452 protein-coding genes, 8 tRNA genes, 5 pseudogenes, 1 riboswitch and 1 other annotated feature (2 of these 467 only partly in view) are annotated in these 461,373 nt (G+C 50.6%); of the genes and pseudogenes, 78 read left to right on the forward strand and 387 right to left on the reverse strand.

Annotated features, from left to right (window positions below):
- The 21 genes from flgG to sucC all read right to left on the reverse strand — a co-directional run.
- Window positions 1–402, reverse strand: partial view of a flagellar basal body rod protein FlgG gene (gene flgG, locus D3P09_RS01880; protein ID WP_120106694.1) — the beginning only. The gene continues 411 nt to the left of window position 1, outside the view; 402 of the gene's 813 nt are visible here — the first part of the coding sequence; the start codon lies at window positions 400–402; its stop codon lies off the left edge, out of view.
- Window positions 403–489: 87 nt separating this feature from the next.
- Window positions 490–876, reverse strand: coding sequence for a TIGR02530 family flagellar biosynthesis protein (locus tag D3P09_RS01885; protein WP_120106696.1), 387 nt, complete (start codon window positions 874–876; stop codon window positions 490–492).
- On the reverse strand, window positions 873–1,358 hold the full coding sequence (locus tag D3P09_RS01890) for a flagellar hook capping FlgD N-terminal domain-containing protein (protein WP_120106698.1): 486 nt from the start codon (window positions 1,356–1,358) through the stop codon (window positions 873–875). The genes D3P09_RS01885 and D3P09_RS01890 overlap by 4 nt, the downstream gene beginning before the upstream one ends.
- A gap of 38 nt (window positions 1,359–1,396) precedes the next feature.
- A complete protein-coding gene (locus D3P09_RS01895) occupies window positions 1,397–2,770 on the reverse strand; it encodes a flagellar hook-length control protein FliK (RefSeq protein WP_120106700.1) in 1,374 nt (457 codons plus the stop codon).
- 52 nt (window positions 2,771–2,822) lie between these two features.
- Complete coding sequence (locus D3P09_RS01900; protein ID WP_120106702.1) at window positions 2,823–3,728, reverse strand: magnesium transporter MgtE N-terminal domain-containing protein; 906 nt, start codon at window positions 3,726–3,728, stop codon at window positions 2,823–2,825.
- Between the two features lie 35 nt (window positions 3,729–3,763).
- Window positions 3,764–4,210 carry a flagellar export protein FliJ gene (fliJ, locus tag D3P09_RS01905; RefSeq protein WP_120106704.1) on the reverse strand — a complete coding sequence of 149 codons (447 nt, stop codon included), beginning with the start codon at window positions 4,208–4,210 and terminating at the stop codon, window positions 3,764–3,766.
- Between the two features lie 7 nt (window positions 4,211–4,217).
- A complete protein-coding gene (gene fliI / locus D3P09_RS01910; protein WP_120106706.1) occupies window positions 4,218–5,543 on the reverse strand; it encodes a flagellar protein export ATPase FliI in 1,326 nt (441 codons plus the stop codon).
- Window positions 5,530–6,369, reverse strand: a complete 840-nt coding sequence (locus D3P09_RS01915) for a FliH/SctL family protein (protein ID WP_120106707.1) — start codon at window positions 6,367–6,369, stop codon at window positions 5,530–5,532. The genes fliI and D3P09_RS01915 overlap by 14 nt, the downstream gene beginning before the upstream one ends.
- Window positions 6,362–7,375 carry a flagellar motor switch protein FliG gene (gene fliG, locus D3P09_RS01920; protein ID WP_120106709.1) on the reverse strand — a complete coding sequence of 338 codons (1,014 nt, stop codon included), beginning with the start codon at window positions 7,373–7,375 and terminating at the stop codon, window positions 6,362–6,364. The genes D3P09_RS01915 and fliG overlap by 8 nt, the downstream gene beginning before the upstream one ends.
- Window positions 7,376–7,386: 11 nt before the next feature.
- Window positions 7,387–8,964: a flagellar basal-body MS-ring/collar protein FliF gene (gene fliF, locus D3P09_RS01925; RefSeq protein ID WP_120106710.1), complete on the reverse strand. Its 1,578-nt coding sequence runs from the start codon at window positions 8,962–8,964 to the stop codon at window positions 7,387–7,389.
- A gap of 42 nt (window positions 8,965–9,006) precedes the next feature.
- A complete protein-coding gene (gene fliE, locus D3P09_RS01930) occupies window positions 9,007–9,312 on the reverse strand; it encodes a flagellar hook-basal body complex protein FliE (RefSeq protein WP_120106712.1) in 306 nt (101 codons plus the stop codon).
- A gap of 41 nt (window positions 9,313–9,353) precedes the next feature.
- Window positions 9,354–9,806, reverse strand: coding sequence for a flagellar basal body rod protein FlgC (gene flgC / locus D3P09_RS01935; protein ID WP_120106714.1), 453 nt, complete (start codon window positions 9,804–9,806; stop codon window positions 9,354–9,356).
- A 3-nt stretch (window positions 9,807–9,809) separates the two neighbouring features.
- Window positions 9,810–10,220 (reverse strand): flagellar basal body rod protein FlgB, encoded by a 411-nt coding sequence (flgB, locus tag D3P09_RS01940; RefSeq protein WP_120106716.1) that lies wholly within the window; start codon window positions 10,218–10,220, stop codon window positions 9,810–9,812.
- Window positions 10,221–10,440: 220 nt separating this feature from the next.
- Window positions 10,441–11,211 carry a GTP-sensing pleiotropic transcriptional regulator CodY gene (codY, locus tag D3P09_RS01945; protein WP_120106718.1) on the reverse strand — a complete coding sequence of 257 codons (771 nt, stop codon included), beginning with the start codon at window positions 11,209–11,211 and terminating at the stop codon, window positions 10,441–10,443.
- A 28-nt stretch (window positions 11,212–11,239) separates the two neighbouring features.
- Complete coding sequence (gene hslU / locus D3P09_RS01950; protein ID WP_120106720.1) at window positions 11,240–12,640, reverse strand: ATP-dependent protease ATPase subunit HslU; 1,401 nt, start codon at window positions 12,638–12,640, stop codon at window positions 11,240–11,242.
- A gap of 24 nt (window positions 12,641–12,664) precedes the next feature.
- A complete protein-coding gene (gene hslV / locus D3P09_RS01955) occupies window positions 12,665–13,210 on the reverse strand; it encodes an ATP-dependent protease subunit HslV (protein WP_120106722.1) in 546 nt (181 codons plus the stop codon).
- A 116-nt stretch (window positions 13,211–13,326) separates the two neighbouring features.
- Window positions 13,327–14,655, reverse strand: a complete 1,329-nt coding sequence (gene trmFO, locus D3P09_RS01960) for an FADH(2)-oxidizing methylenetetrahydrofolate--tRNA-(uracil(54)-C(5))-methyltransferase TrmFO (RefSeq protein WP_120106724.1) — start codon at window positions 14,653–14,655, stop codon at window positions 13,327–13,329.
- A 623-nt stretch (window positions 14,656–15,278) separates the two neighbouring features.
- Entirely contained in the window at window positions 15,279–17,378 is a 2,100-nt protein-coding gene (gene topA / locus D3P09_RS01970; RefSeq protein ID WP_120106726.1) for a type I DNA topoisomerase, read from the reverse strand.
- A gap of 28 nt (window positions 17,379–17,406) precedes the next feature.
- The gene (gene dprA / locus D3P09_RS01975) at window positions 17,407–18,534 is read right to left on the reverse strand and encodes a DNA-processing protein DprA (RefSeq protein ID WP_120106727.1); all 1,128 of its coding nucleotides are present in this window, start codon (window positions 18,532–18,534) and stop codon (window positions 17,407–17,409) included.
- Window positions 18,535–18,750: 216 nt separating this feature from the next.
- Window positions 18,751–19,683, reverse strand: coding sequence for a succinate--CoA ligase subunit alpha (sucD, locus tag D3P09_RS01980; protein WP_120106729.1), 933 nt, complete (start codon window positions 19,681–19,683; stop codon window positions 18,751–18,753).
- Between the two features lie 60 nt (window positions 19,684–19,743).
- Window positions 19,744–20,904: an ADP-forming succinate--CoA ligase subunit beta gene (gene sucC, locus D3P09_RS01985; RefSeq protein WP_120106731.1), complete on the reverse strand. Its 1,161-nt coding sequence runs from the start codon at window positions 20,902–20,904 to the stop codon at window positions 19,744–19,746.
- 316 nt (window positions 20,905–21,220) lie between these two features.
- Between sucC and D3P09_RS01990 the strand changes: the two genes are divergently transcribed.
- A complete protein-coding gene (locus tag D3P09_RS01990; protein ID WP_120106733.1) occupies window positions 21,221–22,780 on the forward strand; it encodes a YifB family Mg chelatase-like AAA ATPase in 1,560 nt (519 codons plus the stop codon).
- Window positions 22,781–22,831: 51 nt separating this feature from the next.
- Here D3P09_RS01990 and D3P09_RS01995 read toward each other — a convergent pair whose 3' ends face one another.
- The 7 genes from D3P09_RS01995 to rplS form a co-directional block, all read right to left on the reverse strand.
- On the reverse strand, window positions 22,832–23,203 hold the full coding sequence (locus tag D3P09_RS01995; RefSeq protein WP_120106735.1) for a YraN family protein: 372 nt from the start codon (window positions 23,201–23,203) through the stop codon (window positions 22,832–22,834).
- The gene (locus D3P09_RS02000; protein ID WP_120106736.1) at window positions 23,193–23,504 is read right to left on the reverse strand and encodes an EscU/YscU/HrcU family type III secretion system export apparatus switch protein; all 312 of its coding nucleotides are present in this window, start codon (window positions 23,502–23,504) and stop codon (window positions 23,193–23,195) included. Before D3P09_RS02000 ends, D3P09_RS01995 begins: the two co-directional genes overlap by 11 nt.
- Window positions 23,501–25,570 (reverse strand): flagellar hook-length control protein FliK, encoded by a 2,070-nt coding sequence (locus D3P09_RS02005; protein ID WP_133304960.1) that lies wholly within the window; start codon window positions 25,568–25,570, stop codon window positions 23,501–23,503. Before D3P09_RS02005 ends, D3P09_RS02000 begins: the two co-directional genes overlap by 4 nt.
- 202 nt (window positions 25,571–25,772) lie before the next feature.
- Window positions 25,773–26,372: a ribonuclease HII gene (locus D3P09_RS02010; protein WP_120106739.1), complete on the reverse strand. Its 600-nt coding sequence runs from the start codon at window positions 26,370–26,372 to the stop codon at window positions 25,773–25,775.
- Window positions 26,373–26,410: 38 nt separating this feature from the next.
- The gene (gene ylqF / locus D3P09_RS02015; RefSeq protein ID WP_120106741.1) at window positions 26,411–27,298 is read right to left on the reverse strand and encodes a ribosome biogenesis GTPase YlqF; all 888 of its coding nucleotides are present in this window, start codon (window positions 27,296–27,298) and stop codon (window positions 26,411–26,413) included.
- A 15-nt stretch (window positions 27,299–27,313) separates the two neighbouring features.
- A complete protein-coding gene (gene lepB / locus D3P09_RS02020; RefSeq protein WP_120108450.1) occupies window positions 27,314–27,934 on the reverse strand; it encodes a signal peptidase I in 621 nt (206 codons plus the stop codon).
- Between the two features lie 185 nt (window positions 27,935–28,119).
- The gene (rplS, locus tag D3P09_RS02025; protein ID WP_120106743.1) at window positions 28,120–28,461 is read right to left on the reverse strand and encodes a 50S ribosomal protein L19; all 342 of its coding nucleotides are present in this window, start codon (window positions 28,459–28,461) and stop codon (window positions 28,120–28,122) included.
- Window positions 28,462–28,735: 274 nt separating this feature from the next.
- Between rplS and D3P09_RS02030 the strand changes: the two genes are divergently transcribed.
- On the forward strand, window positions 28,736–30,121 hold the full coding sequence (locus D3P09_RS02030) for an S-layer homology domain-containing protein (protein ID WP_165867279.1): 1,386 nt from the start codon (window positions 28,736–28,738) through the stop codon (window positions 30,119–30,121).
- A 47-nt stretch (window positions 30,122–30,168) separates the two neighbouring features.
- Here the strand turns inward: D3P09_RS02030 and trmD are convergent, their stop codons facing one another.
- From trmD to D3P09_RS02120, 18 genes are all read right to left on the reverse strand, one after another.
- Window positions 30,169–30,912 (reverse strand): tRNA (guanosine(37)-N1)-methyltransferase TrmD, encoded by a 744-nt coding sequence (trmD, locus tag D3P09_RS02035; protein ID WP_120106746.1) that lies wholly within the window; start codon window positions 30,910–30,912, stop codon window positions 30,169–30,171.
- Window positions 30,913–30,916: 4 nt separating this feature from the next.
- Window positions 30,917–31,441 carry a ribosome maturation factor RimM gene (rimM, locus tag D3P09_RS02040; RefSeq protein WP_120106748.1) on the reverse strand — a complete coding sequence of 175 codons (525 nt, stop codon included), beginning with the start codon at window positions 31,439–31,441 and terminating at the stop codon, window positions 30,917–30,919.
- 89 nt (window positions 31,442–31,530) lie between these two features.
- On the reverse strand, window positions 31,531–31,761 hold the full coding sequence (locus tag D3P09_RS02045) for a KH domain-containing protein (RefSeq protein ID WP_120106749.1): 231 nt from the start codon (window positions 31,759–31,761) through the stop codon (window positions 31,531–31,533).
- A 25-nt stretch (window positions 31,762–31,786) separates the two neighbouring features.
- On the reverse strand, window positions 31,787–32,059 hold the full coding sequence (gene rpsP / locus D3P09_RS02050; RefSeq protein WP_120106751.1) for a 30S ribosomal protein S16: 273 nt from the start codon (window positions 32,057–32,059) through the stop codon (window positions 31,787–31,789).
- Window positions 32,060–32,104: 45 nt separating this feature from the next.
- Window positions 32,105–33,484: a signal recognition particle protein gene (ffh, locus tag D3P09_RS02055; RefSeq protein ID WP_120106753.1), complete on the reverse strand. Its 1,380-nt coding sequence runs from the start codon at window positions 33,482–33,484 to the stop codon at window positions 32,105–32,107.
- A complete protein-coding gene (locus tag D3P09_RS02060; protein ID WP_120106754.1) occupies window positions 33,463–33,873 on the reverse strand; it encodes a putative DNA-binding protein in 411 nt (136 codons plus the stop codon). Before D3P09_RS02060 ends, ffh begins: the two co-directional genes overlap by 22 nt.
- Before the next feature lie 198 nt (window positions 33,874–34,071).
- The gene (gene ftsY, locus D3P09_RS02065; RefSeq protein ID WP_120106756.1) at window positions 34,072–35,079 is read right to left on the reverse strand and encodes a signal recognition particle-docking protein FtsY; all 1,008 of its coding nucleotides are present in this window, start codon (window positions 35,077–35,079) and stop codon (window positions 34,072–34,074) included.
- A gap of 47 nt (window positions 35,080–35,126) precedes the next feature.
- Window positions 35,127–38,705 carry a chromosome segregation protein SMC gene (gene smc, locus D3P09_RS02070; RefSeq protein ID WP_120106758.1) on the reverse strand — a complete coding sequence of 1,193 codons (3,579 nt, stop codon included), beginning with the start codon at window positions 38,703–38,705 and terminating at the stop codon, window positions 35,127–35,129.
- A gap of 344 nt (window positions 38,706–39,049) precedes the next feature.
- Window positions 39,050–39,754, reverse strand: coding sequence for a ribonuclease III (gene rnc, locus D3P09_RS02075; protein ID WP_120106759.1), 705 nt, complete (start codon window positions 39,752–39,754; stop codon window positions 39,050–39,052).
- Window positions 39,744–40,985: a beta-ketoacyl-ACP synthase II gene (fabF, locus tag D3P09_RS02080; protein WP_120106761.1), complete on the reverse strand. Its 1,242-nt coding sequence runs from the start codon at window positions 40,983–40,985 to the stop codon at window positions 39,744–39,746. The genes rnc and fabF overlap by 11 nt, the downstream gene beginning before the upstream one ends.
- A gap of 155 nt (window positions 40,986–41,140) precedes the next feature.
- Window positions 41,141–41,374 carry an acyl carrier protein gene (acpP, locus tag D3P09_RS02085; protein WP_120106762.1) on the reverse strand — a complete coding sequence of 78 codons (234 nt, stop codon included), beginning with the start codon at window positions 41,372–41,374 and terminating at the stop codon, window positions 41,141–41,143.
- A 94-nt stretch (window positions 41,375–41,468) separates the two neighbouring features.
- Entirely contained in the window at window positions 41,469–42,218 is a 750-nt protein-coding gene (fabG, locus tag D3P09_RS02090) for a 3-oxoacyl-[acyl-carrier-protein] reductase (RefSeq protein ID WP_120106764.1), read from the reverse strand.
- Between the two features lie 23 nt (window positions 42,219–42,241).
- Window positions 42,242–43,171 (reverse strand): ACP S-malonyltransferase, encoded by a 930-nt coding sequence (gene fabD, locus D3P09_RS02095; RefSeq protein WP_120106765.1) that lies wholly within the window; start codon window positions 43,169–43,171, stop codon window positions 42,242–42,244.
- 72 nt (window positions 43,172–43,243) lie between these two features.
- Window positions 43,244–44,230 carry a beta-ketoacyl-ACP synthase III gene (locus tag D3P09_RS02100; protein WP_120106767.1) on the reverse strand — a complete coding sequence of 329 codons (987 nt, stop codon included), beginning with the start codon at window positions 44,228–44,230 and terminating at the stop codon, window positions 43,244–43,246.
- Between the two features lie 9 nt (window positions 44,231–44,239).
- Window positions 44,240–45,229, reverse strand: a complete 990-nt coding sequence (gene plsX / locus D3P09_RS02105; RefSeq protein ID WP_120106769.1) for a phosphate acyltransferase PlsX — start codon at window positions 45,227–45,229, stop codon at window positions 44,240–44,242.
- Window positions 45,213–45,809, reverse strand: a complete 597-nt coding sequence (fapR, locus tag D3P09_RS02110) for a transcription factor FapR (protein WP_207892453.1) — start codon at window positions 45,807–45,809, stop codon at window positions 45,213–45,215. Before fapR ends, plsX begins: the two co-directional genes overlap by 17 nt.
- 221 nt (window positions 45,810–46,030) lie before the next feature.
- Window positions 46,031–46,204, reverse strand: a complete 174-nt coding sequence (gene rpmF / locus D3P09_RS02115) for a 50S ribosomal protein L32 (protein ID WP_116043433.1) — start codon at window positions 46,202–46,204, stop codon at window positions 46,031–46,033.
- A gap of 32 nt (window positions 46,205–46,236) precedes the next feature.
- Window positions 46,237–46,752 (reverse strand): YceD family protein, encoded by a 516-nt coding sequence (locus tag D3P09_RS02120; RefSeq protein ID WP_120106773.1) that lies wholly within the window; start codon window positions 46,750–46,752, stop codon window positions 46,237–46,239.
- A 166-nt stretch (window positions 46,753–46,918) separates the two neighbouring features.
- Between D3P09_RS02120 and D3P09_RS02125 the strand changes: the two genes are divergently transcribed.
- A complete protein-coding gene (locus D3P09_RS02125) occupies window positions 46,919–48,163 on the forward strand; it encodes a nucleotidyltransferase (protein ID WP_120106774.1) in 1,245 nt (414 codons plus the stop codon).
- A 74-nt stretch (window positions 48,164–48,237) separates the two neighbouring features.
- Here D3P09_RS02125 and D3P09_RS02130 read toward each other — a convergent pair whose 3' ends face one another.
- On the reverse strand, window positions 48,238–49,317 hold the full coding sequence (locus D3P09_RS02130; RefSeq protein ID WP_120106776.1) for a S16 family serine protease: 1,080 nt from the start codon (window positions 49,315–49,317) through the stop codon (window positions 48,238–48,240).
- 100 nt (window positions 49,318–49,417) lie between these two features.
- Between D3P09_RS02130 and D3P09_RS02135 the strand changes: the two genes are divergently transcribed.
- Window positions 49,418–50,641, forward strand: coding sequence for a nucleoside recognition domain-containing protein (locus D3P09_RS02135; protein ID WP_165867280.1), 1,224 nt, complete (start codon window positions 49,418–49,420; stop codon window positions 50,639–50,641).
- Between the two features lie 19 nt (window positions 50,642–50,660).
- On the opposite strand, the gene coaD is transcribed toward D3P09_RS02135, so the two are convergent.
- On the reverse strand, window positions 50,661–51,191 hold the full coding sequence (gene coaD / locus D3P09_RS02140; protein ID WP_120106780.1) for a pantetheine-phosphate adenylyltransferase: 531 nt from the start codon (window positions 51,189–51,191) through the stop codon (window positions 50,661–50,663).
- Window positions 51,178–51,777: a 16S rRNA (guanine(966)-N(2))-methyltransferase RsmD gene (gene rsmD, locus D3P09_RS02145; protein ID WP_243643871.1), complete on the reverse strand. Its 600-nt coding sequence runs from the start codon at window positions 51,775–51,777 to the stop codon at window positions 51,178–51,180. The genes coaD and rsmD overlap by 14 nt, the downstream gene beginning before the upstream one ends.
- Before the next feature lie 162 nt (window positions 51,778–51,939).
- On the opposite strand from rsmD, the gene D3P09_RS02150 reads away from it, so the two are divergent.
- On the forward strand, window positions 51,940–52,278 hold the full coding sequence (locus D3P09_RS02150) for a L,D-transpeptidase (RefSeq protein ID WP_120106784.1): 339 nt from the start codon (window positions 51,940–51,942) through the stop codon (window positions 52,276–52,278).
- 147 nt (window positions 52,279–52,425) lie between these two features.
- Here D3P09_RS02150 and D3P09_RS02155 read toward each other — a convergent pair whose 3' ends face one another.
- From D3P09_RS02155 to D3P09_RS02165, 3 genes are all read right to left on the reverse strand, one after another.
- Window positions 52,426–53,316: a hypothetical protein gene (locus D3P09_RS02155; protein WP_120106786.1), complete on the reverse strand. Its 891-nt coding sequence runs from the start codon at window positions 53,314–53,316 to the stop codon at window positions 52,426–52,428.
- A 219-nt stretch (window positions 53,317–53,535) separates the two neighbouring features.
- Entirely contained in the window at window positions 53,536–54,294 is a 759-nt protein-coding gene (locus D3P09_RS02160) for a restriction endonuclease (RefSeq protein WP_120106788.1), read from the reverse strand.
- A gap of 849 nt (window positions 54,295–55,143) precedes the next feature.
- Entirely contained in the window at window positions 55,144–55,371 is a 228-nt protein-coding gene (locus D3P09_RS02165) for a hypothetical protein (protein WP_120106790.1), read from the reverse strand.
- Between the two features lie 482 nt (window positions 55,372–55,853).
- Here D3P09_RS02165 and D3P09_RS02170 point away from each other — a divergent pair, with 482 nt between their 5' ends.
- A complete protein-coding gene (locus D3P09_RS02170) occupies window positions 55,854–58,451 on the forward strand; it encodes a lipase/acyltransferase domain-containing protein (RefSeq protein WP_120106792.1) in 2,598 nt (865 codons plus the stop codon).
- Window positions 58,452–58,468: 17 nt separating this feature from the next.
- A complete protein-coding gene (locus D3P09_RS02175; RefSeq protein WP_120106794.1) occupies window positions 58,469–59,041 on the forward strand; it encodes a hypothetical protein in 573 nt (190 codons plus the stop codon).
- A gap of 105 nt (window positions 59,042–59,146) precedes the next feature.
- On the opposite strand, the gene D3P09_RS02180 is transcribed toward D3P09_RS02175, so the two are convergent.
- The 35 genes from D3P09_RS02180 to terS all read right to left on the reverse strand — a co-directional run bounded on the left by D3P09_RS02180 (window position 59,147) and on the right by terS (window position 83,466).
- Window positions 59,147–59,368 carry a hypothetical protein gene (locus D3P09_RS02180; protein WP_120106796.1) on the reverse strand — a complete coding sequence of 74 codons (222 nt, stop codon included), beginning with the start codon at window positions 59,366–59,368 and terminating at the stop codon, window positions 59,147–59,149.
- 123 nt (window positions 59,369–59,491) lie between these two features.
- A complete protein-coding gene (locus tag D3P09_RS02185) occupies window positions 59,492–59,746 on the reverse strand; it encodes a phage holin family protein (protein WP_120106798.1) in 255 nt (84 codons plus the stop codon).
- Window positions 59,747–59,748: 2 nt separating this feature from the next.
- Window positions 59,749–61,203 (reverse strand): N-acetylmuramoyl-L-alanine amidase, encoded by a 1,455-nt coding sequence (locus D3P09_RS02190; RefSeq protein WP_120106800.1) that lies wholly within the window; start codon window positions 61,201–61,203, stop codon window positions 59,749–59,751.
- A complete protein-coding gene (locus tag D3P09_RS02195; RefSeq protein ID WP_120106802.1) occupies window positions 61,200–61,451 on the reverse strand; it encodes a hemolysin XhlA family protein in 252 nt (83 codons plus the stop codon). Before D3P09_RS02195 ends, D3P09_RS02190 begins: the two co-directional genes overlap by 4 nt.
- A gap of 46 nt (window positions 61,452–61,497) precedes the next feature.
- Window positions 61,498–61,629 carry an XkdX family protein gene (locus D3P09_RS02200; RefSeq protein WP_120106804.1) on the reverse strand — a complete coding sequence of 44 codons (132 nt, stop codon included), beginning with the start codon at window positions 61,627–61,629 and terminating at the stop codon, window positions 61,498–61,500.
- Window positions 61,622–62,104 (reverse strand): hypothetical protein, encoded by a 483-nt coding sequence (locus D3P09_RS02205; protein ID WP_120106806.1) that lies wholly within the window; start codon window positions 62,102–62,104, stop codon window positions 61,622–61,624. The genes D3P09_RS02200 and D3P09_RS02205 overlap by 8 nt, the downstream gene beginning before the upstream one ends.
- Window positions 62,105–62,118: 14 nt before the next feature.
- The gene (locus D3P09_RS02210; protein ID WP_120106808.1) at window positions 62,119–62,514 is read right to left on the reverse strand and encodes a hypothetical protein; all 396 of its coding nucleotides are present in this window, start codon (window positions 62,512–62,514) and stop codon (window positions 62,119–62,121) included.
- Window positions 62,515–62,528: 14 nt separating this feature from the next.
- On the reverse strand, window positions 62,529–63,221 hold the full coding sequence (locus D3P09_RS02215; protein ID WP_120106810.1) for a pyocin knob domain-containing protein: 693 nt from the start codon (window positions 63,219–63,221) through the stop codon (window positions 62,529–62,531).
- 4 nt (window positions 63,222–63,225) lie between these two features.
- The gene (locus D3P09_RS02220; RefSeq protein WP_120106812.1) at window positions 63,226–63,507 is read right to left on the reverse strand and encodes a ketopantoate hydroxymethyltransferase; all 282 of its coding nucleotides are present in this window, start codon (window positions 63,505–63,507) and stop codon (window positions 63,226–63,228) included.
- The gene (locus tag D3P09_RS02225; protein WP_120106814.1) at window positions 63,504–64,088 is read right to left on the reverse strand and encodes a putative phage tail protein; all 585 of its coding nucleotides are present in this window, start codon (window positions 64,086–64,088) and stop codon (window positions 63,504–63,506) included. Before D3P09_RS02225 ends, D3P09_RS02220 begins: the two co-directional genes overlap by 4 nt.
- Window positions 64,081–65,160, reverse strand: coding sequence for a baseplate J/gp47 family protein (locus D3P09_RS02230; protein ID WP_120106816.1), 1,080 nt, complete (start codon window positions 65,158–65,160; stop codon window positions 64,081–64,083). The genes D3P09_RS02225 and D3P09_RS02230 overlap by 8 nt, the downstream gene beginning before the upstream one ends.
- On the reverse strand, window positions 65,153–65,557 hold the full coding sequence (locus D3P09_RS02235) for a DUF2634 domain-containing protein (RefSeq protein WP_120106818.1): 405 nt from the start codon (window positions 65,555–65,557) through the stop codon (window positions 65,153–65,155). The genes D3P09_RS02230 and D3P09_RS02235 overlap by 8 nt, the downstream gene beginning before the upstream one ends.
- A complete protein-coding gene (locus D3P09_RS02240) occupies window positions 65,547–65,927 on the reverse strand; it encodes a DUF2577 domain-containing protein (protein WP_120106820.1) in 381 nt (126 codons plus the stop codon). Before D3P09_RS02240 ends, D3P09_RS02235 begins: the two co-directional genes overlap by 11 nt.
- Window positions 65,927–66,898 (reverse strand): XkdQ/YqbQ family protein, encoded by a 972-nt coding sequence (locus tag D3P09_RS02245; RefSeq protein ID WP_120106822.1) that lies wholly within the window; start codon window positions 66,896–66,898, stop codon window positions 65,927–65,929. The genes D3P09_RS02240 and D3P09_RS02245 overlap by 1 nt, the downstream gene beginning before the upstream one ends.
- A complete protein-coding gene (locus tag D3P09_RS02250) occupies window positions 66,895–67,563 on the reverse strand; it encodes a LysM peptidoglycan-binding domain-containing protein (protein WP_120106824.1) in 669 nt (222 codons plus the stop codon). The genes D3P09_RS02245 and D3P09_RS02250 overlap by 4 nt, the downstream gene beginning before the upstream one ends.
- A 12-nt stretch (window positions 67,564–67,575) precedes the next feature.
- Entirely contained in the window at window positions 67,576–70,098 is a 2,523-nt protein-coding gene (locus D3P09_RS02255; protein WP_120106826.1) for a hypothetical protein, read from the reverse strand.
- A 71-nt stretch (window positions 70,099–70,169) separates the two neighbouring features.
- A complete protein-coding gene (locus D3P09_RS02260) occupies window positions 70,170–70,526 on the reverse strand; it encodes a hypothetical protein (RefSeq protein ID WP_120106828.1) in 357 nt (118 codons plus the stop codon).
- Between the two features lie 242 nt (window positions 70,527–70,768).
- Entirely contained in the window at window positions 70,769–71,176 is a 408-nt protein-coding gene (locus D3P09_RS02265; RefSeq protein WP_120106830.1) for a phage tail assembly chaperone, read from the reverse strand.
- A gap of 45 nt (window positions 71,177–71,221) precedes the next feature.
- Window positions 71,222–71,689: a phage tail tube protein gene (locus tag D3P09_RS02270; protein ID WP_120106831.1), complete on the reverse strand. Its 468-nt coding sequence runs from the start codon at window positions 71,687–71,689 to the stop codon at window positions 71,222–71,224.
- Window positions 71,690–71,692: 3 nt separating this feature from the next.
- Window positions 71,693–73,009 carry a phage tail sheath family protein gene (locus D3P09_RS02275; protein ID WP_120106833.1) on the reverse strand — a complete coding sequence of 439 codons (1,317 nt, stop codon included), beginning with the start codon at window positions 73,007–73,009 and terminating at the stop codon, window positions 71,693–71,695.
- A 1-nt stretch (window position 73,010) separates the two neighbouring features.
- On the reverse strand, window positions 73,011–73,211 hold the full coding sequence (locus D3P09_RS02280) for a hypothetical protein (protein ID WP_120106835.1): 201 nt from the start codon (window positions 73,209–73,211) through the stop codon (window positions 73,011–73,013).
- A complete protein-coding gene (locus D3P09_RS02285) occupies window positions 73,201–73,632 on the reverse strand; it encodes a phage tail terminator family protein (protein WP_120106837.1) in 432 nt (143 codons plus the stop codon). Before D3P09_RS02285 ends, D3P09_RS02280 begins: the two co-directional genes overlap by 11 nt.
- A gap of 4 nt (window positions 73,633–73,636) precedes the next feature.
- The gene (locus D3P09_RS02290; RefSeq protein WP_207892434.1) at window positions 73,637–74,038 is read right to left on the reverse strand and encodes an HK97 gp10 family phage protein; all 402 of its coding nucleotides are present in this window, start codon (window positions 74,036–74,038) and stop codon (window positions 73,637–73,639) included.
- Between the two features lie 318 nt (window positions 74,039–74,356).
- Window positions 74,357–74,728, reverse strand: a complete 372-nt coding sequence (locus D3P09_RS02300) for a DUF6093 family protein (protein ID WP_120106843.1) — start codon at window positions 74,726–74,728, stop codon at window positions 74,357–74,359.
- A complete protein-coding gene (locus tag D3P09_RS02305) occupies window positions 74,725–75,108 on the reverse strand; it encodes a DNA-packaging protein (protein ID WP_120106845.1) in 384 nt (127 codons plus the stop codon). The genes D3P09_RS02300 and D3P09_RS02305 overlap by 4 nt, the downstream gene beginning before the upstream one ends.
- Window positions 75,105–75,380, reverse strand: coding sequence for a hypothetical protein (locus D3P09_RS02310; RefSeq protein WP_120106847.1), 276 nt, complete (start codon window positions 75,378–75,380; stop codon window positions 75,105–75,107). The genes D3P09_RS02305 and D3P09_RS02310 overlap by 4 nt, the downstream gene beginning before the upstream one ends.
- Before the next feature lie 43 nt (window positions 75,381–75,423).
- Window positions 75,424–76,473 (reverse strand): major capsid protein, encoded by a 1,050-nt coding sequence (locus tag D3P09_RS02315; RefSeq protein WP_120106849.1) that lies wholly within the window; start codon window positions 76,471–76,473, stop codon window positions 75,424–75,426.
- 24 nt (window positions 76,474–76,497) lie between these two features.
- Window positions 76,498–76,857: a hypothetical protein gene (locus D3P09_RS02320; protein ID WP_120108452.1), complete on the reverse strand. Its 360-nt coding sequence runs from the start codon at window positions 76,855–76,857 to the stop codon at window positions 76,498–76,500.
- Between the two features lie 5 nt (window positions 76,858–76,862).
- On the reverse strand, window positions 76,863–77,501 hold the full coding sequence (locus D3P09_RS02325) for a phage scaffolding protein (protein WP_120106851.1): 639 nt from the start codon (window positions 77,499–77,501) through the stop codon (window positions 76,863–76,865).
- 113 nt (window positions 77,502–77,614) lie between these two features.
- Complete coding sequence (locus D3P09_RS02330; RefSeq protein WP_120106853.1) at window positions 77,615–77,878, reverse strand: hypothetical protein; 264 nt, start codon at window positions 77,876–77,878, stop codon at window positions 77,615–77,617.
- Between the two features lie 51 nt (window positions 77,879–77,929).
- The gene (locus D3P09_RS27485) at window positions 77,930–78,082 is read right to left on the reverse strand and encodes a hypothetical protein (protein WP_165867281.1); all 153 of its coding nucleotides are present in this window, start codon (window positions 78,080–78,082) and stop codon (window positions 77,930–77,932) included.
- Window positions 78,079–79,632 carry a minor capsid protein gene (locus D3P09_RS02335; RefSeq protein ID WP_165867282.1) on the reverse strand — a complete coding sequence of 518 codons (1,554 nt, stop codon included), beginning with the start codon at window positions 79,630–79,632 and terminating at the stop codon, window positions 78,079–78,081. The genes D3P09_RS27485 and D3P09_RS02335 overlap by 4 nt, the downstream gene beginning before the upstream one ends.
- Window positions 79,633–79,658: 26 nt before the next feature.
- Window positions 79,659–81,158 (reverse strand): phage portal protein, encoded by a 1,500-nt coding sequence (locus tag D3P09_RS02340; RefSeq protein WP_120106857.1) that lies wholly within the window; start codon window positions 81,156–81,158, stop codon window positions 79,659–79,661.
- A gap of 15 nt (window positions 81,159–81,173) precedes the next feature.
- Window positions 81,174–82,595 carry a DEAD/DEAH box helicase family protein gene (locus D3P09_RS02345; RefSeq protein ID WP_120106859.1) on the reverse strand — a complete coding sequence of 474 codons (1,422 nt, stop codon included), beginning with the start codon at window positions 82,593–82,595 and terminating at the stop codon, window positions 81,174–81,176.
- Window positions 82,588–83,466: a phage terminase small subunit gene (gene terS, locus D3P09_RS02350; protein ID WP_120106860.1), complete on the reverse strand. Its 879-nt coding sequence runs from the start codon at window positions 83,464–83,466 to the stop codon at window positions 82,588–82,590. Before terS ends, D3P09_RS02345 begins: the two co-directional genes overlap by 8 nt.
- A gap of 79 nt (window positions 83,467–83,545) precedes the next feature.
- On the opposite strand from terS, the gene D3P09_RS02355 reads away from it, so the two are divergent.
- Both D3P09_RS02355 and D3P09_RS27335 read left to right on the forward strand, forming a co-directional pair.
- Window positions 83,546–84,052 (forward strand): hypothetical protein, encoded by a 507-nt coding sequence (locus D3P09_RS02355; RefSeq protein ID WP_120106862.1) that lies wholly within the window; start codon window positions 83,546–83,548, stop codon window positions 84,050–84,052.
- Between the two features lie 172 nt (window positions 84,053–84,224).
- Window positions 84,225–84,785, forward strand: coding sequence for a hypothetical protein (locus D3P09_RS27335; RefSeq protein ID WP_133304961.1), 561 nt, complete (start codon window positions 84,225–84,227; stop codon window positions 84,783–84,785).
- Window positions 84,786–84,902: 117 nt separating this feature from the next.
- Here D3P09_RS27335 and D3P09_RS02365 read toward each other — a convergent pair whose 3' ends face one another.
- The 32 genes and pseudogenes from D3P09_RS02365 to D3P09_RS02510 form a co-directional block, all read right to left on the reverse strand.
- A complete protein-coding gene (locus tag D3P09_RS02365) occupies window positions 84,903–86,366 on the reverse strand; it encodes an NUDIX domain-containing protein (protein ID WP_120106866.1) in 1,464 nt (487 codons plus the stop codon).
- 208 nt (window positions 86,367–86,574) lie between these two features.
- Window positions 86,575–87,237: a DUF4145 domain-containing protein gene (locus tag D3P09_RS02370; RefSeq protein WP_133304962.1), complete on the reverse strand. Its 663-nt coding sequence runs from the start codon at window positions 87,235–87,237 to the stop codon at window positions 86,575–86,577.
- A 265-nt stretch (window positions 87,238–87,502) separates the two neighbouring features.
- Window positions 87,503–88,486: an HNH endonuclease gene (locus D3P09_RS02375; RefSeq protein WP_243643872.1), complete on the reverse strand. Its 984-nt coding sequence runs from the start codon at window positions 88,484–88,486 to the stop codon at window positions 87,503–87,505.
- Window positions 88,487–88,494: 8 nt separating this feature from the next.
- On the reverse strand, window positions 88,495–88,824 hold the full coding sequence (locus D3P09_RS02380; RefSeq protein ID WP_120106870.1) for a nucleotide pyrophosphohydrolase: 330 nt from the start codon (window positions 88,822–88,824) through the stop codon (window positions 88,495–88,497).
- Window positions 88,825–88,908: 84 nt separating this feature from the next.
- Window positions 88,909–89,082 (reverse strand): annotated as a pseudogene (locus tag D3P09_RS02385) (ParB N-terminal domain-containing protein); the annotation flags it as partial.
- A 138-nt stretch (window positions 89,083–89,220) separates the two neighbouring features.
- Window positions 89,221–90,399: an IS110 family RNA-guided transposase gene (locus D3P09_RS02390; RefSeq protein WP_120108456.1), complete on the reverse strand. Its 1,179-nt coding sequence runs from the start codon at window positions 90,397–90,399 to the stop codon at window positions 89,221–89,223.
- A 275-nt stretch (window positions 90,400–90,674) separates the two neighbouring features.
- Window positions 90,675–91,313: a hypothetical protein gene (locus D3P09_RS02395; RefSeq protein WP_120106872.1), complete on the reverse strand. Its 639-nt coding sequence runs from the start codon at window positions 91,311–91,313 to the stop codon at window positions 90,675–90,677.
- Between the two features lie 138 nt (window positions 91,314–91,451).
- On the reverse strand, window positions 91,452–92,159 hold the full coding sequence (locus D3P09_RS02400) for a hypothetical protein (RefSeq protein WP_120106874.1): 708 nt from the start codon (window positions 92,157–92,159) through the stop codon (window positions 91,452–91,454).
- Between the two features lie 86 nt (window positions 92,160–92,245).
- Window positions 92,246–92,650 carry a hypothetical protein gene (locus tag D3P09_RS02405; protein ID WP_120106876.1) on the reverse strand — a complete coding sequence of 135 codons (405 nt, stop codon included), beginning with the start codon at window positions 92,648–92,650 and terminating at the stop codon, window positions 92,246–92,248.
- A 210-nt stretch (window positions 92,651–92,860) separates the two neighbouring features.
- Window positions 92,861–93,343, reverse strand: a complete 483-nt coding sequence (locus tag D3P09_RS02410; RefSeq protein WP_120106878.1) for a hypothetical protein — start codon at window positions 93,341–93,343, stop codon at window positions 92,861–92,863.
- 542 nt (window positions 93,344–93,885) lie between these two features.
- Entirely contained in the window at window positions 93,886–94,068 is a 183-nt protein-coding gene (locus tag D3P09_RS02415; RefSeq protein ID WP_120106880.1) for a hypothetical protein, read from the reverse strand.
- 50 nt (window positions 94,069–94,118) lie between these two features.
- The gene (locus tag D3P09_RS02420) at window positions 94,119–95,237 is read right to left on the reverse strand and encodes a hypothetical protein (RefSeq protein WP_120106882.1); all 1,119 of its coding nucleotides are present in this window, start codon (window positions 95,235–95,237) and stop codon (window positions 94,119–94,121) included.
- A gap of 14 nt (window positions 95,238–95,251) precedes the next feature.
- The gene (locus D3P09_RS02425) at window positions 95,252–95,473 is read right to left on the reverse strand and encodes a hypothetical protein (protein WP_120106883.1); all 222 of its coding nucleotides are present in this window, start codon (window positions 95,471–95,473) and stop codon (window positions 95,252–95,254) included.
- Window positions 95,470–96,471, reverse strand: a complete 1,002-nt coding sequence (locus D3P09_RS02430) for a hypothetical protein (RefSeq protein WP_120108458.1) — start codon at window positions 96,469–96,471, stop codon at window positions 95,470–95,472. Before D3P09_RS02430 ends, D3P09_RS02425 begins: the two co-directional genes overlap by 4 nt.
- A gap of 6 nt (window positions 96,472–96,477) precedes the next feature.
- Complete coding sequence (locus D3P09_RS02435; protein ID WP_120106885.1) at window positions 96,478–96,894, reverse strand: RusA family crossover junction endodeoxyribonuclease; 417 nt, start codon at window positions 96,892–96,894, stop codon at window positions 96,478–96,480.
- Window positions 96,891–98,333, reverse strand: coding sequence for a replicative DNA helicase (gene dnaB / locus D3P09_RS02440; protein WP_120106887.1), 1,443 nt, complete (start codon window positions 98,331–98,333; stop codon window positions 96,891–96,893). The genes D3P09_RS02435 and dnaB overlap by 4 nt, the downstream gene beginning before the upstream one ends.
- A complete protein-coding gene (locus tag D3P09_RS02445; protein ID WP_120106889.1) occupies window positions 98,326–98,670 on the reverse strand; it encodes a replicative helicase loader/inhibitor in 345 nt (114 codons plus the stop codon). Before D3P09_RS02445 ends, dnaB begins: the two co-directional genes overlap by 8 nt.
- Entirely contained in the window at window positions 98,648–99,523 is an 876-nt protein-coding gene (locus D3P09_RS02450) for a winged helix-turn-helix domain-containing protein (RefSeq protein WP_120106890.1), read from the reverse strand. Before D3P09_RS02450 ends, D3P09_RS02445 begins: the two co-directional genes overlap by 23 nt.
- Window positions 99,524–99,534: 11 nt before the next feature.
- A complete protein-coding gene (locus D3P09_RS28435; protein ID WP_424452025.1) occupies window positions 99,535–99,687 on the reverse strand; it encodes a DUF6906 family protein in 153 nt (50 codons plus the stop codon).
- Window positions 99,684–99,950 carry a hypothetical protein gene (locus D3P09_RS02455; protein WP_120106892.1) on the reverse strand — a complete coding sequence of 89 codons (267 nt, stop codon included), beginning with the start codon at window positions 99,948–99,950 and terminating at the stop codon, window positions 99,684–99,686. Before D3P09_RS02455 ends, D3P09_RS28435 begins: the two co-directional genes overlap by 4 nt.
- 441 nt (window positions 99,951–100,391) lie before the next feature.
- A complete protein-coding gene (locus D3P09_RS02470) occupies window positions 100,392–101,192 on the reverse strand; it encodes a PD-(D/E)XK nuclease-like domain-containing protein (RefSeq protein ID WP_424452026.1) in 801 nt (266 codons plus the stop codon).
- On the reverse strand, window positions 101,158–102,075 hold the full coding sequence (locus D3P09_RS02475; protein ID WP_207892435.1) for a hypothetical protein: 918 nt from the start codon (window positions 102,073–102,075) through the stop codon (window positions 101,158–101,160). The genes D3P09_RS02470 and D3P09_RS02475 overlap by 35 nt, the downstream gene beginning before the upstream one ends.
- A gap of 12 nt (window positions 102,076–102,087) precedes the next feature.
- Complete coding sequence (locus tag D3P09_RS02480) at window positions 102,088–102,432, reverse strand: hypothetical protein (protein WP_120106900.1); 345 nt, start codon at window positions 102,430–102,432, stop codon at window positions 102,088–102,090.
- A 34-nt stretch (window positions 102,433–102,466) separates the two neighbouring features.
- Window positions 102,467–102,631 carry a hypothetical protein gene (locus D3P09_RS27490; protein ID WP_165867256.1) on the reverse strand — a complete coding sequence of 55 codons (165 nt, stop codon included), beginning with the start codon at window positions 102,629–102,631 and terminating at the stop codon, window positions 102,467–102,469.
- Window positions 102,632–102,943: 312 nt separating this feature from the next.
- Entirely contained in the window at window positions 102,944–103,198 is a 255-nt protein-coding gene (locus tag D3P09_RS02485) for an AbrB/MazE/SpoVT family DNA-binding domain-containing protein (protein WP_120106902.1), read from the reverse strand.
- Window positions 103,199–103,213: 15 nt separating this feature from the next.
- Window positions 103,214–103,366, reverse strand: coding sequence for a hypothetical protein (locus D3P09_RS27495; protein ID WP_165867283.1), 153 nt, complete (start codon window positions 103,364–103,366; stop codon window positions 103,214–103,216).
- Window positions 103,367–103,786: 420 nt separating this feature from the next.
- On the reverse strand, window positions 103,787–104,038 hold the full coding sequence (locus D3P09_RS02490) for a hypothetical protein (protein WP_120106904.1): 252 nt from the start codon (window positions 104,036–104,038) through the stop codon (window positions 103,787–103,789).
- Window positions 104,039–104,042: 4 nt separating this feature from the next.
- Complete coding sequence (locus tag D3P09_RS02495) at window positions 104,043–104,318, reverse strand: hypothetical protein (protein ID WP_120106906.1); 276 nt, start codon at window positions 104,316–104,318, stop codon at window positions 104,043–104,045.
- Between the two features lie 4 nt (window positions 104,319–104,322).
- Complete coding sequence (locus D3P09_RS27965) at window positions 104,323–104,643, reverse strand: helix-turn-helix domain-containing protein (protein WP_207892455.1); 321 nt, start codon at window positions 104,641–104,643, stop codon at window positions 104,323–104,325.
- A gap of 43 nt (window positions 104,644–104,686) precedes the next feature.
- Entirely contained in the window at window positions 104,687–104,830 is a 144-nt protein-coding gene (locus D3P09_RS27500) for a hypothetical protein (protein WP_165867284.1), read from the reverse strand.
- 21 nt (window positions 104,831–104,851) lie between these two features.
- Window positions 104,852–105,142, reverse strand: coding sequence for an excisionase family DNA-binding protein (locus D3P09_RS02505; protein ID WP_120106909.1), 291 nt, complete (start codon window positions 105,140–105,142; stop codon window positions 104,852–104,854).
- A 187-nt stretch (window positions 105,143–105,329) separates the two neighbouring features.
- Window positions 105,330–105,590, reverse strand: a complete 261-nt coding sequence (locus D3P09_RS02510; protein WP_341538275.1) for a helix-turn-helix domain-containing protein — start codon at window positions 105,588–105,590, stop codon at window positions 105,330–105,332.
- Window positions 105,591–105,757: 167 nt separating this feature from the next.
- Here D3P09_RS02510 and D3P09_RS02515 point away from each other — a divergent pair, with 167 nt between their 5' ends.
- The 6 genes from D3P09_RS02515 (at window position 105,758) to D3P09_RS02540 (ending at window position 111,031) form a co-directional block, all read left to right on the forward strand.
- Window positions 105,758–106,141, forward strand: coding sequence for a helix-turn-helix domain-containing protein (locus tag D3P09_RS02515; RefSeq protein ID WP_207892436.1), 384 nt, complete (start codon window positions 105,758–105,760; stop codon window positions 106,139–106,141).
- Between the two features lie 113 nt (window positions 106,142–106,254).
- Entirely contained in the window at window positions 106,255–106,875 is a 621-nt protein-coding gene (locus D3P09_RS02520; protein ID WP_120106913.1) for an ImmA/IrrE family metallo-endopeptidase, read from the forward strand.
- A gap of 40 nt (window positions 106,876–106,915) precedes the next feature.
- Window positions 106,916–108,325 (forward strand): tyrosine-type recombinase/integrase, encoded by a 1,410-nt coding sequence (locus tag D3P09_RS02525; protein WP_120106914.1) that lies wholly within the window; start codon window positions 106,916–106,918, stop codon window positions 108,323–108,325.
- Between the two features lie 357 nt (window positions 108,326–108,682).
- Window positions 108,683–109,549 (forward strand): non-homologous end joining protein Ku, encoded by an 867-nt coding sequence (ku, locus tag D3P09_RS02530; RefSeq protein WP_120106916.1) that lies wholly within the window; start codon window positions 108,683–108,685, stop codon window positions 109,547–109,549.
- The gene (locus D3P09_RS02535; RefSeq protein ID WP_120106918.1) at window positions 109,546–110,448 is read left to right on the forward strand and encodes an ATP-dependent DNA ligase; all 903 of its coding nucleotides are present in this window, start codon (window positions 109,546–109,548) and stop codon (window positions 110,446–110,448) included. The genes ku and D3P09_RS02535 overlap by 4 nt, the downstream gene beginning before the upstream one ends.
- 70 nt (window positions 110,449–110,518) lie before the next feature.
- Window positions 110,519–111,031, forward strand: coding sequence for a hypothetical protein (locus tag D3P09_RS02540; RefSeq protein WP_120106919.1), 513 nt, complete (start codon window positions 110,519–110,521; stop codon window positions 111,029–111,031).
- Window positions 111,032–111,110: 79 nt separating this feature from the next.
- Here D3P09_RS02540 and D3P09_RS02545 read toward each other — a convergent pair whose 3' ends face one another.
- On the reverse strand, window positions 111,111–111,875 hold the full coding sequence (locus D3P09_RS02545; protein ID WP_120106921.1) for a DUF3592 domain-containing protein: 765 nt from the start codon (window positions 111,873–111,875) through the stop codon (window positions 111,111–111,113).
- Between the two features lie 261 nt (window positions 111,876–112,136).
- Here D3P09_RS02545 and D3P09_RS27505 point away from each other — a divergent pair, with 261 nt between their 5' ends.
- The 4 genes and pseudogenes from D3P09_RS27505 to D3P09_RS02565 all read left to right on the forward strand — a co-directional run.
- Window positions 112,137–112,280: a hypothetical protein gene (locus tag D3P09_RS27505; protein ID WP_165867285.1), complete on the forward strand. Its 144-nt coding sequence runs from the start codon at window positions 112,137–112,139 to the stop codon at window positions 112,278–112,280.
- 1,447 nt (window positions 112,281–113,727) lie between these two features.
- Window positions 113,728–113,958, forward strand: a complete 231-nt coding sequence (locus D3P09_RS02555) for a spore coat associated protein CotJA (RefSeq protein ID WP_120106925.1) — start codon at window positions 113,728–113,730, stop codon at window positions 113,956–113,958.
- Complete coding sequence (locus tag D3P09_RS02560) at window positions 113,958–114,221, forward strand: spore coat protein CotJB (protein WP_120106927.1); 264 nt, start codon at window positions 113,958–113,960, stop codon at window positions 114,219–114,221. Before D3P09_RS02555 ends, D3P09_RS02560 begins: the two co-directional genes overlap by 1 nt.
- A gap of 65 nt (window positions 114,222–114,286) precedes the next feature.
- Window positions 114,287–114,487 (forward strand): annotated as a pseudogene (locus D3P09_RS02565) (manganese catalase family protein); the annotation flags it as partial.
- Between the two features lie 530 nt (window positions 114,488–115,017).
- On the opposite strand, the gene D3P09_RS02575 reads toward D3P09_RS02565, so the two are convergent.
- The gene (locus D3P09_RS02575) at window positions 115,018–116,010 is read right to left on the reverse strand and encodes a YheC/YheD family endospore coat-associated protein (RefSeq protein WP_243643874.1); all 993 of its coding nucleotides are present in this window, start codon (window positions 116,008–116,010) and stop codon (window positions 115,018–115,020) included.
- 701 nt (window positions 116,011–116,711) lie between these two features.
- Here D3P09_RS02575 and D3P09_RS27975 point away from each other — a divergent pair.
- On the forward strand, window positions 116,712–117,134 hold the full coding sequence (locus D3P09_RS27975) for a hypothetical protein (RefSeq protein WP_243643875.1): 423 nt from the start codon (window positions 116,712–116,714) through the stop codon (window positions 117,132–117,134).
- Between the two features lie 203 nt (window positions 117,135–117,337).
- Here the strand turns inward: D3P09_RS27975 and D3P09_RS02585 are convergent, their stop codons facing one another.
- The 41 genes from D3P09_RS02585 to D3P09_RS02790 form a co-directional block, all read right to left on the reverse strand.
- Window positions 117,338–117,973 carry a recombinase family protein gene (locus tag D3P09_RS02585; RefSeq protein WP_120106930.1) on the reverse strand — a complete coding sequence of 212 codons (636 nt, stop codon included), beginning with the start codon at window positions 117,971–117,973 and terminating at the stop codon, window positions 117,338–117,340.
- A gap of 575 nt (window positions 117,974–118,548) precedes the next feature.
- Complete coding sequence (locus D3P09_RS02590) at window positions 118,549–118,761, reverse strand: DUF378 domain-containing protein (RefSeq protein ID WP_120106932.1); 213 nt, start codon at window positions 118,759–118,761, stop codon at window positions 118,549–118,551.
- Window positions 118,762–118,916: 155 nt separating this feature from the next.
- The gene (locus D3P09_RS02595; RefSeq protein ID WP_120106934.1) at window positions 118,917–119,435 is read right to left on the reverse strand and encodes a DUF3231 family protein; all 519 of its coding nucleotides are present in this window, start codon (window positions 119,433–119,435) and stop codon (window positions 118,917–118,919) included.
- 289 nt (window positions 119,436–119,724) lie between these two features.
- Entirely contained in the window at window positions 119,725–124,572 is a 4,848-nt protein-coding gene (locus D3P09_RS02600; RefSeq protein ID WP_120106936.1) for a glycoside hydrolase family 78 protein, read from the reverse strand.
- Window positions 124,573–124,584: 12 nt separating this feature from the next.
- Entirely contained in the window at window positions 124,585–126,798 is a 2,214-nt protein-coding gene (locus D3P09_RS02605) for a hypothetical protein (RefSeq protein WP_120106938.1), read from the reverse strand.
- A complete protein-coding gene (locus tag D3P09_RS02610) occupies window positions 126,795–127,766 on the reverse strand; it encodes a copper amine oxidase N-terminal domain-containing protein (protein ID WP_120106940.1) in 972 nt (323 codons plus the stop codon). The genes D3P09_RS02605 and D3P09_RS02610 overlap by 4 nt, the downstream gene beginning before the upstream one ends.
- Window positions 127,767–127,791: 25 nt before the next feature.
- Window positions 127,792–127,992 carry a hypothetical protein gene (locus D3P09_RS02615; protein WP_120106942.1) on the reverse strand — a complete coding sequence of 67 codons (201 nt, stop codon included), beginning with the start codon at window positions 127,990–127,992 and terminating at the stop codon, window positions 127,792–127,794.
- Between the two features lie 63 nt (window positions 127,993–128,055).
- Window positions 128,056–128,562 (reverse strand): hypothetical protein, encoded by a 507-nt coding sequence (locus D3P09_RS02620; RefSeq protein ID WP_120106944.1) that lies wholly within the window; start codon window positions 128,560–128,562, stop codon window positions 128,056–128,058.
- A 433-nt stretch (window positions 128,563–128,995) separates the two neighbouring features.
- Window positions 128,996–129,157 (reverse strand): hypothetical protein, encoded by a 162-nt coding sequence (locus D3P09_RS27510; RefSeq protein ID WP_165867286.1) that lies wholly within the window; start codon window positions 129,155–129,157, stop codon window positions 128,996–128,998.
- A gap of 44 nt (window positions 129,158–129,201) precedes the next feature.
- Complete coding sequence (locus tag D3P09_RS02635; protein ID WP_120106950.1) at window positions 129,202–130,077, reverse strand: hypothetical protein; 876 nt, start codon at window positions 130,075–130,077, stop codon at window positions 129,202–129,204.
- Between the two features lie 15 nt (window positions 130,078–130,092).
- Entirely contained in the window at window positions 130,093–131,097 is a 1,005-nt protein-coding gene (locus tag D3P09_RS02640; protein ID WP_120106952.1) for a hypothetical protein, read from the reverse strand.
- Window positions 131,098–131,111: 14 nt separating this feature from the next.
- Complete coding sequence (locus D3P09_RS02645) at window positions 131,112–132,578, reverse strand: ATPase, T2SS/T4P/T4SS family (RefSeq protein ID WP_120106954.1); 1,467 nt, start codon at window positions 132,576–132,578, stop codon at window positions 131,112–131,114.
- Window positions 132,575–133,714 (reverse strand): CpaE/TadZ family protein, encoded by a 1,140-nt coding sequence (locus D3P09_RS02650; protein WP_120106956.1) that lies wholly within the window; start codon window positions 133,712–133,714, stop codon window positions 132,575–132,577. The genes D3P09_RS02645 and D3P09_RS02650 overlap by 4 nt, the downstream gene beginning before the upstream one ends.
- The gene (locus tag D3P09_RS02655) at window positions 133,711–134,427 is read right to left on the reverse strand and encodes an SAF domain-containing protein (protein ID WP_120106958.1); all 717 of its coding nucleotides are present in this window, start codon (window positions 134,425–134,427) and stop codon (window positions 133,711–133,713) included. Before D3P09_RS02655 ends, D3P09_RS02650 begins: the two co-directional genes overlap by 4 nt.
- 88 nt (window positions 134,428–134,515) lie before the next feature.
- Window positions 134,516–134,827 carry a type II toxin-antitoxin system PemK/MazF family toxin gene (locus tag D3P09_RS02660; RefSeq protein ID WP_120106960.1) on the reverse strand — a complete coding sequence of 104 codons (312 nt, stop codon included), beginning with the start codon at window positions 134,825–134,827 and terminating at the stop codon, window positions 134,516–134,518.
- Between the two features lie 20 nt (window positions 134,828–134,847).
- Complete coding sequence (locus D3P09_RS02665; RefSeq protein WP_120106962.1) at window positions 134,848–135,258, reverse strand: helix-turn-helix domain-containing protein; 411 nt, start codon at window positions 135,256–135,258, stop codon at window positions 134,848–134,850.
- 126 nt (window positions 135,259–135,384) lie between these two features.
- Window positions 135,385–136,725 carry a PIN-like domain-containing protein gene (locus D3P09_RS02670; RefSeq protein ID WP_120106964.1) on the reverse strand — a complete coding sequence of 447 codons (1,341 nt, stop codon included), beginning with the start codon at window positions 136,723–136,725 and terminating at the stop codon, window positions 135,385–135,387.
- An 89-nt stretch (window positions 136,726–136,814) separates the two neighbouring features.
- Window positions 136,815–136,958 (reverse strand): hypothetical protein, encoded by a 144-nt coding sequence (locus D3P09_RS27515; protein ID WP_165867288.1) that lies wholly within the window; start codon window positions 136,956–136,958, stop codon window positions 136,815–136,817.
- 194 nt (window positions 136,959–137,152) lie between these two features.
- Window positions 137,153–139,279, reverse strand: coding sequence for an FtsK/SpoIIIE domain-containing protein (locus D3P09_RS02675; protein WP_120106966.1), 2,127 nt, complete (start codon window positions 139,277–139,279; stop codon window positions 137,153–137,155).
- A gap of 257 nt (window positions 139,280–139,536) precedes the next feature.
- Window positions 139,537–140,658, reverse strand: a complete 1,122-nt coding sequence (locus D3P09_RS02685) for a M23 family metallopeptidase (protein WP_120106970.1) — start codon at window positions 140,656–140,658, stop codon at window positions 139,537–139,539.
- A gap of 2 nt (window positions 140,659–140,660) precedes the next feature.
- Window positions 140,661–142,517, reverse strand: a complete 1,857-nt coding sequence (locus tag D3P09_RS02690) for a VirB4 family type IV secretion system protein (RefSeq protein WP_120106972.1) — start codon at window positions 142,515–142,517, stop codon at window positions 140,661–140,663.
- On the reverse strand, window positions 142,489–144,351 hold the full coding sequence (locus D3P09_RS02695; RefSeq protein WP_120106974.1) for a hypothetical protein: 1,863 nt from the start codon (window positions 144,349–144,351) through the stop codon (window positions 142,489–142,491). The genes D3P09_RS02690 and D3P09_RS02695 overlap by 29 nt, the downstream gene beginning before the upstream one ends.
- Before the next feature lie 15 nt (window positions 144,352–144,366).
- Entirely contained in the window at window positions 144,367–146,646 is a 2,280-nt protein-coding gene (locus tag D3P09_RS02700; RefSeq protein WP_120106976.1) for a hypothetical protein, read from the reverse strand.
- Window positions 146,643–146,975 (reverse strand): hypothetical protein, encoded by a 333-nt coding sequence (locus tag D3P09_RS02705; RefSeq protein ID WP_120106978.1) that lies wholly within the window; start codon window positions 146,973–146,975, stop codon window positions 146,643–146,645. Before D3P09_RS02705 ends, D3P09_RS02700 begins: the two co-directional genes overlap by 4 nt.
- On the reverse strand, window positions 146,975–147,379 hold the full coding sequence (locus D3P09_RS02710; protein WP_120106980.1) for a hypothetical protein: 405 nt from the start codon (window positions 147,377–147,379) through the stop codon (window positions 146,975–146,977). Before D3P09_RS02710 ends, D3P09_RS02705 begins: the two co-directional genes overlap by 1 nt.
- 69 nt (window positions 147,380–147,448) lie before the next feature.
- The gene (locus tag D3P09_RS02715; protein WP_120106982.1) at window positions 147,449–148,210 is read right to left on the reverse strand and encodes a metal-dependent hydrolase; all 762 of its coding nucleotides are present in this window, start codon (window positions 148,208–148,210) and stop codon (window positions 147,449–147,451) included.
- A complete protein-coding gene (locus D3P09_RS02720) occupies window positions 148,203–148,901 on the reverse strand; it encodes an EAL domain-containing protein (RefSeq protein ID WP_165867289.1) in 699 nt (232 codons plus the stop codon). The genes D3P09_RS02715 and D3P09_RS02720 overlap by 8 nt, the downstream gene beginning before the upstream one ends.
- Window positions 148,902–148,915: 14 nt before the next feature.
- On the reverse strand, window positions 148,916–149,923 hold the full coding sequence (locus D3P09_RS02725; protein ID WP_120106986.1) for a hypothetical protein: 1,008 nt from the start codon (window positions 149,921–149,923) through the stop codon (window positions 148,916–148,918).
- A gap of 510 nt (window positions 149,924–150,433) precedes the next feature.
- Entirely contained in the window at window positions 150,434–151,906 is a 1,473-nt protein-coding gene (locus tag D3P09_RS02730) for a hypothetical protein (protein ID WP_120106988.1), read from the reverse strand.
- 27 nt (window positions 151,907–151,933) lie between these two features.
- Entirely contained in the window at window positions 151,934–152,677 is a 744-nt protein-coding gene (locus tag D3P09_RS02735; protein ID WP_133304965.1) for an ArpU family phage packaging/lysis transcriptional regulator, read from the reverse strand.
- Window positions 152,678–152,771: 94 nt separating this feature from the next.
- Window positions 152,772–153,146, reverse strand: a complete 375-nt coding sequence (locus tag D3P09_RS02745) for a hypothetical protein (RefSeq protein ID WP_120106992.1) — start codon at window positions 153,144–153,146, stop codon at window positions 152,772–152,774.
- Window positions 153,147–153,429: 283 nt separating this feature from the next.
- A complete protein-coding gene (locus D3P09_RS27520; protein ID WP_165867290.1) occupies window positions 153,430–153,597 on the reverse strand; it encodes a hypothetical protein in 168 nt (55 codons plus the stop codon).
- A gap of 35 nt (window positions 153,598–153,632) precedes the next feature.
- A complete protein-coding gene (locus D3P09_RS02755; RefSeq protein WP_243643876.1) occupies window positions 153,633–154,532 on the reverse strand; it encodes a hypothetical protein in 900 nt (299 codons plus the stop codon).
- Between the two features lie 523 nt (window positions 154,533–155,055).
- Complete coding sequence (locus D3P09_RS27525; protein WP_165867291.1) at window positions 155,056–155,217, reverse strand: hypothetical protein; 162 nt, start codon at window positions 155,215–155,217, stop codon at window positions 155,056–155,058.
- 14 nt (window positions 155,218–155,231) lie between these two features.
- On the reverse strand, window positions 155,232–155,387 hold the full coding sequence (locus D3P09_RS27530; protein ID WP_165867292.1) for a hypothetical protein: 156 nt from the start codon (window positions 155,385–155,387) through the stop codon (window positions 155,232–155,234).
- Window positions 155,388–155,394: 7 nt separating this feature from the next.
- Window positions 155,395–155,610, reverse strand: a complete 216-nt coding sequence (locus tag D3P09_RS28440; RefSeq protein ID WP_120107000.1) for an aspartyl-phosphate phosphatase Spo0E family protein — start codon at window positions 155,608–155,610, stop codon at window positions 155,395–155,397.
- The gene (locus D3P09_RS02770; protein ID WP_120107001.1) at window positions 155,588–155,926 is read right to left on the reverse strand and encodes a hypothetical protein; all 339 of its coding nucleotides are present in this window, start codon (window positions 155,924–155,926) and stop codon (window positions 155,588–155,590) included. Before D3P09_RS02770 ends, D3P09_RS28440 begins: the two co-directional genes overlap by 23 nt.
- On the reverse strand, window positions 155,919–157,094 hold the full coding sequence (locus tag D3P09_RS02775; RefSeq protein ID WP_120107003.1) for an Alp7A family actin-like protein: 1,176 nt from the start codon (window positions 157,092–157,094) through the stop codon (window positions 155,919–155,921). The genes D3P09_RS02770 and D3P09_RS02775 overlap by 8 nt, the downstream gene beginning before the upstream one ends.
- 225 nt (window positions 157,095–157,319) lie before the next feature.
- Window positions 157,320–157,529, reverse strand: a complete 210-nt coding sequence (locus tag D3P09_RS02780; RefSeq protein ID WP_120107004.1) for a hypothetical protein — start codon at window positions 157,527–157,529, stop codon at window positions 157,320–157,322.
- Window positions 157,530–157,586: 57 nt separating this feature from the next.
- A complete protein-coding gene (locus D3P09_RS02785) occupies window positions 157,587–158,483 on the reverse strand; it encodes a helix-turn-helix domain-containing protein (protein WP_133304966.1) in 897 nt (298 codons plus the stop codon).
- A gap of 239 nt (window positions 158,484–158,722) precedes the next feature.
- Window positions 158,723–158,977, reverse strand: a complete 255-nt coding sequence (locus D3P09_RS02790) for a helix-turn-helix domain-containing protein (RefSeq protein WP_120107008.1) — start codon at window positions 158,975–158,977, stop codon at window positions 158,723–158,725.
- A gap of 179 nt (window positions 158,978–159,156) precedes the next feature.
- On the opposite strand from D3P09_RS02790, the gene D3P09_RS02795 reads away from it, so the two are divergent.
- Window positions 159,157–159,843: a helix-turn-helix transcriptional regulator gene (locus tag D3P09_RS02795; RefSeq protein ID WP_120107009.1), complete on the forward strand. Its 687-nt coding sequence runs from the start codon at window positions 159,157–159,159 to the stop codon at window positions 159,841–159,843.
- A 334-nt stretch (window positions 159,844–160,177) separates the two neighbouring features.
- Here the strand turns inward: D3P09_RS02795 and D3P09_RS02800 are convergent, their stop codons facing one another.
- Complete coding sequence (locus D3P09_RS02800; RefSeq protein WP_120107011.1) at window positions 160,178–160,507, reverse strand: LytTR family transcriptional regulator DNA-binding domain-containing protein; 330 nt, start codon at window positions 160,505–160,507, stop codon at window positions 160,178–160,180.
- 162 nt (window positions 160,508–160,669) lie between these two features.
- Between D3P09_RS02800 and D3P09_RS02805 the strand changes: the two genes are divergently transcribed.
- From D3P09_RS02805 to D3P09_RS02820, 3 genes and pseudogenes are all read left to right on the forward strand, one after another.
- A complete protein-coding gene (locus tag D3P09_RS02805; protein ID WP_120107012.1) occupies window positions 160,670–162,247 on the forward strand; it encodes a recombinase family protein in 1,578 nt (525 codons plus the stop codon).
- 37 nt (window positions 162,248–162,284) lie between these two features.
- Window positions 162,285–162,671 (forward strand): annotated as a pseudogene (locus tag D3P09_RS02810) (manganese catalase family protein); the annotation flags it as partial.
- A 262-nt stretch (window positions 162,672–162,933) separates the two neighbouring features.
- A complete protein-coding gene (locus tag D3P09_RS02820) occupies window positions 162,934–163,338 on the forward strand; it encodes an effector binding domain-containing protein (RefSeq protein WP_120107017.1) in 405 nt (134 codons plus the stop codon).
- Between the two features lie 109 nt (window positions 163,339–163,447).
- On the opposite strand, the gene D3P09_RS02825 is transcribed toward D3P09_RS02820, so the two are convergent.
- The 11 genes from D3P09_RS02825 to D3P09_RS02875 form a co-directional block, all read right to left on the reverse strand.
- Window positions 163,448–163,843, reverse strand: coding sequence for a zinc ribbon domain-containing protein (locus D3P09_RS02825; RefSeq protein WP_120107019.1), 396 nt, complete (start codon window positions 163,841–163,843; stop codon window positions 163,448–163,450).
- 239 nt (window positions 163,844–164,082) lie between these two features.
- On the reverse strand, window positions 164,083–164,748 hold the full coding sequence (locus D3P09_RS02830) for a peptidoglycan recognition protein family protein (RefSeq protein ID WP_120107021.1): 666 nt from the start codon (window positions 164,746–164,748) through the stop codon (window positions 164,083–164,085).
- 74 nt (window positions 164,749–164,822) lie between these two features.
- Window positions 164,823–165,596 carry a glucosaminidase domain-containing protein gene (locus tag D3P09_RS02835; protein WP_165867294.1) on the reverse strand — a complete coding sequence of 258 codons (774 nt, stop codon included), beginning with the start codon at window positions 165,594–165,596 and terminating at the stop codon, window positions 164,823–164,825.
- A gap of 122 nt (window positions 165,597–165,718) precedes the next feature.
- Window positions 165,719–166,543 carry a TatD family hydrolase gene (locus tag D3P09_RS02840; RefSeq protein ID WP_243643877.1) on the reverse strand — a complete coding sequence of 275 codons (825 nt, stop codon included), beginning with the start codon at window positions 166,541–166,543 and terminating at the stop codon, window positions 165,719–165,721.
- A complete protein-coding gene (locus D3P09_RS02845) occupies window positions 166,533–167,309 on the reverse strand; it encodes an ABC transporter ATP-binding protein (protein WP_120107025.1) in 777 nt (258 codons plus the stop codon). Before D3P09_RS02845 ends, D3P09_RS02840 begins: the two co-directional genes overlap by 11 nt.
- Complete coding sequence (locus tag D3P09_RS02850) at window positions 167,296–168,093, reverse strand: ABC transporter permease (protein ID WP_120107027.1); 798 nt, start codon at window positions 168,091–168,093, stop codon at window positions 167,296–167,298. The genes D3P09_RS02845 and D3P09_RS02850 overlap by 14 nt, the downstream gene beginning before the upstream one ends.
- Window positions 168,083–168,385, reverse strand: a complete 303-nt coding sequence (locus D3P09_RS02855) for a thiamine-binding protein (RefSeq protein WP_120107029.1) — start codon at window positions 168,383–168,385, stop codon at window positions 168,083–168,085. The genes D3P09_RS02850 and D3P09_RS02855 overlap by 11 nt, the downstream gene beginning before the upstream one ends.
- A 95-nt stretch (window positions 168,386–168,480) precedes the next feature.
- The gene (locus D3P09_RS02860; protein WP_120107031.1) at window positions 168,481–169,518 is read right to left on the reverse strand and encodes an ABC transporter substrate-binding protein; all 1,038 of its coding nucleotides are present in this window, start codon (window positions 169,516–169,518) and stop codon (window positions 168,481–168,483) included.
- 189 nt (window positions 169,519–169,707) lie between these two features.
- A riboswitch (TPP riboswitch) is annotated at window positions 169,708–169,816 on the reverse strand.
- Window positions 169,817–169,878: 62 nt separating this feature from the next.
- Window positions 169,879–170,991 carry a GerAB/ArcD/ProY family transporter gene (locus tag D3P09_RS02865; RefSeq protein ID WP_120107033.1) on the reverse strand — a complete coding sequence of 371 codons (1,113 nt, stop codon included), beginning with the start codon at window positions 170,989–170,991 and terminating at the stop codon, window positions 169,879–169,881.
- Between the two features lie 42 nt (window positions 170,992–171,033).
- On the reverse strand, window positions 171,034–172,242 hold the full coding sequence (locus tag D3P09_RS02870) for a Ger(x)C family spore germination protein (RefSeq protein ID WP_120107035.1): 1,209 nt from the start codon (window positions 172,240–172,242) through the stop codon (window positions 171,034–171,036).
- Between the two features lie 28 nt (window positions 172,243–172,270).
- Entirely contained in the window at window positions 172,271–173,806 is a 1,536-nt protein-coding gene (locus D3P09_RS02875; protein ID WP_120107037.1) for a spore germination protein, read from the reverse strand.
- 135 nt (window positions 173,807–173,941) lie between these two features.
- Between D3P09_RS02875 and D3P09_RS02880 the strand changes: the two genes are divergently transcribed.
- The 3 genes from D3P09_RS02880 (at window position 173,942) to D3P09_RS02890 (ending at window position 177,124) form a co-directional block, all read left to right on the forward strand.
- Entirely contained in the window at window positions 173,942–175,006 is a 1,065-nt protein-coding gene (locus tag D3P09_RS02880) for a glycosyltransferase (protein ID WP_120107039.1), read from the forward strand.
- Window positions 175,007–175,529: 523 nt separating this feature from the next.
- Entirely contained in the window at window positions 175,530–176,798 is a 1,269-nt protein-coding gene (locus D3P09_RS02885) for a DNA polymerase IV (RefSeq protein ID WP_120107041.1), read from the forward strand.
- Window positions 176,795–177,124, forward strand: a complete 330-nt coding sequence (locus tag D3P09_RS02890; protein ID WP_120107043.1) for a YolD-like family protein — start codon at window positions 176,795–176,797, stop codon at window positions 177,122–177,124. Before D3P09_RS02885 ends, D3P09_RS02890 begins: the two co-directional genes overlap by 4 nt.
- Window positions 177,125–177,647: 523 nt before the next feature.
- Here the strand turns inward: D3P09_RS02890 and D3P09_RS02895 are convergent.
- A complete protein-coding gene (locus tag D3P09_RS02895) occupies window positions 177,648–179,039 on the reverse strand; it encodes a DUF2515 domain-containing protein (RefSeq protein ID WP_243643878.1) in 1,392 nt (463 codons plus the stop codon).
- A gap of 179 nt (window positions 179,040–179,218) precedes the next feature.
- On the opposite strand from D3P09_RS02895, the gene D3P09_RS02900 reads away from it, so the two are divergent.
- The 6 genes from D3P09_RS02900 to D3P09_RS02925 all read left to right on the forward strand — a co-directional run bounded on the left by D3P09_RS02900 (window position 179,219) and on the right by D3P09_RS02925 (window position 185,850).
- Window positions 179,219–179,914: an SOS response-associated peptidase gene (locus D3P09_RS02900; protein ID WP_120107045.1), complete on the forward strand. Its 696-nt coding sequence runs from the start codon at window positions 179,219–179,221 to the stop codon at window positions 179,912–179,914.
- Window positions 179,915–180,030: 116 nt separating this feature from the next.
- Entirely contained in the window at window positions 180,031–181,599 is a 1,569-nt protein-coding gene (locus D3P09_RS02905) for a spore germination protein (protein ID WP_120107047.1), read from the forward strand.
- A complete protein-coding gene (locus D3P09_RS02910; RefSeq protein WP_120107049.1) occupies window positions 181,596–182,765 on the forward strand; it encodes a Ger(x)C family spore germination protein in 1,170 nt (389 codons plus the stop codon). Before D3P09_RS02905 ends, D3P09_RS02910 begins: the two co-directional genes overlap by 4 nt.
- 2 nt (window positions 182,766–182,767) lie before the next feature.
- Window positions 182,768–183,010 carry a hypothetical protein gene (locus tag D3P09_RS02915; RefSeq protein ID WP_120107051.1) on the forward strand — a complete coding sequence of 81 codons (243 nt, stop codon included), beginning with the start codon at window positions 182,768–182,770 and terminating at the stop codon, window positions 183,008–183,010.
- 18 nt (window positions 183,011–183,028) lie between these two features.
- The gene (locus D3P09_RS02920) at window positions 183,029–184,144 is read left to right on the forward strand and encodes a GerAB/ArcD/ProY family transporter (RefSeq protein WP_120107053.1); all 1,116 of its coding nucleotides are present in this window, start codon (window positions 183,029–183,031) and stop codon (window positions 184,142–184,144) included.
- Window positions 184,145–184,407: 263 nt separating this feature from the next.
- Window positions 184,408–185,850, forward strand: a complete 1,443-nt coding sequence (locus D3P09_RS02925) for an epoxide hydrolase family protein (RefSeq protein ID WP_207892437.1) — start codon at window positions 184,408–184,410, stop codon at window positions 185,848–185,850.
- A 200-nt stretch (window positions 185,851–186,050) separates the two neighbouring features.
- Here the strand turns inward: D3P09_RS02925 and D3P09_RS02930 are convergent, their stop codons facing one another.
- From D3P09_RS02930 to D3P09_RS02950, 6 genes and pseudogenes are all read right to left on the reverse strand, one after another.
- On the reverse strand, window positions 186,051–186,875 hold the full coding sequence (locus tag D3P09_RS02930; RefSeq protein WP_120107055.1) for a hypothetical protein: 825 nt from the start codon (window positions 186,873–186,875) through the stop codon (window positions 186,051–186,053).
- Between the two features lie 749 nt (window positions 186,876–187,624).
- Window positions 187,625–188,497, reverse strand: a complete 873-nt coding sequence (locus D3P09_RS02935; RefSeq protein ID WP_120107057.1) for a hypothetical protein — start codon at window positions 188,495–188,497, stop codon at window positions 187,625–187,627.
- A 145-nt stretch (window positions 188,498–188,642) separates the two neighbouring features.
- Complete coding sequence (locus tag D3P09_RS02940; RefSeq protein ID WP_243643879.1) at window positions 188,643–190,586, reverse strand: hypothetical protein; 1,944 nt, start codon at window positions 190,584–190,586, stop codon at window positions 188,643–188,645.
- 663 nt (window positions 190,587–191,249) lie between these two features.
- Window positions 191,250–191,336 (reverse strand): annotated as a pseudogene (locus D3P09_RS28555) (hypothetical protein); the annotation flags it as partial.
- 192 nt (window positions 191,337–191,528) lie between these two features.
- On the reverse strand, window positions 191,529–191,933 hold the full coding sequence (locus tag D3P09_RS02945) for a CBS domain-containing protein (RefSeq protein WP_120107059.1): 405 nt from the start codon (window positions 191,931–191,933) through the stop codon (window positions 191,529–191,531).
- Between the two features lie 213 nt (window positions 191,934–192,146).
- Window positions 192,147–193,364, reverse strand: coding sequence for an MFS transporter (locus D3P09_RS02950; RefSeq protein ID WP_120107061.1), 1,218 nt, complete (start codon window positions 193,362–193,364; stop codon window positions 192,147–192,149).
- Between the two features lie 270 nt (window positions 193,365–193,634).
- Here D3P09_RS02950 and D3P09_RS02955 point away from each other — a divergent pair, with 270 nt between their 5' ends.
- Window positions 193,635–194,228, forward strand: a complete 594-nt coding sequence (locus tag D3P09_RS02955) for a TetR/AcrR family transcriptional regulator (RefSeq protein ID WP_120107062.1) — start codon at window positions 193,635–193,637, stop codon at window positions 194,226–194,228.
- Window positions 194,229–194,311: 83 nt separating this feature from the next.
- On the opposite strand, the gene D3P09_RS02960 is transcribed toward D3P09_RS02955, so the two are convergent.
- From D3P09_RS02960 to D3P09_RS02985, 6 genes are all read right to left on the reverse strand, one after another.
- Window positions 194,312–195,094: an SDR family NAD(P)-dependent oxidoreductase gene (locus D3P09_RS02960; RefSeq protein WP_120107064.1), complete on the reverse strand. Its 783-nt coding sequence runs from the start codon at window positions 195,092–195,094 to the stop codon at window positions 194,312–194,314.
- Window positions 195,095–195,170: 76 nt separating this feature from the next.
- Entirely contained in the window at window positions 195,171–195,458 is a 288-nt protein-coding gene (locus D3P09_RS02965) for a stage VI sporulation protein F (protein WP_120107065.1), read from the reverse strand.
- Window positions 195,459–195,540: 82 nt separating this feature from the next.
- Window positions 195,541–197,592, reverse strand: a complete 2,052-nt coding sequence (gene recG / locus D3P09_RS02970) for an ATP-dependent DNA helicase RecG (protein WP_120108467.1) — start codon at window positions 197,590–197,592, stop codon at window positions 195,541–195,543.
- 10 nt (window positions 197,593–197,602) lie between these two features.
- Window positions 197,603–198,457 carry a DegV family protein gene (locus tag D3P09_RS02975; RefSeq protein WP_120107067.1) on the reverse strand — a complete coding sequence of 285 codons (855 nt, stop codon included), beginning with the start codon at window positions 198,455–198,457 and terminating at the stop codon, window positions 197,603–197,605.
- Window positions 198,458–198,490: 33 nt separating this feature from the next.
- Window positions 198,491–200,230 carry a DAK2 domain-containing protein gene (locus D3P09_RS02980; protein ID WP_120108468.1) on the reverse strand — a complete coding sequence of 580 codons (1,740 nt, stop codon included), beginning with the start codon at window positions 200,228–200,230 and terminating at the stop codon, window positions 198,491–198,493.
- 57 nt (window positions 200,231–200,287) lie between these two features.
- Window positions 200,288–200,647 (reverse strand): Asp23/Gls24 family envelope stress response protein, encoded by a 360-nt coding sequence (locus D3P09_RS02985; protein ID WP_120107069.1) that lies wholly within the window; start codon window positions 200,645–200,647, stop codon window positions 200,288–200,290.
- 336 nt (window positions 200,648–200,983) lie between these two features.
- Between D3P09_RS02985 and rpmB the strand changes: the two genes are divergently transcribed.
- Complete coding sequence (gene rpmB, locus D3P09_RS02990) at window positions 200,984–201,172, forward strand: 50S ribosomal protein L28 (RefSeq protein ID WP_068683988.1); 189 nt, start codon at window positions 200,984–200,986, stop codon at window positions 201,170–201,172.
- Between the two features lie 94 nt (window positions 201,173–201,266).
- Here rpmB and spoVM read toward each other — a convergent pair whose 3' ends face one another.
- The 22 genes from spoVM to D3P09_RS03100 form a co-directional block, all read right to left on the reverse strand.
- Window positions 201,267–201,347: a stage V sporulation protein SpoVM gene (spoVM, locus tag D3P09_RS02995; RefSeq protein ID WP_010345573.1), complete on the reverse strand. Its 81-nt coding sequence runs from the start codon at window positions 201,345–201,347 to the stop codon at window positions 201,267–201,269.
- A gap of 129 nt (window positions 201,348–201,476) precedes the next feature.
- Entirely contained in the window at window positions 201,477–201,746 is a 270-nt protein-coding gene (locus D3P09_RS03000; protein WP_120107071.1) for a hypothetical protein, read from the reverse strand.
- Window positions 201,743–202,402 (reverse strand): ribulose-phosphate 3-epimerase, encoded by a 660-nt coding sequence (rpe, locus tag D3P09_RS03005; protein WP_120107073.1) that lies wholly within the window; start codon window positions 202,400–202,402, stop codon window positions 201,743–201,745. Before rpe ends, D3P09_RS03000 begins: the two co-directional genes overlap by 4 nt.
- A gap of 5 nt (window positions 202,403–202,407) precedes the next feature.
- Entirely contained in the window at window positions 202,408–203,352 is a 945-nt protein-coding gene (rsgA, locus tag D3P09_RS03010; protein ID WP_120107075.1) for a ribosome small subunit-dependent GTPase A, read from the reverse strand.
- Complete coding sequence (gene pknB / locus D3P09_RS03015) at window positions 203,327–205,423, reverse strand: Stk1 family PASTA domain-containing Ser/Thr kinase (protein WP_120107077.1); 2,097 nt, start codon at window positions 205,421–205,423, stop codon at window positions 203,327–203,329. The genes rsgA and pknB overlap by 26 nt, the downstream gene beginning before the upstream one ends.
- On the reverse strand, window positions 205,420–206,190 hold the full coding sequence (locus D3P09_RS03020) for a Stp1/IreP family PP2C-type Ser/Thr phosphatase (protein ID WP_120107079.1): 771 nt from the start codon (window positions 206,188–206,190) through the stop codon (window positions 205,420–205,422). Before D3P09_RS03020 ends, pknB begins: the two co-directional genes overlap by 4 nt.
- Before the next feature lie 7 nt (window positions 206,191–206,197).
- Window positions 206,198–207,244 carry a dual-specificity RNA methyltransferase RlmN gene (rlmN, locus tag D3P09_RS03025; protein ID WP_120107081.1) on the reverse strand — a complete coding sequence of 349 codons (1,047 nt, stop codon included), beginning with the start codon at window positions 207,242–207,244 and terminating at the stop codon, window positions 206,198–206,200.
- Window positions 207,245–207,357: 113 nt separating this feature from the next.
- Window positions 207,358–208,857 (reverse strand): 16S rRNA (cytosine(967)-C(5))-methyltransferase RsmB, encoded by a 1,500-nt coding sequence (rsmB, locus tag D3P09_RS03030; RefSeq protein WP_120107083.1) that lies wholly within the window; start codon window positions 208,855–208,857, stop codon window positions 207,358–207,360.
- The gene (gene fmt / locus D3P09_RS03035) at window positions 208,854–209,801 is read right to left on the reverse strand and encodes a methionyl-tRNA formyltransferase (RefSeq protein WP_120108470.1); all 948 of its coding nucleotides are present in this window, start codon (window positions 209,799–209,801) and stop codon (window positions 208,854–208,856) included. Before fmt ends, rsmB begins: the two co-directional genes overlap by 4 nt.
- Window positions 209,802–209,804: 3 nt before the next feature.
- A complete protein-coding gene (gene def, locus D3P09_RS03040) occupies window positions 209,805–210,290 on the reverse strand; it encodes a peptide deformylase (protein WP_120107085.1) in 486 nt (161 codons plus the stop codon).
- A gap of 37 nt (window positions 210,291–210,327) precedes the next feature.
- The gene (priA, locus tag D3P09_RS03045; RefSeq protein WP_120107087.1) at window positions 210,328–212,808 is read right to left on the reverse strand and encodes a primosomal protein N'; all 2,481 of its coding nucleotides are present in this window, start codon (window positions 212,806–212,808) and stop codon (window positions 210,328–210,330) included.
- Window positions 212,805–214,019 carry a bifunctional phosphopantothenoylcysteine decarboxylase/phosphopantothenate--cysteine ligase CoaBC gene (coaBC, locus tag D3P09_RS03050; protein ID WP_120107089.1) on the reverse strand — a complete coding sequence of 405 codons (1,215 nt, stop codon included), beginning with the start codon at window positions 214,017–214,019 and terminating at the stop codon, window positions 212,805–212,807. The genes priA and coaBC overlap by 4 nt, the downstream gene beginning before the upstream one ends.
- 51 nt (window positions 214,020–214,070) lie before the next feature.
- Window positions 214,071–214,595: a YfiT family bacillithiol transferase gene (locus tag D3P09_RS03055; RefSeq protein ID WP_120107091.1), complete on the reverse strand. Its 525-nt coding sequence runs from the start codon at window positions 214,593–214,595 to the stop codon at window positions 214,071–214,073.
- A gap of 322 nt (window positions 214,596–214,917) precedes the next feature.
- Window positions 214,918–215,097 (reverse strand): hypothetical protein, encoded by a 180-nt coding sequence (locus tag D3P09_RS03060; protein WP_120107092.1) that lies wholly within the window; start codon window positions 215,095–215,097, stop codon window positions 214,918–214,920.
- Between the two features lie 736 nt (window positions 215,098–215,833).
- Window positions 215,834–216,271, reverse strand: a complete 438-nt coding sequence (locus D3P09_RS03065) for a DUF6157 family protein (protein ID WP_120107094.1) — start codon at window positions 216,269–216,271, stop codon at window positions 215,834–215,836.
- A 94-nt stretch (window positions 216,272–216,365) separates the two neighbouring features.
- On the reverse strand, window positions 216,366–216,551 hold the full coding sequence (locus D3P09_RS03070) for a hypothetical protein (protein ID WP_120107095.1): 186 nt from the start codon (window positions 216,549–216,551) through the stop codon (window positions 216,366–216,368).
- Window positions 216,552–216,680: 129 nt separating this feature from the next.
- Complete coding sequence (gene rpoZ / locus D3P09_RS03075; protein WP_120107097.1) at window positions 216,681–216,890, reverse strand: DNA-directed RNA polymerase subunit omega; 210 nt, start codon at window positions 216,888–216,890, stop codon at window positions 216,681–216,683.
- 16 nt (window positions 216,891–216,906) lie between these two features.
- Window positions 216,907–217,518 (reverse strand): guanylate kinase, encoded by a 612-nt coding sequence (gmk, locus tag D3P09_RS03080; RefSeq protein WP_424452027.1) that lies wholly within the window; start codon window positions 217,516–217,518, stop codon window positions 216,907–216,909.
- 19 nt (window positions 217,519–217,537) lie between these two features.
- The gene (remA, locus tag D3P09_RS03085; protein WP_005548256.1) at window positions 217,538–217,798 is read right to left on the reverse strand and encodes an extracellular matrix/biofilm regulator RemA; all 261 of its coding nucleotides are present in this window, start codon (window positions 217,796–217,798) and stop codon (window positions 217,538–217,540) included.
- A 212-nt stretch (window positions 217,799–218,010) separates the two neighbouring features.
- Window positions 218,011–219,894 carry a bifunctional homocysteine S-methyltransferase/methylenetetrahydrofolate reductase gene (locus D3P09_RS03090; protein WP_243643947.1) on the reverse strand — a complete coding sequence of 628 codons (1,884 nt, stop codon included), beginning with the start codon at window positions 219,892–219,894 and terminating at the stop codon, window positions 218,011–218,013.
- Window positions 219,895–219,900: 6 nt separating this feature from the next.
- Window positions 219,901–220,731 carry a diaminopimelate epimerase gene (gene dapF, locus D3P09_RS03095; RefSeq protein ID WP_120107101.1) on the reverse strand — a complete coding sequence of 277 codons (831 nt, stop codon included), beginning with the start codon at window positions 220,729–220,731 and terminating at the stop codon, window positions 219,901–219,903.
- 116 nt (window positions 220,732–220,847) lie between these two features.
- Window positions 220,848–223,631: a calcium-translocating P-type ATPase, SERCA-type gene (locus D3P09_RS03100; RefSeq protein WP_120107103.1), complete on the reverse strand. Its 2,784-nt coding sequence runs from the start codon at window positions 223,629–223,631 to the stop codon at window positions 220,848–220,850.
- 155 nt (window positions 223,632–223,786) lie between these two features.
- On the opposite strand from D3P09_RS03100, the gene D3P09_RS03105 reads away from it, so the two are divergent.
- Window positions 223,787–225,541 carry an Rqc2 family fibronectin-binding protein gene (locus tag D3P09_RS03105; RefSeq protein WP_120107105.1) on the forward strand — a complete coding sequence of 585 codons (1,755 nt, stop codon included), beginning with the start codon at window positions 223,787–223,789 and terminating at the stop codon, window positions 225,539–225,541.
- 106 nt (window positions 225,542–225,647) lie between these two features.
- Here D3P09_RS03105 and D3P09_RS03110 read toward each other — a convergent pair whose 3' ends face one another.
- From D3P09_RS03110 to D3P09_RS03145, 8 genes are all read right to left on the reverse strand, one after another.
- Window positions 225,648–225,971 (reverse strand): DeoR family transcriptional regulator, encoded by a 324-nt coding sequence (locus D3P09_RS03110; RefSeq protein ID WP_120107107.1) that lies wholly within the window; start codon window positions 225,969–225,971, stop codon window positions 225,648–225,650.
- 172 nt (window positions 225,972–226,143) lie between these two features.
- On the reverse strand, window positions 226,144–226,995 hold the full coding sequence (locus D3P09_RS03115) for a PHP domain-containing protein (protein WP_120107109.1): 852 nt from the start codon (window positions 226,993–226,995) through the stop codon (window positions 226,144–226,146).
- Complete coding sequence (locus D3P09_RS03120; RefSeq protein ID WP_120107111.1) at window positions 226,986–227,897, reverse strand: selenium metabolism-associated LysR family transcriptional regulator; 912 nt, start codon at window positions 227,895–227,897, stop codon at window positions 226,986–226,988. Before D3P09_RS03120 ends, D3P09_RS03115 begins: the two co-directional genes overlap by 10 nt.
- 149 nt (window positions 227,898–228,046) lie before the next feature.
- Complete coding sequence (locus D3P09_RS03125; RefSeq protein WP_120107113.1) at window positions 228,047–228,484, reverse strand: hypothetical protein; 438 nt, start codon at window positions 228,482–228,484, stop codon at window positions 228,047–228,049.
- 196 nt (window positions 228,485–228,680) lie between these two features.
- Window positions 228,681–228,944, reverse strand: a complete 264-nt coding sequence (locus D3P09_RS03130; RefSeq protein ID WP_120107115.1) for a YlbG family protein — start codon at window positions 228,942–228,944, stop codon at window positions 228,681–228,683.
- Window positions 228,945–228,989: 45 nt separating this feature from the next.
- Window positions 228,990–229,478 (reverse strand): YlbF/YmcA family competence regulator, encoded by a 489-nt coding sequence (locus D3P09_RS03135; protein ID WP_120107117.1) that lies wholly within the window; start codon window positions 229,476–229,478, stop codon window positions 228,990–228,992.
- A gap of 73 nt (window positions 229,479–229,551) precedes the next feature.
- Complete coding sequence (locus D3P09_RS03140; protein WP_120107119.1) at window positions 229,552–231,567, reverse strand: helicase-associated domain-containing protein; 2,016 nt, start codon at window positions 231,565–231,567, stop codon at window positions 229,552–229,554.
- The gene (locus tag D3P09_RS03145; protein ID WP_243643880.1) at window positions 231,564–233,267 is read right to left on the reverse strand and encodes a DNA repair helicase XPB; all 1,704 of its coding nucleotides are present in this window, start codon (window positions 233,265–233,267) and stop codon (window positions 231,564–231,566) included. Before D3P09_RS03145 ends, D3P09_RS03140 begins: the two co-directional genes overlap by 4 nt.
- A gap of 172 nt (window positions 233,268–233,439) precedes the next feature.
- On the opposite strand from D3P09_RS03145, the gene D3P09_RS03150 reads away from it, so the two are divergent.
- Complete coding sequence (locus D3P09_RS03150; RefSeq protein ID WP_120107123.1) at window positions 233,440–234,291, forward strand: thermonuclease family protein; 852 nt, start codon at window positions 233,440–233,442, stop codon at window positions 234,289–234,291.
- Window positions 234,292–234,319: 28 nt separating this feature from the next.
- On the opposite strand, the gene D3P09_RS03155 is transcribed toward D3P09_RS03150, so the two are convergent.
- On the reverse strand, window positions 234,320–235,516 hold the full coding sequence (locus D3P09_RS03155) for a M20 metallopeptidase family protein (RefSeq protein WP_120107125.1): 1,197 nt from the start codon (window positions 235,514–235,516) through the stop codon (window positions 234,320–234,322).
- 309 nt (window positions 235,517–235,825) lie between these two features.
- Between D3P09_RS03155 and D3P09_RS03160 the strand changes: the two genes are divergently transcribed.
- Both D3P09_RS03160 and D3P09_RS03165 read left to right on the forward strand, forming a co-directional pair.
- Entirely contained in the window at window positions 235,826–236,170 is a 345-nt protein-coding gene (locus D3P09_RS03160; protein WP_120107127.1) for a YugN family protein, read from the forward strand.
- Window positions 236,171–236,180: 10 nt separating this feature from the next.
- Window positions 236,181–237,341, forward strand: coding sequence for an FtsW/RodA/SpoVE family cell cycle protein (locus tag D3P09_RS03165; RefSeq protein ID WP_120107129.1), 1,161 nt, complete (start codon window positions 236,181–236,183; stop codon window positions 237,339–237,341).
- A 58-nt stretch (window positions 237,342–237,399) separates the two neighbouring features.
- Here D3P09_RS03165 and D3P09_RS03170 read toward each other — a convergent pair whose 3' ends face one another.
- From D3P09_RS03170 to D3P09_RS03195, 6 genes are all read right to left on the reverse strand, one after another.
- On the reverse strand, window positions 237,400–237,780 hold the full coding sequence (locus tag D3P09_RS03170; RefSeq protein WP_120107131.1) for an Asp23/Gls24 family envelope stress response protein: 381 nt from the start codon (window positions 237,778–237,780) through the stop codon (window positions 237,400–237,402).
- 132 nt (window positions 237,781–237,912) lie between these two features.
- The gene (locus D3P09_RS03175; RefSeq protein WP_120107133.1) at window positions 237,913–238,206 is read right to left on the reverse strand and encodes an Fpa/YlaN family protein; all 294 of its coding nucleotides are present in this window, start codon (window positions 238,204–238,206) and stop codon (window positions 237,913–237,915) included.
- Between the two features lie 139 nt (window positions 238,207–238,345).
- A complete protein-coding gene (locus D3P09_RS03180; protein WP_120107135.1) occupies window positions 238,346–238,588 on the reverse strand; it encodes an HPr family phosphocarrier protein in 243 nt (80 codons plus the stop codon).
- Between the two features lie 102 nt (window positions 238,589–238,690).
- Complete coding sequence (locus D3P09_RS03185; RefSeq protein ID WP_120107137.1) at window positions 238,691–239,806, reverse strand: aminopeptidase; 1,116 nt, start codon at window positions 239,804–239,806, stop codon at window positions 238,691–238,693.
- A gap of 95 nt (window positions 239,807–239,901) precedes the next feature.
- Entirely contained in the window at window positions 239,902–240,621 is a 720-nt protein-coding gene (locus tag D3P09_RS03190) for a hypothetical protein (RefSeq protein ID WP_120107139.1), read from the reverse strand.
- Window positions 240,622–240,835: 214 nt separating this feature from the next.
- Window positions 240,836–242,731: a sensor domain-containing diguanylate cyclase gene (locus tag D3P09_RS03195; protein ID WP_120107141.1), complete on the reverse strand. Its 1,896-nt coding sequence runs from the start codon at window positions 242,729–242,731 to the stop codon at window positions 240,836–240,838.
- 360 nt (window positions 242,732–243,091) lie between these two features.
- Here D3P09_RS03195 and rpsD point away from each other — a divergent pair, with 360 nt between their 5' ends.
- A complete protein-coding gene (rpsD, locus tag D3P09_RS03200) occupies window positions 243,092–243,691 on the forward strand; it encodes a 30S ribosomal protein S4 (RefSeq protein WP_120107143.1) in 600 nt (199 codons plus the stop codon).
- Between the two features lie 223 nt (window positions 243,692–243,914).
- Here rpsD and D3P09_RS03205 read toward each other — a convergent pair whose 3' ends face one another.
- The 23 genes and pseudogenes from D3P09_RS03205 to D3P09_RS03315 all read right to left on the reverse strand — a co-directional run bounded on the left by D3P09_RS03205 (window position 243,915) and on the right by D3P09_RS03315 (window position 265,390).
- Entirely contained in the window at window positions 243,915–244,262 is a 348-nt protein-coding gene (locus D3P09_RS03205) for a helix-turn-helix domain-containing protein (RefSeq protein ID WP_243643881.1), read from the reverse strand.
- A 2-nt stretch (window positions 244,263–244,264) separates the two neighbouring features.
- The gene (locus D3P09_RS28445) at window positions 244,265–244,492 is read right to left on the reverse strand and encodes a YolD-like family protein (RefSeq protein ID WP_120107145.1); all 228 of its coding nucleotides are present in this window, start codon (window positions 244,490–244,492) and stop codon (window positions 244,265–244,267) included.
- A 16-nt stretch (window positions 244,493–244,508) separates the two neighbouring features.
- Window positions 244,509–244,856: a hypothetical protein gene (locus D3P09_RS03215; RefSeq protein WP_243643882.1), complete on the reverse strand. Its 348-nt coding sequence runs from the start codon at window positions 244,854–244,856 to the stop codon at window positions 244,509–244,511.
- A 374-nt stretch (window positions 244,857–245,230) separates the two neighbouring features.
- The gene (locus tag D3P09_RS27980; protein ID WP_243643883.1) at window positions 245,231–245,494 is read right to left on the reverse strand and encodes a hypothetical protein; all 264 of its coding nucleotides are present in this window, start codon (window positions 245,492–245,494) and stop codon (window positions 245,231–245,233) included.
- A 26-nt stretch (window positions 245,495–245,520) separates the two neighbouring features.
- Window positions 245,521–246,024 (reverse strand): hypothetical protein, encoded by a 504-nt coding sequence (locus tag D3P09_RS27985; protein ID WP_243643884.1) that lies wholly within the window; start codon window positions 246,022–246,024, stop codon window positions 245,521–245,523.
- A gap of 179 nt (window positions 246,025–246,203) precedes the next feature.
- Window positions 246,204–246,545 (reverse strand): hypothetical protein, encoded by a 342-nt coding sequence (locus D3P09_RS27990; protein WP_243643885.1) that lies wholly within the window; start codon window positions 246,543–246,545, stop codon window positions 246,204–246,206.
- A 152-nt stretch (window positions 246,546–246,697) separates the two neighbouring features.
- Entirely contained in the window at window positions 246,698–247,147 is a 450-nt protein-coding gene (locus D3P09_RS27995) for a hypothetical protein (protein ID WP_243643886.1), read from the reverse strand.
- A gap of 35 nt (window positions 247,148–247,182) precedes the next feature.
- Window positions 247,183–248,187 (reverse strand): hypothetical protein, encoded by a 1,005-nt coding sequence (locus tag D3P09_RS28000; protein ID WP_243643887.1) that lies wholly within the window; start codon window positions 248,185–248,187, stop codon window positions 247,183–247,185.
- A gap of 198 nt (window positions 248,188–248,385) precedes the next feature.
- Complete coding sequence (locus tag D3P09_RS03235; RefSeq protein ID WP_120107147.1) at window positions 248,386–249,378, reverse strand: DUF4917 family protein; 993 nt, start codon at window positions 249,376–249,378, stop codon at window positions 248,386–248,388.
- A gap of 1,147 nt (window positions 249,379–250,525) precedes the next feature.
- On the reverse strand, window positions 250,526–251,305 hold the full coding sequence (locus tag D3P09_RS03245; protein WP_120107151.1) for a hypothetical protein: 780 nt from the start codon (window positions 251,303–251,305) through the stop codon (window positions 250,526–250,528).
- 355 nt (window positions 251,306–251,660) lie between these two features.
- On the reverse strand, window positions 251,661–251,978 hold the full coding sequence (locus D3P09_RS03250; RefSeq protein ID WP_120107153.1) for a hypothetical protein: 318 nt from the start codon (window positions 251,976–251,978) through the stop codon (window positions 251,661–251,663).
- A gap of 136 nt (window positions 251,979–252,114) precedes the next feature.
- Entirely contained in the window at window positions 252,115–252,639 is a 525-nt protein-coding gene (locus tag D3P09_RS03255; protein ID WP_120107155.1) for a hypothetical protein, read from the reverse strand.
- Window positions 252,640–253,183: 544 nt separating this feature from the next.
- Window positions 253,184–253,981 carry a hypothetical protein gene (locus D3P09_RS03260; protein ID WP_120107157.1) on the reverse strand — a complete coding sequence of 266 codons (798 nt, stop codon included), beginning with the start codon at window positions 253,979–253,981 and terminating at the stop codon, window positions 253,184–253,186.
- A gap of 145 nt (window positions 253,982–254,126) precedes the next feature.
- Complete coding sequence (locus tag D3P09_RS03265; RefSeq protein ID WP_243643888.1) at window positions 254,127–255,575, reverse strand: terminase B; 1,449 nt, start codon at window positions 255,573–255,575, stop codon at window positions 254,127–254,129.
- 460 nt (window positions 255,576–256,035) lie between these two features.
- Window positions 256,036–256,201, reverse strand: a pseudogene (locus D3P09_RS28410) (dihydrofolate reductase family protein); the annotation flags it as partial.
- Window positions 256,202–256,525: 324 nt separating this feature from the next.
- Entirely contained in the window at window positions 256,526–257,503 is a 978-nt protein-coding gene (locus D3P09_RS03280; protein WP_165867295.1) for a Gfo/Idh/MocA family oxidoreductase, read from the reverse strand.
- A gap of 20 nt (window positions 257,504–257,523) precedes the next feature.
- Window positions 257,524–258,438, reverse strand: coding sequence for an EamA family transporter (locus D3P09_RS03285; RefSeq protein WP_120107163.1), 915 nt, complete (start codon window positions 258,436–258,438; stop codon window positions 257,524–257,526).
- A 31-nt stretch (window positions 258,439–258,469) separates the two neighbouring features.
- Window positions 258,470–259,945, reverse strand: coding sequence for a chlorohydrolase family protein (locus D3P09_RS03290; RefSeq protein WP_120107165.1), 1,476 nt, complete (start codon window positions 259,943–259,945; stop codon window positions 258,470–258,472).
- Entirely contained in the window at window positions 259,942–260,979 is a 1,038-nt protein-coding gene (locus D3P09_RS03295; protein ID WP_120107167.1) for a sugar phosphate isomerase/epimerase family protein, read from the reverse strand. The genes D3P09_RS03290 and D3P09_RS03295 overlap by 4 nt, the downstream gene beginning before the upstream one ends.
- Window positions 260,980–261,046: 67 nt before the next feature.
- The gene (locus D3P09_RS03300; RefSeq protein WP_120108475.1) at window positions 261,047–261,865 is read right to left on the reverse strand and encodes a PIG-L deacetylase family protein; all 819 of its coding nucleotides are present in this window, start codon (window positions 261,863–261,865) and stop codon (window positions 261,047–261,049) included.
- Between the two features lie 83 nt (window positions 261,866–261,948).
- Window positions 261,949–263,487: an extracellular solute-binding protein gene (locus D3P09_RS03305; protein WP_120107169.1), complete on the reverse strand. Its 1,539-nt coding sequence runs from the start codon at window positions 263,485–263,487 to the stop codon at window positions 261,949–261,951.
- Window positions 263,488–263,537: 50 nt separating this feature from the next.
- Entirely contained in the window at window positions 263,538–264,419 is an 882-nt protein-coding gene (locus D3P09_RS03310) for a carbohydrate ABC transporter permease (RefSeq protein WP_120107171.1), read from the reverse strand.
- 11 nt (window positions 264,420–264,430) lie between these two features.
- The gene (locus D3P09_RS03315; RefSeq protein ID WP_207892438.1) at window positions 264,431–265,390 is read right to left on the reverse strand and encodes an ABC transporter permease; all 960 of its coding nucleotides are present in this window, start codon (window positions 265,388–265,390) and stop codon (window positions 264,431–264,433) included.
- A gap of 383 nt (window positions 265,391–265,773) precedes the next feature.
- Between D3P09_RS03315 and D3P09_RS03320 the strand changes: the two genes are divergently transcribed.
- The gene (locus D3P09_RS03320) at window positions 265,774–268,113 is read left to right on the forward strand and encodes a helix-turn-helix domain-containing protein (protein WP_120107173.1); all 2,340 of its coding nucleotides are present in this window, start codon (window positions 265,774–265,776) and stop codon (window positions 268,111–268,113) included.
- Window positions 268,114–268,201: 88 nt separating this feature from the next.
- Here the strand turns inward: D3P09_RS03320 and D3P09_RS03325 are convergent, their stop codons facing one another.
- The gene (locus D3P09_RS03325) at window positions 268,202–269,761 is read right to left on the reverse strand and encodes a flotillin family protein (protein WP_120107175.1); all 1,560 of its coding nucleotides are present in this window, start codon (window positions 269,759–269,761) and stop codon (window positions 268,202–268,204) included.
- Between the two features lie 30 nt (window positions 269,762–269,791).
- On the reverse strand, window positions 269,792–270,325 hold the full coding sequence (locus tag D3P09_RS03330; RefSeq protein ID WP_120107177.1) for an NfeD family membrane protein: 534 nt from the start codon (window positions 270,323–270,325) through the stop codon (window positions 269,792–269,794).
- 572 nt (window positions 270,326–270,897) lie between these two features.
- On the opposite strand from D3P09_RS03330, the gene D3P09_RS03335 reads away from it, so the two are divergent.
- Window positions 270,898–273,999 (forward strand): transglycosylase domain-containing protein, encoded by a 3,102-nt coding sequence (locus tag D3P09_RS03335; protein ID WP_120107179.1) that lies wholly within the window; start codon window positions 270,898–270,900, stop codon window positions 273,997–273,999.
- A gap of 172 nt (window positions 274,000–274,171) precedes the next feature.
- Here the strand turns inward: D3P09_RS03335 and acsA are convergent, their stop codons facing one another.
- Window positions 274,172–275,896: an acetate--CoA ligase gene (gene acsA, locus D3P09_RS03340; RefSeq protein ID WP_120107181.1), complete on the reverse strand. Its 1,725-nt coding sequence runs from the start codon at window positions 275,894–275,896 to the stop codon at window positions 274,172–274,174.
- Window positions 275,897–276,102: 206 nt separating this feature from the next.
- Here acsA and D3P09_RS03345 point away from each other — a divergent pair, with 206 nt between their 5' ends.
- Together D3P09_RS03345 and D3P09_RS03350 are read left to right on the forward strand one after the other, a co-directional pair.
- Entirely contained in the window at window positions 276,103–276,738 is a 636-nt protein-coding gene (locus tag D3P09_RS03345) for a GNAT family N-acetyltransferase (protein ID WP_120107183.1), read from the forward strand.
- 36 nt (window positions 276,739–276,774) lie between these two features.
- On the forward strand, window positions 276,775–277,953 hold the full coding sequence (locus D3P09_RS03350) for an acetoin utilization protein AcuC (protein ID WP_120107185.1): 1,179 nt from the start codon (window positions 276,775–276,777) through the stop codon (window positions 277,951–277,953).
- 1,301 nt (window positions 277,954–279,254) lie between these two features.
- Here D3P09_RS03350 and D3P09_RS03355 read toward each other — a convergent pair.
- The 4 genes from D3P09_RS03355 to D3P09_RS03370 form a co-directional block, all read right to left on the reverse strand.
- Window positions 279,255–279,953, reverse strand: a complete 699-nt coding sequence (locus D3P09_RS03355) for a 5'-methylthioadenosine/adenosylhomocysteine nucleosidase (protein WP_120107187.1) — start codon at window positions 279,951–279,953, stop codon at window positions 279,255–279,257.
- 6 nt (window positions 279,954–279,959) lie between these two features.
- Complete coding sequence (gene ccpA, locus D3P09_RS03360) at window positions 279,960–280,964, reverse strand: catabolite control protein A (RefSeq protein ID WP_120107189.1); 1,005 nt, start codon at window positions 280,962–280,964, stop codon at window positions 279,960–279,962.
- 226 nt (window positions 280,965–281,190) lie between these two features.
- Window positions 281,191–281,604, reverse strand: coding sequence for a hypothetical protein (locus D3P09_RS03365; protein ID WP_120107191.1), 414 nt, complete (start codon window positions 281,602–281,604; stop codon window positions 281,191–281,193).
- Between the two features lie 148 nt (window positions 281,605–281,752).
- Complete coding sequence (locus tag D3P09_RS03370) at window positions 281,753–282,190, reverse strand: VanZ family protein (protein WP_243643889.1); 438 nt, start codon at window positions 282,188–282,190, stop codon at window positions 281,753–281,755.
- Window positions 282,191–282,247: 57 nt separating this feature from the next.
- Between D3P09_RS03370 and D3P09_RS03375 the strand changes: the two genes are divergently transcribed.
- The gene (locus tag D3P09_RS03375; protein WP_120107193.1) at window positions 282,248–282,778 is read left to right on the forward strand and encodes a type 1 glutamine amidotransferase domain-containing protein; all 531 of its coding nucleotides are present in this window, start codon (window positions 282,248–282,250) and stop codon (window positions 282,776–282,778) included.
- Here D3P09_RS03375 and ptsP read toward each other — a convergent pair.
- The 6 genes from ptsP to D3P09_RS03405 form a co-directional block, all read right to left on the reverse strand.
- Window positions 282,775–284,517 (reverse strand): phosphoenolpyruvate--protein phosphotransferase, encoded by a 1,743-nt coding sequence (gene ptsP / locus D3P09_RS03380; RefSeq protein WP_120107195.1) that lies wholly within the window; start codon window positions 284,515–284,517, stop codon window positions 282,775–282,777. The two genes, D3P09_RS03375 and ptsP, sit on opposite strands and share 4 nt — an antisense overlap.
- Window positions 284,514–286,400 (reverse strand): glucose PTS transporter subunit IIA, encoded by a 1,887-nt coding sequence (locus tag D3P09_RS03385; protein ID WP_120107197.1) that lies wholly within the window; start codon window positions 286,398–286,400, stop codon window positions 284,514–284,516. The genes ptsP and D3P09_RS03385 overlap by 4 nt, the downstream gene beginning before the upstream one ends.
- A gap of 158 nt (window positions 286,401–286,558) precedes the next feature.
- A complete protein-coding gene (locus D3P09_RS03390; protein WP_120107199.1) occupies window positions 286,559–287,164 on the reverse strand; it encodes a hypothetical protein in 606 nt (201 codons plus the stop codon).
- A 124-nt stretch (window positions 287,165–287,288) separates the two neighbouring features.
- Window positions 287,289–287,723: a CoA-binding protein gene (locus D3P09_RS03395; RefSeq protein WP_120107201.1), complete on the reverse strand. Its 435-nt coding sequence runs from the start codon at window positions 287,721–287,723 to the stop codon at window positions 287,289–287,291.
- Between the two features lie 30 nt (window positions 287,724–287,753).
- Window positions 287,754–289,055, reverse strand: a complete 1,302-nt coding sequence (gene aroA, locus D3P09_RS03400) for a 3-phosphoshikimate 1-carboxyvinyltransferase (RefSeq protein ID WP_120107203.1) — start codon at window positions 289,053–289,055, stop codon at window positions 287,754–287,756.
- Between the two features lie 29 nt (window positions 289,056–289,084).
- Window positions 289,085–289,618: a shikimate kinase gene (locus D3P09_RS03405; protein WP_279387115.1), complete on the reverse strand. Its 534-nt coding sequence runs from the start codon at window positions 289,616–289,618 to the stop codon at window positions 289,085–289,087.
- Between the two features lie 110 nt (window positions 289,619–289,728).
- On the opposite strand from D3P09_RS03405, the gene D3P09_RS03410 reads away from it, so the two are divergent.
- A complete protein-coding gene (locus D3P09_RS03410; RefSeq protein WP_424452028.1) occupies window positions 289,729–290,079 on the forward strand; it encodes a hypothetical protein in 351 nt (116 codons plus the stop codon).
- On the opposite strand, the gene gndA is transcribed toward D3P09_RS03410, so the two are convergent.
- Together gndA and D3P09_RS03420 are read right to left on the reverse strand one after the other, a co-directional pair.
- Window positions 290,076–291,488: an NADP-dependent phosphogluconate dehydrogenase gene (gene gndA, locus D3P09_RS03415; protein ID WP_120107207.1), complete on the reverse strand. Its 1,413-nt coding sequence runs from the start codon at window positions 291,486–291,488 to the stop codon at window positions 290,076–290,078. The genes D3P09_RS03410 and gndA overlap by 4 nt on opposite strands.
- Window positions 291,489–291,728: 240 nt before the next feature.
- On the reverse strand, window positions 291,729–292,325 hold the full coding sequence (locus D3P09_RS03420; protein WP_120107209.1) for a hypothetical protein: 597 nt from the start codon (window positions 292,323–292,325) through the stop codon (window positions 291,729–291,731).
- Between the two features lie 261 nt (window positions 292,326–292,586).
- Between D3P09_RS03420 and D3P09_RS03425 the strand changes: the two genes are divergently transcribed.
- A complete protein-coding gene (locus D3P09_RS03425; RefSeq protein WP_120107211.1) occupies window positions 292,587–293,243 on the forward strand; it encodes a DUF1054 domain-containing protein in 657 nt (218 codons plus the stop codon).
- A 293-nt stretch (window positions 293,244–293,536) separates the two neighbouring features.
- On the opposite strand, the gene D3P09_RS03430 is transcribed toward D3P09_RS03425, so the two are convergent.
- Window positions 293,537–294,724 (reverse strand): MFS transporter, encoded by a 1,188-nt coding sequence (locus D3P09_RS03430; RefSeq protein WP_120107213.1) that lies wholly within the window; start codon window positions 294,722–294,724, stop codon window positions 293,537–293,539.
- 180 nt (window positions 294,725–294,904) lie between these two features.
- Between D3P09_RS03430 and D3P09_RS03435 the strand changes: the two genes are divergently transcribed.
- Window positions 294,905–296,383: an aminotransferase class I/II-fold pyridoxal phosphate-dependent enzyme gene (locus tag D3P09_RS03435; protein WP_120107215.1), complete on the forward strand. Its 1,479-nt coding sequence runs from the start codon at window positions 294,905–294,907 to the stop codon at window positions 296,381–296,383.
- A 61-nt stretch (window positions 296,384–296,444) separates the two neighbouring features.
- Window positions 296,445–296,861, forward strand: a complete 417-nt coding sequence (locus D3P09_RS03440) for a DUF1885 family protein (RefSeq protein ID WP_120107217.1) — start codon at window positions 296,445–296,447, stop codon at window positions 296,859–296,861.
- A gap of 102 nt (window positions 296,862–296,963) precedes the next feature.
- On the opposite strand, the gene D3P09_RS03445 is transcribed toward D3P09_RS03440, so the two are convergent.
- The 3 genes from D3P09_RS03445 to D3P09_RS03455 all read right to left on the reverse strand — a co-directional run bounded on the left by D3P09_RS03445 (window position 296,964) and on the right by D3P09_RS03455 (window position 298,328).
- Window positions 296,964–297,284, reverse strand: coding sequence for a DUF1292 domain-containing protein (locus D3P09_RS03445; protein WP_120107219.1), 321 nt, complete (start codon window positions 297,282–297,284; stop codon window positions 296,964–296,966).
- Between the two features lie 103 nt (window positions 297,285–297,387).
- Window positions 297,388–297,960 (reverse strand): stalk domain-containing protein, encoded by a 573-nt coding sequence (locus D3P09_RS03450; RefSeq protein ID WP_120107221.1) that lies wholly within the window; start codon window positions 297,958–297,960, stop codon window positions 297,388–297,390.
- Window positions 297,961–298,124: 164 nt separating this feature from the next.
- Window positions 298,125–298,328 (reverse strand): hypothetical protein, encoded by a 204-nt coding sequence (locus D3P09_RS03455; protein ID WP_120107223.1) that lies wholly within the window; start codon window positions 298,326–298,328, stop codon window positions 298,125–298,127.
- A 139-nt stretch (window positions 298,329–298,467) separates the two neighbouring features.
- On the opposite strand from D3P09_RS03455, the gene D3P09_RS03460 reads away from it, so the two are divergent.
- A complete protein-coding gene (locus D3P09_RS03460; protein ID WP_120107225.1) occupies window positions 298,468–299,193 on the forward strand; it encodes an MBL fold metallo-hydrolase in 726 nt (241 codons plus the stop codon).
- A gap of 106 nt (window positions 299,194–299,299) precedes the next feature.
- On the opposite strand, the gene D3P09_RS03465 is transcribed toward D3P09_RS03460, so the two are convergent.
- From D3P09_RS03465 to D3P09_RS03475, 4 genes are all read right to left on the reverse strand, one after another.
- Entirely contained in the window at window positions 299,300–299,557 is a 258-nt protein-coding gene (locus D3P09_RS03465; protein WP_120107227.1) for a DUF3892 domain-containing protein, read from the reverse strand.
- A gap of 58 nt (window positions 299,558–299,615) precedes the next feature.
- Window positions 299,616–299,765, reverse strand: a complete 150-nt coding sequence (locus D3P09_RS27535; protein ID WP_165867296.1) for a hypothetical protein — start codon at window positions 299,763–299,765, stop codon at window positions 299,616–299,618.
- A gap of 55 nt (window positions 299,766–299,820) precedes the next feature.
- On the reverse strand, window positions 299,821–300,027 hold the full coding sequence (locus D3P09_RS03470) for a hypothetical protein (protein ID WP_120107229.1): 207 nt from the start codon (window positions 300,025–300,027) through the stop codon (window positions 299,821–299,823).
- Window positions 300,028–300,205: 178 nt separating this feature from the next.
- Window positions 300,206–300,649, reverse strand: a complete 444-nt coding sequence (locus tag D3P09_RS03475) for a hypothetical protein (protein ID WP_120107231.1) — start codon at window positions 300,647–300,649, stop codon at window positions 300,206–300,208.
- Between the two features lie 154 nt (window positions 300,650–300,803).
- Between D3P09_RS03475 and D3P09_RS03480 the strand changes: the two genes are divergently transcribed.
- On the forward strand, window positions 300,804–301,058 hold the full coding sequence (locus tag D3P09_RS03480; RefSeq protein WP_120107233.1) for a hypothetical protein: 255 nt from the start codon (window positions 300,804–300,806) through the stop codon (window positions 301,056–301,058).
- A 48-nt stretch (window positions 301,059–301,106) separates the two neighbouring features.
- Here the strand turns inward: D3P09_RS03480 and D3P09_RS03485 are convergent, their stop codons facing one another.
- A complete protein-coding gene (locus D3P09_RS03485) occupies window positions 301,107–301,823 on the reverse strand; it encodes an alpha/beta fold hydrolase (RefSeq protein ID WP_165867297.1) in 717 nt (238 codons plus the stop codon).
- Window positions 301,824–302,125: 302 nt separating this feature from the next.
- On the opposite strand from D3P09_RS03485, the gene D3P09_RS03490 reads away from it, so the two are divergent.
- The 3 genes from D3P09_RS03490 (at window position 302,126) to D3P09_RS28450 (ending at window position 303,955) form a co-directional block, all read left to right on the forward strand.
- Window positions 302,126–302,284, forward strand: a complete 159-nt coding sequence (locus D3P09_RS03490) for an asparagine synthase (RefSeq protein WP_119798148.1) — start codon at window positions 302,126–302,128, stop codon at window positions 302,282–302,284.
- 387 nt (window positions 302,285–302,671) lie between these two features.
- Window positions 302,672–303,478 (forward strand): DUF2935 domain-containing protein, encoded by an 807-nt coding sequence (locus D3P09_RS03500; protein WP_207892439.1) that lies wholly within the window; start codon window positions 302,672–302,674, stop codon window positions 303,476–303,478.
- 147 nt (window positions 303,479–303,625) lie between these two features.
- Window positions 303,626–303,955 (forward strand): YmaF family protein, encoded by a 330-nt coding sequence (locus D3P09_RS28450; RefSeq protein ID WP_424452113.1) that lies wholly within the window; start codon window positions 303,626–303,628, stop codon window positions 303,953–303,955.
- A 122-nt stretch (window positions 303,956–304,077) separates the two neighbouring features.
- On the opposite strand, the gene D3P09_RS03510 is transcribed toward D3P09_RS28450, so the two are convergent.
- The gene (locus D3P09_RS03510; protein WP_165867299.1) at window positions 304,078–305,190 is read right to left on the reverse strand and encodes a copper amine oxidase N-terminal domain-containing protein; all 1,113 of its coding nucleotides are present in this window, start codon (window positions 305,188–305,190) and stop codon (window positions 304,078–304,080) included.
- 139 nt (window positions 305,191–305,329) lie between these two features.
- Window positions 305,330–305,518 (reverse strand): hypothetical protein, encoded by a 189-nt coding sequence (locus D3P09_RS03515; RefSeq protein WP_120107245.1) that lies wholly within the window; start codon window positions 305,516–305,518, stop codon window positions 305,330–305,332.
- Between the two features lie 195 nt (window positions 305,519–305,713).
- Between D3P09_RS03515 and D3P09_RS03520 the strand changes: the two genes are divergently transcribed.
- Complete coding sequence (locus D3P09_RS03520) at window positions 305,714–306,088, forward strand: helix-turn-helix domain-containing protein (protein WP_120107247.1); 375 nt, start codon at window positions 305,714–305,716, stop codon at window positions 306,086–306,088.
- 298 nt (window positions 306,089–306,386) lie between these two features.
- Here D3P09_RS03520 and D3P09_RS03525 read toward each other — a convergent pair whose 3' ends face one another.
- The 6 genes from D3P09_RS03525 to D3P09_RS03550 form a co-directional block, all read right to left on the reverse strand.
- On the reverse strand, window positions 306,387–306,758 hold the full coding sequence (locus D3P09_RS03525; protein WP_120107249.1) for a LytTR family transcriptional regulator DNA-binding domain-containing protein: 372 nt from the start codon (window positions 306,756–306,758) through the stop codon (window positions 306,387–306,389).
- Window positions 306,759–306,772: 14 nt separating this feature from the next.
- A complete protein-coding gene (locus D3P09_RS03530) occupies window positions 306,773–306,904 on the reverse strand; it encodes an AgrD family cyclic lactone autoinducer peptide (protein WP_120107251.1) in 132 nt (43 codons plus the stop codon).
- Window positions 306,901–307,431, reverse strand: a complete 531-nt coding sequence (locus D3P09_RS03535) for an accessory gene regulator B family protein (RefSeq protein ID WP_120107253.1) — start codon at window positions 307,429–307,431, stop codon at window positions 306,901–306,903. Before D3P09_RS03535 ends, D3P09_RS03530 begins: the two co-directional genes overlap by 4 nt.
- 11 nt (window positions 307,432–307,442) lie before the next feature.
- Window positions 307,443–308,060 (reverse strand): hypothetical protein, encoded by a 618-nt coding sequence (locus D3P09_RS03540; protein WP_133304969.1) that lies wholly within the window; start codon window positions 308,058–308,060, stop codon window positions 307,443–307,445.
- 32 nt (window positions 308,061–308,092) lie between these two features.
- Window positions 308,093–308,413: a helix-turn-helix transcriptional regulator gene (locus D3P09_RS03545; RefSeq protein ID WP_120107257.1), complete on the reverse strand. Its 321-nt coding sequence runs from the start codon at window positions 308,411–308,413 to the stop codon at window positions 308,093–308,095.
- Window positions 308,414–308,984: 571 nt separating this feature from the next.
- Window positions 308,985–309,057, reverse strand: a tRNA-Val gene (locus D3P09_RS03550).
- 162 nt (window positions 309,058–309,219) lie between these two features.
- Between D3P09_RS03550 and D3P09_RS03555 the strand changes: the two genes are divergently transcribed.
- Window positions 309,220–310,173, forward strand: coding sequence for an S-layer homology domain-containing protein (locus tag D3P09_RS03555; protein ID WP_120107259.1), 954 nt, complete (start codon window positions 309,220–309,222; stop codon window positions 310,171–310,173).
- Window positions 310,174–310,230: 57 nt separating this feature from the next.
- Here the strand turns inward: D3P09_RS03555 and D3P09_RS03560 are convergent, their stop codons facing one another.
- On the reverse strand, window positions 310,231–310,908 hold the full coding sequence (locus D3P09_RS03560; RefSeq protein WP_424452029.1) for a uracil-DNA glycosylase: 678 nt from the start codon (window positions 310,906–310,908) through the stop codon (window positions 310,231–310,233).
- A 38-nt stretch (window positions 310,909–310,946) separates the two neighbouring features.
- Complete coding sequence (locus D3P09_RS03565) at window positions 310,947–313,556, reverse strand: RCC1 domain-containing protein (RefSeq protein ID WP_120107261.1); 2,610 nt, start codon at window positions 313,554–313,556, stop codon at window positions 310,947–310,949.
- A 217-nt stretch (window positions 313,557–313,773) separates the two neighbouring features.
- Between D3P09_RS03565 and D3P09_RS28455 the strand changes: the two genes are divergently transcribed.
- The gene (locus tag D3P09_RS28455; RefSeq protein WP_424452030.1) at window positions 313,774–314,412 is read left to right on the forward strand and encodes an excalibur calcium-binding domain-containing protein; all 639 of its coding nucleotides are present in this window, start codon (window positions 313,774–313,776) and stop codon (window positions 314,410–314,412) included.
- A 69-nt stretch (window positions 314,413–314,481) separates the two neighbouring features.
- On the opposite strand, the gene D3P09_RS27540 is transcribed toward D3P09_RS28455, so the two are convergent.
- The 3 genes from D3P09_RS27540 to D3P09_RS03580 form a co-directional block, all read right to left on the reverse strand.
- Window positions 314,482–314,634 carry a hypothetical protein gene (locus tag D3P09_RS27540; protein ID WP_165867300.1) on the reverse strand — a complete coding sequence of 51 codons (153 nt, stop codon included), beginning with the start codon at window positions 314,632–314,634 and terminating at the stop codon, window positions 314,482–314,484.
- A gap of 222 nt (window positions 314,635–314,856) precedes the next feature.
- The gene (locus D3P09_RS03575) at window positions 314,857–315,303 is read right to left on the reverse strand and encodes a hypothetical protein (RefSeq protein ID WP_120107263.1); all 447 of its coding nucleotides are present in this window, start codon (window positions 315,301–315,303) and stop codon (window positions 314,857–314,859) included.
- A gap of 208 nt (window positions 315,304–315,511) precedes the next feature.
- Window positions 315,512–315,859 carry a DUF4830 domain-containing protein gene (locus D3P09_RS03580; RefSeq protein ID WP_120107265.1) on the reverse strand — a complete coding sequence of 116 codons (348 nt, stop codon included), beginning with the start codon at window positions 315,857–315,859 and terminating at the stop codon, window positions 315,512–315,514.
- A gap of 492 nt (window positions 315,860–316,351) precedes the next feature.
- Between D3P09_RS03580 and D3P09_RS03585 the strand changes: the two genes are divergently transcribed.
- A complete protein-coding gene (locus D3P09_RS03585; RefSeq protein WP_120107267.1) occupies window positions 316,352–316,549 on the forward strand; it encodes a hypothetical protein in 198 nt (65 codons plus the stop codon).
- 186 nt (window positions 316,550–316,735) lie between these two features.
- Here the strand turns inward: D3P09_RS03585 and D3P09_RS03590 are convergent, their stop codons facing one another.
- Window positions 316,736–317,230 carry a hypothetical protein gene (locus D3P09_RS03590; RefSeq protein WP_120107269.1) on the reverse strand — a complete coding sequence of 165 codons (495 nt, stop codon included), beginning with the start codon at window positions 317,228–317,230 and terminating at the stop codon, window positions 316,736–316,738.
- A gap of 332 nt (window positions 317,231–317,562) precedes the next feature.
- On the opposite strand from D3P09_RS03590, the gene D3P09_RS03595 reads away from it, so the two are divergent.
- Window positions 317,563–317,976 (forward strand): hypothetical protein, encoded by a 414-nt coding sequence (locus D3P09_RS03595; protein ID WP_120107271.1) that lies wholly within the window; start codon window positions 317,563–317,565, stop codon window positions 317,974–317,976.
- Window positions 317,977–318,311: 335 nt separating this feature from the next.
- Here D3P09_RS03595 and D3P09_RS03600 read toward each other — a convergent pair whose 3' ends face one another.
- The 5 genes from D3P09_RS03600 to D3P09_RS27545 all read right to left on the reverse strand — a co-directional run bounded on the left by D3P09_RS03600 (window position 318,312) and on the right by D3P09_RS27545 (window position 320,575).
- Window positions 318,312–319,859 carry a hypothetical protein gene (locus D3P09_RS03600; RefSeq protein ID WP_120107273.1) on the reverse strand — a complete coding sequence of 516 codons (1,548 nt, stop codon included), beginning with the start codon at window positions 319,857–319,859 and terminating at the stop codon, window positions 318,312–318,314.
- Between the two features lie 156 nt (window positions 319,860–320,015).
- Window positions 320,016–320,104, reverse strand: a tRNA-Leu gene (locus tag D3P09_RS03605).
- A gap of 19 nt (window positions 320,105–320,123) precedes the next feature.
- Window positions 320,124–320,200, reverse strand: a tRNA-Ile gene (locus D3P09_RS03610).
- A 38-nt stretch (window positions 320,201–320,238) separates the two neighbouring features.
- Window positions 320,239–320,315, reverse strand: a tRNA-Met gene (locus tag D3P09_RS03615).
- Between the two features lie 95 nt (window positions 320,316–320,410).
- The gene (locus tag D3P09_RS27545) at window positions 320,411–320,575 is read right to left on the reverse strand and encodes a hypothetical protein (protein WP_165867301.1); all 165 of its coding nucleotides are present in this window, start codon (window positions 320,573–320,575) and stop codon (window positions 320,411–320,413) included.
- A gap of 148 nt (window positions 320,576–320,723) precedes the next feature.
- Here D3P09_RS27545 and D3P09_RS03620 point away from each other — a divergent pair, with 148 nt between their 5' ends.
- Window positions 320,724–321,254 (forward strand): 2'-5' RNA ligase family protein, encoded by a 531-nt coding sequence (locus D3P09_RS03620; protein WP_120107275.1) that lies wholly within the window; start codon window positions 320,724–320,726, stop codon window positions 321,252–321,254.
- 55 nt (window positions 321,255–321,309) lie between these two features.
- Here D3P09_RS03620 and D3P09_RS03625 read toward each other — a convergent pair whose 3' ends face one another.
- The 16 genes from D3P09_RS03625 to lspA all read right to left on the reverse strand — a co-directional run bounded on the left by D3P09_RS03625 (window position 321,310) and on the right by lspA (window position 342,568).
- Window positions 321,310–322,896 carry an ABC transporter substrate-binding protein gene (locus D3P09_RS03625; protein WP_120107277.1) on the reverse strand — a complete coding sequence of 529 codons (1,587 nt, stop codon included), beginning with the start codon at window positions 322,894–322,896 and terminating at the stop codon, window positions 321,310–321,312.
- Window positions 322,889–323,785: an ABC transporter ATP-binding protein gene (locus D3P09_RS03630; protein WP_120107279.1), complete on the reverse strand. Its 897-nt coding sequence runs from the start codon at window positions 323,783–323,785 to the stop codon at window positions 322,889–322,891. The genes D3P09_RS03625 and D3P09_RS03630 overlap by 8 nt, the downstream gene beginning before the upstream one ends.
- 6 nt (window positions 323,786–323,791) lie before the next feature.
- Complete coding sequence (locus D3P09_RS03635; protein WP_120107281.1) at window positions 323,792–326,701, reverse strand: FtsX-like permease family protein; 2,910 nt, start codon at window positions 326,699–326,701, stop codon at window positions 323,792–323,794.
- A gap of 2 nt (window positions 326,702–326,703) precedes the next feature.
- A complete protein-coding gene (locus tag D3P09_RS03640) occupies window positions 326,704–327,783 on the reverse strand; it encodes an efflux RND transporter periplasmic adaptor subunit (protein WP_120107283.1) in 1,080 nt (359 codons plus the stop codon).
- Window positions 327,749–328,522 (reverse strand): ABC transporter ATP-binding protein, encoded by a 774-nt coding sequence (locus D3P09_RS03645; protein ID WP_120107285.1) that lies wholly within the window; start codon window positions 328,520–328,522, stop codon window positions 327,749–327,751. Before D3P09_RS03645 ends, D3P09_RS03640 begins: the two co-directional genes overlap by 35 nt.
- Before the next feature lie 192 nt (window positions 328,523–328,714).
- Window positions 328,715–330,445 (reverse strand): methyl-accepting chemotaxis protein, encoded by a 1,731-nt coding sequence (locus tag D3P09_RS03650; protein ID WP_120107287.1) that lies wholly within the window; start codon window positions 330,443–330,445, stop codon window positions 328,715–328,717.
- A gap of 206 nt (window positions 330,446–330,651) precedes the next feature.
- The gene (gene pyrE / locus D3P09_RS03655; RefSeq protein ID WP_120107289.1) at window positions 330,652–331,299 is read right to left on the reverse strand and encodes an orotate phosphoribosyltransferase; all 648 of its coding nucleotides are present in this window, start codon (window positions 331,297–331,299) and stop codon (window positions 330,652–330,654) included.
- Window positions 331,292–332,026, reverse strand: a complete 735-nt coding sequence (pyrF, locus tag D3P09_RS03660; RefSeq protein ID WP_120108484.1) for an orotidine-5'-phosphate decarboxylase — start codon at window positions 332,024–332,026, stop codon at window positions 331,292–331,294. Before pyrF ends, pyrE begins: the two co-directional genes overlap by 8 nt.
- A gap of 71 nt (window positions 332,027–332,097) precedes the next feature.
- Window positions 332,098–335,316: a carbamoyl-phosphate synthase large subunit gene (carB, locus tag D3P09_RS03665; RefSeq protein ID WP_120107291.1), complete on the reverse strand. Its 3,219-nt coding sequence runs from the start codon at window positions 335,314–335,316 to the stop codon at window positions 332,098–332,100.
- On the reverse strand, window positions 335,303–336,448 hold the full coding sequence (locus tag D3P09_RS03670) for a carbamoyl phosphate synthase small subunit (protein WP_120107293.1): 1,146 nt from the start codon (window positions 336,446–336,448) through the stop codon (window positions 335,303–335,305). The genes carB and D3P09_RS03670 overlap by 14 nt, the downstream gene beginning before the upstream one ends.
- 54 nt (window positions 336,449–336,502) lie before the next feature.
- On the reverse strand, window positions 336,503–337,786 hold the full coding sequence (locus tag D3P09_RS03675) for a dihydroorotase (RefSeq protein WP_120107295.1): 1,284 nt from the start codon (window positions 337,784–337,786) through the stop codon (window positions 336,503–336,505).
- A 79-nt stretch (window positions 337,787–337,865) separates the two neighbouring features.
- On the reverse strand, window positions 337,866–338,765 hold the full coding sequence (locus D3P09_RS03680) for an aspartate carbamoyltransferase catalytic subunit (protein ID WP_120107297.1): 900 nt from the start codon (window positions 338,763–338,765) through the stop codon (window positions 337,866–337,868).
- Between the two features lie 7 nt (window positions 338,766–338,772).
- Window positions 338,773–339,339, reverse strand: a complete 567-nt coding sequence (gene pyrR, locus D3P09_RS03685) for a bifunctional pyr operon transcriptional regulator/uracil phosphoribosyltransferase PyrR (RefSeq protein WP_120108486.1) — start codon at window positions 339,337–339,339, stop codon at window positions 338,773–338,775.
- Window positions 339,340–339,700: 361 nt separating this feature from the next.
- Window positions 339,701–340,936: an LL-diaminopimelate aminotransferase gene (locus tag D3P09_RS03690; RefSeq protein WP_120107299.1), complete on the reverse strand. Its 1,236-nt coding sequence runs from the start codon at window positions 340,934–340,936 to the stop codon at window positions 339,701–339,703.
- A 181-nt stretch (window positions 340,937–341,117) separates the two neighbouring features.
- Window positions 341,118–342,065 (reverse strand): RluA family pseudouridine synthase, encoded by a 948-nt coding sequence (locus D3P09_RS03695; protein ID WP_120107301.1) that lies wholly within the window; start codon window positions 342,063–342,065, stop codon window positions 341,118–341,120.
- A complete protein-coding gene (gene lspA, locus D3P09_RS03700; protein ID WP_120107303.1) occupies window positions 342,062–342,568 on the reverse strand; it encodes a signal peptidase II in 507 nt (168 codons plus the stop codon). Before lspA ends, D3P09_RS03695 begins: the two co-directional genes overlap by 4 nt.
- 220 nt (window positions 342,569–342,788) lie before the next feature.
- On the opposite strand from lspA, the gene D3P09_RS03705 reads away from it, so the two are divergent.
- Window positions 342,789–343,517 (forward strand): TraR/DksA C4-type zinc finger protein, encoded by a 729-nt coding sequence (locus D3P09_RS03705; protein WP_120107305.1) that lies wholly within the window; start codon window positions 342,789–342,791, stop codon window positions 343,515–343,517.
- Between the two features lie 3 nt (window positions 343,518–343,520).
- On the opposite strand, the gene D3P09_RS03710 is transcribed toward D3P09_RS03705, so the two are convergent.
- The 34 genes from D3P09_RS03710 to D3P09_RS03875 form a co-directional block, all read right to left on the reverse strand.
- A complete protein-coding gene (locus tag D3P09_RS03710) occupies window positions 343,521–343,889 on the reverse strand; it encodes a DUF5665 domain-containing protein (RefSeq protein WP_243643890.1) in 369 nt (122 codons plus the stop codon).
- A 165-nt stretch (window positions 343,890–344,054) separates the two neighbouring features.
- Window positions 344,055–347,147, reverse strand: coding sequence for an isoleucine--tRNA ligase (gene ileS, locus D3P09_RS03715; RefSeq protein ID WP_120107307.1), 3,093 nt, complete (start codon window positions 347,145–347,147; stop codon window positions 344,055–344,057).
- Between the two features lie 52 nt (window positions 347,148–347,199).
- Window positions 347,200–347,503, reverse strand: a binding site (T-box leader).
- Between the two features lie 70 nt (window positions 347,504–347,573).
- Window positions 347,574–348,077, reverse strand: coding sequence for a DivIVA domain-containing protein (locus D3P09_RS03720; protein WP_120107309.1), 504 nt, complete (start codon window positions 348,075–348,077; stop codon window positions 347,574–347,576).
- Between the two features lie 123 nt (window positions 348,078–348,200).
- Window positions 348,201–348,983, reverse strand: coding sequence for a YlmH family RNA-binding protein (locus tag D3P09_RS03725; protein WP_120107311.1), 783 nt, complete (start codon window positions 348,981–348,983; stop codon window positions 348,201–348,203).
- A gap of 12 nt (window positions 348,984–348,995) precedes the next feature.
- A complete protein-coding gene (locus D3P09_RS03730; protein WP_120108489.1) occupies window positions 348,996–349,262 on the reverse strand; it encodes a YggT family protein in 267 nt (88 codons plus the stop codon).
- Between the two features lie 13 nt (window positions 349,263–349,275).
- Complete coding sequence (locus D3P09_RS03735) at window positions 349,276–349,761, reverse strand: cell division protein SepF (RefSeq protein ID WP_120107313.1); 486 nt, start codon at window positions 349,759–349,761, stop codon at window positions 349,276–349,278.
- Window positions 349,762–349,764: 3 nt separating this feature from the next.
- Window positions 349,765–350,478: a YggS family pyridoxal phosphate-dependent enzyme gene (locus D3P09_RS03740; RefSeq protein ID WP_120107315.1), complete on the reverse strand. Its 714-nt coding sequence runs from the start codon at window positions 350,476–350,478 to the stop codon at window positions 349,765–349,767.
- An 8-nt stretch (window positions 350,479–350,486) separates the two neighbouring features.
- Window positions 350,487–351,371: a peptidoglycan editing factor PgeF gene (pgeF, locus tag D3P09_RS03745; protein ID WP_341538276.1), complete on the reverse strand. Its 885-nt coding sequence runs from the start codon at window positions 351,369–351,371 to the stop codon at window positions 350,487–350,489.
- Between the two features lie 47 nt (window positions 351,372–351,418).
- Window positions 351,419–351,700, reverse strand: coding sequence for a YlmC/YmxH family sporulation protein (locus tag D3P09_RS03750; RefSeq protein ID WP_116043074.1), 282 nt, complete (start codon window positions 351,698–351,700; stop codon window positions 351,419–351,421).
- Window positions 351,701–351,944: 244 nt separating this feature from the next.
- A complete protein-coding gene (gene sigG, locus D3P09_RS03755; protein WP_116045726.1) occupies window positions 351,945–352,727 on the reverse strand; it encodes an RNA polymerase sporulation sigma factor SigG in 783 nt (260 codons plus the stop codon).
- Between the two features lie 115 nt (window positions 352,728–352,842).
- On the reverse strand, window positions 352,843–353,565 hold the full coding sequence (gene sigE, locus D3P09_RS03760) for an RNA polymerase sporulation sigma factor SigE (RefSeq protein WP_120107319.1): 723 nt from the start codon (window positions 353,563–353,565) through the stop codon (window positions 352,843–352,845).
- Window positions 353,566–353,603: 38 nt separating this feature from the next.
- Window positions 353,604–354,524: a sigma-E processing peptidase SpoIIGA gene (gene spoIIGA, locus D3P09_RS03765; protein WP_120107321.1), complete on the reverse strand. Its 921-nt coding sequence runs from the start codon at window positions 354,522–354,524 to the stop codon at window positions 353,604–353,606.
- 865 nt (window positions 354,525–355,389) lie between these two features.
- Complete coding sequence (gene ftsZ / locus D3P09_RS03770; RefSeq protein ID WP_120107323.1) at window positions 355,390–356,502, reverse strand: cell division protein FtsZ; 1,113 nt, start codon at window positions 356,500–356,502, stop codon at window positions 355,390–355,392.
- An 18-nt stretch (window positions 356,503–356,520) separates the two neighbouring features.
- The gene (ftsA, locus tag D3P09_RS03775; protein ID WP_120107325.1) at window positions 356,521–357,780 is read right to left on the reverse strand and encodes a cell division protein FtsA; all 1,260 of its coding nucleotides are present in this window, start codon (window positions 357,778–357,780) and stop codon (window positions 356,521–356,523) included.
- Window positions 357,781–358,079: 299 nt separating this feature from the next.
- Window positions 358,080–358,850 carry a cell division protein FtsQ/DivIB gene (locus tag D3P09_RS03780; protein ID WP_120107327.1) on the reverse strand — a complete coding sequence of 257 codons (771 nt, stop codon included), beginning with the start codon at window positions 358,848–358,850 and terminating at the stop codon, window positions 358,080–358,082.
- A gap of 57 nt (window positions 358,851–358,907) precedes the next feature.
- A complete protein-coding gene (locus D3P09_RS28460) occupies window positions 358,908–358,994 on the reverse strand; it encodes an LIM domain-containing protein (protein ID WP_120108491.1) in 87 nt (28 codons plus the stop codon).
- A gap of 39 nt (window positions 358,995–359,033) precedes the next feature.
- The gene (gene murA, locus D3P09_RS03790) at window positions 359,034–360,311 is read right to left on the reverse strand and encodes a UDP-N-acetylglucosamine 1-carboxyvinyltransferase (RefSeq protein WP_120107329.1); all 1,278 of its coding nucleotides are present in this window, start codon (window positions 360,309–360,311) and stop codon (window positions 359,034–359,036) included.
- A 15-nt stretch (window positions 360,312–360,326) separates the two neighbouring features.
- Window positions 360,327–361,232, reverse strand: coding sequence for a UDP-N-acetylmuramate dehydrogenase (gene murB / locus D3P09_RS03795; protein WP_120107331.1), 906 nt, complete (start codon window positions 361,230–361,232; stop codon window positions 360,327–360,329).
- Window positions 361,233–361,390: 158 nt separating this feature from the next.
- Entirely contained in the window at window positions 361,391–362,503 is a 1,113-nt protein-coding gene (gene murG / locus D3P09_RS03800; protein WP_120107332.1) for an undecaprenyldiphospho-muramoylpentapeptide beta-N-acetylglucosaminyltransferase, read from the reverse strand.
- 5 nt (window positions 362,504–362,508) lie between these two features.
- Complete coding sequence (gene spoVE / locus D3P09_RS03805; RefSeq protein WP_120107334.1) at window positions 362,509–363,606, reverse strand: stage V sporulation protein E; 1,098 nt, start codon at window positions 363,604–363,606, stop codon at window positions 362,509–362,511.
- Window positions 363,607–363,650: 44 nt separating this feature from the next.
- On the reverse strand, window positions 363,651–365,084 hold the full coding sequence (gene murD / locus D3P09_RS03810; protein ID WP_120107336.1) for a UDP-N-acetylmuramoyl-L-alanine--D-glutamate ligase: 1,434 nt from the start codon (window positions 365,082–365,084) through the stop codon (window positions 363,651–363,653).
- Between the two features lie 75 nt (window positions 365,085–365,159).
- On the reverse strand, window positions 365,160–366,116 hold the full coding sequence (gene mraY, locus D3P09_RS03815; RefSeq protein WP_120107338.1) for a phospho-N-acetylmuramoyl-pentapeptide-transferase: 957 nt from the start codon (window positions 366,114–366,116) through the stop codon (window positions 365,160–365,162).
- A gap of 4 nt (window positions 366,117–366,120) precedes the next feature.
- The gene (locus D3P09_RS03820; RefSeq protein WP_120108492.1) at window positions 366,121–367,533 is read right to left on the reverse strand and encodes a UDP-N-acetylmuramoyl-tripeptide--D-alanyl-D-alanine ligase; all 1,413 of its coding nucleotides are present in this window, start codon (window positions 367,531–367,533) and stop codon (window positions 366,121–366,123) included.
- Entirely contained in the window at window positions 367,533–369,020 is a 1,488-nt protein-coding gene (locus D3P09_RS03825; protein WP_120107340.1) for a UDP-N-acetylmuramoyl-L-alanyl-D-glutamate--2,6-diaminopimelate ligase, read from the reverse strand. The genes D3P09_RS03820 and D3P09_RS03825 overlap by 1 nt, the downstream gene beginning before the upstream one ends.
- A 77-nt stretch (window positions 369,021–369,097) precedes the next feature.
- Window positions 369,098–371,038 carry a stage V sporulation protein D gene (locus tag D3P09_RS03830; RefSeq protein WP_120107342.1) on the reverse strand — a complete coding sequence of 647 codons (1,941 nt, stop codon included), beginning with the start codon at window positions 371,036–371,038 and terminating at the stop codon, window positions 369,098–369,100.
- Window positions 371,039–371,143: 105 nt separating this feature from the next.
- Window positions 371,144–373,471: a penicillin-binding transpeptidase domain-containing protein gene (locus tag D3P09_RS03835; RefSeq protein ID WP_120107344.1), complete on the reverse strand. Its 2,328-nt coding sequence runs from the start codon at window positions 373,469–373,471 to the stop codon at window positions 371,144–371,146.
- An 11-nt stretch (window positions 373,472–373,482) separates the two neighbouring features.
- Window positions 373,483–373,884 (reverse strand): cell division protein FtsL, encoded by a 402-nt coding sequence (ftsL, locus tag D3P09_RS03840; RefSeq protein ID WP_120107346.1) that lies wholly within the window; start codon window positions 373,882–373,884, stop codon window positions 373,483–373,485.
- 19 nt (window positions 373,885–373,903) lie between these two features.
- Entirely contained in the window at window positions 373,904–374,857 is a 954-nt protein-coding gene (gene rsmH, locus D3P09_RS03845; RefSeq protein WP_120107348.1) for a 16S rRNA (cytosine(1402)-N(4))-methyltransferase RsmH, read from the reverse strand.
- A 47-nt stretch (window positions 374,858–374,904) separates the two neighbouring features.
- Window positions 374,905–375,342 carry a division/cell wall cluster transcriptional repressor MraZ gene (gene mraZ / locus D3P09_RS03850; RefSeq protein ID WP_120107350.1) on the reverse strand — a complete coding sequence of 146 codons (438 nt, stop codon included), beginning with the start codon at window positions 375,340–375,342 and terminating at the stop codon, window positions 374,905–374,907.
- Between the two features lie 227 nt (window positions 375,343–375,569).
- A complete protein-coding gene (locus tag D3P09_RS03855; RefSeq protein WP_120107352.1) occupies window positions 375,570–376,832 on the reverse strand; it encodes an adenosylhomocysteinase in 1,263 nt (420 codons plus the stop codon).
- A 29-nt stretch (window positions 376,833–376,861) separates the two neighbouring features.
- Window positions 376,862–378,505 carry a bacillithiol biosynthesis cysteine-adding enzyme BshC gene (bshC, locus tag D3P09_RS03860; RefSeq protein ID WP_243643891.1) on the reverse strand — a complete coding sequence of 548 codons (1,644 nt, stop codon included), beginning with the start codon at window positions 378,503–378,505 and terminating at the stop codon, window positions 376,862–376,864.
- A gap of 167 nt (window positions 378,506–378,672) precedes the next feature.
- Window positions 378,673–379,071, reverse strand: coding sequence for a DUF3397 domain-containing protein (locus tag D3P09_RS03865; protein ID WP_120107354.1), 399 nt, complete (start codon window positions 379,069–379,071; stop codon window positions 378,673–378,675).
- Window positions 379,072–379,085: 14 nt separating this feature from the next.
- On the reverse strand, window positions 379,086–380,057 hold the full coding sequence (locus D3P09_RS03870; protein ID WP_120107356.1) for a ketopantoate reductase family protein: 972 nt from the start codon (window positions 380,055–380,057) through the stop codon (window positions 379,086–379,088).
- A gap of 106 nt (window positions 380,058–380,163) precedes the next feature.
- A complete protein-coding gene (locus D3P09_RS03875; RefSeq protein WP_120107358.1) occupies window positions 380,164–380,814 on the reverse strand; it encodes an RsfA family transcriptional regulator in 651 nt (216 codons plus the stop codon).
- A 266-nt stretch (window positions 380,815–381,080) separates the two neighbouring features.
- Here D3P09_RS03875 and D3P09_RS03880 point away from each other — a divergent pair, with 266 nt between their 5' ends.
- Entirely contained in the window at window positions 381,081–381,317 is a 237-nt protein-coding gene (locus D3P09_RS03880) for a DUF2626 domain-containing protein (protein WP_119798306.1), read from the forward strand.
- A gap of 64 nt (window positions 381,318–381,381) precedes the next feature.
- Here the strand turns inward: D3P09_RS03880 and D3P09_RS03885 are convergent, their stop codons facing one another.
- Window positions 381,382–382,554 carry a class I SAM-dependent methyltransferase gene (locus D3P09_RS03885; RefSeq protein WP_120107360.1) on the reverse strand — a complete coding sequence of 391 codons (1,173 nt, stop codon included), beginning with the start codon at window positions 382,552–382,554 and terminating at the stop codon, window positions 381,382–381,384.
- 352 nt (window positions 382,555–382,906) lie between these two features.
- Here D3P09_RS03885 and D3P09_RS03890 point away from each other — a divergent pair, with 352 nt between their 5' ends.
- Window positions 382,907–384,007 (forward strand): coiled-coil domain-containing protein, encoded by a 1,101-nt coding sequence (locus tag D3P09_RS03890; protein WP_120107362.1) that lies wholly within the window; start codon window positions 382,907–382,909, stop codon window positions 384,005–384,007.
- Between the two features lie 538 nt (window positions 384,008–384,545).
- On the opposite strand, the gene D3P09_RS03895 is transcribed toward D3P09_RS03890, so the two are convergent.
- Together D3P09_RS03895 and D3P09_RS03900 are read right to left on the reverse strand one after the other, a co-directional pair.
- Window positions 384,546–385,862, reverse strand: a complete 1,317-nt coding sequence (locus tag D3P09_RS03895; RefSeq protein ID WP_120107364.1) for an ABC transporter substrate-binding protein — start codon at window positions 385,860–385,862, stop codon at window positions 384,546–384,548.
- A gap of 221 nt (window positions 385,863–386,083) precedes the next feature.
- Window positions 386,084–387,415: a PhoH family protein gene (locus tag D3P09_RS03900; RefSeq protein WP_120107366.1), complete on the reverse strand. Its 1,332-nt coding sequence runs from the start codon at window positions 387,413–387,415 to the stop codon at window positions 386,084–386,086.
- Between the two features lie 113 nt (window positions 387,416–387,528).
- On the opposite strand from D3P09_RS03900, the gene D3P09_RS03905 reads away from it, so the two are divergent.
- The gene (locus D3P09_RS03905; protein WP_120107368.1) at window positions 387,529–388,152 is read left to right on the forward strand and encodes a YhcN/YlaJ family sporulation lipoprotein; all 624 of its coding nucleotides are present in this window, start codon (window positions 387,529–387,531) and stop codon (window positions 388,150–388,152) included.
- A 49-nt stretch (window positions 388,153–388,201) separates the two neighbouring features.
- Here the strand turns inward: D3P09_RS03905 and D3P09_RS27550 are convergent, their stop codons facing one another.
- From D3P09_RS27550 to D3P09_RS03935, 7 genes are all read right to left on the reverse strand, one after another.
- Window positions 388,202–388,345, reverse strand: a complete 144-nt coding sequence (locus D3P09_RS27550) for a hypothetical protein (RefSeq protein WP_165867302.1) — start codon at window positions 388,343–388,345, stop codon at window positions 388,202–388,204.
- Window positions 388,346–388,431: 86 nt separating this feature from the next.
- A complete protein-coding gene (locus D3P09_RS03910; protein ID WP_120107370.1) occupies window positions 388,432–389,490 on the reverse strand; it encodes an LCP family protein in 1,059 nt (352 codons plus the stop codon).
- A 10-nt stretch (window positions 389,491–389,500) separates the two neighbouring features.
- Entirely contained in the window at window positions 389,501–389,779 is a 279-nt protein-coding gene (locus D3P09_RS03915) for a hypothetical protein (RefSeq protein WP_120107372.1), read from the reverse strand.
- Window positions 389,776–390,087, reverse strand: a complete 312-nt coding sequence (locus tag D3P09_RS03920) for a YlaH-like family protein (RefSeq protein ID WP_120107374.1) — start codon at window positions 390,085–390,087, stop codon at window positions 389,776–389,778. The genes D3P09_RS03915 and D3P09_RS03920 overlap by 4 nt, the downstream gene beginning before the upstream one ends.
- A 74-nt stretch (window positions 390,088–390,161) precedes the next feature.
- A complete protein-coding gene (gene typA, locus D3P09_RS03925) occupies window positions 390,162–392,009 on the reverse strand; it encodes a translational GTPase TypA (protein WP_120107376.1) in 1,848 nt (615 codons plus the stop codon).
- Window positions 392,010–392,057: 48 nt separating this feature from the next.
- On the reverse strand, window positions 392,058–392,543 hold the full coding sequence (locus D3P09_RS03930) for a hypothetical protein (protein WP_120107378.1): 486 nt from the start codon (window positions 392,541–392,543) through the stop codon (window positions 392,058–392,060).
- Between the two features lie 226 nt (window positions 392,544–392,769).
- The gene (locus tag D3P09_RS03935; protein ID WP_120107380.1) at window positions 392,770–393,435 is read right to left on the reverse strand and encodes a TerC family protein; all 666 of its coding nucleotides are present in this window, start codon (window positions 393,433–393,435) and stop codon (window positions 392,770–392,772) included.
- Window positions 393,436–393,570: 135 nt separating this feature from the next.
- On the opposite strand from D3P09_RS03935, the gene D3P09_RS03940 reads away from it, so the two are divergent.
- Window positions 393,571–394,284, forward strand: coding sequence for a TerC family protein (locus D3P09_RS03940; protein WP_120107382.1), 714 nt, complete (start codon window positions 393,571–393,573; stop codon window positions 394,282–394,284).
- A gap of 36 nt (window positions 394,285–394,320) precedes the next feature.
- Here the strand turns inward: D3P09_RS03940 and thiI are convergent, their stop codons facing one another.
- The 10 genes from thiI to D3P09_RS03990 form a co-directional block, all read right to left on the reverse strand.
- Complete coding sequence (thiI, locus tag D3P09_RS03945; RefSeq protein ID WP_120107384.1) at window positions 394,321–395,541, reverse strand: tRNA uracil 4-sulfurtransferase ThiI; 1,221 nt, start codon at window positions 395,539–395,541, stop codon at window positions 394,321–394,323.
- Entirely contained in the window at window positions 395,538–396,689 is a 1,152-nt protein-coding gene (locus D3P09_RS03950; protein WP_120107386.1) for a cysteine desulfurase family protein, read from the reverse strand. The genes thiI and D3P09_RS03950 overlap by 4 nt, the downstream gene beginning before the upstream one ends.
- A gap of 125 nt (window positions 396,690–396,814) precedes the next feature.
- Window positions 396,815–397,507 carry a lytic transglycosylase domain-containing protein gene (locus D3P09_RS03955; protein ID WP_120107388.1) on the reverse strand — a complete coding sequence of 231 codons (693 nt, stop codon included), beginning with the start codon at window positions 397,505–397,507 and terminating at the stop codon, window positions 396,815–396,817.
- Window positions 397,508–397,668: 161 nt separating this feature from the next.
- Window positions 397,669–399,267, reverse strand: coding sequence for a DUF2339 domain-containing protein (locus D3P09_RS03960; protein WP_165867303.1), 1,599 nt, complete (start codon window positions 399,265–399,267; stop codon window positions 397,669–397,671).
- Entirely contained in the window at window positions 399,264–399,962 is a 699-nt protein-coding gene (locus D3P09_RS03965) for a YwaF family protein (RefSeq protein WP_120107392.1), read from the reverse strand. Before D3P09_RS03965 ends, D3P09_RS03960 begins: the two co-directional genes overlap by 4 nt.
- 90 nt (window positions 399,963–400,052) lie before the next feature.
- Window positions 400,053–400,736 (reverse strand): response regulator, encoded by a 684-nt coding sequence (locus D3P09_RS03970; RefSeq protein ID WP_120107394.1) that lies wholly within the window; start codon window positions 400,734–400,736, stop codon window positions 400,053–400,055.
- Complete coding sequence (locus D3P09_RS03975) at window positions 400,733–402,124, reverse strand: sensor histidine kinase (RefSeq protein WP_120107396.1); 1,392 nt, start codon at window positions 402,122–402,124, stop codon at window positions 400,733–400,735. The genes D3P09_RS03970 and D3P09_RS03975 overlap by 4 nt, the downstream gene beginning before the upstream one ends.
- Window positions 402,125–402,149: 25 nt before the next feature.
- Window positions 402,150–402,881 (reverse strand): DUF6081 family protein, encoded by a 732-nt coding sequence (locus D3P09_RS03980; RefSeq protein WP_120107398.1) that lies wholly within the window; start codon window positions 402,879–402,881, stop codon window positions 402,150–402,152.
- 43 nt (window positions 402,882–402,924) lie between these two features.
- Complete coding sequence (locus D3P09_RS03985; RefSeq protein ID WP_120107400.1) at window positions 402,925–403,839, reverse strand: prenyltransferase; 915 nt, start codon at window positions 403,837–403,839, stop codon at window positions 402,925–402,927.
- 50 nt (window positions 403,840–403,889) lie between these two features.
- A complete protein-coding gene (locus D3P09_RS03990; RefSeq protein ID WP_120107402.1) occupies window positions 403,890–404,624 on the reverse strand; it encodes a DUF1836 domain-containing protein in 735 nt (244 codons plus the stop codon).
- A gap of 237 nt (window positions 404,625–404,861) precedes the next feature.
- Here D3P09_RS03990 and D3P09_RS03995 point away from each other — a divergent pair, with 237 nt between their 5' ends.
- A complete protein-coding gene (locus tag D3P09_RS03995; protein WP_120107404.1) occupies window positions 404,862–406,181 on the forward strand; it encodes a hemolysin family protein in 1,320 nt (439 codons plus the stop codon).
- Between the two features lie 66 nt (window positions 406,182–406,247).
- On the opposite strand, the gene D3P09_RS04000 is transcribed toward D3P09_RS03995, so the two are convergent.
- Both D3P09_RS04000 and D3P09_RS04005 read right to left on the reverse strand, forming a co-directional pair.
- Complete coding sequence (locus D3P09_RS04000; protein WP_120107406.1) at window positions 406,248–406,937, reverse strand: aspartate/glutamate racemase family protein; 690 nt, start codon at window positions 406,935–406,937, stop codon at window positions 406,248–406,250.
- Between the two features lie 86 nt (window positions 406,938–407,023).
- Window positions 407,024–407,536, reverse strand: a complete 513-nt coding sequence (locus tag D3P09_RS04005) for a pyridoxamine 5'-phosphate oxidase family protein (protein WP_120107408.1) — start codon at window positions 407,534–407,536, stop codon at window positions 407,024–407,026.
- Between the two features lie 106 nt (window positions 407,537–407,642).
- On the opposite strand from D3P09_RS04005, the gene pdxR reads away from it, so the two are divergent.
- From pdxR to D3P09_RS04020, 3 genes are all read left to right on the forward strand, one after another.
- The gene (gene pdxR / locus D3P09_RS04010) at window positions 407,643–409,070 is read left to right on the forward strand and encodes a MocR-like pyridoxine biosynthesis transcription factor PdxR (protein ID WP_120107410.1); all 1,428 of its coding nucleotides are present in this window, start codon (window positions 407,643–407,645) and stop codon (window positions 409,068–409,070) included.
- Between the two features lie 79 nt (window positions 409,071–409,149).
- A tRNA-Thr gene (locus D3P09_RS04015) sits at window positions 409,150–409,225 on the forward strand.
- 8 nt (window positions 409,226–409,233) lie between these two features.
- Window positions 409,234–409,310, forward strand: a tRNA-Pro gene (locus D3P09_RS04020).
- Window positions 409,311–409,467: 157 nt separating this feature from the next.
- Here D3P09_RS04020 and D3P09_RS28265 read toward each other — a convergent pair.
- The gene (locus D3P09_RS28265) at window positions 409,468–409,590 is read right to left on the reverse strand and encodes a hypothetical protein (RefSeq protein WP_279387116.1); all 123 of its coding nucleotides are present in this window, start codon (window positions 409,588–409,590) and stop codon (window positions 409,468–409,470) included.
- 102 nt (window positions 409,591–409,692) lie between these two features.
- The gene (locus tag D3P09_RS04025) at window positions 409,693–411,390 is read right to left on the reverse strand and encodes a sugar ABC transporter permease (protein ID WP_120107412.1); all 1,698 of its coding nucleotides are present in this window, start codon (window positions 411,388–411,390) and stop codon (window positions 409,693–409,695) included.
- Between the two features lie 140 nt (window positions 411,391–411,530).
- On the opposite strand from D3P09_RS04025, the gene D3P09_RS04030 reads away from it, so the two are divergent.
- Complete coding sequence (locus D3P09_RS04030) at window positions 411,531–411,740, forward strand: DUF2536 family protein (RefSeq protein ID WP_120107414.1); 210 nt, start codon at window positions 411,531–411,533, stop codon at window positions 411,738–411,740.
- Between the two features lie 72 nt (window positions 411,741–411,812).
- On the opposite strand, the gene D3P09_RS27555 is transcribed toward D3P09_RS04030, so the two are convergent.
- On the reverse strand, window positions 411,813–414,113 hold the full coding sequence (locus D3P09_RS27555; protein WP_165867257.1) for a fibronectin type III domain-containing protein: 2,301 nt from the start codon (window positions 414,111–414,113) through the stop codon (window positions 411,813–411,815).
- A 15-nt stretch (window positions 414,114–414,128) separates the two neighbouring features.
- Window positions 414,129–416,663: a fibronectin type III domain-containing protein gene (locus D3P09_RS28015; RefSeq protein WP_243643892.1), complete on the reverse strand. Its 2,535-nt coding sequence runs from the start codon at window positions 416,661–416,663 to the stop codon at window positions 414,129–414,131.
- A gap of 492 nt (window positions 416,664–417,155) precedes the next feature.
- Here D3P09_RS28015 and D3P09_RS04050 point away from each other — a divergent pair, with 492 nt between their 5' ends.
- Both D3P09_RS04050 and D3P09_RS04055 read left to right on the forward strand, forming a co-directional pair.
- The gene (locus tag D3P09_RS04050; protein ID WP_165867304.1) at window positions 417,156–417,749 is read left to right on the forward strand and encodes a SurA N-terminal domain-containing protein; all 594 of its coding nucleotides are present in this window, start codon (window positions 417,156–417,158) and stop codon (window positions 417,747–417,749) included.
- Window positions 417,750–417,784: 35 nt separating this feature from the next.
- Window positions 417,785–418,753, forward strand: a complete 969-nt coding sequence (locus D3P09_RS04055) for a hypothetical protein (protein ID WP_120107418.1) — start codon at window positions 417,785–417,787, stop codon at window positions 418,751–418,753.
- 696 nt (window positions 418,754–419,449) lie between these two features.
- Here the strand turns inward: D3P09_RS04055 and map are convergent.
- The 9 genes from map to D3P09_RS04100 form a co-directional block, all read right to left on the reverse strand.
- Window positions 419,450–420,196, reverse strand: coding sequence for a type I methionyl aminopeptidase (gene map / locus D3P09_RS04060; protein WP_120108497.1), 747 nt, complete (start codon window positions 420,194–420,196; stop codon window positions 419,450–419,452).
- Between the two features lie 113 nt (window positions 420,197–420,309).
- The gene (locus D3P09_RS04065; protein WP_133304970.1) at window positions 420,310–420,993 is read right to left on the reverse strand and encodes a preprotein translocase subunit SecD family protein; all 684 of its coding nucleotides are present in this window, start codon (window positions 420,991–420,993) and stop codon (window positions 420,310–420,312) included.
- Between the two features lie 193 nt (window positions 420,994–421,186).
- Window positions 421,187–422,374, reverse strand: a complete 1,188-nt coding sequence (locus tag D3P09_RS04070) for an aminotransferase class I/II-fold pyridoxal phosphate-dependent enzyme (protein ID WP_120107422.1) — start codon at window positions 422,372–422,374, stop codon at window positions 421,187–421,189.
- Entirely contained in the window at window positions 422,367–423,302 is a 936-nt protein-coding gene (locus D3P09_RS04075; RefSeq protein ID WP_120107424.1) for a D-alanine--D-alanine ligase, read from the reverse strand. Before D3P09_RS04075 ends, D3P09_RS04070 begins: the two co-directional genes overlap by 8 nt.
- Window positions 423,303–423,319: 17 nt before the next feature.
- Complete coding sequence (locus tag D3P09_RS04080; RefSeq protein WP_120107426.1) at window positions 423,320–424,810, reverse strand: aminotransferase-like domain-containing protein; 1,491 nt, start codon at window positions 424,808–424,810, stop codon at window positions 423,320–423,322.
- A gap of 212 nt (window positions 424,811–425,022) precedes the next feature.
- On the reverse strand, window positions 425,023–426,279 hold the full coding sequence (locus D3P09_RS04085; protein WP_120107428.1) for an ABC transporter substrate-binding protein: 1,257 nt from the start codon (window positions 426,277–426,279) through the stop codon (window positions 425,023–425,025).
- Between the two features lie 323 nt (window positions 426,280–426,602).
- On the reverse strand, window positions 426,603–427,535 hold the full coding sequence (locus D3P09_RS04090; protein WP_120107430.1) for a hypothetical protein: 933 nt from the start codon (window positions 427,533–427,535) through the stop codon (window positions 426,603–426,605).
- A complete protein-coding gene (locus D3P09_RS04095; protein WP_165867305.1) occupies window positions 427,528–429,273 on the reverse strand; it encodes an AAA family ATPase in 1,746 nt (581 codons plus the stop codon). The genes D3P09_RS04090 and D3P09_RS04095 overlap by 8 nt, the downstream gene beginning before the upstream one ends.
- A 560-nt stretch (window positions 429,274–429,833) precedes the next feature.
- On the reverse strand, window positions 429,834–432,401 hold the full coding sequence (locus D3P09_RS04100; protein ID WP_424452031.1) for an adenosylcobalamin-dependent ribonucleoside-diphosphate reductase: 2,568 nt from the start codon (window positions 432,399–432,401) through the stop codon (window positions 429,834–429,836).
- Window positions 432,402–432,581: 180 nt separating this feature from the next.
- On the opposite strand from D3P09_RS04100, the gene D3P09_RS04105 reads away from it, so the two are divergent.
- From D3P09_RS04105 to D3P09_RS04115, 3 genes are all read left to right on the forward strand, one after another.
- Window positions 432,582–434,405: a DEAD/DEAH box helicase gene (locus D3P09_RS04105; RefSeq protein WP_120107434.1), complete on the forward strand. Its 1,824-nt coding sequence runs from the start codon at window positions 432,582–432,584 to the stop codon at window positions 434,403–434,405.
- Window positions 434,402–435,343 carry a YqhG family protein gene (locus tag D3P09_RS04110; protein WP_120107436.1) on the forward strand — a complete coding sequence of 314 codons (942 nt, stop codon included), beginning with the start codon at window positions 434,402–434,404 and terminating at the stop codon, window positions 435,341–435,343. The genes D3P09_RS04105 and D3P09_RS04110 overlap by 4 nt, the downstream gene beginning before the upstream one ends.
- 124 nt (window positions 435,344–435,467) lie before the next feature.
- Window positions 435,468–436,352 (forward strand): hypothetical protein, encoded by an 885-nt coding sequence (locus tag D3P09_RS04115; protein WP_120107438.1) that lies wholly within the window; start codon window positions 435,468–435,470, stop codon window positions 436,350–436,352.
- Here D3P09_RS04115 and D3P09_RS04120 read toward each other — a convergent pair.
- Window positions 436,349–436,549, reverse strand: coding sequence for a YqzE family protein (locus D3P09_RS04120; protein ID WP_120107440.1), 201 nt, complete (start codon window positions 436,547–436,549; stop codon window positions 436,349–436,351). The two genes, D3P09_RS04115 and D3P09_RS04120, sit on opposite strands and share 4 nt — an antisense overlap.
- A gap of 165 nt (window positions 436,550–436,714) precedes the next feature.
- Between D3P09_RS04120 and D3P09_RS04125 the strand changes: the two genes are divergently transcribed.
- The gene (locus D3P09_RS04125; RefSeq protein ID WP_120107442.1) at window positions 436,715–437,425 is read left to right on the forward strand and encodes an N-acetylmuramoyl-L-alanine amidase family protein; all 711 of its coding nucleotides are present in this window, start codon (window positions 436,715–436,717) and stop codon (window positions 437,423–437,425) included.
- Here the strand turns inward: D3P09_RS04125 and D3P09_RS04130 are convergent.
- The gene (locus D3P09_RS04130) at window positions 437,390–438,256 is read right to left on the reverse strand and encodes a divergent polysaccharide deacetylase family protein (RefSeq protein ID WP_243643893.1); all 867 of its coding nucleotides are present in this window, start codon (window positions 438,254–438,256) and stop codon (window positions 437,390–437,392) included. The genes D3P09_RS04125 and D3P09_RS04130 overlap by 36 nt on opposite strands.
- Before the next feature lie 173 nt (window positions 438,257–438,429).
- Between D3P09_RS04130 and D3P09_RS04135 the strand changes: the two genes are divergently transcribed.
- Window positions 438,430–438,516: transfer RNA gene (locus D3P09_RS04135), tRNA-Leu, on the forward strand.
- A 280-nt stretch (window positions 438,517–438,796) separates the two neighbouring features.
- Window positions 438,797–438,883: transfer RNA gene (locus D3P09_RS04140), tRNA-Leu, on the forward strand.
- Window positions 438,884–438,985: 102 nt separating this feature from the next.
- Here D3P09_RS04140 and D3P09_RS04145 read toward each other — a convergent pair.
- The 10 genes from D3P09_RS04145 to D3P09_RS04190 form a co-directional block, all read right to left on the reverse strand.
- Window positions 438,986–439,777, reverse strand: coding sequence for a hypothetical protein (locus D3P09_RS04145; protein ID WP_120107444.1), 792 nt, complete (start codon window positions 439,775–439,777; stop codon window positions 438,986–438,988).
- A 155-nt stretch (window positions 439,778–439,932) separates the two neighbouring features.
- Window positions 439,933–441,300 (reverse strand): M20/M25/M40 family metallo-hydrolase, encoded by a 1,368-nt coding sequence (locus D3P09_RS04150; RefSeq protein WP_120107446.1) that lies wholly within the window; start codon window positions 441,298–441,300, stop codon window positions 439,933–439,935.
- A gap of 17 nt (window positions 441,301–441,317) precedes the next feature.
- Window positions 441,318–442,598, reverse strand: coding sequence for an ACP S-malonyltransferase (gene fabD, locus D3P09_RS04155; RefSeq protein ID WP_243643894.1), 1,281 nt, complete (start codon window positions 442,596–442,598; stop codon window positions 441,318–441,320).
- A gap of 19 nt (window positions 442,599–442,617) precedes the next feature.
- Window positions 442,618–443,334: a thioesterase II family protein gene (locus tag D3P09_RS04160; RefSeq protein ID WP_243643895.1), complete on the reverse strand. Its 717-nt coding sequence runs from the start codon at window positions 443,332–443,334 to the stop codon at window positions 442,618–442,620.
- Between the two features lie 39 nt (window positions 443,335–443,373).
- Entirely contained in the window at window positions 443,374–444,345 is a 972-nt protein-coding gene (locus D3P09_RS04165; RefSeq protein ID WP_120107448.1) for a cysteine peptidase family C39 domain-containing protein, read from the reverse strand.
- Window positions 444,346–444,384: 39 nt separating this feature from the next.
- Window positions 444,385–454,545: a non-ribosomal peptide synthetase gene (locus tag D3P09_RS04170; protein ID WP_120107450.1), complete on the reverse strand. Its 10,161-nt coding sequence runs from the start codon at window positions 454,543–454,545 to the stop codon at window positions 444,385–444,387.
- 14 nt (window positions 454,546–454,559) lie between these two features.
- A complete protein-coding gene (locus D3P09_RS04175) occupies window positions 454,560–455,363 on the reverse strand; it encodes a CPBP family intramembrane glutamic endopeptidase (protein WP_120107452.1) in 804 nt (267 codons plus the stop codon).
- Window positions 455,360–456,172, reverse strand: a complete 813-nt coding sequence (locus tag D3P09_RS04180; RefSeq protein WP_120107454.1) for a CPBP family intramembrane glutamic endopeptidase — start codon at window positions 456,170–456,172, stop codon at window positions 455,360–455,362. The genes D3P09_RS04175 and D3P09_RS04180 overlap by 4 nt, the downstream gene beginning before the upstream one ends.
- Window positions 456,173–456,176: 4 nt before the next feature.
- Window positions 456,177–457,043: a CPBP family intramembrane glutamic endopeptidase gene (locus D3P09_RS04185; protein ID WP_120107456.1), complete on the reverse strand. Its 867-nt coding sequence runs from the start codon at window positions 457,041–457,043 to the stop codon at window positions 456,177–456,179.
- A 68-nt stretch (window positions 457,044–457,111) separates the two neighbouring features.
- A protein-coding gene (locus D3P09_RS04190) for a non-ribosomal peptide synthetase (RefSeq protein WP_120107458.1) crosses the window boundary here: on the reverse strand, window positions 457,112–461,373 show its end. Its footprint extends 7,909 nt past the window's final position; the window shows 4,262 of its 12,171 coding nt (coding positions 7,910–12,171); its start codon lies off the right edge, out of view; the stop codon is at window positions 457,112–457,114.

Raw genomic sequence — 461,373 nt, forward strand, 5'->3', positions numbered from 1 at the left:
TCCGTCTGCAGTAACCAGCTGGCGTGCAGCATCAAGGTTGAAGTTACCTGCGCGCGTCAGCATCATCTCAGCGCCGTCGCCAGCGGATACTACAAAAAATCCGTCGCCGTCGATACGTACGTCTCTTGCCTGGTTCGTCGTCATGGCGCTGCCTGCTGTATGAATGGTATCAATAGAAGCAACCGATACGCCCAGCCCGATTTGCTTGGCGTTCACGCCGCCGCGTTCGCCTTCTTCAGGTGCGGTTACACCAGATACCGTCTGGCTCAAAATGTCCGAGAACATGACACGGCCTGCTTTGAAACCGACCGTATTGACGTTGGCAATGTTGTTGCCGATAACGTCAAGTTTCGTTTGGAACCCTCTCATACCGGAAACGCCTGAATACATGGATCTCAACATGGCTTTATTCCTCCAATGGGTTGTATTTGACTCGCGGCTGCTTCAGTCGATCCGCAGCCTAAGGCTTCCTTAACGGTCCAGCCTTTATCAAGACAAAATAATAGCACTGTCAATTTGCGTAAATACGTTGCTTTGCATCTGCTTGCCGTCCATCGCCGTTACGACGGTGCGCGACGGGACGTTCACGATCATCGCAATATCTTTGAATACAATAAGAGAATCCTTTGCACCCTTGGACGCCGCATCGTCAACGGCTCGCATAATTTGCGTCAGCGATTCCGGCTGAAGCTTGATGCCACGCTGCTCCATCCGCATCTCAGCGTGATGGCTGAAATTCAGCACCTGCGATTCCAGCAAATCGCGGAATTCGGTAGATACAGGCGGCTTTCCCTGCTGCCCTCTCGCAGCCTTGTCAAGCTGCAGCGGCGCAGTTCTTATCGGATATAAATGGCCGATCTTCATACTGTCGCTCATGACGCATCCCCTCCTGACGCACCGTCATCCGTAGACGGCGCCTGAGGCTCGCTCTCTGAGATAGACAACAGATAATCCAGCGCAACTTCCTTATCTCCAATTCTGGAGTAGAGGATGCCGTCTTTCGATACAATGGATTCGACTTGACCGCTAAGCGTTTGTATCGCACCTGCCTCGTCATATTCGTTCCATTGCACCCATTTGCCGATCAAGCTGGATGCCGAACCTATGCTGTTGCGCATTTGCGTCAAAGCCGTGTTCATATTCATCAGCTGCTCAACGGATGTAAACTGCGCCATTTGCGCGATAAACTCCCGGTCTTGCATCGGCTGCATCGGATCCTGGTTGCGGAGCTGTGCGACCAGAATCGATAGAAACTGATCTTTGCCCAGCGTATCCGATGGCTGACGACTAGCTGCCTTCTGCACATTGTTTTTGTGATAATCCGGCCAAACCAACCCCGAGGAAACAGTTCCTGCCATTACGATTCACCTCCGATCGCTGCTTCTCATTCAAGCCGTTAAGCTGTTTCATTAATGGCGCGGCCATAGCCCAAGCCTTGAATCGCTGCTTGCTCGACCAGTTCGGATTCAAATGCGTTATCCGTCACATTCTCATCATCGCCAAAGCCGCCCCGGTTGTCGGACGCTTGCTTGCCTTGCTGCCCCTGTCCGCCGTGCTGATGAGTCAGCTCCATGGATGCCGGGCTTTGCGTTACCTCAAGCTTCTCAACGTTCAGACCTTGTGCCGTCAACGAAGCTCTGAGCTGGGCCATTTGATTCTCCAGCATATCTTTCGCTTTTGCCGAATCCGTCTGGAACATCGCGGTCAATACGCCGTTCTGCATCGAGATGCGTACGTCGACTTGTCCTAGCTGTTCAGGGAATAGCTTGAGCTTGGCTTCCGATATGCCGTCAACAGCGCGAATGTTAAACTTCTGTACAATCAGGCCGTCCATTGTTTCCGCAAAGCTGTCCGCCAGTACGAACGCGGTAGGCGCTGACGATCTTGCCAGCAGCGGCGCAAAATCGCGAACGTTATGCGGGCCAACAAGCGGCAGTTGGACTGCTGCTTCATTGGCTGGAACGAAGGACTGGGATTCTGTCTGCGTCTGCAAAGCTTGGCCCTCGCCAAGCGCGGACATTACAGCTTGAAGCGCTGACGGATGAACTGTCTGCTGAGACAATCGCTGCAGCAATGCGCTTGCATCCTTAGCCGAAGCCGTCTGAGCGACTAGCCATGAAGGCAGAGAGCTCTCGTCAGTCTTCACCGTGCCGCCAGATGGCTTGGATTCATCTGTCGCCAGCGCTGCGGTCAGTGCCTGCAGCTGATTCGCAATCAGCGCATGCGGCTCTTGCCCTTGAACTTGCTTCAGCGAGCCTTGCTGCAGCAATGCCTGCAATTGAATCAGGCCGACCTGCATGCTTGCTTTAGTCTGTTCAAGCGCTTGCGCATTCTGGCCAAATCCGCCGGATTGCTCCTCCGTCCATGCGCCAGTACGAGGCGCAGGAATGCCTAGCAACGCCAGCAACGCCTGCAGCGCATAAAGCATCGATTGCAATTGGTCCAGCAAATTGCCCGAATCCGCTTCATTCTCGGCAGCTGCATCCAGCTTGTCCATAAGCCCGTCAATCATCGCCATCAAATCTTCTGTTGAAACTTCCGTTTCACCTGCGTTCAATGATAGGACCGTATTCTGCGAAGTAATGATTCCGAGAAGTCCCGATTGCTGGGCAGAATTGCCGGCCGGCGTCGAATCGCTGACGATTTGCTGGACAAGCGCCTGCTTGAAGCTTCCTTCCGCTCCAGCGCCTGTACCCGTCTTCGCCGTTGCCGTCCCAGTGATCGCGGTTGCTTGTCCGGATACTGCCATGCCAGGAATAATCATTTCCATATGTATTCACCTCCTTTCCCGTGCAAAATGGTCTAGAAGGAGCTTGCTTCGCCTATGTGCCGGACATCAGCTTGGTCATGATATTTGCGGCGGCTGTCTTGTCCGCTTTAGACATTTCCGTCAATATGGCGGAGCGGGCTGTATCGCTAACCGAATTCAAGATACGAATCACTTTGCTTGGGCTGATCTCCATCATTTTGATCAGCATCTCCCCGGCGCTCTTCGCATCCATCGAGGTGAAGGTAGCATTCAGCTGCTCTTGGTTAAGCGTAGCGGATGCAGGTTTCTCCTCCGCCTTTTCAGCTTTCTCCAGACGAGATTGCAATGCCGCAATCTGCATGTCCTTTGCCGATTGGCTGTCCTTCAGCTTCATCGTCGCTTCGGCAGCAATACGCGGATCCATTTTTTCCATGATGCGTACCCGGTCATCCGGACGCATGGAGGAGAATAGCAATACGATTTCATCCGGCGTCATATTTTGTACGATTGGAGCTGCCTTGCTCGGCGACATTTTGGAGAACATGCTTGAAAGCTCAGTAATCTTGGCAGCATATTCTTCATCTTCTAGCCGCTTGTCATTGTTCTGCTGCTTCAGCAGCGCATTCTCGGCTTGCAAATCCTGTACCGCTTCCGCTTGAGAGCCCTTTTCCCCGTTGGCAGACGCCAGCTCTTGCTTTACAGCCGCTAGCTCGGCTTCCAGCTCTTTGATTTTCTCCGTCATTTTAATGGAACGGATCTGGTTGTCATCGCCGGAGCCGACTGTCGCTTTCGGTTCAGGCAGCACATTCTTGACTACGGGAATCGATTGCCCGAATTCAAGAGCACGATTGCGGAAGTCTGAATCGAACATGGCGTAAAGCACGCCAAGCAGCACGATTACAAACAGGATAGGTATCAACATAAACATCAAGCGTTCGAATGCGTTATAACCTTGCTTTTCTACTTCTGTATCCGCCAATTCCACTCACTCCTCTAGCCGGTGTTACGCTTCACTTATGGGGTTGGCATGATAAACCGGACAGTTGCCATCTCATCCAGCTCATTTTGCTCCTTGAGCTGCAGCGCTTGCCGGAACCGATCCATGGCATGGTCTTTTGCTTTGAGCCATACCTTCTCATCTTTCATTCTGTCCGCCAGCTTGGAACGGTTCTGCTCGACAACCCGCTCGGCCTTCTTCACATCCAGCAGCTTGCTCTCGATGCAAGCCTGCAAGTAGTCCAAATATTGACCGATAATCTGGAGTTCCGCCAGCGGAACCGCACGCTGCGAAGCCGCTTGAAGACGGTCCTCCCATTCTTGCTTTGTGTCCCGAAGCTCATGCAGCGATTTCTCCTCGGCAGACAAGGCGCCCAGCGCGCTGGACAGCATCCATTCCGCCTGTGTCTTTTGGCTGCTCTTCAAATCTACGACCTTCTGAAATGAATAATGAAAGGAAGCCACCTATGACTCAACTCCTGTGAAATTCGTTCACCAATCGTTCCTGCGTTTCGCCAAGCGTTACTTTTTCATTCGTCTTTTGTCTTGTGAAGGAATGAATGGCATCGATATATTCGAGGGCGAGGTCAATTTCTTTATTAGAACCTTGCTGATACGCCCCGATATTGATCAGGTCTTCCGAATCTTTATAAATAGAAAGAAGTCGTTTCAAATCATTGGCTGCATCCTGCTGCTCTTCGGTCACAATTTCCTTCATAACGCGACTGACTGAGGCCAGCACATCAATTGCCGGAAAATGTCCCTTATGCGCCAAATGGCGGCTGAGCACGATATGTCCGTCCAGTATGCCCCGTACCGCATCGGCAATCGGCTCATTCATGTCATCGCCGTCTACCAATACGGTGTAGAACGCGGTAATGGAGCCTGACGGTCCCGTACCGGCACGTTCCAGCAGCTTCGGCAATGCGGCGAACACTGACGGTGTATATCCTCTCGTGGCAGGCGGTTCGCCAATAGCGAGCCCCACTTCACGAAGCGCCATAGCGTACCGTGTGACAGAGTCCATCATCAGCATGACGTTCAGACCCCGGTCGCGGAAATATTCGGCAATCGTCGTGGCGATGAGCGCGCCTTTCATACGAATAAGCGCCGGCTGATCTGAGGTCGCGACAATAACTACCGACCTTGCCAGACCTTCCGGGCCCAAGTCCTTTTCGATGAACTCCAGCACCTCGCGGCCGCGTTCGCCGATAAGAGCAATGACGTTCACGTCAGCCGATGTATTTCTGGCAATCATGCCAAGCAGCGTACTCTTGCCTACGCCGGAACCGGCGAATATGCCGACCCGCTGCCCTTGCCCTACGGTAAGCAGTCCGTCAATGGCCCGAACCCCGATGCTTAGCGGCTCCGTCACTCGCGGACGGCTAAGCGGATTGCTCGGCTCATTATGGGTTGAATAATGATGCATGCGGCTAGGCAGATATGATCCGTCTAGCGGATTGCCAAGACCGTCCAGCACCTTGCCCAATAGCTCGGAGCCAACCTGGACTGTAAGCGGCTTGCCCGTGCCGACCACATCGCAGCCAGGGCTGATGGCATGCAAATCGCCAAGCGGCATCAGGATAACCTTGTTGTCCCGAAAGCCGACGACTTCCGCTTTCAACGGTTTTGCGCTTTTCGACGGGTAGATATAACACAGGTCGCCAATGCTGGCATCCGGCCCTTCCGACTCCACAGTCAGTCCGATAACCTGCGTGACCTTGCCGTTCACACGAACCGGATCAAGCGGTCTAAGATGTTCAAGATACTTCATAGCGTCCAGATTACTCGCGTTCATCCGCATGTCCTCTTTCTGCATCGTTCTGATGGGCAAGCGCGATCAGCTCGCGTTTAATCTCCGACAGCTGTGTATCGATTCTCGCATCGATGCTGCCATAAGCGGACCGGATGACACATCCGTTATCCTTGACAGAGGAATCCGGCAAAATCTGCAGCTCAGCCTGCGAGTCGATCGACGCATGCAGCTCTTCCCGGGCAGCTTGCACGAACGTCAGCTGCGAAGGGGCTACACATAGCGTAATGACGCCCTGCTCCCGTCTGCGGGACAATGAACGTCTAATCATCTCGATCGTGATTTCCGGCGAAAGCGATAACTGCTGTCCGATGATCTTTTCGGCGATGGCACAGCTCAGTTCGACAAGGAACGGCTCTGCTTCCTGAATAATTTGCTCTCGCGAAGCGTACGCGTGCTTCAGCACATCAGCCGCTTCGGCAATCTTGGACTCCCAGCTTTCGCGAAGCTGCGCTTCTGACGCTGAGGTACCTTCAGCAAAACCTTGCTCATATCCCGATGTCCGGGCTTCCGCTGAGGCAAGCTCGTCCGCCTCTCGTTTTTCCAGCCACCAGACATCGATTTGCGCCTGCGCATCCGCGAGCATCTTCTCGCATTCCTGCGCTGTCTCGCGAAGCCGGTTTTCGGCGAAAAATTCGGCGTCCTGCAGGATTTGATCCCTTAGCGCCACCGTTTCTTCATCCGGTCCGGGTTCCGCCTGCGGCTCTCTGTCCGATTCGGAGCTTTCAGCCTCCGGAAACGGATTGGCCCATTTCAGCTGCTTTAACTGCTCTAATGGAATGACACTGGAAGATTTAATCAAATTAGACAATGATATCATCTCCTCCGCCGCGCGCGATGATGATTTCACCCGATTCTTCTAACCTGCGAATCGTAGCCACGATCCGGGTTTGGGCTTCTTCCACGTCACGCAGCCGCACAGGACCCATAAATTCCATTTCTTCCTTGAAGGTTTCGGCCATACGCTTGGACATATTGCGGAAGATCGCTTCGCGCACTTCCTCGCTGGCAACCTTAAGCGCAAGCTGCAAATCTGCATTTTCGATGTCCCGGATAATGCGCTGAATGGAACGGTTGTCGATATTGACGATATCTTCGAATACAAACATCCGCTTTTTGATTTCCTCCGCGAGCTCCGGATCTTGAATCTCGAGTGCGTCGAGGATAGTCCGTTCAGTACCGCGGTCTACACCATTCAGAATCTGAACGATCGAATCGATGCCGCCCGCATTCGTGTAATCCTGCGTGACCGTTGCAGACAACTTCTGTTCAAGGACCCGCTCCACCTGGGAGATGACTTCCGGCGATGTGCTGTCCATAAGCGCAATCCTTCTCGCCACATCTGCCTGCTTGTCTTGCGGCAAGGAGGACAAAATTTGCGAGGACTGCTCGGATTGCAGATACGACAATACGAGAGCGATCGTCTGCGAATTTTCGTTTTGGATAAAGTTCAAGATTTGAGTCGGCTCCGCTTTTCTTGCAAAGTCGAAAGGCCTTACTTGAAGCGTTGCGGTCAAGCGGTTAATAACATCTTGCGCCTTCGCCTCGCCAAGCGCCTTCTCCAAAATATCTTTGGCATACGAGATGCCGCCTTGCGAAATATATTCCTGCGCCAGGCAAATCTGATGAAACTCGCTAAGGATCAGCTCACGGTCATGGCTGTCTACCTTCCGTACGTTGGCAATTTCAAGAGTGAGCTGTTCAATCTCTTCATCCCGCAGATGCTTGAAAATTTGCGCCGATACCTCGGGCCCTAGCGTAATCAACAAGATAGCCGCCTTCTGGCGTCCTGTTAAACCTTGCGTCGCTTTAGACAATTACAGCACCTCTATTCATCCACAAGCCAGGTGCGAAGAAGGTTGACGAATTCGTCAGGCTTGCGTTTGGCGAGTGTTTCAAGATTTTTACGCGCTTGGCTATCGTTATTGACACTTTCAAGATCCAGTGTCGGATATTCCACTTTAGACGGAGCAGCAACCATCTCCACTTCCTCAACTTCCGCCTGTCTGCGTCTGCGCATCAGCAAGGCTACGAGTCCGCCGATTACAGCCAATGCCGCAACGCCGATACCGATTGCCCATGGCGTAGAAAGACCGCTTGTTTGAGCTGCTGTTGTGCTTTCTGCAAAATTTCTTGCAATAAGCGAAACTTTTTTGCCAATCAATGCGTCATCATTAACATCCTGACCCGAATCAGCGAGTTGGGAGCGAACGAGCGTCGTCAAGTAATTCGTAATCGCCGCTCTGGAATCCTCATCGTTCAGCTGAGCCGCCTCGATACCGATGCTAATGGAAAGATCCTTTAGGACAAAAGGCCCGGATTCAATACTGTTGTTGATCCGGTCGAATTCATAGTTCCGAGTGCTCGAGTTTGACTCCGAAGAACTATTCCCTTGACCCGCCGCCTCATATCCCGGTATATCGGTTTCGCCCGTGCCTGCAACTCCGCCTGCTTGTGCGGAAGATCCTGTCGAGGACGTGCTGTTCAGCTCTTCGCTTAGGAGAATGCCGTTGTTGTTATTATTTTGCAGCGGTCTGACCAGGTTCTCCTGCGTAAGCTTCTTGTCGAAGTTCATGCTGCTGGAGACGCTCACGACCAGATTGTCGCTTCCTACCATACGGCCAAGAAACTCTTGAATGTTCTTTTTAAGGTCCGATTCGTACTTGCTTTGAATCTGGAACTGCAATTCCACCAGGTCCGAGCTGCCTGTTCCAACGCCGCCAGCTTCCGAGGACACTAGCTCGCCGTGCTGCTTGGACGAGATCGTAATGTCTTTAATCGCCAGATCCGCGACTGTGGCTTTTACCAAGTTGTAATAGCCGTCGATTTCTTTCTGGTTCGGTCTATAGCCAGGCTTGAACTGCATGACGATGGCAGCTGATGCTTTGGTCGCATCCTCCGGTCTCAGAAACACGCTTTCTTCCGGAGAAGTGATCAGCACCTTCGAGCTTTCTACCCCTTGCAATCCATTAAGCAGCTTCTGCACTTCACCGTTGAGCGCGCTCTGATAGAGAACGTTGAACTCATTTTCCGTCGTGCCAAGCTTGGATGAATTAGAGCTGAAAACTTCAAAACCGATCGAACCGTTCTGCACCAAACCTTGTGATCCGGCACCGATCTTCACTCGGGTTGCTTCATTGCTAGGCACCAGAATGCTTGTGCCGCCTGCTTCAAGCTTGTAAGGAATGCCGCTAGCGTCCAGATAGTTCATGACCGCTGCAGAATCTGTCGCATCCAGGTTTTGGAACGCGAGCTCATATTCCGTTCTAGTGAACACGATTGTCAGCAGAATCACTGCCAACAACAATCCGCTAATAGATGCCCCCAACCATATTTTTTGTTTTCTGCCCATCTGGCTCCAGAACAGCTTGAGCCGTTCGCGATATTGGGCGAATCTCTCGTTCACATTGTCACCTCACCCAAATACTTTGCTAGGAAAAAAGTACGATTAAATTTGCATCCGCATGATCTCTTGATATGCCTCAACTACCTTGTTGCGGACTTGTGAGGTAAACTGCAAACTGAGATGAGCCTGCTCTGCCGCCAAAAGCACTTGAGTAACATCCGCTTGACCAATCAGATACTGGTCATTCAGTTTATGTACGTTTTTCTCCTGAGCGCTTACGTTCTCGAGCGCCGTCTGCAGGTATTGGCCAAAGCTTTGTGTCAACTCAGCCGGAGTCGCTTGCTCAATCGGCTTGGTCTGTACCATTTTAGCTGGGGCCACCGGGCCCAATGACATCGATTGAATCATTATTTTCCCTCCGGTCTTCTATCGAATGGTTCTCTATCATTCTAAGGTCGGCCGATCTCCAGCGCCTTCATGAACATCGACTTCGTAGCATTAATCGCTGTCACGTTCGCCTCATAAGCTCTCGATGCGGCAATCATATCGACCATTTCTTTTGCTACGTCAACGTTCGGCATATGTACATAACCACTTTCGTCCGCATCGGGATGCGTCGGATTGTATACCAGCTTGCTTGGCGTCTGGTCTTCCTGAATACGGCTGACCTTAACGCCTTGCGTTGTTCCCTTCCTGCCCATTTCGCCTGCCAGGACGTTCGAGAAGGATGGGCTTGTCGGTTCCAATACGACCAGCTTACGCTTATACGGCTCAAATTTGCCGTTCACATAGCTTCCCCGCGTCGTGTCGGCATTTGCGATATTCGACGAGATGACATCCATCCGCATGCGCTGTGCCGTTAACGCCGATGCGCTAATATCAAATCCTGTTGACAGCTTCATCTATTAGCCCCTCCCTTCGATTGCAGTACGCATCATTTTCAGATCATGATTAATTTGTTGGGTGTACAAATAATAGCTTAGTTGGTTCTTCGCAAGAAGCGACATTTCGCGATCAGGATCGACATTGTTTTTGTTATTGTTCATCGAAGTCGACTCATCGGTAACGACTTTGGCAACAGGCAATCGGGAAGCGTTCGCGCCGATCGGAATATGCCGGCTGTCGCTGATTCTGCCTGCCAGCTTGCGCGAGGGTCCCATCGTTTCCTCTAGCAATTGCTCGAATACAAGCTCTGATCGTTTGAAATGCGGCGTCTCTGCGTTAGCAATATTGTTCGAGATGACGCGCTGCCTTGATTCTGCAGCGTAGGCCGCAGCCTCCATCCGTTGAAATGCTGCGCCATTCAACAATTTCATGTAGTCTCACCACTTTCGCTATAGAAATCTTAAGTAACCTATTCAACAGATTAATCGCCATTCCTTCTTCATTCGACATAAAAACATTAAAAAAATGAGATAAATCTGTCGATTTGTGCTGACACGAATATCTTCATCAATTACCTAAATTATTACAATAAGAAAATAGCCCTATCTTTGGATTAAAGATAGGGCTACCATGGTTAAATCGGACTAGGTCCTATGATTTTATCTTTTCGAGCTCTTGCAGCAGCTGATGGTTCAAAATCCGGATATACGTTCCCTTCATTCCGAGCGATCTTGTCTCGATCACACCAGCGCTCTCCAGCTTGCGAAGAGCATTGACAATGACGGAGCGGGTAATTCCGACACGGTCGGCGATCTTAGAAGCAACCAGCAGGCCTTCCTTGCCGTCCAGTTCCTCGAAGATATGCTCCACCGCTTCCAGCTCGCTAAATGACAGTGAGCCTACCGCTACGGAGACGACAGCACGGCTGCGAACCTCTTGCTCAATCTCATCGGCGCGCTCACGCAAAATCTCCATGCCGACAATGGTCGATCCGTATTCCGCCAACACCAGATCATCATCATTAAACGAACCAGACGGTCTAGTCAGAACAAGAGTGCCCAATCGGTCTCCGCCTCCGATAATCGGAACAACCGTCATCACTTCCTGGTCGCCGAGGCGGGACAGCGACTGGAACATGTCCGGTTCCGGCTTAACATTCGTCATGGATTCTCCTGTCTCCAGGAAGCCCGCATTCGTCTCTGGCGAGAAGCGAAGCTCGTCCCCCGTAAGATTGCGGATAAAATCATGATCATACACGTCCACGGCAGCACAGCCCAGGATCTTGCCTTTGCGGCTTACAACGAATACATTGCTTTGCACGGTGGAGCATAGCACCTCAGCCATTTCCCTAAAGCTGAGTGCCTTGCCGGCCGCTCGCTGGAGCAGCCGGTTCAGCGTTCTTGTCTTATTTAATAAACTCATTTCCAAATGCCTCCCAAAACTGTAACCACTACAATATATATTGACTCAAATCGCGGTCTTTGGCAATGCTGCCAAGCTTCTCGCGTACATATTCCGGTGTTATTGTCATTTTTTCCAAAGAAAGTTCAGGCGCCTCAAAGGAAAGATCCTCCAGCAGCTTTTCCAGAATGGTATGGAGCCTGCGCGCACCGATATTCTCCATATTGCGGTTCACATCAGCCGCTATTGAAGCCAGCTCGCGAATGGCCTCCGGCGAAAACTCCACTTCGATGCCTTCCGTTTGCAGCAAAGCGGTATACTGCTTCGTAAGCGCATTTCTCGGCTCGGTCAGAATGTTGATAAAGTCGTCCAGGCTGAGGCTGGTCAGCTCCACCCGGATCGGGAAGCGCCCTTGCAGTTCCGGAATGAGGTCCGAAGGCTTGGCGACATGGAACGCGCCTGCAGCGATGAAGAGCACGTAGTCCGTCTTGACGGGGCCGTATTTGGTCATAACGGTTGAGCCCTCGACGATTGGGAGAATATCCCTCTGAACGCCCTCACGGGACACATCAGGACCTGAACCGCGCGACGGGCTGGCAATCTTGTCGATCTCATCAATAAAGATGATGCCGCTTTGCTCCGCCCGGATGATCGATTCCGAGATAACGTCATCCATATCGATCAGCTTATTCGCTTCTTCCTGGATGAGCGCTTTCCGCGCTTCTTTCACGGGAAGCTTGCGTTTTTTAGGTTTTTTCGGCATCAGCTGGCCGAACAGCTCCTGCATATTCATGCCCATGCCTTCAGGACCTTGGCCCGATAGCATATCGAGCATATTAGGAGACGTGTCCTCCACTTCAATCTCGATAATCTCGTTCTCCAGCTGGCCTGCTGCCAGCTGTTCGCGAATAAGGCTTCTCTTTGCCTGAAGGGAATGATCCTGTTCTTGGTCCTTCTCTTCTTCCTTCTCTTCCCCTCCGCCGCCGAACAGCATCTCGAACGGGTTTTTGTTCGACTTCGGCTTTGCTGCGGAAGGCGCCAGCAGCAGCACAATGCGCTCGTTAGCCAGCTTCTCCGCTTTGTCTTTGACACCTTCTGTTTTCTCTGCCTTGACCATGCGAATCGCAGTCTCCACCAAGTCACGCACCATCGATTCCACATCGCGGCCCACATAACCAACTTCGGTAAATTTGGTCGCCTCCAGCTTTACAAAAGGCGCTCGCACCAATTTGGCCAGCCTGCGGGCGATTTCCGTCTTGCCGACGCCAGTAGGGCCAATCATCAAGATGTTTTTCGGAACGATCTCATCCCGGATGGTCTCATCCAGCTTGCTTCTCCGGTAACGGTTGCGCAGCGCTACGGCAACGGAACGCTTTGCTTCTTTTTGGCCTACGATATATTTATCCAGCTCCGCGACGATCTGGCGCGGCGTCAGTGCGTCATTTCCCATTCTCCATCGCCTCCGCTTCTTGTACTAGCCGATTTCTTCTACAATAATATTCGAGTTCGTATACACGCATATCTCTGCCGCAATTTGCAGCGACGCCTTCGCGATATCCTTCGCATCCATGCCGGATGCATGGCGCTTGAGCGCTCTGGCCGCAGACAGGGCGAATGTGCCTCCGGAGCCGATAGCCAGAATGTCATCATCCGGTTCGATGATTTCCCCGTTACCGGAGATAAGCAGCAAGCCAGTCTTATCCATAACGAGCATCATGGCTTCCAGCTTGCGCAGAACGCGATCGGAGCGCCAATCCTTGGCCAGCTCAACAGCTGCGCGCTGCAAATTGCCGTGATGCTCCTCCAGCTTCGCCTCGAACTTCTCAAACAGGGTAATCGCATCCGCTACAGAACCCGCAAATCCGGCAACGACTTGCCCCCTGTACAAGCGTCTGACCTTCTTAGCCGTATTTTTCATTACCATGCTATTGCCGAACGTTACTTGACCGTCGCCTGCAATAGCTCCTTTTCCTTCATGGCGCACCGCACAAATCGTCGTCGCATGAAATTGCATTTCCATCAGCCAGGCCTCCTTCAAGTCATGAGAAATCGTTGCTTAAGATTTATGAATCTAGCCGTTATAAAATACTTGCTTCAGGAACAATTCACAGCCGTGTAGGCTTAACACCTCTATAGTTACTGTACGGCGGCCGACGATAAATGTTCCTGTTTAAATTGCTCAATGCCATCCAGCGCTCGATTTGCTATCGCTTCGTTCTTTTCTTTTTTATTTTTGATCCGCTGCTCCAGCGGCGGGAACAAGCCGAAGTTGGCATTCATCGGCTGAAAATGCTTGAAGTCTGCTGTCGTAATGTATTGGGCCATACTGCCGAGGGCCGTATGCTCCGGCAATACAAGCGGCTCAAGCCCCTTCGCCAAACGCGCTGCATTCAGACCGGCAATGAGGCCGGATGCAGCAGATTCGACGTAACCTTCCACCCCGGTCATTTGGCCGGCAAAAAACAGCGTGTCCCGGTTTCTAGTCTGGTAGGTCGGCTTCAAAAGTTTAGGCGAGTTGATGAATGTATTGCGGTGCATCACGCCATAACGGACGAACTCCGCATTCTCAAGGCCAGGAATGAGCGAGAATACACGTTTCTGCTCGCCCCACTTCAGATGCGTCTGGAAGCCTACCATGTTGTACAGAGTTCCTGCAGCGTTATCCTGACGCAGCTGGATAACAGCATACGGCAGCTTGCCGGTATGAGGGTTGACCAGACCTACTGGCTTCATCGGACCGAACAGAGCGGTCTGCTTGCCCCTGCTCATCATAACCTCGATCGGCATGCAGCCCTCGAAATAAATTTCCTTCTCAAATTCCTTAAGCTCCGCCTTCTCTGCCGTAATGATCGCTTCGTAGAAGACATTGAATTCCTCTTCCGTCATTGGGCAGTTCAAGTAAGCCGCTTCGCCTTTATCATATCTGGATGCCAAATAAACTTTGCTCATGTCAATCGATTCTTTGTCGATGATCGGAGCAGCCGCATCATAGAAGTAGAAATATTCTTCTCCGAGCAAACCTTGAATTTGCTTGGACAAGTCCGGCGCCGTGAGCGGGCCGGTAGCGATTACGGTAATGCCGTCTTGCGGAATTTCTGTTACTTCCTCATTGCGAACTTCAATAAGGGGATGATTATGAAGCCTGCTCGTAATTTCACCCGAGAAGCCGTCACGATCAACCGCAAGCGCGCCTCCTGCCGGAACGGCATGCAGATCGGCGCTGCTCAAGATGATGGAATTGAGGCGGCGCATCTCTTCCTTCAGCACCCCAACCGCATTGGCCAAGCCATTAGCGCGAAGGCTGTTGCTGCATACCAGCTCAGCGAATTTATTCGTATGATGCGCAGGCGTCTGTCTCACCGGGCGCATTTCGTATAAAGTAACGGGCACGCCTTGCGATGCGATCTGCCATGCGGCCTCACTGCCCGCAAGTCCTGCTCCGATTACGGTCACTTTCTGTGTCAATGGTGTTCATTCCTTTCGGTAGATTGAGACCCGAGTGGCCCCTAAGAGGGGCTTTACCCCTTACGAACCCTCCCAAACCCTCCCTTCCAAGGGAGGGCCCCAAGGCGCTGCGCCCTCTGGACACCCGCCTGAGTAACGAAATCCTCGAAAGAGAAGATTTGTCGAAACTTCCAGCTAGGAGCGCTTTGCCCCTTTGGGGACAGGCTTCAGTTTGAGCATTAACGATATAGGATATGGGTTGGAGTTGGCAGCCGTTATGAGGAACACTAGCAGTGTTCGGCTTCAGCTTTGTAGATCCGCTATTATAACCTTTACGGGATTGATGGGTCTGGGTCTCTATTGGTTTATGACGATTTGTAGAACATTAAATGATTTAAGTTAGTGCTGGTGACTAAGCCACTATGCGCAGACGATCGATTATAACACAATTGGTGCTGTTGATCTAATTTGGCTGCAATTCGCTTGCGCGCAATCCAATTAAATGCAAATGATGTGCTTATCTTGGGAAACTGTGCCAAGGCTGTGCATGTCCTTCAAACAACATCATCCTCCCTGATGCAGGGAGGACGTGTGGTTGCGTGTGTGTAATATGCTAGTCTAGGCGAGAGGTGGATCTGCCGCCTTTACGCTTGTTCTTCTTGATCGTCGTCCTGCACTTCCTCAGAATAATCGCAGGAAACGCATTGCAGTCTTACGCCATTGCGGCTGCGCTTCTCGACTAGCATTGCCTCGCAATTCGGGCACGGCTTGCCGGTCGGCTTATCCCAGGATACATAATCGCAGCCCGGATACTGATCGCAGCCATAGAAGATGCGGCCTTTCTTGCTTCGCCGTTCAATAATATGGCCTTCGCCGCATTTTGGACAAGTGACGCCTATGTCCTTCACAATCGGCTTTGTATTGCGGCATTCCGGGAAGCCCGAGCATGCCAGGAACTTGCCGAAGCGTCCCATCTTGTATACCAGATGCCTGCCGCACTTCTCGCAAATCTCGTCAGACACTTCGTCTTGAATTTCAATTTCCTTCATCTCTTCTTCCGCAACTTCAAGCCGCTTCTCAAAGGACTCATAGAAATTCGCCAATACCTTGACCCAATCTTCCGAGCCTTCCTCGACATGGTCAAGGTTGCCTTCCATGTTGGCCGTAAACTCGGCATCCAGTATTTCAGGGAAAAACTCCTCCATCAACTGAATGACCAGCTCGCCAAGCTCGGTCGGCATAAATTTCTTCTCTTCAATCGCTACGTATCCGCGCTTCTGAATCGTCTCCAGCGTCGGCGCATACGTGCTTGGCCGGCCAATGCCCAGCTCCTCCAGCGTACGGACGAGCCTTGCCTCGGAATAACGCGGAGGCGGCTGGGTGAAGTGCTGCTTCGGCTCGATGCTCTCCGCCTGGATCACATCGCCTTTCGACAGCTGCGGCAAAAACTTATGCTCCTCAACAGTGCCGTCATCATTGCCTTCGACATACACCTTCATAAACCCGGCGAATTTCACCTTCGAACCGGTCGCGCGGAATACCGTGCTTCCGGATTGCATATCAACGGTCATCGTATCAAGCACAGCGGAGGACATTTGGCTGGAGACAAAACGCTCCCACACCAATTTGTACAACCGAAGCTGGTCTCTTGACAGGAACGGCTTCATCGACTCTGGGTCGCGAAGAACGGATGTCGGACGAATCGCTTCATGCGCATCCTGCGCGTTGCTGTTCTTCTTCGTATAGACGCGCGGCTGCTCAGGGAAATAATCCGCCCCGTACTTCTCCGAGATGTATTCCTTGGCTTCTTCCTGCGCAACAGGAGATATCCGGGTCGAGTCCGTTCTCATATACGTGATAAGACCGACCGTTCCTTCCTTGCCAAGCTCTACGCCCTCATACAGCTGCTGGGCTACAGACATCGTCTTCGAAGCGCGGAAGCCAATCTTGCGCGCGGCCTCCTGTTGGAGCGAGCTTGTGATAAATGGCGGAGCCGGGTTGCGAAGCCGTTCCTTCTCCTTCACTTCGGCAACAGTAAACGGATTTTTGCCCATTGCTTGCAGCACTTCCTGCACATCCGCTTCTTTGCCCAGCTCACGCTTCTCGCCTTGAATGGAATGATATTTGGCCTCGAATGCAACGCCGCCATGATTCAGCTTGGCGGTAATCGACCAATACTCTTCCGGAATAAAAGCGTCAATCTCATTCTCGCGATCGATAATGAGCTTCACCGCTACGGATTGCACCCGTCCAGCGGACAATCCTTTTTTGACTTTCTTCCATAATAGTGGACTGATTTTGTAGCCTACCAAACGGTCCAGAATCCGTCTCGCTTGCTGGGCGTTGACCAAATCCATATTAATTTTGCGCGGATTCTTGAACGCATCCTTAACTGCTTGCTTGGTTATCTCATTAAATACGACGCGGCACGTCTCTTTCTCATTCAGCTCCAGATAGTGGGCCAAGTGCCAGGCAATCGCCTCTCCTTCGCGATCGGGGTCGGCCGCAAGAAAGACGTTTTTCACTTTTTTACTGGCATCCTTCAATTCTTTCAGCACGCTGCCTTTGCCGCGAATCGTAATGTATTTCGGATTGAAATCATTTTCGACCTCGACGCCGATCTGGCTCTTAGGCAAATCCCTGATATGACCCATGGACGCTTTTACAATATATTTGCTGCCCAGATATTTCCCAATTGTCTTGGCTTTAGCCGGTGATTCAACTATGACTAATGAATCTGCCATGCGAGGTGCCTCCTCTCTCTACGACAAGTTACAGTGCTATATATATGGAACCGGGCTGAAGCTCGATTTTCCGTTTTATACATAAATTTAGCAGAAGTGCGTTCAAATGTCCAAACGGAATAGCAGACAGCTCGTGCAATTCATTGATCGACAGGGGCTGATCCTGCAAAAATGCAATTAATCTGCGCTCTTCCGGCTCAAGCGATTCCGCCTCCGAATTTATCGGAGAACCTCCTGCGCCGCCGGCAAAAAGGCCGGCTTGACCGGTTAGCCAAGGCAGCTCTTGAAACAGCTGCGATGTCTCGCTCAGCAGACGCGCCCTGCCTTCGCGTATAAGCTCATTCGGCCCGTCGCTCTTGGGCGAAGTAATCTGGCCCGGCACCGCAAACACCTCGCGGTCCATCTGAAGCGCGTGCTTGGCAGTAATCAGCGAACCGCTCTTCCGGGCGCCTTCCACTACTATGGTTGCCCTGCTGAGCGCCGCAATAATTCGGTTGCGCTGATGAAACTGGCCGGGATGAAGCTTTGTGCCGACCGGCGTCTCCGAAACGAGCAGCCCGCGTTCAGCGATTCTCTGGAACAAAGACGCGTTCTCTGCAGGGTAGCACGTATCAATCGGCGTAGGCAGCACGGCAATTGTGCTCCCAGGCCCCTGCATTGCCGCCTCATGGGCTTTGGAGTCAATTCCCCGGGCAAGACCACTGACAACGGTAATCCCTGCCTCTGAGAGCTCCTCAGCCATGGCAGACGCGGTATGCCTGCCATACGCGGTCGGTACTCGCGTGCCGACCATGGCCACAGCGGGTCGCGCCAACAGCTCCAGCCGCCCCTTTGCGTAAAGCACCCAAGGGGGCTGCGCAATTTCCCGCAGAATGGATGGATATGCGTCGTCGAAAGGCGTCAGCACGGCGACATCAGCTCTATCATCATCCCGCCTTGAGGAAGCTGTGTCCTTCCAGGCTCCATTGCGGAGGAAGCGTTCTGTCTTCTCCGCTTGCTCTGGCGTAAGCCCCATGCCCAGGAGCTCTGCCCTTGACCAATCCGGCTTGCGCCACAGCTGATGGCGAACCGCTTTCTCCACCGCATGCCAGCCGATGCCCGGCTGCTCATAATAGGCAATAATCATGCTTCTGCACAACATAAGCTCGTTATCCATATAACCAACCCTCATCTCTTCGGGCCGGTCTGCATTCCTATCTATTGTGCGTTACGGAGAAGCAGAATGCAAGTCGGCCGCCAAATTTGTGTCACAACTATGTATTTGAAATGCCCTTCAGCCCTGCAGAAATACCAAGTCTCTATGCACATAAAACAAAAAAAACAACCTCCAGACACCATAAATCGTGTCCGAAGGTTGCTTACCTTCATTATATTACTTGCGAGTGATGCACTTCTCGAGCAGGCCTTTCTCTTCCAGAACGCTTACAAGCGTGGAGCCCATCTCCGACGGAGTTGGAGCAACTTTGATGCCGCAAGCTTCCAGCGTAGCGATTTTCTCAGCTGCAGTACCTTTGCCGCCCGAGATGATCGCGCCTGCATGGCCCATACGTTTGCCCGGAGGCGCCGTTGCGCCGCCGATGAAGCCGACAACCGGCTTCGTCATGTTCGCTTTGATCCACTCAGCCGCTTCTTCCTCAGCCGTGCCGCCGATCTCGCCGATCATGATTACTGCGTATGTGTCTGGGTCGTCGTTGAAACGGCTCAGAATATCAATGAACTCGGAGCCTTTCACCGGGTCACCGCCGATGCCGACAGCGGAGGATTGTCCGATGCCGCGAGTCGTCAGCTGGTGAACCGCTTCATACGTAAGCGTTCCGGAGCGGGATACGACGCCTACATGGCCCACAGAGTGGATGTAGCCCGGCATGATGCCGATTTTGCACTCGCCTGGTGTAATAACGCCTGGGCAGTTAGGTCCGATCAGAACCGTCTTGCTGCCTTCCATGTAACGCTTTACTTTCACCATGTCCAGAACCGGAATGCCCTCTGTAATACAGATGACCAGGTCCAGCTCGGCATCAACAGCTTCCATGATGGAATCTGCTGCGAATGCAGGCGGTACATAAATAACGGATGCCGTAGCGCCCGTTGCGTTTTTAGCTTCCACAACTGTATTGAATACCGGCAGGGAAACGACGGAGCCGTTCTCCAGCGTAATGTCAACGTTCGTGCCGCCTTTGCCAGGCGTTACGCCGCCTACCATCTGCGTGCCGTAGTCGAGAGCTCCCTTAGCATGGAACATGCCAGTTTTGCCTGTTATGCCTTGAGTGATGACCTTTGTATCCTTATTGACCAAAATACTCAACTTAACTCACATCCCCTGATTGAATTCGTATGCGTATCGTCAGCCGCAGGTTCAGCGGCTTTATTTTACGAGTGCGACAATTTTTTGCGCGCCGTCAGCCATGGAGTCAGCTGCGACAATGTTCAGGCCGGATTCGTTCAGCAGCTTCTTGCCAAGCTCAACGTTCGTGCCTTCAAGGCGAACGACAAGCGGACGGTCAAGACCAAGCTCTTTTGCAGCTGCAATAACGCCTTCCGCGATAACGTCGCATCTCATGATGCCGCCGAAAATGTTGACGAAAATGCCTTTTACTTTCTCGTCAGACAGGATGATTTTGAAAGCTTCCGTAACTTTCTCTTTGGTAGCGCCGCCCCCTACGTCCAGGAAGTTGGCAGGGTCGCCGCCGTAGTATTTGATAATGTCCATTGTAGCCATAGCAAGGCCTGCGCCGTTAACCATACAGCCGATGTTGCCATCAAGCGCAATGTAGCTCAGGTCGTATTTGGACGCTTCGATTTCTTTTGCATCTTCTTCTTCCAGATCGCGCAGCTCCAGAATTTCCTTCTGGCGGTACAGAGCGTTGGAATCGAAGTTCAGCTTCGCGTCCAGAGCCATGACGTTGCCGTCGCCTGTTACAACCAGCGGGTTGATCTCGGCGATGGAGCAGTCTTTCTCTACGAAAGCTGTGTATAGAGCCAGCATGAACTTAACTGCTTTGTTCACAAGCTCGCCTGGAATATTGATTGCGTAAGCCAGCTTGCGCGCTTGGAAAGCTTGCATGCCGACTGCTGGATCGATAACTTCTTTGAAAATTTTCTCAGGGGAATGCTCGGCTACTTCTTCAATCTCCGTGCCGCCCTCTTCGGAAGCCATCATTGTCACGCGGCCAGTGCCGCGGTCCAGAACGACGCCAATATAGTATTCTTTTTTAATATCGCAGCCTTGCTCGATCAAAAGGCGTTTCACTTCTTTGCCTTCAGGACCCGTTTGATGAGTCACAAGCACCTTGCCCAAAATTTCGCTCGCGAACGCGCGAACCTCGTCCAAGTTTTTGGCTACTTTAACGCCGCCCGCTTTGCCGCGGCCGCCTGCGTGGATTTGCGCTTTCACGACAACCACCGGTGTTCCAAGCGCTTGTGCCGCTTCGACAGCTTCGTCGACGGAGAATGCCACTTTGCCCTCCGGTACGACTACACCATACTGTTTCAGCACCGCTTTGCCTTGATACTCATGGATATTCATTGTTGAAATCCTCCATTTCACAGACTTGAATCAGTCATATGTACACAAACCTTTTTCATTGTAGCACTTTTCCTTGTCCAGTACCTTAGTTTTTCCTTGAAAGCGCAAACCTTTTTGATATGGATATCATCTCAAAATGAGATCAAAGCCTATATACGCCAACTAGTATGGCCTATTCAATGTCTTTTAATCGCAGGGCAGGCTGTTATTGACAGCGTTATTCCATGCCGCTATGATAAGAATCAATCAAATTGATACGAGATCTGTAAGGAAGCACCTTCAGTATGGTCTTAACCGTCCATGGAGGTGCTTTTTTATGTTCAGCATGATGCATAGCGCCAGCGTTATCGGCGTAGAAGGGAAAAGTATTTCGGTAGAGGTCGATATTAGCAGCGGCCTGCCTCAGGTAAACGTGGTCGGGCTGCCGGATCCCGCGGTTCGGGAGTCGGTGGAGCGCGTCAGAGCCGCGATCAAGAACAGCGGCTTCACATTTCCGATGGACCGGATAACGGTCAATCTGGCTCCAGCAGATCTTCGGAAAGAAGGCACGGCCTTCGACCTCGCGATCGCCGCCGGCATTCTCACTGCCAGCGGGCAGCTCGAAGCCGGGCTGCTTGGAGGCGCACTGCTCATTGGGGAGCTGTCGCTGAACGGCGCCATCAAGCCTGTGACCGGCGTGCTTGCGATGCTGGAGCAGGCCAAACGCATGGATATTAGCCGCGTGCTGCTTCCGCTCGCCAACCGCAGGGAAGCCGCCTGGATATCCGGCGTTGAAATATTCGCCCTGTCCCATCTTCAGGAGCTGAAGCCAAGGAGCGGCTGTTCATCGCTGTGGGACCAGCTTAGCGAGGACGCTGGAACGGATGCCGCTATTGCCAGCACGGAGCCCGCTAAGCAGCAGACGGAGCGCGAGGACTTCGCGGACATTATCGGCCAGCACCAGGCCAAGCGAGCTATGCTTATCGCTGCGGCGGGGAAGCATAACATTCTGCTGTGCGGGCCGCCCGGAACCGGCAAAACCATGATGATCCGCCGGCTTCCGGGCATTCTGCCGTCTTTGACCGAACAGGAAGCCCTTGAGGTCACCAAAATTTACAGCGTTGCCGGCAAGCTTCCGGTAGGCTCAGGCGGCTTGATAGACCGTCCTCCCTTCCGCTCTCCCCATCACAGCACCTCTTCCGGCGGCCTGATCGGCGGGGGCTCGATTCCGAAGCCGGGCGAGGTTACACTGGCGCATCGAGGCGTCTTGTTTTTGGACGAGCTCCCGGAGTTCCCGCGCATGGTGCTGGAGCTGCTGAGACAGCCGCTGGAGGATCGCGTCGTCTCGATTGCACGAGCAAGGGCGACCGTCCGCTTCCCCGCCAATATTATGCTTGCCGCATCCTACAATCCTTGCCCGTGCGGTTATTACGGGCATGAGTACGGCGAGAAGCGCTGCACCTGCAGCGCGCCGGCTATCTCGCGCTACCGCTCCAAGCTGTCCGGTCCGCTGCTTGACCGGCTTGATCTGCACGTTGAAGTGCCCCGTCCCATCTCCTTCGAGAAGCAGGGCCATGAAGCCGAATGGACGACTGCCGAGCTTAGAAGCAAAGTTGAACGGGTCCGTTTCATTCAACTGGAAAGAAACCGCAAGTGGGGCGCCATAACAAACGGAGAGCTCACAGGCGAGGGATTGCGGAAGACAGCTATTCTGAAGCGCGACGCGCATAAGCTGCTGGAGAATGCATTCCAGGTTCTCGGCATCAGCATGCGGGGCTATGACCGCTTGCTCAAGCTTGCAAGGACCATCGCCGATCTAGAAGCCAGCGATACAGTGGAAGCTGAACATGTCGCGGAAGCTATTCAATACCGCCGATTGGAGGCGCGCATGAGTTAAAGCCCAAATAAAGCCGCATTATGTCACCGGAAGTACAATCCATCCTCCGGTTCAGAATGCGGCTTCATAATGCTTATAATCAGCAATCGTATCATCATCGTTAATCGTAATGGCAATAACATCGAAACGAATAGGTACATCAAATCGGTTGGTTAGCTGCAAATATCTCTGAGCAAGCAATCGAACCTGTCTTTGCTTGCGGGGATCGACGGACTCCTCCGCCGTCCCGAATCTGCCTCTGCTGGCAGCGCTGCGCGACCTGACTTCGACAAATATGATTCGCTCGCCGCTCCTGGCGACCAGATCAAGCTCGCCTTGCCTGTTGCGCCAATTGGCTGCCAGTATCGTATAGCCTCCCAGCACCAGGCGGCGCCTCGCCTCCGCTTCCCCAATGCTCCCTATATGCTGCCGATTAACGCTCATCGGCGATCTCCTTCGCCCTGCGGTCCGACTGGTAGACGAAGGTCAATACTTCCGCGACAAGGGCATACAGCTCAGGCGGAATCTCCTGATCCACATCGAGCTTCGAGAGCACTTCGACCAGCGACGAATCCTGCTGCACAGGCACTCCGCTTTCCTTCGCCTTCTCCAGTATCCGGTCCGCGATCATGCCTTGCCCTTTTGCTACCAGCACCGGAGCGGTCCGTTCTCCAGGCTCATACTTGAGCGCTACAGCCTTGCGCATAGGAGCCGGCTTGTCCTTGCCATCATGATCCTGGCTCATATCCGGTAATCCACTCCTTTGTAGCGCGTAGAGGCGAACTGCGCCAGATCCGGCGGCGTCTGTGCCTTTTTATCCTTTGCCGCAACCGCGGGCGCCGCCTCGCTGCCATCTCGGGCTGGCAAAGGCGTGGTCCGCAGCGACAGCAGCTGATAGCCAGTGCCTTGGAGCCGCTCGGCGATTTCATTGCGCGAACCTTCGACCAGCTCTGCGATTGCGGGATGGTCGTTCCAAATGTTCAAGCTAACGATTTTGTCTGTCACGTTCACGTCCACGAGCGTGTCGCCCAGCGATGCCATGGAGAGATTGAACAAAAGGCGGCAATTGTCCGCATCGAGCTCCCCTCTCTTGCCGCGCCGGGTCTGGATATGAACGGAGGCGGTCGTTCCGCCGTCTGCATCCTTCAGCGGAATGAACATCGTTACATGCGTGAATACCGAGCTGTTGCGTTCTGGCGTGAGCAGCAGCTGCTGTCCGGTAATCTGGTGAATAAGCTGCTGGGCCGTTTCTTTGATCGCCGGGGGTGTATCGCTCGCCTGCAAAAGCGAAAGCAGCGCGTTTTTCAACGTCTCCGCCGGCGCCGGACTTGAAGGGGCAGCTGCTGCTTGCTGAGCATGCTGAGACGGAGCAAGAGCTTGATCCCCGCGGCTGGCCGCATCCGATACAGCCGATGGATGCTGCTGCGCAACCTGCGCAGTATGCGGCGGAGAAGGCTGCGCTGCAGCCGCTTGAGCTCTTCCGCTCTCTGCTGCGGCTGGCTCCGCACTTCTAGCCGCCATGGCGGCAGCTTCGCTTCTCGGTCCCGTCGCTGCCGCCTCTGTCCGCGCTCCGGCGGCTGCTGCCGCTTCTACGTCGGCTCCTGCTGCCGCTGACGCGGCCAGGCCAGCCTGCGCCCCTCCGCCGGTAGTGCCAGCCTGCGGCCGCAGCAACCCCGTATCGGCTGCGGACTGCTTCGTCGGCTGCGCTGTCCCGAGCTGCCCTCCGGATTCCACCGCAGTCGCTGCTTTGGCAAGCTGCAGCTCATGATCGACGCCAAGCCACTTCATCATGCCGCCCAGCCAGTTGGCCCCGGCAGCAGGCGCCGCAGCTTGAGCTGTGGCTGCTTGCCCTGCAAGCGGGCCGCTTGCCCCGCCAGCCGCAGCCTGCGATGCGCCTTGAGCCGCCCCCTGCGCTGCAGGTTGCGAAGAACCAGGTTGTACTGCGGCCTGAGCAGCATTCTGCATGGCAGGTTGAGAAGCATTCTGCGGAACAGATTGCGCACCGTTCTGCGGAGCGGCTTGCCCGGGAACGGAGGGCTGAGCGCCTGCCGGGGCTTGCTGCCCCTGGTTCTGTGCGGCAGCAGAGCCACCCGGCGTACCGTTGCTGCTTTCCGCTAGTCCGCCGCGCAACAGAGCGTCGCCTTGCATCAGAAGCGTCAACACGCGCGCTCCCGCCTGCTGAGCGGCCCCTGCAGGACTGCCCGCCTCCGCTGAGCCCAATCCCTTCATAAATGCTCCTAGCTGCTGCTGCAGCGAATCCAGCAGCTCATGAGACGCCCGGCCGAACATCACCTGCCCCATCGAGGCAATGGTCGTTGCCGTCATGGGCAAGCCGCGTTTGAATGCAGCTGCAGCCGCCGTCATCCACTGCTCCATGTCAGCGCCCCGCGGCATAGCAGCCAGCGCCGATTGAAAAGCTAACGAAGTAGTCCGGTTGAACGGGAAGCCTTCTCTTCTCAAATCCTTGACTATATCAAGCGACCAGCGCTGGTCCGGCAGTCCGAGCATCTTGGCGTAATCGCGGAAGGTGTCATCCAGCAAGCCGGATGCGCTTAAATCCACCGCCTTCAGCATCACAAGTGATCCGTTCGACTCCGGCTGCACTTGCAGCATGGCGGACTGTCCCGCCGACATCGGCATCTCCAGCTTGGCGCGCACCTGCACGCCGTTGATCTGAATCATCGCTTCGTTATTTTCAAAGGTTTGCACCACGACGCCTCGCACGACCTGGCCGACCTTCAATTCCATGGCTCGAGTTTCCCCGCTTACTGCATCGCCCAGCAACCCTCGCATCATTTGACTGATATTCACGTTCATTCTCCTTCGCCTGCGGATTGCATCACACGTTAAACATATATGTACTATATCGGTCCCCGGTCTTCATCCATGAAGGTCCGGCATAGGATTGTTTGCTTCGGAGCGGCCAAATTCCAGCCCGGGCCAAAACAAAAACGCCTGCAGCTCAGCAAGGAACGATTAAGGCGTTCCTCGCCGAGTGCAAGCGTTATAAGTGCTATACCTCGCCAAGCAGCTTACGCAAAAATGTGCGCCGATGCAGCGGAGAGGGGCCAAGCTCCAGCAGGCGTTCCTGATGCAGCTTTGTCGCATATCCTTTATGTACCGCAATTCCGTAGTCGGGATATTGCTTCTCCCATTCCCCCGCGCACAGACGGTCGCGCGTAACCTTGGCCATGATGGAGGCGGCAGCAATTGATTGGCTGGTCGCATCGCCTTTAATAATCGCTTGCTGCGGCAGCTCCAAATCAATCTTCTCCGCATCCACCAGCAAATATTGCGCCGGCACGCTCAGCGACTCCACGGCCAGCTTCATCGCCAGCCTTGCTGCCTGCTTGATATTGATGCGATCCACTGTCTCGGCGTCAACATGCGCGACGGACCACGAGACAGCCTTCTCCGCAATGACGTCATACAAATATTCACGCTTCTTCTCGGTCAGCTTCTTGGAATCGTTAATGCCTTCTATCTCAAGACCGGGGGGCAGGATAACCGCGCCGGCGACGACATCGCCGAACAGGCATCCGCGCCCGACTTCATCCACTCCAGCAATGTGGACGATCCCTTCATCCCAGACCGCGCGTTCCAGTCCCAGCAAGTTCTGTTCCCCCGTTTCTCCCCTAACGCCAATGCCGACTAGCGTTCTCTCACCGGCATATCGTCGTAAGGAGCCTCCAGCGTAATTCTGCCCAGCTTGCCCGCTCTGAGATCGCGCAGGATAATGCCCGACGCCTTCTCCAGATCGACGCGTCCGCCCCCCATGAGGCAGCCGCGCTTACGTCCGATATCTTCCATGACGCGTACAATCTCTTCGCTGTCTTCCGGATCGGAAGGCTGCTTCTCCAGCTCGTATCTCTCCTGCAGCGCAGGCCAGTAACGGTCCGCAAGCTCACGCACAGCGAAAAACGCAATATCGTCCACGTTCAAAATCTGCTCCCTGATCGCCCCGGTCATCGCCAGCCGGTAGCCGACGAGCTGATCCTCGAACTTCGGCCACAGAATGCCCGGCGTATCGAGCAGCTCCATCTCCGTTCCGACCTTGATCCACTGCTGGCCTTTCGTCACACCCGGCTTATCGCCGGTTGCAGCGATGTTGCGGCCTGCGAGGCGGTTGATAAGCGTCGACTTCCCGACGTTCGGAATGCCGACGATCAGCCCCCGTACGGCGCGCGGATTCATGCCTTTCGCGATCTGCTTCGCAATCTTCTCGTGCAGAATCTCTTTGGCCTTGGCCGGAATATCGCCTACACGAGTGCCCGTCTGCGAATCAACAGCAACACATTCGTGGCCCTCATGGGCAAAATAAGCCATCCACTTCTCCGTCGTCTTCGGATCGGCCAGATCGGACTTGTTGAGTACGATCAATCTCGGTTTATTTTGCAAAATATCGTCTACCATCGGGTTTCGGCTCGACAGCGGCACGCGCGCGTCCAGCAGCTCTATGGCAATGTCGATTAGTTTAAGCTTGTCTTGAATTTGCCGTTTGGCACGGGTCATATGACCCGGAAACCATTGAATGGCCATGCCTTCACCTCATGTCTAATACCGATGCTTGATAAAACTGATCTTGTCGAACGGCCAGAAGATGACATCCGCCCGTCCCACAACTTCCTTGTCCTCCACAAAGCCGATCATGCGGCTGTCGGTGCTGTTGTCGCGGTGGTCGCCCATTGCGAAGATCGTCCCTTCCGGCACCACCATCTCTTGCACCATATCGTTCGGGAAGTTGTAGCTTGATCCGTCGCCATTGTACAATTCTCCTCTGGCGTGGGCTTCTTCAATCGCTTGCTTAATATAAGGTTCCTCAACCAGCTTGTCATTAATGTACAAATCGTCGCCTTCAAGCTTGATTTTGTCGCCAGGCACGCCGATAACGCGCTTGATGAACTTGCGGCCTTGCTCCGGAACGTCGAATACGACGACTTCCCCGAACTTAGGCTCTCTGAACGTATACAAAATCTTATTGACGATTAGCCGCTCGCCCGATTCAAAGTTAGGCTCCATGGACGGCCCGTCTACGATAAATGGCGAAAACAGGAACTGTCGAATGAAAAATACAAGTACGACCGCAATAACGAGCGCCTTGATCCATTCTACAATTTCCTTGTACGCTCCCCCTTTTTTGTCGCTGGAACGCTGTCTGGTGGAACGTCCCGTCATCTCGCCGGATTGACGGTTCGAATCGTTGGCCGGAGCCCCGGTTGTTTCATTCGGGTTGTTATCCTCGTTGCGATGTTGCGAATCCATCCATCTCGCCTTCTTTCCTTTAACACTGTATTATGTAGGGGCAGCGATAAAAAAACGAAAAGGAGCTTGTTTGCGCAAGCCCCTCTTGACGTTTGTTCTTAGCGAATCTCTTTAATTCTAGCAGCTTTACCGCGCAGGTTGCGAAGGTAGTACAGCTTAGCGCGACGCACTTTACCACGACGTGCTACTTCGATTTTGTCGATCTTAGGCGAATGGATCGGGAAAGTTCTTTCCACGCCAACACCGTAAGAAATTTTGCGCACCGTAAAAGTCTCGCTGATTCCGCCGCCGCGACGTTTAATAACAACGCCTTCGAACAGCTGGATACGCTCGCGCGTGCCCTCGATAACTTTAACGTAAACCTTCAGCGTGTCACCAGGACGGAAGCTAGGAAGATCTTTACGCAATTGCTCTTGAGTAATCGCTTGTACGATATTCATTGAGTTCACTCCTTCCACCATAGACGTTCATGTAAGCTCCTGGACTCCACTGAGCCCGATCCTCGCTTATAGCGGACCGTCCGACTTAAACAAACAACATTAGAAATTTTACCATAGTTAAATGCACAAATCAACTGGTTTCTTCCACCGGACATGTTCATGTATACTGACATTGATTCTATCAGTCAGATGGAGGTGCACTCGATTGCCACACAAGAAGAAACCTGGCCCAAATGCGGTTCCCCGGCGGCCCGCAAAAACTTGGATTACTATCATGACGGTGGCAGGATTGCTCCTCTCCCCAGGCGTCCCTGCCGCGCATGCCGGCACTGGTTCGCAAGCCTTGGCCGACACGAGAGGACACTGGGCTTCCTCGTACATCGATTGGGCCTTGGATGAAGGACTGGCCAAAGGCTACGAGGACGGAACGTTCCAACCCGACAAGCCGGTAAGCGAAGCCGAATTTCTCGCCATGCTCCTGCGGGCATACGGTACAGAAGTGCCCTCAGCTAGCGCAGGTGGCCAGTGGTTCGACTCGTATTACGAGTTCGCGGAGCAATATGGCTGGCCCGTTACCTTCAATAACGAGCGCGGCAGCTTCCGCAGAGGACAAGCAGCTTTGCTAATGGCAACAGCGGCAAGCGGCAAGCGATTTTCCGAGAATGAAGCGATTCAATGGCTGCTTGACGAAGGCATCTCGAAGGGCCGGACTTCAGCCACGGTCAAAGGTTTTGTCCCGGCCGGCGGGGTTACACGCGCGGAGGCTCTGACCTTCCTGTTCATGCTCAAAGAACATACCAGCCAGCTGTCAGCCACAAAGCTTCAGCAAGATGCTGCCGGTCTGAGCGGCATCGAGCTAGGCGATGGCGTCGACAAGCTGACCCACCGGCTAGGCAAGCCCGACCGCATCGACCCAAGCGAATATGCCTATAGCTGGTACGTCTACAACCAGAACGACGCCGAGCTGAAGCTGTACGGCGTGTTGGACGGTAAAGTGGCAGCCCAATTCTCCGTCACGAAGAAAGGCTGGAAGCTCCCTGGAGGTCTGACGGCAGGCCAGACGCTGAGCAATGCGCAGAAGGGACTGTCCGGCGTCACCGCTGAGGAGAAGAAGGATACATATTACGCCTATACGGCGGACGGAATCCGGACTACTTTATTTATCGATACGCAAGACGGCAATAAAATCTCCGGCATCCTCCGGCAGCAAAGCTCGTTAGCCAAACAAACGCCGAGCGCCAAAGATACAGCGTTCCGCGATGCGATGGAGCGTCAATTGTTCGATCTGACGAATGCAGAGCGCGCAGTCAGAGGCATCTCAACGCTGCAATGGGACAAGCTCGCTTCGGCAGCGGCAAGAGGCCATAGCGAGAACATGCGGGACAAGCAGTTTTTCAGCCACAAAAACCTGGACAATAAAACGCCGTTCGACCGTATGAAAGCAAAAGGAATCTCGTACCGCCTCGCGTCAGAGAACATTGCCGCCGGCTTCGACAACAGCATCTTCGCGCATTACACGCTGCTGAATTCAACGAGCGGCCATCGCGAGACGCTGCTTAACGGCAAGCTGACCCGATTGGGGACGGGCGTTGCGTTAGGCGGATATTATCAAGTCTATTATACGCAGGACTTTTTCACGCCGCTTCAGGCGGACGAATAACCTAACAGCCAATAAGGGAATGCAGCCTCCTAAGAAGCCGCATTCCCTTATTGTTGTTCGGACTCCTTCTTCAACGAAGATAGCCATTTCCTTTCTTTCTCCGTCAGCTCGGCCGTCTCCAGCAGATCCGGACGGCGCTCCAGCGTCCGCAGAAGCGACTGCTCCCTGCGCCATGCCTCAATCTTGGCATGGTGCCCGGATACGAGAATATCCGGAACGCTCCAGCCCCGGAATTCCGGAGGCCTTGTATAATGCGGATGCTCCAGCAGCCCTGTGCTGTAGGAATCCGTTACCGCCGAAGTCTCGTTGCCCAGCACGCCAGGCAGCAGCCGGACCACACTGTCGATAACCGTCATTGCCGGAATCTCACCGCCGGTGAGCACATAGTCCCCTATGGACAGTTCGTCCGTCACGAGATGCTCGCGAATTCGCTCGTCATAACCTTCGTAGTGGCCGCAAATCAACACAAGATGCTGCTCCTTAGAGAGCTCCTCCGCCTTCTGCTGCGTGAACGTTTCCCCTTGCGGGCACATCAGAATAACACGGGGCCTCACGCCCGGATCGGTCTGCAGATCCTCTACAGCCGCGAATACCGGATCAGGCTTCAGCACCATGCCTCCGCCCCCGCCGTACGGGTAGTCGTCTACCGTGCTGTGCTTGTTGCCGGCATAACGGCGGAAGTTGACCGCCTCAAGCGATACAATCCCTTTCTCCTTCGCCTTGCCCAGAATGCTTACTCCGAAGACACCTTCGAACATCTCCGGGAATAGCGTCAATACATCAATTCTCATGGTGCTAGATCAACCCTTCCATGAGCCTTACCGTAACCCGCTTGTCCGTTATGTTCACATCAAGCACCACTTCATCAATAACCGGGAGCAGCAGCTGCTTGCCCTTCGACTTCGGACGGTCGACGACCCACACGTCATTGGCGCCGGGGCTTAGAATTTCGGAGATTGCTCCAAGCTCTTCGCCATCCTCTGTTACAACGGCGCAGCCGATAATTTGATGGTAATAATATTGGCCATCCTCCAGCTCGCCTTGCTCGGTCTCCGATATTTTCAGCAGCCAGCCCTTGTATTTCTCGACATCGTTAATATTGTTGAAGCCGTCCAGCTTGATCAGATAGACATTCTTCTGCTCTCTGGAGCTCACAATCTTAACTTCGCGGGACTCGCCGTTCTCTTCATTGACCATCAGAAGCTTGCTGCCGGAAGCAAAGCGCTGGTCCGCGAAATCCGTCTGCGGGAGCACCTTCACATCGCCCCGGATGCCGTGCGTATTGACGATTTTCCCTACTGTATACCATTTTCCGCTCATGCCATCATTCCTTCTTTTCATTGGTTATAGCTATTATAACACGACAAAGAGGGTCAGGACATTCGTCCCAACCCTGAAGATGCAGTCCATTATGAAAGTATATCGACGATGACGCGTTTGCTGGATTTGACAGAGGCGGAGGTAACGACTGTACGCATCGCTTTCGCAATCCGTCCTTGCTTACCGATAACCTTGCCTATATCATCGGGGTGAACCGACAACTCGTAAACCGTGCTGCGTTCATCTTCCTTCACGCCGACCCGCACTTCGTCCGGATGATCCACTAAAGCCTTCGCTATGACAAGAATTAATTCTTTCATCACAAAGCCCTCCGCTCTTCAACCGTTACTTCTGTTGCTTAAGCTCATGGAACTTTTTCAAAACGCCAGCTTTGGAAAGCAGGTCGCGAACTGTGTCGGAAGCTTGCGCTCCAGTTTGAAGCCATTTCAGAGCTTTCTCTTCGTCGATCGAAACTTGAGCTGGCTGTGCAACCGGATTGTAAGTGCCGATTTCTTCAATAAAACGTCCATCACGCGGGGAACGGGAATCCGATACCACTACGCGGTAGAAAGGAGCTTTGTGAGCACCCATACGTTTCAAGCGAATACGTACTGCCATTATCATTCACCTCCTTCGAAAAATGAACTTGCCTCTATCTAGACATTAAAACGGGAATTTCATCTTGCGTCCGAGCATGCCCTTCAGGCCCTTCTTGCCGCCCTTCGGCCCTTTCGGTCCCATCATGGACGAGAATTGCTTCATCATCCGGCGCATATCGTCGAACTGCTTGATCAGGCGGTTCACTTCGACGATGGTCGTGCCGCTGCCTGCGGCAACGCGCTTGCGTCTGCTGTGATTCAGAAGCTCCGGCTTCTGCTTCTCTTCCTTCGTCATGGAGCGGACGATCGCTTCGATGCGGCCGATCTGCTTCTCGTCCACCTTCAAATCCTTCATGCCGCCTTTCATCTTGTTCATGCCTGGCAGCATATCCATGATCTGATCCAGCGGGCCGAGCTTGCGCACTTGCTCCATCTGGTCCAGGAAGTCGTCAAAGGTAAATTCCGCGGTGCGCATCTTGCGCTCCATCTCCGCCGCTTTATCCGCGTCGATGCCTGCCTGCGCCTTCTCGATAAGCGACAGCATGTCGCCCATGCCGAGAATACGGGAAGCCATCCGCTCCGGATGGAACGGCTCCAAGGAGTCGATCTTCTCGCCCATTGCGGCGAATTTGATCGGACGGCCCGTAACCGCCTTGACAGACAGCGCCGCGCCGCCGCGCGTATCGCCGTCAAGCTTTGTCAGCACGACGCCGCTTAGCTCAAGCTGATCATGGAAGCTCTGCGCGACGTTGACCGCATCTTGACCGGTCATGGCGTCGACGACGAGGAGAACCTCGTCCGGCTTCACATGCTCATGGATGCGCTTCAGCTCATCCATAAGCTCTTCATCGATATGCAGACGGCCTGCGGTATCGAAGATGATGTAGTCATTGCCGTTATCCTTCGCATGCTGGAGGCCAGCCTTCGCGATCTCAACCGGAGAAGTCTTGTCGCCAAGGGAGAATACCGGCGCGCCGATCTGCTCGCCCAGCACCTGCAGCTGCTTGATCGCGGCGGGACGATAGATATCGCAGGCTACCAGAAGCGGCTTATGGTTGCCCTTCTGAAGCAGCTTCGCCAGCTTGCCTGACGTCGTGGTCTTACCGGCGCCCTGCAAGCCGACCATCATGATGACGGTCGGAGGCTTGTTCGCCTTGGCGAGCTTCGCCTGCGTGCCGCCCATCAGCTCCGTCAGTTCCTTGTTGACAATATCGATGATGACCATCCCCGGCGTGAAGCTCTTGGACACGTCAAGACCGATTGCTTTCTCCTTCACCTTGGCGATGAAGTCCTTCACGACTTTAAAGTTAACATCGGCCTCCAGAAGCGCCAGGCGAACCTCTCGCATCGCGTCATTGACATCGGCTTCGCTTACCTTGCCTTTGCCCTTCAGCTTGCTGAACACATTCTGAAGCCGATTGCTTAAGCTTTCAAATGCTGCCATGAACTCTCGCCTCCTTCTCTTGCCGTTCCTTCCGCCGCCCGAAACTGCTCGATGGCGTCGATGATCGACTGTTTATCCCATTCATTCGTCACGATAGCCTTCACGTCGCGCTCCAGCTTGTCCGTCATCTCCATCAGCCGCTCATGCTTCGCCAGAAGAGCAAGCTTCTCTTCGTAGCTCTCAAGTATAGCCTCGGCACGCTTGATGTTGTCGTAGACCGCCTGGCGGCTAATCCCGAACTCCGATGCGATCTCGCCAAGCGAGAAGTCATCGTGATAATAATAAGTAAGTATAGTACGCTGCTTATCGGTAAGCAAGCTCTCGTAGAAGTCGAACAGCAAATTCACTCTTGTCGTTCTGGCTAAGGCATCCGGCGTATGCTCCTTCATCCCTTCGCCTCCTTCTTCGTCTTGCCGCATAATACCGTCAAGGAAAATCCCTTTACACTATTGCAACGACTCTTATCATACATGATGGCGAATGCCCTGTCAAGCAATTAACCTTGTCACTTCTCAAATCATGCTTTTAGATAGAAAACGTCCAATAACGGACCGGAATCGGCCGTCATTGGACGCAAGGCGCATGCTTTAGTTTGCAGCCGGAGGCTGCTCCTCTGTCTCGCGGCTGATCAAGCCGGCGAACAAGGCGTGTACGAATTGCTCGGAATCAAAGGTTTGCAAATCGCCCATCTTCTCGCCCAGGCCTACCAGCTTCACCGGCAGATTAAGCTCATTGCGGATCGCAACGACAATACCGCCCTTGGCTGTTCCGTCCAGCTTCGTCAGAACAAGTCCGGTAACGCCGCTCTTCTCGCCGAACAGCTTCGCTTGGCTGAGCGCGTTCTGGCCCGTTGTAGCATCCAGCACCAGAAGCACTTCATGAGGCGCTTCCGGCAATTCGCGCTGAATAACCCGGAAAATTTTGTTCAGCTCTTCCATCAGATTGCTTTTGTTCTGCAATCGTCCCGCAGTGTCGCAAAGCAAGACGTCAACCTTGCGCTGCTTGGCCGCCTGTACGGCATCGAACATAACGGCAGCAGGATCGGCGCCTGACGATTGCTTGATGACGTCTACGCCTACACGCTGTCCCCATACTTCCAGCTGCTCGATCGCGCCTGCGCGGAACGTATCGCCAGCCGCCATCAAGACGCTCTTGCCTTCACTCTTGAATTTATGCGCCAGCTTGCCGATCGTTGTTGTCTTGCCGACGCCGTTGACACCAACGAATAGAATAACGGTAATTTGCCCTGTAGGCGCCATGCGAAGCTCCGCATGATCATCTCCCTTAAGCAGCTCGACCAGCTTCTCCGACAGCACCGGCTGCAAATCTGCCGCTTCCTCGATTTTGCGCTTTTTCACTTCAGCGCGCAGCTCGTCGATTAGCTTCATGACCGTATTGACGCCTACGTCAGCGCCAATCAGAATTTCTTCCAGTTCCTCGTAGAATTCCTCGTCAATCTTCTTGCGGCGTGTAATCAGCTCCTCGACCTTCTCTACGAAAGCCGTGCGCGTCTTCGCCAATCCTTCTTTAAATACGTTCGTGACCGCTTCCGTCTTGGAAGCGATGCTTTCCTTCAGCTTTTTGAAAAAACTCATCCCAGCCGTTCCTCCTGACCTTTCCTAACCTGCATATATAGTTTCAATTAAGCCGATACCGGCTCTCCCTCTTCTTCCAGGCGTACGGACACGAGCTTCGAGACGCCGCCCTCTTCCATCGTAACCCCGTAGAGCACATCCGCTTCCTCCATCGTTCCCTTGCGGTGGGTGACGACGATGAACTGCGTCAACTCCGAGAACTCGCGCAAGTATTGCGCAAAGCGGGATACGTTCGCTTCATCCAGTGCGGCCTCGACCTCGTCTAGCACGCAGAACGGCACAGGCTTCACCTGCAGGATCGCGAACAACAGCGCAATCGCCGTCAGCGCCCGCTCGCCGCCGGAGAGCAGCTGCAGGTTCTGCAGCTTCTTGCCTGGAGGCTGTGCCACGATATCGATACCGGTGTCAAGGACATTGTCCGGGTCAACCATAACAAGATCAGCCCGTCCGCCGCCGAACAGCTTGGAGAATACAACGACAAAATGTCCGCGAATCGCTTCGAAAGTCGTCCGGAACCGCTTCGACATCTCTTCGTCCATCTCTTTGATAACCTGATAAAGCGCCGTCTTCGCATCGATAAGATCGTTCTTCTGCTCCGACAGGAATTCATAGCGTTCCTTGACGCGTTCATATTCCTCGATTGCGCCCAGGTTAACCTCACCCAGCGCGGCAATCTGGCGCTTCAGGTCGCGAACCTCATTCTGGGTGCCAAGCACATCCTCCGGCACCGGGTATTGCTCCTTCGCCAGTTCAAAGCTAAGCTCGTATTCCTCGCTCAGCTTGCGGAGCAGGTTGTCCAGCTCCACGTCCTGCCGGTTGACGGCAATCTCGGTGCTTCGCATCTGATCCTCTACGGCGCGAAGCTGGGCGCGCTGCTCCTTCGTCTCGCTCTCGCCTTGCTCCAGCTCCGCAATGCGCTGCGCTCTTGCAGCACGCTTCAGATCCGTCTGCTCGGCGCAGTTCGCCTTCTTGATGCGCAGATGATTGAGCTGCTCAATCTGGGCCACGCTCTCCTCGGCATGTCTTGCGATCTCTTCCACCTGCTGCTCCGACAAGGAGCGCAGACCCGCCAGCTCGCTCTTGGCACGCTGAATATCGCTTCTGACACGGCTTGCTTGATCCTCGAAGCTGTGCTTCTCTTGATCGGTCTTCGCCACCGCGATCTTAATATCAGTCAGTTGTCCCTGCAGCTCTTCCTTAGCCGTCTCACTCGCCTTGCGGCGCTCTTCGGCCAAGCGAATCGCTTCCTGCAGCCTGGCCTCGTCCAGCGTCAATTGCTCCAGACGCTGCTCCGCCGCAGCCGCCATCTCTTCGATCTGCTCCTGCTCTTCCGTCTGGGAGCTTCTCTCCGAGGATGATACAGCGCTTTGCTCTGACAGCAGCTTCGCCTCAGAACCAAGCTGCTGCAGCTCCGCCCGGATGCCCTGCTCCTGAATACGCGTCTGCTCCGCTTTCTCGCGCAGCTCTTCCATATCCTGCGAGCGGATGGAATGCTCCTTGCGCAGATCGCTGAGCCGGTTCTTCAGCTCCGCAACCGTTGCTTTCGCATCCTTGATCTCCTGGTCTAGCGCTTCGATCTGCCGTCCTCTTCCGAGCAAGCTTGCGCCTTTCTTCTGCAAGCTGCCGCCCGTCATCGAGCCGCCGGCGTTGACGACATCGCCTTCCAGCGTCACGACGCGGTAACGGTACTGGCACTTTGAAGCGATGCGGTTCGCCTGCTCCAGTGTCTCCGCGAGCAGCACGTTGCCAAGCAGGTTGTTCACGATCGCCTGGTAACGGTCATCGCAGCCGACCAGATCAGCTGCAACGCCGACAAAGCCTTCGACCGAAGCGGCCGTCCGTTTGTCATGCTCCGGCACCATCCGGCCCCGGATAACATCCAGCGGGAGGAAGGTTGCACGGCCAAGCTGCCGCTGCTTGAGGAACGCAATCGCCGCACGAGCGGTGCGCTCATCCTCCATGACGACATGCTGAAGCGCGCCGCCAAGCGCTGTCTCCACCGCAATCTCAATGCGCTGCGGCACCCGAATCAGCTCGGCGACAGCGCCGTGAACCCCTTCAATTGCGCCGGAGCCGCGGCGTGCAGACTTGAGCACTTCCTTAACGCCCTGCATAAAGCCGTCAAGCGCGTCCTGCATTTCCTTCATCGTATCGCGACGGGAAATATGGCTGTCGAGCCGCTGCTCCCACTTGCGGATAGCCGTCATGACTTCATCCAGCTGAACAGTGAGCCCCTTCGTCGCTTCCGATTGCTCCAGCATGCGGTTCCGAATCGAACCAAGAGACTCCAGCGTATCGGCCAGCGACTGCTCCAGCCCGCTGCGTCTCTCGTCGAGACGGGCCTTCTGCTCCGTCCACTTGGATTCGTCCTCGCTCAGCCGCTCCATGCGTCGCTGTAGCGTCTCCCGCTGCTGCGACGCATAGCGGATTTCATTGCGATGCTGCGCCATCGCGCTCAGTACGTCCAGGAGCTCGCTCTTCAGCTTCTCCTCCGCATCCACCACTGCGCCGCCTGCGACTCCAATGAGATTCGCTTCTTCGGCAGCCAGCTTGGCGCGAAGCTCAGCAAGCTCCAGCTCCAGCGCAGCGGCGCGGCTGCGATACTCCGCTTCCTCTTTGACCAGCGCTACGATCCGCTCGTCCTGCGCTGCAATGGATTCCTCCAGCTGGCGCTTGTTCTGCTCCAGGTTGCGGCCGCGCTCCTTCAGCACTTCGCCGTAGCCCTCGCATTTCTCCGCGTCTTCGCTGATCTGCAGCATAGACGCATGCAACACGTCGAGCTCCTGTTCGATCTCGCGCAATTGAAGACGGTCCTGCTCCAGATGCGCATCATGCTTGCTGACGACAGTAGACAGCTGAAGCTGCTCCTCTTGAAGCTTCTCCAGCTTGTCCGTCGCCTGCGACCAGGCCTGATGCACCGTCTCTATATTATGTACGTACATCGAAATTTCTTTGGTTTTGAGCGTTTCCTTCAGCGCTTTGAAGTGGATCGCCTTCTCCGACTGCTTGCGCAGCGGCTCGACTTGATCCTCCAGCTCCGACACGAGGTCATGAATCCGAAGCAGATTCTGCTCGGTCTCATCGAGCTTCTTCTGCGCTTCGCGCTTGCGGGACTTGTATTTCACTATGCCGGATGCTTCCTCGAAGATACCCCGGCGGTCCTCGGAGCGCGTACTCAGAATCTCCTCAATACGCCCCTGCCCGATAATGGAGTAGGCTTCTTTGCCGATGCCCGTATCCATGAACAGCTCGGTAATATCCTTCAGCCGGCATGGCTGCTTGTTAATCATATATTCGCTATCGCCGCTCCGGTGAACCCTTCTCGTCACCGTTACCTCGTTATACTCCAGCGGCAGAGCGCCGTCCGCATTATCGAGCGTAAGCGAAACCTCGCCGTAATTGACCGCTTTGCGCGCGTCGCTGCCGGCGAATATAATATCCTCCATCTTGCCGCCGCGCAGGCTCTTGGCGCTTTGTTCGCCAAGCACCCAACGGATGCCGTCGGAGATATTGCTTTTCCCTGAGCCGTTCGGCCCGACCACCGCCGTAATACCGGTTACAAATTCAAGCTCGGTCTTGTCGGCGAAGGATTTGAAACCCGCTAATTCGATCCGCTTCAAAAACATAGTTTGGCTTTCACCTCACCCTACATTGTACCACATAATCGTTATTTGCGTTAACCATTTCCGGCGCTGACAGGAGGGATATCACATCCCAAAAAAAGAGAGACATCACACCTCTCCGATTTCTTGCCAAATCCGCATGTTCCGCTGTAGCCTCTTAATTCTGACTGCCTGATTTTCTTCTCGAAAGCCAGTCCTTAATGAACGTTAACAAGTCCATCTCCACCAGCAAAAAGACCCCTTCGAACCGTTATCCGGCCAAAAGAGGTCTTATCCATCCGATATTGTCGACATCGCAGAAGCCCATAAGCACTCCCGCGTCCACGGCAGCCGCACGATTGGCGCCCTCACGCATCATGGGCGGCCAGCGTATTCCACGCTTCCGCAGCAGCCCGCTGCTCCGCTTCCTTCTTCGTTCGTCCGGCGCCAAGTCCGTACCGTTCCTCGCCGAGACATACCTCAACGATAAACTCGCGGTCATGCGCAGGCCCGCGCTCTTCCACAATGCGGTATTCGACCGGCCCAAGGCCGTTATGCTGCGCTTTCTCCTGCAGCTTCGACTTGGCATCCTTCATGAGCAGGCCAAAATCGTTGGACTCGATGAACGGAAACATATGCTCTTCCAGAAAAACACGCGTCCGCTCAATACCCGCATCCAGGAAGATCGCGCCGATAAACGACTCGAACAAATCCGCCAGCAGCGCTTGCCGGTGCCTGCCTCCAAGCTGCTCCTCGCCCCGTCCCAGCAGCACATACTTGCCCAGCTCCATCCGCTCCGCAAAGTAAGCAAGCGACGGCTCGCAGACGACGGACGCCCGCATCCGGGTAAGCTCGCCTTCAGGCCGCTTCGGATAGGTAGTGAACAAATATTCGGAGACCAATAGCTGAAGCACCGCATCGCCCAAAAACTCCAGACGCTCGTTGTCCTGCACCGAGCCGCGCTTATGCTCATTCACATAAGAAGTGTGCGTGAACGCTTGTCTTAGCAGTCTTGGACGCTTGAAAGCGAGCTGCAGCTTCTGCTGCAGCTCGTCAAAATGTTCATGCTTCATATGCTTTCATGACGATCGTAGCATTGTGGCCGCCAAAGCCGAACGAGTTGGACAGGGCGTACTTCACGTTCGCTTCGCGAGGCTTATTCGGTACGTAATCCAGGTCAAGCTCTGGATCCTGGTTATCCAGGTTGATCGTCGGAGCAATAACGCCGCTCTTCAGCGTCAGTCCAAGAATGACGGCTTCAACGCCGCCAGCCGCGCCGAGCAGGTGGCCCGTCATCGACTTCGTGGAGCTCACTGCTAATTTGTAAGCGTGATCACCAAACGTCTTCTTAATAGCGGTCGTCTCGGATTTATCGCCTACCGGAGTCGATGTGCCGTGCGCATTGATGTAATCAATCGCAGACGGATCGATGCCCGCGTCGCGGATTGCTTTCACCATGCAGCGTGCCGCTCCGTCCGGATCCGGCTCTGTCATATGGTGAGCGTCGCCGCTCATGCCGTAGCCGATAACCTCGGCATAAATCTTCGCGCCGCGCGCTATCGCATGGTCAAGCGACTCCAGCACAAGCACGCCTGCGCCTTCGCCCATAACGAATCCGTCACGGTCGATATCGAACGGACGGCTTGCTTTCTCCGGCTCGTCGTTGCGCGTCGACATGGCGCGCATGGAGCAGAAGCCAGCCATGCCTGTCGGGCGGATCGTCGCTTCCGCGCCGCCTGCCAGCATGACGTCAGCATCCCCGCGCTGAATCATCTTGAACGAATCGCCGATGGAGTGCGTGCCCGTAGCACAAGCTGTTACCGCCGTGCTGTTCGGGCCTTTCGCGCCTGTCAGCATCGAGACTTGGCCGGAAGCCATGTTCGCGATCATCATCGGAATGAAGAACGGGCTGACGCGCTTCGGGCCTTTCTCCAGCAGTACATTGTGCTGATCTTCCCAAGTGCCCAGACCGCCGATGCCGGAACCGATCATAACGCCTACGCGCTCAGCGTCGGCATTCTCGCCGATCTTGATGCCCGAATCCTCCACGGCCAGCTTGCTAGCTACAGCCGCGAATTGAACGAAACGGTCCATCCGTCGCGCTTCTTTTTTATCCAAACCGTAATCTTCGGGATTGAAGTTCTTAATCTCCGCCGCAATGCGCGTCGGATATTCGGAGAAATCGAATGCTTCCACAACGGATACGCCCGATTTTCCCTCAAGCAGGTTCCCCCAAAATTGCTCCAGATCGGAACCTAATGAAGTCATGACCCCCATGCCTGTAACGACAACTCTCTGTTTCATTGCATTCACCTCTGCAGACAGCGATTTAGAAGACCTTGTTGATGAATCTTCCTTCTATATGAAAAGCGGTTAAGCTTTAATAAACGTAGTAAAAAGCGTCGAAAATGTGCTACATGGAGAGAAGTCCCGTATATCGCAACGGGACTTGTCCATCCTTAGGTATGAGATTGTATGTAAGTCACAACTTCTCCCACCGTAGTGATTTTCTCTGCATCTTCATCAGAGATTTCCATATCAAACTCGTCTTCCAGCTCCATGACCAATTCAACGACGTCAAGAGAGTCAGCTCCGAGGTCATCTTTGAAGGAAGCTTCAAGTGTTACTTCTGCTTCGTCTACGCCAAGGCGGTCGATGACAATACGTTTTACGCGTTCTACTACTTCGGACATCCGGTTCACCTCCTCCACCGTATTATACGAGAATTAAATGTAAATTGCCATCTTTACCTTAGCGGGCAAAAGGCCTACATTCACAGGTTCAATGCTACATGTACATGCCGCCGTCCACATGGACGGTCTGGCCTGTCATATAGGCCGCCGCATCGGATGCGAGGAACCTTACCGCATTCGCAATATCAGCCGCGTCGCCAAGGCGCGCAAGCGGAATTCCGGCAGACAGCGATTCCTTCATATCCTCCGGCAGCTTGTCCGTCATATCGGTCTGAATGAATCCAGGCGCGACGCAGTTGACGGTAATGCCGCGCGATGCGAGCTCTCTGGCGCTTGCCTTCGTCAAGCCAATGACGCCGGCTTTCGCCGCGACATAGTTGGCTTGTCCAGGGTTGCCGAGCACGCCGACTACGGAAGAGATATTGATAATCCGGCCGGAGCGCTGCTTCATCATCGGACGCGTCACCGCTTTGATGCCGTTGAACACGCCTTTCAGATTCGTCTCGATGACTTGGTCGAACTCTTCTTCCTTCATCCGCATAATTAAATTATCTCTTGTAATGCCGGCGTTATTCACAAGAATATCCAGCGCGCCAAGCTGCTCGATCACTTCCTTCACCATGGCGTCGAATTCATCGGCTTTGCCGACATTCGCTTTCACGATGATCGCGCGGCGTCCCAGCGCCTCGACAGCGGCAGCTGTCTCCGCAGCAGCGGCTTCGCTGCCGGAATAGTTGATCGCCACGTCAGCGCCCGCTTCAGCCAGGGCAACTGCGATCGCGCGGCCGATGCCCCGCGAAGCGCCCGTTACGAGCGCTTTCTTCCCTTCCAGACTCGCAAACATTAGGATCCCCTCCACCCCTTGCATTAGTTCACCTGCAGCGCATCCAGCGCCGAGATGTTGTTCACCGATATGACACGGACATTGCGGTCGATTTTTTTGATCAGACCCGCAAGCACCGTACCCGAACCGATCTCCACGAACGTATCTACGCCTTGCTCGATCAGATAGCGCACGCTGTCCTCCCACAATACAGGAGAATAGACCTGTTCCACAAGCAGCTCGCGAATTGCGGATGCTTCCGTCGCTTCGCGCGCCGTCACGTTAGCCACGACCGGAACCGCCGCATTAGAGAGATTAACGCCCCCAAGCGCGGCCGACAACTGCTCGGCAGCGGGCTTCATCAGCGACGAGTGGAACGGACCGCTTACTTCAAGCGGAATAACACGCTTCGCTCCCGCTTCCTTGCCGCGCTCCACAACCGCCTGCACGCCTTGCGCCGTGCCGGAGACGACGATCTGGCCAGGGCAATTCACGTTCGCCAGCTCTACCGCGCTTCCTTCTGCTGTAATCGCTTCGCACAAGCTTGCAAGCACGTCGCGCTCTGCGCCGAGCACCGCCGCCATCGCGCCTTGACCGCTAGGCACAGCCTGCTCCATGTACAACCCGCGCGCGCGAACCGTACGAACCGCATCCTCAAAGGACAATACGCCAGCCGCGACAAGCGCGCTGTATTCACCTAAGCTGTGGCCCGCTACATAGTCCGCTTTCAGGCCGCTTTCCTCAAGCAGCTTCAAGTAGGCGACGCTAACAGTCAGAAGCGCAGGCTGCGTATTCGCCGTCTGCTTGAGCGCCTCCTCCGGCCCCTCGAATATAAGCTTCGTCAATTCCATGCCCAGAGCCTGATCAGCCTTCTGGAAAATATCCCGCACATTCTCGAACGCATCGTAAGCGTCCTTGCCCATGCCTACGGCCTGGGCTCCCTGTCCGGGAAATACAAATGCAGTCTTCGCCAACGCGTTTCCCCTCCTAAGCCAATTCCAATACGGTTCAGCCGCTCTATGCGAGCAGCCTGTTACCGTATCCTATTACCAAACCAGTACGGAAGCTCCCCATGTCAGACCGCCGCCGAAGCCGACGAATACCAGTGTATCGCCTTCCTTCACACGGTTCTGCTCTACGGCTTCCGCCAGCGCAACCGGAATCGACGCCGCCGACATATTGCCGTACTTGTCCAAATTGATCATGGCCTTCTCCTCCGGCAGATTCAGCCGGTTAAGCGCCGATTGAATAATGCGGATATTCGCCTGATGCGGGATAAGAAGATCAACGTCTTCCTTCGCAAGGCCTGCCTTCGCAAGCGCATCCTCAGCCGCGCTGCCCATGATGCGCACCGCAAACTTGAATACGTCATTGCCGGCCATATGGATATAATGCTGCTTCTCGGAGATGCTCTGCTCCGAAGACGGCATGCGCGAACCGCCGCCGCTAACCTTCAGAAGCTCGCCGCCGCTTCCGTCCGCGCCAAGCTCGAAGGAGCGGAAGCCTCTTCCTTCCTCGACCTGTCCAAGCACGACAGCGCCTGCGCCGTCGCCGAACAGAATGCATGTGTTGCGGTCGGTATAATCTGTAATGCGGGACAAGGTTTCCGCCCCTACGACAAGCACATGCTTGTACATGCCGGTAGCAATCATATTGGACGCCGTTGCCAAGCCGTAGATAAAGCCCGAGCAAGCTGCCGACAGATCGAAGGCCGCAGCTTTGGACGCGCCTAATTTGGTCTGAAGCAGGCAAGCGGTGGACGGAAAGAACATATCCGGCGTAATCGTCGATACAATGATCAGGTCAATGTCCTCAGCCGTTAAGCCTGCAGCCTCGATCGCACGCTTCGCCGCTTCGTAAGCCAGATCTGAAGTTGCTTCCGTCGCTGCCGCCATGCGGCGTTCCTTGATGCCGGTGCGGGTTACGATCCATTCGTCATTCGTTTCTACCATTTGTTCCAATTGCTGATTTGTAAGAATGCGTTCGGGCACATATTTGCCCGTTCCAATAATGCCGACAGGATGCAAACCCATGCTTCACACTCACTTCCCGTTAATTTCAGAAGAGATTGATTCTATCATATTGCCTTGCAGGGCAATTCTTGCCTGGCGAACCGCATTTTTTACCGCGACCGCATCGGACGAGCCGTGGCATTTCACGACAAGGCCGTTGAGGCCGAGCAAAGGCGCGCCGCCATGCTCCTTATAGTCCATCTTTTTCTTAAGCTGCTTCAGCTGCGGCAGCATAATCGCTGCGGCAATCTTCGTCAGGAAGGAATTGCCGAACGCCGTCTTCAGCATGGCGAAGATTGTGCCTGCCGTGCCCTCCAGCGACTTCAGCATAATGTTGCCTGAGAAGCCGTCGCAGATCAGTACGTCGCAATTCCGGTCCAGCACTTCTCTGGACTCTACGTTTCCGACAAAGTTGACCGGCGCTTGCTCCAGCAAATCATAAGCTGCCTTGGTCATCTCATTGCCCTTCTTCGCTTCGGTGCCCACATTCAGCAGGCCGACACGCGGGCTCTTGATGCCGTGCACCTTCTCGCGATAGATGCTGCCCATGACCGCGTATTGCGCCAAATGCTCCGGCTTCGCGTCCATATTCGCGCCGAGGTCCATCGCCAGAATGCCTACATCATCCACCGTCGGGAGCACAAAAGCGAGCGCGGGACGCTCGATGCCCTCCATCCGGCCGACGACCAGCAAGCCCGTCGTCATAAGCGCTCCCGTATTGCCAGCCGACAGCATGGCGTCAGCCTGCTTGTCCTTCACGAGCTGGCCCGCTATGACCATGGATGCGCCCTTCTTGCGTCTTACCGCTTTCACCGGCTCATCGTCCGGGCCGATCACGTCATCCGCATGAATAAGCTGCACATTGGAAGGCTTCCCTGCCTTCATGAGCGGCTCGATAACCGCTTTATCGCCTACAAGCAGCAGCTCGGTGTCCGGCCATTCGGCCGCGGCATCCAGCGCTCCTTTCACAATCTGCTCGGGAGCATGATCTCCTCCCATCGCGTCAATGGCGATCCGCATGTTCTTCTCCTCCTCCATTGTCCCTGTCGCCGGCGGATCTGAAGATGACGAAGTTGCCTTGGAACACCATCTCGTCACCTACATATGTGAATAGTTCAACTTTCGATTTGCTTCGCTCTCCCGAGACCGAACGGACGTAGGCCTTGGCAATGCATTTCTCGCCCAGCCTTACCGGACGGATAAAGCGGATGTCCGCCGTCACCGTCAGCGCAATGGCGTCGTCGATCACGGCTACTGCCAGCGAGTTCGCCTGCGCGAACACATGGTGGCCCCTTGCGATCGACGTGCGGGAGAAGACATGCTCTTCTCTAATCTCGAAGATCGAGATGCCGCTCTTGTCCAGCTCCAGATCCACAATCTCCCCGATCACCTCATGCAGCGGCAGGGAGCGTACGGAATCATAGGAGCGTTCCGCCATCAGCTTCATGCGCTCCCGAAGCTCGGGAATACCGAGTTCCATCCGGTCTAGCCGAATCGTCTGTATGCTGACTTTCAGCAAGCGCGTCAGCTCCCGGTCCGTCATAAAAGGATTCTCTTCGATATGCTGGGCCAGCTGCTGGTGCCTTTGGCGCTTGGGCATTCGTTCCATGCTCGGTTCACCCCTTCGTCCAGTATGGTATAGGAATGACTGAGCGCCTAATCTAGCAAACTGTTATCGCCGACCATCCCTACTAGATATATGTTAAACGCAAGTTTTTATCACCTGGTACTAAATCAGTATATAAAAAAAAGTCATTCTGCGCAATGAAACCAAAAAATAGCACCTCACCGCGAGATGAAGTGCTATCATGGAAATCATTATTATTGGGAAATGATCTCTTTTGTTTTGTAATATCCACACACTTTGCATACGTGGTGAGCCAATTTCAGCTCTCCGCATTGCTCGCATTTTACCATACCCGGTATCGCAAGCTTGAAATGCGTGCGACGCTTGTCGCGGCGAGTTTTGGATGTTCTACGTTGAGGTACTGCCATCTTTCCCACCTCCTTCACAAAATCAATGCCGTTTACTCCTTAAACAAATCCTTCAGCGATTCAAAGCGAGGGTCGATCCGCTCGTTTTTGCATTCGCAGGTTCGCTCATTTAAGTTTTCTCCGCAGGTTTGACAGAGTCCCTTGCAATCCTCGCCGCATAGCGGCGCGAAAGGCATGAACACCAGAAGCGCTTCTTCCAGAAACGGCAACAGGTCAAGTCTGTCCGATTTCACTTCCACAAACTCTTCGTCTTCGTCCGTATCGCCATCGGCTTCCTCAGCGGAAGCGGGCTTGAACTGTTCGAAGTAGGGAATGACCGTATGTTCTTTGGTCGGTTCAAGACAACGTGAGCATGCAAGCTCCAGATCGATGGTAAGCGTACCGTCGACTGTTACGAATCCTTCGTGACCGGCAACCTCAAGCGACACATGGAGCGGACCAGCCGCAATCACATCCGCCCGTCCCTTGAACAACTCGCTCACATCGAGCGCTTCTTGTACGGTTGCCTTCAGGCCCCTCGCCATCATCTCTTGCATATGAAACTGCATATCATCACTCCAAACAAACAAAGATTATTATAGCGATTCAAACGATCTTTTGTCAACAATTTCACGTTGCAATTCCGTTTGCGCATCTTCGGCTGTGATGCGGCATCCTCTCTATGCTATAGTGAAATCACCTATAAATCAAGATGAAGGGAGAGGCGTCTGACCAATGCGCGCTGTAGGCCTGATCGTAGAATACAATCCGTTCCACAACGGACATCTTTATCATTTGCGCCAATCGGCCAAAATAACAGGAGCCGATGCGGTCGTCGCCGTCATGAGCGGCAACTTTCTGCAGCGCGGCGAACCTGCGATGTGGGACAAATGGACGCGGACCCGCATGGCGCTGCAAGGCGGCTGCGACCTTGTCATCGAGCTGCCGGCCGCCTACGCGACGCATGCCGCGGAATGGTTCGCTTACGGTGCGGTATCGCTGCTGGAGGCGACAGGCGTCGTAGACGCCTTCTGCTTCGGTACGGAAAGCGGAGAGCTTGCTCCCCTTCTGCATGCCGCAGAGATCGCGGCGAACGAGCCTCCGCGCTTCCAGGCGCTGCTGAGAGAGCGCTTGGATACGGGCATGAGCTACCCCGTCGCATATAGCGGCGCCCTGCAGGGTTACTTGGCTGAACAGGGTCACGGAGAAGCAGCGCTGTTCCCGTTCGATACGCCGAACCATACGCTCGGCCTGCATTATCTAATCGCCTTAAAGCGCATCAAAGGCGCCATGAAACCATTCACGATTGCCCGCGAAAAAGCGCAGTATAACCAACAGTCCATCACCGACGGCTCTATCGCCAGCGCAACGGCGATCAGGAAGCTGCTGCTGGAGAGCGGCAATCTTGCGGAAGTCCAGCCATTCGTGCCGGCGTCTACCTATCAAATTATTAACTCTTGCGCTGCGGCAGGAATCTCACCCGTAAGCTGGGAGCGCTACATGCCTGCGCTCATGCATAAGCTGCTGACGGGCGATGCAGCCTCATTGGCAGCTTGCAGAGATGTTAGCGAGGGTCTTGAGCATAGAATGCTCAATGCCTTGCCCGAGCTGCATGAAGGCAGCTTTGAGGAACTGCTGTCGCTGCTCAAGACGAAGCGCTACACCCGTACGCGGCTGCAGCGGGCGCTGCTGTCCATCCTGCTTGGACATGCGCGTGACGAGTTCACGCCGGACAAGCTGGCTGGCGGTGTGGAATATATCCGCGTCCTGGGCTTCACCGAGCGCGGGCGAACGCTTCTGAAGCGGATGCGCGAGACTTCCTCGCTCCCCGTCCTGCTCAGCGCCGCCAGGCCGCCCGAGCCGTATCGCTACCTCGGCCTTGATGTCAGGGCAAGCAACGCCTACATGCTCGGCGCAAGCGGCAGCGACCCTGCTGCCTCACTATTCCGCGACTACCGCGAAAAGCCCGTCATGATCTGACGGGCTTTTCACAAGCCAAACTGGCTAAGTAAAAAATATTTATAAATTCCACGTTCCACAACCAGCACCTGCAGTTACCCATTTGGCTCAAATTCATTTATCGCATCAAGCGCATCCTGGAGTGTTTCTACTCCAACTATTTTCATAGCTGTCTTGATAGATTTGGCTTTGCTCAGCGCATCCTTCTCATTCGCCTTTGGCACAAGGAACAGCCTTGCGCCTTCACCCGAGGTGGATACGACCTTCTGCTTGATGCCGCCGATGGCGCCTACTTTCCCGTCGGGGCTAATTGTTCCTGTAGCTGCAATCCGCGCTCCCCGCGTCAGATCGCCATCCGTCAGCAGATCGATAGCGCCAAGCGTAAAGACAAGCCCAGCGGAAGGTCCGCCGATCTCTCCTGCGGATATAGACAGCCTCTGCTTCTCATTAATCGCTTCAACCGTCCGCAGCTCCACAAAGCTCTTCGCGCCCAAAAGCAATGCCAACCGCTTCTCAACCGACTCCGCTTCTCCTTCTTTGTACGTAACGGACGGTTCAAGCTCAATCATCATTTTTTTGCCGCCTCGTTCAATCTCCATCATGACCGAAGGTAAAGCTCCGCCCGACTTCCCGTCAAGCGCCTTAATCACTTGCTCCGCCGCGTCAGCGACGCTAGTGAACGGCTCGCCGCCCTCCAACCGCAGCAGCTTATCCCCTGCCCGCAGCTTTCCGACCGGCTGGTCGGCCACACGGATAATGTCAGTTATGACGATAGCTTCTGTCTTCGCCTCGTAAGGAATTTTCAAATGCCGGTAAGCCGCTTCAATCGCATCGTATTGCGATCCTTCCATAATAATCGTCAGCCGCTCCGCGTATTGTTCTTTCGTAAAATGGCCGAGCACAGAGCTTTTCTCATATACATCCCGATCCCGGCTGACCGTTGCCTTCAGTACTCCGAGCAGATTGGGTTCGATGAGCTTAACCGCCGTGAGCAGGAACTGCCCTCCATCAGCAGCCGCGCCGGATTCCAATGCGATCATCGGATCCACCGGCACCGCGATGCCCGGTTCGTATACAAGATAAGGCGTAGGGGCATACAGAAGCCCCCACATCGCTAGCGCGGTAACCGCCGCAGTTATGAAAATGCGCCGCACGGCAGTTAGTCCTCTTCGCATAGGCTCCCTCCCATCGCAAGCTTATTGATTCATGGTCTATCTTCGATTCTTGCCACGTAAGTATAACCGTAACTGGTTTGTCCCAAAGGAGTTGATCGGCATGCCCAAAACGATCGTTATAGCCGTCCTGTCCATCCTGCTGGTCGGCTCTATTATCGTGCAGCCCGACGCCTCATTTCAGGCGTCGCTGCAAGGTCTCACCGTATGGTGGAATATTGTATTCCCGGGATTGCTCCCGTTTCTCGTCTTGTATGAAATCATATTAGCCTTCGGCCTAGCCCATGCCATCGGCACGACGCTGCAGCCGCTCATGCAGAGGTCGCTTGGCCTGCCCGGCGAGGCAGCGCTTGCGCTCATATTCGGATGGGCGGGCGGCTATCCCGCGGGCTCGGAGGCCGTCGCCTCCCTCCGCAAGCGCGAGCTGCTCGACCAGGCTCAAGGCCAGCGTCTGCTATCCTTCGCCCATATGCCGAACCCGCTTTTTATGCTGGTTGTAATCGGAGCGGGCTTCCTTCATAAGCCGATTGCGGGCATGATGATAGCAGCAGCCGTCTGGGTATCCGCCCTGTGGCTGCTGCTAATGACATCGATATTCCGCCAGCGTAAGCAAGCTTCGCCGGACGCTGATCAGAACCGCACTGCGGGCTGGCTGTCCGCATTCGCGCATGGCCTGCAAGCCGGAAGAGAGCAAGACGGCCGAAGCTTCGGCAAGGTGCTTGGCGATGCCGTCTCCGGCAGCGTGCAAAAGCTGATGGTCGTAGGCGGCTTTATGATCTTCGCCTCTGTGCTGGCCAAGCTGTCCGAGCCGCTGATCGCACCGATTCAGAAAGCGGGCTTCTCCTTCATTGGAGCCGCCTTCTTCGAGAGCCATCTGGGCTCGTATGCCGCGGCCATCTGGAATGCGCCAGGCGGCAGCGCCGCATTCGGCTGCGCCATCATCGCAGCAATACTGGCATGGAGCGGCCTCGCAGGCATCCTGCAGACCGGCTATGCGATAGCCGGCACTGATCTGAGGCTGCTACCTTTTGTCGTACATCGCCTGAACCATGCGCTGCATGCATTCTTGCTAACCCTGCTGCTTTGGCGCCCGCTAAGCTGGCTCGCTGCCAAACTCGCCCCTGAAGGGGGCTTCCCGGTAATGGTGTCCGGCCGCTATTATACGTCAGCCATTGATGTCAGCATGCCGATGTCCGCCATGACGGCAGGAGACCTGCCTGTCCTATGGCTCTATTCGCTCTCTTCGGCAGCAGTCGTATTCGCCATCCTGCTTATTGCTTATGCATGTATTCCGCAGAAATCAAATCCCATTCGTATTGACCGGTAGCCGAAGCGCCCGCCAAGGATCAGATGTTATCCTCGTACTTCTCCTTGAGCCGCGCTTCTACAACTGGCGGCACCAGTTCCTTCACTTCGCCTTTGAACTGGGCGATTTCTTTCACAATGCTGGAGCTGAGATAGGAATATTTGGGATTGGTCATCATGAACATGGTGTCAATCTCTCCGTCAAGGAGATGGTTCGTCGAAGCCAATTGCAGCTCATACTCAAAGTCGGTTACCGAACGAATGCCGCGGATAATGACGTCCGCTTCTTTGCTGCGCATGAATCGCACCAGCAAATCACGGAAGCTGTCAATCTCCACATTCGGCAGATCCTTGGTCACTTCTCGAAGCAATTCCTTGCGCTCCTCCACCGAAAAAAGCGGTTTTTTGCTCGTATTGTTCAAGACCGCAACGATCAGGCGGTCGAACTGCTTGGACGAGCGCTGAATGATGTCCAGATGGCCGTACGTAACGGGATCAAAGCTGCCCGGGTATACGGCGATGCGTTCCTTCTTCGGGGATGGTCCTGCTGCATTCTTCTCATTCGTTGACATCCGATTCGCTCCTATTCGTCTCTTCCATAGTTCCTTCTATGTAACGATATATGGTAACGGCTGTATCGCCGTATTTCGCGCTTCTGACCTGATGAAAGCCCGGTATGCTATCCGAATACGCTACTGACGCATCGTGCTCTACCATTATAGTCGCATCCGGCTCCAGCATGCCTTTTCCGGCGAGCTCACTCATCCATTCATTCATATCCGTCATTCGGTAAGGCGGATCCAGGAACACTAGCGAAAAGCTGATTCCCCGCTTTGCCAACGCTTTCAACGCACGGTCGGCATCATTGCGGTAAATCTCAACATCGCTCTCCGCGCCCGCGGCCTGTACATTGTGGCGGATAATATCCACACTTATTTTATCCTTATCGACAAATATGACTTTCTCCGCGCCCCGGCTCCATGCCTCCAGGCCAAGTCCGCCTGTCCCTGCGAACAAATCCAGCGCGATGCCCCCGTCAAAGTAAGGGCCGATTATACTGAAAATCGCTTCTTTCACCTTATCTGTTGTAGGCCTGGTGTTCGTGCCCGGCACAGCCTTCAGCGCGCGCCCTTTTGCCGCGCCTGCGATGATTCTCACTGCTTTTTGCCCCTTTCGCAATCGTTCCCGCCTATCGTACCATACATTCCCGCGGAGAATAAAGATGAATGCATGAATCGGCTGGCCGCCGCCGCAACCTTTTTGGCGTCACCCAGCCACTCCTGCCCTTGCCGCCATAGTATACAGAAAAGGAGGAAGCTCATGCCTAATTACCGTATTATTATAGACTTGTCCGACAGGAAGCTGTACCTGCTGGACAACAATATTGTCGTCCGCGCTTACCCCGTAGGTATCGGAAGAATGGTGACCCAGTCCCCTTCGGGCGAGTTCACGATCATTAACAAGCAGCCGCATCCGGGAGGCCCTTTCGGTGCATTCTGGATGGGCCTGTCCAAGCCGCACTACGGCATACACGGCACCAATGATCCGTCTTCGATCGGAGGATTAGTCTCGCATGGCTGCATTCGCATGTACAATCAGGACGTCCTGGAGCTGCAGGCTTTGGTGCCAATCGGGACTCGTGTGACGATTCGGCCTTAACTGCACAAAGAGCGCTATTGGAGGGAGATCCTCGAATAGCGCTCTTTTGGTTATTCCACAGGCAGCATTGGAATACTGTATGTCCAATCAGAGTTAAACGAATCACACTATAGTCGTGTATACAAGCCAACAAAACCGGATTTTTAATTAGCTTGGTTCGACTCCGCCCATCGCCTTGTACGCGTCCAGAACATTTTGCAACGCCTTCTTCTCTGCCGCTGTAACGGTACGATCATAATGAAACTGATCGCCTTGATGTCTGATGAGCGTTTTTTTAGAAGAAATAATCGCTTTAATCATTTCCATCTCATATTTCGATACGTTCCCATCGTAGTATTCCCATACGCCGCTGTATCCGTTATCGCGTTGAATCTCACCATAGGACGGAGAGACGGTGTATGTCTCGTCGTCCGCTTTAATCGTATAGCTGTCCATGAATACCCAATCATCCCCGGTATATCGAATCGCAATCCGAAGCCATGGAGAAGATCCTTCTTGAGTGCCGAAATAAATATGAAAGGAGTTGGAATTTACATATTTTGCAGACGTTTTATCGGTATAAAAAGTTCTCTCCGTTATCTCATCATACTCCTTGCGCATCTTGCCCGTTGCCGCCGCTAGGCGCGCCTTCTCTTCCTCTTCCTTCGCTTTGGCCTCAGCAGCGATGCGTTTATTCTCTTTTTCAATTTCCGTTGTCAGCCGTGCGCTCAAATCTGCTAACGTTGCGATATGCTCTGAATCGGGATGTTTGCTTTTCAGCGAAGACAAGGTAGTATTCAATCCGTTCAAATCTTCTTTTTCGAATTGAAGTTTTCCTGCCGCTAACATCTTGTCCGGCCCGTTTTTCAATTCGTCGATTTCCTTTTTTAATTGTTCGATCTCGCTTTTCAAATTACCGTTCTCCGTCTTGAGCACGGATACACTTTCTTTCTCGGTTTTCAACTCCGCAGATAATTCCGCTGTGTTTCCAGAGCCGCATGCGCTTAAGGAAGCAATTATAATGGCAGCGACCATAATACGAGATAGCGGATTTTTCACCTTATAACCCCCATTGATATATTTCAAGAATGTGACTTTAGAACTAGATTACAGCTATATTCTTCCAATGTGAAGCACTATTTTTGTTGAAAAACAGAAAACTTTCGTCATGCAAGTTATTCATACAAAAAAAGGCGACCTCTGTATTCAGAGAATCGCCTCTTTTAAACGGATAACAAGTTAAAAAAAGATTCCGGCTCATGGCCGAAAGATCTTAAATCACGCTATGTCTACTGTATGCCTGCATTTAGGAAAGTTCATGCATCCGTAAAACTCACCCCGGCTGCTCTTCCTCTTTACTAGCATATAACCACATTTGGGGCATTCATCATTATCGAGTTCTGTAATCAGCGGCTGCTCCACTAACTCTTCAACCGGATGTTCAACGATTTGTTTTGCCACTGGCATTTTAGACGTCTCTGGATTAATCTCCAGAATCATCTCGATCAATTGCTGCCGATTTATCAATCGAACCCCGTTGGACTTCGCAAGTGTGTAGGCTTGCTCTGTATAATCGGCATTTGTTACAACCCAAGCTTCAGTTGCTCCATAGTGATTCATTGCTGTATGTACTTCCTGGACTGCTTTCAAGCTTACGTTCTTGCTGTACCTCTTCGCCTGGACCACGATCTTTTTGCTGGCTTTAGTTAAGACCAAATCCGCCCCGAAATCACCCGCTGATTTTGTTACTTCGGCTGCGTAGCCATGCGCCTTGAACAGATGGCCTAAATAAAGTTCGAACTTGCGCCCATCCATCTTATCTATGTCGGCGATCCCTGATCTCTTCAATCGTTCAGCATGTTTTTGATTATGAATGATAACGATAGCCACGTACAATCCAAGTATGCTTCCCGCTGCAACACAGCCGACTGCTAAGGACTTAGTTAATAAATAACCACCATACAAGGCCCCGCCCATTAACAAAAAAACTAAGCTTTGAACTGGATCAAGCTGTTCCTTCTTTCTTCTCCGCGACATAAACAATAGCTCCTTTTGTAAATAAGTTCTTATAATTATACATCATTCCCAGTGATTCGGTAGTCTGTTAGCACTATAAATTTATATAACTTCTTTTGTAGTTAACATTACGAATCAATATATATTCATTTGTAATGTTTAATTTGATAGAACTTTTGAAATTCCTAGGATTTTCTCTTTCTAAAAAAGGTCAGAGGAGCAGCTCCAAATGGAACTGCTCCTCTTATTATTGCTATTAGCCTATTCTTATTAATTCAAATTTCTGAAGCAAGATAAAACGATGAAGAAAATTTGGTCAGCAATTGGTCAACCATTTTAACTATTCATAATTCCTCGCTTCAACCCCTCGATACATAAACATTCCCACAAAAATAATCGAGGCCCCCTTTCGGGGGCCTCTTTCATGGGAGAGGAGAATTACCACATATGATTGAGAGAGAATGCCAATGAATATGGATGTTCTGCGGGGGAATGACTCTCGGTTTTGTGCCTCGGACTGAAGGAAAATGAAATAAGATGAAGAAAATAGAACCCAATTAGAACCCGCGAACATCAAATCATAGCTGCTCCTCCGGCACAACATATTGAACGGGTTGCACGAATTTTTCAGGTTAGGAGTGCTGGCTTTACGCTGGCTATGTTATCCGCCGGCACGTGGTAGACTTCGCCGCCATCGTGGACCTCGACATATTCATCCCTAGACACAAGAGTAGTACCAGCTCATTCAGCGCTGCACGCACCCTGTGCTTAGAACGTCCGGACCATCGAACAATATATGGAATGACCCTTTCGAAATCCGTCCACTCATTCCGGTATCGATTCCATGCGATGCTCAGAACTTTGCGGGCATTATCGCTCAACATCCGCAATACCTTCGATGTCGCCGAGGATGAACCAGTCGCCTTCCACCTTGAAGCGGCCCCGCTGCCGATCAATGCCCTGCACTACACCAATAACACGAAGTGATTCATAACGATCAAATAGATATATGTTAACTGGCCGACCAAGCAAACGATCGACGCGGACAAGATCCTGATCATCTAAGTACGTTCTGGTACGCGTAATTAGGTTATCCATATCGCTCCCCCTTTGCCAACTCAATTTCAACGATTCCGCTCAAATTAAAAATGCGGATGGCCTGTGCGGAATAGCAATAGGCTTTACCTTCTCACCCTTGACCGATATGACACGCACATCCCTGAAGCTGACTTGTCTCTTACGATCCAAATAAATGAGTTGGACGAGCTGCCCGATGTAATTTTCCATTAAGCCCATCCAAATACGAACGTTTGTTCTCATTGTGTGCGAATGAACGTTCTTTATGCAATAAAGAAAACCCCATTCGTTGTTCGAATTGCCTCCCTTTCTTTCCTTTCGAGAATAAAAACTAGTCTTTATGAACTATACTTGATAAAACTTTTGAATCACCATCTTCCACATATCGTCATTTATCTGCAATTGTTGTAAACTAGGTATAATATATACTTCAAAGAGATAATTTTCGTTCTGAAAAATGGAGCTACTTTACTAAAAATCATCTGGTTATTAGGAGGACTTTCATGTTGCGAGTGCTATTTATTCCTGGAATTAAAGGTACCGAGTTATTATTAAATGAAGATAACGTCTGGTTTCCAAAAAACACAAGAGATTTAGAATATCTTACTAGACCAGATTTAGAACCAGGAGGACTAATACGTAGTGTTAGTGCATTTACTTATATTAATGTAAGTGTTTACAGGGGGATTCTTGACGAATTTGCAGGTCAACAATTTGATTACCATTCATATGATTGGCGTCAGGATATCTTCACACAAGTGAAAGGATTGGTCGCCAAAATCAAAACTTTTATTGATCGAGGAGACGAAATTGTATTAATTGGACATAGTATGGGCGGGATGTTAGCAAAATTAGCTATTCTGCAATTAGAAAAGAATGAAGAGCATCACAACATAAAAAAACTACTCACAATTGGAACCCCTTGGCATGGAGCGCCTGATGCATACAAAGCACTTGCATACGGTGAGCCAGGCATTTTTCCAAAACTCTCTCAAGCATATCTATTCCTAGATGATAAAAGAACAAGGAGGCTAGCTAGACAGTTTCCGTCAACATATCAACTTCTTCCAAGTCAACACTACTTTGAGTCAGCTTATGGCAAGTTCCTTTTTAATCCTAACAAAGATAAAAGCTATGATGACATAAAGCAGGATGTATCATCATTTTATCGTAAGGATAATCTCGAGTTTGTCGAAGTTTGGGACAGATATATATCTCCTGTCCATCAAGCTATGTTAAAACCTTTGCCAGATTCGGTGGAGCACGATTGCTTAATTGGTCATTGTTACCCAACAATTTACCAACTACCGGATTCCGCTCTATTTGGCATGAGGGTTATTTTTAAATCTAATGCAATATTTATGAATGGAGATGGAGTGGTTCCGATATTTAGTGCAACTCCAACCCATCCCGCTAATCTTTACTATACTGAAGGTCAGCACGCAGAACTATGCTCATCTCAAAATGTTTTAGATTTCATAGCTTGGTCACTAGGAAATAAGGAAGGTCCACTACCAGATGGTATTAATCTAAAAACCTCTGACGATCTACATAACGGATTTATGGCGAGCATAAAATGCCCTGTTACACCTACTTTCCTTGATGAGAATAACAGGTACATTGCAGGTCAATTTGATCCGAAAATTGAAGAAATCAGCGACCTATCTAATAACCCTAAGTTAGTTTATTTTCCATTAGGTGACTCGAAATATCTTTTTGTGCCTCAAGATGCGGAAACTAATATTAAAGTTAAATTAACTTCACACGAAAAAGGCATAGCTGATATTTCTCTTCAAATCCTAAATGAAGAAGTAACTGAAATAACGTTTGATCCACTTCCAATTGATACAGGTGAAACAGCAATCGTTTCGTTTCCTCTGTTCACAGCTGATAAAGAACCTTCTCTGCGAAAAACTAAAGGGACAGAATATATATATACTCAGACAAAAAAACAACAGAACAGCGCCGATTTAATAGAAAAGAAACCGACTATACCAATAATTGAAATAGTGGCCAAACCACAAAAAGATACGAAAAAAGTAAAGTATCAACTTGTTTTTTCAGGTCCTATAGATGTAAGCATAAACAACGCGAATAACGAACTAATTGATGTGGTTTACTATTCCCTAAATGGAGAGCCACCAACAACATATAAGGATGCATTTTCTTTAGACCTTCCTGCAGGCAATCATAAAATTGTCGCCTTTGGTAAAGATATATTCGGAAGGCCGATAAAATCAAAGGAATACGAATTTTCAATTGATACGATTGCTCCATTCACAAAACCGGCCATTACTGCCACACCTGATGGTCTAGAAATTCTTTTCACAACGCAAACGCTTGGGACAAAAGTTGATACCTTGTACAGATTTGTAACTGTTGATGAGTTGGATTCGATTGATGAAGATTCATGGACAAATGTAAAACCAGGAGATACAGTTACAAAAAATTGGGGGAAGCTTTCTTTATCAAAAAGCGAAATGTTAGTACTGCAATATTACTCGAAAAATCCATTTGGGCCTACTGAAGACGTAAAGAATTTAAACATACGTCTTGGTAACATACCAGCGATTATGTGGGAAGAAACTAATGCGTATATCACGCCAGAGATGATTTGGTCAAACTTTCTAGGGATGAACCCCTTTGCAATTTCTGATTTCAGTGTTACATTAATTGGTAAGAAGCATCTTGCCGGAACACTTTCAGAAGCAGTTGCAGATAATGTAAAGGGAGTTACTCTTGATTCGGTGTATCTACGATTGACTGTAATGTATGATGAAAAATATGCACTCTTTTTCATTGGCCCTCCAACTGAAGTTTTAAAAATTGGTCAAGAGTACAAATTTTCTTTTGAATTGTTGACGGAAAGATCCAAAGAAAAAATTGAACATACAAACCCAAGAGCCGTCCTTCGTGCACTAAGAAGTCCGATTCCAGACAATAATATAGAACTTGAAAATGTAGATGGCACATTTAAAGGAAAGTTTATTGTGTCTGATTCATTTACGAAGTACAAGTTTAGATTAGTTATAACAGACCAAAAGAACCTTAATCCATCGTTACGTGAGATACCATTGACACTAAAAGAGGAAAATACTTAGTTTAAGGAGGCGAGGATATGCCCATATGGCTAATTATCCAAATTGGACTGTTAGTTTTATCGTCACTCCTCGCCTTCGTATTTTATATTTCTAAAGGTTGGAGAATTGGACTTCCATTTAATAAAGATCAAGCAATGAAATTGATATTTATTAGGATAGTGCCAATTCTGTGGTTGAGTTCTTCATTTGTAATTGGCATTATTTATTTACTGATTAACACTCAGATTTTTAGTGATTCACTGCAAGTACTTTCAATGATCGTTTTTCCTTTGATAACATTAACAATCATATTTATCGGAATTCGAAAACGTGACAAACAAAATGAATCTGAAAAACAATATGAGCGTAATGCATTAAAAAAAATAAGTGAAAAATGTGAGCAATGGATAAATCAGTTCAGTTTCATTTCCTCCGAAAATGTTGAATTAAAAGTTTATATTTCAAAAGGAAATCCCATTGGCAAGATAAGCGTTTTTAATGTAAATGAACAACAAAAAAATGAGATAAATCAATTCAAAGATTCACTTCCCCATAATGTTTATCTGGAAGTATTCCCTTTTAGCAATAATGGTGACGACTATATTCATTAAAGCCCTTTAACTTAAAGCTAAAGGGCTTTTTTGCTGCTTCGATATAGAACTGCCGCAAACTGCGCCCGCGTTAACGGCTGAAGGACTTAAAAATGTGTTGAAATCTTAAATCAATCTCTTTTCGTCTAGGAAGGCTGTCATTCTATAGAAATCGTAGCCGCCGTTAACTGGCGAAGGAACCATTCCCGCTGCCTTCGCTTTATCTGAAGCTGCTTGTGCCCATTCCGGGATTGTATTAGGCATTACATAGTTTTGTAGGACCATCAATTGATATTTAAGTTCAACTATTTCTGCCTCTAGTCGTTCTACTTGATCTTGAACGGACATAGTTATCGCTCCTTTTCCAAACCCGCTATCCAATTGAGCCACACCCCAAAAGCTGGACACATGCTATACTAGTCCAGACGAAGGGGTGCGGCTCATCATGGTCCACGGGTTTTCTTGTGCTTACTATTTATTTAAGGATTGTTTAATGAGTTGATGAGCCAGAACCGTTGCGCCAGTCACAAGCACGCCTTGAATAGCGCCTTGCAGCACATCGCCGACGATCATAATACCACTGGCAATACCGAGTCCGAGCAGCGCCCATGGGATTGTCCAGTCAGAAACCTTCGGCGTGTTCTTCAGCAGCAGGCCGATAATAAAAAGCACCGGCATAAGCACCAATGCTTCAGACATGATGTATTGGATGATATCGTTCTCCATATTCATTTCACCTCCTTTCCATTCTCAAGGAGTCCGAGCCTGTCCAGTAAAACGGCCGCCTGCGCACGCGTGAGCGGTTGATCTGGAGCAAAGCGATCTGCGGCGACGCCGTTTAAGATACCAGCCCTGATCGCCTTAACGACAGACGCTTCCGCCCAATGGCCCGAGATATCCGTAAAGCCTTCTACCGTCTTAGGAGGCTTCGGCTCCGGAGTAACTGGCGGCTGCGTCGTCCCTGCAGGCGGCGTGTATTTGTGGCCTTCAAACTGGCAATACGCCTTAACGACAGCCTCGGCGTAAGTCTTCCAATTTTCAATGAGGCGCGCAGCGTCAGCTGGGCTACTGCAAAAGCCGTACTCGCTGATTATCGTTGATACATTACCAGTCAGCCGATGCATAAAATAATAATCGTTTGTGCCTGCTTCGTTTTTCCTGCTAAAGACTGGTGTAGATCTCTTTGGTTGTCCTGCATCGGCAATAGCTTGCATAAGTGCCGTAGCCAGTTTGCCGTCACTATAGATGCTGTGTATCGTCTCAACACCCGCAGCTGTAGACGATGATGCGGAATTAACATGATTCGATATGCAATGCTCGGCCCCACTATCCTTGACCAGCGCAGCCCGCGCATTTGAATCCAGTGTGATATCACTGTCCCGCGTCAACGCCACTTTGATGCCCAACTCTTTGAAACGCTTGTATTGATAGAGCGAGATGTCCAGCACCATATGCTTTTCAACAATCCCGTTCCCACTCGCCCCCGGGTCCTTACCTCCGTGCCCTGGGTCAATGACAAGCTTCGGTTTTTGATCTCCAATAAGCTTCAATTTTGCCGCCCCCTTGATACATAATGCCGCGCCGAGTTTGCGGCCATTGCCGCTGTCAGCCGGATAAAGTGTCGTACTACCACCGCCGTCACCGTTAATCGCCACTACGCAACCTAGAGTCTTCATGATTTCCGCCAACGCCTTCAGAGTGACTTCTGCCCGCGTTCGAACAATGACCAGTTCGTACGGCGATTTCAGGCCGTAGGCGATGCGGATATGCTTGGCATTGTTAGCCCATATATCCTTGCCGAGTTGATCGCGCTTGATGCCATCGTCCACGACATCCACTCCGCCGGCAAGCAACGGTGGCGATCCCTGCAAGGACCACGTTACACCTGCAGGCGGCCTGCCGATGTGCATCGTTTCATCCGACAGCATAAAAAGCGAGTCGCGCGCGATCGTCTTTGGCCCGTCCACTGATACCTGTTTTCCACCAACGACGTTCCGCCCTAACGGCACGCCTCCAATCTTGTATTCTGCATAAGGTAGATTCCCGGCCACATCCGCCCCGGTAGCCACCGCGAGCTGATTGATAGTCATCTTAGCTCCAAAGGCGGCGTAGATGTCATCAACTCGCGAGTCGGCCTCGCAAACATCACAGGTAACACCGTTGATTTTTATTCGCTGGATCATGGCTTAAGACCACCGCCAATGATAAAGGCGACCACGGCTACAAGCACCGCCCCGACCATTGTCCGCCATATCCATTTTTGGTTGTCTTCGATTTTGTCGATACGCTTATGAGCTGAACTGGCAGAAGCGCGGGCTTCAACAGCCATTTCATTCGCCGTAATTGCTCGATCGAGTTTGCCGTCCATGCCGTCAACCTTCGTTTCGACTCGCGTCATGCGCTGCAACATTTCATTTTGCATGTCTGGCATCTTATCGTCCCTTTCCCAATAAAATAGGCCCCGCCTATGCGGAGCCTTAAAAATCTTGATCTGTAATCACTTTGTATTGCTCAGGTGTTATTGCTTTGTAGGTAACATATTGCCGTAATTGCGAGTCTGTTGCCCAGCCCTTTTGATAGTAAAATTGGATACGCTCAAAATCACTCATTATCAACCGCACCTCCTTCCAGCGCTAAAAGCCGCAATTCCATCTGCACCATTTGCGCACCTAGCATGGCATTAATAGCTTTTAACTCAAGCGCCTCCAGCTCTTGTTGTACCAATTGCGCACCCATTAAATCGATATCCATTAGCGGATTCGGCTGCTGGCCAATCTCTGCTGGATCAACTCCGGGATAGTTGGAGCTAATATACACGTAAGAGATTGGCCTGTCATCTAGCAAGGTGGCAACGCCTGCTCGCGTTTCAATTAAGAATTCTTCACCAGCAGCGAGCTGGAAAGAAACCTTTACTCCGGATAACTCTGCAGGCTGGCCAAGGTAATCAAAAAGAGCAGCTCTCACTCCTCCGTCTACAAGCTCGGCCCGAATGTGGTAACGCATTGAATGATGGACCCATTCTCCCGGGTTACGTTCGATCATCACTTGTCCGTTTTCTTCTATGCGGGTGTTTTTTGGCAGCATTTTATCACTCCTGTCTAATCCATAAACTCAACGTAGTCTACTGCGGATGTTATGTTTGCTTGTTGCGTGGTTAATTTTTGTCGTGCCTCTATTCGAAAAGAGCTTTCGAAGTCGGTAGGTACTTTAATATCTACCCTCTGGTTAAAAGCAGAAGCAGAGTACGTGACCATAATCATACGACTCAAATTAGAGTCTGCTGTACCGCCGATATGAATGTCGTGCCAAGCCCCGCCGTCTACACTAACTCGAACATCAGTATAGCGAACTCCCCCTATTTGTCCGTCTTTGACCGCAATAACCGTAATCCTGTCAATACGTCCCTTAATGCCTGTAACTTCTCCAGCAACAACCCATTGATTTGGGTTGACGTTAAGGTGAGTTGTTTCAATGCCTCGCAGAATCTGTGGCATACGTTACATCCCCCTTAAACCAGCGCATAGTCAGCAGAGCCTTGCATCTGAGTAGCTGCTACTGTTGACATGATTTCGATTTTAAGGGACTTAAACTCAATGTCAGTAAAATAATCAAGAGAGTAGGCTGCGGAGTAGGCAGTTGTACCGCTTGCGTGAGGATAGCCACGTCCGTTATGCGCTTGCCCTGATTCTGTTGCAAGTGAGGATTCTACTCCGTCCACTCTTAGCCGGACGCGATAATTATTGTTAGTCTGCGTGCCTGTCACGACTAAACGGCTCAGCCTACCAGCGCTCGATATATCAATCAATGTGTAATACGTGTTAGCTACGGGATTGTTGATGTTTATATCTGCTAATCTGACGTTTGGCGTTATGAGTCCCCCGCCGCCTGAGCGGCTCCATTCCGGCCATACAACGTTGCCGCGGCGAGCCCTTGTCCAAGTACCCTTACCTTGGTCACTATAAAATATCTGCAAAATGTAATAGTCGTCGCGCCTTACAACGCGATAATAGCCGCTTGGCTGAGGGCTGTTTGTGGCCCCCTCAGTCACATAGTACCAACCAGGGGTCAGCTCGTTGTTCATGTTGACCCCCGTCTTAACGACTAATAATCCGGATGATGCTAAATTATTAATCTCTTGACCAAGCTGGTTCATGTCTGTTGGGCCGACTGTATCGCCCATCTTCCAGTCCGTTTTTGCCAAGTCACTAAACCTCCTTTACCGTTATGGTCTGGAGCATCATAAGGTCTGCCACAACGGGCACGTTTACTGGTCTGCTCGTTAAGACCTTATTCGACATATCCTTTAGCTCTATCATTGTAATGAGCGATACTTCCGCTGCTGGCACGATGTAGTTTAGCGCCATGACATTGTCCGTCACTGCTTTAACAACAAAGTCAGTAATGACAAATGAACCATTGATGACCACTTTGTCGACTCTACTATTAACATGTTGCGCAATACTATTAAGTAGATCGGAATCGATCATGTTACTGGCACCTCCACACCCAGGGTCATAAACGGCTTTTCGCCAAGCTTCCAAGATCCGTCCAGCTTATAATTTCGAGTTATGACTTGTCTGCTTAGATACTCTTTCAGACCAATATCATCATCCAAAGCGGTATTCTGTTGATAGAGCAAGTTGGCCGGCTTAATCGTCTCAACCGTATGCAACACTTCGCGAAAAACACTAGCGTTGTCCAGGTTGGTCGTAACCGTAAGTACAAAAGCTTGCGGGTCGACTGATACGATCGTCATGCCGCTTCCTACCAACATATCTAACTGCTGCTGCAGGTAGCGGACTGTAAACGGCGGCTTGGTTTGATAGCGGTTAAGAATGCGACGGCGCCTGAATTCTAGTGTTTCAGTCGGATCTGCTTGAATTTCCAACATCAGCTCTCGCCGGCGAATAGCCTGATGCCCTGCTGACAGGACAAATTGGTCATTAAAAAGCTGGTCCACCGCATTTTGCAGTAGATCCAGCTCAATACTTTCCGTGTGACCCAACCGTAAAAAATCTTCGACGACGTTATAAAAATCAGGCAGATGACTTAATATACGATCAGCCATTAATGATCACCGCCCCCATCACAGGTACTTCATCGACGCCAAGGATCAGGTTAGATGCTGAGCCATTTATCTGTGTCCCTTCAACATCCTCCACTCCTGCAACTGTAAGCATCCGTGCATCAATTTGCGCGGTCCGAACAATGAGTTGTTGCTGATTAGCCCAATCGTGCCTCAGCTCCAATAAATATCCGGATATAACCGCAGCGATCTCTGGCTGTACTTGACCTGGAGTTACTCCACTGGCTAGTGTCAATGTGGTTTTAATGTTAATGGTTTGCCCTGCCACGCCGACAACGGTCACTACATGCCCGATAGGCGCTTGACCCACCCCTTGCCCGCTATTAACCGTCGGGTCCATGTAAGTCTGGACTTCCGAAACCAATGCCGAGGATGGCGGCTGCCAGTCCGCTGCTATCAATGTGCATTTGACCGTCCCCCCGCCCTGCCATGCAGGATAGATCTTGACGGCGCCGACGCCGGAGATCGCATTTATCTTTTGCTTGTAGTCGGCGACATTGCCACCAAACGGCGGTTCATTAACCGCTGTATAAAATCGTTGGCGCAACGCTTCATCCGCCTCCGCGTCTTCCCCTGGAACCAAAACATCCGAAAGCACTGCTCTCGCTAGTCCATCCACATAATCGATCGGCAGCATTGCACCATACTGTTCATTGCCAACTGTACCCACGGTTTCGCATCTCATTTGATACGTGCCCATACTGATCCGCTGCCTCACGACATAAGTCAAACCACCAACCGCAAAGCGGCTGCTAATAGGAACATCCATCAACGCATTGCTCGCATTGTAGAACTGTCCACGACGGACAGCAGCCGTGGCCGGATTACGGTTAACACCAAACTCGGAGGTTCTGCGGCTCAAGTATTCTCCGCTGGCCGTATCCACAAAGGACAGATTATAATTAACATCCAAATCGATATACATCTGGGCCAGCTCTACCGCTGCCGGCGCGCACGCCTCGTAAATCACGCTACCCTGACGCTTATCGATATCCTCCGGCACTCTGGCCAACATACGCTGCAAAATAAAATCGAATGTCATATGCTCATACAACAGTGCTCACCTCCTGCTCGAAGCTGCCAAAGGCAGTATGAACCACGAAGCGGATCATAATTTGTTCTCCAGCCACCTCTGTAGTAATCTGATCGATCCGGTCGATGCGATCATCTGTCATAAGCGCTTCTTCAATTAATCGTTTTGCCTCTGATTCCGCAAAAATTGGGTTGCTGCCCAGGAGCAACGGCAACTCATGGCCGTAATCAAAATCATAGATATCGTGGTTGAAGCGTACCGTCTGAAGCGCTTTGAATACGGCTTGCTTGACGGCATCAAGACCATAAATACGGCCAGTAATTTTACCTTTGTCTAAATCAAGCTGCCAAGTCAAAGATGGCTGTGGATGATCATCCAAAGGACGGTCCAGCAAGGCTGGATCCAGTTCAGGTATCATTGCCGCTCACCATCCTATCCAAAATGAGATACTGCTGCCCGCCTTGCACACGAAGCAGCACCACCTTATCGCCTTTCTTCAATCCGCGACGTATGACAACCGGCTCCTCCGGTAGAGCAGCTGACGTTGTCTTTGTAGCCGGCCCACTGTCACTCGTGTCCGTGTATTGATGGGTGTGGTACAGCGGCAACTCCAACCGGGTCAACGACTCAGGCACAATCAAAAAATCCGCAGGGAGGGAAAAACGTTGGTCCACGTTTACCTCCAGCGGATTATCATCAGTTATTAAGCCAAACATCACAGCGGCCGGGCTCGTCGCATCCACCGCACCAGCTGCAGCTTGTTTGATTAGGCTAAGTAAATCTGCCATTACACCACCCTCATATCCAATGTCATCGAATGTTCGGAGCCGTCAAAGTTATGGGTACACTCGTCAACGAGTAATGCCTGGTCAACACTGTATTCGGATATCCGGATTCTTATGCGCATGCCGGCGCGGACCCGAGTATCTCCCAAGGCACTAATCTTAAGCGATTTGGTCTCCCGGTTTTTGATTAGGGACAATGAGTTAAGCAGCTCCTTGATCTGTGCCTCGTTCGCATCCTCTTCAACGCTCTGATAAAGCTGCAGCACGCCCCAACGCTTTATATTGACTGTATCTTGCGACATAAAAATGTCGCGTTTACCAGTCTTTTTGTTTGACCTGTACAGCTTTATGCGGTTGTAGGTATCGCTGTCAATCGATGTCTTTACGCTGTAGTCCGTCATTAAGCTCCCATCGCCGATGTAAAAATCCAATTGCCTGTCATCGATGAGACGCAAGCAAAGAGACCCAAAATCATCGTATAGACAATAGTCCTTTCCGGTGTTCGCATAGGTAATCGTAATTGCCTTGCAGATGATATCAATTAGCTTTTGACCATCTTCGCTCATCGTCTTGATCTTATACCCAGTATCATCTACCGTACCGAGCTTGATTTCAAAGTCCTTAGCGATTCGACGCAGGACATCGGCGGCGGTTACGCCTTTGAATACATAAGTATCCGAGTTCATCAGGTAGCGCGTCTGGTCATATGCTGTGATTTTTACTGCCTCGTCGCGGCCGCCGTCTATGCTGAAGATGTAGCCGTGAAAAAGATTCGTTTTTCCAACACGCAAACGGACAACATCGCCATTGCTGTAGGCGAAATCCTTCAGCTGATACAGCGGGGCTCCTTTGATAAGTGTGAAGCTGATGCTCCCCGCCTTACCAATCCGCGACGTCTTCCAGGACATACCCTCCACAATCTCGGAGATATCCCATTCAGCACCCTGCTTATTGATGATCTTAACATCCATCATGGCAGCTTCAGCACCTTTCCTGCAGCAAGACGCTTCAAGTCAGCGTCTTTGATACCATTTAGCGTCTGGATTTCCTTCCAGCGATCGCCATTGCCGAGTTGTTTTTGTGCAACCTTCCAAAGCGAGTCGCCGGCAACCATTGTGTACGTCTTTGGCTGCTGCTTATCATTAGGGCGGGGCTTGGTGGTCGAAGCTTTCTGAGCAGTTCCGCTTCCGGTTGGTGCTTTTTGCACGATCTTACGCGCAGCATAAAAGACATACTTCTTTAATTTGATGTTATATTCGATATCCCCGCCGCTGCCGGCAACCTCGCGCCAGTCAAATGATTCGATTGAAGCTGGTGTATTAATGTCAAAGCTATCACTGGTCATAATAAATCGGATCGGCCTCTTTTGGTTGAGCCAAAATTCGATCATCTCAATGTAAAAGTCAGGCGGATACAACTCGGAGACCGTCACAAACGGATAATGGCGAGCGGGAAAAATACCACTGAAGCTATATTCTGATAGCCTCCGCTCTTTTATGACGTTGATTTCCCCCAAGCCAGCAACGTTGTAGGTCTTGCCTTGTCCAGACTCCCCAACGTCAATTGCCGAGGGGTTGACTGGTATCGGCAGCCTGCTAGTCTTGTTGTTAAAGCTCAGCTCAATACCATATATTTTCATCGCTCTCCACCTCTATCCATATGCCGCATCTGCGCTTGCAGCGATATCCTGTTCCAACTGAGTTGTAATGCGTGACACGATCGTATTTAGATCGCTCTCATTACGGATGTGCGTATCCCCGAAGTTTATACTCGGCTGCAGCGTAACATAATTCTGAATGTTCTTCATTTCTGCGAGCTCGCGCATCATCTTCAGATCCTCACTGCTAATATCAACCGAGTCCTTGATCTTATCGACTTGCTTAACGTTATCGACGCTTAAAGGCTCATCGTCAATCTTCCATTTACCGTTGTCCAGACCTCCAACCAAAGGCGGGGGAGCAAACTGATCCTCCTTCTTCTTTTCCTCCTCTTCTCGCTTCCGTGCTCGATCCTCCATTGTATCGAGGACCTTCTGTTCCCGAGCAGCAGCTTTAGCGGCAGCCGACTTATCCATTTCGGCGATGGCTTCTTCACCTGCTTGTTTAATAGCTTCAGCTTCAGCAGCAGCTTTCGATGCAAACTCCACATGACCTACTGCATCAAGGCTTACACCTGGTATCTTATTAAGTTTTTCGATTAGATCATTAACCCGATCAATAACACCATTAATCAAACTCTCCATAATTTCAAGCGACTTGACCCGCATGCTCTGGAAGATGTTAACGATGCCATTGCCAATCCGTCTGAAGAAAATCGGGATTTGATCAAAGAAATTTAGGATCATATTCCATCCGCGCATCATGGCAGCTGCAAACGCATCGTTTTTTTGCCATAACAGGACTAAAGCTGTAATGACACCAATAATAAGTGTCGCAATTAGTACAAAGGGGTTAGCGTTCATGATAGCGTTAAAGAGCGCTTGTGCAATAGCGGCGATACGAAGCGCCGCGCTCACACCTTTTGTCATGATCAGATAAGCAGCAATCGCAGCTACAATGCCCCACAGTATCGGTTCTATCCAGCTCCAGTTATCAACAAAAAAAGTTGCAGTAGCCATCGCTACCCCCATAACGGCTTGGATTATACTAAAAATACTACCAAACACGGTCATCACAATAGATTCAATTACAGGCATGTTATCCATTATATAAGAGGAGAACTGAGAGATAATCGGCATGAGTCCATAGCCGATTTTATCCGTAACTGACCCCCATGCATTGGCTAGCCGGATTGCTTGTCCTTCCGGCGTCTCTCCCATTGCTTGAGAAAGTCCCGATAAGTTTTCGTCAATCATTTGGATTACGAGAGCAGCTCGCTCTGCCTCTGTACCGGTCTTAAGCAGGGTTTGTTCGGCTTCGCTAAAAATGGCATCAATCTTAAATCCATTACGAGACAGAGCATTAATGTCACCCATCATGACCTTTCCCATGAGGTTTGCCGTCTGCATCAACTGATCTTGGCTAACACTCGCACCATAGGTCTCAGTCGCCAGATTGTACATGGATTCCGTCATTGCTGATACGTTTGAAGGGTCATAGACATATTCTGCTAACTGCGACTGACCGAAGATGCCCGTGCTCGCAGCTATGGATGTAGTTGCCTCCAACTCGTTTGCACGTTGCTTCACTAGCTCAATGCCATCCTGCGTCATCCCATTAACATTACTCATAATGGACTGGAGCCGCTGTTCAGCTCTTATTTGGTCATTGGCACCAGCTAATGAAGTACCTAAAAATGACTTCATCTGATTGATTCCAATGTACGTTGCACCTATTGCCGTAATTTTTCCAAGAAGCCCGTCTCCAGCTTTCTCCCCATCTTTGAGGCTTTTGTTAAAACGCTCTTGTTCTTTTTTATTGTTTCGGATCTCGCCCTCAGTGGAGTCTATAATGTTATGCAGCTTGGTATAGGAGGATTGCACCTTTGATAGATCACCGGCTTGCATCGCTCGATTCATAGCATTTTGCTCGTCAATTGCATCGTGTATTGTCTTCCGGATCTTCCCCGCGGAATCATTCAATGCGTCGAAAGCTTCTGGCGATGCATTTGCGCTCATGCGATCCTTCTGTTGAGTGACTTGCTGCAACTGAGCATATAATTGCTCCAGACGTGTTTGCAGTGCATTTATATCTTCAGCGGCATTGTCAGGCAAGAAGGATATATCAGATCGATCGAGAGCCATCTGCGAGGTGGCCAACTCATCCATCTTGGACTGCAGCGCCGTGATCTCTTGGGCGTACCTTTCCACGCCGGATGTCTGAAACATTTCTGGGCCGTCCCATGAATCCCACTTCACTGGTTCCGACATCGTTACTGACGATATTGGTCCAGGAGTTTCTGCCGGAACGGTGGGGGCCGGAGGCTGCTTACTAATTTCGTTATTGAGTTTTTCTTGAGCTAAGACCGCCTGACCAATCGCATCAGCCATTTCACCCTCGACGGATATTAACGCCGCTTTCGTTGAGCTCATTGATTTCGACAATGTCTCAATTTGTCCTATTGACTCATACATTTTTTCTACTGACGAGATTAAGGCGTCCATGGACTGCGTTATGCTCTGTATCGGCGCTGTCATAGCGTCCATTAGTTTTAGCGTTGATGTAACGGTTGGCAAAGCCTCACCTCCTTCCAATACAAATAAAAAGACCCCTCGAAAATGAGGGGCCTAACTGACTTAAGATTTGTTTACTGTACGCTTTTGAATACTTCTACAGCTTCATCTTTTTTTGTTTCGAGAGCAAAGCGGCCATTAGTCGGCCAGTCCGAGAACCCGGAATTTTTCAACGAATCACTCAGTTTACCAGCAGATTCGTATTCATATATTTTAACAGGGGACCCGTCCATATAAAAAATAACTCCGTCTTTAGCCTTAACAGCCTCAAACATTGGTTTTTCATTTGGATCAACTTCTACTCCCGCCTCCGTGTAAGCAGAAATGAAATCCTGTAGCGTTCTTTCATCCTTTTTACTGTCCCCACCGTTTGAACATGCTGAGACAATTACCATCGATAGCAAAATCAGACTCATAAAAATTTTCTTCAACACACTTCCTCCTCGTTTCTACTATTTTCTACATGTTGCCACATAATACCACATAATACGAGGAATCGCCTATTTCCGTTTCATTTTTGCCGTTTCTTTCTTCTCAGCCGCTATTCTCTCATCGATAGCGGCCATTACAAATGCTTTTTCCTCTCGTGAGAGTGCCATAAACTCCCCCGGCCACTTGTGAAACTTATGGAGGGCATAGTACGCATAGTTTGCGTCTGCGTCGCCCTCCTGTATTAGTTTTTTGCTTCGTCAACCAGCGCGCTCATATCGACATCGAATCCGCTAAGCTCTTGGATCTTACTTGCTAGTGTTGTGACCTCACCAGCCAGCAGCGTGCTCTCAACATATTCCTCAGGAGTGTGCAGCCCAAGCTTTTGAATGCTTTCAGCATGTTTGAAATCCGGCACGACAGTATGGTTGATGATCATGCGCAGGTTGAATCTATGAGAGTCAAATTCAACCTTGCGATTCTTCTTTACTTCTGTGCATGATTTACGAAGGTCATTAAAATCTGGATTTGACATGGCCTTAATTTTAAACTTCAGCAGATTTCCATCTTTGTCTTTAAAACGCGTAGAAACCGCGACATCCTCCGTCAGATCGGTCACCAGGTTGCTATTCAGAAAGTCTTGTAAACTCATAGTTAATCCCTCCAAGTTATAAGTTGTGAAAAATAAGGCGCCTGATTAGGCGCCAGTAATAGTATTAAATTTCTCCCCAATTTCATAATCGGAGAACGTAAACAGCAGCTCCTCTTCAAGCATGTCGTCACTGCTTGCATCGAAGCGCGCCGCGATTACACTGTCGAGATTGCACTCCTTCAAATATGTGATCTGCTTGCCCGCCGTACTGCCCGGCTGTTCGTTGACAATCATCAGCTCAAACCAAAAATCCACACCCGTCCTGATGTAGTCGCGCATAAGCTGCCGAAAGATAGAAGAAACATAGTAAATTGTCAGTGAACCAGATCCGGACCAGCCAGCGGCCCGTTGCGGTGTGTTCGTCTTGCCCAGCACGGGCACATCCACTTTATTTTTCTCAATGGTAGCCTCAAGAGACTTAGCGTAGAACAGTTCCTCCTTACGACCACCAATTGTCACGTAGGCTTTCGCCGATTTACCGCTGATTGCATCTGTTTCACGAAAGTAGGACATCTCTTACTTCACCTCCACGCAAATATAGATTTTTTCGATAGCATCCACCGGCTTAATATTGAGGTTAATCACGACGCTATCTGATTCCGCACCCTCTGCTACGGCGATATCCGTTTGAGCATCAATACCTTCGATTGCTCCGAGTCCTTCCAATGCAAGGAGATAATTTGCAACTTCCGAAACAAGCAGCGCACGGCCATCTGAAGTATTGCCGATTTTGCCAATGTAGAAGGTTTCAAAGATTCGCCGAACATCATTCGCAAGACTATCCAAGACACGGATAACACGATTTTTGCTGAAGCTCCTACCACGCTCTTGGGTAAAGCTCGTATAGGTGTTGATGTCCTGCTCGACAATGGCGCGACCCTGATTAGCTGTGAACACGAATTCGCCCGCCTGAAGTGCCTCTACGATTTGCGTATTCGTATAGCGAGGAGACGCATCCACCGCGCCATCATAAGCGCTATAAGTCAACGACTGGTTAACCGGTGCGGCTGCTGTTGCCGCTGCGACCCATGCTGTTGCCTGAGCAGCTGTCAGCGTAGTGCCGTCCGACAGAACAACACCGTTCTTAACACTGATTACACCCTCGTAATCAGCTGAAGGGTAATTCTCCACCACCAGTTGCAGCTTCTTGCCTTCCGTCTCTCGCAGCCTGCGGACAAAAGCTGTATACACGCCTTTTAACGCCACGTCTGTGCCGGTATAAGCAATCGTATTCAAATCATGCAATTCAATAGCCGACATATAATCCAAGTGGTCTTGATTGGAAACGGTGCCGTCCGTACCACCTTCAAGAGCTGCGCCGGCCGTTGCTGTCAGGCTGCCCGTGCCGCTGAAGTCCACGTAGCTATTGTTTTTCAACCCTGCTGCATCGGCAGCGGTCTGCTTATCGACCTCTGAGCTGCGCAGAAGCGTATACACATCAAACAGGTTCTCGTCATCGACGTTCGCCTGAATGACAATGCTCAGATCATTGCCCAATGTACCCCCAAGCTTCGCTGTAGCGGTCAGGCTTCCAATTGTAGCGCTGGACTTTGTACCCGAGTTCAATCGATACAGCAGAACAGTTTGCGCCTGCTTCAGTGCTTCCCGTAGGATCAGGAGAGCTGAGTCCGTCAGATCTAGCCCAAGGCGATCACGAATGTCATCGCCTGCCTCGATGGCCATGACTTCTTTCGGCGCACCCCAAGGCAGTGTTAAGGCCATCGACGTAATGCCACGTTCTCCTAATGGACCCAACGGCTTCGGACTGCCTTTGAAGTTGATATATACTCCTGGTCTTACTTTGTTTTGAGTTGCCCATGTACCTCCAGCCAAACTAATCCGCCTCCTTCGTTAGAAATAATCTGATGGCTGCATTGGCCTCTGCGATCGTGTAAGTCTTTCCAGACTCCAGCACCACGGCCAACACGTCCTTTTCTCTACCCGTCCTCTGTCGGGATTGCAGAAATTGATCCCGCGTGAAGCGAGGGACAACCGAAACCGAGTGCTGCTCTTCCTCTTGTTCTTTACGTTTCAATGACCTTCCCCTCCTGTTCAAAAGACTGCATCTTCGTAGCAGCCGGTTCTTGCTCCCAAACCAGCAAGGTATAGCTTACAAAAAAATGCAGGACCTCATCAATGATCTGAAATCGCATGCCCTTCCCTGGACACTTGCCACCACCGATAGATATCCATTTCAGCGCCGCCGTCATTTGCTCTGCCATATTGTACATGTCGTCGTTGGCTCGCTCCGGACTAAAATAGCGCACAACAAATGGATGATCACGGCGGTAACGCCGTCCTAGTTCTTGCGTGTGCGCCGGTTCCAATAAACGCACAAAAAAATGAGGAGGACCAGGCATCTGCTTGATCTCCTCACCCGATATTGCAACGTCCGGGAATGCGTCGTCCAAAGCGCGGTTGACTGCATAGCGCACATCATTAATCGTCACTTCCACGGCATCATCTCCCCAGGTACTTCTCGATAAAGCGACTCATCTTTTTCTCCAATATTGCAGGCAACTCCCGTTCCAACTCCTCGATTGAAATGGTCATCATAAAGCGGCCCTCCACCCATCCCTTATGATTCGGAGTCCTATGGCCATACTCGACATACGGGGAATAGTAGACCGGGTTAAACACTTCGATCTCGGCGCCTGCCGAGGTCACAACCACTTCGCCGATCGTCCATCCCCGGCGCAGCTCGCCCATATCAACCGGAGTCCGCGGAACCGTCTTGGCGAGCAACCTGTTAGCAAGCTCTCGTATGCAATCAACAATAAACGCTGCTACGTCCTTTTTCATTTCATTCAGGCCGTCGCGCAGCTTGTACAGTTCCGCAAACCCGCCCTTACCCGGAGCCACGGCGTGCCCACCTCCACACATACCATCTGTCCAGAATGCGTTCGTACCACTTCGAAGATCGGCCCTCCGGCTCGATGTAGCCCTCCATATCAACTCCAATGATATGTGAATGATGTAGGGCATGCAGAGTAGATTCGGAAGGGACCTGCCAAGTCCACACTTTGGCGCGCCCGGGTTTACGATACCATTCTAAAAATGATTGCGCACCTTCAGACTCCTCCACGGATAGCTCTTGAACAAATATACTGCCATCCGCCAAATGGATGCTCAAAGTAATGGCGTTACTGATAGGACGCGGAATGTCCTTAATGTCTAGCATCACGCCCACCCCTTAGCCGTCAGATTGACTTCTTGATGGCTGCTATACGGCGGGAACGGCTCGCCGGCAGTGTACGTCTCCACTCTGCCAGTAGCCGCCCGCGTGACATCAATGACGTCGCCCTGCTTGATCTCCAAATCGGGAGAGATAAACAATTTGGCATCGTACTGCAGGTCATTTTGCGCCTCGGTTTGGCCGTTACGCGCCAAGCCGCTCTGAGAGAGCTTGCAAGGCTTGTTTTCATACAGCGGTATCGGCTGCTGCTTAGTCTCTCGCGTATTTGGGTCCTTAATAGATTCATAGCGGCTTATCGTCACCCGGTCCTCATACATCTTCTCGATCTGGCGGCGATGCCGGCGGTAATTGATCACGGCCCCCACCCCAATCGTCGATAACGATTGAGATCCGCCTTGTAATTAAACACTACCTGATCGATTCCGGTCTTAGCTGTATTGGTAAGCCCGCCGCCTCCGCTGCCGGATACTGAGGTATCGCCCACCTTCACATTTGCGGACTGGCCGCCGACGGTATCATCGATCTCGTCCACATGCGGCAAGTCCACACGGACAGCATCAACAACCATGGACGCCCAAACATACAGCAACCCGTCGGGCAACCGCCGGATATTGCAGTAATGCTTGATTCGGTGCTCAATCTCGGCAATGTACGTATCGATAAGGGGTTTACGAGAGTCATCTGTGAGATCAAGCCGTAGCTTCACGATCTCCCAGACGTCTTTTGCCGCGATCATTCGCCCAGCCTTCGAACCGCCTTAGCCGCTAAGAGTGTATCAAACACTTGCTTCGGCAGATCTTCCCTTTGCCCAGCTCGGTAATAATCAGTGTCATGCTTCACATTCGTCAAAAATTCAACTCTGACCGTTTGCGGCGGATCCTGCGAATGGTCGTTGTGTTCAGGAGAATTTTCAGGGGCAACTCCTTCTTTCGTTTGGTCAAGCCCAGCTTGTGAATCCTCCAGCAAGTCCTGTTGTAGATCGGTTGACTCGTTCTTTTTTCTCGTCATCTTCATTCTCCTTTCATTGTAAATGAGAGGGGCATAAGCCCCCCTAAGCTACTTTCGCAATAAAGACAGTATCCATTGTCTCAAAGGATGGAAGGACAATCTCAGACACAATCGTCTCGACGTTGACCGGATGTGGCTCTTTGATCGTAGTGACGGCCACGCCCGTGTTTACGATAGACACTTCAGCTACCGTCGCCCCGGCCATCAGGTCAGCTTCTTCCGGCGTCGTGCCGTACCACGTGCTGCCCAGGTTACCGTCCGGAATGAGCGTAAAGAAATCATCAGGGAAGAACTGATGTGTGCTGCCATCTTGCAAGCCATAGATTTTGTTGTATACGGAAACCCGGATCTTCAATTTGTTGAAGAGGTATGCGTGAAGCAGTTCATCCGTCATGATAACGTTCTGGCCGCCGATCGGGTTCATATCAAGCCGAATTGACGGGTGCTGCATCAAATAGCCCCATGTTTTTTCCGTACAGATCGCACGCGTCAGCGAGGCTCCGGTGTCTCCATTGATGATTTTCTTCCATCGCTGAATGTCCTGAATCGGCGTACTACTCGAATCACTCCAGCGTGCAGAACCTGTCAGCGTTTCTTTGTGGCTGCCCGCAAAACCGTAATTGTAATCGTAATCCTGGCGCGTTTCGTTTGACGTTATTCGAATATGTCCGCTAGACAGAAGCTGCATGATCATCCGCTCGGGGACGACTTGCGCGCCTTCTACGAGCTGCGCACGATCGTCAAAAATCTGCGTGATCAGCGGCATGACGTACTGGTCGTTGCTGTTGTCCTGCAACCGCAGCAACTCCTGACGATCTTTTTCACCCAGTCGCATAGACTCTCGGAAGAACGGCATTTCCGTCTCAATTTTCGCAAAGCCGATACGATCGCGCAGCGTAGCTTTAGCATCAAACGCGGATGGCTGCAGCGAGACAGGCACGCCGCGCGCCCCTTTGATCCAACTTAGGTCGAGGCCCAGTTTCTTACGAGGCGGGAACAGCGCCGCTCCCAGGTATGGGATGTTGTTACTGGGGTTATTGGCGATGTAAGCGGCGAGTGCCGGCGCTGTCACATAGTCAAAAATAGTAGGCATATATGAAAAATCTCCTCTCCGCCATTAGGCGATAAATGTAATTTGATTCAGTGCCGTTACAGCGGCAGCGTCCGGAACGTCTGGGATCTTTGCCAGATCGATAAAGCCGTGAATGATCAGCGCCCCCGGTGCTGGTCCGTGTGTCACATCGACATCGTAAAAGAGTACTCCCTCAGCGGTGGCGTCATTAGACTTTACCGCCAACTTCGAAGGGTCGGTAATCACGCCACCGCCCAGGATCGTGCCGGCAGGAACAATCTTTTTTCCATCTGCATTTGCAGTTACTCCCGCATTGTCGACGGTGATTGGCATATTAACGTAATGGTCCGGGAATTTGAGAATTTCCTTGCGATTCCCATAAGTCGTTGTTACGAATTTACTCACCTGCATCAACCTCCAAAATAAGATTTTTGTGCATCAGATGTAGCGGAATTGGCTCTAGCATAATCGGCTACATGTTTTCCGAAGTCACTGGCTTTATCCTTGGAGCCGCCGCCAGAACCTCCCGCGCCTTCATGCGGTTTAAAACCTTTGAACTGAAAGGAGTTTCCGGCTGTGCCCGCGTCTTCCGATACAAACAAAAAAGCCTTGCTTGTTTGCAGGGCTTTGAGTTGGTCATCCAGTCCAGCTTTCACGCCGCCGTTGTCGTCCAATTCAATTTTCGTTTTGTCGAGCAACCCGGCTACAATATCCGGATCATGCACCTTGCCGGCAAGTGCAAGTTTAACAGCAGTACTTAGCCTAAGCTCTTTAGCGTCAGCCTCATACTTTTCCTTTGCGGACTTGTTGTCACCTTGGAGTTTCTCGATTTGCTGTTTTAGCTCCTCGTTGTCTCCTGCAGATTTTTTCAGTCCCTCAAGCTGCCCTGACACAGCATCTCGGTCCTTCTCAGCTTGCTTTTTGGCGTCGTTGACTTCGTCGAAGCGAGCCTTCGGAATATAGCCTTTCAGCTCCTCCGCAGACGCTGCAGCAGCTTTCTCAGCCTGCTCCTCAGTAAGCCCCAATGCGATAAATTGTTCTTTGGTCATTACTCTATCCCTCCATATCATCTTCGCTTGTTATCCCGGTCGCGTCCGGTGATGCCCCGTTATTTTTCGTCGCGGGAAACGACGAAGGCCCCGGTAGTCTCAGCCGCGGCCCATTAATCTACTGGTGTGTATTCCGCCTCGATTGATTCGCGGTCACAAACTCGCAGCTGCCCGCTCGGCTCCTTAACAATGAGTTGGCCAACCTTGGCAACCAATACACTATACGCCCCTCTTATAACGCGCAATTGCACCACTTCGCCGGGATACTCGATAGCAATCGGATAACCAGTGAAGTCAATGATCGCTTGAGGGTTACCTGGTGTATTGTCAAACTCAATAACATCAATGTACACTTCTTTTTTGTAACGCTGCGGCATGATCCACCCTCCTGCCACGAAAAAAGCACCCTCGCCTTAAGCGTGAGTGCTTCATTCGTGTCCTGATTTTATTCCGATTTTTTTCAAATGATCACGAAGGCGCTGCTGATGCTCGGACTGCTCTTCGTCCGATACATCGCGTTCGCCAATTACTTTAGGAGCGGATGTATCATTCCATCGATCGTCTGAAAAAACCTTTTTCATTTCATCATCTCCCGCAAGAGAATATGATGCACACCGTTTAATACCTCTATCGCTACTACTTCAAACGGAAAGTCTCTGCCATAAACCACTTCCAACTCGCCAGGATTAAGCTTGGTCAAATCTGCGCCGAGTGCAGCTGACAGAATATAAAATAGAATCTGTGCATCAGGATTATAAGCAGTTTTTGCTGTCATAGAGATGTTTTGCGGGTATTGCAACACAGCGCCGGGTTTGATATCTTTCAAAAACTCTATAAGAGATTCTTCGGCTGCAAAGTGAAGCGATCTCGACACGTCCCCGGTATACTTCGGAAGTTTTGATATTGCGCTATCCAGCCGCTCCACCAACTCCATTTCATTTGCAGCGAGTGGCTGACCAATTCGCAGTTTATCATTAACGGCATACGACTCTCCATCAATATAGCGGGTAACAGCCGCCTCTTCAACCTTTGTTAACGGTACAGACGCTTCTTGCGGTAGCTCGGACGTCTTCACTTTAGGGGGAGATGTTGGGGCTGGGGTTGCAGCCGTGACAGGCTCTAAAGCATCCTTCGGCGCATGCATAGCTACCCAATCCTTGTACGTCATGTTCCCGGGCACACTATAAGTCTTACCGTCCTTATCTCTCGCAGCTCGTTCCCCCACCTCCTTCTCATCATCATAATGAGGAATAGTCGTAGAACGGCAGTAGGCATGCACTGGTGGGTAGTTAACGCCAGCCTCTGCCTCCTCCAGTGGTATAATCGCGCCGTCCAAACCCTGACACTTATCAGACGTGCGATTATCTAACGTCGCAACAAACTTATAATGCGTGACCCCGGTCTCCCTGTAACCGTCAATACGTGATTGACCGCTAAAGTATGCAGCCTCTGTCAGTACAAGTCGCTCAGCAGCACTCTTGCTTACTCCCATCTTATCGGCAAAGTCTGCGATGACCCTGTCTGACGGCTCACCACGGATCAAATCCTGTGTCAGCACAGTTTGTAACTCATTTAGCAGCTTGTCCCTATCGCCCCAAATACGTTCCGAAAAATTGCGCCCATCAGGCGCCCATGGCTTTGCAAGTACCTTATCAATTTGACGAACATCCAACTTTGCAAATGGAACTCCTACTTCGGTTCCGCGTTGCACCTCGTATATTCCCTTGTAGTAACCATCCTTATAGATATTGCCTAGGACTTCCGAGGTACCCTTCACACGGCTGGCGGCTAGTAGTTCGACTTCTTGCTGAATCTTCGTTTCAAGCTCTTCCAGACGGGTGATATGAACCTTTGCACTGGCATTTTCGAGTTGCTTAATCCATCTTTGGTCAACAGCATTCTCACGACCAGCTTTGATGTAGTCTTCTAACGACCAGCGAAATTCCTGAAGCTCATTATCGCCTAATAGTTTACGCGCCTGCGCCATGCTGACATTGTTGTTTTCAGCTAATCGGCCGTACCATGACTGAGTCTCCTTCTGGATGCGCGCCATGGCTTTATCGTACTCGAGACGTTGTACCCGGATGTAGTCCTCGCCTCTTTTAAGCTCTGCCTCATTCAAATTTTCCATGCGGCGTGCCCAGTAATCAGCGGACCTCATTCTTCATCGCCTTCGTCGTCATCCTCGTCCCCGTCATTTGGCTGGTTAGGAGGTAGGCCACCATACGCGCCTTCCATTCGCTTCAAGGCTTCTTTCTTCTGCTTCTCGATCCTCTTTAGCTCTTCCAGAACATCCGTAACCCATGGATGCTGCGTGATAAGAGTCTCGTCTGAAAGTATGCCTATGCTGTCCTTGATTGCTGTGATGATGGCTGATTCATCCGTAGGCATGTCCTTATTAAAGACGAAGGAGACTTTCTCCTCGCTGTAATCCGAATGAGTCGTATTGTGCAGATGCGTATCAATAAACCAAAGGAGCTGCTCCAGCGATGCCTGAAACTCCGTCTCCATGAGACTGGCATCCAGATCGAGATCCGAATATAAGAACTTAAGCGCAATGCCTGACGGCGCACTGCCGATGTCCACACCCTGTGTATCGACGCCGCGGCCAAATTCATAAATATCCTTTCGCGCTTGTTCCATGTGTGTCTTGTAGGCCTCGGTATTGAGGTCCAGTTTAATAGCCTTTATCCCACCGCCTTGAGACACAAACGCCGTTCGGTATGTTGAGAGATTCTTTCTGAACTCTCCCGGATCGGTCCCATCATAATTTGTAACCTCATAAATGCTGTCCGGGAGATCCTCCAGATTGTTCGAGTTATCAGATTTATTACGATCGTAGTCATCTGCCAACGATTTGATAATCTCGACAAGCGGTTGCTCCTCTTCGTTATACTTCCAAGCGATGAAGGGGATGCGCTCCCAATTCGTCCCCTGTTCCTGATCCCCATTTACTAACGTGAAGTGTGAATCAAGTGCTCCAGCATCAACGTCAGGCGCAAGTCCAGTACCTTCGACAACATATCGCCGCACACCTTGCCTATCCCACCACTCGATTTTACGGACCGTCTTACGCTGCAATCCTTCATACACTAAGACTTCATAGTCACGGATGACTGCATCCAGAATTGTGTGCGCTTCGTCAGCCCATAAAGGGATGATTTCCTCACTACGCATTTTCCTAAAACTCAGGTTTCCTGCTTCGTCGTAATACACGAACCACCAAGCAATCCCCTTGTTTACAGCCTCCTTGCCAGTGCTCTGAAGCCGGCGCAGCATAGCCTTATCGAATATCTCTCCCAGCGCATCGGCATAGGTCTGATTATCCGTCTGTATACTTAACGGTTTGCCTAGTAAATAGCCCACCTTTTGGTCGACGAGCTTCCGCACAAAGGCGTTGGCCAATTTATTGTTGGCCAGATTACCAACGACCACCTTAGCACCATCAGCTCCGATCGCCGTCCGTTTACGCTCTAGGATGTCCGGTTTGTTTAGATAGTACCGCTCGCCGATACCCATCCAATTTCTCTTTTCAGAGTTACGCCAATCCCCGACTTCCAATTGAATTATCTGCTCCAGCGTGGCGGCAGTCCTTGCACCGCGGATTATGATGTCTTCGATTTCTTTTTGCTGCTCATCACCAAATGGCCATGACATTGATAAACCCTCCTTTCATCTCTGATTCGGGAAGAATACACCTCCGCGTTCCGGTTGCGCGAACGCCAAAACGACTGCATCCGCCCTGTCCGGGGAATCCAGTCCGCGTTTTTTCATATCTTCCTTACGTTCAAGAGCAATTTTCCCCTTACTGGTCATGCGATACTTGCGCTGCGTGAGTTGCGTCACCAGACGCTCATCGTTCGGTAACTCTAGCGAAACTGGTTGACCCTGAATATGTTTAGAGAAGGACTCCTGCAGAAGATCGCGCAAATCTGCCCATGTTTCCGTGCCTCGATTCTCGTAATGCTCCTCTTCCTTATGGGTCGGCTTACTCCCGTTATTAATCGGTGTCACACGCCAGCCCTTCAAGCCTTCCTCCCGGATGACTTCATTCAGCCGGTCTGTAACCCCGCCACCAACACCGCTGTCGTCGACCTTGATTTCTACATTGCGGAGCTGAGAATACTTTCGGATCATGTCCCGTGCCAGAGCGATCACCCAGCCGGCCGTCACCATGGTATCCTGTTTGTTATGGCATTTGAGCTTGAACACCTTCATGCCGATACGTGGCGCAATGACGGTCTCGTCATCACCAAAGCGAGCAACGTCGACGCCCAGGTGTAGAACGTCTCCAGTGGGATCAATATTCGCGCCCGCGGCCATCTCGGCTAGTTCAAGTGCAATGAAGGCATCCGCCTCAGCCTTCGGAAACTCACCATACACCCGGACCCGAACGACATCACTCTCTGCGCCGTACTTATCAATAAGCATTTGGATGTTTTCTTTGCTTGTCCGATTACTAGTCCGGCTATCTACCTTATGTGTTCGGAAGCGACCTCTATCGCGATTATGGGAATCATAAAAAACCCCACTCGTCCGAGTCGGGTTCCCGCACATCAACAACTTATTCTCATCGCCAGTCAACGTACCCATAATGGCTTCCATGATTGGATCCGCCACACCGGAAGCTTCATCGACAATAAATAACATATAGTCTTCGTGAAAGCCTTGCATGTTCTCTGGCTTAGTCGCCGTTCTAGCCGTAGCGAACCATCGTTTCTCATGGCCAATCATATAAACCTTGGTCTTCGTCCATTTGAGCAGGTTTTTGACCATGGATGTTTCAAGCCATTTGGCCACTTCTGCCCATAGCACATCATTAAGCTGTTGTTTCGTCGGAGCAGTACAAACAACACGGCAATTGGGCCGGCAACACAAGTACCAAATAATAAGGGAAGCCTCAAGCCCTGTTTTTCCAACACCCTGACCTGATCGCACGCTCGTTAGACGATACAGCGCCACATCCATCATGACCGCTCGCTGCCATTCATCCGGCTCGAAGCCAAGCATATCCTCACCGAAAGCAACAGGGTCATCCCAATAAAGTTCGAGCAATTGCGCGATATCTGAGACGACATTGTATGGCTTACTCATTAGCCGTCACCTCAGCCCGTTTCGCCTTACGCCGCTCTGCGATTTCCTTCAGTGCCTCCGTCCAGCTTTGCGTTGCACCTGCACCGCCTTGCAGCTGCTGCAACTCGATTTGAAGGATTGCTGTACGCACTTCCTTTTCTTCATCTGTTGCAGTAAGCCTGTTCTTCAGCTCAATAGCCTTTAACTTTTTATCTTGAACACGAGTGAGGGCTTCTTCAAGTTTTAGAATGTCATCCAGCTTGCGGTAGGTATTAATTTCTACTTTTGACTTAACCAATTCATCGCGTGATACAGGAATCTTCCTTGTATGCCCAGATTTCTCATCATGCACAATAGCGACATCCTTCGTCGTTTTAAGCTCATAAAGAACGTTGCGTTCCTTCTCCGTGAGGCCTTCCGTCAGCTTTTTAATCCGCTGAAGCATACGTCGTTCGCGGATGGTCAAAAGCGTGATGGACTCATCAGCCTGACGGATCGGATCGGTGTCGATCTCGCCCAGCAGCTCCTGCTCCTCCTCGTCAAGCGTATCCCACCATATGGATTCATGCTCACCAGTACGGACGGCCTTCTTATTCCCTGCCGGGCCACCAGATCCGCCGCGATTACCCTTAGCGTTCTGATTACCCTTCGGCGCTCCACCTTTGTTGCCGACAGCGTTCTTGTTACCTTTCGGCGCGCCCTTCTTTTTTTGTTGTACAACATTCGATTCATCTTGTTGTACAACATTCCACTTATCGCGCTGCTTCCATACAGCGACCTTCTTTTCATCGATGCCAAGTAGCTCCGCAATTCGGCGATTCGTGATATCCCCACCATGTTCTTGCCAGAACTCCTTGGCCCTATCTCTGTTTGGGTCGCGTGCTTTCCCCACTACATATCACCACCCCCACTTGTTGTTACCTACCATCGATTATTTGCCGATAACTCATTTAAAAGAAAGGAGTATCGATATGATCTATTACTATTTGCTGCTCGCAGTATCAGCCATTGCTTTGTTTACTGAACTAAGAGATTTCAGAAAACTCAAGAAGAAAATCTATAGAAATATGACGAGAAATGAGAAAAACGATAGAGATATCCGTCAGGATGACATCATGACTATTTATTATAATTACAAATCATTAGATCCGGATGTCCTACAACAAGCTAAGCTTTGTTTAAGAGCTATTGAACCTGACACTGTGTTAAAAAACGCCATAACCACAATTTTCACTGTATTACCGATTGTTCTGGCGATGATGGCCATAATAACAGCATCGTCAGCAGGACTGCTAGATCCCGACTCTCAGTTAAAGCAATTGAGCAAAGAAATAGAGAATATGGAAATGCTATCAGCAGTAGTAATTGCGGTTTCATTCATCTACTCTATCCATCTCGCAGTAGATCAAAGGCGACGCAAGCTTCTGCAACTCCACCTCACTGCTGTAGCAGAGGTGGAACGAAAAGAGTCAAAATAAGCCTGCTTTATGCAGCTCAATACCCATCTCAATCAGCTTAATCAACAGTATTGGTGTCGATTCACTTATCTTGAATATCTCGCACTCAAATCCTCGATATGTTCTAGCAACTTGCCACCGCTGCCGATAACTAAAGTATGATTCCGAGTTTTTACAAAAAGGAGAGTTGATTTTGTATTTTACAATAATAATTTCATTTTTGGCTTGCTTCATAATTATTATTTTTGAATGGTTAACACATTTAAAGATCAAATCAAATATATTTAAATGCTTCAGACGGGGCATTTCAAAAAGAATGCAAAAGAAATTATTAAGCGATATGGAACTATTATTTACAGAATTAAGCCAACTACCACCAGATGTATTCAGGAAACTAAAATTGAATGTGAAGTATAATAACGAAGATTCCTTCACATCCAAGATGATTAACAGCATGTTAAGCTTCATAGCAATTATACTTGCAGGGATAGCATTGTTTAATTCATGGATGGAGCCTTCAGTCTTAAAAAGTTCAGACTTGTACATAGAATCTATTGTGGAAACATTAATAATAATTTCAATGATGTTCATCGCTTTTATCTTTCATTTGAAATTTGAAGAAAGCAGCAAATTATTCAGAAATAAGTTTGTTGTTGTAATTGATGAAGTCGAAAGAGAGCAGCCTGTTACGGTTCATCTTTCTGAAGCTCAATATCATGTTCTATTAGCTTCCTCAGGTCGTCGACTGTATTGAACTCGATCAGGTTTTTCTGAAAATCGCGTTCCCAGTTCCTTGCATCTTGCCGCCGTTGTCCATCTCCCCCTCAAAAAATGCAAGTAAATAATAGCCCGCTTGTAGGCGGGCTTAAGATTACTTTTTCCATTTGCTTGCTCTTCTTTGTAATTCCTCAACAAAAGTGATATCTGCGGGCAAAAATGAATATTGACTTAACTCTGAAATATCAACCCACTTTAATTCATCGTGAATATTAGATTGAATATCTCCTTTTAGAATCTTGGCATAGAAAGCCATGATTCTGTAGATAGCTTTACTGTTTTGAAAAATACTCTCGCCGAAATACTTTTGTACTCGAATTGTTGCGCCAAGTTCCTCCTTAATCTCCCTTCGCAGGCACTGTTCTAAACTCTCCTGCCCTTCAACTTTACCACCCGGGAACTCCCACAAGCCCGGCGTTATTCCGTCACTAGCTCGCTTTGCAATTAGCACTTTACCTTCATCCATGATGATCGCTGCGGTAACAGTGACAACATCAGCAGCATGGTGTGCAGCCCGGTGACAATTTGGACATAACGCTTTTGCATTCTCAACCGTATCCTCTCCACCTTCCGATAATGGCTCTACATGGTGGACTTCAAGGAATGGCGTTAAGTCCTTTCTCAAGAATGGAGCTGGCTTCTTACATTCCTCGCAAATACCTCTTGCTCTTTCTAATACTTCAACGATCACATCGCCGTTTCTCACGAACTGGGTCGAAGTTACCGTCACAGTACCAGGAGCTTTTGGAGCCGTTTGAAGTCTTTCACGACGCTCAGCCCTATTCCGCGTTTTTGAAATAGTTACTTGCTTACTTACTTCTTGTTCATACTCACGGTGGGTAACTGCTTTTTTGGTATCAAATGAATTCACTTTATTTAGGATAAACCACTTTGACCCATCAACAGGGTTACCCTCATCCCGTTCATATTTGTAGATGCCTTTCAATAAGCATTTTTCAGCTTGTTTCTCAAACACGTAAATCGGTACATCATATTTTGGCGAATTGATGATCGCTGCATTGTATTTGTAGTCCGATTTGAAAACATTATTCAAACTGTACATATAGTATTTTAGAACATCATACTTTTGGATCCACTCATTTGGATATTTCCCGTCTGAGAAAGTAGCCTTGATGAAAATTGCTAGATAATTAGGCTCATCACCGATCAGATAAATGCCTGATTGTGTATCATAGGTTTGAGAAAAGATTGAAATGTCCCATGAAGAATAATCTTTCCCAATAATAAAGTCGTCAAGAACAGTCACATCATCAAGGCCGTGAGCAAATACCTTAACGAATTCTGGATAGAGATCCTCATATGTCTTTAACCCTAGTGATTTAAAACGATCGTACAGCTTTCTTTTAGGATCGCTTGGTGGTGGTACCGTTTCAAACCGCTGAAGGTATCTTGCCAGGTCACCAATTTTTTTCATTCGATGTACTACTATTTTTGATCGAGTAACCTTATTTTTAAATTCCTTTTCAAGCAAAGGATGTTCTAGTGCCGGAGACTCGACTTCATCAACAACAAACTGAATAGCATGATTAATATCCAACTCGCACACCCTCTCGAAACAGTTGATTACTCATTATTCGACAAGGCATGCCAACTCCCTTTTCTTTTCTACAATATTTCCCAGTATCATAGAAAATTCGTGTCTTTCTGTAGTTTGATAGGGAGCTCTTTCAGCTTGTGTAAATTATCAAAAGTATTGATGTCGATTACTACTACATATCACCACCTCCAAATAAAGAAAGACACCGCTAGGTGTCCTTTGAAACAGTTATATTTTGCTTATATGGTCCCGGTTCACTCAAAACTTCATCATTTTCAATAGATTTGCCCATTTTGACTTGAATACCAGATAGTTGTCCTGGCAGATTATATACATAATCCAAGATTACATGTGTAAATCTAATCATAGATTCAATTACTTCTTCAGAGAAATCTCTATCGTCTCCGTGAGCAGCTTCGTTTCCTAGCACCCTTAGAACTTTCGCCATATCATTGATTATGGGCGGAAGCACTCCTTTTTCAGATAAATCTTTCAATTTATGAAATAGATCCTTCCCTCTAGCCCCCTTATCTTTACACATCATTTCGAGTGTTCTTCTAACACCTATTGCACAAAGTGTTCCTTCAACATTTTTGATTCGCATTGCTGCTTCAAATGACTTCCTAACTTTTTGGGGGATCCCTGCATCCTCAAGAGATACATTTGGATAAAGAATTATTTCACTCGGTGTCAGTGTATAATCTACCGGGTCACGTTCCTCGGTGTTTTTCGATGTTTTCAATAATGTTACCTGATCACACACTGGACAAAGATATAAATCCCAATAAGTATAGAATGTAATTGGATAGTGATTTCCCATAGCTACAATAAACTCTTCGGCTTCCCTTTCATAATGTGCAATTTGTTTCATTTGTGTCTTATTGACACAATGATAACAAATAAGTACATGATAGACCTCTTGCTGGCTCAGTTTAATCACATCCCTTCATATGATTATTTTACTTAATATACAAGAAACTTGCAAAATCTATAATTGACCCTTTTGCAGTTCGATATCGAGCTCAATTAGTTTTCACAAATCATCAACTGAGTTGATCTCTCGATCTGGGTTTTGTTCTCGTATCGCAGCATATCATTACCTTCAAAAAAAAGAAAAGAATTCAACGTGTGCGTTCTTAGATTGTTACTTTATTATGAATATCCGCATGCCACTCGAAATATGGTTGAGTTCCTTCATTCCAGTGACCGCAGATTAATCCTTCGAGCTCGACTAATTTGTTCGTTAAATCAGGAGTAGCCATTTTCCTCATATTTCTACGTACTGCGCCATTTTGGATGAAAATATATCCTTTTTCGTACAGGTCATCACATCCGAACTTACACATAGGCATGACGATATGCTTATAATCCAATTTTTCTTCTTGCGTACATTTTGATCTATTCTTTATGTGGGCAGCTATCAATAGGTTTACGGGGTACATTTTGCCACATATTCCACAATGCCCATGTTTTCTATTTTTAAAAAGTTGCCTGCGCAAAAAGGGCTGTTCCTTCCTTCTCGTTCCAGAATGCGCAATATCCAAATCATCAGCAGCAGTTATACGGATAACCTCATTCTGGTACTCCTCTTCAGAAACATCCGGGAGATAGACCTCACTCTTTAAATCAAATGCTTCCAGTATTCTTTCGCTTCGCTCTGATGTCAATACAGAAAATCCTTGGATTATAAAGTTATCTGCATACCCTGCAATTTGATTAAACTGCAAATATGGAATTTGATGCTGTTGAATCTCATCAAGAAAGTATATGTATTCCCATGTTTCTCCCGCATTGTTAAATCCCCAAAGTTGTTCTGCTAATTCTCGGTTGTGCAGTTTAACTGTTACTACACCTGAACTAAAGATATGCCCATTAGCTGAGAACAATGTAACGTCACCTGAATCGATTCTATCCCATTTGTTCCTATTGACTTCATTTTTACCTGGAGTAACTCCCCAAGTAGGAATGAGTTCATCCGGATACATTTCACTTAAGAGCTCTAATAATTCTGACGAAACAAATTGTGCAATTACGGACAACGATACAGGCTTTTCAATCGTATTTTCATAATGTTCACGAGCATCTTTATTTCCTGACGGTTGTAATAATACTTTGCTCATGTAGCCTCCTATAGTTCTGTATACTTTTTATTGGACCCAAACGACTTATCAATTGGATACTTCGCATTATTTTTCCTTAGCTTTTCAATTAATGCTTTCTCCGGATCTATTCCAAGCTCATGACACATTAGAAGGACATAATACATGATATCTGCCAACTCATCTTGTAACTCTGCCTTCTTGTCTTTAACTACGTCAGCGCTGGTTTTCCACTGAAAAAGCTCGAGCAGCTCACTAGCTTCAAGATTTAATGAAATGGCTAGATCCTTTGGGTTATGATATTGGCTCCAATTTCTATCGTCACGAAAAGAAACTATTTTTTTGATTAGCTCATTCAATATATTCACCCCGTTGTTTCAACATTCGACAAAAGGTAGGTTTTTCCTCCAATTTTCGCAAATGAATCCCTGAACAGGAGGTTAGTGACCGCCCACCATGTTCCCTGTGCGCTCGTTCCACACGATCGGCTCGACGTAACCGAAGGTCTCGATGCTACATCGAAGCTTCTCATACTCCGGATCTCCTGGCTGCAGATCGTCGCGCGGGTTGTAGGTAGCTGGATTGAGCTTATCAAGCGAAATAGTTTGTATATTCATGATGTTTTCCCTCCAATAAAAACCAGCTAATACTTGTCAAGCATTTCATCTTGGTTGGAAATTCATTTGCTGGTATACTTCAATCTAGGCACAACAAATAAACCTTCATTGGAGAAGAAGGTTTATGGGTAAATATGGTTAGGTTTTGAAGGGTTCGCCTTTAATGAGGATGGCATAAACGTGATGGAGAAGCTTGTTGGCGCAAGCAATCACAACCACCTTATACGGCTTGCCCTCTTTCCTTTTCTTATCATAATATGCTTTGATCTTGACGTTCGCACTCCGCCTAAGACCACATTGTACAGCTAAATACAAAGCTCTCCTCAATCGTTTAGATCCTCTTTTCGTAATTCGGCTGCTCATTGCTGTAAACTTTCCCGAGCTAAATATGCCCGGGTCTAGCCCCGCGTAAGCCACCAGCTGTTTAGGGTCTTTAAACTGTTTTGCATCGCCTATCTCCGCTATGATGGTAGCTGCCAGCTTATCTCCAACGCCCGGTATGCTTTTCACTAGCTCTACTTCAGGTAGTTCACTCGCTAATTGCTGCATTCGCTCCTCTAGATCGTTTAACTGCTCCAAAAAAGCCAGTAACAAAACGATCATACCCTCCAAAACCTTCGTTTGCGAGTCACTCTTAGGATGCGTCATCCAATCCTCAAGCAAGTGCTCAAGTTGGTTCAATTTCTCACCTACCCATTGTTTTGAGCGTGCCCTGCCAGTCGCTCCACCAAACACCTTATCCATATTTTGCGTCTCACCTCGTAAACATCGCTGCAAGACTAGTAAGGAGGTAGCAGAAAATATATCCCGAAACAGTTGTGTGTACATCGGAAATACCTGATCAAGCAATGCCCGTGCGTTTAACTTAGCCTGTACAAACATTCCAGTGATAAACTCATGTTGCCTCGTTACATGTTGAAGTTCCCTGTACGCTTCTTCCCACGTTCGGTGAGGTTTTACATCTCCTCGGTAGTACATTTCCGCTAGATGCCAAGCATCGGCTGCATCGGTTTTTACCTTTCGAAGTTGCGTCCCTCTTGCTCGCTTCGACTGTAACGGATTAATGATAATATGTCTCCATCCACGTCGATTCAAGTGCAGGACAAGTCCACGATGATAATGCCCCGTTGCTTCCAGTATAATGACTGGCTCCATCTCCGTTTCCTTCCGCAACTCCGTTAGCAGACGATCTAGTTGCAAATAGCCCCATTCATCGTGCGGGATCATCTCCATTTTCCCGAACACTTCATTTCGTGCCAAAAAAGCCTGCACAACACTATTGCCTTTTGAAACGTCTAAGCCTACTACCGGTTCCATAACAACCTCCCTAGCCATAATTGCGCCGGCACTCCTACGATGGTTCCAAACCCATAGCTTCGCTTGTGATACGAGGTCACTGCCTCTACCAGCTCAAACATGGTCATTGGAGGTAGTAGGAGAACAGTTTTTATTTCGGGGTCAATGCCCCTAAAAGCCGCACGTTCTCCCGGCTACCGCCATCATAAGATACCTAAATAAATAGGCCAACCAGTATATTCTGGTTGACCTAATAATACGAAAAAGCCGCTAATCAGCGACTTCTAGTTAATAATTTATTGAGAAATGGTCCCTAGCAAGTTGGGCCCTGGTAAATAGGTATCATTCACCCTCATAACTACTCCATTTTGTACTAACGCATTAAGCTGTAATTGAAAATACGCCATGCTACTAGCAGAAGTTACTTTGAATATCTCATTAGATGACATACCTTTAGGTTTTCTTTTTAGAGCATCTTTAATTTCATCCCTTACCCTTACGATTCTATTACCCTGTTCTACTGCTAACAAATAATCATAAGAAAAATCTTGAGGTTCTGAATGGACTGTGGATGCAATCTTATCCATTTTCTTTTTCAATTCACCTAAGGCTTCGCTTTCTGGCATAGAATCAATATTCTTCGATTCCTCAATAGCCTTTGCTACTTCACTTAGTTTTTGCTTTGATTCATGTAAATCCATGAAGTATTGCTCGTTTGAAAAATCACTTGGTGCATATAATACCCTATGTCTGAAAATCAGCACCATAAAGAACGAAACTATGAGTAACACCGGAAGAAGCATAACAAACCAAACAAATACCCTTTGAATTTCTATGGGCAGCCCTATTAGAACAATTGTCCCAGCTGTCTCAGCAAGTCCGGCAAATATAGCGATCACAGTAAGTGGATTTTGAATACGCGTATTTGTTTTCATATGCGATGCCCCTCTCAACCCAATCATACATCATCTTCCAATATCGGACAATATATGCTAGAATTCGAAGGAGAGCTGTGAGGGATGCACCCCCGGCTCTTTTTATTGATTAAAAGAAAAAGCACCCGAAGGTGCTTTTTAATTTCTAATTGAATATTTTCCATTACTAACAATAACGCCACCTATTCGTAACAAATATTTCATAGCTGCTTTTAATTCGGTAGGAATAGCTGAAATCTCCGAAAGTTCCTGACTCACGAGTATTTCAGAAAAAGAACTCCCCTCTTTATCTTCGAGAAATGAACGGACTGCCTTTCTTATCTGACGTTGTCTCTCCGAATTAATTCGTAAATCGTTTAACTCTTTTGAATTAGTAGATTGCGAAGGCATACTGTTTGATATATTCTTTTTGAGCTTTTCTAACTCTTCTACTATTCTATCCTCGCCTTTTGACTCATACCGATGTTGCAGTTCAGATATACTTCTGCTAAGCTCTTCATGATTTTTTTGAAGTGAATTCATTGAATTTTCTAGTCTACTTTCTAATGTTGAAACCATTTCAAGACTTTTATTAGTCTTGTTTAAATTCTCTTCTAAAGCTTTTGCTGTCTCCTTTAAATCTGCAATTGTGTTTCGCTGTCCAGCTATATCAACAATCGTCATTACAATAGCTACAACAGCAAGAACAATTGATGAAGCAGTTGCTGCATTATTAAGACCAGTTCCAGCCCCTTCACCATGCCAAATTGTTACTGTAAGAATTGATATGACTACAATTCCAAAACAAACACTTATATAGATTAAGTGGAGCCGATTTATCTGTTTGTTTCCAGACATGTTGGCCAATAGTTTTCCTCCTTGAAATAAACAACTTTTGAGTTGTGTCGGTTTCGCCAAATGAAATTTCCATTTTCTCTTTCAATTGGTTTTGATCAATTAGTGACTGTTATTTTTGTCCTTCTAAGATATTCATCAAAACTATGGCCACTAAGTATATTTATTATAGAACCTACTTTGTATTGAAACTGAGTAATGGTCATATTCTCCAATTTAGGATATGGGATGTATGATCTAAATCCATCAACTGCAACGACATAAAAATCTTCTACAATTGTCTGATGGAAACAAAGAAAATATTTTTGTCTGTAGGCTTTTTTATCCGGAAAACGCTCTGCCCAATCTTCGTAAAATCTTCCTTGATCGGAAAAATCTATTTCCTCTCGCTTTATCGTAACCGATAAATTTTCTTTGTAAATATAGGTGCCATACTCATCATTTACAATCCAATCCCGAGGATCACTTTCTACAATTATGTTGATGAATTCAGAGTATTTCATAACAACATCTCCTCTTGTAATCGTTTTATCTTTTATTATTCCACAATGAAATTAACAAGTCCATGATAAGTGTCTTGTCGAAAAAAATACCCGCCCCCGAAGGAACGGAAAGAGGAGGAGGTGGTCAACCTCATTTAGCACAATACCAATATAGCACGTAAAATGTGCCACGTGTGTCCGACTTGGGCCAAACTCAGACCCTCAAAAGGTTCAAAATTGTGCGTTATCGTTATCGAAAAAGCCCATGAGCTTTAGCGTATCCGCAATACTTCTTGCCCCTTCCAAGAGTTTGCGCCTAACCGTACTACGGCTTAGCCCATGTTTGAAGAATAATATCGTCTCTTTATAGGAAAGTCCCTTCATATACCTCAGCTCGACCGCCTGCCTAGTCTCCTCATCTTGAATCAGTGCAGCTGCACGTTGGAGCTGTCTGGTGTAAAGCTTGTATTGCTCGTATACCCATAACTGTTTCTCCGCCAGCACTGCGGCGTTTGCCGTCTTGTCCGCATGCAGGTCCTCCGGATCTATTCGGCGGGCAACCTCACCGTCGATAGCGACCTGACGCAACTCCTCCTCGTTTTGCTCAAAATCGAACATCAGCAGCCGCATTTTCATGTACCTTTCGAGCAGGAATTTTGTGCGCTGGATCTCTACCTCTGAAGCTCTTGGAAACAATTCTGTCTGCCATACCATTGCCATTCCTCCTCACCATCCCCCATGTGCTATAATGATGGTGAGTTTATACGTTTAGTCCCCCGCTGGCCGGCCAAGGTGAGGGGGACTTCTTATAAGCCTTACATCCTGGTATCGTTCGCAATGTTCCTTCGTTTGAGATACAGAGCAACTGATCTCCAACTTTGATATATTCGAATCGATAGAAGTAGAAGAAAGTAAGGTGTTAATGCTATGACAAAAGGTGAAGAGTACTTAAAAATGTATCCCGGCTTAACGAAATGGATAAACCAATGTGTCGTTTGCCAATCCATTGGATATAAGCCTGATCTACCGCATGAGTTAACTACATACGATGGTAACGTGTCAGCAGCCGCTAATAATCTAAGGAAATTATTCAAACCACTGTCGGTTAACGAAATTGGGCTATGTGACACATGCAAGAATTTCCGGTAGTTTTATTCCCTGTTGTGTCGCAGCGTCAGCGGAGGCTGTATAGGTAGGTTTGTATACTGTCATACCGATACCACTCCTTAACGATTACATTAGTTACATTTGAAGGCTCACAGCTCTTCAAGCATTCTTTTCAACTGCTCCGGATCAATATTTGTATACTGCTTTATGTCATCGGCGCTCAACTCACCCTTTCGGTATCCATCCAGGAGCGCCTGTAGATGGCGCTTGGTCATCTCTGACCGCGATATTTGCAATAATTGCTGCCGTATTGCTTCATGGTCCTGATCCATATTCCCCTCCTTAGAATCGACGCAAACATTCGTTCCACCGCGATTTTCTATTAGCTTGCCTGCTGCTGCAATGTCAATCCTTCGATGTGACGAGCATTGTAGTAATGGAAAAATTCCTGCACAAAGTCAATGACTGGTTTGCCCGGGTGCAATTCCGCTAGATCCGCCGTAATGAAGTTGATGGTCCTCTGCAGCAGGTCAAATAATTCAGTCATGACACGCTCGCGGTCGATATCTGCTGCCTCAACATCAGTACTCAGTGCCTCTACCGCCGCATAGATTCGGGCTCGTTCAACATTAGCAATAGCGACGGACAGGATTGGGATCCGAATTGCAACACTATTACTTTCTTCAGCTGCAGCTGCGTGCTCAATTGTATGAAGGAGCAGCTGCCTTTCTGCTTCAAGCTCATTAAGAGTCTTCAGTGATTCGCGCCGGGTGCTATCTAATTCAGCCCTTACGCTGGCCAGTTCCTTTTCTAACTCCATAATCTGCAAGTCCTTCCGCCCTGCATCAGCTTTCCAATGATCTGCAGATGGTTGAAGTTCTGCAACGTCCCTCACTTGTTTCGCTGGATCTGCAGTTAGTGTGCTCGGTTGATTTTGTACGATGGTGCCGGTAGTAACCCTCTGAGCATTAAATTCGACCAGCCCCCGTGCCTCTAGTTGTTCTGCCAGACGTTGGTCAACATCTGACTTTAGCTTTGTTGGGGCCATAAGCTCTAGCTCCCGTTCCTCTGCATCAAGCTCACGGATACCCCAACTTGCAAGTAATTCATATACTTTAGGAGTCGCCACTCCGAGCGACTGAATGATATGGCTTCGTTTTTCTCCGTTCAGTCGTCGTTGAAGGTATTCTTGCTTTGTGATTTCCAACTCTTTCCGCTTACCCTGTACCATTTCGACCACCTCCCCTTCCGTTATCCCCCATTCCTTCAGCTGTTTGCGCAGCTCCTTCGGATCGTTGTTAAAGTTCTTCAGTACGATATCATCCCGGCTGCGCCCCTCCCGCACAGCCTGCAGGTACTGCTCCTTAGTCATAGAGCGTTGCCACTTCTTAATTGTTGGACCGTTCTGCTTCCCCTGGACTCGCCGGGCATGTTCCTCCATTTGTGCCGGCGTCATGAAGAACGACTTTACTGGCCCGAAACCATTCTCCCTCACAACCATTCCCTGAATCCTCCTTAGTCCCAGCAAACATAACCGGCAACCGCGGTCTCCAAGTGCTTCTCTTCAAAAGGTTTAACCGTCAACGCCACACCATCGATGATGATCATCTGCTGTTCTTTGACCGTTTTAAGCTGTTCCATCAATTTCAGGGGAACGACCGTTAGGCCGTTCTCCTGAAGCAAGCGAATATTTCTATTGCCAATAACATGTTTTGCAAATTTCATGGTTTGACTCAAGCCGCGCCACCTCTGGATTCTTGTACTCTTTTCTTGTACTTGGTCCATGCTGTCGACAACTTGCTCGACGGAATGCCAAGCGACGAAGCAATCTGCATCCAAGTCTCCCCGCCTTTACGCCGCTTCAGAAGGTGAGGGAAGTCAAACGGAATATCCTCAAAACTCGGCTTTTCCGCAAGGATAATATCCTCAACATCCTCAGGCCCCGCTGGCGCCGCAGGCTCGCTTCCCTCCATAATGGCCTTCTCCCAATCTGATAAATCTGAATCGGCGACATCTGAATGTTCCTGCTCTTGGGTTGTGTTCTCTCCCAATACAATGACTTCCGTATCCGTAGTAGGTAGTTGGCCTTCTCCCTCTAGAGGTGATTGTTTATCCCCTTGTTCACTTGTGGAGTCATCGTGATGTTGATCTGCTGCATCTGCCTCAGATTGTTCTCCTTTCGACTGGCGCCACTCGTCCCACTTAGCCGCTAAAGGGGCTACCGACTGCCGATACTCGTCGATCAGGTCTACAACTCGGCCACTGGAAATGCCTTCTTCGCCAGCGATTTTCAAATATGTTTCTCCATCAGCGATGCGCCCGATCCACGCTGCCAACGGATAGAAACCTTTCGGTTGTGGCGCTAGTCCAGAGAGAATAAATTCATCCACCACTTCACGGCTAATCTCTTCCGGAATGTCAGCGATCGGGTCTTGATTCTTCACTACACCCAGGTCCAACTCAAGTTGTTCGCCTTCTGGCTTCACCTCAGACACAAGGCCACTCTCATCAACCCGGTATGTCGTAATAGGCTTTTCAGTGCGGGCATTGATTTGGATGTTGTAACGGACAATCTCCGAGTCAATGGCGATAGCAACACGGCCATCCAACATCTCTGACAGCATATCGATTTTTCCATGCAACGCCCCGTCAGACACTTCCAAAACGATTTCCTTCACGCCTTTCGGCTTCAAGTTGATTTTCTTCAGCAATGCCTTAAATTCAGTGTGTGACATGCTCATTCACGCTCCTAATTGTCTGATTGTGACCTCAATCCGAGGTTTGAAGCTGTACCGCTTACGTGCATACGCATCTACAACCTGACTGTCGTCCACCCACATGACCCCTTTGAGCGCATCCTTAACACCCTTCAGGTAGTTGTCCGCATCAGGCTTACTAGTCGGATAAATCTCACCGGCCTCTGCCGCCAAAGCCTTTTTCTTGCTGAAGCTCTTCGGAATGGAGCGATATGCAATGATCATTACGGCCAACGGTCCCTCCAGAAGTGTAGACGGCGCATGTTCGGCAGCTGCAATCCTTACATAATCCTTGTAATCACTCGACTTTTTAGGATCGTATGCTCTCGGGTATCCCCCTGCAGTTGAGAACCTAGGGCGTCCTTGAGCAACCGGCTCTCCATAAACAGTAAATTGAATCATGCTCCCCTATGCCCCCTATACATATCCGGGACCCGGCCCCCTCTGCTTCCGGGCTCTTCTTGCGGCTCCTGCGAAGTGCTGTAAGTTTGCTCTAGATTGACGAATTTGTTGTAATTCTTCAGGAAGACGAGCTCCACGGTTCCAACCGGCCCATTCCGCTGCTTCGAAATGATGATCTCGATAATGTTCTTCTTGTCAGATTCCTTGTCGTAGTAGTCGTCCCGGTACAGGAAGGCTACGATGTCGGCATCCTGCTCAATAGATCCAGATTCCCTTAGATCGGACATCATCGGACGTTTATCCTGCCGCTGCTCAACGCCCCGGCTGAGCTGGGACAATGCTATCACCGGTACTTCCAGTTCCCTGGCTATCTGCTTGAGAGTCCGACTGATCTGTGAAACTTCTTCCTGCCGGTTTGCCCCGCGGCGACTGTTACCTTGAATGAGCTGTAAGTAATCGATCAGGATCATTCCAAGTCCGCGTTCCTTCTTCAGCCGGCGACACTTGGCCCGAATCTCGTTTACCGTAATGCCTGGCGTGTCATCGATTTGAATGTCTGCATTCGCCAGCACCCCGACAGCTAAAGCCATGCGATCCCAATCTTCCGCCTCAAAGCGACCTGTCCGCATCCGGCTGCCGTCAATCTGGCCCTCAGCGCAGATCATCCGCTGCACCAGCTGCGCTGCAGACATTTCCAGCGAGAAAATAGCAACGGTCTCTTTCGCTCTGACGCCAACATTCTGGGCGATGTTCAGTGCAAAGGCGGTCTTTCCGACGGAAGGGCGCGCAGCCACGATTATCAGGTCATGTCTTTGGAAACCCGCGGTCATGCGGTCCAAATCGATGAATCCGGATGGAATTCCGGTCACACCTCGGTTGATATCCTTGGTGTTATACCGCTCCTCCGCCTCATCCCAAACCTGCATGAGCACTTGCTTCATTCCGACGAATTCCCGAGCTGGAACCGTTTGGTCGGACAGCTTGGACACCGCAGTCTCCGCTATCGCTATGAAGCCTTTGACATCTTGCTGCTCACCGGCATTGCGCAATAGATTCAACGCGACATCCACGGCCTGGCGCCGGAGAAATATATCCTGTACTCGCCCTGCGTAATGTGCAACGTTCGATGCCGTTGGCACAGACTCGGCCATTTTAGCCAGATAGCTGACGCCACCAATCTTGTCGAGCTCCTCGCTGTCCTGCAGCCTCCCCGTCAATGTGACAAGATCGACCGGCTGCTCGTCTTCGCGCAGTTGGCGCATCGCCCGAAAAATCCGTGCGTGACTTTGATCATAGAACTCCCCGCCCTGTAATATTTCCGCGACAATGTCATAAGCGCTCTGATCCAGCAGAATCGAACCGAGAACAGCATGTTCTGACTGTAGGTCAAAAGGATGTTCGATGCCCAAGCTCTCCAGCATCCCCTCACGGCTAAGCATTAGCGCCACCTCGTAGCAGTTGGCGGCCGCGTTCCCAATAGTTCGCCGGCGGCGGTGTGCTATCGGTACCCCACACCTCAAGATTTGCAATATGGGCTGCAGCTGCTTCCTTGCTCCGCTGGGAATCCATCTGATCCCCAAGCTTCCCGCGGATATCCGCAATTGTGGGAGCGAAACGCTCTGACAAAATGTATTTCTCCACATTTTCGTAGGCCGTTTCATACGGGAAATCCTGTAGATACTTGGAATAATGCTCTACGTTTTGCGGGCTTGCATCGAAGCCCGGGTAAGATCGCTTGATGATGCCGAAAAGGTCAATGACCTGAAGCTTGTTCACGTTTCAGTTCCTCCTCCCGAAGTCGTTCGAGCTCGTCAAGCTCGCGCTGTTGTTTGCTCTTATATCCTGTTTTCTGGTTGCCTGAGCCAAGGGCGACTGCTACGTGCGGCACCGCGGCAGTTATGGCTTTCGACTTCTCCCACTCGTCGAGAATTCGGGGAACGACGAAGTTAAAGCTTCGAATCTCATCTCGGGAATGGCGCGGCCTGTACTCGTCGAAGGCACGATCGATACAGGTCTTGATTAAAAGGGACGGCACCCCCGCTGCCACCAGCTGCTTAATTTCCAAAAAGTCAGAAGAACTTACGGCAAAACCCTTCCCTCTGCGCTGAATAAAATGAGTTTCGATTTCTTGGATGAGTCTGCTCTGTTCATGTTCATCTACTACAACTACAACAGAATCATCTGTAATATCTTTATTAGATCGGACATTTTTGTCCGAGTGACCGGACATATTTGTCTGATCACTCGGTATATGATCGGACATATCTGTCTGATCACTCTGCTGTGATCGGACATTTTTGTCCGGAATATGGTTAGTGTATTTCTTAGAATTTTTGACCGATAAGATGATTCCGCGAGGTGCCCGGGTCACCCTTATGTATTGGTGCTCCTCTAAGGCATTCAGCCAACGGCTTACCGTTTTATCGCTCACATCAAACCTCTCGGCTAATTCAGTTAGTTGTATTGGCTTATTCCCCAGGACGATGCCCCACACAACTCCCTCCTTCTCCACATCCTTAGTAGTGGAGCTGACGCACCACAGGAAAAGCCATATCGCGCTGCCTATTTTTTTGTAGTGTCCTGGCTCCAACAACCCTGAGTACATCGGGAAAGGGTAGCTATCGGGCATATACTCATCCCCTAAATTGCAATGATCTTTTCAGTGCTTGTGTGACGATGAACTAAGTGCAGCGCTGAAGGTAAATGCTTGGTGACGAACCAGTTTGTTGGATTCAAGCCTGCATCTTTGATAAACAATTTCTGTCGAAGAGTTGGATTTTTGCCGTTCTTCATCGGCCACCCCGTGACATGCTGAACATTTGAACAGCAAGCCTACCTGCTTGGCCATGGTGCATGAGCATGCCTGCTGATACTCCTTTGCCCATTTCGTCGATCGTGCTTGTCAGCATCTCAGGCATAGCATCACTTGAGGATACTTGAGCCACATGTGACCCAAGTATCCGCGCAACCGCCTTAAGGTGATCCTGAGCAGCGGTACCGCCTTGCTCTTGCGCTTCTTCCAACCATCTATTCAATACAGCCAGTTGTTCTTTCATATCGCACGCTCCCTCATTATTTTTTCTTGCCAGTCCTTAGGCCACGCCCTCGCTTTACAACGACTAGCTGGTATTTCAAAATGTCGGCGACCGTTACAATAAGACACAAACCGCCGAGTTCGAGCCTCGTAATAGAATCCGTTCAATGGTGGCGCCTCTTCAATTTCGATTTCAGAGAATAAATCCAATTGCTCCATGATCACATCGACCGCCCCCGATCATCCCGCAGCCAGATAATGCGGTGCTGATAATTCGCGCTTACAACCAGCCACCCAGGGTAACCAAGTTCAAAGTACTGAGTTACCTCCTGTTTGAATTGTCTTGGGTCACTGTGAAAGAAAGCCCATATTCGCTCAGAAATACCGGAGCGACAAAGTTGTATCCCAAATTCGTCAAAAATCGGTTCGATCAACTTTGCCTCACCATCTTTCTACGAGCAAATTACACTCCCTCTAGCAAATTAGAGTAGTGTATGATGCTTCTCAGCTTTTTTGTAGACTTGCAATAGTCACATCTCTCACAGCGCGAAGGTAAGGCTCCACCATGTTTGACCTCTAGGATTCTTGGCATGTTATTTTCTATCTCTTCCAATTCGCGCTCTATAGTTAAGTTATCTATTGCAATAATCTCCTTATCAGGGATTTCTTCTTTTGTAACAGCCAACAAGAGTGGTTCCAACCAGTTCTCGCGCTTAAATCGCCGCTTGTCTAACTCTGCATAAAGCGAGAGTTGGGTAGTATAGTTGTAAGCTACAACAAAAGACACCCAACCCCAACGTCTATCCCAGTGACGCTTACGGATATCCTGTGTCGTCTTAAGGTCAGTAAATCTACCTTGTTGTGGGTTATGAACATCTATCTTTGCTTTCCATATAGCACCGGCAAACTTGGCTGTAATGATAACCTCTTTATCTCCGCTCAGGACAAACATGCAAAACTCGTCATCTCTCAACGCTGAAATCATACGTTCCGCAACTTGGTAGGGAGCTCTAAGCTCCCCCTTATTTGAACCTTTGGTTAAGAAGATTTCAGGGTGGTCCGCATGAAATTGATCCAATACGCCCTCTGCCCATGAATGAACATAGGAACCTACTTTTAATGCCTCACTCTCGGGTTCTGACCATTCCCCTCGAATCTTTGCCATTGCGGACGCTTCGCATGTCCGAAAATCCTGATACTGGCTGTGGCTCAAGTAAAATGCGTTGGCCTCACGGGAATGGTAGTTCAGATTGTCCAGTTGCACCGTTGTCATCCCCACCATCTACACTCTTTTGCTTTGCCGCCTTGGCTTGTAGAAATGCTTCCTCTGTTTTACTAGCTTCAGTAGTTGACCCGCGAGATGGACCAAATTCGAAGTAATCTTCTCGTTTAGCCATGCCATCTCGCAGCGCCTTCCAAACCCCACCTATTCTCAGATAGTCGTTTTCGGTAAATGAATCGGCGCTACATCCCATGTATTTCTCGATTTGTTCCTTCGTAACGCCGAACTTCTCTTTGAATTGATGTAGTGCACTGCGTACACGATCAGCAAGCGGCTCTGTATATCCGGATACGAGTGTTTTTTTGCACTGATCAAGTGCAGCGTCCACAATATCACCTGGGATAACACCGAGAATGCACGCTCGCATTCGGCGGGCGCCGTTATTAGCCACTAGTTCATATATGTCCCTTGGGTCTTCCAGCCGCTTTATACTACCGCCAGCTTTTCGCTCATGCTTTACAGCAAAGGTCATTTGCCGACGAGTATTCGTTTCAATATCCCACGCATAAGCCATCACCTGAGACTCGCCACTCTTTTGCTCCAATTCGATCAGTCCGTAATCAATATTGCCCCAGCTTTGAGCTAAAACTTCTGCAAGTCTTATGGAAGGACCGTTAACTTTACTTCCACCACGAGGGAACTCATACTCCGCTTCCTCTGCCAGTTTCTTGCGCTGGCATGCCATCATGATTCGGTTAAATGCAGCTTGCTGATCCCTGGGAAATTGCTTAGCCATGAAGATTGCAGCTTTAACTTCCTCTGCCTGACGTGTTTTGACGCCTTCAGTCGTAACAGAAACCGCTCCCTGTGGAGTAACTGGTGGCATATAGTTGCTATAATCGATTCCTGCGTTATCAAATGACATGGTAAACCTCCTTCATATCCAATCTGCAACGGATACGCCATGATACCGCGCCATTGCATAAATACTGCGTTGGGACTGATGCCAGTATCTGGCGTCCTCCAGTTGCTCCCTTGCAACCTCCTCAATTTCGTCTGATAATCTCCGGAATTGTGGATGTTGCTCAAGAGCTTCAACAAGCTTTTTACTTAGTCGTTCCGAACGTCCCATCGCCTCAACTTGCTTCCATAGCTCGGCATTCAAATCGACTTCAAAATAACCTGTCACAAAATACTCCTGCCATTCGTGATAAGCACGCTCCAGAATCGTATCCGCCACATACGGGGCCAATTTATCCAGTGTTTGCTTTGGAATGTCCATAGCTCCCCCTTGTCCGCCCCTCGCACGTGTGCTACTATTGGAGCAACATTTGTTTAGATGGCCCGCCTGCCAGCGGGCCTTTTTTATTTCTTGCAATCAACGCATTTCGAGGATGCCCCGGTTCGTCACCATCATCGATGTATGCCCCGCAGCTCCCACAAAGGATTCCATCTAAAATCATTTCAGTAACGTCACTCATCCGGGTTAAACCTCCTTCCCTATGTAATGGAGTGGGCAAGGATTTGCACCTTACTACGGTTTGCACTTAGTTTCTCGTTGGTCGCCGGTTAGCATTTTGCACGGACCAGACTTCACCGCAAAGCCGTATTGGTTTTTATAGCCGACTATTGCCGACAACTTAAACGCCGGGATTTGCACCCTACTTCTAAGCTCACAGGCGTTGCGATCCCTTTTCCGCCACCACTCATTGATGCGTCAGCCGCATCTCAGGACACCGAACCGGGGGTTGGGGTTCGATGCCCGGAGACAAGGCTGAGCCTTGTCCGTATTTTTAGAGACCTGCTGCCTCAGTCAAAAGCCTGATCCCTTCCTTGCTGTATTGCTTGCCACCAAAATAAATCAAGTCATCTTGGCTACCGGTGATCGCGCATCCAGGTTGATATTTCCGAAGGATAATGTTCTCACCATCCACAAAGACCTCCATTGGATCGCTCTCGCCGATCCCAAGAGTACGGCGCAATTCTTTCGGAATAACCACTCTGCCCAACTCGTCTACCTTACGTACAATGCCCGTTGCTTTCATCATCTTAATAACCTCCAATTAATTGTTTTGATGTACGTGTTCAGCTTCGCCTTCTGTAATTTCGTCCATGGCAGTGTACATAGCCATTTCGATGTATTTGATAGTTTTTTTATCAAGACCCGCATCACGCGCTGCGATAATCATGTAGCCGATTGCCGCTGAGTTCGTCATGACCTACACCTCCTTGCTGCACTGGCGGATAATGTTCGTCCAGCACCTGATCGAGAGTGTCAGCAGCAGCTGCCATCTGCTCAGCATGGATATTGAGCCGGCGCTCCAGCTCACCCATACGCCAACCGCCTCCACGTGTCCGGCACTCTAATATAGAAGCAATGGCTGAGCGAATTGTATTAATCTCTCCCGGCTTGTCCGGGTTTGGAATGTATAGCATATTAGTCCTCCTATCCGATCTTTTGCTGCCGATTTTCGACGACCTGGCCAACTGCTTTATGTAGGCGCCGTAGTTGCCTATCCGATATTGCTTCAGGGTTTCGACAGTGTCTCTCTGTCTGCAGAGTGACGGCTACGGCTGCTTCCACAGTCAAGCCCTTATATCTAATGCGGGCAACCGCCATACAAACCGCTGCTTGCTCAGATGTTTTGCTTATCCAGCGAAACCTCATACTCAAGTACCTCCTGCACAGGTAATTCGTATCGATCAGCCATCAGCCTATAGACAGCCGTATGAAAATTCTTGCGTTCAGCGTCCACCCGATCACCAAGCATCAAGTACATGTCACGCATCTGCTTTGTTACCGACATCTGCGCCATCACTTGCAATGCGCCAACAATCATCAATGCCTCTTGCCCATCCAGTTCGACCACAAATCTTCCGTTGAGCATCGAGTTATCTCCCTGTTTCTGCCTTGCGCGATCGGCAAAGGACCGTTAAAATGGACAACAAGAGACTACTTAACCGTGTTCTCAGCTTGGACGTCCGGCCTGCCCGCCGGGCGTTTTTTATTTCAATTCTCGCAAAACGAATCATACTATGCAGATAAGCCTGCATTTCCAACTTCTTCGACGGATCGAACCGGTCCGGATGCTTCTCCATCCATTTCAGATTGTGTTCTGCATTGCGACCGGCACGCCTTGCTTCATCAGCCAGCTGCTCTCTCAACATTCGATCATCCTCCAATCATGGGTATCAAACTCTGTAGAATAGACAGACCGTCAATACCGCATATAAATGCCACCACTACTTCTCTCGCTCCTGTAATCTCAGCCCACTGGGTTAGTGTCCTTACGTCGAGTTCTTGCTGATCGTTCTCTAGTTTGCTTATTGCGCTTCGGGACCGGTGCAACCGCTCAGCGAGTTGTTCTTGGCTCATTCCTATGCGATCTCGACATGCTCTTAAGATCGCGCCGTATTTCAACCTTAGACCTCCCTCCGTTCGATAATCGAACAGACAAATTACTTGCTGGGGTGTACAGTAAAGACATACCATTCCTCTCACACCCCAGCCGTCGATCAAGCTAGCAGACCGGCGGCTAAACCCTCACCAACAAAAACAGATACTTCAAGTTCCCGCGTGTCACATCAGCCAAAACCCAACCTTCATTTAACATCTCATTCACTTTCTCCTCATCAGCCGTTGTGAAGACTTCTTTCGCGTCACTAACATTAATCTCCAAGGTGCTCACCTCCTCTCAGTTTCAGCCAACAATTTGAACGCTCTCGCGCTCGCTGGCCGCCATAAAATCATCCAATGTTTGTGGACGGAGTAGAATTCGACCAGCCACACGCACGTGTGGAAGTTCCTTTTCTCGAATTAGCTTTCGTAAGGTGTCTTTATGCACCCCCATATAAACAGCCGCATCGTCGATGTTCATCGTTGCCGGCCGAATTTTCTGAGTTTGCTCAATTATTTGTGGCAGCACCGAATTAGAAAATTCGTAGAAGGCCGCTACTAAATCTTCCTGCTGAAGTGGTCGTAATTTATCCATCTCCGTGTCTCCTTACTTTTTAATGACTTAATGATCAATTCAATTTGATTCAGAACTGTACTTCCTGCTGCGACCTCTGCTAAAAACTGCTGAGCGTCATTCACAATCCACGAGGCAATCTCGCTTTCCTTTTGCTCAGTCAGAATCGTCAAATCTGTAGTTAGATCAATCTGTCTTTGCAAATTGGCTATTCCTCGACGCAATCCGCCTCCACTTTCTTTGCTATTTCAGCAAAATTAAATTTAAAAAAATTCTCCATTTTACACTTTAGTTTCCTAGCTACAATTGGTAGTTGTTCTGCTTTTAATGCTGATTCGCCAACTTCATACTTTAAATAAGTCGAAGCATTTTTAAATCCAAGCGACTCCGCCATTTCTTGCAGAGGTATGTTTAATTCTTGCCGCCTGTCACGCATATATTCTAGGTCAAGTGATGTCGTTTTTCCCAAACCGCTCTCTCCTTTCATTTTGCTGAATTAGCAATCCTTACGTCTATATTACTTTGCTGTTTTAGCAATGTCAACTACATTTTTGTTGAATCAGCAAAACCTCTTTTTCCGTTTCGGAAAACTGCTATAATAAAATTGCTGAATCGGAAAAGAAGTGAGTGATCTTAATGATTAATGTCGGTCAAATAATTAGACGTTTGCGGGAGAAAGAAGGATTATCACAGATTCAACTTGCAGATAAACTGAACATTAACAACAGCGTCTTGTCTCGAATCGAATCCGGAAAGCGACATATTGAAGACTCCGAGTTAATTCTTTTCGCAGACTTTTTTGACACCAATATTGAATATCTTTTAGGTCGTACTGATGACCCGTCTCCAATTACAAAAAATAAAGAACTATCAGCGAGTGGAGATATTTATGTTGCTTATTTGGGTGGACCTAAAAAAGTATTAGACGCCGAGGAAGCCGCTCATTTGGATGAAGCATTGGAGATGTTTCGGGCTTTTCGAGAAAAACGAATGAAGGAAATAGAGAAGAAAGAACGGTAACAAGTCCACCATCCGCTTGGGAAACATTTGCGGTATACAAAGAAATAAGCCAGCAATGGCTTTTCTTTTTAACCATAATACAGAACATACGTTCTTTTTCGAGGGGGATCACAATGCAATTTGACCTGAAGCTTTACAAACCAACCGAAGTGGAAAATCGTATTAGTTCCGTTTATCAAGATAGCGGCATCGTTTCTCCTGCAGACATGGACTTGGACCGAATCGCACTCATTTTTAATTGTCACATCATTTATTCCGACAAACCGACCATGGTTCTATACGACGATGATCATGGCGGCTTGATTTTTCTTAGAGCTAACGCTCCCAGAGAGCAACAGCGAGAAGATTTTTTTCATGAAATCAGTCATCCGGCCTTACATGTAGGTTGCCAGGACAACCTGCCCGATTTATTTGTTGGTTTACAAGAATCTCAAGCTGCAAGCTTCCAACTTTATGCGGCCATGCCCTACTACATGTTGGCAGATATTACGCCTTGCCATACATTTGACGAATACTATACCCTGCTGTCAGAGACTTTTCGGCTCCCTCGCATCTTCGTGCAGCGTCGGATCGATCAGGTAAATCGACGGATACTCCAAGGTCATCAAGATCGTTACATACGTACACGATTCAACAATCCCGTATCGCATCGTTTCAGTCATACCGAAGAGACATTGCGCATTCTCAGGCAGCTCAATCAGCAACTAACTAAGAAACAGGAGGCCCTCAATTGATGAATGGTTCTGCGAATTATTACATGGTGAGGTGATCAAAATGGCCAGCATCCAGCAACGCGGCAAATACACGTGGAGATTGTCCATACCTTTAGGATATGATGCAAACGGTAAAAAACGGACTCCGGCAAGAAAGCCCTGCCGAATCCCGGATCCTTCACTTCTGCAATCTGTAGATAAATTGGACGAATTCGACCCCGCGATTTTGAAATCAACCAAATCTCTGAATAATTTTTTGAAAACTAGTACCGACGCAACTCTATTACGCCATGCGAAGAGATTACAAAAATTTTTTGAAGAGCAATTATATAAGTTCAAATCTGAGATCGAAGACGGCGATACGCATAACAAACAACAGCGTATTTCATTCAAAGCGTTCGGGGATTTTTGGCAGGAAAATCATATCCCGACCCTCGAATACACGACGCGCCAGAACTACAAATTTCACTATGATACAAGGATCCTCCCCTACTTTGAATCAATGTATCTTGATGAAGTCACGACCACGCATATAGTAAAATTTATGACTGACCTTCGTAACCCCGAAACAAAGATAGGCCGGCGGCGAAACGGCAAACCTGGGCCTTTAAAATCAGCGACGCTCGTATTTGTATATCGCGTATTGAGAAGCATTTTTTCGAAGGCCGTGCAGTGGAAAAAACTTGGCGAGAACCCGATGGAAGGTATAGATAAGCCAGCAGAGGACGATGTGAAGAAACCTGATGCATACAACGAAGTGGAGTTGATGCAACTCTATGAAGCATTGGATGATGATGTAAATTTCGATCCAAGGTACAAGGAGCCTCGTTACCGCATGGAACGTATGATATTGCAGGTGCTGGTCATACTGGACACCACCACAGGCATGCGCCGCGCAGAACTACTTGGTCAAAAGCGAAGCAAACTGGTATTCCATTACGATACCGAAAGTGATACCTGGGCGTGTACTGGCACTATCCTTGAAACCATCCCCGCATTCGAAGATGGCAAGCCCGTCATAAAGCTTCCTAAGAACAACGAGTCACGTTCGATGGCCTTCTCGCCTTCGATCGCATATATGTTAATGGAATACTGCAAGGAGCTGGAGAAGCAGTTGAGAGCTGCACAAGGGCGTGAGAATGTGATCAGTTTCGAGGAGGAGGATTATTACCTATTTCCGAACCTGAAGACCGGGAAGCCATTACATCCCTCAACGATCCGCAAAAAATGGGTCAGTTTTCATGAGCGTCATCCGCATTTGCGGTATATCCCTTTCCACGGCATCCGGCATACGGCAACGAGCATCATGATTGCAAAGAATGTACACAACCAAGCAATAGCAAAACGGCTTGGGTGGAAAAATGCAAAGATGGTGGACCACTACGGCAAAATATTTACAACCGTGGATGAGGCTTCGGCAGCTGTATTTGAGGATATTCTTCCCGCCAAATTGAAGATAAGAGGGCAATGATGTAGAAGGAAAACGATTGGGTATGAGGAATTTAGAACCCAATTAGAACCCAAAACGCTCAAAATGCATATGTAGGCAGGCCATAAACCGCATAAGAACGCTAAATAATCGAGGCCCCCTTTCGGGGGCCTCTTTCATGGGAGAGGAGAAACCGGACGAAGAACTTATGGGGAAACGTAAGTCTTCTCCGCGGTTGTCTACGGCATCTCTCGACGCCGATGATTTTAGCTTGTCCGGTTTCACCGCGAATATACATCGCCGCCAAAAATAATATGACCGCCGAAATGGGAATGCTGTAAGTAATTACTTTATAAGTACTGCTACGCTTGCAGCTCAAAATCGAGGAGGTTACTGCTCATGCATACCGTATGGAAAGGCGCAATCAGCTTTGGCCTGGTTCATGTGCCCATCAAAATGTTCACCGCTACCGAGGATAAGGATGTGCGGTTCCGCAGCATCCACAAGGAATGCGGCACGCCAATCTCCCAGAAGCGCGTCTGCGCGCACTGCGACAGGGAGATTGAAAATGACGAAGTCGCAAAAGGCTTCGAATATGAACGGGGCAAATTTGTCCTGTTCAGCGAAGATGAGCTGGACGCGCTGCGCCCGGAATCGGCGAGAACGATCCAAATTCTGGACTTCGTCAACCTGACCGATATCGATCCCATCTATTTCGAAAAAGCCTATTACCTCTCCCCTGACATGTCGGGCTCCGGCGCCTACGGGCTGCTGCTTGAAGCCATCCGGCAGACCGGGAAAATCGGCATTGCCAAAATATCCATTCGCAGCAAAAGCCGGCTTGCAGCCATCCGAGTCGTAGACAATTGCCTATGCCTGGAAACCATGCACTTCCCGGATGAGATTCGCTCCATTGCCCATGTGCCTAATTTGCCGGAGCAGGTAACCGTCAACGACAAAGAGCTGGACATCGCCAAGCTGCTGATCGATCAGCTTTCGGCGACTTTTGAACCGGAGAAATATACCGATGACTACCGCAACTCCCTGCTTAAAGCGATCGAATCGAAGATGGCAGGCGAAGGCGTCGATATCGTCGCCGCGCCTGCTGCCGACACCACCAAAGTCATTGATCTTATGGCTGCGCTTCAGGCCAGTCTCGACGCGGCCAAAATTCCGACCGATACCGGCAAAACCGGTGCAAAACGCAAGCCCGCCGCACCCAAAGAGAAGAAGCCGAAGAAAACGTCAAAAGGCACAGCTTCATGACCGGTCCGGCAGTCAGAATGCCTCTCCCGTCCGTGCCAATGTCACCCATTCTGGCTCCTGACATTCCGGAAGGACCCGAATGGTGTTACCAGATCAAGTGGGACGGAGTCCGCACAATTGTCAGACTAGACGGTTTGGGCGGCGTAGAGTTGTTCTCGAAGAAGATGGAGCGGCGGAACAAGACATTCCCGGAAATTGTAGATTACCTGAAAACGTTGAAGGTCGGACCATGTGTAGCGGATGGGGAAATTGTATATTTTGACGGGGTACGTCCTAACTTCCAAAGAGGGCGGCTAGGGATTCGCAATGGGAACGGACGGGACGAGCTTCTGCTCGTCCTGTTCGACCTGCTCCATGACGGAGACGAGGATCTGCGCCCGCTTCAGATGCGCGAACGATTTGAGCGGCTTGCCTCGAAGTTTCCGGAAAAAACACCGCGATTAATGGTATCGGATTTATTTTACGATGGACAAGCCTTATGGGAATGGCTTTACGAACGGGGCTGGGAAGGACTGGTGTCCAAGCGGCTCGACAGCCCTTATACGGAAGGAAAGCACCACCAGTCGTGGTACAAGAAACGCAAAGAGCTGTATCTGAAGGCTGAGGTGGTTGGCATCAAATTAAGGGAGGGACAAGTGTCCAGTCTTGTGCTACGATATGAGGATCAATATGTCGGGCATGTATCTGGACTGAATTATGCGTCGAAGCGCGTACTGGAGCAGTTCATGCGGGACTATCCCGGGGAATGCCCATTCAAGGAACTGACCCCCGGCATGAAAAAATCCGAAGTGGCCTGGCTAAGTGTCCCCTTCCCCTGCCGTGTCTCTGCCCTGGAGTTTACAGACAGCGGCCTGCTTCGCCAGCCAAGACTGATTGGTTTTGGCGAGGGAGAGTTTTGACGTTCACAGCAAGGGATGACCTTACATAGAGCCCTTTGGCCAGCAAGATCTATGCAGGAGGTTATCAATCATGAACAAAAAAGCATTAGCGGCAGCCATTCTCGCCATGGCGTTATTGGCAGGATGCAGCCAAAACCAATCCAGCCCGTCGGCTTCGCCTAACGGTCAGACGGAAGGCTCAACCAAGCCGGAGCCGACGAAAAAGCCGAAGAAGGAATGGGTAAAAGCAGAACAAATGGCGCTTGATCACGTCAACATCTACTTGAACGGCACAGACGTGGCTGCCAAGGAAAAATATGTACAAGAAAGCGTCAATCCGGAGGTAGCGTCTCTCTTTCTGCTAGGCGCAGCTTCCATCCGCAAGGAAGAGGATCGCTATCAAAATCCGTTCGTTGCCGAAACGGTTGATTTTACAGGAGAGAATGGCGCCAAAGGCACTCTCACGCTAATCAAAGCTGAAGGCGAGCGAGAAATTATCGTACTTGTTATGGATTCCAAAGTTACCTTTGCCTTCTTCAATGAAAACAATGGCGACGAGATGCAAGAAAACTATGAGAAGATGAGAGCTCACTTCAAGAGCTAATGATAAAACCCGCTGATCTAATAGAGATTAGCGGGTTTTGTAATTATAAAAGCTAAATAGATTCTTTTTAACCAACATACTATTGCATAAGAACCATTGAAAATAGCACAACCAAAGCGATAACTGCCATTCGAATGATAAAGAAGAAGAAGGCAGGACGCCACTTATTCGATTTTTCGCAATATTTGACTGGTGATCTCTCCAATACATATAGAGTATCGGGTTTATGCGGATGATAGATGATTGCGCTGGATTCTTTTTCTCTTAGTTTAAAGCTGAAAACGAAATTCCTGTAATAATAACGTTTGCCAATTGTATGGCTCACTTTGTATTCAGATCTATGACGACCAATTTTACCTTGAGTAATTTCCCCATAACGCAATGTTTGCGAGCGAACTACTCCTCTCCAGACCGAAATAACAAGTGAAAAAATAAAGATGAGCGCCAAGCCAACCGAAACAGGCAGAAAATATGTCTTATTTGTAGTATCGAACATCTCAGATATATGGGGATAATTCGGATTATATACGATGTAAACCGTTTCACCAACGCTATAGCTCGGATAAAATTGAGAGGAACTTGGTTCCTGTGATTTGCCAGAATACGATATTCCGTTCACCGTGTACGAGAACTTATAATCCCAACCGTGCAGTCCGGTGCGGGTTCTATTTTCCTTACTTTCGAGCACTGTAGCGGTCGTAATTGTATCCATGTAAGGCCGCTGCATATTGGTTTCAATATTTTGCAGCAGTATAATGACAAACGTTAATGAAGCTATATACAACAATAGGTTTCGATAGGAAGCGAATATGGTAATCCAAGCTGTCCAGTGTAATTTCTTCAATAGTTATGCTCCTTGCTTGAATGTTAAATACAACCATTTATGATTTCGCTATCATTATATAGGAATATCGGGAATCGTTGCACTATCAATTTTGCCCTGCTTATTGCAATTCCTCAGAATAGTTCGCTGTGAATTTGTACAAGTTCTCTCTCTAGTAGACGATTCTTCATTGATTTTGCCCCCTTCATTGCAACCATAATCTTCTATTGGCGAATAGGGTACGTAATAATCGACAAATACTTACTATAATGGAGGATTTTTATGACAAATGCCGCCTCAAACTGGAAAACTGAATTCAAAAAAACGCTTATACCCGCAATCATCGCCGCTCTCCTCAGCTTCACTTTCTGGGCCATTCAAAATGCGCTGCAAATGAACGAGAAAGAAAAGGATTATAAGATCTAGCTGTTCGAAGCACAAGTCTCCTTGTTGCAGAATTATCATGCAGCCGAAATCGATAGGCTGGAGCTCACGATATTAGAATACGAGAGAATGGGGAGTTACGGACGCTCTTCGACAGACTACTTTGCGCTGCAAGTTGAAATTAATATCGTTATCTCCTTCTCTCCATGAAAAAACCTCTAAAATCGTTCAACTCGACGAATTAGCTCCTGCAACGACGCCACACACCGTTACATCGCTCAATTCACCAAATTAGCTCCTGCAACGACGCCATACACCGTTACATCGATCAATCCACCAAATTAGCTCCTGCAACGACGCCACACACCGTTACATCGATCAATCCACCAAATTAGCTCCTGCAACGACGCCACACACCGTTACATCGATCAATCCACCAAATTAGCTCCTGCAACGACGCCACGCACCGTTACATCGATCAATCCACCGAATTAGCTCCTGCAACGACGCCACACACCGTTACATCGATCAATTCACCAAATTAGCTCCTGCAACGACGCCACACACCGTTACATCGATCAATCCACCAAATTAGCTCCTGCAACGACGCCATACACCGTTACATCGATCAATCCACCAAATTAGCTCCTGCAACGACGCCACGCAACGTTACATCGATCAATCCACCAAATTAGCTCCTGCAACGACGCCACGCACCGTTACATCGCTCAATCCACCAAATTAGCTCCTGCAACGACGCCATACACCGTTACATCGATCAATCCACCGAATTAACTCTTGCAACGACGCCACACACCGTTACAGCGATCAATCCACCAAATTAGCTCCTGCAATGACGTTACACACCGTTACAGCGATCAATCCGATTGGCTGAATGACTTGTAATGATTTTCTAAAGTGAGCGCAAGCTCTAGATAAAACTGCTTGTTATTCTCCACCGTATAAGAAGTACGCCCTTGCCTGCGTATGCTGTATAAATTCCGATTACGGGAATGTTGGTGATGATCTCGTTCCCGCGAATCGCGGCAGTCTGGTTATCATGCTGTCGTTCCGCTTCCAGTAATTCGATATTCAAAACAGGCTGATAAGCAATTTTATTCTGATGGAGAACTTAATGAATGCCAATACTGTAGAAGCCATCCATAATTTCAAACAGGAAGTGATAAATCTTAGCTTCTCTGATCATCTTGACATTTACGAAGCTTACAAAATGTCTTCAAAACCAAATTACATGCCAGATTCCCAAAAAGTTTACTACCAACTCCATGAGATCAAGCAAGCTATCTCCAATCATTACAATACGCATCTGGAGAAGCTATTGAAGACGACTTCTACGATTATTTTTTGAATAGATGATCAAAGCTTGTTCATAATATCGAGGCGCGTTTATAGCTAACATATCCTGCATATCGTCCAACCCATTGTTCATATAGTGGGGCAAGGAATGATATTGAAAGGAGCGCACCCCATGAATGCAAGTGATCAGTTCCGTACGTATCGGCCGTTTATCGGGCCGTTCGACCCTTGCCCGCCCATCACCGAAAAAAGCTACAATGTGCCGCCGCAGCTGTTCATTACATTCCAGCCCCCCAATCTGCCGCAATTCTCCCCTTATGAAGCTTTGAAATACGGAACGCTCTGGCCAGCCCTGTTTGCTCCTTATCCGGACCCATCACGCACGGAAGCAGGTGGCGGCTAATGTCTCATGTGCTTGATGAGGCCTATTACAAACAGCTTCACGATTTGCAGGCCGTCGATTTTGTGCTGGTAGAATTAAATTTATACCTCGACACCCATCCGGGCGATGAAGCCGCAATCGCTCAGTTCAATCAGTTTGCCGAGCTGCGCAAGCGGATCGCAGAGCAGTTCGAAGCGCAATACGGCCCGCTCATGAACTTCGGGCACAGCCTCTCCAAATCTCCGTGGCAATGGAAGGAGGCTCCTTGGCCTTGGCAAGTTTGAGCCATACCAGTCAACCCTGAAGTATTGCTTAGCAAATAGTTGGGGAAAGCGGGGAATGTGCGTCAATGTGGACATACGAGAAAAAGCTTCAATATCCAGTAAGGGTTAGCAAGTGTGACCCGTTAATGGCCAAATTTTTAATTGAACAGTACGGCGGCGCCGATGGGGAGCTTGCGGCTGCATTACGGTATTTGAATCAACGGTATACCATCCCTGACAAGGTCGTTGGCTTGTTAACGGATATAGGCACGGAGGAATTGGTACATTGTAGTTATAAGTGATGAATTTAAGTTTGGATCTTGTTTTGCAGACGTTCTCAAAGGCATTTGAAAAGGATAAGGACGTGACTGGGCTGATCGTTCAAAGCGATCAGGATCTCAGTACACGTCCTACGACTACCACGACATGCTGCCAAAGGTAGGCGCCTAAATCAGCATGTCACGCCGAGGCAATTGTTACGACAATACCTCAATCCATACTCCTGAAGTATTTAAGCCCAACGTTTGTTTGTCATCAGCCCAATTCGTTGTCTTCAACTTGTTCACTGTCTTCCTTAGGATTCCGCCACGCAAGGAATAATGGATTTCTTCTTCTAAGTGGTCTAGGCCCGAATTTTCCGCGAATCAAATAAAATCTCATTATCCTGGCATACAATGTCAGCGCCGATCTCCGTTGTGATGTATTTCCATCTATACAATTCCATCATAATCGCGTCCCTTATTAGTTAAGTAATCATTCTTTCTAACATTCTTGAGAATAATATTATCGCTCAATATCTGTACCAAACATGTGATTTTTAAAAATCCTTATTTATATCACACAATTGAGAAAGATAATAAGCATACTCCAGTGGTCTACTATAAATTTTACGCTTATACCGCTTAAGATCCTTATATATATTTTTTTGGGGTTTCCCATTAAGTTCAATAATCCATAGCTTCCTCTGTTCATCCAATACAAAATCGACACTCAATTCTCCCAATGAACCTAGATGAGCTTCTGTTCCTCGTGCAGCCTTCCTACTTACTTCACAAAGTACTGCGAAGATTTCGTTCAACTTATCCGATGAAAATAATTGCGGAAGAACTTCTGAAGCATCATAAATCGTTTCGCAAATGCTCGTGTTAAAGTAATGTTCGTAAGCTACCCTACATGTAATGGCAGATACCGTCCATTCTCCAAAAATATCTTTTTGAACCAGGACCCTAATATCAAAGTAACGATGATCAAGTTGGCTGATAAGGATTCCTTGCTGTACCATGTATTTCTTATGTCCAAATAGTTGGTCCAATTTCTCTTGAATGTTTTCACTCTTTCTATAAATATGACTTGGAGCCATGCTGTGGAGAGAGATGTGAGTATCTCCATTAACCATTAATTCAACCCGATACACAGACTCCCCTTTAGACCCGTAAGAAGCCTTAATGTAAACAACTTTATATTTCTCTAATAGTTCTAGTACATTCACTTCATTATATAAAAATGTGTCGGGTACATAGGGTTTAAGATTTGAAAGCTTTAATAGATTATATATATCCCATTTATTAAAAAAATTGATCTTGTTGAAGCATTTATTCCTACCGATCGCCTTCTCTAGTCGTTGAATGGTTTCTGTTTTTTTATTAAAACACTGATTATAGACGACATGAGGCAAAGGGAACGAATTTTGCCTCATGATGCCCTTGTTTAGGCTAAGCCCAATGATGCGTTTTTCCTTCCAAAGGATATCTGCCGGAGTAAAAACAAAAATTTTCATATTTATATTTTGATACCGTTGATAGAGCTTCAAAATCTTCTTTTTACTGTTCCTTTTAGTTATGAGAATACCTATTAAAGAACAACTCCCCAATTTTATCTCACCTCTTTCAAGCACTTTTTATTATCTAATGCCTAGCATAGACATGTTGTATAGGACAATATCATGGCATTGCATAAATTCAGCGAATACACTGCTCTATTTGCCTATTTATAAGTTTCATAGGCATTAGTCATCTGTATGCTTTTATTATTTGAATAAACTGAATCACGCTTGAAAAATAGGGAGATGAGACTATGGGCAAATTCAAATGTCCTCCAGGGCCTCCAGGGCCAGAAGGTCCTCCAGGAGTAGAAGGACCACCAGGAGTAGAAGGACCACCAGGGCCTCGAGGACATAGAGGTCACCGAGGACATAGAGGCCACCGAGGACATAGAGGCCACCAAGGAGAGACAGGAGCGACAGGGGCTACTGGTGCTACGGGGGCTACTGGAGACACAGGTAATACTGGAGCTACGGGAGCGACAGGTGCGACAGGCGTTGGAGCTACTGGAGCGACAGGGGCTACTGGTGCTACGGGGGCTACCGGAGACACAGGTACTACTGGTGCTACGGGAGCGACAGGTGTTGGAGCTACTGGAGCGACAGGGGCTACTGGTGCTACGGGAGCTACCGGAGACACAGGTACTACTGGTGCTACGGGAGCGACAGGTGCTACTGGCGCTACGGGAGGTGTGCTAGGCTTTGCAGATTTTTTTGCATTGATGCCTCCTGATAACTCAGCAACTGTTGCTCCCGGCACAGATGTTAGTTTTCCACAAGATGGCCCTACTAGCGGAACTACTATTTTACGTATTGGTCCCAGTTCTTTTAATTTGGCTGCAATTGGCACATATCAGGTCTTGTTTCAGGTGAGTGTGACTGAAGCAGGTCAATTGATTTTAACTCTCAATGGTGCGGACCTAGCTTATACGGTAGTCGGGCGGGCAACAGGCACTTCTCAGATTGTAGAAATGGCTCTTGTGCAAACGACAGTAATCAATTCAATTCTCACTGTACGAAATCCTGCGGGCAATTCCACAGCACTAACCATTACCCCTCTCGCTGGAGGAACAAGACCTGTCTCTGCACACCTTGTTATCATGCAAATCGCATAAAGAGAAATAGAATGGGCAAACTCGTCTCTATCCACATTTCGGGTACGAAAACCCAACTCTATACAACGCCTCCGAACAAACTGATTTCGTGTCAGTTTGTTCGGACCAAGGCCTGATACTTTACTGTTATAGCTGCCGAAGATATACAAAGCAATTATTTATAAAGTCTGTGCTGCCGAACCCACCGAATTGGCTTTGCACGTTCATTTTTGCGTTTTGCATTTGACAGTCGAATAATCAGACTGCTTAAGTTCCTTCACCCTTCTATAAAAAGTAGCAGCTGATACTCCTAATGTTTTATAAGCTGTTACAGCCGTGATCCGTTCGGATCTCCATTCTGAGTAGATCCGGATGAACTTCTCATCGATTTGAAATTTAGGCCGACCAAACACGATGCCCTCAGCTTTTGCTACTGCTATACCCTCTCGTTGTCGTTGCTTACTCTTTTTTCTTTCTTGTTCAGCTACATATGCCAATAGGCTAAGAAACTGGTCTTCAAGCACTTTGCCAAAGTCGGCCATGGCCCGGAATTTGCGTGAATCAAATAAGATCTCATTATCCAGGCATACAATATCAGCGCCGATCTCCCTTGTGATATACTTCCATTCAAATATGATGCCGTCATAGTCGCGTCCTAAACGGTCTAGTGCATCCAAATAGAGCAGATCTCCTGCTCTAAGCAGTAAACGCATAGCTTGGTACTGTGGCCTGTCAAAATCAGCACCGGTTAACTTATCAATAAATATATACCGTTCATCAATACCTAGTTCTCGGAACTTTAGCAGCTGCCTTTCGGGGTTCTGGTCTTTATCAGATACCCTTGCATACCCTATGTCCATATCTATTCTCCTTATCTCTATCAAAATGTATATATGACTAATGAAACATATCAAAAGCCAAAATCATACTTTTTGATAAATTGTTTTCTATATAAATCGTAGTGACTCAAAAGGTATACTTTTTGATAGTTCGTTCTTAACTGGATTAGAGTTATTAGAAATTCGGAAATTTATCAAATACACTTGGAATATGTATTTTCATGGTGTAAGATCCTGTTAAGGACAAGTCCTTATCAAAATACATAATTCATCAAAAACAATGAAGGCTGCACACTTTTGCACAAAAAGTGAGCGCCTTTTGTGTTTAATAAAGGAGGGATGCGGGGAATGCGAAACGTCAAGCGCTTTGAATTAAAAGTTTTTGGACTCTTCTCGATTAAAGTACATACACATGATCGGCCTCAGCTAAAGCGAAAAAAATAAATTGCACTCCTACCCAAACATTCAGAAAAAGAAGCAGCCGGTTCTCTCCGGCTGCTTCTTCCTTAGAACTCTTTCACCAAATGCACCTAGCTAGGTGTTAGACAACAAAAAAAATTCCGCGAAAAGCGCGGAATCTAAAAAACAATCAACACCTACGTTCTTGCATGTGTATCATCTCTAAATAAATATCTGATACAATACAACCCACTAATTCCGACTAAGCAATACACTATGCGGCTTAACCATGAGGATTCACGATGAGAATCTCCTCCGAGCAAAGCAGTGACTAGGTCCCATTCAAACAAACCGACGAGGAGCCAATTTAGTGCCCCAACAATCACTAGCACCAATGCAAACTTACCCATATTTCACCATCCTTTCGTCTTTAACTTATATCGTTAATATTCCTCTTTTTTCCGACAGACATACCTAAGAAAGCTCAATTATGTTCAAGCTGTGAGAATACAATTTAAATAACCCGCTAGCACAAGGCTAAGCGGGTTTTTCTGGTTAGATTCGATTAAACTTTAACTGTATCTGGTCTCTTGACAAGTAATGGAGGTGGAACTAGCCAACCTTTATCCTTAAGCAATTTAAGACTTTTACCACCAAGCACCGTTTTTGCAGCAACATACTTAGCAAATAATGCGCCGATATCTTCGCGAATACACATTGCCATTGCTTGAGTAGAAGCAACAAGACCAGTTGCTGTGTCGGCAGAAATCGCAGCAGCAATTTCCTGATCTGCTAAACGAGCACCCACGGGAATATCTTCAAGATTGGCTTTTGGTCTGTCAGCCATAATTGGAGCAGGAGCAATACCATTCGCATTAAGTATCTCGTCCAGTTCTGTTACTTCTTGTTTTGCTTGATCAATATAGTCTTGAATCAATTTCCTTAGATCCTGGTCGCCAGCATGATTTAAATATGCTTGATAAAAAGAAATTGCTCCTTTAGCTGTAGTAGAAGCTGTCCATACACTGGATACTTCACCGTAGTGCATTGGCTCGTCCTTTGGGTTACCGCTTAGAATTCCCACGAAAAAGTTACCTCCTTAGTTGTAAAATCAAAAGTATTTTGCCATCATTTAGAGCACCATATACCAATATGCAGATGACTTGTTCTTCCATATGAAGTCAGATCGAATTTGAGTTAATTCTCCCAGTACATGAGATCATAATGATTTGTTATGGACGATTGCATAGGTTCGATGTTCCAATTGCTTCTCTGTAAAAAATAACTTAAGTGTCATCTCGCTGTTCATCAGATTTCCCCTTTAATTGTAATTGGGCTATACAGTCTTCTGACCGCATAGCCCTTTTTTATAACTACCAGTTTTGATGTAATTTAAAATAATCCGTCCAGTTACCTCTAATTTTCACGGTTACGGTAGCCTCTTTCTTCACACCGTTGGAGTAAGTCGCTACAAATATAAATAGGTATTCGCCATTACTAAGGTTTTCTAGCTTAATGTCGGCGTTATCATTTCCTAAGTATCCACTCCAAGTTACGGCGTTCCTAGAACCCAATGAAGTGCTGCCAATTTTAACTGCTGTAACATCGACCTTGGTCGCTTTTGTATTGCTGCTACCTGTATCTGTTGTACCTGCATTTAACACGAAGCGCTCACCTGCCCAAAATATGAGCTCATCCCTCAGCTCACCAGGACGATTTTTATTCCAGGCTAGTCGATTCTTTTCCCAATCATCAGTATGCTTAACACTAGCTGTGATGCCAAGTGCATTAACATCTACTGTTTTCGATACAACGACAGGTGGAGCCTTCCCATCACTGACTGTCATTTTAACCAGCCAGTTACCGGTCATTTGCATCCTAACTGTTGGTGCAGTATCCGGATACGGGTAGCTCAGATTATACGTGTATGTGCTCCTATTCCCTTGTGGATTTGTAATCTCGTACATTACAGATAATGTGTCGCGATCCGGATCGCTCACAATGGATCTGAAGGTTACCGTATCACCTTCATACACTGGATTCGGTGACCAGTTAAAGTCAGCCTCTGGCGGGCGGTTAAGTGTAATAACGAAGTATTTTGGAGTAGAATATGGACTCCAATCATAGCCGTCATAAACTTGTACTTCAGCTCGGTATCTTACATTCTCTACAAGCCCCGCGCTTGCCGGTATATCATGATAGTTACGTGATGAAGTAACTGAATTGCTATCATAGACTAATGCTCCAGTATCACGCTTGATCAGAAGTCTGTACCGCTGTCCGGTATGTCCGTCCGGATCGCTCATTTGCCAAATGATACGCGGTGTTAAAGTACCAAACTCGGTTGCCGTCGCGCTCGTTATGCCACTTGGAGTTGTGATGTTAACGCTTGGCGGTCGGTTGTGAACCATTAGGCTCTGCGTAATCTCGGCAGTTGCTCCATCATTGTCAGTAACGATCTGTCGGATCTGCCATATTCCAATGGTAGCAAAGACACGCTCAAAATCCGCCAGTTGCGTGTATGCGGTTTGCGTACCATTTGGCGGCTTTACAAAGTATTGATGTTTGTCAATGTATCCATCCATATCTGTTGCTGTGCTGGTGATTTTTACAATCGTATCGATGAACGCCGGTGTAGACATAATTGTAAATCCAGGTATCGGCTTCTGATTTACAATATTAATCTCCCTGGAATCAATTTCACTTACCGCACCTAACTGGTCTACCACCCAATTTTCTAATAAGTACCTGCCCTTTTCATCAAAGGTGATGGATATGTTTTGCTTATCAAATGTCTGAATTTGTCCGTCTGGCGCTGTAAGCTTCCAATAGGATTTTAAGCTAGTCACATCCTCCGTATCCATATCGGTACGGGCAGATGTGTACGTGTAAGGCTCATAGATATAGCCAATCCATGTGCCGCTCGTAATGGTTGATACCGGCACATGATTCAACACATCAAAGGTATGGGTTTGGTAGGTGGAAGCTCCATGTGGATCTGAAGCTTTGAGCTGAAGCATCCATGTACCGACTGCTGCTTTGCCAAGTCCACGGTCACGTATCCGGAATGACAAGTCCTTTGTAGATCCCATTGCAAATTCTTTTGATCCATACATAAGTGTCCACTGGTAACTGACAGGATCTCCGTCTTGATCCGGATTAACGGTTCGGTTTATAGCCATGTTCAGATCATCCCGATAAGTCTGCTCCAGGGGATCAAACTGTGCAATTGGCGGATAGTTGACGATATCGAGAAAATCCGTATACATGTTAGACCACAACGGATCCGCTATACGCGGAATATCTTGTACGCGAAGCGATATACTGTACTTGCCAAGAGCCGGTAGACCTTGCTGTGCTGCATATTGTTTAATAAGCTCACCTGACGGTTTATTTGCGCCCTGGTAAAGCTGCACATTGTCTTTCCTCACCGTCCATACCCTTTGCCCGATTGGATCGTTATCAGGGTCATAGGATTGGTCTGTAAACGTCGCATCGCCGGTTAGAGATATCGTTTTATTATCGATGGTAAACAGCGCCACTGGTGGTCTATTGAATGGATTCGTGGACACGAATCGAATCGTCTCCGGCGACCATGCACCGTCCAAGTCCTTAACCCTTAAGGAAATGAGATAGTCGGTATTGGGTTCAAGCACACTCGGCGCTTTGCCTTCCGTCCAGATGGCATCATCTACACGCTTCCATTTCCATATTTTTTGAATAATCCCCCGATCTGGATAGGAATAACGATCAAGATCGTAGGATAGATCGGTGACAGTCAGCTTGCGGGATTGATCTACTATCGCTTTTAAGTCTGCCACCGGCGCACGATGCACATATACGACCATTCTCGAAAGGGAATCTCTGCTCCACTGGCGATATTCATCAAATTGTGGATTCGCAGATGGATTGTCCTGTGCCTGAGCCACGATTTCATACATGCCGACTTTCGTAAAATACTTGATAGGCTCTAGCGCATATTGACCTGTCCCTTCCAGTACCCCCATATTGTTCTCATATATGTTGGGGTCATGCGTAGTCCGCCAGCGTTCCGTTCGCTTGGGATCCGATTCAGCATCCTCATAATACGTTTGAACAGTAATCTCCGATGAATATTCGCCGGTTGTCGGATCAGCGTTCAACACGATATAGTTGGTTAGCTTCTTGACGTTCGTAATTGCTGTATCTTTAATGTAATTCATCGTAGTAGTAACGGCTGATGGCAAATTGGAATTATCATAGAACGCCCCCAGGCTATTGTTGGAAGCGACAATGTTATTTAATGTGGTACGGTTCGTCGTATTGCCAAGACCTATGAAGTGTGAGCTGTACTCTTTCAGTGTGACAATCGTATCATCATAGACCAGCTCATCCTCTAGCTCTGGCATCGGCTGATCGTGAATGTAGACAATATAGTTGTTCTTGTTGTAATCCCAATGTGCCAGGTATAGCAGCTCCTGAAGGTTCTCCTTGTCCGCCTTGATTACCTGCATGTTCACGCGAATGTTTGCAGACCGGAGATCTGTAAGCCGCTGATTGAACTGGTCGCGGATCTCTTGCTCAGTGTAGGACGTGTCACCGATCACGACATGCAAATTAACTTCTTTGCGGTCAGTAATGAAATTGCTGAGATCAGAGAACGCCGTTTTCAAATTCCCGTTACTCAGGAATGTTCCATTGTGGCTAATGTTCTCCAGTAGTCTATAGATTTGATCCTGGTTAGAGGTTGTACCTAGTCCAATAAAGGCCATATTATGCTGCGCGAGCAATGCCGCAATTTCCCCCATTTTTTCGGGTCTTTCGAGAGCATTAATCGATATGTCGTCTAGCCGAACATAGATTTTCTCGGCATCAGAGCGTAATGGTGCAGCTTCGATAATATCCTGCATCGTGCGAGTATTCGGATTGTACCAGTGAGGGTATCTTATAACATTCAAAGGTCTAAAGTTAGCAATTTCCTTGTCTACACCAGTATCAACATTAAACATTCTGAAACGTGGCTCTGCATTAGTTATAGAATAAAGAATATTTGAGCCTTGCGCGTGATGAAGAGTAATTGAATTTTTAAATTTAGGATCTGTTAAGATTGGAGCTGAGAGAGGACGAAGAGAGCTCGGGTCATAAACATCTTCCATAATAAAGTACTTTCTGTCATAGGAAGGAGCCTCCGCCGTCACTAATAGTAAACGACCATCTTCCAGCGCTCGGAAATCGTAACCATTAGGCACTTTCGGTAAAATCAACGTCTTTGAATCATCTTCTTGGTTGTATACATAAATATCGTATGTGGATGTGCCCCATACCGGTGTTTTAAACGAGTAAAAGAATAAACCATCACTAGATAGCTCCATGGCCTTATGGACCTCTGAGCCTAAGCTAATATATTTTGCGTTGGGCGTCCCATAGTTTTTTGTAACCGATAATCCAGTCGTAACTCCCGCATAGAAGATACGCTCATAAAAATGATTGTTTTTGCCCATAATTAAATGCGTGGTAGCTGTCCCTGGGGCATCCGTTGAAATTCTTTCGTTATCCGGAAAATTCACTGGTGCGGAAGCGTTAGGATCAATAATAGGGTTTTGCCAATTTATCCGGTACGTTCCTTGCCAGAAATAGTGACCACCAACAAAGACATAGAGATTGCCGTCCGGCGCTACTACCCACGCCCCGTCAGAATTACTAGTATTGGCGATACCTGAATATAGCTTACTTTGAAGATCGAGTGCTCCTACCCCTCCATTTCTTGAATACATGATCAGATCATTGGGTAATGCATAGTGTATAGAACTATTGTGAATGAGGGCATTATTGTTTATTCGAGTCACTTCTTCTGTGATCATATCGTATTTATATAAATCATAAGGATGACCACCAGGCTGCTCGTTGTTGCCAGAAAAATAAATCGCATTATGCCCTTCATTAGACTCGTCCACAACAACATTGTAGTCCACACCGGAAGCTTGCAGGGCTGGGATAAGAAACTCTTTCACCCGACTCTGCACCTCATTTTTCTTATACTTGGTATTGCCTACGTCTACGATGACATCAACTTTCTTTTTGTCCTTCACTTCAAAGTCTACGAATGGGGCCAGGTTCTTAACCTCTGTTTCTACAGAACCAGCGCTAACCAGCGACATACTAAGTGATAGTATCAGAATGAATATGAGTGAAAAAGAAAAGGACCTGCGTTTGAGCAGGCCCTTACGATTAGTTTTTAACATGTGTTATCTCCTTTAGTCCCAAGTATTGCTGTGTCGGCGATCGTCGGCTGTGACAAAGGCCGGTATGGTCTCTTGTCCAAACTCTTCTATTGTTTCTTTATGGAACCGGTATTTACCGACATGATCAGCGTAATAGATAACTTCCTTCGCATCGCCTTCATAGATTAAAACGCGCTGCTCACTGAATATTCCGTCATTATTAGCATCGAAGATCACGTACCATTTTCCCCATGCTACAATGTCTCCATCAGGAGAATAAGAATTATCGCGAAGAACAAACTTCGCTTTATTCATGTGGAGCGGATCTCGGTATTCAATCATAGACTCAGCCGATATGACAGTAACGGGCGGCAAGTCGGGCTTGATGGTTACGATGCGAGTAACGGTATCTTTATATCCAGCCGTATTCTCGACGCTTAGCGTCACGATGTAATCACCTGGCTGCTTAAAGAGTACATCAAAGCTCTTTTTGCCGTTTAAGCTACCTTCATACTTGATCATGCTCTGTGGAATGTCGTCGTATAGCGCTTTAATCGTCCATTGATTTTTACTCTGAATAACGGGATAACGTGAAGAGGAAAAAGAGTATTCAGAGAAAGTGACTTTGCGATTCTCTTTTAACGTTCCCGATTGATGAATGTTTGCCTGTACAAATGGCTCGGTTACAACAAGGCTATGCAGCGCGCAATCTCGCTGATTGTCATTATCCCTAACACAGAGCTGCACTTTTTGCGGGCCAAGTGTGTTGTAATAGACTTCCCCTGCAGGAAGATTCCCTATAGTACCGATTGCATTCGGTGTTTGCCATATATATGATTCAATCGTACCATCCGGATCGTAGGAGGCGGTTCCATCCAATGTAACATCGTCACCCAGCATGACTTCGAAAGGAGCATTAATAATGGCGACTGGTCCCAAGCCCTTCGAAGGCGGATCAGGCGCTTTCTCTTTGTATACGTTGGTTGATGCTTGAATTTTGCCTGTGTCCATATACTTGCCATTTACGGGATCAACATAATAAGAACTCGGTTTATAGAAAGCTCTTACTCGTCCTACGAACACTTCGTCATGTGAATCTTTGTTTGTCATTCTGGATGCCGGTATAACAAAATCGAAAGTTCTACTTACTTTCATAATTCCGTTTGCAGGAATTTTTTTTGCTTCAAACATCTGATCCCCAAGTTCATTATTCAAATAAACATCATAGTAATCAATGGCTCCTGGGTCTTTAAGATCTCCTATTTCTGCACTAATGGTAACCTTAACTTTGACGTCTTTTCCGTCAAATCGTTCGCTTACCGGATCAGGCTTAACTTCACCAGCAATATAAGCAGAAGCGGTTTTGGCATAGTTAAAAGTAATCGTTCCGCCATAGCTGTATGTGTCGTATTCAGCCTCTCCTTGAAGATAGTATTGTAGATTGAAAGGATAGCCGTAACATTGGGCATGACCAGTGTAAAATGAAGGATTCGACGCTGGTATTTGATTCAAACTACCAAACTGAAAAAACTCCGCTTTGTACTGCAAGGCGAGTCTTGGATTTTTTGGATCATAATCTTTTAATGCCAGTGCGGTGTACGATTGCATTAAAGATGAATGCGTCTTAGGTGGAATAATAATTGAATCCTTCTTTACAAACCTTGCATCAACTGTTTCACCTTTGTTGTTTAGCCAGATCGCTGGATGATTGTTTAGATTTATATCCATATAGCCAACTATTTCAGACATTTGTGCATAAGGAGGATACAAGGTTGGAAGTGAAGCAGAAGCTTCTCTAAAATAGTCCTTCCTATACTGAGAATGTGTGTCTGCACTAAAACTATTTATTTGCCATTTCCTGCCGTCGCTGTATCTACAAAAAGCATTGCCAGGAGTCTTGGAAAATAAGTCACCTACACCGTTAAAAACCTTTTGATACCCTTTTACTAACCCTTTAATTGTTCCCTTTTTCCCAGCTATTGTTACCTTTATTTTTTTATTTTTTGTATCGACTTCAAATGATGTTACTTTCCCATCCCCTTTAAGAGAGTAGCCACTTGGGATGATTTTTGCTGCTTCAGCAGGCCAATCAAGCACTACTTCTATAGTTTCTTCATCAGAAGTAGTTTTTTTCACAAGGTAAGTACTTTGTAAATTTGTATTAGCACTCACTGATTGTAATAATGGGTCTAAAAATGATACAAACATGAAAAAGACAAAGAAAATGCTTACATACTTCTTTATCATGATGATTTCCTCTCACCCGCAGCAACTAGCACTCCAGAAGAAACCATGTTATTTACTACTGAAACTGCTAGAGTATCAATTGGCTTTTCACTTAAAAAGTCAATATGAACAATATTGCTAGCTATAGTTTCCCCAGGTTTTAGCACCCAACCATTTAAAAAATCAGTGCTATTCATTTCATCATAATTAATTGAATTAGATAAGAGTAGTTTTCCTGAAGTTTCACTCGTAGCTGTAAACCATTCAATTTTTGGATTCAAGTCCAAGCCATCGTATCTAATCGTCTTTTTTGACTTATTCTCCAGTGTAACCTTGCTCCATACTAGATATTTAGCTCTATCAAAGTATTGGAGTTTATACTTCTTATGCAGATCCTTTGCTTCCTTGGAATCTGCTTTATACAAACTTGCTTCATGAACAGTCAGTTTTAATCCATTGGCTTCGAGGATAATCGGAAAGTTTTCAAGCACTTTCAGTTGTTTAAAAGCAGAAAGATTATGTTTACCTACAGATGGATCTTCAGACGTAATCAGAATAGTTCTCGTTTTTTCATCAAAGTCGACCTTGGCCCCTAACGACTCCGCAATAAAACGAAGTGGAATAAACACCCGACCGTTTTTCAACTCCGCTACTGTGTCCATTGTGACGATTTTTCCGTTAACGCTTAAATCAGCGTTTCCTACTGTAACGACGATAACCGTTTTGTTCTTCTCCATGGTCACGGTTCTAGCTTTCTCATCCCACTTAATGTTATCGTCAAGTACACCAAGCACGTTCCCCACCAAACGAACTGATCCCATTGTCCGGTAGTCCTTATTAATATACGGTTTTGGCTCCCCTGCCGGCGTTTCAAACACCTTGCCGTTAATTTTAATAGTTGGAACAGCTCCCGCAGCGCTAATAGTAGCTGGAATTAGCAAGACAGTAATCAAAGACAGTATGCCTAGAAAGTAAAAGATTTTTTTCATATAAATCGCTCCTCTACGTTGAATATTAATGATTTTCGCTTTGTTTTTGCTTTAGTTTTTCATGCAGAACTTCTATAGCTTTTCTCATAACAATTGACCGGTTTGATTCCGGATCATCCATTTCCACGCATTCATCAAGTAATCGAATTGTTTCCTTATCCATCCTGGCCCTAACGGTAGTGTTTTTGGGACTTGTCGTAGGCCGTCCCATTTTTCGGTTGGACATGTAAACTCCTCCTAATGTAGCTATAATTGTAGAATAGTTTTTGTAGCTACAAATGTCAAGGGTTTACATGAGAAATTTTCCCACCTGAATAGGCACGTACTCATGGCTGGAACCTATTACATATGCAAAGTCCCTTGATATACCATAGAATTTAGGGTGTTTGGCCTTCACGATAGCAATGATAGAAGGGCCGTTAATAGTATCGGAGTAATAGTATGGAGGGCCGCTGTGGTATATACGCGGGAATGGCCCTTCTTCCACCATTTCAAACAACACGACTTCAAAAGCAGATTGCCAGATGCTAGACCTTGTCGGTTGTAGCGTATGATCAAGTTTATATGTTCGCTGTATGCTCTCGCTAAAAGCGGCTTTAGCAGCTGCTGGCATAAATCGAATTGTCCCTTGTTCAAGAGCTTCATCATCAACTTGTAAAGCCGCATCATGGGTAGCTACTTTCAATCCGTCCTTCAGCTCAGCCTTTAGTTTTGTCTGTAGATGCTCATCATGTGAGAATGCTGAAAAATACAACCAAAGTGGCATAAGCATGATTATGGTCAAGACCCACTTCATGACTGACCATCCACATACTCGGACATAATTTGTACAGGATAGAAATAATCCCGCTCAGCAGCTCGACCAAATAGATCGAATATTTCTGTTCTGCCCTGCGGGTATCGCAAAGTTACTGTAATAAGCCCACCTCTGTTAATGGTCGTATTCGGCCCTGTGATTTTCACCTTACTCCTATTGAAGTAGAGACTCTCTAACTTGGACAAGACCGCCTCCTGAATTTCCGGTGTTAAACGACCCTCCAGCGATGACAAATGAGCTAATTCATACGCCTGCTTCTGTAGGAGTTGATCTCGATATTGAATGGTTCGCTCAACTGATGGCTGAAACCAGGTATACAGAAGAATTGGTGAAAGGATCAGTAACGCAATAACACTTTTCATAAAGAAACGCCGGCACATCTCAGATGCACCGGCTCCCTCCCTTATATTTTTTAAGGCAACGTTGTTGGAATTGTCGTCGTTTGCGAGATATTATGAGCGCGATCACGCTGCACCTTTGCGTCACCAAATGTTCCGTCTTTCGAAAAGATTGTCATTGAAATCAATACAATAACCGCCGCCACCAAAATTACTGTTGCTATTGCTTTTCCCATTTTAATATTCTCCTTTTTGTCCCTAGACTCATTAGATTCTTTCATTAGTAGACCTCAGTAAACAACATATTGGTGTAGGCTCCAGTAATAGAGCTAATAGCAAATAACACCGCCACAATTGCTAGGAAGACAACTGTAAATCCGATATAACCATTAGATCGTAGTTTACGTTTCCTTCTCTGTCGCCTAAAGTCCAAGAATGTCTCATAGTGTTGTTCCATTAGATCTACTGCTGTCTCCGGATTACTCTGATTGATTTTTGCCAGAATTGTCGCAAGCATTTTAGATTCTTTTGTGCCGACTCGTTTACCAAATGACTCAAACGCACGACCGCCTTCAAAAGAATAGTCAAATACCAGCTGATCAACATCCGGACGTAAATAATTGAGATAACGACGATACTCTTTCAATTTAGACACGACACTCTGAAAGTGATCTGCCGTTTCGGTATAGCTATCATTGCTGAATAGCATATAGAGCATTACAATTTCATCGTTTTTTTCCGATTTTCGTTCCTTTCCCAACATCCTTAGTAGCACCTGTGTAGGCATAAAATTGTAACCAGTTAGTGAGATGATATAGGCAATCGCTGTAATTATCATTCCTTTTAGCGGATAATGGCCCGAAAATAAAAACTGTACGTGTAAGATTATGATCAGCAACAAGAACCCTGCATCCCGACAAAACTTGTATGCCCACGCGGACATAGCTGATAGACCAGCCTCGTTAATGACAGTATCAAGTTTAGGATCCTGGTACTTTTGTTTAAACCATGGTTGGAAGCTTCGAACGTACTCGTTAAATTTCTGTGTCAGCTTTGGCGGGCTTCTCCGCCGAATATAGTAAATCTCGCGTACTAGAAACAGCAGAGAGAATACTCCAGTTATATAAATAACCGTTTTAATGATTGTTGTTAGCAACCTGACTTCTCCTTTCTATACTTCCACTTTAGGCCTAGATAGCACCAGAGAAGTTGCTAGTCCGATTATGACAAAGAGCACACAAATAACTAACGACTGGAACACGGATGGATCTTTAAACATGAGCTTAACTACAGCCCCATCGAATAAATCGTTAGTAATGTAAATGATGCCTGGAACAAGGAACAAAGGGAAAAAGCCCATGATAATCGATTCCATGTATTCCGTTTTTTCACCCGCCACAATTTGCTTGCCTTCCACCATATCTTCGTGTAGCTTCTGAAGCGCTCGCTCGATATTACGGTTTTGCATAGCAGCTTTTATCAGCAAGATACCAAGCTGCCTAGACCATGTATTTTTTATTTGATATTCAAATAACTCAACTGCCTCTTTCATAGCTGTCTTTCCTTCTACTTGCAACACCGACACCATAGTATAGAACGTTCGCTTCATTGGGCCTTCCAATTCTTCAACCATCTCGGATAGGACATGATATATGTTTGGATCTTGCCCTGGTGTACGGTGTTTAATAAGCAGCAACTCAGTAGCGTCAATGAGAGCGTAGCTATTCGCATTCCTAATCAGCTGAAGCTTAATATGCAACCAGCTGTAGGGTATGCCACCAATTACGGCAGCTAAGAAGAAGCTGCTGCTACTCCACCAGTCTGAAATCGTAATGCCTTGAGGTATTTGACCCCTGGAGCCGACCAATAAAACAAAGTAGCCAATAAAAAACAAGCTTAGACTGAATGCCACAAATTGAGTCACGCTTGTTCGTGTATACTTTGAGGGATTTGTAGTTGTGCGGATCAGCAAATCCAAATGAGAAAACCGGCTTTTAGATTCCGATTCCTCATCAAGCTCATACATGTTTGGATCCAAATCCAAGTATGCTCTTGACCGCCAGCGTCTTAACATAGGAGCAAATAGGACACCAATAAGCCGGTAAGCGCACAATGCATAAATGATCATCAAGCCGATTTTCACAGCTAGTTCAGGCGTTACTTTAAACCAATCCACTCTCATCCTCCTTCCTATTTTCTGACATGGCTAAGTGCAACTTCTACGCAATCCCCGATCATGGGTTTTTCTCCAGCTAGTCTTTTTAGAGCATTAAATGCAATTTCCGCGTGCTCTGGAGCTGTCTCGATCATTTTCTTTTTTGTGCGCTCACTCAATCCATTGTTATAGGTATAATCGTTCAGTTTTGAATCCCAGCGTATAATATCATGTACGCTTACCTCCAACGAATATGAATCAAGTTGAATTTCGCAAATTTTGTCCAGGCGCTTAGCTCCGCCAGGCAGCTCCCTCATAACAAAAACAATATTCAGATTCTCTGCGACACGAATTAGCTCTTCTTCATATTTTCTAGATGGATAGCGCTGAAGGATTAACCGCGCAATTTGACCAGGCATATTTTTCACACGATCTGTATGATAGCTTGTCATAGATCCACCCTCGCCACGCTCTGAAGATACGTTATAAATTTCTGCTTCCAGGCTTCGAAGTTCAGATATGACACAAAAATGATAATCTGAACGAAGAACCTGATCAAAGATTTCCTCATAGTCTTCTTCAGTTTTAGCGATCATTTCGATAATTTGCGCGTCTGGATGTGATTCTATTAAACGAAGCTCAGCATGTGTACGTTCAATATTCACCGCTACTTGCCCTTCGCGGTATCGCAATGCAAACAATGCCTTGAGCAATGTCGATTTGCCACTTCGAACTTTGCCCAGTATCGCAAGATTAACCATAGCCCTAGCTATTGCTTCGGTAATCGGAACCATATCCCAACTCATTGTTTGATTTCGGGCCAGCTGCTCTAACGTTGGTCTAGGCAGCGTATAATTCCGGAATACAATAACAGGCTGCCGTACTCTTGGCGGTATCATAATCATGACCCTCGTACCGTCCGCCATATCAATTTCTAGCTTTGGCTTAAATTTGCTAATATTCGCAAACTCATCTTTCATCCGGATTTTTTCTATTATTGTTTCCACGTCCAATAGCGAGTCGTATCCGTAAGGCTGTAAAGCTTTTTCACCAGGGATATCAAAATAAACATTCGTACCTATGATTCGTGCTGATTGAGACTGATTAAACTTTGGATGTTTCCACCAAGCAGATATTATCCCAAGACCAAATGTTTCTTGAAAAAGCCCTTCAGTCAGAGAGGCATATGATTTAGGAACTTCAAGGAAAATTCGCTCTCGCTGAATAAAACTCTCAATCTCCTCTAAAAAGAAACTTACAGCTGAAGGATTCCCAAGCACCGCATCATGTTGGAGATTTTGCCACTTCTTCAGATCTTCTTCCTTTAAAGCAGCATGCTTGTCTTTAAAATACTTTTTCACAGCTTCACAAGCCGCTTGAAAAGTGATAGCTGGCAACAATTGCCGCTTTGGTGTAGGATTCTCATTTAAATTTGGTTTCGTGACCGGTGATTGCATTGCATGATCAGCAACACTATAGTTTTTCTCCAGCCATTTACTCATTTCCAGAGCCTCCTAAACCAACTACTCTTTTGTTGCTGGCTGACTGCTTCAAAATCGAAGCGTATTTGAATGAGTTTGGTAATTTGAAAAATTTGCTCTGAATACTTTACCGAATCCGTAGTTGTCAATAGGCGCTGCTCCAACTCGCATTCGTATCCAGATGCAATTGCAGGAATCCATCCCAGGAGTGGCATTTTCAATCGTTGTTCCATACTCTTCCCCCCATTAGCATCCCCTTTGTTAATTAGGAGCATGAATGATAGGTTTGGGGCCACCAGCTGCAACATTTCATGTTGTCGTCTCCACTGCATAATAGCTGTTGGTTGTGTTGTTGTGACCAAAACCCTCATATCGGCATGCATCAGAGCTTGTAAACATAGGTTATTGTCTACTGCTTCACCGGCATCAATAAGAACAAGATCAAACGCCTCTTTTGCTGCCTGGATAATATGCTGTGCCGATTCGCTAGGATAACGATACTTTTTCGTTAAATCCGTATTACCCGCAAGATAGCAGAATCCCGAATCGTGCCGGTGCATATTACTTACAAGCTCTTCAGCTGAGAGCACTTCTGATTGAGCATGCAGCTGATTCAGATAACTACCCTTATAGGATAGAAAACCATCGCCTGGATTGGCACAATTAAACCCCAGCACACCCACCTTAACTTCAGAAGTGTTCTGTGCCAGCGTTTCTGCTAGTGATAGTACGGTAGCTGTTAATCCTACTTGGCTTAGTGCGCCGATAAAAGTAATAACTTTTCCGCCAGGAGCAATGTTCGTCGAATCAAAGAAGATCTTAGCTACTTCGGCAGCAAGCTGTTCACTTGTGCGCTTGGGCGGCAGCGTCGTTATTCCATGTTTCTTACATACCATTTCGATATCTGCCACTGTTGTTAGATCCACATGATAGCTTAACAAGTAAATAAGTCTGCTTCCTTCAAAGCGTTTTTTCCATTCGCCTAGTTCGTATGGTGAAACATCCCGATCTGAAATCAGGATAATATCGCATGTTTGGAGCTGTGTTATACGATCAATGTAGGCACTAGCGGGGTAGCTATACACGATGTTTACCCCTTGAATTTTTAACAATTCATCACATAAGCGCTCATCCTGACCAAGAAACCCTACGATCATTTCAACGTCACCTCTTCCCCACCGTATCCAATAATAAATTGATAGCCTTTATCCACATACGAAGTCAGCTTGCTCAATTGCTGGTCATTTAACTGTAGTTCCAAGCGGCTCCCCCGAACATTTGCATAATCCCTAATGTTCGGATTCTGTTGCTCACTCACACTTTGCACTTCATTGGATCCAGTATCTTTGTAATAAGCAACAACAATACCCTCTAGCACTTTTTCAGATAGTTTCGGCACGACAGGAACGCCAAATTCACCTTGGTCGATATGAGTTTGTTTCGATGATTCGATTGGAACCGCATAAACCGTAATATTATCTAAACGCCGCAAGCTTCCTGGGACAGATACAATCCACTTCTCCGGTATTTCTACAATTCTCATATCTGGCGACTTTAGAAGGGATTCCTTGTCTACTCGATTCAGTGTAAATTGGTCACCCGTTTCGATTAGTTGCAACGCCTCCTTCCCGATTAGTTCGTGTCGCCTCTCAACGCCTAGTGCCCCTGGAATGACTTGATCCCTTTTAATGCGATCTATTACAATGTCAGCTTCTCCAATCTTTTCATGCGGCTTAATCTGGCGGGATGCTTTCAAAACCTCCTGTGTGTCAATGACGGTTGACCAGCGAGTATCCAACATAAATAGCGATACCAAAGCCAATAGCATGACTACGCCATAGAGTAAAATCCTGTTTAATTTCTTGCCCATTTCTTGATCACCTCTCGTAAATGATGTCCTATCCGCTCATGCGCTCATTGCTTCATGATCACACTCACCCACATGAGCGCTTACCCCTTCAGCTATAAAACTGCTCCAAAACATTTAGTAAATCATCGGGATGTAAAGTCCCTAAAAATCGCTGAATTTTATCATGGTGTAAAGGAACAAAGTGAGCACACCTTGCAACTGACGGTTGATCAAGCCCAGCTTCTTTCCAATAACGGATCACTAAATCTTTGCCACCCCATCGTTCCTCGTGCGAGGTCACCTTGATAACAATTGAACGCTGATCACGAGTATCCAATATGATCCCTGGTCTAAGCTTCTCCTTTGCCTCATCATCGAATGGATACATAACCAAATAAACGTCGCCCCGGTTTAAATACATAGATGTAAAAAAGGGACAAGCTAATTGGGCTTGTCCCTTTTTCTTCCCTCCTCCATTTCAAAGTAAGCCTCTGTGAGTTCGCTTACTACTGACTGTGGATTGCTCCAATACAAATTATCAGCAAGAGCAAGCAACAAAGACTCGAATCGCTCACGCTTTTCATTTTCATAAGGTTCAGCTGCTGTAGTCTCAATCACCACAATTGTAGACATGACCTCTTTGCACACCGTTTCCAGTTGCGCTGAAGGAATTGCCATTCGCTGCTTAAGCTCACGTAAAACATCTAGCTCACGATCACCGTAGAGCCTTCTGTTACGGGTACGCTTGAAGCTGAATCCTTCCTCTTCAAGTCCTTTGCACCATCGGCGTAAAGTACTTTCAGGTATCTCTAATTGCTCTGAGATTTGCATCGATGAGTACTCGTTGCTCAACACCGTCCCTCCTTTTCATAAAAATAGGCCGCCTATACAGGCGACCATTCAATTCGGTTTATCTATAGTTTTAGGATAGTACATTTTAGCAAGTAGATCGTATGAAAAAAGTATGATGTTTTTAATCTATTTCTCTTTCACGCCGCCCATTGTTTTTGCATATGGAAACAAACTAAAATACTCAATTGTTTTATGTATTGATTCAATTTGATTTAAAAGGCTTATTACTCTTACATCTGGATCCTCAGGAAGTGAATTAAAAAGAAGTTGCGCCTGAAGACCGTAGTCCTCATCTAAGGACATAAGATGAGCAATTTGGTTTTGAAGCCACATCTCCATTCTTGGTAAAGCAATATCTTTAGCCCATTTACTAGCTTTGTGAACATTATTAAAGTCTGCTGTCAGATCAAATCGAAAACCATCAGGATAAGTAACCATTTCCTGAAAAGCTTCTCTCTCACTTTCATTTAAGTAACCAAGAATACTTTCCATGTTAATTCCTTTTAGTATATTAACCTTCGTGATCTTTAGCTCATCAACCATTCTTATATTTTCGACTTCTGTTTTCACCTCACGCAATTGCTCCTCTGTAACATCTGCTCCTAGATATACCATAGCATTTCTTACAAAATTCTCTGTTCTATACATATAGAACTTCTGTTGTGTTTTATTTAGAAACTCCTGAATTAAGTGAGGATGAGGTCGTTTAATTTTTTGACCATCTTTGTCCCACCAATCCTCTTTTCTATCTTCTGTAATTAAAATAATTGGTGTTGGATTTTCCTCATTTTTTGCTTTATCAATAATTTGATTCCATACAATTAAATCTCCATACAACTGCTGATACCTAAATTGACCATATGTTCTGAAGCCTTGTTTGTCTTTATCCTCTTTATCTTTAAATCCTGGAGGAACATCATGTTGATATCTATCTTTTCCTTCTTTCTCAATTTCATTAATTCTATCTTGTGAATACGAATCACCAGTAATGCCATCTAGCAATTTTATTATTTCCTGTTGAATTGCATTAGAGTCTGGTAATTGGGATATCTCTTCCTCTAGCTGTTCTTGGAGTCTTTCATTTGATTGCTCAATGCTATCAACAAAAAAATGAAATTTCTCAGTCATTATGTAGGGATGCTTACTTTTAACTGTACTTAATACTTTTGTAGCTTCATCCTTTAGCTTTATTAATTCCTTGCTTAATAAAGCATAGCCCTCCTTTTGTAAGGACATGTTTGCTTCATAGTTAAAGAAATATTCAAGTGCTACTTGATGAGGGATCCACAATCTGTTTGTCTCTTTTAATTTTTTCAAAATCTTTAACAGGCTTCTGGTAGATTCTTTTGATGTATATTTATAAAAGTTGATTAAAATATTTGTATCAACTACAATAATTGCTTTTTCCCATAGCACCTTAAATTCCTCGTCTGTATAACCTATAAATCCCCTGAATTGTTCCAACAAACGTAATCCTCCTAATAAAAATCACTATAAAATTTATTGCAAACTGAGAATAAAAAAAGAGATAGGGCAACGTGTTGCTCGATCTCTTTTTACTCCTCGCTTCCCATTCTACGGTTGTAATCCTCTTCAAGCGTTTTTAAATTCTGTTCTGCCTTTTGCCACAAGGTTTCACTTTTTTGGTCGATGCGTTCATTCGCTTCTTGTAAACGCTCTTTGATATCTTTCGAATCCATACGGATCACCTCACGGATAGTCTAACACAAGAATAAATCAATTTCCATAAGTCCCCTGTGCTGCAATATATATTAGTTCCTTGTCTATTAGTTCCCACTTTGGTTCCTGACTATCGAACATTAAAAAAGGCTTAATAGCAAGGGTTTTCAGGCAATCTTAAATCGTTTCAACCTGGGAACTAATCCTTTGGGAACTAATCATCCCCGATGGAAGATAAGTATTCCTGAATTTGATCTTCAGTCCAGGCAATTGTATAGCCAGCCCTTGTGCTTGTAGGTGAATCTAACATGCCTTCCTGTACGAGCTGCTGCATCAGCTCAGACACTTTCTCCTTCCGGATAGATAATTGCTCGCGCAATTCTGATGTTCTTGTGGATTTTGTTTCGCAAATATATTTCCTTAACTGATCAAGCAGCTCCTCTTCTGTCCTTTCATTTTTTTGCAGCAGCGGCCTCCATTTTTTTTCTTGATCGAACGGCCCAATTATTCCCGCCTCCATCATTTTTTCCGCCCAACTCGCCGCTGTCGAAAAACCGACTCTTAATTCCCTCTGGATGGTGGATACTGAAAATCCACCCTCACGGTAAACAATTTCTAATGCCTGATCGTAAGGATCCCCTTCAGAACTGCTACTACGTGCATTTGATGGTACTTTCAGCTTAACTTGACCATCATCATCGGGTACTTCCCATGGCACTTCTTCTTCTTCAGCCACCGCATATTTCAATTGCGATGAGCTCAACTCATCATCCTCAATTGTCCACTCCTGAGCGCTTGCAGATTTCACGGACCCCATCCCCTTCCAATGCTTGATAAGCCTCTCTATAAAACCTGTATCCTCTCCATCCGTTATACTTATCGTTGCACTCTGAAAACGCTGGAGGTCTCCCCCTTGTACCATACAAACCCCATCCCCAAAGCCCAATAATTTCGGAGCTCCTCGATCAAGTACCGTCATATAGTCTTTCGGACTTGGAAGCTTGAACGTTACCCTGGAGGGTAGGTTTGCTTTTATTGTGCCGGTGACTACATTGACGCTTGGCCTTTGTGTACCAAGTATAAGGTGAATGCCAGCAGCTCGCGCCATCTGTGTAATTCTCTGCACAGCATCCTCAACAACGTCACCAGCCACCAGCATTAAATCCGCATATTCATCAATCACAACGACTATGCTTGGTAGCTTGTCTTGAGGATGCTTTAAATTATAGCTGCTTAAATTCCTCGTCCCCGTACTTGCAAATAGCTCGTAACGCCGTTCCATCTCAGTTATGACATTCCCAAAAGCTTTAATTGCTTTTCGCATGTCCGTAACCGGTGCTGTCAGCAAATGAGGTAGCCCTTTATAAATCCCAAACTCTACTTGCTTAGGATCGATCAGCAACAGCTTCACTTCATCCGGAGTCCGTACACTTGTCAATGAGGTGAGCAGCGTATTTACAAATACCGATTTGCCAGATCCGGTTGCACCACAGACTAATAAATGCGGCATTTTAGCCAAGTCATATAGTATTGGATTACCGCGAATATCCTTGCCGAATATAACCGGCAAAACCGCCTTAGAAGAAAATCCTAGGAACTCCTGGGCAATATCGCGCATGTAAACAAAAGCACGATCTTGTATATCATGTGGAATTACAAAAGATGCCGCGCTTTTAAAATCTTTAGCCGCTGTTACATCAAAGCCAAGTTGTGGGCCAAGATGATTGGCAATATCATCTTTTTTACTTGCCAGTTTACTTAATTGCACCTTGGGCGGCAGTTGAAACGACACAATCTGTAATACTGGCCCTGCCTCCACATTTAGGACGGTTACATCCTCTTCAACTGCAAACTCAGCAAGTTGTAAAGCAGTTGAAATAGCCGCTCCCGCAGTATTCATGGTCAAAGCTGAACGGGGATGCGGATTGGGGTTAATCGGTAACGCCGTAAGCGGCTCTATAAGAGCCGCTGCCGGTAACCCTCCCTTGCCCATGATCGCGCTCCGCTCACCGCTCATACTGGCTGTAGCACCGCTCACGCTCACGCTCAACATACGATCCTGGCTTGAAAGTTTGGGTGAGCGATTTCGTAGTAATCGTACTTTTATCAACTCTCTATTCGACCACAACTTACCGATTAACCAGGGCAGCGCGACGATAAAAGTCCATATTTGGATTACGGTTACAAGGTATGAATATGCATGCTCACGCACCTTGGGCGGTACATCTGGCAAAAAATAAGCTGCAAGCAATGCAGCAGCAATAATCCCAAATAACCTGTTCATCACTTGCCAATATGATTTAGGGTAGCTCTCTTTTTTATTGTGCTCCTGCTTATCCATGACTTCGCTCCATTTGCCCAATAAACCCACGTATTCCGTCCATAAAGGTTTTTGCTCCGGATTCTAACACGGGGTACCATTTGTTAGCTTCAGTCGTAATAAATGACCATACACTATGAGGGTTATAAATCACAACTACAACTAAGAATAGTAACAATGCTGTCCAGATCCACTTCGGAATAACAAAGTTGATTACAAATTTTTTGACTACGAAAATCACGACAACAACAATCAATATGAGACTAACCATCGCCTGATCACTCCTCTAAAATTGCTTTATAGAATTTTTTAACTCCGATCCACCAGCCTGTATGTTCTGCATAGTAACCATGAGGATTATCCCTGGATACAAGCCAATAGACCGGATCAACATGAGCCGGCCTTGATTGAGATAGCTTAACGATTGTTTTTGCTGCTATTAGCGCTGATTCTTCAGTTGTGAGCTGCGCACCTTTTCCTGAGCACCAGCAACCAAAGACATTCCAGGGATTTCGAGCTATGAGATCCGCATGTTTTTTGTTAGCGGGAACAAATGACTGTTCTTGCCCCGTAATCGCCACCAAAAAATGAGGATCTACATTATGCTCTTTACCAGCCCGATCAATCATTTGCAGGATTGATTCTGTAGCCAAAGCAGAATTGCGAGATTTGAGATACTTTAAGGTTACATCTACTCGCATTGGACGATATGACAGTTCGAGAGGCATATAACGCTCGGCTGAAGGAGGTTTGACGTAATCGAGGGGATTTACCTTAACCCCAAGTAAACGGATCTCAAAATGCAAATGAGGGCCGGTAGAGCGCCCTACTCTACCGGCCCCGATCCGTCCAATCCGCTGCCCTTTTTCTACTGTGTCGCCTACTTTAACCTCCATACGCCAATCTAAATGACCGTAGACCGATAGCAGCTCATTTTCGTGCTCAACAATTACTACTTGTCCATACCCTACAGCTGGCCCTGCATCAATTATTTTACCGGCTGCCATCGCATAGATTGGAACAAGCTCCGTATTCGCCGCACCATCTGCAATATCGATGCCTTTATGATTCTCCGCGCCTTCCCCAATGTCCCGATTTCCAAAATATGAGGTGATTCTCGATATTGTTGGTACGGGCCAAACATAGGCGCTGCCATCCGTATCAATAAATTTGGGCTCCATCCATCCCCATCGCGCCATTGAAGGATCATATCTCATTTTCTCTTCCTCACCAAAGATGATGAATGGAATGAGCAAGATAATCAAAAGCAGTACAACAATGATTACGGCAAGGGCAATTAACAAGGTACTTGAAGAGAAAAGGAGGGTTATCCCTTTATACAATCGCCGCGCCTTCTGTACCTTCTCCAGAACCTCTAACGACTTATCAATAGCACTCATATTTACCCCGCCGACTTCAGGCCGCGAGTCTTATAAAGCCTGGCTTCAGCATCCGGTACTTGCATAAGCAATTCGTCATAGCGCTTATGGTACTCCAGAACAAACCGGTTTGTATCTTCATTTTCTGAAATCTTCGCCTGAATCTCATAGGGGATATCAGAATGTTGGGTGAGCGCTCGAATAGCCGATTGTTCCATATAAAAGTAAACTTTGGTGTTGGTGTTCTCCCACATCCCTTGTCCTTCAGCTGTATCGAGCATAATACTTGGCGTATTGGATCCCAGGATCATCATGCCATTCCATTTCCGGATAGCCGTATACCAATTAAAAATAGCGCTCCGTAGTTCAGGGTTTTGAGTTTGTCTTTGCCCCTCATCTACTAGCGCCGCCGAAAAATATGCACCTTGGAATTTCAAATATTGTATGTTTGCATTTACCGCATCGATTGCCATGCTCATTTTGAGCTGCGCTTGTTGGGCTCTTTCATCGTTCACTTCGCTATCCTTTACCTGACCTAGCCCAACTTTATAGACTACTAGTTTCGCCTTCGAAAACTCCAAAGGTTCCTCAATGGCGAATAGTCCATTATAAATGCCGATAAAATAGATCTTTATTTTGTCATACAAACTTTTTGCATCTGAATTATGTTTAGCTTCACTTTCAAGATCCTCAAAAACCCGGTGAATGGTTGGTCTTGGCCCCGAATAAGGAGCATCCCAAGTTGTGATATCCTCCGGATCTATACCAGCGGAATCAAAAACACGTTTAATTGACTCGCCTGCCTCAAACGTTTCATTGTTGGTCAACCCCTTTGCCAATAACGAGAAAGTGCGTACTCCCGCATCAATAGCTTGTTGGCGACGGGACTTATTGAAGGTTATACAGTCTTCATCAATTTCGGGAAGAGGCGGCATAATGGTTAGTGGTTCATAGTAGCGACCTGTGCCGGCTGTGTGATCGACGTATACTCCACCAACATATTCACACAGATCCCGCCATTCCCCATCAAGGTCAAATACAAAAACATGTATACCTTCTTCGAGCATACTGACCACCAAAGCTTTCATGAAAAACGATTTGCCCTGGCCTGTTTTACCAAATACGGTTATATTCTGTGCTCTTGGATCATCCGGATCACAAAGATTAATAAAACAAAATCCGCCGTCTTCTGTTCGCCTGCCAAAGTAAAGGCCCTGCGTATCGCTGAAAGATCCTCTTGTAAATGGATAAGTGCGAGCTGCTACTTCATCCGTTGTTACGCGCCCATAATGTTGCTTATTAAAAAATTGGCTGCTAGGGGTGTTGGGATCTGCAACTGGGCTCATCTGCTTCATGGCTTCAAGCTGCTCACGCTCCAATGAATCTAGTGAGCCCATTACATCTTCAAACCATGATCTTAACTTCTCTTCTGCCGCATGCAGCTGGTGCTTTTTTGGAGCAGAAATTGTTAGGAAAGTAAAAACATCAACTAGCTTCCGTTCTTCCTTGTATGCGGCATCTCGAAGGGCCAGAATCGTATCTCTCGCCGCTGCTTCCGCTTTACGCTCCGGATCTCCAGAATCCTGTGCGGCCTTGACATTCCTTTCCAATCGATTTAACTTGTTTTTCATCGACCAGCCCCATTTAGCATCACTCTTTGCATACCTAATGTTTTTGCGTAGGGTGGCCCCCTCTGCGGTTACCATTGCATCGAGCATATCTAAATATCCAGTTAGCAGCATAGGCGGAAAATCTCGAATCATAAGAACACGGACATAATGACCGTTCTTTTCATCCCGCCCATCTAAACCGCCGTTTACAACAATGTGGGATTTGCTCTTCCTCCATGATTCAATTAATCGTTGAGACGCTTCTAGCATGCATTTCCCCCCCTATAAACATTTCTCGCATTGTCATATCTGCTGTAGGTGGTAAGCCTTGAAACAACCATCTACGCGCGTCTGATAAGTATGGGAAAGCATGTATTTTATTCGGAATCCATCCGTTTTCCTTTATTAAACTCCGCATAGCTTTATCCATATCTTTATCCACTTGATTTAACCAAACGCTTCCTTCCCAAACTCGACTCGACTTCTCCCATTGCAGCCAATGATGATAGTCGCTATCTACTACTGCTACAGCCTCACCAAGCTTCATAAGATTAATCCGATCCGGATAAGACCAAGGCATATCCACGATAACCGGCGCATTAACTGCAAGTTCTTCTATAAAACTCACAACTTCTTTTGTACCAGGCAAATTATCCAGACTAGGTAACCAAAGCGTTAACCCAGGGGCATGACGCGAAACATACGCTTGCCAATGAGCATTAGCACTTGATATCGGCAATGGATTCAGTGCCGTTTTGCAACCCTGGTCTGGAGAGAGATCCACAATATGGATAGGTAATTCGTGAGAACTCTTCACAACTCCGACATTCACGGCCAAGAATGTCTTTCCGGAAGGCATCGGAGATGTTAATAGCGTAATTCGACCAAGGTCGAATGCAGGCTGCTCCGTATCAGCTGCTATTGTTATTTCTCCGTTACCTTCTAACAACGTATCTTCAGCGGCTGTATCAGCATCTTCTTTCTTGTTCGATTTCCTACCGGTAACCAGCCTCAATTGTTTGAACTTAGAAATTGCTGATCGTAACAAACTCCCAATGACCGCCAATATCCGTCCACTTGCTCTAACCTTTTTCTTTTTTTCTACATCTTCACTCGACTCCAATTCAGCTTCAGGATCCGTAATATGAGAATCGCTTTCTACAGTCTCTGCATGGCCTTCAAGTTCCCATCCCCCTTGAATATCAGCCCACCGTTCCCAGCTCTTGCGATCCCACCACCGCCCTATGAGCTCAGGTATAACGAATCCCGACAAGAGACTATAGGAATGCCCACTCTGCTCCAAGTGACTAAGCACCCTGCTTTGTTTCTCTCTAAGCTCAGAGACGAATCGATAACGCTTAAGCTCATTTTTGTTAAGATCTTGCGGCTCATCGTCACGCTCTCGACCCGTTACGTGAAAACTATTGATCGTTAGCCGCAATACATAAACGGTTCGTTGCGCCTTACCCGTTCTCGCTAATTGAGACCACATCGCAATGCGAGCGAATTTTAATTGTTCAATCCCTTCACTATCGGATACCGTAAGTCTCTTCGAATCCCAAATGTCATGTTGGAAATCTGGAATTTGTTCAACAAATAAGTCAGCAATAAAATTTTCTTTTATACACGCTCGAATGAAGCTGGAGAACGCTGCAATGCGTTGCTTCTTTTGCCCTAATTTTGAGGTTCCCCAGGGCGGCGCTTTGACCGCGTATAAGATCTGAACAATGCTGCCATCCTTATTGCTGTAAAACCAACCATCTTCCTTCATACCAAGAAGATCCCCCATAGTTTCTCCTGTACCATGGGAAGGCTGGTAACGCTTATCATGATATAAACGTTTGCGACGATAAGGCCATTTAAGCATTCGTCCGACGAATGACAACAGGAAGACCAACCCTAGCCAAATAAACTTATACCAAAAAGCGATAGGCATTAGAAAAGGAACGAGGCCCACTAGCACCGTCGTTCCCATTATCCATGCCATATCTTTTAGCGAGAGACCCAAAACTTTGGCATCTTCCCTTACATCACCCATTAGATGAATGCTCAGAAGTTCGGATTCAGCCTCTGCATGCCTTGCCCGTTCTTCCTCACGTCCCATACTTGATTCTCCCCTCTATTGGTTCTTATCCGCATGTTTGCGTAATGCTTCCTTTTGCAATTCTTCAAAAGAACCCATATCCAACCCTTTAAGTGGTGCCTTCCCATATTCCACCGGCACGCCATCAATCACTACCATGATTTTGCCGCTACGATTCACCCAATATGGAGTGCGATCCCGACGATATGCCTCGTAAGCTTTCTTAAAATGCTCCACCTTCTCTTTTTCAACCAAAACATGATTTAATTTAACGTTAGCCTCTAAAGAAGCTACAAGATCGGTATGCTCACTATTAGCCTGAAAATCTTGCATCATTTTTTCCAAAAATGCAGATCCTTTAGGCAATTCCAAGCGCACCTGATGTTTGCCCGTCTTTTGCAGCCCCTCTAATACCGGCCTCACTTGTTCAACAAGCGATTCCGGAATCCAAAGGCCGTCATTTCGCATTTGCAGCTTATTGGCCCATGGAAACCTGGCTGAATCTTTAAGTATTCGCTTGTGGGCTTCTGATGCATCCGCTTTTGATAGATTAGCCTTCGTATAGGCGGGTAGTTTTTCTTTCAATACTTTCATTGCTTCTTTCGTTTGCTCCAGACTGGATAACGTTTCAACTTCTCCGTTGTTCCCGACAAACAAGCCATCCTTTGCATGACCGGCTTTTACGTTGCCAACTGTAAATTGAGCTGATTGCATTTCGCGCAAAACAGCCTTTGATTGACTACCTTCAATCAACAACTGACCTGTGCTTTCTTTATATGTGACAGACTGCCCAAATTTATTTTTAAAATCATCCGTTACCAACAGTTTTTTGAAATCAGCGCGCTCTTTATCTGCGACCTTAACCATTGTACTGGCCTGAAATCCAGCTGGTTTAAGTGCATGCGCTATCTCATGGCTTCCCGCCGCCATAACCTGTGAACCTTGAAACTGAACCGGCATAGAATCTACTGATACAATTGTGCCTGCCTCTGCTGCCCAATTACTAGGCTGCTCATAGCGCACTCCCTGTATCGCTTCAGACGTTCCCCCTGATATCTTGGACAAAGCTCTTTGCCCCAAAGTAGTGCGGGACTCCTGCATGCGCTTACCGGCATCCTTCATGCGTGTAGCCATTTTTGAAAAGTTGAGGCCCCTTTGCTGCATAGCAGTAGAACCTAATCTCTGCCCAACTGCATGAAGCGTTTTCGATGCCCTTTCAGACCACATGCCCACCGATTCAACAGCCTTGCCCCCATTTAGCGTTAGCGGATCTTTAACCGCACGCCATAACGGGCGGATCCAAAGGAAGAAAAGAACGACCATCAGTATGCAAACACTCGTTGGCGCTGCGACAGCTGGTTTTAATCCAAGTTCAAACCAAATACCCTTACCAGCTCCATAGTCAGTTTGCGCCTTAACAAATATCGCCCAGTGCAGGGAAGTCAGGCCACCAGCTAATAATGTCCGCACGTACATATTCAAGTATCCTACCAATACTTCTAGCTTGCCTGTATATGCACTATAAGCAATCCAAAAGCCGATGAATATTGACATTGCAATAAGTGTTAATATGATCAATACCTTAATAATATAAGCAGGGAAGATAACAAATATAGTGTGCAAGATCAGCGCAATAATTCCACCTTGCGCCGCAAGCAGTTCACCTAAAGTGTGGCTAGCGTAACTAGGATCAATCATGATATCAACACCAACGATAAGTGCCTTTAGAACTTCCTCGCCACTTAATGACGTATAGTCGATTTCAGTCGTTCCTATAATGCCTTCTAACGCCATATGCGTTATCCAATTAATAATGACGTTAATCATATTGAGTACGGTCAAGCTAACCATGGTCGAAACGATGCAAACAATAAAGGATTTAAGCAAAGTTTTCATGTCTTTTTTACCACGGATAACGTTAACAGCCAGTACAGCTGCCCCTATAATAAGAGCGATAACACAAAGTAAGGAAATCACTGACCACATACCTCTAACAAACCCGATTTCCGCAATCCTGGGTGTGAATAGGTAGATTTTCTCGAATACAGAATACAAAGGACTGTAGGATTCATCTGCCCATATGATAACGAGATTATCTATGGCATCTTTCAAAAACTTTCCGCTCATCACGTCACTAACGGCAGTTGTCACACGATCCATCTTTTCCCCGGCTTCTTTAAGGATGCGCGGTAATGGCCCTAATATCGTTGTCCAATCTGGAAACGTAAACCAACTTCCTCCACCGTCGCCTTCATCGATGGGAACCGGTGGTGGCCCAGGTACAGGAGTAGGTTCAACATTTAATAGACGTATCATTTTGTGTACCACCCCTTAAGTGATTGATTGATCTCATCAAACATTCTTTCAATGATCAGTAGCCATAGCCCACTCATAAGCACCATTAATATAATGAGACCTATGCCCATTCTCTTCCAAAAAACAGGATCATTCATGGCTACCTTTCCGGCGTTTGCTGCCCATAAATGAGCTAACAGCTTGAAGATCCAGTAAAAAAAAGCGGCGGCACAAATAATTGTGCCAACCGCTCCACCAATAACTATTGCCCAATCCAACCCATCGATTACGCTACCATCAATAGGGTATACATCGAACTGATCTGACCATTTCTGATCCTGTAGCTTCATTAGCCGATACCGTAATCAATAAAATCTAATGCCGCTTTTGTAACGTCTTGTTTGTTCGTCCAGTTAAAGATAGCCTCCAAGATATCCCATGCGAGGCCGCTGAAGAGCATGAAGACAATGAGGATAGTAACAGCTACGCGAATCCAAAACGGCTTGTCATTAAGCGAGCGTCCGCCTTTATTCGCTTGCCATATGAATTTCAGGATACCCCAAACACAGTAAATCAGCAGCCCTACGACGATAACGGTGTACGGAATCGCCAGAAGGAAAAATACAAAGTCCAAACCTTCGAAGATAGACCAATCAAAACTCAGTTTCTCCCGCAATTTTTTGATTGGATTTGCTGCCCAACCATCTTTACCGGAATTTGCTGTTAACTGTGCTAGTGCTAACCACAATGACATGAAATCAACTCCTATGTTTTTTGTAGGATTGCAAAAAAAACAACCTGAAATCAGGTTGTTATCCTAGCTTTATTGTAGGATGGTTAGAATTTCTCTTGATCCAGACGATTGCAATAGATAATATACGACCAGCGGCACACTGATAAGCCAAAGGCTTCTAGCAATCACCTTCTCCACGATTCCGCCATTATCAAACCATCTTAAAGCTAGTTTAATCTTGGGCAAGACAAGGAATGTAATACCTTCCCTCCCAAATATATCGCCCAGCAAATGCGCCCACCAGCCAATAATCAAGCCGATAGCAGCGGCCTGAACAATACTCGTTTGTTCCTGTTGAAAGGTATACAATCCAATACTGAGCAAAACTGCAAACTCAGGCGAATGAATAAATCCGCGATGCTTTACCGCTGGCATAATACATAATGCTCCACCCATAACTGCTACAATCCAATGACTCCCCAACTGAAAGTGGATGTAAAGCAATGTGATCCCTGCTAGTAATAACGCGATGTTTCTAAGCCTGGACAAACCAAGAGCAGCTGAGCCGCCTCCAATAAGCAAAGCAGCCATCCCCCACCCCATTACCCATGACAGGATACCGACAGCCAATAGAATGCCCCCTACTACCTTTGATAAACTTCGATACTTGGCCTTCAGCTGCACCAGGTTACTCATGGTACTTGTCTTATGATCAAGATCAGGCAATAAGCTTGCGACGGCTGCCGCTGCCATAAAAACGATTGTTTCCGTTGCTGACAGTGATTTTGGAATTTGCAGTAAACCTACGGCTGCTGAAGCAACTCCAAGAGCCAGATGCCCTGACTTATTCATTCACTATGCCCCCTCGATAGACTGAAGCATATTCCGGATAGCCTAAATGGTATCCCTGCACGTATCTCACACCACAATCCAACAGCAGCTCCAATTGATGCGCCGTCTCAACACCCTCGCATATCAGTTTTATGCCAAGTTTTTGACACAAGTCACTTGTATGCTTAACAATAAGTTGGGCATGGTCAAGTTCTACAGCGGATACAAAGCTCCTATCTAGTTTTAAAAAAGCCGGTTGAAACCAATCGTTAAGTAATCGATCCAGGTTCGAATATTGCTTGCCAAAATCATCGACTGCTAGGTTGAATCCTTGATTTTGCAGCATAAGCATTCCCGCTTTAACCGCACCGGTTATTTGTGTTTTTTCAGTTATCTCAAAAACGATGCGTTGATGATTGTGACCTTGGCCTTGCCAAAGAGGTACATTCACCCCTTTAGCTAACGTCTTAGGGTGTACATTGATAAATAACATTTGATTACCTTGAAGGAGCTGCACGCCCTCATACACAGCTCTACAAATAAGCTTTGTATCAAAGCTTACAATATCATGAGCGTGCTGCCTGAACATTGTAGCAGCCGGCTCACCACGTACCCCACACACTGTAGCTTCATAACCCATGACCTGCTTCAGCTGCATATCCCAGATCGGCTGATAACGCATTGCAAAAGATACTAAGGGCAATAAATTCATATTCGCCTCCTTTCTCATCTGAACGACCAAAATCGTTTAGTCTCTTTTTTGGCTGCTGATAAACCTAATAGATCAGAAAGAGCGTGATCCACCTCAGCAGGTCTTACAGCAGGATCATTGTGACCAGGGATTCCAACTGCAAAACGCCCCGCTAAGCAATCAGCATAGTCCTGGGCGCTGGCAGGATCCATGAATGGAAGTGCAATTCTCCATTTATCTTGTCTAATGTTAGAATGGCGGCGGCAAAAATGTAGGATTTCTTGTTGTCGCCATAAGCTGCCTGAGCCTACCAGCACCGGAATTTGTGCCTGTGTAAATATTGGTGATATGCCGCGGGGATTGTTGTCCATGCATCCAAGATCGTAAATGATGTATCTGTACTCGTTTGATACCAGCTCAACAAGTTCTAACGAAGCTGACGATTTGAAGACGGTTAGATAACGACCAAGATCGAACTTCGGTTTTCGATTCATGCTACCGCCAATGCTGTACTCCAAAAAATCGAAACAAGGTTTTTCGCCAGCTTCCCACAAGGCAACTCGTTCATGATTGTCTGCCAGGAAATGAGCTATGCTTAGTGCCGTATGCGTGCTTCCTGCGCCGCTATAGACGCTTGCAACGCCTATTGTAATAGCGTCATCCCCTTCGCTGCCTAACGGCCCTCTAAACGCTTCTACGGCCTCTTGCATGCCTTCACGTCTTGCAGGAGCGAAAGCCTGGCTTAATTGCTCCAACCAAAAACCCAATGTCCAAACCCATGTGGCTCCAGCTGCCGTCCAGTGTCTCACGTTATGAGCTGATCCATCCCTGGCAACAACAGCAACAGACAAGTCGCTCTCATAAGTCGCTACCCACTCTATTGCCTCTCGCGCTACCTCCTCATGTACGACCAACACACTAGGCGTTGTTACTAATAACAGCTCTTGGACAGCAGACCATTCTTCAGCTGCTACGCATTGCATATTGGGCAATTGCAAATGGTTCGCAGCTGATAGTTGTAATCCGTACAATACCACACGCACTATGTTAACCTCCTCCCTTTGAGAAGAACAAAAGGCCGCCCACACTACAGGCGACCTCTCAAACTTCATATTATGCTTACACTATCAATTTACCTCATTTAGTCTCATTATTCGTATGATAAAAGTATGAAGAAAGTATGATGAAAACTAAGATGAAGAAATCGATTATAATCAGAACCGACTAAAGTCAAAATCGTTTACAGCATAGATCATGCCTTTTTACAGGAGCGTTCATAGGTAGTCCTGTCGAATAAAAGCAGAAAACTACATGCTTTTACCTACAAAAGCCGACAATTTTAGAATGCAACATAATAAAAACAGAAACTACTTATGCAGCTCTCAATCATGGGATTTTATCACTTCTGCTTTTTTTCAATCTTCCGCATAACAAATGGTATCTTTTGAATTATTCGTTTTTGAGCATTGAATGGATAATAGATGTATGAATGAGGAGAAAATATAGGAGAAACGGGGAAAAGCCCTTGTACCGATGATTTTTCATCAGAAGAGCTAAGTTAGGGTAGATTCCGTTTGAATGAATTGGAATAGATCGAAGTCTGATGGCGGATCCGGATGCATCCTCCACTTAGGTAATTCGTCCATCTTCCACACCAACCAATTCATTAGATCTGAAGGTTTGGAGTTATCACTTTGCCAGATTCGGTAAGCATCTTGTGTTAGATCCAAGAAAGCACCAGGATCGAGTTGCTGTTTAAAAGCCATTATTCGAAGTGTATGTAAGTCTAAAGCCTTTTCTAGCTCTTGTAGCTCTACAGAAGGTCTTTTATAATCTAGCGTGCCATAAGCTGCTGGCCTGCCATATGTCTTCTCTAGCTTCGGAAGAATCTGTTTACATATTCTTCTGAATGTACCAATAGGAATATCGCGAATTGATTTACCGAACTCCAATTTACTGCCTGTCAGGTAATTCAATACGTTAGTGCTCTCAGCAATAGCAAGACGCATGCCAGCTGCTTTATCACAAAGCTCCGATTTGATAATCTCTAGCATCTCACTGGCTTTGTAAAGTGAGCCTTGTCCAAGTTTTGTTACCCTCCCCATAACGTACTTAATATAATTCTCGCTCTTGCCCTTTATGAGTGCAGCCAGCTCATTCAAAAAGGCCGGTTGATACCAGCGCTCATTATCGCATCCGGACGCGAGGAAATAGCCCTCCAGACGCTTCAGAAGGCGCCGTATACCCTTCTTAATTGGCATGCTCTCACGGTAATGCTCTCCAGCTATATAAGAAGGCAGCAAAGCCCCATTGACTTGATATACAGCTTTAGGTCGACCGAACATATTGGTTTCCATTCTGCCTACCTTTAATAGTGGCTGCTGATCCTGAAATGGATGGGAAGCCAGGTCAACCAAAATACGGCGGATATGCCCTGGTTCCTGTCTATGCAACAACTCATAAAGACTATCAAAGTTAATCTGTAGAATCTTCCCTCGCTGATCCCCTTGCTGACCGCATGCATAATAATAAAACTTTTGGTGAGATAAAGGCAGCTTAGAAAAATGCATGCTTGTTATTAATGATGGGTACAACACAAAGCGACCTAGATCACCATTTGGCTCTAGGTATGAATGTAGAATTACTTTTATCGTTTCTGGAGAGTCCGGAGACGTTGAAATAAGCCTATTGAATTGAAACTTTTCAAAGGCTGCATAAAACTGATCCTTATTAACAGGTGCTTCGTAAAGCGCCCTTAATTGCTGATAGATCATATGACGGTTCGTAAAGACAAGTTCGCCGTTAACATTAACAAATTTCTGCAATGTTGTAGCAAGCTGGAGATCCGCTTTGGTAACATGATGCGCGAGCCGTCCGGATCCGTTTAATCTAGTCCGATAAATCACGCGATTATCATAATCCTGCTCAATATCAAATAGAGCTTTAAGGAAACGATAGCTAAACTTTATGGGCTGGGTATGGAGTTTGTTTATGATGGAATCTGCTGCTTGTGTGTTGTTTAGCATACACCGTCTCCTTTCGTAGAAGTCGCCCTATAAAATGCCCAATTCGTAGGCTATTCGCGATATTGCCTGTTTCTTGATGGTATAGTATTTCTGTCTACCGACATGAAACTTCAAGATTAATTCATCATCCTTGGGAACTGATCTGGCAAAATACTTCGACTCAACAAGTTGCTTTTGATCAAAAGTAAGTTTGTGATCAATGATTCGCTGAAGCGGCATTAGCTCTTCCTCTAGCTCCATTAAATCCTTTTCCAGCTGTTCATTCCGATTGAGTGAACGTATAACATGGTTCTCTACGATTGACTTTTGCTCAGCGCTTCTTCCTGGTGCTAGATTCCCGTAAACAGCTGTGACGCTTGTCTCATAGTCAATTCCTGACTTAATCCTTTGTTCCAGCCATGCCCGTTCTTGCCGTTGGCGATAATGCTCACGAAGGCGTTCCTCTACAATCCCGACATAAGACTCCTTACCAGGGTGAGGAATACCGTCTAACTCCAACTGTTCGAAAACATGAGTGGAATGGTGCAGCTGCTCGCGCTTCTTCAAATGATCATGGATGAGCTCTAGTTCCTGTATCCACTCTTCCTTTGGCATATTAGATTCCCTAATCCACCGGCTTAACTTATGGGATCTGATACAGAGCCAATCAATAGGTACTTCTATGATGTTCCTCGCTGTCACAGTAATATTCCTCATACGTTCTACCCTCCTTCCGCGGACAGGTAAGGCCGCTGATGGATCCAGATCATCAAACAACGCCAGCTGTTCCAAGCACAACCCCCCTTGTGGCCTGTCATCATCAGTCGGAGAAAGCCATTCCTCCGAGACGCTCATAATGAGCGTTTCGACAACTTTACTACGTACTCTATGCTGGACTAGCTTGTTCCTCCTCTGATTGCTGGAATAGATCCGGTTCCAATAGCCTTAGTAATCTCTCTGCATCTCCTGCTGTACCATCGCCATTCAATACGCGATATCTCAAACTATCATCGATTGGCCCCCACTTAATTAGATATCCATTTACAAATTCGTCAGCGTACCTTTCACCAAAAGCGAGTGCGAGAATACAAAAAGTTTCATCATCTCCGTAGTAGACCATTTTTTCAGCAGGAACCCCTACAGCCGCCAGTCTGGAGCGGTTTACCTCATTATTGGCAACAAGAATATATGAATCCTCACCTCCTTGTTGCTCGATTACTTCCAGACTGTTCAACACATTTAAAATCGCTTCATGATTCATGCGTATCCCCCTTTTTATTTCTCGAATCTATGTTGGAAAATCCGAATCATTGAGTCCCGATCAGTAATCGCATAATTGGAGCAGTAAATATATTGTTCTCCATGAATAAATTCGGTCGGAATATCCTGTTCGTATTTTTCTTTGTCCGTCCAAATTGCATAAGAAACTAGCTTATAATCTATACCACCCAAATTCTGAACAGCTTCATTCAAAACCAACAAATTTCCATTATGCTCCATTATGATTTTCCGATTTTGGCACACCATTTACCCGCCTCCCTACACTACATAAATTCAACTGGCAGGTGGCTCAGATTCATATCATCGATTTTGTTTAACAAATCATCCCTGCCTTTATCAGTGCTTACTAATTTACTTTTTTCGCCATTCTCCTTTACAAGAAAAGCTATTAGTTTGCTTTTGCTGCCATTTTCAAAGACTTCAATTTTCATTCACATTCACCCTCTCTAAACGATGATTGAAACAATTAAATTGAGTATTTCGACTCTATTTCATTCCAATTCTCTGCAACGGTTTCGAGAATTTGCTTGGCATCCTCTTCACGCTTTCTCGCAGCTGCGTATAATGCCTCATCTCTGAACTCCAGCACATTATCCCGAATCAAAGCTTCCATAACTTCAGGCTGCAATGCGTCCAGTTCCCAGCACTCGTATCCAAATTGATTGATATAAGTAGTTGCTCGTGAATCAGAAAGTTTGGTTGGATTCGGAGGAGGTAGATACTGTTCAATCTGATCCATATTCAGAGCAATCCGCCTAAATAGCGGGCTTATCCCGAATGTATCTAGCCGATCCTCAATATCGCGACTCATATCCTTACCACTTGGATCATGGTCACCTAAATGCAGGATTACTGGCTGTTGGTTCCCATTTTCGACTTTTGATATGAGTCTTTGCGAGGCTACCCACATTTCTGTCTGACTAACATAGCCGCGACAGGAGAAGTAGGGTACATCGAGTCTTTGGCAGATCTGCCCGACCACCCCCACCAGCGCATCTTTCTCCACCCAAACTTCAACATAGTAGTCTTGATCAGCCCACTTATCATAAGCGAATGAATATGCTGCCGAATTAATAATGCTGCTGGGTGAGCTCCAATGACTATTTTTCCGGAGATTTCTCGTCCTATCTTCAATTGCTTCCCAGCTGATTAAACCAGCCATTCTAGCATCGGAAATAAGGTTTCCGACATTTTTATAGCTTCTTTCAGTATTCGGGATAATGTCCTTAGCAACTAACTGATAGTAAATCTGCCGCAATGTAAGGGAATAACCCTTGCTTTGATACTGCTTGATAATGTCATTAATGCGTAAAATTAATGCTAGACTATCTTTCCGGAAATTGATTTCTCTATAGCAGATTTCCACATGCATTTCTCCTTTCTATAGCGATCACATGTCCAGAGAAGCTGTTTCACTCTGGTTTTTTCATGTTGGATACTCTCTAAGATCTCCAACAGTCCTGACCGAATTTTTGTAATATCTTCAGATAGCTCAACCATTGATCACTGGCGTTCTCTCGCCGCAATAACAACAGCCTGCGTAGAACCAACGCCCTCCATCACGTTTAAGTGTTGCGAATGTCGGTCTCCCCCCAACGTGGCTGTATGGCTCGCCCATTTGAAGTAAGGTGCTAGACCAGCTCACCGGCGGAAGTACATTAAGGAAATGATTTACGATATCCTCATCCACTTCATCTCCGATTTGGAGAAAATCCTTTAAACTGCCTTTCCAATCTGCGTAACGTTTCAAAATCACCGCCCCTTTCGTAACCTGCCATCATCAGGCGAGGTAGGTTAGCTCCTCGCGACGCCCTGTCGGGCGTTTCGGCGTTTCTTAATCCGGTTTCAATCCCGATGTTAACTCCATATAGTTATCACCTCACTAACGTCTAATTAATTTGTACAAACCACTTTCGATCTTCTTCCCATTGGCGACGAACCATATCTTCTGTCGGTTTATCAGCATAATCGCACCAATAACGATTGCCTTCCTTTGTAGTCACATAGATGGTGAATCGACCGTTTGTATTTTCGACAATCTCTATTATCATTCGCTTCCTCCTTGCTACAGTACAAAGTGACCTTGGTTAACTCGTTCAATATCTGCTTCACTGGCTTTTTTCACTACAAATGACACACTACCGATATGCAATACAATTTCCTCGCCGTCTTGGAGCTCCATAAGGGCTTCTTGATAAGGGAAACTTGTAATACTGCTCATTGCTGTTTCAACTCCTCCCATTTTTATTTTCTGGATGCATTGCCTTTACAATAAGCTGGTCTAGCTCCTGACTTGCATGTTGTACATCCGGATGTTGCAAATTGTTAGAATAGGACTGGACTAGGTTGTTGAGCATGTTTCGCTTTTGTTCGATTAAATGCCTCAAATGCGCTTCTTTCAATTTCTTTCGCCCCCTAGAACTAAAAACCATATTCCAAGTCATTTTCCGGTATTAAATTTGCAATTTCATTACTACTGACCAGCTGTATAACCGGCTGTTTTTCTTGCTCAATATGAGGTGATTGTTGAAAATCCCCTAGCTTCAACAGCTGCTTTATGGATTGAAGCTCGTTCATGATATCTACATAGTGTTGAGTTTGAGCTATACCCGTTGGCGCACCTTTGCGCTTCAGCTCCTCTTCCACCTGTTCCGCAATCCAATCTGATAAGCGACGCGAGGTTGACAGCTGAGCAATAAAATCGTGAACCTCATCAGAAAACTTCAAAGCACTTATGTTAAATTGATCCCGTCTATTCATGTTGGTGCACGGCTTGCTGCTCTAGCCGTTTCGTGTAGTTCTTCGCAACAATAGCCATTGCATATATGTTCAATTTTCGTGACTCCGGTGGAAAGATGTGATATTTCAAGGCTACATCCTCTCCCAATAGGCCATTTAGATATTCTTTCATATACTCTTCCAGGGCTTGATTAACACCGCCGATATGAACATAGTAAACAGTATCCCCCTGCTGAAAGCTGAAGCTTTGAAGTGCATTCTGAATCGCTACTTCAGCAAAATCATGAAGCACCGGTTCAATAATTTCAGTTAAATTGCATTCCGCATGTTTAACTGGATCCTTATAAACGTAGTTACGTGTTTTTACATGATCCAAAATAAAGGTTTCTAGCGATCGAACGTTAGAGAAATAATCCATCAGCTTGTCCGTTCTTAACTTCTCCAGAACAGCTAAATAGCTTTGGTCTGTACTGCTACTAAAATCATCTGATGTTTCTGCGCCACTTAGATCTGGCTGAAGCTTACACTTATCCTGACTTTGGCCCCCAATATCATTGATTACAGTAAATGCTTTCTTGTAACGCTCTGCATCATCTCGTATATTGCCTTCAAGATCATATTTCAGGGCATGTCTTGCGTTTTCACCCTCGATACGGCATTGGGCAAATTTCACTTTGAGATTAATCTTCCGCTCGAATCCTGGCGTTACTAGCTCATATGAAAGTTCTGTTTGGAATCTATCTGCCATGGACGACAACTTCTCTTTAAAGCTTCGTGCCTTTTTAACTAACCAAACTGGTAGCAGCGTACCGAAATATTCAACCGATATAAGATCATCTTCTTTTTCTGGGAGCTTTGTAGCGTGATATAGCGCCAAACTTGCAAGCCATGTCACCCAAACCGTCATTGAGGTTGTCTTATCATGCAAAGTGTGAATATGCGCATTTCCTAGCAACTTTGCCTGTGCCTTTTTACCCGCCAAGAAATATCGCTCCCCTAGCGTCTCGTCTTGGATTTTCACTACCAAATGTTCATTAAGCGAGTCAGCTTGAACACTATTTGCGAATAATCCGTTAAAGTCAACCTCAGAAATTTCACTGATCGATGAGGGCATTTCAAAGTAATGACCATCAATCATATTCTGGAGAACAGAGTTTCCAAAATCAGCAACCCAATTAGTGATATTCATTTATCAAAGACCTCCAATATTGTTTAATCACAAAAATAACTATTATTGATAAAAGTTTAGGAAATAGAAAATGAAGGATACCACGAAAAGATTAGGAAAAATTAATTGCGAAGGAATGAGGGGAAGTGTAAAATTAGAGTTGAATGGATTCTAAGTTTATGACTTCCCCGAAAAGATGATCGACTGCAATCGGTCGTCTTTTCCTTTTTTATTAAATTACGCATCCTAATCATCTGCTTCCTTTCCCTTTTTTCTGCTCACTTCATCCCATATATTCCAACCTGCTGAATAAAAATCTTTCCAAACCTGCTGGGTCTCGTCTGGCGTTTTATCTCGATATGAGTTGTCCGCGATATATGATGTTGTGTTCCCTAACTGATAAGTTGCCACGATATTAGGTTCAGATTTCCCTTTTTCTTCTTTGCCGATTTTCATGACCGCATCCCCTCCTTGAGGTATTGTATGCGACTGGGGCAGTGGGACTACCATCCTTTATTCACCACTTTCTTGATGTTTCTGTATTTGGGGAATTGATAGCCTCTTATCATCCGAAGGTAAAAAATATATATAATTAAAATCATCCTCTAGTTGTAAGATCATCACGCCATTTTGTTCTTCTAAATTGCGAACCCGTACTTTAAGCGAAAGCTTACCTTCATCCCCAGGTCTAATCGGAATTTGTAACTGGTATCTGTTTGTAAGTCTATAAAATAGTTCTGGCGGTATCTTCTCTTTATAAGCCGCTACAGCGAGTTCGACAGGATCGATCTCCAATACTTCTGACAACGCCTTATTGATCTCCTCATCCGCTGGAGGTACAAGCTTGTTTATAAGCTTGCTTATGTACAATTGGGATAGAGAGTATCCCGAATGATGGCATTTTTCAGTTAGTTTTTTTACAGACAGACCACTCTTTTGTAAGCCGATTGAGAGAATTTCGTAATAGCCCATCTCCTTATACTCATTATTTATTTTCAATCTATTGTCGTCTAATCGGAGAGAATGTAACTTATGGAACTCGTCTTCAAGATGCAAGGTTATTATGGACCCAATAATATCTATACGAGTGACGCTGACATTCAAGGTAAGATTCCCCTCAGAATCAATAACTTCACTATTAGTTGATCTGTTAATCATCATCGGAAGTAAATCTACGGGAATTTTCTCACGATAGGCTGCTTTTTTTAATTCAATAGAATTGATTCCCAATACCTTCGCAAGCGCATTGTTTACATTGTCACTTGCAGGAGATGCCTTTCCATTCATTACTCTGCTTAAATATGGTTTTGAAATATGCAAACCTTGTTCTTGAACTAAATCACATATTTGGTCCAAGGTTAACGAAATATTTTTTTTTGCTGATTTAAGCAAATAAGTATATCTACTCAAAACTTCACCACCGACTAAGTGTTTATTTTTTATTACGTCAGGAGGGACTTTAATTTAAGTTTCAATTAGTAAGTGATAAGACTTTCGCAAAGTTTTGTTCACTTTATCAGATGCAGGAGGCACTACTCCATTTGATAATTGATTTGAAAAATGCTGTGAAACCATTGTTCTCATGAAATGTTGACTATCATTTTTCTTGATTATCGAAAATTTTAATCTATCATTATATCTAGTCTGTTTTATAATTTTTCTAGTACATCAGATGGGATTTTTTCATGATAAGCTGCCACCTTTAACTTAAGCGGATCAACGTTTAAAACTTGAGCCAACGCTTCATTGACGCGATCACTTGCAGGAGGCTTATTTCCAGATCTAAGCTTACTCAAGTAACTTCTATCAATTTTCACATTCATATCTTCGAGTCTGTTCGTGATTTCAGATAATGAGAGATTATTTTTGGAGATTGCTTCATTTAGCATTTCAACATATCTCATTGTACTTACACCTCCTTGCACTATTAAAATATATGGTAGTGCCTACTAAGTCATGTGGTATTGACTAAACACTACCATACTAGTGTCTTCCTAGTCAATAGCCTTTGTTTACTCAATTGACTGATGTGTTGTATAAAAAGTCAACATTCAGCTATTATATATATTGAGGAGTGATGAATATGAATAACTCTTACGCTGATCTGCTATCTAAATACATCGAAGAAAGTAAATTAAGTTTAGGGGAAATATCAGTTAAATTGGCACAACATAATATAAGAGTTGACCGTTCTTATATCAGCAAATTGAAAAACGGCAACAAGCCTCCTGCATCAGAAGAACTTACAAGAGCTCTTGCAGAAATTACAGGAGGGGACGTTAATAAATTGCTGGTTGCAGGACAAATGGAACGGCTCGAGCCAGTATTTGAAATGTTAGGTGAGGAAGGATTTGAGGAGTTTCTAAATTCCATCATTGGTTATGCGGTCAGTAGACAACATTTTGTAGATGAAATGAATAGAAGGCACGAAGCCAAATGTAGAGAAGAAGGTAAAGCTTTTACACCATTAACTGCTGAGGAATTGCAAGAAGGATTTAGAAAAGCAAGCATGGAGGATAAAATAAAACTGAGCCAATTTTTCTCTTATACCTTGGATAAACAAAAAAATGCGATCACTGTATTTCCTATGATGGAATCCTCTGCTGATGTATTAAAGGACACACACAGCGACTCAAATGCTCAAGATAATTCATACAAGCGGGCATTCGAAGAGTTGGGCTTTGATAAAGTGCCCCCTAAAGAAGATGAAGTGAACGTGCTGAGAATTGCGCTGAAAATGTACCGTATGGGTAAAGAAAATGAAGATTAAAAATACTATCTGGGACTCTGAATATTATTCCAGATGTCCCATGCAGTATTATAGAACAGATTTATGTTTTCATTGACCTCTCTCGTATCTTTTGGCGTCTTCATAGATGAACATGGAATATAAGGCAGATCCATTCTTGAAGTAAGAGTGTTGGTTCTTGAAGAAAATATCATATACGGTGATTGAACATTACAGTCCATAAATAGGATCCTCCCTGGTCCATGATCATCCCATACGTTGATATGGGATGTAGTATCATGTTACCAGTTATTTCGACATGTGTATGTCGAAATATGCAACTAAAATCTGACCGTTTCTGTTGCATATATGGTAGTCAATTGTGGTTGAATATTTTGGATGATCTTCTGGAAGCCTCGATAGTTAAAGTCATTCCTGATTCATGAATAAAATGTACTTGCCTCGTTTCTTTGTCGTATTTTGTCACATTTTGAAGGTTTGCAAGGTAGGACTTACGGTCTGCATACTCAAATCCAACTGAATTCATCAACGTATACTGTTCCATAATCGTTCCAGGATTACGATAAGTACCACTAAAGGTATAATACTCAAATTTTCGATTATTGACGGTAATGAAAAGTATCTCATTTATTGGCAACCATAAAGGAGCCTTAGATTGTATATGAATAACAGGTATGTATTCCATTGTAGGTCACCTCTTGATGTTGAATTACTCATTATTATAAAGTTGTGTTCGCTTTAAACAAATGTCTGAAGATTTGTCAATATAACAAATAAACTGATAATGTGCTATTGGAAAACTCAAACGTCCTGTAGTCTATCAGTGTGTTGAAAGGAGCTGTTATTTATGCTGCCTAGCGGTAAATATTGCGCATATCTTCGAAAATCGCGCTCTGACTTGGAAGCCGAAGGGCGCGGTGAAGAAGAAACATATGTCCGACATGAACGAACGCTGATCGAACTATCAAAAAGAATCGGAATTGTCATTTCAGAAATCTATCGTGAACGTCCGGTATCTGGGGAGCGCATCTCCGAACGCCCGGAAATGATTCGGCTTCTACAAGATGTTGAAGAACAGAAATGGACTGGTGTCCTAGTCGTAGAAGTCGAGCGTCTCGCTCGTGGCGATACAATGGATCAAGGCATCGTTGCACAAGCCTTTAAATACTCCGACACCTTAATTGTGACTCCGATGCGTACATATAATCCAAATGATCCGAATGATGAAGAATACTTTGAATTCGGCCTCTTCATGAGCCGGCGCGAATTCAAGACCATAACCCGAAGATTGCAAAGCGGTCGAGTTTCAGCTGTTAAGGAAGGCAAGTATACAGGTAATGTGCCTCCTTACGGATATCAAAGAATCAAACTTCCAGGCAAAGGCTACTCTCTTGAACCAAACCTGGAGCAAGCCCCTATTGTACAATTAATCTTCTCCTTATACACGGATTCCGATCCGGGTAAGCGCAAGGGAACAGCACTTATCGCAAAATACTTAAATGAAGTATTAAAAGTCCCGACAATGAAGAATGGTCGTTGGATCGTTGCAACAATTAATGGCATATTGAGAAATCCAGTATATATCGGAAAAGTACGTTGGAAATCGCGCCCTCAAATTAAGCGTAGAGACGGAAAAAGTCGCCCTAGGATGCGGCGTGAAAATTGGATTGAGGCTGATGGACTTCACGAGCCGATAATTTCGGAAGAAGTATTTAATAAAGCCCATGAGATAATGCAAAGTAAAAGTCACCCCCCTGCGCCTGCCGGTAAAATATCAAATCCACTGGCTGGATTGGTAAAGTGCGGAATGTGTAACGGTGCAATTGTCTTAAGACCACATAATAACACACCCGATAGTTTGATTTGTCCTCGACAAGGATGTCGAAACGTCGGTTCATATCTAAGCATAGTCGAGGAAAAAGTAATCCATTCATTGAAGCAATGGCTGGAATCTTATAGAGCTGAATGGGAACAAAACCGTCCTGAATCCAATGCTCACGATGAACTTCGCATTAAAGCACAACAGGATGCTTTAAAAGCAATGGAGAAGAGAAAAAAAGAATATGTAGAGCAAAAAAATAATCTCCATGACTTACTGGAGCAGAAAGTTTATTCTATTGAAACGTTTATTGAACGCTCAAAGACCGTTGAAAAACGAATGGATGAATTGGATTCAATGATGGAACAAGCGAGGAAAGAGATTGAGCTTGAGGAAAAACGGGCCGAAGCAAAAGTACAAATTATACCTCAAGTAGAGCATGTTTTATCGGTTTACTTTGAGACTGAAGATCCCGCTAAGAAAAATGCGTTGCTTCGAACCATTCTCGATCAAATTATATATACGAAGCATAAAGGCGGTCGATGGAGCGGAGCGATGGATAAATTCGAATTACTCCTCTACCCGAAAATCAGTAAAAACCCTTGATATTACAGCAAATCGTCTTTATATATAACTATAATGTACCAAGGAATTCGCCCATCTTGAGATGATTGCAACCATGGTCTACAAGCTGACAAAGGACGCTACAGTGGAGCAGCTTAAGGCCGTCGGCCTGGGAGACCACTATGCCAACCATGACAGAGCCTTGTTTTACCAAAATGCTTCCGGAGTGCCGTGGACGGCCTCCTATATTGCCGCCAAAGGCGATCCTATCGCCGATCTGTATGAGGATATTGCTGCGGAGGAAAAAGCACGAGCGACCTATCAATGGCTCATCGACATGACGGATGACGTGGACCTGCAAGACAGCTTGAAGTACCTTCGCGAGCGGGAGATCGTGCATTCCCTTCGTTTCCGCGAGGCGGTAGAAATACTTAAGGAGAAGCAAGACCAGCGGATTTATTTTTAATGCCTATACTCAAAAAAATAACCCAGTCGTTGGTTACAACGCGGCTGGGTTATTCATATTGCGTGGTTGTGTTGTCCTACCCAATAATGCTTGTACTGTTACTTTCGATGCTAGTCTACTCCCCCGAAATGCTCTTCAAAGCGATCATGGGGGCATCCACGAACTTAATTTGCTTTCCAGCAAACATATGTTCTATAATTATAGAGTTGAGAACTTTACATAATGCTGTATCGGCAAGCCATGGACAGAAAGGAAGATTCCAATGAACCTCTACATAATTAATAGCATTCGAACCAACAACTTCAATGACGATAGCATGATGGAGAAAATCAATACGTTGTGGAAAGAAGCCTATGCCGGGATGGATGACCATGAGAGCAATATGTACGGCGTATACCACAGCTATGATAGCAATTATAAGGGCGACTACACGTTAAGCGTGGCTACGGACGAAACGGTCGACGGCAATGTGCTTACCGTTGCGGAGGATGCGGCTTACAAGGTTTTCAAGGTCAATTCCTCGGATGAGCAAGGCGTCGTCAAAGCCTGGATGAACATATGGGAACAAGAGGAAGCGGGTCTCTTGCAGCGCGCCTACTCCTTTGATTATGAGAAATACGCGCCGAATGGCGAAGTCGAGATCTACATCGCTTTGAAGCCAGTGTAGATGTCTGGACATACAAAAACAGGCTAATCACATGACGTGAGCAGCCTGTTTTTAATTCCCGCAGCCTAATCTGTATATCCACATATCTCACAGTATCCCTGCAACGCTCCTACAGAAATAAATCCAATCCCGAGCTCAGCAGCCCTTTCTTGCGCGCTTCCAGCACATTCGGATCATACACATCCACCTTGCCGCATTGCAGGCAAGAGACAAAATAATAATGATGATGCTGGATATCCAGCAGCTTGCTGATGCCTGTACCCGTCATTGCAACCTCTTGAACACTGCACTCCTCATGGCCGCAGCGTGCGCAAGCATAGTTTTCCTCTAGCTTTGACACAATGGCCTCATCATCATTCTGATCCTGGACGATGCCATCCTCCCCAATCTCAGGGCCTTCCTTTCCGCTCAAATGATCTGGCAGCACCTCATGCCTGCATAACGGGCAGATTGTACCGTCCAAAATGACTTGCTCACCGCACCATGGGCAATTGACTTCTTCCATCCGCAGCCCTCCCCATCGATATCGTCGATTCGTCAACAGCGATAGCCCTTACATGTTATTATTTGTATTCGCCAAACCTCTCTGTAATCCTTCAAATCTATGGATATTCTGCTCTTCTGCCCTGCAAAAACACCTCTGGGAGCACAGAAATCCCGCATGTTGGACACATGCGGGAACTACGGCCTTAACTCGAGGCATTCCGTTATTTTGAGACTGCTCTAACTGAGTGACCAGGCCTTCTAAGGCTGTGGGGGCTGACCGCTGACTCGGCGCAGCTCGTTCGCCAGCCTGTTGAATTCTTTGCGGGCTTCCGGAACTTTCGTGGACATATAGGCTGCGCTTAGAAACAGAATAATGGCATTCGCATCCTCCGGTTTCAGCATCGGCTCCTCCACCTCCCCGCCACTGTCGTTCAGCTTGGCGCCAACGCTCGCGACAAACTCCCGCCAGCCGCTCCAGTTGCCTTCATCGTTCATAAGGCGGGGGCAGTTTTTGCCGCTCCAGTCGTAATGCCTCCGCAGACGGTCCGTGCCCCAGCCCCGCTCCCTGAGCATAGACGCGACAAGGGTCGCCGCATTATCGAGTGTTTTGGCATAGTTGCCGCTCTCCGTAATTTCAATGCCGATAGAGGTCCGATTGCCGCTGCCTGCGCTGCTGCCGTCGCCTGCATGCCAGGCCACTTCTTGCAGCGGAAGACATTCGATCGCTTCCTTCTCGTCGATGACGATGTGGTAGGAAGCCGTTACCGTATTAGACGGATTCGTCAGCCAGTTTCTTTCGTTGCGTGCTGTGCTGGTTGGGTTTGCCGTGTTGTGTATTGTGATGGTCGTAGCGTTCAATGCGTAACCGGGCCGCCTGTTATGCGGCGTCGACTTCGGAATATGATCTACCACGTACGCATACATTCCAACTGCTCCCCTCATAATCTTGATGTCTATTATACAACTTAGTATATTCCGCATACGGGCGTGCGTAAGGGCTATTCGAACAAAACCGCCCTTGCCCGGTCGTCCCAGGTTACCGGAAGGCTCAGCACGCCTGCCATATCCCTTACTTTCACATACCCCGTTGACGCCGAAAGCACCGACTCCAGCTCCAGGCCGTTGACGGTCACTTTGCTCCCGGTCCAGCCGATCTTGGCTCCGAGCGCCTCCCCAATCCGTCTTGCCGGCACCCAGGTAATGCCTCCTTGCAAATACCCGCCTCCCAGCACTTGCCCTTGATAGATAACAGGCACATTGGAAGCCCCTTCGAAGCCTCTCGGCAATGGTACGGACAGCTTTGCCATCTCGTCATAGCGAAGCAAGCCGTACTGGCGAACAATGGCCATCAGCTTCGACGGATAGGCAGGGTCCGTGGCATAGCCGCATGCGAGCAGCATCTGGGTTTGCCGCTCCGGCGTCCCGGCCAGGCGCACCCGGTCATATCTGGATGTGTTCAGCAGCAGGTCAAGGTCTTTGTAGAAATGATAGATGCTCTTGTACGCGCGAAAAGCCGCCTTCGAGATGACGGAGCGCCCGTCCACATACTCCCATGTCCCCTTCACGACAGCTTCGCCCTGCCAATAGGCATTCGTCCTCCCGCTGCCTACTTTTATGCCGCCCAAATTGTTCCATGCGTGAATTTCGCCTCCGGATTCGAGCAGGCTCTGCGCCATCCTTACGGATGGGAACATCGAAGAGCCTTCCTGATGAACGAACATAACGGCCGGGGCGATAGCCGCAAAAAATTGATCTCGCGTCAGCTTTGCCATGCTTGTCACTCCTTCTTCGCGCGCAGCGCATGCGCACGTCTCCTTCTTACGTTGTATGCGACAGCTTGGCATAAGGAAACGGCCCTTTGTCCGCCATGGACAAAGGGCCGTTCTTTCATCCTTTACAGGATTCCGTAAAATGTCTTCGTATTGCGGAGCAATACCGCCTCCGCTTCTTCTGCCGCCATTCCTTTAATACGGGCAATATCCGCTGCGGCATATCCCGCCATCTCCGGTATGGTCTTGCGCCCGCTGTATGGCCCTTCGAAGGGCCACGGGCCGTCCGTCTCTGCCATTAACTGCCCGATCGGATAGCGTTTCACCAGCTCGATGATCTCTGGCTCATAAGCAGCATCAGGCGTGATCGAGACATAGTAACCGGATGCGATCATGCGTGCAATCGTTTCTGCGCTCCCTTTGAACCAGTGAAAATGCGCCTTGCGCACCCCATGGCGCTGCAGCAAATCGCAAGCCTTATCCGCATCCTCATAGACAGCATGCAGCACGATCGGCCTGTCGAGCTCCGCCGCCAGCTTCACGAACGACTCCAGCCACTCCAGATACCGCGTCTCATCAAAACGCTCGCCCGCAGCTTCTCTCTCGGTACGCATATAGTAGGGCAAGCCTACTTCCCCGATGGCGAACGCTTCGCCGCGTTCATGACGGACACGTATCCAGTCATGCAACCGCTCGCGCTCATCGTCGCCCGGCAGCTCCTGCTCTGGGTGGAAGCCATACGCCGGATGCACGCGCCCCGGATACCGGCGCGCCAGCCTTTCATTCGCTTGGCAGGAAGCCAGATGCATCGAGACCGCTACAACCGCCTCAACGCCGCTGCGGAAAGCCTCCTCCAGCATAGGATGCAGCTCAGCCGGCTCATACAGATCAAGATGGATATGCGCATCGATTACGCTGCTCTTACGCACCTCATTCATGTTAGCTGCCATTCCTGCCCGCCTCCTTTGCCCCTTCTGCCAGATGGCGGTAGATGCGGCTTCTCAGCTCCATAAATCTGGCATCCTCGCGCAGCTCTTCCCTGCGCGGACGCTCGAACGGCACCGTAATTTCATCCAGAATAACAGCGGGAGACGCTGACAGCACAATGATGCGGTCAGACAGATAGAGAGCTTCCTCGATGCTGTGGGTAACCAGAAGCACCGAGCGGCGGTTCTGCTCCCAGATCGACAGGAGCCACTTCTGCATATGCTCGCGTGTCAAAGCGTCCAGCGCGCCGAACGGCTCGTCGAGCAGCATCAGCCGCTGCGGAGACAGCAGCGCCCTGAGGAACGACACGCGCTGCTGCATGCCGCCCGACAGCACATGCGGATAGGCTCCCGCATATTCGGCAAGGCCGATGCGCTCCAGCCAGGCCAGCGCATCCGATCTCGCTTTCCGCTTCTCGACGCCCGCAATCGTAAGCGACAGCTCGATATTGCCTGCGACCGTTCGCCACGGCAAGAGCGACGCCTGCTGCGGCATATAGGCGACATGGCCAGTCTCACCCGTTGTCGCTTGTCCGCTTATTCGCACTTCGCCTTCCGTAGGCTGCTGCAAGCCGCCGATCACGCCGAACAGCGTCGTCTTGCCGCTGCCGGACGGACCAACGATGGAGACGAATTCGCCATCGCCTACCTGCAGAGACAGCTGCCGCAGCACATCCTTTGTGCCGCGCGCATCCGAGAAGCTTTTGCTTACATTCTTAACTTCCAGCATGACGTCCCGCCTCCCCCTTTCCCGGCCGCCAGCGGATAACCGCCCGCTCCACAAGCGCAATCAGTCCAAACAAGGCCAAGCTTATCATAATGATCAAGATAGCAGACGCGAATGCCCGCTCCGGCATGTAACCCCGCGTCGACAGCACCATATAGCCGCCCAGTCCCATCTTGGGCGACAGCATCTCCGCGAAGGTCGCGCTCAGCACGCTGTAGGACGCGGCGATCTTCAGCCCCGAGAACAGGCTTTGCAGCGCGCTTGGCAGCTCCAGCCGCCAGAACAGCGTCCACTTGCCGCTGCCGATCATGCGCATATAGTTGCGCAGGCTCTCGTCCGTCCCCGTCAGTCCGCCCAGCATGGCAATGCAGACCGGGAAGAAGCAGACGAGCATAACGAGCAGCGCCTTGGGCAGCAGGCCATAGCCGAACAGCATCGTCATAATCGGTCCCAGAATCACAATCGGCACATTCTGAGACAAGATGAGCAGAGGATAGATGCCGCGGCGTACGCCCGGCAGCAGATGCAGCAAAGCGGCGAGCACGAAGCCCGCCGCTGTCCCCCCTGCGAATCCGATGGCCGTGAGGCCAAGCGTCGCGCCCGTATGCTCCATCAGCCTAGGCCAGACATTGCTTGCGAACGCCGCTTTGACCACCTCGGCCGGAGACGGAATCATCCAGTCCTTGACCAGAGCGAAGGAGACGGCCGCCTGCCAGCAGGCTACCAGAATCCCCAGCACAAGCGCTGGCGGCCATACGCGCGACCACAGATTGCGCTTATTGTCCATCTGGGTATTTCTCCAGCAGGCGGCCCATGGAAGCGCCGTTCTCCGGATTATAATAGATCTTCACTTGAGAGATGACCGACGGGCAGCCCATCTCAGCCATAGCCTCGCTCATGCGCTGCACGATAGCCAGCAGATTGCCAAGCTCGCCCTCCATCGTTGTCTCCAGCGGAGCGACGCGGTAAGGAACGCCCGATTCTTTAATTATATCGATTGCCCGGTCTACGTAAGGAAGCACGCTAGCTCCTCCAGGTGTTGTCGGCAAAATTTGAATGCTTACGAGTGCGTTAGCCATATGATCCCTCTTCCCATTAGTATCTGCTGTATCGCTCCAGCAAGCGATCTCTATCCTGCTGTTTCTCTTTCATCTAACCTGCTTTTACATCCGGATTACTCCGGCAAAAATTCGTTCGTGAACGCCTTCTCCGCTTCCAGCTCCGACTCCAGCAATCCGCGCTCGAACATCCAGTCGGCGTAGTTCTTCCATACGCTCAGCTTCTGCTCTCCCCAGCGTGGAGCATCATCCTGATAGCGCGGGCTCAGCCACTTCTGGCTCGCTCTGACAAGCTCCGGATTCAGATCCGGCTCCGCCTTGATCAGAATTTCCGCTGCGTCCTCCGGATTGTCGATCGCATATTGGTAGCCTGCAGCCGCGCCGGCGACGAACGCCTTCACCAGCTCAGGCTGATTCGCTGCCAGATCTTCGCTCGTGATCAGCACCGGCGTATAGTAGTCCAGCTTCTCGCTATAATCGGTCAAATAAACCATGTTGATCTCTTCGCCGCGCAGTTCCGCTTCGACGCCAGTCCAAGCGTAGTAGATCCATGCAAAATCGATATCGCGCTTGATTGCCGTGAAGAAGTCGCTGTCGCCGATGCTCATAATGTCGACTTTGCCAACGTCGGCGCCTTCCTCGCGCATAATGGAATCGATCACCGCTTCTTCGACCGGAGCGCCCCAGCCGCCGTAGCGCATGCCTTCGAACTTCTTCGGCGAGTCGATGCCTTTCTCCTTCGCTGATGCGAAGCCCGATGTATTATGCTGAATGACTGCCGCCAGCGACACGAGCGGCACGCCCGCAACCCGGGCCATCGTAAGCGATTCCTGGTAGCTCACGCCGAACTGCACATTGCCGGAAGCGACCATCTTGTCCGCGCCGTCCTGTCCCGGCTGAATAATCTCGACATCAAGCCCTTGCTCCTTGAAGAAGCCTTTATCTCTGGCTGCATACAAGCCTGTATGATTCGTATTCGGCGACCAGTCCAGCACGACCTGCACCTTCTGCAGCTGCTTGTCCCCTTCGCTGCCGCCTTCATCGGCATTTTTGTTCTTGGCTCCCCCATTGCCGCCTCCGCATGCGGCAAGCGCCACTGTCATCGCGAGGATTGCGAGCGCCAGGCTCCAACGTTTCTTTTTGCTGCTGTACATGGTGTTTCCCCTCTCCTCTTGCTCTCTTTTTGTCCATTGACGTTCAGCCATGCCCGGTCCCTGCGCGTGAATAAAAGAAAGACGCCTTCCAGATGCGGAAGACGTCGTGTTGTCGGCTATATTCTTCACTTCTTCCCTCAACCTCCCAACTAGCACACCCGCAAGGGCATCATAGCGGCAAATCTCGCGAAAGAAGCATAGCTTCAATTCCTACGCCGGCATTATCCGGATCAGGTATACGGGTCGGAATGCAGTCATTCCCTCTCAGCCGGCCAATCCAGCTCCCCAGAGCGTATTCGGTTACGTCAATTACGTATCCATTATAGCAAACTCCGATCAGAATGCCAGACTTTTTTTGCCTTATGTGCTCTGAGCTCCGCCAAGCGCCGCGGCCCGATACTTCTTCCGGATGCCTACCGCCAGCATAAGGAGCGGCAGTCCAATCTGGAAGATGGGCACAATCTTCAGCGTAATGTCTAGCCCGATCCAATTATGATACGTATAGTTTGGCTCCAGGAACGAAGCGGCGTAAATCAAAGCGCCAATCGGGAATACAAGCGTGCGGTAGGACCAGCCCGTCACCTCGCTCACCATCAGGATGGAGGCGATATAGAGCGTTGCAATTTTCACAAATAATCCAATGAACAGCAGCAGCGTCACCACCACATCCAGCCGCTCCAGGAAATTGGCGAGCCTGACCAGCTGCACCACATGAAGCAGCGGCAGCGTAGTCAGATCCGCCAGCTCCGGACCCAGCACACACAAGATTAGAGCATTCATGAATACGAGAAAAAGCGAGACGCCGATTTGGGACCAATACGTCACCTTGCTGATCGATTTCTTCTCGCTCACATGGCCGAACAGCACCAGGAATACGACCATCTGGCCAAAGGGAAACGCCAGCAGATTCGGGAATGCCGCCTTTAGAATCGGCATCGGCCCATTCTCCATCATCGGCAGCAGCTGATTGACCTTCACGAGTCCGCTGAAGAACACAAGCAAGATAACTAGAAAATAGCTGAACAGCACGACAGGAAACAGCAGCTGAATGATTCGGGCAAGCACCTCTACCCCTTTGCTCGCCGTATAAGCTGCCACGGCCAGAATGAGCAGCATGACAACCCACTTAGGCGTAAAGTTCAGCAGCGCCATCGTCGTCAGCTCCCCTACATCGCGGACGTTCCGCATGGATTCGTACGAGAGCCAGAGCGCATGGACCATCGCAGCAAAACCGCCGATATAGCGGCCAAAATGATACTTGTACAAATCTCCGAGACCGGCGTTTGGAGCGCGTTTGTGAATTGTAAGATAAATGACCGTCAGCAGCAGCCCGGCTGCGGCTGCAACAAGCATAGCGATCCAAGCATCCTGCTTCGCTGTGATGCCGAGCTCGAATAGCGGCGTGCTGCCAATCAGAAATACGATAATCAGAATCGCCAGCTGATATTTGCCGAACTGCTGTTGCTGCTGCATAACAATATTCCCCTCCTTCACAATCAAGACGCATAGCGCGGACTACAGTCCCGGCTTCTTCTGGGCTTCCTTGAAGCTTTTGCCGCTCATGCCCGTGGAGCTCAGCTTCATATTCACGGTCAGTTCAATCTCCATCAGCGGAAACTCTTCCTTCCAGCGGCTCTCCATCGCTTTCCATGCTTTGGGATACTGCTTGTAAATCTGCGTGCCGAAGCCGAGCACATCCGTCTTGTTCTTGCGAACCGCCTCCCAGCCATCTGCAATAATCGAAGCAATTCGCTTCTCGACAAGCTGCTCGACCTCCCTTACTTCCTCCGGCTTCATCAAGTTTCCGCCGCAATCGGATTCCAGCAGCGAGCCCTCAGCCGCAATATCCACCTTCATCACCCATTTATCGCCCCGCTGCTGCGGCTTTAATTTCGTAGAAGAGTGGAGAATTCGCGCTGATGAACCTTCCCTGCCCTTGCCTTCGGCAGAGCAGGCAAACGAGACCGTCGCTTTGTCCACATTGTTGGTAAGCCACATCACGCCCTTGCTCTGCTCATCGCTGATCCAGCCTACAAGCTTGTCTCCATAAATAAGGCCAAGCTCGCTTAGCCGAACCTTGGATGGGGTTGAGGTATGGCTCAGCGCCTCCACCTTGTCTGTGCTCTCTTCAGAGCCGGCTAGCGCGAGTCCCGGTATGCTTGTCGCTTTCGTATGCCCGAGCAAATCCATGAGCACTTGATGAATCGTCATCTGCCTGTAGGAGGAGCTGTTCTTTTCTTCATTCACAATCATCCGCTGAATCGCCGCCCCCGGAATTTGCTCCAGCGGCATTAGCTGCTCCAGCATCAGCCTGGCCGTGCTTTTCGAAAGGAATACGTCGACCGTCTCCCTGGAATCGTGATTGCGCAAATAGGCCTCCAGCAACGGCCCGAATCCTTTCCTCGCCGCTTCCTGGCCGATCACGACTATCTGATTATGTGAGAAATACAATCGCCTGGACGACTCCTGGCTGGCTTTGCTGATTGCGATGCGGAAATTGTCTCCTGTCGAAGAGAATACGTTCACCGCAGCCGTTCGGCCGCCGCCAGCCTGGCCGGAGATTGCCTTGGGGATAACAATCTGGTTGGTCAGCACCCACTTGCCGTTCTCCCAATCCACCCCTGTGGCGGATATGATCGCAATATCGTTCAATTCGACTCTATTCCAGCAGCCTGTCTGGAGCAGCAGCAGCGAGCATAACAGCAGAAGCCGAATTACTTTCATCCCGTCCGCCTCCCGTCAAGGTTTTCCTTCAATGGCGCTGGGCGGGCGGCTTTCTCCCGCTGCTCTGCCGCCTCGGATTGCGCAGCTTCATATCCAGCGGCCGCAGCATGATCGACCACCATGGCGCACGGACGAATACGTCCCGCCACAAGCCGCTGTTCTTGGCCCCCGGGGCAATCGGCGACATATACGGAACGCCGAAGGAACGCAGCGATGCCAGGTGGGCCAGCACGAACAGCACCGAGATAAAAATGCCGAAGAAGCCGAGCATGCCCGCCATAATCATGATGCCGAAGCGGATGACGCGAGAGGTTGCCGCCATGTTGTTCTCCGGCATCACGAAGTTGGAGATCGCGGTGAACGAAACGACGATGACCATGCCCGCTGAGACGATGCCCGCCTGCACCGCCGACTGTCCCAGCACGAGCGCTCCGACGATCGAGATCGCGGGACCGATCGCGCGGGGCATGCGAAGCCCCGCCTCCCGCAGCACCTCGAAGGTCATCTCCATTAGCAGCGCCTCGACAAGTCCGGGGAACGGCACGCCTTCCCGCTGCGCAGCGAGACTGATCAGCAGCGTCGTGGGCAGCATCTCCTGATGGAAGGTCGTCACCGCGATATACAGGGCAGGCAGCAGCATGGACATGACATACGCCGCATAGCGGATCGTACGCACGAATGAAGCAATGTCGAACCTCTGGTAGTAGTCTTCCGGAGATTGAAAGAAGCTGAAGAACGTGGTCGGAGCAACCAGCGCGATTGGCGTTCCGTCGACAAGAATAGCCACCCTGCCCTCCAGCAGGCCAGCCGCTACGGCATCCGGCCGCTCCGAATTCAGCAGCGTTGGGAACATCGTGAACGTCTCGTCTTGAATGTATTCCTCGATGTAGCCGCTCTCCAGAATGCCGTCCAGATCAATCGCGGCGAGCCGGCGGTACACTTCTTTGACGATGCTTTGATCCGCTACCCCGTGAAGATGCATCACCGCGACGTTGGAATGCGTCTGCGTGCCGATCTTGTGCGTCTGTACATGCAGGTCAGGCGTGCGGATAATCCGCCTGATCAGACTGATATTCGTGCCCAGTTCCTCCACGAACCCGCGCTGAGGCCCCCGGATGACTGTCTGCGTCTGCGGAATGCCGATCGCTCTCTCCTTGGTACCGCCCACCGCTGCCATCAGCGCAACTGTGCTTCCGTCTATGAAGATCAGGCACCAGCCGTCCGTCAGCTGCTGCAGCCCTTCCTCCAGCGCCGCAGCTTCCTTCATGCCGCCGATCGACACGACGCTGGTGCGCAGCGCCTCCACCAGCCGATCGCTCTTGCGCTCCATGTGCGGCGGCAGCTTCATCGACATCAAGGGAGCCAGCAGGCTTTCGTTGATCACATCCGTATTCACAAGTCCCTCTAAATACAGCAGCCCCAGCTCCCGCTCCGGCGCTGCGTCGCTGCGGAACAAGCGGACGACAAGATCGCTGCTGCCGCCGAACCGGGCATTCACGGCTTGAACGTTCGCCCGCAGCGAGGGACTAAGCGGCGTCAATGCCGGTTTTTTGGTCTGTGTCATATCGCACCCTCTGTTTCCAAGTTGCCTCTATTTTGGCTCGAATCTCCTTGGAATATGTATGTAACCAACTCCGGCACGGGCTAATACAATGTACTGACACAAAAGCAAGGCAACGAGAGGAAAGGTTGTGACAGCTTGAACAGCATCAGCTTGTGCATGATCGTCCGCAACGAAGAAGACAGCCTGGGGCGCTGTCTGGCATCTGTCAAGGATGCGGTGGACGAGATCATCATCGTAGATACCGGCTCAACGGACAAAACCAAGGAAATCGCGGCTTCTTTCGGAGCCGTTATTTATGACTTTGAATGGATCGACAACTTTGCGGCGGCTCGCAACTTCTGCTTCGAGAAGGCGACCCAGACGTTCATTCTATGGCTTGATGCCGATGACGTAATTGAGCCGGAAGACCTCGCCCGCCTGAAGGCGCTGAAGGAGAAGGAGGAGCTTCCGTACGACAGCGTCACGATGAATTACAATTTGACCTTCGACCATAACGGCAACCCCGTCTTCAGCCTGAGAAGAAATCGTCTGGTCCGCCGCAGCCGAGGCTTCCGCTGGATCGGTCCCGTACATGAATATTTGGCTGTATCGGGCTATACCTACCATAGCGATATCGCAGTGACGCACCGGAAGGAACGGCGCCATACCGACCGCAATCTTCGCATCTACTTAAAGCGTCTGGAGAGCGGCGAAGAATTCTCTCCGCGCGACCAATATTATTTCGCCAATGAGCTTCGCGATCATTCCCGCGTCCAGGAGGCAATCGATTGGTACGAGAAGTTTCTTGAGTCGGGGCTAGGCTGGGTAGAGGATAATATCGCAGCTTGCATGAAGCAATCCGATTGCTATGGAAGATTAGGACAGCAGGACCGGCAGCTCGCGTCGCTGCTGCGCACGCTGAACTACGACCTTCCGCGCGCTGAGTTCTGCTGTCAGCTCGGCTCTCTCTTCCTGGAGCAGAAGCGCTACCAGCAGGCGATCTACTGGTTCACGCAAGCGACGCAGCTGGAGAAGCCAAAGGATATGATGGGCTCCACGGACAATGCCACATGGACCTGGCTGCCCCATCTGCAGCTGACGGTCTGTTATGATCGGCTCGGCGACCGCGACAAGGCCATCGAGCACCACCGCATTGCCCAGAGCTATAATCCGAAGCATCCCAGCATCGTGTACAACGAGAAGTTTTTCAGCAGCTTGTAGAGCTGATATATAAGATGCAAGCCAAAAAAAGCGGCGTCCTCCCTTTGACAGGGGGACGCCGCCTTTTTGCTGTCAGTCCACGCTAGAGAGCGCTTCTTGCCATTCCGGACTGTGATTAGGCTCTTCTATCTGCTGAAACCTTGCGATGCCAAAATCGCGCAGGTTTCCTTTGAGTCGTTCCGATAAGTGTTCTTTTTAAAGGCCTCATCCCGCACCTCCGCTTCACCGATCAGCCAGCCGCAAGCAGTCTGCCTGATTCTAATCGCGCTATCATCCTTAATTATACTCAGTTGGATACCCGATACAATTTTGCGAAACTAAACGATAAAGCCTAAGGAATTCACCTTTAACCGCGGCATGCTGCGCAAACTTCTCTATTGCAGAAGGGATGCGGCTTTCGCGTCGTTGTCAATAATAACCACTTAAAAAAAGATAGCACACGATCGTATGTTCTGTATATAATAAGCATATCATATAGAGAACATACATTCGCATTATTAAGGGATAGGGAGGCGCAACAAGCATGGCTCGCGACAGAGTAATCATGCTGGCCGACTGCCAATCATTCTACGCTTCCGTCGAGAAGGCGGAGCATCCGGAGTACCGCGACCGTCCGCTCGCTGTAGCGGGCGACCCGAAGCGCCGCTCCGGCATTATATTGGCAGCCTGCCCCATCGCCAAGGAGCACGGTGTGACGACGGCCGAGAGGCTGGGCGATTCGCTCGCCAAGTGTCCGGACCTCGTCATCGTGCAGCCGCGCATGGCGCTGTATATTGACATTTCACTCATGATTACACGCATTTATCAATCGTACACAGACCTCGTCGAGCCTTATTCCGTCGACGAGCAATTTCTGGATGTGACCGGCTCCCTCCACCTGTACGGCTCCCCCGAGGAGCTGGCCGCGCTCATCCAGAAGCGCATCCAGGAGGAGACGGGCATCTACACCCGCTTTGGCATCGGGCCGAACAAGATACTCGCGAAGATGTCCTGCGACAATTACGCCAAGAAGAATGACTCCGGCATCTTTACGCTTGGGCCAGAGAAGCTCGCCGCCACGCTGTGGGCGCTGCCCGTATCGAAGCTGTTCATGGCGGGAAGCCGCATGACCCGGCATTTCAATGCGATGGGACTGGAGACGATCGGCCAGCTCGCCGCGACGCCGCTGGAGAAGCTGAAGACGCTCATGCGCCGCCGCTTCGGCCGCAACTCCGATATTAACGCGGAGCTGTACTGGCGGATCGCGAACGGCCTGGACGACAGCCCCGTTACGCCGGGCACGCATGAGACGGCCTCGACGACGATCGGCCATATGATGACTCTTCCCCGGGACTACGGAAGCCTGGAGGAGATCAAGGTCGTGCTGCTGGAGCTTACCGAGCTTGTCTGCCAGCGCTGCCGCAGCAAGGGCTACATGGGGCATGTCGTATCGGTCGCCTGCATGGGCGCGGACTACAGTAAGCCAAGCGGCTTCAGCCGCCAGATGAAGATGGATGATCCGACCAGCGTAACCAACCAGGTATACCGATATGCCATCCAGCTGCTGAAGCGGCACTGGGATGGCCTGCCCGTCCGCAAAGTAGGCGTTAGCCTGTCCCAATTCGCTGCGGACGGCGAATACCAGCTATCGCTGTTCGAGCCCGACCGCGAGAAGTGGATGGCGCTGGAGAAGGCGACAGACGCGATTAAGCGCAAGTATGGCGATGCAAGCATCATTAGAGCGGTCTCGGCTACCGAGGGTGTCGGCCAGGCCAAGGATCGTTCCAGAAAGATCGGAGGGCATTACAAATGAGAAAAAAGCTTGAAGGCAACGGACTATGGGAATCCAGCCGCATGATGCTGCCGGAGCATAAGGCGGCGATCAACGACCATTCGGAATCGCTGAAGCGCCGCACACGCATCGAGCTCGACGAGCAGGAGTGGGAGCATGTATCGCGGGTCGTCTCGGAATCGCTGCTCAGGCGGCAGCCTGTCGCCGTGCGGCTGTTCCACCCCTTCGAGCTGCTGACCGTCATCGGCATCGTCGATCGCGTCGACGAGCTGAAGGGCCGCTTCATGGTCGACGGCGAGTGGTTCCCGATCAGAGATATCGAAGGGGCCGCGATGGAGGAGTTGTAAGTCAAGAATAAAGCCCCTTGCAAGGGGCTTTTTTGTACAAAATCATTTTTTGATTTCTGACACTATTCTAGAGCGGAGCTTCATGCTAGCCACAGCTTGCTAATTTGAGCATCATAAGCTGCTTGTTCAAAGATCAGGCTTGGCGCACAATTTAACCAATTTACTCTACCGCCAATACATTCGTAGCTTTGAATCAGCTCGTTAGCGGGGTTCCATCGAAGCGGATAACGTAGGAATCAAACCTTCATATCCCTCTTCGGGGTAACAAGAATGAAGCCATTCGTCTAGCGGAATCCCATCGACTATTATGCAAAAATGATCCTTGCCGTATTTACTGTCCCTCTTACTCACTTCTATACGATTCAACTCCACGCCAATAACCTCGCAATAAAATAGGGTTATCCATCTATTCGAGGCAAGAAGGCAGATCCCTTTAAATGTGGGCACAAAGCCAATAAAATGCCAATACCATACTGGATTAATGCAAAACGAAAGAGCCGCGATCCCAGACCGCGGCTCCACATCATATAGACGGCTTCGCGCCGTCCTCGCTGTTCCCATTACCGGGCACGGGCGATTCGCCGCGCTGTACGGCCAGAACGGCAAGCTCCAGCTTGCTTAGCATCAGCCCGTACTCATTCGTAAGCTCGAAGTTGCGGGGCAGCGGAAGCTCATGGAAGTAAGGCAGCACCTCATCCACGCTATGGAACCAGTCTCCCTGGTCCGCAGGCTCGACGGGATGATCCTTCCACGCCGTCTGCAGCGCAGGGCTGTAAATGCGCGATGCCCCTTTCCTTAGCCGTCCGCCCAGCAGCTTCTCCTCATAGATGCGGCGGGGCGGCTCATGCCGCACATCCTCGTAGAGCAAGGCGGCATAATCGCTGCGCGAGCCGGTATGCTTCACCGCAGCCGCGAAGCATCGGGCTCCGTCGAAGACTCGCGGAATGCCGAAGAGCATCGCATAGAGACGCTTGCCGAATTCAATGCGCTCATGAAGATCGCGGAAGTCCTCCAGAATGAGTCCCGCAAGCTGGAGTCCCTCGCCGTCCTCCCCATCGCAAGCCCCTTTTCCGCCACCGCTTCCGTACGGGAACAGAACGCCATTCAGTTGAAGCAGCGATTGCAAGCCGAAAAATAGCGTATGCAGCACCCGCTTCTGGAAATATTCGTTCCGCACCACACGGCTTTCGATGTAGTTCTGCTCATTCACGATAAGGGCCGTCGTCAGCAAAGCCGAATCTTTATCGCGCCAGAACAGCTTCCATACCGGAAGCATAAATCTGGATACGCCGAAGGCAGGCAGCAAATGGAACAGGCTCCGGCCAAGCACACGGCTCCACTGGTACAGCAGAAGCTGCGGGTATGCATCCTGGAAGATCAGCGCGTTCGCGCGCTCCAGGAAGAGAAAGACGTCGCGCCGCTGCTCCTCCGTCAGCAGCCGGGGCAGCCACTCCCCTTGAAGGTCGGTCATATTCCACCCGCCGTTGCGGGACACGAGATGGGCGAGCAGCGCCCAGTGCAGCTCCGGGGTACGGAAGTACATATTGCGGTAAGCTTCCGTTCTCGTCACATTGTTGCGGTTCGCCTCCGCCGTCTCCGTCCGGATGCGCTCGATCAGCATTTGCTCATCCGCCGTCCAGGAGGGATTGTCAGCGGCGCCATGCCCTTTCTCTTCCGCGGTATGCCCGGACGCGAGCTGCTTCGCCCATGCTTCCTTCAGCCGGGCCACCGCTACAGGCGAAAGCGCCAGCGGCTCCGCAGATTCCAGCATCTCGCTGGATGCGCTCATCGCCTTCCACTTCCCCGTCGCATAAGCCAGCGCTTCACCAGGCAGCGCCAGCAGATGCCCAAGCCATCCGCCAAGGCCGCCGCGCTCATCCCGCTCATCGCTTCCGCGCTTCTTATCCTCCTCCATCCACTGTCCTCCTTCCAAAAAAACCGCTCTTACCATTATCCGCGAATGAATGGCTCGTCATACCGAGCGGAATACATATACCGTACCGTATGCGCGAGAGCGACGGCTTGCTTCTCGCAAGGCCGGCATTAGAAAGATATAATAAAGAGGACAAGTTCCTTATCAAGGAGGAGACCGACATGTGCGGCCGCTACACGGTAACCATTACGCTTGAGGAATTAATGGTGAGATACATGATTGATGAGACGACCGTCCCCTTCCATCGCCCGAAGTACAACGTCGCCCCCGGCCAGCATGTGCTCGCTGTCATTAACGACGGCAGCCGCAATCGGCTGGGCGAGCTGAAGTGGGGCTTTATTCCGGCATGGGCCGACGATCCGAAGGTCGGCTACACCATGATCAATGCGCGTTCCGAGACAGCGGCTTCGAAGCCGGCGTACAAGAGCGCTTTTCAGAAAAAAAGATGCCTCCTCCCCGCAGACAGCTTCTACGAGTGGCAAACGACCGCCCGCGGCAAGCAGCCTATGCGCATCAGGCTCAAAACCGGCTCCGTATTCAGCCTGGCCGGCCTGTATGAGACATGGACCTCGCCAAGCGGCGAGCGGATCAGCACCTGTACCATCCTGACCACCACGCCTAATGAAGTTGTCGCGCCCATTCACGACCGGATGCCTGTCATCCTCGATCCTGAGCAGGAAGCGCTCTGGCTGGGCCGCGAGCAGCAGAATACCGCTCTGCTCTCCTCGCTCCTGAAGCCGTATCCCTCGGAGCTGCTTGAAGCCTATCCCGTCAGCCCTGCTGTCGGCAACGTGCGCAACGACGACCCGTCGCTGATCGAGCGTCATCAGCCAGGCGGACAGCTGGAGCTATGGTAATATAGGCACGTTTTGCAATAGAATCCCCTGCCTCACCCCGCCATTCCGCATACAATCTCCTCCTCAGGGAAAAGATGTAAATACTTCCGACATCATGATCCCGTAAGGAGTACAGCATGAAGAAATCGCCGAATAACAAGGATCTCCCGCCGGGACCGGATCAGCCAACCGGCGAATCCGGCCAGCCGTCCGCAGAGCCGCCCATCAACTTATCGCTCGACGAGAATCGGGAGGCCATAGAAGCCGTTTTTGCCCATTGCACCGACCTGAAAATTATGGCCTGGACCTACGGACCCGATCTGGCATATTCGGCCTTCTCCGTTTATTTCGATACCTTGACCAAATCCACACCTAAGTACTATGCAAAGGATACGCTGCAGAATCTGGTGCCGCATGAGCTGGGACCGGCTTCCGAGACGACCGTTCAGGATGTCATCCGTTTTTTCGAGCAGCAGGGCCTTGCTTCTCCCAGTGTTGAGCTTCTAACAGATATTCCCTCTGCCGTCGCAGCCATCCTGGACGGTAAGGTGGTTATGTTTTTTGAGGGGTGGAACAAGGCGCTTGCTTATTCCGCCTTCGACGTCGAGCAGCGCCAAGCTTCGGAGCCGATCACGGAGCCTACCGTTCAAGGCCCCCATGTCAGCTTCATCGAAAGCCTGGAGCGCAACATCGGCGTCATTCGCAGCCTGCTGAAGTCGCCAAAGCTCAAGTTCGAGCGCTTTATCTCCGGCGAGCATGTCCAGCGGACGATATCCTACGGTTACTTGGAAGGCGTCGTTAAGCCGGAAATTCTCAGTGAATTCGAGAACAGAATCCGTCAAATCGGCAAAGAAGAAATTGTGGAAGTGTCCTACCTGGAGGAGTGGATCGGCGAATCGCTGTATTCTCCATTCCCGCAGGTGCGGTATACGGAGCGCCCCGACACGGTGATTGCCGCACTGCTGGAAGGGAAAATCATCGCCATGGTGAACGGAAGCCCGTCCGTGCTCATCTGTCCCGGCAGCTTCATCGAATTTTTCACCAACAGCGAGGATTATTATTACCGCTCAATCTTCTCGACCTTGATCCGCATTCTGCGGATGGCCGCTTTTGTCATCGCGCTGATGCTGCCCAGCACCTACATCGCGCTGTCTACCTTTCATTCCGAATTGATTCCGACGGTTCTTCTCCTGGCGATTCTGAATACGCGGGAGGGCATACCGTTCCCGGCACTGGTCGAGGCCTTGATCATGGAGTTTTTCTTCGAGCTGCTCAGGGAAGCCGGCATCAGGCTGCCGCGGCCCATCGGCTCCGCCGTCAGCATCGTTGGAGCGCTCGTCATCGGCCAGGCGGCGATCCAATCGCAGATTGCGTCGCCGGTTATGGTCATTGTCGTTGCTTTGACAGGCATCGCATCGTTTGCCCTGCCTCATTACAATATGGCGATTGCGCTGCGGATTCTGCGGTTTCCGCTTATGTTTCTCGCAGCGACCTTCGGCGGGCTAGGCATTATGGTCGGCATTATTCTCATCTATCTCCATCTGGCTACCTTGCGTTCGCTCGGCGTGCCTTATCTCACCTCTCTCGCTCCGCTTGATATCGGGAGATTGAGGGACGCTGTAGTGGTGCTGCCGCGGCTGCTGCTGCACTCCCCTCGGAACCGGCATCTTAACCGAAAAACATCAGGGAGGAAAAATACATCATGAAGCGCCCCCTCTCCTTGCTTGTTCTCGCCCTTGCCCTCAGCCTGCTCTGCGGATGCTGGGACAACAAGGAGCTCGACGAATACGGCTATGTTCAAGCCATCGCCATCGATATGATTGACGAACAGCAAATTCAAATTACAACCCATTTCTATAACCCGGCCAGCAAAATGGAGATGGGCAATGTCGGAAACCCTGCATCCAAAGGGATTAATATCGTGACTACTGGCGAAACCTTTTTTGATGCGATGAGGGAAATCCCCTCGAAATTCGGGCGGAAAGCCAAATGGGACCACATGCGCGTCATTTTGCTAGGGGAGCCGCTTGCCAGATCGCTTAATATACGGGAAGTTCTTGACTTCTTCTCCCGCGACCACGAGCCGCGCGGCACGATTCTTCCCATCATTACACAGCATACAGCCGGCCATTATCTCGACATCAAACCATTCATCGAACAAACCATCGGCCAGCAGATCAAACGAATGGAGATGAGCGGCTCGCAATTTTCCGCCGAAACCTCAAGCATTCCGCTGTATGACTTGGCGATTCAACTAAGCAGCCCCTCCAAAACGTCAACCATCCCCTATCTGCATATCGATGGAAAGGAGCCGAAAGCGATTATCTCCGGCGTTGCCTTGATCCGCGACGGCAAGATGGTCGGCGTGCTCAAGGAGCCGGACACAGAAGCCTTCATGATGCTGACGGACAAATACAAATACGGGGTGCTCGAGTTTCCGTGCATGAACAATGTCAACCATCGCATTCAGGACAAAGAGTCGCTGGAGGTGCTCAGCTTCAACAGCAGGCTGAGTCCGACGATCCATGGAGACGCCGTCCATGTCACCGCGGACATCGCGATAGAAGGCACGATCGGGGAGCTGCGCTGCTCGCATCTGAAGAGCAGCAAAGATGTAGAGCAATTCGAAGAGGCCATTACGAAGCAGGTCGAGGAGCAAATCCAGCATCTTCTGGCCCTATTGCAGAAAAAGAAGATAGATGCGCTTGGGATCGGCAATCAGCTGTTCCGCAAGCATCCGAAGCTATGGAGACAGCTTGAGCCGGAATGGGATAGCCTGATCGCCGAGACCCAATTCGAGGTGCATGTAGATGTGAGCGTGCTAAGCACCGGCATGAACGCCGGCACCTTATTCGGAACGAAGGAGAAATAGCGATGCTGGGGAAACTGATCTGCGTTCTTCTGTTGGCTGCCGCGATGCTGATCTATGATCTGCCGAGATTGAAGAAATCCAGCAGGCATGACCGGATGATCTACGGCATCATGATTGTGCCTCTGCTATATCTGGCCTTTCTCTTCATCTCCAGTAAGCCTTGGCCGAACATAGACAGCATCTTCAATCTATTCACCAAGCCGGCGCAGCAGATCATCCACTGGCTGAATCCGGCGCAATCTTAAGGGAAAGGAGAAGAAAGCATGAACAAGCAAGAGTCTATCAGCTCCCTTCAAATGTCCATGCTGTTCCTCTTCTTCATGACCGGCTCCTCCATCGTCGTTGTGCCCGCTCCCTTGACCAATCTGGGCGGCAACGGCGCATGGATCTCTCTTATTATCGCTGCGGCTATGGGCATACTCCTGCTGGCGGGCATTCTATATCTGCACCGGAAGTACCCGGAGCTCTCCCTAATCGGGCAAAGCCGCGCCTTGCTGGGCCATACGCTGACGCTCATCCTGCTGATTCCCCTCACTTGTGTCATGTTCTGGAACATCGCAGGCATTGTGATCGAGATCGGCACTTTTTTCAAAAACACGATGCTGAAAGAAACACCCACTTACGCCGTAAACTCGCTGTTCTTCGTCACGATCGCGCTTACGGCATTGGCCGGAATCGAAGTCATGGCCCGCATGGCCGCAGTGCTGCTGACGCTGATGTTCGCCTTTATCATCTTGATCTGGCTGCTGGTGGGAAGCCTGTACCATCCCGAATACCTGCTTCCGGTCTTGCCTGACGGAATCGGGCCGATTCTGAATGCCGCTTACGTCGTCTACGGCTTTCCCTATTCCGAGCTTATCGTCTTCGCCGTTATTCTGCCTTTCGTGCGGCGCAAGGACAATGCCAAGCTCGGCAAGCATATGTATGCCGCCCTTATCGTCAATACGATGACGCTGATTCTATCCGTCCTTAGCAGCATTATGGTGCTGGGGCCGCTGTCGGGCGACCTGAAATATTCGCTATACCAGCTAGCCAGGCTGATCTATGTGCAAGAGCTGATTGAACGCATCGAATCCGTTATCGGCTTTTCGCTTATCGTCGGTTTTTACTTCAAAGCATCCATTCTGCTGTTAATCCTGATGAAGCTGCTGAAGGAGCTGCTCAAGCTTGACGATGAGCGCTACCTGGTGCTCCCTGTCTCCTTTATTTGCTTCCTGCTGTCGGTCACTACATACACCAAGGAAGCCGAGCTCGAGGAGCTGGTGAACATTTCATGGCCGCTTATCAACAACATTACTTATGTGCTTCCGGTACTGCTTATATTAGTTGTGGCAGTAATTCGGTCGCAGTTTGGCAAAAGCAAGAAGCAGAATGTTTAGGAGACTGCAGATGCTGCTATAACTCCGAGCTCCGCTATTGCTAAGCAATAAAACATAAATAAATGCTATATCCGCTATAGTGTTTTCAACACGAACTTCTGGACAGTCAGCAGATTCGTTATTTCTTGTGCCTCCATCCGCAACGGATGCTTGACTTAGACCATACTCGAAGCTGTAGAGTATTTTTGTGCTCCAAAACTTTAGGCTAAAGGAGCAGAAAGGTCCCCATCCGACTTAATCCAATACGAAGGGAATGACTGCTCATGATTGAAAAGCTTGAGAAGCTTGAACAAAGATTAGTAGAACAACATCATAAAGATTTGCTCCTTCAAGCGAAGCATACCCTGAAGGCAATTGAAGATCTTGCTGGAGAGCATCGCCGTCTGCAGTCGATGCAGGCTATCAGTGAGGGTGTAACAATCACTGGCTCCGAGGAGACAGGATTTTATGATATTGTGAAGTCTCAAATCATCGCCTCAATGGAGAAGACGTTCAAGCATGACCAGGAGGACGACAAGTACGACAGAGAGGCGACGGAGGAAATTACGCCATTCGAGGTTCACATTCCGCAGGAGGCGATTGACGACTTGAAGCTTCGCCTGAGCTTGGTGCGCTGGCCTGACCGTGAACTGGTAGACGACTGGACGCAGGGCGTCCCGCTTGCCGCGGCGCAGGAGCTCATCGCGTACTGGAAGGACGAATACGACTGGCGCGAGTTCGAGAAGCGCCTGAACACGTTCCCGCAGTTCCGCACGAGGATCGACGGTGTCGGCATCTACTTTATCCACCTGCGTTCGAAGCACGACAACGCTATGCCGCTGCTGCTTAGCCACGGCTGGCCGGGCTCGATCATCGAGTTTCTCGATGCGGCAGAGCGCCTTACTGACCCAGAGCGATTCGGCGGCCGCGCAGAGGACTCCTTTCATGTCGTTATCCCCTCCATGCCTGGCTACGGCTTCTCCGACAAGCCGCGTGATCTAGGCTGGAACCCTGCCCGCATCGCAGGCGCATGGGCGCAGCTAATGGAACGCCTTGGCTACGACCGTTACGTTGCGCAGGGAGGCGATTGGGGATCGGCTGTCACCACAGCCCTTGCTTCACAAGCGCCCAGAGGACTGATGGCAGCGCATGTGAATCTGCCGATGGTCGTGCCAGCCGAGATCCCGGCGAACCCGAACGAGGAGGAAGCGCACGCCCTCGCTCGCATCAGCCTGTTCGTGACGAACAAAACCGGCTATGCGGACGAGATGAACACCCGTCCCCAGACGATCGGTTATGCGCTCAACGACTCGCCGGTCGCGCTCGCAGCCTGGATGTACGAAAAGTTCCACGAGTGGACCGACAACGACGGCCGTCCCGAGGACGCTTTGACCCGCGACCAAATGTTGAACGACATCTCGCTTTACTGGTTCACCGGCAGCGGCGCGTCCGCTTCTCGTCTGTACTGGGAGGGCGTGGGCGCTACCATCCAAGGTCCGGAGTTCTTCTCGTCGGCCCGCTCCGGCGGGGGCCGCATCTCCGTGCCAATGGGCGCAAGCCTGTTCCCGGCCGAGACTTATATCCCGCCGCGCAAGTGGGCGGAGCAGGCATGGGAGAACCTCTTCTACTGGAACCGCGTTGAGGCCGGCGGCCACTTCGCTGCGTTCGAGGAGCCGGAGATCTTCGCCCGTGAGATGGCCGAGGCATTCCGCCAGTTCCGTGCCTAATTCCCTTCAATATCCACTTAGAGGGCCGCAGATGAGCGGACGGTATAACACCGGCGTTTCATCTGCAGCTCACCACCTTGTCTTTTGAGTTGTATCCCAGCCATTTTAATATTCGTTGCACACATAGGAACATACAAAAAAGTCGCCTATTGAAGGCGACTTTTTCAGGTCAAAGTGCTCATCGTTTTTCATTACACCCATTACTGATTAATCGCAAATACTCCGATTGCTTCTCCGGTCTGGCCCATCCACAGCGCTCCTTCGCCAACCATAACGCCCTTCCAATTGATGAAGAGTTGAACGGCTTCGACTTTTTGAGCCAGCAGCTTCTTCTTTACGCTAGCCGTCATGATTTTATCATACTTGGACATAAAATCTCTTTTGGATATAATTTCAACCGTTTTGTCTTTGCTGTTCACTGTCAGCGGATATGTCATGCTGCCCGCCACTGCGGCTTTATTGCCTTTGCGAACGTCGTTTTGAAGCTTGGTTAGGAAATGCTCGAATTCCGCTGCGCTCCTGATCCCTGCAACCTCGTACGGATTATTGATGATATTGACCGCAATCACGCCGAGCTTATTATTTTGCTTGCCGATCCACAGATCACCTTCGCCCGCCATGATGCCCTTCCAGTTCACGAACACCTTGTCTTCAGCTTGCGCTAACAGCTGATCTCGCACGCGGGCCGTGAAGATGCGATCGTAATTTTGGATAAACTCATCCTTATTGTGAATGACCACTTGTTTGTTGTCCTGATTCCAATTCATCGGGTAAGCAATCAGCTTGGCTGCGTCCTCTGGCTTATTTTCCTTTACAGCCTTCTGGAGTTGGGCAAAATAAGTGGTGAATTCCTTCGGATCGTCAATGCCAGCAACATAATAGGGATTCTTGCTGTCCGATAACGCGGCAGGAGCGGGCGCTACTACACGGCTGCTTTGCGCAGCCCAAGCTTGCCCGGAGAAAGTTGCCAGTACGGCTGTAATGCTAAGAATGACTGCGGCTTTTTTCACGTTATTGTTATTCATAGTGGATACCTCCAAGTGGTTTATACTCGGAAGTATACAGAGATGATGTGTCCGGCGGGTGTACGGATGGTAAGGAATAGCGGGTATTTTTTTCACAGGCAATTGACATATGATCGTTGCATTCATTGTCCCAAGGAAACAGCTCTTCGTGACCCATGTCCAACGGTATTTATAAGGGTGAATGATTGATATATAAATTTAAATATAATATCCCCATATTTATATATTTCAAAAACATGTTAGAACTATAGTTAAAAAATCCTATAGAACTTGTTACTAATTGCCATGCCGATTCTCAAGATACAATTACGGCCTAGTAATTAATTCACTAGTCTATAGAGCGTTACAGCAAAAATGGCGATATTTCCTGGCTAAAACTAATTTTTCAATCAACTGAAACCTTCACTAATGCGTGGAGGGAAAGGGTTATAGAAATAGAATCAGCGGAATATGTTTTAGTATTTGAAGTTTTATTATCTCTTATGATTTAGTAAATGACTTGGAGACAATTTTATTAAATTATTACGTTTCGTTTTCCACAATATTTATTTATCTGCGCTAATTATTCTAGTAATCTCATAGAATTTAGCTCTTTAAATAATGAGCTTTTTTGTGGATCTCTTTTTTTACTGATCTTGAGAAGAATATCGTTTTGAATCCCAGTCTGCCAGTTACAAAATAATATGATTCCTTTTCAAGTGACATCTAGAATTCATTACTTGATTTCAATAGAGGGAGTGTTTGACAAATTAGTCAATCAGTTTTATGGCTTCTGTTATGCCATTAATTCGCCTGTGTTTATCAATAGCGTTTATGTACTTATCAATATCTATCTTAACAGTTTTCTTGAAAATTTGATTTGTCTTCCCATTTGACTTTTCAATAATTATTAAATCAATAGTTTCAATCTCATATTCTGAATCAATCTTATGATTAGCTAAATATAATTCGATTTCATAAAAGCCATCTTTTAATTTTGGAGTTATTATATAATCTTTATATTGAAAGAACTCACTGTTATTAATGCTGTTTATCATTTCTGATTTAAAGGGAGAATAATACAGCTTGTTTCTAAAAATTCTAATGCTTTTTTGCATATTGAGAAATCCATAAGGAAGATTGTATTTGTTAATATATTTATAATAATATCCTTCAGCTTTAATAAACGTATCGAGCATGGATGAGAACGTCTTTTCAGTAAAATCAATACATGTAATTCTTCTAATCTCATTATAAAGTACCACTGGATAATCCTTGATTAATCCAACAATTTCATTGCTTCTATTCTTATTTCTATGCTTTGAACTTCCACCAAATTTCGATGGATTGCCCAGAGGGCAATCGTCATATGCTTCTTGACTATACTCAGCTAAATTAGTAACGCTATACTTGCAATGCTTTGCATGTACAGGCATTTTATTCTTATTCTTATCCAAGGTTTTATCAACATAAAGATTAACAATAATAATAGGATTTTTACAAGCAGGACAAACTGCATAATATTTCATCACTTTATTTACTTCAACATAAAAGGGATCTGTCTTTCTAGTTTTGTATTCATAATTCTTCACTGTTAGCTCTATTGGTCTGTCATCATGCTGGTTTATTTGAAATACGTCCATTATTGGGCCTCCTCATAAAACATAGTATATTTAAGTGCTCTAAATTCCGTGAAAGTTAATATACGAATACATCTTTCTACCAATGACATAACGAAAACATACAGAATGTTCTGTCAATTATAAAATAAGAGTAGTATCCCAAATTTCACTCATTCAAATTCTTGATTTCAGCGGATGTGCAAAAATCATCATTTATTTTTATAAGTGTAATAATAAAAAGTCTTAGAAATATAAAATAGTTTTGATAGTGTAACCCTTCATCTCCCCCGCAATTAGGTTGTGTATGGCTATAACGATTCCTCAAATCTAATCCATTATTAAATTTTGACTTGTTGAGAATATAATTCATATAGTCTTGTTCTGGTCTGGAGAATAGTGTGCTTTCAAATTCAACCACATTCTTGATCTTTAATTCTTCTAGTATACTTCTACTATGATTAGAATATTTCCAATAAACAGCCATGTCATTCTTATACAAATCATAAAGAATTACAATAAGATGCCTATCATAGAAAACAATCGACTCATCTTTATTTATCAAAAGATATTTTCGTTCAATAAGCCATCTAATATTTGAAAGATTATAATCTCGAACTTCATTTATTTTGAGTTCTTTTTCTAACAATAGTTTATAAAGATTGCTATAGGATTCCCCTGTCTTATGATAAAAACCTAAACCGCTCTGATCCGAAAAAAGTAAAAACATCACTGTTTCAAACTCTTGCCCAATACCATAAACAAACTTTTTATCGACCAAAGATGAAATGTTTTTATAAATAAGATGTTCAGAACGTATCTCAAGTAGTTCAAAATCAATATTTCCCTCTTCGACAAACAAATCAAATTGCTTTAAAACTGATTCCAATCCTGGCATAATACTAGTGCATTTTTCAAGATAAGTTGAATCTATTGAAGGCAATTTCACTTTGAAGTTATGAGCATCGAATTCATTCGAAAGATAATTTTCAAAAAACCATTCGATAACTTCCTCTAATCTTATGCCATTTCTGAATAAGTGATTATAATACCCAGCCATTTGAAGTAGTGATAAAGCATTTTTCTGTTCAAATGCAAAACCCACATTATAAGCATTTTGGGAAGTTGTTGATAAAAAACGTTCAAACACACCCATTTCACTCGTTTTATTAACGTGTGTGCACCGCATTTGTAAATCTACAAATTCAAATAAATAAATGAAATTATTTAGCAGGGTTGCATAATCAGAATTATTTTCGATCCATTTTGAACTATACGTTATAGTTAAAGAATGTTCTTTATGACTCATTATTACTTCCTCATCTTGAGTCCCGGAAAAACCAACACTCGTTTCCATAGGTATACCTGAGTTCTCTCCAAATAAAACCTTTTCTTGTTCTTCTGCTTTCCTTTTTGATCTCAAGATAGTCTTCGGTAAAATTTCAAGCTTATCCTTACTACTTTGAATATTGGCAATAAGGCGAAGATAATTCAAATTAGGATCTTCACTATCTATATAGTTATTGATAATAGTCTCTTTATCTAAATTGCTTAATTCTTTAGGAAAATAAATGGGGCCTATCTCTCGATGGTGCTTTACTTCATATTTGTCTAAAAGTATGTGAGCAGATAAAGTATCAGTAAGCATCTTTTCTCTAATAATCTTTCCGAAGTAGTCTGTTATATTTCTACACTTTAGTAATTCTCGCAGCGTTACTCTAGACATATCCATAAACTTTTGAAAAGACTCTTCTGTAATGTTCACATACACTTTTAATTTATCAAATAGTTCCCAAAAATCATCCTTATAATTAAACTCAACTTCGTTATAAATACTAAGTAGACTAATATCATCAATTGACTTAACAAATCTAGCAACATTCCCAAAGTATTTATTCACAAACGTTTGCAAACGCTCAATAATTTCCGGCGTCCACTCTACAAGAAAAATTTTATTATCTAAGTATTTTTTAGTATTATAAAGTTCAATAAAGTCATTAATATCTTTTGCCTCTTTTAAACCTGTATCGTAATGATCAATTAGAGCTATACATTTTCCAAGATTATTCCCATACGTTAGGTCATTACTTGAATAATATTTCACTCTTTCCATATTTCTATTCCCCTTGTCTATAAAGTGTTTTATCGACATAGCTCATGGAAATACAAAATTCTGCTAGCGCTTATGCGCGAGCTTTTTATTTTAGGCTAATAAAAGTCATGTTTGATTATGCACTCAAAAAGAACATATACCTCGTTCTATCTATACTTCACTTAGATAGAGAATTGCTCGCAGTTAAGAATTCAACTTGGATTTTTTCTGTGGGAATATAGGTCTAGTTCACTGTCCCATCAAAAATACATCTTTTTGGATATGGTCCAATCATGTTTATAAATCATTATGTCAGCACCTTATTTTCTAAAAATGAAGGTTGCTACAAATAATTTTTATCTAATATTGAACCTTTAACTCAGTGAGCTTTCACAGATAATTCCAGCGAAATGAATTTCTCTAAAAATTTCTGCATTTGATATTTTCCGTTATTTAAATAAGTATATTATATCATAAAAATAGAGGCTTCTAGAACTTGCTCCAGGAGCTCCGTAAGACTATTCTAATCTAAATTACCTAAAACAAACCGCTAATTCTACCCAATCACCTGTCCAATTTTACATAATCCACTCCACCAAACTATTCAATACTCGTAATTCCTTAAACTGCTCCAATTGGGCGGATACGGGCTTCAATCTCTTAAACTTCTCTAAAGCGAATTGCTCAGGTTTTCTTACAGGATAGATTTCTATAGATGGACAGCAGCCTATTGATCTCCTCCAACTTAAATCCGATTTCCTGCACGCGCTTAACTAAATGTTCTTAACCGTACCATACGTATATACTCGGTAACGCTGATACCATTCCCCCCCTAAAAGTTACAGACCTGAAAAAAAATTCTCCTACAAGAGCTCTATCCATCCCGGCGATCAATATCGCTTCTTAAATATAAAAACAACCCGCATCCTGAAAGGACACGGGCTGTCGTGGCTTGCATACCGATCAATCGGTAATCGTGCTCGTATAATATTCGATAATGTCTTTGCGGCGAATAATGCCAATGAAGATCTGGTTCTCGTCTACGACAGGAACAAAATTTTGGTCAGCTGCCAGCTCCAGCATATCTTCGAAGTCCGCCCCGATCGCCACGCATTCATTGCGCGTCCGGCATTTGATTTCATGCACCTTGACGCTGTCGAGATTTTGAAAGCCGAGGCCTTCCGTATACTTCATCTTCCAAAGCAGGTCGCCTTCAGATAACGTGAATACATACTTGCCATCTCCGTCGATGACAGGAATAGCAGTGTACTGCGTCTTTTCTAATATTTCAAGGGCCGTCTGCAGGTGGTCGGAGAATTGAATATAGGCCACTTTGTTTTTGGGAAATAAAAAATCGGATATTTGCATCGATTACTGCTCCCTTCTACCGAATCCCAACATCTTGAGTGTCGCAAGATAAATGTGTATGTATCTAGTTTAGCATACCCCGGCAGTCAATAAAAACCCCATCCGGGAAATAAGCGGACCATCACTCAACATCCCCTGCAGACGCTAGCCTTGATCAGTCAGAAAGAGCTGCATGAATGACTCCTTACGCCATGAAAAAGTTATCCACAGCTATTATCTGTTGTTTTCATTTTCAAAAAAATCATAAGCCCATAGCAGCAAAGCAAGCCCGCTGGCCGCGGCCCCCAGCCAGCATACTCCGGCCCACCCCGCCCAAGCATATGTCCAGGTTGACGCAATTGAGCCTGCAGCGCTGCCAATGGAATAGAAAATCATATATGCCGCAGTCAATCTGCTCTGCGCCTCGGGACGCGCCTTATAGATTAAGCTCTGGTTCGTCACATGCACCGCTTGCACGGCCAGATCCAGCAAAATAACCCCCGCAACTAGATACCAAATGGAGCGATACACTAGCCCAATCGGCACCCAGGAGATCAGCAGAATGGCCAAGGAGATGCCGCTGACCATTCTTGCATACCCGAGATCCGCCAATCTGCCGGAGAAAGAAGCAGCAAGCGCCCCCGCCACACCGGCCAGACCAAAAGCGCCGATCGCTGTATGCGACAAGGATAGCGGCGCGCTGCTTAATGGCAGCACCATCGCCGTCCACAATATGCTGAAAGCAGCAAATATGAGCATAGCCAGCAGAGCACGGATTCTCAGGATCGGCAGCTCACGGTACAGCTGAAACACCGATAAAACAATACGGACATAGCTGAGTCCCACTTGTTTTGATTCTTGTTTGGGCAGCAGCAGATACAACGCTATGCTGCCCAGCAAAGTAAGAACAGCCGAAAAAGCATACACCGAGCGCCAGCCGAGCCAGTCATTCAACGTCCCTGCGATCGTACGGGCAAGCAGAATCCCAATCACAATTCCGCTGGTGACGAGCCCTACCGTGCGCCCCCGTTCCGATGGAGCGCTGAAAGCGGCAGCCGCAGCCACCATCGTCTGAGCCGCCACTGCCAGCAGACCGACGATGGCAATGCCTGCATACAGCACGGCAGTCGAATGCGATACCGCCACTGTCAATAACGCGCCAGCAGACAAGAGCATCTGCACCGCAATAAGCTTGCGGCGATTGAACAGGTCTCCCATAGGCACCAGAAGCAATAAGCCGGCCGCATAAAAAACTTGTGTAACCGTCACAACGACGCCAATAGCGGATGGCGCAATAACAAAGTCGCGGGCAATAGAGTCTAGCAATGGCTGCGCATAATAAATATTGGCGACCGAAAGTCCGCTGCATAAGGCCAATAAGAGAATAACCGTACGAGCCAACATGGGCTCAGCAGCTTTGGAGCTTTGGACTTGATAGGAAGACTTCATCATGTTAACCCCTTTCCGAAAAAGTACAGCTGCGATACTTTTTTGTACCAATCGGTATATAATATGTTATGTAGAATACGCCACACCTCTCGCCGTGTCAATAGGGATCTATGGTGACCAACAGGAAGCTCAAGGTAAAGATCCGCTAACCGTCAGCCAAAAATCTATTATTCCACTTTCAATAGGCCAATGAAGCTCATATCCCCAGTTGACAATATACCTGCTAACAACTACGATATAATAAATACCGATTGATACAAAAAGGTGATCTTTATGGTGAGACAACGTGAATTTGATACGGATAAGGCTCTTGATGCGGCAATGCGCATTTTTTGGGAAAAGGGATATGAAGCATCCTCGCTCCGGGATCTGACGGGCGGAATGGGCATTCAGCGTCCCAGCTTATACGGGGCTTTCGGAGATAAGATGGAGCTGTTCGAGACTGCGCTTCGCCGCTACAACGCATGGCATGCTTCTCAAGTGAAGTCGCGGCTTCAAAAGGGAGTGTCGGTGAAGGCGGCATTTCGGGAGCTGTTCGAGCATATCGGGACAGAGGAGAATAGCAAGTCAGATATTCATCGGGGCTGTTTTTGCATTAATACCATGGTTGAGCTTGCTCCCCATGATTCCAAATTCGCCGTTCTGACGCGCGAGCATCAGATGTACCTGGCAGCTATATTCCAGGAGGTTATCGAGCATGGACAGCTGACAGGGGAGCTGTCGGAGACGCTTCGTGCCGAAGCTATGGCCCAATCCCTGGTCGTCTCCATGATCGGACTAACGGTCATGGTCAAGGCCAAGCCAGATCATGCCTTCATCAGGCAAAGCATCGATATGGCCTTATCCTTGCTGGATGCAGGAAAGTAATGAGCTCCTTAACACACGCCAAAAACGACCGTCCTCTATATTGGAGAACGGTCGTTTAACGTTGCTATTAGGAGACAACTTAGTTACAACACCGCCGACGAACCGCCGTCGATGTTGACAGCCGTACCTGTCACATAAGAAGCTGCATCCGAGACGAGGAACGTGATCACTTTGGCAGCTTCCTTCGTTTGTCCGATACGGCCCAGCGGGATGTCATGGCGAGGATCAGCCGCGAACTCGTCCCATGTAAGCTCCGGCGCCGAGGACTTCCACTTCTTCTCGATCTGGTCGCTGCGAATCAATCCGATGCATACCGCGTTGACGCGAATGTTATCGCCCGCCAGGTCCTTGCTCATCGCTTTTGTCAGTGCAAGTCCCGCAGCGCGGCTGACGGAGGTCGGGAGCGATGAAGCGGACGGCGCTTTTCCTTTGATCGCCGTCACGTTCAGAATCGCTCCTCCTCCCTGCCGGCGCATATGCGGAATCGCGGCTTTCGAGCAATTGACTGGGCCCAGCAGCTTCAAGTCCAGGTCAGTATCCCAGCTCTCCGAAGTTACGTCTTCGAATGGCTTGGCCGCGGATGTACCTGCATTATTAACCAGAATGTCAACGGAACCAAAATGCTCTGCCGTTCGTTCAACTGCTGCCCGGGCTTCCGATTCTACAGCAATATCCGCCGAGATAACCAGCGCCTCAGCTCCAGTCGCTTCCTTTATCCGCTCAGCCGCCGCTTGCAGCGACTCCGGATTGCGCGCCACGATGGCAACCTTCGCGCCTTCCGCAGCAAGCGTCAATGCCGTCTCGAGACCGATGCCTTTGCTGCCGCCTGTAATCATCGCCACTTTGTCCTTTAATCCGAGATCCATAACCACAACTCCTTATCCATCTCCAAGTATGTATGCCACCCTTATCATATCACAAAAAAAAGCTGACCCCTCAAGGTCAGCGGAACATGCCCCACAGCTTTAGCAAATGGAACGTGTTGTTCGGATCGATCTTCTGCCCAAGCACAAAATTAATAATCTGATCCTCTTGTGTATCCGTTAGCTTCTCATGCAATATGACAGCGGCTGATTTCACCAGCTTGCGTACTTTGACGCGGTCCTGCAAGTCGTATTTGGTCACATTCCCAAGCAATTGCCTGATGCGGTCCTTCACGACAGGGTTTTTCATCTTCAGCTTCACACGCTCGACTAGCTGCGGCTTTATGCCGTAATTCTGGTAGCTCACCGGCTGACGCACCTCCGCTTCCGCATTCCATCTCCATAGTTCCACATGAACTAACTATATGCCGGAAGAGGGCAATAATTGCCTAGTCTAGCTGCTCGCCTTGAAATAATTGATCATGCTTCAGAATGCTCCATAGGCGCGAGAAGGACTCATTCTTCCAGAAGTCCTCCCGCTCCGTCAGTCTGCCCGCATCTTCGCGCGCAGTCTCAAGCACCTCGTAGTCCGCGACCATATCCGCTACCTTGAACTCCGGCAAGCCGCTCTGCTTCGTGCCGAAGAAGTCGCCCGGCCCGCGCAGCTCCAGATCGCGCCTTGCAACCTCGAAGCCATCGGTGGTCTCCGTCATTACCTTCATCCGCTCGCGCCCGTTCTCCGACTTCGGATCCGCGACCAGCACGCAATACGACTGATGCTCGCCCCGCCCGACCCGTCCGCGCAGCTGATGAAGCTGCGATAGCCCGAAGCGCTCCGCGTCCATAATGATCATCAATGTCGCATTCGGCACATCGACGCCGACCTCTACGACTGTCGTCGCAACCAGAACATGCGACTCGTTCGCGCCGAATTCGGACATGACCTCATCCTTCTCCGCAGCCGTCATCCGGCCATGGAGCAGCCCGATCTTCAGATCGGGAAAGGCTTGCTGAAGCTGGACATACTGGTCGATCGCATTCTGCACATCCAGCTTGTCCGATTCCTCAATAAGCGGACAGATCACATACACCTGCCTGCCGGAGGATACCTCCTTGCGAATGAATCCGAGCACACGGTCCATGGAACCGTGCTTCACCCAATACGTCTTGATTGGCTTGCGCCCGCGCGGCATCTCCTTCAGCGTCGACACATCCATATCGCCGTAAGCGGTAATCGCGAGCGTCCGCGGTATCGGCGTCGCCGTCATCGTCAGCACATCGGGATTCATCCCTTTATGCCGCAGAATGCTGCGCTGATTCACGCCGAAGCGATGCTGCTCGTCGGTGACAACAAGTCCAAGGCTCCGGAAAAACACGCCTTCCTGAATAAGCGCATGCGTACCCACCACAACATCGATGAGTCCCATCTGCAAGCTCGCCAGCAAGTCTCTGCGCTTCCGCTCCGTCATGCTTCCTGTCAGCAAGCCAACTTCTACTCCGAGGCCTTCATACATGCGCTGAAGCGACTTCGCATGCTGCTCGGCCAATATCTCCGTCGGCACCATAAGCGCGCCCTGATGGCCCGCCTTTACCGCGCCATACAGCGCAATGGCAGCCACGACCGTCTTGCCTGAGCCGACATCCCCTTGCAGCAGCCGATTCATGCTGTAGCCGCGGCGCATATCCGTCAGAATTTCATTCACAACCTTCTTCTGCGCATCCGTCAGCTCGAATGGCAGCGTCGCTGCGAAGGATCGGATCGTCTCGCTCTCAATACGGAAGGCAATTCCGTCATTCCGCACTCGATTCAGCGACCGGTACGCCTGCAGCTTAAGCTGGAAGAGAAACAACTCCTCGTATACCATCCGTCTGCGGGCTTCCTGTCCCTTGCGGAAGTCGCCCGGCATATGCAGCAATTGGAACGCTTCCGCACGCGTCATGAGCCGGTGCTCCTCAACAAGCTCATATGGAAGCACTTCCTCCACCATTGGCCCGTACTGCTCCAGTGCTGTCGCAATCGTCTTGCGAATCCAAGCTTGCGTAATATTGCCCCCGATCGAATAAACAGGCTGCAGCGAGCCGGACTTCGAGTTTTTGGCGCTGTCGGGGAATTCGGAGTCCGATACCGTCATTTGCAGCCGGTGCTGCTCCCACTTGCCGGTCAGCATAATTTCACGGCCCGGCGTCAGCTGCTCCTTCAAGAAGTGGCGATTGAACCATACTGCGGTGACCAGCATGCCGCTCACCTCAATCTTGCAGGTGAGACGAGATTTGCTTCTGCCGTAACGCTGCAGAATGCCGTTGCCGCGAATAATGCCCAGCACCGTAGCCTTTTCCCCGTTTTTCACTTCAGATAATTCACGAACCCGGTAATCCTCATATCGAAATGGGAAGTACCCCAGCAAATCGGCAATTGTGCGAACGCCAAAGGCGTGAAGCTCCCCTTCTTTCAGAGCGCTCACGCCTTTGACTTGTCGAACTGAAATTTGATCCAGCTTCATCATGCCTTATTCACACCCTGTAGACGAATACGGCAGATGTGCCTGGACCCGTATGTACGCCAATAACCGAGCCGACCGTCGTATAGCCGACTTGCTTCACATTGATTGCTTCCTTCACCCGATTGCCGAGCTCGTCCGCCGTTTCTTTATTATCCGTCTTCGCCAGAATGATGCCGACCGGCTCATCGCCGAATTTCTCCTTCAGCATCTCGGCAATGCGCCCCATTGCTTTCTTGCTGCCGCGCACTTTGTCCACGGAATAGACGCCGCCGTTCTCGTCGAGCGAGAGAATCGGCTTGATATTGAGGATCGAGCCGATCAGCGCAGAAGCTCTGCCGATCCGGCCTCCTTTATGTAGAAATTCAAGGCTGTCTACGAGGAAATAGATTTGCAGATCCTTCTGAATCCGCTCAATCTCCTCCAGAATCCGTTCCTTGCTCTCGCCGGCTTGCGCCATCTCGGCTGCCTTCACGACCTGCAAGCCGATCCCGTACGATGCGGACTTGGAATCGATGACGGTCACGTCAGCCTTCCGCTCCAGCATCGATTCCGCGATGACCGCCGATTGATAAGTGCCGCTCAAGATCGAAGCCAGATGAATCGAGATAATCGGCGAATCCGGGTCCTCGTCAAGCAGACGCTCGTACAGCTCTGAGAATTCGGCCGGCGAAGGCTGAGAGGTCGTCGGAAGTACCGGCGACGCCTTCAGCTTCTCGTAGAACTCGTCAGCTTGAATGGTGATGGAGTCTGTATACGTGTCTTCCCCGAACAGCACCTTCAGCGGAACCATGGAAATGCCAAGCCGCTCGCGCACCTCTGCCGGTATATCCGACGTGCTGTCTGCCACTATGCGTACTTTACCCATCTAATCCCCTCCCAAACGTTGATGATAGGTCGTTTATTCTACAGCGAACAGATAAGGATAGAGCGGCTGTCCGCCATGCTGAACCTCAATTTCAAGATCCGGATATTGCTCTTCTGCCCATTGGCATATAGCGGAGGTCAGCTCGTCTGTCGACTCGTCGCCTGTCAATACCGTCAACAGATCGCCGCCGTCTTCCAGCATGCTGCCCAGCAAGCCTTGGCAAGATGCCAGCAGATCCGCATGGGATACGACAATCGCCTTCTCCTTGATGCCGATATAATCGCCTTCGCGGATGGTCACGCCATCGATAGACGTATCGCGTACAGCCTTCGTGACTTGACCCGAGACGACGCCTTCCGCAGCGCTCTTCATCCATGCGCCGTTGCGCTCCGGCGTCTCGTCTTCCTTGAACGCCAGCACAGCCGCAAGACCTTGCGGGATGGTACGCGTAGGAATAACCGTAATATTGCGGTCGCTGAGCTCGGCCGCTTGCTCGGCAGCGAGAATAATATTGCCGTTGTTCGGCAGAAGGAAGATATGCTCGGCTGACAGCGCATCAATCGCCATCAAGAAGTCTTCCGTGCTCGGATTCATCGTCTGTCCGCCTGAGAGCACCGTATCCACATCACTGCCCAGGAACAGGTCTGCGATGCCGTCGCCCATGGCTACAGCGATTATGCCGTATGGCGCTTGCTCGAATACTTGGCCAGGCGATACTCCTGTCAGCGCTTGTCCGGCAAGCAGCTCGGCGGAGGACAGATCTGCACCGCCGCTAACTGAAGCTCCGGTATCATGCTCCACGATATCGCGATGCTGCTCGCGCATATTCAGAATGTGAATGTCCGTCAGCTCGCCATACGGCAGCGATGCGTTAAGCACATCGCCCGGCTTGCGGGAATGGACATGCACCTTGATAATGTCGTCATCCGTAATGACGAGAATGGAGTCGCCGTCTCTTTCCAATATCTTTTTGTAAGCGGATTCATCAAAAAACATCGCAGTGGAACCAGCACGTGTACGATTAATGAAAAATTCCATGTCATATAAAAACTCGATATCTTCCGTAGACAAGCGCGCTTGAGCAGAGCTCGGCTCGCCTCTGCGCTCCGCTTTCACCGCGGACGGAACAGCCACCTCTTCCGGCATCGCTGCTTCGGACGGCAATTGGAACAGCTCCTGATAGCCGCCGGATTCGCTCTCAGTCAGACTGCGGACGAAGCCTTCATAGATGAACACCAGTCCCTGGCCTCCGGAATCGACAACGCCAACCTGCTTCAGCACCGGCAGTTGATCCGGCGTGCGTTGCAGCGCTTCATGCGCCTTCCGATGGACTTCAACCATCAGATCGGTCACATCTGTTGCCCGTCTAGCATATTGAACGGCATGCTTGGCCGCTTCTCTTGCAACGGTCAGAATCGTCCCTTCAACAGGCTTGACTACAGCCTTGTACGCCATATCGACGCCATGCTGGAACGCTGCAGCTACCTCTACTGCCGACGCTTCGCTATGCGCCGAAAGCGATTTCGAAAAACCGCGGAATAACTGCGACAAAATAACGCCTGAGTTGCCCCGTGCGCCCATAAGCAGTCCCTTGGACAATGCTTCCGCCGCTTTGCCTACATGCTCGGACGGCTTGCTGCGAAGCTCCCTTATGCCGGAGCTCATCGTCAAATTCATGTTCGTGCCCGTGTCGCCGTCCGGCACCGGGAACACGTTAAGTGCATTTACGCGTTCCGCGTTGTGCTGCAGCAGCTCTGCTCCCAGCAACGCCATTGCGGCAAAATCCGATCCGTTAATTGAGCGCTTACCCAATGAAAATTCCCCTTCCTGCTACCTGGATACCCTTACGTCTTGTACAAATATATGGACTTCATCCACTTGCAAGCCAATAACGCTGTTGAGCACATAGGTAACTTTCGATTGAATGTTATGCGCTACTTCGGAAATCTTCGTTCCGTAGCTTACAATGATGTGGAGGTCAATATGCAGCTTATCATGCTCGCGCCGAACCTCTACGCCGCGGGACATGTTCTCCCGGCCCAGCAGCTCAGCAATGCCATCCTTCAAGCCTTTGCGTGAAGCCATGCCGACAAGTCCATAACAATCCATGGCTGCGGAGCCAGCCAGAACGGCGATGCAATGGTCGGTCACATGAATAGCGCCAATTTCCGTATTCAGTTGCAATGTCATGGCAATACACTCCCTTACTGTATATTATGGACTATGTACCATTGTACTATAAACATATCAGTTATTGAAGTCTGTTCGTGAAAAATGACGAACAATCCTTAGAATTGGGTTGAATAGGCGCTATGTTTATGATACGATATTCGAGTGTGTTCAATGAGACATGTGCAATGTGAAACGAACGTTGGAACCTTATTTTCTGAACTAACGCATACGTAGCGAAGTTTGCTTCACAAACTTTTAACCCATGCTTTCGTAGCGAAGTTTGCTTCACAACTTTTACAAGTGAATGCTTACGCAATGAAGTTCGCTTCACTAACTTTTGAAGGAGGTGTAGTCATGTCCCGCAAATGTTATCTGACTGGCAAGTCGCCGCGTCAAGGCAATAACGTATCCCACGCTAACAACAAAACACGTCGTTCTTGGGGCGTTAACGTGCAAAAGGTTCGCATCCTCGTTGATGGCAAGCCGAAGCGCGTATACGTGAGCGCTCGCGCTCTGAAATCCGGTAAAGTAACTCGCGTATAAGAATGGCTCGCGCCATAGACAAAAGCACCTGATTCTCAGGTGCTTTTATTTTTTCCTGCCACTCTGGCCTATTCCGCGGGCGTCGGCGTCGGGATCAATTTTTTTGGAACGTGTTCAAAATCGCCTTAACAAACCCGCCCAGAAATTTCGGCAGCTTGATCGTATAAAATTTCATGCCTTCATCCCTCCTCAGACACGCTCATGAAATGGTTCCGTGACACATCCTGCGCTCATGTAACCATCCTATGCGAAGGATCATTGTCCTATTCCATTGCAAGCGCTCTAAGTAAGGGATTGGGCAGACTTATTGAAATAATTCGGGATGCTGCTGCTGGAACATATAGACTACGATGCTGAAGATCGTAAGGAATGTAAAGACAAGCGCCAGCACGATATAAAGCACGCGCATGCCGACCGTCTCGAACCGGCGGAAATAACGAATGCCGATATATAGGGCAAGCAGCGAAAATAAAAATTTCACAAAGCCTTCAATTTGCGTGAACAGCGCCATGCAGATGCCGGTCAGCAGGGAGTAGAACATGACGACCAGACTGGTCTTGACGGTCTCGTTCATCCCTGTCCCCCTTGCCTCAGCGCTGCAATGGCAGCCGCCCGGTCCGCTTCTCCGAACACGGCGTTGCCGGCTACCAGCACATCGGCGCCTGCTTCAATAATGGCCCCGGCCGTCTGGCGGTTCACTCCGCCATCCACTTGAAGATGCACGCCCTGCAGGCCGCGCTCCTGAATCATTTCTCTCACTTGTCGAAGCTTCACAAGCGAATATGGAATAAACGATTGCCCGCCGAAGCCCGGATTCACCGTCATGATCAGAACAAGGTCCAGATCATGAATAATCGGCTCCAGCACAGCGACTGGTGTAGCCGGATTAATCGCGACGCCCGCTGGCAAGCCCTTCTCCTTGATCGCGTGCACCGTCCGGTGCAGATGGACGCATGCTTCGGCATGCACCGTGATCCGGTCAGCGCCTGCCGCGATATAGTCAGCCAGCGACAGCTCCGGGCGTTCAATCATCAGATGCACGTCGAAAGGCAGAGCTGTTGCCGAGCGGACAGCTCCGATAACAGGCGGGCCGAAGGTCAGATTGGGCACAAAATGTCCGTCCATTACATCGACGTGAATCCAGTCTGCGCCTGCCTTCTCCGCCGCCTGAATCTCCTCGCCAAGCCGCGAGAAATCCGCCGATAGTATAGAAGGTGCGATAATGGTCATAGTTGTCAGTACCTCCGTTTCATCTCTTTCATCTCTGACAGGAACAGCACGTAATGATCATACCGGCTTTGCTCGATCTCGCCCGCTTCCAATGCAGCAAGAACGGCGCAGCCCGGCTCATGAACATGCGTGCAGCCGCGGAACTTGCAGTCCGGCGACAGCTCTCGCATCTCTATGAAGCAGTAGCTGAGATCGTCCACTCCAAGCTCGCCGAAGTCCAATTGGCTGAAGCCTGGGGTATCCGCGACATAGCCGCCTGCAACGTTGATCAATTCCACATGCCTTGTCGTATGCTTGCCCCGGCCGAGCCTATTGCTGATTTCATTGGTCTCCAGCGACAAGCCGGGCACAAGCGCATTGAGCAGAGAGGACTTGCCGACGCCCGATTGGCCGGCGAATACGGCCAAGTGGCCCTTAAGCCTCTCCTTAAGCTCTTGAATGCCGGCTCCTTGGCGGGAGCTTGTCCCGTACACCTCATAGCCTAGCTTGCTGTAAATGCGGTTAACGGAAGAAGCGGCCAAAGCCGCCTCCTCCGTAAAGTCGCCTTCCGTCTCCAGATCCTGCTTGCTTAAGCAGAGAACGGCCGGAATGCCCGCATGCTCGATATGCACCAGAAACTTGTCCAGCAGCTGCAAGTTCAGAACAGGCTCCGTAACGGAGAATACGAGAATGGCCAGGTCGATATTCGCGACCGGCGGACGGATCAGCTCCGAGGAACGGGGAAGCAATTCCTCTACTGTTCCTTCCCCGTTCTCCGTCAAGCTGAAACGCACCTCGTCGCCTACTAGCGGCGTCAGGCCCCTCTTCTTGAACACGCCGCGCGCCCGGCACTGCACCGCCGGGGTATCGGGGGAATCCCCCTCCGCCCTGACGTAGTAATAGCCGCTAAGCGCCTTGACGATTCGTCCCGATGCCTGATCTGTCTTATTGCTCTCCTTCGCTTTCGCCATTGAATGAGTCTACCTCCGCATTTGCCGGTTCCTCTGGAGTGTTGGTCTCGACCGGAGGAGGTGTTGCGCCAGGGATATTCATGCCCGGCGCTCCTTCCAGCTGATTGTAATTAATATTGACGGTATCCACGAAATGTCCGTCGCGGTATACCGTAACTGTCGCTACCGTATCCGGCGACAGCACCAGGGTTACCGGAATCGTAACCGTCCCGTTAATGGAACGCGTCTCGCCCTTCACATCTCCCCGTGCGTCCGAATAATCGATCCGGATTTGGCTCGGCTTATCCAGGCTGGCTGGCGAGATCGTGACATTGTAGGAGCCCTGTTTGGCATCCGATGGAATGCCGGAGCTTACAGTTAACCTAATTTTGGTGCCCTTCGGTATCTTATCCATCGGATCGGCGTTGTTTACTTCAACAACATGGTCCTTGGCATGAACGTAACTCGGGACATAAGAAATATCACTTTCCTCCAGCACCAGCTCCATCGACTTTATCCATTGACGCGCTGCGGACAGCTTGTAGTCGACAAGATCGATCATTTCGACCGTCTCGCGGCCAATGCTGACCACGAATGATATTTCCGCCTTTTCCGGATCGAACTGCTCGCCGTTTGCCGGCGTTTGCTCCAGAATGGTGCCAGGCTCATCCTCGCTGTTCTCCTCTTTAATGCGGATACGGTCCTCCGTTACGCCAAGAGCATTCAATTCTTCCTTGGCTACTTTAATGGACTGGCCGACATAGTTGCGAATCGTCGACATCTCCGGACCGGCGCTGACCGTCAACGCAATCGAAGATCCAACCTTGACCTTCATATTTCTCTTGCTCTGTTCCATGACCTCGTCTAACGGCACATCCCGGCTAGGCTCCCTTGTTACAGGGTCTTCCACACGCAGCCCCGCTTCCTGGAGCTTGATTCTGGCATCATCCAACGTTTCGCCGACCACGAAAGGCACTTCGACTTCTTCCGTCTTGAATTTGTCAAGCACCCACATAAAACCGACAATGATCAGAGCCAGAATAGCCAAGGTAACACCGACCACGATAAGCGGCTTCTTCCAGCCGCCTTTCCCTTTGCGCTCTTCTTCCGCTTGCCAATTCACACCGGTGTCGGTAGCGCCTGGCCTCGGCTCCTTGCGGTCATTAAAGGATCCGGTGGCCGCAGTCAACTCGCCGCCGCGAATGGCCGGCATGACGCGCGTCTCCTCCATATCGCTGTAATGTGAGAAGGTAACTTTCGGCTCATTCAGGCGATCGGGACGCAAGCACGTATCCAGATCAAGCAGCATCTCGTGAGCGGAGTCGTAGCGCTCGTTCGGATTTTTGCGCATCGCCTTCAGGATGACGTTCTCCACGCTTTGCGGGATATGAGGATTGACTGTACGCGGATCCTCGAACGTCTCCTGCAGATGCTTCAGCGCGACGCTGATCGGGCTTTCGCCTAGGAACGGCAGCTTGCCCGTCAGCATCTGGTACAACACGATGCCAAGCGAATACAAGTCCGACTTCTCGCCTGTATTGATGCCTTTCGCATGCTCCGGCGAGAAATAGTGAACGGAGCCGACGACAGAGCCCGTCTGCGTGATCGTCGTCGATGTAACTGCGCGGGCGATGCCGAAGTCCGTTACCTTCACCCGTCCGTTGTTGCCGATAAGTATGTTATGAGGCTTAATATCGCGATGTATAATATGATTCTGATGCGCGTGATCCAGCGCGTCGCAGATTTGCACAGCGACCCGGACCGCTTCTTCAGCCTGAAGAGGCGCGCGCTCCTGAATAATTTCGTTCAGGTTGCTGCCCTCCACGTATTCCATCACAATGTAGTGCGTATCTTCCTCTTGCCCGACATCATAGATACTAACGACATTGGGATGGGACAGAGCTGCCGCAGACTGCGCTTCTCTGCGGAATCGGCGGATGAACTCCTCGTCATTCACAAATTGCTGGCGCAGCACCTTCACGGCGACATTGCGGTTAAGCAGAACGTCATGCGCCTTGTATACAAGCGCCATTCCGCCGCCGCCAATTCTGGATAAAATCTCGTAACGGCCGCCTAAATCATGTCCGATCATACTGAGCCCTCCTCCCGCTTAGCGCTGGAAGCTCCCTGCAGAAGCACAACCGTCACATTGTCGTCTCCCCCTGCTTCGAGCGCCAGCCCAATGAGATGATCCGCTTTGCCGCCCAGCTCAAGCTCCTCGCCAGCGACAACAGCTTGCATCTCTTGTTCGCTAACCATATTGGTCAACCCGTCGCTGCATAACAGCAGCACATCCTCCGGCGACCATGACAGCGATTGGACATCGATCTCGACTTGCGGATCGGTGCCGATCGCCCGGGTCAGCACATTGCGGCGCGGGTGATTGGCAGCTTCTTCATCCGTAAGCTGGCCGGATCTCAGCAGCTCATTGACGAGCGAATGATCCGTCGTCAGAAGCTGAATCGATTCCTTAGTCACCCTATAGGCCCTGCTGTCGCCTACATGCCCGATAATGGCGTTATGGTCATGCAGCATAGCAGCTACGATCGTCGTCCCCATATTGTGATACTGCTCATTGCTGGCCGCTTTGGCGTAGATCGACTCATTCGCCTCGCTGATTGCCTGGCGGATCAGCATCTTTCCTTCTTCTTCGGTCAAGCTAGGCTTCGCGGCATGCTGCTCCAGCACGCTGCGGAAGGCGTTCACCGCCATTTCGCTGGCGACATCGCCGGCCTGATGGCCGCCCATGCCGTCAGCTACAATAGCCAGCGTGACGCCGTTATCCAATTGGCCAACCCAAGACTGGTCTTCATTGACATGCCTGACTCGTCCGACATTACTGCGGTTTGCCGTTAACAATGGTTCATCACCTCGTCGTGGACTCCATGTGCTTCGCTCTTAATTGGCCGCAAGCGGCTGCGATATCATGGCCTTGCTCCCTGCGAATCGTCACGTTGATCTTGTTGCGCTCAAGCACACGCTGGAATTCAAAGATATCCTCGCGCGGTGTCCGAACGTAATTGCGCTCCGGCACGTGGTTGACCGGAATGAGATTGACATGGCACAGCATGTCTTTCAGCACATCCGCCAGCTCCTGCGCATGCTCAGCCTGGTCGTTGACCCCGCCGATAAGCGCGTATTCAAACGTAATTCTTCTGCCCGTCTTGGCGATATAGTAGCGGCAAGCCTCAATGACATCCTCGAACGGGAATCTCCGGTTGACCGGCATCAGCTTGGAACGAAGCTTGTCGTTCGGCGCATGAATCGAGATCGCCAGATTGATCTGCGTGTTCTCGTCGGCGAACTTGTACATGCTTGGCACAATACCGCTTGTCGATACGGTAATATGGCGCTGGCCGATATTCAGCCCTTTCTCGTGAATCATATTCCGGAGAAATGTCATGGTAGCTTCATAGTTCTCGAACGGTTCGCCAGAACCCATGATGACGATGCTGGATACCCGCTCGCCTGTCGCATCCAGCATCTGCTGAGCCGTAACGACTTGCGCCACGATCTCGCCAGCCGTCAGATTGCGTTTCAGTCCGCCCAGCGTGGAGGCGCAGAATGTACAGCCGATCCGGCAGCCGACCTGCGTCGTGACACAGATGCTGTTGCCATAGTTGTGGCGCATAATTACCGTCTCGATCGCATGGTTGTCATGCAGCCCGAACAGGAACTTGACGGTTCCGTCCCTGGATTCGAATTTTGTAATTTCCGTAAGCGTGACGAATTGGAACTGGTCGTCCAGCTTCTCGCGAAGCTCCTTCGGAAGATTCGTCATCTCCTCGAAGCTCTTCACCCGCTTGACGTAGAGCCAGTCGAACAGTTGCTCCCCGCGAAAAGCAGGCTCGCCGTTCTCTTTCATCCAGTCTCTAAGTCCATCTAGCGTATAATCATAAATAATCGGTTTCATCTCATCACACCTGTATTTTATTGTAGAACGGCCTCATCTATGACTATGCAAATTTCTACGGGCCGTTATCGATTTATTTTACCACAAACGCCCAACCTCAGCCAGAAGCCGCGTCAGCGGACCTTGACCATGCGTGCGATATAGAATCCGTCGCTGCCAAAGTGCTGGGGCAGCAGCTGCAATTGGCCGTCGAAATCATCGCCGACAACGCCTGCGCTCTGCAGGCTGCGCAGAATCGCCTCCGGCCAGTCCGCATCGAGACGAAACTCGGGATGCTCGCCGAGGAAGGCCTCGATCTGGCGTTCATTCTCTTCCCGCTCCATCGTGCATGTGCTGTAAACTAACGTGCCGCCGGGACGGACGAGCCCGCTGACGCGCTCCAGCAGCTGCCGTTGCAGAGCCGCAATCTCCGTAATGTCGCCTTCGGTCTTGGTCCATTTGATCTCCGGCTTTCTCCTGATGACGCCAAAGCCGGAGCAAGGGGCATCCAGCAAGACGGCGTCCATCGACTCCGGCGCGAATCGCTCCGGCAGCGCCAGCGCATCGCCGACGACCGCCTCCACATTGCGCAGCTTGAGCCTCTCCGTCTGCGCCGTGATCAGCTCCCGCTTATGCGCATGAAGATCGTTGGCCCATACCTTGCCTTTACCTTCCATCAGCTCTGCCATATGCGAGCTCTTGCCGCCGGGGGCGGCGCAGCAGTCCAGCACCTTCATGCCGGGCTTGGGTGCCACTACCTCTGCGACGAGCATGGAGCTCTCATCCTGCAGCGACCACAGGCCTTGCCGGAATGCATCCGTGTCAGCGAGATTGCCTCCCCCGGATACAACAATGCCCGATGGCGCAATTGCGGAAGCCTCCGCATGGGCGCCCTGATCCCGAAGCTCCTGCAGCCGCTCATCGCGGCCTGCAAGCACCGTGTTCACCCGGATGCTGGCATGCGGCTGCTCGTTGCCCGCCGCGCAGATCGCTTCGGCTGTCTCGGCGCCGTAGGCAGCCACCCATCGTGCTACGAGCCATTCCGGGTAGGAATGCCGGAGCGCAATGGTAGCGACAGGCGTCTTCTCTTGAATCGCGGAGAGCACGAGCTCCGCGCGGCTCCGGTCCATGCTGCGCAATACGCCGTTCACCATGCCGGATATGCCGGTATGCCCTCTTCGCTTGGCAATCGCAACGGCCTCGTTCACCGCTGCATGGGTCGGTATCCGATCCAGGAACAGCAGCTGGTAGGCGCTCATTCTGAGCAGCTGATGCACCCACTTGTCCAGTTTGTGCAGCCCTTTGGCCACGAACTTCGACAGCCAATGATCCAGTGTAGCCTGCCGGCTGATCGTACCGTACACCAGCTCCGTCGCAAGGCCTGCGTCCTGTCTCGACAAGCCGGAGTCCTGCAGCGAGCGGTTCAGCTGAATATTGCTGTAGGCGCCCGATTCCGCCACCTTCACCAGAATGTTCAGCGCCAGCTCGCGCGGCGTTACTGATTTGCGCTTCGGCGCTTCAGCCTGCGGCCGGCTGCCGCCTCGCCCGCCTGGATGACGGCGGTTGCCGTGCGGCGCCTTGCCGGAAGGGCTGCTGCCCTTGCCCGCCGAACGCCCGTTGTCCCCGCCGCTCATTGCTCCTCACCTTCGCCGAAGCTCGAGCCCGGCTCGATCCGTGCGCCTTTGATCCATTCCGAGACAGCCATCACGCGCTTGCCGGCTGGCTGAATTTCCTTCAGCAGCAGTCTGCCCTCTCCTGTCTGCACGACAATGCCGTTCGCATCGGCGGACACAATCTCGCCTGGCGCAGCATTCCCGCTGCGCCCTTCAAGCGGCTCACAGACGCGAACCTTGAACACCTCACCGTTCAAGTAGGTGAAAGCGCCCGCCATCGGCGACAAGCCTCTGACCTGGTTGAACAGCGCTCTTGCCGGCTTGCTCCAATCGATCCGCTCGTCCTCGCGGCTTAGATTCGGCGCATATGTAGCCTCTTCCTCTGACTGCGGCACAGCTTGTACAGTGCCTTCTATAATAGACGGCAGTGTCTCGCCAAGCAGCTTGGCGCCTGCCAGGCTCAGCTTCTCGAACATGCTGCCCGACGTATCCTCATCCAGAATCGGCAGCGCGACTTTGCTGATCATATCGCCCGTGTCGAGCCCTTCCGCCATATACATAATCGTGACGCCTGTCTCAGGCTCACCGTTCATAATTGAACGCTGAATCGGCGCTCCGCCGCGGTACTTCGGCAGCAGCGACCCGTGCACATTGATGCAGCCGAGACGTGGAAGCTCCAGTACAGCTTTCGGCAGTATTTGCCCATATGCGGCCGTCACGATCAAATCCGGCTTATATTCCGCCAGCTCCGCCACAGCTTCCGGATTCCTCATCCGCTCAGGCTGCAATACAGGTATACCAAACGACAACGCCGCTTCCTTGACAGGGGGCGGCGTCAACGTTTTTTTGCGGCCCTTCGGCCGATCCGGCTGCGTTACGACGGCGACGACCTCATAGCCGCCGGAGACCAGCAATTGCAAGGAGGGGACGGCGAAATCCGGCGTCCCCATAAATACGATACGCATCAATTACTCGCCGCCTTTTCTCTGTATGTCCGAAATGTCATAGACACTCTCCGCCAAATCCGTGAATAAGATGCCGTTCAGATGGTCGATCTCATGCTGGAATGCGCGCGCAAAGTATCCGCTCGCATTCACGGTGAATTTCTCTCCGCTGCTGTTCTGCCCCTCCACCACGATGCTCTCTGCCCGGCGCACTTCGCCGTTCAGGTTCGGTATGCTGAGACAGCCCTCCGGGCCAAGCTGCTCGCCCTCTTGCTGCACGATAACCGGGTTGACCATCTCCACCAGACCGTTCTCGTCGCCTACGTCCACAACAATAACCCGCTTGGAGATGCCGATCTGCGGCGCCGCCAGACCGACGCCTTGCGCGTCATACATCGTCTCCGCCATATCCTTCAGCAGCTTCTTCAAATTATCGTTGAACTTCGTAACCTCCTTGGCTACTTCGCGCAATACCGGGTCCGGCTCCTTTACGATCAAACGAATACTCATGTTGCTTCCCTTCCTTTACTCAATATCTATCGATTTTTTATAAAATGACCTGGGGATCGACGTCGACGCTGAACGTGACGTTCTTCTGCGGCGGCCCCTCCGTAAACGGCTGGAGCGCGCGGCGTACAAGCGCGGATGCGTCGATGCTACCACGATATTTTATCACAACTTGAAAGCGGTAGCGATCTTTCATTCTCGCAATCGGAGAAGCGACAGGACCCAGCACCTCAAGCGCCCGCGGCAGCCCGCTTCCCAGCGGGGCAAGCAAGCCCTCATGCTCGGCCAGCTCCTTCAGCTCCGCAGCGAACCGGCTGCTTACCGACACCAGCAGCGGAAGCTGCTCATGCGACATCGTCACCAGCACCAGCCGGCAGTACGGCGGGTAGCCCATCATCGACCGGTGGCGAAGCTCTTCGCCGATGAAAGCCGCATAATCGTGCTGCTGCGCTGTCGTAATCGCGTAATGCTCAGGCGTATAGGTCTGAATGACAACTTCGCCCTCCAGCTCATGCCTGCCCGCCCTTCCGGCGACCTGCGTCAGCAACTGGAACGTCTTCTCCGCTGCGCGGAAATCCGGGAGATGCAGCGACGTGTCCGCCGCGATAACGCCTACTAATGTAACATATGGGAAATCGAGCCCTTTGGCTACCATTTGAGTACCAAGCAATACATCGGCTTGCCGCTCTCCGAACCGCTTCAGCAGCTTCTCATGCGAATGCTTCTCCGTTGTCGTGTCGACATCCATCCGGATAACCCGGATGCCGGGGAACAGCTTGGCCAGCTCTTCCTCCACCCGCTGCGTGCCTGTGCCGAAGTAGCGGATATGCTCGCTGCTGCAAGCCGGGCACTCCTTGGGAGCCTGCTCCGCATGGCCGCAGTAGTGGCATCTGAGCACACGCGTCTTCTGATGGTATGTAAGCGAGATGTCGCAATGCGGACAAGAGGCCGTATGGCCGCATGTGCGGCACATGACAAATGTGGAGTAGCCTCGCCGGTTCAGCAGCAGCACCGACTGCTCGCCGCGCTCCAGCCGCTCCTGAAGCTTGGCATGCAGCTTGCGGCTGAACATGGAGCGATTCCCGCCGCGCAGCTCCTCGCGCATGTCGACAACCTCCACCTCCGGCATCGGACGGCCGCCGACCCGCTCCGGCATTGGGAGCAGCGCTGGAGCGCCGCCTCCTTGGGCAGGGCGCTTGGCTGCCGCATACGATTCCATGGAAGGCGTAGCCGACCCCAGAATGACCGTCGCGCCATGCTGCTTCGCCCTTCTTACGGCAACATCGCGCGCATGATACTTGGGGCTCTCCTCCTGCTTGTAGGAGGATTCATGCTCTTCATCTATTATAATGAGGCCAATGCGTTCAAATGGGGCAAATATCGCCGAGCGCGCGCCAATCGCCACCTCCGCCCGCTTGCTGCGGATTTTGCGCCATTCATCGAACCGCTCGCCGCTGGACAGGCGGCTATGCAGCACCGCGACGGCTTCGCCGAAGCGGCCTTTGAACCGCTCTACCATTTGAGGCGTCAACGAAATCTCAGGCACAAGCACGATGGCTTGCCTTCCCTGCTCCAGACAATATTGAATCGACTGCAGATAGACCTCCGTCTTGCCGCTACCCGTTACCCCGTGCAGCAGCATCGTGCGGCCTTCACCTTCCTCCAGCGCCTCCGCAATGCGCGAAAATACAGCTTGCTGCCCCTCCATAAGCTGCAGCGGCTTTGTACGGGTAAAGTTCCGGTCCGCATACGGATCGCGGCCACTCTCTACCTCCCGAAGCACAAGCAGCTCCTTCTCGACCAGCGCCTTGATGCTTGCGGCCGAAGCGCCGGACGCTTGAACCATGTCCTGCAGCGGCATCGACTCGCCATGCTCATACATGAAGGCCAGCGCCTCGCGCTGCTTGGCTGCGCGGGCGGGTATATGCTCCAAAGCCTGCTCCAGGCTAAGCCGGGATTCCGGCAGAAACACCGTCAGCACCATTTTGACCGACAGCCTGTCCTTTATGGAAGATTGCTGCACCAGCGTCCCGTCGCCAAGCGCTTGCTTGACGGCCGTCACATGCTCCGGGAACCGCGCAAGCAGCGCGTCCAGCTTCACAAGGCCGTCGCTCTTTCCAATCCAGTCCGCAAGCTCATCCGGCAGCATCCCGGTATCCGACGGATCGGCAAGCCCGATCTTCTTCTCTTCCTTGCCTTTCAAGGCAGCCGGAATCATCGCTTGCAGCGCTTGCGTCCATGAACAGCAGTATTTTTCGCTCATCCACCTGGACAGCTCAATCATATCGGGCAGAAGAGGCGGCACAGCGTCCAGCAGCTCAGCTATCGGCTTGATGCGGGACATATCCACAGATGCAGACTCTGCAATGCCAATGACGAAACCTTGCAGCACTCTCCCGCCAAAAGGAACGCCTACCCGGCTGCCCACTTCGAGCCAGGACTGCATCTCACTTGGCACTTCATAGTCAAACGGCCGATCCGTCTGGCGGCTCGGCACGTCTACAATCACTTTGGCTATCATGAACGGCTTCCACCGCCTGCAGCGAGACGATCGTGTATCAGTTCCATCAGGCGCACCGCCGTAGCGCGCTTGGACATGAGCGGCAATGCCTCGACCAGCCCTTCCGGTCCGTACACTTCAACCGCATTCGTATCGCCGTTGAACCCCGCGCCTTCGCGGCTGACATCGTTGGCTACGATCAAATCGCAGTGCTTCCTGCGCAGCTTATCCATTGCATACTGCTCCAGCTGCTCCGTCTCCGCTGCGAAGCCAACCAGGAATTGATGCGTCTTCCGCTCGCCGATCGTCGCCAAGATATCGGTCGTGCGCTCAAGCTCCAGCACGAGCCGCTCTCCCGTTTTTTTCAGCTTCTGCTCATGCACCTGAGCGGGCCTATAATCTGCGACGGCAGCCGCTTTCACCACGATATCCGCCTCATGGAAGCGCGCCTCGACAGCCTCCAGCATATCGGCGGCCGACTCCGTCCGCACCACCGTGACTCCTTGCGGCGGCGGCTCTGTCGTCCGCCCAGCGACAAGCGTAACGTCAGCTCCCATCAATCGGGCGGCTTCCGCAACCGCAAATCCCATTTTGCCGGAGGAGTCGTTCGTCAAGTACCGGACCGGGTCAAGCCGCTCCATCGTTCCGCCAGCCGTCACAAGCACTTTTTTCCCTTTAAGCTTCTGGTTCTGACCGAACCAGACGCCGACAGCCGCCACAATATCTTCCGGCTCAGCCAATCGGCCCTTGGCGACATATCCGCAGGCCAGCTGGCCTGTTCCCGGCTCTACGAACATGACGCCGCGAGCAGCCAGCCGCTCCATATTGTCAACGACCGCAGGATGCTCATACATATGGACGTTCATCGCCGGAGCAACCAGAATCGGACAGGTCGCCGCGAGCAGCGTCGTGCTTAACATATCATCCGCATGCCCGTTCGCAAGCTTTGCCATAAAATTCGCAGTTGCAGGAGCCACGACAATCAGATCCGCATGATCGGCCAGATGAATATGTGTGACCACCTCAGGGTTGCGCTCGTCGAAAGTGTCGATGTGCACTGGATTGCGGGATAAGGTCTGCAGCGTAAGCGGCGTAATAAACTCCGCAGCGGACTTCGTCATAATGACATGTACAGTTGCCCCTGCCTGAACCAGCTTGCTGCATAGCGCAGCGCCTTTATAAGCGGCAATCCCGCCTGTGATGCCTAATATAATTCGTTTTCCTGCTATCATGCTGCCAACTCCTATTCATCAAACATCCGCCTTCTGCAAGGCGGACAGGGCTTACCATTCCATTCGTTCTCTAAGGCTTATAATATGAGCGATATGATGCCTGCCGTGCCATGCCATATAGGCGAGTAATAAGGATAATTTCATCTGGCTCCCCTTCTCGGGATGATAAAATTCCTTCTCGAAATCGGCTCGCTCCATTGATCTCAGCAGCAGCGCAGCTCTTGCATGCAGCCCGTCAATAATAACCAAGCTTAATCCCGGCGCCGCACTCTCGGAATCCGCCGTAGCCACCCAGCGATCCTCGTTGAACGGCTTGATCGTCGGGTTGGGTTCGGTCAAGGCTAGCTTGAATCTGGAAAACATATTCATGCTGGCATCCGCAATATGATGCACGACTTGCCGGACCGTCCAGCCGCCCGTCCGATATGGCGTATCAAGCTGCTCATCGCTGAGTCCCTCGACCGCCGCTCTCAATTCCGCAGGAACCTTTTCTACTTCGCCAATCCACTTCTCCATCTGTACTGCCGTCATGCCTTCGAACTGGAAACGGCCGTTGGGATAACGCAATTGCTCCATGATAAACTCCTCCTTCATGTTTTGTGATACAAAACTGAATTCGTATGCCCAGGCTTTGCGCGTTGCAGAACAACATGATTTCATAAGCCTGCGGCCAAACGTTTTGTGAAACAAAACCGGCATCATCATCTGCAGCTTCTGTTATATGAAAGATAACGGATGCACTTGTTATGGGCAAGATGTTTAGACGTTGCATAGTGCGAGTATTAGGGCTGGCGGAGCAATAGCGTTCCGAAATGCATTCTCCCCAATATCATATCATAAAGCGTGTCAAAAACTAGATACAGCGTTAAAGGCCGCCTATAATCCCTTCGACCGCTATCTAAAATTTAAAATACCGAATAACTCCAATTGAAAACAGGACAATCATTATTACAATAAAGAAGGCTAACCAGAAATTTTGTCCAGGAGAACGGCTTTTGCTCTTCAAGTTCTCAATTCGCTTCTCCAAAACATGAATTTGCCGTCTAAGCTCCTGAATATCGCGTTCTTCATCCGTCATATACCGCCGCCTCCTCGTCATCAATTTGCACCAGCCATGGTATTCATAAGACGCTGATAGAAAGAGACATGTTGCTTGATATGAAACCCACTTTTTTCACATATCAGCCTTTTATGAACGAATACGGTTACATAGAACTGTTTTTTCTAACTCGATGGCTCGTATCACGGCGCTAATCCGTCAATTCCTCCGAAATCAGCAATCCAAGCGTGCCACGAACCGTTACAGCGCCGTTTCCTGCAATTTAGGAGGTATAACGGGTTCTCACGGCGTTACACCACAAATTCCTCCGAAATCAGCGTTCCAAGCGTGCCACGAACCGTTACAGCGCCGTTTCCTGCAATTTCGAGAGTTTAACGGGTTCTCGCGGCGTTACACCATCAATATCTCCGAGATCAGCGTTCCAAGCGTGCCACGAACCGTTACAGCGCCATTTCATGCAATTTCGATGGTTTAACGGGTTCTCACGGCGTTACACCATCAATTTCTCCGAAATCAGCGTTCCAAGCGTGCCACGAACCGTTACAGCGCCGTTTCCTCCAATTTCGAGAGTTTAACGGGTTCTCGCGGCGTTACACCATCATTTTCTCCGAATTCAGCAATCCAAGCGTGCCACACACCGTTACAGCGCCGTTTCCTCCAATCTCAAAGGTGTAACGGGTTCTCACCATACTATTTGTCCACTGCATCTGCCCAGATGATTAGAATCATTACACCGCGAGCGCGCATTAGAAACCTATTCCTTCTTGCGGCTGCTTCTTAGCGCGATTTGGAGCTCCATAAGCTCATTGTTGTTGGCCTCGTCCAGCAGCTTCTGGTACGCTTCCGACTCCATCGCGTAAATGGCAATTTTCCCTTCGTCATTGTAATGAACGCCCCAGCCGAATTTCTTGGGCAGTTGAGAGGCTCTCATGCATGGGTGGCTCTTCGCCAGCAGCTCATCCCGAAGGCGGTTGCGCTCAGCTTCCGGCATGTCAGGGTCAAAGCCCTTGTGCCTGAAGTATACTTCGAACAGCTGCTCCTCAAATGTATAGTGATAAGGATAATCAGCCAGCAGCTCGTACTGGATGATATGCGCAGGCTTGCCCTCCCGTTTCGATACCGGCACTACTCCCGTCTCCACCGGACAGTCCGGCGCTACTGCCACGAACATATTCGTCCAATGTCTAATCATCACGACCAGCTCCACTCCGTTATTAGTATCAGCATGAAGAATGCCATAGTGCGCAAAAGTGAGAGAGTGCAAGAGTGCAAAACCGTTTCAACCCTTACACCCGCTTATCGATAATATGTTTTTTATCCTCTTGGCCCTCTTTGCGAAGCTCCCTGATCTCTGAGATCAGCAAATCCATTTTCTGCGACATCTTGGAGTTATCAATCGCGCCGCGGACAACCAAGCTTAAAATCAGAAAAAACAATACAAATAAAATAATAACGAAAATGATACCCGCCACTTCAAATCCTCCCGTCATGCTGCCTGCTATAAACTCTGCTCTACTCAGCGCCTGCCCGATTATCGGGACAAAAAAAGAGGTGTATCCCTGTCTCCAGTTCACACCTCTAGCTCTGATTCATCTGCCGTACTATTCGTCTTTCGCTCCAAGCGACTCTACTTGAATCAAGTCACCGTAGATCTCTTCCAGCGCAACGCCGACATACTTATGCGAACGCGGGGTAGTCAGATCGGACTTTTCTCCGTTGCGCAGCATGCGCGCTCTTCTGGAAGCGGCAACGACCAACGTATACTTGCTGTCAACCTTCTTCACCATTTCATCAATGGATGGATACAACATCAGACATTCTCCTCACTCAGGCTTTCTCGATTGTGGTCTTCATTCCCGTTACATACGGCATGAAGCGTTCCCTGCGGCAATGCTCGGCAATAATAATGCTGCGAATACGGTCGCAAGCCGCGTCTATCTCGTCATTAATAACGGCATAATCATAATGGCTAAGGAGGTTCATTTCCTCAACGGCGACGTTCATGCGGGTATCGATAATATCCTGCGTTTCTGTGCCGCGTCCGGTAATCCGCTGCTTGAGCTCATCCAGCGACGGCGGCAGTAAGAAGACAAAGATCGCTTCAGGGAAGTTTTTCTTCACCTTGAGCGCCCCCTGCACTTCAATCTCCAGAATAACATCTTTGCCCCCCGCAAGCGTACGGTCGACAAAATCACGGGGAGTCCCGTAATAATTGCCCACGTATTCTGCATGCTCGAGCAGCGCATCGCGCGCGATCATATCCTGAAACTGCTCTCTGGTTTTAAAAAAATAATTGACGCCTTCAACCTCGCCCTGTCTCGGTTGCCTGGTTGTGGCCGATACGGAATAGACAATCTCCGGCATTCTGGCGCGAAGCGCTGTGCACACCGTTCCTTTTCCGACTCCGGCAGGACCGGACAAAACAATTAACAATCCCATTTGTTCCATACTCCCCGTACTATTCGTCGTTATCGTCATCCTTGGTGGACAGACGATGGGCTACCGTCTCCGGTTGAACCGCAGATAAGATGACGTGATCGCTGTCTGTAATGATAACCGCGCGAGTGCGGCGGCCATAAGTCGCGTCGATCAGCATGTGGCGATCCCGTGCTTCTTGAATGATGCGTTTGATTGGAGCCGATTCCGGGCTCACGATCGAGATAATGCGATTCGCAGATACGATATTCCCGAATCCGATATTAATGAGCTTAATAGCCAAGCCAGGTCCCCCTCCGCCTACGGTCCTTCTATGCGCAATGATAGTTGCCGATTTCCAAAAAACGACAGACCATTGCTCTATTGTTGACTAAAAAATGAATGAGCATACGTATTACAACTGCCGTCCGCTCCAACTTATGCCTTATTTTAATTGATTTCTTCCCGTGGAACAAGCAAAAGTTAGGTGACATTTATTTTTGGCATATTCAAAAGCTAGCGTTTTGTTTTTTCCCACACGTATTCAGTGAGCTGGACAGCCATGTCATAGAACATGAACGGCGTGATCAGATAGATGCCGTTGAAGTGCTGGAGAGCGCAGTCCAGAAGCTCCTTTGCGATCTTAACCCCTTCAGCCCGGCCCTCCGGCCCTTCCAGTCCCGCCATGCGAGCACGGACGTCATCAGAGAGCTGAATGCCCGGAACCTCGTTGTGCAAATATTCGGCGTTGCGCCCGTTCGCCAGCGGCATGATGCCGATGAAGACCGGCACGCTTAGATGCTTGGTCGATTCCGCAATTCGCTCGATTAGCCCTGTATCATAGACAGGCTGAGTCATAATATAGTCCGCCCCGGAAGCGATCTTCCGCTCCAGACGCTGAACCGCCTTGTCCAGATGCTTGACGTTCGGATTGAACGCCGCGCCTACGACAAACTTCGCTTTCTGCTTCAGCGGCTTGCCCGAGAAGGCTACCCCTTCATTCAGCTGCTTGATCATCCGGATCATCTCGAAGGATGTTAGATCGTAGACCGAGCTGGAGTCCGGCAAGTCGCCGAATCTGGCAGGGTCTCCAGTCACGGCGAGAACGTGGTCGATACCTAGCGCGTCCAGACCCATCATATGGGACTGTGTTCCGATCAGGTTGCGGTCGCGCGCCGCGATATGAACCAGCGGACGAATATCGAGACGCTCTTGCAGCAGTGCGGCAAGGGCAATATTGCTCATCCGCGTCACAGCCAGCGAGTTGTCCGCCATCGTCACGGCGTCCGCTCTCGCTTCTCTCAGCGCCGCAGCGCCTTCCATAAATTTGCGGATATCGAGATCCCGCGGCGGGTCAAGCTCAACGATGACCGTATGGCGCTCCTTAACCAGATCGACCAAAGTCGGCTCTTGGTGGATATCCCCGTAAGAAGCATGTTCAGCCGGCTTCGGCGTGTTCTCGCGAACGAGCTCCGACTGACGCTTAGCTGCAGCCGCAGCGCCAGGCTGAGGCACGTAATTCGCTAATGATGCCGCCATCGCAGCCACATGCTCCGGCGTCGTGCCGCAGCAGCCGCCAATAATGCGAGCGCCGCGGTCCGCGAACTTGCGGGCGCATTCCGCGAAGTATTCCGGTCCGGCGGAATACGTATATTTGCCGTCTACATAATCCGGAATACCGGCATTCGGGTAGACAGAGAATGGCAATGCAACCGGCGCGCTGATGGAATCCATCGAGCGCATAATGCCGTTAGGGCCGCTGCGGCAGTTGAAGCCGACTACATCGGCTCCAAGCGCCTGCAGCTGATTGAACGCATCCGCCAGCGTAATCCCGTCCGCAGTGCGTCCCGCGTCCTCTACGGCAAATTGGCAGATGACCGGAATATCCGTCAGCTCACGGGCAATACGGACCGCAAGCTTCATCTCTTCCAGATCATAGAACGTCTCGAACAGCAAGCCGTCGACGCCTTCTTCAACCAGCACCTTCATCTGCTTCTCATAGGCATTGATCACGCGCTTTGTCCGCAGATTTTTGCGCTTGCCGTCGCGGATTGAACCTATCGATCCTACAACATAAGCATCGGGTCCGACGGCCGAGCGTGCAATCCGCACGCCTGCGCGGTTGATAGCCTCCATCTCGTCCTCCAGCCCATGCTTCGACAACTTCTCCAGGTTGGCAGAGTATGTGTTCGTCTCGATCAGCCTTGCTCCCGCTTCATAATAATGGCGGTGCACGCTCTCGATGACTTCAGGTTTCAGTACATTGAATTCTTCATAAGAAACGCCGACAGGGAACCCCATCTGATACAGATAGGTTCCCATGGCTCCGTCGCCGACCAGGATGCGCTCAGCGAGCGCTTCCCGCAGATTAGGTCTTCTCAATTGTTCCGCACCCATCATGATCACCTACAACACTCCGCGGAAAACTTCCGCGGCAGGTCCTGTCATGTAGACGTGGTTGTCGTTCTCATTCCACTCGATCAGCAAATCTCCGCCCTTCAGGGAGATCGTCGCCGTGCGGTCGGTCGCTCCTGTCAGCACGGATGCGACCAGCGTCGCGCATGCGCCGGTGCCGCATGCCAGCGTAGGGCCGGCGCCGCGCTCCCATACACGCATGTCGGCTTGCGTGCGGGAATTGACGGTCGCGAATTCCACATTGATCTTGCGCGGGAACATCGGGTGCGTCTCCAGCTTCGGCCCCCAAGTCTCCAGATCGAATCCGACCGCGTCATCCACATAGATGACGCAGTGCGGATTGCCCATCGATACAGCCGTAAATTTGAATTCGCGGCCGTCTACTTCAATCGGATGCTCAATGACGCGCTCAGCGTCAACAGTCGTCGGAACTTGCAGTCCATTCAAGATTGGCTCGCCCATATCGACGCGCACCTTTTGCACTTTGCCGCCTTCTACGGTCAGCTGTACCTTCTGTACGCCGGCCCCAAGGGTCTCAACCGTAATTTCTTTCTGATTCGTGAGGCCGTTGTCATATACATATTTCGCCACGCAGCGGATCGCGTTGCCGCATTGCTCCGCTTCGGAGCCGTCGGAATTGATAATCCGCATGCGGAAGTCTGCGTTCTCCGAAGGAAGAATATAGACCAGCCCGTCTGCCCCGATGCCGAAGAACCGGTTGCAGAGAGATTCCGCCAGCCCCGCTACATTGTCAGGCAGCGCCTGCTCTCCCGCGACAATGATAAAATCATTGCCCAGACCATGCATTTTCGTGAAGTTCATCTATCGCTCTCTCCTTATAGGCCCATTATGCTAATCTATCATCATTCCTATTAGCATACCGCAAAGGAGAAAGAAACGCTATTCATAATTTGCATCAACATTTGTACTTTTCCGCTTTATCTAGCAACGCTTTGCGGGCCAAGCGGCCATTTGGAATTCGTCTTTGTTTTGCCGGATTTGCCAAGCACGCTGCCAATTCCCATCACAAATGTCGGAATTCCTGCAGCTACAAAGACGAGACACCATTCGCGGAAGCCGATCGGCACCGTCTTGAAGATCGGTTGCAGCGCTTCAATATATAGCACGCCGAGCATAAGCAGCAGCGACGAGAGAACCGCGAGCACCAAATATTTATTTTGGAACGGATTGCGGTGGAAGATCGAACGCGAGCTCCGGCAGTCGAAGACGTGAATGAGCTGCGCCATTACGAGCGTTGCGAACGCGACGGTCTGCGCCTTCATCAGTCCCTCGGCTGTGCCTCCGCCTTCCCGAAGCGTAATCCAGAAGGCGCCCAGCGTACAGATGCCGATCAATACGCCCCTGCTTATAATCTTCCATCCCAGCCTGCGGGCAAAAATGTTCTCCTTTGCGGAACGGGGCTTCTGCTGCATCAAATCCTTCTCCGCCTGATCGACGCCAAGCGCCATCGCCGGCAAGCCGTCCGTAACGAGATTTACCCATAGAATCTGAATCGGCACAAGCGGCAGCGGCAGACCAGCCATCATCGCGAGGAACATGACCAGAATTTCGCCTACGTTCGACGCCAGCAGATAGCGGATAAATTTGCGGATGTTCTCATAGATGCCCCTACCCTCTTCAATAGCCGCTACTATAGTTGAGAAGTTATCGTCGCTCAGAACAAGCGCTGATGCCTCCTTCGACACATCCGTTCCCGTAATGCCCATGGAGATGCCGATATCCGCGGCTTTGATTGCCGGCGCGTCATTGACGCCATCGCCGGTCATGGCGACGACATGCCCTTTGCGCTGCAAGGCCTTGACGATGCGGAGCTTATGCTCCGGAGACACCCGCGCATAGACGTACGTATTGTCGACTAGCCGATCCAACTGCTCGTCGTCCATCGCCTCCAACTGCCGTCCGCTCATCGCGATGCCGCCGCGCGGCATAATGCCGAGCTGGCCGGCGATTGCCTCAGCCGTCAATTGATGATCGCCCGTAATCATCACCGTCTTGATGCCTGCCCTGCGGCAGGTCGCAATCGCATCTTTCACTTCGCGGCGCGGCGGATCGATCATGCCGGCCAAGCCAACAAAGATCAGATTGTTCTCCGCTTCCGCCTCTGTCTCGCATCGCTCGGTAGAGCGCAAATCGCGGTAGGCGAAGCCGAGCACGCGCAGCGCTGACAGCGCCATAACTTCACCCGCTTCCGCGCACTTGCGCTTCAGCGTATTGGTGAACGGAACAACCTTGCCATCCCACAGCACATAAGCGCATTGCTCCATCAGCATGTCCGGCGCGCCCTTGGTGCAAAGCAGCCTGCCTCCCTGATGGGATAGCAGCACCGACATGCGCTTCCGCTCGGAATCGAACGGGAATTCCTTAACCCGCTGATAGAGCGCCTCCAGCGACTTGGCTGACGAACCCAGCTTGGTCGCAAGAACCGTAAGTGCGCCTTCTGTCGGGTCCCCCTTCAGCGTCCATTCCGGCTGAGGCTCCTTGCTCTTGCGGCGTTTCTGCTCCTCTGGCTCTGACCTGACGAGTACAGCGTTGTTGCAGAGCGCGCTGATCTGAAGAAGCCGTTTGATCGACTGGTCGTTTTTCAAGTCAAGCGCTTTGCCGTCTTCATATATAGCGCCTGTCGGATCGTAGCCTTCGCCGCTGACCTCGAGCTTGCGTCCGCCGATCCATACATGCGTAACCGTCATCTTGTTTTGCGTCAGCGTGCCTGTTTTGTCCGAGCAGATAACAGAGGCGCAGCCAAGCGTCTCCACTGAAGGCAGCTTTCTTACGATAGCCTTCCGTTTGATCATCCTCTGGACGCCGAGCGCCAGCGCAATGGTCACAATCGCAGGCAAGCCTTCCGGAATTGCCGCTACCGCGAGACTGACGCCCGCGAGGAACATGCCATATGCCGGCTGGCCATGCAGAATGCCCGCCACTACCACCATTACTGTCAAGCCAATTGCGACGACGATAAGCAGCTTGCCCAGCTGCTCCAATCTATGCTGAAGCGGCGTCTCCATGGACTCCGTCTCCTGGATGAGTCCGGCGATTTTGCCCATTTCCGTCGCCATGCCTGTTCGAATGACAACACCCCTTGCGGTACCGCGCGTAACCATTGTTCCCATGAACCCGATATTGCGCTGGTCGCCGAGCGGCAGCTCCTCTTCACCAATTACAGCAGCGTGCTTGCCGACTGGAACCGATTCACCGGTAAGAGCCGACTCTTCAATATAGCAGCTGTTGGCCTCTATGAACCGAAGATCGGCAGGCACGCGGTCACCGCTCTCCAGATAGACGATATCTCCGGTTACCAGATCCTTGGCGGCAACAGTTACCAGTTCGCCTCCCCGTATCACCTTGGCCGAAGGTGCCGACAGCTCCTTGAGCGCGCGAAGAGAACGCTCGGCACGAAATTCCTGCAGGAAGCCCAGGACTGCATTCAGTACAATAATGGCTACAATCGTAATGGCGTCCAGGTATTCGCCAAGCAGCCCCGATATTAAGGTAGCTCCCATCAGAATGAGCACCATAAAATCTTTGAACTGATTCAGTAACAGGATGATTGGCGAGATACGCTCCCCTTCCGACAGCTCATTGTGTCCATGCTTCTCGAGTCTCTCTGCCGCCGCAGACGGCTTAAGTCCGCTATCTTGCGAACTGCCGAGCGAGTCAAGAAGCTCGCTTGTCCCCATCTGATGCCATTTCAATTGTTCCATCTCATGATTCCCTCCCGTTGGTTGCCGTTCCAGCGGACAGCCCATACTTACGGTATATGTATTCGGACAGCCTATAAAATATCCCAGAGAGGCTTAAGTTTTTGTCCGGAATATGGCATGATAGAGTCATACTGCAAAAGAGAGGTACTGAAATTATGGCATTAGACGGCATTGTCGTCCGAGCGGTCGCCGCAGAGCTGCAGCGCTGCGTCGGCGCGCGTATTCATAAAATTCATCAGCCCGCCGAGCATGATCTCGTATTGTCTGTGCGCGGAGGAGGACTGAATTCAAAGCTGCTGCTGTCAGCGAACCCTACTTATCCTAGAACGCATTTTACGACGGCTGCCTATGTCAATCCGCTGGAAGCCCCGATGTTCTGCATGCTGATGCGCAAGCATTGTGAAGGCGGTGTCATCGAAGCGGTCCGCCAGATCGGCAGAGAACGGATTATTCATATCGATGTCCGTCAGCGGGACGAGCTGGGCGATCTGAATTTTAAAACCATAGTGATTGAAATTATGGGCCGCCACAGCAACATCATTCTGATTGACACCGCAACCGGAGCTATTCATGACGGCATTCATCATGTAACGCCTGCCATCAGCGCCTACCGGATCGTTATGCCTGGCGTTGCCTATACGGCGCCGCCTGATCAAGGGAAGACTGACCCGCTTGCCGTAGCTTTCGAAGATCAGTTCAGGGAACTGATGTCTCAGCCCGGAGAAGATGCGCCAATCGCGCTTCATCAGTCGCTGGTTGGAGCCTTTAGCGGCATCAGTCCGCTGCTTGCCAAGGAGATCGTGTATAGGGCGCAGACGCAAGGCACAGATGAGTCAGCTGCGATTCCTGCGCTGTGGAGCAGCTTCTCCAGCTTGATGGAGGGCTTCCGCGAGGACCGGTATGAGCCTGCTATCGTTACGGATGCAGCCAGCGGCAAAGCCAGCTTCTCCGTTACGCCGCTTACCCATATCCATGGCGAGACTCTCTCCTTCGGCTCTGTGAGCGAATGCCTGGAAGCCTTCTATGGCGACAAGGCTGAGCGGGATACAGTCAAGCAGCGTGCTGCGGACCTGATCCGATTCGTCCAGAATGAGAAGAGCAAAAACACAGCCAAGATCAAAAAGCTGGAGGAAACGCTCGAAGAAGCCAAAGACGCCGAAAAGTACAGGGTGCTTGGCGAGCTCTTGACCGCTTATATGCACCAGTTCAGTCGCGGCGACGAGTCTGTCGAGCTCGTCAATTTCTATGACGAGGATCAGGCTATGGTTAAAATCCAGCTGGACCCTCAGCTCACGCCGTCCGATAACGCCCAGCGCTACTTCCGCCGGTATACCAAATACCGCAACAGCTTAACGGTTGTAGCGGAGCAAATGAAGCTGGCAGAAGCCGAGATTGCTTACTTCGAGACGCTGCTCCAGCAGCTGAATGACGCCGCTCTATCCGATATTGAAGAGATTCGGGACGAGCTGGTCCAGCAAGGTTATCTCCGCGAGCGCAAGACGCGCGGGCCGAAGCGCAAGAAAGCCCAGCATCCGTCGCTGCTGTGCTACACTTCCTCAGAGAATGTTCCGATATACGTCGGGAAAAACAATATGCAAAACGAATATTTGACGAACCGTCTGGCTTCTCCGACGGATACCTGGCTGCATACCAAAGATATTCCCGGCTCCCACGTCGTCATCCGGGGCGGAGACTTCGGAGATGCGACACTGGAGGAAGCGGCTATGCTAGCCGCACACTTCAGCCAAGCCAAAGACTCCAGCATGGTGCCGGTCGATTATACCTTTATCCGCCATGTGCGGAAGCCTAGCGGAGCCAAGCCGGGCTTCGTCATCTACGACCATCAGAAGACGCTCTTCATCACGCCGGACACGAATCGCCTCAAAGCGCTTCCTGTTGCGGTCAAATAATAAATGAAACAAAAACACCCTTAGAGTGAATCACCGGATAAGCCTTCCGCTTATCCGATGATTGTCTAAGGGTTTATTTTATAAGTATTCAGATATTCCGGCGGTATTAATAGATAGCGTACACTTTCACCAAGAAGGAAGCCTGTGCACCGCTTGGATTGGCGATATACAGCGATCTTGCAGATATAACCTTCGATGTATTCCCGCTGATGACATCATCCAGTTCAGTAGGGTCTGTGCCTGCTGACACATCCCTCTTCACATCAAATGTAATGTCATACTGGTCTACTCCCCCGCCTTCAACTTCCCATCTCAAACGTTTGGTTCCCGGCGGAAGCACTTCCGTACTGAAGTTCCCGCTCGAACGATGCTTTTGACCGCTTAACGGCGCTTTTTCCGATCGAATACTCGTTATCAACTCTTGCGGCATGAATTCCCCTCCAATATATATAATAATTTGTTACATTAACATCCATATTCATATATGGAATCATGTAGAACAATTACTATAAATTGGAAACGTATTCATGGTCTTAAGTTGAAGTGATCCATGGAGCCGATGCTAAAAACCAATACGCCGCTTCAATAGACATTCATCAAACTCATGGACGCATGCTTGCCGCCATACGCCGAAGCTGGTCAGCAACGGCAAGCTCTACTCCGCTGCTGCCTAACACTCCATGAAAGCTGACGCCGCCCCGTTCACCGTGGAAATCGGATCCTCCTGTAATGAGAAGCCCATGCTTCTCGCCGAACGCGCAATACCGCTCCGCTTCCTCAGCCGTATGGTCGGAGTGGTACGCTTCAATTCCTTGCACACCTTCACGGACCCATTGCTCCAGGAGCTCGTCCCGTCCGTAAAGGCCGGGATGGGCGATGACGCTTACGCCGCCCGCTTCACGAATCCATCGCAGCGCTTCAGTCGTGGCGACGCTCTGCACCTGCACATAAGCCTTTGTTCCAGCGCCCAGATATTGCGCAAACGCTTCATTCATATCAGAGACGATTCCTTTGCGGATTAACGCTCCCGCGATATGCGGGCGGCCGATGCTTCCTTCTTTGCCTGAAGCTGCCTCTAGAACATCAGCCATCGCAATATCGATTCCAAGCTCCTGCAGTTTACTGACAATTGCTTCATTGCGCCGTTCCCGGGCGCTCCCGATCCATGCCAGCCGCTCCAGCCATATAGGATCAGAGTTATCGGTGCAATATGCCAGCACATGAATGTCCGATCTTCCCGTAACTGTGCTTATCTCGGCTCCCGGCACAACCGCAATGCCCGCTTGTTCACCCGCCGCAACCGCTGCTTCCACACCGGCGATTGTATCATGATCCGTAATCGCGACAGCGGACAAGCCCGCAAGCTTCGCTCTTCTTACGACTTCCTCAGGAGCATACATGCCATCCGACGCCGTCGTATGGGTATGAAGATCAGCCCTGCCTGTTAGAGCCATTGCTGCAGATCCCTCTCTCTCAAAAAAGTCAGAAACGTTACAGCAGAGATCGGAAGCAAAGCCGACTTCAGGTAGATGGAATAAAAATGACGCTGGAACTTGGTATCCGATACCTTGACGACCTTAATCAGCCCCAGGGCGACCTCATGCTTCACCGATGAGGCCGACAGGAAGGAGATGCCAAGCCCCGCTTCGACCGCGGACTTCACTGCGCCTGTGCTGCCGAGCTCCATCACGATTTTCATGGATGCCGGGTCGATTTTTTTCTTTTTCAATTGCTCCTCCATGACGAGGCGCGTGCCGGAGCCCTGCTCGCGAAGCACGATAGGATATTCCAGCGCCTCATCCAGCTTGACCGATTTTTTCTCCGCCAAAGGATGTCCGCTTGGGACCACAAGCATCAGCTCATCGCTCATAACCGCTTCCATATGCATATCGGGATGATTGACGGGAGCTTCAATCAGGCCGAAGTTCAATTGATGATTCAATATGTCTTCCATAATCTGTGCCGTATTCATGACCTTCATGCTTATCGCGATATGCGGGTACTCCTGGCCGAAAGGTCCCAGCAGCCTTGGCAGCACATATTCGCCGATCGTCAGGCTGGAACCCAGCTGAAGCCTTCCCTTCAGCTGCTTCGTGAAGGTGGACATCGCTTGGTCGGTATCGCGGATCAGATCAATGCTGTTCTTGGCATAGGGCAGAAGCGCTCTGCCCGCCTCCGTCAGCTCGATCTTCTTCGTTGAGCGAAGCAGAAGCTTCGTGCCGAAGTAGTCCTCAAGCGACTGAACCTGCATCGTGACTGCCGGCTGTGTCATATGGAGGGCTTGCGCAGCGGCGGAGAAGCTTCCGCGTTCTGCAACGGTATAAAAAATATGCAGTTGATGAAAATTAAGCGCCATCTATAATCCGTCCTTTCTTTGGCTTTATTATACTACAGTACGTGCCCGAAGCGACATGCATACGGCAAAATGAAGAAACGCGACCCCATGGATCGCGCTCTTATACCAATATTTGTATTATGTACCGATTATTTTTCGAAAGTAAGTCGTCACTTGCGTTTCCGGCTGTTCTTGACGAGTGTCATTCTTCTGGAATGCCTCAGCCAGGAATAATAGGATTTTAGGTCTCGAAGCTCAATCGTCTCCGACATTCTGCCCAGGAAGGTTACAATAATCATCTTGTGCAGCGGATTGCCCAGCAGATCAAGCTCAGTCAGCGAGTCCGCAAATTCCGCTACAAATACAAGATCCTCATCAATTAAATAAACGTCCTGCTCATTGCGATAGTAAGGTTCGATCCGGCCTTTCTTCAAGCATTCCCACAAATACTCGGCAATATCTTCGTATCCGGTCTTCTCGCTCTCGATTCGATCTAACCAGCGACTTTTGGCATGGTTGGTAATAATGACATCAACCACCTTTTTGTCGCCAAGTTCGACATAAAACGACTCATAGGTACTCCATCTTCTCGTCATTTTATCCTTCATCTCGCAACCTACTCCTTCCAAGGAACCAGGGCTTTTATCCTATTTATTTATTTCCATTCTACCATGATTGTCCGATTTTTCAACAATAAAATAAACTCAGGCCATATATGGTTTAATATGTAAATTTACAACTAAAAAAACCGCTTCTCAGCGCTAATAATGCGCCAAGAAGCGGTTACTTCATTCGTATTCCAAATTAAAGGCTATAAAATCTTGTTTTATCTTCCTGTTCCTTGCTGTACTCAGTCGGAATCTCCGAACGATAGGACCGCTCAACTTTCCTTACAAAGGACAAGCGGCTCATCTGCCTCAAGGATTCCTCTGTCTTGTCGGTATTCATATACAGCACGACATAATGAAGCTTGCGCGACATAAAGTGGATAGACCCGAATCTCTCCAAAGCCCTTGCCGCCTTCAAATCGCTTACCCATACGATAAACCCCGTTCGATCCGGTAACATCAGCTTGCTCCCCTCTATAACCTCCCGAAGGCTTCAGGCGCGGACTTAGCCGCACCCGCCGCTTCCGCAGCCGCATGATCCGCCGCCGCCGCATCCGCCTCCCAGGTTCCTCTCGTTGCCCGGCACCTTGATCGTGTCGGATACCGACTCTGCAATCATGCGTGATACCTCATACAGCATATCGTCCACTGCTTGCTCGGAGGCTTTGAATTTGCTTACGCATTCCAACTCCATCAGCCGCTTCTCGACATCCTTTACTTTGTCTTTCGCTTCGTGGTAGTTCGGATGGAAACGTCCGAAGCGCTGGCATTCCTCGAATAGCTCCTTCGCCTTGGAGAACTCGATCTGCAAGCTCTTCACTTCTTCGTTCTCATTCACTACCGACTTCCAATATAAATAATCGGACACTTCCGCCGATTGATTAATCCAGTCCCCCAGCTCGTAAGCGGACAAAAGCAGCGACGCCATATCGAGCGAAGATCTGACGCCATCATCTTGCACCGACGGAGCTGTCCATGATTCGGCAACAGGCATTGATCCACCTCTTTTCAATTCGCTTGCTATTAATTTATCATATCATAACCTCCAAGCCAATAGATAGAGGAGCTTAGAGGGTAAGTCCGCTTGGCAGAACCAGCTTCATCTCCTCCCACATATCGGGAGTCAGGCGGCTTCGTTCCGGCTGCTTGTCGTCAACCAGCTTGCCCGTTACCGCCCACTGCGCGCCGCGAAGCTCAATCCGCTCCGGCACGAATTGCCGCAGCTCGCCCGCAAGCTTAAGCTGTACAGCGGTTTCCATGGCAACCGCTTGCTGAATGAGCTCCTTGCGCGTCGAAGCGTGATAGCTGCGCAGCTGCCGCCACCACGCCGCCGGAACTTGATCCATGCAGGGCAGCAGCGTCACTGAATAAGCCGGCAGCGCCAGGTCCAGCGCAAAATGCTGCAGCGGCTGCGGCTCATATAGCCACTCTCCCGCTTCAGATTGCCGCGTTCTCCCTTCCTTCCAACAGGAGACTGCTCCCATGCCAGGCTCAGGCACATGGGGGTATGCCGCAGCTGCCCCTTCAAGCGCTTGAAGGATTCCTTTGCGCGGGGGATATCCCGCCTTGTTCAGCAGCCCTCTAATCTCGCTCACTGCAGCGGGATTCACCATAAAATGCTTCTCGCCAATCCGTTCGATCAAATGCGGAGAAATCCCGGTCAGCCTCATCGCTTCCTCCGCCAATTCGGCTGTATCGCATCGCAATAGCGTTGCTTGCTCGAAGGAATATCGGCAAGCGCGGCCCGACCATTGCTCCAGCATGGATAGAAGCTGTACCGGCAGCCCAGCTTCGCCGCTTGCCTTCCGCAGAAAGCTCGCGATCCCGTCCTTGCTGCGCCCTTGCTCCAGAGCCGCCGCTACTGACGAGGCCGTCAACCGATATAACACAGGCTCCTCGCTCCCGGCCCGTTCGGCAATCAGCTCCAGCTCCCAGCGCATGGCGAAGGAGCTTCCCGGCACGGCAAGCAGTTCGCCGGTCGGCTGTACAATGAGCTGGCTGTCTATTCCGTCCTGGAATTCGCGTTTGCGGAATACAAGCTCCATTCCATTGTCAGGGCCATAACGTTCGGCAAGCTCGATCCAGCCCAGCTCATGCCACAGATACAGCCACCGCTCCACCGTACTTCGAATATTGCGGCCGCCATCCTGCGCCGTGCCGCTTCGCTCAGCCAGAAGAGCTCCCCAATCGGCAAGCTCGTTTGCAGAGAGCCACAATTCCGACGATGCTGAGGTCAGCGCGGCGCCGATCAGGGCATTCTCCTTGGACGCTCTGACCATATACCCGCAAGCCCACAGCAGCAGTGCTCGTTCCCTCTGGTTGTCACTAATGCCGAACCAGCTTTGGAGGCCTTCCGGATCTGCGCTTGCCCCCTGCTCGTCACGATTCAGCAATCCCGCTGCTGCGGCTGCAGCCAGTCCAAAGCCAACAGGCAGAGGATAATTTTCGCTGCGCGGGACGCTCCAAGGAAAAGCCTTGAGCAGCTCCTCTTCCAATCCCAGCGCATTCTGCAGGCGCTGGATTGTCTTTTTGGGCAAAACGCCCTTCGATGTGAAGTCCGTCTCTGACTTCATTAGCGCTGCAAGCATATACAAAAGCCTGCGTCCGAAGGGTTCCTTCACGCCAACAAACTGACCGGACGCATCCATAAGCGGCTGGACAGGGGCATTCGAGTCGCTCCATGCGCACGGGAATAAAGCCTGCTGCCAGACTGGAAAGCTGTCCGCCGGGATAAAGCAGCTGCGGTCTCCCCATAGCTTGGCCGCAACAAGCACGATCCCCGCCTCCTGCAGCTGGCCTAAGCCTATACGCGCCTCCGCTCCCGAGAGAGCCGTATGCTCCTTCAGCTCTGTCAGCAGCCTCTCTTCCTCGACGGGCGCAGCGCCAAAGCGCAGAATCATCGCCGCCAGCGCCTCATTAGCTGATGAGGACAGCCGGCCATATGCTTCCTGCACCGCATCGCGATCCTGCATGGCTGCGCGCCATGATAATCCGCGGACCAGAATTCCCTCCCACGCCGGAGCGCTTTCGAATTGCTTGATGCGCTCTTCAGACAGCTTCGCGCTTGCTTGTGACAGGTTCATCCGTTCGCCGCCTCCGATTGCACCCGGCTAGCGCGGGCATCCGCCGCCGATAGCTGCATATATTCATAACCTTGCTCCAGCATGAACAGCTGCCGCTTAAGGGCAAACTCCGTCTCTTTCGTTCCATCCGTTACCAGCGTATAGAACCATGCCCGATTCTCTCCCTGCTTCGGGCGCAGCAGGCGTCCCACCCGCTGGGCTTCCTCCTGCCTGGAGCCGAAGCTCCCCGAAAGCTGAATCGCTACCGACGCATCCGGCAAATCAATCGCAAGATTGGCTACCTTGGATACGACTAATACAGGAATGCTGCCGCTGCGGAATTGGTCATACAGCTGCAGCCGCTCCTCATGCGGCGTCTCGCCCGTCAACAAGGGGGCTCCAAGCTCGCCGGCCACTTCGCGCAGCTGGCCCAAATATTGGCCGATAACGAGCGTCTGCTTGTCCCTGTACTGCTCCAGAAGCTCTCTTACAACAGGCAGCTTGCCCGGATTCTCGGCCGCGATGCGCAGCCTGCTGCGCGGTGCCGCTGCAGCATATCTGGGATGCTGCGAAGCGTCCAGAGGCACCCGGATCTCGGCGCAGCTGACTGCTGCAATATACTCACCCTTCTCCGCTTCCTTCCATTGCATATCGTATTGCTTGGGACCGATCAAGGAATAGACATCCTCCGCGCAGCCGTCCTCGCGCACAAGCGTGGCCGTCAGGCCTAGCCGCCGCGTCGCCTGTATGGATGCAGTCATGCGGAAGACCGGGGCCGGAAGCAAATGCACCTCGTCATAGATAATGAGCCCCCAATCCCTTTCATTGAACAGCCCTATATGAAGAAACTCGCCTTCCTTGGACTTCCGGCGTGTTAATAGCTGATACGTCGCAATAGTCACAGGTTTAACTTCCTTCGTCTGGCCGTTGTATAATCCTACGCTGTCCGCCGCCAGGGTCGTCTTGTCCAGCAGCTCATCCTTCCATTGCTCCGCCGATGTCCGGCTGGAAGTCAGAATGAGCGTCGCAGCACCAAGCCGAGCGAGCGCCGCAATGCCGACAACGGTCTTCCCTGTCCCGCAGGGCAGCACCACTACGCCGCTGCCCCCTCTTGCGGCGCCGTCTTGGATAAAGGAGCCCACTGCCCCCTCCTGGTAGTCGCGCAAGGCGAATGAGACCCCCTTCAACGTCTGCTCCCTCAGCCGTACAGGCAATGACTCGCCTGTGTGGTAACCGGCATAATCCATTACCGGATAGCCCTGCCTGGCCAGCTCCTGCTTGAGCAGCCCCCGGCTATCCGGAGCGAGCTGCCACAGCTCCGGGCTTCGGACCGCTTCGACCCAAGCCATAATGCGCGGAAGATGCTTAAGCGCCTCTAGTGCAGCTGCATCTCCATTCAGCAGAAGCGCTCCATCCTCGGCATACAGCCTCAGCTTCCCATATCTCCTTCCCCATAGCCGGATCATCCCTTCCGCCTGAAGGGGCACGCCGAACTTCGAATTGGCTTTTAGCGTCTCAATAGCCAGCTCGACTGTCCATCCCTCATCCAGGGCATGCCATAGGGTCATTGGCGTAATGCGGTATGTATGTATGGAGCCTGCGCGCTTGCGTGCTTCCGCGAAGCGATGAAGCTGCTCGCGGACGGCATGAGCGGACGGGCATCTTTCATCCAGCAGCACAGTCAAGTCGGACTGTACAATGATTGCTCCTTCGGTATTCAACGGACATAAGCCTCCCATTCTGCGCATTCTCTCTCCACAGTATGAAAGTTTTGTATACATTTTATCCATGGAAGCTTCTTTTCCTTCATCGATTATTGAACCCGATCTGTGGTATAGTAGAAAAGGATTTATTTGAACCAACCTTTTAATCGGAGCTGGAGGCTATACTTCTATGAGACGTTCATTGCAATTGCTACTTCTGATGCTCTCCATCATGCTGGCAGGCTGTTCTGCCCTTTCCATATCTGCGGACCAAAATGTGAAATCGGATACATGGTATCCGGTATCCGGTTACGTAGACGGCGATACGTTCAAGATCAAAGTCGGGGATACGAACAACACGATTCGTATGCTCTATATCGATACGCCCGAGACCAAGAAGGCGAATACTCCTGTGCAGGCCTACGGTCCTGAGGCATCGGCCTTCACCGAGCAGTTGCTGAGGGAGTCAGGCGAGGTCAAACTAAGCTTCGATAAAGAACTAAAAGACCGATACGACCGCACGCTCGCCATTGTGGAGCTGAAGGACGGGCGTATTCTGAATGAGCTCCTCTTGCAAGAGGGACTCGCGAAAGTGCTGATTGTCGAGCCTAATGTGAAGATGGAGAACGCATACAAGCAGCTGGAGCAGACTGCGAAGCAGAACAAAGTGGGGCTCTGGAGCTCAGGCAAGGAAACCAGCCAAGCAGAAATTTCGGTGCAGAAGTCGTATCATATGGGACTTGTCATTGATGTGGATAAGCGGGGAGAGCTGGTGACCATCACGAATACAACGAGGAAGCCCATCGACATGGAAGGCTGGAAGCTCGTCAGCGTACGGGGCAACCAAACCTATACGTTCCCGGAGATTGAATTGCCGGCGCAGAGCAAGTTGCTGGTCTCGTCCGGAGAGGATCATGTCAAGGACGATAACTCGATTGTGCTCATATGGGAAGTCGATAATGTATGGAACAATACGGAGCCCGATCCAGCGGAGCTCTATAATGAAAACAATGAGCTTGTCGCCTTGTGGGAGGACGAATAATCGTCCTCCTTTTCACTTGGCGGCAAGCTCATTGTCTGCCTATAGAGTCGCTGGCGTATCCCTCGGCCATGCCGACCAGCAGCCGCGCCGAATGCAGCATCGCTCTCTCGTCGATATCGAATTTGGGATGATGATGCGAATAGATGGCGCCCGCTTCCGGATTGCCTGCTCCTACGAACATAAAAACACCCGGTTTTTGATTCAAATAATAGGAGAAATCCTCGGCTACCGTAATGGCTTCCGCCTCTACTGCTTGCTCCGCTCCGAAGATCGGCCCCGCAACGTTGAAGAAACGTCTTGCTTCCGTCTCATCGTTCACGACAGGCGGATATCCTATGCGCATATGATATTCGTACTTCGCCCCGTACATCTCGCAGGTATGCGTCACGAACGCCTCCAGCCGGTCATGAATCATGAAGCGGGTCCCCTCGTCGAAGGCGCGGACCGTGCCCTTCAGCTGGCAGCGCTCCGCAATAACATTGTTAGTCGTTCCAGCCTGGAAGGAACCGATGGTGACGACCGCCGGATGCAGCGGATTTACATTGCGGCTGACGATCGACTGCACGCCTTGCACAAGCGCCGAACCGGCTACGATTGCATCAATCGTGCCATGCGGCAAGCCGCCATGACCGCCTTTGCCTTCAATCTCAATGACAAACTCGTCTGCCGAGCTCATAAACGGTCCGGGGCGGGTTGCCGCCTTGCCATAAGGCAGCGGTGTCCACAGATGAACACCATAAATAACATCAACGCCGTCAAGCGCTCCGTCTTTGATCATCTCGATAGCTCCGCCTGGCGTCACTTCCTCAGCCGGCTGGAACAACAGACGACGCTCTCCCGCCAATAACTCGCGATTGTGATGGTAGAAGCCCGCTACCGCAAGCATTGCCGCCGTATGCCCGTCATGTCCGCAAGCGTGCATGACGCCAGGCACCTTGGAGGCGTATTCGCACTCCTTCTCATCCTGGATCGGCAGAGCGTCAATATCCGCCCTCAGCGCGACGACGGGGCCCGGCAGCGCCCCTTTGATCGTCGCGATCAAGCCATGTCCGCCTACATTCCTTCGTACCTCGCAGCCCATCTCTTCCAGACGGCTGGCAATCCAGTGCGAGGTGTCCTTCTCCCTGAAAGATAATTCAGGATGCTGATGGAGATGCCTGCGCCAGCGGACCATGTCCGGATAACGTTCGCTCAGCCATTTCTCCGCAATCGATTCGAGCCGCATATCGCAAACCTCCTATCTATTTGCAAGATCGTCATTCCCTATTTGATATAGTGTAGCAGATGCCCGTTGCTTTGTGGAGCCTAGCCCGCATAATGGCGCATGTCCCGCTCTCCATTCTCGAAAACGTCACGAAACTTTGCCTTGACGTTAAGGAGTAAGGCTTGCGCTGACTGGGGAAACATACTATCATGAGAAAAGAATGTACAAGAGCTTGTCCAAATAGTCCACATTTGATCACGAAGCAAGCTGGTCAGGAGACTTTTTGAACACGAACTACAACTATGTCTTGTGAATTTGGGAGGAACTGAAATGATTATTGAAAACTCCGGATTGAATGGCGTACAGAGCGAACTCGGCCATCTGGACGAAGCGGCTGAGAAAGTCGGCTTTGTGCGTTGGCAATGGGAATATTATCGCGCTACATACGATTTGAAACTGACAGACCGCACTAGCGGCAGCGACTACTTCCTTCGCGTGAACACCCGCGCGGTAGAAGGCAAGCTTGAGAACCCGCATGCTGTGCTTAATATTGAAGCCGTATACATCGGCCGCTCTACGTTCCCGCACGGCATGGAATATGAATCGCCGATTCCGAAGCATATCTTGGAGACGGCTACGCAACGACTCGGGCAGTTAAAGCAACAGCTCGTATAACGGGGCTCCTATGAAGAAGGCCTCACAGAACGTCAGTCGTGGAAGGCCGGACTTCCTGCTTCTCATCATGACGCTGCTGATGGTTGGCTTCGGGCTCGTCATGGTGTTTAGCGCCAGTTCCGGCGTCGCTGTCGTATCGCCCAGGTACGGCAACGACGCCTTTTATTTCACCAAGCTGCAGCTGGTTTGGGGCGTATTCGGAATATTCGTCATGTTCTTCATGATGAATCTGCGCTACCAAGTATACAAGAAAGCCTATATGCTTCTCTTTCTGCCCGTGCTGATTATGCTTCTCCTCGTTCCTTTCATCGGCGTGGAGATTAACGGCGCGAAGAGCTGGTTCGGCGTCGGGTCGCGGGGCATTCAGCCGACCGAGCCTGCGAAGCTGGCCATTATCTTGTACCTGGGCGCGCTCATTACGAAGAAAGGCGAGAAGTTCCGCGACTTCAAGACAGGCCTCCTGCCTGTTATGGTTGTCGTATGTGTCGTATGCGGACTCATTATGCTTCAGCCCGATCTGGGCTCATGCATGATCCTGGCCGCTTGCGCTTCGATTATGATTCTCGCCGGCGGCTCCAATCTGAAGCATGTCTTCACTGCAGCGGCGATTGCCGGCCTCACCGTTACGGTTATGGTCAGCATATCGATGGCGGTTAATCCCAAAGCCTGGCATTACCGGGTAGCGCGTTTCACTTCTTTCATGGACCCGATCTCCAATTCTCAGGATGGCGCGTTCCAGCTCATCTCCTCCTTGCAGGCCATGAGCCATGGCGGGCTGACCGGAGCAGGATTCGGGGAAAGCGTACAGAAGCTGCATTATTTGACTTATCCTTATAACGACTTTATCTTTGCGGTCATCGCAGAGGAGCTTGGATTTATCGGCAGCGCCCTCTTCCTTCTCTTCTATCTGCTGTTCCTGTGGCGGGGATTGATCGTCGCGCTCAGATGTCCGGATCTGTACGGTACGGTAGTTGGCGTCGGCATTGTCAGCTTGTTCGCGATACAAGCCTTCATCAATATCGGCGGCGTCACCGCTACGATACCGCTGACTGGGGTTACCTTGCCATTCATCAGTTATGGCGGCTCTTCGCTGCTTGTCTGTCTTATGTGCATGGGCGTCCTGCTCAGCATCTCCAGAGAGTACAACCGGCCGGAGAAGGTAAAAGAATAGTCCAACGCAAAATACGGCACATTCCGATATCGGAATGTGCCGTATGTCGTATGATCGGTTATTTCAAGCGTTGTTGCTGTTCTTCCGGCTCTTCTTCCTTGAACGCAACGCCTTCTACCTTCACATTCACTTCCACAACTTGCAGGCCAGTCATATTCTCCACCGACTCGCGCACGTTCAGCTGCAGCTGACGGCATACCTCTTGAATCGGAATGCCATAATGAACGATGATGCGCAGATCAATGGCTGCTTCCAATTGACCTACCTCGACCGATACGCCCTTTTGCACGTTCTTGCCGCTCAGTCGCTTGGCAAGCCCTTCAGATATACCGCCAGACATCGCCGCAATGCCTGGCGTCTCGAGTGCTGCAAGTCCCGCTATCGTAGCTACTACATCGTCAGAAATACGGATTAATCCAGTTTGAAGGTTCTCGGTCATGTCATCCACTCCTCAATTTGCCATATATGTTCATTGTAATAGAACAGACGACATGAAGCAAGGATTGCTCCCATAATCTGCGTTAGGACTAACGGCATAGGCGGACATAAAAAAGGCAGCCCTTGTATGAGGCTACCCCTTCGCTTTGCGGTCCAAAGCTTCATATAATACAGCCAAATTGCGTTCCAGCCGGCTGACAATATCCTTGCCTGCCGGTTCAGTGATCAAGCCCGCCCGAATGGCGAAATCAACCTCTTTGGAAAAACCGTATATTTGTGTATCCAAGACCTCTTCATACAACGGACATTGACGAGTAGTCAGGTTCTCCATCTGTACTTCGATCAGCTTCTCTATCTTACTCGCGTCCTCCTGAAGAAGACGAAGCGCTCGTTCATGCATGAGATCCGTAACTTCCGGTGCAGACATTCTTCTCCCCTCCTGTGCGCGCAGCCTGTCAAACTCTATACCCTTTATATTAGACGAAAAGCAGGGAATACACAAGGACAAAACAGAAAAGCGCCTCTTCCAAATGAAAGAGACGCCGTTCATATCCATACCTTGACAATTATTCGCTGATTACCGTTACGTTCAGGTTATGCTTGGCGAACACTTCCGCCATTGCCTTCTTCGCTTCTTCAGCGTCAGGACCGTGTACATGCAATTCGTAGGAGTGGCCTCCCACCAATGTCGTGAACAGCCCAAGGATGCTCTTTACATCGATATATTTGCTGTCGGCTTGCAGTACGATGGAAGAAGTGAATTGGCTAGCCGCCTGAGAAATTTCTACAATTGCTGCGTTATTGGACATGGGGAATCCCTCCATATGATTAGTAAAGCTTTCCTGTCACCATGATACCCCGAAACCTTACATCCTTCAAGAGGTTTGGCGAAAAAAACGCAGTCTATTCCATTATTTCAAGCCTTCTGGATTCAAACCCTCAAGCTCAGGGAGCACAAAGATGCCGTCTTTGCGGATCAGCACGTCGTCAAAATAAATTTCGCCGCCGCCGTATTCCGGACGCTGGATGAGCACCAAATCCCAATGGACCGAGGAACGGTTGCCGTTGTCGGTATCCTCATAAGCCTGGCCAGGCGTAAAGTGGAGGCTTCCTGCAATCTTCTCATCGAACAGAATGTCGTTCATCGGATGCAGAATGTAAGGATTGAAGCCGATGGCGAACTCGCCGATATAACGCGCGCCTTCGTCCATATCCAGAATCTCGTTCAGACGCGCGTTGTCGTTGCTCTCCGCTTTAACGATCTTGCCGTTCTCGAATGTGAAAGAAACGTTCTGGAACGTTGTGCCGGAATATACGCTAGGCGCATTGTACGTAATCGTGCCGTTCACGGAATCGCGCACAGGCGCGGAGAACACTTCGCCGTCCGGAATGTTGCGGTGGCCGCAGCACTTCTTCGAGCCGATGCCTTTGATCGAGAAGGCAATATCTGTTCCCGGCGATACGATGCGTACTTTGTCTGTGCGATCCATAAGCGCCTTTAGCGGATCCATGGCCTTCTCCATTTTGCTGTAATCCAAGTTGCATACGTCGAAGTAAAAATCCTCGAACGCTTCCGTGCTCATGTTGGCGAGCTGAGCCATCGATGGAGTCGGATAGCGCAGAATAACCCATCTTGTTTTTTTCACGCGTTGTTCCATATGTACAGGGTTGCGGTACACCTTCTCGTACAGGCGCATCTTCTCATCCGGCACATCCGCCAGATCGTTCACGTTGTCGCCGGAGCGCACCGCGATGTAGGCCTGCATATTCTTCATCCGTTCCAGATCCAGCTTCGCCCACAGCTCAATCTGCTCCTGCGTCGCATGCATCAGCATCGTGCGGAGCACAGAGCGGTTGCTCATCTCCAGGAACGGTCTGCCGCCGCGGGCAGCAACTTCTTCAATCAAGCATTTGGCAAGCTCGCTCTCCGATCCGATCATATCAATCAGCACGTTCTCTCCTGGCTGAACGTCTACCGAATATTGCACCAAATTTTGAGCCAGCTTTTTTAATCTTGGGTCGCGCATAAGGTTCGATCTACTCCTTTTTGTCATGATGCTTTGTCTAGAAAAATAAACCTTTGACTCCCATTATCGTACCATGATTGACCCTTTCGCGCACTTTAGTCCGTTCTCGCGGCAGTGCCGTCAAATGCCTGAAAACGGACGGAGGTATGCCGGTTTTCCTTCATCCCGCGTCCGTTCCGTTCATAGTCAAAAGTTGTATTCTCCTCCATCTTGAGCGGAAGCATTCTTTGCTTGTCGACCGTAATCTCATATTCCGTATGCACCTGCAGCGTTCGAAGCATGGCATCCAGTTCTTGCTTCGCTTTCTCAGCGGCTTCCTTGCGCTTTAATCCGGCGCCGCTGCTCTCGATGATCACCTCGCCCGTCACCTTCTCCAGCTCTTGCTTAAGCATGCCTGTCCAGCGGTCTTTGGCCGCAGCCCGCTTCTCCACGGCACGCAGCACCAGCGTGTCCGTTCCGTTCTCGTCCCGTACGCCGTTTTCAACAATCTCTACCGACTCATGGGACCGGTTGAGCGCATCCAGCACTTCGACCGGATTCCAGTACAGCGGGTCTTGTTTATCTGATTGAATGGTCAATTGATGATGGTTAACCACCTTGCCTTCAAACGTCTGCGGCTTGAACATGACGCCTTCCGCCATTCCCATGCTCGTCGATCCGCTGAATGCATATTGATCCATGGCAGCCAGACCGGCATAGGACAAGCTAAGCCACTCTTCCGGTGTCCGGTTCGACTGCGCGCCGGAGCATCCGGCAAGACCTGCCGCGAGCAGCAGCGCAGCGAATAGGGACATTATAATGCGACGCCAGTACATTTCATCTCCTCCTGTCTCATTTAGGCCTTATCGCCCTCAAGCGATACCTGCCTCTCTCTGCCACTAGCGTCTCTTATTCCCGCTTGGATTATTCCAAAAAACCGGCACTGCCTTACAAAGAGTTCCTGGTATATAACGCAAAAAGCCATAAGGAAAACCGGGGCGGGCATAAGAAAAAGCGCCCTCCGCAGAAGGCGCTTTCGAGAATAACCTGCTATTCGCCGACGATAATACAGTTCCGGCCTTTGTTCTTGGCTTCGTACAGCGCCATGTCCGCCCGGTAAAACAACGATTCTACGCTGATTTTCTCATTGTCGAACGTCCACTCCGATACGCCGCATGAGACGGTTACGGTAGGGTCGGTCTCTTCCGCTACCTGTTTGCGGATCCGCTCGGCAATGCGAAGCGCCTGCTCTGTCCGAATGCCTGGCAGATAGACGGCCAGCTCCTCTCCGCCCCATCTCGCGGCAATATCGCCTTGTCTGATCGCTGAGGAGATGATGCTGCTCACTTGCACCAGAATGCGGTCGCCTACCTGATGTCCGTACGTATCGTTGATCCGCTTGAAGTAATCGATATCAACCAGAATAAGCGACCCGAAAGGGTCCTTCCGCTGCCGGCTCTGGATTTGCTCGTTCAAGTAGTGGCGGGCATGCAGTCCGGTCAGGGTGTCGGTAATGACCATTCGGCGCACTTCCGCGTGCAAGGAAGCGTTCGCAACTGCAAGCCCGATATGCGTACTCATGACTTGCAGAAGCTTGTAATTGTCGTACGAAAAGAAATTGGCAATCTTATGAGTTACCAGTATTACGCCAACCACTTCGCCATCGACAAAGATCGGCGCGGCGATCAGGGAGCGCGAGCCCGTATTGTCCATCAGCTTGGACGTTACAACGCGCGTATTCCAATAGTCCGATATAATAAGCGGTTCCTTCGTCCGATAGATCATCCCGCAAAATCCGTATTCCGGTGAAAAATGCTCGCTCGCCATCGCCGGGATGTTGCTGGACTTGACCACAAACTCGTTGCTGATCTTATCGAGCTGAAGCACGCAGCAATAATCCGCATCGAAGATCGTCAGAAGCTCGCTTGTCGCGAATTGAAAAATTTCCTTCAATCGCAGCGATTGATTCAGCCTCTTCGTCATCTCATTGATCAGCCGCAATTCATTAATAAGAAGGTTAGACTGCTCGTACAGCTTCGCATTCTCGAAAGCGGAGCCCGCCGTATCCGCCAGCAGCAGGAATGCCGGCATATCCGATTCATCCCACTTGCCCCGGGAAAGCGTCATGCACAACACGCCGTAAGCCGCCTGCTTCCCTGTCATCGGAACCGCAAGCCGCATCGTGCCGTCGCGTTCATGCTCCATAGCCGGCTTGCTCTCCAGAAACGCCTGGGCGACGATGTCATGAGCCGTATTCTTGAATGCCAATGGTTTTATTCGGGGGTCTCCGTCGACATAATCCTGGGAGAGATAGAGATGGATCTCAGAGTTCGGGTACAGCGATTCCAGGCTTGCCAGCATCTCCGCCAGGACGGAGGAGACGTCAATCTGATCGTACAGCCGCTTGGCAGCTAAGAACAGCGCATCGCGATGGTTCGCTTCGCGGTCCTTCCGGCGCTGCTGCTCAATCAGATCCTTTACGTACAGCTGCTCGAATACATGGTAGAAACAGCTTCTTAGATGAAGCGCGGCGGATTGCAGCTCTGCCGTATAGGAAGCGTCCGGAGCGCCTGTATGCGTATAGAGCATGACCGCAAATACAGCTTGGTCCGAACGCCGATGCAGCGGTATGGCGATCGAATGGCTGCCGTCAGCGCTGGCCTTGCTGGTCGCGCCTTCCCGGAACGCCTCCGGCACTGCTATACTGGCCAGCAAATCTCGCTCCGGCGCAACCGGTTGATCGGTAGGGTCAGTGAAGCCGTGGCACAGGACATCTCTTGAATAAATCCCGAATTGCCCCATACGCAAAGAAACCAGCCCCAAAGCCTCCTGTTTCCATCGAAAAAAACACTCTTCGAACAGAGACGGGAGATAAGGCTCGTCCGCATCATGGATATCTTCATTGGCAAACCAAATGGGAAGTTCCGCCTTTCTTTCATTAACCATGCAGCACCTAACCCTTTCCCGTGTATGCAAGGGACAGCTCTCTCATTTTATATTATCATACTTCACTTTTAAGAATTTTGCACTAGCGTTCCCAAAATTTATAGGACTTTAGACGCTTTTATCTAATTTCGCGGCTGAATGGCGGCAGCAGGATCAATCTTGACTTTTCGCTCCAAATTCATATAATATTAATTGTTGATAACATGGGCGTACGGTTTTGTGTCACCCTCAGGACATTCGTTCACTGACAAGCCAGCGGCTGAAGTGCTTGACAGGGATGGCTACCATCCATAGAACGTTTATCCGCGCAACACAACCCCATTCTCAAAATTACATTTGATGAAGGAGTTAACACGACACATGGCACGTTATACAGGACCTAAATTTAAACTAAGCCGCCGCCTGGGCATCTCCCTTAGCGGAACTGGCAAAGACTTGAAACGCCCTTTCCCTCCGGGACAGCACGGCCCTAACCAACGCAGAAAGATGAGCGGCTACGGCGTTCAATTGCAAGAAAAACAAAAGCTTCGCCACATGTACGGTTTGAACGAGAAGCAATTCCGCAACCTGTACGACAAAGCGGCTAAGCAAAAAGGTAAAGCAGGCGAAAACTTCATGGCTTTGCTTGAAAGCCGCCTGGACAACCTGGTTTACCGTCTGGCATTCGCGAACTCCCGCGCTGGCGCTCGTCAGCTGGTAGCTCACGGCCACGTGACTGTAAACGGCAAGAAAGTCGACATCGCTTCCTACACGGTTGCTGTTGGCGACGTAATCGGCCTGCGCGAGCGCAGCCGCGGCCAGAAATCCATCAAGGAAGCTCTGGAAGGCCGTCATCACCTTCCGAACTACCTGGAGTTCAACGAGCAAGCAATGGAAGGCAAGTACATCCGCCTGCCAGAGCGCGCTGAGCTGAGCCAGGAGATCGACGAGAAACAAATCGTCGAGTTCTACAGCCGTTAATAGCTGTTAATCGCAAACTGACTTTTAAAAACCCCGAAACCCCTTATAACATAAGGGATTCCGGGGTTTTTGCATATAACGATAAATTACAGGATAATGCAATAAAATGCACCGAATTGGGGCTACGCGGGGCTAATCATTATGTGGGTAGACGCTAACGGTGTATGCACATTTAAAGTCACAGGGATACTTTCCCTTGTGGCTTTTTAACGTGCCTAAAGCTTCAATCGACATAATTCAGAGACCTTTGTTTTGATCTCCACTTTTCAAGATCGGAAAGTCTGAACTTGATTGTAGGACGTTTTGAACCTGAAACTCCATATCGTTCATGCGGAATTGATTTAGCCTGGCAAAGTCTATATAACAATTTTTCTGAAACTCCAAGATGTTCAGTGGTTTCTCTAATATCCATCGTCTTATCTGGCTGTAATCGAATTTGCTCTAAAATTCTTCGTTCTGCTTCCGCCACTACCTCATCAACGATTGATCTTATTGCCTTTTCGACAGAACTCATCTCTAGCCCCACCTCTGTTATTCCAACTATGCATCCTTCAAGAAATCTTCTAATCATGACTAACCCGCATTACTTACCTTCATAATGTCCATAAACGGCACTCTTTCCGTCTCGCCATTTCTTTGTTCAACGTGAATCATTTTTGTCCTTGAGTCCAGCTTTACAAGTCTGCCCTCCACGGTTCTCTGATACCACACTTCCAACTGAACCATCGCCTTTTCATTATATGCCTCTACAAGTCGCTCCCTGCCAGCGCATCCATTCGAATCGCGTTTCAAGTCGAGCATTCAACCCAACCATGCGCTAGATCATAAATTCTTCAGCCCATAGCTGATTAAGTTTGTTTCCCAGCTTACGCAGCACAGCCATCTTTTCCCTATCAATGACGACCTTCTCTCTCCACTCCTGATTCGTAAAGCTCATATGCTTTACAACAGGTGGAGTATCGATAGGAGAAGGATCGTTCAAACCTGTTGGCAATGTCATTCCTGTATCGTCATACGTAATATCGTACTCAATGGTTAAACCACGCTCAGTTTTTAAATCAACGCCGCCAGTCAATAATTGAGCGCCACGGAATGAATTAATATCAGTGCGGATGTTTTGAACAACTTCGGTTAGAAATAGTGGATCAAGTACATTAATCGCCATTAGTAATATCCCCCTTATACAAAGTAACAAAGACGAAGCTCTGTCTTAGCCGCTGCATCAACGCCTGTCAGTTTTGATTCAGTAAAAATACCAGCAATCCATGCAGAAGCGCCGATATCCGAGTCAGTTGTGTCATGTGAATTATCGAGAATGCATACAGCCTTTTCCGATCCGTCAGTTGCATTCGATTTGTAGGGAACGAATTTGTTACACGGCCCAACACCGTTCCCTTTGTGATTACCCCGTTTCCTTTGTCAAGAGAACGCCACCAGGAAGCCGCGCTTGAAAATCAGTTGAAGCAAGCACCTCGATAAACTCCTGCGTATGAATCGCCTCTGGTCCAGGAGCGCCATTATATTGAGCTTAATGCATAGTTACTTGTCCTCCTTCATTAGACTTCCGTGTCCAGTGTTTTTAAGAGCTGCTCTCGCTTCTTCTCTCGCTGTAGCACGTAATTGTTCCGGCGTTGGATTGTCACCATTTGACTGCGGATTAGCTGGGGCCATTCCACTTAAAGCTCCTTCGGGATGGTCTACACGAGCATCTTGAGTATGTGAACCGCCACTACCAAGAATCACTTTGGCTTGTGCATTGTAAATGTCCCGAATTTTTTTCAACTTCAGTTGCGGATAGAGCATTGAATGAAAGTTTCATGACATCTACGTTAAAAACTTTCGCCTAACGCACGTACACCAGCACCGCAAGTCTCTTCCACGAGTTTGAGCTTGTATGACTTACCATCTTCAGCATCGGCGTTAAGAGCAGCAAGTTTGCCAATAATTTCAGAGTCGCCTTGAACGTTAAGTACGGTTCGAATCTGATTAATCAAACCCGTTGCAGTTGTGAGCGCTAATTTCATTTGTTGAAGCGTCAATTCCATTTCTTTTTGAGTGTCACCCATTGTCCCATCTCCTCCGAACAACGTAATTGCCTTTTCATTGTTTTCATCGCTTGTATCTGATTGACTTAGTACAAAAGCGGAAAGACCGCCCTTATTGCTAAAAAAATAAAAGACGCGTTCATCGCCGTTAAGCGATTTCGCATCTAAAGACAATGGTTCATAATTAACTGGGGCTTCATTTTGATTATCCCGACTTTGGAAAGCCAAAGAACTCCTCTTAAATCCAGCACCTTCATAACCTCCATCAAATACAATGGAGTTTTCCATGATATAACCATCGTCAGCCAGTACAAGGCATTCTTTACCGTCATAGGTTTGACCACGTAAATGAGAACACTCCGATCCCCTAAAGTAGTTTCCACCATATACTGCAAGTGTGCTTAGCCGTTATAAACCCCGCAGATGTATCGAAGATCGTACCTGCATCAATACCCGATGCAAGTTGATCAGTCGAAATTCCGTTTGCTTCTTGCCCCCTTGATCATGTAATGATCTCCGTAAAGTTCCAACTCACCGTTCTCTTCAACGATTCGACTGTCAAACGTTCGGCCATACAGAAAGGATAACGACCCCCACTTCATCCACGGATGATCAACCAGAAGAGCTACTCCCTCTTTGACTTGATCAGCCATCTTTCTTAGGAAATTAGGTGTTATTTTCATCCTGTACTTTTCAATTCGCTTTGTACCGATAATTTTTGCTTGAAACACATGAGCCTGATCATCGGTTATTGGAACAAGTGCGAGTCGGTTTATTTTGCTCAATTGCTCTGTAGTTGGTGCTGCCAATGGACACTCACCTCCTCAATTCTTCATTTCGATAGATTACATGTGCGACGGCCAGTTCCACTGTCCGGCTATTCACCGTTTGGCGTTCCGTAGCTCCGATAAAGAACGATTCTTCCTACTGTTGGTTCTCATTAGCACTACTCACCTCCTTCCTATGGAATAGATTCATTCGTCTTACCTTTGCGCTCCAACATTTCAATTAGCTCTAACGAGATATTCGGATTCAGCCCCAATGTCCAACGAATTTCTTCAGCAGCTTCTTTTGGTGTAATGTAGCTTTCTCTTTCCGCTGTAATGTAATTGTTGATTTTAGAGTTCCTGTCTCGCTCGACTTCATTTTCGGATCGCAAATCGATAGGCAAATAATCCACTTCAACGTAAGTTTGTACCCCTTTAATTCTGGAGGATAACGAAAAAGCCCGCTGCCAGAATCGTTTGGTAACGCTCCGCGCGGACTCTACATTCTTAATATATATTTGGGTATCAATGGAGCTGTATGTTTCCGTTGACCTTTGATGACGCGAAAGAATAGTTAGAAGCGTCTTAAGGGAAGTTGCCATTTGTGTGTCGATGATATCAGTGAGCTTCTTAATATCGATCATAGGTCCCGCGTTTCCGCCTTTAAGATACTCCACCTTCACACTATCCCAATGGAATAATCATCTGGATTTAGTGATTCGAAGTGCGATTGTATTTCTTCCAATCGGTTTTTTAAGTATGCAGATTGCTTCGCAGGATCGTTCGCAATGTTCTTAGGCATATACTTTATCATGATCTCTTCCATGACTGAGATATCCATTCTCGGATAACCTTGATTATGAACAACCGCCTTTAAATCCTGAAGAACTTGAAGATGGAAGAAGACTATTTGAAGAACTGGAAGCATCGGCGTTCGACCGTATGGGTCATCAACCATTGGATCAAATTCTTCATAGATGAATGTAGGAGTGTCAATTTTCTTGTATTGGCCGAACCATTCTTCTCCCGATCTTCGCTTTGGATGCTTAACATATTGCCGAGGCGTTAGTCTATCCGTGTTCTGCTCTCGTCTGAACCAGATCAAAGAAGGATCGACTGAAACGATATCAATAACATCATTACAATTTTCATTCAAAACAACTTCACCCGCGCAAGCTCCTCTTACCATGATCATCATACGTTGTATCGTATCGAGTTTATCCAGTGATCGACCATGTTGGTAGCCTGGAGAAGGAAGAGGTGAATTCAGTATTCGTTTCAATTCATCCAGCATTCGCTGCCCGTTCTTATCATCCTTGCCGTTAACTTTCTTTGCAGTAAACGTCAACGGTGTATCTCCCATCCTCAAGTATGTGTACAGAGCATAGGAAACGTCCGGGTGAACTGATATTAATAGCTCAAGTAACTCTTCAGCGGTATAACTCTGAAGGTTCGTAAGATCGATGTTATGAGCTTGCTGATGTTTCTTAGGTAGCCAGTTAAATATTCCCCAAGGATTTGAACTCTTGGGGGAAGTAGCCCTGCCTATTCCCATCATTTGACGTTTTACCGCTGTAGGTATTACATTCATTGCAAATAAATAGATGGCTTTATGATACCATTTCAATCTTTCACCGCCTTCCACTTGAATATAAAAAAGCGCCAACAATTTGTTAGCGCTCATTCTTATCCATCTATAGAATAACATCGCGTCTATACGAATTTACTACGGATATTGATACTTAAAAGATTGGTAGATAGTATTCATAGGGGAAATGATTTATCTAATTCAAGAAGTTTTTTCTGTAGGTTGGAATCCATACTTTCGATTGATCAATATTTGATATTGCGCCGACTCCCCCTGTGTTGAGTTGCTTAGTTTCTATACGTAGAATTCAATAACTCTCATATTATTTCTTATACTTTCCGAGTCATAGAATACGACTTCTTTTCCACTAAACAAATATGTAATCCTCGACATCTCCAACTGAATAACCGGTTCAGATTTACCTTCGGTGTAAATGCAATAATTTACTCGACTCAATTTCTTCGCATTATTTAGAGCATGTATAATGTGACTATCAACTTCATTGTCCAAGCTATGTCCAAAAACAGTAATACTTCCTTCTAAATCTTCAAGACTCTTATAACAAAAATTAAGATATTCGTTGTTTAAGATTGATTTTTTCTTCTCCTCACCATTTCCTTCAGAAATGAATAACGGCATTCTCCCTAATTCGATCATTTCTTTGATTAGTTCAACAATACTGGAGTGATTCGCAAGATGGTCACTCGTATTTAATTTTTCAATATACCCATCATTCAAATATAAATGTAACGCACCATGTAAATGAAATACTTGTTTTTCGGATTCTCTATTAGGTGTAAATCTTAATGTTCCATCTTTATTATGACTACGTCCAAAAAAATCAACATGTTTTTTATCTTCGAGTATCATCCAATAAAGTAACATGTCATAATTTGTAGAAAATATTCTTTTTGAGTGTCTAACCATTGTTTTATTTAGGACATAGTTGTCTGATAAATCTATTTCGTATTTTTCAGGATGTATTTTACCAATCGCTTCAATCAAAGATCGTTTTATACGTCCATATGCATGAAGAAAGGTTGAATCTGTTCTGTTGTAGATTTTATCAAGTTTGTCCGCGTTGACCAGTGTCTTCATCACAAATTCGAAGTTGCTAGTTTCCAATTCTTCAAACAATTTCTTATCTATGATATTTAAATCACATAATTCAACTAACGATGAGTAATTAAATTGTGAACTGATGCCAATTGAAAATCCATTGCCAATTAACACATTTGTAAGTAATTCCAATGTTTCATGTCCTACTTGGGGTTGTAAAATTGTCATTGATGTTCCTCCTTAAAGAACAATTTCCAATCGTTCGGAGTTACAAAGAAGAGTGACGCGGTCAATCTCATTTAGTACGCACAAATCTATAACAAAGGAAATTAGTCACCTTCAGATAAAAAGACGAATTTAGTTTGATCATAAGACTGACCATTAACAATTGCAATTTTTCTCTCCATATCCCAATCAGTAATCAATCCAACAACTACGGGGTCACCATTAATATCATCAAGAGAGTATACATAACTTTAGTATCTAAGGCATGGGAGCGTTCAAAGTCTTCATAACTTATTAATTGATATGGTGTCTGCATAGTCATTCACTCTCTCTTTCAGTGAGTTTAGCCTTAAAATACATAATTAATTTCTTCTTATTGTAACACTCCCGATAGTTAGGATCATTATTTAACTTGTACTAGGTGGTCGGCATAATCTCATTTAGTGGGCAATCCCGTATACTCAGTCATCTTTGCATTTTTCGCGGCGAGTTAGCCCAAATCGGTCTAGTCAAGCACTTGTTATCGATTGCCTGGAATCTTATTTGAAAAACATAAACCAAAACCATAATACAAAAATTAATAATACACCACCAACGGCAATTGGTCGTAGTAGCAACTTCGGAATAACCTTTGAGGCGAAAAAAAATATTATTGCATACACGAAAACTGCTATTAGCAATATCGCGAAAGGTTTTGCTGATATAAAGTTCTCTATCCTATCAAACTCAATGGCACCTGCAAACTGATTCATCCTGCACCCACTTTTATGTTAATTTGGTAACTCAATCACCGATCAATTAAATTTTCAATTCTCTGTTTTTTAAAATTGATCATTTCATAAAATAAACTTGAAAATATTAGAGTTCTTCGTAATTAACCTCAACCGAATCAGATATTTTCATCTGTCCCCTCACTTTTATACACATTACCTCCCAGTATCGGACAATATTTGACAATGGTCAAGGAAGAAATTGCAGAAGGGGCATACGCCGTCGGAATTGAGACCTTCTAGTTGAACAGACTGAAACACTCTAGCAATATTACTTGATTCTGTTGAGAGAATCGATGTGTATGTTCTCTTGTTTCCCTCCAATAAAAAATGCACCCCTTGCCAATGGGATGCCATAATAGCCAAATATCACATTATAATTAGATCAGTTTTATTGCTGAAATAATTGTCATTAGTTTGTATATCTCTATCTTACTCCAACTAGTTGGATCATCTCTCCCGTGTAGAACCCAGTTTCTGTTTATAATAGTTGGTCGTTCGCTTTCAAATGGAATAGTTTTAAATAAGCTATTTTCTAAAACAGAAAACACTGGGGCGTTCAATGCATAAGTAAGTGTACTGTCAGAATTGCCTTCTTCAAAATCTGATTTTACTTTACGAATGAGTCTCATACCATACATATCGCTGTTCGAAATAACAAATAATTCATGTTCGATTCCCATTATCAATGAAGGAATTGCTAATCGGTGCAGTTCATTTTCAAATGCATTAAAACAATCTTCATATAGAATTTTCCATTCTTCGGAACTTTTTGAGATGATAAACTCCTTTTCAGCTTTATACAGAGCAAATTCTTCTTCTTCAAACATAGATACAAACTTCTCATCTTTTACTTCTTGACTGTCCTTAGAGCGAGCGATTTCCCTATACTCCGCAACTCCCATTTCCGACGAAAGACACCAACCATACTTTGCATTATTCCGGCACTCTTCAGCAAACTCTTCACTAAAGCCTTCCCAATTTAAAGAAAATTCAACCTTTGGAATTACTATTTTTGGTAATGAAACTTGAAATGATTCCGTTATTGCCTGAAATGCACTCTTCACGGATTCCATTTGCAACTTATTAGCATCTTGAAATTGTTGGAACCTCGCAAACTGACTTCTTACTTTGTCAGAACTTAATTTTTCCCGAACCAAAGTAATCACTCCTAGCAGTAGCATTTAATCCCAAGTACCATTCAATATATTACGAGGGTCAGAAAATAAGGACAAAAGAAAAAGTACCCAAAGTTGCTGTGTCAATTATTTATAAATGTAATAGAGAATTAATCCGACTATAACACCAATTACAATACCATATCTCTTATATCCAAAGAATTTCTTGGACAGCCATCCAAGTATGAAAATCGGAGCTATCAATAAGAAATTCGGAAAAACATATTCATCCCAAATTATTGAAAAAGGATCGTTCACATGTACACCTCCGTGTAATCACTTTGTGTGTTAACAGATTAGTGCCAAATCAAAAGCACTCGGAGGCACTTTAAATATATCATTTGAACTTTTGAACCAATAAGTCTTGCAAAGCTTCCATAATATCTTTTTTATTTTCAGAGAATTGAAGTTGCGAATTGAAATTGTATCCTTTTTGAGCCGTTTCCACATCACTTTCACCGATTGTCTCTTTTCTACCATTAATACTTATCTCCCAAACAAGGGGGTATTCACTTTCAACATTTAATTCAACTTTTTCAATACTCTCTTCGCAGCTAAGGTCCTGTAAGATGGCATATAAAGAGTTGTGGATTTCCTCTCTTCTTGCGCTATGATTGGAAAACTTTCGCGCTATTGTTTCTTTCCAATTTGACATCATTTCACCTCCACATCAATCATACATCATCTTCCAATAACGGACAATATATGCTATAAATCGAGGGAGATCTGTGAGTGATGCACCCACAGCTCTTTTTGCTGTTTAAAATTCAAGTAATAAGCACCCAAAGCTGCTATTCCATCCAGTTCCATGAAGTTTCACTGTGGTCATACAAAAAAGCAATCACCCAAAAAAATAAAAACACGAAAACTAAAACTGATATCATCAAAGCTGGAAGTGATAGACTATATTGTACATCCAGTAAAACAAAATAACCAACAGTGATAAGATGAGTGATAGCAACGTTAATCAATAGATTCCCCATCATTCGGAAAAAGTTCTTCCTCACGAAGTATATTTTAAAACCGCCCAATCTTCTTTTCCAATCACCATTTATTACTAAAAGATACATATATGCAATGAACACTAGCAATGTTAAATAAACAAGTAGATAATATACAACATTGATCAACGCTTCCCACTCTGAGTAATTTAAGCGTTTTGCTAATAGTGCGATTATATCTAATAAATCTTGCATCGTACCTGGGTGAACAAGCTTAATATAATAAAGTAACAGTAATATAATTGCCATCACACTAAGATATTTCCGATATGTGTTATTCTTTAAGTCAAGCAATCTACCGAAAAGCTCTGCCAATTCTTCTCACCCCTGATAATTATATCCCCTCCAGTATCCAACACGTTTCGACACCAGTCAAGGAAGAAATTGTAGAAGTAGAAGTCCACGCCGCTTGCTCCGACCAATCCGCTGGAAGCCCCCTGACCAAAAACAAAAGCCCGGATTTAGACTCCGGACCTTCGATTAATCAACGTATGCGATTATGCCATCTGGCGGCGGCTGGCCCCATTCGGAGATTGTTGCTTTGATCGCAGAACGGATCATATCGCTGCTGAGGTGGTGTGACTCGTTTCGGATGAGTGTGCATTACCAAGCCTGTAGCCCATCATCGCGAATCCCCCCATGTCACCCATACGGCGTCGGCGGCGGCAGTCCTCAATAAAAGGTTGCGACCAGGCTGGCAGAACATCGGTGCCCCGACATGCTGACGCGAGTAATGCTAATGCCTATCAGCGAGCTGCCGGCAGCAGCGGTCACCTTTGTGCTTCAGCATCCATGGCCCGTATTGTAGAATGTCTAACATGATTTGGGCATAATGGCATCCTTCTGTTTTGAGTGGATTTTAATTTGCTTCATCATTAATCTTTGTACTATTAAGCGGCTTAAATCTTCTCTCAGGGAATTTCCTTCTCCTGATCAAACCGAATATTAACAGCATCAAGCATGTTAAAACTCCGAATAGCGAGATAATAAGTATAACTGCTGAAGTATTGGGGTTTGAGCGAATCTCATCAGGAAAAAAATACATTAGACCTAAATATATCGACATCATCATTATTGATGAAGCTGCATAAAAATCACTTCCGATTTTCCTTTTACCTCTATTTAATAATGGATATGCTAATTTTCCGTAATCAGTAATCCCTTTCATATTTCCTTTTATTGTTCCAGTAACTCTCGGAAATAATTTATTATCATTATGAATAATTTCTATAATAGCTCCATCGCTTGGGTCGAGAAAGTCAAATGTAACCTCAACTTGGTTACTATTCTCATTAATAATTGCTCTAAATAAATTGACACTTCGAGATATTGAGATAATATTATAGTTCAATATCTTGGAGTCTTCCGAATACATAATTATTATAGGATCTCGCTCTACTATATCATGACTATTAATTGTATTAGAGCCCGCATTCCAAAAAGCAACTTGAGTCTTTACCACACGATCAACTTTTGAACCATTGAACATTATTTCAATATTTCCGTTACTATCTGAAACTTCTTCGATTACCCTCATTGAAGCCATTTGATAGGCTGGCCTTGGACGATTCAATGACTTTCTATAAAAATACACAGAAAGTATTATGCCAATGACTCCAATTATTACACCTATATACCCCTCATTTAAAAACTCCATATCGCACCAGCAACCCCCTGATTCAGTATAGTACAATATTCCCATATCCATTAATGTCTGTCTATAATAGATAATCTCGAATATTGTAAGAGTCGCCCCATTCGGAGTGGCATTGAGAGTGAGGCGGTCAACCTCATTTTTCAGTTTATCTCCTTAAAGAAATACTACTTATAGAAGGAATCATTACATGTTCATCTGGCTCAATCTGATATTCTCCAAACGTCAACACATATGCATCCGCCCGGTCAGGTGACTTGAGTCCACGTTTCTTCATATCGTCTTTACTTTCTAGCATGATTTTTCCCTTAGAAGTCATTCGCCATTTCCTTGTTGAAAGTTGGGATATTAATCTGTCGTCATCAGGTAATTCAAAATCCGGCGTTTGACCATTAATGAAAGCAGTCATGTTTCCTTCCAACGCCGTCCTAATAGTTCCCCACATTTCAGACCCAAGATTTCCATAATGCTCATCGAGAGTCTTACCATTATTGTTTATCGGGTCTATTTCCCATGACAAGCCTTCTTCAGCAACAATTTCATTTAACCGATCAGTTACGCCGCCACCGACACCAGTGTCGTCCACACGAATTATTACTCTTTCTATTTCTGGATGTGCTTTCAAAACATCTTTTGTTATACGAACAACCCATCCCGCTGTTACCATAGTATCTTCTTTGTGATGATGTTTTTCTCCAACAACTTTCTTACCGATACCGGCGTAAATAGATGTTTCATCATCACCGAATCGCGCAACGTCACAACCGACAGTAAGAACAGTTCCAGTTGGGATTGCTTTGACTTCTCTTGCCGCAAATTCAGCAGTTTCTAAAGTTATGAATGTCCCTGATTCGCCGCGAGGAAACTGTCCTTGAACCCGAACACGCCAAACATCGCTACCTTCACCATACTTCTGCTTAAGCATTTCAATGTTTTCTTTACTTGTCCTGGGACTATCAAGGCACGATATCTGATGTGTCTTATAGATATTGCGATCTCTATTATGAGAATCAAAAAAGAACCCACTAGTTTTAGTAGGGTTCCCGCACATAAATAACTTATTATAATCACCTGATAATGTATCAAATATAGCGGCCATAATCCTATCATCAACACCTGAAGCTTCATCTACTATGAAGAGCATGTAGTCTTCATGAAATCCTTGCATATTCTCCGGCTTGGTAGCAGTCCTGGCAGTCGCAAACCAGCGCTCTTCATAATTACGCATGGCTAAACTGGTATCCAAAATACTAGCATAAAGACTTTTTCTTTCATTAGGAATATCTGATTCATTGATAATTTTTAATGTATGCCGAATCGCTTTATGGTACCGATCAACAGTACTTTTATTACCCCGGTAGAAATTGGTAGGGTAATAATATTTTCGAGTCTGTATACACTCATTTTCAAGAACGAAATTAGAAGATATTGCAACGAGACCAATTCTCTCCTCATCTACATCCTGAATTATTGCATTTCGATAGTCGTTAGTTGAATTCAACATTTTAAATACAATACTCTCTACTCTTTGTATGTTCATTAGCTGCTTTTGACCTTCTAGTTCATCAGCCATTCTTTTAGTTTCATCTCTGGTCAATGCTAGTTCTTCTGTTTGTAGTCTTATTGACTTCTTTTGAAGTTCCAAATCCCTTCGCTGCATTATGATGGTGTAAATGATCCCAGCAAAAGCTAGTCCAGAGAATAATGAATTTACAGCTCAGAACATATCACCAAAAGTCCCTCTACCATCTTCAGCATTTGTGTCAAAATACCACTGAATTGCTATCCAAGAGGCCCCCCACAAAGCCAGCACTATTATTGCCAATCAAATTAATGGTACGATCTCATAAATGTCCTCCAATATTATAAATAAGACGAACCTTCGATTAGGTTCGTCTTATTAATAGCTGGGACATGGAGAGGCCATTTGGCCTCTCTTTTCTTTTTGACTAGGTTAAATTCTAATGTTGATTTGTGACCATAAGAAAACCGCCTTTGTGAACAGACGGTTAATTGAGCTATCGTCTTCCGTTTGCGTAACACCTTAAGTGACAAAGTCATCTCATCGTTTGGTAAACGAGACCTATGGCTCCAGAATCAATGGTTTTGATTCAATTAGCTTAAGATTGATCTTCCCCTTGAGACCTTGGAATAACGGCAATCCCTTACCGATCAGGACGGGAGAAACCGTAATTTATACTCATCAATTAAATCAAGCGGCAGTTCTCCTTTGTTTTTATGGGGTATCTACATTATACATTTGCCAAGCGGTCCATCCATTTTTTTCAAGCGGCTGTGGTAGCTGTAAATATCAACATTAAGGTTTAACAAAGCCTTCTTTTTCATGCTGGTCATACGTGCAGCTAGACATACAACAAGCCCTTTCGTCTCCATTGAGGAGTACGGAAGGGCTTTTATGTGTAGGATCATGGGTTCTGATGGAGCCTAAGCAGCCCCTTCTATTCTGCTCGGTATTCAGGCATGACAACAAGGAGAAAGGCTGTGCCCTTCCCCTTGCTGTTCGCTCCATTCAGACCTTACCATGCCTTATACAGTTGCGCGTACGCCTTGATTCAGCGACCTTGTGATCGCTTCCAGCACACGTCCGATCACAATGCCCTGGCTTAAATTCCAAGCCTCGCTCTCCTCCTTGCCCGCTTCAATATCCTGAAGCCACTGCTCCAGCATGGTAAGCGGGCGCTCGTGCTCCTGAAGGAGCGGCAGATCCGTCCAATCCTCGTCTGCAGCTCCTTTGATCCGGGCCGATCCCGCATAGCCGCCGCCAGTGAACATGCCTTCCGTGCCGAACAGCTCCAGCGTGAACGGAGATACCGGGGATACATACCCCATCTCTACGGTTACAAGCAGTCCATCCCCGAATTCCAGCACGCAGACGGCCGTCTCTGGCGTACGCGAAGCGGAAGCTCCGGCAGAGAGCGCCGTTACTGCTTGCGGCTGTCCCAGCAAGAGACAAGCCATGTAGATGCCGTGCAAGCCTATATCCGTTAGCAGGCCACTTGGATCTTCGACGAAATGAGGCGGCAGCATGCCCTTCAGCAGCCCGCCATGGGCATTGCGGATACGCACGCCTGTCAGGCGGCCCAGGCGGCCCGAATCGAGCGTATGCTTCGCCGCCAGGCAGACCGGCTTCTGCGCAAGCGGCAGATCAAGCGCAAAGGGCACCTCACCTGCGCGGACCGCAGCCGCTACACGCTCCGCGTCCGTGCCGGTCACCGCAATCAGCTTGTCGGCCAGCACCGCTTTCCCAGCCGCGACCGCATCCGCAATCAAGGCGGCAGCGCGATCGGGCGCAGCCGTCACGATAACGCCGGCAATCGCGGGATCGGCAAGCAGCTCCTCATGCGACTTCACCGTCAGGCTCAGCCCCTGCGCAGCGGCAGCAGCCAGCGCCTCATTATCATCGCTTATCGATACCAGCTTCGCTTCGCCGTTCTTCGCCAGCATCGCCGCATATTCCTTGACATGAAATCCGTTCCAACTGCCTAACACGCCTAATTGTATCATCTCATCCACTCCTTCTCTCATCATAAGCTCACTAGTATTACAGCAGCCACTCCGATGGCTGCGCCCGTCCAGCCGGCAGCTGTCAGCCGTTCTCCGTATACCGCTCTGGAGGCGAACAGAAGGCCTACAATCACGCTGCCGTTAACGGTAGGGAAAAGGTATGCTCCCGCAACCTGCGGCGTCAGCCATACGACCAGTCCGTTGCCGATGCCTGTCGCTGCCGCCAAAGCCGCGATAATCATCCACGGGAACCCGCTGCGCAGCGCAAGTCTGGCGGTCCCTTGGGTCGCCCCGGCTCCTGCATGCCCCGACTTTAGCTTGCGCGCCGATAGAACAAGCGCTGCCACCATTGCCACAGCAGCTGCCGACAGAAATCCGATGCCCAGAAAAGCTGCCGTCTCGCCGCCTACTGCAATCTGCTGAAGCTTCCCAAAAACGGACAGGAGCCCGTTCATGACGAATGCGCCGAGCGCATAGCCGTACCAGCTCTTCCCGGGACGAGTCGACTCCCCTTTCCTACTGGCGTCCACAACCAAAATGAAATAGAAGGACAAGAGGAACAGAACAATGCCGACCGATTGTGGGGGGCTAAGCCGCTCGCCCCAGAGCACGCTGCTGGCCGCTACCGGAATGAGCATGCTCGCCGAGAAGCAGAACGAAGAATAGGACAGCGGCCCGGATGACAAAGCCTTCGCATACAAGATCATCGTGAGGGCGAAGTCAATGCCGTACAGCAGCCCGATCAGAGCCGAAGCCGGACTGATTCGCAGTCCGCCCTGCGATGCCGCCCATGCAATCAGGCAGCCAGCCGCAACCAGAAGCATGTAGGCGGCATGAACCGTGAATGTATCCTGTCCTCTGCCGCCCAGCCTCTTAAGCAAAAGCGATTGAAGCACGAACAAGGAAGCTGCCGCAAAAGGCATAATTAAGACCACAGAAACTATCTCCTTCAACTAAACATGAGTGCTAATCAATAATCGGAAAAGCTGGCGGAAAAAGCACATCGCCGGACCTGAGCTCCTGATCGGTCGCGGTATAGCAGGCTTTATATTTGTCGAAGCACAGTTGGCCTTTCTCCCGCAGCTCCTCTGTATCCAGGTCCGGCAGCACGAAGTTTCTCATAACCGTACGCCCGTTAATGACAACATCCCGGACATTCGCTCCGGTCGTATTCATAATGAGTGTGCGGATCGGATCTTCAATCGGCGTCACGCGCAGCGAATCCAGCGCGACCACGATAATGTCGGCTTTGGCGCCTGGTGCCAGCTTGCCCAGATCGTCGCGCCCAAGCGCCTTCGCGCCGTTCGTCGTCGCCGCGCGGAACAGATCCGCTTCCGTGGTCTTGCGCGCTGCGGCTTCAATCGGGCCTCCATATGGATTGAACAGCTCGCCGCGTTCAATAATCCGCGTCAGATTCCAAGCAAAATTAAGGTTCTGGATCATATCGGCCGGATGCGTATCGGTACCCATCGTCATATTGACGCCGGCTGACAGGTAATGGCTGAACGAATACAGCGCCTGGCCGCCGTGGGATTCCGCAATCGGTGTATGAACGACGGAAGCAGCGGAATTCACCAGCAATGCCAGCTCATCCGTCTTCGGCTTGCCGCTGCTCAGCATCGGCCCGGTAAGTATGGCATGAGGAATAAGCGTTCTGGCGCCCAGAAATTCCAGATGAGCCAAATATTCAATCGGCGACAGACCATACTTCTCCATCAGATACGCCGCCTCTTGTGGCGATTCCGCGCAGTGCAGGCGAATCGGCGCTCCCGTGCTGTCGCTGAACGCCTTCGTCTCCTTCACTACGTCCACTGTCAAATTCAGAAGCTGGCATGGCGATAGGAATGCTCGGATTAGTCCGCCGAACGAGCCGTCGAAATTCTCTACATACCGGAAAGCATCCTGTACGCTTGCCGGCCCTCTAACAGTATCGACCGGGGCATGCGGCGAAGGCGACATCCGGTAGCTTGGTCCGAGATACATCCGCATGCCAAGCTCTGCAGCAATCTCCGCTCCGTCAGCCATCTCCTCATACGTCTCCGCCCAGGCACGGAATCCGTCTCCGGCAATCGGCATGCCCGTTGTTATGCCGTTCATTATAAGCTGGGCATAAGACAGGCGATGCTTGGTGCGCAGCTCCTCCCGGCTGAACAGATCCTTCTTGCGGAAGGTGTCCAAATTGCGACGGTACCGGTCTCCCGGCGTCCTAGGCACCGCTACATCAAGGATGCCATGGTCGATATCCACAAGCGCATCGAGATCGATGAAGCCGGGGCTAATAATCGCCAGCCCCATGTCCAGCTCCTCATCGACAGCTCCTGGATATTGCTTGCCAACATACAGGATCGTGTCGCCTTCGTATACCACTTCGCCATTCCGGTATATGACATGGTCGTTGCCTTCATAGCCGATGACGTAAGCGCCCTTTAGCTTCTTCTTCATGGCCGCAGCCCCATTTCCCGAAGGATGCCGCTCAGATGGGACGTCGCCTGCTGCAGCCGCTGGTCGCGCTGCTCCGCATAGACCGGCACCTCATAGATGGCAGGATCAGGCAGATTGCCGGATTGAATGCGCTGCTGGCAGCGCCATGCATGTCTCACAAGCTCCGCCGTCTCCTCTACCGTCAGATCGGGATGGCTGTTGCGCCACTCTGCTACATACAGATCCAGATGCATGAGGCCCTTATGGTCTTCGATCTGAATATGCAGATCCGGCTGATGCGCCGAGATGATGGAGAAGATCTCGCGGAAGTCAACGAAGCCCTCGCCCGCCGGCTTCACTTGCCGTACCAGTCCCGTATCCGAGAAGTACAGAATACAGTCCTTGGCATGCATTTGATGCACATATGGAGCGGTTCTGCGCGCTACGCTTACGGGATCTTCCGCCCGCGATACGACATTCGCGGTATCGAATGCCACGCCCAGCACATCCTCGCCCACTTCTTCAATCAAGCGCAATATTTCAAACGACGTTATTTCCTCATGCGTCTCCAGGTTAATCCGCGTTCCGGTATCCCGCAGAGCAGGCGCGAGCGATTTCAAAAAACGTGCGGTCGCCTGCAGCTGCTCTGTCCAAGTGACATCGGTGCGGAACCGGTCGTACACATGGTAGCCCTTATGCTCGCCCTTCCAGCCGGCTGTCACTCCGATCAGCTCCTTGGCGCCCATGAACGCCGCCGCTTCCAGCATCTTCTCGACAGCGCGCTTGTAATCGCCGCCGCCAATCGTCCAGGCCTCCGGCGTTTCATTCGTATTGAACGGATTGACGCGCCCGATGCCAAAGTCGATATACAGGCCCAGCTCTCTTGCGCAGTCGGCCGCAGCCTGGAGCTCGGCACGATCCAGAGTTGGAGATACGGAGAGCGGCAGCTTATAATAAACGCCGTCAAATCCCTCGCGCTTCGCCTTCTGGAGCGCCTCCTCAACCGGAAGCTCCTCTTGCAAAAAACCATGATGCATATCAATGCCTAATTTCATGTACGTTCACCTGCCCCAATCCTATTAATATCTAAAACTGACAATCTGTGTTTTGACATGTCCGAGTTTAAGAACGAACCATCGGGAATAACCGCTTCAGCTGCTCCTCCGTCGGGCGGCTGGCGTAAGGCGCGAATTCGAACGGCTCCGCATACCGGACTCGCGATGCCCGCTCCTTGCCATATCCGCGCTCCAGAGCCGGCACCATCTCTTCGCTTGCATCGAAGAACGAGGCCCAGCCTGCGAGCAGAAATTGCTTCTTGCCCTCCCAATCCTCCGGTATGGTATGCTCCTCGCCCCAAGAGCTGAACTCATAGAATTGAGTGGCATGGGCATCGCAAGCAAGCAGCTTCTGTTCTACCGCTTCCCCAATGTCGACAACGAGATCGGCAGAATAGCGTTCCTTCATGGAGTAGTCCGGCATAAGCAGATAGATCGGCCTTTTCGCCGGGATAGGAGTGTCCTGTACAGTAAGCGGCACATGGATGAACGGCGCAGCATCGCCTACGATACGTCCGGCATAGCGGTTGTCAGGATGGCGGCCGCCTTCCGGATGGAACGAGATGACCACATCAGCCTGGAATCGCCGAATCTGGCGAATGACCTCCTGGCGCATCTCGATGGTCGGCAGAAGCTCTCCGTCATGCGTGTCCAGCACCTCGTATTCCACCAGCCCAAGCCGCTGCTTCGCCAGCTCCGCTTCACCCTTGCGCCGCTCCACCAGCTCGGAGCGGTCCATTGTCCCATGCCCGCAGCAGCCATCCGTCAACGACAGAAACTTTACGCGGTGGCCCATGGACACAAACAGCGCCGCCGTTCCGCCTGCATAAATATCCGGCTCATCGGGATGTGCCCCGATCACCAAAACGTTCAACACTTCGTTCATATCGCCCATTCCTTTCGCACGCACCTTTTACCGGTGTCCAAATTAAGATGGAGAACAGGGCAGCAAGTGCCCTGTATCACGGGTTACTTCATCGAATTGTTGTACAGCTCAATCAGTTTTTTGACGCCTTTATTTTCCATGTCCTTCACATAGTTGTCCCAATCAGCGTCACTTGCCAGCCGACCGAATACAAAGCCGTCATGCGCTTTCGCATAGCTGTCCTTCAAGGTTGTAAGCAGCATGTTCTCTTCTTCCTTCTCATCCGTGGTCAGCTTCGGCACTTTCACGATCGCCGGGAACCAATTGTTCGTCCGGGCTTCTTCGGTAAGCGACGTTACAAGCGGATTGTCCAGTACTTTGGTGAACCAGTCGTAGGTGTACAGCATCGTGTAGTTCTGGTTGGAAGCCCCGCTGTCCCACAGTGCGCGCTGGATGCTTGTTGCGCCCGTAATTTTGTCCGTGAATTGCTTCTTGCCGTCTACAACGGTGTAAGAGTCATTTTCTTGACCCCAAGTGACGATGTTATTGCCTTCATCGCTGTACAGATAATCCACAAATGCCAGGAGATCATCAAAATATGGTTTATTTGCAGCTGAGGCTGGAATAACGATACCGTGCGGGATGCGCTGCGTGCTGGCAGCCAGCTTGCCCCCAGGACCTGCAATCGGCGGAATCGGCGCCAGCTCGAAGTCCGGGCTTACATTTTTCTTGCCGTCCGCATTGAGCTGAGCCAGTTCGCTGATCCACGTGTAAGTGAACACGCTTTTCCCTGTTACCAATTTCTGCTTCCAGGAATCCAGGCTGGAGGTGAACAGCTCCGGATCGGCCAGCTTCTCGGATACCAGCTTGTTCAGGAACGTCACATATTGTCTGTAGTTCTCGCTTGTATAAAGGTACGTATAGGATTGCTTCGCCTCGTCGTATACAAAGCCGTTATAGGAAGGATCGATGCCCCATGCGGCGCCAGACAGATTGCGGATTGTCTCCGCGCGGACAAGGTTCGCCATCGGGTACGAAGAAGGATCGTTTTCCTTCAGCACTTTCAGCACGTTGTACAGATCATCCATCGTCTCCGGCACATTCAAGTTGTATTTCTTCAGCAGGTCCACCCGGATGACAGGCGCTGTATTATAAAGAGCAGCTTCATTCATAACTGGAGCAACATACAGCTTGCCGTCCTTAGTCCGCCAGTTGTCGAGCTCATCCTCGATCTCATATTCTTTAATTTTCTTCTCGAGATTCGGAAGCTTATCCATGTAGTCGCTCAGCGGCAGCAGCACGCCGTTCTGTGCAAATTCCAGCACGATCTCTTGCGTTACTTCCGTCACCAGATCGGGAATCGTGCCCGAGCTCAGAACGATCTTAAGCTTGTTCTTATAGTCAGGCGATGGCACGGCCTGCACATCAATCGCTACGTTGCCCTTGGCTTGCAATTCCTTGAAGAGAGCCCATTCCTTGTTGAACGGATAAGCGGACGAATCGCTGTACATCATGGATAGGCTGGTCGGGCCAGCCTGCTCAGAGCTCGGCTCCTTGGATGATTGAGAGCATGCGCTGAGCGGCAGAGCAACAAGCAGCGCCGCCAGCGTCGTCATGACTCCTTTGCGAAATTTCATATTCATTGGTGAATCCTCCCTTTTTTTTGTGGTAGCCCAAACGAGTATGAGATAAATCAGCCCTTAACCGCGCCGAGCATCACCCCCTTGGCAAAATGCTTTTGCGCAAAGGGAAATACGCAGACGACGGGAATTGTCGTGACCATGATAACAGCCGCTTTAAGCGAAGCCGAGGATAGCGTCGTCAGGTCGTTCTGCCCGATACCCGAGCCCATTGATGCAAGGTCAGCACCGGCTACGATATTGCGTACAATCATCATAACCGGATGCATGTCGCTGGAATTCAAATAAATCATCGAGTTGAACCAGTTGTTCCAATAATACACGATCAGGAACATCGTAATCGCCGCAATAACCGGCTTCGATAACGGAATGACGATTTTGAACAGGATTTGCAGCGGATTCAGCCCGTCGACCATCGCCGCTTCCTCCACGCTTTCCGGGATGCCCTGGAAAAAGGTCATCATAAGCAGCAAGTAATACGGCGTAATGCAGAACGGAATGACCACAGCCCATATCGTATCGATCAAGCCAACGCTCTTCACGACCAGATAAGTCGGAATCAGACCGCCGCTGAAGAACATCGTGAACATGACGATCAGCACGAATGCCTTGCGGCCTTTCAGAAAGGTTTTGGACAGCGGGTATGCGCATATGATTGTCATGAACAATCCTATCGTTGTCCCAAGCACCGTCTGGATAAGCGAATTTTTAAATCCCTGCAATATCGTCGGGTGATCGAAAATTCGGAGATACGCGTCGATATTAAAGCCAATCGGCCAGGCAACAACCTTGCCGCCGAGTATCGCAGCCGATTCGCTGAACGATACCGAGATAAGATGAATAAACGGAAATGCGATAGCGATCATAACCAAGCTCAGTATACAGAAATTGAAGACCATAAATACACGATAGCTTTTGGTTTTCCGGTATAACATACGATCCCTCCTTAATAAAGCGATACGCCGGACAGTTTGCGCGAGATATAGTTGGCTGCCGATACAAGCGCAAAGCCGATCATGCCGCCGAACAGGCCTGCTGCCGTTGCGTAGCTGTAATTGTTGTTCTCAAGGCCCATGCGGAATACGAATGTATCGATAATATCGCTCGTTGCAGAGTTGCTTGCGGTATACAGCAGCAATACCTTCTCAAAACCTAGCGAGAGCAGCGAGCCTAGCGAAATAATGAATACGACGGAGATGGTAGGCAAGATTTGCGGTATCGTCACATGAAGCGTCTGCTTCCAGCGCCCCGCCCCGTCAAGCTCTGACGCTTCGTACAGCTGCGTATCGACCGACGCCAATGCGGCTACGAAGATGACGGCATTCCAGCCCATGTACTGCCACACATCCGAGCTAATATAGATGAAGCGGAACCATTCCGGCTGGTTCACGAAGAAGATCGGATCAATGCCTATCGACTCCAGTACTTTGTTAACAATGCCGTTCGTTGGAGACAACAGCTCTTTGATCAATCCAACGACCACGACGATGGAGATGAAGTTCGGAAAATACGATATGATCTGAATGAACCTCTTCAGCCTTGCGCCCATGATTTCATTAATAAGAAGGGCGAATATAATGGGCAGCGGAAAACTGATGCAGAGGTTCATCACGCTAAGCAGGATGGTGTTTTTGAATGCCAGCCAGAAGTTCGGATCTTCCATGAACATTCGGAAATAGCGTAAGCCGACCCATTCTGTTCCGTAAGGCGGCCCGCCCGGCGTATACCTTCGGAAGGCTAATATGTTGCCGAATATCGGTCCGTAGCGGAAGATGGCAAAGTAAAGCAGCGGCAATGCCAGCAGTACATAATAGTAATAATTTCGTCTCCAGTATGAGCGCCCGGCACGCTTGGCTCTCGGCATAGGATCCGTTGATCTCGGCTGCGATGCGGCGGCGTTGTTCATGTCGTTACTCCCCTTCATGTGCGGTTATTTCGGCCGTCAGGTCCGTGAATCCATCTAACCACATCATCCGAATCGCTCGTAATAGCCAAGTTCACCCTCTGGTCACGATTTTCTCCTTTGCTGCTTGATAGGCGAATATACCGCATTGTCACGCTTTTCTCCCCTGTCACACCATTCGCTCCACCAGTCATGCGGACAAGCAGAGAGGATATGTTGCACATTTCCCCATGTCCCACAATTCTACTTTGTTGCACATTTCGCATTGCTCTACATTGCTTTTATATCGAAGGTTACCTATAATTTGAACCAAACTTGTCAATCGAGTCGACCTGTTCAATCCAATCAAGCAGCAGGCCATTACAGAATGTCGTTGAGGTGAGAACATGCGAAATATCCGTCACAGATGGTCACGGCTCGGCTTTCGGAGTATTTTTTTCCGGCTCATTGTTTTATTCGTATCGCTGTCCGCCTTCATTCAAATTGCGCTGTTCCTAAGCACCAGCATCTCCATGAACTATATTGAAGCGCAGCTTAGAACGAACTACGACCGCTCCTTGTCCAACCTGTCGTCCACGATGAACAATCTGTTCGACGGCATCTATCAATCCAATTTCCTGCTGGCGCTTGATCCGAACATTCTTAAGGTCATCACAACGCAATATCCGGAGGATGATATCGGGAAATACGCAGATTATTCGCAAGCCGTCCGCTCGCTTTCGCGCATCAAGGCAAGCAGCAACTATATCGACAATGCCTATATCTACAAACGCGACGAATCGATCATCATTAGCGATAATGGCACGTATGAGCCGGAGACTTTTTATGAAAGCGTATACAGAATGGAGCAATATCCGCTCGCTTTCTGGCAGGAATACAAATCGAATCATCATTTGTTTACGATTCTGCCTCCTTCCGTCGTCTCGGGCAGCTATAGCAATCGCGGCGAATCCACGATTTCGGTCGTACAAACAACGGTAGGCGGGCACTATTCCAACAATTTATACGTCATTAATATGAAGGCGGAGGAGGTCCGCAACCTGCTGCAAAGCTACATGCTGACCCCGAACAGCTTGATTATGGTCGCGGATACAGAGGGCAACCTGCTCGCTTCGACCCGCACCATCGATGTGCCGATGCAATCCTTTATGGATAAGCTGCTTATGAATCCGGAGACGAAGTTCGACGCCAAGCTTGCCGGCGAGAATATGCATATCATCAAATACTCGACCAACTTCTTTTTCCGTGATGTGACGATGGTGGTGGCCGTTCCGCATACCGATCTTACGTCCGCCTTGACCAAGATGAAGAGCTGGAACATCACCATTACCGGCATTCTGTTCCTTGTCTCTCTGCTGCTCTCGGTCCTGTTCAGCCGGCGCTTCTACTCGCCGATCCGCTCGCTGGTGCAGACGCTGCAAGGAACTGGCGCCAAGAAAGAAAAATCTCATACGCCATTCAACGAGCTGGAATTTCTCAATACGGAGATCAAGCGCATCTTAACGGACGTGGATGATCTGAACCGGACGCTGTCGTACTCGCTGCCTATTGCTACCAAGCATTTTTTGGCCAAGGTGCTGCAATCCAACTTCCCGTATGACGATGATGTGATCGATTCGTATTTGAACAAGCTGGACTTCCGGTTCCCGAACTCCTATTTTCAGGTCAGCTTGATTCAGTGCAACTTCCGCAAGCCGTTCTACGATCTATATTCGGAGAAATTCCAAAACGAAGCGACAGACACGATCTTCCGTATTCTGAACGCTCTGCTGCCGCAAGAGCATCCCGTCTACATTCTGGAGCTGGATGCCCATATGTTCGCCGTGCTGATCAATCCAGAGACTAAGGATGATTTCGAAGCCTATGCGGCTTATTTCGAACAGATCGACCGGCTCTTCCGGCAGGATGAAGCCGAGCTGCGCATTCATATCGGCATGGGGCTGGTCCATGAACACTATACCGGCATGCAGGCGTCTTATGTAGAGGCAATGAAAGCGCTCTGGCAAGTGTCTCCCCTCGATTCCAAACGAATTGTGCTGTATTCGGAATATGAGCTTGATGAAGCGCGCTATGCGCTTAGCCGGACAGACGAGAAGATTTTGGCCAACTTGCTTGCAGCTGGCAAGGGCGATGAGTTTCGAGAGCAGCTGGGTGGCATCATTGCCGCCAATACGGACCGCTATATTACAGGAAGCAACATGAAGCAGCTGTTCGTGAACCTGTATTTGATCGGCATACAAGCGCTGAAGAGCAAAAATATCGCGGAGGAGCATGAGGAGGAGCTGGATTTGACGAGGTTCCTGCTGTCCGCAGATGTCGGTTCTACCGGGGAGCTCACGGAGCACTTGTACAGCTTCTTCGACCGGGTGCTTGAGCTTTGCGAGTCTCCGCCTGCAGACGCCTTCAATATTAAGCTGTTCCGAGCTTATCTGGATAACCATTATGCCGAGGAGATCACGCTTGATATTCTCGCGGACAAATACAATACGACGCCCAAATATATGTCGCGGCTGCTTAAGAAGGAGCTGGGCACGACCTTCCATAAGTACTTGCAAGAGCTCAGAATTAATAGAGCCAAGGAGCTGCTCACCTCTTCATCTGCCCCTATCCACGAAATCTGGGAGCAGGTGGGCTTCAACAACCGCAACACCTTCATCCGCACGTTCAAAAATCAAGAGGGCATCTCGCCGACCGATTACCGGAGATGCCATCGCCCAAGCGAATAACGCAAGGTTGCGAGAGGATGCAAAAAGGCCGAGAACAAGGAAGTTTAACTTCCTCGTCTCGGCCTTTCGCATACCATGGATCCAGCTGCTATTCGATCGGATCAACCGGCTTAATTGGTGTTGGAGGAGCAGCAGGCTTGCTTGCTGCAGCCGGCGCTTGTACCGAAAGCGCAGCTTTCGGCGCTGCAGGCGCAATCGCCTTGGACGTCAGTCCTTGGATCAGCTGATTCACGTCGATGCCGGATACGCTCTTCAGCATCTCAGGCGCTGTCGACATCAGCGACGTGACATAGTTGCTCAGACGCGCTGCTCCTTCGCCGTTGCCTGTATCTACGACAGTCAGCTTGTCGATGGAGCTGATCGGCTCCGCCACTTTGCCGGCCAGCTCAGGCAGCATCTTCACGATAATATCGAGAACCGCCGCTTCGCCGAACTTCGCGAACGCATCGGCCAGCTTTTCTTTGGCTTCCGCTTCCGCGAGACCGCGCAGACGGATAACTTCCGCTTCGGCCGTACCTTTCGCGCGCTCCGCCTCCGCTACTGCCAGACCGTCCAGGCGCTTCTGCGCGGCTTGCGCCTTCGCTTCCGCTTCGATCCGGTATTGCATCGCATCCGCTTCGCGCAATTGCTTCGCCTTGTTCGCTTCCGCAGCTTGCTCGACGGCGTAACGGTCGGCGTCCGCTTTCTTCTTCACTTCCGCATCGTATTGCTTCTCGCGGCGGAGAATTTCTTTCGCTTCCAGATCGATTTCTCTTTCCTTCCGGACGAGCTCGACCTGCATCTGCTCCTCGACCACGCTTTGCTTCGCGCGCGCTTCCTGAATCGAATACGCCTGGTCCGCTTCCGCTTTCGCCGTATCTTGGTCGCGTTTGAAGGAAGCGACTTTCATTTCCTTGTCCTTCTCGGCTTCGGCGATATTCGTATCGCGCAGAAGCTCCGCTTTCTGACCCGCTTCGGACGCAAGCGCCTTCTGGATACGGGCATCCCGCACCGCTTCGGCTTCAGCAATCTCCGCATCGCGCTTAACCGCTGCGATACGCGGCTTGCCGAGCGCATCCAGATAACCGTGCTTGTCGCGCAGATCCTTGATCGTGAACGATACAATCTGCAGGCCCATCTTCTTGAGATCCTTCGCCGCTACGCCTTGCACCTCTTGGGCGAACTTGTCGCGGTTGCGGTATACTTCCTCTACTGTCATAGAGCCCAGAATCGCCCGCAGATGACCTTCAAGCACCTCTTGTGCTTCGCCTTTCAGCGCTTCCGTCGGCTTGCCGAGGAACTGCTCAGCCGCTGTCGCGACATCTTCAACCGCGCCGCCGATCTTGATGATCGCAACGCCGTCCGCCATAACCGGAACGCCCTGCTCGGTGTATACTTCCGGTGTCGAGACGTCAAGCTTGTGAGATAGAAGCGACAGATACTCTGCCTTTTGGAAGATCGGAAGGATAAATGCGCCCCCGCCTCTAATGATTTTCACTTTGCGGCCGGATTCGTCGACAGATGCATTTTTGTTCCCCAGGAAGGAACCCGTCACCAGCATTGCCTCATCCGGGCTTACAGTCTTGTAGCGCGCCCAGAATGCAAGGCCAAGGACAACCAGCACCCCGACTACAATAATAGGAATCGTAATGTACTCCTCAAAATTCATTCATTTTCTCCTCTCTCTTCTAAAGTTTTATTAGATCGACAGGTTCAGCTCGGACACATATAATACGCCTTCCCTGACGTCAATCACAACAACCTGCGCTCCGCCGGCAATCGGCTTCTGGTCATAACTGGCGGCGATCTGATTCGTATTGCCCGCCCCTACCTTAACCAGCACCTCTCCGTAACCGTTCTGAGGGATCGGAACGAGCACTTCCCCTTGAGATCCGGCAAGCGAGCCAATCGTGAACGCAATCGAATTCTCGCTATTCTCCATCGGCTTCACATATAGGAAGAAAACGGCGATTGCGCCTACAATCGCAATGAGCACAGCAACCAATGCAACAACCCATGCGCCCAGCCCGCTGTATCGCTCCAGCAGCAGACCGGCTCCCCCGAAGATCGTAATTCCGCCTACCAGCGTCATCGGCTGGAAAATGGACGGACCGTCGAGCGACAGGAAGTCAAGCACCCCGTCCATCGCCTGGCTGAGCCAGTCCCCGAATACAACACTGATTAGCGCGTAGAGAATACCGCCGATGAGACAAGCCATATACACCGTCTCCATTTTCCTCCTCCTTTCTCAAAAGGCATAACCTGTTATCGTTTCCGTTATTTATTACGTTTTAGTTCTTAAATAGTTTCCAAAATAATCGCCTGCAGCAGCATGAATTCGACTCATGCAGACAAGAACGCCGCCACATCTTCCAGTTACTTGAAAAAGACATGTACTGCCAATTGACTTGAGCCTCGCTGTATCGGTCTTCTAAATAAGTCTTATTGCCGCCAGCATGCCTCAGCGGCAGGCTGCCCTCTTCCATGGTACACTTGAACCGCAGATGCAGCAATACTCTTATTTAAGTTCTAAAACAATTAACAAGGATAGCGCTTATCCAGCTGTTCATATAACGGCCAAACAAAACTTTTTCCCCTTACACTTCGTCTATATAATGAAGAAATGCTTGTTTTCTGCTGATTAACCCGCTGGATTACGGCAGTCTCGGTCGTCTCCGGAACGCAGGGGGGACAGTACAGTGCGCCGCCACAATGGGCGGAATTGGAATATCAGGGTACGAAACATGTACCTCACAGGGTTTTGTGCTATAATGGTTATGCTATTTTGGAGGAGGAGTTATTCGCATGCAAGAAGATCGTCAACCATCGCCGAAGGCATCATACAGCAGATGGCGATTATTCGGCTTGGTATCATTCATTACCGTAAAATGGATTGTTTATTTTGGCATAATTTTCGGCTTGCTGGCTGGCGGCGTCATGACCGGTTACGTAGCCGCGCTCGTCAAAGATGAAGAAATTCGGCCGCAGAGCGTCATTCAGAACAAAGTCGGCGAATATTCCATGACCGGCTACGTGTACTTTAGAGATGACTCGCTGGTCGGACAGCTCCGTACCGATGAGGACCGGATCGTCATTACATACGACGAAATTCCGCAATCCGTCATTGACGCCCTGCTTTCTACGGAGGACAACAAGTTTTTCGAGCATGAAGGCGTTGATATCAACGGTCTCGGACGCGCCGTAAAACAAAAGCTTTTTAATGAAGATACGCAGACCGGCGGCAGTACGCTGACACAGCAGCTGGCGCGCCGCGTATTCCTGAGCCTCGACAAAACCGACAGCCGCAAGATCAAAGAGATCTTCCTGTCGCTGCGCATGGAGCGTTATCTGACGAAAGAAGAAATATTGGCGGCTTACCTTAACAAAATGCCGTTCGGCAATGGCTCCAACGGCTATCAAGTATTCGGCATTAAAGCGGCTGCTAAAGGCATATTCGGCATTACCGATCTGTCCAAGCTTAATACAGCCCAGTCCGCTTACCTGGCAGGCTTGCCGCAGCTGCCTTCGCTCTACACGGCCTTCACCGGCTCAGGCAAGTTCAACGAAGCCGGATTCGAGCGTGCGACGAAACGCCAGCAGCTCGTATTGAAGCGCATGATGGAGACGGGAAGGCTGACTCAGCAGCAATATGAAGAAGCGCTGAAGTTCGATATCCGCTCTTCTCTTGCTCCGCCGAGCGAGAAAGCTTATACGACTTATCCTTACCTAATGCTTGAAGCCGAGCGTCAAGCAGCGGAAGTGCTGCTCATGCAGAGCAACCCGGCATTGACCAAAGCCGACCTTCGCAAGAAAGAGAACGCTGCCCAGATCGAGGAAGCGCGCGAGCAGCTGCTCCGCGGCGGCTATCATGTCTATACGACGATCGACAAAGATGTCTATACGATTATGCGTGAGGTTGCAAGCAATGAAAACAACTTCACACCGTACAGCGAGAAGAAGGGTATCGAGCAGATCGCAGGCGTCATGCTGGATCACAAAACCGGTGCCATTATCGGCATGCTGGAGGGCCGCGACTTCTACGAGGAGCAGATGAACTTTGCGACTCAAATGATTCGTCAGCCGGGCTCCACAATGAAGACGCTGGCTGCCTATTTGCCGGCGATCGATGCGGGCATCATCCAGCCGGGAAGCATTATTGACGATGCTCCGATCGTGCTGAAGGACGGTCAGAAGGGCTTCCATATCCCAATGAACGTAACGAACAAGTTCAGAGGACTTGTCACTGCACGCGATGCGCTTAACCGCTCGCTTAACCTGCCGGCTCTGAAAATCTTTAACGAAGATGTAACGATCGAAAAATCATGGGAATTTGTAAGATCGCTGGGCATTACAACCTTGCAGCCTGAGGATGCTTATTCCCAGACTGGTGTTATCGGGGGTCTGCGCCTCGGCGTATCGGTCGAAGAGATGACCAATGCTTACGGCTCTATCCCGAATCAGGGCGTCTTCCAGGACGCATATATGATTCAAAAGATAACGGATGCGAATGGCAAAATTATTTATGAGCACAAAGAACAGCCAAAGCGTGTCTTCTCTGAGCAGACCGCTTTCCTGATGACGGATATGCTGAGGACGGTAATCTCCGATCCTTCCGGCTCCGGCCATCAAGTATCCAAGCAGTTCAAGCAATACGGCAAAATTCCGGTCGCAGGCAAAACCGGTTCCACTCAAAGCTACGGCGACGTATGGTTCATGGGCTTCACGCCTGACGTCACGCTTGGCGTATGGGCGGGCTATGAGGAGCAGGTCAATTCCCTCTCCAACAACGGCCAGACCCGCGCACGCTCCATCTGGACGATCATCATGAATGAGCTGACGGAGCGAAAGCCGGAGATGTTCGTAACCGACAAATTCCCTCAACCGGAAGGCGTCGTGAAAGCCACAGTCTCCAAGGCAAGCGGACTGCTGCCTACGGATTTGACCAGATCCGCAGGGCTGCTGGTGACCGACTGGTTCAACAGACAATATTTGCCGAAGAAAGCGGACGACGCGCTCGTCAGCATGAAATACATTACGTATGAAGGCATCAACTACGTTCCTAACGAATTGACGCCTGACGATATGCTGAAGGAAAAGATCGTTATTAAGCGCAAGAAGCCGCTTGATGTACTGATGGACGAAATCAAGGAAGCGCAATCCAAGCTTCCGGCCAAAAACAGAAGGCCGCTTGAGGTGTACGTGCCGATGGACGCGCAAAATGACGCGCCTTCGAAGACCGATCCGCGCACCGATGACGGCGCGGCGCCGCAGACGCCGCCGGATGCGAAGCTCAGCTCTTCCGGCTCAGGCGATATTACGATCACCTTCGGGGCAAGCAAATCGCCTGACGTGGTCGGCTACAGGCTGTACCGTTCTACAAACCAAGCGGACTATGCGAAATTCGGCGCATCGATACTGCTTGGAGACGAAACGAAGTTCAGCTTCAAAGCATCGGACAAAGAAGCGGCAACGTATTACGTCGTAGCTGTAGACGTCGTCGGCAAAGAATCAGCGCCAAGCGCCATCATGAGCTACGGCACGGTGCAGCCGGAGCTGCCTGAAATTCCAGGCGTGCCGGGCATCCCTGGCGGCGGTGACAACGGAGGAAATAACGGGAATAACAGCGGCAGCGAGACAGGCACACCGCCATCCGCGCCGACCGGCCTTAAAGCGGAAAGCTCAGATCTAAGCGTTCTGCTAAGCTGGGCTGCCAATCCCGTCTCCGATCAAGTGACGCTGTACAATATCTACTACAGCGCAGGCAACGACGGCAACTACATTAAGCTGGGCACGACTTCACAGACCAGCTTCGAGCATCTGTCCCCGCTATCCAGCGGAAGCTATCAGATTACGGCAGAGAACAGCTCAGGCGTATCATCGCCATCGGCGAAAGTCACGATCAATTAATATAGGATGAAGCGGTAAAGAACCGCTATCCGCAGTAAAATAGCGCCTCCTCTCGGGGGCGCTATTTTTTGCATGCCAACAAATTCTGGTGTGTCTCCCCTATGCAATTTTTCGATGGATGTAAAAAGAAGCCTTCAAATCCACGTATGGATTTGAAGGCTTTCTTTTGGGCTTAATCTTCAATTGTGGACAGATCCCCTGTCGGCAGGTTAAGCTCCCATGCCTTCAGGACCCTCCGCATAATCTTGCCGCTGCGTGTCTTTGGCAGCTTATCCTTGAATTCAATCTCTCTTGGCGCCGCGTGAGCGGACAGGCCGATTTTCACGAACTGGGAAATCTCTTTCTTCAGCTCTTCGGACGGCTCATAGCCTTCGCGAAGCGCGATAAAGGCTTTAATAATCTCTCCGCGCATTGGGTCAGGCTTGCCGATGACGCCAGCTTCCGCTACAGCCGGATGCTCAACCAGCTTGCTCTCGACCTCGAATGGCCCTACGCGCTCGCCTGCTGTATTAATGACATCGTCGATGCGGCCTTGGAACCAGAAGTAGCCATCCTCGTCCATATAAGCGGAGTCGCCGGATACATACCAGCCCTGAAGACGGAAGTATTCCTCGTACTTGGAAGGATTGTTCCAAATTTTGCGCATCATGGACGGCCATGGCACGCGAATGGCCAGATTGCCCATACGGTAAGGCGGAACTTCATTGCCGCTGTCATCGATAATCGCCGCTTGTACGCCTGGCAGCGGCTTGCCCATGGAGCCCGGCTTGATATCCATGCTTGGATAGTTGCAGATGAGCTGTCCGCCCGTCTCTGTCATCCACCATGTATCATGAATACGCTGATTGTAGACCTTCATGCCCCAACGCACAACCTCAGGGTTGAGCGGCTCGCCGACGCTGAGCACATGGCGCAGGCTGGACAGATCGAATTGCTTCGACAGGTCGTCGCCCGCTCCCATCAGCATGCGGAATGCCGTAGGGGCGCTGTACCATACTGTAACTTTATATTTCTGGATAACGCTGTACCAATCGCTAGGGCTGAATCGTCCGCCGCGGATCACATTCGTCGCGCCGTTCAGCCACGGAGCGAATATGCCGTAGGACGTGCCGGTTACCCAGCCTGGGTCAGCCGTACACCAGTAGATGTCGTCATCCTTCAGGTCAAGGACAACTTGGCCTGTATATTTGTGCTGGACCATTGCGTTTTGGGCATGGAACACGCCTTTCGGCTTGCCCGTCGATCCGGATGTATAATGCAGTATCAGCCCGTCCTCGCGATCCAGCCATTCAATCTCGGCTTCGTCAGACATTTGGCTAATTTGTTCTTTGAAATTTACGATGCCTTCTTCAGCCGGAATGTCGTCGCCGTAGACGATAATATGCTTCAGATTAGGCAGCTCGTCGCGCTTGATTCTGTGCAGCAGCGCAGGGGTCGTAACGATGGCAATCGCCTCGCTGTCCTGCAGTCTGTCCTTGACTGCTGTCTCCATGAAGGCCTCGAACAACGGGCCTACTACTGCGCCGATCTTCAGTGAGCCCAGCACGCTGAAATAAAGCTCAGGCGTACGCGGCATGAAGATGAAGACGCGCTCGCCTTTGCCGACTCCAAGCTTGCGAAGGAGGTTGGCGAACCGGTTGGATTGTTTGCTCAGCTGCTCGAATGTATACGATTCATCGCGTTCGCTGTCGCTGTAGTAAAGCGCTACTTTATTGCCTCTACCGAGCTCGAGATGGCGATCAATCGCTTCATAAGCCATGTTCACCTTTCCCGTCTCATGCCAGCTGAACTGCTTCTCGATTTGCTCCCATTGGAAGGTTGCTGCCGCTTCTTCGTAATTTTTCAAATTCGGGTTCGTCGCTGTTGCTGGTACACGCTCTTGATGCAAGTTGATCATTCTATCACTCTCCCATCAAATCTGTAAAACGTTGGTATAGGTATGCGCTTTCAAAAATCCTCTATCATTATACCACAACATCTTTCCTTTCGACTACGCTTTTCATTTTCTTGATTGTTTGTTATAAACAATAGTAGGAAATAATCAATTTGGAGGAAGAAATAATCAGTTTTCTCGCGACAGTTGAAATGAAAGGGGACCACTGAATGGAGCACCGAAAGCGGCTGCAGAGAGACATGATTACGACACGTGACAACCACGAGCTGATTATTGAGGGCCCAGTCCCTCCCGAGCGCCTTGCCACATATACGATGCACCCGTCGTTAGACGCCTTCCGAAGGCCGAAGGATCAGCATGAAGCGCTTGTAGAGATTGCCGGGCTGGAGGAAGGGCGCATCATTCTCGCCCGGGAAGGCGAATTGATCGTTGGATATGTGACGTTCCATTATCCGGATGAGCTTGAGCGCTGGTCAGAGGGCGGAATGAAGGATCTGGTAGAGCTCGGCGCAATTGAAGTCGCTAATGATTACCGCTCTTACGGCCTTGGCAAACGTCTGATCCATATGGCCTTCGCTGAGGAGCAGCTGGAAAATATGATTGTATACACAACGGAATATTATTGGCACTGGGATCTCGAGGGCACAGGCCTGAATGTATGGGATTACCGTACCATGATGGAAAACCTGATGAAATCGGCAGGCATGATCTGGTATGCCACCGATGATCCGGAGATATGCTCGCATCCCGCGAATTGCCTCATGGTTCGTATCGGCAAGGAAGTGCCGCTCAGCTCCATCGAGCAGTTCGACCGAGTCCGGTTCCGCAATCGATTCATGTATTAAGCCGTACATTTTGCAGGGAAAGGAAATGAGCTCAGAATGGTATCAAACGCTGTATTCATTCATCATCCCGATTCATCCGGCTATAAATTTCATGATGACCATCCCTTCGATCCGATCCGTCAAGCGTTAACGATCGATCTGCTGAAGGAAGCGCAAGCGCTTACGAACGAACAGATCATACGGCCTGATTATCTCATCGATGATGAAATGCTTAAGCTCGTGCACCGTCACGATTATGTGCAAGCCGTCAAGCTGCTGGATACAGAAGGCGATCCCCGCAGCAAGGCGGTGCTCGCCGAGCAATTCGGCCTGCAGACGGAAGATACGCCCTTCTTCACCGGGTTGCACAAAGCGGCCAGCGCAATTGTAACCGGCTCGGTAGAAGCCGCAGAAGCCGTTATGAGCGGCCGCGCCCTGCATGCTTTTCATCTGGCGGGAGGATTGCATCACGCCTTCCCGGACCGCGCTGCGGGCTTCTGCGTGTACAATGATGCTGCTATCGCGATTACGCATCTTCGCAACAAGTACAACGCCCGCGTTCTCTATATCGACACGGATGTCCATCATGGTGACGGCGTGCAGTGGTCGTTCTATGACGACCCCGATGTGTGCACTTATTCCATTCATGAAACCGGCAAATATCTGTTCCCCGGCACAGGCTATGCTTATGAGAAAGGTGTAGACAAAGGCTTCGGAGCCTGCTTCAATGTGCCGCTGGAACCCTTCACGGAAGACGAATCATGGCTGGAGAGCTTTAACGTGACGATCCGCAAGGTCATCGAAGCGTTCAAGCCGGATGTCATCCTAAGCCAGCACGGCTGTGACGCCCATGCGTACGACCCGTTGTCGCATATCCATTGCAGCATGCGGATTTATGAGGAAATCCCCGCGATTCTGCATGAGCTGGCGCACAAGTATACGGAAGGCCGCTGGGTCGCGCTTGGCGGAGGCGGTTACGACATCTGGCGCGTCGTCCCGCGGGCCTGGGCACAGGTATGGCTGGAGATGACGGATCATCCGCTAGCTGCGATTATCCGTGCGGAGCAAGCAACTGCCCTGCCGGCTCCTTGGCTGGAGCATTGGAGAGGCGAAAGCCCCGTTCCGCTGCCGGACAACTGGCAGGACGACAGCACCGCCATCCCGCCAATCCCGCGCCGCGACATCATCAATGAGCAGAATCGCAACACACAATCCATTGTTATTCAGGATTTATAACGTTATGCTTGCATCATCCGTACGTCGTACCATCTATAGAAGTAACACAAATAGCTATCGGCCAAGGGCGCAACGCTCTAGTCGATAGCTATTTTGTTGATGGGAGCCTGCTGCGAAGGACTGTGGCACACATGGCGTTAGTTGCGAGTAAGTTGATCGTCGTGCCTCACGGCGTTACAGCTCCAATTTCCTGCGTTTTGAACTTGTAACGGTGTCTCGCGACGTTGCAGCTCCAATTTCCTGCGTTTTGAACTTGTAACGGTGTCTCGCGACGTTGCAGTTCAATTTTGCTGCGTATTGGGCATGTAACGGGGCTACGCGATGTTGCAGCTCCAATCTGCTGCTTTTTGAGCATGTAGCGGGGCTACGCGACGTTACAGCTCAAATTTCCTGCGTTTTCAGTATGTAACGGTGCCTCGTGGTGTTACAGCTCCATTTCCTTGTGTCTTTGGCATGTAACGGTGCCTCACGGCGTTGTAGCTCCAATCTGCTGCTTTTTGAGCATGTAGCGGTGCTTATGCGGCGTTGCAGTTCCAATCTGCTGCTTTTTGAGCATGTAGCGAGGCCTCACGGCGTTACAGCTCCAATTCCTTGTGTCTTTGGCATGTAACGGTGCCTCACGGCGTTGTAGCTCCAATCTGCTGCTTTTTGAGCATGTAGCGGTGCCTCGCGACGTTGCAGCTCCAATTTCCTGCGTTTTGAACTTGTAACGGTGTCTCGCGACGTTGCAGTTCCAATCTGCTGCGTTTTGAGCATGTAGCGAGGCCTCACGGCGTTACAGTTCAAATCTGCTGCTTTTTGAGCATGTAACGGGGCTACGCGATGTTGCAGCTCCAATCTGCTGCTTTTTGAGCATGTAGCGGGGCTACGCGACGTTACAGCTCCATTTCACTGCGTTTTAAGCATGTAGCGGTGCCTCGCGGCGTTGCAGTTCCATTTTGCTGCGTATTGGGCATGTAACGGTGCCTCGCGGCGTTGCAGCTCCCTTTCACTTCGTTTTGGGCATGTAGCGGTGTCTCACAGCGTTACAGTTCCATTTTACTTCGTTTTGGGCATGTAGCGGTGCTACGCGGCGTTGCAGCTCCATTTCACTGCATATTGAGCATGTAACGGCGCCTCACGGCGTTACAGCTCCATTTTACTGCATTGTGAGCATCCAGCGGTGCTACGCGGTGTTACAAGCTCCCTTTCAGTAATAAGTGGTGTTATAGCATGTTACAACGAGCCTTCCCTCCCTAGCCCAAACAAACATAAAAAAGCCGCTCTACCGTCGATGATGACGGTAGAGCGGCACATAAGTGCTAGATATGTTTGACCATCTCGTCGATGATCTGATGCGAATGGGTCGAGGCTTTCACCGTGAATTCCGGAAAATTCACATGGGCGGAGCCGTCAGCCTTGTCGGACATGGAGCGGATGACGACATACGGAATGCCGTTCATATCGCATACCTGCGCGACAGATGCCCCTTCCATCTCAGCGCAAGCGCCCTGCAGCTCCTGATGCAGCGACTCTACCGCTTCTCGGCTCGCGATAAACTGATCGCCAGACAACACTTTGCCCTTCAGGCTGCGGCCCGGGAACAGCTTCTCGCTTGCTGCATACGCAAGCTCGACGAGATGCTTGTCCGCTGCAAACTCAGAACGGGGATGGAATGGAATGACGCCCTTGGCGAATCCCAGCGGCGTGCAGTCCATATCATGCTGGATGCAGCTCTCGGATACTACGATATCGCCGATGTCCAGCTTTGGATCCAGCGCACCCGCAACACCCGTGAACAAAACGCAGTCCGCGCCTGCGTCTAGCAAAATTTGAGTACATACCGCGGCGTTGACCTTGCCGACGCCCGATTTGCAATAGATAACCTGCTTGTCATGCAGGACTCCTTCATAATACGTAATGCCAGCTTTCGTAAATTCCGAAGCGACGGCGACATGCTGGTGAAGAAGCTCAATCTCCTCCGCCATAGCGCCGATGATGCCGATTTTCGTTATAGCCATTATATATTATATTCCCCCAACCGATTGACGAACTACAATCTCATGCGGCAGCGTAACCTTGGATTGCTCTACATTTTCTTTCTTCATGAGCTTCGTGAGCAGACGCATCGATACCGCACCGATATCATACATCGGCTGTGCGACTGCAGTCAGCTGCGGACGAACCATAGAAGCCATGCGGCTGTTATCTACGCTGATAACGGAAATATCCGCAGGCACCTGCAAGCCGGAATCCTGAATGCAGTGGATTGCGCCAATCGCCATCTCATCCGTTGCGGAGAATACGGCTGTCGGGCGTTCCGGGAGATCGATAAAATATTTCATCGCTTCGGCGCCGGACTCATACCTGTAGTTGCCTATGCGAACCAATGTGTCATCATATGTAATGCCCGATTGCTCCAGTGCGCGCTTATAGCCCTGAAATCTTGCATAGCCATTGGATGGGTCCTGAAGCGTGCCGCTAATCATGGCAATGCGCTTATGACCTTGGGAAACAAGCTTCATGACAGCATCATAAGCCGCTTCTTCATGGTCGATGTCCACGGAAGGAATTTGGTTGTTGTCGTCGCTTGTCGCGCAAAGCACGATCGGAACGTTCGCTGTCTTGAACGCTTGCAAATGATCTTCCGTAACCGCGCCGCCCATGAACAGCAAACCGTCAACTTGCTTCTCCAGAAGCGTGTTGATAACCCGGATTTCCTTGTCCTTCTTCTTGTCGGCGTTGCACAAAATGATATTATAATGATACATATTGGCGATGTCTTCGATTCCGCGTGCCACTTCGGCAAAAATCGCATTGGAAATATCCGGTATGACTACGCCTACCGTTGTTGTTTTCTTGCTCGCTAGACCGCGAGCTACCGCATTTGGCCGATAGCCCAGACGTTCAATGGCTTCGTACACTTTCTTCCTTGTCGCTGGTTTAACATTCGGGTTGTTGTTCACGACCCGGGATACTGTAGCCATCGACACGCCTGCTTCTCTTGCTACATCATAAATGGTTACCGTCACGGATTCTCTCTCCATTTGCTCAAAATTTTATTTTCGCACGCCACATATTAGAGTAATGATACGACAAAATATTACTTTTCGCAATGTACGCCAAAGCGGTCGCACCATCCGAATGCGAGAATGTTGAAAGACATAACCCCTCGCGTATTCAATCGCAAGCCGGTCATGCCTCCACGGAAGCCTTGTGAACGGTGTAAGCGAAGCGCCTGCGCTGCTCGCGCGGGTGTTATGTATGAAGCGTCCTTCTGCTGATCTGCTGCAGCCGCTTATTGATATCGGCAATCCAATCTTCATCCTCGAGCGACTGTGCCAGCAAATATAGATCAAGGAGCATATTCACCCGCTGTTCGGCCAGCGCTTCAACTTCATGTATCTCCGGCTGTTGCTTGTTCGCTTTTGCTTCCACTAACAAATCTGCCCATTCATTGCATTCGTTAAACAGGAACGTGCCTTTATCGGGCTCCGCGCCAAGCTGAGCAATCAATCCGGTCAAATCCGGCTTTACCTCCGGTATAACTTCGCTTCTGCTGCAGGTTGTGCAGGAGAAGATCGGCACGTTGTCGATCTCAACCTTACCTGAATATATGACGGTGCGCAGCTTCATCGTCATCGTCTCGCCGCAATGGCATGTCTTGCGCAAGTTGGTCAGCTCCTTCTCCTAGCGGCAGAAACGCTATCCTGCCTAATCGTATTTCTACTGAGAGTGAGTAAAATATTCGACCTTTTTTGGCAAAACTCCTGCAAATAAGGCTATGTAATTTTTACTACTAAAGACCCTGAAAAGGCCTTCAGGCGGCAATGCGCCGCCACTTTCGGCGAACGACTGGAATCGACACCAGAATCGTCCAGGCGGCGGCGCCGATCATATCGTTGCGCACATCCATGATATCCATCATTCTTCCATCTACGAACAGCTGATGGTATTCGTCCGTCACGCCGTACAAGCCGCACAGCAGCACAATAACGACCTTCATCACCAGCTTATCGGAGCGGGAGCCAAAGCCGTAATCCAAGGCGGCTGCAAGAATAAAATAACTCACGAAATGACCCCAATTAAAATCCGTCATATTCGGGAACAGCTTCTGAAATAAAGGAAGCACCGACCCTACTTCATCACCCGTTCTGGATGACAATGCAAAAATAACAGCCATCCATACCAGGGCAGGGATGAAACGGACTAGCCGGCGGCCCCGCCAATTTTTTTTCGTATTGCTCATTTGATTCATATATACTCCTTCGCTACAATATGAATGTAACCATTTCATGGAGAGGGAGGGGATAACATGTCCTTGCAGAACCAGACGGTCATCTGCCTGCTAGACGATGAATTTGAGGATTTGGAGCTATGGTATCCCGTCTACCGCGTGCGCGAGGCTGGAGCTACCGTGCTATATGCCGGTCCGGAGAAAGGAAAAACCCATATCGGCAAGTACGGCGTGCCAGCCGTTGCCGATCTGTCATTCGACGAAGTGAACAGTGAGGACATCATTGGTCTCCTCGTACCGGGAGGCTGGGCTCCGGACAAGCTGAGACGATATCCTAAGGTTCTGTCTCTTGTGCAAGAGCTTAATGCCGCAGACAAGCCGATCGGTCAGATCTGCCATGCCGGATGGGTGCTTATCTCCGCCAAAATATTGGAGGGCAGACAAGTTACCTCTACTCCCGGCATTCGCGACGATATGGAGAACGCAGGCGCCACCTGGCATGATGAGCCAGTCGTTGTCGACGGCAATCTGATCTCCGCGCGCCGGCCGCCGGACCTTCCGCCTTATGCGAAAGCGTTCGTAGACGCATTGGAACAGCGAATGGGTTAACCATTCGCTGTTTTTTCTTCCGGTTCGCGCTTGAACGCCTCCAGCATAGCAATCACTTCCGAGCTTGTGCGGCACTGCTGCAGATGCTCGAACAGCCCTTGGCTCTCCTCCTGCTTCGTGCCAAGCAGCCGCTCCTTCACATGCAGGATCGAATGAGCCGACATGCTCAGCTCATCGACATCCAGACTGAGCCAGATCGGCAGCGCCCGCATGTCTCCTGCCAGTTCCCCGCATACGCCTACCGTAATGCCGGACCGCTTAGCGGCATCCACTGTCAACTTCAGCATTCGCAGGAGCGCAGGATGGAACGGCTCGTACAGGTGGGAGATCTCCTCGTTCATGCGGTCGACCGCAAGCGTGAATTGGACCAGATCATTCGTCCCGATGCTGAAGAAGTCCACCTCTTGCGCCAGCAAATCCGCAATCATAACAGCCGCCGGCACTTCAATCATGATGCCGACCTTCATTCCCTTGTCATACGGAATGCCTTCCTGCTCCAGCTCCATCTTCGCTTCGTTCAGAATCCGATTCGCGCTGCGCACTTCATCAACCGATGAGATCAGCGGATACATAAGCTTCACTTGACCGTAGACGCTCGCGCGAAGAATAGCTCTGAGCTGGGTCTTGAACAAGTCGGTACGGTCAAGCGAGATGCGGATGGCGCGATATCCTAGAAACGGATTATCCTCCTCCGGAAGCTCAAAATAATCAAGCTGCTTGTCTCCGCCGACGTCGAGCGTGCGTATGACAAGCGGGTGGCCATCCAGCTTCTCGGCGACGCTGCGGTACACCTCGAATTGCTCCTCTTCCTTCGGGAATCGGTTCCGGTCCATATATAGAAATTCGGTGCGGAACAAGCCAACGCCGTTCGCCCCGCTCGACAACGCAATCTCCAGCTCCTTGATCGAGCTGATATTCGCTTCCAGCCGCAGCGCCTTGCCGTCAGGCGTCACCGAATGGCGCGACGCAAAGTGCTGGAGCTTCTTCTTCTCTTCCATCTGCTTGTCGTGCAGCTGATTGTAGCGTTCAATAACAGCCTCTATGGGATCGATATAGACCGTACCGTCACTGCCGTCGATCACGATGGTCTGACCCGTCATTATCGGCTCTGTCAATCCTTGCTCAACTCCCACAACAAGCGGTACGCCAAGCGCTCTAGCCATAATGGACGAATGAGAGGTGGTGCTGCCAGCCAGGGTCACTATGCCTAGCACATGATCCGGGTTAATGTGAGCGAGCTGGGAAGGAGACAGCTCCTTCGCAATGAGAATGAAGGGCTGCGTATCTGCCGGCAGCGCAATCTCCGGAACGCCGAGCAAATGCTTGAGAAGGCGATTGCCGACGTCCTTGATATCAAGCGCCCGCTCTTTCATATAGTCGTCGTCCAGCAGATCGAACATCGTAACAAAGTGGTCGATCGCTTCCTTCACGGCCACTTCCGCCGCCTTGTACTGGCGCTGTATGATGCCCTGAATCTCATTCATGAAGACCGGATCGTCCAGGATCGCCAGATGCGCGTCGAAAATGTTCGTCTCATCTGAGCCGACAACCTCTCTCAGCTCATCCTTGATCTGCTCAATCTCGACCTTGGATGTCCTGATGCCTTCATAAACCCGCTCAAATTCACGAGCGAAGTCGGCCACGTCGATCTTTTGGTCGGGCACTTCCCACTCCCAGTTCGGCAGCACAAACGATTTGCCGATCGCGATGCCTGACGAGGCGCCTATTCCTTGAATCATTGCGTTTCCCCTCCACCGTTGCTCTCTTTAAGCACAACTGACATTACCGAAGACTGTCCTTTCTTCACCGCTTTGAACGGCGCATAGCGCCATGAGCGGACCCGGTCGGAATTGGTAATCACCATTGGCGTCGCAAGAGATTTGCTTTCCTTGCGCACCTTCTGAAGATTGAAGCGAATCAGCAGCATCCCTGGGATTACCTCGTCGCCTTCCTTTACAACTGCCTGGAAATACGACTTGCCCGCTAGCTTGGACGTATCGATCCCGATATGCAGCAGCACTTCCAACCCTTCTTCCGTCTTGATTCCGATGGCATGCATCGTCGGATAAATATGGATAACCGTTCCCTTCACAGGCGAGACAAGCTCGCCCTTCTCCGGCAGGAAGGCCACGCCTTCCCCTACCAGCTTGCCGGCAAAGATCGGATCCGGAACTTCCTCAAGCGGAATCATGCGGCCTTGCATCGGCGAGTGGAACAGCACTTGCGCCTGGTCGCGCTGAATCGTCTTCATCATTTCCTCGCGAATAAGCTCGGAGTACGTGCCGAACACGACCTGGACATGGCCTCCGCCCAGACGGATGACGCCCGCTGCGCCCAGATTGCGAAGCGCATTAATATCGAGCACCTTCTCATTGGAGACCTTCAGCCTGAGGCGCGTAATGCAGGACTCCATCTGAATGATATTCTGCTTGCCTCCAATCGCTTGCAGAATAAGAGGAGCGCGGTACGGAATATCTCCGGCCCACTCATCCAGCTGCGAGCCTTCCTCGCGGCCCGGAGTCGGAATGCGGAAGCGGCGAATGGCCCAGCGGAACAGGACGTAATAGACAATGCCGACTACAATGCCGATCGGAATGAGCAGCCAGCCCCGCGTTGCAAGATGTTCATTGATTATAAAATCGATCGCTCCTGCCGAGAAAGAGAAGCCGTGCAATATGCCCAGCTCATAGGTAACCCACATAATGACGCCGGAGAGAATCGCATGAACGACATACAAGTAAGGCGCAACAAACAGAAAGGCGAATTCCACCGGCTCCGTCACGCCCGTCAGGAACGAAGCAAGCGCGGCATATAGGAATGTCCGCCTGATCTTCGGCTTAAGGTCTTCCCTGGCCTCATGAATAATCGCAAAGGCAATAGCCGGGAGCGCGAACATCATCGTGGGATACAAGCCTGCCATGAAGCTGCCCGCAGTAGGATCGCCTGCAAAAAATCTCGGCAAGTCGCCGTACACCATATTGCCGGCTTCCGTCTCATAACCGCCGATCTGGAACCAGAACACATGGCTGACCAGGTGGTGCAGGCCAAAAACAACAAGGATACGATGAATGAAGCCGTACAGAAACACGCCGAAGCCGCCGCCGGAAGCGACGATGTCGCCCAGCTTTACTAACAGCGCCTCCAGATAAGGCGCTAAATTGATCATGCCGATCGAGAAAAGCAGCGCAATAAAGCTGACAAAAAGCGGCACAAATCTTGGCCCGCCAAAAAACTGAATATATTCCGGCAGACGCAAATCCTTGAACCTCTCATGGCTAATGCCGGATATAATGCCGATGATGGCGCCAATCGCCACGGTCGGCTCGATGTTCGCGTCCGCAGACCCCGTAATGCCGGTATAAATGATCATGCCGATCAAAGAGGCCATACCCGCGGCAAGCGCATTGCCGGTAAGGCCAAGTGCAACGCCCAGCGCGAATATAAACGGCAAATACATAAAAATGATCTCGCTTGCCGCTTGGAGATGCGCAGGCATGCCGGGTAACCCTATGTAATCCCAGGGCAGCTGGCTCAAGCTTAAAAACACAGCCGCGCCAGGCAGCACGATCATTGGCAGCATGAAAGCTCTGCCCAGTTGCTGCAAGCTCCCTATGAATGTCATTCCTAACCTCCTAGCACGTCAATTGCAGACAAGTGTATTAGTCTGTCATCTACTGTATCTATTACGATGTTAAGCTCTCGCTTTCCATTTGTCAAAATAAAAAGACGGGCCATTCGGCCCGTCCTTCGTTGATGATTCTCTCCCGAATCAAATGGATCTTAACGGGAATATTGAGAGCTCGATTGTGGGCTGGAGGACCAACCGTAACGGGAAATAACCGGTCCAGCTTGCTCGTAAGCATTAGTCGCTTGATATACCGGGTTGATGGACGTGTTGGAATGAACAGGTCCATGGGATTGATAGCCGGATTGGCCAAACGATTGTTGAGCAAATTGCGCCGGTTGGTACGATTGCTGGTATTGTTGCTGGCCATATCCTTGGTGTTGTTGTGCATCCTGGCCAGCTTGATAACCGTAACGCGCGATAACCGGACCTACATCGCCGAAAGCTGTAGCTGGCGAGCTTGCATGGCTTTGTACCGGTCCATGGGATTGGTAACCTTGATTCGAAACGGCCGGCTGCGAATAGGATTGAATGGCTGGAGCAGCATGCTGCTGGTAGCCATAAGATTGCGAATGCTGGGCCCCTGCATTATTGAAAGACGGGTTTACAATAGATGCGGATTCCCGGCCAAATGTAGGATAGCTAAGCTGTCCTTGGTAATGCGACTGAACAAAGCCAGTCGGTTGGAAGTTTTGGCTTGCATTCGAAAATTGTTGTTGTCCGCCTTGGAACTGTGCCGGCTGTTGCGAATATTGATTCACGTTGTGTCCTCCTTGGATTTACCGTAAGTCTTCTGAAAGCAAAGGAATAGCGCCAATTCGGCGCCATCGCCCTCGATACAGAAGCCTTTCTTATTGTGGAGTAGACACGTCCCAATTATAACAGTCAGGTTTTGGATTTTCCGCCTGGAAGGAGGATGGAGTCCTCCACCTTGATGCAGCGGTCCATAATAACGTTAAGTCCCCCAGAGGCCGCGATCTTGCCCGCTTCCTCATTCAGGATGCCAAGCTGCAGCCAAAGCGTCTTCGCGCCGATCGCCACCGCTTCCTCCGCTACCGGCGGGGTATGCTCGCTGCGGCGGAAGACGTTCACGATATCAACAGGAACAGGAATATCGCTAAGCTTGGCGTAGCTCTTCTGGCCCAGGATCGTATCCGCGTTCGGATTGACGGGAATGATCGTATAGCCTTTGGCCTGCATCGCCTCTGATACCATATACGATACACGCTCCGGATTATCGGACAAGCCGACAACCGCAATCGTATCGCTGCCGCTCAATATCTCCTTAATCTGCTCTCGCTCCGGGTTTTGAAAAGTCATGGCTGCACCTCCGTTTTAGTTGGCAATCAGTTAGTGCGATCCTTCGACCCATTCCACATTGGCGCCCAGCGCCTTCAAATGATCGAAGTAGATCGGGTATGACTTGGCTACATGATGCGCGTCATGGATGCGAATCGGCTGCTTGGAGCGAAGCCCGACAATCGACAGGGCCATTATGACGCGATGGTCGTAATGCGCGTTAATATCGACGCCGCCTTCTACGCCTTCCGGACGCCCGTGTACGATGATTTCGCTCTGGCGTTCCTCTACATTCGCTCCCGCCTTGCGCAGCTCGTTCAAGTAATCGGTAATGCGGTCGCATTCCTTATAGCGAAGATTCTCTACATTATAGAATCTCGACGTGCCTTCTGCGAATACGGCTGCCGCTACCATAGCCAGCACCGCGTCTGTCGCGTGGTCGCCGTCGAATTCTACGGCTTTCAGCTTGCCGTTGCCTCGCACATGGACGACGCCATTCTCATGCGTAAGCGGCGCTTCCATCATCTTAAGAACGTCAACGACAGCGCGTTCGCCTTGCTTGCTGTTCTCCATCAGACGGTTCACGATGACATCCGATTCCGTAACGGCAGCAGCAGCCAGAATCGCAGCCGAACCCGGGTAGTCGCCTTGTACATGGTACGTCTTCGCTTGATAGCTCTGACGGCCAGGCACGCGGAACCGCATGTAGTCTTCATCCGCATGAATCACGATGCCCGCCTGCTCCAATACTTCAAGCGTCTGGCCGACAACAACCTTGGACTTCAGATCATGCAGAACCTCGATCTCGCTATCCTCTTCCAGCAGCGGCGTCAGGAACAACAGCGCGCTCAGGAACTGGGAGCTGATGTTGCCTGACACTTGAATATGTCCCCCGCGCGGCTTGCCGCCCTTAATCGTAATCGGGAGCTTGCCTTCATTATGCTCAATTGTAACGCCCATCTTGCTTAGCGACTCGATCAGATCATGATGCGGACGCTTGCCCAGGGAATCCGGGTAACGGTTAATGAAGGTGACATCCGGGCAGAACGACGCAATGGCCATCAGGAAACGCAGCACGGCTCCCGCATTGCCCACATCCAGTTGATCAACCGCCTTCGGATGGCGGCCAAAGCCGGTAATGACGATCTTCTCCTCGTCCTCTTCCACGATTGCGCCCAGATCTCGGATACAGCGGCGCATTGCATCGCTATCCTCGCTGTGAGCAGGGAAGTAGATTGTGCTTGTCCCTTCCGCCAGCGCGGCAACAAGCAGGTAGCGCGTTGTATAGTTTTTGGAGGACAGGGCCTCGATTTTTCCTTGCAGCTTTGGAGTCGGCGTTACAATTACATCCATCTTCAGTAGCTCTCCTTCAACATTATGATTTATGGCAACGCGGAATGTTGCTTCCACGCCATGACAATACGGTCAACGACTTCATCCACCGACAGCTCGGTCGTATCGACAGTCAAGTGGGCGAAATCATAGGCGCCTTTCCTCGCCTCAAGCAATCCATAGACACGCTCGCGAACGGCACCCTTCAGCAGCGGTCTGGACTTGTCCAGCAGCACCCGGGCGATGATCTTCTCCGGATCGCAGGACAACGTGACTACGAAGCCGTGCTTCAGCATAGCGCTGCGATTCTCCTCGCGCAGCACCGCTCCGCCTCCAGTGGCTATTACAGCATGCTCAGGCGCCTCCAGCAGCTTGCTAAGCTCGCGGGATTCCATATCGCGGAATGCCCCCTCGCCGTCGTCAGCGAAAATATCAGAAATGCTGCGTCCTTCCGCACGCACGACCTCTTCGTCCGTATCGGCGCAGCTCCACTCCAGCCTCTCCGCAAGCAACCGGCTTACGCTGGATTTGCCGGTCCCCATGAAGCCTATCAATACAACTTTTCCAATTGGGGATACTGACAAGTTCATCATCCTTTTGCCCTTTAAAGGCTTGAATTCTTCCATATCATATCATTTTTTTGCGAGAAGAGGGTATAAAAAAGTTGATTCAGCCGTATGGTGGATAAAGATGCATGTCTCATCCCTATTCCATGATCGGAGTGACTGCGCTTATGGCGAGCGAAACTTATCCGAATTCCCTGTACCTGACGCAAAAAAAGATTAACCAAATTCTCGACCCTGAACACCCGCTATGCCGGGATGATGTGGTGTGGATGCTTGGGTATATCAAAAAAAAGGTGGCTGACGAAGACCCATCCTTGATGGGCCTGTCGCAGCCACGCCTGTTGCAGAACTTTCTATACTTTGCCGAAGCCTCCATGGCGCTCATCCAGCGCAGGCATTATTGCGATCAAGAGGCTGACCGTTTAAGGCATATGCTTAAGCAAGCCGCTCACGGGCTTATCCAAGACGGCGAGTCTTAGGATTGCAGCCAGTTGAAGTGGAACGTGCCTTCTTTGTCCACACGCTTGAACGTGTGAGCGCCGAAGTAGTCGCGCTGCGCTTGCAGCAGGTTTGCCGGCAGACGCTCAGTACGGTAGCTGTCGAAGTAAGCCAGCGCGCTTGCGAACGCCGGTACAGGCACGCCGCTTGTTACAGCCGTCGCTACTACCTCGCGCCATGCGCCTTGGTACGATTCCACGATGTTTTGGAAATACGGATCAAGCAGCAGGTTGCGCAGCTCAGGATCGCGGTCGTATGCGTCTTTGATGTTTTGCAGGAAGCGGGCACGGATAATGCAGCCGCCGCGGAAAATCATCGCAATGTCGCCGTAGCGCAGATCCCAGCCGTACTCCTCAGATGCAGCGCGCATTTGCGCGAAGCCTTGGGCGTAGGAGCAGATTTTGCTTGCGAAGAGCGCTTTGCGCACCGCTTCGATGAAAGCAGCCTTGTCGCCTTGGAACGGAGCCTTAGCAGGTCCTTTAAGCACTTTGCTTGCAGCAACGCGCTCTTCCTTCATAGCGGACAGGAAGCGTGTGAATACGGATTCCGTAATGATGGACAGCGGCACGCCCAGATCCAGGGAGCTTTGGCTTGTCCATTTTCCTGTGCCCTTCTGGCCCGCGGAGTCCAGAATAACGTCTACCATCGGCTTGCCTGTCTCCGGATCGTACTTGGAGAAGATGTCGCGCGTAATCTCGATCAGGTAGCTGTCCAGCTCGCCTTTGTTCCACTCGGTGAAGATTTCATGCAGTTCCTCCGTGCTTACGCCCAGCACGTTCTTCAGCAAGTCGTACGCTTCGCAGATCAGCTGCATGTCGCCGTACTCGATGCCATTGTGCACCATCTTCACGTAATGGCCCGCTCCGTCCGGACCGATGTACGTGCAGCATGCGTCGTCGCCGACCTTCGCAGAGATGGCTGTCAGAATCGGCTCGACCAGCTCATATGCGGACTTCTGGCCGCCAGGCATGATGGACGGTCCTTTCAGCGCGCCTTCTTCGCCGCCGGATACGCCTGTGCCGATGAAACGGAAGCCTTTCGCCTCCAGCTCCTTGCTGCGGCGCTGCGTATCAGGGAAGTATGCGTTGCCTCCGTCGATGATGATGTCGCCTTGATCCAGAAGAGGAACGAGGGAATCGATAGTTGCGTCCGTGCCAGCGCCCGCTTGAACCATGATCAAGATTTTGCGAGGCGTTTCAAGAGATTGTACAAATTCTTCGATTGTATAAGTCGGTACAAGGTTCTTGCCGGCCGCTTCCTTCATCAGATCGTCTGTCTTCTCGCGCGAACGGTTGAATACGGACACCGTGAACCCTCTGCTTTCAATATTAAGAGCAAGATTCTTGCCCATGACGGCCATTCCAATTACGCCAATCTGTTGTTTTGACATCTGGTTCTTCCATCCTTCGTCATTATATTTAGTCACAATAGCTTTATTCTACTCTTTTTAAGCCGATATGAAAACCGTTTGCTTGGAAAAATGTCGCTGTCATCCATTAGTTTTCTTATGCAAAGTCCAAAGTTTTTCTTATATGGGCCAGAATGCACATAAAAACGACCTCATGCTTTTCGCCCCCAGCGTCCGGCACAAGATCGTTTAATATTGGCTATGGCAGTTGACAACCATCCTTTATAACTCCAGCTGCAGCATCTCTGACCGAAGCGCAGTCAGCCGCTCCTTCGATAATGTAACCGCTTCCTCGTCGTTGGCCCCCAAAGCCTCGTGCAAGACAGACAGCTCATAGTCCAGCTCATACCGCAGCACAGCAGCCCGCTCCTCCGCCCGCTTCGATTGAAAGGCCTTGATCATTTCTTCTATCGTGACAAAAGGCTTCTTCTGATAAATAATCCGGTGCTCCATTCCTGACACCTCCACAAGTCGTATAATCTCTCCGAACATAATGTTCTCGATTACGATTTGACGATCCTTGATCCGCTTCACGACCGCATGTCCACGTGTGTCATTAATCAGCTTCTCCAGCAGCTCCGACAGTTTTTCATCCTTGATGACATAGTCGCCCACAATTTTGTACCGGTTATTCATGCGTTGGAAATGCAGCTTCACGAGCTTGCGCCCGGTGCGTATCGACACCAGAAACTGTCCCTCCGTCTCGCTCCAATACAAGGAGTACCCTTCCTGAATAAGATCACGGATGAGATTTTGGATTTGCCGACGTTCGAATCGCAGCTCCAAATTGCAATACTCGACCTCATAGCTCTTGTTCACGGCAATCCCTCCCTTAGCCAGTATAGTTGACGAAATGTTCTGATAATTTGTTCTTATTAATATCTTATACTCCATCATATGTTATGGCAACTTGGATTATTGACTAATTTTACGAAGAGAACGTCATTGAGTTTCGAAAAAGGCTGCTAGTCCCTGCAACGGTTGATCTCATTAAGGTTATAGCCTATAATTATAATCATTATTGTTTGAGATACGTTATCATTGAAATGTGAATCATTCCGTTACAAAGGAGCGCTGACCATGACGACTACATCCACCGCAACGACTTCCTCCCTCGCAGGCTTTACTCCCCATGATTTCGAAGTATTCCAGCTGCAAGGGCTTGAGGAGCGTATGCAGGGCATTCAAGAGCGAATCCAGCCCAAATTCCGGGCGATCGGCGAACGTCTGACAGCCGAGCTTGCGCCTTCGGCCGGGAAGGAGATGCATCTGCATATTGCGCGGCATGCCCGCCGCACAGTGAATCCCCCGAAGGATACCTGGCTTGCGGTCTGCGACAACAAACGCGGGTACAAGGCTCATCCGCATTTTCAATTAGGTCTGTTCGACGACCATCTCTTCTTGTGGCTGGCCCTAATCTATGAGGTGCCGAACAAAAAGGCGATCGCCGCGCATCTGATGAATCATCTGGATGAAGTAAGAGCCGCTGTGCCTTCCGACTTCGTTCTGTCCATGGACCATATGAAGAAGGATTGCATCGTTACCGGCGACATGTCCGAGGAAGACTGGAATTCTACGCTGGTCCGCTTCCGCGATGTGCAGAAAGCGGAGCTTCTGATTGGCCGCCATATTAAGCCTGGGGACAAGCGGCTGCAGGACGGAGAAGCCTTGCTTGCTTATGCGTCTGCCACTTATGAGCAGTTGATGCCGATCTACCGGATGGCTTGCTCGGTTTAAATACAAGTGTTACCTATGTAGTGACAGGCTGTCCGGGGCATCACCCCCGGACAGCCTTTTTTCAATGGACGCCCCGCGGCTGCAGCAGCCTCCGCATGCCTGCGCGGCGGACTTTTCTTCTCAGCTTGGCGGTTACAATGTGATACCCAGCGACAGCGCGATAGAAACGATTTTTCTATAATCCCGTCGCCAACCTTCACGGCATTGGCTTCCCTCACAATAAAAAACACGCAGGACAAGCCGTCTGGCTTGCCTTGCGTGTTCTCGAACTTACGTCTTTCACTATGCCGCCATTAAGAGGACAGTGCGCTTTCCTTCTCTTGCGCGCTGTCGAGAAAACGGAACCGAACGACCAGCAGCAGCGCCGCCAGACATAGAATGCCGCCAAGCAGATACGGCAAGCCCATCTGAACGGTGAACAGCATGGAGCCGAGGAGCGGACCCGCAATGCGGCCAAGGCTGTCCATCGACGAACTAAGTCCGGATGCGACCCCTTGTCCCACTGTCGTCTTCTGTGTAATGAGCGAAGTGACGCATGGACGGATGAGCGCGTTGCCAATGCCGAATACAGCCAGCGACATGATGGCCCACCACAGCGAATGAGCGAACAGCAGCAGGAAAAATCCGACTGCCGATATCACGAGGCCAATCGCAATATACTTCGGCTCTTCGCCCTTCTTGATCATCCGGCGAACAACGCCGCCCTGAACGAGCGCCCCCACCAGGCCGCACACAAAAAACAGCAAACCAACTTGCAGCGGGGTAACATCGAACCGCTTCATGCCGAAAAATTGAAGCGTCGCTTCCATGCCCGCCAGCGTAAATGTGACAAAGAAGGCTAAGACGTACAAATACTTGAGCGGCCCGCGGAATGCCGTCCATCTGGATACCCGCTTCTCCGACTTAAGCTTGCGCTTATCTGGTGTAAGCGATTCCTTCAGCTTCCACGACGCCAGGAAGAATGTGACCAGCGCCAAAGCCGATGCGGCAAAAAACGGCGTATCCAAAGAAAAGACGCTCAGCAAGCCGCCTACGCCAGGCCCGAGCGTGAAGCCAAGACCGATGGACATGCCGACAAGTCCCATTCCTTTCGTCCGCTGCTCCGGCGGCGTTATATCTGCCACATAAGCGACGATAACGGAAGCTACCGCGCCGGAGAACAAGCCGCCAAGGGCGCGCGAGACATACATAAGCGTAAGGTTGTCTCCTGCAAGGCCGAATAACAAGAAGCTGGCCGAGAAGCCGATCAGGCCTGTCAATATAATCGGGCGTCTGCCGATGCGGTCCGACCAGGTGCCCCATACCGGAGACAGGATAAACGATACAAGTGAGTAAAGTGCAAGCATCCTCCCCGTATGAATCTCCGCGCTCTTCGGATCTGCGGCCTGAATAATTTCCGGCATAACCGGGATGATAATGCCGAAGCCGATAAACGTAATCATAAGTATAGACATTACTATTAGTAGTCGCTTGTCCTTCATCCTGCAATCCCTCCACCAAACTATCGTACCATATCCCAAAAGTAGCAATCTATGAACAATTCAAGAACAAATGCCGAGGCGCCGATCCAGGCCTTACTTTCCGCGTAAAAAGCTTCTTGCAATCCCCTTTGTTTTTGTTATACTCTATTTTGTTTGTACATCTTATCAGGAAAGGCAGGGATGATAGCGTTGGACCATAATAAAACCCCGCTCTTCACTGCGCTTCGCCAACATGCGGAGCAGAATCCCGTTCAGTTCCATATTCCGGGCCACAAGAAAGGCGTCGGAAGCGATACCGAATTTCGCGAATTTATCGGCGACAATGCCTTGTCGATCGATCTCATTAATATAGCCCCGCTGGATGACCTGCATCAGCCTACAGGCGTGATCGAGGAAGCACAGAAGCTGGCTGCCGACGCGTTCGGAGCCGACTATACGTACTTCTCGGTGCAAGGGACAAGCGGCGCCATCATCACGATGATTATGTCCGTCTGCACGCCCGGCGATAAAATTATCGTCCCGCGCAACGTTCACAAATCCATCATGGCCGCCATCATTTTTGCCGGCGCCAGACCTGTGTTCATCTCGCCGGCCAGGGACAATAATCTCGGCATCGACCACGGCATTACAACGCGCTCGGTCCGCAAAGCTCTGGAGAAGCACCCGGATGCAAAGGCAGTGCTTGTCATCAACCCGACATACTACGGCATCTGCGCCAACCTGAAGGAGATCGTCGATCTGGTTCATGGCTATGACATCCCTGTCCTTGTAGACGAGGCGCACGGCGTGCTGATTCACTTCCATGACAAGCTGCCGATGTCCGCCATGCAAGCCGGCGCTGACATGGCCGCGACTAGCGTCCATAAGCTCGGCGGCTCTATGACGCAAAGCTCCGTGCTCAACATTCGCAAGGGACGCATCAATCCGCACCGCGTACAGACGGTTATCAGCATGCTGACGACAACTTCGACCTCGTATATTTTGCTGGCATCGCTGGACACGTCGCGCCGCAATCTGGCGCTGAACGGCCGCGAAATTGCAGATCGCGCAATCGCGCTCGCTCAAGACGCGCGTCAGCAAATTAACGAGATTCCGGGCCTGTATTGCTTCGGTGAAGATATTCTTGGCGATGAAGCTACATTCGATTACGACCCGACGAAAGTAACCATCCATATCCGCCATCTCGGCATTACAGGCTACGAGACGGAGAACTGGCTGCGCGACAACCATAATCTAGAAATCGAAATGAGCGATATGTATAACATTCTTTGCCTAGTTACGCCTGGAGATACCTCCGAATCGGTAGCAAAATTGGTGGAGGCGCTGCGAGGCCTGTCCGCCGCCTTCTATGAAGGCGCAGAATCGCGCGAGCTGGTCGTGAAGATTCCGGATATTCCGCAGCTCTCGCTGACGCCGCGCGATGCATTCTACGCTCAGACAGAGGTTGTGCCGTTCAAGGAATCCGCAGGCCGCATCATCGCCGAATTCATCTATGTCTATCCGCCGGGCATTCCGATTCTGCTGCCTGGCGAGGTGATCTCGCAAAAAAATATCGATTATATCGTCGACCATGTGGAAGTCGGCCTGCCGGTGAAAGGTCCGGAAGACCGCAGCATCGAGTTTGTGAAAGTAATCGTGGAAGAAACCGCGATCTCATAATGCTTCCTCATATTGCCAGTCATCTTAAGCCCATGCTATGATGGGCTTGAGGTGATCGGAGATGAGTCAGAGCGCTTACATTAAGCTGGTGAAAGGCTCTCAAGACCAGGAACTGACGCTTGAGCATATCAAGGCTACGCTGCTTCGCTACCGCGAGCAAACAGCGAGGACCGGCGAGCAGCTAGGATGGGATTATGCCGAGGCCGCTTTCCCCTATACGATCGAATCCTCTGGGGATGAGCGGTGGTTCTACCTGAAAGGCATCAACGTTCATTACAAACATATTATTATGGGTCCCAGTACTTCGACCTCGGTCGGCGGCGATCAGGTACCCTGCATCCAGGTCGTGCTTCCTGAGGAAGCCACGCATGGCGACAAAGCGAAGGCCAATGAGCTTTGCCGGTACTTGGCGAAGTCGCTTGCAGCCGAGCTAACCATGTTCAATGGCCGGACGGTCTATTACAATCCCAGAAAATAATTACAGCACTAATCGCTGCAAATCTAACGCAAAGAGGGGCTTCTCGGGCAGGATTATTCCTGCGAGAGAGCCCCTTTGTCATGTCGCAGCTGAGACGGGAGCTTATTGTCCCTCGTTCTCTGTGCGAGCGATTTCCTCATAGATAGCGGTTACGCGATCCCACTCTTCGTCATCCTCGATGCCGACCAGGAACGCTTCTTCGTCCTCTTCTTCGATGCGGAAGATAACGCCGTCTTGCTCCGGATCCTGACGATCAAGAAGAACAGCATATACCTTTTCTTCGGATTCGAACGTGTAGACCATTACCATCTCACGCTCTTCGCCTTCATCATTCGTTACGATAAAGACATGCTCTTCATGCTTATGGTCATGGTCATGTCCGCATCCGCAATCTTCCCCATGCTCGTGCTTATGCTCGCTCATGTTTGTTACCCCATTTCAGTTAAGTAGTCATACCTGCACATCGTACCATGCCATGATCATAAGGTCAAACAAAATGCCCCGGCTATGCGGGGCATTCTCTTTATTACTTTTTGGGAACGATAGAAGGAATCTCTTTCTCCGAGACAACCGTCCAATCATCGGCATCCGACACTTTCATATAGAAACGCACGATATATTGGCCGACAGCATCGAATTTATAATCAAATTCTTCCGTCACGAACCAGAAGTTGTTCGATGAGGTGACGTTCTCGCTCTGAATGAGCCTCTCTCTCCCGCTTGGATCGGCAATGGTGACCTTCACAGACTTGATATCCGTCTGCAGGTTGTCAATTTGGGAGAAAACTTTGATCTTGCCCGAGAAACCTCTGTTCACTACGCCGAACGGGCTGTTGCCTTGATACATGAACATATGGACATTCGGCTTGTACACTGTCGCTTTCCTGCTGGCATTATCCCACTCCACGATCGCCTGCATCGAGTTCGCGACTTGCCTTAGCGGCAAATACGTCGTTCCATCCATTATGATTCCGCCCGAATCCAGCTCCGTGCCGTTAATAAGCACCCGCACCTTCTGGGCAGCGGCATTCGCAAATATGATCGTCCCGCCGCAAAGAGACAGCAGCATCAGCCAGATGGCTACTTTCTTGAAATTCATGGCTGCCATAACCTCCATCCGCATATTCTGAATGTAAGGTTATACTCTAGATCTTGTACAAAGTTGCGGCCTTTCGGAACATTTTTTGCGAGTGAGATCAAATGAATAACCATTTGTCAAATGCTGTTGAAATCTGCGCTTGCCTGGGAAATGATTTGGGGAAATCAGACGTAGGTTTTAGTCAAAATACAAGGTATGCCCTTCCCTACCGCCCCCGGCTCCTGCATGCGGGCCAAATACTTCATGCCGCGCGCACAAGGCGTCTTGCATACGGCACAAGTATCAGACAACACCAGCTTGTAGCTTACTTGCTTCCGGTCATTCGTCACTTGCTTTTTCTTCGATGCCTTGCCTTTTCCCTTGCTCATCTCGGGCCACTCTCCTCCACTCTTCCTGCTGCTCTGACAGTGTATGTGGGAGTAGGCGAATTTGCTTCCGTTGTTGGCATTGTCCAGCAAATTTTGTTACATTGAAGGAAAGTGATAACAAAAGGGAGAGGTAGAAATCATGCAGATAACGATGCTTGGCACCGGAAGCGCTTTTGCAAAACGCTATTACAACAACAACGCCTTGATCGAAGCCGGCGGTTTCCGGCTGCTCTTGGATTGCGGCATCACCCTGCCGCAGGCGTTGCATGAAGCTGGTCTGGACTTCGCGGATTTGGATGGCGTGCTCATCAGCCATATACATGGGGATCATGTCGGAGGACTTGAGGAATATGCCTTCCAGATGCTGTTCAAGCATCAGCGGCGGCCTGTGCTCTATATTGCGGAATCTTTAATAGAGCCGCTTTGGGAGCATACGCTGAAGGGCGGGCTGACGCAAGGCAATCTGACGAAGCTGTCGGACTTCTTCGAAGTTCGTCCGCTAACGCCGGGTGTAACGGCAGAGCTGGCGCCGGGCATACAGGTCGAACCGATTCAGACCAAGCATATTGAAGGCAAAATAAGCTACTCCTTCCGCTTCAACCGCCGCTTCTTCTATACGGCGGACATGGTCTACGACGCACCGCTTCTGGATAAGCTTGTACAAGATGGCGTAGAGAGAATCTTCCACGACTGCCAGCTGGAGCCGCCAGGCGTCGTGCATGCTACTCTCGATGAGCTGCTGCAATTGCCGGAAGCTATTCAACAGAAGGTATCTCTGATGCATTACGGAGATGCAATGGAGCAACATAGAAGCCGAAGCGGCCCTATGCAGTTCGTAGAGCAAAGAAAAACATACGAGGTATAATGCGAGGCAAACCCATATTCCATCGGCTGAAGAGCTGATCAATCAAAGGAGCCGGCTGCACTCCCTTAACGGGAAGCATCCGGCTCCTCTTTCAATGCCTTATATGCTATTCGAACCGTGGAAGCTGATCCAGATTGTTAGTCGGATCGCCGTCGGCATCGCCGCGGATGTAGGTTTCGCCATCACGGCCCTTGAAGGCGTTCACGCCCGCAATCCGTCCGGCCTGTACATCTTGAAGCGCGGTGGCATAATCGAGCACGCGTCCCGAGGAAGTCTTGAACGCCGTCAGATCGCCGTCACCGTTTTTCTGTACCGCTACAATATGCTCTCTCGTGTCCGCTTGCTGATTTTGATTGTTTTCCATGCTTCGCTGCCTCCTTCAATTGGACAATCAGGAAGTAGCATGCCCTGCCTAACGATTTCTATTCCTTAATTTTCCGCTGCCATACGAATTGCTCATCATATTCCGTGGAATCCGTCTTCATAAAGGCTGCCAGAGATCCGATTACAATGCCGATAAGTCCGAACATGACCACTGATCCAATCGCCAAAATCGCAATTGCTGCCGCCATACTCTCGCCCCCCATACGTTCTTTCTATGAAGGTATGCAGATGAGAGAGCATCCATTACGACGACTTTCGTTTCTTCCTCCTGCTCCTGGATCTTCTGCCTGACCCCTGTGAGTCCGATGCATCTTCACTGGCCTTCTCATTTCTGGCCGCAAGCACGGCCAATAAAGCAATAATATCCCCGATTACGACCACGACGGCTGCGATTAAGGCCAGGTCGTCCGCCGTAAGTCCTTGGTTGCCATCATCTCCGAATTCAGACATCGCCGTACCCCGCCCATCGTACCATGATGATAGCAGTCTATTCAGTTAGGCGCAGATGGATTGGGCTAATGAGCAGAAAACCGGGCTGTCGCCTTCTTTTAACGCGTTAATCATTAACGGCTTCAAACAAAATAGACGCCTGCTGCAGGCGTCTACGATTCACACAGCTGATCTGATCTTACTTCTTCAACAGAATGCGAGCCAGGTCATCAAGCTGCTCCTTGTACGGATCGTCCTGACCGCCATCCATATAGATAAGCAGTACATTATTGACTTCATAATATGCCGGCTTATAGCTAAGTGCGATTGTTTGCCTCCCCAGTGCCTTCCTACCAAGAACCTGCTCTTCTTCGGAGCCGAATATATAAACGAAAAGGCTTGATTCCGGACCGGCCACGCTGTAGGCTGTCTGCGAACGCAGTCCCTCCGCATCCAAACGATAGACTTCCGGCAGCTCCTTCTCCTCAAGCATTAGTCCCTCCTGCGCCAGCTTGCTCTCGATCATCTCCTGGTCGAGCAGACGAAGCTTCATATGAAACTCTTCATCCTTGGTGCAGCCCGCGAGCAGTACGATACTGAGCAGCAACGAAGAGATCAGAACGATTGGCAATCGGTTACGCATGCAAGACTCTCCCCCTTGTTTATTCATTTACTATTAGAACGATGCAAGGACTGGAAAAGTTGCCCTGTATGTTGGATTCCATATTGATTTTTTCCTTTTATTGCATAGGCGATGGAGTTGCGCTTATGATGGAGTAGACAAGGAGGTTATGAGCATGGCTTTAATTTTCGTCCTATTAGGCTTGATATTCCTGATGATTATGATTGCGGCTTACAAACGAACAAAACAGAATCCATCTCATCCTAACCAGCCAACGGATAACAGCACCGTGCCGATCCTATCAGGCGGCGATACGTCCGGCCACGGAAAGTCCAAAGGCGGTTCCTCGGAACCCGGAGGCTCGGATCATTCTTCCGAAGGTTCAGGAGACAGCGGCGGAGATGGCGGAGGCGGGGGCGGCGGAGATTAGAGCATCTCCTCTCTCCCGCTTTCAACATGTCCAGATATTTAGGATTGCTTACGCATCATGATGGCTTAAAAAAGTTTGAATAGTCTCAAACAGCTTGTCCCGCTCCGCTGAACGAATATCATGGCCGGAATGCTTGAAGCCCTCAACGGCAAGATTCTTCGCCATACGCATGAATTGCTGCACACCCTCCTCGTCCAGCAAGCTTCCTTCCAGCAATCCTCTAAGTACCAGCACAGGCTGGCCGATGTTATATTGGAATGAAATCTGTCGCGATTCCTTCTGTATGCCCCATACCGCCTCAGACCGAATATGACCCGTCCGCTCGTACGGAATCAGATAGTTATGAATATAGTCTTCTGCCCAATCCTCGCTCATCGCTTTGTGCTGGGCGGGATAGTCCTGAAGAATGACCGAATGAACGCGGCCGCCATGCTGCTGCAAGTAGCCAAGCGCATAAGAGACGCCTCTGGAGTAGGCGAACAGATGAAATCGATCCAGCCCGCTATCACGGACGACAGCTTCGATATCCGAGACATGATCCGCCAGATCATAACCCGACTCCGGCGTTGCGCTCTGTCCTCTTCCTCTGAACGAAAGTGCGACAACTCTTCTAGGCGACAGAAAGGCAAGCAATTCCTCATATTCCGCAGCCGTCTCCGACAATCCCGGGCAAATCAAAACCGGCGTAAGCAAGCCGCTCTCGCCAGAATCCAAGTAGTGGATATCCACTCCATTGTTATGTGCAAAATGCGATGTTATCGTCATTGGTTCCACCCTTTCTCCCATCCTTGATCGTTCATCCAATATATGCCATGTTATGATCATTATACAGAAATATCTCTCTATGAACAGACTGCCTCATTATTTTCGTGGAAGGAAATGTACATCTTGAAGGAACTTGTTTTCAATTCGAGTCTCTAGAATGAGGGCAATAGGAAGCGTAGATAAAAATGACGCATGATGAGAACTTTCGCTGGAAGCTCCAACGCGGGCGAAATGTATGCCGCTTCTTGCCAAGAAGCATACTAAAGCTGTCTTGCCAAACTCATCCAAAGGGAGTGTTTCTTATGCGCGAAGGTTTGATTCCGACAGTTCTTGGAGCCGTGGTATCTGCTTCTGGTGCAACACTGCTGAAAAGCAAGTATAAGCTTGTAGGGACCGGCGTGCTTGGCTTTGGATTGGCCCATGTCATTCTAGGGGCAATTGACTTGGTCGAGCATCGGTAAGGATGGCAAGACGGGAGGACAACCAGTCCTCCCTTTTTTGAATTCAACCAGTATGATCCATGGTATCATGAATAGACTTGAGTTCTGCTATATGAATAGCAGTATGGCGATGCAATTTGCTTATAAGGATGTGAATAGATTGAAAGAGCACGTAGGATATTGCCAAGAATGCAGGAAAGAAATTTTTTGCCGTGACGGATTTTTAGACGGTGTCGTACAGGAAGATACATCTATTCGATGCTTTGACTGCTCTATGCCCAAGCAGGATGATCCAGACTCCAAGGATTGACCGTCAGCGGCAGAGAATACTTGCCGTACTGCGCTTTTAATAGGAATAGTACAAAACCTTCTTCTCATACGTTACTTAAGATAATAGTTACAAGGGAGATGTTGTCATTGACAGATCAATTTGTAGCTCGTTCTTTAGAAGAGATCAGGTTTTGGTCAAGAATCATGAAAGAACATTCTTTATTTCTAAAATTAGGATTTCGTTGTGACGACACTCAATTAATTCATGAAGCCAATCATTACTATTCGGTGTTTGAAGCTATCGAAAACAAATCCAACTCCCTAACATTAGGCACGGATCCCGCTGTCATTAGAAAGTTTAATGAAGAAGTGTATACAGCCGTGTCCTACATCTGGGCTTTTAAAAGAAAAGTATTAGGCCTAATCCTATCGTGCCAGCTACCAGGCGCAAATAACTTCCCTTTGCTAGTGGACCATGTCAGCAGAGAAGCCAATTACTTCAGAAATCGATTGGCTGAATTAAATGCTGGCCGCTTGGAGCCTCTGCCAGATGCTATCATTGACGAGAACGTATTTTTCTTAAGAATAATGGCGGACCACGCCAAATTCATTAGCCATCTGCTTGATCCTTCCGAGAGGCAGCTAGTCGAACAAGCCAATCACTTCGGACAAGAATTTGATCAATTGCTTTTTCAAGCTCAAGATTTGGATCACATGCGTCCTCAATCGCAAACGGTCCCGCTCCTCGACCAATTTCTCGACCAAAATAAAGTGTCTGTCAAATCCCTCCGTGACTTCAAGAAAACAGCGCGAGATCTGATTGACGCATGCCGGATTAAAAGCATCATCCATCCCTTGCTGGCGGATCATGTATTCCGCGAAGCGGAGCATTTCCTGGTCATTATCGATATGTTCGAACGGAGCCTAACCGGCAATTCTGCCTAGGACAACAATCTTGCTGATCCTGTCCCGTCCAAGCCAGTTATAAGCAAAACGCATATGCTGCCATCATCCCTTAATGAAAGGATGATGACTATGGTGAGAATCAAGCAAAATTCAGGAAATGGAGGACCTGTGCAGTTTAGACATCGCATGGAAGGCTTGACCTCTTTAGTGGAAGGTCACAGACATTCTTTTGGAAATCTGACTGATTTGTTTATACCCGAGGATGGCAGACACCGTCATAATTTCCGGGGCATTACCACTACGGCGGACAATCATCGGCATTCCTATTCCGGCCAAACGGGACTGAACATTGGTACCGGAAGAAATCACTTTCACCGTTTTCGGATTCTGACACAGGTTGCTGACGGACACCGGCATGTCATTTCTGGCAGAACGACAGGATTGATACGGCTCGGGTCCAGGGTTGGACACAGACTGATTATTGAGAGTATTGTAAAACAACGTGTGAAGAAGTAGCCAAGCAATGACTTCTTAACAAAAAGAGCACTCTGCCGAATACCGGCATAGTGCTCTTGCTTATTGTAAGACTCCGATCCGGAGGCAGGAGTCCTCGCGAATAAGAAATCCGTTGTGTCGGATTAGGATTGAATCTTCGATGCTGTGACTTGAATATCGTCATAATACAGGGTAGTCATGCCCTCGAAGCCGGAGTCCGTGCCGATGAGCAGATAGATTCGGCCATGCTCGTCCGCCTTCACTTGTGCGCTGTATTCGAACTCGACACGCTGGTAGCCGGCTTTTTCCGAGTCGGGTTTAATGACGTTGCCGAGCACCTTGGCGTCCTTGCCGCCCTGCGATTGGCTGCCGATATCGACATTCATTCTGTAGTACTCGCCGCCCGCATATGGAGTTGGCACAGCTGCCGGTTCCTTGCCCAGTATTCCGGCTTTGACATAAACAGATTCGCCCGGCGCACCGCCGACACCCATCATGCCTCCCGTTTCCGAGGTGTACAAAGCGAACTTCAACTGTACGTCATAGACTTTGTTCGCTTCGAAGCCGTCTACGCCGCGCGTTAGATACATGAACAAATCATCGCTTCGATTGTGTCCCTGAAGCATTAGAGCATAGTTGGAAGAGTTTCCCTGATCCGGCAGCAGCTCGCGGCTATACTGGAGCTCGTAGATGTCCTTCTCGTAATCGACCGGCAGATCGGCGAAGCCGCCCTTCCATCCCTCTTGGTCCTGGTCAAACCTATAAGTCACTTGAACGGCATTCTCCGCCTCGGCAGAAATCGTGACTTTGCGTTCCGAGTTCTCCCACTCCAGCTTTGCTCCCATTAGTGAAGCAAGGCTGCGTGCCGGCACAAACAGCATGCCTTTGACTCTCTGAACAGACTCAGGAAGCTTGATCCGCTCACCCTTCCCGTTAATGGCGAAGCTAGAGCGGTCGGTCACTTGAACCAAATTGACCTTGCCCCTCGACAGGGTTGCCGTATGCTCTTTATCGTTCCAGCTCACTTCCGCTCCCAGCGACTCCGCCAATGCCCGTACCGGCACCATAGCATTGCCGTTCAGAATAAAGGGCGCTGCTGCCAAAGCATGTTTCCCGGTATGATTAACGTAAGTTGCTTCATTGATCTTGAATTCAACAGCTTGCGGAGCCGCTGCGGCAGAGGAATGGGGAATTGGATACAGCGTCGCTGCCGTTGCAATTAATATTCCGGATAAAACCACTTTTTTGTAGCTCATGATCGTGTGACACCTTTCTTTTGGGATGCCATGATAGACGAGGATGGGTGAGGGAAGGTTGCACATCAAAAAAAACCGCTCACATGGGCGGCTTGCTTATAATAAAAAAGGAGCGCCCGTAGGGAGCTCTCTTGTTCGGCTATTCGGTTTTGTAAATAACCAATATCGTATCGTAATTGTTCGAGTTGTTGGAGCCCTCCGGATTGCCTGTGCTCCAGCCTTTAATATCTACAATGTTCTCGGAAGGAATCTCCGCCAGAAAGCTGTTCACCTTAGCCGTAAGCTCTGGATGCATAATTCCTGCGAACAATTTGATTTGCGTCTTCATCTATCCTCACCTCCATACGAGACACTTCGACATGCGGACTCTAAAACCTTCTTCTGGCGTCAAGCATTAACTAAACTGGCACACATCTTCCAATTAATGTGTATCAAACGAATGATGCGATTGATTTCTATTCGTATGGTAAAATAATTATATAATAGGATTATGTGATAAAATAGGGAGAAGAGGTGAGGTATCATGACTAGATTACAGCTCCGGCTAGTAGAAGCGCGGATGAGGAGCGGGCTGACGCCAGTTCAGGTTAGTGAGGCAACGGGGATAGAACTGAATACGATTAACGGATTAGAGGCTGGCTCATGCGTACCGGATCCGATCATTATCCATGCGCTGGCAGACCTCTATGAAGTATCGGCAGATTGGCTGCGCGGCAGCATGAATAATCCCAAAATCAACTTGACCGAGATCGAGATAAAAGCTGCCAAAGCCGTTAATTCGAACGATCTAGCAACGTTTCTTGAGCAGCCATTCGAGCGCAACGGGAAACCATTAAACCGCGAAGCAAAAAAGAAGTTGTACGTGATGGCCCAGATCCTTCTTGATCAAGATGACTGAGGAATGACTCAATCATCACCTTTTTCGATTCCGATGAACTTGCAAGCTTATATAGAAAAGTCGAGACATCAATGCCGCTGCTTTTCTCCATGATCTCATCGACCCTTTCCTGACTATTGTGATCTCCACTACTGCCATTTAAACCCAACAGTTCCAGTTAGGCAAGAATCGTTCGTGTCCCCAATCTTTTTATTTGGTCGACATGAAGCGACACATATTGCAATCCAGCAGTGTTATACTATTGAATTTCACAAAAAAATAATGAGGCTTGACCTTATTCAGGCCCTGCCTCATTCCATTAATTGAGCTCTAGTTGAATTTGCGGATTTTTGATGATAAGCTCGTCCATAATCGCCTTGTACTTCGCCCGCGACATCGTACACCATTTGGTATGCGGCCCCACTTCTTGCTCGAAGCACGCCCGTGAAAAAACGGGATCCAGATGTGTAATATTGTCCATATTTACCGCAGCGGTCCGGTCGCATAATTTAAACCTATACCCTTGCTGATTCAGCACTTCTATCCAATAGCTTAGTGTTCCATTAAAATTAAAGATCTCATCCGCTGTATGAAAAAGCACATTTTTTTGGCGCTTATCACATTGCATGAAATGAATATCCCGAATATTAACGAGAACAAGACCTTTTTCTCCATTCACGGATATGACCATGTTACCAACTCCAGTTATTCAATCTTAGCAAGAAACTCCTCTGGCAAGTCTTCTTGATGTACGAATACCCAACTTGGGCCTTTGATAATAGCTACTGCCGCTACAGAAAGCACGGTGGCCAGCGCTGCAAAAAAGGTATGCTTCATCGCGTTTCACCCCCCTTCCAACGAATGAGCATGAGCGATTGAGCCAAAAAGGCGGCCGCGACCGCAGGGGATTGAATAAAGAAGTTAGACAGAACCAGAATCGCAGCAGCAACCTTCAAATATTTAAAGTATTTTTTGGGAAACAACGTTCTTCCTTCTATTCTTGAAGGGGCGAAAATCACGACGAGTATGAGACTAGCCAAAGTCATAGTATGTAGTGCTGCAAGGTGAAATTGTGCAAATGAAAGTACGGTTGCGCCGATTGTTGTCACCAGGATACACATTTCGCTCGTGCCCATATGCAGCCCGCCCGACACCTGCCGCAATATCGCAAATGAAAACAGCACGGTCCACATCTCCGCCAGTCTGCCTGTTACAAGCCCAATGATCGTTGTCAGCAAAAGGATAGGAACAATATTAAGCAAAAATACGAGAGTATGCCTAATCCGTCCGACTCGAGTCGAAAATTCGGGCGCCTCTTTCACAATTCCTTCAGCTAGACGTGTTGCCAGTACGCTTATCCGCATATGCTCTGAATTCACTCCTCGGCTTCTTTTCGCATCGCATAATAGACAAAAATGAACATCGCTACCATAAAGAAAATACCAGCGGCTATGAGATTTTCACTATACAATACGACGGAAAGCCCGATGCTGAATAGAACCGCCAGTACGGTTATAATCTGTTTCTCGAGCGGAAATTTAAATTTGTCAAAATCATTGGTGAATCCGATTCCAAATTTATAGAGCAGCCGGGCAAAAACGATTCCAATGACGCCAGTAATCAATTGTACCTGCCAACGAGTAAGATTAGCGTCATTCAACCCTTCAAGCGATCCGAACATGACGATAATAACAAGAAACTGCAGCAGCGCATATCCGAAATAGCCGATAATAACCGATGCCAACGCTCCTATTAGCGGCAGTTGTACAACAAACCTCATAAACAATACGGAGAACACAATATTAATTAACGGAGAAGTGTACGATAATTCTGTTCCTGACATGAAGTGCCCCTGAAGATTAGAGAGCGTCACAATGACAAGGGCATGCCATATGTAGTTCTTCAGATCAAATCGAAACACATAAAGCATTAATGCATACACTGCAAAACCTTCCAGAGCTGCAAACAGCATAGACAACGTAGTGTCCCACACATCCACCATTCCTTTTGGAGCACGATAATCTCCTATGAGTTATTGCCGGGTTTGCTTCTCCATGCTTCCTTTTTCTCTATGTATTCCTGTATCGCTTCCGCAAGCCACATCGGCCGCTTTCCAATATGGGTATAGGGCTCAGGAAAAAAACGCGTTTTCCTGGCATGATGCATGTTTTTCGGATTTATGTTGAGGATGTCTGCGACTTCCTTAGCCCCGATTAAGGCAGAAACATCCGGCAGAACGATTAACCCTCGCAATCTCTCAATCTCTGCTATTAATTCATGAATAGATGATGCAGCCTCTCCCCCTGCTCTATCGGCAATCACACGATGCCTTTCTAGCGATAACATGGAATCACCTCCATCAAGTGGCGATATAAACAATATACGGTAGAGCCTTATAAAAAACAAGTATTTACAGAATGTGAAAATGTGTGAAGCTATAGAGAAAAGAAGATTTATAAGACTATCTATTATAATGAAACCAATAGGCACGCTTCAGAGGTATGTAGTAGACTATAGAAGGATTTATCTAGTTCCGGAAGGGGTATCACTTTGGGCGATTATATATACATTTGTCCTGTATGCAGGACTCATAACGATCAATCAGCAAATAATTGTGTGAGATGCGATCATTCGATGCAAAGCACAACCTATCCGCCAATCGTTGTAAAAAAGAAATCATCTGCAGCAAAAATTATTGGGATCGCCGCTATTTGCTTTGGCGGCATCGTTATTTTTGGAACTCTTCTTGTAGTCGTATTCCTCTCCACCTTCAATAATTGATGTTGTTGGAAGATGGTTTTCTAAACAAAAAAAGCCCGCTGACCGTGTTGGCTAGCGGGCTTCATTGTATTACGGGTATATCCTACAGTACTTTTCAAAAACAAAAGAAGCCTTGATACACAAGGCTTCTCGGCTATGATCTGTAGTGGGCTCGAACCACTGACCCCTACCCTGTCAAGATAGTGCTCTCCCAGCTGAGCTAACAGATCACGTTAGCGACAAGATATAATATATCAAATAAACGGGCGCAGGTCAACACTTTGGATCCCGACATTTCAAAAAAATTTTCCTATATAGGAATACGTTGCAACCTATTGGGTAAAGCTTCCGTCAATAATGTTGCAGCTGCAAATTCAAAACGAGGTGAGCACATGAAGAAGAAACCGTTGTTGATCATGGCCCTTACAGTCATCCTGATCTTTACGCTAGGACAAACCGTGATGGCATTCTCCGATGTAGCGAAGAGCCCGTACGGAGACAAAATCAAGGCGCTGAAGGAGAAAGGAATCTTGAGCGGGGTTGCGAACGATCAGTTCAAGCCCGAGGATAAGCTTACTTACGCATCCGGCATCTCCATGCTGGTGAAAGGCTTGGATCTCAATCTCAACCTTTTTGATTTTATTAAGGAACCAAAAGCAAGCGACTTTTTCACGAATTTGAGCGACGACGCTTGGTACTCCCAAGCATTCATTATTGCACAGCTCCATGGCCTTGAAATTCCGAAGGATGTGAAGGCCAACGATCCGATCACCAAAGAACAATTCGCTCATCACCTGTTCCAAGCGATGATGACGAAAGGCGACTACGCGTTCATCGAAATCTACAAAATCATTAAAGACGAAGCCGATGTGAACAGCGCATACATGAACAGCATCCAAAAGCTGCTGATCAGCAACATCGCAACTGTCGACAAAGACAACAACTTCTACCCGACTCAGCCAATTACTCGCGGCGAAGCTGCTGCATGGCTGCATGACGGCCTGAAATTCGTAGCTGAAACTACGCCAATCAATCCAAAGCCGGAGTTTCCTGAATTCGAGCAAAAGCTGACTGTTGAAGCTGTAAATGAGCATGTGAATAAAGTAACCCTTTCCGCACAAATGCCTCATCCAGGATACGGCCTGCGTATCGCCTCGATCCAATTCGAGGGCGATCAAGCGATCATTTATACAGAAGCGCTTCTGCCGGATCCGGACAAAATGTATCCGCAAGTCATTACGGAAGTCAAAGTAACGACTTATGTAGATGCTGCATTCAAGCCTGTTCTTCCTCCTAAAGCGGACGGCAGCTCTTCCTCCAGCAGTGAAGCTGTTGTAAACGAATAGTTTGATCGGCCAAAGGGCCGCTCCCTAAACCTTGTTTAGAGAGCGGCCCTTTCATTGTCATTCATTCGGTATTTGCCAATCTATCTGCTGAGCGCCCCAGCCTGCAAGCAGCTCATTGGCTCTGGAGAAAGGCTTGCTTCCAAAGAAGCCATTCCTCGCAGCCAGCGGACTTGGATGCACAGAAGCGATAATGCCATGCTTATCTTTATCAATGGATTTGGCTTTATCCTGCGCATGTTTTCCCCAAAGAACGAACACGGTCGGCTGTTCCCGCTGGTTCAACAGCTCGATGATCTTGTCTGTGAATGTCTCCCAGCCCAGCTTCTGATGAGATGCCGGCTTCCCGTCCTGTACGGTCAATACGGTGTTCAGCAGCAGCACGCCCTGGCGCGCCCAAGACTCCAGATTGCCGTGAGCAGGGATCTCGCAGCCCACATCCTCTGCCAGCTCCTTATAAATATTGCGCAGCGAAGGAGGCAGCTTCACTCCCTTCTGGACGGAGAAGCTCAAGCCATGGGCTTGTCCAGGGCCATGATAGGGATCTTGCCCCAGAATAACAACCTTCGTATTCGCCAATGGCGTAAACTCGAGAGCAGCAAACAAATGCTCCCTTGGCGGATAAATCGCTTCTGCTTGGTACTGAGCTTCAATAGTTTCCAGCAGCTTCTGCATATATGGCTTGGACAGCTCGTCGCTTAAATGTCCGCGCCAATCGTTGTCCGGTAATCTAATCAACGTCTTCCAGCCTCCCTATCCTCTTAATCTCTCTTCTATTATAACTGGATTCCGAATGGAAGCCTATGGCCCCACACAACAGATGTACCATCCTTCTTGAGCACATAGGTTGCTCCGTTCAGCGCAAAGATGCGATCAACATTTTGGATTTTGGCCGGATGGTAGAAGGGATCCAGTCCCCTTCTTGTGTCATAGTCAATTATTGTTCCATCCGAGCAATAGATAACAAAATGTCCATCGGAGCCTGTAATCGATACAGCGTTTTTGATGCTTGCAGGCGTCTTGCAGTCATCGCCCCAGCAAGTTACTGTCCCGTCTTTTTTCAGAGCCATCGTATTTTGTCCGGCAATGGCAATTGCTTTTACATTGTTGAGGCCTTTTGGCATAGGTGATCGTCCGGAAAGATCGCCCCATTCCACAACCGTGCCGTCCTTGCGAAGCGCTGCTGCATAATATTCGCCGGCTGCAATCGCTGTAGCATTTTTAACTGAGGCAGGAACTTTGAGCACGGACGATTCGCTCCATCCCCATGCCTTCACGGTACCATCCTTCTTCAAGGCAAGCGAGAAATCTTGACTTGCCGCAATATCGATAATGTCCTTTAATCCGTTGGGCACGCTTGTTGTAGGTGTACGAGAGGCGTTGCCCGCCATATCAAACCCGCTATGGCCGCCCCAAGCTTCAACCATTCCGTTTTCTTTTAAGACCAATGCATGGATACTTGAAAAAGCATATTTCTTCAATCCGTCTGCCCGATCAGGAGCATCGGCCATGATATAGCTGTTGCCTTGCATGGAGATTCGCTTATCTTTACCGACTACAAAGCTCAGCTCATTAATTTTATACAGAAACTCCGCGTTCTTCACATTTTTCAATTGGCTGTTATCCCTATATTCATGCGGATCAAGCACGATGACATCCCCGTTCGTCATAACTCCGATATTTCCTTGTATCTCACGGAATGCCATCTGGTCATATCTCTTTAGCTCTTTGCCTGTATACGAGTCCATAGCTATTGCCATTCCATCGTCCATCAGCACCCATAGTGCTTCAGAATAAGTGCCAAAGCTAATGGCGGCTGGCTTTGCCTTTTCATTTTTCAATGAATCGATACGCGTCACTTTACCGAATCCATCCCATAACGTAATGCCGGCATTCTCATCAATAATGGCCCCATACGAAGTACTGCTCGCAATGGCAGTTGCTTTTGCCGTCTGGGCTGGCATCATGCCGGCTTTATATCCCCAAGCTACGACTGTGCCGTCCCGTTTCAAAGCTAAATTAGGAACACCTGCAGCTATTGCCACAACCTCCTCAAGGCCATCCGGCAATTTGGTGGAGCCTAGTCGAGTGGTTCCCCACGCTGTAACCTCTCCATCCTTACTTAAGGCCAATGAATACTCAAAGCCTGCAGCTACTGCCGTTACATTCCGCAGTCCGGACGGAACGGAAGCCTCACCATAATTGTTGTTGCCCCAAGCGATTACCGTTCCATCCTTTTTCAAGGCTAGTGCATGATGGTTAGTAGACACAGAGACCGCCACAATATCCTTTGCCGCTGCAGGGATCTTCTTCAATTGAGGCGTTGTGAGTTTTGACCATTGGGCTAGCGATCCATCTGCACGAATGGCCAAATATTCCGTATGATTCACCGCAACGGATGTGATCGACGAAGCTGTCTGTGCCGGAACGAAGCCACCGTAATATCCAGCCGGCCATTGAATAAATTGACCGTCTTGCGTCATTCCAAGGACGTCCGCTTCCCCGTCAACTACCATAGCAGCGAGCTCCGGCATATCCTGAAGCAGTGAGACTTGGCCTTCCTTCCATACAGCAATAGAACCGTCTGCCCTTAACAGATACACCTCATCAAATCCCGCTTCAATGCCTACAACATCCCGATAAGGCGCCGTTTGAAGCTCTGCCTTCTCGAAGCCGCTGCCCCAAGCCATGGCCCTGCCGTCTTTCATTAACGCAGCAGACACCTGAGAACCCGCTGCAACTGCGATGACATTCGAAACTCCCTTGGGAACCTTCGTATTTCCTCTGTAATCTTTGCCCCATGCAGTTACGGTTCCGTTCTTCTTCAGTGCCAGAGCGTGGTAAGCTCCGCTAGAGATATCCGTTACGCCTGCCAAATCCTTCGGGATCGCCGTCAGCGGGCTGCCTCCATCATTGCGATAGCGATGGGAAGATACTTTACCGTTTTTATGTACGATGAGCAGCGTGCCGGCACTCGCAGATATGGCCATGGCATCCTTCACTTTAGCAGGGTCAGCCCCTGCGTAACTGCTCGGCAGGTTATCGCCGCTGCCCCATTTGACAATCGTGCCGTCCTTCTTCAGGGCAAAGGCCATCTTGCCGGAAGAGGTGACCGCCACAACGTCTCGTACATTAACAGGCGTCTTAGGCTCGCCAACAAATAGGTCACCCCATACAGCAACAGAACCGTTCTTTTTTATGGTCATATAGTGATATTGATTTGAAGACAGCTTTTTTTGATTCGCAAGAACCTCCATTGCCGTCAATTTCTTGACCTGATTGGCAGGACCCGATTGTACAGCTGCCTCCGCTTGCGGCAAAGCCGGCAACAATACCAGGAATGCGACTATAACCAACAGGCTCTTCATCCACTTACTGCGTCTCATGCACTCTCTCCTCCACCCAACAATTGGAACTCTGAATATTCTATTATTATATGTCAAATAGGTATATTTGTCTCTTTTTGTCTGAAAAGGAGCTGCAGTACGTATTTTTATAGGATAAAAGTATCGTTAACGTAATTCTATTCTTTCAAATATCGCCAAATATCTATGAATGTTGTAAGCTTGAATTTGATAAAATTGAAGGGGGCTTTTCGAAGGCTTGAAAAAAATAATCATATTCTCATTCATCATGGTCCTGCTGCTAACTGCTTGCGGAGGGTATGAAACTACCACGCTCCCGTCAACAGAGTATGATTACGAGCTCGTATTCCCAAGCGATCAGTACCCGGAGACAGCTCTCCATATTCATGGAGCGATCGCTCAAGGCTACGCCAGCATTTGTACGATTAATCGCGACGGTGCTGAGGCCAATCGCAAGCAATCGCTTGCCGGCATTGATACAAGGAATGGCTACGATCGGGATGAATGGCCGATGGCCATGTGCGAGGAAGGCGGAAAAGGAGCAAGCGTCGCATACATAGATTCAAGCGACAACCGCGGAGCGGGCAGCTGGGTTGGACATCAGCTGTCAAGCTATCCGAACGGAGCGAAGATACTGTTTATCGTGGATAAGCCAAAGGTGCTGTTCCCGAATCATCCGGTGACGGCTAAGCCGTCAGATGCTCCTAAGGCGACTCCTGTGCCTGAGACAACAGAGGAACAATCAGCAGAAAATGACGCTGTTGTATATGCTAACTGTGCCGCTGTCAGAGCAGCCGGCAAAGCGCCTCTGCATAAAGGCGAACCCGGCTACAGCAGGAAGCTGGATCGGGATGGCGATGGGGTTGCTTGTGAATAGGAAGAGTGCTGCGAAGGGGATTCGCAGCACTCTTTTTGTATAAATATTATCAACTTAATGTCTACTGATTTAACATTCATTATTAATATCAGCCTCAAAATGCTCATGATGAATGCCTTCCATCCCCACAATCTTTCCGGTCTCTTTATGATAGTAAGGAAACATCTGATTCACTGGCAGCTTAAGCAACTGGTAATGATGCTCCTTCGGCAGGTTCTCCAATTCAGATATTGCCCCTTCACGCAATAAAAAAGTTCCAATCGGATAGAAATTAGGAAAGCTTCTAGTAGAATCTGCAATAAATATGGCCCAAATAAATTTTTCGTCATTACAAATTAGACCCACCTCATGACATAATTAGTTTCCCAATAATTAGTCTGATCAGAAAAGAGCTCTATCAAAAAAGCACCCTAGGCTGCTACCTAAGGTGTTGTTTCAGCGTTACTATTTAAAACTAATCGAAAAAATATAAGTCTCAGTGCTAGAAAATTGAGTGATATCATGGCCTCTTACTTGAAAATATATGGTTTCTCCGGGTTCGAGACTAGCTGTACCTTCATCGTTATTCCCCACACCGTTATCAATTGCTGGAACCGTAATCGGTGTCCCGTTATTGAAAGCGACCATAATAAGATCATAATTTTTTCCGCTTGGCGAAGTTAGCGTACCCGTAACAGCTTTGGCGGTTCCCGAATCGTTTGTCCATGAAAACCAATCTACATCTGCTGGAGAATCAATAAAAGTCGATACACCAAATATAGGAGCTTGTAGCTGATATGCAGTTGGTAAGCTGTCTGCCCATCCATCATAAGCAAATGCTGATGTTGCGCCTGCCAATGACATGACTAGAGCCATGACTCCGATAATCAATTTCTTACCGATTCTCTTCATTAATTTACCGCCCTTCGCAGTTTTTTAATAACGGTTTTATACATCAAATATACTATTTTATACATATATGGTAAATAGTCTATGTGAACTAATAATGATCCATATTCAAAGGCTATGTTAAACGCTAAGGTTGATATTTAAGAAAACCGCCCTTGTTGAAAAGGCGGTTCATTCTATCGTGTTTCCATCGAGTATGAAAGAGAACGCGCTATTTAGTAATTGTTCCTTCGCTGACTAGCCTTTCTTTATCCTTCAAAGAAAAAACTCCAGGCTCCCATTCCTCCAATTTTCCGTTTCCTCCTATTATTTTTCCATTATATTCATAAACAGAGGCATAGATTTTCTTTCCTGTTTTTTGTTTTTCTTTTAGCATGTAGGTTGTAATTTCAATTTCTTTATAAGGCTCCAAATCAATACCAGCCATTTGCGCATCTAAAAAGTTTTGTGTTCCTTGAGTTCTTTCGCTTATTTTTCCATCCAAATGCCAGCCAAACGATTTAAGATAGTCTGCATGATTTACATTGTTCTGATCGCTTGGCCCTTTACTGCAACCCATCAGGAAAACAAAGCAACATAAATAAAGAATAATCTTTTTTATCTTAACGCACCTCCATTTTACAAATTTTACATTTCAAATTTAGACGTGAAGACCCGCTTGAATGTTGCAAATTAGTCTGCAGCAGGTAAGGCTAGCTATCTCGATGAACACAGCAAAACGGCGCGCGAACCGTCTATGGTTCGGGCGCCGTTTCATTTTTGCCGCTTCATTCCGGCTTTGATTGGCTGGAAGCGTCTATTCGTCCATCGGAAATATGTGCGATATTACGGAAATGGGGCTAAGCGGCAATAAAATAGCTCAAGGAGGTACGAGACCCATCCGCTTGCAAGTCCCACCGCACGGCGTGGGCCGCCTATGCCGTATTTCTCCCCCCTCCACACAGCAGCAACTATGAAGCGATATTGCATTTTCAATTGACGAATGAGCTGTTACAATAAATATGACTTTTATCTCTTCCAACCTATTCCTACTAAAAAAAGGAGCCGTGTCATGAAGCAAGTTAATCGCCAACTCGTATCAGATCAGGATTTTGAGAGAATGCGCGTCTTCTCACAGCTTATCGCCGTGTACCGTGACAACGAGCTGCTAGACGCCAATATTCGGATCGTCACCCATGGCGAGCACTCCGTAACCTGCGACAACGATGAAACTTATATCAAGTCGAATCACCAGTTTTACCGCCTGTAGGCGGTGCTTGGCTCCATGCACGTATTGCGAAAAAAAGTATAGACGCACCATAGAATTAAAACAGCGACAGCAGAGGACGGGAAAATAAAGTCCAGAACTGTCGCTGTTTCATTATCTATGGCAATCATCATCACCACATTTAAAAGAGAAGCGTCATAAACGTTGCCTACGCTCACCTATCGCCTCTTATGACTCTTGATTAGCAAGCCGATAATACTCCCGGTAAAGCTGCAGCAGCTCCGATTCTTTCTGTGCGATCAGCTCGGAGATTTCTTCCAAGCTAGGTCCAGCAGGCTCGTCGTTTTCGTCAATCGACGGCTCATCGCCATCCGCATTCTGGGATGGCGGCTGCTCCTCGGGCATCCCCTGTTCGGTCATCTGACTCCAATTGAGCATAAATCCAAACGTTCCAGCAACCCAATCATCCGCTTCTTCCCTGCCGAAATCCCGATAGATACTTGCGTATTTTTCCAATGCCGCGTTGACGGTCAGCCGACGCTCCCAGCCCAGAATCCCCACCGCATCCTTGGCCCGAGAGACAGCCAGCATCAGCTGAAAGTCGTTCAGCTTGCCCCGTACAGCTTCGATATGATCAATTTCACTCATCAAAATCGGATATACATTAGCGAATTCTATCGATTCCTGCACCATATCATCTTCCGAAATGATAAGGCGTTCCATTCCCGCTCAATCCCTTCCAGTTGGTTTCGATTATGTGCCTTCTATACTATTCGAAAGTTAGCAGCAAATTCAGACGGACGAATGACATCATTTTTTGTATAACTGCCACAAGTATAAGCAAGCTTAGTGACGAGAAAGCCATATTCAATCTGGGAATTCTTACATTAGCACCATTTTCTACAACAAACGCTAAATCGTTAATAAAAGGCGAGACTCTGTTTGGTCCTAAAATACCATGTAAATATGTGGTAATTATGGTACGATTATTCTTGTAGAGTCGTTGGCCAACATCTACTCCGTACGAAATAAATTAATATTGAGGAGAGGGTAAAATGACCAAAGTATTTAAACAAGGCCGTATTCTTACCGCTTTTATCGTGGCACTTTGTTTGATGACAGTTATGGCTGTTACAGCATTTGCTGATTCTCGAACTCAACTTCTTACTCCTGTTAATGGGGGCGTGTATAGCGGTCCTTTAACGGCAATCGTTTGGAGTAAAACATCTGACGTTAAGGCTTCACAAATTAATATTACTGCGCTTGATGGCAGCTTTGTCTATAATTCGGGGCCAATCTATATGACACCGGGATCATCTGGTTATTACGTCCATAACCTTCCTTACTCTGTGTATTCAACAATGCCCACTGGAAAAGCATATTCAGTATATGTTGAAGATTACCACTACTCTGGCGATACATATACCGGATTTAGCTCCGATCAAGCATTCTTTAGTATTATTCCGTGATCTTCCAAGACCGTAGGCTTTCTACCTACGGTCTTATTTTTTGCTTTCTTTAAATAGCCGCCTATTAGACTACTCTAAGAAGCTGCAGCGGCGTCGACTTTTTGCCTGGCTTTCACTTCTGAAAATGAAAACTATCTTTTCTATGCCAACATGACAATCGGTTCGGTAGGAAGTAGAATGTTTCGATGCTTCGTTTTATGCCCTGAAAACTACAAATAAAAAAATCCCTCTCAACGAAGGGATTTTGTATCTCCTTATGAATTGCCGAGGACGGGAATCGAACCCGTACGGTGGTCAGCACTTTCAGAGTTTACGCTTGGATCTACGGTCTTGACCTATAGCTTTAAAATTTTCTTTTGATCTATAAACAATGTAATGTCTCCGTCCTCCGAAACTTTGACTGCTATTCCATGTTTCGAGGCGAATTGGGCGGCTGTGGATCCTGTCCCGAAAGTCCCATTGTAGCTTTGACCCGGTGATACAGAAATCGTCTCACCAAAGCTCAGAATATTTAAATTCGAATCCAACACAACGGCACCGTCAATAGCAGACAATGATTTGATCAGATAAGGGTCCAAATCAATCAGATTGGCGTTCTTTTTGCCTTTCTTAATTGCCAGTAAACTTCTCCTTTTTCGCTCAGAATGCAGGAACCCCGTCCCCTTCAAAAGTTTAGCCGTCTTCGATTCAGCTATTCCATGCAAGATATCCGGAGTATCAATAATTAAATATACTGAGCTCTTCTGTTCCCGCGACAGATCGATAAAGGTCCTGAACAATCGATTATATCCTTTAAAAGCCCGTGTCATGTGTTTTTTAAAAGCATCGGCGCCTAGAGCTGCATAAAATGGAAGCTTCGAGATCATCAGCTTCTGAAGAATAGACGCGACGAACAGATCGTAATGCCTCATTTTCCAGATTCCATTGACAAGAGAGACGACCATCCTGCTTTGCGTATAAAAGTTCACTCTGTCGTTGTCAACCGAGATATACAGAAAGTCTGGATATTCTCTCGTTTTGTTTGCTAACTGAATAACCTCGATATTTTTGAGGAGCAGCTCCTTGTAAGCATTAATGACCTGGTAAACGCTCTTACGTGTGGACTCGGGCTGCTGCTTCTTCACCTCACGAAACACTTTTTGTTTAAGATCGCCCAACTTATCGATTAAATCCCCATAAACCTGCTCAAGTACAGCGTTTATATTATAAGTGAAAATGAGATCCTCCAACTCCGAACAGATGCTTCTGCCGTCATTCTTTTTGCGAAGAATACCAATCACCGCGAAGGTTTCATTTACTACCAACGCCATCGAACGATTGTCTATTAACCTTAAGAATGCCTTTTCTCCATTGAATAGATCCATGAAAGGCTCAGCCGTGTCTAGCGGAATGAACTCCATATTTTTATCCGCGAAGGTCTTATGCGCCTTATCTACCGCATCCTCTTTGAAATACAAAATACCTAGGGTTACGGATGCCGATTCGTATGTCCGCGAGCTGATCTCGCTCAAATCCTCTATAAATTGAAACATCCTCCATTTATCCTCAGCTGTCGCTTTGTTATACGACCCGAAGACTAGAGATAATGCCGTCTCTTTGATATGAGTCAAGAAAAGACTTTGAGCGAAGTTGCCTTCCGTGGCCTCTAGTTGGTTCTCTAGAATCCGGTTCGAAGCGTTCAGTAAGTCCCCAGCAATCTTGTTGTTCACCGCATGAATCTGTCGTGGAAATGAGGTTCTGGATTGAACGTTATATTCGCTATCTCGGTTCGTCTTTTCCAGCTTCGTGACTACTTCAAATCCCATGAATCGAGAACGCAGCTCATCCAGTCTTTTTACATTGTCATCCAGCCATCGGATCTCATTCGTCTCTTGCCCCTTCATCTTTCGTCTCTCCCCTTTGCAACAAACATCCCCTTTATTCTACCATATTCGACTCATATAGGAAGAGAAATACAAGACTTGGAGAAGAACCACTCTACAAACGAAAAAAGGCTTCAGCTCATATGAGCTGAAACCTCTTGATTTTCTAGATTTTAGTGGTGCCGAGGACGGGAATCGAACCCGTACGGTGGTCACCCACCGCAGGATTTTAAGTCCTGTGCGTCTGCCAGTTCCGCCACCCCGGCATGGTGTTGCTAAGACAAATGGTGGGCCCTGAGGGACTCGAACCCCCGACCAATCGGTTATGAGCCGACCGCTCTAACCAACTGAGCTAAGGGCCCTCGAATAACGTCTATTTCAACGTATTGATCGATAAGTTTGGTTGCGGGGGCAGGATTTGAACCTGCGGCCTTCGGGTTATGAGCCCGACGAGCTACCGAGCTGCTCCACCCCGCGACGTTAACCATTTGAACAATAGCTTCATTAAATGGCGACATCAATTAATATACTATAGCACATAACATACAGTCAAGTATTTTTTCTAAAATATGCTACGGGAGAAAACGTACCCCATATCGTCCTTTCCGCGACCGAAAAACCTCAACCTCCTGCGGGCAGTCGTAGCCGTAAATCCACCAGTCGTTCTCCATCCGCTTCACCAAGCAGCCTGCTTGAAATTTAGTCTCATACAATCGCAGCCAATATACCCATTTCATGAAATACACGCCTCCAGTTGCGCCAATGATGTTGCGTATAGATTACCCAAAAAATTGTGAAAACAAGCATGTTCTGTTCTTAGTCATTCCAAGTTTCGGGTATACTATAGGTAACAAGTGAAAAAATCATGGAAAGGAGCTGAATGTTATGCAGTTCGGTATTGCCATATTCCCGGAGAAAGAAGTACAGGATGCCGCCAATAGCTGGCGTGTCCGTCATGATCCGCATTACTGCCATATTCCTCCTCATATGACGCTGCGTGAAGCGGAGGATTGGAGCGATGAGCAGCTGCAGCAAGCAATCCAGCAGATAGAAGCTGTAGCGGGCCAGACCGCTCCGTTTCAAGTGACCTTCAACCGCGTCTCCACCTTTTTCCCTGTTAGCCCTGTCCTGTATTATGCGCTGGAGGATCCCGCTCCCGTCATCCGCCTTCACGAGGCAATCTGCAGCGGACCGCTAGCGATCGCTCAGTCCCAATACGTCTATACGCCGCATGTCACAATCGGGCAGAAGATGACTGAAGGCGAGCTTCATGACCTTCACGGCAAGCTGAAAATCAGCCAAATCCATTTTACAAGCCATATCGACAGAGTCCATCTGCTCTATCAGACCGATCAGGGGGCCTGGACGGCTTACCAATCCTTCCAGCTGCAAGGGAGCCCCACAACGAATCCTTAACAAATGAAAGCCGCTGTACAGCCTGTAGAGGCTGCACAGCGGCTTTATTCATGATTTATTCTTCAACTGCAACATCGTCAGTTGTCGCTTCCACGGAGACCTCTCCAGCAGCAGCTTTTATTGCTTCTTCTTCCGTCATCGTTCTTGGCATCGGCATAACCTCGACATTGCCTCCGCCTTCGTTGGTTTGCTGAAGCGCGGCATTTCCTTTTGTCTCCCACTCGGCCAAAGCTTGCTTAATATCCTTTGTGCCGTTCATGACCTCCTGGAAGAGCTCGTAACCAAAGCTCTGAGCTTGCCAGATGCCCGGCTTTTCGCGGTACAGCTTTTCGTCATTGTTCGTGACTGGCGGCAGCGGCTTAAGCATTGTGAATGCATCGATGTTGTACGTCAAGTCGCCAACCGGCTTCAAGAACTCTTTGCGTGCCACAAGCTCGTAATTGCTTCTCGACTTCAGCTTCGCCCATTCCTTGCTGTTCGAGAACTTGATGAAGTCCCAAGCGCCATCCGGATTTTGCGCCTTGGAGTTAATGCCCATCAGCTGGCTAAGGCCGATATTGCCTCCGGATTCCGGGTTACTCGGGCTAACAGGTACCGTCACGACATCCCAGTCAATCATTTCAAAATCTGGAATAGTCGCAGCATTGTCGTTTGCTTTGCGCAGTTCGTTGACATAATACGATTCGCTAATCGTCATAGCGAGTTGGCCGCTAAGGAAGAGATCTCCGAAAAACGGGTTCATCGGCGCGTCCGGGGTGCTGCTTCTCTTCTCATACATTTCATTCATAAATTGCTGGTCTGGAACGATCTTGTCTTTGTGAAGTGCATATACGGATTCCCATACACTATTCCATTGATCGCTGTTAACTAGCATTTTTTCGCCCTTCTCATCATAAACGCGAAGCTGCAGAGAATTGCTGTAGGTATTGGCATCATTGAACGGATCATTGGACCAGCGGTTGAAGGAGAATCCGAATACACGGTCTGCGCCTTCGCCGTTCGCCACTTGGCGCGCTTTCGCGAAGATTTCCTCCCATTGCATTTTATCCGTAGGAGGCTCGATATTCATATCTGCAAAAATCTTTTTGTTATAAAAAAGTGCGGAAGACGTAAAGGTAGGCGTCAGGGCATAGATGTTGTTGTCGCCTACCGACTTGATGCCGTCGATGACCGTCGGGACATAATCGCTAATATCGAATTTATCCTTTTGGATCATCGGATCAAGCGGCTGCAGCAAATTATCTTGCGTGAAGCGGCGCAGCATATTGTAATCCAGCACCACGACATCGACAGGGTTTTGGCCTGTCAGCATTTCTTTCATTTTTTCGTACGGATCCGGCTGTTCAGGCTCTTTGCCTGGCTCAGACTGCGTATAGCGTTGATCGTCGTAGTTGATGGCTCCTACAATCTCGAACGTCACGTTCGAATTTTGCATCTCGTACATATCTGTAAACTGTTGGCGGAAATAAGGCTCTTGATCAGAACTGCTGTACAGCATGCCGATTCTAATGATAGATGCCTCTGCTTTGGATGGATCGTTCCCCCCGCTGCACGCGGACAGCAAGCCGGTAAGGAGCGTAAGCGTCAGAGCAATCATCGTCCATCTTGAGAAACGTGATTTATTTTGGCCATTTTTATTCATTGCCACTACCTCCTAATGATTTTGGCGAAGATATAACGATCCGTTCACCATCAAATTCCATGGATGCCTTGTCTTTAATTCCGAGCGCCGTTAGATATTCCTTCGGCACCTGCAGCCGCCCTACACGGTCCACGACGACATACGCTTCATGGACGGTATTCAGGTTGCGGCCTGCAGCTTGAATTAAATCCCCCCCATCCGAAATATTGGGATTCCGTTTAATAAATTCAGTACTGGTCAAGCCGTCGCGAATCGCCACGACGCGGTCGACCTTGCTGGCCAAGGTCATATCATGGGTTACGATTACGATCGTGATGCCGATCTCCCGGTTCAGCTTCCGGAAGATGCCCATAATCATATCGGATGTCGCTGTATCGACGGAACCCGTCGGCTCATCCGCCAGCAGCAGCTTGGGACGGTTCGACAGCGAGATCGCAATAGCTACACGCTGCTGCTCGCCGCCTGAGAGCTGATGCAGCTTGTTGTGCATCCGCTCCTTCAGTCCGACCCACTCCAGCAGCTGCTTCGCATAAGCGCGGTCCGTCTTGCCCGACAGCATCATCGGCATCTCGACGTTCTCAAGCGCGCTCAGATACGGCAGCAGGTTGCGGGCATTGTTCTGCCAGATGAAGCCGACCGTATCGCGCTTGTACTGCACTAATTCTTCTTCGGTAATCTTGAGGAGATCCCATGGACCGACCTTGACCTGACCGGCCGAAGGCCGGTCAAGTCCCCCTAGCGTATTGAGCAGCGTCGATTTGCCGCTGCCGCTGTTGCCGATAATCGCCATCAGTTCGCCGTCTTCGACGGTCAGATTCAAGCCTTGCAGCGCAACGACCTCGAGATCGTCTGTTTTGTATATTTTGACAAGTCCTTCGCAATGGATCATTGGCCGTTAACGCTCCTCTCCCATTTTCACTGCTTGATGCACCTTCAGCCTGCGGATATGCAGGAAGAGCAAAGTCGCACCGACCAGCATCATAACGCCAACGACAATAAAGAGCTGATTCGTATCCTTAGCCTCGAAGATGACACGGAACGGAGGAACCGTCTCCGCGACATTCTCCGTCGTCTGCAGGAACGGCAAGTAGAGTCTGCTGACTATCTTGCCGATCAGGACGCCAAGTCCTATCGCAAGGCCTGCCGTGAACAGCTGCTCCAGCAGAAGCATGCCGGTCAGCTGCTTGCGCGATAAGCCCATCGCACGCAATACGCCGAACTGCACGACCCGGCCCGACAGGTTAAAGAACCAATAGAGCACATAACCGGCCAGCGTAATGACGACCGATACGAGGAAGCCTAGGCTCAGGATTCCGAAGACGCCGCCTCTGGTCGGATGCTTCGATTGGATCAGGAGCTCATTGCGGACATCCTTAATGCTTGCAATCTCCATACCGGCCTTTTGCAGCCCTTCGACTAAAGGAGCGGCAGGCGCATCGGGATCCATCTTCAGCCACACTTGGTAAGGCATCAGCGGTATATTATCGAATATATAATCAAGGTTCGTAATAATAAACGGTGCCTTATCCGGATATAGACTCGGCCAGTACGGCAGAATGCCGACGACCGTGAATTCGACCATGCCGTCAGTGAAGCCTACAGAGACAAGATCTCCAAGCTTCAATTGATACTTGTCGGCCACGCCTTTCGGAACAATGGCCGCATGCTCGAACAATCCCAGGTTGTGCAAATAATAGTTCGGATGCACAGGATACAGATCATCGCGGAACCATGCGACTTCCGAGAAGTCTTTGTTGTCGATGCCCAGCACGTTGCCTTGGCCGATCGACTTGCCGGAGATGACGATATTGCCTTTCGCAGTTAGGACACGGGCGGCAGCTTCTACGCCCGGCAGATCGCGGTAAAGCTCGAATGGCGGTTCTGTATACAGGATGCGGGATGGTACTCCGCCTCCATTGTTGCCGCCACCGCCACCGCCGTTGCCTCCACCTCCGCCGCCATTGCCTCCACCGCCGTTGCCTCCATTGCCGCCACCGCCGCCATTGCCTCCACCGCCGGAAGGCGGCTGGGTAATCTCGGGCGAGCCGTGCCATACGGTCTCAATAACGACATCTGATCCGTATTTATATAGAGTGCGTTCAGTAGAGTTCAAGTCGATCGTTCTTGCTGCCGACGCATTGTAGACACCAAGGCCAAGCGTCAGAACAAGCAGAATCATCAGAGGGTAATACCCCTTAGACGAACGTGACAGTTGAGTCAGCGTCAAGTACAGCGGCACCGGAAGGAATTTGCGTCCCAGCCAGTTGAACAGCTTCAGCAGCCACGGGAACAGACGCAGGAAGAACAGCCCCAGCGCGAAGATCGACAGCGCCGGCACGAAGAACAGGAACGGCTGAACGTTCAGCTGATCCGTCGTCATGCCAGTCTTGAACGTCAGCATCTGGCGTTCATTGAACATATACCAGCCGTATCCGGCTGCCGCCAGCAGCAGAACGTCGAGGAACCAACGCTGCCAGACCGGCTTGCGGTCAGAGCGCGCCAGGTCCTGCTTATAGCTGACGATAGAAGCGCGGGCATACATGATGGCTGGAATAACGGTAGCCATAATCGCTAGCAACACGGCGCTTCCGCCGGCAATCATCGCTTCTGTGGAGAAGCCTACCGGAATCGACTTCCGGTTGACGAACGACAGGAAGCCGTTGGCGGAGCCGATACTCTTCGCCATGAACCAGCCGATGAATGGACCCAGTCCAAGCGCGACTGCGCCAAGCAGCAAGCCTTCAAGCAGATAGATCCATATAATCTGCCTCGTGCCTGCGCCGCGGCTTCGCAGCACGGCAATGTCGCTGCGCTGCTTGTCGAGCGATTGGCGGGCATTCATCGCGATGAAGAAGAACACCATCGCAATCATTGGTGCCGCAAGCGTGAAGAGCAGCGTCTGCAGCTGCAGGCTTTGCTTCTTGAACTCCGTCAGGATGGATGCGAATGAAATTTCTACACGCGTATCCTTCAGGCGTTGATACAGCTCAATGTCCATACGGCTCAGCGTACGGCCGAGCGGCGAGAGCTGGCTCGTCTTCACCTCGGAAAGATCGAAGGAATAATACCAGCCTGCATTATGAATCGGAATCTTGCTTTGCTCCATCAGCTGCTTCTGGAAGGTCTCCTCGCTGACTTGCAAGGTATTGTACAAGCTATCGAAGCCTTGATACCAATATTCATCCGCGGCATTGATCGGATCGACGGCGCCGACGATCTGAACGCGAAGCGTCAGATTCAAGCCGCCATATACCGGGTATTCGAAAATATCGCCGATATGTACATCATTGCGGAACATCGCTTCTTGCAGCATGACAGCTTCGATGATATCCGACTTGCCGGCGCCTTCCTCGAACCAGCGGCCTTGAACGATCTCTGCATGCTCCTTCAGCTCTGTCAGGGACATAATCGTCAGTTGGCGGCTGCGGCCGGCGTCAACCTTGCTTGGATCTTCCGGCACGACATCGGCGCTGCGGATCGAGTAGTTTTTCAGAAAAGTGGTGTATGTAAAGCCGATGTCTTGCGGAATTTCCGTTTTGATATACTCATTCAGCGCGGACAGTGCGCCCAGGTCGGTCGCCTGCCCCGGAGTAGACTGATAGCGGATCAGCAAGGAGCCGGCGGGCATGCCTTCGCTCTTCTCATGCAAGGACTCGGCTACTACCCGCTTAAGGGCTCCATCCGCATACATCGGTATGCTCGTCGCGAAGGCGACAGCCAGGATCAGCCCCGCCAGCGTACTTAACGTCAACCATCGCGTATTCCACATCTTGCGGAATAAGAATCGAAACAGCGGAATACCCATGGTTATTGACCTACGACTTTCTGCCCCGGCTTAAGCCCTTGTAAAATCTCCACTTGAGTAGCCGTCTGCTGACCTACTTGAACGTCCACCTCGCGCTTTCCGTTCTCGTCTACAATCTGCACATAGGTGCGTGACCCGATTTTGCGAAGCGTCGACGGCGGAATAACAATCGCATTTTCGGTGCGCTTCAGAATGACGTTGATCGCTACCGGAGTGCCGCGGTTCAGATCCTTCGGCAGCTTCGGAATATCCAGCAGCATAAAGTCTTCCGGACGCTCAGGCTTGTTTTCGCCATTGCCGCCGCCAGGGAAGCCTCCTCCGCCGTTGTTCTGCTCGGTCGATTTCACGGGCAACTGCTTGACCTTGCCTGTGAGCTTGCCTACGCCTGTAATGGTAACTTCTACTTCCATGCCTACCGCAACCTTCTCAAGCTCGGTTTTGGTCAGCTTGGAAGCCGGGGTAATAAGTGTCGTATCCGCTACAATCGCAATAGGATCGTAAGCCTTCACGGTATCGCCCTTCTGTACGCTAAGCGATACGATCGTTCCGGAGAACGGAGCGACCAGCGTCCCTTTCGAAATCTCTGTCTCAAGATCGGCGAGCTTCTGGCGCTTCTCCTCGAACAAGATTTGCTTCTCCTCGAATTCCAGCGGCTCCATCGTGTCGCGGTCGCGAAGCGTCTGCTTCATGTCCGTCTCATCGCGGCGGAATGCAAGACGGTCGTTTCTCAGCTGCTTCTCCAGCTGCTCTACGTCCAGCACTGCAATAATATCGCCAGCGGACACTTTGTCGCCGGTTTTGACGTAGACCTCTTTAACATGCTTTTCGCCAAGAGTGAAATAAAGCGTTTCTTCCTCCATGGAAATCAGCTTGCCAGTAAGCGGAACGCCCTGTACCAGATTGCCTGTAGTGACCTCATACTCCGGCTTCTTGGAAATTTGCGCCGGTATGATCTCCGGCAGTACTTCTTCTTCCTTCTCCTTAGGCAGCAGCGAGCAGCCGCTTGTAAATACGATTGTTGTGCTCATTGCAACTATCAATGAACGTTTAAATAAACTTCCCGTCCACCATTTCATAGACATGATCGGCAACCTCCAAAATTGTAAGATCGTGTGTAGTCATACAGATTGAGACATTTTCAGTGCGAATAATATTTTGAAAGACTGCCATAACCTGCGCAGACATCGCCGTATCCAGCTCGGCGGTAGGCTCGTCGGCCAGCAGCAGAATCGGCTTGTGCGCGATCGCCTTGGCAATCGCCACGCGCTGCTGCTCGCCCCCTGACAGCTCGAATGGCCGGTGATGCATCCTCTTCTCAAGTCCGACAAGCGTCAGGCATTCCTCTACGCGTTCCTTCCACTGCGACCTCGGCGTACCCGCCATGCGAAGCGACAGCTCGACGTTCTCCCATGCGGACAGCAAGGGCATCAAGGCGAAAGCCTGGAAGATGAATCCCATGTCCCTGCGCCTTACAAGCGTTCTCTCGTCGTCGCTCTTGGTGCTGAACGGCTTGCCATTGAAAATGATTTCCCCTTTGCTGGGCGTATCGAGGCCTCCCAGACAGTTGAGCAGCGTCGTCTTGCCGGAGCCGGAACGCCCCTTCAGCATAACAAGCTGCTGCTGCTTTACTTCCATCTGAATGCCTTTCAGGACATGCAAAGACCTGCCTCCAACCTGGAAGATGCGTTCAACCTGGTTGACAGACAGCAGCGTTTTGCCGGGCTCTTGCGAAAGCCTTTCATTTGTCTGCTCTCGTTGCAAGGCTTCCTCTGATTGAGCCTCCTGATCATCGTTAATCTCGGCATTTTGTATGATGGCCATAGGCTTCTCCACTCCCCCAATCCGTTACCTAAAACTTCATAATTCTAATCTACACACATAGACGGTGATAAGTATAAAAAAGTTACGATAAGTGACATGATTTTCTAAAACATTTTTTCAGCTAATCTTCAGCTTGCATGCAAAAATCCGCCCCGGCCCATATTTCTATGGGCCAAAGCGGATAATTCGCTTCTATTTCTTCACTTTAAAATGCGATACCGCGCTGTTCAGTTCTCTTACGATCGAATCCAGCTCCTTCGACGAGGAGGAGATGCTTTCCATTAGAGCAAGCTGCTCTTCCGTTGCAGCCGCTACGCTTTCCGTCTTCTCCAGGTTGGCTGCCGCGCTTGTAGCGCCTTGCTCCACGGACGCGCTCACTTCCTCGGAGCTTGCCGACATTTGCTGTGTAATAGCCGAATTCTCTTGAATTTGCTGTGTCATTCTAGCAATCGACTCCGCAATGAGATCCAGGTTATGATTCACTTCCTTCAGGCGTTCTCCGCCGAATTCTACCTGCTCGATCGTCTCCCGCATATAGCCGGATGCCCCGGAAATCTCCTTCTGCGTGATCAGCACCAGATCGTTAATATGCTCCGCCGATTCCAGCGAGCTTGCCGCCAGCTTGCGGATCTCGCCCGCGACAACGGCAAAGCCCCGTCCATGCTCGCCTGCCCGCGCCGCTTCAATCGAAGCATTCAACGACAAAATATTCGTCTGATTGGAGAACGCCGTAATGTTCTCGGCGATGGCTCCAATCTGCTGCGAGCGGTTCTCCAGCGTTCCGATCGTGGCAGACAGCTTCGTAATGACGCTGCGGATTTCTTCCATCTGGCCTACAAGGCGCTGCAAGGACTCCTGGCCTTGATCCGCCTGCGTTGTCGTCACGCTGGACTGATCCGCAATATCCGATGTATTCTCGGCAATCCGCCCGATGCCTACCGCCATCTCTTCAATCGCGCGGGACATCTCTTCGGCGCCGCGCGCCTGGCTCTCAGAGCTGGTCGCCACTTCCTGAATGTTCTGCGCGACATTCTCCGAAGCCGATGCGGACTCGCTGGCCGCGCTGGCAAGCTGCGCGGACGATTCGCTGACCCGCTTCGTATTGCCTGCGATGCCGGTGATCAACCCGTTCATCTTCGCAATCATCTCGTCTACTGAACGCGAGATTTGGCCAAGCTCATCCCTCTTATATTTTTTGTCAGGCTCAACTGTCAGATCGCCTTCTCCGACCAGCTTGGCCTTATGCACCACTGTACGGATCGTATTCATGATGAGCTTGATCATCACTACCGAATATCCGATCAGAAAAGCGGCAACAACAATCATGGAGACAAGAGTCGACAACTGGTTCTTATCCAGATTTTTTTCAATCTGTTTAATCGTCTCTTCCGCATGGATGTCCATGCTTTCGCCCACTTCATCGATGCCGCTCCGGCTCAACTGGAAGCTGCTATCAATAAGATCGCTAATCTCGGACTTGCCGTCCTCGGCAGCCGCATACGCCTCCGTGAACCAGCTGTTAAACGCGGTGTCGAAATCATCGAAGATTTCGCTTGCCGTCTTGCCGGACGCGCCATGAGCCAGATGAAGTAGTTCCGCCTTCTCCATCAAAGCTTTGGCAGTCGCTACGCGTTCCGTTGCTTGGTCCCTGTTCTCTGTCATATCCGTTTGTGCCGCGACAAACCGTTCATGCTCCAGCTTGCCGGACTCAATCTTCAGATAAGCGACATAAGCCTGATACATGTCACGATCGGCATTCAGAATCAAGGACTCGACCTGATTGGTCGTCTCATAGATTTCTTCCGCCATAATATCGAATGTCTTTCTTTCCTCGCCCAATACATACAGGACGGACAGTGCGTAGAACAGCAGCGGCAGCGCCGCCAATAGCGCTATCTTCCAACGCAATGAAAAATTCATCATTAACCCCCAACCTTCCACGTTTCTGTAACTATCTATACTTATATCGGTTAATCACCCTACGGAAAAAAAGAGGAGAAGGCAAGAATTTTTAAGAATATTGTCGAATTTTCGGACTAGACATCAAGTCAGCGCATTCGTAGCGATAACTGCAAAAAAAAGCGTACCGTCTCCAAAAGACAGTACGCTTTTATTACATCAATTTGCTATTACTTGCCGAACGACCCCGGGTCGTTGCGCCAAGCTTGCAGCGCTGCAACGTCAGCCTCTGCTACTTTGCCAAGCTGGACAGCCGTCTCGATCAAAGCGGAATAATTCGAGAGTGTGTCTAGCGTAAAGCCTTCGTTCTCGAACGATTGAGCCGCATGTGGGAACTGGTAAGTGAAGATGGCCAGCACGGCGCTGACTTCAGCCCCAGCCTCGCGAACCGCTTGCGCCGCTTTCAGCGAGCTGCCGCCAGTGGAGATCAGGTCTTCAATAACGATTACCTTTTGACCAGGCTCAATCCGGCCTTCAATTTGATTTTGCTTGCCGTGGCCTTTCGCTTTGTCGCGAATGTAAGCCATCGGAAGATTCAGCTTCTGCGCCACCCATGCCGCATGCGGGATGCCCGCAGTCGAGGTGCCTGCAATCACTTCCGCGTCAGGAAATCTCTCGCGGATAATCGTAGCGAAGCCTTCCGCTACCAGATCGCGGATCGCCGGATATGTCATCGTAAGACGATTGTCGCAGTAGATCGGAGATTTCAGACCGGATGTCCAGGTGAACGGATCGTTCGGACGAAGCGCGACCGCTCCGATCTCCAGCAAACTTTTTGCAATTTCGTTAGGCAATGCTGCCAATGATACGTTACTCAACCGAAATCAGCTCCTCGATAATAGATTCCAATGCCTCGCGCGGCTCTGCAGCCGCTGTAATCGGACGGCCGATCACCATATAGTCCGTTCCCTGGCGCAGCGCTTCGCCAGGAGTCATAATACGGGACTGGTCGTTCAGCGCCGCTCCGGCTGGCCGGATGCCCGGCGTCACCGTCTGGAAGGAAGCGCCCAGCGCCGACTTGATGGCCACAACCTCGGATGGCGAAGCTACTACGCCGTCAAGGCCCGCAGCTTTCGCAAGCGAAGCATAGCGAAGGACCGCATCCTCCACCGTCCCCCCGATGCCGATCTGATCGTTCAGCACCGCCTGGCTTGTGCTGGTCAATTGTGTAACAGCAATAACAGCCGGCTTGGCAGTCCCGCCCGACAAAGCAGCGTCGACGCCTTCAAGCGCCGCCTCCATCATGGATTGTCCGCCGCCAGCATGCACGTTGAACATATCTACGCCAAGCTTCGTTACGCTGTTTGAGCCGCCTTTGACCGTATTCGGAATGTCGTGCATCTTCACGTCCAGGAAGACATAATAGCCGCGTTCCTTCAGGCTCGATACGAAAGCGGGACCCGCCGCGTAGTACAACTGCATGCCGACCTTCATATAGCAAGGAATGCCCTTCAGCTCCTCGATCAATTTCTCGGCCGCCGCAGCTTCCGGGTAATCCAGCGCTACCATAATGCGCTTTGCCGCTTGTTCTCTCGTCAGTGTCACAGCCATGTCCCCCTCTATATAGTGTAGAAGCTTCTGAGGCAGCCGCACGCCCCAGAAGCTTCGTTTATTGCTTACTTCTGTACAACCGGCATTGCGTGCGAGGAGAAGTTGATCGTCTCCATCATGTTCAGCAATGCGCGAACCGTATCCAGGGAGGTCATGCAGACCACGCCGTTCTCGACCGCTTCGCGGCGAATACGGAATCCGTCGCGCTCCGGCGTCTTGCCTTTCGTCAACGTGTTGACGACGAATTGCGCCTTGCCTTCGCGTACCAGATCCAGAATGTTCGGCGAGCCTTCGCTCAGCTTGTTCACGCGGGTCACATACAGGCCTGCCGCTTCAAGCGCGTCAGCCGTACCGCCGGTTGCGATAATTTTGTAGCCGATATTGTAGAAGCCGCGCAGCAATTCCGTAGCTTCCTCTTTATCCTTATCCGCAACTGTCGCCACAATCGTGCCTGCTGTCGGGATTTTCATGCCTGCGCCAATAAGTCCTTTGTACAGAGCTTTCGCGTATTGCACATCGCGGCCCATCACTTCGCCCGTCGATTTCATCTCCGGCGTCAGCGTAGGGTCAACGCGGCGCAGCTTCGCGAAGGAGAATACCGGTACTTTAACCGATACGTAGTCGTCCTCCGGCCACAAGCCGTCAGTATAGCCAAGCTCAGACAGCTTGGTGCCCATAATCGCTTGCGTCGCCAAGTTCGCCATCGGCAGGTTCGTTACTTTGCTCAGGAACGGAACCGTACGCGAGGAGCGCGGGTTGACTTCAATTACATACACCTTGTCTTGGTGGATAACGAACTGGATGTTAACCAGACCGATAACTTTAAACTCTTTGGCAATCTTGATCGTAATGTCGATGATCTGCTGCTTGATATCGTCGGACAGCGATTGCGGAGGATATACCGCAATGGAGTCGCCGGAGTGAACGCCTGCGCGCTCGACATGCTCCATAATGCCAGGGATAAGCACCGTCTCGCCGTCGCAGATGGCGTCAACCTCCGCTTCCTTGCCCAGCATGTAGCGGTCGATCAGAACCGGATGCTCCGGATTGATCTTCACAGCCACTTCCATGTAGCTAAGCAGCTCTTCGTCAGAGTAGACGATTTCCATAGCCCGTCCGCCCAGAACGTAGGATGGACGTACCAGCACCGGATAACCGAGCTTCTGCGCCGTTACAACCGCTTCATCGACCGATGTTACCGTGCTGCCTTCAGGCTGCGCGATGTTCAGCTTGCGAAGCAGTGCTTCGAACTTCTTGCGGTCCTCCGCAGCATCGATGCTCTCCAGGCTGGAGCCCAGGATGCGCACGCCCGCTTTGGCAAGCGGAGCCGCCAGGTTGATCGCTGTCTGTCCGCCGAACTGGACAATGACGCCGATCGGATTCTCTTGCTCGATAACGTTCATCACGTCTTCGAAGAAGAGCGGCTCGAAGTATAAGCGGTCGGATGTGCTGAAGTCGGTGGATACCGTCTCCGGGTTGTTGTTGATAATAACCGCTTCGTAGCCAGCTTTCTGAATGGCCCATACCGCATGTACGGTGGAGTAGTCGAACTCGATGCCCTGGCCGATGCGGATTGGACCGGAACCAAGTACCAATACCTTCTGCTTTTCCGTCTCGATGACTTCATTCTCTACTTCATAAGTCGAGTAGTAGTATGGCGTAGTCGCTTCGAATTCCGCAGCGCATGTGTCAACCATTTTGTAGACTGGCTTCAGGTTGTTTTGCAGACGGAACGCGCGTACGTCCGCTTCTGTCGTATGGCTGCCGTTCGGGAAGCCCTCCTTGCGGATTTCTGCGATGGAGCGGTCGGAGAAGCCTTTGCGCTTCGCTTCGTAGAGCGATTGCGCAGACAGCGTCGCTTCCTTGCGCAGACGGTCTTCGAAAGCAACGATGGATTGGATTTTATCCAGGAACCACCAGTCGATGTTCGTAATTTCTTGCAGCTCTTGCAGCGAGAAGCCGCGGCGGAATGCTTCCGCTACGAGGAACATGCGCTCGTCGTCCGGCTTCGCTAGGCGTGCGCGCAGCACGTCTTCCTCAAGGCCAACCGCTTCTTTCAGATGCAGACGGTGAGCTCCGATTTCCAGGGAGCGCACAGCTTTATGGATCGACTCTTCGAATGTGCGGCCGATGGCCATAACTTCGCCAGTCGCTTTCATTTGCGTGCCCAGCTTGCGGTTCGCATTGACGAACTTGTCGAACGGCCAGCGCGGGATTTTCGATACGATATAGTCGAGTGTAGGCTCGAAGCAAGCGTAAGTTTGACCTGTTACCGGGTTCACCAGCTCATCCAGCGTGTAGCCGACAGCGATCTTCGCCGCCATCTTCGCGATCGGATAGCCAGTCGCTTTGGAAGCAAGCGCCGAGGAACGGCTTACGCGCGGGTTAACCTCGATGACATAGTATTGGTAGCTGTGCGGATCAAGCGCGAACTGAACGTTGCAGCCGCCCTCGATGTTCAGCGCTCTGATGATTTTCAGAGAAGCGGAACGCAGCATTTGATATTCGCGGTCGGACAAGGTTTGGGAAGGAGCCACAACGATACTGTCGCCAGTGTGGACGCCTACCGGGTCGAAGTTCTCCATGTTGCACACTACGATACAGTTGTCGTTCGCATCGCGCATCACTTCGTATTCGACTTCCTTCATGCCGGCGATCGATTTCTCGATCAGACACTGGCTGATCGGGCTGTAGCGAATGCCGGAAGCTACGATCTCGCGCAGCTCTTCCTCGTTCGCGCAGATGCCGCCGCCTGTGCCGCCCAGCGTGTAGGCAGGACGGACGATGATCGGATAGCCGATGCGGTTCGCGAATGCTACCGCGTCTTCAACCGTCGTTACAATGTCGCTGTCCGGTACCGGCTGCTCCAGCTCGCGCATCAGCTCGCGGAACAAGTCGCGGTCTTCCGCTTTCTCGATAGCTGTCAACTGAGTGCCGAGCAGCTTCACATTTTCGCGCTCCAGCACGCCTGCGCGCGCCAGCTCCACGGCCATGTTCAGGCCAGTCTGTCCGCCCAGCGTCGGCAGCAAGCCGTCCGGACGCTCTTGACGAATGATTTGGCTGACGAATTCTAGCGTAATCGGCTCGATATATACTTTGTCGGCCATGTTGGTATCCGTCATGATCGTAGCAGGGTTGCTGTTGATCAGTACAACTTCATAGCCTTCTTCCTTAAGCGCTTGGCAAGCTTGCGTCCCTGCGTAGTCGAACTCCGCCGCTTGTCCGATGACAATCGGGCCGGACCCGATTACGAGAATTTTTTTGAGTTCATTATTTTTGGGCATATTGAAGCTCTCCTTTCAACGTCTCCGACAACACAGCCTGACGAGGTTTTTGTGGGTTGTTTTGTTTGTGCGTGCGGATCATCTCCAGGAATTCATCGAACAGATAGCTGGAGTCGAACGGTCCCGGTGCCGCCTCTGGATGGTATTGCACGGAGAAGGCCGGGAACTTGCTATGTTTAAGTCCTTCGATCGTTTTGTCGTTGTTGTTGATATGTGTAACTTCCAGCTCGGTTCCTTCAATGGAAGAATCCACTACGGTGTAGCCGTGATTCTGGGAAGTGATGTAGCAGCGGTTCGTCGCCAATTCTTTAACCGGATGGTTGCCGCCGCGATGTCCGAATTTCAGCTTGCCTGTATCCGCTCCGCAAGCCAGCGCGAACAGTTGGTGTCCAAGGCAGATGCCGAAGATCGGAATTTCGCCCAGCAGCTCGGAGATCATTTTCACCGCGTGAGGCACGTCTTTCGGGTCCCCAGGGCCGTTGGACAGCTGAATGCCGTCTGGTGCAAGGCGGCGAATTTCGTCCGCTGTCGTGTCATGCGGTACCACGACTACATCGCAGCCGCGCTGAGTGAGCTCGCGCAGAATGCCGCTCTTCGCGCCAAAGTCAACCAGCACGATGCGCTCGCGGTTGCCCGGGCTAGCGAATACATGCTTCGTCGATGTGCGCGCAACCTGGTCAGTCATCAGAGTAGACAGGCTCAGACGCTCAGCCAGTTCCTCTACACGCTCGTTGCCTGTTGTGATGAGGCCTCTCATTGTGCCGAAGTGGCGCAATTTGCGGGTCAGCATGCGAGTATCGATGTCGCTGATGCCCGGAATGCCGTATTCCTTCAGCAGCTGGCCCAGCGAGTATTGAGCGCGCCAGTTGCTTGGCACCGGCTCGTGGCGGCGTACGACAAAGCCGTGAATGTAAGGGCGAATCGCCTCGAAGTCGTCGCGCGTAATGCCATAGTTGCCGATCAGCGGGTAAGTCATCGTTACGATCTGACAACAGTAGGAAGGGTCGGAGAGAACCTCCTGGTAGCCTGTGATGCCTGTATTAAATACAACCTCGCCCATCATCTGCGCTTCTGCGCCGAAGGACAAGCCGGTGAATAACGTTCCGTCTTCCAACAATAGTCTTGCTTGCATCCGTATCACTCCTCTGGTGTTCTTTATGCTTAAAATGGTATCCGAATCTATTCCTTATTCCGACCAGACGACTTTGCCGTCTACAATCGTCGTTACCGGCCAGCCCTTAAGCTCCCAGCCGCCGAATGGCGTGTTGTTGCTCTTCGACAGGAAGGTTGACGGGTCAACGGCGCGCTCGCTTGTAAGGTCTACGACCGTCAGGTCTGCCGGAGCGCCTTGCTCAAGGCGTCCTGTCTCCAGACGGAACACGCGGGCAGGATCTTGCGTCATGCGCTGCAAGAGGAAGCCGAGCGTCCATTTGCCTGTCTCGACGAACTTCGTGTACAGAAGCGGGAAGGCTGTCTCGAAGCCGACGATGCCGAATGGCGCAAGGTCGACGCCGCGGGCTTTCTCTTCCGCGCTATGCGGCGCGTGGTCGGTTACGATCATGTCGATCGTGCCGTCTTCAAGCCCTTCAATCACAGCTTGCACATCGCGCGGCGTGCGCAGCGGCGGGTTCATCTTCCAGTTCGCGTCGTCCAGACCCGGAATGTCCTCATCCGACAGCAGCAGGTGATGCGGACATACCTCCGCGGTCACCGATACGCCGATCGATTTTGCCAGTCTGATCAAGCGGACCGATTGCTCTGTGCTGACATGGCACACATGGTAGTGCACGCCTGTCGCTTCCGCCAGCAGCACATCCCGGCCGACATGGATCGCTTCGGACTCATTAGGGATGCCTTTGATGCCGTGCTTGCGGGAGAACTCGCCTTCGGATGCCCAAGCGCCTTCCACCAGCGAATCATCCTCGCAGTGCGCGATTACCGGCATATCCAGCGATTTCGCCAGCGCCATCGCGTTTTTCATCATTTGCGCATTTTGTACGCCTACGCCGTCGTCCGTGAAGCCTATCGCTCCCGCTTCCTTCAAGGCAGCGAAGTCCGTCAGCTCCCGTCCAAGCTCGTTTTTCGTAATGGCAGCGTAAGGCAGCACTTTCACCAGGCCAGCCTCAGCCGCTTTGTCCAATACATATTTTACGGTCTCGGGCTTGTCGATGACAGGGCGTGTATTCGGCATGCAGGCAATTGTGGTAAAGCCGCCTTTCGCCGCCGAACGGGAACCCGTCACGATATCCTCTTTATGTTCAAAGCCTGGATCGCGCAGATGGACGTGCATATCGATAAAGCCTGCCGATACGAGCTTGCCCTTCGCGTCGACCAATTCGGCGCTGCCTGTGTCGATAACTCCGGCATCCACAATCTCGGCGATGCGCCCATCGCTTACGCGAATATGTTTTGGCTCCAGCTTGCCGCTCTCTTCGTTCCATACGCTGCCGTTAATAATCCACAATGACATGTCTGATCACCCTCCGATTGTATTCGCTCTGTCGCCTGCTGCCAGCGGCTCCTCGTTCAGAAGCCTGGTCCCTGCGCGCTTAGCTAAGTGCGCGTTCGATTACCGCCATTCGGATCGGTACGCCGTTCTCCATCTGAGGGAAAATGCGGGATTGCGGATGCTCCACCAAATCCCCGTCGATCTCTACGTTCCGGTTGACCGGAGCGGGGTGCATAATAATCGCATGCGGTGCGATACGCTGCGCGCGCTCTGCCGTGAGGCCGTATTGCTCGCGGTATGCCTCCGCCGAATTCAGCATGCCGCTTTCGTGGCGTTCCAGCTGCACTCTTAGCATCATGACCACATCCGCCTTCAGCGCTTCGTCCATGGAGATGTAAGGAGCGTCCAGCTCCTTCGCCTGCATGTTATCCGGTGCGCAGAAGCTCACGTTCGCGCCGAATTTGCGCAGCGCCCACAGGTTGGAGCGGGCTACCCGGCTGTGCAGGATATCGCCCACGATGGATACGTTCAGGCCGCTTAGCGAGCCGAACTGCTTGCGCATCGTGTACATATCGAGCAGCGCCTGCGTCGGATGCTCGTTGTTGCCGTCTCCCGCATTCACGAGCGGGACTTTGATTTTCTCGGCCAGCTCTGCGAGCAGCCCTGTCGGCTTCAGGCGGATGACGCCTACGTCGATGCCCATCGATTCAAGCGTCCGTACCGTATCGTAGATCGACTCGCCCTTCTCGACGCTGGAGGCCGCCGCTGAGAAGTTGATGACTTCGGCGCCCAGCCGCTTCTCCGCTACCTCAAAGGAAAATCTCGTTCTCGTGCTGTTCTCGAAAAACATGTTGGCCGCAAATTTGCCTTGCTGGCCCCCATGCACTTTAACGGGGTGCTTCTCCCAATAAGCCGCTCGCTCCAGGATGGATTCGATTTCTTCTTTGTCAAGGTCTTTCAGACCGAGCAAACTGCGCTCTTTCAGTTGTGCAAGCGTCATGTCAGGTCTACCCCCTTTGGTTGATTAAGGTCACTTGATCGAGCGTGTCGATCTCTGTTAGCGCGACTTGGATTTGTTCTTGTTTGGAGGTAGGAACGTTCTTGCCGATGAAGTCCGGTCTGATCGGCAGCTCGCGATGTCCTCTGTCGACCAGTACCGCAAGCTGGATGCTTCTCGGTCTGCCGCAATCCATCAGGGCGTCCATGGCTGCCCGGATCGTCCGGCCCGTGTACAGCACGTCGTCGAACAGGATAATGATCTTGTCTTTTGTCGTAAAAGGCACACCCTCAAGCTCGCCGAGCGCTGCCGAGACTTCCGTCCTGGTCGCCGCAGCATCGAGCCGGTCGTCCCGGTAATGCGTAATATCGAGCTCCCGAACCGGGACCGGCCTTCCTTCAATTTCTCCGATCCGTTCCGCGACGCGGTTAGCCAAATAGATGCCTCTTGTGCGAATCCCTACAATGATGCAGTCGTCGATGCCTTTGTTCTTTTCGACAATTTCATGCGCGATTCGCGTCAACGCCCGGCGAATCGCCGTTTCGTCCATTATGACCAGATGCTCTTCTTCCGCCATGCCGCTCACCTCTTCACTCAAACTGTTCTCCGTCAGCTCCGACAAAAAAACTCCTTGCGGAGTTCGCAAGGAGTTGGTGTGATTAGTCAGGAATAGAGCAGGTCCATTCTCGCGTCAAGCTTGCCCGCATGACGAACGAGTGGGTCCTGGTCCTATCCAATGATAGACCTATATTCACGCTACCTTGCCAGTCTCACGGGACTGATTTAAAGGTACTGCTCTGTATCATAGGAATTATCCCATGTCGGACGGGATAAGTCAAGAGCGTAGTGCCCTTCATATAGTCATAGTGTTGGAAATCCGTTCACGACTATACAAGGATAGCGCTGGCAATGCCATAGGCTTGCTTGTGTAACTTTTTTTAGAGGCTGAGCTTGCGGATGCGTTCCACCGCTTTCTCCGTGTTCTCCCGGCTGCCAAATGCCGTCAGGCGGAAGTAGCCTTGGCCGCTTTGGCCGAAGCCTACGCCCGGCGTGCCGACAATGTTCGCTTCGGAAAGCAGCTTGTCGAAGAAGCTCCAGGAATCCATGCCCTGCGGCGTCTTCAGCCAAATGTAAGGCGCGTTCACGCCGCCGAACACTTCAAGGCCGATGGAAGCAAGACCGTCGCGGATAATAGCCGCGTTCGTCATGTAATATTCAACGAGCGATGCGATCTGCTCTTTGCCCTCCGGGGAGTAGATCGCCGCAGCGCCGCGCTGCGTGACATACGATACGCCATTGAACTTCGTCGTGTGGCGGCGGTTCCACAGGTCATTGATCAGCACGGAGCTGCCGTTCGCATCAAGGCCTTTCAGCTCGCGTGGCACCACGGTATAAGCGCAGCGCACGCCTGTGAAGCCTGCCGTCTTGGAGAAGCTGCGGAATTCGATCGCGACCTCGCGGGCCCCTTCCACCTCATAGATGCTGTGCGGAACATCCTCTTCTTGGATAAACGCTTCGTAAGCGGAGTCGAACAAGATCAGGCAATTGTTTTCCCTTGCATAGTCGACCCATACTTTAAGCTCGTCCTTCGTAAGCGTCATGCCTGTGGGATTGTTCGGGTAGCACAAGTAGATCAGATCAACCTTGCGGTCTGGCAGGCTTGGCTTGAAGTTGTTCTCCGCCGTGCACTCCAGGTACACAATGTTCTCGTAACGTTTTGTCTCCGCATTGTATTTGCCTGAGCGGCCTGCCATAACATTCGTATCCACGTATACAGGATAGACAGGATCTTGCACCGCAATGATGCTGTCCTGGCTGAATATTTCTTGAATATTGCCCACATCGCATTTGGAGCCGTCGCTGAGGAACACTTCGTTCGACGCGATATCAACGCCGCGGGCTTTGTAATCATTTTCGATGATGGCTTGAATCAGGAAGTCATAGCCTTGCTCCGGCCCGTAGCCGCGGAACGATCCCGGCTGAGCCAGCTCGTCGACCGCTTCGTGCATGGCCTTCACTACCACTTCCGGCAAACCGCGCGTTACATCGCCGATTCCGAGGCTGATAATTTCGGCATTCGGGTTCTCCTGGGTAAACTTAGTGCGCCGTTTGGCGATTTCTGAAAATAAATAGCTGCCTTGCAGCTCCAAGTAGTTGTGGTTGATAGCTGTCATTGCTTTCACCTTTCCTTTTGTAGAATACACCTAATCTACGTTTAGGATAGCGCACTTATGTAGCGAACATAATGCAGGATATCGTCAAAAGTTTGCACTTATTTCACGATCGAAGCCATACGTCCGTTCTGGTGCAAAAAATGAAAACAGCCGGTGCAAGCGCACCGGCTGACAATTCAGCTTATCTTGATTTAAGGCTGGCGAGCACATGCTCGAAATCTTCTGGCAGCGGCGCTTCGAACAGCAGCCGCTTTCCAGTGCGCGGATGGGTGAACCCCAGCACCGCCGCATGCAGCGCTTGTCCGTTCAGCGCAACTGTCTTGTTGCGGCCGTATACGGGATCGCCCGCCATTGGATGGCCGATATATTTCATATGGACGCGAATCTGATGCGTCCGGCCTGTCTCCAGCTGAAGCTCCAGCAGCGTGTAGTCGCCGAGGCGCTCCAGCACGACAAAATGCGTAACCGCCGGCTTGCTGTTATGCTCCGTCACCGTGAACAGCTTGCGGTCGTTGCGGTCGCGTCCGATCGGCGCATCGATCGTGCCTTGATCATGCGGCACATTGCCGTGCACCAGCGCAATATACTTGCGCGTGACGGAATGCTCCTTCAGCTGCTCTGCAAGCGATACATGCGCCAGATCGTTTTTGGCTGCCATCAGCAGTCCCGTTGTATCCTTGTCGATCCGGTGCACAATGCCTGGGCGAAGCATGCCGTTAATGCCTGAGAGATCCTTGCAATGATGCATCAGCGCGTTCACTACAGTGCCGGAAGAATGTCCCGGCGCCGGATGGACGACCAGCCCTCGCGGTTTGTTGATGACGATGACATCGGAATCCTCATACACCACTTCAAGCGGGATATCCTCCGGAACGATATTGGCATCTTCCGACCCCGGCACCGTGATGACCAGCACATCGCCCAGCGCGAGCTTGTAATTCGCTTTTACCGTCTTGCCGTTTACGGTTGCCGCGCCCGCCTTGATCCATTCCTGAACCTGCGTCCGGGACAGGCCAGGCATGTCCATCGACTCGGCAATCCATTTATCAATTCGCTCGCCCGCATGCTCGGACTCCATCGTCCATTCTACGAGGTTCGCGTCATCTTCTTGCTGTAAGTTGCTGTTCATACTCCGTTTGGCTCCTTGTTGTCCTGTCCTTGCGCGAGCTTCTCCTCGCGGGCGCTAAGCAGCGCATCCAGCAGAATAAGTCCCACGCCGATGACAATTGCGGAATCCGCAATGTTGAAGATCGGGAACGTATAGCTGCCGAAGTTGAATTTGAAGAAATCGACAACCTCGCCGAAGCGTACGCGATCGATGAAATTGCCTATTGCTCCGCCCAGTACCAGCGTCAAGCCGATAAACAATCTTGGCTTGCCTGTCTTGCGCATCGTGAAGATGTACCATACCAGTCCGGATACGATGGCAACGGTAATAATAATAAAGAATAGTCGCTGGCCTTCCAGAATGCCGAAAGCAGCTCCGCGATTGCGGTGCGACGTAATGAGGAAGAAGTTGCCGATTACGCTAATCTCATCGTACAGGTTCATTTTTGTTGCCACGATTTTTTTGGTCACGTAATCCAGAATGAGTACGACCACAGTAATGAGGTAGTAATAGTAATAGCGCATCTGATCACTCCTAAAAAAGGTAACTTGCGTACGGTTATGCCATCAGTAGAGCATGGCGATTATCCGCTTCACCTAGTGTAGCATAGGGAAGCGGATAGAAACCAGTTATATCCTGAGCGGATGGTCTCAGCTGCCATCCAGCCATGTCCATACTGAAATCGCCCGCTTCGGCAAAAGCTAATGGAGCAATCATGTATGGTGTAAAGGACGGTGCATTCTTATGTCTAATCCATCAAGCTCCCAGCTCGAACTGCTGCGTCTCCGCCTGCAGGAAGAGCAACAGGAAATTGAATCCCGATTGATCCAAAACCAGCATTATGGCAAAGGCGATTCCATGCGCGATGAGAGCGGCGAATTGTCGCTCATTGACAATCATCCCGGCGACGTGGCCACCGAGCTGTACGAGCGGGAGAAGGATATCTCCCTGCTGGAGCAGGAAGAGCTTCATCTACGCAGGATCGAAGCCGCTCTCGCCGCCATGGAGAATGGCAGCTATGGCGTCTGCGCCGTCTGCGGGGAGCCTATCTCCTATGAAAGGCTCGATGCTGTGCCCGATACCCTCTATTGCGTCAGCCATACGCCAAGGAATATCGTGTCCGACCGCCGGCCGGTTGAGGAGACTTTCCTGCAGCCGCCTTTTGGGCGGACGAGCATGGATGAACACGAAGGCGGCTACAACGGTTTTGACGGCGAAGATGCCTGGCAGATCGTTGAATCCTGGGGCAACGCCGATTCTCCGGCGATGTCGGAGAATCGGCACGCTACCGATTATGAGCATATCGGGATTGAATCCGAAGAAAACGACGGTTATGTGGAATCGCTGGAGAGCTTCCTTGCCACAGATATTACAGGCCGCTATGTATCCGTAATCCGCAATCGCGAATATGAGCGTTATATGCAAAGCGAGGAAGGCGATCACATGCTGGAGGAAGAGGATAATCAGGCTTAGCGCCTAATAGCTCTTCCCTTCCAGCTGAATCTGTACGATGCGTACGATATCCGCGATGTAATCCCCGATAATGGGAAGATTGAGCGCGCCCAGAATTTGCAGCACATACAGAATCGTTGCCGCAAAAAACGTAAACCCGATTGCGATGCCGACGCCCCTCGCCACACCTGAGAGCAAATTGCGCCAGATAAGCGAGAACGGGCGATTCAGAAGATCGACATATTCCGCGATATGGGTTCGTTCCATCTCTGAAGCAATATGCTGCATTCGCTTGTCGAGAGCTGCCAGCGATTTCTGCAGCACCGTCAAGTCGCCTGCTTCCTGTTCAGGGAGCGGATGCTTTCCCTTGCCATGATCTCTTCTCTTCACCATTCCCATCACCTCCGGTTTAAAGCATAGAAGCCCGCTCCGCCAGCATGGCGGGCAAGCGGGCTTCTTCCTGTAGGCTTAGCGCCTTAGCCGTCTTAACCTACTTCCTAACGGAACATGCAAGGCCGGCTTGGCGGCTGGCATTTGCATTTGTTCCCTTACTATTCCCTAACCTTTGATGAAAATGCCTATTTCCTTCTCTCCCAGCTTTACTCTTTCCATACCCTCAAAAGCTTCGAACGAAACGGATTGAAGCAGGACATTGTCATGCAGAACGTCCGAGAACGCTTCAAGCGCAGCCTTCAGCTCGCTGTCTGCATCCAGCGCGAGATCCACGCGCTTCTCGATCGGCAGATCCTGCTTCTTGCGCGTATCCTGCACAGCGCGGATTACTTCACGCACCCAACCCTCTTGCTCCAGCTCAGGTGTAATGTCCGTATTCAGCGCTACAGTCATACCGCCGCCGGATGCCGATGCGAAGCCGGACTTCGCTTGCTTCTCCACAAGCAGCTCATCCAGGCTGATCGACAATGCTTCTCCGTCAGCAGTCGTGAAGCCAAAGCTGCCGCCGGTTACCACCCCGCGAGCCTCGTCCGCAGATAGCCCTTTCAGCGCGCCTTGGATCGGACCGACATGCTTGCCGTATTTCTTGCCTCCAACCTTCAGATTCAGCTTCAGGCTGAAGTCGACGAAGCCGCTGTCGGAATGCTGAACGACAATGCTCTTCACATTGATCTCGTCCTTGATAATATCTTCGTATTCCGAAATCGGGAATTCGCCGTCCAGCGATACGATCAGCTCGGACAATGGCTGGCGCGTCTTGATCGACGTCTCGTTGCGCACGTTGCGCGCGAGCTCGACGATGCCCTTCGTGCTCTCCATATCGCGCTCAAGCGTCTCATCGATTACCGATTCATCGGCAACCGGGAAGTCCGCCAGATGCACGCTTCCTTCTCCGCCCAGGTTGCCGTATACATCATCCGCAAGCAGCGGAGCGTATGGCGCAATGAGACGCGACAGCGTCAGCAGCACGTGGCGAAGCGTCTGATAAGCTGCCACCTTGTCTTCCGTCAGTCCGCTGCCCCAGAAGCGGTCGCGGGAGCGGCGGATGTACCAGTTGCTCATCTCGTCGACGAACTGCTCGATCAGCTTGGCCGGATTGAGGAAGTCGTTCACCTCAAGGCCTTTCGTAACCGACTTGATCAAACTGTTCAGGCGCGATACGATCCAGCGGTCCAGCTTGTTGCCGGATGCCTTCTCCGCATGCTCCTCCGGCTTGTAGCCGTCGATGGAGGCATACAGGGCGTAGAACGCATGAGTATTCACGATTGTGTCGATGACCTTCGACTTGGCTTCGCCTACGATGCCTCTGGAGAAGCGCTTGCTGTTCCATGGCGCGCTGTCTGCCAGAAGAGCCCAGCGGAAGGCGTCCGTGCCGTATTCATTAATAATTTCCCACGGGTCGATGACGTTGCCCTTCGACTTGGACATCTTCTGTCCATTCTCGTCCAGAATATGGCCGGTGGAGATAACCGCTTTGTAAGGAGCTTTGCCATTGTAGAGCGTCGATACTGCAAGCAAGCTGAAGAACCAGCCGCGTGTCTGGTCAATGCCCTCGCAGATGATGTCCGCCGGGTATTGGTCCTGGAACTGCTTCTCGTCGCCGAACGGATGGTGCTGCTGGGCGAACGGCATGGAGCCGCTGTCGAACCATACGTCGATAACCTCCGGCGTGCGTCTCATGACTGCGCCTTCGGCATACGGCGATTTCAGCAAAATATCGTCTACATAAGGCTTATGAAGCTCGATATCTTCCGGTACATCGCCTACCGCGCGTGCGCGCAGATCCGCGATGCTCTCCGGCGCGTATTCCTTGCCTGTCGCCTCGCACACCCATACGTTAAGCGGCGTGCCCCAGTACCTGTTGCGGCTGATATTCCAGTCCACCAGATCCTCCAGGAATTTGCCGAAGCGCCCTTCGCGGATATGCCCCGGATACCAGTCAACGCTGTTGTTGTTGGCGATCAGCTGATCCTTAACCGCAGTTGTCTCGATGAACCAGCTTTCTGTCGCGTAATAGAGAAGCGGCGACTTGCAGCGCCAGCAGAACGGATAGCTGTGCTCATAGCGCTCCTTGGAGTACAGGAGTCCCTTCTCGCTCAGCATCTTCACGATGTCAACGTCGCAATCCTTGACGAAGCGTCCTGCCAGATCCGTTACCTCGTCGATATAACGTCCGGCATTGTTTACCACGCTCAGCATGCTGATGCCGTTCGCGCGCGCAACCTTGTAGTCATCCTCGCCGTGCGCCGGCGCGATGTGAACGATACCGGTACCGCTTGTGTCGCTGACGAAGTCGCCGGTGATCACAACATGGCCCTTCTCGATCGGCACATAGCGGAAAGGAGGCTCGTAAGCCTTGCCTGCCAGCTCGGCGCCCTTCAGCGTGGACAGCACCTCGTAATTTTCCTTCAGCACGCTTTCCGCGAGCGCTTCTGCTACGATGTAGACTTCGCCGTCCTTCGATGCTCGAACATAGTCAAGCTCCGGATTAACCGCGAGCGCTACGTTGGCCGGAAGCGTCCAAGGCGTCGTCGTCCAAGCGAGCACATATTCACCGGAATCGACCAGCTTGAACTTGGCCGTCGCGCTCAGATCCTTCACATCCTCGTAGCCTTGCGCCACTTCATGCGAGCTTAGCGTCGTCTGGCAGCAAGGGCAATACGGGCTGACGCGGTGTCCGCGGTACAGCAGGCCTTTCTTGTGAATCGTGGACAGAATATGCCATACACTCTCGATATATTCGTTCTTCAGCGTAATGTACGGATTGTCGAGATCCGTCCAGTAGGCGATTGCCTCCGTCAGCTCGCGCCACTGCTTCTCGTATTCGAATACGCTGTCTTTGCATTTCTTCACGAACGCTTCTACGCCGTAATTCTCAATCTCTTGCTTGCCGGAGATGCCCAGCTGCTTCTCTACGCCAAGCTCGACTGGAAGGCCATGCGTATCCCAGCCCGCTTTGCGGACAACGCGGTAGCCCGCCATTGTTTTGTAGCGGCAGATGAAGTCCTTGATGACGCGTCCCAGCACGTGGCCGATATGCGGCGCGCCGTTCGCAGTAGGCGGACCTTCGTAGAAGACGAAGTTCGGCTTGCCCTCCCGGTTCAGTATCGATTGCTTGAACGTATCATTTTCTTTCCATTGCTGGAGCACGCGCAGCTCGCGGCTGCGTGCGCGTTCCTTAACGTCTACGCGTTGCATGTGTCATAACCCCTTTCCAGTCTCGAAAAAATAAATAAAGCCCCGTCCCTGAAGAAGGGACGAGGCTATTCTCGCGTTACCACCCTTGTTCCGCTTATCCCCTTCATGAAGAAGAGCTCGGCAGTGTCTCATAGAGACAATGCGATCTGCGGCACTTAGCTGCGAATCTGGCATGATTCGCTTGTCCCTGTAACGGAGGACAGCCCGTCGACGCTTAATGCCGCTTGAGAACAGCGGGTTAGGCGCCTCTTCTCGGAGATGATATTCCGTAATGGCTCATACGCCGGACTTGCAGCAATCATCCGGCTCTCTGGGGAATGAACGCATAACGTACTTGTTCTCGTCATGGAAGTTCGTTTGATTGTAATAGTATAGTTATAGCTTATGTCGCAGCTTCTTGTCAAACGGGCTTCCGCCCATTCCTCATTAACCGCGCAGAAGCTCGCGCTCCGGATCACGCGCCACGCTCGCAGACTCCAGCGAATCCCAGCCGTCCTGCGTCAGCAGATCAAGCTGCGCCTCGACAAGCGTACGGAAGCGCGCACGGTAGATCGAAGCTTGCTTCTTCAGCTCTTCAACCTCCAGCGATACTTTGCGGGATTTGTTCAGCGAGTCGTTCACGATGCGGTCGGCGTTCTTCTCCGCTTCCTTAATAATCAGCTGCGCTTCCTTTTTCGCATTGTTGCGAACCTCGTCGGCCGCTTCTTGCGCGACGATAATCGTCTTGCTCAGCGTCTCTTCGATGTTGGAGAAGTGATTCAATCTCTCCTGCAGCGCCAGCATCTGATTTTGGATTTCTTTGTTCTCGCGAATGAGCGACTCGTAGTCTTTGATCACCTGGTCCAGGAACTCATTTACTTCATCCTCGTCATAGCCGCGCAGACGGCGCGAAAACTCCTTGTTATGTATGTCCAATGGCGTAAGCGGCATTGGCGCACCTCCCTATTCCTGTTATGGTTCCCCACGCAAGCGGCGGTAGCCATCGCACGTTCACCACCGCCTGCATTCCGATGAGAAGAGATTCGACAGTCCCTCGCTTTTTCCTGCATCCAGTCAAATAAATTTGCCGATCTTTACACGAATTCTGCCTTTTTTTGTCACGCCGTCGACTTCAAGCACCTTAAATCGACCAAGGCCCTTGAACGATACCGTATCGCCTTCCTTGAGCGGCTCGGACGGATCCTCCTCCGTCTTCCAGTTGATTCGGCAGCGGCCCGCTCTGATCGGATCTACAATCTTCGAGCGGCTAATGCGGTACACGTCGCTGGCGATGCCGTCGAGCCGCATGGAAGCGACCGTGAAGCTCATCTCCTCCAGCTTCGACACAACTGGCTTCAATCCCTCAAGAGGCAGAATATCCGTCAGCACATTCAAGCGGTGCACTTGACGGAGGTGTATATTCAAATAATCGGCAATCTCGTCCGTAACCATAATATGCGCGAACGATTCATGGACATGAATATCCCCAATTCGGTCGCGTTTGATGCCAAGACCCAGCAAGGCGCCAAGGAAGTCGCCATGATCCAGTTCCAGATGGGTCGCCCCTGCCGCTCTCGCCTCCAGAACGGCAATTAGCATCGGCTCGTTGTCCAGGTCCCGATAATCTGGCGCGATCAGCGCACGCTTGCGCTCTGCATCCGCATAACCGCCATCCAGCCGCAATTGCACATCAGCATTGCGGTTCGCCAGCATTTCCACAATCTGAGCTTGTCTCGGGTCCAAAAAATCGGTCCGCTTCAGCTCATGCTGCATGGCGGACCGATCTATCCATTCCAGCGCCCGGTCGACAAACGCCTTCTCCTCGGGGTGAAAATGATTATAAATAGCTGATTTCATATCGCTGATCCTCTACAGAAGCAGGAATTCAAGCACAGACTGCAAGCCGATCACGATGAACCGCAGCGCAAAGATCGCGATGATCGGGGACAAATCAAGAATGCCGCCGATAGGCGGAATAAATCTTCTAAAGATACCGACATACGGCTCGACAAGCCGTCCAAGTATTTGCCCGATAGCGCTCTCACGAGCATTGGGAAACCAGGATAACAGAACGTATCCAATTATCAGATAGCTGTATACGTTGGCCGCTGTGCCGATAAATCCATAAATAAACATTTCCAATCCAAGGTCACCTCATTTTGTTGTAATCGATCTCCTCTGCCAGCATTTCCGTAATGGCACCTTGAATTTCAACCGTGTCCGGTGTGCACAGAAAAATGTTAGGACCGAGCTTGGAGATGCTGCCGCTTAAAGCGTACACTGTACCGCTTAAGAAATCAACAATGCGAAGGGCGAGGTCACTTCTGACGCGCTGCAGGTTAACAATGACCGCACGGCGCGAGCGCAGATGATCCGCAATCTCCTGCGCCTCGTCATAGGAACGAGGCTCGCTGAGAACGACCCGAACGTTTTTCTGCGAGTGGATGCTGACGACATTGCTGCCTCCACCGGAAGCGCCGCCCGTAATTCCGCTATTGTTCCTTAAGTTTCTACGTGTCTCGAACGGCGAGGTTTCAGACTCTTGTTCTTCCGTTTGCGTGACGCGCTCCCGCTCGACTACTTCTTCCTCTTCCTGCAGGCCAAAAAAGTTCATAAACCGGTTCATGACGCTCATTCCTCATTCCTCCTCTTTCCCGACTAATGTTGTGCCAAGCCGAATCCATGTTGCGCCTTCTTCTATGGCGACCTCAAAATCATTAGACATGCCCATCGACAGATGAATCAAATGCTCCGCATGGGGAGATGAGGCTTTGACCTCATCACGCAGCTGGCGAAGCGCCCGGAACACCGGTCTCGTCTCCTCCGGCTCCGCTTCATACGGCGCCATCGTCATGAGGCCGATTGGCTTCACGCCCGGATAATCCGCAAGCTTGTCCAGAAATGCGGGCAATTCCTCCGGTTGAAGCCCATGCTTGGACTCCTCGCCGGACACATTGACTTGAATAAAGCAAGGGACGATTAGGCCGAGCTGCGCAGCGCGCTTATGGATCGCTTCCGCTAGCGACAGCCTGTCCAGCGAGTGTATGTATGTGAATTTTCCGATGACGTCCTTGACTTTATTCGTCTGCAGGGAACCAATAAAATGCCACACCGGCTTCTCTTCATCCGGCGCCTGCTCTCCGCCGCTAAGCGCATGCCACTTCTCCTGCGCATCCTGCCAGCGGTTCTCGCCTAGATTCGACAGGCCGCTATTATAAGCTTCCCTGGCCGTATCCAGCGACACATATTTGGTTACCGCAATAATATGAACATCTTCCCTCTGCCGGCCCGAGCGCTCGCAAGCTGCGGCGATTCTCTCTTCTACCGACCGGATTCTCTCTTGCATAGACATCTTTGCTTTCACCTTTCCTGAAGGCCAATCCAGCTGGCCATTCGTCCCGTTTTGCCGCCTTCTACCCGATAGGAGTAGAATAAATCCGTGCGGCATCCGGTGCACCAAGTAGTTAATTCGATACGACTCGGCAAAATTCCTGCTTTTATCATAATCTGTCGGTTTAATTCTTTCAAGTTTAGAGAAGCTTTTCCATTTTTCTTCCTTTGCATGCAGCTCTCCCGTTCGCCCTCAGGGAGCTTCAGTTCATCCATTACCCGGTCAACCTCAGTGACCACGAGTCCGTCAACCTCATAGCAGCAATCCCCGATGGAAGGTCCGATAGCGGCCAAAATTTGATCCGGGCGAACGCCGTACGCGCTCGCCATAGCCTCTGCGGTACGCGCCGCAATCCCTCCTACCGTACCCCTCCAGCCGGCATGTGCCAGCGCTACCGCGCCAGCCTCAGGCGCGTAGAAATAAAGCGGCACGCAATCCGCATAAAAGGAAGTCAGCAGCACGCCAGGCACATCCGTCATCAGCGCATCGCATCCTGCGATCGTATCGTCCATGCGTTCTCTGCCTTTGCCCCGCTCCGCCAGCGTCACTTGCGCGACTCGGCTGCCATGAACCTGCTCGGTGCAGGTCCATGCCTCGAACGGCCATCCCAGCGCTTCCGTCACGCGCTTCCGATTCAAGATAACAGCCTCCTCGTCGTCTCCGACATGAAGGCCTATATTCAGTCCCGTCCATGGCTCTGCGCTGACGCCGCCGCCCCTGCCCGTAAAGCCCGCAGTCAGCCTTTTGTCAGCTTCCATCCATTCCGGCAACAAAAAAAGCGAAGGCTCCTTCGCTGTATCTTCTCTCTTGCTTTGTACAAAAGCTTCCATTCTCTCACCCCATGAGTTGGACATAAACAGCTCCCCAGACCGGGCAAGCCGCCTATGTCCAGTGTACCCCCTCACGCGCGGACGTGCAAATCATCCTCGTCAGACCGCAGCGCCTTCGCCTCATCCATCCGGACCAGAACGACATCCGCTCCGATCTTGACGATATTCCGCCATGGGATGACCATTTCCGTTCCATTGCTTCCGAACAGGCCGAATACTTTCGTATACTGCGGCACGACAATGGAATCAATGCGCCCTTGGCGAAGGTCAAGCTCCAGGTCGCTGATGTGTCCCAGTTTTTTTCCGTCCACAATGTTGATTACGTCTTTGGACTGAAAATCGGAAATTTTCATTTTGGATCACCACATTTCCTGCGAATTGTTCAAACGCAGCCTCTAGTATTCAGTATATGATCCATTCGCCCAATATGTCCCCTTCACATGAACAAGAAGACATGATACTTTTATTGGACGGATTACTCACACTTAGAAAAAATGGTACATGGCTTGTTATTGTAGGCGACCATGACCCTACTGCTATTGAGCTAACGCAAAGACGGCAGCGCCATATTGGCGATGCCGTCTTTGCTGCTGCACGTTAAGTTTTCACATGCTTTTGCATCTGCTGGATCGCCGACTTTTCCAGCCGGGATACCTGCGCTTGCGAGATGCCGATTTCGTCGGCTACCTCCATCTGGGTCTTGCCTTCGAAGAACCGCATCGACAGAATCATCTTCTCCCGGTCGTTCAGCTTGTGCATCGCCTCGCGCAGCGCGATCTCCTCAATCCACGATACATCCTTGTTGCGGTCGTCGCTAATTTGATCCATCACATAGATGGGATCTCCCCCGTCATGATAGATCGGCTCGAACAATGACACCGGGTCCTGAATCGCATCAAGCGCGAACACGACATCTTCCTTCGGCACGTTCAGCGCCTCCGAGATCTCAAAGATCGTCGGCTCCCTGGAATTTTTGTTCGTCAGGCTGTCGCGTACTTGCAACGCCTTGTAGGCAATATCTCTGAGGCTCCGGGACACCCTGATCGGGTTGTTGTCGCGCAGATAGCGCCGAATTTCCCCGATAATCATAGGCACGGCATAGGTGGAAAATTTAACGTTTTGACTAAGGTCGAAATTATCGATCGCCTTCATAAGTCCGATGCAGCCCACCTGGAACAGGTCGTCTACAAACTCTCCCCTATTGTTGAACCGCTGGATGACGCTCAGAACGAGCCGCAAATTGCCGTTCACCAATTTCTCTCTTGCTGCCCATTCACCCCGGGCTTGCAACGCCGTAAACAGCTCCCTCATTTCGACGTTGGTCAATACAGGCAGTTTCGCGGTATCCACACCACAGATCTCGACTTTATTTCGGGTCAACGTGATTACCTCCCAAGGAGAAACATTAATGTTCATTATCTCCCCGGACCCTCTTTTTATTCCTATTCTGACATCCTTCGACAAATGCAAAAGGGGCGCGTATGCGCCCCGTCCTTTATACCATCTTATTAAATTCCTTGCGCAGCCGTTTAATAATCCGCTTCTCAAGCCTTGAAATATAAGATTGCGAAATGCCCAGCATATCGGCGACATCCTTCTGCGTCTTCTCTTCCCCGTCCGCCAGACCGAAGCGAAGCTCCATAATGATGCGCTCCCGCTCCGACAGCTTGTCGAGCGCCTTGTGCAGCAGCTTGCGGTCCACCTGCTCCTCAATATTCCGGTAGATCGTATCGTTCTCCGTGCCAAGCACATCCGAGAGAAGCAGCTCATTGCCATCCCAATCGATATTCAGCGGTTCATCGAACGACACTTCGGTTCTTGTCTTGCTGTTGCGGCGCAGGTACATCAAGATTTCATTTTCGATACAGCGCGAAGCGTAAGTAGCGAGCTTGATTTTTTTCTCCGGGTCAAATGTATTAACCGCCTTGATCAGTCCAATTGCCCCAATGGAAACCAGGTCCTCAATGTGAATCCCCGTATTCTCAAATTTTCTGGCTATATAGACCACGAGCCGCAGATTGCGCTCGATGAGCATCGCCCGTATCGCCGAGTCGCCTGAAGGCAGCTTCTCCAGCAAATATTCCTCTTCCTCTCGCGTCAAGGGAGGAGGCAACGCCTCGCTGCCGCCGATATAATAAAGTTCTTCGCTCTTTAGTCCGAATAAAAATAAAATCCGATAATAATATAATTGCAGTATCAGTTTATACTTGACGAGCATGTGGCCCATCCCTCCCCGATGAAGTGTGCGTATAAAACTTACGTTTGTACCATAGCTGGATGGATAATCGCTTGATAAGCCCCATCTGCCGCAAGCTTGCCGCCATCGAATCCAATCAACACCCTGTTTGTTTCAAATACTTGTCCTTCGCGTTCTACTTCAACCGAATCGGGCTTAAGTGCAAGCATAAATTGCGAGCCTCTATTCACGCCCCGATAAGGCACCAGCCGCAGCCTGTCTTGCCACTCGAACGATGAATCTGCATCCATTCCCGCAATTAAACGGTCGACTCCGCCTTCCTTTACACTCTTGATCCATGAAGCCGGCAGGGCTCCTTCCCAGCGGGAAACTTCCATAACCATAACCGGTGTTCGCGTGAGCGGATCATACAGCTGATTGCCTGTATCAATCAAACCTGTGCACGCATACGTCTTGTCCCCTATCGTCACTTTGACTTCTGCCATATGACTCTGAACAAGCTCGCGTTCCCGCCGTCCGGTCATAACAGCCCGGTATACATACAGCCCAATCGCCAATGCAGCAGCCAAATAAAAGATCGACAGCTTGATTTCGGCCTGTATGCTGCCTCCGGCAATAGTCAGCGTCTTCCACATCGCTCCTGACCCTTGCATGAACAAATAATACAATCCGAGCACCGCGCCCGCAGCGACGAAGTTGACAGAGTAGAAGGCGGCCATGTTCCGTATATAATGCTGAAGCGACGAAAATCCGAACGCAATCCACACCATTACGAAGGAAAATAGGACCTTAACAGCGAGTGTAAACAGGAATGATAGCTGCGGATACAGCATAAGTACAACATAACAGGCTCCAAAAGCCGATGCAGCCAATATGCGCCACGGCCTTGGCTTCGTATGGCGCACCCAGGCTGTTGTCAGCAATACAGCGCCGTCTACCAGCAGCTCGCGCAAAAACAAAATATCCACATATACTGTCATGCAAGTCCTCCTCCTCCCTTTCTGCCGAAGCGAGGCATAGATTCGGTCTTGGGAGAACGATTGAGACTAGTATATGTTAATCGTATTTCAAAGTCTGTCTATTCATGACGGGTCCGCCCATCTTTTTTTGTCGACTTCGCAAATAAAAAACGAGGTCCTGCCAATCCGCACTGAATTTAGAAAACGATTACAGCTTGCGTTGCGGCAGAACGTTGCTGCCATTCAACCGCCTCAATCTTTTCTGCAATCGAGAGAATCTATACTTCCCAAAAGTTGAGTTTTTCTGCAACAAGGCTTTTCTGCCTCAAAGATGCCTGCGCAGTGATATCATACACCGGCAACAGGGCTCACTCTCCCTTCTGCTCAGGAAACATGGCATTTAGCAGATGGTGATTCGGTGATTCGGTGATTCGGTGATTGGCATTGGGCCCTAAATTCCTCTCAACAAAAATATATCCGCTTATCTAAAGCGAACTGCGCTTTGCTAATCCCAGTACAGCTCTTTATCTCGAAAATAGCCCATTCCTACTGATTCGTGTTGTCATCCTGGTCTATTGCGTGTTCATTTAAAATACCCTGTCCGCAATTTATTAATCTGCATATCCATCGTATAGTGCATTCTCACCGTATAAAACAAATCCAGCACAAAAATAATGTCGCTCACCAAATTAATGTCATTCCCCTGAGCTGAAGGGAGAGTATGCCCTCTTTCAAATGCAGACTTACCTCTCAGGGAGCACAATCACATATCACTGCGTATCTCGCCAAATAAAAAAAATGACGGTACAGGAGAAAATCCTGACCGTCATTTTCGTATTTATGGGCCATGTCAGCACCGAGATGCTATGTGCAGGCTGATTGGTTCCTATCTGTCCGAGCGTGGCTGCTTGCGCAGGAACGCTGGGATTTCCAGCTGGTCGCTGGAAGTTCCAAGGCCAAAAGGCTTCACGCTGGAAGGATTGCTAGCCGTTTTCGGTTCTTGTTGAACCGATTCCTGCTGTCTGCGCGCTGGTTGAGAGTACGCTTTTGCTTCGAATCCTGTTGCGATTACCGTAACTTTGATCTCGTCCTTCATATCTTCTTCAATGATTGCGCCAAAGATCATGTTCACATCCGGATCGGATGCGGAGATGACGATTTCTGCCGCTTCGTTGACTTCATACAGGGACAGGTTGCTGCCTCCTGTAATGTTCATAATTACGCCTCGCGCTCCATCGATCGACGTCTCCAGAAGCGGGCTCATGATCGCTTTGCGGGCTGCTTCAGCGGCACGGTTCTCGCCAGAAGCGATACCGATGCCCATCAGCGCGGAACCGCGCTCTGTCATGATTGTTTTTACGTCGGCAAAGTCAAGGTTAATCAGACCAGGTACTTGGATCAGGTCGGAGATGCCTTGAACCGCTTGTCTAAGCACATTGTCCGCTTCGCGGAATGCTTCAAGCATCGGCGTCTTCTTGTCGACGATCTCAAGCAATCGGTCATTCGGAATGACGATCAGCGTGTCGACCTTTTCCTTCAGAGCTTCAATGCCTTGCTCCGCTTGTCCGGAGCGCTTGCGTCCCTCGAATGTGAACGGGCGTGTAACCACGCCAACCGTCAACGCCCCGCTTTCGCGGGCAATCTCTGCAATAACAGGAGCGGCGCCAGTACCGGTGCCCCCGCCCATGCCTGCCGTTACAAAGACCATGTCGGAGCCCTTAAGCTGATTCATGATCAGCTCGCGGGATTCCTCTGCTGCTTTACTGCCTACGTCTGGATTGGCGCCCGCACCAAGTCCGCGAGTCAGCTTGTCGCCGATCTGAAGCTTGTGCTCGGATTTCGCCAGATGAAGCGCCTGCGCATCGGTATTCACCGTAATGAATTCAACGCCCTTTACACCGTTCTCGATCATTCGGTTTACAGCATTGCTGCCGCCTCCGCCTACGCCTATTACTTTTATTTGAGCGAGCTGTTCAAGCTCCAAATCGAATTCCAACATCTCTCATTTTCCCCCAGTTCAAATAAATTCATTAAACATGTTTTTAATCCGCTCGAACATACCGGGTTTAGATGAAGGTGCAGGACCCGCTTTACGGCTTGGCGCTGAAGATGATGCCTTACTGTTCTTCACTGCGCCAGCGCCTCGAACGCCCATATACTTCGATACATATTGAATCATGCCCACACCGCTGCTATAGGCAGAATCCTTCACTCCGATATAATCAGGCAATGCTGTACGGACTGAGCTCTCCAGCTCTAACTGGGCTAGAGCGAGCGTGCCTGGAAGAGCGACCGCGCCGCCTGTAAGCACATATCCATTCACTTTATCGCCATAACCTAAACGGCGCACCTCTTGCCGGATCAGCTGGAAAATTTCCTGCATCCGCGGCTCGATGATGCTAGCCAAGTCCCTTTGCGAAAATTCCTTCTCCACGTTGCTTCCCATGCGGGTAACCTTGAATTTCACGTCATCCGCAGCGTCAGCCACATTGGCACAGCCGTACTTCAGCTTGAACTTCTCCGCCTGATCGCTCTGCGTGCGCAAGCCGTATGCAATATCATTGGTCACAAATTCGCCGCCGATCGGCAGCGTCGAGATGGCAGCGAGGCCGCCTTGCTCATACACGGCGATCGTAGTCGAAGCTGCTCCAATATCGGCAAGCACAGTTCCGATCATCTTCTCGTCCTTTGTCAGCGACATTACGCCGGAAGCCAAGGACAGCAGGATGACGCCAGAAATGCGCAGCCCTGCCTTCTCTACACAACGCATTAAGTTATGTATGGCAGTTTTTGTACCCGTTACGATAGTTGCTTCCACTTCAAGCCTGACGCCGATCATGCCCCGAGGGTCGGATATGCCTTCAAGGCCATCCACCAAATACTGCTTCGGCACCAAATTGATAATTTCCCGCTCCGGCGGCAGCGCGACGACTTTCGCGGCTTGCAGCACGCGTTCAATATCTTCTTCTCCGATTTCCCGATCCTCATTGGATACGGCAACAACGCCATGATTGGTCTGCAATCCAATATGATTGCCTTGTATACCGACATAAACATCGGATATCTGAATATCAACCATGCGCTCCGCATGCTCTACCGCGTTGCGGATGGACTGCACAGTCTGATCAATGTCGACGATTGCTCCCTTGCGTATACCCTCTGAGTCGGCAGATCCAACTCCAATAATATTAATGGCTCCATTGTTCATCTCGCCAATAATAGCACGAACCTTGGATGTACCGATGTCCAAACTGACGATGATGTCATTGCTGCTCAACTCGCGGCACCTCCGTTCCCCAAATAATAATGAGTGCGTTTTATGTTGTGATTATGAGTAAGTCTCTCTACTTATTCAACGCTCTTAATATTTTCCCTCTTTTTTCAACAAATTTTTCATAACTTTCATGAAGTGTTGTCGAAGTGTGGCTTCTATGCCGTTTTTTTAATAATTGAACTATGCGAAATTGGAAGCGGAATGGACATTGCGCCGCCTGCCGCAGCGCATGGTTATGCACATTCCTAGAAACATCGTAAATAAAATTCTACCATTCTTTCAAGGAATTTAGTAGTCTCTTTTTACTCACTTTCCACATTTTCTGAATGAGACTCGTCTCCCTCTTCCTCTGTTTCGAAAGGAACGTACGTATCGGCAAGCAGCATGGTAATTTTACCCGGCTCCTGCGTCTCAATAACGGCATTCAAAGCGTCGATTTTCTCCGTTAATACGGATACCGCTGTAATGACCTCGAATTTGGTGCGGGTATACATGCGGATGCGGTCCGGATACGCTTTGGAAGGAATCGGCGAGATCTCCGACAGGTCAGACAGCTGCTTCGCCGGAATAAGGGCTAGCTGCTTGGTCAGCTCCAGCTTCATAGGATCGCTCGGCTCCCAGCCGGATAATACCGGCTTGTCCAGCAGTTGCAGCCCTTCTTGTCCGGCTGCGAGGCTGGTCCCGTTAGATAACAGCGCTGTCAAATCTCCCTGGGCAGACAATTCGAACGCAACTACCGGATATTCCTGAACGGTAATCTTTACAATACCGGGGAATACCTTCATCACCTTCGCATCTTCTACTTGAGGCAGCGTCTTGACGTTAGCGGCAATATCGGATGATGCGATCTGGAAGAAGGCGTCTCCGACTTCGATTCTCGAAGCTCCGGCAACTTCCTCCGTAGAGGTGAAATGCATGCCGGTAATTTGAATTTCGGATATTTTGCTAATGGATGAGTTAAAAAACAGTACCGCTAGCAGCGCAATAAATAATAGAAATAGAACGGCAAGCAGCTTTTTATTGCCTCTGCGTTTGCGCGGTGGTTCCTTCAGCACAGGCATTTGTGTGCTCATAACTTGTCCCTCTTTTCTGCGAAACGAAGGCTTCCTCAGGGTTTGCTTTAGCAAACCCTACATCGGAAGCATTAGCTTGGGATTGCGTGAGCAAACCCCGCATCGGAAGCATCCATTATGCCAGCTATGTCCGATGATCAGGATAGCCGTTCGTTTCTATATGGCCGAAGTCTAGCATATGATTTAAATATTAGGCGCCTGCGGCACAGGCGAAGTCCGGGAGATGCGCGCTCCTAGCCTTGTCAGCATCGTCTCGATCCGGTCGTAGCCGCGATCGATATGGTGGACCTGTTCCACCACGGTCCGCCCCTGTGCGGCAAGGCCTGCGATGACCAGGGCGGCTCCGGCCCTTAAGTCGGTTGCCTCCACTGTTGCCCCGTACAAGCGCGGCACGCCCCTTATGAATGCCGCGTTCATGTCGACGCGTATATCGGCCCCCATGCGCGACAGCTCATCCACGTGCTTAAGTCTGCCTTCGAAAATCGTTTCTTTCAATATGCTGACCCCGTCAGCAAGCGACAGCAAGACCATGATCTGAGATTGCAGATCAGTCGGAAATGCCGGATAAGGCGATGTGACAATCCGCTCTACCGCCTTTGGTCTGGCAGAACTGCCGACCTTTATTATATCACCGTCGACGACAATTTGAACACCTGCGCGGCGCATCACATGGATAAGCGAGGATAAATGGGCGGGCTGTGTATCCTGGAGCGTTACCTGGCCGCGCGTAGCCGCGGCTGCAACCATGATCGTTCCCGTTACTATCCGATCCGGTATAACCTTGTATCGGCAAGGCGCAAGCCGTTCAACGCCATCAATCGTAATGGTGTCGGTACCCGCTCCCATAATCTTGGCGCCCATGGCATTTAAGAAACGCTGCAAATCTTGAATTTCCGGCTCTCTGGCAGCATTGCTGAGCGTAGTGCGCCCTTCTGCAAGAACAGCAGCCATCATAATATTTTCCGTAGCTCCGACACTCGGAAAAGTCAGATGAATGTCGGCGCCTTTTAATTTGCTTGCCCGGCATACAATGCGGTTGCCCACTTCCTCGATCTCCGCGCCAAGCGCTTGCAGCCCTTGCAGATGCAGGTCAATCTTTCTCTCGCCGATTGCGCATCCGCCAGGCTGGTAGACCTGTGCTTCGCCGAAGCGAGACAGCAGCGGCCCCATGAGGAATATGGAGGAGCGCATCTGCTTCATCAAGTTTTCCGGCACATGGGACGTATGGGCGGATGTTGTATCCAGCACCACCGTGTCGTCCGTATGCTCGGCGCGACATCCTAATTCGCGCAAAATGTTCAACATGACGTCGATATCCAGCAAATGCGGCACGGAATCGATCGTCGTCGTGCCTTCTGCCAGCAAGCTGGCAGCCAATATCGGCAAGGCGGCATTTTTCGCTCCTTGGATAACTATGGTTCCTGAGAGTGGTTTCCCGCCTTCAATCACCAATTTGTCCAATGTATCACCTCCGAATTACCGCTCGCCCACCACCAATACCTCCGGCACCAGCTTGACGCCAAAACGCTGCTCTACAGTGCTCTGAATATGGGACATAAGGGCGAGAACATCTCTAGCTGTCGCATGCCCGGTGTTTACAATAAAATTGGCGTGCATTTCGGATACTTGCGCTTCCCCGATGTTGAATCCTTTCAGTCCGGCTTCCTGAATCAACCGCGCCGCATAATCGCCAGGCGGATTGCGGAAGACACTTCCCGCTACGGCAAGCTGCAATGGCTGGGTTCTCAGCCTGCGCTCCTTGTAAGAAGCCATGGCGGATGCAATCTCCATGCGGTCTCCTTCAGCCAGCTCGAATGCCGCTTCCAGCACCAGACCTTTCATTTCGTGAAGAACGGAATGCCGATAATCAAAGCGCATTTCCTCTGCTCCGTAACGAACCAATTCTCCTGTTTCCAGTACAATGTCAGCATATTTGAAAATACGTGACACATCCGATCCGTGCGCTCCAGCGTTCATGTAGACGGCTCCGCCGACCGTTCCCGGAATTCCCCCCGCGAATTCAAGCCCGGTCAAGCCTTGCTTGCCTGCCATAACCGACAGTTTGATGAAAGAATACGACGCGCCCGCAATAGCGGTTGCCCCTTCGAAACGCACGTAATCGAGACCACCTGCAGGTTTGATCACAACGCCGCGAATGCCCTTGTCCGTGACAAGCATGTTGGAGCCGCGACCCAGATTGGTCCAGCTGTGCCCATGCTTGATCAGCAGCTTAACAATGGCGATAAGCTGTTCTTTTCCTGCGGGAAGGATTAATAGATCGGCGGGACCGCCGATTTTCCATGTTGTATGTTTGGTTAGCGGTTCGTCAAATAATAGTTTTCCAAGATTCGCTTGCTCAAGCTCCGCTATAAGTGCTTCCATCTGCGACTGCCTCCTTCGATGCTGCATATCTTGCCGTTCGCTGCGGCTCTCGCCGGCCGCTGTTATGTGATCTAACGCTCCCGATGGTGTCGGTCACGAATATAAGGTATCTTATGCCCTCCTGCCACGTTGTGTGACAATCGCCCAGTCGCCCTGCCCTACCACCGCTTGCCCTTCATCCGCATCAGCTCTTCCATAATGCGGTTCGCAGAATCGGGCACTGCCAGCTTCGCTGTGGCCGCCGACATCGCCTTCATGCGGGCCGGATCGCCAAGCAGCTCTTCCATCTCGCGAAGCAGCGTCTCGCCGGACAAATCTTTCTCAAGCAAAATTTCAGCCGCTCCGGCAGATACCAGGCTGCGCGCATTCGCCTCCTGATGATTGTTCGTCACGTTAGGCGACGGAATCAGAATGGACGGCAGGCCTAGCGCCGTAATCTCCGCCAGGGAAGAAGCTCCGGACCGGCTGACGACAAGTGCCGCGTCCTTCAGAACCTCAGCCATATTGTGCAAATACGGCACCAGCGTAAGCTTCTTATGCGCCTCGGGCGCTGCTTCGGCGATGCGCTCCTTGGTAGATTCATAATAGATCTCGCCTGTGACAAAGACGACATGAGCATCCTTGATCCGATCCAGCGACGGAGCCATCTCAATCATGGCCTCGTTCAACGCGCGTGCCCCGCGGCTGCCCCCTACGACAAGCGCAAGCCGCGAGGACGGAGGCAGGCCCAACGACTGAAGCCCCTTGCCGGGAACGGCTCGGAGCACGTTGGTCGCGCAAGGATTGCCCGTAAAGGACGTTTCCTTCGCCTTGGGGAATTGGGATGCCGATTCCGGGAAGCTGACGCCGACATGATCGGCGTAACGGGACAGGAATTGATTAGTCAAGCCGGGAATCGCATTCTGCTCATGGATGAACGTCGGGATGCCGAGCTTCGCAGCCGCATAGACGACAGGGCCGCATACGTAACCGCCCGTGCCAATGACGACATCCGGCTTGAATTCCCGGAGCAGCGATTTGGAGCGCTGCGCTCCTTTGAGGAATCGCACAATCGTCTTGACGTTCTCGAAGGACAGCTTCCGGCGGAAGCCTGTAATCTCGATCGCCTCGAATGGAATTCCTTGCTCCGGCACGACTCTGCTCTCCATGCCTTTGGCCGTGCCGATATATAATAGCTTCGTGTCCGGATCGTTCTGCAACATATGCTTGCCTACGGCGACCGCGGGATAAATATGGCCGCCGGTTCCTCCACCGGTCAACACGATACGCATAATCTTCACCTCGAATAACGGGATATGTTCAGCAGAATGCCGAGCGCCGTCAGCAGCAGCGTAAGCGAGGAGCCGCCATAGCTGACCAGCGGCAGCGTAATGCCGGTAACGGGCATCATGCCGATGACAACGCCAATATTGATGAGCACCTGTACGCCGATGATGCCGGTAATGCCAACCGCCAGCAGACTGCCGAACGTGTCTGGCGCCGCAATTGCCGCGCGGATGCCGCGCCATACGACGACCAGAAATAATAGGATTAGGGCGACGCCGCCGATAAAGCCAAGCTCCTCCGCCAGAATGCTAAAGATAAAGTCGGTCTGCGGCTCAGGCAGATAGCTGAATTTCTGCCTGCTCATGCCGAGTCCGAGTCCGACCAGGCCGCCAGGGCCGATCGCAAATAAGGACTGAATGATTTGATAGCCGCCGCCAAGCGGATCGGCCCATGGGTCCAGAAAGGACGTAATGCGTTTCAAGCGGTAAGGAGCGGCAAGGATCAAGCCGACAAAGCCGACGACCCCGACCATGGCAAGCCCTCCCAGATGAGATAGCCTGGCTCCTGCCGTAAAGATCAGAATAAGCGAGGCGCCGACCATAACCGCGCCTGTCCCAAGGTCAGGCTGCAGCATGATCATGCCGAACGCAAGTCCGACAAGCCCAAGCGGCGGCATCAGCCCTTTGGTGAAATGCGTGATCGTCTGCTGCTTCTCTGACAACCACTTCGATAGGAACAATATCATAGCCAGCTTCATGAACTCCGACGGCTGAATGCCGAAGGAGCTGATGCCGAGCCAGCTGCGCGCTCCGCCGCGGACGACGCCCACGCCGGGAATGAGGACAATAACCAAAAGCCCGAAGCATACAATAAGAGCCATCGGCGCCCACTTCTTCCAAGCGGAATAATGGACGTTCATAGTAAATAGTAACGCACCTACGCCTAGTACGGCAAACAACAGCTGCCGCTTCACGTAATAAAACCGGTCGCCGAACTCATGAAAAGCGAGCACGGCGCTCGCGCTATACACCATTATAATGCCGATCGCTAGAATAAGCCCTATTGCCGCAAGCAGCCAAATATCCGGGGCAGACCGCGCTTTTGCCATCGCGAACACCTCTTAGCATGGGAAAGTAGGGACAGGCCCCCTACTTACAAGGTATGCGCCGATTGCTTAAAAATGCTCCCTCTCTGCTCATAGGATGCAAACATGTCCCAGCTTGCGCATGCAGGCGACAGCAGGACAGTATCTCCCGGCTCCGCCAGCGCGGCCGCTTGGCGCACGGCTTCCCTAAGCGTGCTTTCGGCGTCACTCTCATCGTTCACCGAATGGGCATTGGCTAAACCTGCCAGCTCCGCAACGCGAATAAGCTTCTCCTTCGTCTGGCCCAGCGCTACCAGGCCTTTCAAATTCCGGAATACGGGCAGCAGCTCCATATAATCGGAGCCTCTATCAAGTCCGCCGGCTACTAGCACGATCGGCCCTTTAAGCGAGCGGACCGACATTGTAGTCGCCGTTGAATTGGTCGCTTTGGAATCATTGAAGAATTTTACGCCGTTCAGCTCGCGGACGAACTCCAGACGATGCTCGACGCCTTTGAATCGCTCCAGCGGCTCCGCCAGCCCCTCAGGAGGAGCTCCGGCTGCAAGCGCCGCTGCAATAGCCGCAAGCGCATTGGCTGTGTTATGCCGTCCCGGAATGCCCAGCATGTCAACCGGCATAATGACGGCCTCGCCGCCGCCTGCAGAAGCCGGACGCCGGTATACAATGAACCGTCTCGGCTCTCCAGCTCCGTCAGCCAGTTGCTCCCGGCTGTATGGAGGCTCGACGCATACCCCCGTCTCCAGCCGTTCATACAAGGAAAACGGCAGCACATCAGCAGACATTCCTGCCGCAATGGACCGGCACGTTGCGTCATCCCAATTCAGCACGGCAGTATCGCCGCTTGCCTGATTGGCGAACAGCTTGCGCTTGGAAGCGGCGTAATCCTCCATATCGCCGTGATAGTCCAGATGCGTCTCTGCGAGATTCAGCAGGAGCGCGATTCGCGGACGGAAGGCGGAGGTGCCCTTCAATTGGAAGCTGCTAAGCTCTGCGACGATCCAACCGTCCTGCTCCGCCTCCCCCACGGCATCGCATAGAGGCAAGCCGATATTCCCCGCGACGATGGGCTTCATGCCCGCCGCCTCCAGAAGCTCGCCGATAAGCGTTGTTGTGGTCGTTTTGCCATTGGACCCTGTAATACCGATGATTGGAGCGGGAGAAAGCCAGTAGGCCGCCTCTACCTCCGTAATCACTTCTACCCCGCGCTCAAGCGCTTGACGCACCGGCGGAGCCGTATAGGGAATACCCGGATTTTTGACCAGCAGGGCCGTCCTGTCATCGATCAGATCGTCCGGATGGTAGCCGCATAGCACAGAAATGCCCAAAGCGGTCAATTCGTCCGCTTCGGGACATGTCTCCTTCTTATCATTAACGAAAACGTCAGCGCCGAGCTTGTGGAACAGCTTCGCAACGCTGACCCCGCTTCTGGCCAGACCCAAAATTACGACTCGTTTGTCACGATAGGTTGACGGATGATTCATAGCGACATCCCTTTCTATGGATGCAGGAAGCGGCTCTCCGTGCGAGAACCGCCCCTTGCGTAATAATGTTAGTTGTTAGATGACGAACATAATGCCAACCGCGGCAAACAGCAGCCCGACCAGCCAGAACACTGTTACGACCTTCCACTCGGACCAGCCGACAAGCTCGAAGTGATGATGGATCGGGCTCATCTTGAAGATGCGCTTGCCTCTCGTCTTGAACGAAGTGACCTGAATGATAACCGACAGCATCTCCAGTACAAAGACGCCGCCGATCACAATCAGCAGAAGCTCTGTCTTGGTCAGGATCGCGACAGCGGCAATGCCGCCGCCAATGCCCAGAGATCCCATGTCGCCCATGAACACCTTCGCCGGATGCGCGTTGAATACCAGAAACCCTAGCACAGCGCCTATCATTGCTGCCGAGAATACGGCAGATTCATGCGCGGATGTCTGCAGAGCTACAATCGTGAATGCGCCGAAGGCAATCGCGCTTGTCCCCGCCAGCAAGCCATCGAGACCGTCTGTGAAATTGACGGAGTTGCTGGCCGCGAACATGATAATGACAACCAGCGGATAGTAGAACCAGCCCAGATCAAAGCCCCAGGACGTGCCCGGCACCGTGATCTCCGTGCTATGGTTCATATTATAGAGCATGGCGCAGACGATAATGGAGAATAGAAGCTGCCCGAACAGCTTCTGCCTCGCTGTAAGGCCAAGCGATCTCTTGAACACAATTTTGATATAGTCATCCAAAAACCCGACAAGCCCAAAGCCGAGCGATGCCGTCAGCAGCACCCAGAATTCAGGCGTTTTGTCCGCGAAACGGATGAATGCAATCATAAGGGCGATCATGATGATAATGCCGCCCATCGTAGGCGTGCCGCCCTTCTTCAGGTGGCTCTGCGGTCCCTCCGTGCGGATCTGCTGGCCGAACTTCAGTCGACGAAGCAGAGGAATGAACAATGGTCCGAGCAATACTGCTAGCAAGAATGAAGCGCCTATCGAAAATAAAATGACCATCATGTCCATATCCTCACCTCTTCTCCAAAGCTTGGACAACCTGCTCCATTTGCATTCCTCTTGAGCCTTTTACAAGGACAAGATCCTCTGGCTGGAGCTGCTCCCGAACCCAATTCATGAGTTCTTGCTTATCTTCGAAATGCCGGACATAGCCGGCTTCAGCCGCTTGCGGCAATTGGCTTGCGGCAGCTTCCGACGTCAGCGCCGAAAGCGGGCCGAATGTGATGACGGCCTCCGCTTTGCCTTCCGATATATATTCGCCAATCTCCCGGTGCAGGGAGGCCTCTTCCGGACCCAGGTCCAGCATATCGCCCAGCACGATCCATCTGCGGCCGAAGCCGCCAAGTCCGCTTACCAGGTCGATAGCGGCTCGCACCGCTGTAGGGTTGGCGTTATAGGCATCGTTAAGTATAGTCGCCCCGTTGTAGGCTTTCGACGGTTCGATGCGCATGCCGGTCAGCTTCAGCCCTTGGAAGCCTAATGCTATGTTTTCGGCTTTGACGCCGAATACGCGGGCAGCTGCGATTGCAGCAAGCGCATTGCTAATATTATGACGGCCCGGAGTGGAAATATGAAGCTTTTCCATTCCTGTATCCGTATCTTTGTAACGGGCGCTGAAGGTGCTTCCGTCAGGCTCAAGCGCAATATGGTCTGCCGACCATTCGTTGCCCCTGTCCAGCCCGAATGTGCGAAGCGTAATGCCTTCTGGCAAATATGTCGATTTAAGCCCTTCATGCAGAAGCGGCTCGTCGCCATTGAACAGCAGAATGCCGCCTTCGCCAAGGCCGGCCGTAATTTCAAGCTTCGCCTTCGCAATTCCGCTGCGGGAGCCTAGCTGCAGCATATGGGCCTCGCCGATATTCGTAATGATAGCCACGTCAGGCTGTGCAATCTTGGTCAGCAGCTCGATCTCGCCGAAGCCGCTCATGCCCATCTCCAGCACGGCAACCTCCGTGTCCTCGTCCATTTTCAGAATGGTAAGCGGCAGTCCGATATGATTGTTCAAGTTCCCTTCCGTCTTCAACACAGTATACTGGGTGCCTAGCAGCGCAGCTGTCATGTCCTTCGTCGTGGTCTTGCCATTGCTGCCGGTAATGCCGATTACGCGCGCCATTAGCTCGCTGCGGTAAGCGGCGGCGAGTGTCTGCAATCCCTCCAAGGTATCCTTGACGAGCAAGAACGGAAGATGGGCGAGCGCAGCCGGAATCTCCCTGCCACGCTGCCACATGATCGCCTTCGCTCCGCTGGCGACAGCCTGCTCCACATAGTCATGGCCATCGAATCGGTCGCCGACCAGCGGCACGAACAACTCGCCGCTTCCCGCCAGTCTGCTATCTGTCATTATACCGCTGATCATATCTTCCGGGCGGCCGCCCTTGCGCGCTACGCCGCACATCGACGCGAGCTGCCCTACTGTCCGTTTTATCAATGTAATAGTCCCCTTATAGCTTCTTTTGCTTCTATTCGATCATCGAAAGGATAGACGCTCCCTCCGACAAGTTGGTAGGTTTCGTGACCTTTCCCCGCAATCAATACTACATCGCCTTGGCTTGCCATTTCAACCGCTTTTTGAATCGCGGCGCGGCGATCTGGTATTAATAGGTAGCGCGAAGGGTCAATCCGCTCTTCGATCAGCCCCGCTGCGATGTCCGCCATAATCCTGACCGGGTCCTCCGTCCTCGGATTATCTGACGTGACGATGACCTTATCCGCATACCGGGCTGCAATCTTGCCCATAAGCGGCCGCTTGGTCCGGTCGCGGTCTCCCCCGCAGCCGAATACGCATATGATGCGATTGTCCGCGAACTCCTGTACCGCACGAAGCACATTCTCGAGACCGTCCGGCGTATGCGCATAATCGACAACAACGGAGAAGGGCTGCCCTTCCTCTACGCTCTCCACCCGCCCCGGAACGCCGGGAATGGATTCCAGCGAAGCCTTGATATCCTCCAGCCCGATGCCTTCGATCAACGCGGCCGAGATGGCTGCCAGCGCGTTGTACACATTGAATTTGCCTGGCAAGCGAAGCCGGATATCGGCTTCTCCACGGAATGTCTTTACATGGAAGAAAGTACCTCTGGCTGTTACCTTTATGCCAGTCGCACGCACATCCGCTTCCCGCTCCGTGCCATAAGTGATCACTTCAGCGGACGTGAGCATCCCGAAGCGTGCCGAAGCGTCATCGTCGGCATTCAGCACGGCGTAGGAGCGCTCCTCTGCCGTCTGCGAGTAAGCATTGCCAAGTCTTGCGAAAAACAATCCCTTCGCATCGGCATATTGCTCCATCGTGCCGTGGTAATCCAGATGGTCCTGGGTTAGATTGGTGAACACCGCCGTCCGGAACCGGCACCCCTTCACTCTGCCCTGCTCCAGCGCATGCGAAGATACCTCCATTGCGCAATAGCGCACGCCCGCATCCCGCATCTCGCCGAGCTGCCGCTGCAGCTCGTGCGCATCCGGCGTCGTCCCTTTCATCGGGAATGCCTTGCCGCCGTAGCGCCATTCGATTGTGCCGATGACGCCGGCACGCTGCCCTTGGTCATTCAATATTTTTTCTATTAAATAAGTCGTAGTCGTCTTGCCGTTTGTGCCCGTCACGCCGATCAGCTTGATGCGCTCGCTTGGATGGGCATAGACATGATCCGCGATAATGGCGGTAGCGAGCCGGCTGTCCTTGACGATCAGCTGCGGCACATCGAACTCCAGAAGCCTCTCGGTGACGATGGCAGCCGCCCCCTTGCGCACGGCTTCCTCCGCATAGGCGTGGCCGTCCACTGTCAGTCCGGGTACGCACAGGAACAGCTGCCCGGGCTTCACCAGCCTCGAATCCTTCTCAATCCCGCTAAACTTTGTCTCTCCGTCCCCTACTAAACGAGCTGTAATGAGCAAATCCGTAAGATCGCGCAGACGCATCTCCTTCAATCCTCCCTCGAATACTCTGACGGAATACTATATGCCGCCCAGAGCAAACGCGTTAACAGGAGGATAGCTTAATGCGAGTGAGGGATATCCTCTTCATCGCCCAGATAGATGCGGATCGTGGAACCCCGATCGACCCGCGTGCCAGCCGCAGGCGCCTGGCGAATGACGACTTTGCCTGTACCGGCGGAGGATAGATTAAAGTTCATATTCAGATCTTCATACAGATCGGAGACGCTTTTTCCAATTAAATTGGGAACGGTGACGATTGGCGTCTCGCCGTACTTGTACAGACGGTCAATCTGCTTCTCGCGAGGCGGGATGTCCAGAATGGTAAGCGCGTCTTCCATAATATTGCGGACGATCGGCGCCGCGACGATACCGCCGAACTGGATGCCTTGCGGATTATCCACGGCGACATAGACGACAACCTTAGGATCATCCGCAGGCGCAAAGCCGATGAACGATACAATATGCTCGTTCGGCGAATAACGCCCGTTCACAACCTTCTGGGCTGTTCCTGTCTTGCCGCCAACGCGGTAGCCGTCAATAAAAGCATTGCGTCCCGTCCCCTTGGCGACGACACTCTCCAGCGCTTCGCGCACCTCGCGTGACGTTTCCTCAGAGATAACCTGCCGTACCGCCTCCGGCTCCATCGTCTGTACGACCTGCCCGCTTTCGCGGTTAATAAATGCCTTTGCCACATGCGGCTTGTAGAGTGTACCGCCGTTAATGGCGGCGGACACCGCCGCAACCTGCTGGATCGGCGTGACCGATACGCCTTGGCCGAATGCTGTAGTCGCCAGCTCGACCGGCCCCACTTGGCTCAGCTTGAACAGGATGCCGTTCTCCTCGCCGCCGATATCGATGCCTGTTTTGGTGCCAAAACCAAAATCCTTAATATATTGGAACAGCGTATCCTTGCCCAGCCTGTTGCCTAATGCGACAAAGCCCGGGTTGCAGGAATTCTCCACTACCTCCAGAAACGTCTGGCTTCCGTGGCCGCCCTTCTTCCAGCAGCGCAGTCTCGCTCCCCCGATTTCTACCGCACCAGGGTCGAAAAAACGCTCGTTTTTCAAATCCACTTTGTTTTCTTCCAGTGCCGCAGCCAGTGTAATGATCTTAAAGGTAGATCCCGGCTCGTACGTCATCCATATCGGCAAATTGCGATTATACACTTCGGATGGGACTTCCTTGTACTTATCGGGCTCATACGTTGGACGGCTGGCCATGCCAAGTATCTCTCCATTGCTCGGATCCATCGCAATCGCAATAATGCTGTCTGCCTGCAGCGACGTCATCGCCTGATCGAGCTCCCGCTCCATGACGGTCTGAATCTCTTGGTCGATCGTCAGTTGAAGCGTCAACCCCTCCCTCGGCTCAACGTACATATCTGAGGAATTAGGCATTTGGCGTCCAGCAGCGTCAGACAACCATGATACATTGCCCTGGATGCCGCTTAGCATCTCGTTATACTTGGATTCCACACCCGTAAGCCCTTGGTTGTCAATACCCGTAAAACCAAGGAGATGGGCAGCCAAGCTGCCATAAGGATAGAATCGCTTGTTATCCTCTGCCACGACAATACCGGGCAAATTAAGTCCCTGAACTTCATCAGCCTTCTCCAGCGTAATCTTCCTGCCGCCGGGTGCCAGCTTCACGATCATTCTTTTGGTTTTGAGCTTTGTCAAGATACTCTCCTGCGGCATATCAAGCAGCCGGGACAATGTTGCAGCCGTCTCCTCGTGATTCTTCACCTGCACGGGAATGGCCCACACCGTCGGAGAGCTGATATTATAGGCAAGCTGAACGCCATTGCGATCCCAGATCTCGCCGCGCTTGGCGACGTACGGAATATCCCGCCGCCATGAGTTCTCTGCCTTCTCCGCCAGCTCCGTGCCTTTCCATAGCTGAACATAAGCAAGCCGGATTCCCAGCGCAATGAACGCAACGCCCGCAAGGATCAGCACAATGAACAACCGCCGTCTAACCGTCACATTAGATACTTTCATTCCAATACCCCCTTGTACCGCCGCTTGGCAACGAGCATACGCTAACGCTCATTCCCAGCCTATTCGGGACAAGGGGGGGATATGACAAGCTATTGAACCTGCATGCTAATTTTCGCCGACATGCTGGATGTCGATCGTCTCCGGCGTGCCGCTTGCCGTATCTGGCGGATCGTCTCCGCCGCTGCCGGCGGAGTCGCCTGAGCCATCGCCGCCTTCTCCTTCGCCGGAATCCGTGCCAGCGGAATCATCCGTATCATTCGGGTCAGGCGGGACGTAATCTTCCGAGCCGATTGGAGGGGACAGCTTCACCCGGATAATCCGCTCGCCATTTTTCTCCTCCACCTTCTGCGAGATGACGAAGCCTGATCCTTCGGTTACGAGCTTCGCCCCAATTAGCGAGGACAGCTCAAGCGCATCCCTCAGCGAGACGCCGGTCAAGTCCGGCACCGGAATTTTATCCAGTTGCTCCGTAATGAGATAAAGGCGCTGAGTTGGATGTACCAGGGAGCCCGCTGCCGGAATCTGCGCAACGACCGTACCGCCGTTGCCAACGATCTCGAATGGAATCGCTTTGGCTTTCAATTGCGCTTTGGCCTTCGAGATATTGGCATCCTTCATATCCGGAACTTTCACTTTGACTTCCTTCGTCTCGGAATCCTCATGCGGCACCCAGTTAGGGGCTACGCCCATCTTGCGCAAGCTCTTCAGCACAATCTCGCGGAAGGCTGGCGCCGCTACCGTACCGCCGCCCACATTCGGGCTGTTCGGTTCGTCGACGGCAATATACAGGACGATCTTCGGATTGTCGACCGGCGCATAGCCGATGAAGGACACCATGAATTTTTCCTTCGAATATTTGCCGTTAATGAACTTCTGGGCTGTACCCGTCTTGCCCGCCACACGATAACCTTCGATATAAGCGTTTTTGCCTGTGCCGATTTCTTGGTCAGAAACAACCTGCTCCAAATATTCGCCTACTTGGCGGGAGGTTTGCTCCGAGATGACCCTTCTGACCATCTTCGGCTCCGTCACCTTTGTCGTTTTGGTGTTCGGGTCTGTAATGCTCTTGATGATATGCGGCTCCATCAGCTTGCCGCCGTTCGCCACCGCCGCAACAGCCGCCACCTGCTGAATCGCCGTTACGGCGACGCCTTGCCCGAATGAAGCTGCGGCAATTTCACTGTTATACTGGAAACGAATGGAGCCAGTCGCTTCATTCGTCAACTCAATGCCTGTCTTCTGGCCGAAGCCAAAGCGAGTAAAGTAATCACGCAAGCGCTCCGCCCCCAGACGCTCCAAGCCTAGTTTAATGAACGCAACGTTACTGGACAATTTCAAGCCTTTCAGGAAGGAGATTGTACCCCAGCCGTCCAGATTATGGTCGCGAATGACGACCGTGTCGCCAGGAACTCTATAACTGCCGGATTTATAATCTTCTTCTGGATTAAAGAGCCCCTCTTCCACCGCCGCAGCAAGCGTAGCAATCTTAAACGTAGATCCCGGCTCGTAAAGCGAGCCGACCGCGTGGTTGTACATATTCTCATAAGGAGATTTCCAATATTCATTCGGGTCATACTCCGGCATATTGGCCATCGCCAATATCTCCCCTGTATTCGGATCGGCCGCGATTGCCGTGGCGCTCTTAGGCTGATATTTCTTCACGATTTCACGCATCGCTTCCTCGACGTAATCCTGGATTTCATTGTCGATCGTCAATGTAATATCGCTGCCGTCCAGCGCTTGCTGGAATTCAACCTCACCCTTGGCGAGCTGAACGCGCGCGCCGTCCTTCTCATAACGGAAGAACCCGTCTACTCCGGTTAAGCGGTCATTGAAATAAGCTTCTACACCGGTCATTTTCTCACGGTCGAGACTGACGTAGCCTACCAGTTGCGAAGCTAGCGTCTTGCGCGGGTAATAGCGTTTCAGTGTCTCGGTGATCATAATGCCCGTGTCGGCGCCCAATTTTTTGTCTATCAATTCCGTCTTCAATTCCTCGCGGAACTCTGCGAGCTTGTCCGCCAGCGCCTTCTCGATCTGCAGGCCGCCATTGCGAAGCTCTCTATGGGCAAAATATACCCCTTCATCATTTTTGGCGGTCACGACCTCACGCGCAGCGCTCTCCGGGATGCCCAGCGATTCTGATAACCCTTTAATTACCTCCTCTGCTATGCCTAGATTGTCTATTAATCTCGGGTTAACCGAAACATTGTATGCGATAGTGTCCATAGCCAGAACGTTGCCGTTCCGGTCTGTAATCGTCCCCCTCTTCGCCGTCAGAGTCTCTGCTGCTGCCCAGCGATTTTTCGCCATCGCATAGTATGTATCTCTGTCTATGACCTGCACATAATAGATTCTTCCAATGAGAACGAGAAAAAGGAGGGTCATTACCCCTCCGAACAACAACGTGCGCAATTTAATCCGTTTACTCATAATGTCACACCCTATTCATGCAAAGCTATGCTGGGATTGACGCTGTCCTTCTTCACCATGATGCCGTTATCCGAGTTGTTCACCATGCCTTGCGATTCTGCAAGCTTGCGAATACGTTCCGGATCGTTCAGCATCTCCACCTGCCGCTTTAGCTCCGCCAGCTCTACATTCAGCGTCTGGTGCTCTGTGTTCATTTGTTTAATATGGAGATTCATATCATAGATGTGCGCGTAACGAGAAATTATAATACCGGCTACGACAACACAGACGATAACCGTGAACAAATACAAGAGCTTCTCCTTTACAGGCAATGACTTGCGTTTGATGACAACTTTCTTTGTTTCGCGAATAACTTCTTTCTGTTCCGGCTTTCGCTTCGGTTGAAGCGCCAGATTACCATTAACGTACGCCACTAGCAGATATCCCCCTCTTTTACCCCAGCTTCTGGGCTATTCTCAGCTTGGCCGACCTTGCTCTCGGATTGTCCTCCAGCTCCGCCTCGCCAGGCAGAATCGGCTTGCGGTTAATTAATTTAAGCGTTCCTTTGTTGCCGCATACACATAGCGGAAAGTCCGGCGGACAGGTGCACTTCTCCACATACTTGGCGAATATCTGCTTGCAGATCCGATCCTCCAAGGAGTGGAAGGTGATAACGGAAGCTCTCCCCTCGGGAGCGAGGCATCTGACCGCCTGCTCCAGCGCTTCCTCTTCCGCGCCCAGCTCATCGTTCACTGCGATACGCAGCGCCTGGAAGGATCTCTTCGCCGGATGGCCTCCTGTTCTGCGCGTTGCAGCCGGGATGGATACCTTGATCAGCTCCGCCAGCTCGCCCGTCTGCTCAATCGGCGCTTGCTGCCGGGCCTTCACGATATTTTTGGCAATATTGCGAGCGAACTTCTCCTCGCCGTACCGGTCCAGGATTCGCGCAATCTCCCGCTCATCCCATGTGTTCACGATTTCATGAGCCGTCAAGTCGCTCTCCCTGTCCATTCTCATGTCCAGCGGCGCGTCATGATTGTAGCTGAAGCCTCTCTCCGCTTCATCCAGCTGCGGACTGGATACGCCGAGATCGAACAAGATGCCGTCTACCTGCGGCACGCCTTCCTTCATCGGCACATCGCATCCCCGAAGCTCCTGCTCCAGGTAGCGGAAGTTGCTTCGCACCAGCGTTACTTTATCGATATAAGGGGCAAGCCTCTTGCGCGCATTATCCAGCGCCCAGTCGTCCTGGTCGAATGCGATCAACCGTCCTCCTGCACCAAGGCGGGACGCAATCAGCTCGCTATGTCCCGCTCCTCCAAGCGTGCAATCGACGTAGATGCCGTCCGGCTTAATCGCCAGGCCGTCAACCGCTTCCTCCAATAACACGGTTTTATGCTGAAACACGCTTTTGTCCTCCCATTTCTATTGTCCATCCTGATGTCGGATCAATCTTAAAAGTTAAAGTCAAAATCAACCAGCTTCTCGGCAATTTCATTGAAGGTCTGCTCCGATTGCTCGTAGTAGCCCTCCCAGGTCTGCTTGCTCCAGATCTCCACTCGGCTGGATACCCCCAGCACCATGCAGTCCTTGTCAAGCTTCGCATATTCGCGCAGATGGCTTGGTATATTTACCCTTCCCTGTTTGTCCAGCTCGCATTCCGTCGCGCCGGAGAAAAAAAACCGGGTGAAAGCGCGCGCATCGGACTTCATAAGCGGCAGCGACTTCAGCTTCTGCTCCAGTACGCTCCATTCGCTCATAGGGTAGACGAATAAGCAATTGTCCAGGCCTCGTGTAGCGATAAAGGATGAACCGAGCGAGTCGCGGAATTTCGAAGGAATAATAATACGCCCCTTCTCATCGATGCTATGTTGATATTCACCCATAAACATGATGCCGCTCCACCCCTTCCCCCAAACGCTCCACTTTGCCCCACTTTTCCCCACCTAGATACTGTAGTTCGCCACCTAAAATAAAAATCCTGCTCCAAGAGCAGGATTTTTGAAAATTAATTTATTCTATTAATCATCTATTCCTAGCCATCTCATAAAGGCTGGTTCTAAAGGTCTAAGTACTGCCCCGCACCCCTGCAAATGGACCTACAGGAACATTAGCCGCATTAATGATCTGTCCAGCTGTCCAAGTAAGCGATTTGCTCTGGCGAGAGCTTGTCGATGCCAAGGCCAAGCGATTCCAGCTTCAGTCTGGCCACTTGCTCATCCAGATCGTAAGGAACGTTCACCACTTGGCTTCCGATAGACTGGAACTGATCATTCACATACTTCAGAGACAGCGCCTGAAGCGCAAATGTCGTATCCATAATCTCGGCAGGATGGCCATCGCCGGCAGCCAGGTTGACAAGGCGGCCTTCAGCCAGCAGATAGATGTTGCGTCCGTCCTCCATCTTGAACTCCTCAATGTTGCGGCGAACGGTGCGCTTGCTGGTGGACAACGCCTCCAGCTCCACCTTGTTCACTTCCACATCGAAGTGGCCTGCATTGGAGAGGATGGCTCCATCCTTCATTACTTTGTAATGCTCGCCGCGAATAACGTCGCGATTGCCAGTCACCGTTACGAACATATCGCCATGCTTGGCTGCTTCTTGCATCGGCATAACTGCAAATCCGTCCATATAGGCTTCTACCGCCTTAATGGCATCAATCTCGGTTACGATTACAGTAGCGCCAAGGCCTTTCGCGCGCATGGCCACGCCTTTGCCGCACCAGCCGTAGCCAACGACAACAACGGTTTTGCCGGCTACGACGAGATTCGTCGTGCGGTTAATGCCATCAAATACGGACTGGCCTGTACCATAGCGGTTGTCGAACAAGTATTTGCAATAGGCGTCATTAACGGCTACCATCGGGAAGCTCAGCGAGCCTTCCTTCTGGAGCGCCTTCAGGCGGATAATGCCGGTAGTCGTCTCTTCCGCGCCGCCGCGAAGATTAACGCCAAGCTCACGGCATTCGGTATGAAGCAGCGTCACAAGGTCGCCGCCGTCATCGATAATCAGATCCGGCTTCGATTCCAATGCCTTAATATTCAGCGCCTTGAACTCTTCAGGCGTTGGGTTATACTTGGCGAATACGGTAATGCCGTCTTCCACAAGCGCTGCACACACATCGTCCTGGGTGGACAATGGATTGCTGCCTGTGATCGTCACATCCGCTCCGCCCGCTTGAACCACTTTCGCCAAATATGCCGTCTTCGCTTCAAGATGAAGACAAATCGTTACTTTCAGCCCTTTGAACGGCTGCTCCTTCTGGAACTGCTCTTTGATCTTGTTCAATACCGGCATATGAGCGCTAGCCCAATCAATCTTCAGATGCCCTTCCGGCGCAAGCGACGGATCAGCGATAATGCTTCTCTCCAATTGGCTCACAGTGATTCCCTCCAATAAATTTCATTCACTCACAAATATACAATTTCATGTCCGCCTGTGCGGTCATACGGCGCTTCCAGAAGCTTGCCCAGCCAGGCATCGCCATAGCGGTTCCAATAGCCGACCATCGACAGCACGCGCTCCTGCGGCTTATTCGCCGGCAGAATGGAAGCCGCAATGCGGTCAAGTTGTCTGATTGACGCCTCGAATTGCTTGTTGTAAGCATCTACCGTTTTGGATTCCATGTAGCTGATCTGCTCCAGAATCTTGGTCATATTGGTCTCGCCAAGCTTGGCCAGGCCAGCCTGAACGGATGCCGCCATATCCACTAGCGGCTTATACATATCTTCGAACGTTGCTTTGACCGCGCCGAATTTCTCCTCAATCGCAAGTCCGTCCTGTTCCTTCAGCCATGCATCCTTGCGGGCATCGAAACGCTCCATCACATCAGCGAAGGAAAGCTCGTACTTGGCCATGTTCTTGGCGATTGTTCCTTCAATTAAGGTATAGGACATACGCGGCACAATAATCGGCATCTCCATGCCGAGCGTGCGGAAGGCCTCGCCTGTCAGCGCCCAATAGGCAATCTCCCCGGGACCAAGCACTGTGCCGAGCACCGGGAACAAATAATCCTGCATCAAAGGGCGTGTAAGCACGTTGTTGCTCAGCAGCTCCGGCTGCTCATCCGCAAAGTGCAGCAGCTCATCCGCGGACCAGGCGGATAACCCCTTCCGATCCTGGAAGGAACCCTCCTTCTTATGGAGCAATGTCCGCTCTCCGCCCTTCTCCGGGTGGAACAGGAACAGATTCGCGCTTCCCGGCACGACATCAGCCTGCAGCGTGTAGCCAAGCGACTTCACTTTGCCGGCAGCAGACAAGTAAGCCTGCTCCAGCTCGTCATTGCGCTCAATCAGCTTGCGGAACATCGGAGATTCCAATCTGCGCAGCTCTGGGCTGTCCGCGTCCAGCAGCACAAGTCCTTCCCCTCCGAACAGATGGCAAAGCAGCCCTGCGAACATATCCGACAACGATGACGATTGCTGAGATAAGCCAGCCAGCTTCTCCAGCAGAAGCGGCTTAAATTCGGAATGAGGCAGCGATTGCTCCAGCTCGGCAATCAATTGCTCCCAAGCCTCAGGCGCTACAGCTGTCCGGCTGACCGATGTTCTAGGGCCCTCAGGCCTTGCCGCCGCCAGCTTCTTGAGCTCTTGTTCTGCTGAAATCACATAAGCGTGATTCGCTTCATCCCAGTCATGATCTTCTCCTGCAATCCAGAAGACAGGCACAACCTTGGTTCCAAGCTGCTCGCTCGCTGACTTCGCCGCGTTAATAATGGAGACCGCTTTATGTATAACAAGAAGCGGCCCCGTCCAAAGCCCCGCTTGCTGCCCGCCGATCACAACCGGCGCCCCTTCGCTAATGGCAGCAATATTAGCCAGCGCTTCCTCTGATGCTCCCTGCTTCGCTTGATACGCGCGCAGGCTCTCCGCTACGTCAGCCGCATTCGCTCTTGCTGGAGCCAAGTCGCGCAATGTGCGGTAACGCCGCTCCCAATCTGATGCGGTGCCTGCATAATAACCGTATAATTCCTCGATTCTTGCATCCGACCGATGAATGTAAGCCTCCGTCAATGGTTGGGCAACGGGAAGACGATACGATTCTGTGGACATCATCAGCCAATCCTCCCTTATGTGCGATATTATGTTGAATGGGTCAGACGATCCGATACGGTACCCATGGTAAAAGTAACGCCAAAGTCATTGTACACAAAGAATGATGGGCCCGTCAAAGCAAAAAAGCCTCTGCGCGTCAGAGGCATTTCTTCTATATATAGTGTCCCTTATGCCACGGTAAAAATAAGCTTGCTCATCATAATGAGCATAAACACAAGGTATAATGCAGTTGTCGCAAAAAAACTTAGCCGCCAGATCGCCCGGAATACGCGCTTCACATCCACGCTGCCGCGCTTGCGGAATTGGGCGTTGCCCAGCAGTCCTCCCGCCAGAATCATGACCAGCAGTATGCCATACAGGCCAAAGGAGCTTTTAAACAACAAATTGAATAAAGCCGCTGCGCATAAAATAAAAAAGACCGTCGATACGTCCATTGCCATAATGAGCGCCTTTTTCCGGTTTTGGACAATCGCGCCGTAACCGAACAGAACGATCGCAAAAGGAAGAATCGGTATAACCGCGAGTGCCGCATAAACGATTTGTATGCTATTCCAGATCGCGCCCATGCTTGTCCCCTCTCTTAATGCTTCTGTGATGCGTAAGATTCCACGATTGCCGCCATCGCTTCGTTCATTGGCGCATTCATTCCGTATGATGCAGCCAGCCTGGCCACAGCGCCATTAATAGCCCGAATCTCCGTCTCCCTGCCCGCGCGGACGTCCGCCAGCATAGAAGAGACATTGGCGCTTGTCCGGACGCATACGTCCAGCACCTGCGCCCAGCTGTCTCCCTGGTCCCTCATTCCTGCTCTTTTCAATATATCTGCCGTTTCATTATGTAATGCCCGCATTATATGTACACGCCGCTCATGCCTCGGGAGCTCGCCATTAGTCACATCGAAGATTGCAGTAAGCGGATTAATGACCGCGTTGATCAGCAATTTATGGAAAATCCGATTATTGATCTCTTTCGACAAGAAGGCCTGAAATCCTGCCTTTTGCAGAGATAATAGAAACTTTTTTTGAGATTTTGCGCGTTTTTCGTCAATCTCGGGGCAATTCTCGGCTCTATCGCCGATCCATAGCTCGCCTGTGCCGGCCAGCATGACTCTCCGCTCATCCTCGCGTTTGGCGCCCATTGTGGTAACAGCCGCATAGATTGGCACGCTTCCCAGTTCTGACGCCAGTCTCTCCAGGTGTCCGATCCCGTTCTGCAAGCATAATAAGGCAGTTCTTCCGCGTACCCCAGTCAACTCCCGAAGCAGCTCGATAAGCTCTTTGTCAATCGCCGTTTGTTTGACGGCTAGAATAATCCACGACTCCTCTTCTCCCTTGACCTTCTGAGCCAATACCCGAGGCCGGTGCAACGGCTCGCTCTGGACCCGAACCGTTCTGAAGTTCCCGTCTGTGTCGGTCAGCCCAATGCCCGCTTCCGTTATAAGAAGGCTTTGCCGCTCTGTCCGTGTCCATAGGGTCACGTCTTCTCCCGCCGCTGCGAGATTGGCCGCAAGCCATAATCCGATCGCGCCTCCGCCAATAACGTCGATATGCAAATTGAGCCCTCCTTCTGTCGCTTGTCCCCCGTATTATACACTTCGCCTATTTCACATGAAAAGCCCGCCGTCCGTGGACAGCGGGCTTCCCTAGTATCGCTATGACTTATTCAATCCGTTCCAGATTGCCATTGGCATCCATCTTGAACCTGGGTTTTGCTTCCTCTTCATTGGACAATACGGTGAGCCGGCGGGCGCGATCCATAATTTGAATGAGCGTCTTATAGTCGTCATTCACGGTACGGTAATCTGTCTGTGCGCTGCTTGCTTCCTTCGCCAGTCTCTCATTCTCGCTCCGAAGACGGTAAAGCTCTTCTTCCTTGTCTTTCAAATCCTTCTCGAATAGCTTGATTTGGCGCGACAAATCCTGATAGGTCGTTTTCCAGCTTCTGAGGAAGCGGATGACGGCATCTATCGATATGCCCTCGTCAATAGTGCTTGCATCATGCTTGTAGGTGCGTTCTTCTGTGTCGTATACCGCAAGCGAAGAAACCTGGGATGTTGCCGTTACCGTTTGCTTTTTCAAGTAGTTGCGTTTTTGGCGCTGCTGCTTGGCAATCTGTATGGCATCCTCATAACGCTTGCGAACACAGCTGTTCCAGCGGAAGCCGCATGCGGCGGACGTCCGTCCAATTCTTTCGCCCACTTCTTCGAATGCTGCGAGCTGTGTGCTTCCTTCGCGAATATGGCGTAGAGTTACTTCTGCGAGTATAAGATCATCATCCGGACTCCACGCGTCTTGTCTAACTGCTGTCATGCAATCAAAACCTCCTAACGTAAAAGGCGCTTACTTATCTCTATGCCCTTGGTAGAGTTCATAGAATCTATTGGATACTAAATTGTATAACCAATTTTTTGCGACCTCATACATGATTAGGTTGATTCATGTGCAAACTGTAAATAACAGCTGCAAGTTTAGTCAAAAAGTTTGCCAATTCGTCACGGTTTTAGGTTTACACTCGCAGGGGCAAACGTTATAATGAAGTTTAGAAAAATCGGGGCAGGGTGAAAGGGGGATGTAACATGGCACGCATGTATCGGGTACTTGGCTTCTGGTGCTTAGTCATCGGACTTATGGCTTTTGCTGGTCATATGACGGAATTCGCGCTGCTCTTCTTCGCGCAGGCCGTTGCTTTCGTATTCTTGGGGTACTTGAATTTCTCTGAAAGAACGTACATAATGATGTTCTGGGGTTATATGGCGGTTTCCTTCATCGGATTCACCTACTGGTCAGTCTTTAAGATGAGCTTGCCATTCTAACATCTACAAGAACAAACAAGGCTGTCTGTGCTGCGACAATCGTTCGCATGCAGACAGCCTTTTTCTATTCTTTCTCCAGTATCATGACCTTAAAGCTTTCGCTCATCCCGTCGCTTAGCAGCAATTGCCTCACTGCCCTGTTGCGCCGCGCCTCTTCGCCAAAGGGATCCATGCCGTCATGCACGCCAAGCAGTTCGAAAATACCGTTGTCCAGCAAAAACTGCTTTTGCGTACCATAGTACTGCACCTGGAATCCCGCTTCTTCTGCCGAGGAGCGGATAAATGTAAAGCAGACATGCGCGGTCATATCCCTCTCCCCTGCCTGAAGGAAAGGCGTGTCGCTGGCCCGATGCCGTGAATAGGTCATAAGCGTCCCTTCCATTCGATGCTCTGCCGCGTATTCTTCAGCCTCATGGCCATAATCAATCAGCATCACGCGGTCGCCCTTGTGAAGCATCCGGCCAAGCTGCAGCAGCCAAGCTCGCGCTCCCGGACAAAGCTCCGTTATTTGGCCTTCCCGCAGCTTTATTCCATCCCGCTCCAGCCATTGGGGGAATATTCCGTTCGTGACCGTCATCTCGGTATAGACGAAGCCATGGTCCGGTATGACTCCAACCCCAAGCTCCCTATATTCCCCTCCCCTTCGGACCATCCGGTGGACAGGAAAGGCGTCAAGCAGCTCATTAGCCATGAGCAGGAGCGGAGCTTTGCTTGTTGAACACGCCAGCTTAGCGGCATACTCACTGGATGTGTAGATACGCGGCGGTGCATCCGGCAAGCCTGCTTCATGGTAAGACTGCATCATTTTCGCACGGTGGCCAGGATGATCGTCTATGAGTGATTGGCTAAATCGGCTTTCCCAATGAGGCGTTAAATTGCGCAGCGACACTGCGATTCCAGCAGAAAGCCGCCCCGTACCGGCCCCCCATTCGGCAAGACCAATAGGGATTCCTAGCGCTGATTGGAACTTCAAAGCGTACCTGGCCAACATCTCCGACATAACGCTGCCGATCGCTGAGCTCGTATAGAAGTCTCCTTCTTTTCCCACTCTTGCTTCACCTGACCGGTAATAACCATAGCTCTCGTCATACAAGCAAGCTTCCATATAGTCGTAAAAAGTAATGCACGGCAGAAGTGTGACTTTCTGGTTAGCTGCAATGCCCCATCCCTGCTGGGGAGAGCGGCTGATCCTCTCTGCGATTTGAAGAGCTAGCGGAGTATCCGGAAAACTGGCCATAGCTCGTTTCACCCTTTTCCAAATGTAAGATATAATAGACTAGGCTGCCGCATAAACTAGTTGGTGAGCTTGGACTTGCGAAGCAAGGTTTGCTTCGCATACCTTTAAGTAGCGCTAACAAGGCAGGTTTGCTTCGCAAACCTTAGTAACGCTTTCGAAGTGAGGTTTGCTTCGCAAACCTTAGTAACGCTTTCGAAGTGAGGTTTGCTTCGCAAACCTTAGTAACGCTTTCGAAGTGAGGTTTGCTTCGCAAACCTTAGTAACGCTTTCGAAGTGAGGTTTGCTTCGCAAACCTTAGTAACGCTTTCGAAGTGAGGTTTGCTTCGCAAACCTTTTAGGAAGGAGGATGACGTTGACTGAAATTAGCATCCGAAGGCGAATCGCAGCCGCCCTGCTGGCTTCGCTGCTGTGCGCATTCATCGTGATCCGGCTTCCTGTACTCGCCGAAGAAGGGGACAAGTCCCCCGACGATCTGCACTCGCTTTTGGAAAAAAGCTTATCTGTCGTTGAGATCGACAAGGAGATCGCCCGAATTCAGCAAGAGAAGGATGCTCTGCTCCTCACTATGACAGATACGGAGAAGCAACTAGCCGATCAGGAGCTTGCCATAGACGGTAAACGGAAGCAAGCTGGCAATGTATTGCGGGCCTATTATATGGGAGAGCGGGACATGCTGTACTTATCTTTGCTAAAAACGGATTCGTGGACGAAGTTTTTTACATTGCTGGACTATATTGATATTATCGTCTCGCAAGACAAGCATACCTTGAATGCTTACATCGGGCAATATCGGGATATGCAGGACCGCTATGCCGTGCTTGAAGGCAAGCAGGCCGAGCTAGTTGCCATTGAAGACAAATTAAAGCTGCAGCGGGAGAGAGTGTTAGCGCTGGAATCCCAGCTGGAAGGCGAATTGGCCGGACGATCGGACAGCGACCGCATTCGCCTGTTGATCGAGCAGCTCACAAACTTCTGGGAATCTGCCGGCTTGAAGGAAGTCCGTGCCTACTTCGAGGCGTTGTCGAAGTCTATGGGCAAGCTGCCTGGCTGGATACAGGACAACAAAGAACTGATGGAGATCAAAGGTCTCCAGTATACGATTCGAGTGCCTGAAGATAAGCTCAATGAGTTTTTGCGCGAGCAAGACAAGCGGTTTAATGACCTCACCTTCAAATTTGAGGATGACTCCATAACCGCCTATGGCAAACGGGACAATATCGAAATCAGTATCTCGGGCCATTATAGCCTGATTCAAGAGCCGCGCAACGGACTGCTCTTCCACGTCGACGAACTGCTGTTCAACGGTTTCACGCTCCCGGACACCACACGCAAAGCGCTTGAGGACGAATTTGATCTCGGCTTCTACCCTGGACTTATTACTTCATTCCTCAAAGCCAAGTCTGTCGAAATCAAAGACGGCGAACTGATCATTAAGCTGAGCGTTACTTTGTAGCAGGTTGGTTGCGGTGCCGGAAATATAATGTTAGTTTGCTTGGCACAGGGCCGTGGAAAGTTGGTTGAGGGTTCGCTCAGAGTGCGAATTAGTGGTTACTTGGCTATTTGCGACACGGTTGGTTGTGATATGGATGGGAAGAGGAATGTTGAGCTGTTAAAAAATCATGAAAAAGCGCAGGTTCTTGGCTATGTTAGCCGCCGAACCTGCGCTTTTGATTGTATTAAAGTAATCTACATGCTCACGTGTACCATAACCAATCTATTGTAAGCATACGGAAAGTAACTATGGATCTTATTGGGCTTACAGCTGCTTCGGCGGCTTGCCCAAGTGACTGAAGCCGTGTTTTGCGGCTTACAGCCCTCCACCCCCACGATCACGCACCTGTGAGCCGACTTTCTCGGCTTACAGCCTCCAACTCCACGCTCACGCGACTGCAAGCCGGGTTTCGCGGTTTACAACTCCCAAATGCTCGCTATCGCTCCCGCAAAGCCGACTTCCTCGGCTTACAGCTCCCCTAATGCCCTCTCCGCGCAGCCTATTCGTCCGAATCTGCCGCGGTCACCGCTTGCACGAAGGCGTCCAAGCGGCTGGGATCCCCGGCCGCGGCTCTCCATGCGCCGGACCAGTCCCTCCAGCGCTTCGGCCAGTCCGGATCCGGTGTTACGCTGTCGCGATCCGTCACCTTAGCGCTCAGCGCTTCCAGCCACCAATAAGGAGGCGTGTCGCCGGACTTCGTAATCAGCCGCATCTGGTCATACAGGGACGAGCGGACCGGCAGCTTGCCGCCTTCTTCGAAGTCCTTCAAGCTATTGTATGGGCTGGTCATCTCCTGAATCCACAGCATAGCCTCGCTCTCCGCAGAGCTGCCAGAGCTGATCGCGAAGCTGGTTCCGCCCAGCCATGGATAATCAATGTCCTTCTGCTCCACTAACAGCTTGCTGCGGGCCGACTGGCTAAGCCCGTTCAGCTCCTCCCAAGGCATAATAAGCATAAGCAGGCGATGCTTCTCGATTAGCTCGTTCAGCTCAGCCCCCCGGCGGGAAGATACCGAGGCGAGATTGCCCTTCGACTGCAGCCAGGCCAACCGGTCCAGCAGCGTATCCGGCAAAGCCTGCAAATTGATAAGCTCCTCTTTCCCGTTGCTTAAGCGGGCAGACCAAATCAGCAGCTGCTCCATTTCATCTGGACTGAAGTTCACAATAAACCGCTCTTGGCCGGGTTCCAGCGAGACAGACGCGGACGCAATTTTCTCTGCCAGCGATTGAAAAGCCCCCCACTGATCCGGAGGGCCTGACAGGCCTCCTTCTTTCAGCAGCTCCTTGTCCCATGCTACAACATACGGATTAATGCGATAAGGCACAGCCCACATATAACCGTTCCACTTCAGCGTCTCCAGCAGCCGCGGCAGTTGATCGGTCAACACCTCGCCCGCCATCAGACCGTCCACCGGCTTCAGCAAGCCTTTCACTGCAAGCGGAATAATGCCCCCATTGTCGAGCAGCATCACATCGGGCGCCAACCCTTGCTTACTCATGGTCAACAGGTGCTCATACCTGCCGTCACTATCCCGCTCATTGGAAATTTCGACCTGAATATGCGGATAGTCCAGCATAAATCGTTCCGTCCGTTCCACCAGCCGGTCATAATCGGCAGTTGGCAAGGAAACGTTTACATAAAGATCAGTTGATAATTGCGTGATTCGCTGGCCCCCAGCCGGCTCAATCGGCTGAACTCCGTCCGAATGATTCACTCGATTCCAATTCCAGCTCATCGATCGCGAGAAAAACAGCAGCAACAAAGCGGTGAGTAGCAGTGCGCCGACAAAAAGCGGCACATACTTGCGAGGAGACACAGCTTTCTTCCTTTCCGGCTACCTTGGTAGGTATAGAATAGCAGTTTGCAGCAGAGTTGTACAACCCTAATGAGGCAAAAGCATGACGATTTTCCCCTAAAAACGCTTTTCTAGCTCTATAGACAAATCGTATTACCGCATACCCGCAAAAAAAGGTTATCCCGGCTGCCGTAAACAGCGGGATAACCTTTCCGAATCTCAGATTGACCGCAGTGGCCGTACTACAGCAGATCGGCAGCATGCTGCGCAAGCTTGGAGCGTTCCCCCTTCTCCAGTGTCATATGCCCGCTGATGCTCTCTCGTTTGAACTTCTCCACAATATGCGTGAGTCCGTTGCTGACGGAATCCAGATACGGATGGTCGATCTGGCCGGGATCGCCCATGAGCACGATTTTGCTGCCTTCACCCACTCTGGAGACGATCGTTTTCACTTCATGCTTGGTCAGATTTTGCGCCTCGTCGATAATAATGAATTGCCCCGGAATCGAGCGGCCTCTAATATACGTTAAAGCTTCTACTTGAATGCTGCCCATGCCCATCAGTATTTTATCGATATCGCCCGCTTTCTTCGTATCGAACAGAAACTCCAGATTGTCATAGATCGGCTGCATCCACGGGCGCAGCTTCTCCTCCTTCTCGCCGGGCAAATAACCGATGTCCTTGCCCATGGGCACAACCGGCCTTGCGATCAGCAACTTCTTATACTTATGCTCATCCTCGACCTTCAGCAAGCCTGCCGCCAAGGCCAGCAGCGTCTTGCCTGTACCGGCTTTGCCGGACAAGGTCACGAGCGGAATGTCGTCGTTAAGCAGCAATTCCAGCGCCATACGCTGCTGGGCGTTGCGGGCTGTAATCCCCCACACCGGATCATTGCTCAAATATAGCGGCTCCAGCCGCACGCCGTCCTGGCTGACTTTCAGCAGAGCCGACTTGGAGGTGCCCATCTCATCGCGCAGAATGACGAACTCGTTCGGGTTAAGCCGATCTCTCAAATTAAGATGGCCTACGCTTAAGAAACGATACGAATAAAACTCATCAATGACGGAGGGGTGTACATGCAGGGTGACGTTGCCCGTATAGAATTCGGAATGATCCACCATACGGTCGGACAAATAATCCTGGGCTTCCAGCCCCAGCACATCGGCTTTGATGCGCACCAGCACATCCTTGCTGACCAAGACGACGCTCCGCTTTTCCTCCGCATTCTCTTGCTCCATTTGATAGTTGAGCGCAACGGCCAAAATCCGGTTGTCATTGGACATTTCGCCGAACATCTCATGCACGCGCACAAAGCTGCGATGATTCAGCTCCACCTTAAGCAAGCCGCCCCCCGGAAGCGCGATTCCTTCATGCAGATGCCCTTGTTCCCTCATCCTGTCGAGCAATCTCGATACCGATCTGGCATTGCGGCCAAGCTCGTCAGCGAGTCTTTTTTTGGAGTCAAGTTCTTCCAGTACGATGGCAGGGATGATGACCTCATTGTCGTCAAAGGCATAGAGCGATTGAGGATCATGGAGCAACACGTTTGTATCGAGCACGAATATTTTTTTCATGAGAACCCTCCCGGCGTCGGATATACTTCCGCATACATAGCGTCAGATGGCAGCGGACACACTAGTATACAAGCGAAACGGCGCGATACACACACGAAAAAGAGGTGGCATACATGTACAAATGGTTATCTGCGGCAATCGTTATAGCGTTACTGGCTACAGGCTGTGGCGCGCGACACGATACATCACCCTCCCCGCAAAATGATCGCCGCTATCAGGCTGCGCAAGACGGCAGCGGCAAGAAGCTCATAGAAAATCGCAGCGAAGTGGAGGCACATCTGGAAGAGCTGGCCAAAGGCGTGAGCGGCGTAGAGAATGCTCACTGCGTCATTGTAGGCAATACCGCAATAGTAGGCATTGATGTCGACGGCACCTTAGAGCGTTCGCGTGTCGGCACGATCAAATATTCGGTGGCTGAGGCGTTCCGCCATGACGAATACGGCGTTGACGCCTTCGTCACAGCCGACGTCGATATTGCCAACCGCCTGGCGGAGATCGGCAACGACATCCGCAATGGACATCCGTTCTCCGGCTTTGCTGAAGAGCTTGCCGACATTATGGGACGTCTCGTTCCCCAGCTCCCGCGCGATATCGTGCCTCCCGACTCGGAGCTCGACGACAGCAACGGGATGACAGAGCCCGAACCGGATCCCGCTCAGGGCCCGGACAACGATGCGGAAGGCGAGGTCCTCGAGCCAAACAGCCTCACCAAGCCTGCGCCGTCACGCTCACGTTAAGAAACGGTAAAGCTGTCCAAAAGACGCAAAAAGCCTAGTGATCAGCTCACTAGGCTTCCTTCATGTGCATGCGCACAGCTCTATACTTGTCCTCATCTTTCCCTTTGGCAACAGAAACAACAGCGAGCCGCCTGCTCCAACCATACATATCGTCAGGATGCGGGTTAACCGCGATTACTGCTGGATTATTCATCCGCATAACCTCCTTCTGAATCGGCCTTCATTCAAAAGCAGCTGCTTAGCTCCTATTATAGCTATAATATTACCGGCAGTCTACGGTCATTCAGCCATTTTTGCCTGGAGGGCGGCTTTCGCCTTCGCAAGACTGGCTTCATCGACATACACATTCGGGCTTTTCCATACGCCATCAAGGGACAAGAACTCAATATCGCTGCTGCGGATCGTATAATACGTTTCGAGCATGCGGGTTATTTCCTGCCTATGCATATCTGCGGAGATGTTTTTGCCTACGGCATCGATGACACTGGTAATCTTCGTAATGCCGCCCATACTGACAAGCTTGTCCAATATCGCGCTCATCACTTCCGCTTGGCGGCGGTTGCGGTCAAAGTCGCTGGACATGTTTTTGCCGTCATTCGATTTGCGGTAGCGGACGAAATCAAGTGCTTCCTTGCCGTCCAGCTCCTGGAACCCAGGCTGCAGATCGATATTCGTGCCGTCGCGGGTATCTCTGTATTTCATGCGCATATCTACATTTACCTCGACCCCGCCTAATGCGTCGACCACATCGGAGAAGCCCTGGAAATTGATCATGGAGGCGTATTTGATATCGATATCAAACAGCTTGCCCATGACCTCCTTAACCATCTTCTTCCCTTCCAGATCAGCCGCCTCTTTGCTCATTCCCTTGTCCCGAGAAGCAACCACATAGCCGTCTGCATAGAAGCGATTGGCCTTACGGCCGCGGTAGTTTTCCACTTCGACATATGTATCGCGGGGAATCGTAACGACTGTCGCCTTTTTGGTGTTCGGGTTAAAGGCCGCAACCATCATCACGTCCGTATTCAAACCTCCGCCGTGGTCACGGGAATCAATCCCCATGAGCACAAAAGCAACCGGCTTTTGCTTGACCGATTCCGTCACAGGAACGGGGGTAGCCTCCGTCTCAGGCAGCGCAATCGTGTCAATGGCATCCGAAGTTTTAAGCGCCACCACAACTATAAGTGCCGCCGCTGTAAGCAGCAGTCCGAATAAAAGAAAAAAGAAAGCCTTTAGCAGCGGATTTCTTTTTTTCTTCTTCTCCTTGCCGGGTTTGGCAGCAGAAGAGCTTTTTCGCGCGCTTGAACGCGGCGGCAATGAGTTCGGTTGTTGGCTCATTCTCTCACCTTCAAGCTTCGTTGTATTTGGGTGTAGCATTAATGTCATGAAGAAGCTGTTCCCCGGCTTCCCGGGGAACCAGCTTGAGTAAAGAACGGCCTTCCTTCATATAACGAACATGCAGCATGGTCTCATCAGACTTCTCGATCTCGAACGACGTCAGACCATGATCATCCCGCAATATTTCTTCAAAAAAAGCAAGCGTGTCGCGCGCAGCCTTATCCTCTTGTCTCGCATCGGCGACTAGCCGGATCTGCAGCCAATTGAACAGCGCGTCCTCCAGTCTCATTGGCCTGACTCCGCTTTGCTCGCTTCCGCCCCGCCTGTCTTGCCTTTCTTCCACTTGTCATACATCTGACGCCCTCTTAGCATTAGCATCATGAGCACAGCAATTCCCATACATTGGATGATAGGAAGCTTGTCGACCTGCATAATCATCAGGACGAACGAGCCGATCGCCATGACGATGTAGACTAGAATTTCTTTAATAATCGGCAGCTTAGCCTGTGGGCGGAATACCGAATTAAAGATATAAATCGTGAAACCCAATATAAGAAGATAGGAAACGAGCTTATGCTCGCTTAACCACTCCTGCATCCTACTTACCTCCTAACGCAAGTTAGCAGTCCTTTCGGATATGCCCGCTTTCGTTGTCGATATTGGCAATCGGCTTATACGCCGGCTTGCGACATTTTGCGATGCTTCTCCGCGCGCTCGCGTTCGCTCTTCACAAGAATCTTCTTGCGCAGGCGAATCGACTTCGGCGTAATTTCGCAATATTCATCATCGTTCAAATATTCCAAAGCTTGCTCCAGGGAGAAGATGACCGGTGTCTTCAGCTTCACCGTATCGTCCTTGCCCGCCGAACGGACGTTGGACAATTGCTTTTCTTTACAAATATTGACGATAATGTCGTTGTCACGATTATGCTCGCCAACGATCATGCCTTCATAAATCTCTGCGCCCGGCTCCAAGAACATCAGGCCGCGGTCTTCAACGCCCAGCATGCCATAGAACGTAGAAGTGCCGTTCTCGCTTGCGACAAGCACGCCTTGATGGCGTCCGCCTACGCTGGCGCCGGCGAGCGGTCCGTAGCTGTCGAACGCATGGTTCATAATGCCGTAACCGCGTGTCAGCGTCAAGAAAGAAGTACGGTAGCCGATCAGGCCGCGAGCCGGAATAATGAATTCCAAGCGCACCTGTCCGTTGCCGTTATTGATCATATTGACCATCTCGGCTTTGCGCGTGCCAAGGCTCTCCATAACAGCGCCCATGCTCTCTTCCGGCACGTCAATCAGCAGGCGCTCGTACGGCTCTTGCTTCATGCCGTCGATTTCCTTCACGATAACCTCCGGCTTGGAAACTTGCAGCTCATAGCCTTCACGGCGCATATTCTCGATCAGAATGCCAAGATGCAGCTCGCCGCGTCCCGATACGACGAATGCGTCCGGGCTCTCCGTCTCATCGACGCGAAGCGCAACGTCTGTCTCCAGCTCTTTGAACAAGCGCTCGCGCAGCTTGCGGGATGTTACCCATTTGCCTTCGCGGCCTGCGAACGGGCTGTTGTTGACAAGGAAGGTCATTTGAAGCGTAGGCTCGTCAATCTTCAGAACCGGAAGCGCTTCAGGACGCTGAGGGTCGGCAATCGTCTCGCCGATATTGATTTCACGAATACCTGCAATCGCAACGATGTCGCCTGCGCCAGCTTCTGCGATTTCGACGCGCTTCAGGCCCTGGAAGCCGAACAGCTTCTCAATTCTCGCCTGCTTCGTCTTGCCGTCGCGGTCAATAACAGCTACAGGCTGACCTTGCTTGATTGTACCGCGGTTGACACGGCCAATCGCAATACGGCCCAGATATTCATTATAGTCAAGAAGGGTTACGAGGAATTGGAGCGGCTCTTCCACATTTTCGGTCGGGGAAGGAATATGGCTCACGATGGTGTCATAGAGCGCCATCATGTTGTCGTCCTGCTTCTCAGGTTCCGGATCCAGGCTGGATGTACCCATCAGCGCCGAAGCGTATACGACCGGGAATTCCAGCTGATCGTCATTCGCCCCCAGTTCAATGAACAGATCAAGAACTTCGTCAATAACTTCAACCGGTCTTGCGTTCGGACGGTCAATCTTGTTCACGACTACGATTGGCGTAAGCTGATGCTCAAGCGCCTTGCGCAGCACGAACTTTGTCTGCGGCATACAGCCTTCGAATGCGTCAACGACCAACAGCACGCCGTCAACCATCTTCATAATCCGCTCAACCTCGCCGCCGAAGTCGGCGTGACCTGGTGTATCCACGATGTTGATCAGATAATTCTTGTACGTAATGGCTGTGTTTTTGGCCAGGATTGTAATGCCGCGTTCCCGTTCCAGATCACCGGAGTCCATCGCACGCTCTTGCACCGATTCATGTTCTCTGAATGTTCCCGATTGTTGAAGCAGCTTGTCAACCAGTGTTGTTTTGCCATGGTCAACGTGAGCGATAATCGCGATGTTGCGTAAGTTCTCTCTTGCTTGCATAAGAAATAATCCACTCCAATTGTTTTTAGATTAACCTTTAAATCTGACCTACCAGCGTTTGCGCGGACCGAACATCATCCAAGCGCCTGCCGCAATGAACAGAGCCGCAATGAGGTAAATTCCCCAGCTCCACATTAGAACAAGCACCAGGAACAGAACGGATGCCGCTGCCAGCGCGATAGACGCCGTGAACACGACGCGCGGCACGGAAGACCCGCCGAACATGTAGTATTCATATAACCCTGCGGCAAAGCCGAAGATGAACATCGGCCATAGATACTTTAAGCTATCCCATCCAAAAATGTTGCAAATGATAAACAGCAGTGCGTATACTACGAGCATTCCGCCGGGAACCAGCATAACGGCCGGAACTACTCTGCCGAAATAGAGCACATGAAGCAGTACCCCGGGAATCAGGACAAGCAGCGGCCAAAAGATCGCTCCCAAAAAGCCGAACACACCTATTTTGCCCAACAAGATAATGACCCCGGCTAACAGCAGGATAATTCCAGCGGAATATTTGTTAGTAGGCATATTCATTCCGCTCCTTACAACATCGATCGTATAGACAGACGAAAGACGCCAGTTTTTTTATCTTTATTAGTTTAATGGAACTGCGGCAAAAAAACCAGTAATCTGTCGAGAGATTCACAAAAAAAAGCAAAACCATGCAAAAAACAGCGATTGCTCGCTGTTCCCGCACAATCCCATCGTCGCAATATTGGGTCGATAACCGGGTTCTAATGTTTCGAGCAGTTCCTTACCGGTACTCCGCCCGTTTTTTCAAAATAGCCAGGATGACGACCAGCGGCACGCAAAGCAGCGGAATCAGCTGATCCAGCGTACCGTTGCCATGGAATACAGAGGCGTGAAGCCCGGGATCCTTCATTAGCATTTCCCCTGCCGCAAAGGCGAGCAGGCCTGCTCCGATATAAGCGAGGAAAGGGAATTTGGCCAACAGCTTTCCCAGCAATTGGCTGCCCCATATAATCATCGGTATGCTCAGCGCAATCCCGAGCAGAATAAGAACGAGGTCACCGTCTGCGACAGCAGCGATCGCCAGCACATTATCAAGACTCATGATAAAATCGGCCGTTACAATGGTCCATACCGCATGACCCAGCGTCGCCGCTCGTTTCACTTGATGGGTATCCGGCATATCACCTGCGTCTCCCAGCAGCTTGACGGCGATGTACAGCAGCAGAATGGCGCCGGCCGCTTGCAAATACGGAATTTGAAGCAATTGCAGCGCTACAACCGTAAGGATGCAGCGCAGTCCCACTGCCGCGAATGCTCCCCACCAGATCGCCTTCTGGCGCTGCCCCGGCGGCAGATGCTGGCTCGCCATCGCGATGACGATTGCATTGTCTCCGCTTAACAATACATTAATTAACGCAATTTGAAGAAAAATAAGTACGCTGTCCACGATCGATCTCCCCTCTCATAACAGGGGTATGAACAAGCTATGGGGAATATGTCCAAAAATCCATCTTCACGAAATTCCTGATTTATTGTAGACTTCAATAAGCAAGCATAGAGATAGAGAGGAGGAAACATCAATATGGACTTTTTCACGGTCGAATTTTTCACCGCCCTGTTGACTATCGTATTCATCGACCTTATTCTGGCCGGGGATAATGCCATTGTCATAGGTTTGGCTGCACGCAAGCTTCCACAGCACCAGCAGAAGAAAGCTGTCATCTGGGGGACTGTCGGAGCGGTCGGCATTCGTGTCATCGCGACGCTCCTAGTCGTACAGTTGCTGTCCGTGCCTTGGCTCAATCTGGTAGGCGGCCTGCTGCTGCTCTGGATCGCGTTCAAGCTGCTCGTACAGGAAGACAATCACGACAACATCAAAGCGGGCAATACGCTGTGGCAATCCATCCGCACAATCATTATCGCGGATGCGGCGATGGGCATCGACAACGTTATCGCAGTCGCTGGCGCGGCTAAGGGCTCCTCTCATGGCGAGCATGAAATTATTCTCGTCATTCTCGGCTTGATCATCAGCGTTCCGGTCGTCGTATGGGGCAGCACGCTCTTTATCAAGCTTATTAACAAATTCGAGTGGATTGTCTATATAGGCTCCGCCGTACTTGCCTATACCGCTTCCAAAATGATTACGCATGAAAAACAATTCCACGGTGCACTGGACGAAAACAAAGCCATCTACTGGACGTTCATCATCGTCGTCATCATCTTGACGGTGGGAGCGGGATATCTCGTCAACAAACGAAAGCAAGCCGCCGGACAAAAAAGCAGCCAGTCCCACTAAGGGATGGCTGCTTCTTTTTTTGCCCTTCTACGGCAGTTAGAACCATTCGTCTTCCTCGGCACTCTCTTTAGTCTTAATCTCACCAGGAGACAGGTACATATATTCCGTTCCTTTGACCGCTTCCTCCATCATGGCATCCAGATTGGCAATGCCCGCCTCGATATTCTCCACGATATGAAGATTCGGATTCGTGCTTGGCGACTTCGGCAAGAACAAGGTGCAGCAGTCCTCATAAGGCAGAATAGACGTCTGGAACGTGCCGATCTTCTCAGCCATGGCAATGATTTCGCTTTTGTCCATCATGATAAGCGGCTTGAGCATCGGCAATTGGGTTGCTCGTCCGATGACGTTCATGCTCGGCAAGGTTTGGCTGGCTACCTGGCCCAGACTTTCGCCGGTAACGATACCAAGCGCGCCATTGCGGATCGCTAGCGCTTCCGTAATCCGCAGCATAATTCTGCGCATCAGCGTAATCATAAGATTGTCTTGGCCGGACTTCGCCAATGTCGTCTGAATTTCCGTGAACGGCACCAGGTGCAGCTTCAGCGGCGCGCCGCTGAAATAGGACAACCGCTTCGCCAGCGTAATGACCTTATCCTTCGCCTGCTCGCTTGTGAACGGATAGCTGTGGAAGTGGACAGCTTCAATCTCAAGCCCCTTCCGCAGCGCCATCCAGCCTGCAACAGGACTGTCGATGCCTCCGGAGAGCAGCAGCATGGCTTTGCCATTCGAGCCGAACGGGAAGCCGCCGGCTGCAGGAATAACCTCGCAGAACAGGTAAGTTGCCTCCTCCTGGATGTCCACCTTCAGCTCCACTTCCGGATTCCGCACATCTACGCTCAGCTCTGGGAATGCACGCAGAACATGGGCGCCGACCAGATGATTCATTTGCTGCGACTGATGGGGGAAGCCCTTCCACGCCCGCTTCACGCTCACCTTGAACGTCTTAGGCGGTGTCTTCAGGGAATTCATCAAGGTCATTGCTGTCGCCCGGATGGCCTCCAGCTCGGATACTGTGCTGATGACCGGACTTAGCGACACGATGCCGAACAGGTCCTTCAGCCTGTCCGCTATCGGCTCATAAGGCTGACCGTTCAGCTTCACGTAGAGCCGGCCAAATGTCTTCCAATATGTTACGCCCGGGAATGGCTTCAGCGCGTTTTTCACCTGGCGGTGCATCCGCTTCTCGAACTGGTTGCGGTTTCTGCCCTTCATAATCAGATCGCCATAGCGAAGCACGATTTGGTCGTATATCAATGTTGGTTACCCCTCTCAAGCGGCTTTAATTGTTCAATGACAGTCGTCAGAGCTGCGATCAGCCGCTCCACATGCTCTTCCCTGTGCTCGTCGCCGAAGCTGACGCGCACGCCTCCGGATGCTTGCGCGGCATTCGCGCCGATCGCCAGCAATACCCGGCTCGGCTTGTTGTCCTTCGAGGAGCAAGCCGATTTCGTCGATGCTATTATATCATGCGTCTCCAGCATATGAACGATCACTTCCGGCTTCATGCCCGGATAAGAGAAATGAACGATATGCGGAGCAAGCGGCTCAGCGCCGTTCAGCTTCAGCTCCGGCCGTGAACCGATGAATTCACGCAAGCGGCGGGCGAGCCCGCGCATTCTCTCCGTGCGTTCCTCCATCGTCTCCAGCGACATGCGCAGCGCCTTCGATGAGGCGACGATGGCCGGGACGTTCTCCGTGCCTGCGCGGAAGCCCCCCTCATGCGAGCCGCCCGAAGACAGCGCATGCAGCTTCACCCCGTCTCTCACATACAGCCAGCCGAGCCCTCTGGGACCCCGCAGCTTGTGAGCGGATCCGCTCACAAGATCGATGCCCCAAGCCTCTGGCTCGATCGGGACCTTGCCCAGGCTTTGCACCGCATCCACATGGAACAGAATTTGCGGATAGCCGCACAGCAGCCCGCCGATCTCGCGAATGGGCTGAATGGTGCCGATCTCATTGTTCACATGCATAACCGTAACCAGAATCGTCTCGTCCGTCAACGCATCACGCACGGACTCGGCGGATACATGGCCGCTCTCGCTGACGGGCAGATACGTAATCCGATAGCCCTCCGATTCCAGCTGCCTCAGCGCTTCGTTCACGGAGGCGTGCTCGATGCCGGATGCAATAATATGATTGCCGCGCGAACGATATTGTCTGGCTGCGCCCTTAATCGCCAGATTGTTCGACTCCGTGCCTCCGGAGGTGAACAGCCAGCTCCCTTGCGTCGTGCCGAGCTGAGCGGCTACCAGCGAGCGAGAGCGCTCGATCAGCTTGGCGGCTGCCGCGCCGCTGGCATGAAGGGACGACGGGTTGGCATAATGCTTGCGCATAACCTCCATCATAGCGGTCACGACCTCTTCATATGGCGGAGTCGAAGCGCAATGGTCGAAGTAGATCATCGTTAATCATCCTTTCCTCGAAAAAAAGAAGAGACCGCGATTCTGCCGCAGTCGGTGCGACCCGTGAATCGTGATCTCGATACGTTAAAGAGGTTGTTCAAAAACCGGACTTTTTGAACTCGCACTTATAGTTTAGCCTGCTGCACTTTGCCGATATAACGCTGCGTCTCCGCAGGCAGCTCGTCCCACTTCGCCAGCAGCTCCTCTTGCGAGGAAATGCCCAGACGGTCGATTCTGCCAGGTCCGGCATTGTATGCCGCTAGCGCTACCGCTTCGTCTCCCCCATACTTCCGCAGCAGCATCGCAAGGTATCTCGTGCCGCCTTGAATGTTCTGAACCGGATCGAAGGAGTCCGTTACGCCAAGCCCTCTCGCCGTTCCGTCCATCAGCTGCATGAGCCCTTTGGCGCCTGCATGGGACTGAGCCGCCGGATTAAAGCCCGATTCTGTGGCGATTACGGCTTGAATCAGATTCGCAGATACGCCGTATTGGGCTGACGCTTGCTGAATCAGTCCGGCAAATGGCGACGACGAGTCGAAGGTTCCTGACAGGTCCGACAGCTTGCTAGCCGGACTTACGTGATCGAACGAATAAGAGGACAGTTGTTCCCACAAGGTATCGGACCAGACCGGCGCCTTGCCGGAGCCGTCGGATTCGCCCCCTGAGCCGGCAATGCGGGACGTTAAGATCGTATCGAATGGCGTAGCCGTCTCATCGGATGAACGGTTCGCCGTTTTTCTGGAATTAGCTCCAAAGTCCAGCTTCGGCGCCAGCTGCGCCTGAAGCAGCGCCTTCATGGAACGCGGATCTATACTCATGAATGATGCCCCCTAACTTAAGTCAGCAATATCGCACATGAGTTTTATATCGGTATTTATTGTACATGTTTTTAGCCCTCGCGGCTAGTCCCGCATAATTTCCGGTCGCAAGAAGGCCTTCCGTCCCTTTGTCCTGCGGAACGAAAGGCCTTATTCATCATTTAGGATACGCTGTCGTTGTTCCCGCCCAGGGCAGTATGCTCAATCTTCTGCTCCGGCGCTTGCCACTTGTTGTTAATCCAGGTCATCGCGAAGGACAATCCGCCCAGCACCAGCAGTACCAGCACCTTGAACAGGGCGTCCTTGCCGCTGAGATCCATGAAGATCGCTTTGAAAGCCACGATAACCAGCACTGCCGTTCCGAACCATCTGAACGTTTTTTCCTTATAATAGGCTCCCCACAGCATAAGCATCAGAGCGTATACCGCCCATACGACGGATAAGGTCAAATCCATATAGAAGCGCGGCGCATCGGCAAAGTATTCCGTGAATATGTTTTGGATCTGTCTTGCCATCAAGCCGCTCACGATCAGATGGGACAATAGCGCGTAGATGCGGGACAAGACGCGGTTCGTAGTATCCGAGAAGCCGTCGAAGCTGGTCTTTCTGGCGAAGAAGAAGCCAAGTGCCGCCAGCAGCATCCAGGCGACCGCGCCCCAGTTCAGGAATGGAATATATACGCCGAACCATTCGCCGCGCGGAGTATTCCAAGTCACGACATACCAGAACGCGCCCACGTAGAACCAAATAATAATCCCCAGAATAGTTGGAGCAATCCATTTCTTCACATAACCAAGGGCTGTCAGCATGCAAGCATATGATGTCCACATGATGACGTTGAACAGGATGCCTTCACCAAAACTGTTGATCGACATGAGCAGGACCAGCACGCCGCCCAGGCTGAATGTAACCGAAGAGACGGACATTTTCCCATCCAGCTTATACGTTGCAAGCCCGGCAATAAGGTAGACGAGCGCAATGAATGCAAGAACAAATCCGTAATCCAGATCGCCATTCCAGATAATCCATGCCCAGATGCCGAAAAGAATGCCGTTGGCGATGTTCAAATACAGATCCACGCCGTCAAAGCTCAGCTTGTTCTTCCAAGACGATGCCATAAACGCAATCGTGTAGAACAGGAAAGCGGCGATCGCGTAACGGATCGGCATGCTCCACATTCCGTCCATCGACGGCCAGAAGTGGACGAAGTAGACCGTGTACATGATCCAAGTGCCCGCAAAGCTGATGATGCGCAGCTCCAGCCAGCTTTTGACTATACTAAGATAGAAGAAAGCCGCATTCAGCACGAACAAATAAAGGAACAGCGTGAATACTTGATCGGTCTCCGGCCGCATCAGCAGCGGCGCAAGCAAAGCTCCGATAATAGCCACATTCATAAGCATGCGGGAGTCGAACCGGTAAGCGTAGACCGTAATGCCGATCGTCACAGCCGACATGCCCAGCAAGACGAGCGTAGGCTCCCACAGATTGTAGTAGATGCCTGCAAAAGAGAAGGTCGCATACAGGATGCAAGCCCCCATGCCAAGCAGGATTTCTCCAGTTATGACAAGCTTCGGGCGCTGGGCCAGCTTCCCCCCTGCAACACCGAGTCCTGCGCCTGCCAGCAAGCCGAAGCCGATCTTCATGGCGTCTGTTACCCAGCCGCGGTCTACCGAATATTGAAACAGCGTGACGAAAGCAGCGATGATGAAAATAGCGCCAAGGAGCGAGGTCCAATGTTTCTTTAACATATTGATCATGTCGTTTTCCTCCCGTTTATCCAATACGCAAATTGTGATACACCGTATAACGCCAGGCATAACAAGATCGCAACTAATTCAAGCTGAAGCAAATACCAGGGCCACGGCGCCAGCAGATCAAGCAGCGAAGCCGTAGCGGGCTTGCCGGCAAGAAACATAAAGTTTGTCGTTCCGGTCGCCATATTGACGATGGCGGCGGGAACAGCCAGCACATGGAGCCATAACCAGGCCCCGAAGACGGAGCGCAGCGTCGGCTTGTATCTCTCTACCGCCATAAGATACACGGCAGAAGCAATGATGCCGATATGAGCGATAAAGAAATGAAAATATCTGAAATGCGGAAACGGTTCATCCAGATTGGGCGTTACGAGCGCCTGCAGTGCGCCCAGCGTCCCGAGAAAGTAGATGATGCTGTACAGCTGCCTGATTCTGAAGGCCAGCGCGGCTGCGGAGAGTAGGAGCGTCAAGCTGCACAACTGGAGGGGCAGCGATCCGGCTCCCCAGCTCCCCTCGATCACGTAAGAGGATTGGAGCGCAACCTCGCATGCGGCAAGCAGCCCCGCCATGCCGAGCCGGAACAACCGGTTGCTCCGCTCTTCCCTGAGCCGCTTGCGGCCGAAGGCGATTGCCGTGAATACAGCTAACGCTATGGCTATTGCAGCTATATGCTGGACCGAAAACATCTCGAACATCATCTGCCACCCCTTTTGCCAAACTTTAGTACCTGGCCTTAAATACAGATTACAATATTTTCATAAAAAAAATAGTACCAATTGTATATGGTACTACTTTCTCTCATTCTTATGATCCAGCAGCCCCATTTCTTTCACCTTGGCAGCGGCTTCCTTCGAGCCGTCCACGCCAAGCTTCTTCAGAATATGGTTCACGTGGTTTTTGACGGTGCGGAGCGTAATGAACAGCTTATCCGCAATTTGAGGCTGAGAATAGCCCTCTTGGATCAAGCCCAGCAATTGCAGCTCGGACGGTGTAATGAGATCGCTCATCTTCTTCGCCTCGAACTCCCGCTCCAGCGCCTTCAGCCTCTTGAATTCCTCGCGCAGCTGCTCCGCCGCCTCCGGGCTGATCGGCGATTGCTTGCGGTATGCTTGCCGGATCGCATCCGGCAGCCGCTCGAAGCTGCTCTTGATCTGGTAATCGATTGCTCCGGCATGGAAGGACTGCAGAATCAGCTCCTTCTCCTCCATCGACGTCAGCATTATAATGCGCGCTCCCGAAGCGAGCGAAGCTTCCTCCGCCAGCTGGATCCCCTCGGGCCGGCCGTCCAGCATGATATCCATCAATATGACGTCCGGCGCATCCCCATCGCCGTGCAGCGCCTCTCTCAGCTCGCTGCCGCAGGATGCTGTCCATAAGAGCTGGAAGCCCGGCTCTGCCGCCAAGTAATCGGCAAGCCCTCTGCGCCAGTCCGGATCGTCTTCTACGATTCCGATACGAATCGCTTCACTCATCGCATTCGCTCCTCTGTCCGTGTATGTTCATATTCCGCCTGCAGCGCCAGTTTCGGGAAGGATAAGTAGAAGGTTGTCCCTTCGCCCTTCTTGCTGCGCATATGAAGCGTGCCCTTGTGCTTCCTCATGACATGCAGCGCATAAGGCAGACCAAGCCCAAAGTTATGCCCCGTTCTCTTCGTCGTGTAAAAGGGGTCAAAAGCATTCATCCGCAGCGTGCGGTCCATTCCGGGGCCTGTATCTGCGATCTCCAGAATAAGCTCCCGCTTGGTCTCCGTCAGCGCAACCGTCAGCTTGCCCTGCCTGTTCATCGCTTCAATCGCATTCATGGCGATATTCGTTACCGCTTCGGCCGTCTGGGCCCGGTCAAAGCTGCATAGCCAGCCTCTCTTCATGAAGACTTGAAGCTCGACCGCTCCAAGGGACGGCTCAAGCGCCCGAAGCGCCTCCTCCACTGCCTCCGCCAGGTCCGCGCGTTCGGGACGAAGCGTCAGGTCTTCCGTTCTCTTATGTACGCGGGCCACCATCTCCTCCATATGGCGGGATGCCGACAGCACCGCCTCCACATCCGCCAGCAGCTCCTCTTGCTCCGTCTGAATGGCGTATCGCTTCATTTTCTCGCCGAACAGCCTTAGCTTGCCTGCATCGTTCTTGATCGCATGGTTCAGCATGGCCGTCCCGGATGTAACGGCGCGCAGCGTGGAGTCATATCGCTTGCGGTCAATCAGAATGCGAATGCCCATAAATCCGTATGTAAATAAGCCAAGCACAAATACAAGCGTGCCAAGTCCGACAATCCACGTATTATAAACCCACATCCGCAGCATGCCCAGGCTCGGCAAGATATAATTCATCGCCATGGCGAACAATACCGGCGGCAGCACCGCGAAGCAGACCATCCAATGTGTCCTTGCCATCGCTGCCGGCGGCACCCGCTTGCTGAGAACCAGGTATGCACCCGCTGCGATATAGGGTACTGCCCACCATACAACAATCGTGAAGGTAATCGGATGCATCGTATTATACGGGGGTGTAAACAACGTGCACAGCACAATCGGGATAAGCAGTATCCAGGGAAGCGACAGCGCCAAGCCGCGCTTCAGCCGGATGCTGCGATAAGAGATGGCGAACAGCAGGAAAAAGTACGGCACAAAGTAGTAGGAGAACACGGATGAGAACGCTTGCAGCCGGTACAAAAGCAGCTGAACGCTCTGCCCTGCGCCTTGCTCGATCGCGTAAGGCAGCCAGCTCAGATCCAGCAGCGCCGCAAGCGCCCCGGCTCCCCCGCTGAATGCGAGAGCGCCGAGACGCCTGTTCACGGCGGAACCCGGATCGGATAGCCAGACAATGCTGGCTACGGTCCATAAAGCAATGAAAACAAATAACATGCTTCGGCTCCTTCAATTATCTACATTATTCCTTAACTTCTATTGTAATAGGCGACCATTCCGCAATGACGGTCTGGCCGTGCGCGGATACGCTGCCCTCAGGCGTCAGGTCCTTCTCGGTCATAATGCCGAGCGCTACTGTAAATTCATTGAATTTCACTGGCGTATTGCGCTCTCGGCGAACCTCTGTACCATTGACATAGAAGACGACCTCGTCATTCGGACGATTGTACGTAATCTTATAGGTATTGAACTCGCGCGGCTCGAATCCTTCTTTTTCTTCCTTAAACACACAGAAATATTTGGTGCGGTCGCTGTCCGGCACTTGCACGCCCGGGAATGGCAGCACGGCGTATACGCTTGCGTATTGGTCGTTGCTTACGAAGAAGTCCAGCGCCCCGCCCGTTGTGAAGTCCAGCAAATTAAGCGACACATAGCCGTCATACAGGTCGCCCGGAGCCGTATTCGCCGTTCTCGCACGAATCTTCAGCTCGAAGCTGATCTCTCCCGATTCCGGTACCAACACCCGCTCGTTGGAATAATACATATGCTTCGCATTGTCCAGAATCTGCACCTTGTCATGGCCCCGGCTAATCGCAGCCCGCACATATAGAATGCCGTTGCGCACAATGACGACCGCCTCCGGCTCGCGGTACTGCCAGAGGGAGCCGTCAGGCAGCTCGAATCCTCCGATCTTCCACGTTGCTCCTTCATCTAATATCGTATGGAAATCTCCCAGCGTCCTTGTGTTGCTCATGGGTAGCCCTTCTTTCTGGTTGGTGGTGGAATGATGAGACTAATTATTGAATCAATCCTTGTACAATCAGCGCAATGATCAGTATAGCGCCGCAGTTCATGGTGGCTTTCAGGGAAGCTCCCATTAATGGCAAATAAGCGACAGACGGATTATGCGCGCTGAGCCTTCCGTATACCAAATATATCGGAATGGCCGTGAGCAGGGCAAGCAAAGCATAAACCGGCAGCGCGCCTGCAGCAACGCATAAAACCAGCGACGCATAAGCCAGGAACATCAGGATTCGGGAAAATCTCAGCGCCCGCTGCTCTCCCCATACGACGACAAGCGTCTTCTTGCCGGCTTGCCTGTCCGCTTCCCAGTGCAGAAAGTGATGATTGAACAGAATGAGCGTCGTGAGCAGGCCGATCGGCAGCGACAGCAGCAAAGCGCGGTAGTCCAGCTCCGAGGCCTGTACATAATACGCTCCGGCAACAGGCAGTACGCCGAACGAGAGCAGAATTGCAATCTCGCTGTAGCCTTTCCCCAGGTAGCCGAATCGAATCGGCGGCGCCACATAGAAGTAAGCGATGAACGCGCCTGCCAAGCCGAATACCAGCACTGGCCAGCCGCTAATCAAGCTGAGCGCCACGCCAGACAGAGCTGCAATGGCGAACATCAGCCATGTGACGGCTTTGAATTTGCCGATGCTCCAGGTCCCGTTCGTCAGAAAGCCGGAATTCGTCGATATCGCGCCTTCCGTTCCTTGGGCGGCGATATCTGTACCGCTTTTGTAATCCCATAGGTCATTGACCATATTAGAGAACAGATGGGCGGCGCCCGCTCCGATCAATGTCAGGATGAACAGCCAGGGATGGAATTCCCCCTTCCAGACATACGCGCCAAGCGCGCCAAGCGCCACGGGTATGAGCATGACGGGAATAACCCTGAACCGCGAGGCTTTCAAGAATGACTTCAACATAGGTGTACGACCTCTCTTCTAGTTTAGGAAAAATAGGACCGGTCCATTAATTATGACTCCCTCATATAAAGAGCCGCTTGGCAATAGCGTCTCGCCAGCGCTTGCAGGCGGGCGGCTTGAATCGAGATTACGGCGACGAACAGCATCGTATGAAGCGCCGCCTTCTGGTCATCCGTCAAGGCTGACGCTTCCTCAGCCGACTTGGCCGCTTCCTCCCAGACCGCTTGCTCCATCTGCTCTTCATTCATGGAATTCCACAGCCTGCGGCGGTCAAGCGCCTGATACAAGCTCGTGTAACAATCGAATATCATCAGCGGCGTTATACCCTCTAGCTTCCCAGTGCCTTCGCAGAACAGCATGGCGAACAGCCGTCTGATCGACTCAAAGTCCAGGTTGGCTTTCAGGTCGTCGATCATGAGCAGCATCGCCGTCTGGTCGAGCGAATATTTTTTGCCCGCTTGCGGACAGTGGAAAAACATTTTGAAATCTCTTTTCACCCAATTTTGCATGGATGTTACCGATAATGTAGAAAATTCCAGCAAATGGCCGAGGTCGGCAATCTCATGCAGCGAAAATCCCCTTCTATCGCCGCATCTCATCAGCTTCTCCGCGATAGGCGGAAGCTGGCTTCCCGGCGGCATGCCGCGCGGCTCGCTCCTCCCGCCGCCGGATGCATGCCTGAGCCATGCATGGCGCAATATGTCCGAGGGCTTCTCGCCGCCGCGCCCTTCCAGCGAGCGCAGCACGCCCGCAAGCTCCCGGCGGGTCAGCCAATATCGATCCATCCGCGCACCTCCTGCCGTGCTACAAGTTCATATGAACTCATCTTACGGCTGCGAATTGACGTTGTAAAGACTCGAAAAACGATGAGAACGTCGATTCCTCCATATCTAAATGAGCCTAATGACAATTAAACGCCTCAAAACGTTCCTTTTGGCAGTTGTCAGTACCTGTAATCTTTCGCTATAGTAAAGCATAAGTAAATAAAAAACTATAAATATAAAGGGTAGTGAGAATCGAAAATGGGTAGTGGTATAGAACTGAATTTAATCTTGATTGCTCTTCTTATTTTTTTGACTGCTTTTTTCGTCGCGACGGAGTTTGCCATCGTCAAGCTGCGCCCAAGCCGGATTGAACAGTTGGTGCTGGAGGGCCGGAAGAACGCGCAAGCCGTTCAGAAGGTGACAAGCAATCTGGATGCCTACTTGTCGGCATGCCAACTTGGTATTACGATTACCGCTCTCGGACTCGGATTTCTGGGAGAACCGACAGTAGAGAAAATACTTTTACCCTTATTCCATGGGATGGAAATGAATGAGACGCTGAGCCATGCTTTGTCCATCGGCATTGCGTTCATCGTCATTACCTTCATCCACGTCGTTGTCGGTGAGCTCGCTCCAAAATCATGGGCGATTCAGAAAGCGGAGTTCATCACTTTCTTGACGGCAAAGCCGATTATCTTCTTCCACAGATTGATGTATCCGTTCATCTGGCTGCTTAACGGCTCGGCCAATGGGCTTGTGCGCTTGTTCGGCCTGAAGCCGATGAAGGAGCATGAGGATGCCCACACCGAAGAAGAGATTCAATTGATTCTGAACGAGAGCTACCAAAGCGGCAAAATCAACAATACGGAGTACGGTTATGTCAGCCGCATCTTCGCATTCGATGAATTGCTCGCCAAGGAAATCATGGTGCCGCGTACAGACATGATCTGCCTGTATACGAACTATTCGTTAATGGAAAACCTGGACATTATCCGCCAGGAACAATATACACGCTTTCCGGTTGCGCTGGAGAGCAAAGACAACATTGTCGGCATGATCAATACGAAGCAATTGTTTTTGGAGTATGATGCTAATAAGGCATTTGAACTGAAAAAGCTGATTCATCCCGTACTTAGCGTATCCGAGGTAACACCGGTCAAGATGCTTCTGAAGCGCATGCAGCAGGAGCGCGTCCATATCGCGATTCTGGTGGACGAATACGGCGGAACATCCGGCCTGATTACGATTGAAGATATATTGGAAGAAATCGTGGGCGAGATCCGGGACGAATTCGACGCCGACGAGCGCAAGGAAATCGAGCAGCTTGCCGACAACTGCTATCTGCTGGACGGCAAAGTGCTGCTGGATGAGCTGGCTCAGCTTACCGGCATGAGCTTCGATGAAGAGGATGTCGACACAGTCGGCGGCTGGCTGTACAGCAAGCTGGTAGATCCGAAGCCTGGCAAGGAACATTACGTGGGGAATCTGAAATTCATCATCCGCGAGACCAGCAAAAACCGTATCCGCAAAATCGAATTGCAAATTGAAGAGCCTCAAGCCGAAGTTGAGACGGCCTAATATAAATCGTATATACAAAGAAGCGCCACCCGTTAGAGGATGGCGCTTCTTCTTGTTTTCATGGAATTATTCTAAGACACGGTCAACCGCTTCAATGGCATGAATGACAGTCGTATCGAATAAAGGCACATCTGCATCGTCTGCTCCGATTAATAGCCCGATTTCGGTACATCCCAGAATAATCGCTTCCGCGCCCTGAGCGGTTAAACTCTTGATCACCGCCTGGTATGCCTCCCTGGAAGCAGGCCGAATGTCTCCAAGGCACAACTCTTTAAAAATAATATGGTTGACGATATCTCGTTCGGCTTCATTCGGAATGACCACACTGAGTCCGTTTGACTCCAAACGCGATTTGTAGAAGGATTGCTCCATCGTATATTTCGTTCCTAACAGTCCGACTGTTCGGATATTTGATTTCCGGATTTGCTTAGCTGTAGCATCCGCAATATGCAGGATGGGAATACGGACTCTCGCTTCCATCGCTTTAATGACTTTGTGCATCGTATTGGTGCAAATCACGATAAAATCCGCTCCCGCCTGCTCCAGGGAATGAGCAACCTCCCCCAAGTACTGGCCGGCTTTGTCCCAGCTGCCTTCCGCCTGATACCGCTGAATTTCCGCGAAGTCGACGCTGTACAACACACATTTTGCAGAGTGCAGCCCTCCAAGCCGGGCTTTCACTTCCTCGTTGATGATCCGGTAATATACAGCTGTCGATTCCCAGCTCATACCGCCAATTAAACCTATTGTTTTCACCCGTACTCCCCCCATTCATTCCACGCTGTTTGAAAGGGATATTGTACTATATCATTTTGATAAAAAGCAAAGAATATCTAGCGCCGTCAACTCTGCCGCTGGGCATTCTCCTTCGCTGTACGCTCGCGTACAACTAGCTTGAAGATGAATGTGCGGCTTCCAATGGAAGAGCGGTACCTTTCAACATGGGATGCTGCAAGCGGCGACTGATAGTAGCCCGGCACATACTTGTCCAGCAGCGCCTGCATCGCCTCCGTTGCTTCTGCCAGATCGGGAACAAGCTCCATCTCGCCGAAAGCCATGACGCTCATGTAAGCCGTATCCGTTTTGGCCGGAATGGGGTTCGGTATCGTACCGAATGACTCGCTTAGCGTAAGGCAGGCTTCCTTTTTCTGCGCCATCAGCTCCATCTTGCGCCCCTCCTCCGCCCCATGGAAATAAAAAGCGCCGCGCTCCTTCATCCATACATAATTCAGCGGCACCACGTACGGGACAATGCCATCTGTCAATCCCAGAAATCCCGTCTGCGCCTCCTGAAGGAACCGCTCAATCTTCTCTTCATCCTTGCATTCTCTTTTGGCTAGCCGAACGGTAAACATCTCTCCATCCCCTTCACGATTCAGTCTTAGTTATGTTACAGTCACTTTAAAGGAAAACTGTCACTTCCAAAAGTGACAGTTCTCAATCATTCAAAGGGGACAGATTATGTTATCGATAACGCCGCTGCTGGAGAAGAAACATCGTACACCGTTATATATTCAGCTGTACAGCTATATTCGAAGCGGCATTGAAGGCGGAACCCTGCCGGCAGGAGAAGCGCTCCCGTCGATTCGCCAGCTTGCCCAGCATCTCGGCATTAGCAAAAATACGGTAGAATCCGCTTACGGACAGCTAGTGGCAGAAGGCTATCTGCAGAACCGGGAGCGGGCAGGCTATTTGATTCTGCCGCTTGAGCAGCCCCACACACCTGCTCCCCTTAGGTCAAAGCTGTCACGGAAGCTGGCAGGCCGGCAAGAAGGGCCGTCTCCTGCCATCTTGTATGACTTCCATTATGGAGACATTGCCTTCGACCGTTTTCCCCATTCGACCTGGAAGACATGCGTCACCGAAGCGCTTGCGGCAGATCATGCCAAGGTGCTTGGATACGGCGAGCGTCTAGGCCATCCGGGCCTGCGCGAAGAAATTGCGGAGTATGTCTACCAGTCTAGAGGCGTGATATGCGACGCCGATCAGATTATTATCAGCGCGGGCACCCAGCACCTGATGAGCGTGCTTGTCCAATTGCTGCAATTGCACAGGGAAAAGATCGCAATGGAAGAGCCTGGCTACAGCGGCGTAAAGTCTGTGCTGCGCAATCTGGGCTGCAGCCTGATCCCGGTTGAAGTAGAGAGCGACGGCATCGATCTATCCAGTCTAGGCGCGGCTAAGGACGCCAGGCTGGTCTATGTGACACCGTCCCATCAATTCCCTCTAGGCATGGTCATGCCGATTCAGAAGCGCTACCGGCTTCTGCAATGGGCAGCTGAGCACGACAGCTACATCCTGGAGGATGATTACGACAGCGAATTCCGCTATAGCAGCGAGCCCATACCGGCGCTCAAAGCGCTCGACAGCCATGACCGCGTCATCTATATGGGAACGTTCTCCAAATCTTTTTTGCCGTCCGCACGGCTCAGCTATGCCATATTGCCTTACAGTCTGCTTGATGCATGCAGCCAAAGGCTGTCATTCATCAGCCCTTCTGTATCTCCGCTCATTCAGGAAGCGATATGGCTGTTTATGAAGAGGAGACACTTTGCCCGCCACCTGCGGCGAATGAGACGCATATACCAATCGCGGCATAAAGCGCTGACCGATGCGATCCGCGAGGTCTTCGGCGACAAGTGCGGCATTATCGGAGACAGCTCAGGCATGCATCTGCTGCTTGATATGAAGGGAAGGCAAGCATCGGAGCTCATCCCGCTCGCCGAGCGGTTCGGCTGCAGAGTCTACCCTCCGGAGAAGCATTGGAACAATCCGCTGGATTGCCCGGCATCCTACATGATGCTAGGGTTCGGCGGACTTGATGAGCGCCAGCTTCAAGAGGGTGTTCGGCAGCTTGGACGGGCATGGCTGCAGGATATAGTTATTTGAAAATTTAAACTTTAAAAAAGGTATTGCATATCCCGTCCATTCTGTGTAATAATACATCTTGTGTTCGAGAATAACGCGTGCCGCTGTAGCTCAATTGGTAGAGCAACTGACTTGTAATCAGTAGGTTGGGGGTTCAAGTCCTCTCGGCGGCACCATCCCTTCTCGGGACGTAGCTCAGCTTGGTAGAGCACCTGGTTTGGGACCAGGGGGTCGCATGTTCAAATCGTGTCGTCCCGACCATCAACGAATTTAATGCAATACATACGACTAACGCCTTCGCAGCTCTTGCTGTGAGGGCGTTTTTTTCGTATTCCCTATTTATACAAACGGCGGGCTTAAGCCACTATTACAGCTTAAGTCCGCCATTGATCAGGCGAGGATTCCCCCCGCACCTATTTTATTCGTCCGCTTCGTCCCATTTTCTGGAGTACGCCTTTTTCGTTACCCAGAGCGTGATCCAGGTAATAAGCGCGATAATAATCGCCGAGAATATCCACACCGATGCCGGAACATTGCCCATCCGCAGTACCTCCTCTCTTGTCCCCCTTATTGTACATGAATTCAAGAGGAACATTCATCAATATGTTAACAAAATTCGGAACAATTATTGTACGACTTGCGATTATTTCTTCACCATCCCCGATATGAGCACCTCAGAGGTTAGCCACTTGCGGAACAACAATAGCAGTGCAAGAGGAAGCAAGCTTAGTATAGCCCCAGTCTGCATAACAGCCGGATTCAGCTCGCCGGCATCCATTCTCATTAATCCGTAGAAACGGGCCATTGGCGAATAAGCGACTATGTCGAAAGAGTATGTAATCGACGGTATAATCGAATTCCAAAGCATGATGAAATGCAGTGCTGAAATGGCGAGCAGCGGCTTCCATATCTTAGGGATGAACAGTGTGAAAAAGGTGATAAATTCGCCCTTCCCTTCCTGTTCCGCCTGCATTTTCAAATGACCGTATTTGCTATTGAAGATGCTTTTAATAATAAACACGCCTACCACATTCGTCATCCCCACAAGGAAATGCGGGAATATCGTATTGGTCAAGCCCAGCTGCTTGAAGAAAGCAAATTCATGAAGAGTCCCGGTCCCCAAACATAGGACGGCTATCAAGAAGATTCGATAAATCATCCCTCCCGGCAATCTTCTGACCGTTAAGGGATAAGCCAGCGTCACTGTCATCAGTATGTTCATCCCCATCGCAACTCCGTAGATCACTAGAAACAGAATCACATTCCCAAGGGATAGCCCTGGAACTTCTGCCGAAGCCGGATAAGAGACTCCTGCGTGAAGGAACGGGTACACAAATGCATAAAATAATACGGCCAAAATCAGAATGGCACTGACTGCTGCCGCCACATAGCCGGTAATGCCGGTGCGTCCGCTTAGCTGCTGCGCAGCAGCTGCGCTCGGACGGAACAGGTCCCCCATGAATTTCCCCCTCACCAGGAAATACGCCGCTGCAGCCAGACAGAATTGTATCAGCAATTGAATAGTCCACGCCGCCGAGGCAAGCCCCAGCTGCAAATTCATAAACCCGTTTTTGAAAATATAGTAGTCTACTGTACGCCAGCTCTCTCCAATTGAGGTGGAATTGAAAATGGCATATACCAGCTCCAAATCCGTTGTTCCTGCAACAGCAAGCTGGACCAGCGACAATGCGGCAATGGCCCTCAGTGCAGGCAAGCCATTCATCCGCCAAAATCCGGAACCTTCGCCATCGGAATGTATGCCGGCAGCTGCTTGCTTGGAGGCAATAGCAGCCAGAGCGACAATAATGGGAATTCCGCATGTTTTGATTGCCTCTGTAAGCAGCAATGCCATTCGAGGTGTCGCAGCATCGCTATCCATAGAAGCGAAAGGGCCAAACAGCACGAGCACACCAAATCCAACCAGAACGGACGGCAGCACATAGGGTATTAACAATCCGGTTGCAATCCAGCTCCTCCATCTTTCGGATGCAATCCTGCTTAGTGCAAGCGCCGCTCCAAAAGCGATAAGCCCCGTTAAAACAAGATAAGCACTTTTGTACAGCAAGGTATAGATCAGCGCATTTATGAACGTAGCATCCTGGAATAACGCTTCATAATTGACAAGCCCTCCCCAGCTGCCGCCGCTGAATACATTGTAATGCGTAAATGAAAGATACAATCCGCGCAGCGCCGGTATCACTTTGAGAATCAGAATAAGGAAAATAGCAGGAATGACAATCAAATAATGAGGAAAATACTTTATTATTCTTCGGGAAATCGACATGCTTTCTGCATTTGTCTCTAAATGAACGGTGTTTGTGCCAGAAATACGCGGATCCATTTCATTACTCCTCTGTTTTGAATGTTTATTTATACTAAATAGTACCATTCCTTCATGTTCTTGAATACTTAATCTGAACAATTTTTTTGCTAATGTATTATAATAGACTTGGATAAACCAAGTACGAGGAGGATTTATGCGTGGAGTTCAGAATCGATCTGATTGATACAAAAGTAGAATGCTGCGAGGCATATGATATGAAATCGCTGGAGGCCCAGATCGAGAAGGCGATTGAGCTCAATAAGGCTCTTATGCTGGACGTGCATGCGGTCTCGCATCAGACAACCTTTGATCCGCGCAGCGAGAAGATGCTGTACAGCGCGATGATTCACTTCCGACTCAAGAAATAGGAGCGCACAAAAAAGAACTGTCTCCCGGGCCTGTTATGGTCTCGAGGACAGTTCTTTTCCTATTTCATCCGGTTATTGCAGCCTCCACAAGGCTGGCACATTAGGCGGCTCCCAGCCTGTCAGCGAAGTGTGCGGCTGCAAGCAAAGATAGGTTTTGCCTGCATAAGTGACCGTATCGCCTGCCACATAGCTCTTCTGTGTCACCCAGGATGTCGGACCGGCAGTCCCCTCCGTCGTAGAGACCTGCAAGGCATTGCTGGCGGCTGACAGATTGCCCGCGGCGTCTCTGGCTTTGACCGTGAAGGTATAAGACGTATTCGGCGACAGACCGCTAATTGCAGCGGTCGTGCCCGTGACATTCACGCTGGAAGCTCCGTAATAGACGATATATCCGGTCACGCCGACATTATCGGTAGAGGCGCCCCAGCTGAGGCTAATCGAGCTGGACGTCGCGGCTGTGCTCACCAGCCCGCTCGGCGCGGACGGCGCAACCGTGTCGCCTCCCCCTGAGCCCGGGCCGTCGCCGCATGGCCCAATCACCTTCCATGCTCCCCAGGATCCGCTTAAGTCCGGACGGTCGCCGCGCGTCCACCACTTCGCTTCATAGACCGTTCCTCCATAAGAAGCGCGCTGGCCGCCGTTATAGGCAGTGCTCGCATTCCACTCCTGAACCGTACAGACGCTGGCCTGATCGGTCGTAACGGTAAGCGGTGCGCTTGCTGCGGAAATATTAAGGGCCGCATCATAGGCCTTTACCGTGAAGGTGTACGACGTGCCTGGCGTAAGACCGCTAATCGTGGCGCTCGTCGACGGCACATTCACCGTACTTGCGCCGTAGCTGACTTCGTAGCCGATAACGCCGACGTTATCGGTGGAAGGATTCCAGGAGAGCGATACGCTTGTAGATGTCTTGCCTGTCGACTGGACATTGCCAGGTATGGTTGGCGGAGTCACATCCAGGATCGGCGCGTCCGTCGTGACAGTTAGCGGAGAGCTAGCTGCAGACAGATTACCGGCTGCATCCCTGGCTTTGACCGTAAACGTATATGCCGTGTTCGAGAACAGTTCTGTAATGGTAGCTGAAGTGCCCGTTACAGTCGTCTGTTTATTGCCGTAATACACGATATAGCCGGTGACGCCGCGGTCATCCGTCGACGGGCTCCAGGACAGGCTGACCGTGTTTTGCGTTTTGCCCGTCGAGATCAGATTGGCTGGAACAGTCGGCGGTGTAACATCAGGGCCTCCCCCGCCTCCGAATTGATCCAGATAAGCCCTGTGATTGGCAGAGAACTGGAAGTTGTTGTATTTATCCCAATTGATCGACCAAGTCATCAGTCCCCGCATGCCGGGATGAGACCCGCTCCGAAGCTGGTAGGCGCCGCCGTAGGATTGGCCTTTCATCAAATAATTAAGCGCCTTCTGCACCTCGGCAACCGATGTAAAGCCGCCGCCTGCATTCGGATTCGCCGGCAAGCCGATTACCACTTGATCCGGCCGAAGCGGCGGGAAGAAGGAATTGGCATTGCGTGCTACCGGGAAGCCGGTCAATACCATATCCGCCATCGCCACATGGAAATCGGCATTGCCCATTGCATAATATTGATTGTCCAGCGCGGTGATCGATCCGGAATTGTAATGCTGCACCTGCAGCCAATCCAGAATGTCACGCAGCGCGTGGATAACCGGCAGATAAGCGCCTGCGCGGTTATCGCAAGAGATGCAGCTGCCTCCATAGAATGTATAGCCGACCTGCACGAAGAAAGTCTCCGGCGCCATTGTCAGCATGAAGGCGTCTCCGTAAAAATCATGCAGCTCTCGTACAGCCGAGATCAGATTCGTAATGACAGGCGTCGTCGGGTTGCGGAAGTCGCTGTCCCCGCTGTTCAGATAAAGGGAATGCCCTTCGAAATCAATGTCGAGCCCGTTAAAGCCGTACTTCGTAATGATCGCTTTCATCGAGGATACGAATGCGTTTCTCGCCGCAGCGGATGCCAGCTGCACCTGCCCGTTCGCTCCCCCGATGGAGATGATGACTTTCTTTCCCTGGCTCTGCAAATATTGAATGTCGGAGATGAACTCCGCATCCGTCGCATTGTAGGGCGCAAAGCCGATTGTGCCGCCTTGCGGGCCGTTCGTCGGCTCCGCAAAGGACACGTTGATCACATCAAAGTCAGGCGAAATATCACGCAGTCTAATATTGCCGGAGCCATTGTCGAAGTTGTGCCAATACCCGACGATTATCTTTTTGTCCGCCGGGATGGAGGCGGCAGCTTTGTCAGCGCCCCAAGGCATGCCCGTCAGCACAAGCGACACCATCAGTGCAAGCAGAAGCGCGCGAATAACGACGCTGTTCATTCGAATCGGTGCTGTCATAAGCTGCTCCCCCCTCTACACTAGCGTCCACAGCGCGGGAACATTGGTCGGTTCCCAGCCCGGAAGCGAGGTATGAGGCTGGCGGCAGCTGTACGTGCGGCCGCCGTACGTCACTTGATCGCCGATCTTATAGCTGACATTCGCCGCCCATGCCGCAGGTCCAGACGTTGTACTGGTCGTAGCCTGTACGGATGCGTTCGAAGATTGGTTGCCCGCCGCGTCATAGGCTTTGACATTGAAGGTATACGTCGTGCCGGATGCCAGGCCGCTGATTACAGCTGTTGTGCCCGTCACATTGACGCTAGTCGAGCCGTAGCTCACAGTATAGCCTGCGACGCCTACATTGTCAGTGGACGCGCTCCACGAAAGCGATACGCTGGACCCCGTTACTGCCGTCACTTGCAGATTGGAAGGCGTCGAAGGAGCCGCAGTATCATTCTCCGAAGGTGTTGTCCGGGTCAGGGCGTTGCTTGCCTGCGACAGGTTGCCCGCGGCATCTCTAGCCTTGACGGTGAACGTATAGATGGTATTCGGCAGCAAGCCGGTAATTGTCGCGCTTGTGCCTGTCGCATTTACGCTTGTTGTGCCGTAATAAACCGTATAGCCCGTCACGCCTACATTGTCCGTCGAAGCGCCCCAAGAAAGGCTGATGCTGGTCGCCGTAGATGCCGTCGAGACCAGGTTGGCCGGCGCTGTCGGCGGAATCGTATCGGCGCCGCCGCATGGACCGATCAGCTTCCATGCTCCCCATGATCCGCTCAGATCCGGACGGTCGCCTCTCGTCCACCATCTCGCCTCATATTCGCTGCCACCGTAGGAGGCACGCTGTCCACCCGAATAAGCCGTGTCTGCGCTCCAAGCTTGAACGGAGCATACATTCGCCGCATCCGTCGTTACGGATAAAGCCGCGCTTGCTGCAGACACATTGCCTGCCGCATCATATGCCTTTACTGTGAAGGAATAAGCCGTGCTCGGTGTAAGCCCGCTTATCGTAGCGCTGGTTGCGCTTGTATTCACGTTCGTTGTGCCATAGCTGACGGTATAGCCCGTCACGCCTACATTGTCCGTCGATGCATTCCAGGACAAGCTGACGCTGGTTGAGGTCTTCGCCGTCACTTGCAGATTTCCCGGCTGCGACGGAGGCGTCACATCCACAATCGGCGCATCCGTCGTTGCGGTTACGGGAGCGCTGGCTGCGGATTGATTGCCCGCCGCGTCTCTCGCCTTGACCGTGAACGTGTACGCCGTGTTTGGAGTCAAGCCGCTTATCGTAGCGCTTGTGCCGGTTACGGACGTCTGATTCGAGCCGTAAGCCACGGTATAGCCGGTTACGCCCCGATCATCGGTCGACGCATTCCAGGACAAGCTGACGCTGGTCGAGGTTTTGCCCGTCACTTGCAGATTGGCTGGCTGCGTTGGAGGCGACGTATCGTTTCCTCCGCCGCTTCCGTATTGGTTAAGATAAGCGCGGTGGCTGCTGGAGAATTGATAGTTGTTGTATTTGTCCCAGTTGATTGACCAGGTCATCAGGCCCTTCAGCTCCGGATAGCCCGCGGGATTGCGGAGGACATAGGAACCGCCGAACGATTGGCCTTTGATCAGATAATCTAGCGCCTTCTGCACATTCGCAGGCGTGGTATAGCCCCCGCCCGCCGCTTGCGGAGAAGCCGGCAGACCGATCAGAATCTGGTCGGGACGGAGCGGCGGGAAGATATTGTTGGCATTGCCGGCAATTGGGAAGCCGACCAGCATCATCTCGGCCATCGCGACATGGAAGTCAGGCGTGCCTTGCGCATACGCCTTGCCGTCTGGCCCTAGCATCGTGCCGGAATTGTAATGCTGCACATGCAAGTAATCAAGATCATTGCGCAGCGCGTGTATGACCGGCAGATAAGCTCCCCATGGACCGCCGTATGTGCTTGCCCCGCCCTGGACGTATGCCGTCTCCGGCGCCATCGTCAACAGGAAGTCCGGTCCGTAGCTTGCCAATATCTCCTTGGAACCCGCGATCAGGTTCGTAATTTTTGGCGTCGTCGGATTTCGGAAGTCGGTATCGCCGGCGCCAAGCGCGAGCGAGCTTCCCTCCAGGTCGATATCGAATCCGTCAAAGCCGTATTGATTAATAATATTCTTCATCGTAGTGACGAAGGTTTGCTTCGCCTGCGTCGTATTCAGCTCGATCGTGCCGTTGGCGCCGCCGATGGAGATAAGCACCTTTTGCCCGCGAGCCTGCAGGAATTTGACATCCGCTTGAAACTCGCTGACCGTCGCGTTGTACGGCGCAAATACCATATTGCCCGTCTGCGCTCCGCCTGACGGCTCGGCGAAGGCGACTTGCACCACGTCGTAATCTGGCGATATATCCCGAAGCTTAATGTTGGTGGAGCCATTATCAAAGTTGTGCCAATAGCCTACTATAATCTTGCCGCCTGATGCAGCCGCTTTTACCGGCGGCGCCCCCCATTGAAAACCAGACCATACGACAAGCAATGCAAGCGTAATAAGACAGACCCGCCCAATCGGCGACATTGTTCGCGAATAACGAAGCATAATTGCTAATCTCCCTTCGAATTTGAATACAAGATTGAAAACTTTAATGTAAGCGATTACATTAGGTGAACTGCCGAAATAGAGCCCCCTTTCTATAAACGGAACTAGAATGATAGCCTTGCTTCTCTTGCATGGGACTTACGGCTTGCTGGAATGGCTGACAACCTGAAAAAGAAGAGTTAATGACGCGGAAAACAGGAAGAATGTTGGAATGGATAGAGAAGATACCTATATTTTGCAGCGGAGCAGGCCTTGTTGGAAAGGAGATAATCCTATAGTGATAGGGGAAATATCTATGGTTCATAGGACATTCGAGTTAATAGTCCGCTAGACAGACGACAATTTCAGCGCTTGTATCTTAATGGCAGATGCTGTCTGATGGTGTTTTCGGCGACAAGACAGGGATCGGGAAACCATTACAGAGTAAAAAATGTAACTTATTTACTTTCCATTACGTTTATTATCTTAAGTACTTTCAAAGGGAGGCGGCTTATGTTGAAAAAAAGAATAGCGCTTGCTTCATGCATACTCGTTGCCGTGATCGCAATTACCGTCGTTGCTCTTGTCCTTCCAGCCAAGGAATCCGAGCCGGTATTGGCCAAGGGAGCAGGCGTCGAGGTGACGGTGAAGCGATTCATGGATGCGAAGCAGAACCTGGAGCTGGCTCACAACATGTTGGATGTCGAGCCGGAATATCCCACTGACCAGGATCTGCTGGACGGTATTCTGACAAGCGAACTCCTTTATTCTTACGCCAAGAAAAAGGGAATGTCCGTATCGGACGAGGAATTGAGTCAATACATTAACGAGCAGAGAGCTGTGCTGGAAGACACCGAGCAAGCTGACATGGCTGCGTTGATGAAAGAACGAATTCGCCTGACAGGAATGGATGAAGAGTCGTTCTGGCAAGACCAAGCAACGCTGGACGGCTACAGATATTTCATCATCATTGGCAAACTGCCGGAGCTGTTGGTGAAAGAAGGAGTCATTCAAAGCTCCTATGAATTTGCCCCTTTCCGAGAGAAGCTTCTTGAGGAAAATGCGGCGTCCATAAAGGTCAACTGGGATATGCTGGAGAAATCTTAATCCTAATAATAAGCACGAAATGCTGAGGGGATCACATGAAGCTAGTATGGGTTGTCATGCTATCGTTATTATTAACCGGCTGCACGATTTGGGGCGGGGATAAGGAAGCCAGGCAATCCCGGCTTCCATCTGCAGAATCCGATGCGGATAATGCATTAACACTCAGTCCGGCCATTGCTGCTGCATCCAAGCCTTTCAATATTGAACAAGCCATTTATCTGGGTGGAAGCGACCATGGCGACATCTATGAGGCGTTCGGTCACCTCTATGCCGTCGGCGCCGATCAGCAAGCCGTTGAGATCGGCGATCCCACTGTGGCGAAGCGAGGTGCCAAGCTGTCGAGGAGCGGCTCCGTGCTCGTCTATCAATTTATCGATATAGCCAATATGAGCAGTCCGCTGACCTTAGCCCTTCATGCAATCGATACCGGCAAGGTGACGGTGCTGGATACGGCCTCCCATTCGCCAGCCATCGGCGATTACCTCTGGGCAGGCGATCAAGTGCTCATTCTGGTTGCCGAGAACTCCCGCGCTCCGGGATTTGCCATGTACAGCGGCAGCACCGGCGAGCGTACGAGAACAGGTCAAGTATTCCAGCGGCTGTCGGAGGGGGGCGGCCAGAGCTCCTTCCTGCTTCAGTTTGATCCGCCTGAGGAACTTCTATCGATTTCCAGCAGGGATTATCCCATTACAATCTCTGTGTTGACATCCAATGGTGCGCTGCATAACTTGCTCGAAACGTCTTTTTATGAGACGCAATTCCTGGATGTCCGCTTGTCGGAAGACCGTTCAGCGATCGCTGTATGGACGCATCTCGTCCCGGACAATTCCTCTCAGCTCTTGCTTGCCGCTCTAGACCCTTCCACATGGAAGACCGGCGAATGGCAAACGTACAGTACAGCGCCTAAGAAGGAGGGCTTCATCCGCTTCCATACTGACCGCCAAATCGTGCTGCTAAGCAACGAACAAAGCTTCCGTATCCCCGCTATGACGGAATCGCCATAGCGGCATTACGAAATTTTTGACTGCGTCACACTGCTATGTCCGTTCAGTATTGCCCCTCTAGCGGTGCCACGCGGCGCTATTTCGCTACATTCGCCAACTTCGCTCCTCTAACGGTGCCACGCGGCGCTATTTCGCTCCATTCGCCAACTTCGCTCCTCTAACGGTGCCACACGGCGCTATTTCGCTACATTCGCCGATTTTGCTCCCCTTGCGGTGCCACACGGCGCTATTTCGCTCGTCCGCCGAATTCGCTCCTCTAACGGTGCCACGCGGCGCTATTTCGCTCCATTCGCCGAATTCGCCCCTCTAACGGTGCCACGCGGCGCTATTTCGCTCGTTCCGCCGAATTCGCTCCTCTAACGGTGCCACGCGGCGCTATTTCGCTCATTTCGCCGACTTCGCTCCTCTAACGGTGCCACGCGGCGCTATTTCGCTCATTTCGCAGTCGCTGAGTTTCCCCTCTAGTGGCGCCACACACCTCTATATCATCCCAACCGATAATCGCTCCCAAACCCGCACAGCAGCCGAACTGTCCCAAAAGCTAATTAGATTTGTTTAAGCTTCACGCTAAACTAAAGTTTTCAAGAAAAAAGGACCTCATCCTCCGCTTTGCAGTGGATTCTGAAGTCCTTTTCGTGTGTAAGTTGGGATGTTGCCCAACTCTTCACTGTGATGCTATCGAGTGGCAGCAACTGCCTATAATTTGGTCAAAATAACTGGGCCATCCTCGGTAATCGCGATGGTATGCTCGTATTGTGCCGACAGCGACCCGTCTACCGTGCGAGCCGTCCAGCCATCCGAATCAATCTTCATGCGGTGCGAGCCCGTCGTCAGAATCGGCTCGATCGTAAAGACCATGCCTTCCTTGAGACGAACGCCTTTGCCCGCAGGTCCATAGTGGAGCACTTGAGGCTCTTCATGCATCTTCTGCCCGATGCCGTGGCCTGTGAAATCGCGCACGACCGCGTAGCCCTTCGACTCGGCATACTTCTGAATCACATTCGACACGTCGCCAAGACGGTTGCCAATGACGGCTTTCTCAATCCCGAGGTAAAGCGACTCCTCCGTCACTTTCAGCAAAGCGTCCGCTTTCTCGGATACATGTCCGACGCGATACGACCAAGCTGAATCGGCTAGCCAGCCATTCAAGTTCACTACCATATCGATCGTGACGATATCTCCATCCTTAAGCGGATTCTTGTCGGGAAAGCCATGGCACATAACTTCATTGACCGACGCGCATGTTGCATATTGAAAGCCGTGATAGCCCTTCTGCTCCGGCGTTGCGCCATTCTCAGCCAGGAAACGCTCTACGAACTGCTCGATCTCCCAGGTCGCAATCCCCGGTTTGACCATCGCTTCTATCTCCTTATGGCACTGCGCCAGCAGTACGCCCGCTTCCCGCATCTTGGCAATTTCTTCTTTTGTTTTCAATACAATCATTTCATTCACCCTCAAATCTGATAGCTGCTTCTCCCCCATTATATCGCGTTTGCCCTTAAGGGTTCTACCCGCACCCGATATGCACAGTTATGCGGATGCTGATAAAGCGACGCTCATAGCCCTCCGGTCAGCTCCTTCAGTTCAATTGGATGTGAGCCGGCATTGATCATCCGGGCGATATCCTTGGCATGGCTGACATCGGACTTGGTTACAATCGAAGCCATTGCCCCCGTTAAAGGAGCGTCAATATGTACAGAAATCAGTTCGATTTCCCCCATGTAATAGCTAATCGACTGCCCAGTAAGCCGATTCGTTACGGCCTCAAGCTTGCCGGTATCCCAGTACGTTGTAAAAACCATAGGCTCTTCATCCATATTGAAGCCAACAAATGCGCCACCATAGATAAAGTCTTTTCTTTCCATAACGATAGCCCCCTCCTCACTGCGCACGGTCAGCTTTAAGGACTGATGAATAAAGGACTTGGTTCCATCCAATTCTTCCTGATCGATATCTGGAAATGCCAGCCGCAGGCGATTGTCCCCTATTATTCTGATTTCGGGCTGCGTGTAGCCGCCTTTCTTCAGCAGCGAATCAATGGCCGCCGCTAAGTCCAGCAGCCTTTGTTTGTTCATAACAAACCCTTCTTCAAGCGATACAGCCTCGAATAGGATCACTTGCTCTTTTTCCCCCAATTCCATGCCTTCTTCATTCGTCATTACAGGCTGCGAGCAAGCTGCCGCGATTCCCATAATCATGATGATAAGCAAAAACACCGATATCTTTTTCTTGTTCAACACGTATAGATCCCTCGCCAACATCCTTTATTCACCTATTCTACCATTTATCTCTTATTTGCGAAATGCGATGAACGATTGGCAAGTAAGCTATTTGCAAGAAGCGGATTCCAAGAATGGGTATGGGTCAAAATAAAAAAAGCCTCAACCCCGCTGCTGCGAAAAGTTGAAGCTCTACGATTACTCCTGCCTGATCTTAAACAGGCTGCATCGCCTGCATAAATTTGTCCATCCGCTCTAGCGCCCTCTCCAGGTCCACGATCGAGGTGGCATAGGAGCAGCGGACATGCCCTTCTCCTCCCATTCCGAACACATGACCCGGCACCACTGCCACTTTCGCTTCCTTCAATAGATGAAGCGCGAACTGCTCGGAAGACATACCCGTTGACGCAATTGATGGAAAAGCATAAAAAGCTCCCTCAGGCTCATGACATTTCAGTCCGATTGCATTCAAGCCGGCGACGAACAGCTTGCGGCGTTCATTATAGCTCGCCATCATCTCATCCTTGGCAGCAAGTCCGTGTCTCAGCGATTCCAGCGCGGCAACCTGAGCAATCGCAGGAGCGCATACGGCTGTATACTGGTGAATTTTCAGCATAGCGGCTACAAATGCTCGCGGACCGCACGCATAGCCTACCCGCCAGCCGGTCATCGCGAACGCCTTGGAAAAACCGCTGATCACAATGGTACGCTCCCTCATGCCCGGCAATGAAGCGATGCTGACATGCTTTCTTCCATACGTTAGTTCAGCATAGACCTCATCGGAAATGACGACCAGATCGTGTTTGATAATGAGCTCGACAATCGGCTGCCAGTCCTGCTCAGTCATCACTGATCCGGTCGGATTACTTGGATAATTGAGCATCAAAACTTTGGCATTTGGCGAAATAGCCGCTTGGAGCGCCTCAGGGGTCAGCTTGAATTGCTGCTCTGCCGAGATCGCTACTTCTATAATCTTTCCTCCATGCAGATGAGTGATTGGCTCATAGGCGACGTAGCTCGGCGCCGGAATCAGCACCTCATCTCCAGGGTTAATGACGGTCCGCAGCGCCAGATCGACCGCTTCGCTGCTGCCTACCGTCAAGATAATTTCTTGCCCAGGGTCATAGCTTAATCCGAAGCTAGCCTGGAAGTAAGCCGCAATCTCCTCCCGCAGCTCTAAATTCCCCGCATTGGAGGTATACTTCGTATGGCCTGCGCGCAATGCCTCAATACATGCCTCGCGAACCTTCTCCGGTGTGACAAAATCCGGCTCTCCTATGCCAAGGGCGATTGTATCGCCACCAGACGCTGCGTTCAGATCAAAGAACTTGCGAATGCCTGACGGCCGAATAAGCTGCACACGAGAGGATAAGAATCGTTCCGAGCCTTCTTCCTTACACATGAGCCATCCCCCGTTCCGGACTCCGCTCTCGCAGAGAGATTTCAATAATACGGTCCAGCAGCCCGGAGAAGGTTAGACCCGCCGCAGCTGCGCTTTTGGGAAGCAGGCTGTTGGCAGTCATGCCCGGCAAAGTGTTGACTTCCAGCACGTAGGGCATATCTCCACACAAAATCATATCCACTCTTGCATAGACCGAGCATTGCAGCAGCTGGTAGCTGGCAAGCGCCGCCTCGCGGACACGCTGTTCCACTGCGGCAGGCAGCTCGATCACCTTTTCCTCCGCACCGCCGTCCTCGTATTTTGCCTTATAGTCGAACCACTCCGAATGCGCGGAACGGATGCCGATAATCGGCAGCGCCTCGCCGTCCACAATAGAGCACGTGATTTCCGTCCCTTTGATGTAGCGCTCAATCAGGATCGTTCCATCCAGATCGCAGGCTTCTTCCACAGCGGACTGCAGCTCCCGCTCATTATGCACAAGCTGAATGCCAATGCTGGAGCCGCCTGTATTCGGCTTCACTATAACGGGATAGCCGAGCCTTTCCACCGCTTGCGGATCGTACTCATTCATCCCCTTCCAGCTCAGCCCCTCTGGCGTAGGCACACCCCCAGCGGCTAGCAGCGTCTTGGACAGCTCCTTGTTCATGCACAGGCTGCTTGCCAATACACCGCTCCCTGTATACGGAATGCCAAGCGTCTCGAGCGCCCCCTGCACCGTTCCGTCTTCGCCGAACTGGCCATGCAGCGCAAGCAATGCCAGATCAATACCCGATTGCTGAACCTTCGTAATCAAATCCTCCCGCTGGTCAATGACGATAGGAACCACTTCATAGCGGCTGCGATCGAGATGTCTAACCATCCCTTGACCTGTCTGCAAAGAAACCTCGCGCTCCGTCGAAATACCGCCCATAATAACGCCGATTTTCATCCCTGGCACCCCACTTATCATTTTGCGTTTATCAGCTTGATTGCCTGCTCTCCAATGACCCGAATTCCCTGTTCGATATGCTCATCTGCCACTCTTGAGAATCCAAGCCGCAGCGTATTCATCCCTTCGCCGTCCTGTATGAAGAAGCGGTCTCCCGGCGTAAAAATAACGCCTTGTTCCGTGCAGGCTGCCAGCAGCTCGCGTGTATTCACGTCCTTTGGAAGAGTAAGGAACAGATGCAGTCCTCCATCGCCTGTCAGCTCCGCATCGGGGAGATAGGCTTCGCAGCATGCTTTGGTCAGCTCATACTTGCGCTTATACTCTGTACGCGCTTTTTTCACATACTTGTCGAAATTGCCATTGAGCAAATATTGATACAAAATCGATTGATCGATTGTTGACGTATGAATCGACCTTGCCCGCTTGATGCTTTCCAGATGGCCGATCAGTGCCCTGTCTGCCAGCACCCAGCCAACCCGCAAGCCGGGGAACAGCACCTTCGAGAAGCTGCCGATATAGATTACTCCGTTCCCTTGCCCTGCTGTCGCAATGAGCGGTGCAATATGTGCGCCCGAGTATCTCAGCTCTTCGTTAAAACCATCCTCGATCACCGGAACACCGTACTGCGTCATTAGCTTCATAACAGCGCTTCGCTTCTCCGGCGACATGACGATGCCAGTCGGATTATGATACGAAGGCGTTAGATAAGCCAGGTCGAATGTGAGTCCCTGCTTTAACACCTGCTCGAGCTTCTCAGTAGAAATACCGTCGCGCTCCATCGGTATTCCGTTAATTTGGAAGCCTTGCAACTTCAAATTTTTGAGTGCCGTATGGTGCGTCGGATTTTCACAAATAGCCGCTCCGCTTCGCGATTCAGGCCGCAGCGCAGACAAGGCAATGTCGAAGCCTTCCGTAAAACCGCTTGTAATGAGCATATCTTTGCCGCTGAGATCGACACCCTTATTCTCCATGTAGCGCATCAAGTATTCGATAAGCGGCTTATATCCCTTGGCATAGCCGTAATTGAGCAGCACCTGGCCTTCGATCGCCATCCGGTCCATGAAGGCTCGCCTGACATCCCCCAGATCGAACAAATGCTCATCCGGAGCGATGCTGGTGAATGAGATGATGCCCTTCGAGCCGCGGATGCCCTGCTTCATAATATCCAACTCAACAGCGGATATGGCGTATCGATTCATTCTGGCCTTCCAATCAATCTGCAAGCTGGCAGAACCGTCTAAACTGCTGCCCTCTGCTGCTGAATGACCCGACATCGCAGCTACATAGCTGCCTTTGCCTGGTATCGCATATGCAAAGCCGTCATCCTCCAGGCTTTCGTACGCGGCAATTACGGTATTGCGGCTCACCTTCAGCAGACCGCTCATCTCGCGCGTGGAAGGCAGCTTCTGGTCCGCTTGAAGCGCCCCTTTTATAATTAAACGTTGAATGTATTCTTTCACCTGTATGACGACCGGCCGGTCGCCGTTGAGCTTAAAATCCTGGAACATCCTTCATCGCCCCCACTTACATGATGGCATAGTCGCGCCGCGAAAAAAAGAACCACCCCCTTGGATTTTTCATCCTGGGGTGGTTCCTATGTATCATGTATCGTAAATAATCGGTGAGCAATGACATTCGTTGTTAATCCTTGACGCGCCACGTCTACCGCAAGTTGAAGCTTTCTCTCCGAATCGTGCGCGCTAGTGTCCATCTAGGCCATCTATCCCTCTTCGACTTCCTTAGCTTTTGCCGCAATAACGGCATCATTCACAGCACTTTCCATTTCATCCATAACGTCGTCCACTGATTTTGTGCCCATAATGAGCTCAGCCAATAAGGGGCCTGCCCCTTGATATGCTATCCATTCGTACTTGCTTGGTCTATCTAGTTCAGGAAGATCCATCTCAAACAGTGCTTTTACATTTTTGTCGCGAAGTTCTGGAATATTTTTCCCAAAATCATCATTATGAGTAAATTCGTTGAGTACAGTTCCTCCTCCATTTTCCACCAAGAACTTTTGCAGTTCATCCGATACCAGATATTTTATGATTTCAAACGCGCTTTCTTTATTTTCACTTTCACTGTTGATGTGAACAGAAACTACCCTCGTTCCAGATCCCATATTGGAACTGGCATCAACTCGGGGGAAGGTCACCAAATCGATATCTTGATTGTTGGCGGCTCCCTGTACGATTGGATCTGCCAGAATACCAAGATACATTGCCGTTGTCCCGTGTTTCATAAAGCCATCTGGGAAACTTAAAAAACTCCTCGTCGGTCTATTCCCGTTCTTTTCATATAGGTTATCAATCTTTTGAACCACTTCCAATAATTCGGAAGATGATTTGAATTGATCGGTTTGCGGGTCCAAATACGTGACGTTGTATTGATCTAATAGCATTTGCACTCCGTTGCCACTTATAAAGTCTAGACCTACATATTTCGATCCGTTAGGAAAATCAGAGAACCGGCTTGCAAGCAGGATCACCTCGTCCCAAGTCATTCCATCGGTCGGATAGGGAATATCGAAAGCATCGAAAGGGGCTTTATTATAAAATAACGCGGTTAATAACCTTTGGACAGGCAACCCATATAACTCGCCGTTCTCAGCGGAGTTTCTTTCCAATAGAGCCGGAGCAAATTGGGATAAATCCACATTCTCCTTGCTTATAAAAGGGCTTAAGTCCGTATAGAATTTATCCCGCAAATGGGGCGGAACGGACGCGGAATCTGTATCAAGAATAATATCGGGTAATTTCTTTGCTTCGTACAATGATTCGATTTCATTGTATAAAAGGATCTCATAGGTTATTTCATAATTTGGAAAGGCGTTGTTAAGTATCGTTTGAAAATCTTCCCTAATCCCCCCAGGAGAACCAATCGACAAATTTATATTTTCTTTCTGTACGGGACCCACTTTGGAGCACCCTGCTATAATCAATACGATTAACATGCACATTACGAAAATTTTTTTCAATAGATTACCCTCCTGTATACATTGTAATTTTTTAAAAGAGTGCTTAGATATCGGGAATTTAGGACTAGATGTCTAAGTAAAATTATACATTAATATATAATTTTTTTGGTATATTTTATTGAAAATATATAGGCATTACGGCATAGTCGCGCCGCGAAAAAAAGAACCACCCCCTTGGATTTTTCATCCTGGGGCGGTTCCTATTGATACTTGTCCAATTCCACACCTGTACCTTCATTTATGACATACATGATTTCCGCCTTTGTATCGTAAATGAACGATAACAATGACCATCGAATCTGTTGCGCGCGATTCGCCGCTTCCTATACAGAACGTCTGCGCCGCTCCTCGGCATCCAGCAGCTCGAATATATCCTTTTTCAGTTTGGCGAGCGCCTGTTTTTTCATATTTGCTTTATTGGCGTAGCTTCCAAACAAGGACGCTCGAAGATCCTCTTCATTTCGATATAATCCCGGGAAGGTATCCACGATTTCTTTCCGCCGCAGCTTGGTATACATTTTAAATTTTTGCACGATCTCAAAAGCAACGTTGTTATGCTTGGCGTACAAATCTTCCAGACCGAGAACTTCAACATTTTTTTGCATGGACGGATGATATCTCAACGACACGGCCAGCATCTCTTCGCTAGTCAGGAAATCTATATTTTCAATGTTAAACCGGTACTGCAGCAACGGGTCCAGATCTTGCGCTTCATAAGGCGACAGATTAATATCCTCTTTTCCTTTGGCGTGATTGCAGCAAGGACACGACGGAATCAGGTTGTAGAAAGACATCGCGAGATACGGATAATCCGATTTATTATGGAAGTGATCCAGTTGGCTTGTCCGTTTCGTTCCCCGCTGCGGGCGCGTCACATTCCCAATATGGTTGCGATTGCACAAAGGACATACGCGAAGCTTCAATTTCTCCATCAACTGAATCGCGTTGTACCCGGAATTTCCAATTGAGTTCCCTTGCCCTTCAGAAAAGTAGCCGTACATGGTTTGAAAATATGAAATTTCGGGGGGAAAACCCGCTGGCGATAACGCTCTCCCGCCGCAAATAGACCGTATTTCACGCAATTGTTCCGGCTTCGCCTTTATGACGTATTCAAGCGTAAAACGGGGATCGGAGCCTCGCAGCCATCGCTCTGCGGCAGCCACGCTGGAGGTTTTGCTTTTATTCAATTGCGCAACGATCTCCATATAATGCTCATGGGCCAAAAGCTCTTGGGAAACCTCATAAATATTAATCATTTCTACCTTCCTCTTTATCGCGAAGCCTTTCCAGCTCCTGCTGCCAATATTTTAGCTGCCTCAGCGCATGCCGCTCCGGGTCGTTGTCTTCCAGCAACTGATAATACCGCTCCAGTAGTCTATCTGCCACTAACGGTTCTCCAACCGAACGTATCATTGGCAGTAAATAAGCTACCGTCTCTTCGGAAATGAAGTAATATCTCTCTTTCCTAGTTTCAAATAATTCCAATTCCTCAATCAGTTGATTAATCTTGATTCGCGCGAACTCGCCAACAGTCGTCTCCATAAAGAAGCCGAGCGCAAACATATCGTGAATATTGGCGGCGAGCGTTTTTTTGCCGCTGGTTAATCCGTCTTCAACCGCCAGCCTTCCATTTTTGTGCTTCAAATAAACGACGCTGGAGCCCGGCAAATCCGAAAGCAAAAATGGAGAATGCGATGTCATTATGATTTGAAAGCGGTTATTGGGAAACACAATAGTCAAAAAAGAAATGACATCACGAATAAATCTCCGCTGCCATTCCGGGTGGAAATAAAGCTCGCCTTCGTCGATCAGCAACAGCACGTCCTTGGACAATTTTTGATTGTCTCCGAAATATCCGTCCGCTCTTGTAAACAATCTGGCGAACAGATTAAGCATTGCCGTCTGTCCCGAGCTTAAGTTATGCCAGCCAAAATCGAGATAGGGATAGGCCCGGTACGACCCCCGGTATGCTTCTACAAATTGATGAGATCCGCTATTTTTCACATCGCCCAATTCGATCGGGATGGAAAACACCCGCTCCGTCCAATCCTCGATATTCCCTGAGAAAATGTCGTAGAATTTCAATACTTTCATGATATTTTCCAACCAAAGCTTGCGGTCATTCTCATTGCTTCGGTTGATTAGGGCTTGCAGAAAACGTCTTACAAATTGAAAAATCGTTTCCTTTTGCGATTGTACTTTCTCCAGATTGAGCAGACCTAGAATGCTGTCCAAATACGGGTCATTTTGAAAAGCCGCTAACTCCTTCAACAGGCTGCGTACGCTGGCCCTGTATGCGCGGTACATAAAAATGCTTTTTTTCACATCTATTTTTTCCCGGTTGGTGATATCCTTTTTATGAAGCCGCTTCTGCTCTTCGGTTATTTTTTGTTCAATCGCTTTGTTGAATTGTATATAGAACGGTGCGTACGCTTCTAACAATTTGTTGATTTCAAGCTCTGTGTCAGGCCTTGCGTCGCGAAGGCTCACGGTCAGCCGTTCCGGAAGAGGAATCGGGAGCTCCTGTTGATAAGCGGCTTTGTATTTATGCACAAAAAGTACCTGCCGATGAATTTCCTTATCGCGATGGACGTCAATCTCCTTCTGATCCTCCGCAAACCGCTCATCCTCCAGCCGTTGTAAACGATCGCCGCGAATCAGATAGTTGGTCGATAAATTATAGTAATGGGAAGCCTGGTTCTCATAGGAATGATCGAATACATTGGAAAAAAAGATAGCTGAGGATTCCGGCAATGCGCCGGGCGACAGCGCCTTGGGAGATTCGAAACATGGCGAAAGCAGCTCTCTTCCCTGTACTTCCTTTAATTCGATGACGGAATCGTCGTACCAGATCAGATGCCGCTCCCGGCTGTCCTTGATGACGATCAGCGCCTGCTGAATTTCCTGACGGTTCAGAACGACATTTTTAATATAGTCCAGAAAGCTTGTTTTGCCCGTACCGTTCTCCCCCACGAGGGCCGTAATCTGTTTCACAACAGCCGGTTCCGTTGGATCGCCTAAACGGAAGAAATCGGATTGATAATCCGGGTTTTCTGCAATGTGCAAAATACCATTACTATGATCGAAATGGAAACGATACTTCGCACTCAATTGAAAACCGGCATTTTCGAATTGCAGATGCTTTTTAAACCAAATATATAATATTTCCAAGACGTTCAACTCCCCAATGATGGTTCAGTTTTAATTCAAATTCCAATTATGATACTTTCACTTGGGCAAAATTGCCTATTTCAGTTATACTCCACAATGCCGATAAAACTCCAGAACTATTTTTAATAGATCAAATGAACTACAGAATCAACTATTTTAAAGTATCTACTATATAATCTAGTAATGGATTCATTCAATCAGTGGAACTGATATACTTGCTGTCGTTATCGGAAGCAGGCTCAAAATAATAAAATGACCGCCATTCCAACATCCGTAGTTGGAAATGACGGTCATTTTATTTCTGATTAGCCGAGGTGCCTAATGGCCTTCGGTACATGCTAACTATGATTTTTCCAAAGATTTATCTTGCTCAATTACACTTGCTAAACCCGCAGCTGGCACATTGCTTGCAGCCTTCCAGGTTGATCAGCGTAGCGGAGCCGCAGGACGGACAGAGGTCTATCTCTTGATAGGTGGAGCTCTCCTCCTGATGTTCCTCGCTTTTCAAACCAGGAGGGTAATCGACTTCTCCCGATCCGGAACTGTCGGCCTCCACACTCGCCGGAGCCGCCGATGCCCTTCAGATGCTTAATAAGCAGTCTGATCTTCTCACCATGGTCCCCGTAGCGCAGGAACAACGAGCATACACGGCCAAGCGCTTCCGCCATGGCGAATACATCGGAGCCCGCTTTGCCGACATTGAGGAAGATTTCCGCAGGCGTGCCGTCCAGATCATTGATCGTTATATATGCCATGCCGAACGGCGTGTTGATCTTATAGGTCGCTCCGCGCAGCACCGACGGCCGCTTCTTGTATTGTCTGTCCACAGCCGGAGCGAGTTTCAAAGCCGACCCTGACGTAACTTCAGCAGTTACCGTTGCTTCCTGCGCAGCCCACAGCGCTTCACTTGACGCTGGTGCTGCAGCTTCAGCATCATGGTCAGCCTCTACAGCTTCCACACTTTCCACAACCTCGGCTTCAACAAACGAAACGTCGGTACTGTCCTCGCCTGCATCCCCCTTGTCAGCCTCGCTCTTATCTGAGGTAGACAGCACCTGCACATCCCGGCTGCCATCGCGATAGATCGTGACGCCCTTGCAGCCAAGCTCATAAGCCAGCTCGTACAGCCGCTCTGTCTCTTCTACCGTAAAGTCGGCCGGACAATTGGCCGTCTTGGAGATCGAGCTGTCGACCCAGCGCTGAATAGCGGCTTGAGTACGGATGTGATCCTCAGCAGACAGCTGCATCGCGGTTATGAAATAATCCGGAAGCTCTTCCCCTGGATGCGCATCCTTCCACTCCTGAGCAATCGGGACAAGCTGCTTGTCGAAGCCAAGTCGGCTCTGGCGGAAATATTCGAAGGCAAAATACGGCTCGATGCCTGTCGATGTGCCGACCATCGTCCCCGTACTGCCCGTCGGCGCTTGCGTAATGATGGTCACGTTCCGAATGCCGCTCTTGGCAATGGCCTCTCCTACCTCCGGATATGCCTTGATGATTTCCTTCATGAAGCCGCTCTGCACATACTTCTCCCGGTCAAAGGCCGGGAAAGACCCTTTCTCAGAAGCAATGCGAGACGAGGCCAGGTAAGCTTCCTTCGCCATAAAGCCGTACAGCTTATCCAGGAATGCCAGCGACTCCTCGCTGCCATAGCGGATGCCCAGCTTAATCATCAGCTCCGCAAGTCCCATCGTCCCAAGTCCGATCCGCCGCTCGCGCTTCTGGTTCTGTTCATTCTCCTCGAAATGATAAGGCGTCTTATCGATGACATTGTCTAGGAACCGGACAGACCAGCCCGTCACCTTGCCGAGCTCTGCCCAATCGACGTCCTTTTTCTCCGCATCATAGAACTTGGACAGGTTAATCGCGGACAAGTTGCATACGCCCCAGCCCGGCAACCCTTGCTCGCCGCACGGGTTCGTCGAGACGATCGGGTTGAAGTACCAGCTGTTCGACATCTTATTGTACCGCTCCATAAAGACAACGCCCGGCTCTGCCGACTTCCAAGCGGAATGGATAATCCGGTGCCAGATCTCTTTCGCCCGCAGCTTCTTGTAGGTCAGGACGTTTTTGCCAAGCTTGCGCCATTCATCCAGATCGCCATTCCACACCTCATCATAGTCGGGATCCTTCGTATCCGGGAAGACCAGCTCCCAATCCAGGTCGCGCTTGACAGCGTCCATAAAGGCATCGCTCACGCAAACGGACAGGTTGGCGTTCGTCACTTGACCCATCGTTTCCTTCACCGTAATAAATTCAAGCAGGTCGGGATGCCAATCGTTCAGCATCAGCATCAGCGCGCCGCGTCTGCTTCCGCCTTGCTCGATCAAGCCCGTCGTATAGCTGAACAGGCCACCCCAGGAGACCGAGCCGCTGGAGCTTCCATTGACGCCGGCGACGATGGCTCTGCGGGGGCGTAGCGAAGAGAGATTCATGCCTACGCCGCCGCCGCGCGCCATAATTTCCGTCATATTCGTGAGCGTCTTCATAATGCCTCCGCGGCTATCATGCGGAGATGGAACCACATAGCAATTAAACAGGGTCAACTCATCGCTCGCACCGGCTCCCGCCGCAATGCGTCCGCCGGGCACCAGCTTCCAGTCGTCCAGGATCTCCCGGAACTTTCTCTCCCACTCCACTCGCTTGGCAGGCGTTCGCTCTACGGATGCCATCGCTTCGGCAAGCCGGTCCCACATCTGATCAGGCGACAGCTCAATCGGATGAGTCAGCCTTCCGGTCGTCGTCTGCAATAGCTCGCCGTCTCCAGTCTTGACGGTCACCTGCTCCCCCTCGCGGCTAACCACTTCGACGACCTCCTTCACTGGAAACTTGGCATCGTCCTTCAGCAAGGCAAGCACGGTGTCCCCGGCCTTTACCCGCCCCGCATCCTCATGCTTGCGCGCATACCTGTCCAAAAATATTTTTTCGCTAAGTCCCGTTAATCTCCGCATTCCGATTCTCTCCCTTCAATCCTATGAATCGCATCAAAAATCAACATATTGTATGTATTTATTATTATAACACACTATATATAGATAATCTTATGACAGAACCGTGAATCTTATTAATATGCCTCAGGAAGGCTATACTAATGACAACTAACCGCTGCAACTAGTGAAAGGAGCACTAAGATGACCTTCGACTCTAAGACGCAGAACAGCACGGAGGGCGAATCTCCATACGCGAGACGCAAGCTGCATCCGCATGTTGACCTGCAAATTGACCGTTCCTGGTTCGATGAGCTTCAGCTACGGATGAGCCGCAATGGCCCGTGGGATGACTGGACGCTCTATCAGCTCGCCATGGAAGCGGAGCAAGCCAAACGGGTTGAGAGCTTCGAGCAGCTGCAATGCCTGCGCACGCTTCCTTCCTTTGAACCGATGCCCCATCAGATCGGCACCGCCAGCAAAGTGCTGCATGAAATGGGAGGCAGGGCGATACTAGCTGACGAAGTAGGCCTTGGCAAAACGATCGAGGCCGGCCTGGTGCTGAAGGAATACATGGTGCGCGGGCTAGTCAAACGCGCGCTTATACTTGTGCCGGCTTCTCTCGTGCTCCAATGGGTAAGAGAGCTGAACCAGAAATTCGGCATATCCGCCGTCGCCCAGAAGAAGGAACATACGTGGGGCTACGATGTCGTCGTCGCTTCCATGGATACAGCCAAACGCGACCCGCACCGGGAGCGCGTGCTAGGCACCGATTACGACCTGATCATTATTGACGAGGCTCATAAGCTCAAGAACAAAAAAACAACCAACTACCAATTTGCAACCCAGCTGCGCAAGAAGTATTGCCTGCTGCTTACTGCCACGCCGATCCAGAACGATCTGGACGAGCTATACAATCTGATTACCTTGCTGAAGCCCGGCCAACTCGGCGGACAAAGTGATTTTGCCGCCAATTTCGTTGTCGACAAGCGGCTGCCGAAGAACGAGGATCAGCTGCAGGAAGCGTTGTCCTCCGTTATGATCCGCAACCGGAGAGGAGACGGCGGCATTCACTTCACCAAGCGCTTCGTCAAGAACATTCCGCTCTCGCTGTCGCCGGAGGAGAAGGCTCTTTATGATGCCGTCACCGGCTTCGTGAAGGAGCGTTATGACGAAAGCGGCGGCGATCTGACCAGCATGCTGTCGCTTGTAACGCTGCAGCGGGAAGTATGCAGCAGCAGAGATGCCGTCTTCCTTACATTAGTCAATCTATTCAAGAAAACAACGGAAGACTCCCCTCTTCGTCCGAAAATTTGGGAGCTGGTAGAGAAGATTAAAGGCATCACCGCTAATACGAAAGCTGAAAAAGCGATGGAGCTCGTGAAAGAAATGAACGAGAAAGTCATCATCTTTACGGAGTACCGTGCGACGCAGGAATATTTGCTGCAGTTTTTCCGCGCCCATAATATGATGGCCGTTCCTTACCGCGGCGGCATGAACCGAGGCAAAAAGGACTGGATGATGGATCTGTTCCGCGGACGCGCGCAGATTCTGATTGCGACCGAAGCAGGCGGCGAAGGCATTAACCTGCAATTTTGTCACCATATGATCAACTTCGATCTGCCTTGGAACCCGATGCGGGTAGAGCAGCGGATTGGCCGCGTTCACAGGCTCGGGCAAACCGAGGACGTCAAGATTTACAACCTGTGCACGCTTGGCACTATTGAAGAGCATATCGTCAATTTGCTGCATGAGAAAATCAACCTGTTCGAGCTGGTTATCGGAGAGCTGGATCATATTCTGGAGAAGCTGGAGGGCGGCGAATCGCTGGAGCAGCGGCTTGCCAAAGTGCTGCTGGAATCCGGCAATGACCAGGATCATCTGAAGCGCCAATTGAACTCACTTGGCAGCTCTATCAGCCAAATCCGCCATGCCGTGAAGGCAAGCGGAGACAACCCTTATTCCGCCGGGCCCGATCTGCTGGTGAAGATGGATAAGCTTGGACAAACCGTGGAGGTAGAGCCATGAACACGAAGCAGATTCATAAGTATGTGAACCGTTATCTGGAGGCTACCGATTGCTCCATTATCGAGAAATCGCCTGCCCACTTTACAGTAAAGCTGTCGCCCGATGCCGACAGAGAGCTGACTAACCGCCCATATTATTGGAGCTTTGTGGACCGGGTAGGCGCGGAGCCGGAGACGATGACCTTCCTGTTCGTCACAGACCAGGAGAAATACGAAGCGCTTCAGAACGAACCCCTGCCAGAGAAGAAAGAAGCGTCCGACAGCCAGACAGCCGCAGCAGATGCAGCCCTGGCCCGCTCCTTCGGGTTCATCAACAGCTCAGTCAATGCGCCCCGCATTCCAAGGCATGACGTCTACTTCGGCTCGCAAAAGCTGGAGCAGCTGTTCGGAGCTGCGAAGGCGCGCGGCAGCTTCGTCTATCTATTCCAGGAGGCAGATAAGCGAAGCGCCACCCCGTACAGCTCGACGCCTTATACGGCCTGGCTTGGCGTCAATGTGCGGGTCGAATTCGCCTGCGACCGCAAGCGCGAGGAAATCCACAGCTTTGGCGTATCGCTTGTAACCGGCTATTGCGCGGATCGCTTCCACGACCGGCTGCTGGAGCTGAAGCTTACGCCTCGGCTTCCGTCCAATATCCATGTAACAAAAAATGGCATATCATTCGCCAAGGCGCAATCGATCGTAGAGCAAGCGCTGGAGCGCAAGCTGAAAAACTATGATTACACCTGGGCCGGGGACGCCTCCGCCAGGCTGCAAGAAGAGCTGGATCGGATAGAAGCCTACTACAAGCCGCTTCTCCAGCATGCGACAGATGAGAATAAGCCGTCAATTCAAGAGCAGTATGAACAGCGGCAAGCGGAGACCAGATGGCAATACGAACCCCGGGTGACGGCTTCCGTCATTAACTGCGGCGTTTTTCACCTGGAGGGCATCGATTGAATAGAAATAGACGGAAACCGCATCATTGCGGCAAAAAAACCTCCATTATTTATCATGCGGCGCGACAGGTTGCAACAGCCTTCTTAAAGCCTGTCCGCTACACTTGGATGGAGGTGATGACATAATGTCTAAAATCGCATCCAAATCATGGATTGCAGTTCTGCTAATCCTCTGGTGTCTTGCAGCAGGAATCGGCAGCTTTCAGGTTCATGCTTCGACAACCGGACAAGCTGCAATGCCGGACGTTCGGAAGCAGGCAAAGCTCTGGGCGGACGAGCTTTCGGCCAAGCCCGGATACAAGTCCTGGAAGGGCTCCAACATTGCCGTCTCTCCGCTTGGTCCCGGTACGCATAGCTGGCTTGCTGTTATTCAGAACACATCCCAAATTCCTGTCGGTTATCTGGTCATTCATGCCACAGAGGAAGGCGGCTACCAGCTAGGTGAATACGGTACCGGCTCTTACCCTTTGTTCAATGAACAATCGCTGCAGCTTTCCCTGCTGCAGCTTGAACTCATACCTAAGCAAATAAAGGCAGAGCGGGTATATAGCCATCCCCTGCATGTTGCCTGGCGGATTACTTCAAGATCTGTCGTACATTATACAGATGCCGTTTCCGGAGAGGAGCTTCCTGTCAGCAAGGATGACGATTGGACTCCATCCGGCGAGCAGGATCTTGCAGAAGGCTTGATAGAAGCCGGCACCAATCTGAAAAGCTCAACCGTTAACCCGTCATTTGATCCGTATGGCCGTCTGCCTTGGCTGACGAAAGCGCCAATACCGCTAAGTGACCAGAAATATACTGCTTTGCTCAAGTCTATTACCGAAAAGAAAGAAATTCGTTACACTGTGGAATCTTTTGAGGGGAAAATGCTTCAAGTTTGGTCCGTTGTAGGCTTTGATACGTGGAATGGCGGCCAGCTTTATCTCGCCTTATCCAGGGAAGAGTCCGATGACCGCCGATATATGCCGATTAAGCTGCTGGTGGAACAAGGAAAGTTTTATCGTTAAGGATTGCGCTCGGTGCGGCTTTTGCTGCGCCACCAGATCATTAAGCTGGCAGGCCCCCATCCGAACCATCGCGTCAGCCAAGGCTCTCTTTGCGCCTTGGCTGTTGTTCGTGCTTGCTTCCGCTGCTCCGCAGGCGTCTCCATATACTGCACCAATTGCTCGGTCACGTATTTGACCAGATCATTGCCTCCCGCCATGTCCGTCACCCCCCGTAATGTCTTGCTATCTAAAGCTTTCCCCATTCTTTTTGCGCCTAACCATGCATGAGTTTACCTTCCGTAAGCCACGATAACGTACAGGAAGGCTTATCATGATGGCTGGATGTTTTTGGACAATTTGAATTTACGCGGGAGGCTGCAATCATGCATCGGTTGCTTTTGATCGGTTTAATTGCGCTAACATGCACGTTATGGGGACATGCTCCATCGGCATGGGCATGGGAGGAAAAACAATCAGAGCGAGCGGACGAGGAGCAGCATTGGACGCTACCGCATACGACAGTCATTATTGACGTCGGGCATGGCGGGATCGACGGCGGGGCGTCCCACGGCGCAACACTCGAGAAGGATATCAATTTGGCGATCGCAAGCAAGCTTTATGTGATATTGCGAAGCCAAGGCATCCCGGCGATTATGAATCGCACAGGCGATTACGCGCTAAGCGATGAGAACAGATGGCATAATACCCGTTCGCGCCACCGCAAGGATCTGTCTCAGCGCAGGCAGTTAACGGAAGAGATTGGAAGTGAGCTGCTGATCAGCCTGCATGTCAATTCCGCACGCAACAGCGGGAAGCGTGGGCCGCTTGTCCTGCATCAAGATGCAGGGGAAAGCGCCTTGCTGGCCTTTTGCCTGCAAGACGCGCTGAACCGGCAGCAAGCAACGGCCAGCCTTCCCCGGTTAGGCGAGCCGTTTTATTTGCTGCGGCGAGTCGATCAGCCCTCCGTCATTGTCGAGATGGGCTTCATCAGCAATGCAGCCGACAGGGTCATGCTGACCGATTCTTCCAAGCAGAATGAAATTGCGCATGCCATTGCCTCAGGGATTCGGCAGTATAAATGGGTCGCCCATTGATTGTTGAACCATATCGGACAGCTTCACGAACGTAGCAATGTCTTGTATGCCCGGGATAGACTGCTTCAGCACGGAAGCGGTCTTTCTTCCCGGCGGTCCGACGTGGCCGATCGTTACTGCACTGTCATGAGTCTCCAGATGCTTGCGAAGTACCGATACTTGCTTCGATATATGCTGCTCTGTGTAGACATCATCAAGAAACACATTGTTCATTAGCACAGGAATTCCGACTTCCTCGGCAATCTTAGGCACAACAGACAAATGGGTAGTGCGGCTATCCAGAAAAAATAATCCGCGCTCCTTGCATACCGTCAGCACGACGCGCATGATCCTTTCATTCGCGGTAATTTTGGAGCCCATATGATTATTCATTCCTACAGCATGGGGCACGTTGTCTATAGCTTCCTCCACTCGTTTGCGCACTTCCTCATCGCTGAGATCAATTGTAATTGCACCGGGGCCCAGCCACTTCTTCAGCCCTTTGTTGGGCTCCATCGGCATATGAACGATTACGTCATGGCCCTGCTCATGGGCATGCTCGGCATCCTCGCGAGTCGAAGGCATAAACGGCATGACTGCAACCGTTATCTTTACCGGCAAATTAAGCATCTCCTCGGTTCCCGGCATGCCGTTGCCGAAATCATCAATGACGATAGCCACGCTGCGGCTGCCTCCCGTGTTGCTCTCCTGACCCAAAGCCTCTTGTACAGCAAGGGCCTCCGCTGTAACAGGCTCCGCCGGCATTGCAGCAAGCATGAATAAGCCGATGCTCCACTTCAACAACAAGCTTGTACGAATTTTCCCTTTAATCCGATACGCGTTCGCGTTCATCAGATGACTCCCCTCTTTTCTGTTATGATTGAACGATTCTCAGCTTATCCTTTCCTTTAAAGGAACAAATTATGAAACGATGAAAAGGCGATAAAACTGAAAATTTAAACTTCAAACCAAAAGGTTGACTTGTACTTATTGCCATGCGACAATAAGCTTCGTTAATAAGTTATGCGGTCGTGGCGGAATTGGCAGACGCGCTGGATTCAGGTTCCAGTGGTAGCAATACCGTGGAGGTTCGAGTCCTCTCGACCGCACCAACCTTGTATGTGAAGCTCATGAATTGCGAAGCCGCAGTTTGTGGGTTTTTTTGTGTGATTATTTCAGATTGCGCTTAGATTTCCCTGGCCAGCCATGGCCCATATCTGATGTCACCTTTAAGTTTCACTAATGCTTGAACGCTGCCTGGGTGTCTTCTCCCAGGCTTTTTTTATCTAGCGGAATCCCCTCCTCACAACACTTTATCTCGATTAGGAAAATAATGCTTGACCATCCTTCAGCTTTTATGATAAGATCGTTTTCGTTGACGTCATAAGATATGCGGTCGTGGCGGAATTGGCAGACGCGCTAGATTCAGGTTCTAGTGGTGTAACAGCCGTGGAGGTTCGAGTCCTCTCGACCGCACCATAACGGACTCAACAGGCTTTCAATCCTTGGATTGGAAGCTTTTTTTGTGTCCCGGGAATATAAAAAAGACGCCAATTGGAATTAGCGTCCCTTAAGAGCCAGTTATATTTGTCTTTTGAAGTAGACATCTTCGGGATAATAGTACAGATTTGCTTTGCCCTCTCCTCCAAAGCCGTGATACCGATGGGGATCGTCAATATCGAGAGATGCATCCCGCACTGTACCCCAATTGCTGTGAAACATGATAAATGGAATGCCGATGCCGCGGTCCCCGCTTTCATTTTGCAGAAAACCGTATCTATTGTAATTGAAGTTCCCTCCTGTTAATAAAGGGCCGCTCTCATCCAAATTGATCCCATAGAGATCCGCGCTTTCGTCCCCATGCAAGGCCAGCTTGCGATAAGACGCCGCCGGGAAGTCTCTTACAGCGCTGAACAAATCGGTCAACGCAAACCCGCTGTTTGGATGAGGAACCTCATTGGGCAGTCCTACATATTTGATTTCATTGGCGTAAGTGACGAACAGTTCCCCGCTGCGATCAGCCTGCAATTGATAGGAGTATAACTTATTCTCCACTCGCACGGTGAAGGAAGCAGTCAAACTGTGTAATCTTTTATCCTTCTCTTGCTGCTCGGGATAGTTGTACAAGACGACACCAAATCGGTCACCCGCCGTTACGACCGGAACGGCTTCCGGATATCCAATCGCCTGTAGAATGCTTTGTGTTATCAACTGGGGATCAATTTCATTAGTCTGCTTATAGGGAAAAGGTACTTTTGCTTGCTTTGGAGCCCCATTCTCCTTTGCCCATACAAACCATACGCCTAGGCTGACTATTAGTATAATCATAATGGCCAAAGCTCTTAATTGAGGGCTCTTTAATTTATCGTTCATCCCGATTCCCCTTTCCAATGAATTCGCCAATATAATAACGTCAATCCAAAGGGAGAAGTTATAAATAATTTCAAATTATTGCAAAACAAAGAGCGCAAGCTTAAAGGCCATCCAGCCATAAAGCTTGCGCTCTCCATGCTCCAACGTTATATTCCTTACTCCCCGTAACGCTCCAGCACCCGATAGATCGCATCTGTGCCGAAGCCGACTGCTTCTACAGGAATACGTTCATCCGCCGCATGAATCAGTTTGGTGAACTGCAGATCCCCCGGCAGCGGCATGGGTAGAAATCCATAGGTCTGAATACCGAGTCCCGCAAACAATCTGCCGTCCGTTCCTCCAGGCAGAAGCATCGGCACGGGAACTGCCTCCTTGTCCGCTTCCTTCAGCACGTCGGACAATAATCCGAACATGCACATGTCGGGAGAAGCGGCGCAAGGATCATGACGAAGTACTTCAAGCCGGATAGATCGGTCTATCGCATGCTCATAGAGCTCCTCCATGAATTGCTCCGGCGTTACACCAGGCAGCGTTCTGCCGTCCAGCTCGACGGTGATTTCGCTGGGATGCACATTGATCTTTTCGCCGCCGCGCACGACGGTAGCGCTGACCGTATTGCGCAGTAGCGGCTCGAATGTGCTCCCTTTCTCGCCGAGCAGCTTCAATATGACTTGGCTTAGCCGCGGTCGCAGCAGCCCTCTCAGCAGCATGCCCGGCAGGAGTGGCAGTTCGCCCGCCATGCCTTCAATCATGTACCGGGCTGCAGGATGAGGTCGGATCGGCAGCTTATTGCGGCTTAGCGACTGAAGCATTCGGCCCAGCTGCGCCATGCAGTCCGTGCCTGCTTTGCCGAGCGAGCCATGCCCCCCATCTCCCCGAATCGTCGCTTTCAGCCAGCAAAGCTGCTTCTCCGCTACCATTACGGGATAAAAGGTTTTCCCAAGCGCATGGAATGAAAAACCGCCAAACTCGCCAATCGCATACTGAACATCCTTAAAGTAGTTGGCATGCTCACGGACCAGATAGGAGGCGCCATATTCACCTCCCGCCTCCTCATCGCTCACGATCGCCAGAATGATATCGCCGCGCAGCGGAAGCTTGCGGACATGCGCCCTTAGAAATGCTGACAGCAGCATCGCCACGCCGCCTTTCATATCGAGCGCCCCCCGCCCCCAGACGAAATCGTCATGAATCTCGCCTCCGAACGGGTCCCGGCTCCAGACTTGCTTGTCAACGCCGACGACATCTACATGACCGTAGAGCAGCAAGGGAGGAGCTTCCCCGCTTCCCTTCAATCTTGCCAGCAAATTAGGCCTTTCCGGATCAAGCGCTTCAATTCGCGTCGGAATGCCCGCATCCTCCAGCAATTCCCGGATATACATGATGCACGCTGCTTCTTCGCCCGGCGGATTGGTCGTATTGAATCCAATGAGCTTTTGCAGAATTTCGACGGGAGAGGGCAGCAATGCCAAGTTATCGCAGATGCCCCGCTTGTTCCAATCGAGCGTTTGCCGGATCATCATGCTCCAGCTCCTTCCTGTTAAATGCTGTTTGCATATTGACGCTCGGATTGCAGAGCTCCCGGCAGCTCATGCAAACCGAACTCATCCCTAAGCCTGGACAGCCGCCGCTCTCTCTCTTCGGCCGGCGCTCCTTTCGTGCGGAACACGGACTCCAGCATAGCAATCGCCTCCGATACATGCTCTTCCTTCACTTCTCCGCCCGACTGCCGCAGCCCCTCGATCAACTGCTGGACATGGCGGTAAGGAGCTACGACCCCTTGCTCGTACTCCGCCGCATTCCAGTTCCGGTTGCGCACACAAGTAGCAATAGCAAGACAGCGGTTCAGCAATCCGATCGAATATTCGCCGTTTTGCCGGTTTGCCGCTGCCAGCAGCGCTTCATCTTCTCTGTCATCGAAGGCGTACACACGCAGTCGCGCTGATTGCGACAAACGCTTTAATACCGCGCCCGGCCCAAGCTCAACAGCGGCAGCTATATTATGGTTCTCAAGGTACTGGACGACCGAGATCCAATCGACAGGGTCCGTCAGCCCCCTCGCGAGCAGCTTCGGAACGTCTCCCGCATTCTGATATGGCAAGCCGGTCAGGGAGGATACAACGGGAAAGGCTGGCTCTGCGAAGGTTATTCGCTCCAGCACATCGGCGAATTGCGCTGCGGCTGGAGCCATTAACGGGCTGTGGAACGGCGCGCTCACCTGCAGCGGAATGACGGATGCGCCATACTCTGTCAACCGTTCGGATACTTGGCGTACAGCCTCCTGATGCCCGGATATGACCGTTTGCTGCAATGAATTGATGTTGGATACCACTACGACGCCATCCCCGCTTACTGCATCCGAGCTTGCGACGGAGCATGCCATCGCAACTGTCTCAGGGCTAAGTCCGCCCACGGCCGCCATCGCACCGGTGCCCGATGCGGCAGCCTCTTGCATCAGCTCGCCGCGTCTGCGCACAAGCCGAAGCGCATCCGGGAATGCTATCGCGCCCGCACAGGTCAATGCCGTTATTTCGCCCAGGCTGTGCCCGGCCGCCATGGCAGGCACGTATCCCCACTCCCGGCTGTATATCCGGTACATAGCTACGCCCAGCGCAAGTATGGCAGGCTGCGCATTCTCTGTTTTGGTCAGCTCAGCCATCGGCCCTTCAGCCATAAGCTGGTCCAGCCGCATGCCCAGCGCTTCGTTCGCTTCATCCAGCGTTTCTCGGGCCATCTCATAGCGCTCGCTTAGCGCCTTCCCCATTCCGACGCGCTGCGAGCCCTGGCCCGGAAACCATACCGCATGCTTGTCCAGCATCATCACTCACGCTCCTTCTTGTCTAGATCAAGGCAGGGACCGCGGTCAGCGTCTTGTTCAGCAGCGCCACCACATCGCTCTCCTGCTCATGAATGAAGAAATGCCCGCCGTCGAAGAGTACCCTGTCGCAGCCCCCTGCTGCATAATACTCCCATTCCACAAGCGATCCTTTGACCGTACTGTCTTCCTTGCCGCCTAGAATGGTAAGCCGCAGCGGCAGCGGCTTTCGAGGCTTAGGCTCATATTCGCCCACCAGCTTGAAATCGGCTCTTAAGATCGGCAGGAACAGATCAAGCAGCTCCCGGTGCTGGAGCAGCTCGGCGGACATGCCGCCAAGCTGCTTCACTTCATCCAGAAACTCCGCATCAGGAAGCTCATGAATGCGGCGTCCCTGTTCATACTCGCTATGGGGCGCTCCCCTGCCGGAGAGGAAAGATGCAGCTGGCAGCGGCATGCTCTCTTCTCTCAGCGCATGAAGCAGCTCATAGGCCAGCATACTGCCCATGCTGTGACCGAATAAGGCATACGATCCGCCGCCGAGCGCAGCTTGCCGCACCAAAGGCAACAGATCCTGCACGGCCTCCGCCGTATTCCTGTAGAACGGCTGTCCCATCCGGCTCCCCCGTCCAGCCAGCTCCGCTGGAATCAGGCGTATGGAGGAATGCAGCTTACCCGCCCAGCGCTTGTATACTTGTGCGGAACCGCCTGCATAAGGCAAACAAAATAAAGTAATCATCATAACGCCCGCCTCTCGGGTAGTATGATTGAACCTGTAATATTAAGCGCCTGCAGCCAGGGTGTACCAGAACGCCTTTTCCTTCGCGAACAGCCCGCTTGCGAACTCCAGCTCCCTAGCTCGCTCGAAGTCGCCCGTCACGAACCGGTCCTTCAGCAAATCCCAGCCCCCTCTTACCTCGTCAAGCTGCCCGGACAACGACTGGTGCAGCGGCTCGTTAATCAGACCTTTCTCCTTCAAGGAACGGAGCAGCGAGGTATTGGCGATATGCCGGTTGCATATGATGTTGACGCCGACCAGGCCGTACGTCAGATGCGCCTGCCTCTTCTCCGGATCGGAATCCACATTCCACATGCCCTCGATTGAAAACGCGCCAAGCTCCTTCACTAGCCGCTCCGCATTCTCCACCACCTCGGACAGCTTCAGCTCGTACGGCTGGATTCTATCCTGCAGGTTGTACACATAATAGGCAGGCCCCATATAATTCGGATTCACATTGTACTCCGCATTGCCGTACGCCTTCAGAAGCCTTTCCGAAGGAACCTCATGCTCCTCGTATCCCGCCAGCGTATCGTCAATGACGTAAAATGTGCCGCGCTCCTCATCGTATCCATTGAACAGCGAATAATGATACCAGTGGAATTTCTTCCATGCCATGCTGCCCGGCAGCCAGTCATACAAATCGACGTTCAAGCTCATATTGCGTCCGCCCTTAAGCATGTCCTTTATTTCCTCCAGCACCGTATCCTTGCTGCGGAAATGCCCCGGTTCAATGTAGCGGATGACTTGCGACAGCGGGAACTTGGCCGGGTTGTCCAGGTAATACAGCGTATCGATCGTCGGATAGCGGAAATCCTTGTCCGTTGCGGCTTCCCACGGATAATAACGGTAAATATTCAGATACGCCGCATCCTTATAGCTGGGCTCCTCCGACACCGCAATTGAAAACGCCTGATTCAGCATGCAGTTCATCCAAAACTCGTTAAACGGTTTTCGTTCCATTGACAGCTTCATGACTTGCCGCCTCCTTCAATAGAGTTAGTAGGTTGGGCCTTAGGCATTGCCGGCAATAATCGCGCTGATTTTGCGGCTTCCGCCGCCTTCCAGCATGGCTTGCAGAATCGCCACGTAATCATCCGCCATCGCATGTGCCGTCTCGTCTGAGAAGAGACTTGCCGAATACTCGAGACTGAAGCCGATCGTGCCGTCCCGCTCCCCCGCTTCCAGCGTCATATCAAATTTGCTGACCCCCGGATCAAATTCCTTTGGCTCAAATTCAATCCCGCCGGAGCGGTAAGCGACGCGGTCGATATTCTGCAGAATAAACATCGTATCAAATAGCGGATTGCGGCTGCGGTCCTGCTCGATTTCGAGCTTTTGCACCAAATCCTCGAACGGGTAATCCTGATGCTCTAGCGCCCGCAGCACATCCTCATGCAGCTCTGACAGATAATCGCCGATCGACCTGTATGCCTCAGGGAAGCTGCGTATCGCTACCGTATTGACGAACATTCCGATCAGATCCTCCAGCTGCGCATGGTTGCGCCCAGCTACCGGCGTTCCAATAATAATATCCTCTTGCCCGCTCCACTTGCTTAGCATCATCGAATACGCGCCCAGCAGCACCGTATACAGCGTCGTGCTCCGTTCACGGGCATAAGCCTTCAGCTTGACGGACATTTCCGGCTCCAGACTAAACAACAGCAGATTGCCCTCGAAGCGCATCAACTCCGGCCTAGCTTTATCGGTCTTGAGCTCCAGCGAAGGCAATTCGCCTTCGAAGGCTTCCAGCCAGTACCGTTCATGGCCCTTATATGCTTCACTTTCGCTTCTGATCTCCTGCCAAACCGTATAATCCCGGTACTGAATGCTTAGCTCCGGCAATTCTCCGCCGCCATACAGGGTCGTCAGCTCTCTCAGCAGCACGCTGACAGAGACGCCGTCGGTGATGACGTGATGAATATCCAGCAGCAGCAGATGGCGCTCTTCGCCAAGCTGAACCAAGCCGGCGCGGAACAGCGGGAGGCTGCCAAGGTCGAACGGGCGGATAAAGCGCTCCATCAGCATGCTGATTCCGTTATACAGTCCCTCGTCTCCGCCTTCCGACAGCAGCTTGGCCGCCGCCATTCTCAGCCTTGCATTGCGTTCCAGCGTAAAGACCGGCTCCGCATGCACACGCTGGCGAAATTCATCCTCCTCATGATGGAACGTCGTTCTGAGCGATTCATGCCGATTCATGATGGCGAGGAAGGCCGCCTCCAGCCTTTCCACATCAAGCTTGCCTTTCATATGGAGGGCGAACGGCACATGGTACATGGTCGCTTCGCCCGATATGAGCCCCATCATGTATTGGCGGCGCTGCGCGCGGGACATCGGATAATGGTCTTGCTCCGGCTGCTTCGGAATCCGCTCCGCAGTCTCGGTGCTGCTGTTGTCCAGATGCGCCGCCAAGCCTTCCAGCGTCGGATTCATGAATATATCGCGCAGCGAGACTTCAAGTCCGAATCGCTCCGCAATGCGACCGACCATACTGGCCGCCTTCAAGGAATGGCCTCCTAGCTCGAAGAAGCTGTCTTTGGCGCCAATGGCATCGGTCCCCAGCAGCTCCCGCCAGATCACCGCCAGCTTGCGCTGGGTATCCGTCGTCAGCGGAGCAAGCTCGCGCTTCCCTTCATCAGCCGATCCCGGCTGCGGCAGCGCTCTTCTGTCGATCTTGCCCGTAGGCGTAAGCGGAATTTCGTCCAGAAACATCATGAATCCCGGCACCATATACCCCGGAAGCTTATCTCCAAGATAATCGCGAAGCATGCCGATCATCTCGCGGACTTGCTCGTCAGCCCCAGCTTCCTTCAGAACGATATAGGCGCACAAAGCGTATTCGCCGTCCTCTTCCTGGAAGGCCGTTACGACGGTTTCCTTCACTTGCTCGTGGCGCAGCAGCAGCTGCTCGATTTCACCGATTTCAATCCGGTGGCCCCTGATCTTCACTTGGAAGTCGCGGCGGCCCGCATAGACAAACTCGCCGTTATCGAGCCTGCGTCCAAGATCGCCTGTCCGGTACATTCTCTCGCCCTCGGCATAAGGATTCGGCACAAAAGCGGCATCCCACTCCGAATGGCTGAGATATCCGCGGCCAACGCCTGCGCCGCCAATGCATATTTCGCCCACAACGCCTGTTGGCTGCAGCTTCAGCCCCTCGTCAAGCACCATCATGACGGAGCCGCGAATTGGCGTGCCGATCGTAATGTCCTCGCCTGCGGTCACTTCCCGAATCGAGGTCCAGACCGTCGTCTCCGTCGGTCCATACAGATTGAAGATGCGGGCTCCCGTCGCAGCTCGCAGCCTGCCGAGCAAATCCGCCGTCAGCGGCTCGGCGCCGATCATTAGCACGCTTAAGCCCTGCAAGCCATCGCTTTCCCCCGTTTGGTTCCTCCACCATTTGAAGCGGGATGGCGTAATTTGCAGCACATCCACCCCATGGGAGGCAATCAGTCCTTGCAGCATGGCAGCATCATTGCGTTCTTCTTCATTCGCCAGCACAATCCGCATTCCCAGTGTCAGCGGAAGCACATTCTCCACAATGAAGATATCGAAGGAGACGGATGCCATCGCCAGTATGGTTTGGCCCCGTTCAAGCGGGATACGCTCCTTGAAGCCGCTGATGAAATGAGACAAGCCGCGATGCTCGATCATCACGCCTTTCGGACGTCCAGTCGAGCCTGACGTATACAGCACATATGCCAAATCTTCCGGCTTGTTGACAGGCTGCGGATTGCCCCTGTCCGCAGAGTACAGCTCAGGATCATCCAGATACCACTCCACAATCGCCCCGGATACCCGTCCGGCATATGCTTTTTCGGTCAGCAGCAGCGCTTCTCCGCAATCCTCCAGCATCCAATCGATCCTCTCCTTCGGATAGGCTGGGTCGATGGCGACATAAGCGCCGCCCGCTTTCAGCACGCCGAAGATGCCGATCAGCATAAGCGGACTGCGGTCCGCCATCAGCGCGACAATGCGCTCCGGTCCGACGCCTTGAGCCCTCAAGGCATGAGCCAGCCGGTTCGCCCGCTCGTTCAGCTCGGCATACGTCACGGTGACAGCGCCGAATTGAATGGCCGGGGCATCCGGCGTGCGCGCGGCTTGGTGCTCTACTGCCTGCACAATGCCCAACCACTCCGCTGCTCCTTGCCCTACAGCCAAAGTGCCGCTGTCTTGCCGTCCCATAGTCCCCTCTTGCGCATTATGTTCCATCTTGCCATTGCTCCTCTCTCTATCCGCGCCGCTTGCCGGCACGCTCCCTCCGGTTAATTCCGCAAGCAGCTGCCCGCGCTCATCCGCGCTAATCAGCTCCAGCCCGCCGAGCCGTGCATCCCGATTGCCGCACATCTCCCGCAGAAGCACAGCATAGCTTGCCGCCATGCGCCTAGCGGTGTCCTCAAGGAACAAATCTGCCGCATATTCCAGCTGCAGCGCAATCTCACGCTCCAGCTCTACAGCCTCCAGGGTCAAGTCGAACTTGCTGGTTCCCGCATCGAACGGCATCTCGCCGAATACAACGCCATCTCCCTCCATGTCCGCCCGGTCCATATTTTGCAGCACAAACATGACATCAAATAATGGATTGCGGCTTCTATCCTTATCCGGCAGCAGCTTTTCCACCAGTTCCTCAAAAGGATAGGACTGCCGCTGAAGCGCCTGCAGCACATGCTCGTGCAGCTCCGCCACATAATCGCGCACCGTCTTCCCGTTCTCCGGCCGTGTCCGCAGCGCAAGCGTGTTAACGAACATGCCGATCATTCCATGCGTGTCGGCATGCTCCCTGCCTGCCGCAGGCGTACCGACAATGACATCGGCCTGGCCGCTGTATCTCGCCAGCATGGCAGCGAAAGCGCCCAGCAATACCGTATATAGCGTCGTCCCGGATTCCCTTGCCAGCTTCCTTGCCATCGCCGTCGTCTCCGCATCCAGACGGAACGACAGCCGATGCCCTTTGTAGCTTGGCATAGGCGGTCTTGGACGGTCTGTCGGCAGCTCCAGCACCGGAAGCTTGCCGTCAAACGTGTCCAGCCAGTAGCGTTCGAGCTCCTCATAGGCTCCGTCCGCGAATCTGGCATTCTGCCATACCGCATAATCGGTGTACTGCACACGCGGCTCCGGCAGCGTACGGCCAGAATACAGCTCCGTCAGCTCCTTCACCAGAATGCCGGAAGACACTCCGTCCGTCACAATATGGTGGATATCGAGCAGCAGCAGATGCTCCTCATCCTTCAGCCGCATCAGGCCTGCCCGCAGCAGCGGGAGCTGATCCAGACGGAATGGCTGCTTGAACGCTTCCATCAGCTCTGTCACCGGCAACTCGCCTGCACCCGCAGCGCCCGTCATGCCTTCGACAGACCACACTGCCTGATGAAGCCACTCGATATTGAACGGATATGGCTCGTGCACCACTTGCATGAACTGCTCGTCCGCCAGATGGAACGTCGTGCGCAAGCTTTCATGCCGGCCTATAAGCGATGTGAAAGCAGCCTCCAGCCGTATAGGGTCAAGCTCGCCCTGAAGCCGAATGACAAACGGCACATGGTACATCGTCGCTTCGCCAGCAAGCAGCTGCATCATATATTGCCTCTGCTGGGCGCGCGACATTGGATACCACTCGCGGCGACTCGCCTTCGGAATTGGCTGGATCGCCGCTGCGGATCCATCCTGTTCCTTCAGCCACGAAGCCATGTCCGCAATCGTCGTCTGCTCGAACATGACGCTAAGCGGCACTTCGATGCCTGTCGCCTGCTGCAGCTTTCCGGCAAGGACTGCCGCCTTTAGCGAATGGCCTCCCAGCTCGAAGAAATCCTCGTCCATGCCGAATGGCCCCTTCATATCGGTCAGCACTTCGCTCCATATCGCCGCAACCCGCTCTTCCATCTCGTCTCGCGGAAGCGATAGATCCGACCGCTCCCTGAGCCCGGCCTCCGGCTCCGGCAAAGCTCGCCGGTCTACCTTTCCGTTAGGCGTCAGCGGTATGGCGTCGATAGCTACGACATAAGCCGGCACCATTGCTTCCGGAAGCTTGTCCTTCAGCTTCCGCCGCCACTCGCGCGAAGAGAGGCTGCCCGCAGCGACCACATAGGCGCATAGCTCTTTCTCTCCGTTATCGCGCATACGGACAACGACCGCCGCATCCTCTACCCCGGGAAGGCCAAGCAGCTGCGAGCGAATTTCACCCAGCTCGATTCGCACACCTCTAATTTTGATTTGCTGGTCGGCCCGGTCCACATACATGGCGTTGCCGTCCGGCAGCCACCTCGCAATATCTCCGGTGCGGTACAGATAACGGCCCTCCAGCTCCGGATGCGGCACGAACCGGCTAGCCGTCATATCCGGCTTGTTCATATAGCCCAGAGCAAGTCCGTTTCCGCCGATGTACAGCTCCCCGGCAACGCCGAATGGAGCTGCTTGTCTGCCGTATCCGCGAATGATGATTTCGACGTTATGCATCGGTCCCCCGATCGGCACATAGCCCTCCCGGTATTCTCCCGGCTTATACACATACATATTGGAGCATACCGTCGCTTCCGTAGGTCCGTACCCGTTAATAATGCGAATGCCGGGATTCAGTCTCGTATACAGCGCCAGCGTCTCATCTTTGATCGGCTCTACGCCAACCAGCATCTTGTCCAGCTTCACATCGGCAGCCTTTTGCTCCAGCAATCGGGCAACCTCTTTCAATAGAGAAGGAGGAAGATATGCGAATGTGATCCCCTCTTCTGCGATTACCGCAGCAATTGTGCGCGGATCAAGCAGCTTCGGCTCCGGATACAGCACCACGCAGGCGCCGAACATAAGCGGCATGAACAGCTCCGCTACGCTGACATCGAATGAAATGTTGGTCAGGCTGAGCGCTCTGTCCCCAGGTCCGTATTGCCCCTCAAAAAACGCTCTCAGCGAATGCCCGAAGTTGAAGAAGCTGCGGTGCGGCACAACAACGCCCTTCGGCTGGCCAGTCGAGCCGGATGTATAGATGACATACATCGGATCGCCCGCGCCGGCCGCATCCTCCGCCAAAGCGATCACGCCATCCCCAACATTCGAGAATAAAGTTTCATCCGCCAAATCCAGCATGCACAGCTCAGGAGGTACGCAAGCTGAAGCATCAAGGCGCGAGCCGTCCGTGAATGCGAGCTTTGCGCCGCTGTCCTCCAGCATATAGCGGATGCGCTCCTCGGGATAATGCGGGTCGACAGGCAGATAAGCGCCTCCAGCCTTCATCACGGCAATCATGGCGGTGAACATCGGGATCGAGCGCTCCGCCATGATGCCGACTACGCTGCCCCGTCCGACACCGCTTGCCCGCAGCTTCCTCGCCAGCGCATCCGTGCGGGCATCCAGCTCCCGATACGTTAAGGAAGCGCCGCCGAAGGCTACGGCTGACAAATCCGGCGCGATCGCCGCTTGTTCCTTGAAGACTTCATGCAGTGGGCGCGGCGGCGGGAATTCGGCCGCGCGCTGTCCAACTGCCCGCATGTGCAGGCGCTCCTCTTCAGACAGCATGACAGCTTCGCCAAGCGTAACATCCGGCTGCATCGTCAAGCTGCGCAGCAATTGCACATAATGCTTCATAAACCGACCAGCAGTCGAACGCAGGAATAAGTCGGTATTATATTCCACGACCAGCCGCAGCCTGTCGCCAGTCTCCACAGCTTGAATCATCAAATCGTATTTGGCTGTGCCATGCTCGAAGCGCTTGTGGCGATACGACAGACCTTCCGTCGAGGAAGCCGGAATTCTTAGATTTTGCATAATAAACATCGTGTCGAACAATGGGCTGCGGCTTGCATCCCTTCGGTCGATCCACTGGGCTATCTCCTCGAACGGGTAGTCCGCATGCGCATAGGCGCCGGTCGCTGCCACTCTCACTTCATCCAAGAAGGCCCGGAATTGCTTGCTCGCCTCCGGGTAAGCGCGGAGCACCAGCGTTCCGGTGAACATGCCGGCCACAGCTTCCAGCTCCCGCCGCGAACGCCCCGCTATCGGCGTGCCGACAGCGATATCCTCAGCCCCCGTATAGTGTGCGAGGAAAGTGTAGTAGGCTGCCAGCAGCACCATGAACGGCGTTGCGCCCGACTGGGCGGCAAGACTGCGCACCTCCGCCATCAGATCGGCTTCTACGTACAGCTCGAACGTCTCGCCAAGGCTGCTCTTGACAGCCGGACGAGGAAAGTCCGCCGGCAGCTCCAGCACAGGCCATTCGCCCTTGCATTGCTCCCGCCAATACTGCTCCGACGCCTCTGAGAAGGACTGTCCTTCCTGCCAGACCGCGTAATCTTTATATTGCAGCTCAAGCGGCTGTAGCAAGGAGCCTTGGTATAAAGCCATTAGCTCCGACAGGAGAATGCCTGCGGACATGCCATCCGAGGCAATATGATGCATGTCCAGGAACAGCAGATGCCGCTCCGGCCCCAGCGTCAGCAATGCCGCCCGCAGCAGCGGAGCCGTATCGAGCTTGAAAGGCTGGTATAAGCTTTGCAGCAGCGCTTCGGCTTCCTGTTCATCCGCCTCTAAGCGGACGAGTTGGAACGGTATGCTGTCATGCACGCGCTGCCTGATCTCCCCGTCAATGACATGGAACGTAGTGCGAAGCGTCTCATGCCGCTCAACCATGATTTGCAGGGCGGTCTCCAGCCGATCCGCATCCAGCGCCCCGTCAAGCTCCAGCAATTCAGGCAAATTATAGCTCCGGTCATCCGGCATCGCCTGCTGCTGCAGATACATGCGTTTTTGCGGCGAGGATACCGGATAATGCTCCTGCAGCTTTGCCCTTGGAATAGCCTCCAATTCAACTCCTGCGCAAGCAGAGTCCGAATCATCCAATCCAGCGGGGGAAATCCCTTGTTCCCTCAGCCGCTGTTCAACTTTAGCTGTGAACGACGGAAGCTCTGCATGTGCCAGCAGATCGACCGCCTGAATGCGTACACCTGCAAGCTCGCTGATCCGGTTTGCGATTTTCAGCGCAATGATCGAATCGCCGCCGAGCTCATAGAATCCGGCGTCCGCAGGCAGCTCTGCATAGCCGAGCAGTTCTCCCCATACGTCTGCGACACGCTGCTCCCATGCGAGTCCGGAGCGCTGTCCGGTCAGCACAACCGGCTTGCCGCTTTGCTCTGGCCCGGCTTTCTCCGCCTCCAGCACCGCTTGCCATCTGGCAAATGACTCCTCTATTTCTTGGCGAAGCTGCTGGGGCATATCCTCGTCCAGCCACATGCCGCTCCACATCGCTGACGGCGTGCGGAGCGCCGCCTGCTTGCGGTTCTCCTCCACCCAACATCGATGAAGGTCGAACGGATAGACAGGAAGGGGCCGCCGATTGCGGCGTTTCCCCTCATAGACCTTCTTCCAATCGATGGGATGCCCAGCCGCATATCGGCGTCCGAGCTCGGCTGGTCCCAGCTCCAGCTCTTCTTCCTGTAGATTGCCAGACGCAATAGAATCTGCTGTGCCGAAGTAGACATCCGGCAGCGCCAGATCCGATAATCCCTGCTCAGCAATGGAATCCAACGCTTGCGCAAGCTGCTCCCAACCGCTCGCCGCAATGGCAAGCCGGTATCGGTGCGCTCCTCTGCCTGCCGCCAAGGTGTAGCATACGTCGCTCAGCCTCCAGCTCTCGCCGCGATGTCCTGCTATCCATTCCCTGTTTTGCTGCACAAGCCGCTCCAGTGCCGTCATGCTGTGAGCCGACAGGCAGAACAGCTCCGTCTCCTCCGATTCCGAAGGAAGAGGTGCGGGTCCCGAAGCCTGCTGCGACCCGGTGCCGCCAGCGCCAGTTCGTCCCGCTCCCCGCTGCTCCGGAGCCTCCTCCAGAATGACATGGCAGTTGGTTCCGCTCATGCCGAAGGCGCTCACTCCGCATCTTCTGGCTCCGCCATCCGTCTCCCATGGCGTCAATTCGTCATTGACATACACCGGGGAATCAAGAAACGGAATTTTGCGGTTAGGCGAAGTGTAATGCAGCGTAGGCGGAATCTGCTTGTGCACAAGAGACATAACTGCTTTAAGGAGGCCGGCAATGCCTGCCGCATGGTCCAGATGGCCGATATTCGACTTCAGCGAGCCGATTGCGCAAAATTGCTTTTTGTCGGTATATTTGCGGAACGCGCGCGTCAGTCCGTCAATCTCAATGGGATCGCCAAGCGAAGTACCCGTTCCGTGCGCCTCCATATAAGTCACCGTCTCGGGATCTATGCCAGCATCCTGCCAGGCGCGCGCAATCACGTCTTCCTGCGCCAGCGCGTTCGGCGCGGTAATGCCGACCGAGCTGCCGTCCTGATTCATCGCGCTGCCCTTGATGACAGCGTAGACATGGTCCCCGTCCTCCAAGGCGCGGGACAACGGCTTCAGCAGCAGCGCCACCACGCCGTCGCCAATGCCGGTTCCGTCCGACGATTCATCGAATGTCTTGGCACGATTGTCACTTGACTCGATGCCCAGGCGAATGCCTGTATCGATCGGCAGCACATTCAGCTTGACGCTGCCGGCAATAGCCGACTCGCATTCGCCGCTGCGAATGGATTGGCATGCCAGGTGCACAGCGACCAGCGATGAAGAGCATGCGGTATCCACGCTGATGGCCGGCCCCCGCAAATTAAGCAGATACGAGATTCGGCTTGGAATCATCGAGCTTAAATTGCCGGGAGCCGCCATAGACAAGGCGTCAGGGTCGAGCGCCTCAATCAGCCGCTTATAATCGTGCAGCGCATCCGCGTTATGCCCGATAAAAACGCCTGTGCGCGAGCCATGCAGCGATTCTCCGCCGTACCCCGCATCCTCAAGCGCCTGCCAGGCCGTCTGCAGAAACATCCGCTGCGCAGGGCTCATTAGCGAAGCTTCCTTAGGGGACAGCCGGAAAAAAGAATAATCAAAGCTCGAAATATCTTCCAAATACGCTCCGTCAAAAAAGGAGACGGAGCCGTATTGCTCCTCCATGCGGCGCAAATACGGCCTCAGTTCCTCCTTGCGGTATTCAGGAAATCCTCCTACAAGATCCTGCCCGCTGCGCAGAAGCTCCCAGAAGGCTTCATGCGATTCCGCGCGCGGCAGCTTGGCGGATATCCCGATAATAGCAATATCCTTGATGGAAACATCGGAGATGGAGCCTCCGCTCCGCCCCTTCCGCCGGGATGGCTCTTGCTCTTTTTTGGCATCCAGCAGATCCAGTTGAAACATGGCTTCCGTCCCTCCTAGCTAGTAGTGGTACCGCTGATGGCTTGTCCCTTGTCCACGCTTCGATCAGACCCGCGCAGCAGCAGTCCTGCATGCGCGATAATACCTAGCCCGCTTATGACAGCAAGCATGCCGAGCGTTCCGGATGACCATCCGCCCGACCATTTCAATATGACGTACAGGCTGCCTGTGCTGAGAATATGCGCCGCAAGCGATGCCCACAGCGAATGCGATCCGGCTCGCACAATGCCGTATACAATAGCCCCTAAGGCCGCGAATGCGCCTATCGTCAAGTTCATAAATACGGCGCCAAACAGCACTGCCTGGATCAGAATCGTCCATGAAGCCGACAAGCGCTGCCTTAAGGTATGGAACATCATCCCCCGGAACAGCCATTCCTCCAGCAAGGAGCCGAGCAGCAGGCTGCCCAGCAAAAAGATGATGAGCTTGCCCCCTGCTACGAATGCGACCAAGTCCGCTATTGCGGGGAAATTAACTTTGATCCAAGGCAGCCGGGTGAATGTGGCGATAAATAAGCCCAGCCATATCCCCGTTCCGGCAGCTAGCCAGAACGTGCCGCTCCGCGGCGGGACAAAGCCTAAATCCTTCATTGTAATCTTCTGCAATCTCAATAACGGGATATATACTGCAAGCACAATGATATTGGAGACGATTAGCACAATGCCGGAATTGCTCACGATCCAGTCGTGAAGCTTAGGAGCGCTAATCCAGTTGTACATCGCTTGATTGACCGCCATGACGATCGCTGCATAGATAACCAGATACAAGACAGCTTTTGCCGCTAGCTGAAGACCTTTCAAACCGTAGTCACCGCCTCGTCAGGCACTGATGCGGCAACCTGCCCGCGATGCCTCACGGCGAAGAACAGCCCGCTCGCTACCATCACGCCAGCAATCGCCATCGCAGCAGACAGGACGGCCACATTGTCTGACTCGGGACCGTAATGCCACAGCAGATATTGGCTGCCCTGGCAAGCGATCTGCGCGGCAATCGGCGCCCAGATCGATTTGAACCATACGTACAGCAGCGCAAAAATAACAGCCCCCAGGAAACCATACAACGACAGAGGGATATCCCCGAAGAAGAACAGGGCTCCATACAGCACGCCCTGAATCGCAATCGCCAGCCAGACCGGGAATACCCTTCTGAATTCATTCATCAGAACGCCTCTGAACAACGTTTCCTTATAGATGTTACCGAGAATAAGGAATGTCAGAAACACGTACCATTCCGCACGATTCAGGTAGTCAAACAATTCTCGGAACTTGAAATTTTCTGATGCGATCGCAGGAAGCTGGGAGAAAGCGACAGTAAACAGCCCCGCTCCCAGACCGATCCATAGCGCTAGTCCGACCGACTTGCGATCCATTACGCGGAACTTGGCGGCCTTGAACAGATTCTCTTTGAACAGAAACCGCCAAGCCAGCAGCATTAACGGAAAGCCTACAATGTCATTCAATATAATGATGGAAACCGTATTTCGCTCAAACCACGGATCTAGCGGATAAATGTAATCAAAAAACAGCTTATTCACGGTTAAAAACCAGGCAAAATACAAGCCGACAACAACGACCACGCGCGATAGCATGATTACCCAAGGATTTTTCATCTTGTTAGACTCCCTTCCTTACCGGCGGCGCAGCTGCCGTCAGCGTATGGCCGGCTTGTCCGTCCTTGCCGCTGCCGGAGGTCCGCCATACATAGAGCGCGCCTCCGACCAGCGCTGCCAGGAACAGTGCCGTTAGAATGTACAGCAAAGCGTCGCTGAGCTTGCCGTACCACTCGTAGAACCCGATATATTTGAATAGGAAAATGGTGCCCATAGCCGTATTCTGGACAAGAATCGGGGCCCATAAGGAACCCGTGCGCAAGTACAGCGCCCCGTATATAAGTCCCGAGCCGATGCTGATCACCGAAAGCGCAGCGCTGGGCTGGAAGTAAGCATAAGCCGCAGCTTGCAGCACCAGCGCCACATAGACCGGCATAACGCGGCGAAGCTCGCCGAAGATAAGCCCCCTGAACAGAACCTCCTCGAAGGCGGGCGCAATGAGGCCCGCGCCCAGAATGACGTACAGGATGGAATCGCCGCGGATCAAATCGTCGACCAGGAATGGAATGGACGGGAATTGATTCGCAATATCGTCAATGACGATAAGCCCGATGCTAAACAAGCTTCCGGCGAGGCCTAAGCCGACCATCAGCAGAACGCGCGAAGCGCTCAGCTTCCTGAAGCCCGAGGCGCGGAACAGACTCCGCTCCGCATTCGGCCAGATCCAAGCCTTGATCCGAAAGATGAGCATGTATACCAGCGTAATAAGCGTAAAGAGCACGGCCATGAACATAGCCGGGTTGCGATCCAGAAACTTCGCGAAGGACAATGTCGCTTCGTAATTGTAAGTGGAGCGAAGCAGATAGAGCAGCGCATAGAATACACCAATGTACAGCGCAATGTTCCCTATCATCGTTAAGACTTTTTTCACAGGAAAGCTCCTTTCTTCCTTCTGAAATAATAATGCTCTGGGGTCCAGTGCAACCCGGCTATGCCGCCTTATCCGTCAGAAGCGGCGTTATTCGCTGCGGCCAGATATTGCTCGACAACCTTGGAGAGCAGCTCCAAATAATCAGAGGCCCAATCCACTACGGTCTCCCTCTCCAAACGCCGGGCATTATAGGACCATACGCCGCCGATCTGCGGCTCTCCCGTGCCTCTTGAAGCGGCATCTTCCCCTATATACAACACTAGGTCAAATAATTCGAAGAGCTCCTCTTGCTCCTTGAACCCATGTCTCGCTCCCCCTGCAAACAACGGGAACAAGGCATCCTCCTGATCCTCTTGCGAGCGCCTCTTGATCTGCCGTGTGGCGTAAGATTCGCCCGCCGATGCCGGCTTGCCAGCCAGACGCAGCAGCAGATCAAAATCGCGCACCTCTGCAAAATCGATAGCTATTGGCGCGATCAGTCCTTTGTCTGTCACCTGCGGCAGGACGACCTCCGTCAATCCGGACTGTCCTCGCCAGAAGTACAGATAGACCGCAAGCGCAACCGCTTCTATCGGCATCGTTTGGGCCTTCGCAAGCTCCTCCAGCCCTTCCGCCACGGCTTCATCCAATACAAAGCGGATGCTGCCGGTGCGTTGAGCGGCATGCCCGGCAGAGCGGAAACCTTCAGGGATCGGCAGCCCGCTCCATTCCCAGCTTGCCTGCTCGCGGCTTCTGGAATCCAGATACGCCGCCAGGGAGGCGATGGTCGGATAGGTGAACAAATCCGTTACGCTTAGCGCGCCCGGGTACCGTTCCTCCAGCTGCTGATGCGCGCGCACGAGCAACAGCGACTCGCCCCCGACATCGAAGAAGCGGTGGTGGATGCCGAAGTCGTCACGCTGCAAGAGCCCGCGCCATACCTCAGCGATTGCCTGCTCGGTATCGCTTGCCGCCTCCGCATATTCCACTTCGCGATCCGGCGCAAGCTCCGGCTCCGGCAATGCCTTCCGGTCGACTTTGCCGCTATAGGTGAGCGGCATGGACGAAAGCTCGACTACAGCCGCCGGAACCATATAGTCCGGCAGATGCTGCGCCGCAAAGTCTCGCAGCGCCTGATGCTCCGCTTGCCCGGCGCATACGACATAGGCGCATAAGTATTCGCTGCCGCTTGCCGCCGTCCGCTTCATGACGACCGCTTCCGACACTGCCGGATGGCAGAGCAATACTTGCTCAATCTCGCCGAGCTCGATGCGCAGTCCTCTCAGCTTCACCTGATGGTCAATCCGCCCCAAATATTGAATTGTCCCATCCGGCAGCCATCTGGCAAGATCGCCGGTCCGGTACATAAGACTGCCCTTTCGGAACGGATTGCGGATGAATTTCTCCTCCGTCAAGTCCGGCCGGCCCATATATCCTCTCGCGAGGCCGACGCCGGAGATGCAGAGCTCCCCCGCTATCCCGACAGGTTGAAGCGCCATCGCTTCGTTCACGATATAGAGCGCGATGTTATCGATCGGCTTGCCGATCGGAACCTGGGTCAGGTCCGGTTCAGCAGAGCAATCGAAATACGATACGTCAACCGTCGCTTCCGTGGGACCGTAGAGATTGATCAGCTTGGCCCCGAATGGAGTGCCGATGCGCTCGCGGAATCGCGCCGCCTGATCGGCGGTCAGCGCTTCGCCGCTTGCAAATACATGCGTAAGGCTCTTAAGCCCCGCTTCTCCTCTCAGCAACGCAGGATGCTCCAGGAACAGATGGAGCATAGAAGGCACAAAATGCATCGTGGTGACGCCGCAGCGGGCGATCACATCCGCCATGAGAGCGGGGTCCTTCTCGCCGCCTGGAGGCAGCAGCACCAGCCTTGCTCCGGCGAAGCTCCACCAGAACAGCTCCCATACCGACACGTCGAACGTTATCGGCGTTTTTTGCAGGATGACACTGCTGTCGCTTAGCTTGTATTCCTTCTGCATCCAACCGATCCGGTTCACGACCGAATGATGCTCAATCATGACGCCCTTGGGCTGGCCGGTCGATCCTGACGTGTACAGCACATACGCCAGCGAGCTTGCGTCATGCAGCTTCTCCACTGGGGAGGCGTCCGGCGCCAGCCCAATCGCCTCCTTCACTTCCAGCACAGGAACGGAAGCGTCCAGCCCCTCCGGAGCGCTGCCCTCGGTCAAAACAAGTCTCGCGCCGGAGTTGACCAGCATGTACCGGATACGCTCCTGAGGCAAGCCCGGAGCAATAGGCACATACGCTCCGCCCGCTTTCAGCACGCCGAAGATTGCAATCATCATCGCCAGGCTGCGGTCCATGACAACCGCTACACGCTCTTCCCGCATAATGCCTTGCTTCCTTAGCGCTCTCGCAAGCCTGTTCGATTGCCGGTTCAATTCGCCATAAGTCAATTGCCCGTCTTCCGCTATAATGGCGACAGCCTGAGGCGTCTCTTCCGCCTGCTCTTCCATATAAGCCTCCACCGTCAGATGGCTTGCGTAAGGGACGGTTGTCCGGTTGAACGCCTCGGCTTGCGCCTTCGCTTCTTCAGGATCGAGCAGCCCAATTCCGCCCAGCGGTCGCTCCGGCTCCGCGAGTGCCAGCGTCAATATGCGGAAGTACCAATCCGCCATTCGCTGGATGCTGTCCGCTTGAAACAGCGAGACGGCATATTCAATCGTCAAAGCCATTCCTTTGGTGCCCTGATCCGCAATCTCAAAGGTTATATCCAGCTTGGATACGCGAGTATCCGGCAGGGACGCCTCGAATTGCAGTGCATCGGCAGACTTCTGTCCAGACTCTGAATGCTGCATGACGAACATCGTGTCGAAGAGCGGATTACGGCTCAGGTCGCGCGGCACATCGAGCATCGTTACCATATGCTCGAATGGGAGCATGCCATGGTCTATCGCTGCCAGCGCCGCCGCTTTCATCTCCTCGGCGAACGACCTGAACGACAGCTCTCCGGACGGCCTGCTTCGGATAGGAAGCGTATTGACGAACATCCCGACCAGCGCTTCGGTTGCCGGATGGAACCGTCCGGCAACCGGCGTGCCGACGATCAGATCATCCTGCCCTGTCATCAGATAAAGCAGCGTATGATAGCCAGTCAGCCAAATATGGAATGGCGTCACACCCCATTCCTCCGCTGCGGCATTCACCAGCTCGGCAAGCGCCCCGGGAACCGGCAGCGCAAGCTTGGCTCCGGTGAAGCTTTGCTCAGACGGACGAGGATAGTCTGCCGGCAGCTGCAGGACTGGAAGCGTGCCTGCCAGCAAGGCTTTCCAATACTGTTCCTCCCGCGCTCTCGCGTCTGATGCCATCCACTCCTGCTGCCAAAGCGCGGCATCTTTATATTGAATCGATAACGGCTGCAGCGCCTGGCCGGTATACAATTGCTCGAAGTCTCGCGCCATGACATTCATAGACACGCCGTCTGCGGCAATATGGTGAATATCCAGCAGCAGTGTATAGCGGTTAGCGCCATGCGTCGCAAGGAATGCCCGAATGAGCGGAGCTTCCGTCAAATCGAACGGACGGATAACCTCCCGCGCCCAATCGTCCATATTCGCTTCAGCCGGAAGATCCTGCAGGATCAGCTCGACCTGGATCTGCTCATGAATGCGCTGCATGGGCTTGCCATCTACCCAGTCAAAGCTTGTGCGCAGCGGCTCGTGACGTTCGACCAGCCCTTGAATGGCCGCCTGCAGCCTGTCTGCGTCCAGCTCGCCATTCATGTTCAGCATAAGCGGCAAGTTGTACGCTTTGCTTGCAGGATACAGCTGCTGCAGTACAAACAACCGGTTTTGCGCCAGCGACAACGGATAATACGTCCGGTTCTCCGCCCGGGCTATAACTATAGCCGCCTTGTTATCTGCAAGGTCAATACGAGCAGCCATGTCGCGCAGCACCGGGGCTTCGAACACATCCTTCATCGCGTACGCTACGCTGTAGCGCTGCTCGATTAGCCCAGCCAGCTGGGCGGCACGCAAGGAATGCCCGCCTAATTGGAAGAAATGATCGTCTCTGCCGATCGGGCTGGCGAATTCTTCGCCCTTGTCCTGAGCCGCGAATCCAAGAACATTCACCCATAGCTCCGCCAGACTAATCTCCGTTGCGGTAGCCGGAGCTTCGCCTGCGGTTGAACCCGCTTCTGCGAATGCCGGCTGCGGCAGCCGGCGCCGGTCCGCTTTGCCGCTTGGGCTAAGCGGGAACGCTTCCATCGCGACAAAATACGCTGGCACCATATAGTCTGGCAGCATTCCCCTCAGCGCTGTCCGCAGCGCCTGTTCATCCGGCATGCTGCCGCCTGCCGTAACAAGATAAGCGCAGA

This window comes from Paenibacillus pinisoli, from assembly GCF_003605435.1.
GTDB classification, from domain to species: Bacteria; Bacillota; Bacilli; order Paenibacillales; family Paenibacillaceae; genus Pristimantibacillus; species Pristimantibacillus pinisoli.

Coding starts and splice junctions, on each gene's coding strand:
- D3P09_RS03165 (WP_120107129.1), top strand. CDS start 236,181: ATGAAGAAGGCCTCACAGAACGTCAGTCGTGGAAGGCCGGACTTCCTG.
- D3P09_RS02390 (WP_120108456.1), bottom strand. CDS start 90,399: ATGGAACCGGTAGTAGGCTTAGACGTTTCAAAAGGCAATAGTGTTGTG.
- D3P09_RS03835 (WP_120107344.1), bottom strand. CDS start 373,471: ATGAGTAAACGGATTAAATTGCGCACGTTGTTGTTCGGAGGGGTAATG.
- D3P09_RS03470 (WP_120107229.1), bottom strand. CDS start 300,027: ATGTCTGAATTCGGAGATGATGGCAACCAAGGACTTACGGCGGACGAC.
- murD (WP_120107336.1), bottom strand. CDS start 365,084: ATGAATCATCCGTCAACCTATCGTGACAAACGAGTCGTAATTTTGGGT.
- D3P09_RS02100 (WP_120106767.1), bottom strand. CDS start 44,230: ATGGGTTTGCATCCTGTCGGCATTATTGGAACGGGCAAATATGTGCCC.
- D3P09_RS03125 (WP_120107113.1), bottom strand. CDS start 228,484: ATGAAGGATAAAATGACGAGAAGATGGAGTACCTATGAGTCGTTTTAT.
- D3P09_RS03180 (WP_120107135.1), bottom strand. CDS start 238,588: ATGTCCAATAACGCAGCAATTGTAGAAATTTCTCAGGCGGCTAGCCAA.
- D3P09_RS03535 (WP_120107253.1), bottom strand. CDS start 307,431: ATGCGGATAAGCGTACTGGCAACACGTCTAGCTGAAGGAATTGTGAAA.
- D3P09_RS02455 (WP_120106892.1), bottom strand. CDS start 99,950: ATGAAAGAACAACTGGCTGTATTGAATAGATGGTTGGAAGAAGCGCAA.
- D3P09_RS02225 (WP_120106814.1), bottom strand. CDS start 64,088: ATGGCTGATCGTATATTAAGTCATCTGCCTGATTTTTATAACGTCGTC.
- D3P09_RS01990 (WP_120106733.1), top strand. CDS start 21,221: ATGTTCAGCATGATGCATAGCGCCAGCGTTATCGGCGTAGAAGGGAAA.
- D3P09_RS02515 (WP_207892436.1), top strand. CDS start 105,758: ATGATTAATGTCGGTCAAATAATTAGACGTTTGCGGGAGAAAGAAGGA.
- D3P09_RS02910 (WP_120107049.1), top strand. CDS start 181,596: ATGAAGCGCCCCCTCTCCTTGCTTGTTCTCGCCCTTGCCCTCAGCCTG.
- D3P09_RS27555 (WP_165867257.1), bottom strand. CDS start 414,113: ATGACAGCACCGATTCGAATGAACAGCGTCGTTATTCGCGCGCTTCTG.
- D3P09_RS01890 (WP_120106698.1), bottom strand. CDS start 1,358: ATGGCAGGAACTGTTTCCTCGGGGTTGGTTTGGCCGGATTATCACAAA.
- D3P09_RS03185 (WP_120107137.1), bottom strand. CDS start 239,806: ATGCGCGACCCAAGATTAAAAAAGCTGGCTCAAAATTTGGTGCAATAT.
- D3P09_RS02930 (WP_120107055.1), bottom strand. CDS start 186,875: ATGAATAACAATAACGTGAAAAAAGCCGCAGTCATTCTTAGCATTACA.
- D3P09_RS03105 (WP_120107105.1), top strand. CDS start 223,787: ATGGCATTAGACGGCATTGTCGTCCGAGCGGTCGCCGCAGAGCTGCAG.
- D3P09_RS28445 (WP_120107145.1), bottom strand. CDS start 244,492: ATGCTCGACTTGAAACGCGATTCGAATGGATGCGCTGGCAGGGAGCGA.
- D3P09_RS02340 (WP_120106857.1), bottom strand. CDS start 81,158: ATGTCATGGCCATTTGGTGATGAGCAGCAAAAAGAAATCGAAGACATC.
- D3P09_RS02045 (WP_120106749.1), bottom strand. CDS start 31,761: ATGAAAGAATTAATTCTTGTCATAGCGAAGGCTTTAGTGGATCATCCG.
- D3P09_RS02900 (WP_120107045.1), top strand. CDS start 179,219: ATGTGCGGCCGCTACACGGTAACCATTACGCTTGAGGAATTAATGGTG.
- D3P09_RS02135 (WP_165867280.1), top strand. CDS start 49,418: ATGCCCAAAACGATCGTTATAGCCGTCCTGTCCATCCTGCTGGTCGGC.
- D3P09_RS02395 (WP_120106872.1), bottom strand. CDS start 91,313: ATGAAAACAAATACGCGTATTCAAAATCCACTTACTGTGATCGCTATA.
- ftsZ (WP_120107323.1), bottom strand. CDS start 356,502: ATGTTGGAATTCGATTTGGAGCTTGAACAGCTCGCTCAAATAAAAGTA.
- fapR (WP_207892453.1), bottom strand. CDS start 45,809: ATGCCCAAGCGCCAAAGGCACCAGCAGCTGGCCCAGCATATCGAAGAG.
- dprA (WP_120106727.1), bottom strand. CDS start 18,534: ATGGATAACGAGCTTATGTTGTGCAGAAGCATGATTATTGCCTATTAT.
- D3P09_RS02270 (WP_120106831.1), bottom strand. CDS start 71,689: ATGTCCTACTTTCGTGAAACAGATGCAATCAGCGGTAAATCGGCGAAA.
- D3P09_RS03705 (WP_120107305.1), top strand. CDS start 342,789: ATGTCTAATCCATCAAGCTCCCAGCTCGAACTGCTGCGTCTCCGCCTG.
- D3P09_RS02805 (WP_120107012.1), top strand. CDS start 160,670: ATGCTGCCTAGCGGTAAATATTGCGCATATCTTCGAAAATCGCGCTCT.
- D3P09_RS02480 (WP_120106900.1), bottom strand. CDS start 102,432: ATGGACATTCCAAAGCAAACACTGGATAAATTGGCCCCGTATGTGGCG.
- D3P09_RS03885 (WP_120107360.1), bottom strand. CDS start 382,554: ATGGCCAGTTTTCCGGATACTCCGCTAGCTCTTCAAATCGCAGAGAGG.
- D3P09_RS03055 (WP_120107091.1), bottom strand. CDS start 214,595: ATGGAGCAATTGCGTTATCCCAACGGCCGTTTCCAGTTCGAAGGCATG.
- D3P09_RS04125 (WP_120107442.1), top strand. CDS start 436,715: ATGCATCGGTTGCTTTTGATCGGTTTAATTGCGCTAACATGCACGTTA.
- D3P09_RS02935 (WP_120107057.1), bottom strand. CDS start 188,497: ATGGACGTATTTCAAATAAACCAGCATGATGACAGACCAATAGAGCTA.
- D3P09_RS03920 (WP_120107374.1), bottom strand. CDS start 390,087: ATGCAGGAGTGGTTAAGCGAGCATAAGCTCGTTTCCTATCTTCTTATA.
- fliE (WP_120106712.1), bottom strand. CDS start 9,312: ATGATTCAATCGATGTCATTGGGCCCGGTGGCCCCAGCTAAAATGGTA.
- D3P09_RS01895 (WP_120106700.1), bottom strand. CDS start 2,770: ATGGAAATGATTATTCCTGGCATGGCAGTATCCGGACAAGCAACCGCG.
- D3P09_RS03290 (WP_120107165.1), bottom strand. CDS start 259,945: ATGAAGAAGAAGCTAAAGGGCGCTTACGTCATCGGCTATGAAGGCAAC.
- D3P09_RS02925 (WP_207892437.1), top strand. CDS start 184,408: ATGATTGAAAAGCTTGAGAAGCTTGAACAAAGATTAGTAGAACAACAT.
- D3P09_RS03140 (WP_120107119.1), bottom strand. CDS start 231,567: ATGAACCTGTCACAAGCAAGCGCGAAGCTGTCTGAAGAGCGCATCAAG.
- D3P09_RS03585 (WP_120107267.1), top strand. CDS start 316,352: ATGAAGCAAGTTAATCGCCAACTCGTATCAGATCAGGATTTTGAGAGA.
- D3P09_RS02120 (WP_120106773.1), bottom strand. CDS start 46,752: ATGCAGTTTCATATGCAAGAGATGATGGCGAGGGGCCTGAAGGCAACC.
- D3P09_RS27485 (WP_165867281.1), bottom strand. CDS start 78,082: ATGAAAAAGGTTTTTTCAGACGATCGATGGAATGATACATCCGCTCCT.
- D3P09_RS04170 (WP_120107450.1), bottom strand. CDS start 454,545: ATGTTTCAACTGGATCTGCTGGATGCCAAAAAAGAGCAAGAGCCATCC.
- D3P09_RS03970 (WP_120107394.1), bottom strand. CDS start 400,736: ATGAGTGAAGCGATTCGTATCGGAATCGTAGAAGACGATCCGGACTGG.
- D3P09_RS02185 (WP_120106798.1), bottom strand. CDS start 59,746: ATGGAGAACGATATCATCCAATACATCATGTCTGAAGCATTGGTGCTT.
- D3P09_RS03320 (WP_120107173.1), top strand. CDS start 265,774: ATGCGAAATATCCGTCACAGATGGTCACGGCTCGGCTTTCGGAGTATT.
- D3P09_RS03500 (WP_207892439.1), top strand. CDS start 302,672: ATGTTGTCATTGACAGATCAATTTGTAGCTCGTTCTTTAGAAGAGATC.
- ffh (WP_120106753.1), bottom strand. CDS start 33,484: ATGGCAGCATTTGAAAGCTTAAGCAATCGGCTTCAGAATGTGTTCAGC.
- D3P09_RS02655 (WP_120106958.1), bottom strand. CDS start 134,427: ATGGGCAAGAAATTAAACAGGATTTTACTCTATGGCGTAGTCATGCTA.
- hslV (WP_120106722.1), bottom strand. CDS start 13,210: ATGGAAATGCAATTTCATGCGACGACGATTTGTGCGGTGCGCCATGAA.
- D3P09_RS03315 (WP_207892438.1), bottom strand. CDS start 265,390: ATGAACAACGCCGCCGCATCGCAGCCGAGATCAACGGATCCTATGCCG.
- D3P09_RS02710 (WP_120106980.1), bottom strand. CDS start 147,379: ATGTCATTGTGGTTAGCACTAGCACAGTTAACAGCAAATTCCGGTAAA.
- D3P09_RS27525 (WP_165867291.1), bottom strand. CDS start 155,217: ATGATAATAGAGATTGTCGAAAATACAAACGGTCGATTCACCATCTAT.
- D3P09_RS02685 (WP_120106970.1), bottom strand. CDS start 140,658: ATGAGTGCTATTGATAAGTCGTTAGAGGTTCTGGAGAAGGTACAGAAG.
- D3P09_RS02705 (WP_120106978.1), bottom strand. CDS start 146,975: ATGAAGCTACAGGATCAGAAATGGTCAGATCAGTTCGATGTATACCCT.
- ku (WP_120106916.1), top strand. CDS start 108,683: ATGCATACCGTATGGAAAGGCGCAATCAGCTTTGGCCTGGTTCATGTG.
- D3P09_RS03940 (WP_120107382.1), top strand. CDS start 393,571: ATGGACTTTTTCACGGTCGAATTTTTCACCGCCCTGTTGACTATCGTA.
- D3P09_RS02540 (WP_120106919.1), top strand. CDS start 110,519: ATGAACAAAAAAGCATTAGCGGCAGCCATTCTCGCCATGGCGTTATTG.
- D3P09_RS02450 (WP_120106890.1), bottom strand. CDS start 99,523: ATGCCCGATAGCTACCCTTTCCCGATGTACTCAGGGTTGTTGGAGCCA.
- D3P09_RS03620 (WP_120107275.1), top strand. CDS start 320,724: ATGCAGTTCGGTATTGCCATATTCCCGGAGAAAGAAGTACAGGATGCC.
- D3P09_RS28435 (WP_424452025.1), bottom strand. CDS start 99,687: ATGAAGAACGGCAAAAATCCAACTCTTCGACAGAAATTGTTTATCAAA.
- D3P09_RS02620 (WP_120106944.1), bottom strand. CDS start 128,562: ATGAAGTGGGTCTTGACCATAATCATGCTTATGCCACTTTGGTTGTAT.
- D3P09_RS02975 (WP_120107067.1), bottom strand. CDS start 198,457: ATGGGTAAAGTACGCATAGTGGCAGACAGCACGTCGGATATACCGGCA.
- D3P09_RS02860 (WP_120107031.1), bottom strand. CDS start 169,518: ATGTACAGCAGCAAAAAGAAACGTTGGAGCCTGGCGCTCGCAATCCTC.
- D3P09_RS02195 (WP_120106802.1), bottom strand. CDS start 61,451: ATGCCAGACATGCAAAATGAAATGTTGCAGCGCATGACGCGAGTCGAA.
- D3P09_RS02885 (WP_120107041.1), top strand. CDS start 175,530: ATGGCTCGCGACAGAGTAATCATGCTGGCCGACTGCCAATCATTCTAC.
- D3P09_RS03555 (WP_120107259.1), top strand. CDS start 309,220: ATGAAGAAGAAACCGTTGTTGATCATGGCCCTTACAGTCATCCTGATC.
- priA (WP_120107087.1), bottom strand. CDS start 212,808: ATGATAGCCAAAGTGATTGTAGACGTGCCGAGCCGCCAGACGGATCGG.
- D3P09_RS02335 (WP_165867282.1), bottom strand. CDS start 79,632: ATGGAAAATTTGAATGAGGCAGAGCTTAAAAGAGGCGAGGACTACATC.
- D3P09_RS03465 (WP_120107227.1), bottom strand. CDS start 299,557: ATGGAAAACAATCAAAATCAGCAAGCGGACACGAGAGAGCATATTGTA.
- D3P09_RS04050 (WP_165867304.1), top strand. CDS start 417,156: ATGTTGAAAAAAAGAATAGCGCTTGCTTCATGCATACTCGTTGCCGTG.
- D3P09_RS03110 (WP_120107107.1), bottom strand. CDS start 225,971: ATGCCGCAAGAGTTGATAACGAGTATTCGATCGGAAAAAGCGCCGTTA.
- D3P09_RS03780 (WP_120107327.1), bottom strand. CDS start 358,850: ATGAGCACACAAATGCCTGTGCTGAAGGAACCACCGCGCAAACGCAGA.
- D3P09_RS03880 (WP_119798306.1), top strand. CDS start 381,081: ATGGCACGCATGTATCGGGTACTTGGCTTCTGGTGCTTAGTCATCGGA.
- D3P09_RS27535 (WP_165867296.1), bottom strand. CDS start 299,765: ATGGCGGCAGCAATTGCGATTTTGGCGATTGGATCAGTGGTCATGTTC.
- aroA (WP_120107203.1), bottom strand. CDS start 289,055: ATGGATGTAATTGTAACGCCGACTCCAAAGCTGCAAGGAAAAATCGAG.
- D3P09_RS03130 (WP_120107115.1), bottom strand. CDS start 228,944: ATGTTACCGGATCGAACGGGGTTTATCGTATGGGTAAGCGATTTGAAG.
- D3P09_RS02610 (WP_120106940.1), bottom strand. CDS start 127,766: ATGAAAAAAATCTTTTACTTTCTAGGCATACTGTCTTTGATTACTGTC.
- D3P09_RS27985 (WP_243643884.1), bottom strand. CDS start 246,024: ATGGAAAACTCCATTGTATTTGATGGAGGTTATGAAGGTGCTGGATTT.
- D3P09_RS03460 (WP_120107225.1), top strand. CDS start 298,468: ATGCAGATAACGATGCTTGGCACCGGAAGCGCTTTTGCAAAACGCTAT.
- D3P09_RS02600 (WP_120106936.1), bottom strand. CDS start 124,572: ATGTTAAAAACTAATCGTAAGGGCCTGCTCAAACGCAGGTCCTTTTCT.
- D3P09_RS02650 (WP_120106956.1), bottom strand. CDS start 133,714: ATGATCGTAGGGTTTCTTGGTCAGGATGAGCGCTTATGTGATGAATTG.
- D3P09_RS03675 (WP_120107295.1), bottom strand. CDS start 337,786: ATGTCATTGTGGATTATTAACGGCAGCGTATGGAACGAAGAGAGCGGC.
- ylqF (WP_120106741.1), bottom strand. CDS start 27,298: ATGGCCATTCAATGGTTTCCGGGTCATATGACCCGTGCCAAACGGCAA.
- D3P09_RS02770 (WP_120107001.1), bottom strand. CDS start 155,926: ATGAATAGACGGGATCAATTTAACATAAGTGCTTTGAAGTTTTCTGAT.
- D3P09_RS02505 (WP_120106909.1), bottom strand. CDS start 105,142: ATGGATAAATTACGACCACTTCAGCAGGAAGATTTAGTAGCGGCCTTC.
- D3P09_RS02790 (WP_120107008.1), bottom strand. CDS start 158,977: ATGAGATATGTTGAAATGCTAAATGAAGCAATCTCCAAAAATAATCTC.
- D3P09_RS03410 (WP_424452028.1), top strand. CDS start 289,729: ATGTCTCATCCCTATTCCATGATCGGAGTGACTGCGCTTATGGCGAGC.
- D3P09_RS03425 (WP_120107211.1), top strand. CDS start 292,587: ATGACGACTACATCCACCGCAACGACTTCCTCCCTCGCAGGCTTTACT.
- D3P09_RS03720 (WP_120107309.1), bottom strand. CDS start 348,077: ATGCCGCTTACGCCATTGGACATACATAACAAGGAGTTTTCGCGCCGT.
- D3P09_RS03300 (WP_120108475.1), bottom strand. CDS start 261,865: ATGAACGAAGTGTTGAACGTTTTGGTGATCGGGGCACATCCCGATGAG.
- D3P09_RS03450 (WP_120107221.1), bottom strand. CDS start 297,960: ATGAATTTCAAGAAAGTAGCCATCTGGCTGATGCTGCTGTCTCTTTGC.
- murG (WP_120107332.1), bottom strand. CDS start 362,503: ATGCGTATCGTGTTGACCGGTGGAGGAACCGGCGGCCATATTTATCCC.
- D3P09_RS02220 (WP_120106812.1), bottom strand. CDS start 63,507: ATGATCGATTCCGATCTACTTAATAGTATTGCGCAACATGTTAATAGT.
- D3P09_RS03475 (WP_120107231.1), bottom strand. CDS start 300,649: ATGCGTAACCGATTGCCAATCGTTCTGATCTCTTCGTTGCTGCTCAGT.
- D3P09_RS02330 (WP_120106853.1), bottom strand. CDS start 77,878: ATGCCGCAGCGTTACAAAAAAGAAGTGTACATTGATGTTATTGAGTTT.
- rpe (WP_120107073.1), bottom strand. CDS start 202,402: ATGACCATTATCGCACCTTCTATACTATCGGCGGATTTCTCGCGGCTT.
- D3P09_RS02795 (WP_120107009.1), top strand. CDS start 159,157: ATGAATAACTCTTACGCTGATCTGCTATCTAAATACATCGAAGAAAGT.
- D3P09_RS27520 (WP_165867290.1), bottom strand. CDS start 153,597: ATGAAAATTGAAGTCTTTGAAAATGGCAGCAAAAGCAAACTAATAGCT.
- D3P09_RS04100 (WP_424452031.1), bottom strand. CDS start 432,401: ATGCGGAGATTAACGGGACTTAGCGAAAAAATATTTTTGGACAGGTAT.
- dnaB (WP_120106887.1), bottom strand. CDS start 98,333: ATGCTTAGCCGTGAGGGGATGCTGGAGAGCTTGGGCATCGAACATCCT.
- D3P09_RS03100 (WP_120107103.1), bottom strand. CDS start 223,631: ATGGAACAATTGAAATGGCATCAGATGGGGACAAGCGAGCTTCTTGAC.
- D3P09_RS03750 (WP_116043074.1), bottom strand. CDS start 351,700: ATGAAAATTTCCGATTTTCAGTCCAAAGACGTAATCAACATTGTGGAC.
- D3P09_RS02870 (WP_120107035.1), bottom strand. CDS start 172,242: ATGAAAGTAATTCGGCTTCTGCTGTTATGCTCGCTGCTGCTGCTCCAG.
- D3P09_RS02265 (WP_120106830.1), bottom strand. CDS start 71,176: ATGAGTTTACAAGACTTTCTGAATAGCAACCTGGTGACCGATCTGACG.
- D3P09_RS28265 (WP_279387116.1), bottom strand. CDS start 409,590: ATGGGCAATGTTCCGGCATCGGTGTGGATATTCTCGGCGATTATTATC.
- D3P09_RS03515 (WP_120107245.1), bottom strand. CDS start 305,518: ATGAAGACGCAAATCAAATTGTTCGCAGGAATTATGCATCCAGAGCTT.
- D3P09_RS02495 (WP_120106906.1), bottom strand. CDS start 104,318: ATGTTGAGAGAGCAGCTGGCTGATGAAGCAAGGCGTGCCGGTCGCAAT.
- D3P09_RS02825 (WP_120107019.1), bottom strand. CDS start 163,843: ATGGAAGAAGTCAATTGCCCATGGTGCGGTGAGCAAGTCATTTTGGAC.
- D3P09_RS03335 (WP_120107179.1), top strand. CDS start 270,898: ATGCAAGAAGATCGTCAACCATCGCCGAAGGCATCATACAGCAGATGG.
- D3P09_RS27490 (WP_165867256.1), bottom strand. CDS start 102,631: ATGAGTGACGTTACTGAAATGATTTTAGATGGAATCCTTTGTGGGAGC.
- fliI (WP_120106706.1), bottom strand. CDS start 5,543: ATGAACGCGAGTAATCTGGACGCTATGAAGTATCTTGAACATCTTAGA.
- D3P09_RS03725 (WP_120107311.1), bottom strand. CDS start 348,983: ATGAAATCAGCTATTTATAATCATTTTCACCCCGAGGAGAAGGCGTTT.
- D3P09_RS04075 (WP_120107424.1), bottom strand. CDS start 423,302: ATGAAAATCGGCGTTATTATGGGCGGTATTTCGACGGAGCGCGAGGTT.
- D3P09_RS02405 (WP_120106876.1), bottom strand. CDS start 92,650: ATGAAATACTCTGAATTCATCAACATAATTGTAGAAAGTGATCCTCGG.
- D3P09_RS02865 (WP_120107033.1), bottom strand. CDS start 170,991: ATGCAGCAGCAACAGCAGTTCGGCAAATATCAGCTGGCGATTCTGATT.
- D3P09_RS03530 (WP_120107251.1), bottom strand. CDS start 306,904: ATGAAGCATACCTTTTTTGCAGCGCTGGCCACCGTGCTTTCTGTAGCG.
- D3P09_RS03565 (WP_120107261.1), bottom strand. CDS start 313,556: ATGAGACGCAGTAAGTGGATGAAGAGCCTGTTGGTTATAGTCGCATTC.
- fmt (WP_120108470.1), bottom strand. CDS start 209,801: ATGCGTATCGTATTTATGGGGACGCCGGATTTCGCCGTCCCCTCCTTG.
- D3P09_RS02125 (WP_120106774.1), top strand. CDS start 46,919: ATGCGCGCTGTAGGCCTGATCGTAGAATACAATCCGTTCCACAACGGA.
- D3P09_RS03235 (WP_120107147.1), bottom strand. CDS start 249,378: ATGACAATTTTACAACCCCAAGTAGGACATGAAACATTGGAATTACTT.
- D3P09_RS02940 (WP_243643879.1), bottom strand. CDS start 190,586: ATGGAAAGAGTGAAATATTATTCAAGTAATGACCTAACGTATGGGAAT.
- D3P09_RS02435 (WP_120106885.1), bottom strand. CDS start 96,894: ATGATTCAATTTACTGTTTATGGAGAGCCGGTTGCTCAAGGACGCCCT.
- D3P09_RS03370 (WP_243643889.1), bottom strand. CDS start 282,190: ATGAATCAAATGAGCAATACGAAAAAAAATTGGCGGGGCCGCCGGCTA.
- D3P09_RS03455 (WP_120107223.1), bottom strand. CDS start 298,328: ATGAGCAAGGGAAAAGGCAAGGCATCGAAGAAAAAGCAAGTGACGAAT.
- D3P09_RS02720 (WP_165867289.1), bottom strand. CDS start 148,901: ATGAATTTATTGCCCTTAGTATCTTTTGCAATGCGTTATCAGCCGATC.
- D3P09_RS02205 (WP_120106806.1), bottom strand. CDS start 62,104: ATGCTGCCAAAAAACACCCGCATAGAAGAAAACGGACAAGTGATGATC.
- D3P09_RS27545 (WP_165867301.1), bottom strand. CDS start 320,575: ATGAAATGGGTATATTGGCTGCGATTGTATGAGACTAAATTTCAAGCA.
- flgC (WP_120106714.1), bottom strand. CDS start 9,806: ATGAAGCTGTCAACAGGATTTGATATTAGCGCATCGGCGTTAACGGCA.
- D3P09_RS04090 (WP_120107430.1), bottom strand. CDS start 427,535: ATGATTAATATTTATGAGGTTTCCCAAGAGCTTTTGGCCCATGAGCAT.
- D3P09_RS03740 (WP_120107315.1), bottom strand. CDS start 350,478: ATGTCTATGCAAGAGAGAATCCGGTCGGTAGAAGAGAGAATCGCCGCA.
- D3P09_RS03900 (WP_120107366.1), bottom strand. CDS start 387,415: ATGAAAAAAATATTCGTGCTCGATACAAACGTGTTGCTCCATGATCCT.
- D3P09_RS03000 (WP_120107071.1), bottom strand. CDS start 201,746: ATGAACGAGACCGTCAAGACCAGTCTGGTCGTCATGTTCTACTCCCTG.
- D3P09_RS27965 (WP_207892455.1), bottom strand. CDS start 104,643: ATGGTATGTCTTTACTGTACACCCCAGCAAGTAATTTGTCTGTTCGAT.
- smc (WP_120106758.1), bottom strand. CDS start 38,705: ATGTTTTTGAAGCGGATCGAATTAGCGGGTTTCAAATCCTTCGCCGAC.
- D3P09_RS04055 (WP_120107418.1), top strand. CDS start 417,785: ATGAAGCTAGTATGGGTTGTCATGCTATCGTTATTATTAACCGGCTGC.
- D3P09_RS02200 (WP_120106804.1), bottom strand. CDS start 61,629: ATGAGTGATTTTGAGCGTATCCAATTTTACTATCAAAAGGGCTGGGCA.
- D3P09_RS02895 (WP_243643878.1), bottom strand. CDS start 179,039: ATGGAGGAGGATAAGAAGCGCGGAAGCGATGAGCGGGATGAGCGCGGC.
- D3P09_RS02695 (WP_120106974.1), bottom strand. CDS start 144,351: ATGGGACGTGAGGAAGAACGGGCAAGGCATGCAGAGGCTGAATCCGAA.
- D3P09_RS02845 (WP_120107025.1), bottom strand. CDS start 167,309: ATGCTGGAAGTTAAGAATGTAAGCAAAAGCTTCTCGGATGCGCGCGGC.
- murB (WP_120107331.1), bottom strand. CDS start 361,232: ATGGAAGCACTTATAGCGGAGCTTGAGCAAGCGAATCTTGGAAAACTA.
- D3P09_RS03980 (WP_120107398.1), bottom strand. CDS start 402,881: ATGAGCAACACAAGGACGCTGGGAGATTTCCATACGATATTAGATGAA.
- D3P09_RS03910 (WP_120107370.1), bottom strand. CDS start 389,490: ATGAGCCAACAACCGAACTCATTGCCGCCGCGTTCAAGCGCGCGAAAA.
- typA (WP_120107376.1), bottom strand. CDS start 392,009: ATGCAAGCAAGAGAGAACTTACGCAACATCGCGATTATCGCTCACGTT.
- rnc (WP_120106759.1), bottom strand. CDS start 39,754: ATGAAGCATGAACATTTTGACGAGCTGCAGCAGAAGCTGCAGCTCGCT.
- D3P09_RS02520 (WP_120106913.1), top strand. CDS start 106,255: ATGCAATTTGACCTGAAGCTTTACAAACCAACCGAAGTGGAAAATCGT.
- D3P09_RS03645 (WP_120107285.1), bottom strand. CDS start 328,522: ATGGCCATCATACAAAATGCCGAGATTAACGATGATCAGGAGGCTCAA.
- D3P09_RS02175 (WP_120106794.1), top strand. CDS start 58,469: ATGCCCATATGGCTAATTATCCAAATTGGACTGTTAGTTTTATCGTCA.
- D3P09_RS03215 (WP_243643882.1), bottom strand. CDS start 244,856: ATGGCGATTAATGTACTTGATCCACTATTTCTAACCGAAGTTGTTCAA.
- D3P09_RS27495 (WP_165867283.1), bottom strand. CDS start 103,366: ATGACGAACTCAGCGGCAATCGGCTACATGATTATCGCAGCGCGTGAT.
- D3P09_RS03825 (WP_120107340.1), bottom strand. CDS start 369,020: ATGCGTCTGCGCGATCTTACGGATTTGCTCATTACAGCTCGTTTAGTA.
- D3P09_RS03670 (WP_120107293.1), bottom strand. CDS start 336,448: ATGCAAGCAAGACTATTGTTGGAAGACGGAACGTTATTCACCGGCTTG.
- D3P09_RS02955 (WP_120107062.1), top strand. CDS start 193,635: ATGGTGAGACAACGTGAATTTGATACGGATAAGGCTCTTGATGCGGCA.
- D3P09_RS03250 (WP_120107153.1), bottom strand. CDS start 251,978: ATGTCAAATTGGAAAGAAACAATAGCGCGAAAGTTTTCCAATCATAGC.
- D3P09_RS02915 (WP_120107051.1), top strand. CDS start 182,768: ATGCTGGGGAAACTGATCTGCGTTCTTCTGTTGGCTGCCGCGATGCTG.
- D3P09_RS03640 (WP_120107283.1), bottom strand. CDS start 327,783: ATGTCTATGAAATGGTGGACGGGAAGTTTATTTAAACGTTCATTGATA.
- ftsY (WP_120106756.1), bottom strand. CDS start 35,079: ATGAGTTTTTTCAAAAAGCTGAAGGAAAGCATCGCTTCCAAGACGGAA.
- acsA (WP_120107181.1), bottom strand. CDS start 275,896: ATGATCAACTTGCATCAAGAGCGTGTACCAGCAACAGCGACGAACCCG.
- D3P09_RS02960 (WP_120107064.1), bottom strand. CDS start 195,094: ATGGATCTCGGATTAAAGGACAAAGTGGCGATGATTACAGGCGGCAGC.
- sucC (WP_120106731.1), bottom strand. CDS start 20,904: ATGAATATCCATGAGTATCAAGGCAAAGCGGTGCTGAAACAGTATGGT.
- D3P09_RS02560 (WP_120106927.1), top strand. CDS start 113,958: ATGTCTCATGTGCTTGATGAGGCCTATTACAAACAGCTTCACGATTTG.
- D3P09_RS03195 (WP_120107141.1), bottom strand. CDS start 242,731: ATGGTTAATGAAAGAAAGGCGGAACTTCCCATTTGGTTTGCCAATGAA.
- D3P09_RS02345 (WP_120106859.1), bottom strand. CDS start 82,595: ATGAGTAAGCCATACAATGTCGTCTCAGATATCGCGCAATTGCTCGAA.
- D3P09_RS28450 (WP_424452113.1), top strand. CDS start 303,626: ATGGAAGGCTTGACCTCTTTAGTGGAAGGTCACAGACATTCTTTTGGA.
- D3P09_RS02165 (WP_120106790.1), bottom strand. CDS start 55,371: ATGGATAACCTAATTACGCGTACCAGAACGTACTTAGATGATCAGGAT.
- D3P09_RS03330 (WP_120107177.1), bottom strand. CDS start 270,325: ATGGAGACGGTGTATATGGCTTGTCTCATCGGCGGTATTCTCTACGCG.
- D3P09_RS02410 (WP_120106878.1), bottom strand. CDS start 93,343: ATGGTATGGCAGACAGAATTGTTTCCAAGAGCTTCAGAGGTAGAGATC.
- D3P09_RS03430 (WP_120107213.1), bottom strand. CDS start 294,724: ATGAAGGACAAGCGACTACTAATAGTAATGTCTATACTTATGATTACG.
- D3P09_RS03485 (WP_165867297.1), bottom strand. CDS start 301,823: ATGACGATAACATCGCATTTTGCACATAACAATGGAGTGGATATCCAC.
- D3P09_RS03625 (WP_120107277.1), bottom strand. CDS start 322,896: ATGAATAAAAATGGCCAAAATAAATCACGTTTCTCAAGATGGACGATG.
- pknB (WP_120107077.1), bottom strand. CDS start 205,423: ATGATCGGACATGATTTAGGCGGCCGTTACGAGATTTTATCCAGAATT.
- plsX (WP_120106769.1), bottom strand. CDS start 45,229: ATGCGGATCGCCATTGACGCGATGGGAGGAGATCATGCTCCCGAGCAG.
- D3P09_RS02525 (WP_120106914.1), top strand. CDS start 106,916: ATGGCCAGCATCCAGCAACGCGGCAAATACACGTGGAGATTGTCCATA.
- spoIIGA (WP_120107321.1), bottom strand. CDS start 354,524: ATGACAGTATATGTGGATATTTTGTTTTTGCGCGAGCTGCTGGTAGAC.
- D3P09_RS03995 (WP_120107404.1), top strand. CDS start 404,862: ATGGGTAGTGGTATAGAACTGAATTTAATCTTGATTGCTCTTCTTATT.
- D3P09_RS03345 (WP_120107183.1), top strand. CDS start 276,103: ATGGAGCACCGAAAGCGGCTGCAGAGAGACATGATTACGACACGTGAC.
- D3P09_RS03490 (WP_119798148.1), top strand. CDS start 302,126: ATGCGCGAAGGTTTGATTCCGACAGTTCTTGGAGCCGTGGTATCTGCT.
- D3P09_RS04130 (WP_243643893.1), bottom strand. CDS start 438,256: ATGAACGCGAACGCGTATCGGATTAAAGGGAAAATTCGTACAAGCTTG.
- D3P09_RS04025 (WP_120107412.1), bottom strand. CDS start 411,390: ATGGATCCGCGTATTTCTGGCACAAACACCGTTCATTTAGAGACAAAT.
- D3P09_RS02150 (WP_120106784.1), top strand. CDS start 51,940: ATGCCTAATTACCGTATTATTATAGACTTGTCCGACAGGAAGCTGTAC.
- pyrR (WP_120108486.1), bottom strand. CDS start 339,339: ATGGCGGAAGAAGAGCATCTGGTCATAATGGACGAAACGGCGATTCGC.
- D3P09_RS03350 (WP_120107185.1), top strand. CDS start 276,775: ATGGTATCAAACGCTGTATTCATTCATCATCCCGATTCATCCGGCTAT.
- D3P09_RS02235 (WP_120106818.1), bottom strand. CDS start 65,557: ATGATACCTGAACTGGATCCAGCCTTGCTGGACCGTCCTTTGGATGAT.
- D3P09_RS02855 (WP_120107029.1), bottom strand. CDS start 168,385: ATGGCTAACGCACTCGTAAGCATTCAAATTTTGCCGACAACACCTGGA.
- D3P09_RS28015 (WP_243643892.1), bottom strand. CDS start 416,663: ATGCTTCGTTATTCGCGAACAATGTCGCCGATTGGGCGGGTCTGTCTT.
- D3P09_RS28440 (WP_120107000.1), bottom strand. CDS start 155,610: ATGACTTGGAATATGGTTTTTAGTTCTAGGGGGCGAAAGAAATTGAAA.
- D3P09_RS02840 (WP_243643877.1), bottom strand. CDS start 166,543: ATGGCAGCTAACATGAATGAGGTGCGTAAGAGCAGCGTAATCGATGCG.
- D3P09_RS02375 (WP_243643872.1), bottom strand. CDS start 88,486: ATGAGCAAAGTATTATTACAACCGTCAGGAAATAAAGATGCTCGTGAA.
- lepB (WP_120108450.1), bottom strand. CDS start 27,934: ATGACGGGACGTTCCACCAGACAGCGTTCCAGCGACAAAAAAGGGGGA.
- D3P09_RS02675 (WP_120106966.1), bottom strand. CDS start 139,279: ATGGATAAGCAGGAGCACAATAAAAAAGAGAGCTACCCTAAATCATAT.
- D3P09_RS04005 (WP_120107408.1), bottom strand. CDS start 407,536: ATGTTTACCGTTCGGCTAGCCAAAAGAGAATGCAAGGATGAAGAGAAG.
- rimM (WP_120106748.1), bottom strand. CDS start 31,441: ATGAGCGGAAAATGGTATACAGTAGGGAAAATCGTCAATACGCACGGC.
- D3P09_RS04070 (WP_120107422.1), bottom strand. CDS start 422,374: ATGTGTAAGGAAGAAGGCTCGGAACGATTCTTATCCTCTCGTGTGCAG.
- D3P09_RS03170 (WP_120107131.1), bottom strand. CDS start 237,780: ATGACCGAGAACCTTCAAACTGGATTAATCCGTATTTCTGACGATGTA.
- D3P09_RS03580 (WP_120107265.1), bottom strand. CDS start 315,859: ATGGGTTGCAGTAAAGGGCCAAGCGATCAGAACAATGTAAATCATGCA.
- D3P09_RS01885 (WP_120106696.1), bottom strand. CDS start 876: ATGAGCGACAGTATGAAGATCGGCCATTTATATCCGATAAGAACTGCG.
- D3P09_RS03135 (WP_120107117.1), bottom strand. CDS start 229,478: ATGCCTGTTGCCGAATCATGGACAGCTCCGTCGGTGCAAGATGATGGC.
- D3P09_RS02355 (WP_120106862.1), top strand. CDS start 83,546: ATGATCTATTACTATTTGCTGCTCGCAGTATCAGCCATTGCTTTGTTT.
- D3P09_RS02130 (WP_120106776.1), bottom strand. CDS start 49,317: ATGCGAAGAGGACTAACTGCCGTGCGGCGCATTTTCATAACTGCGGCG.
- D3P09_RS02160 (WP_120106788.1), bottom strand. CDS start 54,294: ATGTCGCGGAGAAGAAAGAAGGAACAGCTTGATCCAGTTCAAAGCTTA.
- acpP (WP_120106762.1), bottom strand. CDS start 41,374: ATGTCCGAAGTAGTAGAACGCGTAAAACGTATTGTCATCGACCGCCTT.
- D3P09_RS01995 (WP_120106735.1), bottom strand. CDS start 23,203: ATGAGCGTTAATCGGCAGCATATAGGGAGCATTGGGGAAGCGGAGGCG.
- D3P09_RS02820 (WP_120107017.1), top strand. CDS start 162,934: ATGAACCTCTACATAATTAATAGCATTCGAACCAACAACTTCAATGAC.
- D3P09_RS02830 (WP_120107021.1), bottom strand. CDS start 164,748: ATGTATGCGTACGTGGTAGATCATATTCCGAAGTCGACGCCGCATAAC.
- D3P09_RS03115 (WP_120107109.1), bottom strand. CDS start 226,995: ATGGCTCTAACAGGCAGGGCTGATCTTCATACCCATACGACGGCGTCG.
- D3P09_RS02950 (WP_120107061.1), bottom strand. CDS start 193,364: ATGATGAAGTCTTCCTATCAAGTCCAAAGCTCCAAAGCTGCTGAGCCC.
- D3P09_RS03680 (WP_120107297.1), bottom strand. CDS start 338,765: ATGACGCTTGCACAACTGAAAGAGCGCAGTTTGCTCGGTCTGAAAGAC.
- spoVE (WP_120107334.1), bottom strand. CDS start 363,606: ATGGCAAAAGCGCGGTCTGCCCCGGATATTTGGCTGCTTGCGGCAATA.
- codY (WP_120106718.1), bottom strand. CDS start 11,211: ATGAGTTTATTAAATAAGACAAGAACGCTGAACCGGCTGCTCCAGCGA.
- D3P09_RS03545 (WP_120107257.1), bottom strand. CDS start 308,413: ATGTTATCGCTAGAAAGGCATCGTGTGATTGCCGATAGAGCAGGGGGA.
- D3P09_RS03060 (WP_120107092.1), bottom strand. CDS start 215,097: ATGACGGATGAAGAACGCGATATTCAGGAGCTTAGACGGCAAATTCAT.
- D3P09_RS03325 (WP_120107175.1), bottom strand. CDS start 269,761: ATGAATTTTGAGGAGTACATTACGATTCCTATTATTGTAGTCGGGGTG.
- rsgA (WP_120107075.1), bottom strand. CDS start 203,352: ATGGCGAAAGCGAAGGAGAGCAATAAGACAGATCAGGCATCGGGACGA.
- D3P09_RS04120 (WP_120107440.1), bottom strand. CDS start 436,549: ATGGCGGGAGGCAATGATCTGGTCAAATACGTGACCGAGCAATTGGTG.
- D3P09_RS03595 (WP_120107271.1), top strand. CDS start 317,563: ATGACCAAAGTATTTAAACAAGGCCGTATTCTTACCGCTTTTATCGTG.
- D3P09_RS02920 (WP_120107053.1), top strand. CDS start 183,029: ATGAACAAGCAAGAGTCTATCAGCTCCCTTCAAATGTCCATGCTGTTC.
- D3P09_RS03510 (WP_165867299.1), bottom strand. CDS start 305,190: ATGAGCTACAAAAAAGTGGTTTTATCCGGAATATTAATTGCAACGGCA.
- D3P09_RS02420 (WP_120106882.1), bottom strand. CDS start 95,237: ATGGTTGTGAGGGAGAATGGTTTCGGGCCAGTAAAGTCGTTCTTCATG.
- D3P09_RS03440 (WP_120107217.1), top strand. CDS start 296,445: ATGAGTCAGAGCGCTTACATTAAGCTGGTGAAAGGCTCTCAAGACCAG.
- D3P09_RS03975 (WP_120107396.1), bottom strand. CDS start 402,124: ATGTTATTTGTTTTCATTGCTTTATGGACCGTAGCCAGCATTGTCTGG.
- D3P09_RS03735 (WP_120107313.1), bottom strand. CDS start 349,761: ATGAGCGTCATGAACCGGTTTATGAACTTTTTTGGCCTGCAGGAAGAG.
- mraZ (WP_120107350.1), bottom strand. CDS start 375,342: ATGTTTATGGGTGAATATCAACATAGCATCGATGAGAAGGGGCGTATT.
- D3P09_RS03305 (WP_120107169.1), bottom strand. CDS start 263,487: ATGAATATGAAATTTCGCAAAGGAGTCATGACGACGCTGGCGGCGCTG.
- D3P09_RS03120 (WP_120107111.1), bottom strand. CDS start 227,897: ATGGCGCTTAATTTTCATCAACTGCATATTTTTTATACCGTTGCAGAA.
- D3P09_RS03600 (WP_120107273.1), bottom strand. CDS start 319,859: ATGAAGGGGCAAGAGACGAATGAGATCCGATGGCTGGATGACAATGTA.
- lspA (WP_120107303.1), bottom strand. CDS start 342,568: ATGCGCTATTACTATTACTACCTCATTACTGTGGTCGTACTCATTCTG.
- D3P09_RS02310 (WP_120106847.1), bottom strand. CDS start 75,380: ATGACGAGAAAAAAGAACGAGTCAACCGATCTACAACAGGACTTGCTG.
- D3P09_RS03830 (WP_120107342.1), bottom strand. CDS start 371,038: ATGAAAGTATCTAATGTGACGGTTAGACGGCGGTTGTTCATTGTGCTG.
- D3P09_RS03635 (WP_120107281.1), bottom strand. CDS start 326,701: ATGGGTATTCCGCTGTTTCGATTCTTATTCCGCAAGATGTGGAATACG.
- D3P09_RS03395 (WP_120107201.1), bottom strand. CDS start 287,723: ATGACTTTTCAAAACCCGGAGCGAGAGCAGATTAAGGAGATATTGAGC.
- D3P09_RS03280 (WP_165867295.1), bottom strand. CDS start 257,503: ATGATACAATTAGGCGTGTTAGGCAGTTGGAACGGATTTCATGTCAAG.
- D3P09_RS02850 (WP_120107027.1), bottom strand. CDS start 168,093: ATGGACAATAAGCGCAATCTGTGGTCGCGCGTATGGCCGCCAGCGCTT.
- D3P09_RS02890 (WP_120107043.1), top strand. CDS start 176,795: ATGAGAAAAAAGCTTGAAGGCAACGGACTATGGGAATCCAGCCGCATG.
- D3P09_RS27505 (WP_165867285.1), top strand. CDS start 112,137: ATGACAAATGCCGCCTCAAACTGGAAAACTGAATTCAAAAAAACGCTT.
- D3P09_RS02730 (WP_120106988.1), bottom strand. CDS start 151,906: ATGCTAAACAACACACAAGCAGCAGATTCCATCATAAACAAACTCCAT.
- D3P09_RS03445 (WP_120107219.1), bottom strand. CDS start 297,284: ATGAGCGAGCATAAGCACGAGCATGGGGAAGATTGCGGATGCGGACAT.
- D3P09_RS02490 (WP_120106904.1), bottom strand. CDS start 104,038: ATGCTCAACGGAAGATTTGTGGTCGAACTGGATGGGCAAGAGGCATTG.
- D3P09_RS02700 (WP_120106976.1), bottom strand. CDS start 146,646: ATGATACGTCTATTAAATGTTGAACCTACTCCTGTACCTGGGCCACCA.
- D3P09_RS02985 (WP_120107069.1), bottom strand. CDS start 200,647: ATGACATTGCAACTGAATACGGAAATTGGCGCTATTCATGTGACCGAC.
- D3P09_RS02190 (WP_120106800.1), bottom strand. CDS start 61,203: ATGATCCAGCGAATAAAAATCAACGGTGTTACCTGTGATGTTTGCGAG.
- D3P09_RS02645 (WP_120106954.1), bottom strand. CDS start 132,578: ATGAGTAAATGGCTGGAGAAAAACTATAGTGTTGCTGATCATGCAATG.
- D3P09_RS03310 (WP_120107171.1), bottom strand. CDS start 264,419: ATGTTATACCGGAAAACCAAAAGCTATCGTGTATTTATGGTCTTCAAT.
- D3P09_RS27995 (WP_243643886.1), bottom strand. CDS start 247,147: ATGATCGATATTAAGAAGCTCACTGATATCATCGACACACAAATGGCA.
- D3P09_RS02780 (WP_120107004.1), bottom strand. CDS start 157,529: ATGAAAATCGGCAAAGAAGAAAAAGGGAAATCTGAACCTAATATCGTG.
- D3P09_RS03355 (WP_120107187.1), bottom strand. CDS start 279,953: ATGGCTATAACGAAAATCGGCATCATCGGCGCTATGGCGGAGGAGATT.
- D3P09_RS03525 (WP_120107249.1), bottom strand. CDS start 306,758: ATGGTCATATCCGTGAATGGAGAAAAAGGTCTTGTTCTCGTTAATATT.
- D3P09_RS03520 (WP_120107247.1), top strand. CDS start 305,714: ATGACTAGATTACAGCTCCGGCTAGTAGAAGCGCGGATGAGGAGCGGG.
- rpoZ (WP_120107097.1), bottom strand. CDS start 216,890: ATGTTGTATCCATCCATTGATGAAATGGTGAAGAAGGTTGACAGCAAG.
- D3P09_RS03375 (WP_120107193.1), top strand. CDS start 282,248: ATGTCCTTGCAGAACCAGACGGTCATCTGCCTGCTAGACGATGAATTT.
- D3P09_RS02305 (WP_120106845.1), bottom strand. CDS start 75,108: ATGATCGCGGCAAAAGACGTCTGGGAGATCGTGAAGCTACGGCTTGAT.
- fabD (WP_243643894.1), bottom strand. CDS start 442,598: ATGATGCTGGACAAGCATGCGGTATGGTTTCCGGGCCAGGGCTCGCAG.
- bshC (WP_243643891.1), bottom strand. CDS start 378,505: ATGATGTCCACAGAATCGTATCGTCTTCCCGTTGCCCAACCATTGACG.
- D3P09_RS03955 (WP_120107388.1), bottom strand. CDS start 397,507: ATGAGTATAGATCCGCGTTCCATGAAGGCGCTGCTTCAGGCGCAGCTG.
- D3P09_RS03435 (WP_120107215.1), top strand. CDS start 294,905: ATGATAGCGTTGGACCATAATAAAACCCCGCTCTTCACTGCGCTTCGC.
- ileS (WP_120107307.1), bottom strand. CDS start 347,147: ATGCAACGCGTAGACGTTAAGGAACGCGCACGCAGCCGCGAGCTGCGC.
- carB (WP_120107291.1), bottom strand. CDS start 335,316: ATGCCCAAAAATAATGAACTCAAAAAAATTCTCGTAATCGGGTCCGGC.
- gmk (WP_424452027.1), bottom strand. CDS start 217,518: ATGGGATTGTTAATTGTTTTGTCCGGTCCTGCCGGAGTCGGAAAAGGA.
- map (WP_120108497.1), bottom strand. CDS start 420,196: ATGATTGTATTGAAAACAAAAGAAGAAATTGCCAAGATGCGGGAAGCG.
- D3P09_RS02715 (WP_120106982.1), bottom strand. CDS start 148,210: ATGAATAAGTCAGGGCATCTGGCTCTTGGAGTTGCTTCAGCAGCCGTA.
- coaBC (WP_120107089.1), bottom strand. CDS start 214,019: ATGATAGCAGGAAAACGAATTATATTAGGCATCACAGGCGGGATTGCC.
- D3P09_RS03930 (WP_120107378.1), bottom strand. CDS start 392,543: ATGCCTACTAACAAATATTCCGCTGGAATTATCCTGCTGTTAGCCGGG.
- D3P09_RS02415 (WP_120106880.1), bottom strand. CDS start 94,068: ATGGATCAGGACCATGAAGCAATACGGCAGCAATTATTGCAAATATCG.
- flgB (WP_120106716.1), bottom strand. CDS start 10,220: ATGAAATTGTTGAATGGCGCAGCATTTCAACGGATGGAGGCTGCGGCC.
- D3P09_RS27510 (WP_165867286.1), bottom strand. CDS start 129,157: ATGGGAAAAGCAATAGCAACAGTAATTTTGGTGGCGGCGGTTATTGTA.
- D3P09_RS02180 (WP_120106796.1), bottom strand. CDS start 59,368: ATGTCCGTTCAAGATCAAGTAGAACGACTAGAGGCAGAAATAGTTGAA.
- def (WP_120107085.1), bottom strand. CDS start 210,290: ATGAGTATTCGTTTGATCGTAAAGGAGCCGGACCCGGTATTGCGCGAA.
- D3P09_RS28000 (WP_243643887.1), bottom strand. CDS start 248,187: ATGAGCGCTAACAAATTGTTGGCGCTTTTTTATATTCAAGTGGAAGGC.
- D3P09_RS27515 (WP_165867288.1), bottom strand. CDS start 136,958: ATGGATTCGAAAGATATCAAAGAGCGTTTACAAGAAGCGAATGAACGC.
- D3P09_RS04145 (WP_120107444.1), bottom strand. CDS start 439,777: ATGAACGATAAATTAAAGAGCCCTCAATTAAGAGCTTTGGCCATTATG.
- D3P09_RS02835 (WP_165867294.1), bottom strand. CDS start 165,596: ATGGCAAAGCTGACGCGAGATCAATTTTTTGCGGCTATCGCCCCGGCC.
- trmD (WP_120106746.1), bottom strand. CDS start 30,912: ATGAGAATTGATGTATTGACGCTATTCCCGGAGATGTTCGAAGGTGTC.
- D3P09_RS03295 (WP_120107167.1), bottom strand. CDS start 260,979: ATGAAATTAGGCATTGATATGCATCATGGTTTTTTGCAAGAGGAGCTT.
- D3P09_RS03630 (WP_120107279.1), bottom strand. CDS start 323,785: ATGATCCATTGCGAAGGACTTGTCAAAATATACAAAACAGACGATCTC.
- gndA (WP_120107207.1), bottom strand. CDS start 291,488: ATGTCAAAACAACAGATTGGCGTAATTGGAATGGCCGTCATGGGCAAG.
- recG (WP_120108467.1), bottom strand. CDS start 197,592: ATGAAGCTGGATCAAATTTCAGTTCGACAAGTCAAAGGCGTGAGCGCT.
- D3P09_RS02605 (WP_120106938.1), bottom strand. CDS start 126,798: ATGATAAAGAAGTATGTAAGCATTTTCTTTGTCTTTTTCATGTTTGTA.
- D3P09_RS02030 (WP_165867279.1), top strand. CDS start 28,736: ATGACGGTGGCAGGATTGCTCCTCTCCCCAGGCGTCCCTGCCGCGCAT.
- D3P09_RS04150 (WP_120107446.1), bottom strand. CDS start 441,300: ATGATGATCCGGCAAACGCTCGATTGGAACAAGCGGGGCATCTGCGAT.
- D3P09_RS03915 (WP_120107372.1), bottom strand. CDS start 389,779: ATGAGACTGGAGGACGCGCTGTTCAATTGGCTGCAGATCCGGCTAGTC.
- D3P09_RS03905 (WP_120107368.1), top strand. CDS start 387,529: ATGTACAAATGGTTATCTGCGGCAATCGTTATAGCGTTACTGGCTACA.
- topA (WP_120106726.1), bottom strand. CDS start 17,378: ATGGCAGATTCATTAGTCATAGTTGAATCACCGGCTAAAGCCAAGACA.
- D3P09_RS02660 (WP_120106960.1), bottom strand. CDS start 134,827: ATGTATTTAAACCGGGGCGACGTTTATTTGGTTATGTATCCATTCGAT.
- D3P09_RS04105 (WP_120107434.1), top strand. CDS start 432,582: ATGACCTTCGACTCTAAGACGCAGAACAGCACGGAGGGCGAATCTCCA.
- D3P09_RS02245 (WP_120106822.1), bottom strand. CDS start 66,898: ATGATGGATGTTAAGATCATCAATAAGCAGGGTGCTGAATGGGATATC.
- pdxR (WP_120107410.1), top strand. CDS start 407,643: ATGTTATCGATAACGCCGCTGCTGGAGAAGAAACATCGTACACCGTTA.
- ptsP (WP_120107195.1), bottom strand. CDS start 284,517: ATGATTCAAGGAATAGGCGCCTCGTCAGGCATCGCGATCGGCAAATCG.
- fabG (WP_120106764.1), bottom strand. CDS start 42,218: ATGTTTGCGAGTCTGGAAGGGAAGAAAGCGCTCGTAACGGGCGCTTCG.
- D3P09_RS03690 (WP_120107299.1), bottom strand. CDS start 340,936: ATGACAGCTATCAACCACAACTACTTGGAGCTGCAAGGCAGCTATTTA.
- D3P09_RS03150 (WP_120107123.1), top strand. CDS start 233,440: ATGAGACGTTCATTGCAATTGCTACTTCTGATGCTCTCCATCATGCTG.
- D3P09_RS02800 (WP_120107011.1), bottom strand. CDS start 160,507: ATGGAATACATACCTGTTATTCATATACAATCTAAGGCTCCTTTATGG.
- D3P09_RS03260 (WP_120107157.1), bottom strand. CDS start 253,981: ATGGAGTTTTTAAATGAGGGGTATATAGGTGTAATAATTGGAGTCATT.
- spoVM (WP_010345573.1), bottom strand. CDS start 201,347: ATGAAATTTTATACGATCAAGCTGCCGAAATTTCTGGGCGGGTTTGTT.
- D3P09_RS02590 (WP_120106932.1), bottom strand. CDS start 118,761: ATGGGTAAGTTTGCATTGGTGCTAGTGATTGTTGGGGCACTAAATTGG.
- sigE (WP_120107319.1), bottom strand. CDS start 353,565: ATGCTCGTCAAGTATAAACTGATACTGCAATTATATTATTATCGGATT.
- D3P09_RS03695 (WP_120107301.1), bottom strand. CDS start 342,065: ATGAACAGCAACTTACAGCAAGAAGATGACGCGAACCTCGTAGAATGG.
- D3P09_RS02170 (WP_120106792.1), top strand. CDS start 55,854: ATGTTGCGAGTGCTATTTATTCCTGGAATTAAAGGTACCGAGTTATTA.
- fabF (WP_120106761.1), bottom strand. CDS start 40,985: ATGAAACAGAGAGTTGTCGTTACAGGCATGGGGGTCATGACTTCATTA.
- D3P09_RS04110 (WP_120107436.1), top strand. CDS start 434,402: ATGAACACGAAGCAGATTCATAAGTATGTGAACCGTTATCTGGAGGCT.
- D3P09_RS27530 (WP_165867292.1), bottom strand. CDS start 155,387: ATGAGCAGTATTACAAGTTTCCCTTATCAAGAAGCCCTTATGGAGCTC.
- D3P09_RS03205 (WP_243643881.1), bottom strand. CDS start 244,262: ATGATTAGAAGATTTCTTGAAGGATGCATAGTTGGAATAACAGAGGTG.
- D3P09_RS02535 (WP_120106918.1), top strand. CDS start 109,546: ATGACCGGTCCGGCAGTCAGAATGCCTCTCCCGTCCGTGCCAATGTCA.
- rpmF (WP_116043433.1), bottom strand. CDS start 46,204: ATGGCAGTACCTCAACGTAGAACATCCAAAACTCGCCGCGACAAGCGT.
- D3P09_RS03990 (WP_120107402.1), bottom strand. CDS start 404,624: ATGGATCGATATTGGCTGACCCGCCGGGAGCTTGCGGGCGTGCTGCGC.
- D3P09_RS03480 (WP_120107233.1), top strand. CDS start 300,804: ATGGCTTTAATTTTCGTCCTATTAGGCTTGATATTCCTGATGATTATG.
- D3P09_RS03710 (WP_243643890.1), bottom strand. CDS start 343,889: ATGGTGAAGAGAAGAGATCATGGCAAGGGAAAGCATCCGCTCCCTGAA.
- D3P09_RS03155 (WP_120107125.1), bottom strand. CDS start 235,516: ATGCGGCTCGAATCGATTGCGGAGAAATGGCTGAGCGAACGTTATCCG.
- D3P09_RS02980 (WP_120108468.1), bottom strand. CDS start 200,230: ATGGCGTTGCTGGGAGCAGAGCTGCTGCAGCACAACGCGGAACGCGTA.
- D3P09_RS03650 (WP_120107287.1), bottom strand. CDS start 330,445: ATGATGAATTTTTCATTGCGTTGGAAGATAGCGCTATTGGCGGCGCTG.
- rpsD (WP_120107143.1), top strand. CDS start 243,092: ATGGCACGTTATACAGGACCTAAATTTAAACTAAGCCGCCGCCTGGGC.
- D3P09_RS02210 (WP_120106808.1), bottom strand. CDS start 62,514: ATGCCACAGATTCTGCGAGGCATTGAAACAACTCACCTTAACGTCAAC.
- D3P09_RS02485 (WP_120106902.1), bottom strand. CDS start 103,198: ATGATGAAAGCAACGGGCATTGTACGTAAGGTAGACGAGTTGGGCAGA.
- D3P09_RS02000 (WP_120106736.1), bottom strand. CDS start 23,504: ATGAGCCAGGATCATGATGGCAAGGACAAGCCGGCTCCTATGCGCAAG.
- pgeF (WP_341538276.1), bottom strand. CDS start 351,371: ATGTCCAACTCATGGGGTGAGAGAATGGAAGCTTTTGTACAAAGCAAG.
- D3P09_RS04080 (WP_120107426.1), bottom strand. CDS start 424,810: ATGTTCCAGGATTTTAAGCTCAACGGCGACCGGCCGGTCGTCATACAG.
- D3P09_RS02325 (WP_120106851.1), bottom strand. CDS start 77,501: ATGACCAAAGAACAATTTATCGCATTGGGGCTTACTGAGGAGCAGGCT.
- dapF (WP_120107101.1), bottom strand. CDS start 220,731: ATGAACTTCACGAAAATGCATGGTCTGGGCAATGATTTTATCATTGTC.
- D3P09_RS02250 (WP_120106824.1), bottom strand. CDS start 67,563: ATGAAAATATATGGTATTGAGCTGAGCTTTAACAACAAGACTAGCAGG.
- D3P09_RS03090 (WP_243643947.1), bottom strand. CDS start 219,894: ATGATGGGTGCGGAACAATTGAGAAGACCTAATCTGCGGGAAGCGCTC.
- D3P09_RS02905 (WP_120107047.1), top strand. CDS start 180,031: ATGAAGAAATCGCCGAATAACAAGGATCTCCCGCCGGGACCGGATCAG.
- D3P09_RS04115 (WP_120107438.1), top strand. CDS start 435,468: ATGTCTAAAATCGCATCCAAATCATGGATTGCAGTTCTGCTAATCCTC.
- D3P09_RS03575 (WP_120107263.1), bottom strand. CDS start 315,303: ATGAAGAGAATCGGTAAGAAATTGATTATCGGAGTCATGGCTCTAGTC.
- D3P09_RS02370 (WP_133304962.1), bottom strand. CDS start 87,237: ATGAAACAAATTGCACATTATGAAAGGGAAGCCGAAGAGTTTATTGTA.
- D3P09_RS02315 (WP_120106849.1), bottom strand. CDS start 76,473: ATGCCTACTATTTTTGACTATGTGACAGCGCCGGCACTCGCCGCTTAC.
- D3P09_RS03190 (WP_120107139.1), bottom strand. CDS start 240,621: ATGTACTGGCGTCGCATTATAATGTCCCTATTCGCTGCGCTGCTGCTC.
- D3P09_RS02875 (WP_120107037.1), bottom strand. CDS start 173,806: ATGACACAGACCAAAAAACCGGCATTGACGCCGCTTAGTCCCTCGCTG.
- D3P09_RS03065 (WP_120107094.1), bottom strand. CDS start 216,271: ATGATTAGACATTGGACGAATATGTTCGTGGCAGTAGCGCCGGACTGT.
- D3P09_RS02475 (WP_207892435.1), bottom strand. CDS start 102,075: ATGTCATTTGATAACGCAGGAATCGATTATAGCAACTATATGCCACCA.
- D3P09_RS03965 (WP_120107392.1), bottom strand. CDS start 399,962: ATGATGTTCGAGATGTTTTCGGTCCAGCATATAGCTGCAATAGCCATA.
- D3P09_RS02060 (WP_120106754.1), bottom strand. CDS start 33,873: ATGAAGGAGCATACGCCGGATGCCTTAGCCAGAACGACAAGAGTGAAT.
- D3P09_RS03730 (WP_120108489.1), bottom strand. CDS start 349,262: ATGTTTATTTATGGATTTATCGGCACAGCGGCCAACGTATACAGCTAT.
- D3P09_RS02690 (WP_120106972.1), bottom strand. CDS start 142,517: ATGCTAGAAGCGTCTCAACGATTAATTGAATCATGGAGGAAGAGCAAA.
- D3P09_RS03985 (WP_120107400.1), bottom strand. CDS start 403,839: ATGTTGAAGTCATTCTTGAAAGCCTCGCGGTTCAGGGTTATTCCCGTC.
- D3P09_RS02745 (WP_120106992.1), bottom strand. CDS start 153,146: ATGAATCATGAAGCGATTTTAAATGTGTTGAACAGTCTGGAAGTAATC.
- D3P09_RS04180 (WP_120107454.1), bottom strand. CDS start 456,172: ATGAAAAATCCTTGGGTAATCATGCTATCGCGCGTGGTCGTTGTTGTC.
- rsmB (WP_120107083.1), bottom strand. CDS start 208,857: ATGAGCGGCGGGGACAACGGGCGTTCGGCGGGCAAGGGCAGCAGCCCT.
- mraY (WP_120107338.1), bottom strand. CDS start 366,116: ATGGACATGATGGTCATTTTATTTTCGATAGGCGCTTCATTCTTGCTA.
- D3P09_RS02585 (WP_120106930.1), bottom strand. CDS start 117,973: ATGGACATAGGGTATGCAAGGGTATCTGATAAAGACCAGAACCCCGAA.
- D3P09_RS03875 (WP_120107358.1), bottom strand. CDS start 380,814: ATGACAGCAGTTAGACAAGACGCGTGGAGTCCGGATGATGATCTTATA.
- D3P09_RS03590 (WP_120107269.1), bottom strand. CDS start 317,230: ATGGAACGCCTTATCATTTCGGAAGATGATATGGTGCAGGAATCGATA.
- D3P09_RS03950 (WP_120107386.1), bottom strand. CDS start 396,689: ATGATCTACTTCGACCATTGCGCTTCGACTCCGCCATATGAAGAGGTC.
- D3P09_RS03960 (WP_165867303.1), bottom strand. CDS start 399,267: ATGATCAATATGTTAAAGAAACATTGGACCTCGCTCCTTGGCGCTATT.
- D3P09_RS27980 (WP_243643883.1), bottom strand. CDS start 245,494: ATGCTCTATCCGCAACTGAAGTTGAAAAAAATTCGGGACATTTACAAT.
- D3P09_RS02555 (WP_120106925.1), top strand. CDS start 113,728: ATGAATGCAAGTGATCAGTTCCGTACGTATCGGCCGTTTATCGGGCCG.
- D3P09_RS02775 (WP_120107003.1), bottom strand. CDS start 157,094: ATGAATATCACTAATTGGGTTGCTGATTTTGGAAACTCTGTTCTCCAG.
- D3P09_RS04160 (WP_243643895.1), bottom strand. CDS start 443,334: ATGATGATTACTTTATTTTGTTTGCCTTATGCAGGCGGTTCCGCACAA.
- D3P09_RS03385 (WP_120107197.1), bottom strand. CDS start 286,400: ATGACATTCATAGGGAGCTTGCAGCAACTGGGCAGAGCTTTCATGCTG.
- D3P09_RS03160 (WP_120107127.1), top strand. CDS start 235,826: ATGATTATTGAAAACTCCGGATTGAATGGCGTACAGAGCGAACTCGGC.
- D3P09_RS03175 (WP_120107133.1), bottom strand. CDS start 238,206: ATGTCTGCACCGGAAGTTACGGATCTCATGCATGAACGAGCGCTTCGT.
- coaD (WP_120106780.1), bottom strand. CDS start 51,191: ATGTCAACGAATGAGAAGAATGCAGCAGGACCATCCCCGAAGAAGGAA.
- D3P09_RS02430 (WP_120108458.1), bottom strand. CDS start 96,471: ATGTCACACACTGAATTTAAGGCATTGCTGAAGAAAATCAACTTGAAG.
- hslU (WP_120106720.1), bottom strand. CDS start 12,640: ATGGGAAATGACGCACTGACGCCGCGCCAGATCGTCGCGGAGCTGGAT.
- rlmN (WP_120107081.1), bottom strand. CDS start 207,244: ATGAAACCGATTATTTATGATTATACGCTAGATGGACTTAGAGACTGG.
- rpsP (WP_120106751.1), bottom strand. CDS start 32,059: ATGGCAGTACGTATTCGCTTGAAACGTATGGGTGCTCACAAAGCTCCT.
- rpmB (WP_068683988.1), top strand. CDS start 200,984: ATGTCCCGCAAATGTTATCTGACTGGCAAGTCGCCGCGTCAAGGCAAT.
- D3P09_RS02615 (WP_120106942.1), bottom strand. CDS start 127,992: ATGTCCAACCGAAAAATGGGACGGCCTACGACAAGTCCCAAAAACACT.
- D3P09_RS02945 (WP_120107059.1), bottom strand. CDS start 191,933: ATGCAAATATCCGATTTTTTATTTCCCAAAAACAAAGTGGCCTATATT.
- D3P09_RS04165 (WP_120107448.1), bottom strand. CDS start 444,345: ATGAAGCTGTCAATGGAACGAAAACCGTTTAACGAGTTTTGGATGAAC.
- rplS (WP_120106743.1), bottom strand. CDS start 28,461: ATGAATATCGTACAAGCGATTACTCAAGAGCAATTGCGTAAAGATCTT.
- D3P09_RS03865 (WP_120107354.1), bottom strand. CDS start 379,071: ATGGGCGCGATCTGGAATAGCATACAAATCGTTTATGCGGCACTCGCG.
- D3P09_RS02240 (WP_120106820.1), bottom strand. CDS start 65,927: ATGGCAGATTTACTTAGCCTAATCAAACAAGCTGCAGCTGGTGCGGTG.
- D3P09_RS27550 (WP_165867302.1), bottom strand. CDS start 388,345: ATGAATAATCCAGCAGTAATCGCGGTTAACCCGCATCCTGACGATATG.